Raw genomic sequence first — 447,738 nt, 5'->3', positions numbered from 1 at the left:
AGCGCTGGATTTCGTCCTTCTGGTACTGCCGCATCTCGGCCGGCGACGACAGGATCAGCCTGGTCGACTGACGCGTGTAGTAGTCGCGCACATCGGGGGCACTGCCGGCCTGCGCGAACAGGTCCAGCAGCCGTTTCACCACTGCCGGCGGGGTCTTTACCGAGACCGCCGCGGCCACCCAGTTGTAGGCCAGGAAGTCCGGCAGGCCGGCCTCGACGATGGAGGGCACGTCCGGCAGCAGCGGCGAGCGCTGCGGCGCGGTATAGGCCAGCGCGCGGACCTTGCCGCCGCGGACCAGTTCGATGGCGCCGGTGGCGTCCACCACGGCAAAGTCGACATTGGCGGCCATCACGCCGTTGATGGCGTCGCCCGCGCCTTTGTACGGCACGGCGGTGGTTTTGGTCCGGGCCAGTTCGTTGAGCCATTCCGAATAGAGTGTGTAGGAGATCGAGCCCGAACCGTAGTTGAGCGCACCTGGGCGCTTGCGGGCATCTTCCAGCAGTTCCGTCAGCGTGCGGTAGGGCGAATTTGCCGGCACGATGATCACGCATGGCCCGCGCGACAGCAGCGTGATCGGCGCGAAGTCCGTCAACGGGTCATACGGCAGCTTGCGGAAGGTGGCGGCATTGGTCGACAGCGTGGAATTGCTGCCGATAAAGACGGTGTAGCCGTCGGGCGGCGCGTTCAGCGCGGTCTGCACGCCGATAAAGCCGTTGCCGCCGGGCTTGTTCTCCACCACCACGCCCTGGCCGGTCAGCTCGCCGATCTTCTTGGCGAACATGCGCGCGGTGGTGTCGGTGCCGCTGCCGGAAGGGAAGGGCACGATGAAGCGGATCGGGCGAGCCGGGAAGGCGTCGGCGGGTTCGGCGGCGAAGGCCGCCGGCGGCGCTGCCGTGCCGATGGCCGCCAGCGCGGCAGCAGCCAGTCCAAGAAAGCGGCGGCGTGAACGGAAGGAAAGTGGCATGGTGTCTCCTGAGCGTGGAAAGCCCGGCGTGTTTCCGCCGGTGCAAGGGGATAAACGCGGGCTCAGCGGCGCAGGCCGAGCAGGTCGCGGGCGATGACCCAGCGGTGCACCTCGCTGGGCCCTTCATAGATGCGCATCAGGCGGGTCTCGTTGGCCATCTGCTGCAGCGGCAGCTCCTTGGTCATGCCCATCGCGCCGAAGGTCTGCATGGCATGGTCGATCACGTCCCAGGCCATCTCGGTGGCGAACACCTTGATCATCGATACCTGCGTGCGCGCCTCGTCGCCCGCGTCGATGCGGCTGGCGGCTTCATAGGTCATCAGGCGGCAGGCGTGGATGCGCGTGGCGGCGTCGGCCACCCACCACTGGATCGCCTGGCGCTGCGCCAGCGGCGCGCCAAAGGTCTGGCGCTGCGGCGCGTACTCGCAGATCATGTCCAGCGCCCGCTGCGCCCGGCCGATGCACCACGCGGCCATCTGCACGCGGCGCGTGGACAGCCGCGCCTGCATCGGCGCAAAGCCCTGGCCTTCGGTGCCCAGCAGCTGCGCGGCGGGGATGCGGCAGTCCTCCAGCACCACCTCGTAAGTCGATGCCCCGCCGATCATCGGGATGCGGCGCTCCACGCGCAAGCCCGGCGTGCCGCGCTCGACGATAAAGGCCGAGATGCCGCCGCGCGCGCCCCTGGCCTTGTCGGTCACGGCCATGACGATGGTCCAGTCGGCGCGGGCGGCGCGGCTGATCCAGATCTTGCGGCCGTTCAGCACCCAGTGGTCGCCATCGCGCTCGGCGCGCGTGGTCATCATGGCGGGGTCGCCGCCGGCGCCGGGCTCGGAGATGGCGATGGCCGACACGGTCTCGCCGCGCGCGTAGGGGGCCAGGTAGCGTTCGCGCTGGCCCTCGCTGGCGGTCAGCATCAGCATGCGCAGGTTGGGCGAGTCGGGCGGCAACTCGTAGGGCGTGATGGTCTTGCCCAGTTCTTCATTGACGCCCACCATCGCCACCGCCGGCAGGTCGGAGCCGCCCATCTCTGTGGGCGCATCCAGGCCCCACAGGCCCAGTTCACGCGACATCCCGTCAAGCCGCGCGTGCTCTTCCGGCAGCAGCGTCATCTGCCCGCCAGCGGCTTCGCGCGCCAGCACCGCCGGTTCGAGCGGGATCAGCTGCTCGCGCACAAAGCGCGCGACCAGGTCCTTGAGCATCCGGTGTTCTTCGTCCAGTTCAAAGTTCATGACTGTGTCCTCCTGATTCGTTATCGCTGGCTGGCGCGCTTCGCGATGCCCAGTTCCTGCAAGACCTCGGCGGTGTGTTCGCCCAGCGCCGGTGCATGGCGGCGCAGCGACAGCGGCGTGGCCGAGAAGCGCGCAGCGGGCCGCACTTCGCGCAGCGGGCCTTCGGTGGGGTGCTGCGTTTCCTGGAACAGGCCGACGGCGCGCAGGTGCGGGTGGTCGACCAGCGCGTCCAGGCCGTAGATCGGCGTGGCGGGGATATCGAGCGACTCGAACAACTGCATCCACTCGCCGGTGGTGCGCGCCGGCGTCAGCTCGGCCAGGTGGCCATACAGCGCGCGGATATTGGCGTTGCGCTGCGCGCGGTCGGCCACCTCGTAGCGCTCGGCCAGGTCGTCGCGGCCCACCGCGCGGAAGAAGGCCTGCCAGTGGCGCTCGGTGTAGGGCAGGGCGCAGATCCAGCCGTCGCGGGTCGGCGCGGGGCGGCGCCCGCCTTGCAGCAGGCGGGCGTAGCCGGCGCCAGTGGGTGCGGGGTCGAAGGTCAGGCCGCCCAGGTGCTCGGCCATCACGAAAGCGGCCATGGTCTCCAGCATCGGCACCTCCACCGACTGGCCGACGCCGTGGCGCTCGCGGTACAGCAGGGCGGCCAGCACGGCATTGGCCAGCGCCAGCCCGGTGGTCTTGTCGGCAAGCAGGCTGGGCACGTACTCCGGGCGCTCGCCGGTGGTGGTGCCCAGCGCGACCAGCCCGCAGCCGGCCTGGATGATGTCGTCGAAGGCCGGCTTGTCGCGGTGCGGGCCGTCCTGGCCGAAGCCGGTGGCCACGCAGTAGACGATGCGCGGGTTGATGCGCGCCACCTCGGCATAGCCAAAGCCCAGCCGCTCGATCGCGGCCACGCGCATGTTGTGCACCAGCACGTCGGCGCCGGCGATCAGCCCGCGCAGCGCCTCGGCGCCCTCAGCGCTCTTCAGGTCGAGCACGACCGAGCGCTTGTTGCGGTTCAGCGCCAGGTAGATCGAGCTCATGCCGGGGTGCTGCGAGACGCCGTTGGCGCGCATCAGGTCGCCCTCGGGGCCTTCGACCTTGATCACGTCGGCGCCAAAGTCGGCCAGCACCTGCGTGGCCAGCGGGCCGAGCACGACCGCGGTGAGGTCCAGCACGCGGATGCCGTCCAGCGGGCCGGCCGGGGTGGCCCGGGTGTCTTGTTCGCTCATCAGGCTTACTCCCTCAACGGCGCTTGAACACCGGGGCACGGCGCGCGGCCATGGCGGCCACCCCCTCGCGGAAGTCTTCGCTGCGGAACTGTCCGTGCTGGATCGCCAGCTCACGCTGGTTGATCTCGGCGATGCGGTCGGCCAGCCCTTCGCGCAGGGTGGCGCGCGTGGATTCCACGGCCAGCGGGGCGGATGCGGCAATCTCCTGCGCCAGGGCCATGGCGCGGGCGTTGACCTCGGCCTTGGGCACCAGTTCGTCGGCCAGGCCGATCTCGACCGCATCGGCACCGGTGATGCGCCGGCCGGTGTAGAACAGCAGCGCGGCCTGTTGCTCGCCCACCAGCCGCGGCAGCGTCAGGCTCATGCCGAAACCGGGGTGGAAGCCCAGCCGATTGAAGTTGGCGCTGAAGCGCGCCTCGGCGCAGGTCACGCGGAAGTCCGCCACCAGCGCCAGCCCCATGCCGGCGCCGATGGCGGCGCCTTCCACCGCGGCCACGATGGGTTTGCGGTTGCGGTAGAGCTTCATCGCATGTGCGTAGAAGCCGGCCGGGTCGTTGGCCACCTCGCCCTGGTCGGCGCCGCTGAAGTCCGCGCCGGCGCAGAACGCGCCGACGCCGGAGGCCAGCACGATGGCGCGGCATTCGTCGTCATCGTCAAGCGCCTGCAGGGTGTCGGCCAGGCGCCGCATGATGTCGGCATCGACAAAGTTGTGCGGCGGGCGGGACAGGACAATGCGGGCGACGTGGCCCTCGCGGGTGACCTGGAGATCGGCTTGGGATGACATGCTGGGCGCTCCTCTGTGGTGTGCCGGCTGGTTCGGTTTCAGGGCCGGAATGCACACAGTATTCGCGCTGCGCCACCGCACCGCTATACTCAAATTTCACTAACTGAAATTATGGACGATGCCGGACCCTGTGCTGCCAGAGGCCTCCACCCGCCGCGTGACCCACCAGACCGGCCGCTTCACCCGCGACACCGCGGGCAGCCAGTCGCTGGAGCGCGGGCTGGTACTGCTGCGGGCCTTCCGGGTCGGCACCACCAGCCTGACCAATGCCGAGCTGGCGGCGCGCACCGGCCTGCCGCGCCCCACCGTCAGCCGGCTGACACGCTCGCTGGTGGATGCCGGGTTCCTGCGCTATGACGTCAACGAGCGCGCCTACCGGCTGGCGCCGGTGGTGCTGAGCCTGGCCGACGCCTTCCACCAGTCCAGCCGCGCGCCGGACATTGCCCTGCCGCTGATGCGCAAGGTGGCCGAGGCCGGCAAGGTCAACGTGGGGCTGGCCGTGGGGGACCAGCTGGAGATGGTGTACCTGGCATCGATCCGGCACAGCCGCGACAGCGTGTCGCGCACCCGGCGCGTGGTGCCGGGCTCGCGCGTGCCGATGGAGATGACGGCGATCGGGCTGTCATGGCTGGCGGCGCAGCCGGAAGGGGTGCGGGAGGATCTGCTGGCTGGCATCGCCGCGCGCCAGGGTGAAGCCTGGGCCGGCATGCGGGCGCAGGTGCTGCGCGGCATTGCGCAGGCGCAACGGCGCGGCTACTGCACCGCGGCCTACCAGCCCGGACATCTGCTGGCCGTGGGGGCCGCTTTCTCTGGCCCGGACCAGCAGCTGTACGGGCTCAATATCAGCTTCCCGTACAGCGAGAGCGAGCGCAGCCGCGACAACGCCCGCTATGCGGTCCAGCTGGCGCGGCTGGTGGCGGACATCCGGGAAGCCTGGCGGCGCGCCGCTGGGTAGCCTGCCCTGGCGACAAAGCCAGTCAATCCTGCACAGTGACGATGGTCACGCGACGATTCTCGGGTGCAGCGGGGTTTTGCAGATTCAGCGGCTCGGTAGATCCTTTGCCAAGCGGCGTCAGGCGGTCCGCGGCGACCCCCCCTTCGGCTGTGAGGTACTCCGCCACTTTCACCGCGCGGCTCTCGGATAGCTTCAAGTTGGTATTGGCCGAGCCGCGTGGGTCCGCATGCCCTTCAATACGGAACTTGTATGGTGAGAGCCTTTCCGAGCGCAGCGCGCGGGCGACCTTGCTGAGCGCGGCACGCGCACCTTCGGTCAGTTTCGAAGAATTGCTCTTGAATGTGATCAGCAACTGTGCGGATGGATCCTTGATCGGCCTGGCAGCTTCCGGCGCCGCATGGATATCGCGGTGCATGATGCCAAGCGTCTGATCCCTGTCGGTCTCCCCTGCCGGAGTCAGGGCATTGGTGATGGTCTCCTCGTTGATGTCCTGCTCGTTCATGATCCTGTCGTCGGCGCGAGCGGCAGGCCAGGCAGCCAGGATGCAGAGCGCCATGATCGGCATGCGCAGCCAGCGCTGCACACCGAAAGTGACATGCGTGATCTTTGCCATGTTGGATCTCCAGGTATTTGCGTGCTTCCACGCCAATGCGACGCGCCGCCGCGAACGTCGCCAATCATCAGGGGCAGCCGATGGCATGCGCCAGTCCCGGCCAATGACTCCTATTCCAGGCATTGAACAAGTGCCGAAATCTGGCGGAGTCTTGTGCCTGGCTTCATTTCCGGAACCTCAAGCGTGGAAGGCGCCGGCGCGCCTTGCCTGGCGTTGAGGAACCGTGCAAGGTCCTCTGCGCAAACAGCGACGCTGAGTTCCGGGTTGTTGGCATACCGGCCCACGATCATGCCAACCAGTACCCCGCTTGCGTCGACCACGGCGCCTCCGCTGTTGCCTTCATGCAAGGCGGCGCGCAGTACCAGAAGGCGATGGCCTTTGGGCTGTGCGGTGCCGCGCAAGTATCCACGGGTCATGACAGGCTCGAGCGGCGAGGACGGCGTGAGGCCAAAGCCGATCGTATAGACCGACATGCCCTGATGGACGGAGATGGCGAGGGGTCGCGCAGGCATCTTCACGGCGTGGTTCGTTGCGAGCAACGCCACATCCAGTTGCTCGTCGATTGCCACCAGGGTTGCATGCAGGCTCGTCATGTCGAGCGGCCAGACGTTGATCCGCTGGCATCCGCGAACAACGTGCGCGCTGGTCAGCATTTCACCAGACTGGGTGACAAAGAACGCCGTGCCACTGCGAAGCATCCCGTCGTGGCGCTTTCCCGTCCCGGCGGCGCGGCTTGCAAGCTCCGTGGTGCCCGCGGCGTCCATGTCGCCGACGAGATGCCCGTTATCGAACAGCTCGGCGCGCGCCGCTCCCGCGCACACGCTCCAGATACCGATCCACCCCATTGCCAGCAGCAGGGACAACAGTAAGGAACGTGCGTCTCGGTGCATGACCAGATGCGGAAAATGACTACTAGCTGGCAAGCACCCATTCACCGTTGGCGTTACGACATGCCTGTGAGGTCTGTTCGTACGTCTTGCCTTCTTTCACATAGGTCTCGCTGAACTTCCGGCATGTCTGGGCATTCGGTGACTTCGAATACCCACTGAGCGGCTTGATGGTGCCGGAATTTCCCGTCTTGGCGTTATGCCAGGTCCTTGGCTGGTTGTTCGGGGTGGTCTGCAAGGCATGCTTCAAAGCGGCCTCGCGCGCTTCGCGGTCGCGTTCATCCATCTCCCTGCCGATAATGCCGCCAAGCAGCGCACCGGCCAGGCCGCCCGCGACGATGGCGCCCGTGTTGCCATGGCTGAGAATGCCACCGAGCGCAGCGCCCGTACCAGCACCGATAAGCGCGCCGGAGGTGGTCTTGTTCATGCCGGTGGACTGGCCCTCCGCGCATCCCACAAGAATCGCGCTGGCGGCCGCGGCGCAGCCAATTGCGATGGTCCAATTGTTCATGGCATTCTCCCTCTGACTACCCGGTAGGATTCCCCTCAATGACTACAATGCCCAGACGCCGACGCGAGCGCGTCTTGCCTCCTGCTCGGCAGTGACGTATCGCGCGGGCGCACCGTCCCTTGAGCGCGCCCAGCCATTTCGAATGGCATGCTCGCCAATGTCTTCCCCATCCGCGAAGCACTGAAAGCCCTTGTCTTTTGCAAAACACTGCAGCTGGTTGCCCTTGCCCTTGAGGTAACGCTGCATAGCCTGGGCCGGCTTTCCGTCTTCACCGCGGATGGAGGACAGGTTGACGATCTTCCCTGAGACAATCAGTGCTCCCGAATCCAGGACCTGGGCGACCTTTCCCTCAAGGTCTGGCCTGGCTTGCTGCGCTGGCGGATTACTAGTGTTCGGTCCTCTCGGGGGCAACGACGGGCTCGCCGGGGTCGATGGCGTCGGGATCAGAGCGATCGGCGGAAGGTTGATCGGCTGCTCCTCCGCGGGTGGTTCGGGCACGGCAATCCGGTGCGGCACATCCTCGGCCGACGAGGCCGATGGGGGTGAGGGTTGCGGCTGCCGCATCAGTACCGTCATGAGTATGCCTGCGCCAACGATCAGTCCGGCGGCAGTCGCGCCCAAGGCGAAAACGCGAGACCGCGGGCGCGCCAGGACCGAGTCCGGGCTGATGGACGTGCTGTAGGTTGTCGGATGCGCAATGGGGCGCGAATGCGGTTCCGTTGCAGCTGGCGGAGGTACTGGCGCTGCCGTGGCATTGGCCGTGCGCTGCGCAGAATCCACATGGCTGGGCTGTCGGGCGCCTGTATTCACGTCTGGGTTCACGCCGGTGCTCACGTCCGGGTTCACGCCAGTGTTCACGCTTTGGTTCGTGCTTGTGTTTACGCCCACAATCCTGGTCGCCTCAGGATCAAGCGTGTTGTATGTCTGCAGCACGCCCTCGCGCACGATATCCGGCGCATCGGCAAACAGCGGCAAAGCCGCCAGTGCGCGGCCAAAGTCCTCCACCGTGTCGAAGCGCTCCTCAGGGGCCTTGGCAAGCGCGCGCATCAGTGCGCTTTCGACGCCGCGATCGAGGTCCGGACAAAATGGGGCCAGCGAGGGCGGTACGGCTTCTACCTGCGCGCGGATCAGCTCATAGTCGCTGGTCGCGTTGAAAGGCAATCGCCCGGATACCAGTTCGTACAGAACCGTGGCAAGGCTATACAGGTCGCTGCGGCCGTCGCCCTCGTGGCCGCGCAATTGCTCCGGCGAGGCGTAAGCCAGGGTGCCAACGACGTCGCCTTGTTGCGTGAGGCGTTGCGAACCCTGTATGCGCGCAATGCCGAAATCCATGATTTTCAGCGTGCCGCTTTCCGTGAGCATCAGGTTGGACGGCTTGATATCCCGGTGAATCACGCCCATCTTGTGCGCGTAGCGCAAGCCCATGATGGCTTGAACGATGACCGCGAGGCTGTCCCGCACGGGAAACTTGCCGATGCGCTGCAGGATGGTCTCCAGCGTGTCGCCGTGAACCAGCTCCATCACCATGCACATGGTGTCGCCATCCTTGAACAGCGCATACAGTGTGGTGATATTCGGATGGTTCAGCTTGGCAAGGCTGGTCGCCTCCGCCCGAAAGCGGTCCAGGAATCCCTTGTCGAGGCTGAGCTCAGGCCGCAGGGTTTTGATCGCCACATCACGCTCAAGCTCGGTATCGAAGGCGCCATAGACTTCGCCGATCCCGCCACGCCCCAGCAGGGTGCGAATTTCGTAGTGGCCGATCTGCCTGACTGACATGGCGAATCCATCAACCCGATACGTTCAGAATGCGCTGGTCTCGCGCGTCGAGCGAACTGACGCGCCAGGCGTGGGCGGTTGCTGCTGCACACTGCAGATGGCGACCGACGCGTTATCCAGCCCTCCCGCCAGGCGGGCCAGCTCAATCAGCTGTTGACAGGCCTCGAACAGGTCAAACCTCATGATCACCGATGCGATCGTCGCGTCGTCGATCTGGTCGCTGATGCCGTCAGTGCATAGCATCAGGAAATCGTCATGTTCCAGGGGAAACCCATCCAGTGAGATCGCTGGCTCGTGATCCGGCGCTCCGAGGGCCCGCAGCAGTACATTCTTGTCGGGGTGTTTGTGGGCCTCTTCTGCCGTGAGCAATCCCTGGCGGAACAGTTCACCCACCATGGAGTCGTCTTCCGTCAATTGCCGAAACTCGCGTTGGCGAAGCAGGTAGATCCGGCTGTCGCCGACGTGGACGATATAAGCCAGGTCATTGACGATGGCAAGCGCGCTGCAAGTGGTTCCCATGCCATCGCAACTCGGGTCGTCCGCGGCAAGTTTGCCGATGGCCTGATTGGCAACGGCGAATGCATTCTTCAGCGCATCCGTGGGCAGGCCCGGATTGCGGTAATACTCGTGCAGCACCGTGCTCAGCGCAATCCGGCTCGCCACTTCGCCTGCCGCATGCCCCCCCATGCCATCGGCCACGACGGCAAGCGTGCCGGCGCGTGCAAACGGATCGTCCTCGCGGGGAATCATGCAGCCGATCGCGTCCTCGTTCTGGCTGCGGACGCAACCGACGTCGCTAAGCATCGAACACCTGACCATCAGTCGGGATCGATCTGCTTGACGGGCCTGGCCGGCGCACATGGCAACGTTCCCCGTTGGACTCAGTTAAGCAGCAAGTCAAGCCCGTACTTGATCGGGACCGCGAATGTCACGCGTTCGTCGCCGCTCGAGCGAGAATAGGTAAACAGCCCGATTACCTTGCCGTCGCGGTCGAACACGGGGCCCCCGCTGTTGCCATGGCCTGTCGCGGTCACCGTAAGCTGATAGACATCACCCAGGTCATCGAACGTCTGGACATTCTTTTCAGACTTGACCGTGTCGCCGACCTTGGCAATGATGCCTTCGGTCACGGTGGGCTGAGGAATCAGTTCAAGGAGATTGGTAATATTGCCGCCTTCGCTGGATTGAACGATTGCGTGCTTCTCCTCGGATATGCCCGGATAGCCAAGCACTGTCACCCGCTCGCCCACGCGCGGACGCGAACCCACCGATGCAAGGTTGATCGTGGGTAATTTGCGGGTCGCATCAATCTTGATTTCCGCCACATCCGCTTCAGCCGACGCCTTGACCAGACGCGCCTCGATGCTGTCGCGCGTATCGGGGAAGCGTACCGACAAGCTTTCATTGCGCCCCTCGAGAAGGGCCATGGACATGGTCCCGAGTCCCATGCCGCCTGGTGCCGCGAAGTTCGGCCTGACCAGCTTCACCGGGTGGTCGAAGTCCCAGCCTTTGAGATGCCGGTAGGCCCTCGGGTTGATGCGCGCCACGCTGACTTCACCCTGGCCGCTCGTCGAGATGCGAATCAAGATGCCGCCATTCGAGTCGAAATCCATCCAGCCCGGCACCTTCCATCCTTGCGCGACATGCTTGTTCGTCAGAATGAAGCCCTGGTCCTTGACCACGAAACCGCTGCCACGGCCACCTACCTCGATCGGAATGCCGCGATGATCATCGTCGTCAGTGGTCAGCCAGCGCTGGACCGGATTGTTGTCGATCTGGAGAAAGCAGGGGAGGCGCAGGTTCTCGACGATGCAAATACGCTGATAGACAGGCCGCCCCGTATTCTTGTCCACGATGTGCCAGCGTGCCTCCACGACCACCGTTGCCGCGCCGAAGTCCGCGACGATTGCCTCGGGGCTCTTGCCAAACAGAATCCCGAAGTGCGCAAGTGCGCCGACGACAATGGCCGCGAGCGCGGCGACAGCGCCAGCGCCGATGATCAGCCTGCGCCCGGTGGAGCGCCGTTCCTGGGTCATCATGCGCAGCACGGTCTCCTTGCCGACGCGATCATCCGCGACCGGAGTCGGCTCCGCGCGGACGGCGTCGGCGTGCGGCTGCCCCACCCGGACTTCGTGCATTCCCCCCTCATGCGCTCTGGCCTGCGCGGTCGCCGAGACCGCGGAGGGCGCTGCAGCCGCGGGATGTCCCGCGCGCGTTTCCACTAACGCTTTCGCGTTCAGGCGTGTCGGTGCAGGAGCGAAAACCGGAACGGGCCGAGGTTCCAGATCGAAGGCCAGGCGCGGTCCGCCTTCGCCCAGTTCGATCGTGTCACCCGCTTGCAGTGGTGTTTCATCCTTGACCGGGCGGCCGTTAAGGAATGTGCCGTTGCTGCTGCCCAGGTCGACCAGCGTGTAGCGCGCCGCATCGTCTTGCCTGATCTGAATGGCGGCGTGCTGGCGGCTCACCAGGTCGTCGCGTTGCGGATCAAAGACGATGGTGGCGGTCGGATCGCGGCCCAGGATCAGCTTGTCGAACCGGTCCACCTCGAACTGCTCGATTTGATGGGCCTTCGAGCCAGATAGATGCGTGATGATAATGCGTGTCATCCCGGTCTCCCTTTTGGTTGCCGGGTAGCTTTTTTGAAGCTATCGATATCGCAGGACTTGCCGGGGCCGATGCTGCCGCTATTTATTTTTATTCTTGTTTTATGTGCGGGCATGGGATCGATCCTCTGCTCAGCCGCCAGGACGCTGATGCCGGTTTGCGCGCGTACCGGCATGACATGAAGTGACAATGCCTCGCCCCGTCCCATTGCCATGGAACGCGGGCCTGATACGGACAAACGCGAGGACCGCCAACGCATGCGCGCCCCTGAACGGTGCCGGCACTGCCGGCAGCCTCTCCCCGGGCACTCGAAATGCGCTTGTTGGCGCTAGAAGTGACGCTAAAGTGGTTCTTCTCGAAAGAGTATAGGTAATGCGGAATCGGTTCGCAAAAGTGCGAACTTCCCTGCATAGCCTCTGTTCACGCCGTCCATTGGAAGGCTCTCTTAGTACACCGCCGGCATCCCCTCCGGCCGGTTCTTGAAGCGCCGGTGGATCCAGTAATACTGCTCCGGCATGGTGGCGATCTGGGTTTCGAGGAAGGCGTTCATGCGGCGCGAATCCTCCTCGACGCTGCCGGAAGGGAAGCCTTCCAGCGGGTCGAATATGCGCAGCCGGTAGCCGCGGTAGTCGGGCAGCACCTCGGTGGTGAAGGGCACCACGCGCGCGCCGGTCATGCTGGCCAGGCGCGAGGCCGAGGTCAGCGTGCAGGCCTGCACGCCAAAGAACGGCACGAACACCGAGTCGGTGATGCCAAAATCCATGTCCGCCGCCAGCATGACCGGGCAGCCGGCGCGCAGGGCGCGCACCACCTGCTTGCCGCTGCCGTGGCGCGGGATCATCTCGGCACCGAAACGCCCGCGCTGCGTGCGCGAGATCTCTTCCAGCAGCCGGCTCGACATCCTGGTGTACAGCGAGGCCACTGGGTGGCGCATCGAGTAGAACATGCAGCCAGCCTCGATGCCGACGAAATGGAAGCCCATGAAGATGGTCGGATGCTCCGCGCACGAGGCCAGGTCAATGCGCGAATCCAGCTCGACCAGCTTGCCCAGGCGCTCGGCGTTGCCGAACCACTGCACGCCGCGCTCCAGGTAGCTGCGCAGGACATGGCCGAAGTGGTTCCGTGCCAGCTGCTCGCGCGCGTCCGCGTCCATATCGGGGAAGCACAGTGCCAGGTTGGTATGGACGATGCGCCGGCGGCGGCTGGGGATGCGGTACAGCAGCTTGCCGATGGCGTCGCCCAGCCGGGCGGTCAGGCCGTACGGCAATGCGGCGAAGAGCTTGAAGACTGCGATGGTCAGTGCAGTCTGGAGCCGGTGGGTCATGAAAATCCTGGAGAGCGGCAGCGGCGGTCGGGGCGGCGGCCCCGGGCAGGCGGCTGCGCGGCAATAATTCGGCGCCACGGGCTGGTGGCGAACGGGATGCGCGCAAAAAGGCGGGAAGAGCAAGGGCCGGCCCCCGGCACATGCCCGGCGCCTGGCGCGGCACGGTGTGCGCGTCGGGGGCTGACAAAGCCGGGCGGGACGCAAGGCCGGCATCCCCGGCGCGGCATAGGGAATGCCTGGGGGCGGCTTGGGTGCGCTATGCGTCGCTGCGCTGGCTTTCGCTGAGGGCGCACTGTAGCACGATGCCACGGGATCAAGGCCGACAGTTACACCCGCAGGAACTGGAAGTGGGCGCAGGGTAGGAAAATAGCGATTCATGGCGAATCGCTATTTTCACAGGCGGCCTCGCAACGACCGCGATAATGTGGGCGCTATTAATCGACCAGACTTCGACTGGAAACCACCAGAAAACGGCCGACTGAACCGGGTCAGGTTTTCTTTAGCTCGCCGAGATAATAGTTGACCTCCGCCAGCAACGCGCTGTGGAATTCAGCCGGCAGGACGTGATCATCGGTCAGCGACAGCAACTGGTCGATGCGCTGGCAGAAGCGACGCTGCGCGCGGGCGCGCTCGGCGGGCGGCAGGGCCACGACCAGCGAATACAGCAGCTCGCGTATCACCAGCAGCCGGGCGCCATACTGGATCATGGCGTCGCCCTGGGTCTTGAGGTTGTGGGCAATCTGTTCCGGCATGCCGGTGCCGCCGGCGCCGGCTGGCGCTGGCTGCGGCGCGCCGCGCTCCTGGCTGCTGGCTTCGGGCGCGGCGGTACCCAGCATCTTGCCGAGCATATGGATTCTGAACATGGGCGAGGCTCCGGGAGTGCCGGGGGCGGGGTGGTCGGATGTATCCATCATGGAAGCGTGTGGGTGGACGGACTGTGCGCCAGCAGACAATGCGGGGTCATGGGCCGGTCAGCCCGTCATCGCCTGGTGGCAGGGCCTTGCGGCCCTTGCCCGCGCGCGCCGGCGGCAGGCATAGCCCGCAGACGTAGCGATGGCGCGCATCGTTGGCACGCACGACATAGTCGCCGCGGCAGCATTGGCAGCACGCCAGTTGCAGCATGCCGCGCTCATAGAAGCGGACCAGCATCCAGGCACGGGTAAAGCTGAGTTGCGCGGCTTCGCCCGTGACGCACATGTGTTCGCGGTACATGCGGAAGCTGGACAGGGTCGCGCGGATGCCGTCCAGGCTGCCGGCGCGCGTCATGAAGCGGTAAGCGCCGAGCAGCATCGAGGCATGGGCGTTGGGGCGCCAGGTCACGAACCAGTCTGTCGAGAACGGCAGCATGCCCTTGGGGGGCGACACGCCGCACAGTTCCTTGTACAGCCGGACCAGCCGCACGCGTGGCAGCGACACCTCGGATTCCAGTACCTGCAGGCGCGCGCCCATGCCGATCATCTCGATCGCCAGGCGGGTCTGCTCCATGTCCTGCAGCACGCTCTTGCCGGCTGGCGGGAGCAGGGGTCGAGGTGCCGTCGTCGGCGTGCCGGCCATGTGGGGGCCGGCGATAGTCTGTGCGTCCATGGTCTCCTCCTGGGACATATCGGAGACGGGACGCGGGCAGGTACCAGTCAGCAACCGGCTAGTCCGACATGTCTCCGATGATCATGGCCCGCGTATCGCAGCGCGTGGCGCTGTTGATCGCGGGCCTGGGGCTCAGGTTTTTCGTAGTCGAGGAGGATTTTTTGATCGATCAGGGGCTTATAACTATGACCTGCATCAACGATCGGATTTCCACGCTTGATGGCCACGCATACTGGTGCCACTTATCGGCGGCGACGGATTGGGCCTGATGCTTCTCCTGCAAGTCACAGTCCGTGACATTGCCGTCAACATCGGCGTGGCCGCAGCCAAGCGGCGCGGCGTTGTGCTGATCGTCCAGGAAGAAGACGGCGCCCCGCATCGGCTCACCCCCTGGCCGCCTGATTCCAGGCTGTGACCAGTCTTGTGCCGTCAGAACACCCCAAGCCCCAACCCAGCCGCCAGCCCCTCGCCAAGCTCCGCGCAACGCGCCAGGTCCGGCGCTTCGATCTGCTTGGGCGCGAGGATTCGTTCGGGCGTCTGCGCATGCGTGCAGACGATCAGCCCGGGCGCCACGCAGTTGAGCCGCCACCCGGTGGCGATGCGGTCGATCTGGCGCAGTGCGTTCTGGCCGTCGCTGCCGGCGCAGATCATGGTGGCGTAGGGACGGCCGTTGATGCGGTCGAGCGCGGCGTAATAGCAGCGGTCGAAGAAGTCCTTCATCATCCCTGCCATGGCGGCCAGGTTCTCCGGCGTGGCGAAGAGATAGCCGTCTGCGGCAAGGACATCGTCGGGGCCGGCTTCGGCCGCGGTCTTGAGCACGACCGTGACGCCGGGCTGCCGGCGGGCCGCTTCGGCGGCAGCCTCGGCCATCTGCCGGGTGCCTCCGGTCATGGTGTGATAGACGATCAGCAGCGTTTTCATGCTTGCGTGTGAGCCACGTGCGGCCGTGTGCTGTACGTGGAAGACTGTATCACGCGGGTTCCGGTGCTTCGCGTACGGCACGAGGCATGCGCGCCGGCGACGGCAGTTATCGTAGAATCCGGGGCTGGCGCCCCTGCCATTCCTCCATGCCCGAAGCCAAAACCCCCATCACCGACCGCTCCGCAAGCGAGCAGGCCATCCACTTGCTGGATGCCGCCACCGATTATGTTCTTGCCAACGGCCTGGGCGATCTTTCCCTGCGCAGCGTTGCGGAGGCGCTGGGTACGAGCCACCGCATGCTGATCTACTACTTTGGGTCCGGGGATGGCTTCTGGCAGGCGCTGCTGCATCGCATCCGACACGCGGAGCAGTCGGCGCGCCAGCGCGTGGAACTGGCGGGCATGGATCCCGGTGCCGCGATGGAGGCGGCGTGGGAGCGCTATTCCGCGCCAGGTTACCTGCCGATCATGCAGCTGATGTTCGAGATCTACGGCAGGGCCATCCACGACCGCGAGCGCTTCAGCGGCTTTCTCGAAGATGTCGTCGGCAGCTGGACGACCACGCTGGCGGCACGCCTGCAGCGAGACCTGGGCCTGAGCGCGGCCGAGGCCAGGCTGCGCGCGCGGGTGGAGCTTGCCACCGTGCGCGGGCTGCTGCTGGACCTGGTTACCACCGGTGACCGCAAGGGCACGACAGCCGCGCTGAAGTATTTCGCCGCCATGATGGCGGCACCTCCCCAAACCGGCAAGTAACGGCATTTTTGCGCTGGCATCGGCGTAAACCCTCATTATACCCTTCGATGTACCACATGGTACATTCCGATCCACGCCTGCGGGAGCAGGGCGAATCGTGGCAAACCAACAGGGTGCAATATGGATCGGCGACAACTACTGGCCTGGGCGGCCGGAACCGCGGTGGCGATGGCGCTGCCAGGTATCGGCCAGGCGCAGGCCTTCCCTTCGAAACCCGTGCGGCTGGTCGTGCCGCAGGCCGGGGGTACCGGCAATGACGTTCTGGCGCGCGCGCTGGCGGAGCAGCTCAGCCGCGCCTGGCACCAGCCGGTGGTGGTAGAGAACAAGCCCGGGGCCAACGGCACGCTGGCGATCAGCTATGTGATCGGGCAGCCCGCCGACGGCTACACGCTGTTCTTTGCCGGCGTGTCCAACCTGAGCTTCAATCCCTTCTTGTATCCGAAGCTGCCGTACAACCCGGGCCGTGACCTGGCCGGCGTGGCGATGCTTGCCAACTCGCCCTTCGTCTTTGTCGCGGCGCCGTCGCTCAAGGTCGATACGTTCCAGGATTTCGTGCGGATGGCCAAGGCCCGGCCGGGCGAGATCAGCTTTGCGTCGGGTGGCATCGGCAACTCCACCCACCTGGCCATGGAGCTGGTCGCGCAGCGCACCGGCATCCGGCTGCAGCATGTGCCGTTCAATGGCACCGGCGGCTCGACCAGCCTGATGAACGGGCAGACGCCGGTGATGATGAACGTCCTCGCGGGCGTGCAGCCCTTCATTGCCGGCAAGAAGCTGGTTCCGCTGGCCGTCACCGGCGACAGGCGGCTGCCGGCGTTGCCGGCGGTGCCCACCTTCAAGGAGCTTGGCTACGACGTGCAGGTACCCGGGTGGTACGCGATCGTTGCCCGCTCGGGCACGCCCGCGGCGGTCGTCAGCAAGGTCAATGCCGACATCAACCAGATCCTGGACGACCCGCACTTCCAGGAGAAGCTCGGCTTCCAGTTCCTGGAAGCGATCAAGGGGCCGCCGTCCGAGGTCGAGCGCTACATGAAGCGCGACGCCGACACCTGGGGCCCCATCATCCGCAAACTCGCAATTTCTCTCTGAGGACCGCTGTCATGGCACATCTCACCAAAGCCGTACGCGACTATCGCCTGGCGGCCATGCACAGGCTGATGGACAAGCTGCGCGTCGACGCGCTGGTATTCGGCACGCCCGACTTCTTCCAATACGCCACCAACTTCCAGCTCGACGTCTGGCCGTGGGAGCGGCCGGTGTTCGTGGTGGTGCCGCGCAATGGCGACACCTTCGCGGTGATGAACGAACTGTCGACCAATCACATGCGCTTTGCTACCGAGAGGGGCACAGTCTGGCTGACGGACGTGACCTTCTACACCGAGCATCCGCGCGTGTCCAACCGGCTGCCGCTGCCGTCGCAATTGCCCGAGGTCGTCGCGGCATTGCTTGGCGCGAAAGGGCTTGGCATGTCGCGCATTGCGGTCGATGTCCAGCATCCGATCCTGGCTGGAGCGCAGCGCTACCTGCCCGAACTCACGCTGCGTCCGGCGATGGCCGAGATGCGCGGCCTGCGCTGGGTCAAGCATGCGGATGAACTACAGGTCATGCGCGAGCTTGGGGCACTGACGGACTGGGTGCAGGACCGGTATCGCGAGAACATCCGGCCCGGCCGGCTGGTGCAGGAACTCGACCACGCCATGGCGGCGTTGATGTCGGAAGAGGCGGCGCTGCGCTTCCCGGGCGAGGATTTCGACATCCTCAAGTGCTGGACGCTGAGCGGGCCGGCATCCGCATCGCCACACGGCGACGGGGCCGCCTGCGGCGCACGGATCTGCGCTGGCGACACCATTGTCAACCTTGTGCTGCCGCGCCTGAACGGGCTCTACGTCGAGAATGAGCGCACCTGGTTTTGCGGGCGGCCTGGCGACGAGCAGGCGCGGCTTTACCAGGTTGCCGCAAGGGCCACCGACGCCGCGGTCGCCGCGGCGGTGGTCGGCAAGCGCGTATGCGACATGGATGCGGCCGCGCAGGCCGTGATCGAGCAGGCCGGCTGCGGGGACTATGTATTTCACCGCACCGGCCATGCCGTCGGCCTGATGCTGCACGAATACCCGGAGGACATGGCCTTCAACACCCGCCCGTTGCTTGCCGGCGAGGTGTATTCGGCGGAGCCGGGCCTCTATGTCTACGGCCTCGGCGGCTTCCGGCTAGACGACACTGTGGTGGTGGGCGACCGGCCGGAAGTCATCGTCAAGACGCCGAAGACGCTGGAGTATGCCACCGTGGCCTAAGTAACAACGGCGCAGCTCAGTCGAGCGTCACCCCGGTATCCGCCGTCAGCTTCAGCACCACCGGCAAGTAAGCCTTGTAAGCAGCTTCCGCCTGTGCCGGCGTGTTGCCGAGCGGCTCCGCGCCCATGTCGACGATGCGCCGCTGCATATCGGCGCTGGCGACCAGGCTGGCGCTTTCGCGCCCCAGGCGGTCGACGATGTCCTGCGGCGTTTTCGCGGGCGCCATCAGCGTGATCGGGCCGGTCAGGCGGAACGGTTCGTCGGCGTAGCCGGCTTCGGTGAAGGTCGGCACGTCGGGCAGGCCCTGCGCGCGGCGCGTGCCGGTGACGGCGAGGGGGCGCAGCTTGCCCGTGGCGAAGTGTTGCCTGAGCGCCGTCACCGAGCCCACCGTCACGTTGACCTGGCCAGCCAGCAAATCAGTCACCATCGGCCCTTCGCCGCGATAGGGGACGTGCAGCATGTCTGCCTGGTATTGCCTGGTGAAGTAGGTCTGGATGGTATGCGGCTGCGTGCCCGGGCCCCAGGATCCCATGCGCATCTTGCCCGGCGATGCCTTGGCATAGGCCAGCAGTTCGGCAACCGTCCTGGCCGGCACGCCGCTGTTGACGGCCAGCACGGTGCGCGCGGTAGCGATGTCCGAGATCGGGCGCAGGTCGGTGCGCGGGTCGTATGGCAGCTTCTTGTACAGCGCGAGGTTGGACGTGACCGGGCCGGGAATGGTCATCAGCAGCGTATAGCCGTCCGGTGCCGACTTGGCAACGTAGTCGGTGCCGATGATGCCGCCGGCACCGCCCTTGTTCTCCACCACCACGGTCTTGCCGAGCTGGCGCGACAGGCCATCGCCGACGGCGCGCGCCAGCGTGTCGGTCAGGCCGCCCGGCGGATAGGCGACGATCAGGTGGATGGGCTTGGCCGGGTAGGCGCCCTGCGCGGCGGCCGGCAGGGGCGGAACGGCGAGGGCGGCTACGGCGAGCAGGGGCAGCGTGGCTTGCAGCAGCGTGCCGCGCAGCCGGTGCAGAACGGGGGCAGCGGTCATCATGATGGCGTTGTCTCCTTGGGATGGGGTGTCACGTGTTGCCGTACGTCGAAGGGGATGTCTCACTCCAGCTTGATGCCGCGCGCCTTGATCAGCCTGCCCCATTTTCCGATCTCCTGGTCGATGAAGGCGGAAAACGTGCTGCCCGGCTCGGGGTGCGGCTCAAGGCCCAGCCCCAGCAGCTTCTGCCGGATGTCGGCGTCGGCCAGCACGGCGGAGGCCTCGCGGTTCAAGCGCTCGGCGACGGCGGGGGGCGTGCCGGCCGGTGCGACCAGCCCGAACCAGCCGTAGCCGACCATGCCCGGGTAGCCCTGTTCGGCAAAGGTGGGCGCATCCGGATAGACCGGCGAGCGCTGTTCCGAGGCCACTGCCAGCACGCGCAGCTTGCCGGCCTTGATAAACGGCAGCGCCGAGGTGATGGCGGTCAGGGTGGCGTCCGCGCGGCCGGCCAGCAGTTCGGTGTAGGCGGTGGCGTCGCCGCGGTAATGGACATTCAGCAGCCTGAACTTGCCGACCTGCCCGAACAGTTCGGCAGTCAGGTGCGGGCCGGAGCCCGCGCCCGGCGAGGCCAGCGTCACGCCCTCCGGCTTGTCCCGCGCCATGCGCACGAAGTCGGCCACGGTGCGCGCCGGCGAGCTGGCGTTGACGATCAGGAAGACCGGGCCCAGCACGCGTGGCCCGACGGGCACGAAGTCCTTGTGGACGTCGTAGCGCTGCGCGATGCCTGCCGCGGTATTGATGGCGAAGGGCGCGGCGGCCCACAGCAGCGTGTAGCCGTCTGGCGCGGCATGGGCCACTTGCTCGGTGGCCAGGCGGGTGCCGGCGCCGGGTTTGTTTTCCACCACCACCTGCTGGCCGAGCTTGTGGCCCAGTGCCTCGGCAAGGATGCGGGCGGAGATGTCGTTGGAGCCGCCCGCGCCGTAGGGCGACACCAGCTTGACCGGCCGCGACGGGTACGTTTGCCCCTGCGCGGGGCTGGCCAGGCACAGCATCGCCAGGGCGGCCGTCAGCAAGGCCCGGGCGAAGACAGAGGGCTGATTCATGATGCTTCCTTCATGCGGCGGATGGGGGGATAGCGGAACGTGCGTTCCAGGTGAACGGTGCCGGGTACGTAGAGGCGCAATGCCACATAGAACGCCTCCGCGGGCGCAGGCAGCCAGTTGCCTGCCAGGGCGCTGTCGGTCGGGGCCTGGGCGCCAAGCACGATGCGCAGGCTGCCATCGGGCGCCGTGCGCAGGCCCGGCGAGCGGTCGCCCAGCGAATAGCGCTGCAGCGGGTTCTCGGCCAGCATGCAGTCCGATTTGCGGTACATGGTCAGCGACCAGAACGCGCCCACCTGGGGTAGTCCCTGCTGGGGAAACGCCAGTTCGTACTGATGCGTGCCGTCCAGCGGCAAGCCGTCGCCATCGCAATCGGCCATCAGGTACATGGCTTCCTCGACGCCAAGCGCGCCGATGTAGTTGCGCGCCACTTCGGCACGCAGTGCGTAGTGGGTGCCGAACGAGCTATGGATCTCCACCGGCAGGAACCAGCCGCCGCCCAGTTCGGACGCCCTGGGCGCGGCCAGTTCTGCATCGACCTGCGCCAGCGCGTTGGCCAGGGCGGTGCGCTGCGCCTCGGTCAGCGGCGCACCGCTGCCGATGCCGGCCTGCGCATAGGTGCGGACCAGTTCCGCTTCGGCGGCGGGTGGCGGGTTGTCGCGCAGCATGCGGGTGACGATGGCGGCGTAGCGGTCGGGGTCGGCCGGCCGCTCGCCGGCTTGCATGCCGGCATCGAAGATGGTGCCTGCACTGGTGCCGTCAGGCCGGCGCAGGTGGATGCCGTCCTGCAGCGCATGCGCGCCCGGCAGGTCGGCTTCGCCGTCGGCCAGGATACGGCCGATGATCCAGACCGCGTCGGTGGGGCAGGGCAGCAGCGTTGCGCCGGCCGGCGCCTCGCCCTGCCAGGCTGGTCCGTGCAACAGCCACTTTCCGCCTTGCGTGCCGGTGGTGCGGGTGCCGATATAGCCGAACGGGTTGGTATAGGCGTCGAGCAGGCCGAGCACGTAATAGCGGCCGAGGCAGTCGGGCACGTCCAGCAGCAGCGGGCCGCCGGACAGGTCGAGACACGCATTGGTGTAGAGCGTGTCGTTGTTCGGGGTCACGACCTGCCGGTGCTGCGGGCCGAGCAGCGTGCGCACGTGTGTGACGGTGTTGATCCAGCGCAGCGTGGAGTCGGGCCCGTCGCCGGCAAAGGCCCCGGCGCTGTCGCGCCGCGGGCAGGTGGCGGCACGCATGCGCGCCATTTCATACAGCGGCAGCGTGTAGCGCACCGCGTCGCATGCGAGCGTGCCGAGGGAGGTGTTCTGGTGTTCCATGGCGTGGCTCCTTCAGGCGATGCGCCGCAGCGGCGGGATCACGTAGTCGCCGGCCATGAAGCCGTCGGTGGGGTGGTAAAGGCGCAGGATCAGGTAGAAGGGGGCGTCCGGCGCCGGCAGCCAGTTCTGCTGCGCCTGTGCCGGGCGCTGGTGCGAGATGGTCAGCGTGAGGCCGCCGTCGGCATCGTATTGCAGGCCCGGGCTGCGGTCGCCCAGCGCATAGCGGCCGATCGCGTTGTCGGTGAAGAAGCGGTCGGCCCCGTAGAGCGATACCGACCAGAACGCCTGCGCCGGCGGCAGGTGGCCCGCCGGGAAGTGCAGGGCGTAGGCGTGGCGGCCATGCAGCAGTTCGCCATCGGTGTCGTAGTCGGCGGCGGCATAGATGGCCTCGTCGGCGCGCAGCGCGCCCAGGCCTTTCATCGCGGTGACGGCGCGCTGCATCCAGTCATCGCCATAGCGGCCCAGCACCAGGCTGTAGGTCCAGCTCTTGCGCGCATGGCTGCGGGTACTGGCCTCGATCAGCGCCATGCCTTCGCACCAGGCGCGGACCAGGCCCTGCCGCACCGCGGGCCGCAGCGCGTCCACGTCGACGGACTCGTCGGCGCGGATGCCGCACTTGCGCAGCAGCGACAGCAAGCCAGCGGCCGAAGGCTCCGCCGGATACTCGCGCAGCGCGTTGAAGATATTGGCGAAGAAGTCCAGTGCCGGCTCACCGCTGTCCTGCCAGTCGCGCACGCAGGCGGGCTGATGGCGTGCGCCGCCGGACAGGCGGAAGCCGTTCTCGAAGGCGCTGGCTGCCGGCAGGTCGTCGGCGCTGGTAACAAGCACGCGGCCCAGCATCCACACCAGCGACGTCGGGCAATGCACCACATGCGGCCCTTGCGCGTGCTGGCCGGGGCCGGTCAGCACGATGTCAGCGCCGGCGGCGGGCACGTTGCGCGGGCCCAGGTTCTCGAAGTTGTTGGTCCAGGCGTCCAGCAACTCCACCACGTAATAGCGGCTTGCATCCGGCAGCGCAGGCACGTGCAGCGTGACCGGGCCATCGGCCAGGTTGATCCAGGCGCAGAAGTAGAGCAGGTCATTGGCCGGCGTGACGATGTCGCGGTCCAGGTGGGTCCACGGCTGCGTGCTGGCCGACAGCGTGTTGACGGGCGCGCGCCCGTAGCCGGTGGCTTGCGCGACGGACGTTTGCAGCCGGCAGGTGCGCAGGCTTTCAAACAGCGGATAGGTGGCCACCACCAACGGCAGCGCTGCCGCGACCGTCAGGGCTTCCTGGGGCGTGTCGATGGGCGCGCCGGCAAGGAAGGGCGCAGTGGCTTGGTTCATCGCGTTGTCTCCGTCGGTTCTGCGTGCTTGTCGACTGCTCTTGTCCGTCGTGCACAAGGTCACCGCGGCATCCTCAGCTCGTCACACCCGCGCTGGCGCCGCGATTTCTGTCATGGCGGTGTCGGGACATGTTGTCATGACATGTTATGATGAGTCAACGTTGTTATGATAAGTAGATGCCCGCATGGGCCACCCCATGAACACCGCCAATCTCGTGACAACAAGCTCCCTGCCTCGCTTCAAGCAGATCGAAGTCGCGCTGCGCCAGCGCATCGTCAACAACGAATGGACGCCGGGCATCAAGCTGCCGTCGGAAGCCGAGCTGATGGCCGAGTTCGGCGTCAGCCGCATTACGGTGCGCCAGTCGCTGGCGTCGCTGCTTGCGGAGGGGCTGATCGAAACGGTCCACGGCAAGGGCAGCTTTGTCAGCCGTCCGGCGGGGCAGGCGGACCTGGGGCCCTTGACCGGCTTCTACGACCACATGCGCGCGCGCGGGCACGAAGCGCACGGCAAGCTGCTGTCGACCCGGCTGATTGCGGCGCCGGCCATCGCCACCGATGCGCTGCGACTGCCGCCGGGAACCAGGCTGTTGTGCGTGACCATGCTCAAGTCCGTGGCCGGCACGCCGGTGGCGGTCGGCATGACAATGGCGCCCGAACCCCTGATGCGCGCGATCCTGGAGCACGACCTGGAAAACCACGATGCGCTGATGATCGTCGAGGCCCGCCTGGGCTATCGCCTCAAGTACCTGCATACGGAAAGCGCGGCGATCCCCGCCACGGCGGAAGCCGCGCGCCGGCTGAAAGTGGAGCCGGGCGAGCCGCTGCTGCGCATTCGCTTCACGCCGCACGATATCGACGACAGGCCGCTGGCCTATTCCGAATTCATGTTCCGTGGCGACAAGTTCACCTACAAGGCCTGCGTGCGGCGCTAGTGTCTGTTTTGCGCACGTTTTATATGTGAGCAGGCCCTCGGGCCGTCGGCAGTGGCGGCAAGGGAACTTTTGCGCGCGCGCCGTGGCCTGAACTGCATCGGGGCCGGCGCCAGGGTGGCGCTGTCCCGCGCCGCCCCGTTGCAGGAGTCCACGATGCTTTCGCCGCTTTCCACACGTTCCTTGTCCGCCGCGCTGGTGCTGGTATTGTCAGCCGCAGGCGCGTCGACGGCGCTTGCAGCCGCAAAAGGCGAGGCGGCCAGGCCGCATGGCAAGGAAGCGGCTCCTGAGGCCGCCTGCAGGAAGGCCGTCAAGGCGGCGCTGCCAAATCCCGGCAGCTTCAAGTGGGTCAGCGCCACGACCCGCAACGTCGACAAGGACGCCTACAGCGTGGTGGCCGATGTCGAATACCTGGCGCTGGACGGCGCCGTGCGCGTCGCCATGGTCCAGTGTGACGTGCAGCGTGGATCGGGCAACCAGCTCGTTGTGCCCAGGCTGCGGCTGCCGCAATAGCTTCGTTTACCCGCCCATTTCGGCCAACCGGCTGGCCCTCGGAAATTAGATGTGGACACTGTCCATCTCGTTTGCTAGTGTATGTGTACGGCATCCACAAATACGCTTTTGAAGCGCCGGGGGAGACTGCAAATGAAGACCGAAGCACAGAAGGAGCACCGCTGGCTGCAACGGCTGGTGGGTGACTGGATTGCCGAAGGCGAGGCAGCAATGGGACCGGATCGGCCGGTGCAGAAGTGGGAAATCCCGGAGCGGGTGAGCAGCGTTGGCGACGTCTGGGTGCAATGCGTGACGCAGGGCGACATGCCCGGTTGCGGACCGTCCACCACGGTCATGACACTGGGCTACGATCCGGCGCGCAAGCACTTTGTCGGGACCTTCATCGGCTCGATGATGACCCACCTGTGGATCTATGAAGGCGAGCTCGACACCGGCGGCCAGCAACTGACGCTGCGTGCCGAGGGCCCTGACTGTTCGGGCAACGGGCGCATGGCCCATTACCGCGACGTGATCACCTTCAAGGGCGATGACCACCGCGAGCTGGCGTCCTATATGCAGGGCGGGAACGGCGAGTGGACCCAGATCATGAGCGCCAGCTATCGCCGCCAGCGGTAAGGCTCCGGGAGCAGGCGGCGCGCCGCGCTCAGTTGCGCGCTTCCGCCGTGCGGGCCGCTACGAAATGTGGCCACGCGGCAGCGCGGCGGGACGGGCGATGCCCCAGACGTCCAGCAGCGGCTCAAAATGCGGCTTGTTGTCACGCGGGGCGGGCGTGACGCGCCGCGGGGGTGGCAGGGGCCGGCCAGTCAGGACAAGCGGAGTATCGGCTTCAGGCGGCGCGTCGGGCTCGCCCTCGTAGGCCACGACGCCCATCTGGCGGGCGGATTTGAGCGCGCGGGTCAATTCCGCGGCGCTCAGGCGGCTGGCGGCGGCAAGCCGGTGCCGGGGCATGGGCCCCATGGCACGCAGGCTGGAAATCAACGCCATCACGCAATCCCGGGTGGTTCGATTCATTTCGCTGCGTCAGGAAAATGGTGCAGCGGCAGGCCCGCCGATCGGGCCCGCCGCGTACGGGTACCCATTCTTTCGCAGGGGTCATGACCTTGCCAACCGGATATGACACTTGTTCACATTTCCTAGCAGCGAAGAAAACTCGCCCGGATGGCCTTAGTGGCGCGTTTCGGGATCGCCAGCCGGAAATCTGCGATCCGTGTCGTCGCGCGGCGTCAGCATCGTGCCATGCCGGCGCCACTTGCGAGCATGCCTGGCCTGGACGTCTTCGGCAATCGCGTGCAATTCGGCAACCCTGGCGTCGAGCGGGTCGGGATAGATGTCCAGCGGACGGTATCTGAGGAGGAGGCGCATCGCGGGTCTCGGTGGATTCTGGATAGCGGCTTTCTGCCTCTTTCCAGTATTGGCGCTGGACCCGTGGTTTTCACAGCGGATGTGGGGCACTTGACCCGACTCAATGCGTTCGGCGCAATGAACCAGTGCGGCCCGCCTGCACAGCGCGCGCTGGGAGAAATGACGGGGCGGCCGGCTGGTGGATTCGTCCAGGCCGGCCAGTGCTGCTAGTGGCCGAGGCGGATATTGCCGCGGGTATCGCGGCAGTAGATCTTGCGTTCACGCACCAGGCCGTCGCGGCCGTGGATGCACAGCGGTACGCCGTCTTCGCGGGCGCGCATCCAGCCGGCTGCAATGGCGGCTTCCTGGGTCGGGAAGTGCAGCGCCGCGTCGTCGGCGCCGCTTTCGATGCCTTCGATGGTCAGCGCCCATGCGCCTTCGCTGGCGTATTCGGTGTCGCTGGTCGCTGCGGGAAGCACGTGGATGCTGCGTGACGTCATGGTGGTCTCCGGGATGGCTGGCAGTGACACTCTGCATTGTCGAGCGATACCGGTGCGCGGGGTATCGGTGGCCGTCCTACAAGCATATTCGGGGCCATGGCGGCGGCACCGCGATGGTGCGGGGCACGCGGTGGTGGCATGTCGCGCATTCTGCTGACATCGCGGTAGGACGAAAGCCGACTTTTCGCGCTGGCCCGGGTTGCTACGATCCAATTGCCGGTTGGGCAAGCGGCTGCCCGGTCAAGCGATTCCGAGCGATTCCATCCTGGCGGCACATGCCGCACCCACACGAATCAAGGAGATCATCATGAGAAGGCTATATGCACTGTTTGCGCTCGCAGGCGTGCTGCTGGTCACGGGTTGCAACACCATGGCGGGCGCGGGCAAGGATATCGAACGCGGCGGCGAGAAGGTACAGGGCGCTGCGGAAAGCACCAAGCAGAAGATGTGAGCCACGGCTGGTCCCACTCACTGCAGACGGTGACGGCGGCCCGTGCTCCAGGCACGGGCCGCTTTCATTCATGCGTGCGCTTCTCTGGTGCGGCTGAGGCGCCGGCCGGCGGCAGGACACTAGGCGCGCTTGCCCGTGATCACCAGCGCAATGCCGCCCAGTACCGCCGTCGCACTCAGTGCCAGCCGCAAGGACAACGCTTCACCGAGCAGCGCGATGCCGCCCACTGCCGTGATAACCGGCACGCTCAGCTGCACCGTTGCGGCGGTGGCGGCCCTGAGCTGCGGCACCGCGGTGTACCAGATGACATAGCCGAGCCCGGAGGTGATGGCGCCGGAGAGCGCCGCATAGGCGAGTCCCGCGCTGTCCAGTGAGCGCTGCGCGTGGATGGCCGCGCCGAGCGCCAGTGCCATGGGCACGGCGCGCACGAAATTGCCCGCGGTGGTCTCGACCGGATCCGCGGCACGCTTGCCACGCAGCGAATAGACGCCCCAGGCAATGCCCGCCGCGATCATCAGCAGCGATGAGGCCAGCGGCGGCGTGGCCAGGCTCGGGAGCATCAGCCACACCAGGCCGGCCAGTGCCAGCGCCAGGCCGCTCCACTGCTGCGCGCGCAGCGGCTCGCCGGCATAGAGGCCATAGCCAACCATGGTGGCCTGCACCGCCGCGAACAGCAGCAGCGCCCCGGTGCCCGCGCTCAGGCGCTCATACGCGAACGAGAACGTCGCCGCATAGCAGAACAGGGCCAGGGCGGAAACCCAGTTGCCGCCCAGCGAAATCCCACGCGCGCCGGCGCGGTTCACCTGCCGCCGCGCCATCACGATGAGCCACAGCACCGCCGCCGCGGCCGCCACCCGTGCCAGGGTGAATGTCCCTGCGTCGATGGTGGTGCCTTTCAGCGCCAGCCGGCACAGCAGGGAATTGCCGGCGAACGCCAGCATCGCCAACGCGGTCAGCAAGATGGTGTTGGCTTGCGGCATGCGGGCAGGCGTGGCCACCTCAACTGGCGGGAGGCTCGTCGCCGATGGCGAACGAGGACAGGTGCTCGATCGCCCGGACCAGGCCCGAATGATCCCAGCCCGCGCCGCCCAGCCCGCTGCAGACATTGAACAGTTGCTGGCACGACGCCGTATTGGGCAGGCCCACGCCAAGCTGGCGCGCGGTGGACAGCGCCAGGTCCAGGTCCTTCTGGTGCAGGGCGATGCGGAAGCCCGGGTCGAAGGTGCGCTTGATCATCCGTTCGCCGTGCACTTCCAGGATGCGCGAACTGGCAAAGCCGCCCATCAGCGCCTCGCGCACGCGCGCGGGATCGGCGCCGGCGCGGGCGGCCAGCACCAGCGCCTCGCTGACCGCCTCGATGGTCAGCGCCACGATCACCTGGTTGGCCACCTTGGCCACCTGGCCGTCGCCGGCCGCGCCCACGCGCGTGATGTTCTTGCCCATCAGCTGCAGGATCGGCAGCACGCGGTCGAACACTTCCTGCTTGCCGCCGGCCATGATCGACAGCGTGCCCGCCTTGGCGCCGACTTCGCCGCCTGACACCGGGGCATCGACATAGTCGGCGCCGATGGCCTCGATGCAGCGCGCGAACTCGCGCGTGGCGATCGGCGAGATCGAGCTCATGTCGATCACGGTGACGCCGCCCGCGGTATCGGCAAGGCCGTCAGCAACCCCTTTCTCGCCGAACAGCACGCGCTCGACGTCGGGCGTGTCCGGCAGCATCAGGATGATGGTTTCCGACTGTTTCGCCACGTCCTCGGCGCTGGCGCAGGCCTTCACGCCGGCGTCCTGCAGGTCTTGCGGCACGCCGCTGCGGGTATGGGCGAAGACGGTATGCCCGCCGTCGACCAGGTGCTGCACCATGGGCTTGCCCATCACGCCAAGTCCGATAAAGCCGATTTTGCTCATGTCAGTGTCCGGTAGTGGTCGGGCGCCAGCCCGGGCGTGCCTTGTGCACGGTGCCGGGCGCATACCCTGATGATAGTCAGTCGCACGCCAGCGCAGACAGTGGTCCCGGCGCGGGATGCGCACGGGCGCCCGCCCTGGCCACCCGCGCCGCCGCGTCGTCAAGTTGCGCCAGCGTGCCGGCATCGACCGGGACATGCCCGGCGCGGGCGGCGCGCCAGGCGCGCTCGGGTTCACCGGGCAGGCGGATGCCGTCCTGGCCGGGCTGCAGTCGCGACGCTTTCATCCAGTCGGCGAACGCCGCCACCTCATACCCGAACGACGTGCTGGTGCTCAGGCGCGCCGGATCGAACACGATCGCCAGCATGTTGTTCCAGACCGCATGCTCATGCCGCAGCGTTTCGGGGCGGATGGTGTGGCCGCCGGTGACCGCGGCGCCCAGCAGTTCGCACATCACGGCCAGCACGTGGCCCTTGTGCTCGCCGAAGGGCCGCAGCGCGCCCTGCGGTGTGCCGGCGGGCGGGTACATCACGCCGGCGTCGGTGGTGGGCTCGCCATGCGCATCCAGCAGGCAGCCGGGCGCGACCGACACGCCCTTGTTGTGGGCCACCCGCACCTTGCCCAGCGCAATCGCGCTGGTGGCAAAGTCCAGCACCAGCGGCGGCTCGCCCGCCACCGGCACGCCGATGGTGAACGGGTTGGTGCCGTAGCGCGCGTCGTAGCCGCCGTGTGGCGCCACGATCGGCTTGGACAGCACGTTGACGAAGTGGATCGAGATCATGCCGGCGGCGGTCGCCTGCTTCGCGGATGCGGCCGTTCCTGGCGAAGAAGTCGTTGATCGGCATCGCCTTCATCTTCTTCATCACGGCCGCGGTCTCGTCGGTGCCAGCGGCCTGCACGGCCTTCAGGTAGTGCGTCACCGATGAATACGCCCCCGCCTGGCTCATGTTGGGCATCTTCCTGAGCTTGTCGAAATAGCGGCGCGACCAGGCACGGGTGGCATCGTTCATGTCCCAGTAGAAAGCCTCGGTCAGCACCAGCCCGGCCGCGGTCTTCAGGCCGATGGCGTGGATGTCGTTGATATAGAGCAGCAGGCCCGCCAAGCGCTGCGTGTTGTTGCGGGTCAGGCCGAATTCAGAGGCGGCCTTGATCGCGTTGACGGTGTCGCCGCCGGCATTGGCCAGGCCCACCACCTGGGCCTTGCTGGCCTGCGCCTGCAGCAGGTAGGAGGCAAAGTCGCTGGTGCCCAGCGGATGGCGCGCGGCGCCCAGCACCTTGCCGCCGGCCTCGTTGATGACCGCGGTGGCCGATTCCTGCAGCGTGTGCCCGAAGGCGTAATCCGCCGTCAGGAAGAACCATGTCTTGCCGCCACGCTGCACCATGGCGCGCGCGGTGGTGTTGGCCAGCGCGTAGGTGTCATAGGCGTAGTGCACCGACACCGGCGAGCACAGGTCGTTGGTGATGCGCTCGGTGCCGGGGCCGGAGAACACCACGATGCGGTTCTTCTGCCTGGCCACCTCCAGCACCGCCAGCGCCGGCGCCGACGCGGCCACGTCCAGGATGGCGTCGACATTGCCGGTGTCGAACCACTCGCGCGCCTTGCTGGCGGCGATGTCGGCCTTGTTCTGGTGATCGACCACCACCAGCTCGATCTTCTTGCCCAGCACCTTGCCGCCGAAATCGTCGATCGCCATCTGCGCGGCAGTGGCGCTGCCGCGGCCGGTGACGTCGGCATACAGGCCGCTCATGTCAAGCAGCATGCCGATCTTGACGACGTCGTCGGAGATGGCGGCCCTGGGCTGGGCCTGGACGGTGCCACAGGCAAGCGCCGTGGCGAAGGCGAGGGCGCTGGCGGCAATGCGGCGGATCGGGTGGCGATGGTTCATGGTGTCTCCTGGTTTATTGTTGTTGGCTTATACCGTGGCGATGGGCGTGACCGGCGAGCCCACCGCGCCAGGCAGGCGCAGCGGCGGGGCGGTCAGCTGGAAGCGCGTGCGGCCATTGGCGCGCAGCCAGTCCGCCAGTTCGCGCAGGTACCACAGCTCGCCCAGCGGCAGGCCCAGCTTGAACAGGCAGTGGTGGTGCAGCGGCAGCAGCGGGTGGCTCTTGTCGCCGTCGGGCGCGGGGCGTGCCGGATAGCGTTCCACCGCGTAGTTGTCGGCGATCAGCGCGGCGATGCCGGCATCGGTGATCCAGTTCAGCAGCTTGTCGTCGCGGCCGTCGAGCGCGCAGCAACTGTGGTGCAGCACGGCTTCGTCGGGCTCGCGCTGCATCGACAGCACCACCTCGGCAAAGCCGGTGCGCAGCAGCAGCATGTCGCCGCGCTCGACTTCCACCTTGCCGGCCTCCAGCGCGTGCATCAGGTCGTCGTAGCCGACATTGCGGAAGTCCATGCCGAAGGTGTGCGCCAGATCCACCAGCACGCCCCGGCCCTGCATGCCCCTGACCGCGAAGTTCTCGATGCCGAGCGCGCGCGCCGCGCTGTGGTCGTGGCCGCAGGGGTGCGCGGCAAAGCTGTCATCCTCGGCATAGTCCACCGGTCCGACGATATGCTCGTTGGCGCGGTAGCCGTTGTAGTAGACGCGCTCGGGCCGGCCGTCGCCGTCGGCATCGAACAGCGCGCCCACGTGCGCCAGCGCATCCCATTGCGTGCTGTACTGCAGGCACAGCAGCACCTGGTCGTCGCTGATGACGTCGGTGGCGGCAGGATCGACCTTCGCCAGCGGGAAGTTCACATAGGGAATGTCGTCGCGGAAGGTGGGCCGCAGCACCGGCGGGTGCCGGCGCGGGTTGAGCTTGTTGCCGCCGGGGTAGTCCAGCGGCAGCGACAGGCAGAAGCTGATGCCGGCCTGCACCTCGCGCGCGCCCTTGACGACCTGCTCGGGGCCGATCAGGTTGATGCGGCCAAGCTGGTCATCAGGGCCGAAGTCACCCCAGTTGGAACCTTGCGGACGTTGCTTCCAGCGCATGAGTCATGCCTCCTGTGGTGTGATGGGTTGTACTCGTTATAGATGATGCGTCAACGATCGCGACTTTGCGAAGCCAGAAAGTTTGCCCGAGGGAATGGCGCGAGCGCTGCCGGGTGGGGCGGCGGTTCGGTCTCATGAAAGGTTGTTGTAAGTCGTCATACAACAGGCGCAACCCATAGACTCATGCAACTATGTGGAATTGGGAGCATATGCCGGTGTCCACGCTCTTGTGATGCCGCGGTGTAGTCGATGCTTCACGATGATCTAGGGGAAATCCCGGAGTCATTTGATGGCTTAACTCATTACAATGTCATCAGACAACGTAACACTGGCGGGCCGGCAGGCAGCGCCTGGCCTGGAGATGACATGGCAGTAACCGCGACAGCGGCCGGAGCAGCGGCCGCGGCTAAAACCGGCAAGACCCGATACGCCATCCTGCTCCTGATATTCATCGTCACGACGATCAATTACGCCGACCGTGCCACGCTGTCCATTACGGGCCCGGCCATGCGCGCCGAGTTCGGCTTCGACGCGATCCAGATGGGTATCGTATTCTCGGCCTTCAGCTGGGCCTATGTGCTGGCGCAGTTGCCGGGCGGCTGGCTGCTCGACCGCTTCGGCGCGCGCCGCGTCTATGCGGCCAGCATTTTCCTGTGGTCGCTGTTCACGCTGCTGCAGGGCAGCCTGGGGGCGTTCGCGTCGGCCGGCGCCGCGATGGCGGCACTGTTCGCACTGCGCTTTGCGGTCGGGCTGGCCGAGTCGCCGGCGTTTCCGGCCAATGCCAAGGTGGTGGCGAGCTGGTTTCCGACGGCCGAGCGCGGCACGGCGTCGGCCATCTTCAATTCGGCGCAGTACTTCGCCGCGGTGGCGTTCACGCCGCTGATGGCATGGGTCACGCACGCCATGGGCTGGCACCACGTGTACATCTGGATGGGCGTGCTCGGCATGTTGCTGGCGCTGGTGTGGCTCAGGCTCGTGCAGAGCCCGGCCCGGCACCGCGGCGTCAGCCGCGCCGAGCTGGACTATATCGAGCAGGGCGGCGGCCTGATCCACATGGGCGAGGGCGACGAGGCGCGCGCCGGCCGCGAGGGCGGCGGCATCCAGTGGACGCAGGTGCGCCAGCTCTTGCGCAGCCGCATGCTGGTGGGCGTCTACCTGGGCCAGTACTGCATCAACGTGCTCACGTATTTCTTCCTGACCTGGTTTCCGGTCTACCTGGTACAGGAACGGCATATGTCGATCCTGAAGGCGGGCTTCGTGGTGTCGCTGCCGGCTGTCTGCGGCTTCCTGGGCGGCGTGCTGGGCGGGCGCTTCTCCGACACCCTGCTGCGCCGCGGCCATTCGCTGACGCTGGCCCGCAAGACGCCGATCGTGCTGGGCATGCTGCTGTCGGTCAGCATGATTGCCTGCAACTACGTCGACAACGAATGGGTGGTGGTTGGCCTGATGGCGCTGGCGTTCTTCGGCAAGGGCGTGGGGGCGCTGGGCTGGGCGGTGATCGCCGATACCGCGCCCAAGGAAGTGATCGGTCTGGCCGGCAGCATCTTCAACATGTTCGGCAATATCGCCGGGATCGTCACGCCGCTGGTGATCGGCTACATCCTGAGCGCGACCGGATCCTTCAATGGGGCGCTGGTATTTGTCGGCGTGAACGCACTGGTGACCGTATTCTGCTATCTGGTCATCGTCAAGGATATCCGCCGGGTGGAACTGCAGCCGGCGTGAGGGACAACGGAAATGAGTGAAATGCATCCCGCGCAAGCGGCTGGCGCGACGGCGCGCCCCCTGTACATCACGATGCACGCGAACGACAACGTCGCCATCGTGGCCAATGACGGCGGCCTGCCGGCAGGCACGGCGTTCCCGTGCGGCCTGGTGCTGGTCGAGGGCGTGCCGCAGGGCCACAAGGTGGCGCTGGCCGACCTGCGCGACGGCGACGCGGTGATCCGCTACAACGTGGTGATCGGCTATGCGCTGAAAGACCTGCCGCGCGGCAGCTGGGTCAACGAGCGCGTGATCCGCATGCCGGCCGCGCCGGAATTGCACGACCTGCCGGTCGGCACGCGCGTGGCCCCGCTGCCGCCGCTGGACGGCTATACCTTCGAGGGCTACCGCAATGCGGACGGCTCGGTCGGCACGCGCAATATCCTGGGCATCACCACCACGGTGCAGTGCGTGGAGGGCGTGGTGGAGTTTGCCGTGCGCCGGATCAAGGAAGAACTGCTGCCGAAGTACCCCAACGTCGACGACGTGGTGGGCCTGGAGCACACCTACGGCTGCGGCGTGGCGATCGACGCGCCCGATGCCGGCATCCCGATCCGCACCATCCGCAATATCGCGCTGAACCCCAACTTCGGCGGCGAGGTGATGATCGTCAGCCTGGGCTGCGAGAAGCTGCAGCCCGCGCGCCTGATCGGGGCCGGCACCATCCCGATCCAGAAGGAGGGCGAGCCCGATGTGGTCTGCCTGCAGGACGAGCAGCACGTGGGCTTTGCCTCGATGATCGATGCGATCATGGCCACGGCGGAAAGGCACCTGGCGCGCCTGAACGCGCGCCGGCGCGAGACCTGCCCGGCGTCGGACCTGGTGGTCGGCGTCCAGTGCGGCGGCAGCGATGCCTTCTCCGGCGTCACCGCGAATCCTGCGGTGGGCTTTGCCACCGACCTGCTGGTGCGTGCCGGCGCCACGGTGATGTTCTCCGAGGTGACCGAGGTGCGCGACGGCATCGACCAGCTCACCGCGCGCGCGGCCACGCCCGAGGTGGCCGAGGCGCTGGTGCGGCAGATGGCGTGGTACGACCGCTACCTGGAGCAAGGCAAGGTCGACCGCAGCGCCAACACCACGCCCGGCAACAAGAAGGGTGGCCTGTCCAACATCGTGGAAAAGGCGATGGGCTCGATTGTCAAGTCCGGCACCGGCCCGATCCACGGCGTCAGCGGCCCGGGCGAAAAGGTCACGCAGAAGGGGCTGATCTATGCCGCCACGCCCGCGGGCGATTTTGTCTGCGGCACGCTGCAGCTGGCCGCCGGCATGAACCTGCACGTCTTCACCACCGGGCGCGGCACGCCGTACGGGCTGGCCGAGGTGCCGGTGATCAAGGTGTCCACCCGCAATGACCTGGCGCGGCGCTGGCACGACCTGATGGATGTCAACGCCGGCCGCATCGCGACCGGCGAGGCCACCATCGAGGAAGTGGGCTGGGAGCTGTTCCACATGCTGCTGGCCGTGGCCAGCGGCAAGAAGTCATGGGCCGAGCACTGGAAGATCCGCAACGCGCTGGTGCTGTTCAACCCGGCGCCGGTGACCTGAGCGTCGGCGCTGACGCGCTACGTGCGCCCGCCGCGCAACGGCTTGAGCAGATGCGCCAGGCCGTTGTGATCCAGTTCATGCATCAGCGCCAGCAGCGCGCCGATCTGGCCCGGCGGGAAGCCCTCGCGCGCGAACCAGTTCAGGTAGTTGCCCGGCAGGTCGGCGATCAGCGTGCCTTTGTGCTTTCCAAAAGGCATGGTGACTGTGACCAGCCGTTTCAGGGCGTCGGCGTCGAAATCGGTCATGGGTGGTGGCAAGTCGGAAGGCTCAACGCTATCACAGTCTTGCGGGCGCGCCGGGATACCGGCGAACGCACGCGCTCAGGGTGCCCGGGCAGCCTCTACCTCCGCAGCCAGTTCACTGGCGCGCCCCTGATAGCGTGGCGAAAAATGAAACGGTGTCACCGCGCGGGCACCGACGCAGCGCGCGATCAGTCCGGCCTGGGCAGCGGTGAGGTGGTTCTTGCGCAGGCCATGTGCCCGGTCGGCATCCAGAAACACGCTCTCGATGAAAAGCTGGTCGACGCCCTGCATCAGTTGCGACAGCGCTTGCACGTTCTCGCTGGTATAGCGCAGGTCGGTCACGTAGCCGATGCGCCGGCCGGGCTCGACGTCCAGGATCAGCCGGCTTAGCTCGCCGACGGTTCGCGTCGCCGCATGGTCGCCGCTGCGGTCCCGCCACTGCACAAGAATCGGCGCATCGCCGGCGGCCCCGGTCAGGACGGCATGCTTGAGTTGGCGCAGCCAGGCGCCGGTTGTCAGGCCGGATTCCGCCAGGCGTTCCTTGTTGATGCCGAGCCGGGCTTTTTCCTCCAGAAGGTAGGCCAGGCATGGAATCCCATGGTCGACAAAGCAGGCACGCACCTGAAACGTCGGCTCGTCGTGCACGATATCGCCGGTTCTCGCTGCGGGCGCCTGGTCCTCCCTGGCAAAGCCGTGACGGCTGGAAAAGCCGGCGCGCCGCATCTGCCCGTCCAGTCCAAGTTCTACCGCTTCAATGACCAGCCCGGTCGCGTAGCGATGCACCACGTTCCACGTATAGGCAAGCAGCTTGTGCTCGACCTGCGCGAGGAATCCCGGCCCGCCGACCAGCACGATGCGCGGCTTGCGCCCGAGCAGCACCCGCAGCAGCTTGTCAAAGCCAGAGAAATGATCCATGTGCGCATGCGTGACAAACACATGCGACAAGCGCATCAGCTCGCGCGGCATCAGCCGGCCGATGTCGCCCAGGTCGAACAGCAGCGCGCGCCGTTCGTCCAGGAAGTCTACGAACAGTCCCGGGTCGCCAAAGGCGTCGTTGACGAGGCGGGCTTCCAGCAAGGGGCGCATGATCAGTCGACCAGGGCTCAGGTAGCGGCGCGCGTTTTGCCGGGGCAGACAGTCACCGTCCTGATAGACGGCGAAGCAGCTGCTGCACGATCCGTTCGTGCTCTTCCAGCGCCGCTTCCAGCGTCTGCGCGCCATAACTGACATTGTCCTGCCCGGCCAGCCCGGTCACGCGCGTGATGAACAAGGGGGTGTCCGTCGGTGCGGCCTCCGACACGCCCCGGAACCGGGTTGTTACCATGCCGCCGGACTGCTCCAGCAGGGTGCGACGGAATACCAGGTCGTTTTCCGCCATCCAGCGGGACCATTCGTCGTGGTCGGTAACCTGGACTGGCCGGTTCTTCTCATCAAGGATATAGAAGCGGCGCCATGCCTGTGGACCGTGACGAGGCTTCATCGAACGCCCCCCATGCGGTTGTGGCCGGGTTGCCACCCGGACTCGGCGGGCAGCCCGGGGCCGAAGTGCGTGATGCTGGCCATGCTGCGCAGGAACGACTGTCGCCAACCGAATGGCATCAGTCCTACAGCCAGTCTATTTAACGTCCGCCACAAACCGGAGTAGATTTAAACGGACAGGCGCACACAGGGCTGCGCTGGCTGCCCGAATCCGGGGTGCCAGCGTGCCCCGTCGCCAGGGAGGGGGTGCATCATGGACGAAGACACTGTTGTCACCGTCACGGTACAAGACAATGGCCCGTACCGTATCAAGGGTCCGGTCAGGATCGTGACCCCGGCAGGCGCCAGCTTCGCTTTCGAGGGCGATCAGGTCTGGTTGTGCCGCTGTGGCCATTCTGACAACAAGCCGTTCTGCGATGGCTCGCACAAGCGCCAGGGGTTCTGCAGCACGCCACAGCCGAAGTCTTGAGCCGTTCGTGATCGCACAACATCCGGCGCGGCTGCCGGTCCACGCCGGCTACGGCTGCACGCGCGCGGTGCTGGCGTAGACGCTGCCGGATAGCCGGCGGCGGGGATCAGGGCGCGGCAGGCGTTTCCGGCGTGGCAGGTGCGGCCACTGCGGCGGGCACGGCCGGTGCTGCAGGTGCAGCAGGCTTGGCTTTCGGCGGGCGCGAACCGCCGGCGCGGCGGGCCTTCAGTTGCTGGGCCCGCTTGGCATCCGCCTGGGTGACGACGCCGGCCTCATTGCCTTCCAGGTCCAGCCGCTTGGCGCCTTCCACCATGCACGACCAGTAGCGTGCGCCGCTGCACCAGGTGCGGATCGCTTCACGCAGTTCCGCCTCGTTCAGGGCAAGCTTGGCCGCATGCTGGGTCAGATCCTCGAAGGTGCCGACCTTCAGCGGCACCTTGGGCGCCGGGTTCTTCGGGAAGGCCTTGGGGAAGTGCTTCTGCAGCCGGGCGATGGAATGCACCACCGGATCGACCGGCTTCGCCTGCGCGGCGGCCGGCGCAGGGCGTCGGCCCTTGGCGCCGGCGGGGGCGTCGACACCCGCGCCGGAGCGGGCGGCGGTACGTTCGCCGTCACGGGTTCCGGTACGTTCGGTACGCTCGCCGTTGGGCGTGCCTTTGCGTGCGCCCTGGCGTGCGCCTTTGCCCGATTCGGTGGCCGCCTTCTTCGCGAGTTGGTCCCTTAGTGCTGCGAGTTGTTCAAAGCCCATGATGTCTGCCGTTGTATGAACCGGGATTGTAGCAAGGCTGGGCCGCCAGCATGTCCGGCGGGATCGCGGCGGGGCGGGCGCTTACGGCCTGGGCCGCGCCTGGGCCGCCGCAGCCCGCCACTCCCGGAACACCGCATCCAGGCAGGCGGCGGAATCGCAATGGTCGCGCTTCTGGCGAAACGCCGCAATGTCTGCCTCGGAGATGGCCCCCGCCTTGAGCAGCCGCTGCTGGTCGGCATGGATGCGTTGATAACCCATGGAAAACAGCGCGGATTCGCAGATCAGCCGCTGCGCCTGGCTGGCGCCGGCGGGCCTGGCCGACGGATCGCAGTCTATGTCAGTGGCGTGTGCGGCACTCAGGAAGGTCAGGGCGGCGGTTGCCAGGCAAAGGTGGGCGAGGGGGATGAGGCGGGTCATGACACGGCTTTGGGGTGCCAGATCAGGTCCGGCGTGGGCTCCCCGCGATGTTACAGCGCATTATCCTCTGAGGGCATGCTGTTGCTGGAACAATGACGGTCGTGTCGTGGAATCGTTGGGAGTATTGCAACAATACGGAAACTGTGGTCGCGCAGGGCCAGACGGCCTGGCCCTGCCGCTTATCTCACATCCGTCCCTTCCAGGGCACCAGCCACTTGGCCAGCTTGCGCATCAGCAGGTCGAAGACATAGGCGATCAGCCCGATCAGGATAATGCCCATGATCACCACGTCGGTACGCAGGAAGTTGGAGGCATTGAGCACCATCTGGCCAAGGCCTGCAGTGGCCGCGACCATCTCGGCGGCGACCAGCGTGGTCCAGCCGAAGCCGATGGCAATGCGCATGCCGGTCAGGATATCGGGCAGCGCCGCGGGGATCACCACATGGCGCACCACCTGCCACGGCGAGGCACCCATCGAGTACGCCGCGTTGATCTGCTCGATGGTGACCGAGCGCACGCCGGCCTGGGCCGACATCGCCAGCGGCGCGAAGCAGGCCAGGAAGATCAGCAGCACCTTCGAGGTCTCGTCGATGCCGAACCAGATCACGATCAGCGGCAGGTAGGCCAGCGGCGGCAGGGGCCGGTAGAACTCGATCGGCGGATCGAAGATGCCGCGTGCGACGCGCGACACCCCCATCATCACGCCGATCGGCACCGCCGTGGCCACGGCCAGCGCGAAGGCGCCGAACACGCGCACCATGCTGGCGGCGAAATGCTCGGTCAGCGGCTGGCCGCCTTGCAGGTTGCCCTGCCAGGCATCGATGAAGGCGGTGAAGATCGACTCTGGCGTCGGCAGGAACAGCGGCGGCAGCCAGCGCAGGTGGCTGGCAATCCACCATAGTGCGAGCAGCAGCACCACGGTGATGGTGGAGATGCGGGAACTCGAGCCCTCGCCGGGCAGGCGGTAGCCTGAAACGGTCTTCATGGGCCGGCTGGGCGCGGCCGCGGCCACTGCCGGGGCGCCTGGCGGGGGTTCGATGCGTTGGACGGAAGCGGGCATTGGGGTCTCCTCAGGCAGTGGCATGGATCAGGTCGACGATCTCTTCGCGATAGCGGATGAATTCCGGGTCGGACTTGACCGCGCGGGCGTCCCCGCATTCGATGAAGCGCCGCGCGAACGGCAGTTCATAGGTATGCGCGATGCGCCCGGGCGAGGGCGTCATGACGATCAGCCGCGTGGCCAGGAAGAGCGCCTCTTCCACGCTGTGCGTGATGAAGAAGACGATCTTCTGCTCGCGCGCCCAGAGCTTCAGGATCAGCGCCTGGATCGACTCGCGCGTGAGCGCGTCGAGCGCGCCCAGCGGTTCGTCCATCAGCATCACCGCCGGATCGCAGGCAAGTGCGCGGGCAATCCCGACGCGCTGCTGCATGCCGCCCGACAGCTGGTAGACCGGCTTGGCGGCGACGCTTTCCAGCCCGACGGCGGCCAGCTTCTCATGGGCGATGCGCAGCCGCTCGGCACGCGCCACGCCGCGCAGGCGCAGTCCCAGTGCAACGTTGTCTTCCACGCTGAGCCACGGCATCAGGGCATGCTTCTGGAACACCACGCCGCGCTCGGCGCCGGGCCCGTGCACAGGCTTGCCGCTCAGCCGGATCTCGCCTTCGGATGGCTCCATGAAGCCGGCGATGCATGACAGCAAGGTGGTCTTGCCGCAGCCGGAGGCACCCAGCGCGACGACGAAATCGCCGCGCTCCATGGTGAGGTTGACCTGCGACAGGGCCAGCGTCTTCGCGCCGCCGGCCGTGCCGTAGTTGACACTGACGTTATCGATTTCAAGTTTGTACATGACGGGCTTCCGAAACAGGACTTTCGGGGCCGCCGCGCACGGATGGCTTGTGCGCGGCGGCCAGCTTCAGCGAGAGCGGCGCGCGCTCAGGGCAACGCGCGCTTTGCCCATTCCGCGTTGACGCCCGGGCTGTAGTCCGGCAGGACGGTCTGGATGGTGCCCTGCTCTTTGAGGAACTGCGCCGCCGATTGCAGCGCGCGCGCCGCGCCGCCGCCCAGCCAGCGCTCGGAGACCTGCTCCTGCAGCGTGGGGAAGCTGTACAGCGCCATGCTCGCGGGTACCGTCTCGGCCTTGGCCCCGGAGATCTTGGCTACCGCCTTCACCATGGGCGAATCCGGGGTCCAGGACGCCTTGTTCTTGCGGTAGTTTTCATCGGCGGCGGCCAGCACGCGCACCAGCTTGACCATGAACTCGGGGTTTTCACGGGCAAACTTCTTGTTGGCGATCATGCCGTCGAAGGTCGCCTTGCCGGTATCGGCGGCGATCTGGCCCGAGGTCATCAGGACCGTGCCCGACTGCTTGAGCTTGGCCAGCACCGGGTCCCAGATAAAGGTGGCGTCGATGTCGCCGCGCTCCCAGGCGGCGGCGACTTCCGGCGGACGCATATTGACGATGCGCACGTCCTTCGGATTGATCCTGGCGCGCTCCAGTGCGACCAGCGTGTGGTAGTGCGTGGTCGACACGAACGGCACGCCGACGCGCTTGCCCTTCAGGTCGGCGATGCTGGTGATCTTGCTGCCGTTGCGCGCGACCATGGCTTCGGCCGCGTTGATGTCATCCAGGATCCAGAACAGTTCAACGTCCAGGCCCTGCGACAGGGCTGATGCGATCGGCGAAGTCCCGGCCTCGCCAATTGCGATCTGGCCCGAGGCCATGGCCCGGATCACATCCCCGCCACCGCCGAACTGGCGGAACGAGACCGTGTAGCCGGTCTGTTTTTCCAGCTCCTTCATGTCCTGCGCATAGCGCCAGGGCACCACCATGTCCTGGTAAGCAATGACTACATTCTTGCTTTCGGCGTGCGCGGCCGGCGCCAGCGCCGCCACCAGGGCCACACACGTTGCAATCTGCTTGATCCACCGCATGGTTGTGCTCCTCGGAAGAGAAATAGGTTTGGGGTCACGGCTTTATAGGTGAGTGCGATTCCGGGCCTATAGGACCAGTTGCCGGAATTCGCTGGGGCCAGAGCAGGCCGCGCGGGCGCAGGCCGCGCCGGGCCGCGAAGAGCGGTGGCGCGGGGATGCGTCAATCATGGAAATCCTGTAGCGGCCTCGGACGCGGCCCTGGCCGTGCCGAAGGCACTTGCCCGGGGTCGTCAAGACGCCCGGCGCGCGGCCTGGCGCCGCCGGCGGCGGTCAGGCGTTAAGGGAGAACCCGGAGGCGAAGGTCTGCCGCACATCGAGCCGTTGCCTGAGCAGCCCTGCCTTCTGGCAGAAATCGGCCGTGCGCTGCTGTCCGGCAATCAGCTTGGTGTCGATGCTGCGCCACTGCGTGTGGCGCCGCTCGAACTGCAGCCGTGCCGCCTGCGGCGAGATTCCGATGATGCGGGCGAGCGTCGCCGGGGAACTGTCGTCGGGAAGCGGTCATGGTGTTCCGGAGGATGCAGGAACCCATGAACGTACGCCGGCGCCGCGCGAACACAAGCGAATATATCCGGCATTCGATATGCGCGGCGCCGCTGCTGCCACCGGTGCCGGCGCGCCGAAGGGAAGCGCAGGCTCTCTTGCGTCACCCAGGCCCCAATGCTTCAGGGATAATCGCGAGGACGCCGAACTACAGGGGAAGTGCCATGTCGCCGGTCCTGGCATTCAAGCTGGTGCTGCTTTCGCTGGTCGCCATCATTGGCCTGGAGCTGCTGGCTAACCGGTTGCGGCTGCCCCCTGCGGCTGCCTTCCTTGTCGGCGGCATCGCCATGGCGTTCGTGCCGGGCCTGCCCGCCGTCGAGCTTGACCCGGACCTGGTCCTGGTCGTCTTCCTGCCCCCGCTGCTGATGGACGGCGCGTACTTTTCCGTCTGGGACGAGTTTCGCCGCAACCTGCGCGGCATCCTGATGCTGGCGATCGGGGCGGTGCTGTTCACGACCCTGGCCGTGGGCGTGCTGGTCCACCTGGTGGTGCCAGGGCTGCCCTGGGCCGCATGCTTTGCGCTGGGCGCCATTGTTTCGCCGCCGGATGCGGTGGCGGCCAAGGCCGTGCTGGAACGCCTGTCCCTGCCGCGCCGGATGACGGCATTGCTGGAAGGCGAAAGCCTGCTCAACGACGCGTCCGGGCTGGTGCTCTACCGCTTCGCGGTGGCGGCCGCGCTGACCGGCGCCTTCAGCATGCACCACGCCGCGATGGAATTCGGCGTGCTGGCCGTGGGCGGCGTCGCGGTCGGTGGCGCAGTCGGTGTCGCGCTGGTGCTCCTGCTCAGGCTGCTCAAGGACGAGTACCTGGCGATCACGGCATCGGTGCTGTCGGCGTGGATCAGCTATATCGCCGGCGAATGGCTGGAGGTGTCGGGCGTGATCGCCACGGTCACCACCGGCATGCTGCTGGGCTGGCACCAGCACCAGGTCTTCTCGGCGTCGGCGCGCACGCGCGGCACGGCGTTCTGGCAGTTCATGGTGTTCCTGCTTGAAGCGCTGGTCTTCATCCTGATCGGTTTGTCGCTGCGCGGCGTGATCGAGCGGCTCGGTGGCACGGCCGATGCCGCGGCCCAGCTTGCGCTGCCGGTTGCCGCGGTGATCGCGGCGGTGGTGGTCTCGCGCTTTGTCTGGGTGTTCGCCAGCGAAGGGCTCAAGGCCGCATGGAACCGCTTGCTGCGCAGGGGCTCGCAGGGACCGGACTGGCGCTCGGCAACGATCGTGAGCTGGGCGGGGATGCGCGGCGTGGTCACGCTGGCGATTGCGCTGGCGCTGCCGGAGGCCATGCCGGGACGCGACCTGATCCTGGTGGCGGCGTTCGCGGTGATCCTGGTGACGGTGCTGGGGCAGGGCGCCACCATCGGCCCGCTGATCCGGCTGTTTGACCTGCGCAAGATGCAGGAGGGCGACGTCGAGAAGCTGACCGAGGCCCAGGCCTGGGCCCGGCTGGAGAACGTCCAGGTGGAAGCGATCCGTCCGCTGGTGTTCGACGCCAACGGCGACCTGCTGCATCCTCGCCTGTGGGAGCAGTACAACTACCGGGCACAGATCACCAACCGCTACAAGGACACCGAATTTCCCGACGACGAGCGTTCTTCCCACTTTGCGGTGGTACTGGCCGGGCTTGCCGCGGCCCGCGCTGAACTGCTGAAGATGCATCGCGCCGGGCAGCTTACCGACGAGCTGCTGCGCCATATGGAGCGCGACCTCGATCTGCAGGAGGTTTCGGCCCTGCACGTCAGGGACGGTGTCGCCGCAGAGTAGGTGAAACCTGGCAACCGACCGATGGATTCTTCGCAACGGCCTGGCTTGCCGGTAGCGCGCATCACCGCGGCTTCACCAAGGCCGCGGCGGAGATGGGCATATTCCGCCCATTGATCCGCCCATTGATCCGCGCGTTGATCCGCCTGCTGACGGAGCAGCCTGAGGCGGCAGCTGGCGAAGCCGGCCGCCCCGTGCGCGATTGGTCATGGTAACGCGGGACATCAGGCGAGGGCGCCATCCTGGTAGGGATTCACGCTGCGTGCCGGATCGGCCGAGGGACCAGTGCGGTCCATGCCGGCCACGATGCGTTCACCGTCGCCGGCCGGATTGATGCCACGCGCGCCTTCGCTGTACGGATCGCGTGCGTCCTGCGCGGCACGGGCGCCGTCGATGAACGGGCTGCGCTGGTCCTGTACTGAACGTGCCCCGTCGCTGAAGGGGTCGCGTGCACCGGGCTGCGACATGCCGGCTGCCTGGGCGCCTGCGGCGGCAGCTGCGAGTGCGATGGCGAAAACGATGCGCTTGGCGAAATGGGTGGTCATGGTCGATCTCCTGGGTATGCGTGGGATTGCGCGGCCGGGATCGTCTTGCTGCGCTTGCTGCGAAACGCCGCCGGGCCACGCGATGCATTTAAGGAGACCGGTGTATCGCGCCTGTAGCGTCTTTTTCCCATTTCTGTCAGGACACGTATCGTCCCGAGCGCTCGATACAAAACGGTACAAACAGAGCCTGGCAGGTGCCGCCACCGTCACGGCATGGATCATCCGAGCCCGGGGGACTCCGCCGGGTCTCGTTGCGAGCGGATCTCTTCGGGGCTGAGGATGATATAGCCCAGCGATTTCAGCAACTGCACCGCCTCCAGCTCTGCGTCGAGGTACACCGGGTGATCCGGGCGGCGTACGCGCGGCGCCGCCGGCAGCCATGCCGCGCCGGCGTGCGGCGCGGGCGCTGCGTGTCCATCCGGCCATCGTGCGGTCAGGATGCGGCAGTGCTCCAGGTTGGCCGTCCACGTAACGTCGACGGCGGCATTGAATCTGCCGGTGCAAAGCCGCAACCGCTTCAGGGCCTTCAGCCAGTTGACGAAGGCATCCCGCTCCGCCGGCTGGTAGCCTCTCAGCAGGGTTTCGAGACAGATCTGCGCAGTGCGCCCGTCGAGTGCCTGATCGTCTTCGAGCAAGGCAATCTCAAGCGCCACGTGCTTGCGGCCGTCGTGTTCATAGATTGCGCATTCGCCGTCCACCACGCCTTCGCGCAGCAACTCGCACAGCAATACCCAGGCCCTTGGGTTCTTGTCGAGCCGCCCGTCGAGGGTCGGGTCTATCCGGGCGAGAAGCTCCGGCATGGAGCGCGCCTCGCCAGACTGGACGGCCGCTGCAAAGGCCATCGCGTTGGCGGATGGCTTGTCACCATGTGCCAGCAGCTGCAGGGACGCTTCCTTCAGCTCGCGGATTTCCGCGGCGGTATCCACCGCATGCATCCAGGCATAGTCCTCCAGGTTTGCGCACAGCTTGCGCGCAGCCCTGGCCAGCTGGCCGGCCAGCGTCTGGACGAAACTGGTGCAAAGCGCGCAGCCGCACTCAATGCGGCCTGCATGCAGAAAGCCGGCGTACAACCGTTCCCGGTGTCCGCAGTGCCCGCATTCGAGGGAAAAGCCCCCCTGGCGCGCCGGCCGCTGCGTCGCGAGCAGCCCGTCGACCTGATAGTGCGCCAGTCCACCGCAGCAGGGACAGATCCATTGCAGCTTGTGCGCGCCGTCGCGGGGCCCGACTGCCCGCTCGAACTGGCGCTCGATGGCGCTGCGTGGAATGCCTTGCGCCCGCCCGACCACATCCGCGCAGTAGCGCCAGTAGCAGTACGAGTGGGCGGCAGCCGCTACCTCAGGCGCCAGGCGCTGCAGCTCGGGCAGCAGGCCTGTGTTGCGGCGGATCTCGTCCACCATCGCATCGACCAGCGCCGGCCCGCCCGGCATCACCGCCTCGAGGGCGGCGCGGCTCTGTTCCAGGAAATCGGGCACGTAGGCCCGGCGGATGAAGTCCTCGTTCTCGAGCCAGAACAGATGGCCGGGCAGGGCTTCCAGCACCTCGATCCCGTCCCGGACTTCGGTCATGCCGGCGCAGGCGAGAAACGTGAACGGCTTACCAAACAGGAATTCGTCTGTCATGTTGTCGTCAACGGTGTATCCCGCCCGCGAGCTTCCAACAAGCCCGCGTGCGATGGTGCCACCCCGTGACTCAGCCAAGGCAAACGCACGGGTGGCGCCATCCGGGTGGCGTCACCCGTTTCGGGGACTTTCCCCTTCTTGTTGTCAGATCGGTATAGGATCTGAGCAGATTTTTTTTATCTGCCGCACTGGACAGCATAGGCGACACTGCGGCTTCCTTACAGAGGAATCGAGCGCGCCCTTCACATTAAGGAAATCTGCGCAACAAGGCGCCCCGGTGATTGCACCGTTACCTCGGGCCACGGCCACGCATCGCAGGAACCCGCGCGGCCTGGGGCCGCCGGTTACAGCGGGGCGGGCTGGGGCGGCGCGGCAGGCGCGGCCGCGGCGGGTTTCTGGTTGCCGCTGCCGCTGTATGAGAAATACCTGGCCTTGGCACCCTTGGCCCAGTACGCCACCGTGAAGTGCTTGCTGTCGCGCCCGTAGAGCAGCTCCAGGCTGCCGTTGGCCGCCCCCCATTCGGCGTAGCCGTTCTCCGCCGCGGCTTCAGTCTTGCGCAGCGAGGCATAGCGCTCGTCCAGCTTCTTGCGCACCTCATCCAGTGCCGGGCGCTCGAACGTCATGGTGATCAGCGCCACGTTGTCCTGGGCATCGCAGTTCAGGACCACGCGCGTCAGGCCGGAAAGGTGGAAGCGCTCCAGGTGCTTGAGCTCCACGGTATCGCCGCCTGCCCACTCGGACTTGCCGGTCTTTGCATGATTCTGCGGCGGTGCCAGGCGCGAGCACTTGGTCTTGCCCAGTTCGAGTCCCAGCGGCGCCGCGGTGTTGCCGACGGCTTCAGGCTGGGCAGGGGTTGCCGCGTGGGTGGAAACGGATGCCAGCAGCGCTGCGCAGAGCAGGGTGAACTGCTTCATGTTGAGGCGGGAAAGGGATTTCACGGTCTTGATAGAGGTTGCCAGCCGGAATTCTAAGTCTTTCTTGTCGACTACCGTTCACGTTGACGCAGGTTTGTGGGCCTTGTCTCCCCAACCAGACTGCCATATAGTTCTATGTATAGAACTATAGAGATAAGACAGGAGCAAGGATGGAGACAAGGACTGGGGCGTTGGCTGGCGTCAAGGTGGTGGACATCACCGCGGTGTTCATGGGTCCGTCGGCCACGCAGATGCTTGGTGACCTGGGTGCGGACGTGATCAAGGTGGAGCCACCCGCCGGCGATAGCACCCGAGGCATCGGACCTTGCGGCAATGAGAAGATGGGGCCGCTCTTCCTGGGACTGAACCGCAACAAGCGCAGCATCGTGCTGGACCTGAAGTCGCCGCAGGGGCGGGAAGCGCTGTTGCGCCTGGTCGAGGATGCGGACGTGCTCGCGTACAACGTGCGGCCGCAGGCGATGCAGCGCCTCGGTCTGGACTACGAGACGCTGGCGCAGATCAATCCGCGGCTGGTCTATGTCGGCATGTTCGGCTTTTCGCAGCGCGGGCGCTATGCCCCGCAGGCGGCGTTCGATGACCTGATCCAGGCTGCCACCGGCTTGCCGCAGGCAGTCGCCTTGGGAACTGGCGACGTTCCGCGCTATCTTCCGTTGACGATCGCGGACCGTTCCGTGGGGCTCTATGCCTTCGGCGTGATCTGCGCCGCGCTCTATGCGCGCGAGCGTACCGGCCGCGGCCAGCGCGTCGATGTGCCAATGTTCGAAACAATGGTGCCTTACGTGATGGGCGACCATCTCTATGGCGAGACCTTCGTGCCAGCCAAGGGCGGATTCGGCTATCCGCGCCTGCTGTCTCCCGAGCGTCGGCCTTACCGGACACAAGACGGGCATGTCTGCTGCCTGATCTATCACGACCACCACTGGCGTGCCTTCCTGAAGGTAATCGGCAAGCCTGATCTGTATGACAGCGATCCCCGCTTCGCTGACATCACCACCCGGACTGCGCACATCACCGAGCTCTACCGCATGGTCAGCGACGAACTGGCCAAGCGGCCCACCGAGGAATGGCAGGTGCTGCTGAAGGAGGCCGACATCCCGGTATTCCCCATGCATACCTTTGATTCGCTGCTCGATGATCCGCACCTGAACGACATCGGCTTCTTCAATGAATCCGATCATCCGGCGGTGGGCCGCATCCGCGAAATGGCGGTGCCCAGCGAATGGCATGGCACGCCGCCGTCGCAGCGCCGCCACGCACCGGCATTGGGCGAGCATAGCCGCGAAGTGCTGCGCGAAGCCGGCTACAACGAGGCCGATATCGACAGTCTGATGGCGTCCGGGGCATCGTGCGAACCGCGCTCGGCATCGGCGCAAGCGGGGACTGACCATGCATGAAGAACTCCTGGGCGAAGTCCGCGGCGCTGTCCTCTGGCTGACCATCAACCGGCCCGAACGCCGCAACGCCATCAATCTGGCGGTACTGGACGGCCTGCACGCGGGAATCGAACGTGCCAATGCTGACGATGGCATTCGCGCCGTGGTCATCACTGGCGCGGGTGACCAGGCCTTCTGCGCGGGCGCCGACCTGCAGACTGGAACATCGTTTGCCTTCGACTATTCGGAGCCGGGCCAGCGGCTTGCGGACCTGCTGCGCCGTGCGCGGCGTTCCAATGTACCGCTGATCGCGCGCGTCAATGGCGCCTGCATGGCCGGCGGCATGGGCCTGATGGCCATGTGCGACATGGCGGTGGCCAGCGATCGGGCCGTGTTCGGCCTGCCCGAGGTCAAGGTAGGGGTCTTCCCGGCGCAGGTGCTGAGCGTGCTCCAGCACCTGGTGCCGCGGCGCGTGCTCAACGAACTCTGCCTGTGCGGCGAGCCGCTGTCCGCGCAGGAAGCGCTGGCGGCTGGACTGGTCAACCATGTCAGTGCGGATCTCGACGGCAAGCTCGACTGGCTGCTGGGCCGGCTGCTGGACAAGTCACCCGCCGCGATCCGGCGTGGCCTCTACACGCTCAAGCACATCGACGCCATGTCCTTCGAGCAGTCGATGGCATTCACGGAAAGCCAGATCGGCCTGTTCGCCATGACCGAGGACGCGCGCGAGGGGCAGCTCGCCTTCCGCGAGAAGCGCAAGCCGAACTGGACTGGCAAGTAAGCAAGGAGACAGGGCAATGCATGACAAGACAGTCCGCATAGGCGGTGCGTCAGGCTTCTGGGGCGACAGCAGCGTGGGCGCGCCGCAACTGGTGCGCCATGGCGAAATCGACTACCTGGTATTCGACTACCTGGCGGAGCTGACCATGTCGGTACTGGCCGCGGCGCGGCTGCGCAAGCCGGAACTTGGCTATGCCACCGACTTCGTGACGGTGACGATGAAGAGTCTGTTGCGGGAGATCGTCGAGCGCAATATCCGTGTGGTCAGCAACGCCGGCGGCATCAATCCGCAAGGCTGCGCGCAGGCGCTGGCGGCGATTGCCGCCGAGCAGGGCATCGACGTGCGCATCGCCGTGGTGGAGGGCGACGATGTCATGCCGATGGTGGCATCGCTGCGCCAGGCAGGCATCGTGGACATGCAGAAGGGACTGCCGCTGCCGGACAAGCTGGTCAGTGCCAATGCCTATCTTGGCGCGCTGCCGGTCTGCCAGGCGCTGGACCAGGGCGCGCAGATCGTCATTACGGGCCGCTGCGTGGACAGCGCCGTGACCCTGGGCGTGCTGATGCATGAGTTCGGCTGGCGCACGGACGACTATGACCGACTGGCGCAGGGCAGCCTGGCCGGCCATATCATCGAGTGCGGCTGCCAGGCGACTGGCGGGCTGCATACCGACTGGGAGCAGGTGCCCGACTGGCCGAACATCGGCTATCCGGTGGTCGAGTGCCGGGCCGACGGCAGCTTCCTGGTGGGCAAGCCGCCTGCCACGGGCGGGCTGGTCAGCACGGCCACGGTGGGCGAGCAAGTGCTGTATGAGATCGGCGACCCCGCAGCTTACCTGTTGCCGGACGTGACCTGCGATTTCACGCAGGTGGCGCTGCGCCAGGCCGGGCCGGACCTGGTCGAGGTGCGCGGCGCGCGGGGGCGAGCCCCGGGCAACTGCTACAAGGTCAGTGCCACCTATATGGACGGTTTCCGGTGCAACGCCCAGCTGACCATCGTCGGTATCGATGCCGTGGCCAAGGCAGAGCGCACGGCCGAGGCGATCCTGGCCCGCACGCGCAGGCTTTTTGCGGAAAGCGGCTGGGGCGACTACACCCGGACCCGGGTGGAAGTGCTGGGTGCTGAATCCTGCTTCGGGCCGCATGCCGCCGCGCGCCATACCCGCGAGGCAATCATGCGGCTGGCGGTCATGCATCCCGAGAAGGCGGCGCTGGAACTGTTTGCGCGCGAAATCGCCGCAGCCGGCACGAGCTGGTCGCCGGGGACCACGGGATCAGGCGGCGGCAGGGCCAGTCCATCGCCGTCGATCCGGCAATATGCCTTCCTGCTCGACAAGGCGGTGCTGGCGCCCACGGTGGTGATGGACGGCGCGCGGACTGCCGTTGCCCTCCCGGCGGCGCACACGGCGACGGATGAAACCAGGCCGCAGGAGCCGGCCTCCGGCACCGTCCCGGCTGGCGGCGACAGCATTGAAGTCCCGCTGATCCGGCTGGCCTACGGGCGCAGCGGCGACAAGGGCGATATCTCCAATATCGGCCTGATCGCGCGTCGGCCGGAATACGTTCCTGTGTTGCGCGCGGAAATCACGACCGACCGGGTGGCTGACTGGCTGAGTCACCTGGTGAAGGGGCCCGTGACACGCTATGACCTGCCGGGCTTTGACGCGATGAACTTCGTTTGCGAATCAGCCCTTGACGGCGGCGGCATGGCGTCGCTGCGCAATGACCCGCTTGGCAAGGGGATGGCGCAGATCCTGCTGGCGATGCCTGTGCGCGTGCCGCGGAGCCTGCTGTCATGACCCGCGCCACGGCGAATATCGCCGCCAATGACGGCATTGCGCTCCCCGACGACAACGCCGGCGGCGTCACCCGCTACCGGCAACTGGCCAGCGTGCTGCGCCACAAGATTGTCGCCGGCGAATATCCGGTCGGGCATCAGCTGCCCACGGTCGAGCACCTGGCGCAGGCGTATGGCCTTGCCAAGGTCACGGTGCGGCAGGCCTTTGCCTTGCTGACCGAGGAAGGACTGATCAGCAGCCAGCGCGGGCGGGGCACGCACGTCATCATGACGCCATCCGGACCGGGTGAAGGCATGCGCTCGGCCATCAATGATGTCTCGGTCGGCGCCAGCGACCTTGAAATCCGCATCCTGGAAAAGCGCAAGGGTGCAAGCCTGCCGCCCGGGCTTGCCACCTGCGGCGTGCTCATGGAGCGCTACGTGATGCTGCGCAAGCTGCATGTGCATGACGGGATGCCGTTCTGCCTGATCGAGTTGTATGTGGCCGAGCCTGTGTTCGCCAGGTTCCCGCGCGGTGGCGAAAAGTATCACAAGATTGCCCATCTGCTGCGGGAGCAACTGGGGGACCGGCTTGGCATGATGCGCCAGACCATGACCGTGGAGCCGGCCGACGCCATGCTGGCGCGCGATCTGGACTATGCCTTTGCGGCGCCGGTAGCCCGCATCGTCCGCACGACGCTGGATGTCGATGGCAACGTGCTCACGGCGGGCCGCTTCTGGTATCGCGGCGACCGCTTCATCCTCGACGTGGAAATGCCTGCTCAGCTGACCGAGCGCTACCCCGAACTGGCCATACCGAAAGCTGCCGCCCGGGAAGAGGGATGAGACCACCCATGACATTGCAATGCGTACGACTCGCCGCGAATGTGCCCGCCTATTCCCCGCCTATTCCCCGGCGAACCATACCGATGGGGTGACCCCCGACCCCTGTCGGCACACGAACAATCAACAGATGCCCAAGGCACGAGGAGACAACCATGATTCATGCATGCATGCGCAAGAGGGCCATCGGACTGCTGTTGCCGCTGGCTGCTGCCACGGCAGCTATCGGCACGGCGCAGGCCGCGGACGCCGGCCAATACCCTGAAAAGGCGGTCCGCGTCATCGTGCCGTTTCCCGCGGGCAGCGGCACCGACAGCAGCGCGCGCTTTGTCGGCGAGCAGATCACCGCGCAGACGGGCAAGCCCGTGGTGGTGGACAACCGCCCTGGCGCCAATGGCTTCATTGCCGCCAAGGCTGTCGCCAGCGCAAGCGGCGACGGCTACACCATGCTGGTGACGACCAACACCACGCATGCCGCCAATGCGTCCTTGTTCAAGAAGCTGCCCTATGACCCGATCAAGGATTTCGCGCCGGCATCGCTGATCGTCAAGAGCGGGCTGGTGCTGGTGGTGCCGGCCGACAGTCCTGTACACACGCTGGCGGACCTGACGGCGCTGGCCAAGGCCAGGCAGGGGGCGCTCACGTTTGCCAGCGGCAGTTCATCCACCCGTATCGCCAGTGAACTCTACAAGATGCTGGCCGGCGTGCGGGCGCTCGATGTGCCATACAAGGGGGTGCCGCTGGCGCTCACCGACCTGATGGGACACCAGGTCGACTTCATGATCAGCGATATCTCGCCAGCCATGTCGCTGATCCAGGGTGGCAAACTGCGTGCCATCGCGGTGACCACCGCGCAGCGCAATCCGGTACTGAAGGATGTTCCGACGATGGCGGAGAGCGGCCTGCCAGGCTATGAGATGGTGGCGTGGGCGGCAGCCTTCTTCCCGGCCGGGACGCCAAAGCCCGTGGTGGACCGCATGAGCGAATTGATGCGCAAGGGGCTGACCGGTCCGGCGGCCACCGACTACTTTGCCCGCAGCGGGGGGCAGCCTGCGCCGTCCACGCCCGAGGAACTGGCGGCCTTTGTACGCAGCGAAACCCTGAAATGGGCCAAGGTGATCAAGGCTGCGGGAATCGAGCCTGAGTGAGGGCGACGGCGAGGTCCTGTTGCCCGGGGAAGCGGAGGTGCGCAAGCCGCGCGGTAGGGGGAGCTTGCGGTATCGAACACTGAAGCAGCCGCCCGCGCTTTCAACACGGGCGGGCCGCCGTAGCGTTCAGCTACCCCGATACGTCCCGAAGCTCCACGGCGAACACAGCAACGGCACATGGTAGTGCTGCGCCGCGTCCGCGACGGTGAAGCGCACGGGCACGATGTCCGCGAACACATCGGGGGTGCGGAAGTAGTCCGCCACCCAGAAGCGCAATTCAAACTCGCCGGTGCGCGCCTGCGCCGGCGCCAGCATCGGCGCGTCGGTGCGGCCGTCGCTGTTGGTGCGGGCGCGCGCGATCAGCCGGGGCGGCTGGGTGGCGACGTCGAACAGTTCCACCTGCATGCCGGCCACGGGGCGGCCCAGGGATACGTCGAGCACATGGGTGCTGATGCCTGCCATGATGGGTGTCTCCGGATAGGGCCGCGGTCTCAGCTGCCGCGGTAGTAGTTGTAGCTCCACGGCCCGAACAGCACGGGCAGGTGGATGCGCTGGCTGGCGTCGGTGACGCGCAGCCGCAGCGGGATCTTCGACAGGAACGGCGGCTGCGGCAGGTTGGTCTTGCGCGCGGCGAAGTACTCGTCCGCATGCAGGATCAGTTCGTAGGTGCCGGTGCGGTAGCTGTCGCCGATCAGCAGCGGCGGCTCGCTGCGGCCGTTGGCGGCCAGCGTGATGGTCTGCAGCGGCGTGCGCTGGTCATTGTCGATGCGGAACATGTCCACGCGCATGCCGGCCGCGGGCGTGCCGTGGTAGGTGTCCAGCGCGTGCATCGTCAGGCGCGGGCTCAGGCCGCCTTGCTGCACTGGCGCGGCGGTCTGGTTGGGGGCCACGGCGTCAGGCGTGGCGCCCCAGCTGGCGCCGGCCAGCAGCGCACCGCCGCCCAGCGTCATCGATTGCAGCGCGAAGCGCCGGCGGGCGGGATCGAAAGACTGGTCGTCCATGTCAGGCTCCTTGCTTGGCTTGCTTGCCGGCCAGCTGGCGGATACCGACCAGCACCAGCACCGCGGCCAGCACTTCGATCACCGCCACCAGGTACAGGCCGGAGGTGAGCTTGCCGGTGGTGTTCTTGATCAGGCCCATCACATAAGGGGCGCCAAAGCCGGCCAGGTTGGCGACCGAGTTGATCAGGGCCACGCCCACCGCGGCGGCGCTGCCGGCCAGGTAGCGGTTCGGCAACTGCCAGAACACGGGGATGGCGCTCATGGTGCCGACCAGGGCGGCGGTCATGGCCAGCAGCGCGATCACCGGCGACAGCACCTGCGCGCCCAGCAGCACGGCCAGCAGGGCCATGGCACCGCCGCCGACCAGCGCCGCGCCGCTGAAGTGCCAGCGCACTTCGTCGCGGCGGTCGGAATGCGCGCCGTTGAGGATCATGCCGGCGGCGCCGCACAGGTAGGCCACGGCAGCGATCCAGCCCACCGCCATCGGGGTGGTGAAGCCCACATCCTTGATGATGGTCGGAATCCAGAAGGTCAGCGTCGAGTTGGCGCACAGCAGGCAGAAGAAGATCGCAATCAGCAGCCACACCTTGGGGTTGGTGAAGAGCGTGCGCCAGTCGTGGCCGCGCTCGCCCAGGGCGGCGTTGTCGCGCTTGAGGGCCTCCTGCACCACGCGCTTCTCGGCATCGGAAAGCCAGCGTGCCTGCTCGGGCTTGTCGGTCATGTAGAACCAGGCAAAGACGCCGGCCAGCACCGACGGGATGCCTTCCACGATGAACAGCCACTGCCAGCCATGCATGCCGTTGACGCCGGCCATGCGGGTCATGATCCAGCCGGCCAGCGGGCCGCCCAGCACGCCGGCGATGGCCGACGCGGACATGAAGGTGCCGAAGGCACGCGCGCGCCGCTGCGACGGGTACCAGTAGGTCAGGTACAGGATCACACCCGGGTAGAAGCCGGCTTCGAACGCCCCCAGCAGGAAGCGCAGGACGTAGAACTGCGTGGGCGTGGTGACATAGGTCTGCAGCATGCAGATCACGCCCCAGCAGATGGTGATGCGCATGATCGTCTTCTTGGCGCCGATCTTCTGCAGCAGCATGTTCGACGGCACTTCGAAGAAGAAGTAGCCGAGGAAGAAGATGCCGGCACCCAGCCCGTACACGGCCTCGCTGAAGCCCAGCGAATCCAGCATCTGCAGCTTGGCGAAGCCGATGTTCACACGGTCCAGCCAGGCCAGCACCCACAGCACCCCGAGGAAGGGCAGCAGGCGCCAGGTAACCTTGCGGTAGACGCTGTCCTCGGCGTCGTCGGCGGTGCCGGCAAATACCGGGACGCCTTGCTTTGTGATCGACATGATGTCTCCTGTCTTGTGGTGTTCTGCCAGGTCTTGCCTGGCGGCGGTGCATGCCGACCGCCGGGTTGGGAGCAAGTATATGAATGGCTCGCCAATGCGAAACGAGGGGGCTGGTATAGGGCCCATAGCAGCACCGATATGGGCCGCAATCCTTTGTCTGGCGCGGGTTTGCGGGCGGAGAGGGCGGGCTTCGGCGGACCTATGGATTACCCTAGCCAGGCCGTTTTCCGGCGGGGCTGCACGCGGACCGGGTGCGCTTGTCCGGGTTCCACCGGTTGCCGTGCGGTGCGCGACACGCTACAAAGTCGCCATTGCCTGGCACGCCACTGCCGCACGGAGCGGCGGCAGCCACACCGGCCAGGCCTTCCAGATTCCTGCCACGGACCCAATATGATTCGCGCCGACGACCCGTTCGATACCTACCTGCTGCGCGTGCTGTGCATCCTGATCGCCGAGCAGAGCGTGTCGCGCACGGCAATCCGCCTGAACCAGTCGCAGCCGGCCATCAGCGCCGCGCTCAAGCGCCTGCGCGCGATCTTCAACGACCCGCTGCTCACGCGCGAGAAGAACGTGATGGTGCCGACCGAGCGCGCGCTGCAACTGGCGCGCAATGCCCAGGCGGCGCTGAGCGCGCTGGACAACCTGCTGGTCTCGGACGACCGCTTCGATCCCGCCACCAGCGAGCAGAGCTTCGTGGTGGCGATGCCGGACTACCTGGCGCCGCCGTTCTTTGCGCACGTGGTGCGCGCGATGCGGCGCGCGGCGCCGCACGCGCGGCTGTCGGCGCTGCCGCTGGGGGCCACTTTCGATTATGAGCAGGCCCTGTCGGCGGGTTCGGTCGATATCGTGATCGGCAACTGGCCCAACCCGCCCGAGCACCTGCACCTGTCGGTGCTGCTGGAAGACGAGGTGGTGTGCGTGGTGGCGCAGGACAGCTTGCATGCGCAGCCCGGCAAGTTCACCGCCCAGGCCTATCTGGGCGCGTCGCATATTGTGCCGACGCCGTATTCGCGCGACCAGCGCGGTCTGGTCGATGCCGGCCTGAGCACCATGCGCGTGCACCGGGACAACCGCGTCAGCTGTCCCTACTTCAACCTGGCGCCCAGCCTGATTCCCGGCACCGACCTGATCCTGACCACGGCGCGCCACTTCGCCAACTACCATGCGCAGCATGTGCCGCTTGCCGTGCTGGAGCCGCCAATCGAATTCCCGTTCATGCGCTTCTACCAGCTGTGGCATCCGTCGCGCCACCGCTCGGCCGCGCATGTCTGGCTGCGTGGCATGCTGACTGCCGCTTCGCAGGAGCTGCGCGATTTGCGCGATATGCGTCGCTAGATCCCAGGGAAAGGCTTAAGCCCCCTGCTGACCCAGTGCAGCAGTGGTGAGAGCCACCTGCATTGCAATCAGTCGCCTCAGGTCCTTGCCGTCCATCGCGACAAGCTTGAACCCTCGCATGGCAGACATCAGCGTGCGAGCGACATCGGTGGCCGTGGCCTTTAGCCCGGATGCTTCGACCGCGTTGTTGAGCAGGTCGGCCAGGTATGTCTGCAGATTGCCGTACGCCTGCTCCAGAGCCGGCATGTGGCTGTCCAATGCAAGCAAGTCCTGCGCATCGGGGTTGGCCTTGACCTGTTCGTAGGGCCTGGCGATGCACAACTCCAGAACGTGCATGAGCTTGCGCTCCAGGGGCCAGTCCTCCTTCAGCGTCGACTGGATGGTCTTGAGCAGGTTGTCGCTCATCCATTCCACGACCGCCTGGAAAACCTCCTCCTTTCTGCAGTAGACGAGGTACAACGCCGGGCGCGACATCCCGGCAGCCTTCGCGAGGTCCCCCATCGTCGTGCGGGCAAAGCCATAGCGGAAGAACACGTCGTAAGCGGCCTGGATGACCTGGAGTTGTTTGTCAGTGTGCATGGCGCCATTCTGACGTTGGAATGGAAAATGTCAAATCGTCATTGACATCTTGTCGAAAAATGTCATACTGACATCCGACGTCAGAATGTCAGGGTTGCCATCCGGAGGGTGACTCAGGCGTCCCAACCGCGACTGGTGGGGCGCTCCGGCAAGCGGCGCCGCCCGGAACCAAATAGCGCGAGCAAGGGCCTGCGGCCCCTTCAACGTTCAGTGAGACATCCATGATCATTCCTTCCCGACCCGCCAAAGGGCTGCGGCTCGAGCGCATGGAGGCGTCGTTGCAGTATCGCGATGGCGCCTTTGTGAACACCTATGCGTCTACGGCTATCGAGACGGCCCCGGCTCCGTCCATGGTCGCAACCCTGGCAGAGCTCCTGTTGCAGGGAAAGGGCCGCCGGCCGGATCGGCCGCTTCCCATGTGGGACCCTCGTCCTGTCTGGGCGCGGGCAGCTGATACTGGACTCCGCGCTACGTGGCTGGGCCACTCCACGGTGTTGCTGGAGATGGACGGCCGTCGTGTGCTCACCGACCCTGTGTGGGCGCAGAGGGCGTCGCCATTCACCTTCTTAGGGCCCAAGCGGTTTCAGCCGGTACCGGTCGACATCGCCGCATTGCCTCCTGTGGATGTCGTGCTCATCTCGCACGACCACTACGACCACCTGGACCGCGCGAGCGTACTGGCACTCGCGGCGCAGGGCGCGAAGTTCGTGACGTCGCTTGGCGTCGGGCTCCATCTGGAGGCCTGGGGCGTGCCGCACGAGCGCATCACCGAGCTCGACTGGTGGGAGGCGACTGAGGTGGTTGACGGTCTGACCATCACGGCGGCCCCCGCACACCACTTCTCCGGACGTGGGCTAGGAGACGGAAACGCGACGCTCTGGTCTTCATTTGCGTTGCGCAGCAACCGCTGCAGCGTCTTTTTCAGCGGAGATTCGGGTCTCTCGGACGCGTTCGCGGACATCGGGCAACGCCTGGGTCAGTTCGACCTGGTGATGATGGAGGTCGGAGCCTTTCATCCGTCGTGGGGCAGGGTGCATCTTGGCCCGGAGAACGCGCTCAGGGCCTGGGCTGCCATTGGTAGCGGCCGTCTGCTCCCCATCCACTGGGGCACGTTCGACCTGGCCACACATGCCTGGGACGAACCGGCGGAAGTGCTGCTGATGAATGTCCCGCATGGCCGTCTGGTGATGCCTTGCCTGGGGCAGCCCGTGGAGCCGGCGCGCGCGGAGGATGTGACACCCTGGTGGCGCAGCCTGGCATGGGGCCGGCAGGACTGGATGAGCAACGCGCCGCCAGTTCTGTCGCATCTGGAGTGAGGGCGCCGAGGCCAAAGCGTTGGCAACGCCATTCGAAGACAGTATTGAGCACCTCCCTGGTGGCATCGGCGTGGTATCGGTTTCTGTTATGCGATCTATAGGGCGCGGGCTCTCGCCGCTGCGGCGGGCCGTTCCTATACTCGGCCCCGTATCCAACGATTCCCCATGCGCGGGATCCCTACGGGAGCAGCATCCATGTCTCAACCACTCGACCTGGCGTCGGTCAACGCCCTCGACGAAGCGGCGTTTGCCGATGCCTTCGGCAGCGTGTTCGAACACTTTCCGCAGGCCGCCGAGGGCGCCTGGGCGCAGCGGCCGTTCGCGTCGGCAGCGGCGCTGCACGGCGCCATGATGGACGTGGTGCGCAAGCTCGACGAGCCGCGCCAGCACGATTTCCTGAACCTGCACCCGCAGCTGTCGGCACGCAATATCCGCGCGGGCACGATGACGGCCGATTCCAACGCCGAGCAGAAGAGCGCCGGCCTGGATGCGATGTCGGCGCAGCAGGAAGCCGCGCTGGACCAGCTCAACGCGGACTACCAGGCGCGCCATGGCTTCCCGTTCATCATCTGCGTGCGGCACTACACCCGCGAAGGTATCTTCGCCGCGTTCGAGCGCCGCATCGGCCGCAGCACGCCGCAGGAACTGGACGAAGCGCTGGCACAGATCGCGGCGATCACGCGGGGACGGCTGACGGCACGCCTGGCCGGTTGAGTCCGGCGCTTATCCAAGAGCTTCAAATGCCAGCGCCAGCACGCCCACCAGGATGAGGCTGGCCGCCCAGACCGCTTCCAGGTTGAACCAGCTCCGCGACACGAACCTCAGCCCCAGGTAGCGGTAAGCCAGCCATGCCATGCCGCCGCCCACGGCGAACATCGCCAGCGTGTGGATGAAGGCGACGACCAGCGCCATGCCCAGGTTGGCGCCGGCGAGCGTGGCGGCCGCGTAGTGTCCTGGCTCCGTCCCGACACGGCAGAGCCCGAGATAGACCGGCACCAGCATCAGCCCCGCGCCATGCGCGATCGCCACCGCGAACGACCATAACGCGAGCCGCGACGGCGCGATGCGCACCAGTGCGCGCGGGTGGCCCCGCCTGAGCAGCAGCACGATGCCGCAACCGATCAGCAGCACGCTGGCGCCGATGCGGATCTGCGCCTGCCAGGCGACCAGGGCAGCCAGCATGCCGAAGGGCAGCGTCACGGCCAGTACCGCCAGCGCATGCCCGACAGCCAGATACCCCAGCGCCGCAACGAGGGCCCGGCCGCTGTGCGCCAGCAACCCGTTCGAAACCGCCAGCGGCCACCCCATGGCCGGGTTGATGCCGTGATAGAGGCCGCTGGCCAGCACCGCTGACCAGAGGCCGAACTGTTCCCAGGCGTGACCGGTCAAGCCTTGACCGACGGATAGCAAAACGAATCGGTCGAGCAGTCGCCGCCTTCCAGCCGGATCTGGTGGGCGCGGTAGCCTTGCGGAAACTCGACCCAGTAGTCGTCGGCCAGCGTCAGCCCGCCGTCCGGTCCGGCATGCGCCATGACCTGCGTGCCGGGGATGCCGTCGGGATAGAACTGGTTGTCCCAGCTGGAGTAGAGCGAATTGGTCCAGTAGACGCGCTTACCGTCGCGGCTGATCTCGACCATCTGCGGGCCGCCGGTGAAGGGCTTGCCGTTGGGATGCGGCGTGCGGCGGACGATGCCGCCGATATGGACCGAGCCGGCGAGCCTGAGGTTGCGCGGATCGCTCACGTCGTACTGCCGCATCTCGCCGGTGCCCCAGCAGGACACGTAGAGAAACTTGTCGTCGAGGGACAGATCGATATCGGTCACCAGCGGCGGCACGGCGCCGAAGCCTTGCAGCAGCGGCGGCAGCAGGCTTGCGTCAGCGGGTTCGGGCGGGATGGTTGCCGTCTTCTCGGCGTGGAACTTGCCGCCTTCGCGCCACCAGGTCCAGATCGAACCTTCCAGGTTGGTGGTATCGACCACCACGCCGACGAAGCCGTATTCGCGGATCGGGTCGTGCGCAGGCCTGACTTCCAGCGCCATCTGGTGGTTGGCACCCAGGTCGATGGTCTGCACGTTGCGCCGCGCGCGCAGATCCCAGAAATGCAGCTTGTGGCCGTAGCGGTTGCCCAGCAGGTCCTCGGGTACCAGCCCGTTCTCGAATTGCGGCGGCAGGGCCCATTCGCTGGACACCATGTAGTCGCGCGGCAGGTTCCACCAGAAGTCGTAATGCTTCTCCTGCTCGCCGCGGTCGATCTCCCAACGGCCCAGCACGTCGAAGGTCTCGCAGTCCATGATGAAGATGCCGGGGGTGCCGTCGGTGCCGTCAGGGCCGCTGCCGCCGAGCGTGCTGACATAGATGCCTTCCGGACCGCAATGCACAGTATGGGGCCGCGAGTAGCCGGTCTTGCGGAAGATCTCGTCCGGCTCGATGATCTTGTGGATGCGTGCCTGGGTCGGATGCGGCTTGGTGTCGACGATATACAGGCGCGATGACCGCATGCCCGGGATGATCAGGTAGCGCCGTTCGAGAAAGGCATGGCCGGTCAGCGGCGACAACGACGACGAGCACGCATTCCAGCCGAAGTGATGCAGCTCGTCGCCCTTGTTGGTCATCGGCACGGTATGCACGACCTGGCTGTAGGTCGGCGAGCCGGGCTTGGCGTCGATCACCGCGAGCGCGTCCGGCTGCGAGGCGTCGGGGCTGAGCAGCACCGTATAAGCAAAGGATTCCGCTGGCGCGCTGATCGCAAGTTCCGGCGAGGCGTGAAACGTCGGATCTGGCCGCATATTCATGGGGAGCCCTCCTGTTTCTGCTGGACGTCGCGACATCGCCGGTGCATCACTTGGCGCTGTGATGTCCGAGTGCACCGCAAGCCTACTTAGCCTAGGTCGTTCTCAAACCTGAGTCAAAGCCGCAAGCACTCCGGCAGGGCGGGGATTCATGCGCGCAAAAGGTCCGGTTTGCGAAATACAGATTTACGAAAAGCAGTAAATCGCGCAGAAATGATGCCTTCGGTTCGCACCCGCGCGACGCCGGCATGCGAGCAATGACGAGTGAAATGGAAGCCAAGCAATGGAAGCGGTGAAACCTGAAGGCGAGGGTGAGGAATACTGCCTGGACAATCCGGCACTGGAGAGCATCGGTGTCAGGATCACCCAGTGGCGCGACGACTATGTAGAACTTGAACTGCCGCTCGCGCCCAATATGCTCAACCGCAGCCGGGTGGTGCATGGCGGCACGATCTGCACCTTGCTCGACGCCGCCACCGGCTACGCGGGCCTTTACTCGGCACCGGGCGAGGCCCCGCGCCATGCGGTCACGCTGTCGCTGACCTCGAACTTCCTGAGCAACGGCACGGGGAAGCTGCTGACGGCAAAAGGCATGGTCGACCGCCGCGGGCGTTCGATCTTCTTTTCGCGCGCAGAGGTGTGGCTGGACGGGGAACTGCTGGTGGCAACGGGTGTTGCCACGATGAAGTACCTGAAGTAGGCGGTCCGTCTCAGGCGCCGTCCTGGCGCCAGCGCGTCGGCGACTTGCCGAACTGTGCCGCGAACCAGCGCGAGAATGCGCTGGATTCCGAAAACCCCAGCAGCGTGGCGACCTGGGTGAGCGGCCGCTGCGGATCCTGCAGGTAGCGTTGTGCAAGCTCGCGGCGCACTTCATTGACCAGCGCCGAGAAGGTTTCGCCATCCTGTTCCAGCTGGCGCTGCAGCGTGCGCGGACTGATGCCCAGGCTCTGCGCGACCTGTTCCACCGCGCCGCGGCCACGCGGCAACAGCTGGTGCAGGCTGCGCCGGACGTCGGCCGCAATCGAAGGCTTGCCGGCGCCCGGCTGCAGGTCCAGGAATCCCCTGGCGTAGCCGGCCAGGCTGGCATCGGCCATGGGATTGATGCGATCCAGGTCGCCGCTGGCGAGCACCAGCCCGTCGAACTCCGAACCGAACTCGATATGTTGCCCGAACAGGCGCCGGTGGATCTGCAGGTCGGCCGGCGCCGCATGGGCGAAGTGCACGCTGTGCGGCTTCCAGGACGCGCCCAGGATGGCGCGGATCAGGCTGTACAAGGCGGCAACGGTCAGTTCCATGGCCTGCCTGCCGGGCTGGTGCCGGCCTGTCTGCAACGTCACATGCAGCACCGCGATATCGGGATACTCGGTCACCAGGATCGAGACGGAGTCGCTGAGCCAGTGGCGGTAGCGCTCGATCTCCGCCAGCGCGTGGCGCAGCGTGGGCTGGTGCTGCAGCAGCAGGCTGACCGGGCCGAAGTCGGCCAGGCGCCATGATTCCCCCACCATCAGGCCAAGCGAATGGCAGGCCGTCACCCGCGCCGATGCCTCCAGCACGTCGGCCAGGCGCGCTTCCGGGATGCGCAGTTCCGGGGTGTAGAGGCAGGCCTGGTCCAGGCCTGCCTGGGCAACCATGCGCACCGGATCCAGGCCCGCGCCCCGGGCAATCGCCAGGTATTTGGTCAGGGAAGCGCTGCGAACAAGTACGGTCATAAGGCTGCCGCGAGAGTGGGGGGGCGTTGGTCGGGGGCGTCATCAAATGTCAAATCCTGGCGCGATGGGTCAAGGGCGCTGCGCCATGGCGGTCTGACAATCGTTCCCGTCGCGCCAATGATAGCGGCGCGGGCAGGACACGACAATCAGGAGACAGCCTTGGCGAAAGTCATTCGCATGCACGAAACCGGAGGGCCCGAAGTCCTCCGCTATGAGGACGCCGAGGTAGGCGACCCGGGTCCGGGCGAGGTACGGATCCGCCACCTCGCCGTGGGGCTGAACTATGCCGACACCTACTTCCGCAACGGCACCTACCCGGTGCCGCTGCCCAACGGCATGGGCGTGGAGGCAGCCGGCGTGGTGCAGGCGGTCGGGCCCGGCGTGACCCATGTCGCGGAGGGCGATCGCGTCACATATACCGGCTTTATCAACACGCTGGGCGCGTACAGCACGGAGCGCCTGGTGCCCGCCGCACCGTTGATCCGCCTGCCGGAAGCGATCAGCTTCGAGACCGCCGCGGCGATGACCATGCGCGGCCTGACCTCAGCCTACCTGATGCGCCGCATCTACCCGTTCCAGGGCGGCGAAGCCATCCTGCTGCACGCGGCTGCCGGCGGTGTGGGGCTGATCGTCTCGCAATGGGCCAGGCTGCTTGGCCTGACCGTGATCGGCACCGTCTCGACCGAGGCCAAGGCAGAGCTGGCGCGTGCCCATGGCTGCGACCACGTCATCAACTACAGCCATGAGGACGTGGCAAAACGGGTGCGCGAGCTGACCGATGGCGCGGGCGTGTCCGTGGTCTTCGACAGCGTGGGCAAGAGCACCTTCATGGCGTCGCTGGATTCGCTGAAGCGGCGCGGGCTGATGGTCTGCGTGGGCACCGCCTCCGGCACCATCCCGCCGTTTGATCCGCAGCTGCTGGCACGGAAGGGCTCGGTCTACCTGACCCGTCCGGCCCTGGCCGACTACATTGCGGACCCCGTCGAAAAGGCCGAACTGGCCGCCGAGGTGTTCGGCCACGTTGCCGCGGGCCGACTCCGCATCGAAATCAACCAGCGCTATGCGCTGCAGGATGCCGTCCAGGCCCACCGGGACCTGGAGTCACGCAAGACCACCGGGTCTTCGATCTTTGTGCTGTAAAGGAGCGTCAATATGCGAGTCCAATCTCTTACCTGCACCATCGGCGCCGAAGTCCGGGGTGTCAGCCTGGCCGATGCCGCGCGCGACGAAGCGCTGTTTGCCGAGATCAAGTCCCTGCTGCTCACGCACAAGGTGCTGTTCCTGCGCGACCAGGAGATCTCGCGCGCCGACCACGTGGCGTTCGCGCGCCGCTTCGGCGAACTGGAAGACCATCCCGTGGCCGGCAGCGATCCCGACCATCCCGGCCTGGTCCAGATCTATCGCAGCGACAAGCGCGAGAACTACGAGAACAGCTACCACACCGACGGCAGCTGGCGTGAATGCCCGCCCATGGGCTGCGTGCTGCGTTGCATCGAGTCGCCGCCGGTCGGTGGCGACACCATCTGGGTGAACATGGCGGCTGCCTACGAGCACCTGCCCGAGGAAATCAAGCAGCGTATCGCCGGCCTGCGCGCCAAGCACGGCATCGAGCATTCATTCGGCGCGGCGATGAGCCCGGAAAACCGCGCGAAGCTGGCCGCCCAGTACCCCGCGGTCGAGCACCCGGTGGTGCGCACGCATCCGGAAACCGGCGAGAAGGTGCTCTACGTCTGCGGCTTCTCCACGCACTTTGTCAACTTCCACACCCCCGAGAACGTGCGCTACGGGCAGGACAAGACCCCGGGCGCCAGCCACCTGCTCAACTACCTGATCAGCCAGGCGGCGATTCCCGAGTACCAGGTGCGCTTCCGCTGGGAGCCCAACAGCGTCGCCATCTGGGACAACCGCTGCACCCAGCACTATGCAGTGCAGGACTACTGGCCGGCCCCGCGCAAGATGGAGCGCGCGGCCATCATCGGCGACAAGCCGTTCTGAGGCGCGCCAGCCGCCCCCCAGGCCGGGCCTTGCCACGTGCCTTAACAAATGGAGACATGCCGTGAACTACCTCGATGGGTCCTTGTTCCCTGAAAACCAGCAGCCGTTGATCATTACCGCAGCACCGTACGCACCGGGCTGGCTGCCCTCCGATTTCCCGGAGGACATCCCCGTGACGATGGAAGACCAGATCCAGAAGGCCGTGGACTGCTACAACGCCGGCGCGACCGTGCTGCACCTGCATGTGCGCGAACTCGACGGCAAGGGCTCGAAGCGCCTGTCCAAGTTCAACGAGCTGATCGCCGGGGTGCGCAAGGCCGTGCCGGAGATGATCATCCAGGTGGGTGGATCGATCAGCTTTGCGCCGGAAAACGAGGGGGACGCCGCCAAGTGGCTGTCCGACGACACGCGCCACATGCTTGCCGAACTCGACCCCGTTCCGGACCAGGTGACCGTCACGGTGAACACCTCGCAGATGAACGTGACGGAGCATGCGGAACTCGCGGATTTCAAGGGCACCTCGCGTGAAAACCCCGCGATCTTCAACGCGTACAAGGAAATGACGGTTCCCGCCCAGCCTGGCTGGGTCGAAGAACACATTCGCCGCCTTTCCGCCGCCGGCATCCAGAGCGCATTCCAGTGCTACAACATCAACAGCTTCGAATCCGTGGAGCGGCTGATCCGGCGCGGCATCTACAAGGGCCCGCTGGTCATGAACTGGGTGGCAATCAGCGGCGGCATGGATGCGCCCAGCGTCTTCAACCTTTCCAACATTGTTCGTGCCGTCCCCGATGGCGCGGTGCTGACCGTCGAAAGCTCGGTGCGCAACGTGCTGCCTGTCAACATGATGGGGATCGCCCTGGGCCTGCATGTGCGCTGCGGGACCGAGGACTGCCTCTGGAACCAGTCGCGCACGGCCAAGATGAGCACCGTGAAGCAGATTGAGCAGCTGGTGCGCATCGCGGGCGAATTCGGCCGCAAGGTGGCAACGGCCCAGGAAGCGCGCGACATCCAGAAGATCGGCGTGTTCTACGACACGGTCGAGGAGACGCTGGAGGCCAACGGGTTCGCGCCGAACCGCAATGGCGGCAATCAAGGCTTCCTGCGCAAGGCGGCCTGAGCCGGACCGGCTGGCACTGACGATCAGCCAGCAGAAGGGCAAGGGCGGCAAGCCAACGGCTCACGACGAAGCCGGCTGCTGCCCTGATCAACCCTCGCACACTCGGAGACAACAATGAATCAAGCAGAACCGTCGGCGCGCCGCAGGGCGTCGCTGTCATGCATGTTCGGCCTTGCACTGTCGGTTGCGCTGCCGGCAGCGTTGCCATTGACCGCCCATGCCCAGGCGTGGCCGACCAAGGTGGTCAGGATCGTGGTCGGCGGCCCGGCCGGCGGCACCGCCGATATCCTCGGGCGCCTGCTGGCCGAGGGGCTGACGCAGTCGCTGGGCAAGCCGGTGATCGTCGAGCAGAAGCCGGGCGGCGCCGGTGCGATCGCGGTCAGCACGCTGCTTTCCGCACCCCACGACGGGCATACGCTGCTGTTGATCCAGGGTGGCATCGTCTCTGAAACGCCGCTGGCGCAGAAGGTCTCGTTCGATCCCTTCAAGGACCTGAAACCCATCGCCCAGGTGGCCCGCACCGGGCTTGTGCTGGTGGGCAACCCGAAGCTGCCGGCCAAGAACCTTACCGAGCTGCTTGCCTACATCAAGAGCAAGCCAGGGCAGATCGACTATGCCTCGTATGCCACCGGCATGCGCGGGCAGACCATCGGCGTCCAGTTCAACCGCCTCGCGGGCGTGAACATGACCCATGTCGGCTACAAGGGATCGCCGCCCGCGCTGCAGGACGTGATGGGCGGCCACGTGCCGCTGATGTTCGACAGCCTGGCCACGTCGCTGCCGTTGATCAAGACCGGCAAGCTCAAGGCCTATGCCGTGGCTTACCCGAAGCGCATTGCCGCACTGCCGGATGTGCCGACCTTTGCCGAAGTCGGCTACCCGGCGATGACGGAGCCTGGCTGGATGGGCGTGTGGCTGCCGCCTGACGTGCCGGCGGCGGTGCAGGAGAAGATCCGCAATGCCACCCTGGCCATCGTGCAGCAGCCCGGCTACCGTGAGCACATGACCACCATGGGCATGGACACCGGGCAACCGCTCAGCAGCGAGGCGCTGTCCAGGGATGCGCGCGCCGCCTACGAGCGCCAGGCGGAACTGCTGCGGTCGATTCACTTCGTGCCGGAGTAGCCGGAACGGGGAGGGCAGTATACTGCGGGGCTTTCACCGCTTTTACCAAGCCTGCCGAATCATGAGCGCACTCCCTCCCTGCCCGCAATGTCACTCCGAGTTCACCTATGAAGATGGGGGGCTCTATATCTGCCCGGAATGCGCGCATGAATGGTCGGCGCAGGCCTCTGCACCGGCCGAGGCAGAGGCCAGGGTCTATCGCGATGCAGCCGGCAATGTGCTGCAGGACGGCGACACCGTCACCGTCATCAAGGACCTGAAGCTGAAGGGCTCGGCCGGCGTGGTCAAGATGGGTACCAAGGTGAAGAATATTCGCCTGGTCGACAGTGATCACGATATCGATTGCAAGATCGATGGCTTTGGCGCGATGAGCCTGAAGTCGGAGTTTGTCAGGAAGGTGTGACAAGGCCCTTTGTTTTCGCCTGCGCGGGCGGGCGGCTGCGAACATCGGCATCTCGCCAGGCCGCGTAGCCCCTTTGCCCTCCGGGCTGGCCCGATCCCGGTGGCTGAGCGACGAAGAAAGGCGCATGCTGGCGACTGGACTGCATGCGCTGGCGGGCGGACATCAATCCGTCGGCCAGATGGCGCGCCATTCAATGCACGGAGAGAACCTTGGCAACACGGATCCTGCTCGCCGGCTTCCAGCACGAAACCAATACCTTTGCGCCGTCAAAGGCCACCTATGCCAGCTTCGAGCGCGGCGAGGGCTTCCCGGCGATGGTGCGCGGGGCCGACGTGCTGTCGCTGCGCGACGTCAACATTCCCGCCGGCGGCTTCATCGCCGCCGCCGAGCGGCGCGGCTGGGCGCTGGTGCCGGTGATCTGGGCCGGCGCCAGCCCGTCCGCGCACGTGACCGAGGATGCGTTCGAGCGGATTGCCGGTGAGATCGTGGCGGCCACGCGCGCCGGCGGCTTCGACGGGGTCTACCTGGACCTGCATGGCGCGATGGTGGCCGAGCATACCGACGATGGCGAGGGCACCTTGCTTGCACGCATCCGCGCCGCGGTGGGACCAGCGGTGCCGGTGGTCGCGTCGCTGGACCTGCACGCCAACGTCACGCAGTCCATGCTCGATGCCGCCGATGCGATGGTGGCCTATCGCACCTATCCGCACGTGGACATGGCCGAGACCGGCGAGCGGGCCGCGGCATTGCTGCAGCGCTTGCTGGAGGGCAGGGGGCCGCTGCATCACGCGGTGCGCCGGCTGCCCTTCCTGATCCCGATCAACGGCATGTGCACGATGCTGGAGCCGGCCTGCGCCATGTATTCGCTGCTGGCGCAGCGCGAAGGCGGCGCGGTGGTGTCGCTCTCGTTCGCGCCGGGCTTTCCGGCGGCCGACTTCCCGGAATGCGGGCCGGTGATCTGGGGCTACGGGGAAGAGGCCGGCGCGGTCGACGCGGTGGTGCAGGCCTTGTATGACAGGATGCTGGCGGACGAGCCGGCCTGGGAGGTCCCGTTCCTATCGCCCGACGAAGCCGTGCTTGAGGCCATGCGGCTGGCCGAGGGCGCGACGCGCCCGGTGGTCATTGCCGACACCCAGGACAATCCAGGCGCCGGCGGCGATTCGAACACCACCGGCATGCTGCGCGCATTGCTGCGCCACGGCGCGCGGCACGCGGCCATCGGGCTGATCTGGGACCCCGCCGTGGCAGCCGAAGCGCACCGTGCCGGGGTGGGTGCCACCATCGACGTCGCCCTCGGGGGCGTATCCGGGGTGCCCGGCGACGAGCCGCTGCAGGGGCGCTTTGAGGTGCTGAAGCTGTCCGATGGCGTGTGCCGCTACGGCGGGCCGATGATGAACGGCATGCTGGCCGATGTGGGGCCCGTCGCGCTGTTGCGTATCGACGATGTCCTGGTGGTCGTCAGTGCCGGCAAGGCCCAGATGCTGGATCGCAACCTGTTCCGCGTGGGCGGGGTGGAGCCCGAGGCGATGAAGATCCTCGTCAACAAGAGCTCGGTGCACTTCCGCGCCGATTTCCAGGGCATCGCGCACGCCGTGCTGGTGGCCAAGGCGCCCGGCCCGATGACAGCCGATCCGGCGGACCTGCCCTGGACCCGGCTGGCACCCGGCATCCGTCTCAAGCCGATGGGCAAGCCATTCCGGGGCTAGCACCGGCCGGCGGCGGTGCGACCGGGCCGGTCCGGGGTGCCAGCCGTCAGTTGAAGACGTCCTGCCGGTACCTGCCCGCGCTGACCAGCTCCGCCAGCCAGTCCGACACCGCCTCCGGGGTCATGCCCCCTTGCTCCGCGCCGATCTGCAGCAGCACTTGCCTGACCGCGGGTGCCATGTGGCGGCCGTCGCCGCAGACGTAGACGATCGCGCCTTCGTTCAGCCGGGCCCAGACCTCGGCCCGGCGCTGCCACAGCAGGTCCTGCACGTAGCGCGGCTCGCCATCGACGACGGAACAGGCCAGGTGCACCTGCGCCACGCCCTGTGCGCGCCAGCGCTCCACGTCGTCGCGGTACAGCCAGTCGTGCGAGGGGTGGCGGCAACCGTAGTACAGCTGCACCGGGACCACCGCCTGCCCGGCCGCCTGTTGTGCTGCCCGTTCCTCAAGGAAACCGCGGAACGGTGCAATGCCCGTGCCGGGGCCGATCAGGATCATGGGCGTGGCCGGGTCGGCCGCGGGTGCGAAGGCGGGATTGGGGGTGCGGATAGTGCCCGCCACCATGGCGCCGGGCGCCAGGCCTTGCAGCCAGGTGGAAGCCACGCCGCGGAAGAGCCCACGGCCCGACAGCGCCGGGGACCAGACCGTGCCGACGGTGATGGTCGCCACGTCGGGCGAGACCAGCGGCGACGAGGCAATGGAATAGAACCTGGGCCGCATCGGCACGGTGCAGGCCAGCAGGCCGGCCAGGTCAAGTTCGATGGCGGGGAAGCGGTCGAGCACGTCGGCCAGCCCAAGCCGGCGCGATGCCACCTGTGCCGCGTACCCGGCAGCGTCCTCGTCCGAGGCCAGTTGCTGCAGCGCCTGCCGCGTCACCGGGCAGCGTGCATGCTGCGACAGCAGGCGCAAGGTCTGCCGCGACACCACGTCCTGCAGCTCAACGAAATGCGTCAGCAGCTGGCGCACCGACAGCGCTTCGCCCAGCGGCAAGCCGCGCGCGGCCCCGCCAGGTGCGGACAGCGTGACGATGGCGTCCGGGTCGATGTCGATCCGCTCGCACAGGGCGGTGACGGTTTCGGGCTGGTTCTGCGGATAGACGGCCAGGTGGTCGCCCGTAGCGTAGCGCACGCCGTCGGGCAGCTTGAGCCGGATATCGCGCGTGGACGTCCGTGGCGCCTCGCGCGCGAAGTCCCACAGGCCGGCTGGATCGTTCACCAGCTCGGTGTTTGCCAGCACCGTGAAGCCCTGGGTGTTGGCCGGCAGCGTGGACGCGCGGATCTCGGCGACGTCTTTCACCTGCACGCGGACGGACGGCGTGCCGCGGGCCGGGCCGCCCGCGCCGTCACCGGCCTGCAACGCCTGCCAGAGCAGGGCCAGCCAGCGTTCCGCGGCCTGGTCGAAGTCGCCGTTGCCATCGGCCTCGCCGCGCGGCAGCAGCGGCGTGGCGCCGGCCTGGGTGAAGAAGTCATAGACCCGGCGCGGGAAGGCCTGGTAGGTCGGCCACTGCGAGTTGCCGCAGCCCAGCACGGCCACGTGCAAGCCTTGCGCGCGATAGCCACTTGCAGTGCCGCTGTCGAGCAGCGCCTCGAAGCGCCGCGCCGAGTCCGGCGCGCGCCCGTTGTAGGTGGCGGCGATGACGACGGCCAGGCCGGTCGCCGGCAGCGTATCGGCCACCTCGTCGAGATCGCGCAGGGACGCATCAAAGCCCGCTGCCACCGCGCCGGCATGCACCTGCTCGGCCAGTTCGCGCGCGGTGCCCAGGCTGGATCCGCACAGCACGGCAAGCGGCCTGCCGCCGCCCTGCACCGCCGGGCCCGCTTGCGCTGCTTGTGTGGAAGCGGCAACCGGCGCAGCGGCGATCCGCTCATGTGGCCGCCGCCGGCGGGCGCGCACCGTGAGGCCGTCCGGCTTGATCGTCAGCGTCTCCTTGATGCGGAACTGGTAGTCGTGCGCGTCGGTGAACTGGAAATTGCGCAGCATCAGCGCCAGGGCCAGCTTGGCCTCGGTCAGCGCAAACTGGCGGCCGATGCAGGCGCGCTCCCCGTTGCCGAAGGGCATGTAGGCATGGCGCGGCAGCTGTGCCTCCCGCTCCGGCAGGAAGCGGTCGATGTCGAAACGTTCCGGGTCGGTCCACACCTTGGGGTCCCGGTGCAGCGCCGTCAGCACCACCGACAGGCGCCGGTCCTTGCGGATCAGGTAGCGCCCGCCCAGCAGCGTTTCTTCAAACGGCGCCACGGCAAAGGCTGGCGCCGTGGGCCACAGGCGCAGCGTTTCCTTCAGCACACGGTCCAGTACCGGCAGCCGCGCCAGGTCAGCGTAGACCGGTGCCGCGTCACCGGGCAACACGGCATCCACCTCTGCGTAGGCCTGCGCCATCACCCCCGGGTTGCGCAGCAGCTCATACAGCGCGAAGGTAAGCAGCCCGCTGGTGGTTTCGTGGCCCGCAATCAGGAAGGTGATCACCTGGTTGCGGATGTTCTCGTCGTCAAGCCGCTGGTCGGTGTCCGGGTCCCGCGCTTCCAGCATCAGGCCGAGCAGGTCGTTCTTCGTGCCGTGGCCCGGGCCGGCGGCGCCATCCGCGCGCCGCCGGCGGATCACGTCATCGACCAGGTCGCGCATGAAGCGGGTGTCCTGGTCGAACTTGCGGTGTGCCGCGTGCATGAACCGGTCCTGCAGGGCAAAGCGCGTCAGCTTGCCCATTGCCTCTTCCAGCGCCCCGACCATGGCTTCGATAAAGGGATGCAGGTCCGCGCTGGCGAACGATTCAAAGTCGTAGCCGAAGCCGGACAGCGCGATGGTATCGAGCGTCAGCCGGGTCATGTCGTCCGCCACGGCAATATCCGCATCCGGGCCCTGCCGGTCCCATTTGTCGACCAGCCGGTTGGCCACGCGCAGCATGACGTCGAAGTAGCCCTTCATCGCGCGCTGGCTGAACGCCGGCATCAGGATGCGGTGCGCCTTGCCCCAGTTGGCCTCGTCGGAGTGCGCGGTGAACAGGCCGTCGCCGGCCATGCCGCGCAGGTACGACAGCGGCGGTCCGATGTACTTGCGGAAACGCGTTGCGTCGCATACCTCACTGGCAAGTGCCACCGACGTTACGAACGGCACGCGCCGCCCGGCGAAATTCAGCTCGAAGATGCCGTCATGGTGGCGGCTGCGCGCCAGCAGGTGCTGGCCAAGCGCGCCGGGTTTGATCTGCAGCAGGTTGCCCACCAGCGGCAAGCCCGGGTCGACCGGGATCGGTTCACGCGCAGTGCCGGCAGGGGAGAACGATGGCATGTCAGCAGCCGGCTCGGAACTTGACAACTCATTTGGCGGGGGCATGGCGGGGCTGTGTCTCCTGAACGGTTCCCGCACGCGATTTGCCACGTGCGTCCATTTCATTTAACGTAGACATCTGTCTACCGGCGCAAGCGTAGACAACTGTAGACATGGTGTCAACGCAGCGTGTCGGCCAAAAACCGAGTCCCACTACTAAAACCGCAGTCATGGAAGCCATTGCCGACGGCAAACGCCGCCTGATCGACGCCGCGCTGCGGCTGGCCGCGGCCAAGCGCAGCTTCGCCGCGCTCAGCTTGCGCGAGATCGCGCGCGAGGCCGGCCTCAACCCCAACACGTTCTACCGCCATTTCAGCGACATGGAAGACCTGGCCATTACCGCCATGGCCGAGGTCGGCGCCGAGTTGCGGCCGATGCTGCGTGCCATCCGCTGGGCGGCCGCCCGAGACAATCCGGGGGAGGTGGCCAGCCGGGCCTGCGAGGCCCTGTTCCGGTATGCCCAGCATCACCCGGATGCCTTCCTGGTCGGCGCGTGCGGCATCACGGGCCCGCAGCCCGCGCTGCGCGTGGCCATCCGCGCGGTGCTGGACGACATCGCTGCCGAAATGGCGGAAGATATCGAGCGGCTGGGGCTGTGTCCCAAGCTGTCACGCCCGGCGGTCGACGACGTCTGCGCGTGCATCGTCTCCTATCTCTTCCAGCAGTGCATCGACTATATCGAGGCCGATGCCGCGGGCAGGCGCAAGCTCATGGCAAGGTCGGTGCAGTTCTGCTGCTGGCTGTTGCAGGGGGCGGCGGGGCCGAATGCGCAGGGGGCAGCCGGTGCGGGCAGGGAGCGCAAGGCATCGGTGGCTGTGTAGCGTCTTGTGCCGAGGCTCCCGGATTGACGAACCGCAGCCGAGGCTGCGGTTCGTCGCTGCGGCGGCGCACCAACCCGCTCAGGCCTCGTCGTGCGCCGGCAGCGGCAGGCGCTCCAGCCAGTCTTCCGGACAGAGCTTCTCCGTGGCCTGATCCAGCTCCGCTTTCAGCATTGCCAGCAGGCAATAGGCGCCATGGCATGCCTCCGAGCGCTCGCTTTGTACTTCCAGCAACAACAGGAGGCAGCCCATGCCGGCGCTGATGCGCTCAAGCGAATCAATGCAGGCTACGGGAATGGCGGTCAACACAGTCTCTTGTTTCGATGTGGCGCGGTCTTGCATTGCGAACTCCTTTGAAAGGTTGGAAGACCCGCCTGATGCAAGGGAGGGGTGGCGGGCCTGACAGCAGGGGTAGCAATACCGGTCCGCCAAAGGAGTAACCCGGCCAGCCTAGCGGCTGCCCCGCCCGGCCCGCCATTGAGTGAGTGGCGTGCACGCGCGAACTTGGCCGCATGAACGACCATCCTTGACGGAAAGAACGGGTTGCTACGCCCGATCACCGTTGTTTCGGTGATGGGTCTAGTGTTCCCGTCGCCGTCGCGCCTGGCGATCAGAGGATTCGCAATTTGACTTCGGGTCTGGTGTCAGTCGATCTCGAACTGTCGCTGGCCGGCTGTGGACCATAGAAGGCGACCGGGTCGCCTTCCGTCTATCCTGTCACGCCATCGCCCCAGGCCTCGACCCATCCCGCATTCTCATGGCCCAGGGTAAACGGACCTCAGTCCGCCTTGATATCAAACTCTGCATCGAGGTGACGCAAGCGGACCTCGCAAGATCCGTTGGTGGTTCCCGCTATCGCCTGGGTCTCGAACTGAACCGGCTGGAGGCAACAGGAGTCATTGTTCTCTCGCGAGGCCGAATCGAGATCGCGCGCGAGCAAATCGAGCGTCGTCCAATGAGAGGTTCGTAGTGCCTCCGCTGACAGGATTGCGCATTGTGAGTTCGCGGACGTTCGCACGTTCGTCGCGGGCCCCGGCCCATTACTCCCCTTGGTGGCAGGGAAGTCGATCTTCTAGCATAGATACGCTGGCCAGGCGACCGACAAGGCAGAGAGCGCCTGATATGACGGTGACGAGTCAAGTGACGGTTACGAAGCTTCAGGAGGTAATGGATATGTCTGCCACAAGAATTGAGATGTGCGACCAGGATGGCGACGGGGTATTGACCATTCGAGATGACGGTGCCGAATTTTCAGGCGTCGCACTTGAGCTTTCGAATCTTTTCGGAGAAGACGTGGTCGCGGATCTTGACAAGCAGCAGTTGCTCAACTGGTGCGAGATGGTCGCGGCCCACCTTCGCAACCAGGGCGTGATGCCAAGCGGGTGCGCTCCGGAGGGCTACGTCAACAAAACCAGTCAAAGCCGGACGAAAGAGCAGCCTGGCGTCGAGGAGCTTTTGCAGTCGGCGGCATCTTGACGCTGGCGAACCCGAGACGCTCTGCTGGCAACCGAGCGTCTTTTCATTGGCGCATTGCTTGACCATCCCCACCAGCCAGCGATTCCCGTCTATCTCCAGGCCTGGCGAGATTTCAGGACGAACAGCGCCGGAAGATCACCGCCCAGGCTTTCTGTCCCGCGCAGGCCCCAGCGGGAGCCCGAGAGCCCACCGCTATCAGTGCGATGCATGATGGCCTGTCGGCTGATGCATGACCTGGATTTCCGGCCCAGTACGGGATTCGCAGGAACTTGCTACATTGCTGACTGCTGGCGAAAACAGCCCCGCGCTGCCGCCCCGCTCACCGCAAACCGACAGACCATGGAGACATCGAATGCACACGGCACTTCAACTTCGTTCGCAAATCAAGAGCAGCGGTGAACTCGAGCTGTCGCTGGACAGCATCGACACGCCGCACCCTGGCCCGGATGAAGTGCTCATCCGCATTGAAGCCTCTCCCCTCAATCCGTCCGATCTCGGCCTGCTGTTCGGCGCGGCCGACATGAGCACGGCCAGGGCCAGCGGCACGGCCGAGCGCCCCGTCGTCACCGCGCGCGTTCCGGAAGGCGCGATGCGCAGCATGGCGGGCCGCCTGGATGCGTCCATGCCGGTTGGCAATGAGGGCGCGGGCGTGGTCGTCGAGGCAGGCTCGTCCCCTGCGGCGCAAGCCTTGATGGGCAAGACCGTGGCTGCCATCGGCGGTGCGATGTACTCGCAGTACCGCTGCATTCCCGCGGACCAGTGCCTGGTCCTGCCCGAAGGCGCCACGCCTGCTGACGGCGCGTCGTCATTCGTCAACCCGCTCACCGCGCTGGGCATGGTCGAGACCATGCGGCGCGAAGGACATAGCGCCCTGGTGCACACCGCCGCGGCCTCCAATCTGGGCCAGATGCTCAATCAAATCTGTCTCAAGGATGGCATCAAGCTGGTGAACATCGTGCGCAAGCAAGAGCAGGCGGACCTGCTCAAGGCGCAAGGCGCGGTCCACGTCTGCAACACCGCGTCGCCCACGTTCATGCAGGATCTCACCGAGGCACTCGTCGCCACTGGCGCAACGATCGCGTTCGACGCCACGGGCGGCGGCAAGCTTGGCGGCCAGATCCTCACCTGCATGGAAGCGGCGTTGAACAGGACGGCCCGCGAATACAGCCGCTATGGCTCGACTACCCACAAGCAGGTCTACCTCTACGGCGGCCTGGATACAAGCCCGACCGAGTTCAACCGCAACTTCGGCATGGCGTGGGGCATGGGCGGCTGGCTGCTGTTTCCGTTCCTGCAGAAGATCGGGCGCGAGCGGGCCAACGCGCTGAAGCAACGCGTGGTGGCGGAGCTGAAGACCACCTTTGCCAGCCACTACTCGAAAGAGATCTCGCTGGCCGAAGTGCTGGACCTGGACGTGATCGCCGTCTACAACAAGCGCGCGACGGGGGAGAAGTACCTGATCAACCCGAACAAGGGCCTGGCCGGATAAATCGCCCCGGGGGCGTGCCGGAGTTGCGTATCAGGCTGTGCGCGCCGCCCTGGTCGTCAGCACGATCTTGCCGATATGGGTGCCCGAATCCATCAGCGCATGCGCACCGCGCGCATCGTCCAGATCGAAGGTCCGATCCATCACGGGCTTCACCGCACCGCGCCGCATGTGCGGAAACACTGATCGCTCGAGATCCTCGATCAACGCCGCCTTTTCCTCGTGGGTGCGCGAGCGCAGCGTCGAGCCAATGTGCGTGAGGCGCTTCGCCAGCATTGGGACCAGGTCGAGTGACGGCGCCGGTCCCTTGATCACGCCGATCTGGACGATGCGGCCGTTCATCGCAGCCGCGGCGTAGTTTCGCGCGACGTAATCGCCGGCAATGATGTCGACCACCACATCGACGCCGCGCCCGCCCGTCGCGCGCATGACCGCTTCGACGAAATCCTCGTTGCGGTAATCCACTGCGACATCGGCGCCAAGCGCAATGCTCGCGTCGCGCTGCGCGTCGGAGCCGACCGTCGTGATGATCTTCGAGGCGCCGAACGCCTTTGCGAGCATCGTCGCCGTGGTGCCAATTCCGGATGCGCCGCCGTGGATCAGCACGCTTTCGCCTGCCGCGAAATTGCCGCGCTGGAACAGGTTCAGCCATACCGTCAGAAAGGTCTCAGGCATCGCGGCCGCTTCGACCATCGAGAGACCTTCCGGGATCGAAAGTGTGTTGCTCTCATGCGCGACCGCGTACTCCGCATAGCCGCCACCGGGGACCAGCGCGCAGACAGGGTCGCCGACCGCGAACCGGGTCACGTCACGCCCGACGGACACGATCTCGCCCGCGATTTCGAGCCCGGGAATGTCAGAGGCGCCCGGCGGCGGATCGTACAACCCCTTGCGCTGCATGACATCGGGACCATTCACGCCGGCTGCGTGAATGCGGATCAGGACTTCGCCGGCAGCCGGCGCGGGAACAGGCCGCTGCACGGGCGCAAGGACATCGGGGCCGCCCGGCCGCGTGATGCCGATTGCGGTCATCGCCACGGGAATGGTATGCGTTGTATGTGTCACGACTTCATCCTTTCAGAATGCCGGATGCACTGCGAATTCGAGGCATTTGCCAAGGCGCCGCATCGGTTGATCAAAGTGTAGGGGTGCGGTTGGTACTTGACACGCAGCGATTCTCCGACCCTATGATGCAAATTTGCATCACGCGGGAGACGACATGAACTGGGACGACGCACGCGTCTTCGTTGCGCTCTATCGGGAAAGGACCTTGCGGGCCGCCGCACGCGCGCTCGACATCGACCAGGCGACGGTAGGCCGCAGGCTTGCCGTGCTCGAGCACGCGCTCGGCGCGACGCTGTTCTTGCGCACGTCGAATGGCTATGAGCTCACGCCGGCCGGCAGGATCGCGATCCGCGCCGCCGAGGCGATGGAACAGTCAGCCCACGATCTGGTGCGCCACACGCAAGGCATGGACAAGCGCCTTGCCGGCGAGGTGAAGCTCTCGACAACTGACGCGCTTGCGCAGGAATACGTGGTGCCGGCGATCGAGCGCCTGCATGCAAAGCATCCAGACGTATCGGTGGTGCTCGACACGACGACCCATGTACTGAATCTCGCGAAGCGTGAAGCAGACATTGCGATCCGGACCGTCAAGCCGCGAAATCCGGATTTGCTCGCGCGCCGCCTTGCGCGTTGGGAGGTGGGGCTGTTCGCGTCGCCAGACTATATGCGGCGCCATGGCGAACCGGTGCCGGGGGAGCGGTTCGCAGGGCACGATCTCGTCGTCTACCAGCCGTATTTCGCCAAGGCGCGCACGCCGTCGTTCGTCGGCGAACCGCTGACGGACGGTCGCATCGTCGCACGGCTAAACACGAATCTGACGCTGCGCGCGGCGCTCAAGGCCGGGCTCGGCATCAGCGAGATACCCGTGCCGATGGGCGAGCGCGACGGGCTCGTGCGGATCTGGCCAGATCGCCCAAACGACGCGCCATATGAGATATGGCTCGTCACGCATCAGGATCTGCGGCACACCGCGCGCATCCGCGTGACGATCGACGAGATCGTCTTTGCGTTCGGCAGATAGTACCTGATGCGCCGCTCTTGGCGATGGCGGCGCAAGCGAATGACACTTCATGGCCGGCACGCGGCACCGGCCAGCCGATCACCGGGCGTCTCTTCCCGGCCCCATTGCTTCCAAAGCCGACATCTCGCTCCGCCATCGTCAGCGGTTAGCGGGGCCCAGCCTCCGAGTTGAGGTAGGTCTTCAGCAATGCCGCTCCGCGCTCGCCCACGCGCGCTTGCCAGATCGCCACCGCGCTCAGGCCCGCGTCGCGCAGTGCCTGCTGCACGGCAGGAGCCGGGTCGTCCTGGATCGTTACGCCGTTGGCGCGCATGCGTGCGCTGTTCTCAGCCAGCCGTGTGTGCAAGCGCACCCACTGCTTGTCTTCGGTCGCCCGGGCCGCAGCGGCCACGGTATCCCGCTGGGCCGGCGTCAGGGCCTGCCAGGTGGCGGCGTTGACGGTGGTGAACGACAACGGCATGGCATAGCCAATGGCCGTAAAGTTGGGCAGGTAGTCCCATAGCCTGCGGCCGGCGCCGCCATCGCCCGATGACAGCGCGGCGTTCACGGAGCCTTCCTTCAGGCGCGGCATGGCGTCGGCAAACGACAGGATCTGCGCCTTCGCCCCCGCCGCGCGCATGACCTCGGCGGAGGTCTCGTCGTAGGCGCGCACCGACAGCACGCGCAGATCGTCGAGCGTGCCCACGGGATTGCGCGACCACAGGCCTGTGGGCGGCCAGGGCGTGACGTAGAGCAGATGCTGGCCCTGCTTCTCGAAGGCGCGCGTGTAGTCCGCGCGGGCCAGGTCTGCGAGCCGGTGCGCCTGATCGACGGAAGTTGCCACGAACGGCAGCGACGACAGCAGGAAAATCGGATCGACCTCGCCCAGTGCGCCGCCGAATGCGTCGCCGGCTTGCAGCTTGCCATCGCGGATCGCGGCCGGCATCTGCCCGGACTTGAAGCCCGCGCTGGCATCAAAGGTCGGCCGCGGCGCCACCGCGCCCCGCGTGCGGGCGGTAACCTCCTGCGCAAACGTGGTCAGTCCCTCGCCCGGCATCGACGTCGCCGGGTATTCGGTGGCCATCTGCCAGACCACCGGCGCGGGCTGCGCATGGACGACGGGCGCGAGCAGGGCAGCGGTGGCGACGGCAAGGCCGGCGGTCATCGCAACAGATAGTTTGGCCAGGGCGAGATGATGGCGGAGAAGGCGCATGGCAGGGCGGAAGGAAGGATAGGAGGTTTCGATGGGCCGGGCTTCACCATCGCTGGCGGTGCCGGCCGGTGCGCATTATAGGCATCCCCATGCCGGGATGATGGGGCGCTGTACGCCGCGGCGTTCCCGATCTGTGCGGTCGGCTTTATCGCCCGGCCGATCGGTCCAGCGATCGTCGGGCATTACGGCGATGTCCGCTCCCGACCCCTCTCTGCCATTAGAGGGCTTGTCAAGCCAACGGCGGGTGTTGGGGCACAGCAGCCATCCCATCCCTTGTGGCGTCGGACGCGTCGTCGACCAAGACTTGCTCAAACACATGCGGATAGAGACGGCCGGGTAAGCCGAGTAGTCAGAAGTGGGGGCCCACTCTGATGGCCTGAAGACGTGAGCCCGGCTCTTGGCGAGATCAGCGCTGCAGCAATTCGTGCCGAGGAGCCTGTGGGCAGCACGAACCGGCCTCGTGCGTCATTGGCACTGCCTCCGTATAAAGCTCGAGATTTCCTCCGGCCGCGCGAACACCACTGTGGCGCGGTCGCCCTGCATCCCGCTGCCTATCAGTACTGGCTTGCCGGCAAGCGGGCCCTCCGCGCTGCCATCCGTTTTGAATCGCAAGTTGAACTCCCAGAAGGTATGGATCTTCTGGTCCGCAGTGGTGAGCCGGTACGCGTCGCCACAGTAGCGGATGGCGATTACCAACGATGCCGCATCTGCCTTCTTCAAATTCTGCAGGCCCCGATCGGAGGCTGTGACGCGACCAGTTGAGACCGCCTCAAGGTAAGCGACCAGATCGGCTCGGGTGCGCGCGTCCGCGACGCCGGGAAATCCCATCGCATTACCCGGCACCAGCGCCGCAGGGCTCTTGAGCCACGCATCCAGGTTCTGCTTGTTCCAAACCAGGCCCGAGCGCTTGAGGGCATCGGAGTAACGCGTGAAACCTTCGGCAGTGCCGGCTTTTTGCCCCCAAACCTCAGCTAGGCTCGGCCCTGTCATGTGGCGCCCGGGCGCAAACGAATGGCAGGCCATGCAGGTGCGGGCGGCTTGCGCCCCGCGCATAACGTCACCTTCTGCGTGAACTCGCGCAATGAAAGCAAGTATGACCAATGCAGCCGCAATCGCATCTCGAGCAGGTTTTCGAATCATGGATATCTCCGGTTTGCGCACCAGATCACCCATTTCGAGGGGAAGCGATGCAGCAATTGCTCTGGGTGTCAGTCCTTCGGCTTACGTCCTGTCCGCAAGCCACGAACTGAATCTGGCATTGCAGTGGATGCCACACTCGTCTTCGGATACTGATCAAACGTCTGCTTGACGAGTTGCCTCAGCCAGACAATGACCGGGTCATGGTGGAACCGGGGGTGCCAGTACTGGCTTAGCGCATAGGCCGGCAACGCAACGGGGGGTTTTACCACGCGGACGATGCCGTAGCGGCTGAAGACGTTTGCCAACTCCTCAGGCACGGTCGCGATCAGCTCCGGCTGCTGGTCCATCAACAGCGGGATGGTCAGAAAGTGGGGCGTGTGCAAATAGATATTCCGCTTGAGCCCATGTTGTTCGAATGCGGCATCGTAGGACGGGCTCAATCGGCCGGCCAGGCTGACGGCGACGTGTGGCATCGACTCGAATTGTTCGGGCGTCAACGTATCGCCCACCTGCTTGTTCTTCTTGCTAACGATGGTGACGAAATCATGCATGAAGAGCTGTTGCTGGAAGAGCGATTCCGGTGCTGTCTGCACAGACCCTAGGAGGAGATCGGCTTCGCCTGATGCCAGCAGCGATTCGATTTGCGGAATGGGAACCTGCAAAGTACGCAATCTGCAATGCGGAGCCACCAGGCGCAGTTGCTTCATTAAAGGCGGCAGGAAGACGAGCTCGCCCATATCGGTCATGCAAAGCGTGAAGGTACGCTGCAATGATGCCGGCTCGAAGCTGGCTTGAGGCAAGACGCGCGTGCGCACCGCTGTCATCACCTCCAGGATGGTTCCTGCCAGCGATTCCGCCTTAATCGTCGGGGCCATTCCCGCAGCGGTCTTGACGAACAACGGATCGTCGAAGTAGTCGCGCAATCGGTTCAGCGCATGGCTCATCGCACTCTGCGTCAGGCCGAGCTGTGCAGCGGCCCGCGTGACGCTACGTTCACGCAGCATGGCATCAAATACCGTCAAAAGGTTGTAGTCGAAGTCCTCGATATGCATGGCATACATTCCTCGAATGTCTTGCATGAGATTGACGCATGGTGCGCCGCTGCCTAACCTCCTGTCAATGCGCCGCGAAGAAGGCGCGAACCATAGGAGACAAGCAATGTTTGTCAGGAACACATGGTATGTAGGCGCCTGGGACCACGAAGTCGGCGAAAGCAACCTGTTTAGCCGCACGATCACTGGCATCCCGGTGCTGATGTACCGTACGGAGGACGGCGCCCTTCACGCATTGGAGGACCGCTGTTGCCATCGGGGTGCACCGCTTTCCATCGGGCGACGCGAGGGCGACTGTGTGCGATGCATGTACCACGGCCTGAAGTTCGATTCGACCGGGAGGTGCGTCGAGGCGCCGGCGCAGCAGCGCATTCCGCCACAAGCGAAAGTGCGGACCTTCCCGGTAGTGGAGCGGTGCCGGTGGATCTGGATCTGGATGGGCGATCCCGAGGCGGCGAACCCGGATCTCATCCCGGACACGCACTGGCTGGATGATCCGGCATGGCGGAGTCTCGACGGCTACATCCACTATGACGTCAACTACCTGCTGATCGCCGACAACCTGCTCGATTTTTCGCACTTGCCGTTCGTGCATCCCACGACGCTGGGAGGCGGCGAGGACTATGCGGCCGCGCAACCGAAGGTTGAGCGGCTCGAAGACGGCGTCCGCATCACGCGCTGGACGATCAACACAGAACCACCACCGTTTGCAAAGCAGGTCAAGGACTGGCCCGGCATGGTGGATCGCTGGAATATCTACAAGTTCACGATCCCCGCCATTCTGCTGATGGACTCTGGCATGGCGCCTACCGGCACCGGGGCGCCGGAAGGTACCCGCAACGACGCGGCAGAATTCCGCGGCTGCCAGGCCTTGACGCCGGAAACCGAGACCTCCACGCACTACTTTTTCGCGCACCCCCACAATTTCGCGCTCGATAAGCCGGAGGTCACGCGTTCGATCCACCAAAGCGTGGTGACAGCCTTTGATGAGGACCGCGACATCGTTACTGCCCAGCAACGATCACTGGGGCTGGCGCCGGACTTCAAAATGATCCCGTTCTCTATCGACGCGGCATTGTCGCAGTTCCGGTGGGTCGTCGAGCGCAGGATCGCCGAAGAGGCTGAGCAAGCGCGTGAGCGGCAGGGCAAGGTGGCATGATGGAACTCATCGTGGCGGGACTTCGTCTTGAAGCGGATGGCGTACTCGGTGTCGAGCTCCAGGATCGCGCACGTGGAGAATTGCCGCCGTTTGAACCCGGAGCGCACATCGACGTCAGTTTCCCTAACGGCCTGACCCGGCAGTACTCGATTGCCAGCGCCGCGACAGACCGGACTCGCTATTGGCTCGGCATCGGTCTGGCAGCCGATTCCCGCGGCGGCTCTCGTTATGCCCATGAGCAGTTGCGGCTTGCCGATTGCCTGCAAGTGAGCGAGCCGCGGTCGCTTTTCGGGTTGGACGAAGCGGCCTCGGGGCATCTGTTTGTCGCCGGCGGCATCGGGATCACTCCCATCCTGAGCATGATTCGCCGATGTATCGAACGCGGCTATGCCTGGCGAGTGCTGTATTGCGTCCGGTCGCGGCGCCACGCGGCCTATCTGGAGCAGCTTGAGCCATTTGCAGACCGGGTTCTCCTGCATGCAGATGACGAGCATGACAGCCGCGCCGATATCGAAGCCGTGGTGCGGGCCATGCCAGCGGGATGGCATGTCTATACGTGTGGGCCGGGTGCCATGATGGACGCGGTGTGCGATTGCGCGCAGGCTGTCGGAATCGACGCTCGGGCGGTCCATGTGGAACGCTTTCGCGGCGAAGCAGAGAGACCGATTGATGATGGCAATGAGTTCCGGGTACGCCTGCTACGACATGGAGGCAGCTTCAATGTCTCGCAAGGTGTCAGCATTCTCGAGGTCCTTGAGTCGAATGGCGTATGTCTGCCATCATCGTGTAGGGAGGGATTGTGCCGAAGCTGCGAAGTCCCATTAATCTCCGGCGACGCGGACCACCGCGACTACGTGCTGAGCGACGAAGAGAGGATCGCAAGTAAGTCTATCCTGATATGCGTCTCCCGAGCCAAGCGCGGTGAACTGGTTCTGGACATTTAGAGGAGAAAAGCCGCAGCTCGGAAGCTGCAGTCTTTTTTGCGCCCTACAAGTTCTTACGCTGTTCACCCATTTCGGCCATCGGCCCGGCCAACTCGGATGGCTGTAATGGCTGATGTCGCGACGACGACCTTGGGTCCCTCGAATGTCTCTTATAAAAGTGGAAGGGACGTTCGAGCGTCCATTTCAAGGCGGGGGCGAACGGCTGTAGATGGCCGTTCTCTGCCGCCGGTCAATCCCGGCGTTGCCTAGATGTCGGCGTCGTTCTCTAAAACCCCGCGGCGTTCGACGAGAAGAGCACAAGATCGGCGCCCAAGGTCAGATGGACGCCGATCGGCGAATGTTGCTGGCGAACGTCGCCGCGGAAGTCGAGAGTCTACCGACGCGGGGGGCGGACGCGCGGGGAAGAACAGCCATGTGCAAAACCGCCTAGAAGCGGAAGCTTGCGCCGGCGAACACCTCGCGCCCGCGTGCCGGGTATCCCACGGCGTATTCGTACTTGCGATCGAACAGGTTGGTGGCCCGGAGATACACGTCGACGCCATAGGCCGGGAAGGACTTCTGGATCTTCACGTTGGCCAGCCAATAGCTGCCAAGCCCCATCTGGTTGGTCGCATCGCTCCGGGCGGTCACCATGCCGCCAAACTGAGCGTAGACATCCCCGGACAGGCGCCAGGTGGGTATAAACTGCCAGGCCGCACTGAGGTTCACGACATGCGACGGGCGATAGTCCTGACGGGCGCCGGTGCTGCGCGAATACACGTGCATGTACGTATAGCCGGGACGAATGGTGACGGTCTCGGTGGGTGAGAACGTACCGCTGAACTGGGCGCCGTTGCTGACCACATCGTTATTGAAGTAGCGCTGCGATGTCCGGTCGTTCTGGATGAAGTTGTCGATGCGATCGCTGAATGCGCCGACCCGTACCCGGTTTCCCTGCGAGATGGCCCACACGACGCCGCCCTCCACATTGGACGAGCGTTCGGGTGCCAGCGTGGTGTTGCCTTGCGTGGGGTCGAAGAGCTGGTCGAGCGTGGCAAACCGGACCTTGCGCGAATAGGACAGGTACGGCTGCACCTGCCGGGTCAGATCGTAGCTGGCGCCCAGCATCCACTGGTTGCCGGTGTCCCGGGCAACCGACGTGTCGAAAATCTCGTGGCTCGCGCCCGCCGTCAGATGCAGTCGGTCCACGGGATCGACCTGGTATTCGAGCCCCGTGGAGTAGGTGCGTGCGATGTTGTTCTGGTCGATGTTGCCAAACGCATAACGCTGTGTCGCACCGCTGCCCGTTCCGGCGCCGCTGCCGTTGCCGCGTCCACCGCCACTCCCTCCGCCGCTGCCGCTGCCCGCCGTGACGGGCACGTTGCGGATGTACCCGCTGACGTCGTCCTGCTCCTGGCGATAGTTGAACGAGCCGGTCAGACTGCCCAGCGTGCCAAAGTCATAGCGCGCCTGGGCGCGGCCACCGCTGACTGTCATGTTGTCGACCTGGTGATAGGTCTGGACGGTAGGGTCCGACATCGTCGAGTAGTTCGCGTTGTCGTAACGGTCCTGAACGGTGTACAGATGGTTGATGTAGCCGCTGAAGCGAAGGCTGAGCGGGCCGGCCGGCGCGTAAGCCGCATCGACCTGAAGCGACTGACCGGAGATGTCATTGAGCCGGCGGAACTGCTGCGCCGTCGTGTACGGATTCGAGGCCGTGGACGCAATCGTGTTTGGCGGCAGGCCGCCGTGACCTTCGACTGCCGTTCCCGTAATGCCGACGCGCCAGTTGCCTGCACGGACGCCAAAGTTCGCCAGAAGATTGGTGCGCAGCGAATCGCTGTTGGCCCGTCTCGGGCCGTCCGGCACCGGATAGCCATCACTACTGGTATGGCTTGCGCTCACGAAGTAGTCGATCGTGTCATTGCCACCGGAGACATCGCCCATGAACCGGCGCGCATTGCCGCTGCCGAACTCCATGCCGGCACCGCCGTGCAGCCCGTCGGTGCCCCGCCTTGTGATCACATCGATGACGCCTGCGTTGGCGCCGGGCCCGTAGAGCACCGAGGTCGCACCTTCGGTCACGCGGATCTGCGAGATCGATTCCGTGGAGATCAGCGAAGGGTCAAACTGGCCATCGGCCGCGGCGTTCAGGGGTACGCCGTTCAGGAACAGCAGCGTTTCGCGTGGAGGCAGGCCACGCATCATGATCCGGGGAACGCCCTGCGGCCCGGGGTTGACGGTAATGCCCGGTGTGGCGCGTAGCGCTTCGTCCAGTGTGCGAGCGCCGAGTTCGTCAATCTGTTCGGCGCTGACCGATTCGACGTGCTCGCCGGCGCGCTGCGCCGCCGTGGCATTCACGATCACGGCGCCGAGGGTGTACGGCGCGGTGGTCGTGTCGTCAGAAGCGGTGGCTTGGACGAGGGAGGAAGCGGCGAGTGCGTACGCGCCAGCGAACAGGTTGGCAGGATTGGGTTTCACGGAAAAGGGAGGGGGAGGAGTGCTTCGGCGTCCCGCTTTCAGGTGCGGGACGAACGTTCAGGGAGCCGGCCAGTCAGGCAGGCGACTATTGCGGGGGCATGGCAGGGGGCGATGTCCGCACCGGGCGGGCACGGGCATGCCCGCCAACCCGCGCGCCATCGCCAATGACGGTCAGCGCGGCCTGCTGCGCAGGGCCGCGAAAACGGCGAATGCGATCAGGCTGCCGCAGGCGCCGAACAGGAAGTGCGTGGTGATGGGATACCAGAACGCGCCGTCCGTGACACCCGGCACCCGGCCAGCGGCCAGCGCGGGCAGCAGCCGCGTGGCATTGGCGAGGCCACCGGCAATTGCCGCCAGCCACACGCCCGGTTGCGAGCGGGTCAGGAAACACAGGTCCAGCACGATCGCGGGGATCAGGTAGCTGAACACACCCGACAGCGGCGCGCCCCCCATGCCGGCGTTGAGTGCCAGCGCGATGACCGCCGCCCCGGTGCAGGCGAACGGGGCTAGGCTCCAGCGGCGCGCGGCAACGAGCAGGGCCATGGCAATCAGCCCGCGCCAGCCGGGCACGTGCAAGGGGGCCCGTATCCATCTGTCGGCCAGCACCAGCACAACGCCGATACCGATGCAGATGGCTACCGTCCCCCAGCGTGTGCGGGGACGGTCAGAACTGACTGAGGATTTGCTTGGGTACGAGCTTCCAGTCGATGCCATGGTCAGGATTTCCCTTTTCGATAAGCAGAACAGCTTGTCCGTCTTGCAGTACGGGGCGCGGCCAGCGGCCGACATCGATCCGATCGCTGTCGGCAATCGGCGCATCGCCCTGGTATTCCCGAATGATGTCGATGCCGGTGTGCTGGCGCAGGTATCCGGCCGTCACCACGCCCGAGGTTTCGCGCACGCCGGGCCGCCAGGCCACGCGGCCGTCCTGGCCAGTGCGGCGCAGGCCGACTGCGGACAGCGCGCCGATCATGCCGCCGTGGTCACCGGTCAGGCCCTCCAGGTGGATGGCGTGGTCACGCGCGGTGGCGGCGGCCTGGTCGAGCGTCAGGATCTCGCGCTTTGCCAGCGCCCCGAAGGACTGGATCGCTTGATTGACCGATGTCCATGGCGCGATGCAAAGGCCCGTATCCGAACCGGGTGCGCTCTCGGCCAGCAGGTATTCACGGCAGATCGACATCACGCGGTCAATGCCGCCGGGCGCCACGGCGATGCGCAGGCACAGTGAGCTGTTGTGCGAGGTGTACGGGATGCGCCGGTCGAACAGCAACTGGTGGCGGGAAATGTCGAGCAGGCGCGCGGCCCTCCCGGATACCAGTCGTCCTCCCAGTTGCCGGGCGTGGAAGCCGGTTCCGGGACTGTGCAGATTGTCGGTGTCGTCGATGCCGACCAGGTATAAGTGCTCGCTTTCGCTGTGTTCCATGGATGCTTGCACGAACCGGACGATGGGCGGCCTCGAGGCCTACGCCGCAGGACGGCAGGCGAAGCAGCGTGCAGCAATGATCCGGTCCCTGCGCGTTATTCGTTATATACGCAAGAATATAGCGGTGCCCTCGACTTTTGTAAATGCGCCGGTCTCGGCCTTCGGGCTACCTGGGCTGAGGCTTGCCGGCGCCAGAGGCAACTACCGACCCGTCTCTGCCGTTTGGCCCGACACTGCTCCAAAGTCGGCTATCGCAAGTACTACCGCCATCAAGTCAGCCGAAGGAGGCAACACGCTGAGTCAGCGGCGTGCCACCAGCGCGAAAGCGCGTGATTCCCCGATCGCCGCGCTGGCTGGCCGAGAAGGCCAGTAGAATGACGAACTGCCCTGTCTGACATCGAGGTGACTAATGGACATTGCTCCTCCCGTGACGCTGGAAGAATGGAATGCGGCCGGTGCTGACTATTTGCCTGGTCTTCTTGGCATGTGCTTTGCCAAAGTGGAGCCAGATGAAGTCGTAGCAACGCTTGAAGTGCGTCGTGCCCTGGGAGCCTGGAATGGCTACTTGCATGCGGGAACGGTAGTCTCGCTCGCGGATACATGCTGCGGCTACGGAACCGTGCGAAGCTTGCCATCAGGGGCCAGCGGGTTCACCACCGTGGAACTCAAGAGCAATATGCTTGGAACGGCCCGCGATGGCATTGTGATTTGCACCGCGCGACCCATCCACAAAGGACGCACCACTCAGGTCTGGGATGCCGAGGTCCGTCGCGGGGGCGACAACGCCCTGATCGCCAGTTTTCGCAACACGCAATTGATCCTTTGGCCTAGAGAGTAATTGTTGCGGCTCGATCGTTTTGGCCGCTGGGCATGTCTGCATGCTGTCGATGAGCCCCTCGCGAGCTATCTCGGCGGATAAAAAAACGCCAACCCGTTATGGGTTGGCGTTTTGCTTGGGGCTTTACTGGTATCAGAACTGGTTCATGGTGTTGTCTTTACCCGCCGCTTTCAGGGCCGCTTCGCCGCTGAAATACTCCTTGTGGTCGTCGCCGATGTCCGAGCCGGACATGTTCTGGTGCTTGACGCAGGCGATGCCCTGGCGGATTTCCTTGCGCTGCACGCCAGCCACATAACCCAGCATGCCCTGGTCTCCGAAGTATTCCTTGGCCAGGTTGTCGGTCGACAGTGCGGCGGTGTGGTAGGTCGGCAGCGTGATCAGGTGGTGGAAGATACCTGCTTCGCGCGACGCGTCGGCCTGGAAGGTCCGGATCTTTTCGTCGGCGAGCTTCGCCAGTTCGGTCTGATCGTATTCAACGCTCATCAGTTGGCTGCGATCGTATGCCGACACATCCTTGCCTGCGGCCTTCATCGCGTCATACGCCTGCTGACGGAAGTTCAGGGTCCAGTTGAACGACGGGCTGTTGTTGTACACCAGCTTTGCGTTCGGAATGACCTTGCGAATCTCGCTGACCATGCCGCCGATCTGGGCGATATGCGGTTTTTCGGTTTCGATCCACAGCAGGTCAGCGCCATTTTGCAGTGCGGTGACGCAGTCCAGTACGCAGCGCGCTTCGCCCGTGCCGGCGCGGAACTGGAACAGGTTGCTGGGCAGGCGCTTGGGACGCAGCAGCTTGCCGTCGCGCTTGATGATGACGTCACCGTTGCCCAGTTCGTCGGCCGACAGTTCCTCGCAATCGAGGAAGGAGTTGTACTGGTCGCCCAGGTCGCCCGGCGTGTTGGTCACGGCGATCTGCTTGGTCAGGCCAGCACCCAGCGAGTCGGTACGGGCCACGATGATGCCGTCGTCCACACCCAGTTCCAGGAAGGCGTAGCGGATAGCGCGGATCTTGGCCAGGAAGTCCTCGTGCGGCACGGTGACCTTGCCATCCTGGTGGCCGCACTGCTTCTCGTCGGACACCTGGTTTTCGATCTGAATGCAGCATGCGCCCGCTTCGATGAACTGCTTGGCCAGCAGGTACGTTGCTTCGGCGTTGCCGAAACCCGCGTCGATGTCCGCGATGATGGGAACGACGTGGGTGACGTGGTTGTCGATTTTTGCCTGGATGGCAGCCTTGGCAGGCCCTTGGGCAGCGTCCAGCTCGCGGAACAGGCCGCCCAGTTCACGGGCGTCGGCCTGGCGCAGGAAGGTGTACAGCTCGCGGATCAGCGCGCTGACGGAAGTTTTTTCGTGCATCGACTGGTCCGGCAGCGGGCCGAACTCGGAGCGCAGCGCGGCCACCATCCAGCCGGACAGGTAAAGGTAGCGGCGCTCGGTGCTGTTGAAGTGCTTCTTGATGGAGATCATCTTCTGCTGGCCGATGAAGCCGTGCCAGCAACCCAGCGACTGGGTGTACTTGGACGGGTCGGCATCGTAGGCGGCCATGTCGGCGCGCATGATCCTGGCGGTGTACTTGGCGATGTCCAGGCCCGTTTTGAACTTGTTCTGGGCACGCATGCGGGCGGCATACTCGGGGTTGATGGCATTCCACGCGCTGCCGTGGTTCTCTTTCAAACCAGCAACTGCCTTGATGTCGTCTTGATACTGGGCCATGGGAATCTCCTAAGAAGAAGGCGCGATTGAAGAAATGGTTGCGTGTGCCGCTACGGATGTCGAAGCAAGCAGCGTGGACTCATTGTATGGCCCTTTTGACGCGCCGCGACCAACTCTTATATAAGACATAAGAGTTAGTTTATCCTTATTTTTCAAGGAGATAGGATGCAAATTTTGCAATGTGGAACGACTTTTTAAGGGGCGAAAACATAGTGCCGAGGAAGTTCAGCGTGAATTCCGCAATGTGAAAAGCGCTTTCAGTTGTCGGAGGTACAGGCAAGTTGCAGTGCAGGCGTCTGGGCTGTCAGCCTCCCTTTGGTCCATGGAACGTGACGCGTTTGGTCGAGAGGGGGTGGTTTCCATGATGGTCTCCTTTCAGGTGAAGGGAAACCAGTCTGCGCCTCTGCAGATGGTCGCTGATCGACCCGTCTCTGCCGTTCGGCCCGACACTGCTCCAAGGTCGGCGATCGCAAGTACTACGGCCATCAAGTCTGCCGACGGGGAGATAACACACTGAGTCAGCGGCGTGCCACGAGCGCTAAAGCGCGTGATTCCCCGACCGCCGCGTTGGCTGGCCGGGAAGGCCACTAGAATGGCGGGCTGCCCTGTCTAACATCGAGGTGACTAATGTGACGCACCACTCAGGTCTGGGATGCCGAGGTCCGTCGCGGGGGCGACAATGCCCTGATCGCTAGTTTTCGCAACACGCAATTGATCCTTTGGCCTAGAGAGTAATTGTTGCGGCTCGACCGTTCAGCATGCAGCGGGAATGACGGGGAGAAGCAGGAATGACGCGTACTCCTCGCCCGTGTGAATGGTGGTCTGACCGGCGAATCGGTCAGGCCTGCGGTCGTCGGGGTGATCATGCAGCAGCACCGACGAGCCGCGCATCGACTTGCCATAGATCTGCGGATAGGGTCCGGGCAGGTCGTGCTCGAAGTCCGAGCTGCCCACGGTCAGCACCAGCCGGTAGCCCTTCGGAAAGACGAAGCACATGGGCCAGATCTCGACCTGCAGCTCGTAGATCTCGTTCGGTTCGAGAAGTTGGATCTCCTGGTGCGTGTGCACGGGCTGATACGGCCTGGAGGCTTGAGGATCCAGCTTTCGGTGCGACGCTCTGAGCCAGCCTTGCGCGAGGGGTGCATTGGGTTCGACCGCCCCCAGGATCAGGTGCTCCTTGCCGTCCGGAGCGAAAGCCCGCAGTGTCAGGAACAGATCCGCATCGCGGGCCGTCGTGGAGATCCAGAGCGTGGCAGACAGCGGGCCGGTCACCTCGGTTTCGCGCTCGAGGGGTGCAGTGCTGAAGCTTACCTTGCCTGCCATGCCGTCAAACGAGAAGTGGGAAGCTGTCCCGCTCGGCTCCGATCGCAGGCTCTGTGCGCCGGCGTCCAGATACATGGGCGTCCATGCGGTGCGCGCCAACGGCCATTCATGCTCGTCGCGCTCCACAAAACGATCCACGTGGCGCACCTGCATCTTGATCGGCGGCTGCCGATCCCAGCCGTTGTCCTCGTCCTTGAGGAAGCGGTCGAAAAACCGCTTCTGGAGCGCCACGCCGTAGTCCGTATAGAATTCCGTCCAATGCTCGAGCCCGTGCAACTCGAGCCACTTATGCTTCGAGCCGGCTCCCAGGTAGCCCTGTACATTGCCGCGCAGGTGCAGGCCATGGCCACCCCAGTTGCCGCAGGAAAGCACGGGCACCTCGATCGCCCCCAGATCTGCACGGCGGCCGTCGAAGTAGCTATCAGTGATAAGCTCGGCGCTCAACTGCGTCGCGTTGATGTCGACGCGATTGGCGAGCAGTTCTCCGTCGCTGAGCTCTGCCGGTCCGGAGATCGGCAACCCGTTGTGAGGGTTCACACCCCCGCGCCGCCCCAGGCCGTGCTGCACGTTTTCCACCTGCTTCGGATACCAGGCCACCATGAACGTGTTGAGGATGCCGCCGTGCCGGCAGGCGTCGCGATAGTAGTCGGAGAACCCCTCGAACGGGCAGATCGCGGCCAGATGCGGAGGACGTTTCGCTGCCACCAGCCATTGCGTGGCGCCGTAATAGGAAACACCGGCCAGGCCGATCTTCCCGTTGCTCCACGGTTGTTTCGCTGCCCATTCAATGCAATCGTGGAAGTCCTGCGCCTCGCGCGGGGAGAAGCAATCGATGACGCCCGGCGATCGGCCAGCGCCGCGGGAGTCCACGCGAATGCAGATGTAACCCAACGGCACCCACCTCTCCGGATCCGCGGTTTCCCAGTTCGCGTACTTGCCGCTGCTGCCGTTCAGAATTTCCGGGTGCTTAGTCGTGAGCGATTGCCATTGTGCGGGGAATCCCACCTGGAACGGCAGTCCCTTGGCGTATGGTCCGTACGACATCAACACGGGGTAGCGTCCTTCCTCTGTCGGACGAAAGACGTCGGCCCGAACCACCAATCCATCGTCCATGGGGATTTCAACATCCCACTCGATTTGCATGGCTGTCTCCTGATCGGTTTATCTTGTAAGCGGCTAAAACTTGTGGCGCATGCCCAGCGCAAAGCTGGTGCCGCTGCCTTTTCCGGTAACCTTGTCGAACATCGTCACAGCGTATACGTCCGTGCGTTTCGACAGGGCATAGTCATAACCACCGGCAAGTCCGTGACGCCGATAGTCCGCCATGACATCGCTACGTACGCGTGACGACACCGCGGAGGCCAGGATCTTTCCACTGCCGACGGGAATGTGTACACCCACCTGCAGCGTCTCGGTCCTCGTCGCTGCACCGCTGGTGCTTGTATGGGCATACTCGGTCAGCAGCTTGATGGCCTTGAAGTCATAGGACAATCCCCCGACCATCGCTGTCTGCGCCCAGCTTCCCGCAGGAAGTCCGGGACCGAGCCGAGTTCTCTGGATGGCAAAACTCGCCGATAATGGCCCGCGATCATAGAGCAGCATGCCGACAGCATTGTTCTGCGAATTCGTGCCCGGCTGCTCGCCAAGGCTATACAAGCCCCGGAACGAAATCCCCGCGAATTCCGGTGAGTAGTAGCCGATCGCGTTATTCCACGCGGTATCGCCGGCAATGTATCGGCCCTGCTGGGGCGTCCACAGGACGTTCTGGAGAGGCGAAAACTTCGTCGACCCGGAAAACGCATCGAAGAGCGCGGTCGCCAGGAACGTCGGATTTGCTAGCCGCCCGAGACGCACTTCGCCAAAGCCGCTCTCCAGACCGACGTAGGCATTTCGGGAAAAGAGGCCATCCGTGGGAGCGCGCCCATTGGCACCCGTGTCCATTTGGAAGAATCCCTCGAGGCGGTAGTTCGCCTTAAGACCGGCTCCCAGATCTTCGCTTCCTGTCATGCCCCAGAATGACGTCTGCAGACCTCCACTCTCCACGCCCGTTGCAGAACGCTGTCCACTGAGATGGGTAACGCCGACATATGCGTCCGCGAGTCCATATAGCTGTGCGTTGGTCGCGTAGGACGCGCAAGGCAGCGCAAAGAGTGCCAGCGCATACAATTTTGCTATCGACTGCGCCCTCCGTGAGCCGCCCGGCTCGCCACCTGCCTTGTCATAGACGGCACAGCTTGCTTGTCGTTCCTTGTACAAGATTGATCTCCTCCGTTTTATTGACTTCGATCACCTCAAATGAACAGCGTGGTCTTGGCGCATGAGCAGCCTCACTGACGGGGGCGGTCGTCCTTTTCTACGGCATTGCGAGTGCCCGTATTCGCCGGAGGCAGCTGAGCGCGAGGCCCCACTCACCACGGCATCGCAGCCCATAATCGGCGGGGAGCGGCGCGCGCGGCGGGGCACTAGTGGGTTGGAGACCGTCAGGCGGACGCAGGGGCCGGCAGCACGGTCCCATAGTTGACGCCGAAACCGATCCGCGCATAGTCATCGCGCTCGCACCAGCCACGGAACACGACGGTATCGCCATCCTCAAGGAAGCCGCGTTGTTCGCCGTCGCCGATATCTACCGGTTGCGTCCCGGATACTGTGAGTTCGATCAGCGCACCCGCCTCGCCGGGGGCGGGGCCCGAGATCGTGCCGCTGCCCAGCAGGTCGCCGCACTGTAGGTTGCAACCGCCCATGGTGTGGTGGGCAATCATCTGGCTCAGCGTCCAGTACTGATGTTGGAAGCTGGTATGGGTCAGCGTGCGCGGTTGCCGGCCCTGTGTTAGCTGGCGCGCGCTGAGTATCGAGACCTCCAGTTGGATGTCGAAGGCGCCGGCCGCGGCATTGTCCGCCGAGCGAAGGTAGTCGAGCGGTTGCGGGCGCCCTGGGGCGCGCGTCCAGCCCGTGCGGTAAGGCAGCAGAGCTTCCAGCGTGACGATCCAGGGCGACAATGTGGTGGCGAAGTTCTTGGCCAGAAAAGGCCCGAGCGGTTGCATCTCCCAGGTCTGAATGTCGCGCGCGGACCAATCGTTGAGCAGGCACAGGCCGAAGATGTGCTGCTGCGCCTTTGCCAGAGGGATGGACGTACCACGTGCATTGCCGATGCCAATCACCGCGCCCACTTCCAGTTCGTAGTCCAGACGCTGGCAAGATCCATACACAGGTGCGCTGCCCGGATCGGCGCGGTACTGCCCCATCGGCCGGTAGACCTGCTGGCCACTGACGCCGATGGAAGACACCCGGCCGTGATACGCGATCGGCAGCCAGTCAAAGTTGGGGTTCACCTCCAGCCCGAACTGGCGACAGCAGTTCACGGCGTGGTCGAGCGAAGTATAGAAATCCGTGTAGTCGCCGATGCGTACCGGTACCGCAAACTCGGCCGCCGCCTGCGGCACCAGCGTTTCGCTTACTCGCTTCTCATGCGCACTGCCAGCCTCCAGCAGCGCAAAGATTCCGTGGCGCAATGCCCGCCAGGCGCTCGGACCCAGTTCCAGCAGCGCATTCAGCGTCGGCGCTACGGCAGCCTGCAGGGCCTCGGCGGCCAGGTCTTGCAGGCAGGCCCTGCCATGCAACGCGGCCAGGTCGACGATCTGGTCGCCGATCGCTACGCCGCCACGCCAGGCCTCGGCGCTGCCTTGCCGACGGAATATGCAGAGCGGGAGGTTCTGCAACGGGAAGTCGGAGCCGGGCGCATTGGCCTGTGTCAGCCAACTGCGGCGAGCGACATCATGCGTGTGGTTCAGTTCCATGGCGTTGTCACGCGACGTTGAGCGCGTCGTCGAAGATGGCCACAGCGCGCGTCCAGCCAGCGGAGGCGCCTCGGATCTTGTGCGGGAAGCAGGAGATGTAGAAGCCATCCGGCGGCAGGGCCTCGAGGTTGTGCAGCTTCTCCAGGTGGCAATAGCCAATGTTGCGGCCCGCCTTGTGGCCTTCCCAGATCAAGGAGGCGTCGTGCGTCTGCGCATACCTCTTTGCCGTATGCACGAACGGCGCATCCCAGCTCCATGCGTCGGTGCCGGTCAGGCGTACGCCACGCTCAAGCAAGTACATGGTGGCGTCGAGTCCCATGCCGCAGCCGGAGGCGACGTAGTCAGGCTGGCCGTAGCGCTTGCCCGCTCGCGTGTTGACCACCACGATCTCCAGCGGCTTGAGCGCGTGCCCGATACGGGCGAGTTCCGCCTCGACGTCGTCGGCGGTGACCACATAGCCGTCGTCCAGACCGGTGAAGTCGAGCTTCACGCCCGGCTGGAAGCACCACTCCAGTGGTACCTCGTCAATGGTGACGGCGCGCTCGCGCTGCCCCAAGGTCTCATTCATGGAGCTGTGGAAGTGATAGGGAGCATCCAGGTGGGTGCCATTGTGCGTACTGAGCTGGACGCGCTCGATCGCCCAGCCCTCACTATCTGGCAGGTCGGATGGCTTCAATCCCGGGAAGAATGCCGTGACCTGCTCGGCGGTGGAACGATGCGACAGGTACTCGATCTGGGGGCCATAGCCGGGAGGGTCGGAAACGACATCGTTTTCAAGGTAGATCGAGAGATCGACGAAGCGGCGTGTCATGGTGACAAGTCCTTTGCGGAGATACGTGAAATGGGGGGCGAGCTCAACGGGCATCGAGGGACGGTTCGGCGCCCGGCACCTTGCGCGCGTGGGCGCCGGTGTCCTGCTCGGCAATTTCACGTGGCAGCAGGGCAACCACGATCGCGGATAGCAGGAACAAGCCGCCGCACAGCGCGATACCAGGGGCAAAGCCGAACGCAGTCGCTGCCCAACCCAGCGCCAGCGGAGCGAAGGCGGAGACGCCACGGCCGACGTTGAAGCAGAATCCGGCGCCGGTTGCCCGGATGTGCGTCGGGAACAGTTCGGCGAAATAGGAGCCCACGAGGCCGGCGAAGGCCATGAAGAACGCGAATACCGGGCCGAGGACGAGCAGGGTCGCATGGTCTGTGGCGAAAGCATAGGCCGGTAGCGTCAGTCCGGAGCCGACCAGCGACGCGATCACGGCACGCTGTTTCCCGATGCGGTCTGCGAGCAGGCCGAAGACGTTATACCCAAGGAACATGCCGACATTCAGCACAGCCACGAAGCTTGCCATAGTGGTGACATCGAGCCCCCGTTCCTTGACCAGGAAGGTCGGTAGCCAGGTCGACGCGCCCCAGTACGCGGACAGCGCCAAGGCCGAGGTCGCGGTGCCGAGCAGGGTAATGCGCAGCAGCCGGGGCCCGAACAACGCAGCAAGGCTGGCACGGCCGGCGCTTGTTCTGGCGGACTGCCCGCTGGACCGTTGCGCGCGCCAGACCTCCGATTCCGGCACGCGCAGCCAGACGTAGCCGATGGCGATGACCACGGCCGCGCCGCAGAGAAAGAACAACACGCGCCAGCCATGCGCCGGCAGCAGGTATGCCGCTGCCAGGGCGGCCACGGTTGCGCCCGCCGAGAAGGAACTGAGCACGAAGGCAGTGGCCCGTCCGCGCTGGTGCGCCGGCCAGGTCTCGTTGACATGTGCCGCGGCCGTGCTCCAGACGCCGCCCAGGCCGAGGCCTGAGAGGAAGCGCAGGAAGAGGATCTGGCGCCAGTCGGTGGCGCCGGAAACAGCCATCGTGAGCGCGCCGAAAGTCACCAGCGACAGTAGCAGCGCCGTGCGGCGGCCCATGGTATCCGCCAGCCTCCCCATCACCACGCTGCTCAGCCCGATGCCGAGCAGCGTGGCCGTGACCAGCAAGCCGGCCTGCGCCTGTGTGATGTGAAGGGACGTGGTAATGGCCGGCATGGCGATGGCAAGGATGATGATGTCCACGGCGTCGAACATATAACTCAGGAAGCAGCCGATAAGCACGCGCCACTTCAGCGAGGCAGGATTGGGGGGCATGATGGGTCTCCTGATTTGGCGCCCCCTGGCCGAAGCAGGTGACGCACCCGTTTTACACTGACTGTACGTTCGTTCAGTATGGTGCAGGACGGACTGTACGCTCGTACAGTCAAACGTTACACTGGGGTAAACGCGGATGCGAATGTGGCAAAGTGAGGTTCGCTACAATGACGCGACTATATGGAGGCAGCATGGAAGGCAGGGAAGCGCGGAAGTCGGCGGTCGGGGCGCGGGGCAGGGCGCGGGAAGAAGCGCAGGGGCTGCCGATCCCGGAAGCGAGCAAGCGCGAACGCGTGCTCGATGCAGCGGAGCGGCTCTTTGCCGAGGGCGGCTTTGACGGCGTGTCGATGCGTGATATCGCGGCGGCCGCGGACGTTGGCTTGCCGCTGATCGTTTATCACTTCGAGACCAAACGAAATCTGTACCGCGCGCTCTTTGAACGGCGCAAGACGCTGTTCGAGGCCCGGCTGGCGGCGCTACACGAACCCCTCATCGCCGGCGAGGATCCGGTGGAGCACATCGTGCGTGCGTTCGTGCAGCCAGTCATGCGGATCCAGGACACGGAGGCCGGCATTGCCTACGCCAAGCTCGTCGCACGCGAGGCATCGGATCCAAGAGAAGCTGAGCGAGGCATTGTTGCGGACTACTTCGACCCCTTTGCCATGGAATTCGTCAAGGCGATCCGAAAGGCCCTGCCAGGCAACGGAGCCAGCTATGCGCACTGGGCCTATCTGTTTGCGGTGGGGGCGCTGGTAATGAGCGTGTTCGACAGCCGCATCGAGCGCGTCTCCGGCGGCAAGGTCAAGGCCGGCGACACGCGACGCAAGTCCGAGTACCTGGTGACCTTCATCGCAGCGGGCATTCGCGCCGGGGCCGACCGGACGTCATCGAGGGGTTCCTGAGAGTCATCCTTATGACGCAATTCGCCTAGAGTACAGGTGTGGGTCCCTTCGGATCTCGAACTAACGTAGCCTTCTGTCGCCGTTATTGGATCGGGCGCTGCAAATGGCTCCTGTCCTGACGTTCAAGCTGATCATCCTGTACCTCGTTGCGATCCTCTGCCTAGAATTGCTGGCACGGAGATTACATCTTCCCTCGGCTGCTGCGCTCCTGGTCGGCGGCATCTCCATGGCGTTCGCGCCTGGCCTGCCTCGTGTGGAACTCGACCCGGCCGTCCACCGTTGTAGCGGTGAGAGGGTGGAATTGATTCCCTGAGCGGCCGCACTGTGAGTTCCAGGCAGTACTTGACCATCCTTCGGTGAATGCCGCCAGATTGTCGTCGGGCTGCGTCGGACTCATGGGTTAACATCATCACCTCGCGTTCCAAGGCGTGGGCGTTGTCCGTTAGCGCGGCCAGTCAGGGACGTCGGCCTTCAGCGAGTGGTGGTGTCCGTGTACCCTTGGCGCCGTAGGATGACATGCGTGGCCTTTTCTGACGCTACGGATTGAACGCATTCATATCCCAGAGCCCGCAAGTCAACCCCTTCGAACAGCGATTCTCCCCGGCCGAGCAGGACCGGCGCGATAGCAATGTGCAGTTCATCAACGAGGCCCGCGCGAAGATACTGCTGGATTGTGCCCGGGCCACCGCCGATCCGCACGTCCATTCCGGTAGCGGCCTCGCGCGCACGGTCGAGCGCTTCTCGAATCCCTCCTGTTATGAACTGGAACGTCGTGTCGCCTTCCATCTTGATGGGGGGACGAGCATGATGGGTCAGGATGAAGACTGGAACGTGATACGGCGGATTATCTCCCCACCAGCCTTTCCAGTTTGTGTCCGGCCAGTCCCCGCGAATGGGTCCGAACATGTTCCTCCCAAGAATCCAGGCTCCAACATTCTGAAAGCCACGGGCGGCGAAATCATCGTCAACCCCGGTCGTACCGCCGTCCTTGCCGAACAAGGCCCGCTGGAACGTACGTGTCGGGACTAGCCACTGGTGCAGTTCCGCCCCGCCAACGCCGAGCGGATTGTCGATGTCTTGATTCGGACCTGCCCCGTATCCGTCGAGCGAGATGGTGAAGCCCTCAACGCGAACTCGTGTCATCGTTTGCCTCCGTTTGGACGCCTGACAGGTAATCAACGGACGCCGGCGTCCGGACATGCTTATTGGGCAGTATGACTCCGCTGGGGGCAAGAGGGCTGGCCCACCGGTCAGGATCAGTGCAACAATGAAGCCGTCGGCGCACCTTGCGACGCATCCTCGGCCATGGAGGCAGACATGCTGGAAGTCGAGAAATCAAGGTTTACGGCAGCGGTGGGCAGGATTCCTGGGTCCATGCAGGCCCTGTTACGTGCATCGGCGGCCCTCGTGAGCGTCTTGCTCGCAGTGGCTTCGGCACAGGCGCAGTCTCCGTTGTTCGAGACCTTTGCCGTTCCCGCAGGCAGTGCGCCGCACGACGTCGCGCCGGCGCCCGACGGCACGGTGTGGTACACCGCGCAGGCACAGGGCGCGGCCGGGCGACTGGACCCGCGCAGCGGCAAGGCCGACAGGGTGCAGCTTGGCGCAGGGTCGGCGCCGCACGGCGTGATCGTCGGTCCCGATGGGGCGGCGTGGATCACTGACGGCGGCCAGAATGCGATCGTGCGTGTCGACCCGAAGACACTTGCCGTGACGCGTTTCCCGCTACCGAAGGACCGGCCGAACGCCAATCTGAATACAGCGGTGTTCGACAAGCAAGGGCACCTCTGGTTCACCGGGCAAAGCGGCATCTACGGCGAGCTCGACCCGGCGAGCGGCAGCATGCGCGTATTCGATGCGCCGCGCGGGCCCGGCCCCTACGGCATCTGCGTGAGCCCTGACGGCAGCCTGTACTTCGCGTCACTGGCCGGCAGCTATCTGGGCCGCATCGATCCCGCCAGCGGCGCGGCGCAGGTCATCGAGCCGCCGACGCCAGATCAGGGTGCACGACGCGTATGGGCCGATTCGAAAGGGCGCATCTGGGTCAGCGAGTGGCGCGCCGGGAAAGTCGGTGTGTTCGACCCGGCAACGCATCAATGGCGCGAATGGCGGCTGCCCGGCCGCGACCCGCATGCCTATGCGATCTTTGTCGACGACCGGGACATCGTCTGGCTTAGCGAATGGAGCGCCAATGCGCTGGTGCGCTTCGACCCGCGCGCCGAGCGATTCGACGTGTTCACGCTACCGCGCCCTCACGCGAACGTACGCCAGATGATGGGCCGCCCGGGAGAAGTCTGGCTGTCCGAATCCGGCACCGACCATCTGCTGCGCTACCGGTCTGGCGCGGCCAATGCCGGCCGCAACTGAGCGCACTGCCACTTGGAAGCCCGAATCCTTGGGGGACTGATGCAATGCTTCGGCTTCAGGCGACCGAACCTGGCGGCGCATGGCGTGCCAGGAACCGATCCAGCTGGCCGGCGAATGCCTTGCTATCCTGCTGGGTGTACGGTGCCGGACCGCCGGTATCGACACCCGAGCCGCGGAGCTGGTCCATCACCTCGCGCATGGTCAGGCGCTCCTGGATATTCTCGCGGGTAAACCAGCTTCCTCGTGGGTCGAGCACACAGGCGCCCTTGTCGAGGGCAGCGGCGGCAAGCGGTATGTCCGCCGTAATCACGAGGTCACCATTGCTGGCCAGCTCGACGATGCGCGCATCGGCGGCATCGAAACCCGCCGGCACTTGCAGTGCCTTGATAAAGCGGGAAGGCGGCGTGCGCAAATACTGGTTCGCCACCAGTGTGACGCACACTTCGACACGCTGCGCGGCCCGATACAACATTTCCTTGACGACAACCGGGCAGGCGTCTGCGTCAACCAGTACTTGCATTGCGGTACTTCCAATTGAGGGAGAGAGCGCTCATCTTACTGCCTGCCCGCGTCTCGATGGGAACAAACGTCGGCAGGGGGATCGATTACCGATGCTTGCGCCGGCACCGGTTCGCCAGCCCTGTGCGCTTGTCGCCTACTGCGGCTTGAAGTAGTTTGCGAGGGTCCGCTCGTCGGTACGGGGCACATAGACAATGCCCTTCCTCGCGGCCCAGGTAGTCACCTGCTGGTGGATCGGGATGATACCGCCATCGTTGATCGCGATCGCGGTGGCCTCCTGCAGCAGCCTGGAGCGCTCGTTGTCATCCACGGTTGCCAGCGCCTTCTCCATCACGACATCCATCTTGGGATTACAGTATTCGCCCCAGTTGAATGTCCCAAAGCCCCTCTTGTTGTCTTCGCAGGCCAGCAACGCGCGCAGCGGCGAGCTGACCTCGCCGGTCTGCGCGCCCCAGCCGAGCAGACCGAACGACCATTCGTGCCTGATGCCCCTGGACGAGTACATGGCCATCGGCATGCCTTCCACCCTGGTCACGAGGCCAATGCGCGTGAGGTTCTGCGCAATGGTCTCGGCAATCTTCTCGTCGTTGACATAGCGGTTGTTCGGAGTATGGAGCGTCACGCCGAAGCCGTTGGGGTATCCGGCTTCGGCCAGCAGTTTCCTGGCGCCCTCGGGGTCGTACTTGACCGTCTTCAGGTTCGGGTTGTAGCCGAACAGCGTGGGCGGCACCAGGTTGTTGGTCGGCTCGGACAGGCCTTCCATCAGGTGGTCCTTGATGCCCTGGCGGTTGATCGCCATGCTGATGGCAATGCGCACCCGCGCATCCTTCAGCGGGTTCTTGTCCATCGGCTGGCCGTCGCGGGTCGTCACATAGGGCGACTTGTCACGCTTGGCATCGAAGTACAGGTAGATCACGCGGTGCGAGATCTTGGAAAAGAACGACAACCTGGGATCGTTGCGCACCTTGGGCAGGTCGGGCGTGGGCAGGTTCTCGATGGCCTGCACTTCGCCCGACAGCAGCGCCGCCAGGCGCGTGGCCGGATTGGGGATGAAGCGCAGCGTTACCGCTTCCCATGCCGGCCTGGGGCCCCAATAGTCGTTGTTGCGCACCAGCTCGACCCGGTCATCGCGCGCATAGCTGACGAACTTGAACGGCCCCGTGCCGATCATCCCCTTGCCGCGGGCAAAATCGTCAGAGGCCAGCCCCTGCGTGGCCTTCTTCTGTACGATCGAGATCGCCGTGAGGTCGCTCAACATCAGCGGGTATGGCTGGTCGGTGGTCAGCTGGATGGTGTACCTGTCGATCACCTTTTTGTTGACGATCGCCTTGGTATAGACGTCGAACTTGCCGGGGCTGTTCTGGATGGTGGCCGGGCGCTCCAGCGACCAGACAATGTCCTCGGTGGTCAGCTCTGAGCCGTCATGGAATTTCACGCCCTTGCGGATCTTGAATTCCCAGGTCAGGTCGTCGACCAGCTTCCAGGATTCAGCAAGACTCGGGATGATGCGGCTGTCCGCGTCCCTCGACACCACCGTATCGAAAATATGCGCGGCCACGTTGTTGTTCGCGTAGACGTTGTAGAAGTGCGGGTCCATGGAGGTCGGCGCCGAACTCATGGCCAGTTTAAGGTCCGCGGCCTGCGCCAGGCCGACCAGCGCAAGGCTTATGAGCGCCGCCGCCGCAGTAGCACCAAATGCCTTCCTGAGTGTGCGAACGGACATCGTGCTGTCCTCCCTGTAAGACATCGGACGTGACCGTTCGGCGAAGAGGTCGCCGACTGCTTTAGCTTGTCAGATTCTGTAATAGGCATGCAAAAATACAAATCTGTATCGTGTCCTAGTACACACAGCCGCAATTTGGACGCCGCTCTGTGAACGACCGACGTTCGGCCAAAGCCTTCAACCGGACCCAAACGGCGGCAGGCGCCGTCGCGCCGATCTTGCAGCCGTCCTTGCGTCAATTGCCGGGAAGAATCGCCAGAATGCTCAGGGGGCGTACCCTTGCGGTGCCGGCGGCGGGGAGTAGGGCTTGTAGTTGGCTGGTGGCGTCGCGGGCGGCGCCCCGAGCATCGGGCCGTAGGCCGGAACCCGGTGTCCTCTGGCGTACATACACTGAATGTAGGCAGCGTCGTATTGGTACTGCGCACTGTATCCAGAGTCGCCTGAAGCGCTGGCACCGCCCGCCGAACTGCTCGCCGCCGCCGTGTCAGAGGCTTGCTGCGAGCTCACACCGCCGACCCTGCCCAGCGCGAACTGGCGGCAGTTGTGGTCATCACCGAGAAACTGGTCGAACGACTTGTTACTGCCCGGGAGCACCATCACGCTGGGGCCCGACGGCATGGCAGTACAGGCGCCCACAACGAGCGCGGCCGATATCAGGAGGGGAATGCAACGCGGCTTCATCAGTACCTCCGCACTACGGCGATGGCTGGGCCGGCTCCGTTTGCCAGCCACCCGGACAGTTCTTGATGTACGGGTAATAGCCGCTGGGCTGGTCGCAGCGGTACCACCACGCGTTCGCCGAGGCATCCACCGACCCATCGCCTAGCTCGATGTATTGCGCCGCGGGCGCGTAGTAAGCGGCGTAGGAATCGGGGTATGGCCAGCCGTAGTATGGATATCCCCACCAGCCCGGCCAGCCGCCGCCTACAAAGAATGCCACGTGCGCGCGCCCATGGTGAAAACCATCATGGTGAAAGCCGTCATGGTGAAAGCCATCGTGACCGTGAAAGCCGCCGCCGTGAAAGCCGCCGCCGTGCATGCCACCGCCGCCACCATGACCGCCGCCGCGACCGCCGGCCAGCGCCGGACCTCCGGCGGCCATCGCCGCTCCTGCTACCAATGCCAGGGCGATCTTGCAAAGCCTGCGCCCGTTCATGATGTGTCTCCCGTCTTGATACCAAATTCACGCATCCGGCGCCGGCCATGGAGGCCCGGGAATTGCGGGGCGTGACGGCTCACCGGCAAGGCCCCCGGGCGCGCCTGGCCTGAGCGGACTCTGTGCTGCCATCTTAGTAAACGGCTGACAGGTCGGGTTTATTCCATCGGCCAGTCCCGGACTTCCTGTCATGCCTTCATGAGGTTGCGGCAGACGATGAAGTATCTCGAAGGATCCTTTCGCGCTAACCCGCAGCGAAATATTCGGTCCAGGATGTGAGATTGGAAGACCGGGACGGGGGCAAGGGGGATACGCGGCGCACGTTTCAATTGTGAACAGGCCCTAGTTCTTCCCGGCGTCTCCTACATTCGGAAAAATGCGCTCGGCTTCGGCGAAGCGGCTGCGCAGGTAGGCGATCGTTGAGGGCGGCCGGCAACACGACTCGGCGAGCAAGGTGGCCCCCAGCGTCCAGATTGATAGTGCGTGCACAGTGAAATCCACATCGCCTAACCGCGAATCGGCCCCCCAGCGCGGATGCAGGTAGTACACGCCGCGCGTCATCCGGGTTTTCCAGGCCAGATCCGTCATGCCCGCTTCATAGGCGGAGGCCACGACGGCTTCAAGGGATGCAACGTAAGCTGGCTTCGGGACGGCAGGGGTGTCGATGACAAGATCCAGGCCGGCCTGCAATCCCGTGCTTTGCGACGGTACGCTGGCGGCCATGATGTCTCTTGCGAACCGGTCGTGAATGTAGCGGTACGTAGCGTAGAGCAGGTCATTCTTCGATCGGAAGTGGTAGCCCACCAGCGAGGTCGCCACGCCGGCTGTGCAGCCAACCACACACGCGCGGCGTCAGGGAGCGGGAGGGCTGACTGCAAAAGAATCTGCCGGGCCTGGATTGTCTGCGTTTTTCGCTTGCCTGCTATCTTGTCCTTTTTCACACGCTTTTGGGATATCCCGGTGTCGAAACGATTCCGCTGGCCGGTATCTTTAAATTCGACGGATATGTGACCAGTACCTTCTTCATGTTATCCGGATTCATTCTGGCGCATGTTTATGTCGGGGCGAGTGCCGACAGGGAATTAAGAGTTCCGGCGTTTGTATTCATCCTGAACCGATTTTTCAATATTTATCCCATACACATTATTACGCTGCTTCTGACAGTCGGGTTGGTGTCTTTGGGTTCCCATATATACGCCGTTGATCTAAGTTGGGTGGATTCGACGCCGCCGCCTCGGCACACGATGAGCCCGGTAGAGCTGGCTACAAATTTAATAATGCAAGCCACGTTGCTGCAGGCGTGGAATCCGTTTTACGCGACCTTCAACCTCGCGGCATGGTCGTTGTCAACGCTGTTCTTCTTTTACCTGTCTTTCCCGGTGCTGCAGGAAGCGTCGCAACGAACGGTAGGCTGGAGCAAGCGCCTGGGCAACGCGTCTTTGTCAATATTCGCCATCCAATGGCCGCTTTTCATCCTGTTTATAAAAATTCAAAAGACACTCGAAATAAAATACCCGCTCCTGGCCTGCGTCCACAGGGTGCACGAATGTGTACAGGCAGTAAACCTGGCTCGGCCACGGCTTTATTACTATCCGGCCTATCTGCTCGTGACCCTTCTCGTATCCGTCGTCTTCCAGGAGAGGGTGATCGCCCCATTGAGACATAGCCTGTGTCGAATGTTTGGTCGTCAACATGCCGGACCCTGATGCAGCCCGATCTCGTGCCGACCGATGACGCCGCCCGCACCCGACTGAAACTAGCGCGCATCCTTTGGCCGGTCTCCCTTGGGCCAGTCATTCGCCCGTGCCGCGTAATCTGGCCGCGGCTGCTGCGTGAAATAAGCGGCGACATCGACCGCTTCCTGGGCGGATAGCTTGCCGCCCTGGCCGAGCGGCATGTTGTGCTTCACAAACGCCGCCGCCGTGTACATGCGCGCCATCCCGGCTCCCACGTTGAACGAGTCCTTGCCCCAGACCGGAGGGAAGACATAGCCGCCTTGTGGGTTACTGGTGCCCTGGCCTTCGGCGCCGTGGCAGGACGCGCATTGCGCGTTGTAGATGGCCTTGCCATGGACCGGGTCTGGCTTCAGGGACGTATCAATCTTCTCGAAACCTCGCCCGGTCACGTTGGTGCCGGTCGGGACACCCGTGGACAGCCACTTCATGTACGCCATGATGGCGTTCATTTCGGCCGAGTCGAACGGCAGCGGCTTGCCGTTCATCGAGCGCTGGAAGCAGTCGTTGACACGCTCCTGCAGCGAGATGATCTTGCCGCTGCGCGAGCGGTATTCCGGAAATGCGCCGGCGAGGCCTACCCACGGCGATGCATAAGCGGTTGTCCCGGCGTTCAGGTGACAGCTCGTGCAGTTCAATCCATTGCCAACATTGTTCGGAAGTTGCTTGTGGGTATCCGTCAGCAACGCCTTGCCACGCTTGATGGCATCTCCCATCGGTCCCTTGGGAATCGTGGCCTCGTCAGGCACGGACATGGGCACGCCTGGCGACTGGGCCACCGCTGGCACACTTGCCGCCGCCAGCAGGGCCACCGCCAGCGCATGCACGCTAAATTTGCTCACTGCTGTCTCCTCGGAAAGGCTGCATCAAGGTATGGTTCTTCGGTTGTCCGCATTCACGCGGCCAGTGCGACTCTTTGCCTGAGGCTTGTTCCCGGCCGCTTGCCCGGTGCTCAGGCGCGCTGCACGCTGGTCCTTGTCCGCTCGATCAGTTCGAAGACGAGCATGCCGGTGACCATGGCGGCTACGAAGCCAATAGCCTTCGGATAGCCCGCACCCAGGGCCACCAATGCGGGGCCCGGGCAAAAGCCTGCCAGACCCCAGCCGATGCCGAACGTGGCGCTGCCCAGCACCAGCCGCAGCGTTACGTTCGCGCTTGCCGGCAATTGCATCGGCAAGCCCAGGAACGAGCGCTTGCGGCGCCTGGCAATGAGGAAGGCAAGCGAGCCCAAGGCAATCGCGCCGCCCATCACGAAAGCCAGGGACGGGTCCCAGGTTCCGGCAAGGTCAAGAAAGCCCAGCACCTTGGCCGGGTTGGCCATGCCGGAGACCATCAGGCCAATGCCGAACAGCAGGCCTGCGAGGAGTGCGGTAATGGCGGTCATCTCAACCTCCAATCAGGTGCCGTTGCACGAAAACCGTCAGGAATCCCGCCACCATGAAGGTCAGGGTGGCGACCAGCGAGCGGATCGAGCCGCGCGAGATGCCGCATACGCCGTGGCCGCTGGTGCAGCCGCTGGCGTAGCGGGTGCCAAGGCCCACCAGGAAGCCGGCGGCCAGGATTTCACCCCAGCTCGCCTGGATATCCGCAACCGCGGGCATGCCCAGCAGGCTCGCAATCAGCGGGGCGCCGGCCAGACCGGCGACGAAGGCCAGGCGCCAGGCCATGTCGTGGCGCGGCAGGGTCAGCAGGCCGCCGAAGATGCCACTGATGCCGGCGATGCGGCCGTTGAACAGCACCAGGACGGCTGCCGCCGCGCCGATGATGAGTCCGCCGGCCAGTGACAGGCCGGGCGTGAAGTTGGCGAGGTCAATCTGCATGTCGGGTCCTTGGGGGGGCGCAGAACTGTTCATAGAGGACCGTCATGACGGCCAGCGCCTGGGGGCTCGCTACCGAATAGAAGATGTTCTTGCCGTCACGGCGCGTCGTCACCAGGCTGTGCTCGCGTAGCACGCCGAGTTGTTGAGACAGCGTTGGCTGGCGGATGCCGAGCTGTTCCTCCAGTTCGCCGACAGACAGCTCGCCCTGGGACAGGCGGCACATCAGCAGCAGGCGGTCCGGATTGGCCAGCACCTTGAGCAGCGCACAAGCGTTTGTCGCAGCGGCTTGCATCGTGGCGAGGTCGATAGTTGCGTGGGCCTGGTCCATGGGTCATCTACACTTTGCTTGTTAGTAGTATATAAAAAAATATAATGTTTGTGAATAGAATGTATGAGCTCCAGGGAGGCAAGCATGCACCCGACCATTCAACCGTTCGTCGACCCTGCAACCTGGACCGTGACCTATGTGGTCTATCAGGAAGGGCGCCCGGAGTGCGCCATCATCGACTCGGTGCTGGAATACGACCCAAGGGCGTGACCGAAGCGCAGTTTGTTGCCATGCGGCAGGCACGCCACCAACGCTGGCGATGCCGACGCTGACTCTGGCTTCGGTGCAGGCCAACAACATCCGGGCCGGCGAGTTGCCGCCACCCGAGGCCTGGCGACGCGTCCCTGTTTGCAGACGAAGGTCGCCTCGATATCCACAAGCCGATACCCGGAAATATCTTGATCCGGCGCAAGCTGGGCTTGTTGCGCCGGATCACGTTCTCGCGCCTTCAGAGCAGTTGGCAGGCCTCGTCGAATTCCAGGCGGGGGCTGCGCGGAAACAGCTTGGCCGGGTCGCCATAGCCCAGATTGCACAGGAAGTTCGATTTCACATGGCTGTCCGGGAAATACTCGAGCTGGAAGGCATTCTCCTTCGGGTCCGCGGGAAAGAATTCGTGATCGACCTTGGCATTGTCGAAGCCGGACATCGGCCCGCAGTCCAGCCCCAGCGAGCGGGCGGCAATCATGAAATACGCGCCCTGCAGGGACGTGTTCCGCCTCGCGGTGGTGAGCGCAAGTTCCGGCGTGTCGGCGAACCATGAGCGCGCGTCCGCATGCGGGAACAGCTTGGGCAGAAGTTCATAGAACTTGACGTCATAGGCGATGATGGCAGTGACCGGCGCGGCCATGGTCTTCTCCACATTGCCCGGCGCCAGCGCGGGCAACAGGCGCTGTTTGGCCTCAGGGGTCCGCAGGAACAGGATGCGCGCCGGCGAGCAGTTGGCGCTGGTCGGCCCCCATTTCATCAAGTCATAGAGCTCCCGCAGGGTCTCGTCGCTCACGGGCTGGTTCAGCCATGCGTTGTGTGTGCGTGCCTCGCGAAAGATCAGATCCATGCCGTCTTCGCTCAAGCGCTTGCTCATGGTTATCTCCTTGAAATGGGATGGGGCACGCGGCTGCCTGGCCGGGTCGCCGCGTCTGTCTAGCATAGGCCACGCCGGTCGCTGCCGCGCCGCCGGCTTTCGCGCAGATCCGGAGGGCTTGTCCGCGCCATCGGCGTGTGCCAGCACGGGCAGGGGCTGATGTGCCAGATGGGACACTTATGCGCGCGGGGCGAAGTGGCGATTGCCGGTCCTGATACGCGGGACGATACTGGAGAACAGTTGGCGTCCCTGTGCCACGATAAAAAAGGGGGAGCAATGGGCGAGAAGACAAAGGCACCAGGCACCGGTCCTGCGCAAGCTGAAGCGCCGCTCGCCGGGCTACCGGGCCAGGTCGTGCTGGTACTGCAAGGTGGCGGCGCGCTTGGTGCCTACCAGGTGGGCGTCTATCAGGCCTTGCATGAGGCGGGCCTTGAGCCGGAATGGGTGATCGGCACTTCGATCGGGGCGATCAACGGGGCCATTATCGCTGGCAATCCGCCAGAGGCGAGGCTCTCCCGGCTCAAGCAGTTCTGGGACGGCGTTGCCCGTCGTGGCGCCGCTGGAGGGAGCAGCAGCTTTCGCCAACTAGAGGACTGGCTGCGGATGGTGGGAATCACGACCCAGGGCATTCCCTCGTTCTTCACCCCAAGCCCCGATGCCTGGTGGCTGGGCGTACGCGCCACGGTCGGCCTGGCCAGGGCGGCGTTCTATTCCACTTCGCCGCTGCGCGCGACCCTGGCCAGACTGGTCGACTTCGACTACCTGAACGCCAGGCAGACAAGGCTGACGGTCGGCACGGTCAGTGTCCGCAGCGGCCGCATGCGCTACTTCACCAACCGCGACGCGCCGATGAACGTCGACCACGTGATGGCATCGGCAGCGTTCCCGCCGGGCTTCCCCTCCGTGCAGGTCGAGGGCGAGCCATACTGGGACGGCGGCATCTATTCGAACACCCCGCTCGAAGCGGTTCTTGATGACCGCCCGCGCCGCAGTTCGCTGATCTTCGCCGTGCAGCTCTGGCCCGCCAGCGGCCCGGAACCCGATTCCATCTGGCAGGTATTGAGCCGGCTGCGGGACATCCAGTATTCCAGCCGGGCGGAGTCCCATCTGGAGCGGCAGCGGCAGATCCACCGCCTGCGGCATGTGATCCGCGAACTGGGCAAGCACATTCCGGAAAGCGAACGCGGGCAGGCCGACGTGCAGGAGCTACTGGGCTGGGGGTGTGGGACGACCATGCACGTGGTCGAGCTCGATGCGCCGCAACTCGACGGCAACGACATTCACCGCGATATCGACTTCTCCACCTGCGGGATCGAGCGCCGCTGGATGGCAGGGTACCAGGACACGCGACGCGCACTGGAACATGCCCCATGGCGCGAGCCGCTGGATCCGATAGAGGGGATAGCCGTGCATCGGAGCAGCGCGGGGATGCCGGATGCGTGCGGTTGATGCCTATGTATTGGGGGGCGGTCTGGATCCCTGCGCATGCCGGGTCAAGGTCCTTGGCGGCGGTGTCGACCGGCGCGGCGATGCGGGTCCGCGCTGTCAGGCAACCCTGCCAATGACAGGAATCACGCCGAAGGCAACGGTAGCCAGCATCATGACCCCGGCCGCCGACAGCGCCCAGAGCAGCGTATAGCGCTGGTGATCGCCAAACTCGACCTCGGCCAGGCCAACCAGCAGATACGTCGATGCGACCAGGGGGCTCAGCAGGTGAACCTGTTGCCCGATCAGCGACGCGCGTCCGATCTCCGCCGCCCCGATGCCGTAGACCGCGGCGGCCTTGGCCAGGATCGGCAGGATGCCGAAGTAGAACGCGTCGTTCGAGACAAAGAACGTGAACGGAATGCTGAGTACCCCGGTCACCATGGCCATGTAAGGGCCCATCCAGTCCGGCACGGCGCTGATGACGCTGTTTGCGATCGCGTCGACCATCCTGGTGCCCGACAGGATGCCGACGAAGATGCCGGCGGCGAAGATCAGCGAGACCACCGGCACGACGTTGGCTGCATGCGCGCTGATCCGCTCCTTCTGTTCGTGCAGGCTCGGGTAGTTGACCATCAGCGCGATCGCGGATGCGACGATGAACAGGGCGGGCAGCGGGAAGGTGCCGAGAATCAGCAGCACCATCAGCCCGATGGTCAGCAGGAAGTTGAACCACAGCAGCTTCGGCCTGGCAATCTGCGGATCGCCGGCGGTAACTTCCGGCGCGGCATGGCCGTCGTGACCGGACCCGGCTGCCATCATGGCGATGGTGCCCAGCCGGTTGCGTTCGCGGCGGCCAAGCAGGAAGGCCACGAACAGGCCCCACATGCCGGTGACGATCATCGGCAGGATCATCGGCACGAACAGCGAGCCCACGTCCACGCCCAGCGCGCTCGCGGCACGCGCGGTCGGGCCGCCCCAGGGCAGGATATTCATCAGCCCGCCCGCCATCATGATCACGCAGGCCAGCACCAGCCGGCTGATGCCCAGCCGCTTGTAGAGCGGAAGCATCGCGGCGCAGGTGATCATGTAGGTGGTCGAGCCGTCGCCGTCGAGCGAGACCAGCACGGCCAGCACGAAGGTGCCCATGATGATCTTGACCGGATCGCCGCCCACCACCTTCAGGATGGCGCGCACCACCGGATCGAACAGGCCGGCATCGATCATCACGCCGAAATACAGGATGGCGAACATCAGCATCACGCCGGTCGGCGCCAGCTTCTTGACGCCGTCGAGCATCATCGGGCCGAGTTCCGGGCCGAAACCGCCGATCGCGCCGAACGCAATCGGGACGAGGATCAGCGCCACCATGGCGGAGAGCCGCTTGGTCATGATCAGTGCCATGAACACGATCACCATCGAGTAGGCGAGCAGGGTCAGCATCTTCTTCTGTATCTCTTTGCCGCCCTGGCACGTGGGGCGCTTGGGGGCGGGTGTGTGTGCGTCCGTCTGGCGCACGAGGTTAACACCGCGGCCGGTCCCGCCGGCACGCCAGGGCGTGCCGGAAAGGGAATGACCGAGGAGGGGGGCAGTCTTGTGCGCGGGCCCGCAGGCGGGCCGCGCTGGTGTGGGTCAGCTGGCGGAAGCGATGCGTTTTGCTACCGCGTCGGCAAACTGCAGCGTGGAGGCCGTGCCGTGGAGGTCGCCGGTCTTCACCTGGTCCTGGCTGAGCGTCAGCTCGATGGCCGAACGCAGCCGCGTGGCCAGATCCTGGCGGCCCACGTGGTCGAGCATCAGGCCGGCGGCAAGCATCAGCGAGATCGGGTTGGCAATGCCCTTGCCGGCGATGTCGGGCGCCGAGCCGTGCACCGCCTCGAAGATCGCTGCCTGGTCGCCGATGTTGGCGCCCGGCGCCATGCCAAGCCCGCCAACCAGGCCGGCGATCTGGTCCGACAGGATGTCGCCGAACAGGTTGGTACAGAGCAGCATGTCGAACCGCCACGGGTTCAGCACCAGCTGCATGGCGCAGGCATCGACAATGATGTCGTCCATGTCCACGCGGCCGGCATAGTCCCTGGCAACTTCACGCGCGGCTTCCAGGAAGATGCCGGTGAGCGCCTTCAGGATATTGGCCTTGTGCACCACCGTAATCTTCTTGCGGCCGTTCCTGACCGCGTACTCGAAGGCAAAGCGGGCAATGCGCCGGCAGGCGTCGCGGGTGTTGGTGCCGGTGGATACCGCCACCGCATGCGGGTCGTCGCCGACCGGGATGTAGTAGTCGTGCGCCACATAGAAGCCGCCGACGTTCTCGCGCACCAGCACCAGGTCGATATCCTCGAAGCGGCCCGGCACCAGGGTGCGGGCCGGGCGCACATTGGCATAGAGGTTGAACGCCTCGCGCAGGCGCACATTGACCGAGCGGAAGCCGCCACCCACCGGCGTGGTCAGCGGCCCCTTCAGGGCCAGGCCGGTGCGGCGGATGCTGTCCAGCGTGTCTTCCGGCATGGGATCGCCGCTGTACTCGACGCCGGCCATTCCCGCGCGCCGGAGATCCCAGGCAAACGGGGCGCCAAGCGCATCCAGCACCCTGACGGTGGCGTCCACCACTTCGGGGCCGATGCCGTCGCCGGGAATCAGCGTGGCCGGGATCTGTTCGCGTGCACCGTTTTCCATTTGCTTTCCTGTCGTGAAGTGAGCGTTTCGCTGGCCGGCCACTGCGCTTCCGGCATTTGTCGCCGATCCGGCTGGCAAGGGGGCAGATTCTAGGGGGGAAGGCTGTCAGCAAACTGTCAAACTGCCTGCTGAAGCATTGGGGTTTACACGGGGGGGCGGTGAAGTCTTGCCGCTCGCGGCGATTCCCGGGCCGGATGTTTCCGCCAATCATATTGGCGGCATGTGGGGCCATCCGATGCTCCGGCTCCCGCCACTTCTTTGGTACGCTGATGGTGTACGTGCCGCTGTCAAAACTGCATGCGTCGTAAGCTTGAGTGACCTTTGCACTCCACCGGCTGGCAGCGGCCAAAGGAGTGATCATGCAAGAGCTGACTTTTCGCGCCCTGCTGTACCGCTACTTTTTCTTCAGCTGGCTGTTCCGGGACACCAGCCGGGGCAACCGTGCCGAACGGGCCCTGGCCTGGCACTTCAACAAGGCGCGCGCGCACTGGCTGCTGACGTACATGCGGCGCTGGCTCTGGTGCGGGGTCTTCTTCTATGGGTTGGGCAGCGTGGTGGAGATGGTGCTGTCCGCACCTGCGCTGTCCGCGCTCTTCTACGTACCCGGCGCGCTCTGCGTGCCGGTCAATGTTGTCATCGGGGTGCTCTGGGTCGGCCTGAAGACGCTGCCCGGGCCGCTGTGAGCGGTTAACGCCGCATGCGCCACCGGCCACCTGACGTGGGTGGTATCAGCCGGCCGATAGGCGATCTACCCTAGTGTCCTGAATCGCAAGTTCGTTGCATAAGTCTGCCGATAAGCTGCACGATCCGTCGTCGCGAATGCTCGCAAGGCTCCAGCCTTGCTGCGCTTCGCTCCTAGGCTCGCGCACCTTCTCGACAGACTTATTTCTGCAACGAACTTCCGACTCAGGACACTAGCCACACATGCCTTCCCGGCCAGTGACAGGCAGCACAGACAACCGGCGCGACAGCCGGGGCTAAGGAGACATCACCCATGACCACTTCCGTGTCAGCGCGCCAGCCCGTGGCGGGTTACCGTGCCACCGTTTTCGCCGAGCGCGAGACCCTGGTCGAGCATCGCCCGGACGGAACCCTGGTGCTGCGCAGCGCAGCACCGCAACCTGAACCGGCACAGCGCGGCCTGCCGGATTTCGTGGCGTACTGGGCAGATCGCCGACCGGCCGTCGCCGCCTTCTGCGAGCGCGATGGCAATGGGGACTGGCGCTCGATCACCTGGGCGGAACTGTGGTGCCAGGTGCAAACCGTAGGGGCCCGCCTGCTGGAACTCGGGCTGGGGCCTGAGCGGCCGCTGATGCTGCTGTCCGGCAATTCGATCGAGCAGGCCGTGCTGCTGCTGGCCGCAGAATACGTGGGCGTGCCGACCGCGCCGGTGTCGCCGGCATATTCGCTGGTCAGCAAGGACTTCATTCGCCTCCGGGGTGTGGCGGAACTGACGCCTCCTGCGGCGCTGTTCGTACAGGACGGCAAAGCGTTCGCGCCAGCGCTGGCGGCATTGTCCCTGCCGGGGACGCCAGTCATTGCCGCAGGCAACGCCGGCGTGTGCCAGCTGGCCTGGGCTGCGCTGGCACACGCTGAACTCAACGCGGGCCGCCGCGCTGCGGCCAGGGCGGCGAACCTTGCGGTGCGCGACGCCGACCTCGGGCGCGTGCTGTTCACTTCCGGGTCAACCGGGGTCCCCAAGGGCGTGGCTCTCTCCCATGGCAGCCTCCATGCAGTGGCGGCCTATTTCTACGATACCTACCAGGGCTTGCTGGAGCGCCACCCAGTGTTCCTTGACTGGCTGCCCTGGCACCACGGGCTTGGCGGCATCCTCAACCTGAGCCGCGCCGTCACGCTTGGCGCCACGCACTACATCGACGACGGCCGGCCGCTGCCGGGCCAGTTTGCGCGCACGGTGCGGAACCTGCGTGAGGTGTCGCCCACGATTTTCTCCAGCGTGCCCGCCGCCTGGGCCATGCTGGCCGCCGAGATCGAACGCGATCCAGAACTGGCGCGCAGCCTGTTTGCCAATGTCGTGAACTTTGCCTACGGCGGCGCCAGCCTGCCGCGCGACGTATGGGACCGCATCCACCGCGCCGCCGAAGCCACCGTCGGCGAGCGCATCACGTTCTGCTCGGGCCTGGCCTGCACCGAAACCAGCGGCATGGGCATCTATTGCGGCTGGCCCACGGAAGGTACCGGCAATGTCGGCGTGCCGATGCCCGGCGCCGAGGTCAAGCTGGTACCCCTGGAAGGAGGCGATGGCCGCTACGAAATCCGCATGCGCGGGCCGTTCCTGTTCAGCGGCTACATCAATCGCCCCGACCTGACCGCCGCCGCGTTCGACGACGAGGGCTACTTCTGCCTGGGCGATGCCGTGCGCCTCGCCGATTCCGAGGATCCGGCCAGGGGCGTTCGCTTTGCCGGGCGGGTGGTGGAGGACTTCAAGCTGGTCAACGGCACCTGGGTGCGGGTCGGCGCGGTCCGGCTGGGGCTGGTTGAACAATGCGCGCCGCTGATCAACGATGCCGTGATCTGCGGCCATGACCAGCACTACGTGGCCGCGCTGGCCTGGCCGAACATTGCCGCCTGCCGCGCGCTGCACCCCGATCTGGCCGAGCTGGATGCGCAGGCACTGGTGCGCCATCCCCGTGTCGTCGACGCCATCCGCGAACGCCTGCGCGCCACCGGCGGTGCAAGCCTCAGCGTCAAGCGCGTGCTGCTGATGGCCGAGCCGCCATCGATCGACGCCAACGAGATTGCCGACAAGGGCTACGTCAACCAGGCCGCGACCCGTGCGCGTCGCGCCGGTCTGGTCGACGAACTATTCCGGGCCGAGCCTGCGGCGCATGTGGCCTGTGCGGCCTAGGGCCTGCGTGCGAGCCGTCGCATCAGCCAACCAGCTTTACCAACGCCGGTACCGTCAGCACCGCCGTGTAGTAGCCCATGAACTGCACGCCGGTGTTGAACCCGATTGTCCTGGACAGCAGGCCGCCCAACAGCCCCATCGTCAGGATGACCAGCAGGCCAAGAAGCTGGCCCTCCCAGACGCTGATCACCAGGATTAGGCCGACGAAGGTGGCGATAATGGCTTCGTGCGAAATCTTGCGCGACACGAACCATGCCGCGCGGCGCGCATAGTTCATGGCGAACGGGTAGGACACCAGCGCGGCAAGCAGCACGGCAAGCAGCCCATAGCCCAGGAATTCCCAGTGGTTCAGCAGGTTGTGCAGGTTATGCGTCTGGCCCGAGGCGGCGTCCACGCTGAATACCGGCGGCGCATGGAACAGCGGCGCGGCAGGGCCGGCCGCGACGGGGCTCAGCGGCAAGCCGAAGGCGATCAGGGGAATCAGCGCCTCGGCAATATAGGTCGCTTCGGTCACGCCGTTGCGCGCACTGAGCACGGTGGTCAGGCGATGATAGGCATGCCTGACGCGCGCGCCGACGATTTCACCGAGCACCACGGTCATGGCCACGGGACTGAACACGAAGGTGGCACTGGACACGGCGGCGGTCGCTACCGTCCACCTGGTCTGGTCGCGGTCGAGTACCCGGAACGGGTTCGGGAAGTAGCCCGACCAGCCTTTCACATCGGGTGCGAGCGTGAACGTGCGCACCTTGTCGCGGCGCATGCGCGCGCGGTCCGCAGGGGAGATGACCGAGAACAGATCGGCAATCAGCGGGCCGATGGCAATGCCCAGGAAGTAGCTGATGCTGAGCTTCACGCCGAACTTCACCGTGAACGTCTGCAGCGCGACGATGACGACGACGAACGGCACCAGCGTGGCGATCGAGGCCCAGCGCCCGGCGGAGCTGTAGGCGATGATCACGGCGGCCGCGACAAAGATCCACGGTGCGGCCTTGGTGATCGCGGCGCCGAACGGGGCGAGCAGCACCGCAAACAGCACGGCGAGCGGCACCGCGACAAAGGCCGCGATGATGGCGCCCGAGATCATCTTGCGCAGGGCGATATGGGGCACGCCAAGGTTGCGCAGGTGGTTGGCATCCTGCAGCAAGGGCGTCGCCATGGTGTCGCCGGGAATGCCCAGCAGAGCGGTCGGAATCGCGTGGGTCATGTGCTTGGCGACGGCGCCGGCCAGGAAGAAGGTGAAGACCCCCTCGGGCGGCACGCCGAGCAACACGACGAGCAGGGTGAGCGGGGCGAGCGTGGTGGTTTCGTCGGTGCCCGAGATCAGGCCGATTGCGGCGAAAATGACGGCGCCCGCCAGGCCCATGCCCGCGGCAACGAGGACGTGGTTCAGGATTGCGGATTCAAGCATGATGTGTCTCCGATGTCGTTGGGCAGACGTTCACATCGCCGTGGATTGCGGCTGGGCCGGTGAAGTCGGGGAGGGGGCGTTGCCGGTCGGCACGATCATCGGACAATGGCGTTCGCGCGAGGCGAAGAGTTCGAACAGCTGCAGCTCCTGCATCTCGCGTATGGCGGCGGCGGGAAGGTCGGCGACCGACCCGAGGCCGCCGGATTCCGCGGCGAGCTTGTCGAGGACTTCCTCGCGCCAGCCCGGGTCCCCGGCGGCGTCTTCGGTGACTTCCCGCTTTGGCCGGAACAGGACTGCGCAGATGACACCGGCAAGCAGGCAGCCGGCAAGGCCGGCCAGCATGGCGTAGGCGCGCGCCAGCTCCGGCGTCGCGACCAGCCCGGTCAGGATGCGGCTCGCCGCCAGGAAGCCCACGATGCTGACGCTGGCGCCAATCAGGATGGACCAGGCAAGGTGGCCGGTATCCGCGGTGTCGCCCCAGACTTCGACCAGGCGCGACGCGGGTCGCGCTTCATTGGATTTCATTGGCTTGTCTCCGGAAAGTGGCCGGCATTGGCGCGCGCTGGCGCGTCAGCGGCTCTTTGTTGTGTGCTGAATGCAGTGCCTATTTGCCCCTGAGTTCAGCCAGCAGCGCTACGGCACGATCGGTGCGCACGTCCTTCTCCTCGGCCATGTGCCTGGCCACGCGATCGACCTCTTCGCCGACGGCGCCCGCCACCAGCGCGATGTTGCGCGCATGCAGCGCCATATGGCCGCGCTGGATCCCTTCGGTCGCCAGGGCGCGCAGTGCGCCAAGGTTCTGTGCCAGCCCCACGGCCGCCGCGATCTCGCCGAGTTGCTGGGCGGAATTCACGTCAAGCATCTTCAGCGCCAGGCGGGCGAGCGGGTGGGTCCTGGTGGCACCGCCCACCAGTCCCACCGGCATCGGCATTTCGATGGTGCCGACCAGGGCGCCGCTGGTGTCCTTTTCCCAGTGCGTCAGCGATGAGTAGCGCCCGCTGCGGCAGGCGTAGGCATGGGCGCCCGCCTCGACGGCACGCCAGTCGTTGCCCGTGGCCACGATGACCGGGTCGATGCCGTTCATGATCCCCTTGTTGTGGGTGGCCGCCCGGTAGGGATCGATGGCGGCGAAGGTGTACGCATCGATGATGCCCTCGATGATCTCGGCGCCGCTGCGTTCGCGCGTTGCCAGCACCGCCTCGGTCAGGCGTACCCGTGCCCGTGCCAGGCGCAGGTCGGCGAGATTGGACAGGATACGCAGGCGCACTGTGCCGCCGGTGATCTGCTCCACCAGCGGCGAAACCGCTTCTGCCATGGTGTTTACCGTGTTGGCCCCCATCGCGTCGCGCACGTCGACGATCAGATGCAGCACGATCATCGGACCCCTTGGCGTGTCGGCAAAGACGTGGACCTCGATGTCCTTGCAGCCGCCGCCCAGGCCGATCAGCACCTGGTCGCGGCTGTTCGCCACGCCGAGGATCTCTTCCCGACGCCGCAGCAGGGCCTGCCGGGCGCCGTAGGGATCGGACATGCCCAATACCTGCACCTGTGCCCGCATGAGCGGCCCGGTGCTGGAGGTCTCGAAGCCCCCGCACTCGCGCGCAAGCTTTGCCATGTATGAGGCTGCCGCCACCACCGACGGCTCTTCCACCACCATCGGCACCAGCACGTCGCGGCCATTGACCTGGAAGTAGCCGGCAATGCCGAACGGCAGCTCGAAGGTGCCCACTACGTTCTCGATCATGCCGTCGGCCCGGGCTGCGCCAAGCGCGCCGGGTTCGGCGAGCAGGCGGATGTCTTCGGGGGTCAGCGAGGTTGCGCCCGCGACATATTCGAGGCGCTGGGCCGGTGTCATGGCACGGAAATTGGGCAGCCTGGAATCGGTAGCCATTGGATGTTTCCTTCCTTGGAGGTATGGAATGGTGACACTTTAGGCTGACTGTACCCTTGGAAAAAGGTACAGTTTGGCAGGACAGTTTGGGTGAAACCTGCCGGCGCGAAGCGCCGCCCGACCATAACCCCTGCGATGAACACCAAATCCCCCACGCTTGCCGCCACGCTGGCGAACACCCTGGAACGACAGATCGTCGAAGGTGCTTACCGCGCCGGCGACAAGCTGCCGTCGCTGCGCGAACTGGCCTTGCTGCACGGCTACAGCAAGAACACGATCGTGGCCGCGTTCGAGTTGCTGGTCAGCCGCGGCCTGGTAGAGCCCCGGCGCGGCGCCGGCTATTTCGTGCTCGAGCGGCCTGTGAAGGCCCAGGCCGACGAGGACGCCGGCTCGCTGCGGCGGGCGATGGACATCGTCTGGCTGATGCGCGAGCAACTGAAAAGCAGGCCCGATGTGCTAACCGTGGGGGATGGGTTCCCGCCGGTTGAATGGCTGTCGGAAGCGCGGCTGGACAAATATCACCACAAGGTGGTGCGCACTGGTCTGGGTGCATTGTTCCGTTATGGCAATCGATTCGGATACGGGCCTTTGCGTGACCATCTTGTGCGCAAGCTGGGCGACGTCGGTATTGGCGCCGATCCCCGGCAGATCGTCCTGACCCATGGCGCCAACGATGCGCTCGACCTGGTCATCCGCTATTTTGTCCCGGCCGGGGCCACGGTTCTTGTCGATGATCCTGGCTACTACCCGTTGTTCGGCAAGCTCAAGCTGGCCGGCGCCACCATCGTTGGCGTGCCGCGCCTGGCCGACGGGCCGGATGTGGAGGTCCTGGAGCAGCTACTTGTCCAGCACCGGCCGCGCTTGTTCTTCACGCAGTCCGTGGCCCACAATCCGACCGGCTCGGATCTCTCGGCGGCCAAGGCGTACCGGGTGTTGCAGCTCGCGGAGCGGTTCAACCTGTTGCTGGTCGAGAACGACGCGCTCGCGGACTTCAAGCCGACGACACTGCCCCGGCTGTCGGCGCTGGACCAGCTTGAGCGCACCATCTATATCGGCAGCTTCTCGAAGTCCTTCTCCGCCGCCCTGCGCGTAGGCTTCATAGCGTGCGGCGCCGACCTGGCAAGCGATATCGCCGACCTGAAGGCACTGATCCATGTCAGCAGTTCAGAGTATTGCGAGCGGACCGTCGATGTGATTCTCAGCGAAGGCCACTATCAGCGCTACGTAACCAGGCTGCGGTCGCGCCTGGCCGAAGCCACGACGAAGGCGCTGGCGCTCTTCGAGAGGCTGGAGATCGGCGTACTCGCCAGGACGGAACAGAGCCTGTACCTGTGGGGCGCGTTGCCGGGTGCCGATGACTCGCTGGTCCTGGCCGAGCAGCTTCTGCAGCGGAAGGTGGTCATCGCGCCGGGCCGCGTTTTCCGCGTGAATTCCGAAGCCAGGTCGCCGTGGTCGCGGTTCAATGTCGGCGCCGTGCTGGACCCGAGGTTCGAAGCGGCGGTGCGTGGCCTGCGTTGAGGCTAATGGGTGAGGCAATCAAGGGGTGGATGGCATAGTAGCCTGCCTGGCTCGAAGCCAGTCCGCCGCGCCAACGGAATCCCTTTCCTCTGCTATGGTTAACATGCCATTTCGGCAAGAGCACCGGCGTCATGCCGGCGCCGCCGAACGACGGTATGCGGCAAGATGGGAGCCAAGGAGAACCACATGAATCCCGGCAAGCTGATCGTGGCGGCCGCGCTCGCGGCCGCGGCCTGTGCGGTGATGGCACAACCCGAAACCCGCGTGGATGTCGTGTCGGGCATGGGCGCGTCCAAGACCACCGGCACGGTCAAGGCCACCGCTACGGTGGTGGCCATCGATGCCGCCACGCGCACCGTTTCGCTCAAGACCAAGCATGGCAGGGTCACCGACATACAGGTCGGCGAGGACGTGCGCAATTTCGAACATCTCCGCGTGGGCGACAGGGTCGCCGTCGAGTACACGCAGGCCTTGTCGGTGAGCCTGACCAGGCAGAGCGGCATGCGCTCCAGCAGCGAACGCGAGATCGCGGAGCGGGCCGCACCTGGCGGCAAGCCGGGCGGCATGGTCGGGCGCGAGGTGACGGTGACTGCCGATGTGGTGGCGATCAATGCCAAGACCGGCATGGTGACGCTCAAGGGGCCCAGGGGCAGGATGGTTGACGTGCATGTCGAGGATCCGAAGCAACTGAAGGCGGTTCGCGCCGGTGAGCAGGTGCAGGCCGTTTACACCGAAGCCCTTGCCATTTCCGTCACGCCCAGGCATGCCCGCTGAGCGGCCGTAGCCGGCACGCCATCACCACCGCGCAGCCCTTGGCGCTGGCATTTGCCCTTTCCGGCGGCGTTTTCCCTACATCACCCGCCCGAACCACCACAGCGACAGCAGCCCCGCACAGGCCGCCAGCAGCGCGCCCAGCGCGGCGAAGAGCGCGGTGATCTCGACCTGGCTGCGCTTGTCGAACGCCAGCCTGGCGTTGAGCGCCCGGTACACCTTCTTCAGCTCGGCGGCATCCTCGAGACGGAAGTATTCGGCCCCGGTTGCCTCGGCGACTTGCTTCAGGACTTTTTCGTCCAGCCTGACGCGGGCGGACCAGCCGTCGGCCGACAGCACCACGCCGTCGGTCGTGCCGACGCCCACGGTGTAGATGCGCACGCCGTGCGCGGCGGCAAGTTCTGCCGCCTCGATCGCGGCGGGGCCGGCGTTGCTTTCACCGTCGGAGAACAAGACGATGGCACCGGAAGAATAGGAGCCGGGTGCCACGGCGTCGGCATCGTCGGGAGAAGCCAGCCCGCCAGGCGCGTTGCCGGACGGCCGTGATTGCCTGGACGGCGCGATGTCGTCATTCATGAGGCGCTCGGCGTCGGCGCTCGCCTGCGGCAGCAGCGTCGTGAGCGCGATGAGCAGGCCGTTGCCCAGGGCGGTGCCGCCTTGCGGCTGCAGATGGTCGATGGCCGTGGCCACGGCCTCCTTGGCGCGGCTGGGGGCCTGCGCCACGGCGGCGGTGCCGGCCACCGCGACCACCCCGACACTGACCCCGGCTGGCTGGGCGTCCAGCAGGACTTTGGCTGCCTGCTGGGCGGCGCGCAGCCGGCTGGGTTTGACGTCCTGCGCCCGCATGCTGCCGGACAGGTCCAGGACCAGGATCACGGTCTCGATGCGCGAGGGCAGCATCATCACGGCCTGGGGACGGGCGATGGCGACGGTCAATGCGCTCAGCGCCAGCAGGGTCAGCGCGGGTGCCACGTGGCGGCGCCAGGGCGCGCCGCCACGGATAGCAAGGCCGGCGGTCTTCAGGGCGGGGTAGTGCACAGGCGCGCGCCGGCGGCGCCGGTCCAGCCAGACATAAGCGGCAACCAGTACCAGGACGAAGGCGAACAGCCACAGCATGCCGGGCCACAGGAAGCTGAAGACGGGCAGCCGGCTCACCGCATCGGTCATGCCGCCCCCTTTGCGACGCCCGCCACGTTTGCCTCCCTGGGTGCTCCCTGCCGGCGGCGGCGCTCGCGGGCAAAGTGCAGCAGCGCCAGGTCCAGGCGGGCGTAGGTCGACAGCGTCAGGCACTCCACGCCGGCCCGCGCGAAGGCCAGGCGCAGCTCGGCCTCGCGCGCTTGGGCGGCGGCGGCAAAGCGCTTCCGGAAGGCCGGGTCGTGCGTGTCGACAAACATCTGCTCGCCGGATTCGGCATCCTGCAGCACGACCAGTCCCAGGTCGGGCAAGGCCGTCTCCAGGGGATCGACCAGCCGTACCGCGACGACTTCATGACGCCGGGCCAGCATGCCGAGCGATGCCTGCCAGCCCGGGGCGCTGATGAAGTCCGAGACCACGAACATCACCGAGCGCCGCTTCGCGACAGCCCGCGCGCGTTCCAGCAGGTCGCGCAAGCGTGTGTCGCCGGGGGATGCGGCGGGCGTGGCCTGCATGCGGTGGAGCAGGTGCAGCAGCTGGCGACGCCCCGAGCGCGCCGGCACCACCGACGCCGCCACGTCTGTTGCCCCGCCGTAGAGCACGGCGCCGACGCGGTTGCCGTAGCGCGTCAGCAGCAGGGCCATGACGGTGGTGAAGTCGCTCAGCAGGTCGCGCTTGCGCACGCTGCCGGAGCCGAAGTCGATCGATCCGCTCAGGTCCAGCAGGAACCAGACCGAGATGTCGCGGTCTTCCTGGTACTCACGCACGTGGGGCGTCTGCAGCCGCGCGGTCACGTTCCAGTCGATATGCCGCACGTCGTCGCCAGGGTGGTATTCGCGCAGGTCGGCAAGGTCCAGCCCGAAGCCGCGGAACAGCGTGCGGTAGTCGCCCTGCAGCAGGCCGTCGAGGCGGCGGACCACGGTCCATTCCAGCCGGCGCAGCAAGGCATCGGCCTGGCTTGCGCCGACGCTCGCAGGCGCACCGGCGGGTGCGGCGCCGTCCGGGCCGCGCCCGCGCCTAGTCCGCAGCCGCCCGAACATGGGATTCCAGCGGCCGCTCGGGGGCCGGCAGGGCCTGCGTGATGCGGGTGATGAGCTGGTCGGCGGTCACGCCATCGGACATGGCCTCGTAAGAGAGCGACAGGCGGTGGCGCAATACATCGGGGACGAGGTCGGTCACGTCTTCGGGCAGGGCATAGTCCCGGCTGCGCAGGAAGGCCAGGGCGCGTGCGCCCTCGATCAGGCCGATGGTGGCGCGCGGGCTGGCGCCGAAGGCTATGTAGCGATCCAGGTCGGCCAGGTCGTGGGCTCCCGGTTTGCGGGTGGCCGCCACCACGCGCACCGCATACTGCACCAGGCTCGGATCCACGTAGACCTTGCGACATTCCTCCTGCAGGCTTGTCAGGTGCTCGGGCGTGGCGATCGGGCTCACGCTGATGCGCGGGCCGGTGACGCGGTTGACGATGACGACTTCTTCCTCCTCGCTGGGATATCCCACCAGTACCTTCATCATGAAGCGGTCGACCTGCGCCTCGGGCAAGGGGTAGGTGCCTTCGGTTTCGATCGGGTTCTGCGTGGCCATGACGAGGAAGGGCGCGGGCACCCGATGGGTTTCGCCGGCGATGGTGACCTGCTTCTCCTGCATGACTTCCAGCAGGGCGCTCTGCACCTTGGCCGGCGCACGGTTGATCTCGTCGGCCAGCAGCAGGTTGGCGAAGACTGGCCCGCGCACGGTGGAGAACTCGCCCGTGCCCTGGTTGTACATGCGGGTGCCGATCAGGTCGGCCGGCAGCAGGTCCGGCGTGAACTGGATGCGCTTGAAGGAGCCGCTCATGGTCCTGGCCAGCGTGTTGACGGTCAGGGTCTTGGCCAGCCCTGGCACGCCTTCCACCAGCAGGTGGCCTCCGGCAAGGATGGCCACCAGCACCCGTTCGAGAAAGTGGTCCTGCCCCACCACCACGCGCTTCACCTCATACAGCAGGCGTTCCATCAGGTCGGCGCTGTCGACAGCGCCCCGGGCTTGGTCGTTCATAGGCCCCCGCGTCTAGAAAGGAGAAGATCCGATGGCGATGCCGGCGTTTTCGATCGTGGTGGCAAAGCCAATGCCGATGAAGGTGCCGGCGTTGCCGGGGTTGAGGATGGCGGTGACGATTCCCACCACCTCGCCGTCCAGGTTCACCAGCGGCCCGCCCGAGTTGCCAGGATTGACGGCGGCGTCGAACTGGATGAGCTTGTCCAGGCGGAGCTTGTTGTCTGGCGAAACGAACTCGCGGTCGAGTCCGGACACCACGCCGGCGGACACCGACGGGCCGATCCCGAACGGGAAGCCGACCGCGATGACTTCGGTACCCGGCGCGAGATCCCGGCTGGAACCGAGCGTCGCCGCGGGCAGGTCGTCGGGAATGGACCTGGCCTGGAGGACGGCGAGGTCCTTCTCGGGGATCGCCTGCAGCACCGAGGCCTCGGACGTCTGCCCGTCGTGGAAGGTAAGTTCCACGCGCCGGGCGCCGGCGATGACATGGTAGCTGGTGAGGATGACGCCGCGCTCGGTCACGACTACGCCCGATCCGATATGCAGGGGTTCTGACTTGCCTTCAGGGCGCTCGCCTGAGGCGAGCTCGTCGCGCGGTGCGGACGGGGACGGCGCGGACGATTCAGGTGGCGTGGCAGGGACATCCCGCGTGGCCTTGGGGGAGGGTGCCGCCTCCGGCACTTTCCCGGCTGACGGAAAACTGCGGATCTCCACCACCGATTCGCGTACCGCTTCTGCCGCCCTGGCCGTGCGCGATGGCAGGCTCTTGCTCTCCAGCGTGTGCAGCACCGCCGAGTCGATGTCGCGTTGCGTGAGCATGCGCTGCCTGGGCTGCAGCAGCCAGGCGGAACCCACCGCTACCGTGACAATCACCGCGACGGCTGCCGAGACCCATCCGTAGATCGTCGCCCGTTTCATCGCAGCCCCCGAGGTCCCGTCCCGCCCTGGAAAATACAGTACCATCCCCTTACCCACGCGCCAAGGAGCAGGGGATGCAGTTTCTCTGGCCGCAAATGCTCTGGCTGCTGCTTGTGCTCCCGGTGCTGGCAGCCGCTTACCTGTACCTGATCGCGCGGCGCAAGAAGGGTGCGGTGCTTTATGCAAGCCTTGCATTGCCCCGCGCCGCCCTGGGCCCGCGCCAACGGCTGCGGCGCCACATCCCGCCCATGCTGTTCCTGCTTGCGCTGGCAGCGGCCCTGCTGGCGTGCGCCCGCCCCAGCGCAACCATCACCCTGCCGGCCGACACCGTCACCCTGGTGCTGGCCATGGACGTGTCCCGCAGCATGGAGGCCACCGACGTGGCCCCGACCCGCATCAGCGCCGCCCAGCAGGCCGCCCGCGACCTGATCGTGGGGCTGCCGGCCAGCGTGCGCCTGGGCATCGTGTCCTTCGCCGGCACGGCGGCCGTGGTGCTGCCGCCCACCGACAACCGGCAGGACATGCTCGACGCGATCGAACGCTTCCAGCTCCAGCGCGGCACGGCGACCGGCAGCGGACTGTTCCAGGCACTGGCCGTGCTGTTTCCCGACGCCGGGATCGATCTGGAGGTGATCCTGTTCGGCAGCGCGTCGGACCGATCCGGGCGCGGCACATCGCTTGACGAGGCAGCCGCGGCCGACGCCGCCCGCAAGAAGCGCGAACAGGAGCAACCGGCGGCGCAACCCGGCTCGTATCGGCACGGCGCGGTCATCCTGCTCAGCGATGGCCGCCGCACCACCGGCCCGGACCCCGTTGATGCCGCGCGCATGGCCGCCCAGCGTGGCGTGCGCGTCTACACCGTAGGTTTCGGTTCGCCCCAGGGATCCGCTGCGCTGGAGTCGAGCCTGTCATTCTTCATGCAGCTCGATGAGCCCGCCTTGCGCGCGGTCGCGACGATCACGGGCGGCGAGTATTTCCAGGCCGGCTCGGCTGCCGACCTGACCCAGGTGTATCGGCGGCTCAGCGCCCGCTTTGCGCTCGAGCGCAAGGAGACCGAGGTGGGGGCGTTGTTTGCCGGGGCCTCGGTGCTGCTGCTGGCGGTGGCGTGTGGGCTGTTGATGTTGTGGTTTCGGCGGTGAATAGGGGGGCGATGCGCAGTGGACGTCATGCGGCTGCGACGACTAACTGGATCTCCGCTTCCACCCGCCCCGGCGCCCGCACAGGGCACTTGGCTGGCAGGCGCCGGGCAGAAGAGATCAGGCATTGAGCGAGCTGTTGCGCGATTTTCGACGGCGGAGCCAATTGCGCAACTGCCCGGCCACGAACGCGCTGGTGATCAGCAGCAGGTAGAGGGCCACAAGATTGTGATGCCACGCGTCGAGAGCGGGCTGATCCGCAACCAGTTTCGGATCGGGTGCCGGGAGGACGGCACTCCTCGCCATGACCGCCCGGGTCATCCGAACAAGGCCGGCCGCCGACAGCAGTGGCAGGAAAACGAGCAGGGCGAGCATGGCAGGCATCGCGCGGCGCACAATCGCATAGTGGCGCAAGCGGATCCACAGGCCCAGGCAACCGTGTACCCAGCCCGGAGCGAGCAACGCGACTTGCATACCTTGCGTGCCGCTCGTGATGAGCGATATCACGATCCGCTCATAGTTCGGCTCAAAGCCATAGAGGGAAGCGGCGAGTCGGGTTGCTACCGCATGGCGGATCAGCAGCAAAGGAAGGCTGAGTCCCGCCCAAAGGCGGATCCATTCAGTGGCCGGCAGCGCCCAGTGCTGGCGCCCGTAGACCGTGCGCAGGGCCAGTGCAAAATGCAGGGAGGCCGAACCGTATAGCAGGATCGTTCCCGGCACGCTATGCCAGAGCCGCAGAGCCAACGTGAGACCGCGCCCGGCAAGATCCAGCGACCATATCCCCAGCGCATGATTGGCCAGGTGGAGAAAGAGGTAGGTCAGCAGCACCACGCCAGATCCGAGCTGCAAGCGACGCAGAATGGGTTGCACTTTCCGTCACCTTGATATTCAACGTGGAGAGAACTTCCTGGGCGCCATTCTGGACTGCTTCGGAATGGCGTGCTGCATCGGCAATTCGCGGCAACGCCGATAACGAACCGCATACGCCCTGGCATTCCTCGCGGGGGCCGATTCTTCCCTTGCAAGACTATCGGTGGCGCTCAGTTATTCCCGAATCCGGCAGACCGCCGGAAATGCCAGGGCGACGCTCGTAGCACGCCGGGCGCCACCAGGACGGAGACGCGGTGTTTGCGGCTGCGCCTGGGATCCTCGGATACAACGATGACGGGTGCTCAGGCACTTCTTGCGCAAGTGCCTTGCCCGGTCAGATGGGAGTGGGCCGGCAAAACGCCGGCACATCAAGTGCCAGTTGTCACAACATCGGCTTTAGTGCTTCGGTTCGGTGATGAAACCGATCTTGCCGAGCCCGCCGTGCTGCGCGGCGGCCATCACCTGGGCCACGCGCTCGTAGCGCACGGCGCGATCTGCGCGCAGGTGCAACTCAGGCTGCGGTTGCTGTTGCGCTGCCTGTGCGATGCGCTGGTCCAGCGTTGCCAGGTCGACCTCCTGCTGGTTCCAGTACACCTTGCCCAGTGCATCGATCGATACGTTGATGTTCTGCGGCTTGCTTTCGTTTGGCTGGCTGGTCGCACGCGGGAGGTCGACCTTTACCGCCTGGTTGATCACGGGAATCGTGATGATGAAGATGATCAGCAGCACCAGCATGACGTCGACCAGCGGCGTCATGTTGATCTGGCTCATCACCTCGTCATCGTCTGCGTCGGTGTTGCCAAATGCCATGATGTTCTCCTTCCTGCGTCAGCTGGCGACGCTCAGTTCCTGGCGGCCAGAAGTATCGATGCGTCGTCTGCGCGGGTGGCCCCGGTGGTCGGGCGCACGCGTGCACCGGACACGAAATAGGTGTGCAGGTCATGTGCAAAGCGGTTGAGCTTGCCGATGACGCCCTTGTTGCCGCGGCTCAGCGCGTTGTAGCCGAGCACGGCCGGGATTGCCACGGCCAGGCCGAAGGCGGTCATGATCAGCGCTTCTCCCACCGGGCCGGCTACCTTGTCGATCGTCGGGACGCCCGAGGCGCCAATGCCGATCAGGGCGTGATAGATGCCCCATACCGTACCGAACAGGCCAACGAACGGTGCCGTCGAACCGACCGACGCCAGCACGGCCAGGCCCGATTGCATGCGCCCGACCGCCTCGTCGATCGCGTTCTTGAGCGAGCGGGTCAGCCAGTCGGACATGTCGAGGGCATCGTGCAACTGCGGCTGGCTTGCGCGATGGTGTTGCGCGGCTTCGCGGCCGGTGGTGGCCAGCGCGCGAAACGGGTTGGCATCGTTGGCGCCGAGCGTGTCGAGCGCATGATCGAAGTCGTCCGCGTGCCAGAAGCGTTTTTCCGCGCCATGTGCCATCTTCCTGAGGCGAATCAGGTCCCAGGCCTTGTTGAGAATCACGATCCAGGACAGCAGCGACATGATCAGCAGGATGATGGCGGTCGCGCGCATGACAAGATCGCCTTGCGTCCAGAGGTGGGAGAGTCCAAGGTCCTGCATGGTGGCTCCTGAAAGGGTAAGTGTTAGGAAGCTTCGGAAGAATTCCGCATGATCAGTCCAGTTCGAAGCTGATCGGCTGCTGGGCGGTTGCCGCCACGGCGCGGCCGTTCTCCAGATAGGGTTTGCAACGCATGGCCTGCACGGCGTTGACCGCCGCCGTATCAAGGCGCGTCGAACCGCTCGAGGTCACCACGGCAGTCCTGACCACGCGACCGGTCTCATCGGTTGTCAGGCGCACCACGGTTTTGCCGGTTTCGCCCATGCGGCGCGACTGCGAGGGATAGGTGACCTGCGGTGGCGAACAGGCGATCTCGCCGATGCCGACGGCGCGTGGCGCCGTGCTTGCCGGCGCGGGCGGAGCCGTCGGCTCCGGTGCGGGCGCCGGAGGCGTCGACAGTGCCGGCGGTGCGGGCGGCGCCTCGACCGCGTTCGGCGTCGGGGGCAGCGAGGCCACTGGCGTCGGGGTCGGTTGCGGCTTGGGCGGGGTCGGCCGCGGCGTCACCACCTCGGCCCGCTTCGGCAGCGTCTGCGGTTGCGGCCTGGGAGGTTCCGGCGCCGGGGGTTGCTGCGGCGGCTCCATCGGAATGATTCGCGCGATGATCTCGGGGGCAACGACCGCCTCGGTCATCTTGCGAGCCAGCCCGCTCTGGATGACGTATAGCAGCCCTGCATGGAGCAGCAGGACTACGGCGGTGATCTTGAGGAATCGTTGATCAAACATGGGAAGCGTGCCAGGCAAGTGGCGCCGGAGTTGGTGTGGCTCCGACGCTGGAAGGCGTTGAGTTAGTGAGGTCGCCCGACCATGAAGCCCACGGCACAGCCGTTGGCGACGACGTTGCTGTGCCAGGGGGCATTCAAAATGGCTTGGAAACAGCCAGGTAAAAGCTACGACGCGGGGAAAACTGCGGCGCGCCCACTGGATTGGGTTCCGCCGATTGGGCATGTACGGCAACGGCGAACGCCGACGCGGCGCCGGCCGCGACGGCTCGTAGCGGGAAACGGGGCATGATGGATCTCTGCGGGTCAGGAATGACGCGGCGGCAGGCCTCAGGCCCGACACCGGCGCACTAGCGGAACATTCCGATCGGCAGAGGTGGCCCGCGGCTGCGGGCGGCAGGGGTGACCGTCAGCGCGACGCGGTAGCTGACGGCCAGGGGAAAATGCCAGCGACGTGAACACGCGGCTGGAAGCAGGCAGGCAACGGTGGGGACAGCCACCGCGAGTGCTGCTAACGCCAGGCATTTCGGACAGACGTCGTGCGCGGGTCCGCAGTGCTCGAGATCGGCGGGCACCGCGCATGAGGCGTCCTGCTGGCTGGCCTGCAAATGTCCAAGCGCATGGACGGCCGCCGCCGACTGCCCGAACAGCAGGAACAGGACGAGCAGGACGGAAAGCCAGCGTTGTCGCATGGAATGAGAAGAAGACAGGTACCCCGGCGCCATGCGCACGGGCACTCTTTGCAACTTTGTTGCAAGTCTGCCATCGACCAACCCGGCTTGCAATCACTGGTTGCGCGCCACCGTTGCGCGCGCGTGGCGGCAACGCTCTGTTTTGGGATGGCCGGGGTGCGACATTGTGCTCTGCAGCGCATAACTGTGAATCCCGCCCATCCCTCCACTGGTGCTCCCTCAACATGGAAGCCCACCGCCTTGGGCGCGTCGCACGACAAGGCTTGGCACCAACCAGTGATTGGCGAAATCTCGCCAGTGACGATATATGCTGAACAACAAGCGCACTGTCACCGGGAAGCGGGATTCCTGTCATTGCCGCTGACTCCCTGTACCGGATGACGGACGCCTGAACAACGGTCAACGCTTTCAAGGGTTCTCGCCGAGGGCTGCCTCATGAATGACTACACCAGGGATTCGCTGCAATTCACGCTGAATCTGATTCCGGCGCACATCTGGTACGCGGATCCGTCCATTTCCCTCACATTCCTGAATGAACGAAGCGCGGATTACCTGGGCCTCGCGAAGGATCATCCACTTCGGTTCGGCGTCGAGACGGGCGCGGGGTGGGACTCCTATCTCGCGTTTCTCCACCCGGACGATCGCGAGGCAGCGCGCAAGGTCTGGTCAGAGTGCATCAGATCGGGAGCCGCGGGTGAAGTGACCTTTCGGATACGTAGCGCTGAAGGCGGATATCGTTGGTTCCTCAGCCGCGCTGAACCTCGCCGGGCGAACGATGGAACGCTACGTGGCTGGATTGGCATCGACCTCGATATTGAGGAACGGCAGCGTGCCGAGTTCTACCTGGCGCAAGGTCAGCGCCTGGCGCATATCGGCAGCTGGGCATTCAACGCAGGCGGCTTTGAGTACTGGTCCGCCGGGTTGTTTCAGATCCACGGACTTGAGCCGCGCGGCAAGGCACCGAGTACTGCGGAATATATGGCGCTGGTGCACCCCGATGATCGAGACTTCGTGGCGCACGAAATGCAGAAGATGCTGGCAGAGCATCGCGGCTTCGACTTCACGAAGCGCATTGTGCGGCCCGACGGCGCCGTTCGTCATATCCGCTGCGTCGGTACGCCGGTGCCCGACGGCGGGACTTTCCGAGGGTTCGTCGGAACCGGGATGGATGTCACGGAGCAAGAGCAACTTACACAGGCGCTGCGCAAGAGCGAGGAGGAACTCCGGCAGATTGTCGATCTCGCGCCGCAACACGTAGGTGTGCTGGGCCCGAACGGCGAGCGCCTCTACGCCAACCGCACGGCGCTCGCCTATCTCGGCACCGGCCTGGACGACTGGTTGCACGCAACCATTGGCTCTCACGTTCATCCTGACGATCGCGAACGGCTAATCGCGTTTGCAGGCCGCTTGTCGGTCGGTTCCGTCCCTGAGCTGGAGTTGCGCCTGCGCAAGAACGACGGCAGCTATCGCTGGTTCCTGGCGCGTTATAACCCGGTCTGCGACGAGCGCGGACGGCTGCTCCGCTGGTACGTTGCCTGTACGGATATCGAGGAGCGCAAGCGGGCCGAGGAGAGGCTGCAGCAGGAAAACGTCGCGCTGCGCGAGGAGATCGACAAAACCTCCGTCTTCGAAGAGATTGTCGGTACATCGCCCGCGCTGACGGCTGTCCTTGCGCGAGTTTCCAAGGTGGCAGCCAGCGATTCGACGGTACTGATCACTGGCGAAACCGGGACCGGCAAGGAGCTCGTCGCCCGTGCGGTACACCGGCGCTCGCGCCGCTCGTCGAAGGCATTCGTCGCTGTCAACTGCGCCGCGATTCCTCGCGAGCTGATTGCCTCGGAACTGTTCGGGCATGAGAAAGGGGCCTTCACAGGTGCCACCCACCGGCGACTCGGTCGCTTCGAACTCGCCGACGGCGGAACGATCTTCCTGGACGAGGTCGGCGAACTGATGCCCGACACGCAGCTCGCGTTGCTGAGGGTGCTGCAGGAACGCGAGTTTGAGCGAGTTGGGGGAACGGAGGCGATCCGCGTCGATGTTCGCCTTATCGCGGCCACCAATCGTGACTTGGGCGAAGCCGTGGCCGATGGAAGCTTCCGCCGGGACCTCTTCTATCGTCTGAACGTTTTCCCCGTTGAGATGCCGCCGTTGCGGGAACGGATACCGGATATTCCCCTGCTGGCGGAGTATTTCATCGAGCACTACGCGCGCAAGGCGGCTAAAACATTCAAGCGCATTAGCAAGCGGACACTGAATCGCCTGCAATCCTACCCCTGGCCGGGAAACGTGCGCGAACTGCAGAACGTTATCGAGCGGTCTGTGATTGTGTGTGACGCTGAAGAATTCACGATCGACGATTGCTGGCTACCGACACGACCACCGGCCGACAGCCGGCTCGCCCTGTCCGGCGCGCTCGCCGCGCATGAGAAGGCGATCATCGAGGACGCGCTGCGTGCCTGTGACGGCCGGGTCTACGGAGCGTCCGGGGCGGCGACACGGCTCGGCATTCCGCGCTCGACGCTGGAATCGAAAATCCGCGCGCTGCGTATCGACAAGAGCCGCTTCCGGCAACCGCCGGCCAGCAGTTAAGCCGTGATCTGTTGTACAGGAGTTCGCCATTGGCGAAAAATCGCCAATGGGCAGCCATAAAACGCCTTGTCAATTCAATAGATTGCCGTTGGCCCGGTAATTGCCTCAGAGATCGATCCCGCAGGGCGATGCAGGGAAAGGGCGTTTACTCAAGGCCATCAAGCGCGGAGGCGGACCGTGATCAAGCTGACAGTCAACGGGAAAATGCGGCAGGTGGACGTCGTCCCGGACATGCCCCTGCTCTGGGTGTTGCGGGACGAGTTGGGCATCACGGGGCCGAAGTACGGCTGCGGCATCGCTCAATGCGGCGCCTGCACGGTGCATATCGACGGCCAGGCGGTGCGATCCTGCCAGATGCGCATCGGCGATCTCGGGAAGCGGACGGTGACCACCATCGAAGGGCTGGGCGCGAAGTCCCTGCATGTCGTGCAACGGGCCTGGATCGAGCATCAGGTGCCGCAGTGCGGTTACTGCCAGTGCGGACAGATCATGCAGGCAGCGGCGCTGCTGTCGGCCAATCCGAGGCCGTCGGACGACGATATCAACGCCGCCATGTCCGGCAACCTGTGCCGTTGCGGTACCTATGAGCGTATCCGCACCGCGATTCACGCGGCCGCCACGAAACTGTCGGAGACGTGAGATGGACGAGATCCTCAGCAAGCCCGGTCGCCGCTACTTCCTGATTGGCTCGGCCGCCGTCGCGGGCGGTGTCGTGTTCGGGCCCTATGTCTTCGCCAGGGGGGCAGCCAGTGCGCCGAAGGCCGCAGCGAAGCCGGTCCCGGTCAGTCCGTGGGTCCGGATCAGCCCGGACAAGATCACCCTGATCACGCCGCACGCCGACGTCGGACAAGGCGCGGTCGCGAGCCAGGCCATTTTCATCGCGGAGGAGATGGATCTCGACCCTGGTCAGTTCGAAACCGATTTCGGCCCGACCGACAAGGCCTACTACAACACCGCGCTGGCGGATGAACTGATTCCGTTCCTCAGCATTGACCACAGCCCCGAAGCCGAGGCTGCGCGCGCGGGCGCGAAGAAGATGCTCAGGGACGGCGGCATGCAGCTGACTGGCGGCTCGAGCACCATTCCCGACAGCTACACCAAGCTACGCGAGGCTGGCGCGATTGCGCGCGAGACCTTGAAGGCCGCTGCGGCCAGGCGCACCGGCATTTCCGCCGACAAGCTGCGCACCGCGTCCGCGGCAGTGATCCTGCCCAACGGCAGGAAGATTCGCTATGTCGATCTCGCTGCCGAGGCAGCCAAGGTGCCGCCGGTGCAGAACGTCGGGCTGCGCGATCCATCGCAGTGGCGCCTGATCGGCAAGCCCACGCAGCGGCTGGATATCGCATCGAAAACCACCGGCCAGCTCAGGTTCGGCATCGACCAGTCCGTGCCGGGCATGGTTTTCGCGACGGTCAAGATGAATCCGAACAAGGGCGCGCCGTTGCAGTCATTCGACGCCAGCAAGGCCGAGCACATGCCGGGGGTGAAGAAGATCCTGCCGATCACCAACGGATTTGCCGTGGTCGCGACCAATACCTGGTATGCGATGCAGGCAGCGGATGCGGTGGAGTGCAAGTGGGCTGCGGCCACCGGCTATCCGCCCGAGCAGGCCCAGCACTGGGCCGCCGTCGAAGCCGCATTCGCGCCCGACAACGTCGACAAGGTCTGGCGCAACGAGGGCGACGTGAAAGGGGCGTTGCAGGGCGCCAGGGTGATCGAGGCCGAGTATCGCGCACCCTATGTCGCGCATCAGCCGCTCGAACCGCTGAACGCGATTGCCGTTGTCCGAGACGATGGCATCGAGCTGTGGACCAGTCACCAGATGCCGGCCGTCGTGCAGGGCATCGCCGCTTCCATCACCGGACACAAGCCGGAGCAGGTCGTGCTGCACAACCAATGGGCTGGCGGCAGCTTCGGTCATCGCCTGGAATTCGAGAACATCCGCGCAGCCGTGCAGATCGCCAGCAACATGCGCGGCACGCCGGTCAAGCTGGTGTTTTCGCGCGAGGAGGATTTCCTGCAAGACTTCCCGCGCCATATCGGCATGGCGCGCAACCGCGGCGTAGTCAAGGACGGCAAGATCGTCGCGGTGGATTTTCATGTCGCCACCAGTTCGGCCGTAGGGTCGCAGTTCAGCCGCATGGGAATGAAGGCGGCAGGGGCGGATGGTCAAATTCCGCTTGGGACAGGCAACCTCCAGTACAACATCCCGAACTTCAGGATGACGGGCTACCAGGTCAAGGGCACCTCGCCGTGCTCGTCGTGGCGTTCGGTTGGCGCTTCCACCGGCGGCTTCTTCGGCGATGCGTTTATTGATGAGTTGCTTCACGCGGCAGGGGTCGATCCACTCAAGGGTCGGATCGACCTGTGCAAGGACGAACTGCACCGCAAGGTCCTGGAAGCCGTCGGCGAGATGTCCGGCTGGAATGGCCCGCGGCCGGCCAACGGTCGTGGGCGAGGCGTGGCTTTCACCGAATCCTTTGGCGTCCCCGTAGCCGAGGTGATTGAGGTTTCCGCGACGGAGAAGGGTGCCATCCGCCTCGAGAAGGTCTGGGTGGCTGCCGCTGTCGGCAAAGTCATTGACCCGGTCAACTTCGAGAACCTGGTCCAGGGTGGTGTCGTCTGGGCACTGGGGCACGCGATGAATTGCGAGCTGACCTACGCGAACGGCATGGTGCAGCAGCGCAACTTCAATCAGCATGAGGGCATGCGCATGTTCCAGTGCCCCAGGATAGCAGTGCGTGGAATCGAAGCCGGCGCGATACGGGGGATCGGCGAGCCGCCGGTGCCCCCGGCGGCGCCGGCGTTGGCCAATGCGATCTTCGCAGTCACTGGCAAGCGCCTGCGCGAAATGCCGTTCAACAAGTTCGTCGAGTTCGGTTGAGGGGGCAAACGTGAAACGCATTCTGTTGAGATGCCTTGCTGCCGCCGTGGCCATTGCCGCCCCGTTCGCGATTTCAGCCACCGACCAGCAGAAGACCGCCAGCGACATGCCGCCTCCGGGCAGCATCAGCAAGGACGATGGCCTGCAGGCATGGCAGCGGATCCAGGCCGTTATTACCCATCCGCGCTGCGCCAATTGCCACGTTGGCGCAGACAATGTTCCGAGGTGGAATGTTGTCGGCGAGAGCAAGGCCCGGCTGCACGGTATGGACATCAATGCCGGTTTCGGTCGCGCGGGTACCCCGGGACAATCGTGCACAACGTGCCATGTGACTTCGACCGCGCCGAACGATGTACCGCATGCGCCACCACATGTCGGCATTGCCTGGCAATTGGCCCCGGTGCAATTCCAGTGGTTCGGCAAGAGCGGCCCGGAGATCTGTCAGCAGTTGCGCGACCCCAGGCGCAATGGTGGCCGGGACGCAGCAGGGTTGGTAGCGCATCTGCGTCACGATGCCCTGATGCATGGCTTTATCCCCTGGGGCTGGAATCCGGGTGGGGGGCGCAGCGCACCACCTGGCACATTCGAGTCGCATGTGAAGGATGTGGCGATGTGGGGTGCCGCGGGCCAGCCTTGTCCTGAATGATATCCGCTTGCAAAACACACTTGGCGCGTAAAGTACAAATTTGGGCGGTACAGGTCAAGTTCCCACGAGTGACCTGCGATTGAATAGGAACTGGAGATCGCGCACCGATCGCGCTGCGCACACCCAGCCCTTAACTCAATCGGAGACCCATTCCATGAACGCAGAAGCTACGCAAGCCCTCAACGATGTCTCAGCGATCGACACGGTCCATATCGGCGGAAACGCCACGCCGTGGATTCCCTTCGCCCCGATCAACGACAAGATTCAGCTCAAATACTTCAAGATCAACCCCGTCACGGGCGAAGTGGTATTGCTCATGAAAGCTGCCAAAGGCGAAGGCGCGCATATTCATCGCCATACCGGCACGGTGATGGTCTACACACTCAGCGGTCGATGGAAATACGACCAGCATGGTTGGGTCGCGCAAGCCGGCGATTTCGTTTTTGAGCCGTCGGAGTCGTCGCACTCGTTCACGAATCTCTCCGACGACGACAACGGCACGGCGCTGGTGGTGTCGACCGGTGAACTCCACTTCCTCGACGAAGACGGCAAGGTCACGTTCGTCGAGACATGGCGGACGGCTTTGAGCCGCTACCAGGACTACTGCAAAGCCAATGACTTGCCCGAGATCGACCTGATCGGCTGCCAGGGCGGCCGTTAAGCGACAACAACTGACGTGAGCCAGGCATCTGGCTCACGGAGGTCACGCAAAAGGTCCGACCCGTCCGACATTCAAAGCGCACCGCGCCCGTCATTCATGCCTTCTCATTCCCTGATGGACAATCATCCGATCGCACGCGTCATGGTGGCCGGCACTGGTGTGCTGGGCGCGCAGATCGCCTTTCAGTGCGCGTTTTCCGGTATCGACGTCGTGGCCTACGACGTCGATACCACCTGCCTGGATCGCGCGAACGCCCGATTTGACGCGCTGGGGCGCGTCTACGCTGCCGACCTGGGCGCAACTCGCGAACAGGTCGAAGCCACGCTGGCACGCATCGAGGGCGCTACCGACCTCGCTTCGGCTGTTGCCGGCACGGATCTCGTCATCGAAGCCATCCCCGAGGATCTGGCAATCAAGCAGGCCTTCTACCGCTCACTGTCAGCTTTGGCGCCGGCCGGCACCATTTTTGCGAGCAACTCGTCGACGCTGGTGCCAAGCCAGTTTGCCATGTTCACTGACCGGCCCGAGCGCGTGCTGAGCCTGCATTTCGCGCACGAAGTGTGGAAGCACAACATCGCCGAGATCATGGGCCATCCGGGCACCGACCCCGCCGTATTCGCACGCATGGTGCAGTTCGCACAGCGTATTGGCATGGTGCCTTTGCCGCTGCGCAAGGAGCAGCCCGGCTACCTGCTGAATACCATGCTCGTCCCGATGCTGATTGCCGCGCTGGGTCTGCTGGTCAACGAGGTCGCCGACGTGCAGACGATCGACAAGGCCTGGATGATTGCGAAGGCGGATCGGATTGGCCCCTTCGGTATTCTCGACGGAATCGGCATGACGACCGTCTATCACGTCACGCGCGCTCTGGCGGAACGTACGGGCGATCCGACGCATCGGCGCATTGCGGAATACGTGAAAGCGCATTGCATCGATACCGGGTATATCGGCGAGTCAGTGGGACGCGGCTTCTATCAGTATCCTGATCCGAAGTTCCTGAATCCCGCGTTCCTCGCCCCGTGATACCGAAGGCAGGCTATTGCTACCTGGCAGGACGTCCGGGGCCGTCCTCGTGACGCATGGCTCGAAGCTGCCGGGGCGTGACGCCCCGCAGTCGCTTGAACGCCCGGCTGAACGCGCTTTGCTGCGAATAGCCGAGCAGTTCAGAGATCTCGGCGAGACGCAGATCTGACTGCTGCACATACTTCAGGGCGAGATCCTCACGAACTTGTTCCCGCAGTGCATCGAACGTCGTGCGGGCCTCGGCGAGGCGACGTTGCAATGACCGCGGGGACGTTGCGAGCGCTCGCGCGATGGCGTTGAGCGAACTGTCAGTGAACGGCAAAAGCGCGCGAATCATCGTTTGCGTGCGTACCGTCCATAGCGCCTCCACCTGAGCCCTTTCTCGCCGCAAGTGTGCCTCGAGAACGCGATGCGCATTACGGCGACGTTGCGTGACCGGACGCGTCACCGTTGCGCGATCGAGGACAATCGCATTTCTGTCCTGATCGAAGCTGAGGGAGGGCCCGAACGTGCGCCTGTGCATTGCGCAGTCCGCAGGCGCCGAATGACGGAATTGCACAACGGCCGGCTGCCAGGCGGTACCACAGATGGTACGCAAGTACTGCATACCGTTGGCGAGGCCCAGTTCAACTGCCTGAACTTCTCCGGGACCGGAAGCGTTCTCGATGTCGTAGGTCAAGACCATCCCCTGTTCGTCCCGCACTGCCCGTACGGCAGACATCGACGTATGCAGCACGTAGAACTCGGCAAGCGTATCCATTGCCTCCCCGAGAGTACGCGCGCCATGCATCATCACAAGGATCGGCCCAAGGACCGCCAGGCCCTGATATTCGGCGAGTCTTAATCCAAAGTTCCGGCATTGCGCAACTTCAGCAGCCAGCGCAAGGAATCGAAGCACTTGCGTACCCCGGATCGGCACGTCGGCGGAACGGAGCGCAAGCTCTGGCAGTTCGGCTCCGGTCGCAATCAACTCGGGTTGAACGCCGAGTGCCTCGAGCAGAGGAGCTGCCCCGGTCAACACAACACTGGGTAGATAGCCTTGCATTCTATTGACTTCGCTGCGGGAGGTGGTGCACATGCGGGCCCCGATGCGCGTCGCGCGAGGGGGTTTACCGATGGTATCGCGTTGGCGAATGAAAGAGTACACACGTTCCTACGCGGTGTCTCATCATCTCGTCCTGGTCCCGCAACGAAGTGGAATGGGCGACAGCGACGCGCGCTATCGCTTACCAGCGCTCCATATAGGGGCGCAGGTCAAGCTCGAACGTCCAGGCATCGCGCGGCTGCTGGTGAAGATGCCAGTAGTTTTCGGCGATGTGATCCGGATTCAGGATGCCGTCCTGCTCCTTGAGCGCGTAGCGTTCCGGGAACGTATCACGGATGAAGGCCGTATCGATGGCGCCATCCACGACCACATGTGCAACGTGGATGTTGTGCGGCCCCAATTCACGCGCCATGCTCTGGGCGAGTGCGCGCAGGGCATGCTTGGCGCCGGCGAACGCGGCAAAGTTGGCGGCGCCGCGCAGGGCGGCGGTGGCTCCCGTGAAGAGAATCGTGCCGCGGCCGCGGCCTACCATGCGCCGGGCGGCGGCCTGGGCGTTGAGGAAGCCGCTGAAGCACGCCATCTCCCATATCTTGAAATACTTGCGGGGTGTCTCCTCGAGGATGCTGCACGGAACATTCGCGCCGATATTGAAGACCAGCACCTCGATCGGGCCGTGCTCGGATTCGATCTGTTCAAACAGTGCCGTCACGGCTTCTTCCTTGCGGGCATCGCTGCTGTAGCCGAAGGCCTGGCCGCCATCCGCGCGGATGCTGTCGACGAGCGGTTGCAGCTTGTCGGCCGTACGGCGCGTGACGCAGGCGATATAGCCTTCCTTCGCGAAGCGCCGCGCGATGGCGGCGCCGGTGGAGTCACCCGCGCCGATGACCAGGGCAACCCTGGGCTGCGATCCAGTGGATGTCATACGTCTCCTCTTTAATTAACGATCGTTTGGTAAACGTACGTTAGGCCAACGGGCGTCATGATGTCAAGCGGAAAGACGAGGGCGCGAACCCTTGCGACGGCCGCTTAGCCCTTGGTCTCGGCTGCGCTGGGTATCGTCTTGCTCAGGAAGCGCCGGCTTGCCGCGAGGATTTCCTTGCGCGCCTTTTCGCTTTCCACGGCGCGGGCCAGCACCAGCGCGCCCACGCATTGGGCGATCAGGGCCCATGCCGCGTCCGAGTCGCCGGAGCGCGCGCGCCAGCTTTGGTGCGTATGCTTCAGGCCTCGCTCGACCATCTCGCGCACCTCGGGGCCCGAGCGCGCAATTTCAGCGCCCAGCGTCGGCAGGATGCAGCCCACCTCGGGATTCATCGCGTGGAAGGAACTCAGGTAGTCCCGAATGCACTTCGCCACATGGTTGTCGGGCGACGCCTCGTCGCCGGCCAGCATGTCGCTGCTGTTCTGCATCTCCTGGCCGACGATCGCCGCAAACAGCTCCTGCTTGGATTGGAAGTGGCTGTAGAACGCACCGCCGGTCAGGCCGATGGATGACATCAGGGCGTCCACCCCGGTCGACGAGAACCCGCCTTTCTTCGCGATCGCGCTGCTGGCGTCCAGCAGCTTCTTGCGGGTCTCTTCCTTGTGAGTCTTGGTGTAGCGCATGGTGGTAAGCACGGCGTTGACATGCTTCTAACCATAGCATATGGTTCGTTAACTAAACGAACGTTTATCAAAAGGAGGAGTCTTGTGATGGCGAAGACCGTGGAGTTCTTTTTCGACGTGGGCAGTCCGGCGTCCTATCTGGCGTGGACCCAGCTTCCCGGGCTGTGCGAGCAGGCTGGCGCACGGCTCGTGTTCAAGCCCATGCTGCTCGGCGGTGTGTTCCAGGCGACGGGAAATGCCTCTCCCGGGGCCGTACCTGCCAAGGGGCGCTACGTTTCGCTCGACCTGGAGCGCTTCGCCCGTCGGTACAACGTGCCGTTACGGCATAACCCGCATTTCCCGATCATGACGCTTCCGTTCATGCGCGGCGCAATCGCGGCGCAGATGCGGCAGCCCGCGCTGTTCGACACCTACCTGGCCACCGTCTTCAAGGCGATCTGGGTGGATGGGCTGAACCTGAATGACCCGGCGCTCGCCGCGCGCACGCTGGCGCAGGCTGGATTTGCTCCCGACCTGTTGCAGGCATGGCTGAACGATTCCGAGGTCAAGGCGGCGCTGAAAGCCAATACCGACGAGGCCGTGCGACGCGGGGTGTTTGGCGCTCCCACCATGTTTGTCGGCGACGAGATGTACTTCGGGCAAGACCGGCTGGACTTCCTTCGCGAGGCCCTTGGCTAGGACGAGTCCGCAGGCAACCCCACCAGAACATTACAAGGAGACAACGTGAACGCCATGCCTGAAGACCGTCCCTGGTACCGCTCCTATCCCGCATACGTTCCCCGCGCCATCGACCCGGACGCGCAGTCCGACCTTGTGGCAGGCCTGGCCGACAGCTTCCGTGCCTTTGCGACCCGGACCGTCGCATCGTGCCAGGGAGAAACACTCAGCTTCGCCGGCCTCGACCGCCAGTCGCGCGCCTTTGCGGCATGGCTGCAGCACCGCGGCTTGCGCCGGGGCGAGCGCGTGGCGGTGATGCTCCCGAACTGCCTGCCATACCTGGTTGCGATGGCAGGCATCCTGCGCGCGGGACTGGTGGTCGTGCCGGTCAATCCGTTGTACACGCCACGGGAGGTCGAGTACCAGTTGCAGGACTCCGGCGCGGCGTGCCTGGTGCTCGGGGAGTCGCTGCTGCCGGCACTGGAGGACCTCCTGGCCCGGACAGCGGTGCGCCAGATTGTGCAGAGCGCCGCGCCGCACTGCGCCACACCTGCCGCGGGCGCAGACCGCGCCGCGCCGGCGGCTCCGGCAGCCCGGTCGTCATTCGTCGCGGCGCTGGACGAAGGGGAGGGGCTGCCCCTCGGCCCTGTGTCGATCGCGCCGGCGGACATGGCCTTCCTGCAGTACACGGGGGGGACGACCGGCGTGGCGAAAGGGGCGATGCTGACGCACCGCAGCGTCAGTGCCAGCCTCGCGCAGCTGCGTGCCTGGATCGACCCGGTCCTGGCCGGCGCCGACGTGTCACTGGTCACGCCGCTGCCGCTCTATCACGTCTACCCGATGGCCATCGCCTTGCTGTGCATCGCCTGTGGCGTGGAAAACCGGCTGATCCCGAATCCGCGTGATATGGATACGGTCATCGCCGAACTCCGGCGTCGCCCCTTCGAAGTGCTGATTGGCGTAAATACCCTGTTCAACGCCATGGTGGCCCATCCCGAACTGCCGACGGTGGACTTCGCCCGCACACGGCTCGTCACCGGCGCCGGCGCGTCGGTTCAGCATGCCGTGGCCAGCCGCTGGGCGGCAGCCGGGGCCCCGCCCATCACAGAGGGCTACGGCCTGACCGAGACCTCCCCCAGCGCGACCTTCAATCCGCCAGGACGCAATGGCAGCATTGGCATGCCCGTGCCGTCGACCGACGTGCTGATCGCCGACGACGGCGGGAACCCGTTGCCGACCGGCACGCCTGGCGAATTGCTGATCAAGGGACCTCAGCTGTTCGCCGGCTACTGGGGCAAGGAGGCGGAGACGCGCAACGCGTTCACCGCAGACGGCTGGTTCCGCACCGGGGACATCGTGACCATGGACGAGCATGGCCTGATGACCATCGTCGACCGCAAGAAGGACATGATCCTCGTCTCCGGATTCAACGTCTATCCCAACGAGATCGAAGCCGTGGTGGCGCAGCTGGAGGATGTCCACGAATGCGCCTGCATCGGCGTCCCCGACGAGCGTTCGGGGGAGGCGCCGCATCTGTTCGTGGTCCCGCGCGGCACGTTGAACGACAATCCGGAGGTGCTGACGGAGCGGATCCACGCGCATTGCCTGGCCCAGCTCGCCCGTTACAAGCTGCCGCGCCATATCACGCTAGTGCCTGTCCTGCCGAAATCCGCGGTCGGCAAGGTATTGCGTCGCGAGCTGCCCGGCAGGCGGTGAGCAACCGGCGGTCTCGCGGAAGAGCGCGCGATTCCGTCAAGTATCTGGCGATAACGTCTGCGCACCGACTGCGGGCGGCTGCGCGAGCAGCACGAGCGTCGATGCGGAAGGCGGGGCTTCCAGCATGGCCTGCAGCGTGTCAAGGACGTTGGATACGCTGTGCGCCGGCTCCCAGAACCGACCGGCAACCTGCGAGTCCTTCGCGGCCTCCCACGCGGCCCACGCTGCGCTCCCGTATATGCCAACCAGCGAGAGGCGCTGTTGCAGGATCGCTGGCGGGATATGGGGCAGCAGTCCTGCAAGGTGCTCCAGGCAGCGCCGGTAGCCGTGGTTCCACGCATCGCCTACCGCCTCGCGCAGCAGTTCGCGATCGGTCAACTGCACGCTCGCGATCATCCGGATGTAGGTGTATTGCCCGGTCTGCTCGCCAAGTTCCAGCAGCGGGTACGTCAGCGCTTCGATCAAGCCTCGTATCGACAGCGACTGTGTCGCCTCCATCTGGTCGAGCATCGCCTGGCGCCGGGCATCGATGAGCTTCGCCCCATCGAGCACCAGTTCCTTGAGCAGGTCGCGCCGGGACCCGAAGTGATAGTGCAGCGCGGCGTTGTTCCGCTGGCCCGCTGCCGACACGATTTCCTGCACTGTCACGCCTTCCATGCCGCGCAGGGCAAACAGCCGCTGGGCAGCCTGCTTGAGCCGGGCGCGCGTCTCCATACCGTCAGCACGCAGGGTTTTCACTGATGTCATCTCTAGTTAAGCGAAGTACATTAATTAAGCAATTTAACTTACTTTAGCAAGGAGCTGGCAACATGCGAGTGATTATTGCAGGAGCGGGCATTGGAGGCCTCTGTGCGGCGCTGGCGCTGCGGCAGCACGGCATCGACGCGGTCATTCTTGAACAGGCGGAAAAACTGACGGAGGTGGGCGCGGGCATCCAGATAGCCAGCAATGGCGCACTTCTGCTGCGAGAAATGGGCGTCGAGCCGGACCTGGCCGCAGTAGCCATGCAGCCCGACGCGTTCGACTACCGCGACCTGGCCACGGGCCGCCGGCTGTATTACGCGCCACTTGGCCCCGAGGCCGCCAGGCGCTACGGCGCGCCGATGTACAACGTCCATCGCGCCGACTTGATCGACGTCCTCGCGCGCAGGTTGCCTGCCGGTACGGTCCGCCTCGGCGCCAAGATCGTGTCGATCGGCCAGACTGCCGACCGGGCGTGGGTGGATCTTGTCGGCGGGGAGCGGGTGGAGGGCGACGTGGTGGTGGGCGCCGATGGCATTCACTCCGCGGTGCGTTCCGCGCTCCGAGGGCCGGAAACGACCCAGTTCGCCAACATCCTGATGTGGCGTGCGCTGATTCCCGCCCACAAGCTCACCGGACTGCCGCTGCCCGTGCGAGGCAACAACTGGTTCGGCCCGGGGCGCACGATGATCACGTACTGGGTGCGCCCGGACCTGTACAGCATCCTCGCGTCCGTGCCGGCGTCGGAAGTCCATCGCGAAAGCTGGAGCGCCAGCGGCGACGTGGAGGCCCTGCGACGCTCATTCCATGACGCCGAGCCGACCGTTACCGCCTTGCTCGATCAGGTGGAGACCAGCTTCATCACAGGGATGTATTACCGCGATCCGATCGAACAGTGGAGCACGGGACGCATCACGCTGCTCGGCGATGCCGCCCATGCCATGGTGCCGTTCCTCGCGCAAGGCGCATGCCAGTCCATCGAGGACGCGTGGACCCTGGCCGTCATGCTGGCCACGGAGGGAAACGCGAGCATCGCCGAACGATTGCTCGAGTATGAACGCCGCCGGCAGCCACGCACCACGCGCGTCCAGGCCGGTGCCCGCGCCATTGTGAAGATGGTGCACGAATCCGATCCCGAGCGTGTGCGCGTGCGCAATGGCCGCTGGAAGGGGATGGCGCGTATCGACCCGCTTGCCGAGACCTCCTGGGGCTTCGTCTGGGCACACGACGAACGGCTGGCAGCCCGGCAGGCGCCGGACGAAGTGGTCGGCATCGCCAACAGCCGCGAGGGCAAGCGCATGCGGCGGCCCGAGAGCCAGCGCGCCTACGACATATGGAAAAACACCTTCACGCCGGAAGACGTCGCACGTGGCCACGACGGCATGCGCGAGGCCTACGACCGCATGCTGCTCGCCCACTTCCCGGTGCCGGAAGACGCCGCCGTCGAAGCCGTCGAACTCCACGGCGTGCAGGCGCTCCGGCTGGAGGCCGTCGCGGCGTCAACAGACAAGCCCGTCGTGCTGCATTTCCACGGCGGCGCCTATGTGCTGGGTTCGGCGCGCAGCTCGCTGGAATATGCGTATCGCCTTGCGGCGGCAGTCGGCGGGAGCTGCTACACGGTCGACTACCGGCTTGCTCCCGAGCATCCCTATCCCGCTGCTATCGACGATGCGCTGGACGCCTACCGTGGACTTCTCGCGACGGGTGTTCCGTCCGGCCAGATCATCCTCAGCGGCGAGTCGTCGGGCGGCGGCGTGGCCCTGGCGCTGGCGATCGCAATCCGCAATGCCGGACTGCCCGCACCTGCCGGGGTGTTCGCGGTCTGTCCCTTTGCCGACCTGACACTGAGCGACCCCACCGTCCGGGCGCGCTCGGGAGACGACCCGGCAGCCCACCGCGACACCCTGAGCCTGCTCGGTGCGTCCTACTTCCAGGGTCACGAGCCGACCGACCCGCTTGTATCCCCCTTGCATGGGGACCTTCGCGGCCTTCCACCGCTGTTCCTGGCCGTCGCGGAGGGGGAGGTGCTCCAGAGCGATACCATGCGGTTGGCCGACAAGGCACGGGGCAGCGGGGTGGACACGACCTTGCGCGTGATCGACGATTCGGTCCACGTCTTCACCTTGTTCCCGTTCCTGCCCGAGGCACAGCGGACATTGACGGAATTTGCCCACTGGAGCCGGGAGCACATCGCCTGTTCGGCACAGGCTCTGGCGGCAGCGTAAACCGTAAAAGCCCGCCTGCTCGGCGCCGCGCGTCCCGCATTCGATGTGGCGGGACGCGCGGCGCAGAGGCCTCAGGCTTGCCTTGACGCAGTCTCGCCGGCGAAGGGTTGCGGCCGCGCGTCAGGGTGGGCGCTCAGATCAGCGCTTCGATCAGCATGGGCCCACGGCGCTGCATGGCAGAGGCGAACGCGGCGTCGAAGTCCTGGCTCGATGCCACGCGGACGGCTTCGACGCCCATGCCCTGGGCGAGCGCCACCCAGTCGAGCGACGGGTCTTGCAGATCGAACATGGAAGCGGCACGTGCGCCATCCGGCGCCGCCCCGACGCGCTTGAGCTCGTTGTTGAGGATCTTGTAGCCCCGGTTCGCGTAGATGACGTTGACGACGTCGACGTGCTCGCGTGCCTGCGTCCACAGCGACTGGACCGTGTACATGGCGCTGCCGTCTCCGAGGAGATTGACGACCTTGCGGTCCGGGCAAGCGATCCCCGCGCCGATCGACAGGGGCATCATGCTGCCGATGGCGCCGCCCGCCAGCGTCAGGAAGTCATGCGGCGCGGCCGCCTCGGTCAGGCCGTAGAAGGCCATGGCCATGCCCGATTCCTCCGCGACGATGGCGTGCTCGGGCAGATGCCGGGCAACACTGTGCATGATCGACTCGGGGGTCAGCGGGCCATTGCCGGAAAACCCGACGGCATGGCGCACGCTGGTTCGGGCGATGAGCTGCTGCGCGCCGAGCGCGTCGGCCAGCGCTTCGAGGGCGCCCGTGCCGTCCTCGTGCGGATGGGACAGGAGCGCCAGCCGGCAGCCTTCCGGCGTCAGCCAGCTCGGCTTGTCCGGGTAGGCGAAGAAGCTGACAGGCGGCTGCGCCCCGACCAGCACGATCAGTTCGGTGCCGGCAAGAAAGTCGACGACCTGTTCGGCAAAGTAAGGCAGGCGTTCGACCGGTACGCGCCCGGCACCGCGTTGCAGGCGGGGGGCGAAGGTGTCGCACAGCAGCCTTGCGCCGGTCTTTGCCGCGATCCGGCCCGCTGCGCGCAACCCTGTTTCGCGCAGGGCATCGCCGCGCAGCAGGAAGGCGGTCTTCACGCCGCTGCGGGCGAGGGTGGCAATGTGCCGGATGGTGTCGTCGCTGACGCGCGCAGGCACTGGCAGGGGTAAGGGCGCGGCCACGCTATCGGCCTGGCCCCATGCTGTGTCGGCGGGGAGGATCAGCGATGCGATCTGGCCCGGAGCCTCCATCGAAGCCTGCACCGCGCGCGCCGCGTCGGCGCCGACCGTCAACGCGCTGGCAGACGAGTGGATCCAGTGCGACACCGGCCGGGCGAATCCCTTGATATCGGATGTCAGCGGTGCTTCGTAGCGCGAATGAGACGTTGCATGGTCGCCAATGATGTTGACGACCGGGCTTGACGCCCGCCGCGCGTTATGGAGATTGGCCAGGCCGTTGGCCAGGCCGGGGCCAAGATGCAGCAGGGTACTGGCGGGCTTGCCTGCCATTCTCCCGTAGCCGTCGGCCGCGCCGGTCACGACACCTTCGAACAGGCCGAGAACCGGCCGCATTCCTTCCACCGCATCCAGCGCCGCGACGAAATGCATCTCCGACGTGCCGGGATTGCCAAAGCACACTTCCACGCCGCTTGCGACCAGCGAACGCAACAGGCTTTCTGCACCATTCATGCTTGCTACCTCGAAATCGAACCCATCCGTCAGGCCTTCCGCCCCGCGGTTCGATCCGGGGCGATGAGGTCGTGCAACCGAGCACGTGCTGATGGTAGGAGTTTCGGCTCCATGCAAAAATACAGTCCGTTCAGAAACTCTGTTACGTAATGCGTAAGAATCTCGACTACGGGCTGCTGCATTCGATGACGGCGTTTCTGCGGGTCGTCGACGCGGGAAGCTTTACGGCGGCGGCTTCACAGATGGCGTTGACGACGGCACAGGTATCGCGGCTGGTCTCCGAACTGGAGAAGCGCCTGCAAACCAAGCTCTTGCAGCGGACCACGCGTCGCCTGGTGGTCACAAGCGTCGGGGAGCGCTATGCAAACCAGTGCCGGAGCATCCTCGACCTGGTGGCAGAAGCGGAAAGCGGGGTGAGCGGTGCCAACATCGAGCCGACCGGGCGGCTCAGGGTGCGCTGCATGACGGCGTTCGGAGATCGCTACATCGTGCCGCTGGTGTCCAAGTATTGCGCGATGTATCCAAAGGTGAGCCTGGAGTACAGCACGTCACAGCACGCGCCCGACCTGCTTGCGGAGGGCGTGGATGTGAGCGTGTATCTTGCACAGAGCCTTCCGGACTCGAGTGCCGTGGCGCTGCGGCTTGGCGAAACCCACGCGCTGCTGTGTGCCGCTCCCGCCTATCTGAAGAAGCATGGTTCACCCAAAACAGTCGACCAGTTGGCGGACCACGCGTGCCTGCGCATCGCCAATCCGTCAACCACGCCACAATGGACGCTGACCGACGGCAGGAAGACCTTCACGTTCGACCCGACGGGGCCATTGGTCGGAGACAACCCCGAAGTCATCCTCCACGGCGCGTGCAGTGGATTGGGCATCGCGATGCTGCCCCGCTTCTCGGTGGTCGACCGGCTGCGCAGCGGCGAGCTCGTGACGGTACTGCCAGGATGGCGTTCGTCAGAAGTCGCCGTCTATATCCTGATGCCATCCAGAAAATTCATCGAAGCGAAGACGCGAGCGTGGATCGAGCTGTTGAAGGCGGAATTGCCCCCTGCGCTCGAGCGCGACGCGGGCGATCCCGGGCGCACACAGAAGCCTGAGCGGCGACGCCCTGCGCCGTGAGTTTTTTTGCTCCCGAAGGAAAGCGCTGCAGAGGCCTATCGCCAAGTTACGCCGCCAGGTATTAGATGCGCTGGCGGGGCTTCGTGTCGTGACTCAGGAGCGGATGAAGTTGAAGAAACGCAGCTGTGGCGTTGCGGGCACGTGCCGCGACTTCGCGTGAGTTCGGCCGCTCGGCGACGCCGAGCAGCAGGCTGACCATCAAACTCCCCCACAGCAGCCCGCCGAACTGTTCGGCAAGTTCAGCAGGACGACCATTGAGAAGTCCGGACGCCTGCGCCTGGGCCATGATTTGGCGCAAGGCGGCACGACTCGCCTCGCGCCCGATGGCGTCGAGCGCTTGCGCCACTTCCGGTGCGTGGACCGCCTCGGCGATCGCCAGGCGAAATACCGCAATGACCGCCGGATCGGTTATCTCGCGGACAAGCTGCGTCGCGAGAGAAGTCAGTACATGCGCGAGGGTCTCGCGATCGTGCGGCACGGGCAAGTCAGTGGCTACCTGCAGTCGCGTGGCGCGCGCGCTGATGCATGCGATCAGCATTTCCTTCTTGTTGCCCACCAGCGCGTACAGCTCTCGTTTCGAAACGCGCGCCAGCGTGGCGATCTCAAGCGTGCTGGTCGCCGCGAAGCCACGCTTCATGAACGCTGCGAAGGCTGCATCAAGGATGCGCGAGCGCACCTCGGTTTCGTCGCGGCCGTCCTGATGCTCCCTTGACAGCGATACCGTGGCCATCATCGTCTCCCTTGACATTCGGTACCGCATAGTACCATACTGAGGCAACCCTCTGGTACTCACTGGTACCACATTTTTGGGAGGCTATCATGCTCAAGCCAAGGATCCTCGTGACCGGCGCGACCGGGAAGACAGGCAGCGTCGTTGTTGCCGAACTGCTGAGGGCCGGCTATCCCGTGCGCGCCATGGTGCACCGGGAAGACGGCCGCAGCGCGCGGCTGAGAGCGCAGGGGGCCGAGATAGCGGTCGCCGACATGAGTGATGTCGAGCGCGTCGCCGAAGCGCTGAAGGACTGTCAGCGCGCCTACTATTGCCCCCCTTTTGATCCTTACATGATTCAGGGCGCGGTCGCGTTTGCCGTCGCGGCCAGGGAATCCCGGCTCGAGCACATTGTCAGCCTGACCCAGTGGCTGTCGAGTCCTTCGCATCCCGCCCTCATGACCCGCCAGCACTGGCTTGTCGATCGGCTGTTCTCGATGACGCCCGGCGTCGCGCATACGATCGTGAGGCCGGGCTTCTTCGCTGACGCCTACCTCGCATTGACTGGATTTGCTGCGCACCTCGGCGTATTTCCCTGGCTCTATGGCGATAGCCGTAACGCGCCTCCATCCAATGAGGATATCGCGCGGGTCGGCGTCGCGGCGCTGATGGATCCTGCGCGGCACGCCGGGAAGAGCTACCGTCCGACTGGGCCGGAGCTCCTTGGCGCAAGGGACATGGCCAAGGCGATCGGCCGGGCCGTCGGGCAATCGGTCAGGGTCGTGCCGATGCAGACCTGGCTGTTCATGAAGGCCGCCCGGATGGGAGGCTTGCCGATCGATCTGATCAGCGGCATTCGCTACTACATTGACGATCACAAGCGCGGGGCTTTTGAGGTGGGCGCACCGACCACCGACGTGCTCGATGTGACCGGACAGCCCGCCGAGGACTTCGAGACGATCGCGCGTCGCTACGCGGCTCTGCCTCGCAACCATCGGACGCTGAACAATCGGCTTCGTCAGTTCGCGGAGTTCGTGATCACCCCGCTCAGCCCCGGTTTCGATCTCGACCGCTACGACCGTGAACTGCGTCGTCCGTTCCCGTCAGCACCGCAGTTTGCGCCGGAGTCCAGGGTCTGGCTGCGCGAGCATGCGATGCCTCACGCGGAGCGCGGCGCTGCGATCGCAGCGCTACGCACGCTGCGCGCCTAGATTCTCACCGCCGATCGCGGAAATTCGAACCAAAGGAGAAACTCATGCTGCCCCAACTCTGGTTCTTCGTTAGCATCGCATTCAGCTTCAGCGCGTGGGGAATTGTCGCGAAGCGATACATCTGGCCAAGACTCCGCCTCCTGCAACGGGCCGAAGCGCTGCGGCCGCTTCTCATTCTGCACAGCTTCCGCTTTATCGGGTTGGCATTCCTCGTCCCAGGCGTCGTGTCCCCCGAGCTGCCGTCCGCCTTCGCGTATTCCGCCGCCTACGGGGACCTCGTCGCGGCGACTCTCGCGTTGCTCGCGCTGGCATCGCTGCCAGGCGGGGCTGGCCTTGTCATGGCATGGATCTTCAACTGGTGGGGCCTGGCGGATCTCTTGAATGCGTTCTACCAGGCCAATGCTGCCGGGCTCGTGGCAGGACAGTTGGGCGCCGCCTACTTCATTCCGACCCTGGTCGTACCGCTACTGCTGATCACGCACGGACTCGTTTTCCGGATTCTTCTGCAACATCAAGGTCAGTCCGCAATGTGGGAAAGCCGGCATCCGGGCGAAAAGCTATCAAGCGGGGGGCACTCATGATCGATCGAACAAGCTCGACGCGGCCCCGCTCGACCGGTGCGGCGATCCGTTTGACGGCTCAGGTCAGCGACATGCCCACGGTGGACTCAGCCCTGTTCCGGTGCGCAACGAATGAAGCGGTTCAGGCGTCGAATCTCGATTGCCCGTGACTCCGAACACACGTTCCGCACGAAAACGCGGTCATTGGGTGCGTGCATTACGTAAGCCGGCGGCGGGTTGCCCCAACCACACCTGGGCGGCGTCAACTTTCATGTGTCGCGGTAGGCGCTGCGTTCGGCCCTCCCGCCAAAAGGATGGTGCCCGAGTATTGGCTTGCCCGCCTATAAATATTTAGTAATCCGGGTTCATAAGGATCATTGCGGAGTGTCCTGCCGTCGCCAGTCTGCAGTCCGTCCCCGAAAGCCTGCGTGGAATGGTAGATGGGGCAGCAACCCGGCATAAGACATCGATAGCAAGGCCGTCACCGTGGGAGGTGATATCAATGTACCAACTAACGAATTTGCGGAAAAATCTGTGGGCAACAATTCTTGGTGCGTCATTGGTCGCTCCGCCCATTGGCGCGACACCAGGCCTCAACTCCGATAATGACGCCTGCTCAAGCGCGGCAGCGGAAGCCAGACTGAAGCAGCGAGAAACCGCTCTGTTAGGCCCGGGCCACGCCGAGGCCCATGCCAAGGCACGTGCCCATCAGTGCAGAGTGGCAAAGGGCCTGGAAACGGTGGCCAAGCCGGATGCCCAGGCGCTTGCCGCCGCCAGAGCCCGGCCGGGCGATTCGACTGGCCAGTGGAGCGCACCTTTCGCAATCCCTGTGGTAGGAATTACCTCGGTGTTGCTGAATAACGGCAAGGTTTTGTTTTGGTCGTATGAGCCGACGCAGTACCTGAACCCGAACGCAAGTAATACGGGTGTCGCCTACATTTGGGATCCTGTTACCGGAACAGGACACTCCATTACGCCGCCGGAGAACATCTGGTGCGGCGGACAGACGATATTAAGCGACGGCAGGGTGTACGTTGCCGGTGGTAATTTACGGTATCCAGACCCGAACGCGGCACCGGGGCAGGACGGTTTCCAAGGGTCACTTAGCAACTATACTTTCAATCCTGTTACGGAGACCTGGACCGCGCAGCCAAATATGGCAACAGGCCGATGGTATCCGACTGTCACTCAGCTCGCAGACAACAGCGTCGTGGTCACCAGCGGTTTCGACCAGACCGGATCCGGGGATATTACGACGATTGTAGAGTTGTTTACGCCTGCGGCGAGCATGGATGGAGTCGGCTCCATTAACACTATTTCTTTTCACGATCCGGCGGGCCTCTATCCCTACCAGCACCTGCTATGGTCCGGTCAAATGTTGCAGGCTGGCCCCGGCTCGACCAATACCGCGCTGCTGATGCCGGGTACCTGGTCTTGGAGCGACATCCCAAACATGCTTAGCTCACATTATGGGTTGGGCAACACTATCCTTTATACCGATGCTTCTGTGACGCCCATAGGGCAAGTAGTCATGATTGCGGGTGGCGCCGAGGGCAGCACGATAATCGCCACTAACGAATGGTTTGATGTCGCCAATCCCGACGCAGGCTGGAACCAGTATCCACAATGGCTGCAGGTTCGGCATAACGCGAATACGGTTATTTTGCCGGATGGCACGCTGTTCACGGTAGGCGGGAATAGCCTGCCTTCGACCTATGATGCCCCGCTCTTCGAAAGCGAGCTCTACAACAAGCCTGCCAATGATCCAACCGGCAGCTGGGTACAGATGAGTCCAAACACAATACAGGCTGCATACCACTCGAGCGCCATTCTTTTGCCTGACGCTACGGTCTTGCTGTCCCAGGATGACAATGATCCCTCGGCGGCCAGCACGCACCAGGCACAAATTTTTTCTCCGCCATACTTGTTCTACGGCACTCGTCCAAATATCACCAACGTGCCGAGTACATTAAGCCTGGGACAAACATTCTCCGTCACGACGAGCGCATCAAATATTGCCAGCGTCGCGTTGGTAGCTCCCGGTGCTGTAACGCATGGTAATGACATGCATCAGCGCTTCATCAAATTGCAATATACAAAAGATGGCTCCCAGAGTCTGCAGGTTACCCTACCCGAATCCAGTTCATTGGTGCCACCGGGTTACTATATGCTTTTTATTGTCGACTCCCTTGGGGTGCCGTCTGTCGCGACATTTGTTCATATTTCTTGATACCGGTGGACGCGGCAATCTCGCGGTCCGGATTGAGCGTGACCATGTCGATTGGCGACCCCTCTCGCGTGTGGCGTGACCAGCGATGCGGGTTGCGCTCACGGGCCTGGGCGTACAGCTCATGGCGCGCGGCGAGAATCATGTCATCTTGTCCGGGGTCGCGCTGTGCCGTTCTCCATCCTCGGCACTGGGCAGCGATGATGAACGGCGATGCGGGTTAGTCCGCATGCACGACTGCCAAAAGGCGACAGTCCGTACCCGACCCCGCCCAGATAATCGGCGCGACGCCTATCACTCTGGGAGACTTGGCATGGACCTGGTGCGTACTGACATCAACGAAGACGATGAACGAAGGCTGTTCCGGAAGGTGAGTTGGCGAATACTGCCGGTGCTGTGCGTGTGCTATGTCTTCAGCTTTCTGGATCGCACCAACGTGGGCTACGCCCAGCTCCAGATGCGCGACGAGCTCGGGTTCAGCGATGCGATATTCGGGCTGGGGGTCAGCGCCTTCTTCATCGGCTATGCGCTGTTCGAGGTGCCCAGCAACATGCTGCTGCCGCGCATCGGGGTCCGAAAGACTTTGCTGCGTATCCTGATCCTGTGGGGACTCGCCTCTGCGGCCATGATCTTCGTGGCAACGCCCACGCAGTTCTACATCATGCGCTTTCTCGTCGGGGTGTTCGAGGCTGGGTTTGTCCCTGGCGTCCTGTACTACCTGACCTTGTGGTATCCGAAGCGGCGCATCGCCCAGGCGACCGCGATCTTCTACATGTCTTATACCCTGGCTCCGATCCTGGCCGACCCCGCAGCCGGGGCAATCATGACCTGGCTCGACGGCGCCTTGCAGCTCCACGGCTGGCAATGGCTCTACCTGCTGGAGGGCCTGCCGTGCGTGCCGTTGGGCATCATGGCGTACCTGCTGCTGTCTGAAGGCCCGAAGGAGGCACGCTGGCTGACCGATCGTGAGCGAACTGACCTCGAACAGCTGCTGGGCCAGGATCGCGCCGGCCATGGCCACGCCCGCATGCGCGACGCAATCCTTGATGCGCGCGTGTGGCTGCTGGGGCTGATCGTGTTCCTGGTCGTGTTCGGCGTCTTCGCGCTGTCGTTCTGGAAGCCGACGCTGCTCAAGGGCATGGGATTGACCGTCATGCAGGTCGGCCTCGCCGCAACCATCCCTGCGCTGTTCGGGGTCACCGCAGCCATCCTGGTCGGCCGCCATTCGGACAAGACCGGCGAGCGCCGCTGGCACTTTGCCATTGCCGCCATGGTGGGGGCGGTTGGCATGCTCTGCGCGTCGTGGTTCCCGCAAGATCCGGTCATGACCATCGCGTGCCTGACGCTCGCGTCGATCGGCATGTCCAGTGCCTATGCGGTCTTCTGGGCGATGCCCGCGACTATCCTGTCCGGCTCCAGCGCTGCCGCGGGCATTGCGGTCATCACGACGATCGGTTCGAGTTCCGGCGCGGTCGCGCCGCTGCTCGTCGGGGCATTGAAGACGCTCACCGGCGGCTTTACCGCAAGCCTTTACGTGCTGAGCGGCGCGCTGGCTTGCGCCGCCGTCATTTTTGCGTACTACTTCAGGGATGGTGCCGGCGCACGCCGCGTGACAAGCTCGGCAAGCCATACTTCGGCGGCCTGACAAAAAGAAGCGAGGGCCATCAGGCCCTCGCCGCTTTCCGGAATTGCCGCGACGCGTCAGAGCAGGCCGAGGGCGCGCAGCTTGGCGTCCGTGGCGGAGTAGGGGCGCTCGCAAATGATCTTGTCCGAATTCGGCGCGAACTCGAAGGTCGCGGCCATGCGGACGCGGAACTTGCGGCCGGTGGGCGGGAAGACTTTGCCATTGGCCTTCAGATCGCCCAGATGCGTGCCGGAAAGCCAGAACTCGACCAGCACGGTGTCGTCCGCGGCGGCGATGGCGATGATCTCGTTGGCCAGGTCGGGGAACGAAGCGCGCGACGCGTCGAAGTAGCCGCGCACCTCTTCCTCGCCATCGAAGACCGTGCCGGTGGCGTGCATTTCATAGCGGGGATGCGCGAAGGTGTCGATCACGGCATCCCATTCGTGCGTGCATTCAAGGGCCATGTGATCACGCACGGTCTGGATGCGTGCGGCGTTCAGGGATTCGGACATCTTGTTCTCCATCAGGTTTTGCGGGAAGGGGTCGGCGACTGGCATCGGCTCGCGCTGCGCCAGTCGTCAATTGAGAATGGAATGCGGTGTCAGCGCAGCAGCCGCCAGCCGCCGTCCACGGTGAATTCGCCGCCCGTGATGTAGCCGGCCTGGTCCGACGCGAGGAAGGCGATCAGGTTGGCAACGTCCTCGGGCTTGCCTTCCTCGGCTAGCGGAATGCGCCGGCCAGCCGTCCGGGGATCGACGCCGCCCGCGGCCTGGCGCTGCTTGTACTGGTCGAAGATCGTTTCGAGCATTGGCGTGGCGATCTTGCCGGGATGGACGGAATTGCAGCGGATCTGGTGGCCGTTCTCGGACCCGGCCAGCGCTACGGTCTTGGTCAGTTGCGTCACGGCACCCTTGCTGGCGCCATAGGCGACGCTCTGGAGGGTCGGGTAATACGCACCGACGGATGCGAGATTGACAATGGCGCCCCTGCCGGTCCTGCGCATGGCCTCGACGCCTTCGCGGCAGCCCAGGAAGGTCCCGTCCAGGTTGACCGCCAGCACGCGCCGGAAGTCGGCGAGGGTGGTGTTGGCGAGCGTGCCATTGACCACGTCGCCGACAATGCCGGCTGCGTTGACGAGCACGTCGAGCCGCCCGTGGCGCTCAAGGATGGCCGCGATCGTGGCTTTCCAGCCCGGCTCGCTGGTGACGTCCAGTGCCATGAACTCGGCGCCGATCCGGTCTGCCACCGCGGCGCCGTTGCCGCTCGCAAGATCGGCAATGACGACTTGCGCGCCGCGCTCCGCCAGCAGGCGCGCGGTTGCCGCCCCGATGCCGCTCGCGCCGCCTGTCACCAGCGCCACTTGGTCCTTGAACTGAGTCATTTCGATAGTCTCCTGTGAGTTGTCCTGCAAGCGCAGCTTCCCGCATATCGCACGTTTCCGCGCAAATGAAGAAACGTTTCCACTTACACTATGGATTGTTGTTGCCGCAAAAAATACGGACAATCATGGTAAACACTATCCACCATAACTGAGTCGTGCGGCTATATTGTGAAAACGTTTCTGCATGAGCAGGACCGCAACCTTCAGACGACAAGGAGACAGCGATGAGTTATTTGTTCGGCGGCGTCCGGCAGCTTGGCTATGTGGTGAGTGACATTGAGAGGGCCATGGCTCACTGGACGGAAAAGCTGGGTGTCGGACCGTGGTTCTACAAGGAAGACGTGGGCACTACGGAATACCGCTACTACGGCAAGCCCGCCACGCCGCCGAAGCTGTCGATCGCGCTGGCCAACTCCGGAGACCTCCAGATTGAACTGATCCAGCAGCGCGACGACGCCCCGTCGCTCTACCTGGACTCGCTCAAGCGCAGTGGTGAAGGTGCGCAACATATCGCCTACTGGACGGAAGACCGCTTCGACGAAATCGTGGCCCACCTGCTGGAGGCGGGGTATGTGGAGGGGCATGGTGGCCGGATGGGGCCGCGTGGACGCTTTGCCTATTTTGTGAATCCGGAACTGCCCAGCGGCATGTTCGAGATCTCCGAACTGACCGGGGGCAAGGGCGAGTACTTTGCCGAGGTGAGGCGCGCAGGGCTGGCCTGGGACGGCAAGGGACAAGCGATCCACAACATCGGCGCGCCGCGGTAGCGCGCCACCGGGCCGGCAGGCCTGTCCCTTCCCGGCCGGGTGCCTGTCCGGCCGCTGGCGCTGAGGAGCCCGCGTCATCGGGTGAGCTAGAATGCCTGACGTCCAGGAGTGACGCGTCACGCGTCGCTGGCGCGCCGCGCAACCGCGGCGGCCAGCGGTAAAGAAGAGCCGGGGAGGGAGTCGATGTTGCAGTCTTTTGTTATGCCCGTTGCGGCGCAACGTATCGTGAAACGCAGCCGATGAAGCCACGCATCACGATCCGGGAGGTTGCCAAGGAGGCCGGCGTTTCGATTGGCACGGCGTCCCGTGCGCTCAATCGTGCCGGGCGCGTCAGCGAAGCAGCGATTGCCGCGGTGTCCAAGGCGGCCAGGCGGCTCGGGTACGAGCCAGATGCGATCGCACAGAGCATGCGTACGCGCTCGTCCGGCGCCATCGGCCTGATCGTGTCGGATCTTGCCAACCCGCTCTACGCCAGGATCATCACTGCCGTCGAGGCGGCGCTGCAGGCAGCCGGTTACGCATTGCTGATCGCCAGCACGCATAACGACGGCAAGCGCGAAAAGAACCTGATCGACCTGTTCCGCCGCCGGCGCGTGGACGGCCTGATCCTGGGTCCCTGCGAGGCCGAAAATCCCAAGCTGCTGGAGCAACTCTCCCAGGAGATGCCGGTCATCGCGCTCGACCGGGATTTCGGCCCGACCGGCACCGGCGTCTATGTGGATCACTACACCGGCGCCCTGCAGGCGACGCGCTACTTGCTGAACCTGGGCCACACACGCATTGCGCTGCTGACGCCGGGCAGCGTTTTGCGTCCGGGTAGGGAACGTATCGCCGGCTTCAAGGAAGCGTACAAGGAGCAGGATCTCAAGCCCGTGCCGAAGCTGATCCGCTGCGAGAAATCCGCGATGGATTTTGCGTTCACCGAAGCGCTGTCGCTGCTGTCCGGCCCGGAAGCGCCCACGGCCTTCATGTGCCTCGGCACGCGCATCCTGGCCGGGGTGTTGCAGGCGCTGCGGCATACCGGCAGGACCGCTCCCGGGGATGTGAGCGTGATCAGCATCGGCGACACGGACCTGTCGCAGCTATTCAGTCCCTCCATCACATCGTTGACCTGGGACCTTGAGATTGTCGGCACCGTCGTGGCGCAACTCATGCTCAAGCAACTGGAGCGCGACGCGGACATCGAACCCGAGACCATCGTGATTACCACGCAACTCGTGCTCCGCGAGTCATGTGGTCCCGCCACCGCGCGCAAGAAGGCCACCGCATAGCCACAGCGCGATCTGCTTTCAGGGTCAGCAATGCCGCCTTCATTCGAGGCGGCATTTTTTTGCCCGCTAAGTCCTTGCGTAATCTGCGAAAACGTTTCTACAATGGATGCGTGTTAGGTCGTCACGGCGGTGACACCGTGCCGACGTACCCAGACCTATTCGACAGGAGACATGCGCAATGAAAGCTGCGATTCGCGGTGAGACGGGACTTGTTTTTGCAGAGCTGGAGATCCCTCGACCCAAGCCCACTGAAATTCTGGTGAAAGTCCGGGCCAGTTCCCTGAATCGCGCCGATTTGTCGCTGGTCGACGGGAAGGCGCATGGGGCGGCTGGCGGTACCGGCACGCCGCTGGGCCTGGAATGGTCGGGCGATGTGGTGGAGGTTGGCGCGGACGTCACCGCATACAAGGTTGGCGACAAGGTGATGTGCTCTGGCCTCGGCGGCTTTGCCGAGTATGCGGTTGCGGACTGGCGGCGCGCCTTCCCGTTCCCTGACCCGGAGATGGACTACGAAACCGGTGCCTGCCTGTCCGTCGCACTGCGTACCACGCATACGGCGATGCGCCATCTGGCCGGGCTCGAAGCCGGGCAGACCGTGATGGTGCTGGGCGCCTCTTCCGGCGTGGGCCTGATGGCATTGCAGGTGGGGAAGCACTTCGGCGCCAGCCTGGTCATCGGCACCTCGACCAGGCCCGACCGCCGCTCGCGCCTGTCGGAGTTTGGTGCCGACGTCGCGCTCGACAGCAACGATCCCGACTGGGTGAAGGCCGTACTGGAACACACCGACGGCCTGGGCGTGGATCTGCTGGTCGATTTCCTGGCCGGTCCGTTTATCAACGACAGCATGCGCGCCGTGAAGATCGGTGGGCGCATCGTCAATATCGGCCGGATGGCAGGGGAGAGCGGAGAGTTCGACTTCGATCTCCATTCGTTGCGCCGCATCCAGTACCTCGGCATGACCTTCCGGACCCGCACCGTCGAGGATTTTGGCGTCATCGCCGAACGCGTGCAACGGGACTTCTGGCCGGCTCTGCGGCAGGGACAACTGCGCCTGCCGATCGATGCCAGGTTGCCGCTGGATCGTGCCGCCGAGGCTTGCGAGATGATGCGCAGGAACACGCATTTCGGCAAGATCGTCCTGACGCAGGACGCATAAGGCGCATGCGACGCCTGCCCTGGTGACATTCGCCAGGCCGCCCCAAAAACCTCACAAAGACTCACGGGTTTACCACCATTTGATTCGCGGTCTCGTCGTCCCACAATTGGTGGAAACGTTTCCTCATGTTCCAGTAAATACCTTGCCAGATGGCAAGTGAACAGGAAGCGCTGAACGCGTGAAACACAGAAGTTGGAGACAAAGATGAAGAAGTCCGCCGCCCTCGGTTTCCTTGCCGCAGTCGCCTTGTCCTTTGGCGCGCAGGCGCAGGGTGAAGCCAGTTATCCGAACAAGCCGATCCGCCTGATTGTCCCGACCGCGCCGGGCGGCGGCGGCGACGTGTTCGCCCGAATCCTCGCGGACCAGCTCGGCCGGCGCCTGAAGCAGCCCCTGGTCGTCGAGAACAATGCCGGCGCTGCCGGCACCATCGCGATCGGGCAACTCGCGCGGGCCACGCCGGATGGCTACACCATCGGCCTGGGCACGATGACGACCACCACGCTGGCCCCGGCCGTCTACCAGGCGCTGCCCTATGACCCCGTCAAGGACCTGACGACCATCGCCCGCGTGGGAACGTCACCAATCATCCTGGTCGCCACCAGGGACTTCCCCGCCAACAACCTGAAGGAACTCGTCGCTGTGGCGAAGAAGAGCGCGTCGCCGCTGCAGTTCGGCACCTGGGGGCAGGGCTCCACCGGCCACTTCTGCGCGGAGGTGCTGGCGCAGAAGACCGGCATCAAGCTGGACCACATCCCGTTCAAGGGCTCATCGCCCGTGGTGACGGCAATGCTGGGCGGAGTGGTGAAGCTGGGCTGGCTGGATATCGGCAGCGGCACGTCGGCCGTCAAGACCGGCAAGATCAAGGCGCTGGCCATGTGCACGCGCCGCACGGCGAATTTCCCCAATGTTCCCACCTACAAGGAGCAGGGGGTCGATTTCGACCAATGGACGGGTTGGGCCATGTTTGCACCGGCGGGCTTGCCAAAGCCGATTACGGAAAAGCTTGCCGCGGCCGTGCAGGACACACTCAAGGATCCGGCGGTGACGAGCAAGATGGCCGACCTCGGCATCACGCCTGACTACGTTGCCGGCACCGAACAGGCCGCGATCAATGCGCGCGACATCGAAGTGTGGAAGCGCGTCGCGCGCGAAGCCAATATCAAGCTGGACTAGAACATTCCCCATACCAACCCTTGGAGGTAGCAATGCCATTGCCGCAGGTTGTCACGCACCAGGACCGGCTGTTGTCGGTCAACATCAACGAATTGCACGAGTTCCCCGGCTCCGAGCCGGGCTCGACCATCATCCCGCTGTTCCTCGACCGCGAAAACGGCGTCTGGGTGCTCTATGGCAAGTTCGAACCGGGCACCACGCTCCCGCCGCACTTTCACACTGGTACCGTGCACTTCTTCACGACCAGGGGGCAGTGGAACTACGTCGAGTATCCCGAGGATCCGCAAACCGCGGGCAGCTACCTGTATGAACCCGGCGGCTCGGTGCATACCTTCTCCGTGCCGGCGGATGCCAGGGAGCCGGCTGAAGGCTTCATGGTCGTCTACGGCGCCAACGTGATCTTCCCGGAAGGCGAATTCCAGAGTGTCCGCGATGCCGGCGCGATCGAAGAGGGCATTCTCGCGGCCGCGCGCAAGGCCGGGATTCCCGTGCCGCGCTACATCCGTCCCAAAGGGGGCGCGGAGTTCTCCGCGGGCTGAGGCGTTCCCGGCGCTGGCAGGTCAGAACAAGTACTCAGGAGACAACTGTCATGAAGCATTCCCTCTGCGGCGACCACGCCGCGGCGCTGAAGGACACGCTGCAGGATCCGCCAGTCATGGCGAAGATGAACGACGGGGGTTTCACCCCCGGCTACCTCGGTGGCGCGGAACGTGCTGCCGTCAACTTGCGGGAGATCGAGATCTGGAAGCGTGTGGCCGGGGAAGCCAGCATCACGCTGGATTGACCGCCCATGCCAGGCCTCGCGGATGCCGGCAGCTACGCCGGCCCGGAACTGCTGTCCCCCGAACTGGAGGCCGCGTTGCGCGCCCATGTCATGCGCCGGCAGCTGGTGAAGAACGAGGTGCTGTTCACCTATGGCTCGTCGCCGGAGGCGCTATTCTGCGTGGAGCGCGGACGCGTGCGCTTCAGCGTCACGGCGGCCAACGGCCGCGAGGCCGTGCTGAGCGTGCTGGAACGCGGGCAATGGTTCGGCGAAGTCTCGCTGTTCATGGAGGCGCAGCGCGTCTATGACGCGCGCGCGGTGGTCGATTGCGAGGTGCTCATGGTGCCGGCGCAGGCGTTCCACGCCATCGTCGACCATCACCCGGCGTTCCTGATGGAATTCACGCGACTGATCTGCCGGCGCTATCGCTGGGCGCTGGAGTGGATCGACGAGACCATCCTGCAACCGCTGCCGGTACGGCTGGCGCGCAGGCTGCTGGCGGCGCAGCACGCGCACGCGTTGTCGGCGCCGGCCGGCGGGGATGGGGCGCTGCAGTTGTCCCAGGAGGACCTTGGGCACATGCTGGGCGTCTCGCGCCAGAGCATCAACCGGCAGCTCAAGGAGTGGGAAGGCCAGCGGATCCTGCGGCTGCACTACGGGCACGTCACGCTGCTGGACCAGGACGCCTTGCGGCGCCTGGCCTGACGCTCCCGCTACCTGGCGCTGGCAAACTCCGCGCCGCCTTTCGGGCGGATGTACTTCGGCATCGGCATGGCGCCCAGCTTCACGGCGGCCAGCAGGGCTTCCTCGATGGCACCGGCGTCCATGATGCTGTGGTACTCGCCATTGACGAAGTTGATGTTGGCGCCATAGACCACCATCAGGCCTTCGGCCGGTTCGCTGGCATCGGCCGGCACCATGAAGGTGTGCATGGACCCGCCAGGTTCATACAGGTAGCTGCCCGCCGTTTGCGGATCATCCGGGTACTCGGCGTAGTGCCATATGCCGCGCGTGGTATAGAAATGTACCGTGCCCGTATGGAAATGCGTTGGCAAGACCGTGCCTGGTTCGAATTTTCCGTAGAGCACCCAGACCCCGTTCTCGCGGTCCAGGAACAGCGGGGTGATGGTGGTTCCCGGCACTTCCGTCGGCAGGCGCGGGACTTCGTTGGTGTTGATGGTCAGCAGGCGTTCCTGATGCGTCGTGGCTTGCGGCAAGGGCATATCGTGTCTCCGTAGCAATCGTGATCGGTAATGGCGACTTACGCCGCGGCGGCCTGGTCTGCCGTCGTGTCCCGCAACAGGCCGGCAAGGGCCTGCGCCTTCTGCGCGGCAGGCAAGCCGGCCAGCAGCTGCTGCATCATGGACAGGCTGTCGTAGTAGATCCGTTCGCAGGTCAGCGTCTGCCCGTCGAACAGGAAGAGGGCGATCATGCGGCAGCGGAACGGCCTTCCCGTCGGTGGCAGGCCGTTCAGGTTGCCGCGATGCGTGCCAAGCAGCCAGAACTCGACGATCACGGCATCGTCGGTGTGCCGGAGCTGGATGATCTCGCTGCGCTGGTCCGGGAAGGCCACGCGACTTTGCGTGTAGTACTTCCGGACGTCATCGTTGCCATCGAACACTGCGCCGCTCGCGATGAGCTCGTAGTGCGGATGCGGAAACGTTGACAGGACTGCATCGAAGTCCTGCCGGATCTCGTCGGCAAAGTGATCGCGAACCACGCGTTCGCGAAGCGTGCGCAGGTCTGCGCCAGGGGTTGTTGTCGTCATCGAAGTCTCCGTCGCGCTTTTGTGAGGGACGCTGCCGCAACCATTGCGGATGGCGGCGCGCCGGTAGCGATTATCGGGACGGGAGGCGAAGAAGACTGTCGCGGATTGGCGTTTCGACAGGTCTTTGGATCCCGCCAACGCAATTGCGCTCCGGCCATGGTCGGAGCGCCTTTTTTGTTGCCTGCTGCGGCGGCATCAGTGAATTGGGTTCCCCTTCGCCAGCCGCATCGGGTTCACCAGCCGGTCAAATTCCTCCCCACTCAGCAATCCCAGCGCAATCGCCGCTTCCCGCGGCGAGATTCCCTGCGCGACGGCAAGCGTCGTGATCTGCGCGGCACGGTCGTAGCCCAGCACCGGGTTGAGCGCGGTCACCGCAAGCAGTGGATTGTCCAGGTTGCGCGCCAGCTGATCATGGTTGGGGACCAGCCCCCGCACCAGCCGTTGCGCGAACACGCGCGCACTGTCGGCCAGCACGCGCATCGACTGCAGCACGTTATAGATCAGCACCGGCTTGGCCACGTTCAGTTCAAAGCAGCCGGAGGCGCCCGCCATCGTCACCGTGACGTGATTGCCGGCGACCTGCATGGCGGCCTGCACCATCACCTCGGCGATGGTCGGATTGCGCTTGCCGGGCATGATCGACGAGGTCAGGCCGTCTTCCGGGATCAGCAGCTCGCCCAGCCCGCAGCGCGGGCCGGAGCCGAGCCAGCGCAGGTCGTTGGCGATCTTGGTGAAGGAGACGGCGATCACGTTGAGCACGCCGGACAGCTCGACCAGTGCATCGTGCGCGGCCATGCCCTCGACCTTGCACGGGTTGGGGCGGAAGGCGAGGCCCGTCAGCTCGCTGGCTTCCGTGCAAAACGCCTGGGCGAAACCCGCCGGCGCGTTCAGGCCGGTGCCGGCCGCGGTGCCGCCCTGCGGCAGCGACAGCAGGCGCGGCAGGGCGTCGCGCACGCGCTCGATGGCGTGATCGACCTGCGCGGTGAAGCCGTCGAAGGCCTGGCCCATGGTCATCGGCACGGCATCCATCAGGTGCGTGCGCGCGATCTTGAGCACATCCGCGAAGGCGTGGGCGCGCTCGCGCAGGGTGTCGCGCAGCAGCGCCAGCGCGGGCAGCAGCCGGTCTTCCAGCTCCAGCGCGGCGGTCATGTGCATGACCGTCGGGAAACTGTCGTTGGAGGACTGCGACGCGTTGACGTGGTCGTTCGGGTGCACCGGCGCGCGCGTGCCCAGGGCCTGGCCGAAGCGCTCGTTGGCCCGATTGGCGATGACCTCGTTGGCGTTCATATTGGTCTGCGTGCCCGAGCCGGTCTGCCAGATGGTCAGCGGGAAATGGCTGTCGAACTGGCCGCTGCGCAACTCGGCCGCGGCGGCGATGATGGCCTCGCCGATGGCGGCATCCAGCACGCCGCAGCGCAGGTTGGCCCTGGCCGCCGCCATCTTGTGCGCGCCGAAGGCGTGGACCAGGCAGGCGGGGAAGCGCTCTTCCCCGACCTCGAAGATCCCCAGCGCCCGCTGCGTCTGGGCGCCCCAGTAGCGGTCGGCGGGGATGTCGACCGGCCCGAAGGCATCGTGCTCTACGCGCAATCCGGTCATGGTGCTCAGTCCAGCGAGATGTTGGCCTTGGCCGCCACGGCCTTCCAGCGGGTGATCTCGGCCTGGGTGTGGCTGCCCAGCGCCGCGGCGGTGTATTGCTCGGGCGGCAGCATCTGGATTGCCTGTGCGCTCATCTTGCCGGTAAAGGCCTTGTCGCTCATCACCTTCAGGTAGGCCTGCTGCATCTTGTCGACCACGGCCTGAGGCGTGCCCCTGGGCGCGTAGATGCCATACCACGTGCTCGCTTCAAAGCCGGGCAGCCCCGACTCCGCCAGCGTGGGCACATCCTTGAGCTGCGCCACCCGGGTGGCCGAAGTCACGGCCAGCGGGCGCACCTTGGACTCGGTGATCTGCGGCAGCGCGGTGTTGGTCTGGTCGAACATGCCATCCACCTGCCCGCCGATCACGTCGATCAGCGCGGGGCCGGCGCCCTTGTATGGCACCAGCGACACCTGCATGCCCGCCGACGCGGCGAACAGCGCCGCGACCAGGTGCGAGGTGGAGCCCATGCCGGCGTTGCTCAGATTGAGCTTGCCCGGGTTCTTCTTGCCGTACTCGACCAGCGCGCGCACGTCCTTGGCGGGATGGCCCTTGCGCACCATCAGCACCATCGGCGTATCCGGGAAGCGGAACACGGGGGCGAAGTCCCTGACCGGATCGTAGGACAGCTTCTTGTACAGCGCGGGAGCCGCGCCCATATAGCCCATATGCCCCACCAGCATGGTGTAGCCGTCAGCCGGCGCGCGCGCCGCCTTGGCCGCGCCGACGGTGCCGCCGGCACCCGGCGAATTGTCGATGATGATCGACTGGCCGACCTCGCGCGAAACGCGCTCGGCAATGGTGCGCGCCAGCGCGTCGGTCGGGCCGCCCGCGGCGAACGGGACGATCCAGGTGATCGGCTTGGTCGGCCAGGCCTGTGCCAGCACCGGGGTGGCGGCCGCCGCCGTGGCGAGGGCAAGTGCCGCGCATGCGGCCAGCTTGCTGATGGGGTTCATCGGTTGTCTCCTTGGTTTGTTTGGCTTTGGTGTCAGATGGCTTGCGCCTTGTTCAGCGGCATGCCGGGCGAATCGGGGCGGGCCTGGGGCAGGGCGCCGTCGCTGAAGGCGGCGTCTTCAGCCGCGACTTCCGGATAGCGTTCGGGATAGAGATGCCGTTCGGCAGTGCCGGCGTCGAAGGTGCCCGACCACTTGGCCACCACCACCGTCGCCACGCTGTTGCCGATCGTGTTGCAGGTGGAGATCGCCATCGACAGGAAGCGGTAGACGCCGAAGATCACCGCCAGGCCTTCCACCGGCAGCATGCCCGTCGACGTCACGGTGGCGGCAAACACCACGAACGAACCGCCCGACACCGTGGCCGCGCCCTTGGAGGTCAGCAGCATCAGCAGCAGGATGCCGATCTGGTGGTCCAGCGTCAGCGGCACGCCATAGGCATGGGAGATGAACATCACGCCCATGGCCATGAAGATCGAGGTGCCGTCCAGATTGAAGGCGTAGCCCGTCGGCAGCACCAGGCCCACCGTCTGCTTGGCGCAGCCCAGCCGCTGCAGCTTGACCAGCAGGCGCGGCAGCGCGCTTTCCGAAGAGGCGGTGCCGAGCACGATCAGGATCTCTTCCTTGATATAGCGCAGGAAGCGCCATAGGCTGAAGCCGGCCAGCTTCGCGATCACGCCGAGCACGACCGCGATGAACACCACCACCACCGCGTAGAAGCTCAGCACCAGTTGCGCCAGCGCGACCAGCACCGCCGTGCCATTGCTGCCCACCGAGTACGCCACCGCGCCGAAGGTGCCGATCGGGGCCAGCTTCATCACCAGGTTGATGAAGGCGAAGAGCACCTCGGAGATGCTGTCCAGCCCGGCGTTGATCTTCTCGCGGCGCGCTTCGGGGATGGCCAGGATGCCGATGCCGACCATCACCGCCAGCACCACCACCTGCAGCAGCTCGCCCTTGGCGAACGCGCCGACAAAGTTGTCGGGCACGATATGCATCATGAACTCAAGGAAGCCCTGCGGCGCGGCCGCCTTGGCCGCGGGCGCGGCGCTGCCTGGCGCCACGCTGGCCATGCCCTTGCCGATCTCCAGCAGGTTGCCGGCCAGCATGCCGACCACCAGCGCGACCGTCGAGATCACCTCGAAGTAGACGATCGAGCGCCAGCCGACCCGGCCCGCGCTCCTGACGTCGCCGGCCGAGGCAATGCCATGCACGATGGTGAGAAACACCAGCGGCGCCACGCCGGCCTTGATCAGCGAGAGGAACATGTCGCCCAGCAGCTTGAGCTTGGACGCGAACTGCGGGAACAGAAAGCCGGCGGCGATGCCGAGTACCAGCGAGACCAGCACCTGCATGCCGAGCCTGCGGTACCACGGCAGCGGCCTGGGCGGCACCGGTGCGGCCGGCGCCTGAATAGTTGGGTGTTGCATGTCGTCTTCCTCCACCAGTAATGCGAGCGGATGCCTGCGGTCTCAGGCTGCGGTTTGCGTGGACAGGGCGATGGCGCGGTCGACCATCTGCGGCGCGAGGCCGAGGTAGTTGGCCGGATCGGTCATGCGGTCGATGGCGGCGCGGTCGAAGTGCCGGGTGACTTCGGGCAGCGCCGCGAGCGCGTCGGCCAGCGTGCCGCCGTGCTTGTTGACGGTGCGGCAGGCGTCGTAGACCACGTCGTGCGCCTGCTGGCGGCCGATGTACGGGGCCATGCCCATCATCACGGCCTCGGCCACGATCAGGCCATTGGAGATGCCCAGGTTGTGCTTCATGCGGGCTTCATCGACGATCAGGCCGCCGAGCGCGAACTTGGCCTGGTGCAGCGCGCCGGCGCTCAGGATGAAGCTCTCGGGGATGGCGATCCATTCCGCGTGCCAGGGGCCGGTGGCGCGCTCGAAGTCCTGCACCATCGCGTCGACCATCAGGCCGGCGTGCTGGCGCACCGCCTTGGAGGCCGCCAGCATCAGCTCGCTCGAGATCGGGTTGCGCTTCTGCGGCATGGTGCTGCTGGCGCCACGGCCCTTGACGAAGGGTTCGTAGACTTCGGCGAACTCGGTCGACGCCATGATCATGATGTCGAGCGCGATCTTGCCGAGCGAGCCGGTGATGAGTGCCAGCAGGTTCACAGCCTCGGCAAAGCCGTCGCGTGCCACGTGCCAGGTGGTGGCGGGAACGCCCAGGCCCAGTTCTTCAGCCAGGGCTTGCTGCACGGCGAAGCCCTTGTTCTCTCCTTGTCCGCCCAGCGACGCCAGCGTGCCGGCGGCGCCGGCGAATTCGACCACGGCCACGCGCGGGCGCAGCTCGGCCAGGCGTTGCTGGTGGCGGTCGAACATGGCCAGCCAGATTGCCACCTTGTAGCCGAAGGTCACCGGCAGCGCCTGCTGCAGGTGGGTGCGGCCCGCCATCGGGGTGTCGCGGTGCTTCACCGCCAGGCCGGCCAGGATGCCGCGCAGTTCGCGGATATCGGCGTCGATGCTGTCGAGCGCGTCACGCACCTGCAGCGCGACCGCGGTGTCCATGATGTCCTGCGTGGTCGCGCCCCAGTGTACGTAGCGCCCGGCTTCACCGCACATCGCCACCAGCTGGTGCACCAGCGGCAGGATCGGATAGCCGACAATGTCGGTTTCCTCGCGCATATGGTCAAAGTCGATGCGCTCCAGGCGCGACTCGCGGGCGATCACCTCGGCCGCTTCCGCCGGGATCACGCCGACCCTGGCCTCGGCCCGGGCGAGCCCGACCTCGACATCGATATAGCGCTGGATCAGCGCCACATCGGAGAAAATCTGGCGCATCTTGGCGGTGCCGAAAGCATCGCGGAACAGGATGGAATCAACGACGGTGCTGGCGGTGGGGGCAGAGAACAGGGTCATGGTGCTACCTTGAGGGGAAAGGGGCAGTCCGGTAATATGTTCGAACATATCCAGCATTAAATATGTTCGAACATATTTAGAAAATGAGGGTTAACCCGCGTCCAATGGTTGTGACGCGGCAGGCGGTCATGAACAAATCCAATCCAGCAGAGATCAGCAGGCAACTTATCGAAGGGATCACCACCGGCCGCTATGCGGTCGGGTCGCTGCTGCCCACCGAATTCGAGCTGTGCGAGCAGTACCAGGCCAGCCGCTACACCATCCGCGCGGTGCTGCAGGAGCTGCAGCAGCTGGGACTGGTGTCGCGGCGCAAGAACGTGGGCACGCGGGTGGAATCGGCCAGGCCGCGGCCGGTGTTCCGGCCGTCGCTGGCGTCGGTGGATGACCTGGTGCAGTTCGGTGCGGAGCACCTGCGCGTGGTGCAGTCGGTGGAGGAGGTCGCGGTGCCGGCCGATGTGGCGGCGGAAATCGGCTGCGCGCCCGGTGCGCGCTGGCTGCGCATCTCCAGCCTGCGCATGGATGGCGGCAAGGACGGCACGCCGATGGCGTGGACCGATGTCTACGTGGATCCTGCCTATGCGGAGATCGGCGACATGGTGCGGGAGTCGCCCGACACGCTGGTCAGCACGCTGATCGAGTCACGCTATGACCGGCAGATCGCCGAGATCTACCAGGATGTGCGCGCGGTTGCCGTCAGCGACCGGCGCGTCGCCGACGCGCTCAGGCTGGATCCCGGTGCTGCCGCGCTGAAGATCGTGCGGCGCTATATGGACGCGGCGGGCGAGACCTTTGAAGTCTCGGTCACGGTGCATCCGGCGGAGAGCTTTTCAGTATCGATGCGCTTGCAGCGCTCGGCGGGCTAGCCTGGGCCGTACCTGGTTGACGTGAATGTGGTTGTCGATCAACTCCGTCCAGCCGAGCGAGGCAAGAACACGGTGGCAGATGGCGAGTTGTTAATGCGCTTGCTATTCCTCGTCCGGGCAGCCTAGCGGGATCATGAATCCTCGTTTCCTGTGAAATCGCCATGCGACAGCTCGATAGGTGTGCCGTGAGGCGTGCGATGCGCGGCGTGGTGCCAGGCTTCGCGGTAGCGCGCCTGCGTCTCTGTGCTCGCGACGCCTTTACTTGCCATCAGGTGCTCGAGCGTGGCAAGCCAGTGCAGGTAGTAGGTCTCGCCCGTATCTGGATCGCCGGCAAGCTGTGCGCGCCTGATCTCTTCTGCCAGCGTTGCTGCCCATTCGCGCCAGGTGTAGAGGCCCTGCTGGTGCAAGACCAGGGCCAGAGCAAAAGCCTGTGCCTCCCACGGCTCGCGGAACACCGGGCCTTCCTGGTCATGGGGAACGCCCGGTACGGCCTCGGCAGCATCACGCGCTGCGGCTGGATCGACCTTCATTTCACGCTGATTCGAGGTAGGGCTCGAATGCCTCGATCGAAACGGTGAGCGTGGCGTCGGTGTCCGCTCCCCAGAGTTCGCGGCCTTCGAAGACGACTGTGTAGAGCCACTGTGGGTCTTCTCCCGTGCCTGTCACGACGGAGTCCGGAAAGACATGGCAACCCCGGATCGCCTCGATCGTTCCTTCACGGCCGCGTGCGTATCGTGGCAAGCGCGTGTGCGTGGGCGGGTTGATGTTCTTCGTGCGCACTCGCTCGCCCGGTTTGAACCTGGCCGGCTTCTTGGGCGGGCGAGCGAAAGAGCCTCGAGTGAATGCGTGTTCGATGTCGTTTGCCGTCATGACCCGTTCGACGGGCTTGCCCGGATGCAGGGCATGCCCTGCGGCGATTTCATCGGCGCCGATCAGCCCTCGTTCGACGGCGTTGCGCTCGATTCCCAATGCCCATCTTTCGTAGTAGGACACCGAGAGGTACACCTCGGCAGGCAGCCGCTCCTGCGCGTCGCGAGACATGTCGATGTTCCAGGCGCGTGTGAAACGCATGGCCCGCTGCATAGCCAGCACGCGCTCCTCCCACTGCGCATGGAACGGGGGTTCGTCAGCCTCGGGCTGGACCGCACCGAAGCCGTGCATGCCCCCCATGTCATGAATTCCGTTCATGGCGATACCTCCTCGGGACGCCGGGGCAAGCCGGTGCCGATCATGCAGTCACGGGTAACGAGCCGCGCCAGGCGCTCCTCGGGCCAGCCTTCGGTGCCGGCGGGGCGGGGTGGTACCACAAGGAAGCGGGTCTCCGCGGTCGAGTCCCAGACTCGGATCCGCGCGTCTTCTGGCAGGACGACACCGAAGTCGGCCAGCACGCCGCGCGGATCTGACAAGGCACGCGAGCGATAAGCGGCCGACTTGTACCAGACCGGTGGCAGCCCAAGCACGTCCCATGGGTAGCACGAGCACAGCGTGCAGACGACCATGTTGTGATGCCCGGGCGTGTTCTCCACCGCGATCAGATGATCGCCCACATGACTGACGACACCGAGCGCTGCGATCGCTTTGGTCGCGTCGGTCAGCAGCGCCGCCTTGAACTCGGGATCAACCCACGCCCGGGCGATTACTCTAGCCCCGATGTGAGGGCCGATCTTGGTCTGGTATCGCTCGACGATAAGGTCGAGGACGGCACGGTCGACGTACCCCTTCTCGGTCAGAATTGTCTCGAGCGCGCGCACCCGCAGTTGGATTGGCGACAGCTCGGAGTGGTTGTGCTCGTCGGGGCTCATAGATGTACTCGGACCAGAGCGACAAGTGCAGTGTAGGCTAACCGGTTCGGGATCGCGAGCCTTGAACTTCCTTCTGGCCCGAAGCCCGCTTCATTCTTCGGGGTCGAGCGCGCCCGATGAACAACTTCTGAGAGCGGGCACTCGTGTACGACCGCTCCTGGCCGGCAAGTGACTTTCCCTGGTCGCTCCTCGGTCGGGGCATCTCGCCTCAGAAATAGGTCGCCCTGTTATTGCCCCCTCTCCCGAATGGGGGGCCGTGGCATGTCGACAAGGCTTACTCGTAATACTGCGGTGCCATCTTCAGAGTGTCGCGCTGTGCTTTGTCATGATTGATCCAGAGCTGCGCTTTTTCGCGCACGAGTATATCGGCGATGCGCTGCATCGAGGCCAGCGTCTTGTCCTTGTCGAAATTGATTGAAGGAACTCGGCGATTGTCCCAGTTGCTCTTGAAGTGGACGGCATCGCCCGACAGTACGACCGCGCCGGTCTTTGGCAGCTTGACTAGCAACGACTGATGGCCGGGTGTGTGGCCGGGCGTCGAGAATATCGTGACGCTACCGTCGCCGAACACGTCCTTGTCGCCTTCAATCTTGGTGACCGGATGCCCGGGCCTGAAGCGCGGTGCGTTGTTGGCGCCGGGCCATTCGTACTCAGCTTTCTGCACCAGCAGCATCACCTGCGGGAACATCTCGACATTGCCGATGTGGTCCGGGTGGCTGTGAGAAATCGCAACATATCTAATGTCCGAGGGCTTGACACCGAGTTGCTCCAACTGGCTCGCGAGCGTTTTCGGCCGACGCCAATGTATAGCCCTTGGATCAGCCGGGACCTCCCCGTCGGGCAGGGCGGCGATGGCGTCTTCCAGGCCCGTGTCCCACAGAATCCAGCCCTGGGCGTGCTTGATCAGGTAGCAATTCTCCGCGAACGGCATGGATTTGCCGATATTGACGCCGGGCGACCACCGCGAGATGTCACCGGCGACGCCCTCGCCGCAATTGAGGATGTAGAGCCGCTCGGCACCGCTTGTCTGCTGTGCGGGCATGCCACTGCATCCAGCGACGAGGATGACAAGCGAAGCGAGCGCGCATTTGGCGGCGATGAACGGGCATTTCAGCATGGCAGACATCCTCCTGATGTGCGGCGAGTTCGGGCAAAGCCGATTGCAAAGCTTTGAGTCGGAACGTTGTTTGCGCTGCGCCAAGTGGATTCATTATCGCCAATTCTGTGGGCGACCGCTGCTGCGCCGGTCTCGGTCGGATGCACGCCGCGTTGCGATCTGCTCGGCCACCTGCTGGCGCAGCAGCGCGGCGTGGGCGATGGGCGCGCCACCGTCGGCGGCGCGGTTGGCGAACATCAGCCCGGCGTCGGCCTGCATCACCGAGTCCGACGCCGGGTAGTCGGTGGAAGCAAGGCCGCCCCTGTGTCTTGACCGATGGGGCGGCCTGTCGGTAGCTGCGATTACTTTTCCTGCATCTTCGCGGCCTTGACGATCTCGCCCAGCCGCTTGCGCTCGGCATCCACAAACTTCACGAAGTCCGCACGCGTGCCGCCGATGGGCTCGATGCCCACGGCCTTCAGCCGGGCGGCGGTGGCCGGGTCCTTCATCGCCTTGTCCACCGCCGCGGCGACCTTGTCCAGGATGGCGTCGGGCGTGCCCTTGGGCGCGTGGACGCCGGCCCAATGGGCAATCTGCAGGTCCGGGAAGCCTTGCTCCACGGCGGTGGAGAGTTGCGGATAGGCCGAGATGCGCTGCGTCCAGGTGGTGGCCAGCGCCTTGAACTTGCCATCGTGCAGGATATGCGGAAGGGCGATGATGCTGGCTTCCGATGTTCCCTCCACCTGGCCGCCCAGTACTGCCGTGGTGCTTTCCGACCCGCTCTTGTAGGGCACCGGCTGCAGCTTCGCGCCGTACTTCACATTCAGGATTTCCGCCACGAAGTGGGGGGTGCTGCCGGTGCCCGCGGTGGCGAAATTGAAGCCGTTGCCCTTCTTGGAAGCCTCGACGAACTCGCGCAGATCCTTGTAGGGCGCGTTCTTCGGCACCACGATGACCGAGGGCGCAAGACCGATCATGGCGACGGGCACCAGCGCGTCATCCTTGAACGGGATGGACTTCTTGATCATGCTGTTGGAGATGACCCCGGCGGCGCTGATCAGGAAGGTATAGCCATCCGGCGCGCTCTTGGCGACCAGGTCGGCGCCCACGGTGCCGCCCGCGCCGGGCCGGTTGTCGATCAGCACGGTCTGGCCCAGCACCTTCGAAGCCCCCTCGGCTGCCGCCCGCGCCATCAGGTCATTGGCGCCGCCGGCGGCAAACGGCACGACAAAGCGGATCGTTTTCGTTGGCCACTGTTCTTGCGCGCAGGCAGGGGTTGCCGCGATGAGGGCTGCGGTTGCCAACAGGCCCAGGGTGAATCGGCTTTTTATGATCAAGGCATGTCTCCGTTGTTGGGATTGGGATACAAGCGCCGGCCAGCAGGCGGCCTGCGGACCAGGCGCCAACTCGCGCGCCGCAACGCACCGGCGCCGTCAGCGGCAGATCGGCGATTCCCGCGCTATCTGCCATGCCGCGATTATCCCATTCGACCAGTATTGTCGTGAGTTTGCCCTTGTCATACCCGGCCATGCCGCCCGGGATCCGTGATCGCCAACTACCCAATCCGGTGATCGCGCCGGGAAGGCGGACATGGCGGCACGCATGCCGCGCATGCCGCCTGACCGGCGATGCAGTCCTCAGGTCTCAGGCACGCCCGATCATGCGCAGCACGGACGCGGCCAGGGCGCCATCGGCGTCGCCCAGCAGGTCGACCGCGTCGAAATGATGGCCGCGCTCCTGCACCACCACCTGCACGTCGAAGCCGCATTCGCCCAGCAGTGCCTGGTATTCGCGTTGAAGCCGGTGGTACTCCGGCGATTCATCTCCGCCTACGGTCAGGATCATGGGCAACTTCACGCGTGGGACATGATGGATGGGACTGTAGGCGGCAACATCCGCCTCTGTCAGCCCGACCACCTTGTTGAGGTAGCACAGGCGGATGGGCTCCAGGTCATACAGGCCGCTGATGGTGCAGCCGCCCTTGAGGACGTCAGCGGGGACGGCGAACGACTCCCAGTCCGTTCCCGCCAGCGTGGCGGTGAGATGGCCACCGGCTGAGTGGCCCGAGACAAAGATCCTGTTCGCATCGAATCCCAGTCCCTCCGCATTGCGATAGAGCCATGCCACCGCGTCGCGATTGTCGCGAACGATCCCGGCCATCCCGACTTCCGGAGCGAGGCGATAGTTCACCACGGCGACGTTGATGTCCTGCTTCAGGTACGGCGCGGCAACGTAGCTGAAGTCGGACTTGTCCAGCGATTGCCAGTAGCCACCGTGAATGAAGACCAGCAAGGGACGGTTCGGGGTGGCCGCGGGGAAGAAGTCCAGTGCCTGCTTGGCGTGCGGGCCATATGCAAGGTTCTCCTTTACCGCATGGGCGCGGCGGAACGCGGCGCTGGTGTTCTCCCATCCCTTGAAGATGTCCTGGAAGCCGGGAATTCCCGCCCTGACGTTGTACTGATTGTCCAGTTCTTGCTGATTGAAGTTTCGATACACTGACATTACATTTGGCTCCAGACTGTGGGATCGATGCCTCGATTCCATTTGATCGTTGCGACGCATATGGCGTCCGGCCAAAGATACGTATCGGCGTATGGCTGCGCGCGCCCCTGGATGACAACGACTATCGCAAAGACGCCATGTTTGGAAAGAGCGAAAACCGGGATGACTACCAGGCGATAGACCGGCCAGTTGGCGGGATGGCGCGCAAGCTGAAGGACGGCTTCTATATCGCCGCGCACTCTCACCCGCGTGGCCAGCTGATCTATGCCTATGTGGGCGCCATCCTGGTCACCACGGATTTTGGGTCCTGGGTGGTGCCTCCGCAGCGCGCGGTCTGGGTGCCGTGCAACGTCGAACACGCCATGCAGGCCTGCGGCGACGTGGAGATGCGCACGATCTATGTGCGCGCTGATGCGATCCCCGCGGAGTTGCGCGGTTGCTGTGTCGTCGCGGTCCCGCCGCTGCTGCGGGAGCTGGTCTCGGCGGCCGTGCGCATGCCGTTGGCCTATGACGAGAGCAGCCGTGACGGACTGGTGGTGCAGCTGCTGCTGCAGGAGCTGCGCCCGCTTTCGGTGGTGCCGCTGCATCTGCCGATGCCCAGGGATTCCCGGCTGAGCAAGATCTGCGCAAAGATCCTGGAGGATCCCGCCGACGAGACGTCCGTGGAGGCATGGAGTCGCTCGGTCGGCGCCAGCGAACGGACCATCATCCGCCTGTTTCCGGAGGAAACGGGCATGACGTACAGCCGCTGGAAGCAGCAGGCGCGGCTGATGGCCGCGGTACGTCTGCTTGCCGAGGGCTGCCACGTCACGGATATCGCGCTGCAGCTTGGCTATGAGAGTCCAAGTGCCTTCAGTGCGATGTTCAGGCGTGCGCTGGGCATGACGCCTACCGAGTACTTCAGGGACATGGCCGGCGAGTAGGCGACACCCTCAGGTTGGCGTCTGCGCGACATCAACTGGCGTGACCAAGCGAATCGAAGGCCTGGCCGTGCGGCACAGTCTGAGTGTCGGCGGAGGCCAGCACCGTGCTCACTCCGTCGGCACCTTATCAAGTCGAGGAGTCAGTATGTCAGTGATGGATCGTATCCGGGATGCCGGCATTGTCTTGCCCGCCGCGGAAATACCCAAGGCGCTCTATGTCCCTTACACGCTGCACCATGGTTTCCTGACGGTGTCGGGGCAGTTGCCGCTTCAGGACGGCAAGCCGGTATTCGTCGGCAAGGTGCCCGGTGCAGTCAGCGTCGAAGCCGCGCAGCAGGCCGCACGGCTGTGCCTGGCCAACCTGCTGGGCTGGGTGGCCGCCGCCACCGATGGAGATTTCGAGCGGATCCGGGGCATCGTGCGGGTGGGCGGCTATGTGGCGGCGGAACCAGGGTTCCATGATGCACCGCTGGTGATCAATGCCGCGTCGGAACTGCTCAACCGGATCTTTGCGGAGCGGGGGCGCCATGCCCGGCTGGCGCTGGGCGTGGCGAGCCTGCCCTTCGATGCCCCGGTGGAAATCGAGGCGACATTTGCGCTGGACGCGTAGTCGATGGGCACCGCGACAAAGACAGGGTATGCCGACGCGGCGATTCGGCAATCATCATCAGACGAGACCATGACGACCACGGCACCCGCCTACCTAAGCAACGAAATGCGCCGGACCGACCTGGCCTGGACCGACTGGCCGGCGATCGAGACCTTCCTGAAGGATGAGCTGATCTGCCGGGTGGCGGTGCATGACACACCGTATCCCTACATCACGGCGCAGAGCTTTACGTTTACCGGCGACGCCTTCCTGATCCACAGTTCCAGATTCGGGAAGCTCACCGCGGCGATTCGGGCGAATCCCCTGGTCACGATCGAGGTCGACCGGCCCGTGGCCTTGCTGAAGGCGCCGAAGGGGCAGAACACGAGCCTCGAATACTACAGCGTCATCGCGCGATGCGAAGTCAGGCTGCGCGACAGTACCGGCGAGGTGCGCGCCCACCAGTACCAGGCGCTGGACAAGTTCCGGCCCGAGAAGGACTACTCGCCGATCGAGGACGGTGCGGCCAGCCAGATCGTTGCCTATCGCTGCGAGGTTCGTGAGATGACTGCGAAGAAACGCATCCTCGCTGACGGACAGTACTCGCCGCCGGGGCAGCCGAAGGCCCCATACCTGCGCTATCCGTTCCAGGCCGGCGCCACGCTGTCCGGCTTGCCGCCCGAGGCGTTCGACCCCCACAGGTTTGCTTCCCGGTGAAGCTGGCCATCGCGTGACATGAAGAGGTGCTCCGGCACCTCTTTTTTTTCGTCCACGCGACACGCAAGGATGGGCTTGGCACCTGCGAGACAGAGCTTGGCGTTCCCGCGCGCGTCCCGACTGCGCCGCCACGCGACAGTAGCAGGCAATAGCGCATCGATGCGCTATTGCCTGCCGCCAGCGCCCGAGAACGCTGGCACTAGAACTACTGGAGACAAGATGAAGCTTACCCCTCTCGAGCTGATGCGCGTGCGCACCGGCGACCGGCTGGAACGACTACCCGTATGCGGGTATCACCGCCTTCTGTTTGCCATCATTGCCCTGGCCTTCTTTTTCGACAACCTCGATCTGGCCATGATGACGTATCTGCTGGGATCGATTCGGACGGAGTTCGGCTTGACCGCTGCGCAGGCCGGCATGCTCGGCAGCGCCAGCTTTGTCGGCATGGCCATCGGCGCGATCAGCTCCGGGGTGCTGGCGGACAAGTTCGGCCGCAAGCCAGTCTTCCAGGTCAGCATGATCATCTGGGGCGTGGGCAGCTATCTCTGCTCCACCGCGAACAGTCCCATGGAGCTCGGCGCGTATCGGCTGCTGCTAGGGCTCGGCATGGGCATGGAGCTGCCATTGGCGCAGACATTGATGTCCGAATTCATTCCGGCGCGCCAGCGCGGCAGGTATCTGGCGATGATGGACGGCAACTGGCCGATCGCCTTTATTTGCGCGGGCCTGATGTCGTACCACGTGCTGAACACCTATACCTGGCGAACGATGTTCCTGCTCGGCGCGGTGCCGGCGCTCTTCCTGATCGTGATCCGCCGCTTTGTGCCGGAGTCCCCGCGCTGGCTGGAATCGCAGGGACGCCACGCCGAGGCAGCCGATATCGTCGACCGTATCGAGAAATCGGTGATGCGGCGGATGAAGCTCGATGCGCTGCCTGAAGTCACGCCGGCGGCAGCGGCGGCGGAGCCGGCCGCATCGGGCCTGCGCGTGCTCTGGTCAGGCGAATACCGTAGCCGGACCCTGACCGTATGGGGTCTGTGGTTCTTCGCCCTGCTGGGGTTCTATGGCCTGAACACATGGATTGGCGCGTTGCTGCAGCAGTCCGGCCTAGGGGTAACCAAATCCGTGCTGTACACGGTGTATATCTCCACCGGCGGCATTCCCGGCTTCCTCTGGGCCGCGTGGGCAGTGGAGCGCTGGGGGCGCAAGCCTGCATGCGTGGTGACGCTTGTGGGCGGGGCCTGCATGGTGTTCATCTACGGCAGGGTGGCCGGGTCCAGTCCCGACGCCATGGCATTGTTCCTTGCCGGCGGCATGATGCAGTTCTTCATGTTCGGCATGTGGGCGGTGCTTTATACCTATACGCCGGAACTGTATCCCACGCGTGCGCGCGCCTCTGGCTGCGGGATGGCGTCGACGGTCGGGCGGATCGGATCGTTGCTGGGTCCGGCGCTGGTGGGCCTGGTCTTGCCCGTTGCCGGCCAGGCCGGCGTGTTCTTCCTTGGCGCGCTGTGTTTCCTGGCGGCGGCGGGCATCGTGTTCCGCTTCGGTATCGAGACCCGGGGCAGGGCGCTGGAGACCATTGCCGACTAGTGCCGCCCTTGGCGATGCAACCGCGCGCGCCTGGCGCCCGTCATGCAGCGCCCAGCCGTTGCGCATTTGCCATCGCACGGCCGTGGATCGGCGCGAGGATCTCCTGCATCAGGTTTGTCGCCAGGCCGGCCAGCTGCAGCGGGTTGCCGGGAAACCAGGCTGCCAGGTGCAGCAGCTCGGCCTGGCGCTCGAACCATTGCGCCGCTGAACGGCTGGACGCCAGCGTAGCCGCAGCCGCGGATGTCGCCCAGAGATGATCGCCGGTGTCCTTTACGAGGGTCATGGTCAGGTTCAACCATCCTGATCCCATCGCAAGGAGCGATTCCGATGCAGCCTCGCCCTTTTCCAGGCTCATCAGGCTGAATTCGTGCCGGTCCTGCTCGTCAGGCACCGGTCCGGCGATCGCCATGCGCGTGGTGCGAATGCTGACGACATGTATCGACGCCTGGAGCAGTTCACATATTTCACTGAAGAGGCGCGACGAGTTGGCGGAAACGTCGATGACAGGCTGCGAGAGAGCGGAGGCGGGCAAAGGGCTTTTCCTTGGGCGTCCGCTTGATACGGACACCTGGCAAATATCGGGTCAAATGGGAGGCGTGTAGCGCCGGGATCTCTTCTCGAGTCAGGCAGCCGCAAGCAGGCTGCACTCGGCGCAGGGGCTGACAGGCGCCATGTATCGCCGAAGCAGCGTATGACCAAGGATAGGTGTATATATGTTGCGCCGCAACATTTCTTTTGGGTAACTCAGCCTCTGATGTGACGAAGTAGGCATGGCTCGCAAGGGATCTGGTCGTTCGAGGCCTCGATCGGCCGCCATCCCTTGCCCTCGCTCAGGCTGTGCTGTGGACCGTCCTATAGCGCCGCTGCAACGCCTGGAAGGAAGCCAGGTGCCCGCATATCGCGCTGGCGGCCACCGTAGGCGGGCTGGCAAGCCAGACCTGCCCCGGGCCCGAGCGCCCGGGGAAATTCCGGTTGATCGAGCTGACCGTCACCTGCTCCGCCAGCTCTGAGGATCCCGGGCCGCAGTTGGCGCATGCGCCGCAGGAGGGCTGGAGGATCCGCGCGCCGACCGCCTTGAACGTGTCCAGGTAGCCCTGGCGGATGCAATAGTCCCTGACGTCGGTAGTGCCGAACTGAAGGTAGAGGGTGACGTGGGTGGGAATGCGCAAGCCACGCTCCACTGCCCAGTGCAGGACCTCGTGGTACAAGTCGAAGTCCTCCCGCTTGCCGGCGGTGCAGGAGCCACCGTAAGCAATATCCACGCGCACGGGCTGCGCCAGCGCCGCCAGCGGCAGGCCGTTGCCCGGATCGCCGGGGCGGGCCACCATCGGGCTGAGCGAGCCGCAGTCGATCTCGATGGTGGTCGCAAAGACCGCGTCGTCGTCGCTTCGCATCCATGGCTCGACCGTGAAGTCGATGCCGCGCCGTTCCCTGAGGAAGCGGACAGTCTCGGCGTCGGGCGCGACAATGCCGGTGAAGCCGCCCAGCTCGGCGCACATATTGGTCAGGGTCGCGCGCTCGTCGACGGACATCGCGCGGACAACCGGCCCGGTGAATTCGAACACCTTGCCGACCCCCGCGCCTGCCTTGATCCCGGCCTGTGCCAGCAGGTGCAGCACCACGTCCTTGGCGGTGACGCCTGGCGGCAATTCCCCTTGAAGCACAACCCGAATGCACTCGGGCATCGTCATGCGCACGGCGCCGGTCACGAACGCATTGGCCATGTCTGTTGTGCCGACGCCGAACGCCACGCACCCCAGCGCGCCGCTATGCGGGGTGTGGGAGTCGGTGCCCACAACGACTTGTCCCGGCAGCGCATAGCGTTCCGCCATCATCGCGTGCGAGATGCCTGCAACATGGCTGCCGTCATCGCTGCGGGACTCGTCCTCGGTCAGCGTGCGATGGCAACGGAGCTGATAGGTGCGGGCGAAATCCCGCTGCGCCGCGCACATCCTGGCGACGTTGTCGACCAGCGCGCCATGCACGTGCGCCGGGCTTTCCGTGACATAGGACGTGTGGTCTTCAAAGACGACGATGCGGTCCGCATCCTTGAGCTGAAGCGGTCTGTCGAAGGTGGCGTGCAGCATGTGGGCGCACATGCCGGTGTAGTACTCGTGAATGAAGCGCCAGTCGGCGCGCACGAAAATGCCGTCGCCCGGAGCCGGGCTGGCCGGCGTCACCGGCGTCGCGAGCAGATGCCGGTGGACGATTTTCTCGAACAACGTCAGCGGCCCAGGGGGCAGGGCAGGGGTCGTGGGCGCCACCTGGCTCAGATACTTGCGCCCGAACTTCAGCAGCCCGCCATGGCGCAGGATCGATGCGGCCAGCGCGTCGCGCCCGGCGACGAGGGTGTCCAGGTCGATGGGTTCGCCTTGCTCCAGCCGGGCAATCAGGCTGAAGTCGGTCGAGGTGAACAGGCCGATGTTGTCGGCGTTCTGGCGGTAGATGCGCTCGAAGCCGCGGGCGATGACCAGCTTGATGCCCGCCAGTTTCTCCGCTGCGGGACTATGCTCGCGCGAGGATCCCTTGCCGTAGCGGTTGCCTGCGACCGTCACCGAAAACCCGGCGTTGCGGATCGCACTGGCCTTGATCGGGCAGGTGCCCTCCGCCTTGTAGCCCGTATAGGGGTAGCGGCCGAGCGCGTCATCGTAGTGCGTCAGGATCGGCACTGGCGTGATTTCGTCCGTGGATACATCGTCGCGCAGGGGGCCGGCATGCTCCAGGGTCACTGACTGCCCCTGGAGCTGTCGCTCCATGACTGCCGCTGAGTCGGCTAGGAACAGGATGCGGCCTGTGGCATCGATGGCGCTCATGCAAGTCTCCGGTGGCATGCGCGGGACTTTACTGCCCATCGCGCGCGGGCATGAAGCGCTGATGCGGCATTGCGGCTATCTGCTCGCGGCATATTAGGGTAAACCCATGGGCATGCGAGTGCGCCCGGCAAGGTTAGTATCAGGCGACATTCCGGCCCGCTCGCATGGGCCCACCGACACATGCATCGCATCGATCCCGTCAATATTCAACTGTTCCTGGCTGCGGCGCGCGAAGGCTCCATCAAGCGCGCGGCCGAGACCGAGCATATCGCCCAGTCGGCGCTGAGCCGGCGCATTGCCGAACTGGAGCGCAGCCTGGGGGTGGTCCTGTTTGTCCGGTCGCCCGCGGGCGTGGTGCTGACCGATGCCGGAGCCCGTGCGCTGGAACTGGGGCGCAAGCTGAACGAGGATATCGCCAGCTTCGCGCGCGAGGTGCAGGACCTGGGCGACCGGGTTGCCGGCGTGGTTCGCCTTTCGGCCAGTCCGTCGGCCATCATCGGCTTTCTGCCGGAGCGCTTGCATGCGTTCAAGGCGGCGCACCCGCTGGTCGAGATCGCGCTCTACGAGCGCTCCACCGCGGAAACCATCCGTGCCTGCCTCGATGACCGGGCCGACATCGGTATCGGGGTCGCGGCCAGGACGCCTGGCGGCCTGGAGTCCTGGCCCTTTGCCAGCGATCCGCTCAATGTGGTGATCCCGTCGTCGCACCGGTTGGCAAGGCGCAAACGGATTCGCTACGCGGAAGTCCTGGAGCATCCGCTGGTCGTGGTCCAGCCCGGCGGCGCGCTGGATCAGGACTTGCGCGAGCAGGCGGCAAACCTGCGCCTGCCGTTCAACCAGGGCGTGGCGGTGTCCAGCTTCGAGGCCGCTTGCCGCATGGTGGAGGCGGGCATGGGCATCGCCGTCCTGCCCGCCAGTGCCAGCGCGGCCTATGCCGGCACGCGCCGCTTCGTTCGCGTGCCGCTGGACGAGCCCTGGCGCGAGCGCCAGCTGCTGATCTATGCCCCCTACAAGCAACCGCGGTTGCGGGCGATTGCCGCAATGATCCGCGCGCTGCAGCCGGACGGGGGTGTGGCAGATATGCCAGGCTGAGATACCCGGTCCAGCGGATTAGCACTCGGCCACCGCAGCGTCGCAACACTACACTCCGTCGCAAAGCCACCGTCCACGGTGCGATTCGATCAACGGAGACAAGATATGCGGACCTCGCTGTTTCGACAGGCGTGCACGGCGCTTGCCACCCTGGCCATCCTGGCATTGCCTGGTGGTTCTGTTCATGCACAGGATGCAAGGCCGGTCAGGCTGATCGTCCCGACCCAGCCGGGTTCGCAAGCCGACGCGGTGGCACGCGCGCTGAGCCAGCCGCTGGGCAAGCATCTCGGCCAATCGGTCGTTGTCGAGAATATCGCCGGCGCCGGCGGCGTGCCGGGCACCCAGCAGATCGTAAGGGCGCCGAAAGACGGTTCGACGCTTGGCCTGATCTCGTCGAATCACGTCATCAACCCGTTCATCTACAAGAAGCTGCCCTATGACGCATTGAAGGACATCACCCCGATCACGGTCATCGGCACGCTGCCGCTGGTGCTGGTCGTGAATCCTGCTGTCGGCGCGCAGACGACAAAGGAATTGATCGCCTTGCTGAAGTCGAAGCCGGGTGAACTGAACTACGGCTCGTCGGGGAACGGCACGGTCCTGCATCTGGCCGGCCAGCTCTTTGCCAGCGAAGCGCAGGTCGACATCCGGCACGTGCCATACAAGGGCGCCGGCAACTACACCACCGACCTGATCGGCGGCCAGGTGCAGATGGGATTCCTCACCGTGCAGACGGTGCTGCCGCTGATCACGGCGGGCAAGCTCAGGGCGATTGCCGTGTCCACTGCCCAGCGGGTCCCGGCGCTGCCCGATGTGCCGACCCTGGCGGAGTCGGGGCTGCCCAAATACAGCTTTGACGCATGGCTGGCGATCGTCGGCCCCGCGGGGATGCCGAAGCAGGGCGTGCAAGACCTCCAGTCGAAGATCCAGGCCGCGCTGCGGGAACGCGACGTACAGGAGCACCTGGCAGCGCAGGGCGTGGTCGTGACCGGCACGGGTGCCGAAGCGGCTGCGCCGTTCTTTCGCAGCGAACTGGACAAGCACGCGCGCATCGTGAAGCAGGCAGGTGCGACGCTGAACTGAGTCGCTGTGGGGGGGACATCGAACGTTCCGCCTCAGCTCCCGCAGGCGTGAATCAGGAATTCCCGCAGCGCATCGGCCGGCTTGTCCAGCTTGCGCCCGGGCTGCCACAGCATGCCGACCTCCATGTCCGGCACCGCATTGGCAATCGGCCTGGCCTCGATCTGCCTGCCTTCCAGGGACCATGGCCGATACACCATGTCGGACAGCACGGTGACGCCGAAGCCATGCGCCACCAGCCCGCGCAGCGCCTCCATCGAGCCGGTCCGGAACACGATATTGGGCGCGAGCCGGTGGCTGCGCCAGTAGCGCAGGGTGGAGTCCTCGGCCTCGTCCACGGTGATGAGCAGATACGGGTAGGCCGCGATATCGCGCAGCGAAGGCCGCTCCACGGCCAGCAGCGGATGGCTGGCCGAGGTCCATAGCTGGCGCCGGGAACGTATCAGCGTATGGCGCTGGAAGCGCTGGGGCCGCTCCAGGTTGGACAGCAGCGCGATACCCAGTTCGATTTCCCCCGCCAGCACGGCCCGTTCGATGTCCGGCCGGTCCATGTCGAGCAGATCCAGTTCGATGTCGGGATAGTTGGTGCGAAAACGCGCCAGCAAGCCCGGCAGGAAGTAGCCCAGCACCGTGTAGGAGGCTGCCAGGCGCACGCTGCCCTGCAATCCGTGCACCTGGAAGCGCGGCTCGCGCAGCGCATCCTCGACCGAGTCCAGGATCTGGCGGGCGTGCTGGAAGAAGAGGTGGCCTTCTGCCGTCAGCGTCACACCATGGGGTCGGCGATCGAACAGGCGCACGGCCAGGCGCTGCTCCAGCGCCAGCACGGCGTTGGTGATGGCGGATTGCGAGACATGCTCGGCGGTCGCGGCCATCGAGAATTGCCCGGTCTCGGCGGCCGCGACGAAATAGCGGAACTGCCTCAGCGTGACTTCCTTGGCCAGTCTTTCCGAGCCTTCGCGCGCCTTGAACATGGTTGTCTCCGAGGTATCCGTTTTATAGATATCAGGTGTTGGAATTCATGATTTTACGATGACGACGCGGATTTCTACACTCCCTCGGACAACAGAAAAAGCACGGAGACTGACATCGTGAATGCCCCGCTGAACCCCGCCCTGCTCGAAACCCTGGCCAGCGCCAGCCTGGACGACAAGTACACCCTGGAGAAGGGCCGCGTCTACCTGAGCGGCGTGCAGGCGCTGGTGCGCCTGCCGATGCTGCAGAAGGCGCGCGACCGCGCCGCCGGCCTGAACACCGCCGGGTTTATCTCGGGCTACCGCGGCTCGCCCCTGGGCGGCGTGGACCAGGCGCTGTGGAAGGCCAAGCAACACCTGGCGGCCAGCGATGTGGTGTTCCAGCCCGGCGTCAACGAGGACCTGGCCGCGACCGCGGTCTGGGGCAGCCAGCAGGTCAACCTGTTTCCCGGCGCCACGCGCGATGGCGTGTTCTCGATGTGGTATGGCAAGGGGCCGGGCGTGGACCGGTCCATCGACGTGCTGAAACACGCCAATTCGGCCGGTTCGTCACGCCATGGCGGCGTGCTGCTGCTGGCCGGCGACGACCATGCCGCCAAGTCCTCCACCGTGGCGCACCAGTCGGAGCACGTGCTGCAGGCTGCCGGCATCCCGGTGCTTTACCCCGCCAATGTGCAGGAGTACCTCGACTACGGCTTGCACGGCTGGGCGATGAGCCGCTATTCCGGCCTGTGGGTGGCGATGAAGTGCGTCACCGACGTGGTGGAGTCCACTGCCTCGGTCGAGATCGACCCCGATCGCGTGCAGATCAGGCTGCCGGAGGACTTTGTGGTGCCGCAGGGCGGCCTCAATATCCGCTGGCCCGACTCCCCGCTGGAGCAGGAAGCGCGGCTGCTTGACCACAAGTGGTATGCGGCGCTGGCCTATGTGCGGGCCAACCGGCTCAACCGCGTCGTGCTCGATTCGCCGAACGCGCGCTTCGGCATCATGACCGCCGGCAAGGCCTACCTGGACGTGCGCCAGGCGCTGACCGACCTCGGCCTGGACGATGACACCTGCGCCCGCATCGGCATCCGCGTCTACAAGGTGGGTTGCGTGTGGCCGCTGGAGGCGCATGGCGCCCGCGAGTTCGCCGCCGGGCTGGAAGAGATCCTGGTGGTGGAAGAGAAGCGCCAGATCCTCGAATACGCGCTCAAGGAAGAGCTGTACAACTGGCGCGAGGATGTGCGGCCAAAGGTGTTCGGCAAGTTCGACCAGCGCGGCAACGATGGCGGCGAGTGGTCGGTGCCGCGTGGCAACTGGCTGCTGCCCGCGCACTATGAACTATCGCCGGCGCTGATCGCCAAGGCCATCGCCCGCCGGCTGGACCGCCTCGACCTGCCGCAAGAGGTCCGCGCCCGCATTGCCGCGCGCGTGGCGCTGATCGAGGCCAAGGAGCGCGAGGCCGCGCAGCCGCGCATTGCGGTGGAGCGCAAGCCCTGGTTCTGCTCGGGTTGCCCGCACAATACGTCGACGCGCGTGCCGGAAGGCTCGCGTGCGCTGGCCGGCATCGGGTGCCACTACATGACCTTGTGGATGGACCGCAATACCGACACCTTCAGCCAGATGGGGGGCGAAGGGGTGGCATGGACCGGCCAGATGCACTTCACCGGTGACAAGCACGTGTTTGCCAACCTGGGCGACGGCACGTATTTCCACTCGGGGCTGCTGGCCATCCGCGCATCGATCGCGGCCAGGGCCAATATCACCTACAAGATCCTGTTCAACGACGCCGTGGCAATGACCGGCGGGCAGCCCTTCGACGGCGTGCTGACGGTGCCGCAGATTGCGCACCAGGTGCTGGCCGAGGGCGCGAAGAAGCTGGTCGTCGTCACCGACGAGCCCGAGAAGTATGGCGATGGCGCGATGCTGCCATCCGGCGTGACCGTGTTCCATCGCGACCAGCTCGATGCCGTGCAGGTGGAGCTGCGCGATACCGAGGGCGTCACCATCCTGATCTACGACCAGACCTGCGCGACCGAGAAGCGCCGCCGCCGCAAGCGCGGCACCTATCCTGATCCGGCCAGGCGCGCCTTCATCAACGATGCGGTCTGCGAGGGCTGCGGCGATTGCTCGGCCAAGTCCAACTGCCTGTCGGTGGAGCCGCTGGAGACCGAACTCGGGACCAAGCGCAGGATCAACCAGTCGTCGTGCAACAAGGATTTCTCCTGCGTCAACGGCTTCTGCCCGAGCTTTGTCACCGCCGAAGGCGCGCAGGTGCGCAAGCCCGCCGCGGCGGGTGGCAAGGGCACCGGCGCCGACTTCGAATCCCTGCCGTTGCCGCGCTTGCCGGCCCTGGAGCGGCCATACGGCGTGCTGGTCACCGGCGTGGGCGGCACGGGCGTGGTCACCATTGGCGGCCTGCTCGGCATGGCATCGCACCTCGAACGCAAGGGCGTGACCGTGCTCGACATGGCTGGCCTGGCGCAAAAGGGCGGGGCGGTGATCAGCCATGTGCAGATCGCGCCGGGCCCGGACGACCTGCATGCAACCCGCATCGCCACCGGCGAGGCACGCCTGGTGATCGGGGGCGACGCCATTGTCTCGGCCTCGGCCGAAGTGCTGTCGAAGGTCCGGCACGGACTGACCGCCGCCGTGGTCAACAGCGCCAACACGCCCACCGCGGAATTCATCAAGAACCCGAAGTGGAAATTCCCCGGTGCCAGCGCGGAGCAGGACCTGCGCGCCAGCGTGGGCGATGCCTGCGCGTTCTTCGACGCCAGTGCCTGGGCGGTGACCCTGCTGGCCGATGCCATCTACTCCAACCCGCTGTTGCTCGGCTTTGCCTGGCAGAAGGGCTGGATCCCGCTGCAGCGCGAAAGCCTGCTGCGCGCGATCGAACTCAATGGGGTGTCGATCGAGAAGAACCGGCTGGCGTTCGAATGGGGACGGTATATCGCGCACCATGGCGAGGCTGCGGTCAAGGCGACCCTGCCGACCGTTGCGGCCGCGCCGAGCGCCCAGGTGGTGGCGATGCCGCAGACGCTCGACACCCTGATCCGCAAGCGCGAGGCGATGCTGGCCGACTACCAGAACGCCGCGTACGCCGCCCGTTATCGCGAGGCCGTCGAGCGCATCCGCGCAGCGGAGCAGCAACTGGGCATCGAGCGCAAGCTGCCGCTGACCGAGGCCGTGGCCCGCAACCTGGCCAAGCTGATGGCCTACAAGGACGAGTACGAGGTGGCCCGCCTCTACACCGATCCCGCCTTCCTGGACAAGCTGCGCGCCCAGTTCGAGGGCGAGCCGGGCCGCGACTACCAGCTCAACTTCTGGCTGGCACCGCCGTTGCTGGCCAGGACCGATGACAAGGGCCTGCTGGTCAAGCGCCGCTTCGGCCCGCGCACCATGACGGCATTCCGCCTGCTGGCGCGCCTGAAGGGTTTGCGTGGCACGGCGTTCGATGTGTTCGGCAAGACTGCCGAGCGCCGCGCCGAGCGCGCGCTGGTCAACGACTATCTGGCCATGATCGGCGAGTTCGCCGGTTCACTGAGCGCGGACAACGTCGACACCGCGCTGGCGCTGGCCACGCTGCCCGACGATATCCGGGGCTACGGGCACGTGAAGGAGACCAGCATGCAGGCGGCAGCGATCCGGCGCGAGGCATTGCTGGCGCAGTACCGCGGTGCTGCACGGCGGGCTGCGGCCTGAGAGGCACCGGCGCGCCCGCCTGCTGGCGGCGCGCGCCGTCCCGGATGCCGGCTGGCCGGGCTTGCGGCGTTCGTCGTTCCAGCGCCACCAGTGCTTCAACTGGCACAGGGCGCAAGGCGGTCAGATGTCGAAGTAGAGGTAAAACTCCCACGGGTGTGGCCGCAACTTCAAGGTATCGATCTCGCGGGTGCGCTTGTCATCGATCCAGGTCCGGATCAGGTCTTCCGTGAAGACATCGCCTTTTCGCAGGAACGCCGAGTCGGATTCCAGCGCGCAAAGCGATTCCTCGAGGGAGCCCGGAACCTGCCGGATGCCGGCGGCTTCCTCCGGTGGCAGTTCATAGATGTTCTTGTCGAGCGGGGCGCCGGGGTCCGTCTGGTTTTCAATGCCGTCAAGGCCGGCGAGCAGCATTGCCGAGAAGGCAAGGTAGGCATTGGCGGACGGGTCAGGGCAGCGGAATTCAACGCGCCTGGCGCCCGGGGAGTCCGAAACCATTGGAATCCTGGCCGCGGCGGAGCGGTTGCGCTGCGACATGGCCAGATTGACAGGCGCCTCGTATCCGGGCACCAGCCGCTTGTAGGAGTTGGTGCTCGGTGCGCAGAAGGCCATCAGCGCGGGGGCGTGGCTGAGCAAGCCGCCAATGTACCAACGGCACAGCTGGGACGTCTGCGCCCAGCCGTTCGCGTCATAGAAGAGGTTCTCGGCGTCGCGCCAGAGGCTCTGGTGGCAATGCATGCCGCTCGCGTTGTCGGCAAACAGGGGCTTGGGCATGAAGGTGGCGACCTTGCCGTGGCGGCGCGCAACGTTCTTGCAGATGTACTTGTACATCATCACGTTGTCCGCCATGCGCGTCAGTGGCGCAAAGCGCATGTCGATTTCATTCTGGCCCGCCGTGGCGACCTCGTGGTGATGCACCTCGACCTGGATGCCGGCCTGCATCAGCGCGAGTACGATTTCGGAGCGGATGTCCTGCAGCGTATCGCTTGGCGGCACGGGAAAGTACCCGCCCTTGTAGCGCTGCTTGTAGCCAAGATTGCCGCCGCCATAGGCGCCTTCGTCGCGGCCCGAGTTCCATTCGCCTTCGGCGGATTCGACATGGTAGTAGCAGGAGTGCTGGTCCTGCCCGAAGCGAATGGAATCGAAAATGAAGAACTCCAGTTCGGGACCCAGGTAGCAGACCGTAGCCAGGCCGGTTTGCCGGAGGTACTGTTCCGCCTTTCGGGCGATGTAGCGCGGATCGCGCGAGTAGGGCTGGTGCAGGACAGGGTCCAGCACGTCGCAGATCAGCGCCAGCGTCGGTGCTGCGCAAAACGGATCGATGAATGCTGTGGCCGGGTCAGGCCTGACCAGCATATCGGACTCGTGTATTTCCTGGAACCCGCGAATGGAAGACCCGTCGAAGCCGATCCCGGCCGAGAACAGGTCGTCGTTGATTTCCGGCAGCGTGATCGAGAAGTGCTGCCACACGCCGGGCAGGTCGGTGAACCTGAGGTCGACGACCTGGATCGCGTGCGTCCGGATCAGGTCGATGACTTCACCGGGGTTTTGCGGCCGCGCAACGTGATAGCTGCCGGGTTCTGTTGAGACCATGCTCATGGCCGCCTCCCTCGTCTGCCCGCGGCATAGTCCAACATTAGCCTGTCAATTTCCGAATAGGAAGTGCCTCCCCAGCCCAGTGGAGCGTTGCCATACATTCAGATGCGATGTCCGCCTTCCTCAGTGGTGCATGCCGCCACCATGAAAGCCGCCATGTGAACCGCCCCCACCCTGGAATCCTCGGTGGAAGCCGCCCGGGAAGCCGCCATGGAAGCCACCGTGAACGATCACTCCCGACCTGCGGAAGAACACCCGGTGCATAGGGTGGAAGCGATGGAAGCGGTCGACGAAGATCACGCTGGCACCGAAGCCCACGCCGACCGGCGCCCAGTACCAGGGATCATAGTAATAGGCCGGGGGTGCATAGGTGACCACTCCGCTGGCGCTGTCGACCAGCTGCCAGGTCCCGTCCGGCTGCAGGCATGCCACGCCGGAGATGTCCTGCAGCTCGCCGCCGATCTCGGCCTGTCCAACCACTTGCTGGCAAGGCGTCGACTCCAATTCCTCGGCCGGCGCCGCAGCGCCAAAGCTGAGGCCTGCGAACACTGTCGCCACGGCCGCAAAAGCCTTGCCCATGATGGTTACTCCGTCCTCAACGTCCCGACGTATGCGCCCTCGCGGATCTCATGGCACGTCGGTTTGCCTGCCGGCCCGCGCCGTGCATTCGCTGACATGGCGGTCCTGCATGTTGTAAACGGCTCAGGGGCACGTTTTATTCCATGTGGCTACGCGGCGGCAGGCTTCACTCCCATGCCTGCGGATTGCCGCCCAGGCTGCTGCAGACGTCAATCGCGATGTCGCGCAGGCGCGGCTCGCTGCGCTGGCCCGAGAGTGCGTAACCGGCACCCGCGCTGGCCCAGTAGAACGTGCGCCGGTCATCCTGGCGCAGCAAACGGAAGGCGGTGCGCTGCGGCGCCGCCGCGGTGATGTACAGCGTGAGACGCTCGCCCGCCTGGTTCTGATACATCATCTGGGCCGCCGGACCGGCCGCGCCCGGCAACAGCCGCCCGCCCATCAGCGTGTAGCCGTACTCGTCCAGCACCGGGATGGTCAGCGTCCGCCCCAGGCGGCGCGACAGCCATGCCACCAGGTGCGCCTGGTCGGTTGCCGCCACTTCCACCGGATGGCGCTGGTCCGGCGCAAAGACCGCGTAGGCGAGGTCGGCATGGCGGGCGAAGTCCCAGGGATCGGCCTCGCGCGCGGGCAGCCAGGCGTTGCTGGTGCCGAGCAGCAACCCCGCACCGACGCAGGCCAGCCCAGCCGCCGCGCGCCACCACCACGCGCGGCGCGGCTGCACCAGTACATAGCGGACATCGGTCGGCAGCGGGAACAGCGACCTGAGTGCCGCGCACTGGCGCTGGTAATCCGCGACGCGTGCGCTGGCCTGGACGTCATGCGCCAGCGCGGCCACAAGCTCGGCCTGCTCGTGCGGCGCAAGCTCGCCATCGACCAGCGCCGAGAGCCGCTCGATCTCCGGCCCTGTTGGCAGGGCGGCGGAACCCCGATCGTCAGTCATGGCGTCTTCCTCACGACTTTGAATACGTTGGCCCGGCTGCCGGCATCGCCGCCGAGCAGCTCGCGCAGGTGCTCGCGCGCCCGCGACAGCCGCGACATCACCGTGCCCACCGGCACCTGCAGGATGGCGGCGGTTTCGCGGTAGCTCAGTTGCTCCAGCGCCACCAGCAGAAGCACCTCGCGCTGCTCCAGCGGCAGGCGGTAGAGCGCGCGCTGCACATCGAGCAGCAGCAGCCCGTCGACCTCCACGGCCGGCGCTTCCAGCCGCTGCCACAGCGGGTCATCGGCATCCAGTGCCAGCTCGCGGCGCTTGCGCAACTGGTCGACATAGAGGTGGCGCAAGATGGTCATCAACCAGGCGCGCGTATTGCTGTTGGCGCGCAGCAACGAGGTGCGCCCAAGCGCGCGCTCGACCGTGTCCTGCACCAGGTCGTCCGCCCATGCGGCATCGCCCGTCAGCGCGCGCGCATAACGGCGCAACTGCGGCAGGCAGGCGGCGAGGTCGTCGCGCAGGCTCACCGGGATGCGTTCTCCTCGAGGTCGACCCCGCCAGGACGCATCAGTAGCCGCTGCGATATCCGCCGCCCGTTCCCTGGCTACTGCGACCCCGGGATTGAGCCGAACTGCCGGAGGGATCCATGCCACTGTCGGTGGAGCACGCGGCCACTGCCATCACGGCAAGCAACAGGCCTGAAATCAGACGGAGCACTTTCATTTCGGTCTCCAGGGGGCAAGCCGTGCAAGCAGCACAATTGCGCCTCGAAAGCGACGCCAGGCACCCGCGCCTTGCTGCTGGCGCGATCCTGTCAATGCAGTAAACGCTTCGCGACCGCGATTTATTCCGCTGTCGCCTGCAGTGGCCCCTGGTTTGTGCCCCGGTAGCCGGCCGGATGAAAGCGGCTGGTCATGGCGATCAGTATGACCGCGTTGATGGCCAGCGCGATCCATGCCGGCGAGAAGCTGCCGCTGATATCCCGGATCCATCCTGTCGCAAACGGCGAGACCGCGGCGATCATGAAACCGACGCCCTGCACGAACGCGCTCAGCTGGCCGGCTTGTTCCGGATGGTCGAGGTGATCGAGGGTCAGGATCAGGCTCAGCGCGAAGCTGCCGCCCAGGCCCAGTCCCACCGAGCCCACCCATGCCACGGCGCCATGCGCCGGGCTGACGATGCAGCCAAAGAGGCCAACGAGCATCAGCGACATCCCCAGCAGCAGCCAGGGGCGCCGGTCGGGGTTGCGCCGGGCCAGCCACGGCAGTGCCAGCGCGGCCAGGACCTGGCACGCCGTCATGCAGGCCAGCAGTATGCCGCTTTCCTGCGTGCCGCGGCCTTGCTGCATGTAGAACGCCGGCAGCCATGCCACCATGCTGGCATAGATGCTGTTGATCAGTCCGAAGTACAGGGCCAGCAGCCACGCCCGGCGCCGGGCCACGGGCGCGCCGCGTGAGGCACTGGGAATATTGCGTGGCGCGGGGGCAGGCCGTCGCGCACCCCACCAGAGCACCAGGCCAATGGCGGCCAGGCCCGCCCACACACCCAGCCCGGCATGCCAGTCATGCAGGCGGTGGGCGACCACCGGGCTGAAAGCGGCGCCCAGTCCGCCGCCCGCCATGATGGCGGCCGAGTAGATGCCCATCGCGGTCGGCGTGCGCGCCGCATAGTGTTGCTTGATCACGCCCGGCATCAGCGCCTGGACGACTGCGATGCCGCACCCTGCCAGGCCCGCGCTGGCGATCAGCCACGTGGCATCCGTCACGAAGAAGCGCAGCGTGCAGGCCAGGCCGATGGCCACCAGTCCCGCTGCGATGCCGGCGCGCTCGCCCAGCCGGCGCCCGAGCGTGGGGCCGGCCAGCAGCGCGAAGCCTCCCATCGTCAGCACCGGCAGGACCGTCAGCATGGAAGCCAGCTGGTAAGTCATGCCGGTGGCTGCACGGATTGCCGACAGCAGCGGACTGACAGACGTCAGCGTCGGGCGCAGCGTGAGTCCAACCAGCAGGATGGCTGCCAGCAGCCCGGACGGCACGCGGTCAGGCGCGGCGGATGTGTTCATGCCAGGGCGCCATTGCGCGCCACGACACGGCCTGCCGACACCACCAGTTGCCTGGCCGGCCGTGCCACAACTGCCTCGGCCATGGTTTCCGCCGCGACCAGCACCAGGTCGGCCCGGTCGCCCGGTGCCAGGCCGTAGTGTTGGAAGCCGCATGCCTGCGCCGCCGCGTGGGTCACGCAGTCGAGCGCAACGGCGAGTTCGTCGTCGCGGCGGAAGTTGTTGCGCAGCCCGATCAGCATGGCCCGCTCCAGCATGTCGGGGGAGCCGTAGGGCGTCCAGGTATCGCGGATGCCGTCGTTGCCGCCCACGATCCTGACGCCCGCCGCGCGGCACGCGGCGACCGGCGGCACCGGGCGCGACGGCGGCGCGGTGGTGACGATGACCACGCCCAGGTCGGCGATGCGCTGCAGCAGCGCATCGCGCTCGCGTTCGGCAATGTCGCCAAGGCAGAAGGCATGGCTGACGGTCACCATGCCGCGCATGCCCAGCGCGGCCGTGCGTTGCAGGATCAGGTCGAGGGACCAGGCCCCCATGCTGCCGGGCTCGTGCAGATGGATGTCGAGCGGCCGGCCATGGCGCTGCGCGAGGCCGAACAGCAGGTCCAGCGCGCGCACCGGGTCGCCTTCGATGGCGCAAGGGTCGAGTCCCCCCAGGATGTCGGCGCCGCTGCGCAGCGCTTCGTCCAGCAGGGCTTCGGTGCCGGGGCGTCCGAGCACGCCGGACTGCGGGAAGGCGACGATCTGCATGTCCATCTGCGCGGACAGCGCGTCGCGCGTGGCGACCACGCCGTGCAGGTGGCGCAGGCCGGCATCGGTGTCGATATCGACATGGGTGCGCAGCCGCGTGGTGCCCGCGGCAAGGAAGGCGCGCGCCAGCACCAGCGATTGCGCGCGGGCATCGTGGCCGGTGGCGGCGCGCCAGTGGCGCTCGTTGTCGATGCGGTCGGTCAGGTTGGGCCCGACCTCGTTGCGATACCAGGGCATGCCCCACAGGGTCTTGTCGAGGTGGGTATGCGCTTCCACCAGGCCGGGCAGCGCCAGGGCGCCCGCGCCGTCCTCGACCCGGCAACCGGGCGGCGCTTCGAGCCCGGGGCCGATGCTGGCGAACTTGCCGCCCGCCATCAGGATATCGACCGTATTTCCGGCGGGGAGCCGGACCTTGCGCACCAACAATTGAGTCATTGCAATTCCCGTCATGTCAGGATGAAACGGCCTGCGCCGCCGGCATCATGGCCCGGTTTCGCGTGAGCGCACCGACGGTCACGAACACAGCCAGGTTGACCGCCAGCGCCACCAGCCCGGCGTTGAGCGAATGGACGGCGGGCCAGCCCGGCAGCCATGCCGCAAGGCCTTTGCCCGACAGCGTCAGATGGCCCAGCACCGAGCCCCCGGCAAGGATCCCTGCGAATGCCGCGTACTTGTTGCCGAACTGGCGCGGCAGCAGGCTGAAGAAGAACGACGGAAAGAGCTGCGTCAGCAGGCTGGAGGCAAACAGCGCCAGCGCCACGAAGGTCGCGCCGCCGCGCAGCACGAAGTACACCGCCGCCAGGGCGAACAGGGGCAGCACGCATTTGGCGATCAGCGTGATCTGCCGTTCCGTCGCACGGGGAGCAAAGCCCTGCTGGTAGACGTTCTTGGCGATCAGCGTGGACGCGCTCAGCAGGATGGTGGAACCCGGCACCAGCGCGGTCAGGATGCCGGCGCCGCCGATGACGCCGATAAACCACGGGTCGAAGGTCTGCTTGGCCAGCCTGAGCAGCGCCAGGTCGGAATCCGCGCCTTCCAGGCCGGGTACCTTCAGGATGGCGGCGAAGCCCACCAGGAACATGAAGGCGATCACAAGCTGGTAGATGGGCATCACCACCGCGTTCCGGCGTACCGCTTTCGCGCTCGAAGCCGAATACACCGAGATGAACACATGCGGGTACAGGAAATAGCCGAGCATGGTCAGCAGGATCGTCGAGTTGTACCAGGACAGGTTCAGGCCCTCTGCCGGCATCTGCAGGAAGCCGGGGTGCGCCGCCTCGATCGCCTGGAACATCTCGCCGTAGCCGCCGTAGTAGTGCAGGGGCAGGTAGATGCCCAGGAATACCGCCAGCGAGACGATCAGGATGTCCTTGAAGATCGCAATGCTGGCCGACCCATGGATGCCCGAGACCAGGATGTAGCAGACCATCGCCAGTGCGCCGCCCCAGACCGCCACCGGTTCGGAGATGGAGCCGTACGAGGCTTCGGACACGATGATTCCCAGTCCGCGCAACTGGATGATCAGCAGCGAGGCCATGCCCAGCACGGCCACCAGCGACACCAGCACGCCCAGCGCGCGGCTGTCGTACTTGCTGGCGAAGTAGTCGGAAAACGAGACCAGCTTGTGCGCCGTGGCATAGCGCCACACGCGCGGCAGGATCCAGTAACCCAGCAGGTAGGCCATGCACCCGTAGGCGAGGATGTAGAACACCGGCGGTCCCTTGCTGTAGGCCCATCCGCTTGCGCCAAGGAAGATCGTCGTGGAGAAGGATTCGCCGGCCATCAGCAGGAATACCAGGATGGTGCCGAAGCCGCGGCCCCCGACCGACCATTGCTCCAGGTTCATGGTCCGGCCGCCTTTCGCGCGGATGCCGACGAACAGGGCAAAGGCCAGGAAGAAGGCGATCACAAGAAGGGCGCTGCTCATGACTGCTCCTCGCAAGCGCTGCCGTCATGGCGGAACATCAGCGCCATGATCGCCGAGGTCAGTACGGCCCACAGACCGTTCCAGAACAACAGGAAAGGGATGCCCAGCACAAGGGAGTGAACGTGCCGGGCAATCAGGCCGCCACTGTAGATGGCGATCAGCGGCAATGCCGCCAGCCAATGGATGGGTTTCACGGTGTCTCCTCCGCGGTGTCGTTTTGGTTGACCAAGTGTAGGATATTTGGTCAACCATGATGGTTGGTGATTTCCCGGGGGAATGGGTGACCATGTCGCGCATCGCATACAATGATCAGCGCGCCGTTTTATTCTCTTCAGCGATGGCACATGCTGCTCACGTCGCTCGCCACATAGGGATCCTTCCATGCCTACATCGCTCATCCGTCACACCAGGCCCGTTGCCGCGGAGGACAGGGCCAGTGCCGATGCTCAGGCCGAGGCGGGGGTAGAGGACCGCGTCCATGCGGCGATCACGGCTGCGCTGCTGGCCGGCAAGCTGCGCCCCGGCATGCCGCTGCGCGAGCGCAGCCTGGCAGAGGCGTTCGATTGCACGCGCGGCGCGGTGCGCAAAGTGCTGGCGCGGCTGGGCGCGGAGGGCAAGCTCGACCTGGAGCCCAACCGCGGCGCCTTCGTGCCGCAGCCGTCGGTCGAGGCCATACGCGAGGTCTACAGCGCCCGGCGCGCGGTCGAAGTCGGCATCGTGGCCACGCTGTGCGGGCGTTTATCCGCCGAACAGCTTGCCCGGCTGACACAGCATGTTGAGGCCGAGGAAGCGGCATTCCACGCGCACCGCCGCGAGGAGTCCGTCCGTCTGGCGGGCGGCTTCCATGCGCTGCTGACCGAGATGGTTGGCAGTGCCGACCTGCTGGCATTCGTGCAGCGGCTGATCGCCAAGACCGAGCTTTACAAGGCGCTGTACGATCCGGAGGAATTCATCGAATGCGCGCCGACGGAGCACCGTGAACTGGTCGAGGCGCTCAAGACGCCATCCGTGCAGGCCACCATCGACATGATTACCACGCATCTGAACCACATCGAGAAGCGCGTGGTGGAGCAGGCAATCCGGGCAGAGGAAGTGCCGGATGTGAAGGCGATCTTCGCCGCGGGGCTGAAGCGGTCCTGAACCGATCCTGCGCGTTTTGATCTCCAGCCGCGCCGCGTTTTCCTGCTGGTAGCCCGTGCGTTGCGATGCACGGCCCTTGGAAGGGCCGCTGATTCAACCAGCGTTGCGCATGGACTGCGCAAGTTCGCCATACCCCCGCGCCTCCAGGGTGTCGGCGGCGCCGATGCGATCCCGCGGCTCCCTGTTCTGGCTGAGCTTGACCTTGCACACCAGCGACGTGATGGCGATCTCGATGCCGACGATATTGCGCAGCATGCTGTCGATGAACTCTGGCGGGGCGTCCCCGATCTTCCAGGGCTTCGGTTCGGCCGCCTCGTACCGCCGTGTCAGGCGTGCAACGAGTCGGCGAACGAAGCGCTCGTCGTCATGCACGGTGATCGCGCCGTGCGCGTGTACTACCTCGTAGTTCCAGGTCGGCACCTGGCGGTGCGTCTCATGCTTGCTCGGGTACCAGCTGGGCGAGATATAGGCCTCGGCGCCGCGAAAGACGACCATGACCGGTGTGCCCGTGGGGCAACGCTGCCAGAGCGGGTTGGCGCGCGCCACGTGGGCAGTGAGCACGCCGTGGGGTCCCACGTCGGCGTCGAACTCGAACGGGATGTGGTCGGCATCCAGTCCGGCGCTGCCTTGCGTGACCAGCATCCCCAGTGGGTGCTCGCGGATGATGCGGCCCAGTTCCTCGGGCCGGTTTTCAGCAAAGTGGGCAGGAATGTACATCGTGGGGAGTCGGAAGCGATGGCATGTTCGATACTCTCGCCCACAACTGGCACAATCGGAAGGTCCAGTTTTCAGGATTCTCTATGGGCCAGTTACGCCAGCCAGCCGGCAACCGTCCCGGCGCCACGGGGGCGGGGCGCCGCATCTATGACCTGCTGCGCGCCCAGATCGCCGACGGCACGCTGCCGCCGGGCGCGCGGGCGCCGTCCACGCGAGCCCTGGCATCCGAGTTGGGGGTGTCGCGTACCACCGTCACCGCGGCCTACGAGCAACTCGCGGCCGAGGGCTTCCTCGTCACGGCCGTGGGGCGGGTGGCCCGAATCGCCAGCCCGTTGGTGGCGCCGGCACCAGCCGGGGTCACCGCAGGCCGGCGCGCCAGGTCTGCCCCAGCCCTGTCCGAGTTCGGGCGCCGCGTGGCAGGGCTCGACATGCCTGCACCGCCGCAGGCTGAACCGGTGCGCTTCGACTTCCTGTATGGGGCGGTAGCTTCCCGGGACTTTCCAACCCTGGCCTGGCGGCGTGCCTACCAGGCCGAACTGCTGCATCAGCAAGACAGCCTGTCCTACGCCCCGCCCGAAGGCGAGGCATCGCTGCGACGCGCCCTCCAGGGCTATCTGCGACGTGCCCGGGGACTGGCCTGCGAGGCTGAGCAAATCCTGGTGGTGCATGGCTCGCAGCAGGCCATCGACCTGTGTGCGCGGCTGCTGCTGGATGCCGGCGATGCCTTTGCCTTCGAAGACCCTGGCTACCTGATGGCAAGGCGCTGCTTCGAAGCCACCGGCGCCAGATGCCTGGCAACGCCGGTGGACGGGCATGGCCTGGATACCGGCAGGCTGCCCCAGGACGATCGTGTCCGCCTGGTGTACGTGACGCCGTCGCACCAGTTCCCGCTGGGGGGCGTGCTGCCGATCGGCCGGCGCCTGGACCTGCTGCAATGGGCCCGGCGCCACGACGCCTGGATCATCGAGGACGACTACGACGGCGAGTTCCGCTACGGCCAGCGCCCGATCGACACGCTGCGCTCGATCGACACCGACGGCCGCGTGATCTACGTCGGCACCTTCTCCAAGGCGCTGTCCCCGCAACTGCGGCTCGGCTACCTGGTGCTGCCGCCTGAGCTGGTGCCAGTGTTCCGGCAGACCAAGCGGCTGGCCGACCGCCATGCGCCCGTGCTGGAGCAGCGCGCACTGGCGGCGCTGATCGAAAGCGGTGCCTACGAGCGCCATGTGCGCCGCACGCGCCGGGAAAACGAGCGGCGCCGGACGGCGTTGCTTGACGGCATTGCGCGCTACCTGCCAGGGGACGCCGAGGTCAGCGGTACGGCGGCGGGGCTGCATGTGGTGCTGTGGTTGCCGTCGCTGCGGCCCCGGGACGAGCCAGCGCTGGTGGCTGCAGCGCGCAGGAAGGGTGTGGGGGTCTATCCGGTATCGCCGTTGTTTGCGGGGGCTCAGGCGCATGGTCAGTCCCGACCGGCCGGGTTGGTGCTGGGATATGCGAGTTTGACGGTGGAGCAGATCCAGCGGGGGATGCGGATCCTGGGGGCTGCCGCTGAGGGCAGCCCCTGAGTGCGACACGCCCGCGCCAGGGGCAAGCCACAACGTGCTCGACGGTGCCAGCGCGAGCCGGGCGGCTACGCAAGCACCGTCTCCCATGCGCTCAGCCTACAGTGAACACCGAGATCCCGGCGTTAGGAAACGTCGCGTCTTTTCCCGGCTGGTATGGCACATAAACCTGACCCGACTTGCCGTCGACCGCAACCGAATGCGCGCCGGCGCCCACCGGCAGTTGCGTGATGATCGTCCGGCTGGCCGCGTCCACAACCGCCATTTGCGGAGTGAACCCCGAAGCCGCCGCGGTACCACTGGCCGTCCAGTGGCGTGCGGGCAGGAAATAGCGGTTCGACACGTTGTCGTAGGCAATCTGATCGACGCCGCCGAACGGAAGCTTCGAGAGCACCTTGCCGTTGGTGCGGTCGAGAATCAGGGTAATGAGTGGACTGCCCGGGCTCGGGTCGCATCCAACCATCACATCCTGGTTCGGTCCGAGCGCGAGGCCGCTGGGCGCACACGATCCCAGCGGAAACGCTTTCGTCACGGCCGGTTGCCCGGCGACAATCGAACTCGCCGGGATCACGTCAAGTTCGCCGTCCGGATTTGCCGTCGTTCCGTCGTTGTTGATGAGGAAGCTTTTCGTGCCTGGGTCGTAGGCGCATGACTCGAGGCCCGACGAGCCGGTGAATGTCAGGCGCCCGACGATGGTTTGCGTATCCGTGTTGATGAACGTCGTGTACGGCGGAGTCTCGGCTGGACTTGTAATGCCGACCAGGTGATCGTCGGAATCGAAACAGCCTCCGTCGACGCGCGTACCTGAGGTGTTGAGCGGGATCGTCTTGACAAGCAGTTGGGAGGAGGTGTCGATGATCTTGACCGAATTGACGTCTCCCACGTACAACGTGGTCGTGCCAGGCAAGCCTACCAGTCCGTTCGGCCCCGAGGTGTCCAGGCTTGCTCCGATGCCCAAAAAGCCCCCAGGGATTTGCTCGATCAGTTGATTCGTACTGGTGTCGACCACATCGATCGCCTTGTTGTTTCGGTCTGCCAGGAAATATTTACCATTATCGGCGTAGCTGACATCGAAGGTGAACGGAGGGGTTATTGCATTCGGCACCGCAATATTTGTCACCAGGTGCGGTTGAGCGAGATTGGTCTGAGCAGGGTTGTTCGCAGTGGGGTTGTCGTTCGACCCTCCGCACGCAGCAACCAAGCACGCGGCAATCGAGCATAGGGCGGCCAGCGCACCGCGGTGCGCGTTCTGACTTTTCATAACTGTCTCCTGGAACTACGCCGACTGCGGACAGGTTGGGAGGTTTCGATTTGCTTGCGCACGATATCCATCCGAACTGCCCGTCTCTATACGGCGACAATGGCAAACATCAAGTTCTATTCAGAATCTGTAATCATAAAAATCCCTAAAACATTGATTCATTAATGCTTCGATGTGCTGAATCGCGCCTGCTAGGCCAACGTGCCGGCAATCATCGGGCTGCCAACCATCTCATGCGGCCCATCGGCCTCTCGGGCCGAAGGCCGGCGAATATCGGCGGCTCTGATATACCATATGCCATACACAGTATTTCACAAGCAGTTTACGAGCATGCATGCACGAAAAGTACGATTTCCCCGTGAAGCGCCGCTCGATCCTCTATTTCATGTGGCCGAGGCGCCATGGCTGGAAGCGCACCTTCTCGCCGACGACGCAGAGGCGGAAGTGGCCTGGTTCGATGGGGATGGTGCGTATCGGTAGATCGCCAGGCCACGCCGGTTAGCGCCCTGGAGCGACTCAAGGCCCCCCTCAACGCCGCTGCGCCAGCCAGATCCCCGTCGCGATCGCTGCCAGCCCGACAGCGTGATACCAACGTGGCCAGTCTCCCAGCAGCACCGTGGACAGCAGCGCCGCGAACACCGGCGTCAGGGTGATGAAGAACACGGGCAATTGCGCGCCCGCGCGGGCGATGGCGCGGTCCCAGGCAAAGTAGGCGAGCAGCGACGGGATGGTCGCCACATAGAGCAGGATGGCCGCGACCTTGCCGCTCCATTGCAGCGGCTGGTCCAGCGTCATCAGCTCCCATGCCGTCACCGGCGCGCTCGCCAGCACGCCGGTGACGATCTGCGCGAACAGCAGCACGGGCAGGGGCAGGGCGGGGCGCTGCTTGCGCAGCAGCCAGGTGTAGGCGCTCCAGGAAATGGTGGCCGCGAGCATGAACAGGTCGCCGGGCACCAGGTCCAGCTGGGCGAGCCGGCTGAGTTCGCCGCGCACCAGGACGAAGGTCACGCCCACCATGCACAGCAGCGCGCCGGCGACGTGCCATGGCTTTACCCGCTCGCCGAAGCAAATGGCACCGATCACGATCAGAAACAGCGGCGTGGATGCGCCGATCAGGGTCACGTTGATCGGTGTCGAAGTGGTCAGCGCCAGGTACTGCAGGGCGTTATAGCTGGCAATCGACAGGATGCCCATGGCGGTGATCACGCCGGCGTGCCGGCGCAGTGCCGCGCGGTGCGCGATCACGCCGCGCCAGGCAAAGGGGGCCAGCAGCATGCCGGCCAGCACCCAGCGCACCCAGTTCAGGGTGACGGGCGGCACCGTGCCGGCGGCGAGGCGGCCCACGATGGCATTGCCGGCCCAGCTCAGCGGCGGGAAGGTAAGCAGGAACAGGGTCGTCCAGTCGATGCGTCCAGTGCTGTTGCTGCTTGCGGGCATGGGGTGGGGTGCGCTTGAGGAATGCGCATTATCGGCCATTGCGGCGATGGGCAATGAACTTGCGGCCCCCCTCTATCGGGGCAGGCCGGTCACCTGCCCGACCTGCCTGCCCTCGCAAGCGGCAGCGTCTCAAGGCGCCCGGTTACCGCGTCGCGAATTGCCCGCGGCGCATCCAGCTCATCCAGCATGCGCGGCCAGTTGGCATGCGCCAGGGCTACGGCTTCCTTGACGGCGGCGGTGGCGATCCGGCGCGGCACGCCGGCCTTCTCCGCGATCGACTCATACGTTGCCAGGGTCTCTTCGCGCTGCAACTTGTCGATGGCGACGTTCTGGCCGTACGTCGCGAAACCGGGCAGCGCGGCCACGCAGACGATGTCGTACGCCGGCGATAGTTCCGGCAAGACCCCGTTGTGGTAGATCACCGAGAAGTTCTTCAGGTGCGCGTCGCTGTTGCCGATCAGCGTGTTGACCGCCTGGCGCAGGAAGAACTGCCGGACATGCTCGACTCCGCTCGGGCTCAGCCGGTACAGGGTGGCAACGAGTTGCACGTAGCCTTCGATGCTGGCGTACTTCCTTGCCGGCATCCGGCCCAGCATCTGGCAGCCGTCTTCCGCATGCACACGCCCGGCCGGGGTGCGGTCGAAGCGGTCGACCGCAAGGTAGTGCAGGTTCGCTCCCAGGGATTCGGCGAGCCCCTCCACCTCGATGGTCGAAACCGGCAAGACCCGCGTCGCCGCAACATGCACGCCCGCAGCGGCCGCGAGCTGCATGGAAATCGATTCGTTGAATACCTGCGCGTCATCGTTCCTGGCAGGGAGCTTGGCGATGATGTCGGACAGCCTGCCTCGGGTTGGCAGGGTGTAGCGCTTGCCGTCCTGCACCGTCGACAGGGCCAGCTTGTTCTGCACGCCGGACACCGACGCGGCCCCTTGCGTGGCGCCCTCGACCACGGCGATCTCCAGGTTGTCGGCGCCGCCGGTCACGCCATAGGCCCGGGCATACGCGGGCAGGGCGCTGACGTCCGCCGGCCTGACGACAACGGCCCCCGGCAGGTCGTTGCCGGCCGATGCCAGGATGCCGAAGTCGTCCTTGTCTTCGGGATTGCTGCGCGTGACCTCCAGCCGCTTGCGCAGTTCGCCTTCGGGCAGCAGGCCGGCAAAGTAGGGCGGCAACTCATGGCCAGTGCTGTAGATCGCGGGATGGAAGGGGTTGTCCAGCACCTCGGCCGTGGCCTTGCGGCCGGCTTCAGTCGGGACGGTGATCGACAGGCTCAGCGTGGGCCGGTCCGTGTCGCCCCGGAATGCCTCGGCCGGCACGAACCGGACATTGCCGCCTGCCTCGCACAGGTAGCCGCACAGCCGGTCGCATAACCGGACCTCAAGGAAGCGGGGATGGAGTTCGTAGCTCATCAATCCTTGTCCAGGAAGATGTCGAGTGCGCCGCGGGCGCTGCGGTCGGGCCCGCTGCCTTTGCCTTCCAGGACTTGCCTGACTTCCTGTGCACGCTCGTTCGGTACCAGGACCCATTGCGCGTCCAGGGCTGCCGCCAGGGCTTCAAGGGTCGAGGCGCGGCTGTCCTTCTTTCCGAGCAGGATCGCCGACAGGTTCTGGGTGACCATGCCCAATACCCGTCCGATGTCGGTCAGGGTCTTGCCTCTGGCTTCACGCAACTGACGGCATTGGGAAACTAATGACATAGCATTATTTCATCGGTGTTTGCATGCTTTAGCATGATACATCGCCGCAGCGCTGGCGAGGCATTCTTCATTCAATAGTAGCTTTTTAGATAAAAAGTAATGCTATTAAATGATTTGTTCAGGCAAGCACTGCGCTGGGACGAAGCGGATGGGAATCCCGGAGCGGTTTGGCTGACCGCCGGTCCCGCTCTCCGGTGTCCCTCGAGCCACCCCTCTCCACAACCTCTTGCGCTGGCACCAGATACTGTATAAATATACAGTTATCGTAAACATCCTAGATCCTCGCTGTTCCCGGCGAGCGACGCCAATTTCACATGACTGCGCAATCGCACGCAGCCCCGCCCATGGCGGCGGAGGGTCTTCTTTTCCCTGCGCCGGCACCTGCCTCGCCTGCCCCGGCCTCGCGCCAGCAGGCGCTGTCGGCGCTCGAGCAGCGCTATCCCGGGCTGTGGCGGGCCGGCCAGCTGGGCCATGCCGGCAGCGCGGCGGTATGCCCGACCGGGTATGACGCGCTGTCGGCGGAGTTGCCCGGCGGCGGCTGGCCAGCGGGCGGGCTGACGGAGTTGCTGACGGCGCAGGGCGGTGCGGGCGAGTTGCGCCTGCTGCTGCCGGCGCTGCGGGCGCTGGCCGGGGCGGGGCGCCGCATTGCGCTGGTGGCGCCGCCTTACCTGCCCAATGCCATGGGGCTGGCCGCGGCCGGGCTGCCGGCGCGCCAGCTCTACTGGATGCGGCCCGCGGCCGGATCGGCCAAGGCCGCGCAGCAGGCCGACATGCTGTGGGCGGCCGAGCAGGTGCTGCGCAGCCAGGCCTTCGGCGGCGTGCTGGTGTGGCTGCCCGCGGCCCGCCCTGAGGCGCTGCGCCGCCTGCAGGTGCTGGCGCAGGCCGGCGACGCGGTGGTGTGGGCGCTGCGCCCGGCCACGGCGCTGCGCGAGTCGTCGCCGGCGGTGCTGCGGCTGCTGCTGGCGCCGCTGCCCGGCAATGTGCTGTCGATCGCCTTCCACAAGCGGCGCGGGCCGGTGCGGGACACGCCGCTGCTGCTGCGCCTGGACGGGATGGCGGCGGCCACGCGCGCGGCCGCCTGGCCTGTTCCGGCAGGCGCACCTGCTTTTTCTGAATCGTCTTCTCAGTCTTCTTCCGATGCCGTACTGGATCGCGGTGCACTTGCCGCGCCTGCCCCTGGACGCCCTGCAGCCCAACTGGCCTGAGCTGGCGCCCGCCGTGAGCCCGCCTGCCGCCACCGCCACGCTGCACCATGCGCTGCCGGTGGCGGTGATGGAGCGCGAGCAGGTGGTGCTGGCCAACGGCCCGGCGATGCAGCTCGGCGTGCGCTACGGCATGCGCCGCGGCGGCGTGCAGGCGCTGTCGGCCGACATCGTGCAACTGGAGCGCGACCTGGCCGCGGAAGCTTCGTTGATGGAGGCGGTGGCGCTGGCGCTGCTGCATTTCACGCCGGGCGTGACTGTCGACGAGGAACCGGAGTCGGCCACGGTGATGCTGGATGTCACTGCCAGCCTGCGCCTGTTTGGCGGCCACCGCGCGCTGTGCCGCGCGGTGCGTGCCTGCGTGCGCCAGCTTGGCACCTTTGCCCAGGTGGGTTCCGGCCCGACCGCGCACGGCGCCGCATGGCTGGCGCGCCAGCCGCTGCGGCGCACGCGGCGCGGCGTGGTGCGGCCGGGGCGGCGTGCGGTGGGCATGGCGCGCCTGCACCGGCTGCTGGACCGCCTGCCGGTGGAGGCGCTGCATACGCTGGCCGATCCGGCCTGGCTGGACGGCATCGGCTGCCGTACCCTGGGCGAGGTGCGGCGCCTGCCGCGCGCGGGCCTGACGCGCCGGCTGGGCCCGGCGCTGCTGGCCCGGCTGGACCAGGCCTATGGCGAGGCGCCGGCGCGCTTTGTCTGGTTTGTGGCGCCGCCCGCGTTTGCGCAGCGCATGGACCTGCCGGGCCGCATCGAATCCGCCGAGGGCGTGCTGGCCGGCGCGCAGCGCCTGCTGCTGGCGCTGGCGGGCTGGCTGGCGGTGCAGCAGGCCGGCGTCACGCGCTGCGTGCTGGTGCTGGAGCATGAGCGCTACCGGCGCGGCGTGGATACCGACGGCACCGAGGTGCCGGTGGGCCTGGCCCAGCCCAGCCGCGATCCCGCGCACCTGTCGCGGCTGCTGCGCGAGAAGCTCGACAAGCTCAACTTCCACGCCCCGGTCACCGGCCTGGCGCTGCGCGTGGAGGCGATGGCCGCGTGCGTGCCGCAAAGCGATGCGCTGTTCCCCGAGCCCGGCGGCACGCCGGAGGACCTGGGCCGCCTGCTCGATACGCTGATGGCGCGGCTGGGCCGCGACAACGTGCTGCAGCCGCGGCCGCTGCCCGACCACCGGCCCGAGCGCGCCAACCGCTGGTGCCCGGTCGACGAGCCCGGCGGCAACAAGGCCGCCAGCCTGCCGGGCCCGCAGCCGGAGCGCCCGTTGTGGCTGCTGCCGCAACCGCTGCCGCTGCCGGTGCAGCGCCACCGGCCCTGCCACGGCGGCCCGCTGGCGCTGCTGAGCCGGCCCGAGCGCATCGAGGCCGGCTGGTGGGACGGCGCGCTGGCCACGCGCGACTACTTTATCGCCGAGCGCGCCGACGGCCTGCGCTGCTGGATCTTCCGCGAACGTCCGGGCCATGGCGCGCAGGACGATGGCGGCGAGTACCGCTGGTTCCTGCATGGGTTGTTCGCATGAGCGCGCCGTCCCTGCCTGCTTCCTTGCCTGCTGCGTTGCCGGGTTTGCTGCCGGCGTTGCCGGATTACGTGGAGCTGCACTGCATCTCCAACTTCACCTTCCTGACCGGCGCCTCGCACCCGGGCGAGCTGATCGAGCGCGCCTTCCGCCTGGGCTACAGCGGGCTGGCGCTGACCGATGAATGCTCGGTGGCCGGCACCGCGCGCGCGCACGATGCCATCGAAACGCTGCGCAAGCGCCTGCACGATGCGGTGGCGCGTAGCGCGGCACGCGGAGAGGAGGGCGTGGATGAGCCGCTGCTGGACCATGACGAAGAGTCTGACGCCGGCGATGACGATCCCCACGCGCACGCCAGCCGCCACCAGCGGCTGCAGGCGCTGGCCCGCGCCGCCGACGCCTTCTCGCTGCTGATCGGCAGCCGCTTCAGCCTGACGCCGGCCGATGGGTCGGAGCGCGCGCCGCTGCGGCTGGTGCTGATCGCGCAGCACCGCGAGGGTTTCGGCAACCTGAGCGAGCTGATCACGCTGGGCCGCCGGCGCGCGCAGAAGGGCACGTACCGGCTGCATCCCGAAGATTTGTCCGCGCCCGCCGCTGACGAAGCGCACCTGCGCGGCATGCCTGGCTGCGTGGCGCTGCTGCTGCCCGACTATTGCGCCGATCCTGAACTGTTGCGCGAGCAGGCCGAGTGGTGCCGCGAAGTCTTCGGCGAGCGCGCCTGGATCGCGCTGGAACAGCTGCAGGGCCATGCCGATGCGCTGCACCGCGCGCGCCTGGAAGCGGTATCGGCACAGACCGGCGTGCCGCTGGCGGCGGCCGGCGCGGTCACCATGCACGTGCGCTCGCGCAAGCCGCTGTCCGATGTGCTGGCCGCGATCCGGCTGGGCCAGCCGCTGGCCGAATGCGGCATGGCACTGGCGCCCAATGCCGAGCAGCACCTGCGCATGCGCCAGGTGCTGTCGCGCCTGTACCCGCGCGAGGCGCTGGCGCAGACGCTGAAGATTGCCGGGTTGTGCGATTTCTCGCTGGGGATGCTGCGCTATGAATACCCCGAGGAACTGGTGCCGGCGGGCGAGACGCCGATCTCTTACCTGCGCAAGGAAGTTGAGCGCGGCAAGCGCGAGCGCTTCCCCAACGGTCTGAAGCCGGCGTGGGAGAAACAGCTGGAAGAAGAGCTGCAGCTGATCGAGGAAAAGCATTACGAGCCCTTCTTCCTTACGGTGCACGACATCGTGCGCTTTGCGCGCGGGGAGGGCATCCTGTGCCAGGGTCGCGGCTCGGCCGCCAATTCGCTGGTGTGCTTCTGCCTGTATGTGACCGAGGTCAGCCCCGAGCAGGCCAACCTGCTGTTCGGCCGCTTCCTGTCGCGCGAGCGCGATGAGCCGCCCGATATCGACGTGGACTTCGAGCACCAGCGGCGCGAAGAGGTGATCCAGTACATCTATGAGAAGTACGGCCGCCACCGCGCCGCGCTGGCGGCGTCGCTGATCACCTACCGCTCGCGCAGCGCGCTGCGCGACGTGGGCCGCGCGCTGGGCATCGACGCCAGCGTGGTGGAGCAGGTGGTCAAGGGCCAGGCGTGGTGGGACGGCGGCCACAGCTTTGTCGAGAAGATCGCCCGTTACGGGCTCGATCCAGATTCGCCGGCGGTGCAGCAGTGGGCCAGCCTGACCGCGCAGCTGCGCGGCTTTCCGCGCCACCTGTCGCAGCATGTGGGCGGTTTCGTGATCGCGCGGCACAAGCTGTCGCGGCTGGTCCCGATCGAGAACGCGGCCATGGCCGACCGCAGCGTGATCCAGTGGGACAAGGACGACCTGGAGTCGCTGGGCCTGCTCAAGGTCGACGTGCTGGCCCTGGGCATGCTGTCGGCGATCCGGCGCGCGCTGCAGATGATCCCCAACCCGGATCCGCAGCGCGCGGGGCTGCCGGCGCGCATGGAAGACATCCCCAAGGAAGACCCGGACACCTACGACATGATCTGCAAGGCCGAGACCATCGGCGTGTTCCAGATCGAATCGCGCGCGCAGCAATCGATGCTGCCGCGGCTGCAGCCGCGCAAGTACTACGACCTGGTGGTGGAGGTGGCCATCGTGCGGCCCGGGCCGATCCAGGGCGGCATGGTGCATCCCTACCTGAAGCGGCGCGAGGCCTTCCGCCGCACGCAGAAGCCACCGGTCTACTTCAACAAGGTGATCGAGAAAGTGCTGGGCCGCACGCTGGGCGTGCCCATCTTCCAGGAGCAGGTGATGCAGCTGGCCATCGACGCGGCGGATTTTTCACCGGGGCAGGCCGACCAGCTGCGCCGATCGATGGCGGCGTGGCGGCGGCGCGGCGATCTGCGCCAGCACCAGGACGCGCTGGTGCGCGCGCTGACCGGCAACGGCTACCCGGAATCCTTCGCGCTGGCGATCTGCAAGCAGATCGAGGGGTTTGGCGAGTATGGCTTCCCCGAGAGCCACGCGGCCAGCTTTGCCAAGCTGGTCTATATCAGCGCCTGGCTCAAGTGCCACCATCCGGCCGCCTTCCTGTGCGCGCTGCTGAACAGCCAGCCGATGGGGTTCTATTCGCCGTCGCAGCTGGTGCAGGATGCCCGCCGCAATGATGTGCAGGTACTGCCGGTGGATGTCACCGTCAGCCGCTGGGACAGCACGCTGGAGCCGCCGGAGCCAGTCGATGTCGCCGACACGCAGGCCCGCACGGAACCGCGCCGGCCGCCACATCCGCGCGTGCGGCTGGGCCTGGGCCGCGTCAAGGGCATGCGTGAACCCGCCGCACTGCGCATCGAAGCCGCGCGCGCCCAGCGTCCGTTCGACAGCGTCGAGGACCTGGCGCTGCGCGCCGGCCTGGACCGGCACGACATCGACGTGCTGGCCGCCGCCGACGCGCTGACGGCACTGGCCGGCAACCGCCGCCAGGCCCGCTGGCAGGCCCGCGCCGCCGCCGCGCATGCCGCGCACCGCGACCTGCTGTACGAAGCGCCCCCCGCCGAAGCCGCGCTGGCGCTGCCCGCGCCCAGGCTCGGCGAAGACGTGGCGGCGGACTACGCCAGCCTGGGCCTGTCGCTCAAGTCGCATCCGCTGGCGTTGCTGCGGCACAAGCTGGCGGCGATGCGCTTTGCCACCGCCAGCCAACTGGCCCGCAGCGCCAACGGCCGCCGCGTGCGCGCCTGCGGCATCGTCACCGTGCGCCAGCGCCCGGCCACGGCCAGCGGCACCATCTTTGCCACCATCGAGGACGAGACCGGCTCCATCAACCTGATCCTGTGGCCCGACCTGATCGAGCGCCAGCGCAAGGAGGTGCTGGGCGCCACGCTGCTGGGCGTGGTCGGCACCTGGCAGCGCCAGGGCGATGTGCGCCACCTGGTGGCCAAGGAACTGGTGAATTTAAGCCCGCTGCTGGGGCGGTTGATGGTGGGGAGCCGGGATTTTCATTGAGTGCACGGTTATCAATGGGGAAGATGCAAACGGCGCGAGTTGGCTCGCGCCGTTTGCTTTCAGCGCTGCTCATCCGTCGGGCGGGTAAGCAGGCTCTCCCTCGTCAGACCAGCGCCTGCAGACGATTGGCGCTTTCGTCCAGTTGTTGCTTGAGCGGCAAGAGCAGGGCGTGGAGGCCGATGCCTTGGGGGATGGTGTCGCTCTGCAGATCCAGCAAAGTCAGGAAGGACTGAAGGCCGGCACTGACACGCAGGATGTCATCAGTGGCTTCGAGAGTGTGGTCCTCCAGGGTGACGGCCGTTCAAGGTCGGGGCGGCGAGACCCGATCGAGTAGCGACCGGCGAAGGTCGCTTGCCGGGCCAGGAAGAGAAATTCGACGGCCACGAACAGATGAGGCAACCATCGTTGGCACATGGATGCGGCCCCAATTGCTACCCGAGCATCAGGTTCAGGTTCTGAATCGCGGCGCCGGATGCTCCCTTTCCAAGATTATCGAACACCGCGGACAGGAGGACGTGCCCGTGCTCCATGCTGGGAAATACGCTCAGGCGCATGTCGTTGGTACCGTTCAGCACTTGCGGATCCAGGTGCTTTAACACGCGCGATTCTTGCAGTGGCAAGACTTGTACGTGGTCCGCGTTGGCATAGTGGCGCGCGAGGCAGGCGTGTAACGTGGCGCCATTCACGCCGGGTGCCAGCAGCGGCAACGCCAGCGGCACCGTCAGCACGATGCCCTGGCGGAACGCTCCGTATGCGGGGACAAAAATGGGAGGCTGCGCGAGCCCGGCGTGCTGCTGGATCTCCGGCGTGTGCTTGTGCGCGAGTTCCAGGCCATAGACCTGGTATGAAGGCGCGTTAGCGGCTCCCGGTCCCTCATATTCCTCCACGCCGGCGCGTCCGCGTCCGGAGTAGCCGGATACCGCATGAATGCTGATGGGGTAATTGCCCGGTATGAGCCCAGCCTGCACCAACGGACGCAGCAGGCCAATCGCACCGGTCGGATAGCAGCCGGGGTTGGTGACCCGACGCGCGTTTGCAATTCTCTCAGCTTGCCCCGGCGCCATCTCCGGAAATCCGTAAGTCCAGTCCGGCTGTATACGGTGGGCGGAGCTTGCGTCGATGACTCGAACCGCAGGATTGACAATGGTGGCCACTGCCTCGCGCGCGGCGGCATCCGGCAAACAGAGGATGGCGATGTCGCAGGCGTTGATGGCTTCTGCGCGACGCCGCAAATCCTTGCGCTCCGCAGCGGCAAGCGTAATCAGTCTGATGTCGGTCCGGTTACGCAGCCGTTCGTGGATCAGCAACCCGGTGGTGCCTTGGTCGCCGTCGATGAAAACAACGGGAGAGCTCATACGTGAAATACTCCGCTGACTTTGGGTTGTAAGAAGTAGAACGAAGAACGAGCCCCTATGTTCCGTGGACCGCTACAATAGAGAAAGTTGAATTTCATAACGTGAACATTCAGTTTTCCTGAATCTGGACACAGACATGCGAGAGATCAGCCTGGACCGCTTGCGCACTCTGGTCGCCATTGCAGACCGCGGCTCGTTTGCCGAAGCGGCGCGTGCATTGCACCTGGCGCCGCCAACGGTCAGCCTCCATATCGCTGAACTTGAAGACCGCATTGGGGCTCCACTCCTGTCGCGCAAGCGCGGCCATGTCAGGCCGTCGGCGATAGGAGAGGTGCTGGTGGAGCGCGCGCGTCGACTGCTGGCCGATGCGGAGCAGGCGTTAGACGATATTCAACGCCAGGTGCAGGGGCTCGAAGGGCGCGTGCGGCTCGGTGCGTCGACTGGCGCGATCGCGCACCTGTTGCCGCAAGCGCTTGAGGTGCTGCGCCAGCACCATCCCGCTATCGACATTCAAGTTGCAGTGCTGACTTCACAGGAAACGTTGTCCCGACTGGCGGATGGGACGCTGGACGTTGGGCTGGTAGCACTGCCTCAGCCCCCGGTGGCTGGACTCGTGATCAAGCCCTGGAGGCGCGACCCCGTGATGGCCTTTGTGCCGGCGCATTGGCGGTGCCCGGCCCGCGTCACGCCTGAATGGCTCGCTGCCCAACCTCTCATTCTCAATGACGCGACCACGCGTCTTTCACGTCTGACTGCGGAGTGGTTCGCGACCGCGGGGTATCATCCTGCGCCTCGCATTCAGCTCAACTACAACGACGCGATCAAGAGCCTGGTAGCGGCAGGTTACGGCGCCGCGCTGTTGCCCCATGAGGCGACTGCGCCATTACCCGACAAGCGCATTGTCATGCGTCCGCTGCGCCCGGCGTTGTGGCGCCGGCTTGGCATTGCGCATCGTGCGGGGTACGTTGAGCGTTCCACGCAACACGTACTTGATATGTTGCGGGATCTGCGATTGGCGTAGGCGTTGCCATTTCCGGCTTCGGTTCGTTCTGGCCGGGACATCGGGTCCGCCAAGCTAACGGACTTTCGATGGCCAGTGACGCGCGTTGCAATTCGACGCGCATTCAGTGCGCCGCAAGATACGCCCTGGCTACCGCAGTCTCGGGACGTGCGCTGTCTGCATGCTTCGCGAGCACAAGGAGTCGCCGGTAATAGTCGGTCGCCATCTCGCGCTGCCCGGCAGCGTCCGCGGCACGCGCCGCGCCATACAGCCCGCGATAGCGATTCGGGTATTCCCGCAGCGCCGACTCGTACTCGTGCAAGGCTTCGACCGGCTTGCCTTCCTCTAACAGCATGTCGGCAAGCAACTCCCGCATCGGGCAAAGCCGGTTCTCCATCGCCACGTTCTTGATGCTGGCGTCCTCGCCGTCTGCGGCGGCTCGCATCAATTGCTCCGCCTGCGCGTGGTTGCCCTCGGCCAGCGCGATCCATGCCGAAACAGCGGTAATCTCTTCTTCGGTTCGTGCCACCCAGTACGACTCATTCTCGCTCTCAAGGTTTTGGCGCAGACTTTTCATTGCGTCGATCTCCTGCCTTGCGCTGGTCGGATCGCCGCCGCGCGCCATCCCGATGCCGCGCGCAAAGCGCGTGATCGAATCCGCGTACGCCCAGTTGTTCGAGGTGACGGGCAATGCGGCGGCGCCTTTCCAGTCTGCGCGCTCAAGTGCAAAGCGCGCCGGCATCGCTGCAACCGAGTTCTTGTTGCCCTTCAGGGTTGGCGGCTTCTGCAAGGCTTCAACCGCTCCCTGATCGATCAAGGCACGTGCCTTGACGTCCTGCGACAACTGTAGATGCGCATAGACCACGAAATCCAACGCGTGGTAGTAATCCGGCTGGACCTCAAGCGCGCTCAGGTTGGACGTGATCGATTGCTCCCATCGCCCGAGCATCGTGTAGATGTGCGACGGCATGTGCCGCGCGTGCGGCGCCGCGGGAGCAATGGTGGCGTACTTGCTGGCCGCGGCGAGACCCCTTTCCGCAAGAGGCGGATAGTCGTAGGCATGAATCAGGTAATGCGCGACGCCGGGATGCTGCGGGTTCTTCGCGAACAGCCTCTCCAGAATCTCGGCGGACTTGCGCTGGTTGGCATAGGTCCGGTCAGTCGGTGGGGCAGCAGCCTGCAGGGAGAGCGCGTAATAGATCCAGACTTCGTCGTCCTCCGGATAGCGCTGCGTCATCCGTTGCATGGCGTCCGCGTAGGCCGAAAGCCTGGCGCCGAGGGGTACCTTGTCGTAGTCACGGTAATACGCGCCGATCGCGTCGATCCAGTCACGCTCGCGTTGGGTCTTTGCCCCGACCGCACGCGCCTTGGCAAGGGCTTCCGACGCCTCCTGGGCATCGCGCTGCGGTGGCGGGCCTGCAAGGGAGTTGCCCAACAGATTTACGGCGATCCCCCAGTACGCGATCGCACAGCCCGGATCCTGCTCGATAACCGCAGCGAAGACCTTGCCCGCCTCGGTGAACCAGAACGAGTGCAGCAGCGCAACGCCACGCTCGAACAGTGGCTGGACTTTCGGGTCGCACGAGGTTGGGAAGCTGACTTTGCCGAGCTGGTCTGCGCTTGCCTGGTGCTCATGTTCGTCGGCGAGCACTGAAGCCGATCCCAAGATCAGCGCCGTGGCCACGACGCCGGCAATGTTCCGCGTGCGCATGAGGATCCTTACGATCGTCACGACAATAATGAATACTGTAGACGATTGATCAGAGCTGTCCCAGCGCTCGCACATCAGTGCCTTCTGAGTCTCGGTGTAGCAGATCCTGCGCCTCTGTTTCACTTGCAACACTTCCGCGGCTCACGCAGCGTCTGGTGTGTTGCATCGCAGGCTGAATCCACAGTCGTTCTGAGCCACCTCCGAGGGCCATGTCAACCCACCGAAAGGTTGACAGGCCCCCCCCGGAAGCGCGATCAGCTCATTGGATAATCGGATTGGCGTTGACATAGCACGCCGAATTATTGACCCCCAAGGCGCGCTGGATCAGGTATTGACCGCTGTAGTTGCCCTGGACAACGAGAGTGGTTGGCACCGGCAAAGTCACGTTGTAGTAGGAGCCGTTGGACAGCAGGGTCTGACCGGAGCCAAAGGTCCAGGCGCACATGTCACCGTTCTCACTGCCCTGGGCGTTGTACCAGGCGTTGAGCTCCGGGTCGGTGACGGTTTCGTCCAGCTCATGGGCGATCACAGATACCATGGCATCCACGCCCGGGTTGTTATTGGGCGAACTGGTGGTCTGGTAAGTACAGGAGCCGATCGACCTCGAAGGGTTGCCGATGAAGCCATACTTGATTGCCGCACTCCCGGAAGGGGTCGACATTGTCGTGTAGGTGTGCCAGCCGCAGTACTTGGTCAGGAATCCGGAGGATTCCCGGATATCAGACGAGGACAACACCAGATAGATTGCGTTTGCGTCGGGTGTGCCTCCGGAACACGAGGACTTCGCGGCAGCCTTCACCAGCGACTGTACGGTGGAATCCGATAAAGTCCTCCCGCCGTAGATTGAAGAGGCTGGCTGCGCGCACTCGAAGATCGTCGTAGACGCCACGCGGGTCACCCCACCCGCCGCCGACTGCGTGTACTGCCCGAATCCGCCGATGCCATTGGCGCCAGTGGTGAGGCCAGAGTAATCTGCATACAAGCCATAGCTGTTCTGCATGCCTGCGTCGTAGCCCAAGCCGTAGATCGCGTTCCGGATAATCTGCTGTCCTGTCGGGGTATCAGTCTTGTTGCTCTGATTCCAGTTGCCATACCAGATCAGAACCACCTTGCTGATGGAAGCCATTACCGGCCCGCCGTAGTACTGGATCGGATAGGCGTTGGCGTTCGTACCACCGGCAGGCGGCTGGTAGCCCATGGACCCCGACGGGTGAGCCTTGCCAAACGGATTAATGGTCGCCCCCATCGGTGGAGCCGTCCGGTGCACGATCTTTTGTGGAATCACGCCGTCCGCATCTGGCGCTGGCTCTTTGCCATCGCGGACGTTTTCGGTAGGCGTGGCGGCTGCGACGAGCGACAAGACACCGGATAACAGCCCCAGCAGGGCTTTGCGCCCGAATCGTGAATTGTAAATCATGTCCCCCTCCTGACTTGCAATTTCAATCTGGTCTATTGCCCTGTTTATTGCAGCCCGTTCCGTATCTTGTGCCTCATGGCACCAGCCAAAAGGTTTTAATGCCAAGACCCCAAGAATACAAAAAGGATTTGTGATTCATCATCCACGTGGCTTCCGCGATGACTAGCAGATAGCGACAAAGGAAGCCCCTTCAATATAGGAAACCGATGACAACAACATATCCTTCTTGTGGTGGAGAGCCCCCATTTTTCGGAAGCCCGGCCTACCGGCTCGGGGGCGGAGGCGACTTCCCTTATGCAAGGGTCGTGCTTCAACATACGCCGCCCGGCCGCGCGCCGTTTGACGGAATCAATGCGCCTCGGATGCACTGAATCGCCGCCTGTAGTATCCGGGACTTGTTCCAAGCCGGGTGCGGAAGTGATTGCGCAATGTGGCTGCAGCGCCGAAGCCCACTTGCATCGCAATGTCATCCATGGATAGGCCGGTCTCTTCGAGCAACACCCTGGCTCGGCTGATTCGCTCGATAAGCAGCCACTCGCCAGGCGGCATGGCCATCATGTTGACGAAATGGCGCTGGAAGGTGCGGGCGCTCATTGCGGCTTGCTTTGCCATCCTGGCAATCGGCCAGTCTTCTCCCAATGTTGCGCGCACCGAATCGAGCAGGGGGGCCAACGAAGCGCTGCTGCGCTTCGAGACCGGCTCGGCAACGTACTGGGCCTGACCGCCTTCACGGTGTGGGGGCATGACCAGCCGGCGAGCGACCTGATTCGCAGCGCGGGGGCCGAAGTCCCTGCGAATCAGGTGCAGGCACAGATCGATTCCCGCGGCACTTCCGGCCGACGTCAGAACGTCGCCAGCATCGACGTACAGGACGTCCGCCTCCACCCGCACTTGCGGATACCGCTCCGATAGCGCTGCCGCATGGCGCCAGTGCGTGGTCGCCCGCTTGCCGTCGAGCAGTCCGGCGGCGGCCAATACAAAGGCGCCGGTGCAGATCGACATGACTCTCGCTCCACGCTTGTTCGCCTTGCGCAAGGCGCCGCAAAGCTCCTGCGGCACAGCGGCTTCGATACCGCGCCATCCGGGGATGATGATCGTCTTCGCCTTCGACAAAAGCTCAAGGCCACCGTCCGCTTGTACCTGGATGCCACCCGCCCCGCGCAACGTCCCGGGATCGGCCGAACATGTCACAAAGCGATACCACGCGTCGCCCATCTCCGGTCGGGGCAGACCGAAGACTTCAACGGCGCAGCCGTATTCAAAAAGGCTCAGGCCGTCGTAGACGACGACTGCTACCAGCCCGCCATTGGCACCGGATTGCGATTTGTTCTTTGGCACGAAAGAGATCCGTTGAACAGCGATTGAGGCCACCTGGCGAACGCGCCGCGAGGCTCCGCGGGCGCCAGGTCCCGTACACCATCATGCGATTCATTTTGGCACGATCCGGTCGTTAATTGTCGTTCGTGCCACTAGTGAGTTTACCTACCGCCCCCTATTCTGAGGTCGGTGCTTCGCTGTCCGACGAGGACACGACGTACACCGCCAACTTCACAACCCATAGTGAGAGAAAACGTGAAAGACAAGCTACTGATGCTCCGCCCTGGCTTTTCTCAAGGCTCGGAAGGCCCCTTCTATTGCGGCGACGCCGTTGCTGTCGAAGGCCTGCTTAGCTTCTTCCCGCAGTTGCGCAGCCAGATCGACGTCGAATACATCGATGCGCCGCGGCCGCGCCAGGCCATCGTCGCGTTGATCGGCGAAGCAAACCAATCCGCCCCTGTCCTGGTACTCGGAGCCGGACGGGAACCGGTCGACAGCAGCGTGGAGGTCCGCGTGCACGGCCAGACACAGTTCATCGATTCACCCGACCATATCCGTCGATACCTGTCGTCGCAATATGGCGTAGCGCGCCCGGCTTCCTGATCGCGACCTGGCTCGATCTCCCAACTCTGCAAGCGTAGAGAAATATTCCATGAACGGGCTTCGCCACGCGTCTTCTTGAAATCCTTTTTCGCCAACGGATCACTACGATTTCCCTCACGATCTGTGCTGGCGGGATTTCGATGAGACGCGGGCCCAGAGGTCGACGATGGATACGTCACCGGCCAGGAAGACGCACACCACCAAACCTGTCGGGCGATGGCGCTGCCCTTCAACAATACCTATAAGCATATTGGAGACAAGGCATGAAACTTCCGCAATTGCTATTGAAAGTCGCGATACTCGCGACCGTACTCAGTTTCACCGCAACTGCCGTACATGCTGAAGACCTGCTGGACACCGTCAAAGCCAGCGGCGTCCTGAAAGTCGGGATGGAGGGCACGTACCCGCCGTTTGGCTATCGGAATGCCGAGGGCCAGCTCGATGGCTTTGACGTCGCGGTGGCCAAGGCGGTGGCAGACAAGATGGGCGTCAAGGCTCAGTTCATCACCACCGAGTGGAGCGGCATCATCGCGGGCCTGCAGGCGGGCAAGTTCGACGTCATCGTCAACCAGGTGAGCATGACGCCGGCACGCAAACAGGCGCTGGATTTCACGCAGCCCTACGTCTACTCCGCGGTCCAGGTACTTCAACGCAGCAATGACAAGCGCGAGTTCGGGTCGTTGGAGGAACTGAAGGGCAATTCCGTCGGCGTCACGCTGGGCAGCAACTATGCCGACCTGGCGAAAGCGGTGCCCGGCATCCAGGTGCAGACCTACCCGGGCACCTCGGAGAACCTGCGTGATCTCGCGGCTGGCCGTATCGATGCCGCGCTCAATGATCGCCTGATGCTGCCGTACCTGATCAAGAACGCCAACCTGCCACTACGTACCGGCGCGCTGCTGGCTGGCACGAAGTTGGAGATGGGCATTCCGTACCGGAAGGGCAATCCCAAGTTCGCCAAGGCCATTGACGACGCCCTGACCGCGGTACAGCAGGATGGCACCTTGCGCAAACTGTCGATCCAATGGCTCGGCACCGATGCCAGCCAACCCCTTGCCCAGTAATCGCCGCCACGCCTGCCCGCACGCCCGTCCTGTCAGGCATGGGCGTGCCCGACCACAGCAATGGATCGCATCATGAGCCCTTTTGATCTGATTATTCATGCCTTCCCGGTGCTCCTGCACGGCGCCGCGATTACCGTGAAATTTGCCCTGGCCTCCATGATCTTCGGCCTGCTGGTCGGGATCGTCGTCGCCATCATGGGAATCAGTGCCAATCCTGTCCTGTGCGGCATTGCCCGCGCGTATGTCAGCGTCATGCGCGGTACGCCGCTGCTGGTGCAGATGTTCGTCGTCTACTATGGTCTGCCGGACCTGGGCATCGCACTGGATCCCACCAGCGCCGGTATCCTTACCCTCACGGCCAATGCCGGCGCTTACCTCTCGGAAAGCATGCGTGGCGCGATCCTGGGGATCAGTCGCGGGCAATGGAGCGCCGCGCACAGCCTCGGGCTGAGCCACCTCCAGACGCTGCGTTACATCGTCTGCCCGCAGGCTTTGCGGCTGGCCGTGCCGAGCCTCGGCAATACCCTCATCAGCCTGATCAAGGACACCTCGCTCGTTTCCGTCATCACCGTGACCGAGTTGCTGAGATCGTCCCAGGAGATCATTGCCTCGACTTTCCAACCGCTTCCGTTGTACCTGTCGGTAGCGGCCATCTACTGGCTGCTCAGTACGGGATTGTCCTGGGTACAGCGGCGCGTCGAGGCCAGGTTGACACTGCGCGTGACGCGCTGATCCGGCGATTTGGCAAAGCCATGCAATAACAATCAGCAAGCAGGAGACAAGACAATGATTGCCCTCGATGGCGTATCTAAGTGGTACGGTCAGTTCAAGGTGCTGGATGGATGCAGCACGCGTGTAGAGAAAGGCGAGGTCGTGGTCATCTGCGGCCCGTCGGGGTCAGGCAAGTCAACGCTGATCAAGACGGTGAACGGGCTGGAATCGTTCCAGCAGGGGCAGATCAGTGTCGAGGGCGTGAGCGTCGGGGACCCGAAGATCAACCTTGCGCAACTGCGTACAAGGGTCGGTATGGTGTTCCAGCATTTCGAGCTGTTCCCGCACCTGAGCATCCTGGATAACCTGTCGCTGGCGCAGATCAAGGTGTTGAAGCGCGGCCAGGACGAGGCCCGGGAAAAGGGCTTGAGGCTGCTTGAACGCGTCGGGCTGAAAGCCCACGCCGGCAAATTCCCTGCGCAGCTATCCGGCGGGCAGCAACAGCGCGTTGCCATTGCTCGAGCCTTGTCGATGGATCCTGTCGCCATGCTGTTCGACGAACCAACATCGGCGCTCGACCCGGAAATGATCAACGAGGTACTCGACGTCATGACAGGATTGGCTCGCGAAGGCATGACGATGATCTGCGTCACCCATGAAATGGGGTTCGCGAAGAAGGTTGCCAACCGGGTGATCTTCATGGATAGCGGCGCCATCGTCGAAGACACTGGCAAGGAAGCCTTTTTCGGCGACCCGAAGTCTGCCCGTGCCAAGGAATTCCTGGCGAAGATCCTGCACTGATTCAGGCGGCCTCGCATGAAGACATGAGTTGGGGGGGATAACTCCCCTGACGGCATCTGCCTCACGTGGCATATCTCCCCGAAGTCGAAAATCCCATGAAAATCTCGGATCGTATTGCTTCCTTTTCCCGCCTCGCTCTGGTTGGGGCGGTCACCCCGCTGCAGAAGCTCGAGCGCTTGTCCGGTGCGCTCGGTCGCGATGTCTACATCAAGCGCGACGACACCACGCCACTCGCCTTTGGCGGAAACAAGCTACGCAAGCTTGAATTTCTGGCGGCCGACGCGCGGCGCCAGGGTGCCGATACGCTGGTGACAGCCGGCGCGATTCAGTCAAATCATGTCCGGCAGACCGCCGCCGTGGCAGCCCGTCTCGGACTGCGCTGCCATGCGCTGCTGGAAAACCCGACAGACACCACGGATCCTGATTATTTGCGCAGCGGCAACCGTCTGTTGCTTGATCTGTTCGACGCGCACGTTGAGCCGGTAGCCACGCTCGACAACACCGACGCACAGTTGCAATCGTTGGCCGAACGTCTGCGTGGCGACGGGCTCAAGCCGTACATCATTCCGATCGGCGGGTCCAATCCGCTTGGCGCATTGGGATACGTACATGCCGGCCTGGAACTGGCGCAGCAAGCCGAGGCGTTGGGTATTTCATTTTCGGCTGTGGTGCTGGCGTCGGGCAGTGCCGGAACCCACGGAGGCCTGGCGTTGGCACTCGCCCATGCCATGCCGGAAACCCAAGTCGTCGGTGTTACGGTCTCGCGAACCGTCGAGGCGCAGGCGCCCAAGGTGGCAGGGCTGATCGATGGAACGGCGGAGCTGCTCAACGTCGAAGTCCCCGCTGACCTGCGGCTTGAACTGTGGGACGAGTACTTCCTGCCCCGCTACGGCGAACCCAACCAGGCCGCGCTCGAGGCCATCAGGTTGCTCGCCCGCGCGGAAGGGGTGCTGCTCGACCCCGTGTACACGGGGAAAGCGATGGCTGGTCTGCTCGACGGCGTGACGCGCAAGCGCTTTCCCGGTAGCGGTCCGCTGCTGTTTCTGCACACAGGTGGCGCACCGGCGCTGTTTGCCTATCGCGACGTGCTCCAGGCGCCTCCCCGTTAGCCATCTGCCTGCACATCAGACATCCCGGCGGCACTCACAACCCTGGATGCCGCAACGTACAACCTTGGAGAGACCCAATGAAGGAAAGCACCCATCTCGTTTGTGCCGGCCGTCACCCTGAGCGCTTCGGCGGCGTCGTGAACACCCCGATCTTCAGGGCCTCGACCATACTCGCGGGTTCGATGGCCGAATGGGAAGAGATGAAGCGCGCCCGCGCTGCGGAAGAACCGGGAGCCACTACCTATGGCCGCTATGGCACGCCCACCACGCACGCGCTCGAAGAGGCCATTGCGGGCCTTGAAGGCGGATATCGGTCACTTGTCTTTCCTTCCGGCCTTGCCGCGGCCAGTACTGCGCTGATCGCGCTACTGTCTGCTGGTGACCACATCCTGGTGAGCGACAGCGCCTATTCCCCGACACGTGCCTTTCTGGAGCGGGTCATGGCACGCTTCGGCGTCGAAGTCGAGACCTATGATCCCGTTGACGGCAAGCCGATCGAAGCCCGGTTCCGGCCGAATACGCGCGTCGTCTATGTGGAATCGCCAGGTTCCGAGACCTTTGATATCCAGGACATTCCCGCCATCTGCGCGGCGGCGCATAAACACGGCGCATATGTCGTCATGGATAACACCTGGGGAACGCCGCTTTACTTCAAGCCGTTCGCGCACGGGGTGGACGTGTCGATCCAGGCCGCCACGAAGTACATCGTGGGCCATTCAGACGCAATGCTCGGCGTTATCACCTGCAATCGAGACACCTGGCCTCGGATCAAGCTGGCCACTCATGACATGGGGCAGACCGCGGGCCCGGACGATATCTATCTGGCACTGCGCGGCCTGCGTACCCTGGCCGTCAGATTGCAGCGTCACTGGCAATCAGGGCTGCGTGTCGCCGAATGGCTTGAGCGGCAGCCGCAGGTCGAGGCCGTTCTGCATCCCGCATTGCCGTCTCACCCGGGACACGCACTGTGGAAGCGCGACTTTACCGGAGCATGCGGCCTGTTTTCGGTGGTGCTGCGTACGAACTCAAAGGCGTCGCTCGCGGCCTTTACTGACGCTCTCGAGCATTTCGGCCTGGGTGTTTCCTGGGGTGGATATGAAAGCCTCGTGATCCCGTTCACACCGGGAACGGGATGCACCGGTCCACGCTGGCCCTACCAGGGACAGGCAGTGCGCCTGCATGTGGGTCTCGAGGATCCGCTGGATCTGATCGACGATCTGCGGCGGGGCCTGCTGGCAATCTCGACGGACGACTCGCGAACAACAGATGCGGAAGCCGGCTCCGACCAGACCTGCCCGGTCTGAGGATCAGCACTGCGGTCCGGCCATGGTCTGATCTCGGCCACAAACGGCCATTGCGCATTCAATCAGCTATTCCGTGGGCGACCGCACATTCTTGTGCGCTCGGCTGCGGAGAGTATGCTTGTACTATCGAGCCAGCCGTCTGCGCCAAGCCTGCCAGGTAGCCAGGCATCTCAGCTTTGTTGCCCCGGCGCTGCCGCTGATGACACATTTCCTGTTTGGAGCATTCGCGATGACCACAGACGCATCCACGCTTGAGCCAATCACAATTGGTGGCCTGACAGTGCGCTATCTCATAGACGGATCCGCCACGAAGGGCATGGGCGTCTTCGAGTTGACGATTGCCCCGGGAGCAAACGTTCCGCCGCCACATAGTCACACCCACAATGAAGAATGCATATACGCCCTGGAGGGGCTCGTCCGCTATGCCGTTGACGGTGTTGTCAGGGATCTGGCGCCGGGTCAGTGGATGCATACACCCAAGGGCTCCGTCCATGCGTTCAGCAACCCTCATCAAGCCACTGCCAAGGCGCTAATCGTCCTTACCCCTGACCTGGGCGCGCAATACTTCCTGGATGTACAGGGAGTTGTGAATGCCGGCGGACCGCCAGACCGCCAGAAGTTGTTGGCAGTGATGTCCAGCTACGGGCTCGTTCCCAGCGCCCCGATGCCGGCGGTCGCCCGACAATCGGTTGATGAGGATGTGCCGGCATCGCAGGGACGCCCCTTGACCTGAGCGTTACATGGCAGCCTTCCGCTTCGCCGAAAGGCAGCTTATCGGCAGACTTATGCAACGAACTTGCGATTCAGGACACTAGGCAAGCAACCGCAAGGCATCAGCGAGCGAGAGCACCCTTGTGCGCGAATCGAATGCGGTAGAGAAAAGATGATCGTGCACGATCTGATCCGGGTCGTAGCAGCAATCCTTGACCGTGAACAGACGGAAGTCCGCATCGCTCGCGTATGCGACTGACGACAGCACCACACCGGTCGACGCGATGCCCACCATGAGCAGGGTATCGATACCCTGCGCGGAAAGCCGCACCTGCAGGTCGGTACCAAAGAACACGCTGGCACGATGCGCGATGACGAGGGGTTCAGTGGCCTGCTGGCCGAGCTCCGGCGAGATCCGGTCGTCGACGAAAAGACCAAGTTGCTTGATTCCCTGCCCGTTCCTGTTCAGCGGGCTGACTTCCGGATAGCCTGGACGAAAGTGGATCTTGGCGAAATAGACGCTGACGCCCCTGGCCCGCGCAGCGTCACACAGCTTGCGTGTATTGGAGAGCAGAGTGGGGGCGACCGATGGAAATAACGCCAGGATATCGGTCTGATAATGCATGACCACCAGAGCGGTTTGCGCTGGAACAATTGCCGCACCAGCGGTGCTTACCATGCCCTGTTGATGGTCTGCTGAATCGACGGTCCCACGTTCAAGGGATGGCGGCATAGGGCTACGCGATAGAGAGTGATGATCGACTCTACCACGACCAATCGGTTAGCCGTTCCGGGCTGAGAAGCCGCCATTTGATGGCAATTGCTGCGTCGATGGGTTGATGCCCTCAGTCAGACTGGTCCCCAATCGGCTGCGGGGAAGGGCAAAGTTGCCCGGCAGCCAGGGTCTGGGCCGCCGGGCAACAACCTCAATCCAGCGTAATCTTCCCCGCCTTGACAATCTCCGCATAGCGTTTCGTATCGCGCTCGATCAGCTTGCGGAACTCCTCAGGCGTACCGCCCACCGGCACAAAACCCAGGTCGGTCAGCTTCTTCGCAACCTCGGGGCTGCGCGTGGCCGCGGCGATTTCCGTGGCCATGCGCGCGACGATCGGCTGCGGCGTGCCGGCCGGCGCCATCAGGCCTGTCCACGAACTCATCACGAAGCCCGGGAAACCTGCTTCCTCCATGGTCGGGATATTAGGCTCGCCCGGCCAGCGCTTGGCGGAGGCCACGGCCAGCACGTTGATCTTGCCTGATTTCACATGCGGCATCGGCACCAGCAGCGGATCGAAGGCGACCGAGACCTCGCCGGATATCAGCGCGGGCAGGATCGGTGCGCTGCCGTTGTAGGGCACGTGGGTCAGCTTGAGCCTGGATTCCATCGCCAGGCGCTCGCCCGTCAGGTGCGCGGAGCTGCCAACGCCGCTGGAGCCGAAAGTCAGCGTATCGGGATGCTTCTTGCCGTAGTCGACCAGTTCGGCGACGGTCTTGACCGGCAGCTTCTTGCTGGAGAACAGGAACAGCGGCAGTTCGGCCATTTCCGCCACCGGCATGAGGTCCGTAGGCTTGTAGCTGAGCTTGGAATACAGCGACATGTTGGCGCTGTAGGCGGCCAGCACCGAGACGAAGGTGTAGCCATCCGGCGCCGAGCGCGCGGCCACGCCGACGCCCAGCGTGCTGTTGGCGCCGGGCTTGTTCTCGATGATGATGGGCTGGCCCAGGCGCTGCGAGACCTGCTCGAACACGACGCGCGAGACTGTGTCGGTGGAACCGCCCGGTGTGTAGGGCACGATCACCTTGATTGGCTTGGCCGGCCACGCGTCGGCGGCGAGGGCAGTGGGGGCGGTGTGGGCGGCGGCCAGGCCGGCAACGGCCATGGCGGCCAGACGCGCGCTGCGCGCGACGCGATGCTTGATGCTGGACTTCAACTACATCTCCTTGCTTGGCTTCTTCGGCGATCCCCCTGGCGGGGACGCCGCGGCCGGATACTCCGGCCGGCCAATTATGGGGGGCGCAGTTTCGAAGAACCGTGGCGGCCGCGCCCAAATCGCGGATGCGGGCCATCCACTGTGCGATAGCCGCACGGTGCGGGCGGCTATCGGCGTCAGAATTCGTAATTGACCGACAGGTCGAGGACCCCGTTGGTCGCCTTGCGCGTGATCGGGCTGTTCGTGGCATTGCCGGCCAGCTGCGAGACCGCGACGTCGCTGGTGGCAAACCAGTGCTTGGTGAAATACCACACCGTGCTGACGCCGAAGCCATAGGACTTGATGCCGCCGCGCGTATGGTAGGCGGGCCGCCCGGCCCGGGCCTGCGAGTCGCTGACGCCGTACCAGGCGTTCATGTAGCGCGAGTCCGCCAGCGTCACGGTGGGGCCGGCGAACCAGAAGAACTTGTCGGTGCTCCCGGGTAGCGGCATATAGGCGCCGATGTCGCCAATCCAGCCGTCGGTGCCGCCCAGGCTGCGGCGCGCGTCGATGCGCAGCACCAGCGGGAATTCCTTGGAGACCACGTATTCCGCGAACAGCTTGCCTTCCAGCGCCGGGTTGATATTGCCCATGCCGTTCAGGATCGGGGAGTTTTCTTCTGCGCGCCGCCCGAGGTTATAGGCCAGCGCGATCCCGGCGCGCCAGTTCTTGCCCCGCAGCAGGTTCACGCCCAGCCCTTCGCCGATCGAGGCAAAGGCCAGGTCACGGTAGCGGATATCAACGCTGGGGCCCGCGATGAAGGTGTAGTCGGACGAGCCGTCGTAGCGCGGCCGCACCATGCCCGCGGCACCCAGCCGCACCTGCCAGACCGGAATCTCTTCTTCGAACAGCTTTTCCAGCGGGATACCCGCGGAGAACTGCCATTCGGCCAGCGGCGCCGGGGTCTGGGCGCTGGCCAGGCCGGGGGCCAGGATGGCGCCGGCGGCCAGCAGCATGGCCATGCACGACGGCGCACGCTTGGGGTAAAGCTCGGGCACGGTTGTCTCCACGCCCGCGTGGCGGGCAGTCAGGTGGGGGGCGCTGGGGCCCGTGGGCGACATTTTTTCATTGGATGGCGGGGCGCGCAACCCGGGCGGGCAAAAGAAAAGCGGCGCCTGACGGCGCCGCTTTGCGACTATCTGCCCGCAACGGCGGCCAGATGCATCAACGACCGGCTCAGCCCTTCAGCACACTCCCGATGGCCTTGGCCACGATCCCCACATTGCGCTCGTTCAGCCCGGCCACGCACATGCGGCCCGAACGCAGCAGGTACACGCCGTGCTCCTCGCGCAGGCGGTCGGCCTGGTCGGCGCTCAGGCCGGTGTAGGTGAACATGCCGCGCTGGGTCAGGTAGCGCGACAGGGCCTCGCCGCTGACATGGTCGCGCAGGTCGTGGTGGATCGCTTCGCGCATGCGCGCGATGCGGCCGCACATCTGGGCCAGTTCCTCTTCCCACAGCTGGCGCAACTCGGGCGTGGTCAGCACCTTGGACACCACGCGCGCGCCGTGCGTGGGCGGGTTGCTGTAGTTGGCGCGCACGGCGCCGGTCAGCTGGCCCAGCACGTTGGCGGCTTCGCCGGCGGTGTTGCAGAACACGCTCAGGCCGCCGCAGCGCTCGCCGTACAGCGAGAAGTTCTTCGAGAACGAGTTGGCCACCAGGCAGGGCACGTCCTGTGCCACCAGCTCGCGGATGGCGAAGGCGTCGTCTTCCAGGCCGGCGCCGAAGCCCTGGTAGGCCATGTCGACGAACGGCAGCAGGTCATTGGCCTTGAGCAGCGCGATCAGCTGGCGCCACTGGTCCTGGTTCAGGTCCACGCCGGTCGGGTTGTGGCAGCAGGCGTGCAGCAGCACGATGCTGCGCGCGGGGATGGCGCGCAGCGCGTCCATCATCGCGTCGAACTTCAGGCCGCCGGTGGCGTCGTCGTAGTACGGGTAGGTATTGACGGTGAAGCCGGCACGCTCGAACACCACGCGGTGGTTTTCCCAGCTGGGGTCGCTGATCCACACCTGCGACTGCGGGTAGTAGCGCTTGAGGAAGTCGGCGCCCACGCGCAGCGCGCCGGAGCCGCCCAGCGTCTGCAGCGTGGCGATGCGGCCGGCGGCGCGCGCCGGCGAGTCTTCGCCGAACACCAGTGCCTGCACCGCGTTGCGGTAGGCCGCCAGGCCCGACATCGGCAGGTAGGGGCGCGGGCCCATGTCGGCCAGCAGCGCGGCCTCGGCCTTCGCCACGGCCTGCATCACCGGCAGGCGGCCTTCATCGTCAAAGTAGATGCCGATGCTCAGGTTGACCTTGTCGGTCCGCGGGTCGCGCTGGAAGTCCTCGTTGAGCGAGAGGATCGGATCGCCGGGAAATGCCTCGATGTGTGCAAACATGGGATGCGATGGAATTGGGTCGGGGGGCAGCTGCCGCGGCGCGGGGGCGTCGCGCAGCCTGAATTCTAACCGGCGGCGCCCGCAGCCTGCAGGCGCCGCCTTTGCCGCGTCAGCGCAGCTGCTGGGCGGCCACGCCGCCTTGCAGGGCGGTGCCGGCCTTCTTCTGGCGCACCAGGTAGCTCACGCCGAGCACTACCAGCCATACCGGGATCAGGTACACCGAGATGCGCAGGCCGGGCGTCAGGTACATCACCACCAGGATGCCGGCGAGGAATACCAGGCACAGGTAGTTGGTGAGGGGATAGCCCCAGCTCTGGAACTTCGTGGCCTCGCCGGCGCGGCGCTTGTCGGCGCGGAACTTCAGGTGGATCAGGCTGATCATCGCCCAGTTGATGATCAGCGCCGACACCACCAGGCCCATCAGCAGCTCAAAGGCCTTGCCGGGCATGAAGTAGTTGATCACCACGCAAGCCGCGGTGGCTACGGCCGAGAGCGCCAGCGCCGTCAGCGGGATGCCGCGCTGGTTGACCTTGAGCAGTGCCTTGGGGGCATTGCCCTGCTGGGCCAGGCCGTACAGCATGCGGCTGTTGCAGTACACGCCGCTGTTGTAGACCGACAGCGCCGCGGTCAGCACCACCACGTTCAGCACGTTGGCCACCCAGTTGCTGTTCAGCGCGTGGAAGATCAGCACGAACGGGCTGCCGCCGGTGACCACGTTCTCCCACGGGTACAGCGACAGCAGCACTGCCAGCGCGCCCACGTAGAAGATCAGGATGCGGTAGATCACCTGGTTGGTGGCCTTGGGGATGGTCTTCTCGGGCGAGTCAGCCTCGGCCGCGGTAATGCCCACCAGCTCCAGGCCGCCGAACGAGAACATGATCACCGCCATGGCCATCACCAGGCCGCCCATCCCGTTCGGGAAGAAGCCGCCGTGCTGCCACAGGTTGGCCACGCTGGCTTGCGGGCCGGCGTTGCCGGACATCAGCAGGTAGCCGCCGAAACCGATCATGCCGATGATGGCCGCGACCTTGATGATCGAGAACCAGAACTCCATCTCGCCGAAGGACTTCACGCTCGACAGGTTGATCGCGTTGATGAACACGAAGAAGGTCAGCGCAGAGATCCAGGTCGGGATCTCAGGCCACCAGTACTGCACGTAGATGCCGACGGCCGAGAGCTCGGCCATGCTCACCAGGATGTACAGCACCCAGTAGTTCCATCCCGACAGGAAGCCGGCGAAGTGGCCGCAGTATTTGTCGGCAAAGTAGCTGAACGAGCCCGCCACGGGCTCATCCACCACCATCTCGCCGAGCTGGCGCATGATGAAGAAGGCCACGATGCCGGCGATCGCGTAGCCCAGCAGGACCGAGGGGCCTGCCATCTTGATGGTCTGGGCGATGCCCAGGAAAAGCCCGGTGCCGATGGCGCCACCGAGGGCGATCAGCTGGATGTGCCGGTTCTTCAGCCCGCGCTTGAGCGTGCCGTCATTGTTGCTGGAATGCATGCAGTTGTTTCCTCTACCCATTCTCATGGAATGCGGGCCCGCGTCTCTGGCTTTTGTCGGAGTCGGACGCTTGGGCCTGGGGGACGTCACCTGCCGCGCGGCAGGGGTGCTGCCGCGGGCGGTGTGCTTTTCCGGAGCCGGCTGCGCCTGTCAAAGGCAGCCGGTCAGGGAGGGCCGATGCCGGTCAGGCGTCGACCTTGAGCGTGCCGCGTTCGATCTGGTCGCGTTCCAGCGACTCGAACAGTGCCTTGAAGTTGCCTTCGCCGAAGCCTTCGTCGCCGCGGCGCTGGATGAACTCGAAGAACACCGGCCCGAGCGCGGTCTTGGAGAAGATCTGCAGCAGCAGGCGGGGCTTGCCGCCTTCCGTGGTGCCGTCCAGCAGGATGCCGCGCGACTTCAGTTGCTCGACGGGCTGGCCGTGGCCGGGCAGGCGCGTGTCCAGCGCCTCGTAGTAGTAGTCGTTCGGCGCGGTCATCAGCGGCACGCCTGCCAGTTGCAGGCGGTCGATGACCTCGATCAGGTTGTCGGTCAGGAAGGCGATGTGCTGGATGCCTTCGCCGTTGAAGGCCATCAGGAACTCTTCGATCTGGCCGGCGCCCTTGGACGATTCCTCGTTCAGCGGAATGCGGATCTTGCCATCCGGCGCGGTCATGGCCTTGGAGGTCAGGCCGGTGTACTCGCCCTGGATGTCGAAGTAGCGGATTTCGCGGAAGTTGAACAGTTTTTCGTAGAAATTGGCCCAATAAGCCATGCGGCCACGGTAGACGTTGTGGGTCAGGTGGTCGATCAGCTTGAGGCCGTGGCCGACCGGATGGCGGTCGACGCCCTCGATGAACTCGAAGTCGATGTCATAGATCGACTTGCCTTCCTCGAAGCGGTCGATCAGGTACAGCGGCGCGCCGCCGATGCCCTTGATCGCGGGCAGGCGCAGTTCCATCGGGCCGGTCGGGATCTCCACCGGCTGGGCGCCCAGTTCCAGTGCGCGGGCGTAGGCCTTGTGCGAATCCTTGACGCGGAAAGCCATGCCGCAGGCGCTCGGGCCATGCTCGGCGGCAAAGTAGGCGGCGTGGCTGTGCGGCTCGCGGTTGACGATGAAATTCACGTCGCCCTGGCGGTACAGCACCACGTCCTTGGAGCGGTGCTTTGCCACCAGCGTGAAACCCATCTGCTCGAACAGCGGCTCAAGCACATTGGGGGTGGGCGAGGCGAATTCCACGAATTCGAAGCCCATCAGCTGCATCGGGTTGTCAAACAGGTCGGCCATGGCTTTCTCAGTAAGAACTAGAAGGGGGACGGGAAATAATATTGTGGCGGCAGCACTTGCTCATGAGGTCGGGCCGGTGCCACCCGGCTCGGCACAAACCTGCCGCGGGACAGGCCTGTAGTGCGCTTGCTTGGGATGCAGTGTATATTCCGGACGACAAAATTGGATTTCGTAAAACAGGCAGGGAAACCCTAGATTATGAAATCGGATTGCTTGAATCGCTGAGATGAGGAAATCAAAGTGCAATCGATCGAACTGGACCGTACCGATCGCCGCTTGCTGGGGGTGTTGCAGGAGCAGGGGCGGGCTTCCAACCTGGAACTGGCCGAGGCCATCGCGCTGTCGCCGGCGCAGACTTTGCGCCGCCACCGCCGCCTGGAAGAGGCCGGACTGGTCAAGCGCTATGAAGCGCGGCTGGACGCGGCGGCGCTGGGCTTTGGCGTGGTCGCCTTTATCCACGTGACGATGGAGCGCGGCCATATCCGCGACCTGTCCAACTTCAAGCGCCTGGTGGCGGAACTGGCGCAGATCCAGGAGTGCTTCTCGGTGACCGGCGATATCGACTACGTGCTCAAGGTGGTCGCCAAGGACCTGAAATCCTTGTCCGACTTCCTGCTCGATACGCTGATGCGGATTCCGGGTGTCAGCGGCGTGAAGTCCAGCGTGTGCCTGGACGAGATCAAGTGCACCAGCGCGGTGCCGATGGAAGCCTGAAGCTGGCGGGTCAGTCCGGCTGCGAGTCGCGCCGGTCGCACTGGACATTCATGGCGCGGCACACGGCGCACCATGATGGCCGCGCGCCGGGCGTGACGCCGCAGCGGGTGCCCTGATCTGGCATGTTGCCAGGGGAGGTGGATGGGCCGGACTCCGGCGTGCTGCCCGCCGCCGGCACGGCCGCCGTGCGCGGCCGGACCCCGCCGGCGCAGGCCTGCGACACCGCGGCATCCAGCGCCTGCAGGCCAACCGGCTTGACGATCACGGCGTTCATGCCCGCGGCCAGGGCCTCGGTGTGGTCGCCGGCGACGGCGCTGGCCGTGCAGCCGATGATCGGTACGCCGCCGTGCGCGTCTGCGCGCGCCCGCACGGCGCGCGTGAAATCGAGGCCATCCATGACCGGCATGGCGCAGTCGCAGACGATCACGTCGAAACTGCCCCGGTCCAGCCTGGCCAGTGCCTCGCGCCCGTCGCGGGCGGTGCTTACGCGGTGGCCCAGGTGTTCCAGCTGGCGCTGCAGCAGCAGCCGGTTGGGCGCATGGTCGTCGATCACCAGGATGCGGGCCTGGCGCCGCGCGCAGCCGGCCATGGGCAAGGGCGGCGCCGGTTCCGCCGACTCTGCCGCGACGGCAACCGTCAGCGGCAGCGACACCACCACGCGCGTGCCCTGGCCTGGCTGGCTGGTGAGCGTGATCCGGCCCCCCATCGCGCTGGCCAGGCGCCGGCAGATCGCCAGGCCCAGCCCGGTGCCACCTGCCCGCGGGTGCGAGCGTCCGTGCACCTGCTCAAACGGTTCGAACAAGCGCGCCTGGGCGTTGGCAGGAATGCCGATGCCGGTGTCGGAGACGGTCAGCATGACCTGCTGTACGCCGTCGTGTGGTGCCTGGGCATCGAGCCGGACATGGATCGTGCCGCTGTCCGTAAAGCGCACCGCATTGGAGACCAGGTTGGCCAGGATCTGCCGGAATCGCAGCGCGTCGACCTGATGCAGCGGTGCGAGCGCGGCGCCGATGCCGCTGGTCAGGGGCAGGCCTTTCTGCGCCGCCACCGGGCCGAAGATCAGCAGGGTGTCCTTGACCAGTCCTGACAGCGATGCGGGCGCCGGGTGGATGCTGAACTTGCCCGCCTCGAGCTTGGACAGGTCCAGGATGTCGTCGATCAGTGCCAGCAGGCCCAGCGCCGACTTGTGCGCGGTAACCAGTTGCAGGCGCTGTTCCTCCGACAGCTGGCAGCGTGCCAGCGTCAGTTCCAGCATGCCGGTGATGGCGTTCATCGGGGTGCGGATTTCATGGCTGACCGACGCCAGGAAGGTGGACTTGGCGCGGTTGGCGGCTTCGGCTTCTGCCTTGGCGTGGGCCAGCTCGGCCAGCATGTCGTGGCGCTCGGTCAGGTCGACGCAGCCGCCGGCCAGGCCCTTGACGGTGCCGTCGGCGCCGCGCAGCGGGGTCAGCCAGTTCAGCACGTGGTGGGTGCGCCCGCCCAGGCGCAGGCACCGGTCCTTGTGCAGCGGCTCGCCGTCTTCAATCACCTTGCGGTAGTCGCGCGCCACTTCCGCCATGTCGACGGCAATGGGGTGGGCCTGCAGGGTGGCGTCCAGCGGCTGCCCGCGCAGTGTGTCGCGCGTGGCGCCCAGCAGTTCCTCATAGCTGCGGTTGCAGGTGATGAGGCGCAGCGAGGCGTCGCGCAGGTAGACCGGCTGGGGAATGCCATCAAGCAATGCCGACTGGATCGCGACGCTGTCCTTCAGCGCATTTTCAGCGGCCCGGCGCCGGCGCACCTCGCGGTACAGGGCCAGGATCCAGACCAGCAGGCATGGCGTGACGCAGCAGAGCACGGCGGTGGACCAGCCCAGCAGTTGAATATGCGGATGCGGTCTTGCGGGCGTGGCCAGGGCAAGCCCGGGCGTCCAGTCGGGGATCTCCGGCACCGGCTGCGGCGCCGGGGCGGATTGCATTGCCGCGGAGGCTTGCTGCGGTGCAGCCAGCGCAGCGCCGGCGCATATCGACAGCGCAACGGACAGCGCCACGGCACATGCCAGGCGCCAGGCGTGCGCCAGGCGGCGTCGCGCCGGCTCGGGCGGGCCTGAGCTGGCAGCAGGGCGATGCGGGTAGGTGGCAGCCAAAGGCGAAGCGGCTGGGAATGGTCGATGCAAAGACAAGCGGGTCGGCAAGTAAGGGGGGAAGATCCGGGGCTGCCATCGCGTTGCTTGACGCGGCGAGAGCAGGCTTGTCTTCACTCTAGGAGTTTGTCGGATTTTCGGGATCTCCAGTCGTCCGGCGGGACGGGTTGGGCGTTGATAAATTCACAGTTCGCTGAGTGAGCCCATAGATGAGTCGTTTCGTGCCCGTTGATCGTCAGACCGACTATCTGTTGCCACCGTCAGTGGAGGACTGGTTGCCGGAAGGTCATCTGGCGCGGTTCGTAGTGGAAGTCATCGAGCAGATGGACCTGTCGGAGCTGAGTGGGGCGTACGCGGGTCGCGGCATGGCGGCGCATCACCCCGAGGTGCTGCTTGGCTTGCTGGTGTACGGGTATGCGACCGGAGTGTCTTCGAGCCGCAAGATTGAGAGAGCGACCTATGACTCGGTGGCGTTCCGCTACATTGCGGCGAACACGCATCCGGACCATGACACGCTGGCCACCTTTCGCAAGCGGTTTGCGAGCCAGTTAGAGAAGCTGTTCGTGCAGGTGCTGCTGATCGCGAAGGAGATGAAGCTGGTCAAGCTGGGCCGGATTGCGCTGGATGGCACCAAGGTGAAGGCGAATGCGAGCAGGCACCGCGCGCTGTCGCACGGGTATATCGGCCGGATCGAAGCGCAGTTGCATGAAGAAGTGCAGCAGTTGATGGCGATGGCCGAGACCGCCGATCGAGAGAGTCTGCCAGATGGGATGGATGTACCGGCGGAGATCGCACGGCGCGAAGCGCGACTGAAGGCGTTGGCCGAAGCGAAGGCGAAGATCGAGGCACGGGCGCAGGAACGGTTCGAGCAAGAGCAGCAGGAGTATGAAGCCAAGGTGGCGCGTCGCGAGGCGCAGCGCAAAGACGGCAAGAAGCCGCGGGGCAAGGACCCGGAGCCGCCGCAAGGCGGTGCCAAGGAACGCGACCAGATCAACCTGACGGACGAAGAGTCGCGCATCATGCCGGTGTCCAGCGGCGGCTTCGAGCAAGGCTACAACGCGCAGGCAGCGGTGGATGTCGAGACGATGTTGATCGTGGGCACCTCAGTGACCCAGCAAAGCAACGACAAGCGCCAGGTCGCACCGATGATCGACGTGCTGGGGGCGCTGCCCGAGCCATTGGGCCAGCCTGAGATTTTGCTGGCGGATGCGGGCTACTTCAGTGCGGCCAACGTCGTCACCTGCGAGGCGGCGGACATCACCCCGCTGATTGCGATCCAGCGCGACGCCCATCATCTGCCGCTGATGGAACGCTTCGCCGACGATCCGGCGCCGCCTGAGAGCACCGATCCAATCGTCAGGATGACACACCGACACAAAACGAAGGCGGGGCGAGCACTGTACGGGCTGCGCAAGAGCACGGTCGAGCCGGTGTTCGGCATCATCAAGCGAGTGATGGGATTCCGGCAGTTCTCGCTGCGCGGACTGTCCAACGTCGCGGCGGAATGGTCGCTGGTGGCGCTCGCGTGGAACATCAAGCGGATGAACGTATTACGGGGTGCATAGGGCCGATCAGCGGGCTTCTTGTGCGGTCAAAAAGCACCCGATTGCCTTCCTCATCCACTCTCAAATACCTTCATCGCGTATCACGACTGCGATGAGCCCGCCAACCGAAGCGAACCCCGTCACGACCTGATGTTTTGAATCACGCTTCACCTCAACTCCGACGAACTCCTAGGGGCGCGGCCTCAGGTTCTCATTAAGACGAATCTGAAATTGAGGGGGAAATTTCGGAATCACTTCCGCCCGACGCCTGTCACGTCACATATCGGACACAATCTTGGCCGCGCTTCACGCGCGGCCTGCCCCTGCGGCACCGCCGGACAGCAGCGGAACGGGCGCCCCATGGCTGCAACCGGATCGTGCTCGTATCGCCGAAAAGCCTTGATCCCGAACTCGACGGGATGACGTTCCGGGGTGTGACGGCAGCGTTATGATCTGGCATGCCCGCCGTGGATCACATGCCCGCCGGTCTGCCATGGGCAGGCCGGGTTTTCAGAAGAAACGAACCGTCCCTCGGAAATTTCTGGTGCCGTCCGGCGCAAAGGCTGAGCACAATGATGTGCCCAGTCGCCCGGACGCCGAGGCGTTTTGCTATGGAGTTCAAGCTGTGGCCACAATCCTGATCGTCGATGACCACCCGCCCGTGCGGGTCGTGCTCAAGACGCACTTTTCCCAGGTGCTGGGCGTGACCCACGTCCTCGAAGCCGACAATGGCCAGGCCGCCATAGAGATCGTGCGGCAATACACCCCCGACGTCGTCATCCTGGATCTGGATATCCCCAAGATCAACGGGCTGGACGTGATTCCCCGCCTCAAGGCCAGTCATCCGGCGGTGCGCATCCTGGTCATTTCCGGCCAGGACCAGAACACATTCGCCCCGCGCGCGCGCCAGGCCGGCGCCCACGGCTTTGTCAGCAAGACGCAGGAACTGGCCGAGATCGTCCGGTGCGCGGAATCCGTGCTGGCCGGCTATACGGTGATGCCGGAGATCGATCTCGGCAAATCCGTGAATGCCGACGAAGCCGAGCGCCTGGCTACGCTTTCCGACAAGGAACTGGTGGTCATGCAGATGCTTGCCAAGGGCATGTCCAACAAGGAAATCGGCCAGATGCTGTTTATTTCCAATAAGACGGTCAGCACGCATAAAACCCGGGTCATGGAAAAGCTGGGCGCAAAATCGATCGTCGATGTCATCGATTTTGCGCGGCGCCACCATATTGCGGTCGGGTAGTGGAGATGCTGCCCATGTGTTGCCCATGAGTTGCCCATGAACGGCGCGCTGTTGCTTGCCTCAGCCGGTGACACGCGCTGGGTAGCCAGTGTCGCCCGGATCCTGCGCGACCTCGGCTTTGCGGTGCAGGCCGGTATGCCCGAGTCGGGCGCCACCGCGGACATCGGCCTGGTGATTGCCGATGCCGATACCGGAATCCCCGACACCCTGCTGGGCGCATGGCGAGCCGCCGGCGCGGTCTGCGCCCTGGTGCTGGCGCCCGAGGCGGCGCACGCGCACGCTTGCGGCGAGGCCGGCGTGGCTTGCCTGCGCGAGCCAGTGACCGAAGCGGCGATCCTCGGCCTGCTGGCCAGCCAGCACTACCGGGCACTCACCGCGCGCGAGGCCGCCGGCGTCGCGCAGGCCATCGCCGCGCACACGTTCGGCAATCCGGCGTTTGCCGCGGAACTGGTGCAGGCCCTGGTGAGTTCGACGCGGATCGACCTGGCGCAGTTGCAAGCGGCGGCGGGCGATCTGGATACGGTGCGAGGCGTTGCCCATCGGCTCAAGGCTTCCGCGCACTATGTCGGCTGCGATGCGCTGCGGCTGATGGCGCAGCGGCTGGAACACGCTGCCCGCGACGGCGACGCCGCCACCGCTGCTGCGCTGGTGGCGATCGTGGAGCCGACCATGGTACGTCTGCTCAGCCTGCTTGCCACGCTGCCGGCGGCGGAATAATCGAAAAAATCGCGCGGGGAAATACCAGGCCGGGATTACACCGAATTGGCGCAATGCCGTCGGTTGATTATTCTGGCATTTATGTCGCACCGATTTTCAAGATCCGGGAATAAACGGTGCCGATTAATTTGGTACGGGACTGATTCAATGCGGGGTTAATGTGGCGCGGATACTGGAGGCGCCGCATGTGGCCGGATTTTCAATTCCGCAGGCTGCCGGTATTTTCCGGGAAGGGAGGCGGGGGGCATGGCCCAGGTCATGGCGTCAATGCCGGATTCGGCGTTCTATTTCCACCTGGCCGCGGTGGCATTGCTGCTGCTGGGGCTGGCCGCATTTCGCGCGGTCTGGTACGTGATGGCAACCCCCGACGGACGCAGGGCCCGTGCCCGGCGCATGGCGCTGGTTACCGCCGGGCGCCTGCTGGCCCTCGGCGGTATCTGGACCGCCATCGCCTACGGCCACGGGGTCTCGGAGCGGGCCGGCGCGCATAACTGCCGCCGCCTGCCCGCGGTGGATGCGGCCGCCCGTTACTCGGCCGAATACTGCTACCTGGGCCGTGAGCGGGTGCTGTTGCGCATCTACGGCCAGGAGCGCGACCGCTTGCTGGCGCATCGCACCTTCACCAGCACCGGGCCGGTGCAGTTCAGCTGGGACGGCCAGGCGGTGGTGTTCGATCCCGCCGCACCGGGCAGGAAAGGGCGCCTGGCATTGCCGCCGACGCTGGGCGACCGCTTGCTGGCGCGGCTGCCCTGAGCGTCTTCAGTGGGGCGCAGCCGCCGGGATATCGGCACTGCAGCTGGGCGTCTCGTGGTCATGGGAATGCGGTGTCAGCGCGCCCGGTATGCGCTGGCTGTCCAGGCCCTTGCCTTGCAGCCACTGCGCGGTCGTGGCCGCGGCGCGGTCGATCAGTTCGCCGCATTTGGAGTAGTCGTAGGGCGAGATATCGAGCGGGCACAGCGGCGGCACCACGCTGATCTGTGCGCGGTCGGCAAAGTGCTGCAGGTCGTTCACGAGCTGGCGCGCGACCAGCAGCGAGAGCGCGTTGAACGCATGCTCCAGCGCGCCGCGCGGCGGGCGGCGCTCGGCGCAGGTGAAGCCCGCCGGCAACACGATCACGCGCGTGGCGCCCAGCGCGATCGCGGTGGACACCGGCGTGTTGTTGGCCACGCCGCCGTCGATCAGCGTGCGGCCTTCGAACTGCACCGGGGGGAAGACACCGGGGATGGCCGCGCTGGCCAGCACCGCGTCGACGATGCTGCCGCTGGACAGCAGGACTTCGTCGCCGCTTTGCATGTCGGTGGCCACCACATGCAGCGGCAACTCCGCCGCCTCCAGCCGCCGCGGCCCGAAGTGCTGGGCCAGCAGCCCGCGCAGCCCGGCCGCCTCCACCAGGTGGCCGCGGTTGCCGCCGAACATGCTCCAGACGCTGCGCCAGCTCCACGGCAGGATGTCCGAGCGCCGGATACCGCGCCACAGCGTGTCGAGCCGGCCGGCGCCGGCTACGCCCGGATTGCATGCAAAGTAGGCGCCGTTGATGGCGCCGGCGGAAGCGCCGATCACGATATCGGGCGTCACGCCCCACGCCACCAGTTCGCGCAGCATGCCGACCTGGATTGCCCCCAGGCTGCCGCCGCCGGCAAATACGAAGGCTGTCTTGTCCATGGCTGTTGATGCGGCGCCACATGGGCGGCGCCGGTTTTCCTTTCCTTATCCGGTGTCCTGAGCAAAGCATAGGCGACATCCAGGCCGCCGGGCAGGGCGGCGTGGCGGCGGCAAGGCGGCTGGCGTGCGCGGATGCGCATCGCGGTTATCACGCCGGCGTGATAAAACCCGCCGGCGCTTGCCCGGCCTGCCTTGCTTGTCCCGTGCAAAAGCATATGCGAAACCATTCGTTCTGTGATGCGTGACGCGTTCTTAGCATGACGCCTTTCCCGAGCCATTCCACTGAAGCGAGACAGGCGTATGACAACAAGCAGAGCAGCGTCCCTTCGAATCTCCGGCCGCGCCCCCAGGCGCCACCTGCTGGCCGCCGTGTGCCTGGGCGTGCTGACGCTGGCCGCCGGTTGCGGCAGCGACGACAACCCGCCCGCGGCCAATGCCGGCACGCCGTCGACGACGCCGCAGGCGGCACGGCGCCCCAACATCCTGTTCATCATGGCCGACGACCTCGGCTATTCGGACCTGGGCGCCTTCGGCAGCGAGATCCGCACGCCCAACCTGGACACGCTGGTGCGCGGCGGCCGGCTGCTGGCCAACCACCACACCGCGGCGGTGTGCGCGGTCACGCGTTCGATGATCATCTCCGGCACCGACCACCACCTGGTCGGGCAGGGCACCATGGCCAACACCGACGCCAACTACGTCGACGAGAACGGCAAGCCCATTCCAGGCTACGAGGGCTACCTGAACGACCGCGCGCTATCGATCGCGCAGCTGCTCAGGGACGGCGGCTACCACACCTACATGGCCGGCAAGTGGCACCTGGGCAGCGGCCTGCCCAACGCCGCCAACCAGGGCGCGGCGGTCGGCACCACGGCACCGGGCCAGACGCCGGTCTCGTGGGGCTTCGAGAAGAGCTACGCGCTGCTGGGCGGAGGCGGCGACCACTTCGGGCGCAATGGCGCCACCGCTTATGTGGAAGACGACCACTACGTCACGCCCAATACCACCAACTTCTATTCGACGGACTTCTATACCAGCACGATCCTGCGCTACATCGATTCCGGCACGGGCAAGAATGCCGACGGCAAGCCGTTCTTCGCCTACCTGACCTACCAGGCCCCGCACTCGCCGCTGCAGGCACCGGCGGCCTACCTCGACCGCTACAAGGGCGTGTACGACGCTGGCTACGAGCCCATCCGCGCCGCACGGCTGGCGCGCCAGAAGGCGCTGGGCCTGATCCCCGCCGACTTCACGCCCAACCCCGGCCGCGACGAGACGCTGGCGGTCACGCCGGCCACGCCCAACTGGGGCACGGCGCAGGCCAGCTATGTGTCGGCCACGCGCAGCGCGGCGCAGGGTGGCGTGGATACGCGCGTGATGAACGCCAACAAGAAGTGGGACAGCCTGAGCGCGGACGAGAAGAAGGCGCAGGCCCGCTACATGGAAATCTACGCGGCCATGGTCGAGAACCTGGACGACAATATCGGCCGCGTGGTGCAGCACCTGAAGGACATCGGCGAATACGACAACACGCTGATCGTGTTCCAGTCCGACAACGGGCCGGAGGCCAGCTACTACGAGTTCGGCGGCAACTACGACCAGTCGTACAACCTGCGCAATGCCGATCCTGCCGTGTTCCCTACGCTTGGCACGCCTGACTACAAGGGCCGCGCCAACCTTGACTACGGCCAGCGCTGGGCCGAAGTCAGCGCCACGCCGTTCAAGCTGTGGAAGTCGTTCCCGTCCGAGGGCGGCCACTCGGTGCCGACCATCGTCAAGCTGCCGGGCGCGGCACCGGGGGCGTCGCAGCCAAAGGTGGCTGCCTTCACGCATGTGGTCGACCTGGCGCCGACCTTCCTGGAACTGGCCGGCATCAGCGCGCCGTCGACGCCTGCCGCGCCGCTGTACGACAGCAAGGGCGTGAACCGCAATGCCGGCAAGGTGGTGTACGACGGCCGCAATGTCTATCCGATCACCGGGGTATCGCTGTTGCCGGCGCTGCAGGGCAAGGCCGAGGCCACTGGCCGCACCACCTTTGCCGAAGAGCTGTACGGCCGCACCTATGTCTACCGCGACAACTGGAAGGCGGTGTGGATCGAGCCGCCGTTCGGGCCGGCGCATGGCGAATGGACGCTGTACGACATCCGCGCGGACCGCGGCGAGACCAACGACCTGGCGGCGCAGCGGCCCGATGTGCTGGCGGACCTGAAGGCCAGGTGGAACGACTATGCGGCCAGGGTGGGTGCGGTGCTGCCCAAGGTGCCGGGAATGATCTACTGACCGGGGCAGGCATGAACCGACAGGCAAAACCCTGGCGCGTGCCGGCGCTGGCCGCGGTTGCGGTGCTGGCCTTTGCCGGCGGGCTGGCGGCGACGCTGGCGGTACCGGCCGGCGGCACGGCGCACGGCGCGCAACTCGGCACGCCGCGGCAGTGCGCGGCGTATGCCGGGCTGCCGCAAGGCTGGGGCCGGTCGCGCACTGCCGGCATGGTGCGCGTTGCCGGTGGCGAGTTCATTCCGGGCACGACGCATGGCTATCCCGACGAGCGCCCGGCTGGCAAGGTCCGCGTGCGACCGTTCTGGATCGACCAGACCGAGGTCACGGTGGCGCAGTTTGCCGCCTTCGTCCAGGCCACCGGCTATGTCACCGATGCCGAGCGCCAGGGCGCCGCCGTGGTCTTCCACCAGCCCACTGACGCCGAGTTGCGCGCGCGTCCCTATGCATGGTGGTCGATGGTGCGCGGCGCCGACTGGCGTCATCCGCAAGGCCGCACTGCCGCGCGGGACGCGGGCGGCGACGGCTGGCAGGCACGGGCCAGCCAGCCTGTCACGCTGGTGACCCAGGCCGATGCGCTGGCCTACGCGCGCTGGCTGGGGCGCGAGCTGCCGAGCGAGGATGAATGGGAGTTCGCGGCCAAGGCCGGCCGCAGCGATGCCGCGCTGGAAACCGCGCCGCAATCGGCCGAGGGCACGCCCACGGCCAATTACTGGCAGGGCGTGTTCCCGGTGCTCAACACCTCGCGCGACGGCTTCGCCGGGCTGGCGCCGGTGGGGTGCTATGCGCCCAACGGCCTGGCGCTGTATGACATGATCGCCAACGCCTGGGAATGGACTGCCGATCCCTACACCGGGCCGCGCCAGTCGCATGCCAATGGCGATACCGCGGCGGTTGCCGGCAGGCAGCGGGCAGCACGCAGCGCGGTCATCAAGGGCGGCTCGTTCCTGTGCGCGCCGGATTTCTGCGTGCGCTACCGGGCGTCGGCGCGCGAACCTGCCGAGAGCGACCTGCCCACGTCGCATATCGGCTTCAGGACGGTGTTGCGCGATGGTTGATCGACGACGGCTTTTGCTGGCCGGCCTGGCGCTGATGGCGCTGTCAGAGACAGCCGATGCGCAGGGGGAGCGCATCGTGCGGATCGGCGTGGCGCGCGACGCCGACGCCGAACTGCTGGCCGCCGCGCAAGCGGCCGGGCTGCGCAACGGCGTGCGCATCGAGCCGGTGCGCTCTGCCGATGGCGCGCAGGCCGGCGCCGCGCTGGCGGCCGGGCGCATCGACGCCAGCATCGCGCAGCATGCGCCGGCGCTGGCGCGCGTGCAGGGTAGCCGCGCGCTGGTTGCGGTCGCCCACACTGTGACCTACCCCATGGGCCTTTACTCGCGCAACGCGGGGCCGCTGGCGGCGTTGCCGGCGGGTGCCACCGTGGCGTTGCCTGCCGATGCCGAAGGGCGGGGCCGCGCCTTGTTGCTGCTGCATCACTATGGGCTGATCCGGCTGGATACGGCGGCGGGGCTGCAGCCGCGGCTCACCGACATCCGTGCCAACCCGCGCCGGCTGAAGTTTCAGCCCCTGGCGCAGGCGCGGCTGGCACCGGCGCTTGCCAGCACCGCGTTGGTGGCGTTGCCGTTCGATGTGGCGGCAGCGGCGGGACTGGCGCCCGCGCGCGATGCCATCGGCATGGAGGACGCGCGCGTGCCATTCGCCAATGTGCTGGCGGTGCGTGCGCAGGACCGCGAGGCACCGTGGGTGGCCGCCACCGTGCGCAGTCTGCACGCCGATCCGGTAAAGGGCTTCATCCTGACGCGCTTCAACGACTCGGTGCGGCGGCCATGGTGATGGCACCTGGCACCGGCGCGGCGGCGGTGTCGTTCCACTGCAGTGCTTGCGGCAAGTGCTGCAACTTGTGCAAGGCGCGCTTTCGATCGGCAATTACGCAATTAACCGCCATGAATTTGCCCCGACCACCTGCCTGGCCAGCAGTGGCATGGTCGGGATTGCGCTGGGGGGCTAGTCGAGAAACTCGTCCACGGAAATGCCGAGTTGCCCGGCCATGTGCTCCACCAGGCCTTGCAGCTTCGCCACCTTCTCGGTCAGGGCCTGTTGTTCGGCGCGCAGCTGTTCGATTTCGCCCGGCGAGGCGATGGCGCCATCGATGGCGCGTACGGCGTCGTCAGCGGCCGCGGCGGCGCTGACTTCGCCGCTGAGCAGGTGCATCCAGCGGTTTTCGCGCGCCCCGGGGGCGCGCTGCAGCCGCACGACGAAAGGCGGCGCATGGCTGGCCAGTTCGTCGAGGAAGGCCTCGACCGACGAAATATCGGCAAAACCGTGCAGGCGCGCGGTATTCAGGCGCAGTTCCGCGGCGGTCTGCGGGCCGCGCAGCAGCAGCATCGCCAGCAGGGCAACGGACTGGCTGGGCACGGCCAGCACGCGCTGCATATTGTGCTCGAAGCGCGGCACGCGGCTGCTGCTGCCTTCAAAGACCAGGCTCAGGCCCTTGAGGCCGTCGATGGCCTCCAGGATCTCGGCCTCGCTGACGTTCATCACCGGGGCGCGGGCGGTCTTCTGGTTGCAGCCCGAGGCCAGCGCGTTGAGCGACAGCGGGTAGGTATCAGGCACGGTGTGCTGTTTCTCGACCAGCACGCCGAGCACGCGGCCTTCCACGGGCGTCAGGGGGCGCAGGGCCGGGCGGGCGGGACGGTCGCCAGTCTGGCTGGCGTCGGATTCAGGGTTGGAATGCATCAAGACTGGTTATTCTGCTGAAGGTGACGGCGGATGCCGGCATGCCGAGGCGCTCATTCAATCCCAAGCCGGCGCAATCCGCAACTGCGCTGTGCAGTCCTCGCATTCTGCGCGCCGCCGTCTACTATCGATAGGCCGCGCGGCGGCAACCGGAAAAATGCGCCAGGGGCGCGCGGGTCCAGAGGGGAGCGAGCATGGCGATTTCGCAGGAAATGGCATCGGAAGCGGACAGCGGCCCGGAGGCTGGCGCAGGCCTGGAGGCGCCATACTCGACGCTTGAGTCACGTTCGCACCAGATGTTCCCGCAGCTCAGCGCCGACGACGTGGAGCGTGTACGCCGCTTTGGCACGCCACAGAACTGGCGCGCGGGCGAGAAGCTCTTTGCCGTCGGGGACACCGGCCGGGGCATGTATCTGGTCATCAGCGGGAGTGTGCGCCTGGTGCGGCGCGACGGCCTCGGGCGCGAGCACCGGATTACCGAGCAAGGGCCGGGGCACTTCCTGGCCGAGGTCGGTACGCTCAGCGGCCGCCCGGCGTTGGTCGACGGTGTCGCCGTGACCGATACGCAGGGCTATGCGATCACACCGGAGCGGCTGCGCGCCCTGCTGGTGGCCGAGGCCGAACTGGGCGAGCGCATCATGCGCGCGCTGATCCTGCGCCGCGTGGGGCTGATCGAGTCCGGCAGCGGGCCGGTGCTGGTCGGCCACGGCACCGAGCCCCAACTGGTGGCCCTGCAGGCCTTCCTGCGGCGCAACGGCTACCCGCATACGGTCATCGATATCGATACGGAACGCGACTGCTCATTGCTGCTCGACTACGCCAACGCGCCCGCCAGCGACTTCCCCCTGGTGATCTGCGCCGATGGCCGCGTGCTGCGCGCGCCGGACGAAGGGCAACTGGCTTCGTGCCTGGGGCTGTTGCCGGAGTTCGATCCGCACCACGTCTATGACGTGGTGGTGGTCGGGGCCGGACCGGCGGGGCTGGCCACGGCCGTCTATGCCGCGTCCGAAGGCTTGTCGGTGGCGGTGTTCGATTGCCGCTCGCCGGGTGGGCAGGCCGGTGCAAGCGCCCGGATCGAGAACTACCTTGGCTTCCCGACCGGCATTTCAGGGCAGGCCCTGGCCGGGCGCGCATTCGTGCAGGCGCTGAAGTTCGGCGCGCATATGGCCATCCCGCTGGAGGTCAAGGCGTTGCATTGCGGTGCGGACCCGATCCGGCTGGAGCTGACCGATGGCCGCATGATCCCGACCCACACCGTGGTGATCGCCACCGGCGCGCAGTACCGGCGCCCGGACATCGCCGCGCTGGAGCACTTTGAAGGGCGCGGCGTCTACTACTGGGCCTCGCCGGTGGAGGCCAAGCTGTGCAAGAACGAGCCGGCGATGCTGGTGGGCGGCGGCAATTCGGCCGGGCAGGCGGCGGTCTTCCTGGCCTCGCACGCGGCGCACGTGCATATGCTGGTGCGCGGGCCGGGGCTGGCGGCCACCATGTCGCGCTACCTGATCGACCGCATCGGTTCGCTGCCCAATATCACGCTGCACACCCATGCGCAGATCAGCGCGCTGGCGGGCGAAGGGTGGCTCAGTTCGGTGTGCTACGAGTGCCGGGAAGAGAGTCCGGCCCCCGTTACGCTGGACGTGCGGCACCTGTTCCTGTTTATCGGCGCCGATCCCAATGCGGCGTGGCTGCGCACCTGCAAGGTGGAGGTCGACGACAAGGGCTTCGTGCGCACCGGCGGGGGCTTGCTGGGCTGTGCTTCCGCGGTGCCGTATCCGCTGCAGACCAGCGTGCCGGGCGTGTTTGCCATTGGCGACGTGCGGGCGGGCTCGACCAAGCGCGTCGCCGCAGCGGTGGGTGAGGGCGCTGCGGTGGTGGCGCAGATCCACGACTACCTGGCGCGGGTTCAGGCCGCCGTGGCGCACTGAGCGCCGGGCCGCTCAGGCCTGTGCCTCGCGCTCCAGCAATTCGCGCTTGCGCGCCACGCCCCAGCGGTAACCGGACAGGTTGCCGTCGCTGCGTACCACGCGATGGCAGGGGATGGCCACCGCCAGGTGGTTGGCCGCGCAGGCCTGCGCCACCGCGCGCACGGCGCGAGGGGCGCCGATGCGGGCCGCGATCTCGGCATAGCTGGCGGTGCTGCCCGCAGGAATCTCCCGCAGCGCCTGCCACACGCGCTGCTGGAACGCGGTGCCGCGCACGTCCAGCGGCAGCGCCAGGCCGATCGAAGGCGCTTCGATAAAGCCCACCACCTGCGCCACCAGTTGCTCGAACTGTGCATCGCCGCCGATCAGGTTGGCGCGCGGGAACTGGTCCTGCAGGTTCTGCAGCAGCGTTTGCGGATCGTCGCCCAGCAGGATCGCGCAGACGCCGCGCTCGCTTTGCGCCACCAGGATCGCGCCCAGCGAGCACTGGCCGATGGCAAAGCGGATATCGGTGTCGGCCCCGCCCGCGCGGTAGCGCGACGGGGTCATGCCCAGCACCGCGTCCGAGGTCTCGTAGAAGCGGCTGTTGGAGCCGAAGCCGGCGTCGTAGATCGCCTCGGTCACCGACTCGCTTGTGCCCAGTTGCCGGCGCAGCTTCCTGGCGCGGTGCGCGGCGGCGTAGGCGCGCGGCGTCACGCCGGTGGCGGCCTTGAACAGGCGATGGAAGTGATAGGGGCTGACGCCCGCCGCGCTGGCCAGTTCCGGCAGCGTGGGCAGGGTGTCGGCAGTCTCGATGCGGCGGCAGGCATCGGCCACGATGGCCGCGTGCTGGGCCGCCAGCGCCGGCGCCGCGGCACGGCGGCTGGGCCGGTAGCCGGCGGCCTCGGCCGCTGCGGCGTTGTCGAAAAACTCGACATTGGCCGGATGCGGCAGGCGCGACGGGCTGCTCGGCAGGCAGTACACGCCGGTGGTCCTGACCGCATAGACAAAGGCACCGTCGGCGCCCGGATCGCGCGCCAGCACGCGGGCCCAGCGCGGGTCGCGCTCGATGGCGCTGGCTTCCGGCTGCGGTGTGTTTCGCGTCATGGATCGGGTCATGGGATGCCTCACGTGGCGTCGTGGAAGATGATGCCCAGCGTGTATCGCTGGCCCGCGTGCAGCCGGCTGACGCCATGCCTCAGGTTCACGCGGTAGCTGCCGCGGCTGCCGGGCACCGGGCGCTGGCTGACCGCGAATACCACCGCGTCGCCCTGGTGCAGCGTCACCACCTCGGCCCGCGACTGCATGCGCGGCCGCTGCTCGGTCATCACGAACTCCCCGCCGGTAAAGTCGCGGCCCGGCTCGGACAGCAGGATGGCAACCTGCAGCGGGAACACGTGCGCGCCGTACAGGTCCTGGTGCAGGCAGTTGTAGTCGCCGGGGCCGTAGCGCAGCAGCAGGGGCGTCGGGCGCAACTGGCCGGCGTCGTGGCAGCGGGCAAGATAGTCGGCATGCGCGGCGGGGTAGCGCACGTCGATGCCCATGGCGGCGTTCCAGCGATTGGCCACCGGCACCAGGTGCGGGTACAGCGCCGTGCGCAATGCAGCCACGGCGCCGGGCAGGGGATAGCGGAAGTACTTGTACTCGCCCAGGCCGAAGCCGTGCCGGCGCATGTCGATGCGCGAGCGGTACAGGGCGTCCTCGGCATAGCCGGCAGCGATCGCGTCGCATTCGGCCGCGGACAACAAGCCCCGGATCGCGGCGCAGCCGTAGTTGTCGAGATCGCGTGCCACGGCGGCCCAGTCGGTGCCATCGACGCGGGTGGCGATATCGGTTCCGGACCTGTCTTGCCGCGCCGTGCCGCGCGCCGGCGGTATCGGCCTGCGCGGCCCTGCCACGGCCATTTCCGGACGTTGTATCTGGCTGATGCTCACTGCGAATCTCCTGTCTCTCGCTTGCATGGTGCCAACTTTAGGCCGTGCGCGTGCGCCTCACACTCCGGGTCTTGCTTTTGAATTCTGCCCGCCATCCTGCCTTGACAAGACAGATCTGTCTACAAATAATGAGACAGGTCTGTATCATCATGAGCAGGCTGTTCTTGCCCGACCCCGCCCGTTTCCAGCAAAGGAGCACCCGCATGTCCGCACAAGCCGAAATCCGTCCGCCGCTGCCCCCGTTCACCCACGAAACCGCCGCCGCCAAGGTCCGTGCCGCCGAGGACGGCTGGAACAGCCGCGATCCCGAGCGCGTGGCGCTGGCCTATACCGTCGACAGCGCCTGGCGCAACCGCGCGGAGTTCGTCAATGGCCGCGCCGATATCGTCGCCTTCCTGCAGCGCAAGTGGCAGAAGGAGCTGGATTACCGCCTGATCAAGGAGCTGTGGGCACACGATGGCAACCGCATCGCCGTGCGCTTTGCCTATGAATGGCATGACGATTCCGGCAACTGGTACCGGTCTTACGGGAACGAGAACTGGGAGTTCGACGAGGCGGGGCTGATGCGCAGGCGCTTTGCCTGCATCAACGATGCGCCGATCAAGGCGGCGGACCGCAAGTTCCACTGGCCACTGGGCCGGCGGCCGGATGCGCATCCGGGGTTGAGTGAGCTGGGGTTGTGAGGCTGTCCGGGTATCGGCTCAGACGCTGACGCCCGAATCGCTTGAGGCCGGCTCCCTCTCCCGCAAGGGAGAGGGTTGGGGAGAGGGCCGGAGCATCAACGAATCGATGCGTGTCGGTATGCCAGCGCCTGCCCTCTCCCCCGGCCCCTCTCCCGCAAGCGGGAGAGGGGAGCAAACAAGCGGTCGAGGGACCACGCTGAACTCCCTTACTGCATCTTGTCCAGGTTCCCGATCCGCACCAGCATCTCGGTGAACATCTGCATATCCAGGTTCAGGTCGGCCACTTCCTTGTACTCGCGCGCATTGTGCGCGGTGTACTTCTTGCCCGGCATGGCCGGGCCGAAGTTGATGGCATTGGGCATCAGCTTGGCGGTGGTGCTGCCGGCCGTGGAAACCGGCTTGGCTTCCAGCCCGGTGGTATCGCCAAAGATGTTCAGCAGCGTGGACAGCCACGCGCCCTTGGGATCGCGCGCCATCCAGTTGCCCTGTTCGTACTTGATCTCGACCGGGCCATGGGTGGCGGCCCAGCCGAAAATGCGCTTGGTGATCTTGCCGCCCAGCTCGTCGGGCGTGCGGCCGCGCGGCATGCGCACGTTGGTGACCACGTCGACATATTCGCCGCGCTCGCGCACCAGCGTGGGCGACATGGTCAGCGGGCCCATGAACGGGTCGCGGTAGGCCACGTCCATCCTGGTGCCCAGGTAGTCCAGCCCGTACAGGTCGTTCAGGTAGCGGACTGCATGCAGGTAGTGGTTCTCCACAAACTTCACGCCGCTGGCCTGCAGGAACAGCGCCAGCCGCGGCAGCGGGTTGACCCCTTCCTCGGGGCGGGATCCATGTGCCGAGGCGCCGGTGACCTTGACTTCGACGTCGTTGCCGTCGCGCTTCACGTCGATCGAGAACTTCCCGCGCGGCGTGTAGTGGCGCAGGAATTCCGTGCGCGCCTGTTCCAGCGCGGCAGCCACCGCCGCGGGGTCGCCGCCTGCGATGCGCGCGGTCGCGGTCTCGGGGATGGCGCTGGCTGAAGCCGCGCCGCGCATTGCGACGATGGCCGGCCCCTTGTAGTCGGCCTTGCCCTGCGCGCTCTTGTCGTCCGCCGCCTTGATGCCGAACGAGACTGTCAGCGTGCCGGAGCCTTTTTCGGCGACCACGGCCGGATACTTGCTGTCGAGCACTACGTTGTACTCGGGCAGCGTGGTGTGCTGGCGGTAGTACTTCATGCCGTCGCCGCCGGTTTCCTCGGTGGTTTCGATCATCAGCCGGATGGTGCGCTCCAGCGGCACGCCGCTTTCCTTGACGGTCTTCATCGCATACATGACCGCTGCGATAGAGCCCTTGTCGTCGATGGTGCCGCGTCCGTACAGGATGTCGCCGACGCGCGTCATGCGGAACGGATCGAGCCTGGTGCCGTCGTCCAGCACCCATTCCTCGGCCACGGCCGGCACCACGTCGGCATGGGTCAGGATGCCGAACGTGTCCTTGTTGCCGCCGGCCAGTGTCACTTCGAAGACCCGGTTGTCGACATTGCGGTAGGCCAGCCCGAAATCGCGCGCCATGGCCTCGATCATCTTGCCGAATTCGATGATGGCGGGGTTCTCGTGCTGCGGGATCTTTTCGTCGCGCACGGTGCGCAGCGCCACCATCTTGCCGATGGCGTCGATCACCGCGGTCTCGTTGTGCACGCGGTTGTAGACACCCAGCAGCCGGGCGATGTTGACCAGGTTGTCGCCGGACAGCGGCGCCCTGGACTGCCACGCGGCCACCGCCGGCGCAACTGCGGGCTCGGCCTTGGCCGCGGCGGCCATAAAGGCCTGCAGGTCGGCCTGGGCAGCGGTCCTGGTGCCGCTGGTCAGCGCTTCCAGCGCCGGCTTCTTCAGGGTTTGCGCTTGCGTCGGCTGGGCCAGCGCCAGGGATAGGGCGAGCATCGGTGCCCACCGATACAGGGACGGCAGGCGGCAGTGTCGGGTCATTGCGGACAAAACGGAGTCAGGGAGGATGCCGCATGATAGGGCACTCCCCGCGGTTTTCCCGAAAAAAATGCTGTTGCGTCCGCGCGGACGCCGCCCGGTCACCGTGATAGGCGGTGCCTATCTCCCATCAATAGCTTCAGACAATCATCGTGGTTAAAACGATGAATTGTACAAATCACATCCCGGTCGACAGAATGGGGCCTTCGCTGCAACCCGCAGCCGAAACCAACCCGATCCAGACCAAGGAGTGAACTGATGCTGCAATCCCGTGAAGGCCAACGCGTTCCCAATGTCGCTTTCCGCGTGCGTGAAGACAACGAGTGGAAGACCATCACCACCGGCGAGCTGTTCAACGGCAAGACCGTGGTCGTGTTCTCGCTGCCGGGCGCTTTCACGCCGACCTGCTCCTCGACCCACCTGCCGCGCTACAACGAGCTGGCGCCGGTGTTTGCCAAGCACGGCGTCGACGACATCCTGTGCGTGTCGGTCAACGACACCTTTGTGATGAACGAGTGGGCCAAGGACCAGGAGTCCGAGAACATCACCATGATCCCCGACGGCAACGGTGAATTCACCGAAGGCATGGGCATGCTGGTGGACAAGACCGACCTGGGCTTTGGCAAGCGCAGCTGGCGCTATGCGATGCTGGTCAAGGACGGCGTGGTGCAGAAGATGTTCATCGAGCCGGACGAGCCGGGCGACCCGTTCAAGGTGTCCGACGCCGACACCATGCTGGCCCACATCGCCCCGAATGCGCGCAAGCCGGACCAGGTGGTGGTGTTCTCAAAGGTCGGCTGCTCGTTCTGCGCCAAGGCCAAGCAGCTGCTGGACGACAACGGCTTCGACTACATCGACGTGCCGCTGGACAACAAGGTGCGCGGCAAGGTGCTGGGCGCCGTGTCGGGCGAGATGACTGCACCGCAGGTCTTTATCAACGGCAAGCTCATCGGCGGCACCGAGGCCCTGCAGCAGTACCTGGGCAACTAAGCCAGATCCCTCTTCCCCATCCGGGGACCGGCAGCCGCCGGACCCGATGGCGCCCCCTTGCCCGCGAACCGGCGCGCGGCGGCGCCATCCAGCCCGCTGACTGACACCAGTTTGACGCTTCAGAAGACAAAGGAACCGACCGCCATGACCACTATCCAGACCGACGTCGCCGTGATCGGCGCAGGCACCGCGGGCCTTGCCGCCTACCGCGCCGCGATTGCCGCGGGCAAGCGCGCCGTGATCATCGAAGGCGGCCCCTATGGCACCACCTGTGCCCGCGTGGGCTGCATGCCCTCCAAGCTGCTGATCGCCGCCGCGGAGGCCGCGCATGAACTGCGCCACACCGCGCCGTTCGGCGTGCACGTGGATGGCCAGATCCGCATCGACGGCCGCGAGGTGATGGCCCGCGTGCGCAGTGAGCGAGACCGCTTTGTCGGCTTCGTGGTGAGCGGCGTGGAGAACATCCCCGAAGCCGACCGCATCCGCGGCTATGCCCGCTTTATCGACAACACCACGCTGGAAGTGGACGGGCACACCACCGTGCGCGCCAGCCGCGTGGTCATTGCCACCGGTTCCACGCCGATGCTGCCGCCTCCGTTCCAGGTGTTCGGCGACCGCTTGATCGTCAATGACGATGTGTTCTCGTGGCAGGACCTGCCCGCCAGTGTGGTGGTGTTCGGCCCCGGCGTGATCGGGCTGGAGCTGGGCCAGGCCCTGTCGCGCCTGGGTGTGCGGGTGCGCGTGTTCGGCGTCAGCGGCTCGCTCGGGCCGCTGACCGACCCGGTGATCCGTGCCTATGCGGCCAGGACCTTCAACGATGAGTTCTATCTTGACCCGGATGCCAGCGTGACCGACATGGGCCGCGACGGCGACCAGGTGGTGGTGACCTACCTCGACCGCGAGGGCCGCAGCGTGACCGAGCGCTTCGACTACGCGCTGGCTGCCACTGGCCGCACGCCCAATGTGCGCGGCCTGGGCCTGGAGAACACCGGGCTGGCGCTGGATGCGCGCGGCGTGCCGCTGTTCGATGCACAGACGCTCCAGTGCGGCAATGCGCCGGTCTTTATCGCCGGCGACGCCAACAACATCCTGCCGCTGCTGCATGAGGCCGCCGACGAAGGCAAGGCCGCCGGCGAGAACGCCGCCAGCTATCCGCAGGTGAAGCCGCTGGCGCGCCGCGCGCCGATCGCGGTGGTGTTCACGGACCCGCAGATCGCGATGGTCGGCCAGCGCTTCGCCGACCTTGCCGAAGGCACCTTCGTGACCGGCGAGGTCAGCTTCGAGGGCCAGGGCCGCAGCCGGGTGATGCTGAAGCACCGCGGGCTGATGCACGTCTATGCCGACAAGGCCACGGGCCGCTTCCTGGGCGCCGAGTGGACCGGCCCGCGCGCCGAGAACATCGCCCACCTGCTGGCGTGGTCGTACCAGCAGGGCCTGACCATCGCGCAGATGCTGACGATGCCGTTCTACCACCCGGTAGTGGAAGAGGGCCTGCGCACCGCGCTGCGCGACGCGGCGGCCAAGCTGGAAGCCTGAGCGGGTATGGTTTGCTAGACAGATCTGTCTGTCATAGTATCGACCTGTAGGGGCCGGGCGGCGCGAGGGCGCTCCCCGGCCGCGCCCGTTACCGACTCTCCCGCTACATGGCCACGCCTTCCGCCCGCGACCGCATCCTCGACACCGCTGCCCGCCTGTTCTACCAGGAGGGCTACCGCGCCACCGGCATCGACAGGATCATTGCCGAATCCGGCGTGGCCAAGATGTCGCTCTACCGTCATTTCGCTTCCAAGAACGAGTTGATCTCGGCGTTCCTGACGCGTCGTCACGACGAATGGATGGCGTGGTTCCGGCAAGACGTGGAAGCCCGGCTGGCGGTACGCCCGCACCTGGACGTGATCGCCGATACGCTGGCGGACTGGTTCGGCCGCGACTTCCGCGGCTGCGCCTTTATCAACGTGGTGGCCGAGGCGGGCGGGGACGCGCGCGCGGCGGAGCAGGCGGCAGCTCACAAGGCCGAGCTGGAAGCGTTCATTGCCGGCATCGCCACGCGCCTGGGCCTGGACCAGCCGCAAGCGGTGGCCGGGGAAGCGATGCTGTGCATCGAAGGCATGATCGTGCGCTACCAGACGCGGCCGGATACGGCGGTGATCGAGGCGGGGCGGCGTTTGCTGGGCCGGCTGCAGGGCTAGCCGCTTAGCCGCGGTGACGGTCCAGAAATGCCTGTGTGCCTTCCCGGGCGCCCGCTGATGCCGCCGCCACGCGGAACTGCATCGCCTCGATGGCCAGCCCTTCGTCGATGGGCACATTGATGCCGCGCGTGACGGCGCGCAGCGACGCTGTCACGGCAACTGCCGAATGTTGCGCGATGCGGTCCGCCAGCGCCAGGCAAGCCGGCAGCAACCCGGTGGCAGGCACGGCCCGATTGACCAGGCCGATGCGCTCGGCCGTGGCTGCGTCGATGGCATCGCCAGTCAGGATCATGGCGTTGGCGCGCTTGCGGCCGACATGGCGTGGCAGCCGCTGGGTGCCGCCGAAGGTGGGCGCAAAGCCCAGCCGGATCTCGGGCTTGGCAAAGGTGGCATGGTCCGCCGCGAGCGCCAGGCTGCAGGCCTCCACGATTTCACAGCCGCCGCCAAACGCCAGGCCGTTGACCGCGGCGATCACGGGCTTCGGGAAGTTCTCCAGCTGGCGCGTCAGCGCCTGGCCGCGTCCAAGGAACTCGCGCAGGGCGCGCTCAGGCGAAGCGGCGATATCCGGCGCAAAGCCGGCAATGTCCGCCCCCGCGCTGAATGCGCTACCCTTGCCGGTCAGGATCACGCAACGGACGGTATCATCCGCCTCGCATGCCTGCAGGTGCGCGGCCAGGGCGTCGATCAGCGCGTAGCTGAGCGCGTTGAGCTTTTCAGGGCGGTTCAGTACCAGCAGGGTATGCTGGCCCATGCGTTCGGTTTCGATCAGTGCGGTCATGCGTTGGCTTCCAGTGGTTGCGTTGAACACGGTGGCAGGGTGGCGACGGCTTGCGCCGTGCCGGACAAGACGATCCAGGCCGGCTTGCCGCACAGCGCGGAGACAAAGCAGGTGAGCGGCTCCGCGGCGCTCAGGCGAGCGCGCGGTCCCAGTACGAAGTCGCCACAGGTGCGGTCCCGATCGTGGCCCGGTTTTAAGGGTGCCTGGGTAACCCACGCCAGCCCTTGCACGCAACGCAGCTGGTCGCCGGCTGCAAGCCGGATGGCGATGGGCGCGCGGCCCTCGATGCGCCAGCGGCGAAATGGCTTCATGGCGGTCTCCTCGAAGCGCCTGACGCAATCGCCAGGCCATGACATCATTGTTGCCGCACGCCGGCCGTGGTGGCCGGAAGTGTTTTCAACCCGGGTATTCCTCGCCGTCATGCCACTTCTGAGTCCTGCTTCTGCCAACGCCCTGCGCGCGGTCTCGCTCGAGGCCCTTCGCGGTTTTGAATGCAGCGCGCGCACGCTGAGCTTCACGGCGGCCGCGCAGGAACTCTGCCTGACGCAGTCCGCCGTCAGCAAGCAGGTAAAGAGCCTGGAAGATGTGCTGGGCGTCGCGCTGTTCCTGCGCGGCGGCAAGGGGCTGAGCATGACCGCGGAGGGCCGCCAGCTCTACGATGCCACGCGTGCGGCGTTGGGCCAGTTGGGCGACGCCGTGGATCGCGTGCTGGTCGCCGGCCGGATCTCGATCGCGGTGACAACCACGCCATCGTTTGCCTCGCTCTGGCTGGTGCCCAAGCTGGCGCGCTTCCAGGCGCTGGCGCCCGACATCGACGTGCGGGTGGATGCGTCTGAAGCCTACGCCAACCTGGAGCGCGAGGGCTTCGACCTGGCCATCCGGCTTGCCGCGCCTGTTGCTAATGAAGTACCGCTGTTGCAGGAGCGCCTGATGCTGGTTGCGGCACCGGCGCTGGCCGCGCGCATCGCCACCACCGCAGATCTCGCGTCAGCGCCGCTGCTGGTGTTCCACGACCCGGCCGGACGCTTTCCCTGGATGTCATGGAGCGAATGGCTGACGCGCCTGCAACTGGCGCATTCGCCGCGACAGCCGTGCCTGTACTTCTCGCAGTATGAGCACGTGCTGAATGCTGCGGCGCAGGGTGCGGGTGTGGCGATCGGGCGCACGCCGCTGGTATTGCCGCTGCTAGCCAGCGGCAAGCTGGCGGTGGTACTGCCCGCGCACGTGGAGTACGGCATGACGTACCGCATTGTCGAGGCGCCGTCAGCGCGGCCCGGCGTGCGCCGCTTCCGGGAATGGCTGGAAGCGGAACTGGCAGCAGAGGTTCTGGGTTAGCAGCCGGTTCGTCAACGTGGCCGTCACTCTGCAGCGGCCCGTCCAGACGCGCGAAGCCAGCTTAGTCCGCATCAGGAATCGCCGCTCCCTGCACTTTGGGCGCCGGCTCGGCCTGCATGGCCACCGCCGGCAAGAGCTTCAGGAAGGTGCGAGCGACTTCCGGGTCGCGGCAGGCGAGCCAGTCGTCCCATTGTTCGCGCGGCACGATGACCACCGACCGCTTTTCGTCGCCCGGCTTGTGGAAGCGCTGCATCACCGCGTGCTGGCCGGAGTTGACGGTCAGCATGGTGAAGGACAGTGCCTGGTCCGGCCAGGCGCGCCACAGGCCGGCGATGCCGAAGGCAGGCTCGCCGGGCACCCAGACGCGCCAGCGCACCGGCTTGCCGGGCGGGCCGCCGGGCACTGACGCTTCGGGATAGGCAAACTCATAGAACGCGGTAGCGGGTACCAGGCATAGCTGGCCCTGGCGCCAGTAGCGCGCAAAGGCCGGGCGCTCGCCCACGGTTTCGCTGCGGGCATTGGTGGTGTCGTAGCGCCGTGCGCCGGATGGAATGCGCAGGCGCGGCACCATGCCGAACGAGGCCAGGTCGGCGCTGCGTGTGCCGTCGTCCCTGGCGCGCACGATCGGCGCGGCGTAGTCGGGATAGGTCTCGGCCTTGTACACGCCCGGCGGCGGTTCCACGCCGAAGATTTCGCGCAGGATGCGGCGCTGGACCGGAGCGTAGTTGGTGCACATGCGCTGCCTCCTGACAGTGATGCCGGTATCGTCGGCGGCGCGCGTCGCCGCGTCAAGGGTGGCTCACGGGGGCCTCGGCGCAACGGCAGGGATGGCAAAAACCGTCAGCCGCCGTGGCGGAATCGGTTATTGCCTGCGCGCCGGGGCCGGGCGCACACTCTCGCGGCAGCCGTTGCGCGGCACCGCGCACTGGCCACCTACTACAAGGCACAAGCCGGAATACTGGAGACACCATGCGCGACTACGCCCAAGCCTTCGACGGATTTTCCTATGACGATGCCGTGGCACGGCAACTGCACGGCAGCCCGGAGGCGATGAACGCCTGCGTCGAATGCTGCGACCGGCACGCGCAGCCCGGCCGCATCGCGCTGTACTGGGAAGGGCGCGACGGCAATGCGCGCAGCTGGACCTTTGCCGAACTGCAGACGCTGTCCGCGCAGTTCGCCGGCTTCCTGAAGGCGCAGGGCGTGCAGCCCGGTGACCGCGTCGCGGGTCTGCTGCCGCGCAACGCGGAACTGCTGGTGACGATCCTGGGCACCTGGCGCGCCGGCGCCGTGTACCAGCCGCTGTTCACCGCCTTCGGCCCCAAGGCCATCGAGCACCGGCTCAATGCGTCTGGCGCCAGGGTAGTGGTCACCGATACCGTCAACCGTCCCAAGCTGGACGAGGTGGCCGGCTGTCCTGCCATCGTCACAGTGGCCGGCAGCCAGTACGACACGGCAAACCACGGCGTGGGGCAGGGCGACTTCAGCTTCCGGGCCGAGCTGGCGCGCCAGCCGGCCTCGTTCGAGCCGGTGATGCGCCGCGGCGAGGACCCCTTCCTCATGATGTTCACCTCCGGCACCACCGGCCCGGCCAAGCCGTTGATGGTGCCGCTCAAGGCCATCGCCGCGTTTGCCGGCTATATGCGCGATGCGGTCGATCTGCGTGATGAGGACGCATTCTGGAACCTGGCCGATCCGGGCTGGGCCTACGGCCTGTACTACGCTGTCACCGGCCCGCTGTCGCTGGGCCATGCCACCACCTTCTACGACGGGCCGTTCAGCGTCGACAGCACCTGCCGCGTGATCCGCAAGTACGGTATCACCAACCTGGCCGGGTCGCCCACGGCATACCGGCTGCTGATCGCCGCGGGCGAGGCCGTGTCCGGCCCGCTGCGCGGGCAGTTGCGCGCGGTCAGCAGCGCGGGCGAGCCGCTCAACCCGGAAGTGATCCGCTGGTTCGCCAGCGAACTGGGCGTCACCATCCACGACCACTATGGCCAGACCGAACTGGGCATGGTGCTGTGCAATCACCACGCGCTGGCGCATCCGGTGCGCATGGGCGCGGCCGGCTTTGCCAGCCCGGGGCACCGCGTGGTGGTGGTCGACGACGAACAGCGTGAACTGCCGCCCGGCCAGCCGGGCACGCTGGCGCTGGACCTGAAGCGCTCGCCGATGTGCTGGTTCGGCGGCTATCACGGCACGCCCACCAGTGCGTTTGCCGGCGGCTACTACCTGACCGGCGATTCCGCCGAACTGAACGACGACGGCAGCATCAGCTTTATCGGCAGGGCCGACGATGTCATCACCACGTCCGGCTACCGCGTGGGCCCGTTCGACGTGGAAAGCGCGCTGATCGAGCATGCGGCCGTGGTCGAGGCCGCGGTGATCGGCAAGCCCGACCCCGAGCGCACCGAGCTGATCAAGGCCTTCGTGGTGCTGGACCCGCAGCACCAGGGCTCGCCCGAGCTGGCTGAGACGCTGCGCCTGCACGTGCGCAATCGCCTGGCTGCCCATGCCTACCCGCGCGAGATCGAATTCGTCGCCGAACTGCCCAAGACCCCCAGCGGCAAGGTCCAGCGTTTCATCCTGCGCAACCAGGAAGTGGCCCGCGCGCGCGAGGCGGCCGCCACCTGAGCCGGGTTCCTGGGCTGAACCGGCGGCGGACCGCTTCCTATAATGAGGAAGCGGTTGCCAGGGGCCCCCGGGGGTGAAGGAGGCTGCGGCGCCGCCCCAGGCGCGCCTGCAGGCGGGCGCGCGTCCTCCATCTCCAGACCAATCCGGCGAGGCGAACAAAATGCAGACTAGCGAAGCGGTGCTGACGCAGGCGCGCGCGGCCTTGGCGCATGTGCCTTATCAAGGTCATGTCCTCCATCCCACCATCCAGTTGCGGCTGTCCGACGGCGCGTTGATCCTGGAAGGCGAAGTGGCCGATATTGTCGACAAGACCCGGGCCGCCGCGACATTGCGGCGCGTGGACGGCGTGACCAGCGTGATTGATCATCTGCGTGTGACCGACGGCGGCATGCCGGTAGGTGACGGCGAACTGCGCGACGCGGTGTGCGAGCGCCTGCTCAATGCCGTCGATTTCCGCAACTGCAGGATCTGCGCGCGCGTCAAGGGCAAGCCCGAGGCCATGCGCGAGGCCGTGGGCGAACGCAGCGGCTGGATCGAAGTCGAAGCGCACGACGGCGTGGTGACGCTGTGGGGGCAGGTGATCAGCCTGTCGCACATGCGCCTGGCCGGGGTGCTGGCGTGGTGGTCGCGCGGCTGCCGCTGCGTGGTCAACGAACTGGTGGTGGCGCCGGCCGAGACCGACCGCGACGATGAAATCACCGAGGCGCTGATGCTGGTGCTGGAGACCGATCCCTTTGTCGATGCCGGCCAGGTCAGCGTGCATACCGAGAACCGCGTGGTCAGGCTGGAGGGCTGCGTCAGCAACGAAAATACGCGCCGCCAGGCTGAGCGCGACGCGTGGTATGTGCAGGGCGTGGAGGACGTGATCAACCACATCTCGCTGCGCACCTGAGCACCAGCGCGGCTAGCCGCGCGCGCCGCGCTGTGCCGCGGCGTCTTCCATGCGCCAGTAGCGCCGCCGCGCCCGCAGCGCAAAGCGGGCGCGGTAGTCTGACATCGACATCCCCGCGGTGCGCTGGAACAGCCGGCGGAACGCGGCCGCGTCGCTGTAGCCGCAGGCCTCGGCAATCGCCTGCGTGCCATGCAGCGTGACTTCCAGCAGCATGCGGGCGCGCTCCACGCGCAGCGTGTGCAGGTAGTCCAGCGGCGTGATGCCGGTGACCTGGCCGAAATGCCGCAACAGCGTGCGTTCGCTGACCGCCGCCGCCTGCGCCACGGCGGCCAGCTTGTAGGGCTCGGACACATGCTCCTGCAGCCATTGGATGGCGCGGTACACGGGGCTGTCCGAGGTGCGGCTGAGCCAGCGTTGCGACACCAGCGCGGGCACGCTGCGCTGGCGCTCGGGCTGGAACAGCATCAGCCGCGACGCCGCCTGCGCCAGGTCCGGGTCATGCAGGTGGCCCAGCGCCCGCAGCATGAATTCCACCTGCAGCGCCGGCGCCACGCATGAGAACACCTGCCGGTGCACGCTCATGGCCTCGTCGCTACCCAGGTCGCAATGCGGGTACTGGCGCATCATCCAGCTCTGGAACATCCACGGCGCGCCGACCCTGGCGCCATCCAGCAGCCCCAGCTGCAACGGAAATACCATTCCCGACGAACACGCCGCGATCCAGCCGCCGGCCTGCGCATGGCGCTCCACCAGGCGCAGCGCCGTGGCGTTGCGCTGCACGATCTCGCCGAGCTGCAGCGCATTGCTGGCCAGCAGGGCCGGGATGACCAGCAGCGTACGGCAGTCCGCATTGCGCGCGCGCCGGGTGGAAGACGGCAGCCCGGGCAGGACCGTTGCCAGCGTGCGGCCGTTGGCGCCGCACAGCTGCCAGCTCAGCGTGGGCGTGGCGTCGGGACGCTGCAGTCTGGCCACGCCTGCCACCGTGCGCAATACGTCGAGCGCGGTGAACAGGCTGCCCGGCATGGTTTCAGGCAGCCATAGCAGGCGGACATGCAGGGGGATGTTCTGTGACGGCGGTTCGATGATGGGGGGCGGGGTCGGGTGCATTGGCGATGGGCGGGGCGGGATGCCGTGGCGGGATCGGCATCCCGATTGGCGATATTGATCCTCCCCTTCGGTTCTGGCAAGGACTAGGATCGTGCAGTTGTGCCGTGGCGCCGCCAGTGCGCCACGGCATGGCCCTGACAAGACCAAACCGAGGAGATGACATGCCGTTTTTCGTTCGCCACGTTGCCGTTGCCGCCGCCCTGACGCTTGCCGGGGCCGGCACCCTGGCCAGCGCCGCGCAGCCAGATGCCGCGCTGCTGTCCGCCGCGCAGGCGGCCCAGCCCGCAGTCGTGCAGTCGCTCAAGGAGATGGTGTCGATCGAATCCGGCAGCGCCAATGCGAAGGGGCTGGCGCAGATGGCCAGCTACACCGAGAAGCGCCTGCAGGCGCTGGGCGCAAAGGTCGAACGCCTGCCGGTGACCAAGGGCCCGGGCACCATGGTCAAGGCGACCTTCACCGGCACCGGCAAGCGCCGCGTCATGCTGATTGCCCACATGGACACCGTGTACCCGGACAAGACGCTGGCCACGCAACCGATCCGCGAGGAAGGCAACCGTCTCTACGGCCCGGGCATTGCCGACGACAAGGGCGGCATCGCCGTCATCCTGCATGCGCTGGAGATCCTGAAGAACCAGGGCTGGCGCGACTACGCGCAGATCACGGTGCTGTTCAACCCGGACGAGGAAGTCGGCTCGGTTGGCTCCGGCGAGGCCATTGCCGCGCTGGCCGCGCAGCACGACGTGGTGCTGTCGTGCGAACCCACCGCGGCCAAGGATGTGGCCAAGGCCGAGTCGCTGCTGCTGGGCGCCTCCGGCACCGCCACCGCCACCATGCAGGTCAAGGGCCGCGCCGCCCACGCCGGTGCCGCGCCGGAACTCGGGCGCAATGCGCTGCTTGAAATTGCCTACCAGTTGCAGCAGACCCGGGACGTGGCCAGCCAGGTGCCGGGCTCGCAGCTGAACTGGACCCAGGCACAGGCCGGCGCGGTGCGCAACCAGATCCCGGAAAGCGCTGTTGCCTACGGCGACGTGCGTACCACGGCGGCCGGCGCCGCCGAGAAGCTGAAGGTAGCGTTGCAGGACAAGGTCAAGTCCGGGCAGCTGGTGCCGGAGACGCAGACCACGGTGACGATGGAAGAGGGCCGCCCGGCGTTCGTGGCCGATGCCCACGGCCGCGCGCTGGCCAAGCGCGCGCAGGAAATCTATGCCGAGCTGGACGGCCGCACGCTGGCACTGGCCGAAGGCACTGGCGGCGCCACCGACGCCGGCTACGCCGCGCGCTCAGGCAAGCCCGCGGTGGTGGAAAGCTTCGGGCTGGCCGGCTTCGGCTATCACGCGCGCGACGAGTACGTCGAGCTCGACTCGATCGTGCCGCGCCTGTACCTGATGACGCGCATCCTGCAGGATATCGGCCGCAACTGAAGCGGCTGGGCAAGGCGGCGCCAGGCTTGCGTTGCCAGCAGCCCTGGCCCTCCCCGGCAAGCCTGCTACAGTGTCATGGCCGCCCGCATGCGGGCGGCCATGACACTGGGGAGACCGAGATGAACCGCAAAGGCTTGCTCGACGCGGCCATGGCGCTGGAAGACCTGGCGGCGGGCAACACGCCCGCGGCCGCGCAGGTGGCGGCGGGGGCCGCCGCGCTGGAGAAGATCCACGCCGATTTTCCGGGTTGGCGCGATGTGGGCGATGCGCTGTTCGGCCTGAAGGCGCTCGCCGGCGGCAGCGGCATGGTGCTGGATGTCAAGGGACGCCAGCGCGCTGCCCGGCTGGCCGACGTGGTGCGCAGCCTGATCGACCAGATCTGAGGGGCCCCACCGCCGGTCGCTGGACGCACCGTTAGTGCGCAACTACCTCACGAAGCCGCCACCACCCCGCAAGCAATGCGCCCGCCCGAATTCCCGGTGGGCTGCGTCTTGTAGTCGTCCGGGTCCTTGTGTACCACGACCGCACGCCCGATCACGCCGTTGGCGCCCGTGCCAACGGTCAGGTCCGGCAGCAGCATGCTGACGCGCACGTTGCCGTTGGCGTCGGCGGTGACATTGTTCATGTCGCCGGCATGGTGGTCGGGCACGGTCACCTGGCCGTGGGGCTTGCCAGTCGGGTTGAAATGGCCGCCCGCGCTCATCGCGTCAGGCGCGGAGCAGTCGCCCTTTTCATGGACATGGAAGCCGTGCACCGAGTTCGGCGGCAAGCCCGTGATCGCGGCGGTCATCATCACGCCCCCGGGCTGCTGCTGGAAGGTCACGGTCCCCGCGGCGTCGGTGCCGCTCTTGGGCTGGAGCTTTGCCGTCGCCCTGGCGCCTGCGCTGGTGCTGGTGCTGGTGCTGGTGCTGGGCGCGGCGGTTGCGCTGGCTGCGGACGAGGAGGTCATGCCGGAGCCGGCGCAGCCGGCCAGTGCAACAGTCGCGGCAATGCACGCCGCCAGGGGGGTAAGCACTTGTTTCATCGGAATCCTCTTCTTGTCGTGATTTCGGAAGAAACAGTATAGAACGGCGGGCGTTGAACCGATTTCCGGTTTTGTCCTATCTGCCGCAGAGGACAGGCGCTGCCGGCCGATCGCGCTAGGTCAGGCCGCCACGGCCAGCCGCTGCTGTGCCGCACCAAAATGCGGATGGCGCGAGAACAGTTCCGCGGCCCAGTTGACGAACACCCGCACCTTGGCCGACAGGTGCCGGTTCTGCGGATACATCGCGGAGATCGGCATCTCATCGGTCTGCCAGTCGGACAGGATTTCCACCAGCCTGCCGCTGGCCACATAAGGCTCGGCCATCGCGCGCGAGATCCGGGCCACGCCGTGGCCCTCCAGCGTGCAGCCCAGGTAGATGTCGGCGTCGTTGGTGGAAATGGCGGAGGGCAGCAACACTTCGCTGCGCTCGGTGCCGCGCGCCATCGGCCAGGGCATTTCGCGGCCGGTGCGGTTGGACAGGTAATTGACGGCCTTGTGCTGCGCCAGCTCGGCCAGGTCGCGCGGGGTGCCGACGCGGTTCAGGTAGATCGGCGAGGCGTAGAACGCCAGCTTCACGTTGCCGATGCGGCGGGCCACCATGGCCTCGTCCAGCGGCACGCCCACGCGCAGCACCACGTCCACGCCTTCCCGCAGCAGGTCGATCGGCTTGCCGTTGATGGTCAGTTCCAGCTTCAGGTCCGGATAGGCCTGGAGGAATTCATGCAGGTGAGGCACCAGCACCAACTGCGCCAGCACGGCGGTGGTGTCGACCGACAGCGTGCCGCGCGGCGAATTGTTCTGCCGCGTCAGCGACTGCTCGGCCTCGTCGACATCGGCCAGGATGCGCACGCAGCGCTCATAGTACGCCGCGCCGTCGTTGGTCACGCTGATGCGCCGTGTGGTCCGGTGCAGCAGCTTGACGCCCAGGTGGGTTTCCAGGTTCTGGATCAGGCGGGTCAGCGTTGCCTTGGGCAGGTCCATCGATTCCGCGGCGCGCGCAAAGCTGCCGACGTCCACGACCCGGGTGAATGCCTGCATTGATACGAGACGGTCCATGATGAAGTTCCGACGATAGATCCGAACGGCGTGCCGCCCGCGCTCGTGGCGCATGCGGCGTTGCTGCTTGTTATTGTTGGAGTCTGCCGGCTGGCTGGTACCGGGACGGCGCGCTGGCCGGGCGCGGGGGTTCCGGCATGGGTTTGTCCGGGCATCCGGCGCGGCGGGGATCGCCCCGCTTCGGACCGGGCGCGCATCGGCCTGGCATGCCGCTGCGCGTGCCGAGATGCGGAGTGAATCACAAAACGCAAGACCTTGTCATGCGTGGGGATTCTTGCTTGCGGAGGCATGACAGGGATTATTTGCGATTATTCCAATCCCGAAACAGTGCGTTGGCGATCTCTCGCTTTATCCCATCCTCGTCAATCACCATAATCCGTTCCATCGCAACACTCAAGCGCATTGTTTCCGCCATGCGCCGATGCCATGTCCCAGAAGCCAGGCCAACGCCCGAAAGCAGTCAGCGCCGCCAAAGCCCCCACGGTGGCCGGGCAGCGCCAGGCGCGCGTGGCTGAGCACACGGTGACCAGCGACGGACGCGAGATCCTGGTGCGGGTGTGCTACCCGGCGGGCTATCCGGCGCCGGGCGCAGAGGGCTCGGCCCTGCTGCCCTGGCTGGTGTACCTGCACGCCGGCGGCTTCGTCGAGGGCGGCCTGGAACATGCCTGCGAACTGGTGCAGGGCCTGGCCAACACGGTGCCGGCGGTGGTGGTGACGCCGGCCTATTCGCTGGCGCCGGACCATCCGTTCCCGGCCGCGCCCGAGGACGCGCACAGCACGGTGCAGTGGGTGCTGCGCAATGCCCGGCGCCTGAAGCTGGACAAGACCCGCTTTGCGCTGGTTGGCGAGGAAGCCGGGGGCAACCTGGCGATCGCGCTGGCGCAGATGCTGCGCGACCGCGGCACCGCGCAGCCGCGCGGGCAGTGGCTGATCCGCCCGGTGACGGACCCGTGCCTGCAGCATGCCTCCTGCGCGGGGTTTGGCGGCGGGCGGGTGCCGATGGAAACCCTGAAGCGCCTGGCCGACAACTATCGCGACTACCTGCCGACGCCGGCGGATACGGTGCATCCGTATGCCGCCCCGGCGCTGGCCTCGCGCCTGGCCGGGCTGCCGCCCACGCTGGTCCAGGTGGCTGAATACGACGCGCTGCGAGCCGAAGGCGAAGCCTTCGCCGGGCGCCTGAGCAAGGCCGGCGTGCCGGCCCAGGCCATGATCATGCCCGGCGCCTGTGGCGACGGCGTGGAAGAGGCCCATGACAGCTGTCAGGCATGGGTCGACGAAGGTGCGCGGTTCCTGCGGCGATGTCTGGCCGCGGCCGACGATACCTCATCCCTGACTGAACGCCGTGCTGGCACCCCCACCAGCCGGCCTGGAGCCAAGCCCGCCGGCTGAGCCGCTCCAGACTACCGCCAGCCGGCTCTGTTTCGGCCAGAGCCAGGACCGCCGCAATACACGGGTGGCCCTAAGTCCGATCATCAGTTTGGCCATGATTCCGGCCCGCCCACGCGGACCGGCAGGCGGCGTTCGGCCATTTGCTTTTCCGGTTGAAGAAAACCCGATCCAGGAGTTTGAGAAATGCAGCAGCAGAAACGACGTACCCTGATTGCCCTCGCCATCGTCATGGTGCTGGGCGCCGGCTTGGCCGGTTCGATCCTGCGCCCTTGGCACAGCGGCGAAGCCCACGCCAACACGCCGCCGCCCGCACCGGCGATCGAGGTTGCCGCGGTGGTGGGCCAGACCATCACCGAGTGGGATGAATTCTCCGGCAGGCTCGAAGCCGTCGACCGGGTCGAGATACGCCCGCGCGTCGGCGGCACCATCGACGCCGTGCACTTCCGCGAAGGCGCGCTGGTGAAGAAGGGCGACCCGCTCTTCACCATCGACCCGCGTCCCTATGCCGCGGAAGTAGCCCGCGCCGAAGCGGACCTGGCCGCGGCGCAGGTGCGTGCCGCCCACGCCCAGAGCGAGCAGGCTCGCGCCCAGCGGCTGCTGGACGACAACGCGATCTCGCGGCGCGAGTTCGACGAGCGCATCCATACCGCCCGCGAAACCAGTGCCAACGTGCGCGGCGCCCAGGCGCAGCTGGAAACCGCGCGCCTGAACCTGGCCTACACCCGCATCACCGCGCCGGTGACCGGGCGCGTGTCGCGCGCCGAGATCACCGTCGGCAACCTGGTGGCGCCGGGCGCGACCTCGCCGGCGCTGACCACGGTGGTGTCGGTGTCGCCGGTCTATGCCAGCTTCGAGATCGACGAGCAGAGCTACCTGCGCTATACCGCGCCGGGCGCCGGAGGCGGCCAGGCCAACCTGCCGGTCTACCTGGGCCTGGCCAACGAGGAAGGCAATCCGCATGAAGGCAAGATCCAGTCGGTCGACAACCGCCTGGACCCGCGCAGCGGAACCATCCGCGTGCGGGCGGTGTTCCAGAACGAAGACGGGCGCCTGTTGCCGGGCCTGTACGCCAAGGTCAAGCTGGGCGGCGGCGCGCCGCACGCGGCGGTGCTGGTCAATGACCGCGCCGTCGGCACCGACCAGGGCAAGAAGTTCGTGCTGGTGCTCGACAACGCCAACAAGCTGGTCTACCGCGAAGTGGAACTGGGGCCCAATCATGACGGCCTGCGTGTCATCCGCAAGGGCCTGAAGCCGGGCGAGAACATTGTCGTCAACGGCCTGCAGCGTGTGCGCCCGGGCGACACGGTCCAGCCCAAGCCGGTGGCCATGGCCTTCCGCAGCGAGCTGGAGCCGCGCGCCATCGCGCCCGACCGCAAGCAGGCCGCCAGCGAGAAGACCACGGCCGAAGGCGGCGACGGCAAGCCCGTAAGCTGATCCCCGGACAGCACAACCAGCCAGACAACTTCAGCGCTCCCCTTGATGTGAATGGCGCCCGCTACGGCGGGCCGCCAGGGGACACGCTACGCCAACGCAGGCGGAGACCAAGATGAATCTCTCTAAATTCTTTATCGACCGGCCCATCTTCGCGGGGGTGCTGTCGGTGCTGATCTTCCTGATCGGCGCCATATCGATGTTCAAGCTGCCGATCTCGGAGTACCCGGAAGTGGTGCCGCCATCGGTGGTGGTGCGCGCGCAGTTTCCGGGCGCCAACCCCAAGGTGATTGCCGAGACGGTAGCCTCGCCGCTGGAAGAGCAGATCAACGGCGTCGAGAACATGCTGTACATGTCTTCGCAGGCCAACAGCGACGGCCTGCTCACGCTGACCGTGACCTTCAAGCTGGGCACCGACCCGGACAAGGCCCAGCAGCTGGTGCAGAACCGCGTCGCGCAAGCCGAGCCGCGCCTGCCGGAAGACGTGCGCCGCCTGGGCATCACCACGGTCAAGAGCTCGCCGGACCTGACCATGGTGGTCCACCTGGTCTCGCCCAACGACCGCTATGACATGACCTACCTGCGCAACTACGCGGTGATCAACGTCAAGGACCGCCTGGCGCGCCTGCAGGGCGTGGGCCAGGTGCAGCTGTTCGGCTCGGGCGACTACGCCATGCGCGTGTGGCTCAACCCCGACAAGATGGCCGAACGCCAGCTTGCCACCAGCGACGTGATCAAGGCCATCCGCGAGCAGAACGTGCAGGTGGCGGCCGGCGTGATCGGCCAGTCGCCGGCGCTGCCGGGTGCTGATCTGCAGCTGTCGGTCAATGCGCAGGGCCGCCTGAGCACCGTGGAAGAATTCGGCGATATCGTCGTGCGCACTTCCGCCGACGGTGTCGTCACCTACCTGAAGGACGTTGCCCGCATCGAGCTGGGCGCGTCGGAATACGCGCTGCGCTCGCTGCTGGACAACAAGCCGGCGGTGGCCATCCCCATCTTCCAGGCGCCGGGCTCCAACGCCATCCAGATCTCGGATGACGTGCGCAAGACCATGGAAGAGCTCAAGCAGAACTTCCCGGACGGCATCGACTACAGCATCGTCTATGACCCCACGCAGTTCGTGCGCCACTCGATCGAGGCGGTGACGCATACGCTGTTCGAGGCCATCGCGCTGGTGGTGCTGGTGGTGATCCTGTTCCTGCAGACCTGGCGCGCGTCGATCATCCCGCTGCTGGCGGTGCCGGTGTCGATCGTCGGTACCTTCGGGCTGATGCATGTGTTCGGCTTCTCGATCAACGCGCTGTCGCTGTTCGGGCTGGTGCTGGCGATCGGTATCGTGGTCGATGACGCGATCGTGGTGGTGGAAAACGTCGAGCGCAATATCGAGGAGGGGCTGTCACCGAAGGAGGCGACCTACAAGGCCATGCGCGAAGTCAGCGGCCCGATCATCGCCATCGCGCTGACCCTGATCGCCGTGTTTGTGCCGCTGGCCTTCATGACCGGCCTGACCGGGCAGTTCTACAAGCAGTTTGCGCTGACGATCTCGATCTCGACCATCATCTCGGCGTTCAACTCGCTGACGCTGTCGCCGGCGCTGTCGGCCCTGCTGCTGCGCGGCCATGATGCGCCCAAGGACTGGCTGTCGCGCTGGATGGACCGCGTGCTCGGCGGTTTCTTCAAGCGCTTCAACCGCTTCTTCGGCCGCAGCGCCGAGACCTATGGCCGCGGCGTGAAGGGTGTGATCCGCCGCAAGGGCTCGGTATTCGGGGTCTACGCGGTGATGCTGGTGCTGACCTGGGGCGTGTTCCAGATGGTGCCCAAGGGCTTCGTGCCGGCGCAGGACAAGCAGTACCTGGTGGGCTTTGCCAAGCTGCCCGACGGCGCCACGCTTGACCGTACCGAGGACGTGATCCGCAAGATGAGCGATATTGCGCTCAAGCATCCGGGCGTGGAATCCGCGGTGGCCTTCCCGGGCCTGTCGATCAACGGCTTCACCAACAGCCCGAGCGCCGGCATCGTGTTCGCCACGCTCAAGCCGTTCGAGGAGCGCAAGACCAAGGAACTGTCCGGTGCGGCGATTGCGGCCGACCTGAACCAGAAGTACGCGGCCATCCAGGATGCCTTTATCGCGGTGTTCCCGCCGCCGCCCGTGCAGGGCCTGGGTACTATCGGCGGCTTCAAGCTGATGATCGAGGACCGTGCCGCGCTGGGCTATGACGCGCTGTTCGAGGCCACCAACGCGTTTGCCAACAAGGCGCGCGCCACGCCCGAGCTGACCGGCATCTTCAGCAACTACCAGGTCAACGTGCCGCAGCTCGACGTCAAGCTGGACCGCGTCAAGGCCAAACAGCTGGGCGTGCCGGTGACAGAAGTGTTCGACACGCTGCAGACCTACCTGGGCTCGGCCTATGTCAACGACTTCAACAAGTTCGGCCGGACCTACCAGGTCAAGGTGCAGGCAGACGCGCAGTTCCGCGCCCATGCCGAGGACATCCTGCAGCTGAAGACGCGCAACGCCGCCGGCGACATGGTGCCGCTGTCGTCGCTGGTGCAGGTCAAGCAAGGCTTTGGTCCCGACAGCGTGGTGCGCTACAACGGCTTTACCGCCGCCGACATGAACGGCGGGCCCGCGCCCGGCTTCTCGTCGGGCCAGGCCCAGGCCGCAGCCGAGCGCATTGCCGCCGAAACCCTGCCCAAGGGCATGAAGTTCGAATGGACCGAGCTGACCTACCAGGACATCCTGGCCGGCAATGCGGGTGTGTGGATCTTCCCGCTGTGCGTGCTGCTGGTGTTCCTGGTGCTGGCGGCCCAGTATGAAAGCCTGACGCTGCCGCTGGCCGTGATCCTGATCGTGCCGATGAGCCTGCTGGCGGCGATGACCGGGGTGTGGCTGACGCGTGGCGACAACAACATCTTCACCCAGATCGGTTTCATCGTGCTGGTCGGGTTGTCAGCGAAGAACGCGATCCTGATCGTCGAGTTTGCGCGCGAGCTGGAGCATCACGGCCGCACCGTGGTGCAGGCCGCGATCGAAGCCAGCCGCCTGCGCCTGCGCCCGATCCTGATGACCTCGTTCGCGTTCATCATGGGCGTGGTGCCGCTGGTGATCTCCACCGGCGCCGGCGCCGAGATGCGCCATGCCATGGGCGTGGCGGTGTTCGCGGGCATGCTCGGCGTGACCTTCTTCGGGCTGTTCCTGACGCCCGTGTTCTATGTGGCGCTGCGCCTGCTGGCCACGCGTGGCCAGCGCCGCGCGGCTACGCAGGAGCAAAGCGCGCAACTGACGGCATCGGCTGAATAATGGTGATGAACATGAATGCCCCTGCATTTTCGACAACATATTGGTTGCCTAAACTGGCGACACTGGCTGCAGCACTAGTCCTGGCGGGCTGCTCGCTGGCCCCGACCTACAAGGTGCCGGAAACCGCCACCGTGCCGGCCTTCAAGGAAGCCGAGGCGGCCCAGGCCGAAGGCGCGCAATGGAAGACCGCGACGCCGGCCGAAGGCCAGCCTCGCGGCGACTGGTGGAAGATCTTCGGCGATGCCGATCTGGACCGCCTGATTGACGCCGCGGGATCCTCCAACCAGGACCTGGCAGTCGCGGCGGCCCGCCTGAAGCAGGCGCGTGCCTTCACGGGCGCGACTGAGGCGGACCTCTATCCGCAGCTGAGCGTGGGGCTGGACCCAACGCGCAGCCAGCCGTCGGCGGCCTCGCAGGGCCTGCCCGACGGCACGCGGGTTGCGCCGCAGACCGTGCTGAAGGCGCGCGCCTTCGCCAGCTATGAGCTGGACCTGTTCGGCCGCGTCGCATCCAGCGTCAATGCCGCGCGGGCTGACGGCGAGGCGGCGGAAGACCTGTACCGCTCAGTGCAGCTGGCGCTGCAGGCCGACGTGGCGCAGGCGTACTTCGCGCTGCGCACGCTGGACAGCGAGCGCGACCTGCTCAACGCCACCATCAAGCTGCGCGAGGATGCGCTGGCGCTGCTGAAGAAGCGCTATGACGCCGGTGAAACCACCGACCTCGATCCGGCCCGTGCCGAAGCCGAACTCGGCACCGCGCGCGCCGACCTGGCCGGCATCGAGCGCCGCCGCGCCAGCCAGGAGCATGCGCTGGCGGTGCTGACCGGCGTGCCGCCGGCGGCGTTCTCGCTGGCGGCGCGCCCGCTGGACGCCGCGCCGATCGCGGTCCCGGCGGGGCTGCCGTCCGAGCTGCTGGAGCGCCGCCCCGACATCGCCGCGGCGGAACGCCAGATGGCCGCGGCCAACGCCCGCATTGGCGTGGCCAAGGCGGCGTTCTACCCGCGCATCACGCTGAGCGGGCTGTTCGGCTTTGAGTCGGCGGATCTGTCGAACCTGTTCAAGTGGTCGTCGCGCACCTGGGCGCTGGGACCGCTGATCGGCTCCACCATCGCACAGACGGTGTTCGACGGCGGCCGCAACCGCGCCAACCTTGCCGGCGCCCGCGCCGCGCATGAGGAAACCGTGGCCAACTACCGCCAGACCGTGCTGGTGGCCTTCCGCGAGGTGGAAGACAGCCTGGCGGACGTGCGCTGGCTCAGCCAGCAGGCCAGCGCGCTGGACAGCGCACTCGGCGGCGCCCGGCGCGCCGCGCGGATCTCGCGCAGCCGCTATGACGCCGGCGCGGTCGATTACCTGACGGTGATCGATGCCGACCGCACCGTGCTGCAGTCGCAGCGCGACGCCAACCAGGTGGCCGGCCTGCGCGCGGCCGCAACGGTGTCGCTGGTGCGCCGGCTGGGCGGTGGCTGGGGCCCGTTGCCGGAAGCGGTGGCGGCCGTGCCGGTGCCGCCAGCCGATGGCGCGCCGGCTGCACAGGCGCGTTAAGCGGCGCGAATGAAGCGCGGGCGGGACTGAAGCGGGCGGGACTGGCGCGATGCTTCCCAGTCACTACACTGGAAGCATCGCGCCACGCGTACGGGATGCACGGGGGCGCCCCGCATGCGTCCCGTCCCGCCGCCATGCTTGTTCGACACAGGAAGCCGTTCTGGGGACTGCTCTTCGCCGCCATCACGGTGGGGATGCTGCTGGCGCCGCTGCCATGGTCCGACCGCACCGCCATCCATGACGAGGTGGTGATTGCGCGCCCGCCGGCCCAGGTCTTCGACTACGTGTCCACGCCGCTGCACTGGCCCAAATGGCATCCGGCCTCGCTCGGGGTGGCGGGAGCGACTGATCATCCGCTGGGACAGGGCGAACGCGTGACCGAGACCTTCATGGTCGCGCCGCGCGGTGGGGCGGTGGTCTGGACCGTCATCGAAAGCCAGCGTCCGCGCACGTGGTCGATCGAAGGCGTGGCCGAAGGGCGCCGGGTCGGCACCATCACTTACCGGCTGACGCCCGCCATGACGCCGTCGCTGCCCCCCGCCGCCGAACGTACGCGCATTGAGCGGGAGTTCCGCTACCGGTCGCCTACGCTGCTCTTTGCGCTGATCAACCGCCTGATGCTGCGCGCGCAAGTCCAGGCCGAATCCACCGAAGCCGTGCGCCGGCTCAAGGCGCTGCTGGAGGCGCCTGCCGCCGCCATTGCCTTGCGTGGCGGGGCGATCCGGCCTAAGTTGGAGCCATCCCACAGTGCGTCCAGCGAGGCCCGTATGCCGTTCCAGCTGCAATCGACCGCATTCGCCCCGGGTGGCGAGATCCCCGCGGAGCACACCTGCGAAGGCGCCGATATCTCCCCGCCGCTTGCCTGGACCGGACTGCCGCCCGGCACCGCCAGCCTCGCGCTGATCGTCGACGATCCCGACGCGCCGGACCCCGCCGCGCCCAGAATGACCTGGGTCCACTGGCTGCTCTACAACCTGCCGGCCCATGCGGAGGCCCTGCCGGCGGACATCGCCAAGGCCGGGCTGCCCGCCGGCACGCGTGGCGGGCTGAACGACTGGCACCGCACCGGCTATGGCGGCCCATGCCCGCCGATCGGCAGGCATCGCTACTTCTTCAAGCTGTATGCGCTGGACGTGGCGCTGCCGGACCTCGGCAAGCCCGACAAGGCGGCGCTGGAGCGGGCGATGAAGGGACACGTGCTGGCCAACGCGGAACTGGTCGGCACTTACCAGAAGCTGCAGCGGTAGGCGGGGCTGCCGGAGGTCACGACATGTCGCACCGTATGCCGCGCATCGATGCCGGCGGGCTGTCATGGCGGCTGGCGGCGGCCGCGGCCCTGTTGCTGCTGGCCTGGGCCGGCCCGCTGCGCGCCCAGCCCCATGAGTCCGGGCCGATCACCGTCGGTGGTTCGGCGCAGGTGCAGGGGCCGCTGACCGTGCATGGCAAGCTGGTTGTCGCCGGCAACGTCTTTGCCAGCGGCCCGCTCACCGCGGCGTACTTCACCGGACCAGCCAAAGCGCGGGGGTTGCCATATGGCAGTGGCTATCTCAAGGTCTTCAATGGCCCGGTGACGGTGCATGGCGACATGGTGGTCCAGGGCGACCTGACCGTGGCCGGACCGCTGACCGTCGACGGTCCCATCGCCGCCAGCGGCGGCATCGATGCCGACGGCCCGATGCGCGAGCGCGAGTACGGCCGCTGAAGCCAGGCCTGAGGCTCAGCTGAGGCCCTTTTCCCGCCTGTGCGGCACAATACCGGCTTTGCAATTCTTGCATCGACCGGAGACACCGCATGGCAAAGCAGGGCGCACTGGGCCTGAAAGGGATCGCACTGTTCGAGGCCGCCAAGGGGCTGCTGGTGATCGTTGCCGGCCTGGGCCTGGCAGCGCTGCTGCACCGCGACGCGCAGGCGCTGGCGGAGGCCATCATCCAGCGCCTGCACGTCAATCCGGCCAGCCACTATCCCACCATCTTCCTGTCGCTGCTCCAGCATCCGGGCAACGGGCGCCTGTGGGCCGTCGGCGGTTCGGCGGCGGTCTATGCGCTGATGCGCTTTGCCGAAGCGTACGGGCTGTGGCGCGGCCTGGCATGGGGCAACTGGATCGGCGTGTGGTCCGGCGGGATCTATATCCCGCTGGAACTGTACGAGGCCTTTGTCCACCCCAGCTGGCTCCATGGCGGGCTGGCGGCGGCCAATCTGCTGGTGGTGCTTTACCTCGCGCGCGGGCTGGTGGCGAAGTCGACCACCAACGGATCATGATCTGAAGAACGATAGGGGCCGGGCGCATAGTAGGCCGCCGCGGCCGGCGCGCCCGGTGCCGGGGCGTAGGAGAAGGCCCCGGGCTCGTCGGCATTGATATGCCACGCATGGACGGCCACCACATGCCGGGCCGCGGCGGCATCGGCAAGAACGTGGTCGAGATACCCGGCCTGGCCGTTGTAGACGTAGCTGTAGGCCTGCCGTCCGGCAAACTGCGCGAGCATGTCGGCATAGCCGCGGCGCGCCAGCAAGCGCAAGGGGTCTTCCATCGCGTAGCTGTTCAGGTCGCCGATCACCAGTACGCCTGCGCCGGATACGCCCGTCGGCGTGGCGCCCAGCCATCCGGCCAGGACCTCGGCCGCCTGCACGCGCGCGGGATTCCAGCAACCCTGGCCATCGCCCTGATCGGCCTGTGCGCCGGCGGCCTCTGTACAGTTCTTGGACTTGAAATGGTTCACCACGACCGTGACCGGGGTACCGCCGGCCGTTGCGCGGAAGGTGCCGGCCAGCGGCTGGCGGCTGCGCTCGCCCAGCCATGTGGTGGCCGCGCGGCCGGCGGGTACGGCGGTGCTGGCGTTGTACAGCAGCCCGACCGCGATGGCATCCTTGCCAAGGGCCGGCGTGCCGGGATCCAGCACGCGCCAGTCTGGCCCCAGCCCTGCGGCCAGCTGGCGGATCGCGCTGGACTGGCCGTAGCCGTTGTTTTGCACCTCCATCACGCCGATCACGTCGGCGTCCAGCCCACGCAGCGCTGCGACCAGCTTGGCTTGCTGGCGCGCCAGCGCTTCAGCGTTCCGCGCGCCGCGGTTGCCGGGAGCCCCGAAGCCGCCGCCCTGGCCGTCGCCATTGAAGTAGTTCTGCAGGTTGAAGGCGGCCACGCGCAGCGCGGTGGCCGGATGGCGCGGCGGCGCACCGCGGCGCGGGTTGGCGGCCTGGAACACCGGCGCACTCGCACCGGGCACCGGCTGCAGGCGCCACTGCCCGTGGCGCTTTTCCAGCACCCCTTGCAGGCCGGTGACCGTATCGCCGGCACGTACCGGATTGTCCGCAGCCAGCTGCGGGGACGGGTAGGGCACTACGGCCGGATACTGGCGCGTGGAGCCATCATCGAGCAGCAGCTGGTTGCGCGCATTGGCGGCGGCCGCTTGCAGCGCGGCTGTGCCGGGCATGGCCATTTGCGTGGGCGCGACCGGGCGGCCTTCGCTCAGCGTCAGCGTGCCATAGCGGCCCAGTTCGTGCGTATCGGCGACCGTCAGCGTCTGCGGCAGGCGCAGCAACATGCCTTCACGCGCGGCCAGGTCGGATTCGCCGGCGACCGGCAAGGTCAACGTCTGCGGCGTCACCGTCAAGCCGCCCGCGCAGACCGCGGGCACGCCTGACAGGACCAGCTGCGTTTGCCCGAACTTCTCTTCGACCCTTCCGGACACGCGCACCATGTCGCCGGCGCGTGCCGTGGTGCGCGGCGCATAGACGAACAGGCCTTCGGAGACGCCGGGCCGGTGCAGGCGCTGCGTGTCCGCGGTCTGCAGGAAGAAGCCGCGCAGCCCGCCGTCGCCGCTGAAATCCGCGGTGACGATCGCCTCTATCTCCACCACGCGGCCCGCGAGTGGCGACGCCCCGGCGTTGCCCTGGATCTCGGCGATCGGGGTCGCGGGCGTGCCGCATGGCTGCGATGACGCACGCGCGCCCGGCAGGGCGCCTGCCAGGCAGGTCAGGGCAAGGGTTGCCAATATGGTACGGGCAGGGTGGTGCTTAGGCAGGGGCAATCGCATGGCGTGATCGGCGTGTCATGGCAGGGTGGACGATGCTAACCGCCGCGTGTAACGGAATGCTTGCAGCAGGCATGGGGCGCCGCGATCGTGCTAAGGTAGCAGACACCCGCCGGTGCGCCGGCATCTACTCCACTGGTAAAACCGCCATGATCAAGGAAATCGCACAAATCACCATCAAGCCCGGCATGGACAAGCAGTTCGAGCAGGGTGTGAGCCAGGCCACGCCGCTGTTCGTGCGCTCGCGCGGCTGCCACGGCGTGCAGCTGTTCCGCTCGATCGAGCAGCCGGAACACTACACGCTGGTGGTCGAATGGGAGACCGTGGAAGACCATATGGTCCATTTCCGCGAATCGGCCGAGTTCCAGCAATGGCGCTCGCTGGTTGGCGAGACCTTTGCCGCGCCGCCGAACGTGCATCACGTGGCCAAGGTTCTGTAAGCACGCGCCATGAGCACCCGGCCGGAACGTCCCCGCCATTTCTCGATGCTGCGCGAGCTGCAGCTGGCCGACGTCTTCACGCTGGGCAACGCGGCCTGCGGCATGGGGTCGGTGTTCTTCGCCATGTTCTTCGTGGGCGACCGGCAGCTGGCGCATTTCTTCACGGCGGCGGCGCTGGCGCCGCTGGCCTTTATCTTCGATGTGCTCGACGGCCGCATCGCGCGCTGGCGCCATGCGCATTCCGCGCTGGGCCGCGAGCTGGATTCGCTCGCCGACGTGATCTCGTTTGGCGTCGGGCCGGCCACGCTGGCCTTTGCCGCCGGCATGCGCGGCGGCTGGGACCTGGCCGTGCTGATCTACTTTGTCTGCTGCGGCGTGAGCCGGCTGGCGCGCTTCAACGTCACCGCCGAATCGCTGGCGGCGGACAGCGACAGTGGCAAGGTGGCGTACTTCGAAGGCACGCCGATCCCGACCAGCGTGCTGCTGACCGCGGTGCTGGCATGGTGTGCCTGGCAGGGCCAGCTGGACGGCGAGCTGCCGGGCGGCGCATGGGTGCTGGGCCCCGCGGTGCTGCATCCGCTGACGCTGCTGTTCGCATTGTCGGGCACGCTGATGGTCAGCAAGACGCTGCGTATTCCGAAGTTCTGACCGGCCGGTGCCGCGCGCGCCGGCTCGGCGCGGCGACATCAGGCGGGCGTAGCGCCGGATCCCGGCGACAGCGGCTGCCAGGGCTGCATGGTCAGGCCGTCCTCGCGGAACTCCGCGAGTTGCGGCGCCGCCGCCACGAACGCCGGCCATGACTGGACGGGCCCTGGCTTGCCATCGTGGACGAACCCGGCAATGGCGTTCCGGAACGCGGCGCCAACGCGTTCGAACACCGGCTCCGGTACTTCCATGACCATCGGCGCGTCGGCCCACGCCGGCCGGTTGCCGAACAGGAATGGCAGCTCCATGCAATGCGGGCTCATCAGGCCGGGAACCTGGCTCTGTACTGCAAAGCGATATGGGAACACCGGTATGCCGCGGGCGCTGAAGGCACCGGCGATCTGCTCCGTGCCGGCCACGAAGACTTGGTAGCTGCTGCCGTCGATCAGTTGCGTGTAGGGAGTCGGGGGCGTGGGGATGGCACGTGCCGCGGCGAGCCGGTCATAAATGTGCCCGGCCTGTGCACCGAAGGTACGGTCGAACCAGTCCCGGACCCTGGCTTCGCTGGCGCCGGCCACCATCGGCTGCGCGTACAGGAACGCCGTGTTTTCCTCGGCCGTGAAGCCGAGCAGCGTCGCGTCGACATGCGCGGCTGCGGCCGCACGCGGCATATCGAACAGCCAGCCGGGCACCAGGCCCTCTTCCTCCACCGGGCGGAAGCCAACCGCAATCTCCCCGAAACCTGCGAGTGCGCGCATCTGTTCGGCCTGAGCCGCCAACACCGCGGCAACCGGCATCGATTCAAACGGGACGCCGTTGGCGTGCGCCTGGAACGCCGCGCTGGTGGCACGGGCCTCCTGGGGTGTCTGCGGCGGCACGGCCGGCAGGCTGAGGAGCAGGTTTCGGCGCAGCAGGCCGCGCGCGGCGGGGCTGATGCCTAGCAGCCACGCATACCACGCGCCGGCAGACTGGCCGCCGACCGTCACCGCAGCGGGATCGCCGCCAAACTCCCGAATATGACGCTGCACCCACGCCAGGGCGTGGAGCAGGTCGCGCACCGGCCGGTTGCCGCTGGCCGTGTCGTCGCCGTCCACGTAGTGCCCAAGCGCGCCAAGACGATAGTTGACGCTGACCACCACCATGCGGCCCTCGCGCGCCAGCCGTTCGCCGTCATACCAGGCTGCCGAGCCGCCGCCAGACATGAAGCCGCCGCCGTGGATGAACACGAACACCGGCATTGACTCCGCCTCCGCACTTGCCCAGACATTGAGGACGAAGGCATCCTCGGATTGCGCATTGGCGTCGATGCCGTCGCCCATCACCACGGCCAGCCGCGACCTGGCCTGCGGGAACACCGCAGCCAACCCTGTCGCATCCCGTTCACCCGCCCAGGGCGTGGGTGCCCTGAGCTCTGACAAGCGGCTCGACGGGTCGATGCGCTCGCCATAGGGAAGCCCCCGGAAAATGGCTACGCCATCGCGGACTTCGCCGCGGGCCAGGCCGCCGCTTAGCGATACGACAGCTGTCTTTTCGTTCCATGTCATCAATTCAAGCTCCTGAGGCACCACAGTGAACCGATAGTAGTGTCAGGAGGCGGGCTTAAGGCATGACAGTTCCGAGCATTGCCATGCCATGTACGCATGACCCGCCGACAGGGCGCGGCGCGTCCCGCGGCCGGTGATGGCGCGGATCGGGCAGGCCGGGGATCAGCCGCCGTGTGCCGCGTCGACAGCGTGCCGCAGCGCGACGATAAAGGCGCGGGCGGCGCGCGTGCTGCTGCGGTCGCGGCGCCAGATCGCCGCCATGGGGCCGGGATTCAGGGCGAAGCGCGCGGGTAGTACCACGACTTCTCCAAGCGATGCCAGGTGGCGTGCGGTGCTGCTCGCGAGGTGCCAGAGAAACCCGCCGGACAAGACCAGCTCGCGGCCAAGCTCGAGCGACAGGGCGCCCAGGATCTCGGGTGGTTCCAGCTCGGCTTCGCGAATTTCGGCATCGATCATTTCGCGCATGATGCTGCCAGGCGGCGCGGAAACCCATGGGTAGCGCACGCAATCGGCCATGGTCACGTCCGCCAGCCGTGTCAGCGGATGGTCCGGTGCACAGGCCAGCGCCACGCCATCCTCGCCCAGTTCCACGGTGCGATAGGTCTGACCGTTCAGTGAGCGCGGACTGCGGCTGACCAGCAGGTCGATGGCGCCGGTGTCGAGCCGCTCGATCAGGGATTCGTGCCTGCCGACTTCTACCGTGATCCGCACGCCGGGGCTGGATTTGCGAAAGGCCAGGATCGCTTCGGCCACCGGCCAGCGGGTGAACATCGAGAAACACCCGATCACCAGCGTCCCGGCACCGCCGCCGGCGACTGCGGCCAGGTCTGCCTCGGCCTTGTGCATGTCGCTGAGCAGGAGCGCTGCGTAGCGGCACATCACGGCTCCCAGCGCGGTACTGACCATGCCTTTGGCGGAGCGTTCGAACAGCTTGCCGCCGACGATGTCTTCCACCTCCGCCACGGCGCGCGACAGTCCGGATTGCGTCATGTGCAGCTGCTCGGCTGCCTTGGACAGGTTGCCAAGGTCCGCCACGGACAGGATGACCTCCAGGTGTCTCGGGCGCAATTTGCCTTTGAATGGCGTCATGGCGGAATCGGGTGGTGGCAAGGGGGGCGGGTGGCTGGACAACAGCCGCGGCGCGCCAGCATGGTAACCCAACCGCGCAGGCCGGCCCTGCCAGTTTCGCAGCCGACCCCGCCAGGTGACCGCGGCGCTATGCCGGCCGCGTGATGACCTGCCCGTTGCGCGCCCCGCAGTGTGCGCCGTGCTGCCAGGTGATGGCGCCGTTGACGATCACGGTATCGATGCCTTCGGCCGGCCGGGTGGGGGTCTCGTAATTGGCGGCATCGCGCACGTTGGCGGCATCGAAGACGACAATGTCGGCATGGTGGCCGACCGCGAGCGTGCCGCGCCGGTGCAGGCCGAAATTGCGCGCCGTCAGCCCGGTCATCTTCCAGACCGCCGTCTCCAGCGGGAACAGGCCGACCTCGCGGCAGTAGTGCCCCAGTACGCGCGGGAAGGTGCCCCACAGGCGCGGATGCGGGCTGGCGCCGACAGGGATGCCGTCGGAGCCGATCATGGTTTCGTCGAAGGCAAGGATGCGCTGGACGTCGTCCTCGTCCATCTGGAAGTAGATCGCGGTGCCCGGCTGCAGGCGCTGCGCGGCTTCGTCCTTGGGCACGCCCCATTCCCTGGCGATGTCGTCGAGATCGCGGCCCGCGCATTCGGGGTACGGCTCGCTGGCGGCGATCAGCACCCGGCCGTCGAGCATGCCGCGGTCGGTGCGGATCATGGTGGAGCCGGCCGTGTACGGGTAGCAGTCGAGCGACACGCACTGGTGCTTCATGGCCTCGCGGATATAGGGTAGTGTTACCTGGCTTTTGCCAAAGTTGGCCTGCCTCTGCACCTTGTGGTGCGACACCACCACCGGCACGCCGAGCTCGCGGCCGATGCGGAAGGTCTCGTCGAGCGAGGCCATGACGTGGTCGGACTCGTCGCGCATATGCGTGACGTAGAGCGCCTTGCGGTCACTGAGCGGCCGGCAGACTTCGATGATCTCCTCGGTCGTCGCCATGGCGGCGGGCGGGTAGAAGGTGCCGGTAGACAGCCCGATCGCACCGGCTTGCATGGCCTCCTCGACCAGCGCCTGCATGGCGGCGATCTCTCCGGCTTTGGCCGGCCGGTCCAGCGCCGCCATGGTGACCGCGCGCAGTGTCGAATGCCCGACCATGGCGGCCACGTTGACCGAGCTCGGCGTGGCGCGCAGCGCGTCGAGGTAGGCCGCGAAGGTGGTGAAGCGGCCGTGCGCCGGTGTGTCGATCAGGTTCAGCGGCATCGGCAGGTCCATGTCGGCTCGCAGCGGTGCGGCGCTGATGCCGCAGTTGCCGGCGATCACGGTGGTGACGCCCTGCGAGATCTTGAACGGCATGGCCGGTTGCGACAGCACCGCCTGGTCATCATGCGTGTGCGCGTCGATAAAGCCAGGGGCGACGATCAGGCCCGTTGCCTCCAGCACCAGGTCGGCCGTGTGCCCGGTGAGGTCGCCGATCGCGGCGATGCAGCCGTCGCGCACGCCGATATCAGCGCTGAAACGGGGTGCCTTGCTGCCGTCGATCACGGTGCCGCCGGCGATCAGCAGGTCATAGTGCGTGGCGTGTGCGGAGGTGGGGTCGGACATGGGATCTCTTTCGCGGGCAGGAGCGTATCGGTCAGCGGAAATGGCAGGCCACCTGGTGGATGCCGGTGGCGGAGGGCCGTTCGGCAAGCATGGGGGCCTGTTCCTTGCAGCGGGCCTGCGCATGCGGGCAGCGTGTGTGGAAGCGGCAGCCCGATGGCGGATTGGCCGGGCTGGGCGGATCGCCCTGCAGCAGCAGGCGCCGGGCGGGCATGCGCGGGTCGGGCACCGGCACGGCGGACAGCAGGATCTCCGTATAGGGGTGGCGCGGCGCGGAGAACAAGGTGTCGCGGTCGGCCAGTTCGACGATCTGGCCGAGGTACATCACGGCGACCCGGTGGCTGATATGGCGCACCACGGCCAGGTCATGCGCGACGAACAGGTAGGCGATGCCGAACTCGGCCTGCAGGTCCATCAGCAGGTTGACCACCTGCGCCTGGACCGAGACGTCCAGCGCCGACACCGGCTCGTCGCAGACGATCAGCTTTGGCTTGAGGGCCAGGGCGCGCGCAATGCCCAGCCGCTGGCGCTGGCCGCCGGAGAACTCGTGCGGGAACTTGCGCACGGCTTCGGGCCGCAGGCCGACCTTGCTGAACAGCCATTGCACGCGCTCGTTGCGCTCGGCACGGGACTGCAGGCCGAAATTGCGCAGCGGCTCGCCGACGATCTCGCCCGCCGTCAGCCGCGGGCTGAGCGAGGCATAGGGGTCCTGGAAGATGATCTGCAGGTCGCGCCGGCGCTGGCGCATGGCGCTTGCCGGCAGGCCCAGCAGTTCCTCGCCGTCGAGCCGCACCGAGCCTGAAGTCGGCTCGATCAGGCGCAGCACCGACTTGGCGGTGGTGGTCTTGCCGCACCCCGATTCGCCGACCAGCGAGAGCGTCTCGCCGCGCCCCACGGTGAAGGACACGCCGTCCACAGCCTGGATCGGCGGTCGGCACGGGGCCAGCCAGCGCCGCGGTGCGAGGTAGTGTTTCGTGAGGCGGTCGACCTTGAGCAGGGGCGTTGGCGAGGCGGAGGTCGTGCTCATGCGATGGCTTCCTGGGCTTGTGGGTTGCATTCGATGCGGCCTTCCTCGACAGCGAAGCAGGACACCGCATGATCGCTGCCGTGGCGCGTGAGCTGCGGGAACTCGCGCGCGCAGCGCGCGTCGGCATGCGCGCAGCGTGCCACGAAGGCACAACCGCGGCGTGCTTCCTGGGGCGATGGCACCAGGCCGGGGATTTCGGCCAGGCGGCGGCTGCTGGTGTTCATCGACGGCATCGATGCCATCAACGCGCGGGTGTAGGGGTGCAGCGGTCGGTCGAACAGCTCGGTGACGCTGGCTTCCTCGACCTTGAGCCCGGCGTACATCACGATCACGCGGTCGCAGCATTCGGCCACCACGCCGAGGTCGTGCGTGATCATCACCACGCCCATGCCCAACTCCTGCTGCAGGCGGCGGATCAGGTCCAGGATCTGCGCCTGGATGGTCACGTCGAGCGCCGTGGTGGGTTCGTCGGCGATCAGCACCTCGGGATTGCAGGCCAGCGCCAGCGCGATCATCACGCGCTGGCGCATGCCGCCCGAAAGCTGGTGCGGGTACTCGTTGACGCGGCGTTCGGGCTCGGGGATCTGCACCAGCCGCAGCATTTCCACTGCGCGCCGGAGCGCGTCGGCGCGGCTCGCGCCCTGGTGCAGCTGCACCGTCTCGGCAATCTGCCGGCCAATCGTCAGCACCGGGTTCAGCGAGGTCATCGGCTCCTGGAAGATCATCGAGACGCGATTGCCGCGGATGCGGCGCATCTCGCGTTCGCTGAGCTGCAGCAGGTCCGTGCCGCGCAGCCGGACGGCGCCCCGGATGCGTGCCGGCGGCGTGGGCAGCAGCCGCATGATGGACAGCGCCGTCACGCTCTTGCCGCAGCCTGACTCGCCCACCACGCCCAGCGTCTGGCCGGCGCGCACGGTGTACGAGACGCCGTTGACCGAGCGGGCCGGCCCGGTGAGCGTGTCGAAATGGGTATGGAGGTCCTCGACTTCAAGCAGCGGCTCGCCCGGGGCCGGTGTAACGCGGGACATTGCGCGGGACATTGCGCGCGACATCATCGTGATGGTCATGGATGCGCTCCCGGATTCAGAGTTGCCGCGCCAGGCGCGGATCAAGCGCGTCGCGCAGGCCGTCGCCGAGCAGGTTGATGGCCAGTACCGTTGCGGCCAGCAGGATGCCCGGGAACAGGATGATGTGGAAGGCCACGGCCACGAAATTGCGCCCCTCGGCCATCATGTTGCCCCAGCTCGGCGTCTGGGCAGGCACGCCGACGCCGAGGAAAGACAGCGCGGCTTCCGTGAGCACGGCGGTGGCGGCCACGAAGGTGGCCTGCACGATCAGCGGTGCCACCATGTTGGGTACGACGTGGCGCATCAGGATCACCGGCAGGCGGGTGCCGACCGCATGCGCCGCCTCGACGTAGAGCTGCTCGCGCAGCGTCAGCGCCAGCGAGCGCACCAGCCGCACCACGCGCGGGACCTCGGGGATGGCGATGGCGACGATCACCGCGCTCAGGCTGGCCTGCGTAACGGCCATCAGCGCGATCGCCAGCAGGATGCCCGGGATTGCCATCAGGCCGTCCATCACGCGCATCACAAACGAGTCCGCCCGGCGCACGAAGCCCGCGACCAGGCCCAGCAGCACGCCGGACACGGTGGCGAGCAGCCCGACCGACAGGCCCACGATCATGGATACGCGGCCGCCCCAGACCGCGCGGCTGAATACGTCGCGACCCAGCGCGTCGGTGCCGAACCAGTGCTCGGCCGATGGCGGCTGCATGCGCGCCAGCGGGTCGATGTCCTGCGGGTCGACGGTGGCAATCCAGGGCGCGCCGGCTGAGAGCATGGCGATCACCGCCAGCAGCAGTGCGCCCAGGATCAGCGTGGGGTGCTTGCGCGCCCAGTGCCAGCGCGGCAGCACGAAAGGCGCTTCATCGGCCGCCGGGACGGCAGGTTCGGTCACGGGCAGGGAAGTGGTCATGTCAGCAGGTCTCGCGGCAAGGCATCAGTACTTGATGCGCGGATCGAACAGCCGGTAGCTGAGGTCGATCATCAGGTTGATCAGCACGTAGACCCCGGCGGAGACCAGCAGCACGCTCTGGATCACCGGGTAGTCGTGGCGCTGCACCGAGTCGACCACCAGGCGGCCGACACCCGGGATCGCAAACACGGTCTCGGTCACGACCACGCCGCCGATCAGCAGCGCGATGCCCATGCCGACCGTGGTGGCGATCGGGATCGCCGCGTTGCGCAGCGCGTGGCCCAGCACCGGCAGCACGCCCAGGCCCTTGGCGCGCGCCGTGCGGATGTAGTCCTCGTGCAGCACTTCCAGCACGGTAGCGCGCGTCATGCGCGTCACCAGCGCGATATAGACCAGCGCCAGGTTGACGCAGGGCAGCACCAGGCTGTGCAGCCATGCGCCAACGCCGTCGGCGAGGCGCGCGTAGCCCTGCACCGGGAACCAAGGCAGCTGGATGGCAAAGGTGTAGACCAGCAGGTACCCCACCAGGAACACCGGCAGCGAGAAGGCCAGCACCGCGAACAGCATCACCAGCCGGTCGACCCAGCTGCCGGCGCGGTACGCGGCCAGCGTTCCCAGTGGCACCGCCACCAGCAAGGTCAGCAGCATCGTCAGCGCGGCGACGGAGACGGTCGGCTCCAGCCGCTGCGCCAGCAACCGGGCTACCGGCACCTGGGTGAAAATGGAGGTGCCGAGGTCGCCGCTGGCGAGCCGGCCGAGCCATAGCAGGAACTGCCGCCACAGCGGCTGGTCCAGCCCCAGCACGCCGCGCAGCCTGGCGATGTCGTCAACGGTCGCGAGGTCGCCCGCGATCAGCGCCGCCGGATCGCCCGGCGACAGGTGGATCAGCAGGAAGACCACCACGGCCACCACCGCCATCACCGGCAGCGTCGCGGCCACGCGTCGGAGCAGGTAGCTCATCGTCGTATCTCTCCCGGTGGTTCGTGCTTCGTGGTCATGCCGGTCATTTGTCGAGCATCCAGACCGTGGGCATGCCGGCCCACATCCTGTCGACGCCCTTGAGGCTGGCACGCGCCGCGAAGGCCGCCGAGTACTGGCCGGCGTTCACATAGGGCACCGCCTCATAGGCGCGCTTCTGGAAGGCATCGAGCAGTTCCTTGCGTTTGGCCGGCACGGTTTCGCGGATCCAGGCCGTGCGCAGTGCGTCGAGTGGCTTGTCGCAGGGCCAGCCAGGCAGGCTGTTGCCGCAGGCGGCGCTAAGGTAGGCATTGGTGATCGGGGAATCGGCATCGAACTCGCCCGCCACGGTCACGTACATGCTCCAGCCACCGGCCTCGGGCGCGTCCCGCCTGGCGCGGCGCGCGCCGATGGAGGCCCAGTCCATGTTCTGCATGTCAACGTTCATGCCCATGCCGCGCATGGTCTGCGCCGCCATCAGGGCTTCGGCATTGAGCTGGGGAACGTCGGTCGGCACCAGCAGCACCACCTTTTCGCCCTTGTAGCCCGCCGCGCCCAGCAACTGTCTGGCACGGGCCGGATCGGCCTTGCGGTAGGGCTCGGCGCCGGCGGCGGTATCGTTGGGGCCGCCGCAGATGAAGAAGGTGGCGCAGTAGTTCATGCGCATGTCGAGCGGGTAGCCCATGGCGGCGGTGAAGCGTTCCTGGCTCACCGCCTGCAGGAAGGCCTGGCGCACTTTCGGGTTGTTGAATGGCGGATGCAGCTGGTTCATCACCAGCACGCCCTGGTAGGCGCCGCCCGAGCCGATCCTGACGCTGGTGTCGCCGCGCAGCGGGGTGATGTAGTCCGGTGGCACCTGTTCGATCAGGTCGACCTCGCCACGCTTGAGCGCCGCGATGGCGCTGTTGGCGTCCGGCAGGTAGAGCCATTCGACACGGTCCACGCGGGGCCGCTTGCTGCCGGCAAGGCCGCTCGCGGGCTCGCTGCGCGCCACGTAGTGCGGGTTGCGCACGAACACCGCCTTGTTGCCCGGCACCCATTCGTCGCGCTTGAAGATGAAGGGGCCGGAGCCCAGCACCTCGGGCAGCGGCGCGGTGGCGGGCATCCTGGCCAGGCGTTCCGGCAGGATCACCGGGGGAAAGCCAGAGGGCTTGGCCAGCGCATCGAGCACCATGCCAAAGGGCTCTTTGAGCGTCAGCGTGAACGTGCGCGCGTCGACTGCCTTCCACTCCGCGCCGGCTTCGCCCATGGCACGCCCCAGGCTGTCGCGCGCGCCCCAGCGCTGCAGCGAAGCGATCGCGTCCGCCGAGGTGACCGGGCTGCCGTCCGAGAACTTCAGGCCGGGACGCAACGTGAAGCTCCATTGCGCGCCATCCTTCGAGGCGCTGTACTTCTCGACCATCTGCGGTTGCGGCTTGCCCCTGGCGTCCTGCGCGAACAGGGTGTCGTAGACCATGTAGCCGAAGTTGCGCGTGATGTAGGCCGTGGTGAAGGTCGGGTCGAGGATCTTCAGGTCGGCATGCGCCACGACCTTGAGCGTCTTGGTCTGCGCCAGCACGGGAAGGCTGGCACCTGCCAGGAGCAGGGCGCCCGCCGCGAGCGCGGCACACAGGGATCGATTTGGTGCCATCTGCAGTCTCCGTTTTCGTTGTTGTCGTCGTTGTTGTTGCGATTGCTGCCAGGTGGCCGGCGCTCAGCCCGCGGTGCTGTCGAGCGGCCACTTGGGCCGGTGAATCTTGCGATAGGGCAAGGTCGTGAGGTCGAGCGCGACGGCACCCGGGGCACCGGCGTAGATCACATGCCTTGCCACTTTCGAGAAGGAGGCATAGAAGTGCTGCGAGGACTTGACCACGATGATCTTCCTGCGCGCCAGGTCACAGCCCAGCTGGGTGAACATGTCCGTGCCCATGGCCTGGTTGCGCAGCGTGATCAGCACGATGTCGATGCCATTGGCCTCCACCAGCGCGCAGTCGCCCATCTGCATCGGCGTGTCGGACAGTCCGGTCATCACCATGTCGGGCAGCAGAGCCTTGACCGTGCAGTCCAGGTCCAGCGGGTCGCCGGATAGCGGGCTGATCTTGCCGCCGATGCGCATCGGCAGGCGCGCCCCCACGCCGGCATCGAAGGCAATGCGCACTGCGATCGGGTCCCACATCGGGCCGACCGCCGCATTGCCGATGCCGCGCTCGATCATGCGGCGCAGGATAAAGGTGGAGTCGCTCGCTGCGCCGCCGCCGGGATTGTCGGCGCCGTCGGCAAGCACCACCGGGCCGCCGTCAAAGGCCAGCGCCTCGTCGAGCGAGGTGTCAATGTCCGGATAGCGCACCATGAGCCCGTCGCGCATGGCGATCAGTTCGTCGGCCAGTTGCCGCGCCAGCGCATCGGCCCTGGCCTGGTTGCCATCGGCGTAGACCAGCACCTTGGTGCCCATCTCCGGCACATCGCCCCATGAAAACCCATGCGCCACCGAGATCGACAGCACGCCGTCGCGCCCTTCCAGCGACTGGATGCGGTCGACGAAGCCGCGCGCCGGCTCGCGCGAGGTGTGGACGGTGACGATCATCTGACAATCGACCACCGCCGCCACCGGGCGAACCTTGCCTTCCACGCTGGCCGCGCACAGGTCGACCAACTCCAGGGCGCGCTCCAGCACGTCGGTGTGCGGATACTCCTTGAAGGCGACCAGCACGTCGGCACATGCCACCATCTCGGGCGTCAGGTGGCAGTGCGGATCCAGCTCCGCGCCGATCACCACCTCGGGCCCGACGATGGCGCGCACACGCTGCAGCAGGTCACCTTCGCAGTCGTCGTAGCCATCGGCCACCATTGCGCCGTGCAGGCCGAGCAGCACCATGTCCACCGGCAGCGCCGCGCGCAGGTCGGCCAACAGTTCCTCGCGCAGGGTTTCGTAGGCATGGCGGGTCGTGGTGCCGCTGGGCTGCGCGCCGGCCACCATGCCTTCGCATAGCTGCCAGCCGCGCTCCTTGCCGCGGATCCGCGCGGCCCACAGCGGGCCCGAGAAAAACGTCATCTGGTCGGGATGCTGGCCGGCCGGGAAGTAGCCGCGATCCCTGAAGGACGACAGGCCGGTGGGCATCGGCGCGAAGGTGTTGGTTTCGGTGGCGAGGGAGGCACTGAAGACACGCACGATAGTTTGCTCCTGGTCAGTCTGGGATTGGGCGGTTGGGGGAGGGCGCGATTCAGGCCGAAGCAGCCAGGCGGCGCAGCCGTGCCGGCCCAAGCATCTCGGCGCTCAGGCCGAACGACGCCGGATGCGCCGGCACCGGCAATCCGCGCGCCAGCGCGGCACAGGTCTCGCCCATGGCCGCCGAGGTCTGGATGCCGTAGCCGCCCTGGCCCGCCACCCAGAAGAAGCCCGGCACCGCGTCGTCGAACCCGCCGACCAGGTCGCCGTCGGCGACGAAGGAGCGCAGCCCGGCCCAGGTGCGCGCGGGGCGGCGGATCCTGAGCGAGGTCGCGGTCTCGATGCGGTCGATGGCGAGCGCGATATCCAATTCCTCGGGCTGGACGTCCTGTGGCTCGACCGGGTCGGCATTGGCCGGGGAGCCCAGCAGCATGCCGGCATCGGGCTTGATGTACCAGTCCTCGTCGGCGCCAAAGACCATGGGCCAGCCGCTGGTGTCCATGTCCACGGGCGGCGCGAAGACAAAGGCGGAGCGGCGGCGGGGTTCAATCCCCAGCGGCTGCACGCCGGCCAGCCGCGCGATGACGTCGGCCCAGGCGCCGGCGGCATTGAGCACCACCGGTGCCTCATAGACCGCCCCGCCTGCCTCCACGCGCCAGTGGTCCTGCACGCGCGCCATGGCCTTGACTTCGGCATTGCACACCAGCTTGCCGCCGGCCTGGCGCATGCCGCGCAGGTAGCCCTGGTGGATCGCGTCAACATCCATGTCGGCGGCTCCGGGCTCAAAAACGCCGCCGAGCAGTTGCTCCGCGCGCAGGACCGGTACGCGCTCGCACACCTGCGCGGCGCTCAGCAGGCGGGCGTCGGGATCCACCGCGCGCACCACCTCCCAGTGCGCGTCAAGCAGATGCTGTTCCCCGGGGCCGGCGACCATGAGTGCGCCGCGCGGCGTGAGCAGCGGGTGCGAGGCAAAACCCGGTGGCGGGTCCTGCAGGAAGGCGCGGCTTGCCATTGTCAGCGCGCGGACCTGCGTGGTGCCGTAGCTTTCCATGAACAGCGCCGCCGAGCGGCCGGTCGAATGGTAGCCAGGCTGGGCTTCGCGTTCGAGCAGGATGACCCGGCCATGGGGCGCGAGCCAGTACGCGACGGAAGCACCGGCAATGCCACCCCCGATGATGAGGTAGTCGGCTGGAATCGGTAAGGGAGCGAGAGTCGGGTACATGGATCAGGTGGAAAGAGAGCGCTTGCGGGGCGCTCCTGCATTCGGAATGCGAGTGAGTGTAGGCAAGAATTTGCGGATATGCAAATTGCGGATACGCAAATTTTGCGCTAAGGTGCGCAGCAGGGGATGAGCCTTGGCGCGGTCTGCTCTGTTAGCATTCCGTGCAACGGAAAAAAGGACGCAGGCTTGAAACCACACACCGCCCAGGGGCGCGGCCGCGGCATCGGGAACGATGGCGACGAGTCGCGCACGCTCGACCGCGAAACCTTTGGCAAGCGCCTGCGCGCGGCGCGCAAGGCCTTCGGCTGGACGCTGGCGCACCTTGCTGAACTGTCGGGCGTCTCGATCACCACCATCTCGCGCGCGGAGCGCGGGCAACTGGCGCTGGGCTACGAGAATTTTGCCGCGCTGGGCCAGGCGCTGCAGATGGATATGGGCTCGATGTTCGCGGGTGCCGGCGCGAAATCGTCACCGTTCCAGGGGCCGGTCGTGACCCGGGCCGGCGCGGGCGTGACCTACCGGGGATCGTCGCTGACCTATGAATTCCTCGGCACGGAGGCCGTCGGCAAGCAGATGAGCCCGGTGGTCGGCACCGTGCATGCGCGCCGCATCGAGGGCCCCGGGGACTTCGCGCGCCATCCCGGCGAGGAGTTTGTCTATGTGCTCAGCGGCGAGGTCGAAATACACTTCGACAACGGTGAGAAGGTTCACCTGGCGCGCGGCGACGCGCTGTATTTCGATGCGCGCCTGGGCCACGCCTACATCAGCGTAAGCCGGCAGCTCGCCCGGGTCGTGGGCGTGACCACCAGCGAAAGCAACTTCATGAAGTCTGCCCAGGCGGCGATGGCGGAGGCGGTGCCGAAACGGACCGTCGGGCGGTCCCAGGGGAAAGCCGCCGTCGCCAGGGGAAAGGGCAAGGGCTGAAGGGACACGAACCCGCGCTGTGAGGTTGCGGGGTGAAGCATTGGTTGCGCAGCCCCGTGTGGCCGTGGATCAGGCGCGCGCCGCCTCTGCCGCCGTCGCGGCATGCGCGCGGCTGACCATCAGCGCCAGCAGCGCCGCTACCATGCACGCCGCACCCGCCGCATACAGCGCCGGCGTATAGGTCAGCAGCAGCGTACGGCTCAGCCCCGCGCCGAACGCCGCCACGGCCGCGCCGATCTGGTGGGCCGCGAAGATCCACCCGAACACCATCGGCGCGCGCTCGCGCCCGAAAGCGGTGGCCGCCAGCTTGACCGTGGGCGGCACCGTGGCGATCCAGTCCAGGCCATAGAACATCGCAAAGATCGACAGCCCGTACAGCGTGAAGGTCGAATGCGGCAGCCAGAACAGCGACAGGCCGCGCATCGCGTAGTACCAGAACAGCAGCTTGCGGCTGTCGTAGCGGTCCGACAGCCAGCCCGACATGATGGTGCCGACAAAGTCAAAGGCACCCATCATCGCCAGCGCCGACGCGGCCGGCACCGGGCCCATGCCGAAGTCGCCGCAGAGCGCGATGAAATGCGTCTGGATCAGCCCGTTGGTGCTCAGGCCGCAGATAAAGAAGGTGCCCGCCAGGACCCAGAAGGCCTGGGTACGGGCAGCGTTGCGCAGCACCCGGAAAGGCCCGCTCAGCGTGAACGGCGTGACCGGTTGTGCGACGGGCGGCGTGGCCGGATGGGCCGGGACTTCGCCGAACGCCGCCAGGCCGACGTCGGCGGGCCGGTTGCGCATCAGCCCGAACACCAGCAGCGCCAGCGCCGCGCAGGCCGCCAGCACCGGCAGCACGGCCACGCGCCAGCCCATATGTTCGATCAGCCAGGCGGCCACCGGCAGGAAGGCCAGCTGCCCGGTGGCCGCGCTGGCCGTCAGGATGCCGATCACCAGGCCGCGCCGCGCGCTGAACCAGCGGTTGGAGACCACCGCTGCCAGCACCAGCGCGGTCAGCCCCGATCCGACGCCCAGCATCAGACCCCAGGCGACAAAGAGCTGCCACAGCTCGGTCGACACGGTGGCCAGCGCCATGCCACCGGCAATCAGCGCCAGCGCGGCGCAGACCACGTTGCGCACGCCGAAGCGGTCCATCAGCATCGCCGAGAACGGCGCCATCAATCCGAACAGCGCAAAGCGGAAGGCCAGGATCGACGAGATCTGGTCGGTGTTCCAGCCCATCTCCTTTGTCAACGGCTTGAGGAAGGCCCCGGGCAGGCCAAGCGCGGCCGAGGTGGTGAGCATCACCAGGAAGGTCAGGGTGGCGACCAGCCACGCGTAGTGGATGCCGCGCCGGTCGAGCCGGCTGGAAAGAGCTTGCGCGAACATGGGTGTCTCGTGATCAGGGTCTGGCGGGTTCAAAGGGCGAAGCGATGCCATCGCCGCTACGTCTGGCGGTGGCAGGAGGTGTTGGTCACGCTTGGGGGAAAGCTCAAAACTAGCCGGTGCTGCCCAGCAGGCGGGTCCGCGCGGCGTTCAGCATGTCGTCGGAGAGCGGATCGCCATCGGTGGCGCGCGCCAGTGTGAGGGCGCCGACCAGCAAGGCCATGCGCACCAGCGCTTCGTCGTGGCGTTCCTGTGGATCGTCGGCGTCCACGGTCTGCGCCATGCCATCGACCATGGTCCGCAAGCCTTCCACGTAGGCCTGGCGCACGGGCTTGCCGGCGGGTTCACGGGCCACGTCCACGGCCAGCGCCGAGGCGGCACAACCCACGCCCGGGTTGGCGCGATGCGCGGCGGTCAGGTAGGGCTCAACCAGGTTGGCCAGCATTGCCTTGCGGTCGCCGTCGGCGCGGGCCAGGCGGCGTTCCCAGCGGGCATTCGATTCTTCGAACGCGCGCTTGCAGGCCTGCGCGGCCAGCGCGTCCTTGGACGCAAAGTGGCCATAGAAGCCGCCATGGGTCAGGCCCGCGTCGGCCATCAGCTCGGCCACGCTGACGCCGTTCAGGCCGCGTTCGCGGAACAGGCGCGACGACGCCTGTTCGATCGCCTCGCGGTTCTTGTCGGTTTGTTCGCGTGATGCACGTGCCATCTGAAGCCCCTCCGAAAAATCTGGCTTGACCGGAGTTTAGATGATGGCCATACTTTATTCAATAGATGACAAGCATCATCTATTTTGAGTGTCCCTTTCGCCGCATTTGTGCCGATATGCTGCCCAGGTGCCGGCTCCCCATCCTCACAGGAGTGACCAGTCATGCAGAACCTATTCGACCTTGGCGGCCGCGTTGCCGTTATCACCGGCTCCACGCGCGGCATGGGCCTGGAAATGGCGCGCGCGCTTGGCGCGGCCGGCGCCGCCGTGGTGGTGTCCGGGCGCGATGCGGCCGTGGCGCGCGAAGCCGCCAGGCAGCTTGAGGCCGAGGGCATCCGCGCCACCGGCATCGCCTGCGATATCGCCGACGAGGACAGCGTGCGGGCCTTTGCCGAACAGGCGCTGGCTGCGTATGGGCGTGTCGACGCACTGGTGCTCAATGCCGCCGCAAGCGGCCAGCCAGGGTCGATGCTGAGCCAGGGACCCGAAGTGTTCGATGCCGCCATGGCGGGCAACGTGCGTGGCAACCTGGTGCTGGTGAACGCGCTGGCCCCGCAGATGATTGATCGCCGTGACGGCTCCATCATTTTCATGTCGAGCATTGCCGCCAAGCGCGGCTCTGCCTTCCTGGGGATGTACAGCGTGACCAAGGCCGCCACCGACCAGGCGGTACGCAGCCTGGCGCTGGAGCTGGGACCGTCCGGCATCAATGTCAACGCAATCAATCCCGGCCCGGTGCGCACCGAGTTCTCGCGCGAGGCGCTGTGGGGCGATCCGGAGCGCGAGGCGCGGCTGGCGGCGGGCATACCGATGCGCCGCATCGGCGAGGCCGGCGATGTTGCGGGGCTTGCCCTCCTGCTGGCGGCACCGGCGGGGCACTTTATCAACGGGCAGAGCATCAGCGTGGACGGCGGGTTGTCGGTGCAGTAACGCCGGGCAGGGGGTAGACAATGTGCAGACATATGAACGCGCCTTCAGCACGTTGAAGCGTTTTCCCGTATCGTCTTGTCTGACGATCGCCATGCCAGCGTGCAGCCCTTGCATCACCGATTCCGGCCATGGCGGCAACCGGTAAAGACAGTGTCCAGCACAGCACCCCTCCAGTCCGCCTCCGCCGCGGACGCCGCCATGACTGCGCGCGAGCGCCGGGGCATGGCAGCCATCCTCATCGCCGTCGCCCTTGCCACCCTGGATACCGCGATCGCCAATACGGCGCTGCCGTCGATCGCGGCCGACCTGCGCGCCACCCCGGCGGCCTCGGTGTGGGTGATCAATGCCTACCAGCTGGCCATGGTGTCGACGCTGCTGCCGTTTGCGGCCCTGGGCGGCGTGGTTGGCCACCGGCGCATCTACCTTGGCGGCGTGCTGGTATTCACCGCTGCCTCGGTGGTGTGCGCGCTGGCGTGGTCGCTGCCGACGCTGGCGGCGGCGCGGGTGCTGCAGGGCATCGGCGCGGCGGCCATCATGAGCGTCAACACGGCGCTGATCAGCGCGATCTTTCCCACGCACCGCCTCGGACGCGGGCTGGGGCTGAACGCGCTGGTGGTCGGCGTTTCGTTCGCGGTGGGGCCCACGGTGGCGTCGGTGATCCTCTCGTTCGGCACTTGGCCGTGGCTGTTCGCCGTGAACCTGCCGATCGGCCTGCTGGCGCTGGCGATCGGGCGCGGCGCATTGCCGCAGACGGCGCGCAGCACGCACGGTTTCGACCGCGTCGCCGCGGTGCTCAGCATGATTGCCTTCGCCGCGCTGATCCTTGCGCTGGGCGAAGGCGCGCAGCGCGCGCCGCTGCATCTGTCGCTGGCCGCGGCGGGCATCTTCGCCGTGACGTTCGGCATGCTGCTGTGGCGCGAACGCGGCCATCCGGCACCGATGCTGCCGGTGGACCTGTTCCGGCGGCCCATGTTCGCGCTGTCGACACTGACCGCGGTGTGCTCGTTCGCCGCGCAGGGCCTGGCCTTCGTGTCGCTGCCGTTCTACTTCCAGCACGTGCTGGGGCGAGGGCAGGTCGAGACCGGCTTCCTGCTGACCCCATGGTCCGTCGTGGTGGCGCTGATCGGGCCGCTGGCCGGGCGCTTGTCTGACCGCTATCCGCCTGCCGTGCTCGGCGGCGTGGGGCTGGCGGTGCTCAGCGCCGGCATGCTGTCGCTGGCCATGCTGCCGGCCGACCCCAGCGCGCTCGATATCGGCATCCGCATGTGCATCTGCGGCGCGGGTTTCGGCTTCTTCCAGTCGCCCAACCTCAAGGCGTTGATGACGAGCGCCCCGCGCGAGCGCAGCGGCGGCGCCAGCGGCGTGGTGGCCACGGCGCGGCTGCTGGGGCAGGCCACCGGTGCGGCGCTGGTGGCGCTGTGCTTTGGCATCGCCGGGAATCACGGGCCGGGGTTGGCCCTGGCGCTGGGCGCGGGGTTTGCCGGGGTCGCGGCGGTGGCGAGCTGGATGCGGCTGGCGGCGCCACGGGCGTAGGGAGGGGGCAGCTAGCGGGCTGACCGATGCGGCCACCCGCCCAAGCCTCCCGCTACGGATCAGTTCAGGCGCGTGATCCGGTTCGTCGTGCCCGGGCTGACCGGGGACTTTGCCTTGAAGTAGGCCTCGAAGACATCGATGTCGACCGGCCCGGCCTGCTGGTTCGTGCCCTGGTTCAGCACCGTGTAGTTGTCGCCCCCGGATGCCATGAAGTTGTTCACCGTGACGCGGTAGGACTTGGTCGGGTCGATCGCCACGCCGTTGAGCTTGATCGACGCAGGGTCCACGCGATTGCCCTGTCCCGCGGGGGCGCCCTCCGGCTTGCTGGCGTCCCAGGTATAGGTAAAGCCGCTGGAAACCTGCAGCACCCGGCCGCCTGCCGGCTGCGGCGCCTCCCATTGCTGTTCCAGCAGGCGCAGGATCTGCGCGCCCGTCAGGCTCATCGTCACCATGCTGTTGCCGAACGGCAGCACGGCATAGAGCTGGCCAAAGGTGGTCTGCCCATTGCTGGCGGCGTCGTACACCAGGTTCTGGCGCAGGCCGCCCGGATTGGTAAATGCCATGACCGCGGGCCCGAACGAGGCGTCCGAGGTGCCGGCCAGGTAGGCGTCGGCCACCAGGTCGCCCATTGCCGACTCGCCCGCGGCAGTCTGGGTGCGGTCGATGCTGGCGGTGATGGCGCCCACCACGGCATTCTTGATCGGGGCGGTCAGTTGCACGTAGCGGGCGACCAGCGCATCGACGGCGCTGTCCTTGGCCAGCGCCGTGTAGCCGGCAGGCAGCGGAATCGGATTGCCCTTGCTGTCCTTGATCACGAGGTCGTTCACCGCCACGCGGTTGTTCGCCACCTTGGACGAGACCTTGCGCGTCACCGGATCGATGGTGATATCGATTTCCGAGGCAAGGCGGCCGTAGAAGCCTGTCTGGGTCAGCAGTTTTCCGTCAGGCCGGGTGCACACATACTCCTGGTGGGTGTGGCCGCTGATCACGATATCCACCGCCGGATCGAGCTTGTCGGCAATCGACACGATCGGGCCGTTCAGTCCCGGGCAGGTCTTGTCATTGACCATGCTGGCCGTGGTCGATCCGCCCTCGTGGATCAACACCACGATGGCATTGACATTCTGCTGCTTGAGCTCGGGAATCAGCTTGTTGACCGTGTCCGCCTCGGCTTCGAACGTCAGGCCGGCCGTCCCCGCGGGCGTCACGACCGTGGGCGTATCCTTCAGCGTCATGCCGATAAAGGCCACCTTGGCCCAGCCAAAGGTCTTGATCTTGTAGGCCGGCAACAAGGGCTTGCCGGTAGCCTGGTCCATGACATTGGCCGCGAGGTACTGGAACTTCGCCCCGGCGTAGGCGCCGTTGGTCATGCAGGTATCCACGCCGACAATGCCCCGCCGCCCGTCCGCCGACTTGGGGAAGCAGCCGCCGTTCTGCAGCCGCAGCAATTCATCCCGGCCCTTGTCGAACTCATGATTGCCGACCGACGAAATCTCCAGGCCCATCTGGCCCAGCACATCGATGGTCGGCTCTTCATGAAAGGCCCCGGAAACAAGCGGAGAAGCCCCGACCATGTCGCCGGCCGCCACCACCACGTTGTTGGGATTCTTCGCGCGCAGCGCCTGGATCAGCGACGACAGATAGGCCGCGCCGCCAGCCGACACCCTGGTGCCGGCGGCATTGGCGGCATCCTGCACCACCACGCTGCCGCCAGGCGCTTCCAGGTTGCCGTGGAAATCGTTCAGCCCGATGATCTTGACCGAGATCGCGGCATCGGCAGCCGGAGCAGGGCTGCCACCGTCACTGCCGGTACCGCAGGCGGTAATGATCCCGGCGAGGGCGAGCGCGCTCAGGCTCGCGATGAGATACCGTTTGCGTGTCATGTCGGCCTTTCCTTTCAGAGGGGGACAGCAGGCCGCCACTCTATTGGCTCATCGTGACTACATCATGACGCGTGGATGTCACGCAAGGACGTTACGCTGAAGCGTGACAGAACCCCTTGAGCGACCTCACATGCGTCAATATCTGATCGCCTGCACACTGGCCTGTTGCGCGGGCATCGGCCAGGCTGCCACCACCGAACCGCCGCCAGCTGTTGCCCAGGCGGCCCGGCATGCCATGGCGGCGTGCCAGGAATACATGCATGAAGATGCCGACGAATACCAGTCGTGCATCGATGCCGTGGCGCGCGCGATTCCGAGGGGGCAGGGTGATACCGAGGCCCGGTTGCTGGGGCATTACTACTATGCGTGGGTCGGGGCCAATAATTCTGCCCGGCTGTCGTTGCCTGGGGCTGAGCGTGCGGCGCAGACGTATCTGGGCAAGTTTCGTGTCCTGCAGCGCAAGCTGAGGGTTGATGACAGGGCGCTGTGTAAAGCTGTGCCGGGGGATTGTGTGCAGCGGGTGGCGATTATTGAGCGGGCGGAAGGAGAGATGCGGGCGGGGGTGCGGCGGCGCTGAGGGAGCAGCCGGCATCCTGCGCCTTCGGTATCTGCAGCGCCTCGCGCGCCGGCGGGGCCGCCAGCGTACGAGGCGCTGCAGGGCATCAGAAGCTGATGCGCAGGCCGCCATTTACGCCGACGTCGTTCTTGCCGCGGCGCACCTCCCCGTTCAGGCCCAGATAGGCATAGGCCTGCTTGCCGAGCCGCAGCGTGCCCGTGAAACTGGCCTGTCCGAACAGCCGGCCCACCTGTGGCGACACGATGTTCATGCCGATGCCGGCCAGGTTGGCCTGCACCGTGGTCTGCGCCAGGTTGCCGTTGTCGCGCCCGATACCGGCGCTGAACTGGTAGCTCAGCGTATCGGACAGCGGGTTGCGGTTGGCCGAGCGGGCCGACAGGCCAAGCGTGACGCGGTTGCCGGTGGCGGCGTACTGGTTAAGACTCAGCGCAGCCGGCGTACCCGAGCCCTCGTCCACCGCGCCGCGCGCACTCTTCTGCCACAGGAAGCGGGCGAACGGTTCCAGCGTCGTCATGCCCAGTTCCACCGGCTTGCGCACGCCGACGCCCACCTGGGTGCTGTGTCCGCCCGCGTCGGTCTTCAACGCACTGGCGGACAGGCCGGTCGGGTCGGCACGCTGAGTTTTCCAGTCGTTGCTGCCGAAGCCCGCCATGCCGTCCACCATCACCGGTCCCACGGTGGTCTGGCCATAGGCAAAGCCCATGTACTCCTCGATCGAGCCCGAACCGGCCGTGGCGCCGACATTGGTGTTGCTGTAGGAGAAGCCCATGCCCACGCGCGTCGACTCGCCACGCAGCACGTCCGCGCCAAGCACGACCTGCGTGCGGTTGGTGGTGAACTGCGAGGCACTGCCGTCACCATTCCAGCGGCCATGGTCCGCGCCGATGTCGACCCACAGGGCCTGCCTGCGCGGCGGCTCGCCCCCGGCGCTCGGCATGGCGAGGGCATTGGCATCCCCCAACTGACGGATCACCGAGCTGTTCAGGCGCTGTCCGGCCTGCGGCGCCGCGGCGGCCATGGCGCCATGCACTTCGCCCGCCAGCGATTGGACGAAGCCGGGCAGCGTTGCCGCGCTCTGGCTTGCGGCCACGTAGAGCAACTTGTCCTGCGTGGCGGTCGCCACGCCGGCCTGGTCGCTCGCCAGGATGCGGTCGAGCACGCCCGCGGCGGTGCGCGTGTTCTGGTTGCCGCCGGCAAGCCACTGCGCGTACGACGTGGGCAGCACCTTCAGGTCGATGCTGTTGCTGCCAAAGACGTTGTAGAACACGGCGAAGCGCGTGCCGTCGGCCATGCCGTCGGGCTGGGCCAGGGCAGTGAAGCGCCCGGAGATGCCGCCGTCGGCAGTCACGATGCGGAAGGTGTTGCCCAGCGCCGGCGTGTACGCCAGGCTGCCGTACCCCGCCTCGCTCGGGCTGAAGAGGTTGCGCAGCTGCGGCGACAGCGTGGTATTGGCGGCAATTGTGAACTGCCCGCCGTTGACCACACGCAGGTAGGAGTAGTAGCCGGGCGCGCCGATCGGCGTGGAGGCGCCCGCCTGCAGGGTGCCCGCAATGTCCTCGCGATAGGTGCTGCCGGACAGCATGTTCACGTTGGACGTGACGGTGAGGTAGCCCGGCGAGTTGCCAGGAGACAGCGTGCCCTGCACGTTGACCGTGCCGTTGATGGTGCCGGCGCCACCGAGCACGGCGCCCGAGGTTACCGACACGTCGCCGTTGATCGTGCCGTTGGCCAGCAGCGTGCCCTGCTGCACGCAGGTGCCGTTGGACAAGCTGGCGTTGCCCGTCATGTTCAGCGTGCCTTGGCCACTCTTGATGAAGCACCCGCTGCCCGTCGAGGCGGTGCCGATGGTACCCGACATCGTCGTGGTCGTGCCTGCGGCCGTGTTCACCGCGGTGCCGCCGCCCAGCGCGATGGTCTGGCCGGTCAGGATGTCGACCGTGGTGTTGATGGCGCCGCCATTGACGACCACATTGCCCCAGCCCAGGCCCCAGGCATTGGTGACCTCGACCAGGCCGCTATTGATGGTCATGCCGCCGGTCCAGCCGGTGTTCGGCTTGTGTGCCGGCCCGCCGGCGTTGTCGCCGGCCAGGATCAGCGTACCGGTGCCGGCCTTGGTCAGCATGCCGCTGCCGGAGATGCCGCCGTTCAGCGTCAACGTGGTGCTGCCATCGGTGTTGAAGGTGCCGCCACCGCTGCCGAGCACGACATTGCGGCTGCTGGCGAAACTGGCCATGTTCTGCAGCGTGCCTCCGTTCAGGCTCAGCGTGCCGGTGCCCAGGTTGGCATCGGCGGACACCTTGACCGTCGCGCCACCGCTGACGACCGTGCCGCCCGAATAGGTGTTGGTGCCCGACAGCGTCTCGGTGCCGCCCGTCACGCTGAGGCCGCCGGTGCCGGTGATGGTGCCGGTGTAGTTGCCGCTGGCGTTGGCAAGCCTCAGCGTGTTGCTGTTCAGGTCGACCACGCCCGCGCCCGACAGCGTCGCCACTGTCTGGTTCGCACCAAGCGCCAGGGTGCCGTTATTGCTGAGCGCGCTGGTGCTGCCGAGGCCGCCGTTCACATCATTCAGGCGGGCCCCGCTGGCGATGTTGACAGCACCGCTTTGCAGCGAGCCGGTCAGGTTCAGCGTGCCGCCGTTGACGTTGGTCGCGCCGGTATAGAGGCTTGTGCCCGAGAGGGTTTCGGTGCCGCCGGCCAGGGTGAGGCCACCGGCGCCTGCGATGGCGCCGGCGTAAGTGCCGCCGGCGTTGGCCAGGGTCAGCGTGTTGCTGTTCAGGCCGACGATGCCAGTGCCGGCGCCCGACAGGGTGGCCAGCGTCTGATTGGCACCCAGCGTAAGCGTACCGTTGTTGTTGACGGAACTGGCCCTGTCCAGGCCGCCGTTCACGTCGTTCAGCCCCGCGCCGCTGGCGATGCTGACTGTGCCGCTTTGCAGCGACCCGGTCAGGTTCAGCGCGCCGCCGTTGACGTTGGTCGCACCGGTATAGGTGCTGGCACCCGACAGGGTTGCGGTGCCGCCGGCAAGCGTCACGCCGCCCGAGCCGGCGATGGTGCCGCTGAAGGTGTCGCCGGCATTGGTCAGCGTCAGGGTCTTGCTACCCAGCGCGACATTACCGGTACCGGCCAGCGACTGGATCGACGCACCGTTGTTGGTGCCCGAGATATCAAAGGTGCCGTTGTCGGTGACCTTGCCGGAGGCAGCGATGCTGCCGTTGCCGGAGAGGGCCAACGTGGCGCCGCTGCCAACGGTGGTGGCCCCGGTGTAGGTGTTGCTGCCTGACAGGGTCTCGGTGCCGCCATTGACGTTGACGCCGCCGGTGCCGGCGATGGCGCCGGCAAAGGTGTCGCCGGCATTGGTCAGGGTCAGGGTCTTGCTACCGAGCGCGACATTGCCAGTACCGGCCAGCGACTGGATCGAGGCACCGTTATTGGTGCCCGAGATATCGAAGGTGCCGTTATCGGTGACCTTGCCGGAGGCGGCGATGCTGCCGTTGCCGGACAGGGCCAGGGTGGCGCCGTTGCCGATGGTGGTGGCACCGGTGTAGGTATTGGCGCCCGACAGGGTCTCGGTGCCGCCGTTAAGCGTCAGGCCGCCGGTGCCGGCGATGGCGCCGGCAAAGGTGTCGCCGGCGTTGGTCAGCGTCAGGGTCTTGCTACCGAGCGCGACATTGCCAGTACCGGCCAGCGACTGGATCGAGGCACCGTTATTGGTGCCCGAGATATCGAAGGTGCCGTTATCGGTGACCTTGCCGGAGGCGGCGATGCTGCCGTTGCCGGACAGGGCCAGGGTGGCGCCGTTGCCGATGGTGGTGGCACCGGTGTAGGTGTTGGTGCCCGACAGGGTCTCGGTGCCGCCGTTGACGTTGACGCCGCCGGTGCCGGCGATGGTGCCGGCGAAGGTGTCGCCGGCATTGGTCAGGGTCAGGGTCTTGCTGCCCAGCGCGACATTGCCAGTACCGGCCAGCGACTGGATCGAGGCACCGTTATTGGTGCCCGAGATATCGAAGGTGCCGTTATCGGTGACCTTGCCGGAGGCGGCGATGCTGCCGTTGCCGGACAGGGCCAGGGTGGCGCCGTTGCCGATGGTGGTGGCACCGGTGTAGGTGTTGGTGCCCGACAGGGTCTCGGTGCCGCCGTTGACGTTGACGCCGCCGGTGCCGGCGATGGTGCCGGCGAAGGTGTCGCCGGCATTGGTCAGGGTCAGGGTCTTGCTGCCCAGCGCGACATTGCCGGTACCAGCCAGCGACTGGATCGACGCGCCATTGTTGGTGCCCGAGATATCGAAGGTGCCGTTGTCGGTGACCTTGCTGGAGGCGGCGATGCTGCCGTTGCCGGACAGGGCCAGGGTGGCGCCATTGCCGACGGATGTCGCACCGGTGTAGGTGTTGCTGCCCGACAGGGTCTCGGTGCCGCCGTTGACGTTGACACCGCCGGTGCCGGCGATGGTGCCGGCGAAGGTGTCGCCGGCGTTGGTCAGCGTCAAGTCCTTGCCACCCAGGGCCACGGCGCCGTTGCCGGCCAGCGACTGGATCGACGCACCGTTGTTGGTGCCCGAGATATCGAAGGTGCCGTTGTCGGTGACCTTGCCGGAGGCAGCGATGCTGCCGTTGCCGGACAGGGCCAACGTGGCGCCGCTGCCAACGGTGGTGGCCCCGGTGTAGGTGTTGCTGCCCGACAGGGTCTCGGTGCCGCCAGTGACGTTGACGCCGCCGGTGCCGGCGATGGCGCCGGCAAAGGTGTCGCCCGCGTTGGTCAGCGTCAGGGTCTTGCTACCGAGCGCGACATTGCCAGTACCGGCCAGCGACTGGATCGAGGCGCCATTGTTGGTGCCCGAGATATCGAAGGTGCCGTTATCGGTGACCTTGCCGGAGGCGGCGATGCTGCCGTTGCCGGACAGGGCCAGGGTGGCGCCGTTGCCGATGGTGGTGGCACCGGTGTAGGTGTTGGCGCCCGACAGGGTCTCGGTGCCGCCGTTAAGCGCCAGGCCGCCGGTGCCGGCGATGGCGCCGGCAAAGGTGTCGCCGGCGTTGGTCAGCGTCAGGGTCTTGCTACCCAGCGCGACATTACCGGTACCGGCCAGCGACTGGATCGCGGCACCGTTATTGGTGCCCGAGAGGTCGAAGGTGCCGTTGTCGGTGACCTTGCTGGAGCTGGCGATGCTGCCATTGCCGGACAGGGCCAGGGTGGCACCGTTGCCGACCGTGGTGGCGCCGGTGTAGGTGTTGCTGCCCGACAGGGTCTCGGTGCCGCCGTTGACCTTGACGCCGCCGGTGCCGGCGATGGTGCCGGCGAAGGTGTCGCCGGCATTGGTCAGCGTCAGGGTCTTGCTACCCAGCGCGACATTACCGGTACCGGCCAGCGACTGGATCGCGGCACCGTTATTGGTGCCCGAGAGGTCGAAGGTGCCGTTGTCGGTGACCTTGCTGGAGCTGGCGATGCTGCCATTGCCGGACAGGGCCAGGGTGGCACCGTTGCCGACCGTGGTGGCGCCGGTGTAGGTGTTGCTGCCCGACAGGGTCTCGGTGCCGCCGTTGACCTTGACGCCGCCGGTGCCGGCGATGGTGCCGGCAAAGGTGTCGCCGGCGTTGGTCAGGGTCAGGTCCTTGCCACCGAGCGCGACATTGCCAGTACCGGCCAGCGACTGGATCGCGGCGCCGCTGGTGGTGCCCGAGAGGTCGAAGGTGCCGTTGTCGGTGACCTTGCTGGAGGAGGCGATGCTGCCGTTGCCGGACAGGGCCAGGGTGGCGCCATTGCCGACGGATGTCGCACCGGTGTAGGTGTTGCTGTCCGACAGGGTTTCGGTGCCGCCATTGACGTTGACACCGCCGGTGCCGGCGATGGTGCCGGCGAAGGTGTCGCCCGCGTTGGTCAGGGTCAGGTCCTTGCCACCGAGCGCGACATTGCCAGTACCGGCCAGCGACTGGATTGAAGCGCCATTGTTGGTGCCCGAGATATCGAAGGTGCCGTTGTCGGTGACCTTGCCGGAGCTGGCGATGCTGCCGTTGCCGGACAGGGCCAGGGTGGCGCCATTGCCGATGGATGTCGCACCGGTGTAGGTGTTGCTGCCCGACAAGGTCTCGGTGCCGCCAGTGACGTTGACACCGCCGGTGCCGGCGATGGTGCCGGCGAAGGTGTCGCCCGCGTTGGTCAGCGTCAGGTCCTTGCCACCGAGCGCGACATTGCCAGTGCCGGCCAGCGACTGGATCGAGGCCCCATTGTTGGTGCCCGAGATATCGAAGGTGCCGTTGTCGGTGACCTTGCTGGAGGCGGCGATACTGCCGTTGCCGGACAAGGCCAGGGTGGCGCCATTGCCGATGGATGTCGCACCGGTGTAGGTGTTGCTGCCCGACAGGGTTTCGGTGCCGCCAGTGACGTTGACACCGCCGGTGCCGGCGATGGTGCCGGCAAAGGTGTCGCCGGCGTTGGTCAGGGTCAGGTCCTTGCCACCGAGCGCGACATTGCCGTTGCCGGCCAGCGACTGGATTGAAGCGCCATTGTTGGTGCCCGAGATATCGAAGGTGCCGTTGTCGGTGACCTTGCTGGAGGCGGCGATGCTGCCGTTGCCGGACAGCGCCAGCGTGGCACCGTTGCCGATGGCGGTCGCGCCCGTGTAGGTGTTTGTTCCGCTATCGGTTACCGTGCCGGTACCCGCGATGTTTAGCGGGCCTGTGCCGCTGGCCGAGCCGGACAGCGCGATGGCATGCCCATTGCTGTCCAGTGTGCCGCCGGCGCTCTGCAAGGTGATGTCCTTGACGGTTGCGGTATCCGCGCCATAGCGCAAGGTGCCGCCGGCGAAGGTAAGCGTGGGCTGCGCATACGCCGAGCTGCCGGTGCTGAACACGGAGGCCGAAATATCACCGTTCGTGGTGTCGAAAATGGACGGTGCCGGGGTGCCATTCACCGGCGTGCCGCTGAAGCTGCCGGCCACGCCGCTCACGTAGAGTACCGGATCGACACCTGTGTCCATCCAGTTGTAGGCGGCGAAACCCAGTGTATAGACGCCCGAGACCGGGATGGTGAAGCTGGTGGTAACCCAGCTTGTCGACCCGTAGCTGCCCAGGATCATCGTATTGGACGAGGGGCCGGAACTGTCGGTGGGACTTGAGCCATTGCGGGCCAGCACGTCGATCGATTGGGTGCCATTGCCCGAAACCGAGAACAGGACTCCGTCGTTGAACGGTTGATAGTCCTGCGCGGCGTACGCCCACGCGAAGGAATAGCTGCCCGCAGCCAGATTGACCGACTCGTTCAGGATGCCGAAGTTGGTCGCGTTACCGCCAAGATAGGACTGCAGGGTGGTGGCATTGAGCCCGAGGATGCCCGCGGCCTGTGCGGCGAATACCGAGCTGTTCGAGGGTGCGATGCGGGCCATTGTCTGGCCAGGCGCCGGCGTGAGCGAAAACGCGCTGCCGTTGATGTTGAAAGCATCCGTGCCGGTGAGCAACTGAACGCCGCCCGAGGTTCCCCATCCGTTCAGGCCGTTCGAGAAATCGAGAACGGACGTGTCTGCCCAGCTATTCCCGGCGAAAACGAGCGAAGCGAGCGCAATCGGCTTGATGCTCAGGCGGCCGAGTTGCCGTGTCAGGGTCCAGCCCGCAGGGTGTCCCACCCTCGGCATGCCGCCCGCGCGCCGTACCGCCACGACGACCCCGTCGCCCGCGCCTTTTCCCTGGGAGCGGGCGCACTCCGATACCGCAACCCGCATCTTGAGCGCCTTGTTCCAGACAAGGCGGTAGATCTTATTCATATTATTTTCCCCCGTTCTAAATCATCTTCTTCGGCAAAAAGATGCCTCGCGATTTTCCCGTCAGTGATTAATCGCGCAAAATCGAAAGACATGGATGGGCGACCGCTTCCGCATCTTGCTTGCTGCCGGCTCGACCGAATGGCATGGCAAGGCGGGGGATGGCTGCGTTTCCTGTCGTTCGGACCGTTTTCTTGATATTTATGCCGATGCCGACTTGCTCCACCGATGCGCGGCAGCAATGCCAAGGCCTGGAAAATCTTCCAGCCTCGCGGTGGGGATGGCCGGCGTGGACCGCCGTGTCAGCCGCAGCGCCGACTCGATTTCCCCGTCACGATGTGTGGTATTCATTGCCGTACTGTAATGAATAAACGTGTGATTTTTATCACATCGCGGCTCGTATTAGGGGGGGATTTGGTCCCCACTCTAGGAGGGACGCTAGCTCCAGAAAGGCCGAACCTCCGTTGCCACTACTCCTGATGGGCAGCAGTGCGGCACCGGCAGACCTGGCCCGTGTGTAGAAGCTGCCGCTCCCTTGTTCGCCTTGCCCCAGCGAGGCGCTATGTCTTGCTCATTACGAGCCCGATTTGAATGAATTGAAAGCATTTTTGGCAAATAGCTGCCCTGGCCACACCCCATGAAATAGGAGGTGCCGGGGAAATCGCCTTGTTGTTCTGAAAGCCGTGATGAAATCCCCCAGTATTAGGGGATTATGCAAGTGCGAAGGAGCACTACAATGTTGCATCGCAGGACACACCACTACCCTAAGCGGAACAGGAAGCGGGACGCACGACAATGGCAACTTATCTTCTCGGATTTCTGCTCTTTGAGGCTCTGTGGTTCCTGCCTTTCAAAAAGGTCTTCAGGGCTGCCCACTTCAACTGGCCTTATGCCTACCTGGCGCTCCTTCCCCTCGTTGGTCCGCTACTCTGCATCTGGGTGCTTGCCACTCGTCCGTGGCCACTCAAGACAAAGCTGGTCCGCTCCGGCTCAAGTGTGTGAGCGGGTGCGGCAACGAAGGGTGGCAGTTTCGGCCAGCGGTAACGCAGAAGTCAGCCCCTGCCCCCAGCGAGAGTCGGCGTCGTTGAATCTGGCGCACAGTGCCTGATGGATAAGTATCCGGCATGCGCCGGCGAGCGCCTGCACCAAATCCGGCATCGGCCTAGAATCTCACATTCAGGCCCGGACAGGCCTCCCTGACTCGCCAGGAGCCCTCACATGCCCCATCTCTTCGACCCCCTCGCCATCGGCAACCTCACGCTCGCCAACCGCATCATCATCGCCCCGATGTGCCAGTATTCCGCGCAGGGCGGCAATGCGGGCGACTGGCACATGATCCACCTCGGTTCGCTGGCATTGTCCGGTGCCGGCATGCTGATCGTGGAGGCCACCGCGGTCTCGCCGGAAGGGCGCATCACGCCGCAAGACCTGGGCCTGTATTCGGACGAAAACGAGGCGGCGCTTGGCCGCGTGGTCAAGGCGATGCGCGCGCATTCGCCGATCGCCATTGCGATCCAGCTGGGGCACGCCGGCCGCAAGGCGTCGAGCCAGGCGCCGTGGGATGGCGGGCAGCAGATCGCGCCGGATGCGCCCGGCGGGTGGCACGCCGTGGCGCCCTCCGCGGTCCCGCACGGCGCGGAAGAGGTCGCGCCGGTCGCGCTGGACCGGGCCGGCATGGACAAGGTGCGCGATGACTTTGTCGCGGCGGCAAGGCGCGCGGCGCGGCTGGGGCTGGATGCGATCGAGATCCATGCCGCGCATGGCTACCTGCTGCATCAGTTCCTGTCGCCGCTGGCCAACCATCGCGATGACGAATACGGCGGCAGCCTGGACAACCGCATGCGTTTCCCGATCGAGGTGTTCGACGCCGTGCGTGAGGCGTTCCCGGCGGAGCGTCCGGTGTGGATGCGTATTTCGGCGACTGACTGGGTGCCGGGCGGGTGGGATATCGAAGGGACGGTGGCGTTGTCGATGGCGCTGAAGGCGCGCGGTTGCGCGGCGATCCATGTGACTACCGGCGGCGTGTCGCCGCAGCAGGCAATCAAGCTGGGGCCGGGCTACCAGGTGCCCTACGCGCAGCGCGTGAAGGCCGAGGTTGGCCTGCCGACCATTGCGGTGGGCCTGATTACCGAACCGGAGCAGGCCGAGGCCATTATCGCCAATCAAGAGGCCGATGCGGTGTCGCTGGCGCGTGCCATGCTGTATGACCCGCGCTGGCCCTGGCATGCGGCCGCGCGGCTGGGCGCCAGCGTGCAGGCGCCAAAGCAATACTGGCGGTCGCAGCCGCGCGAGCTGAAGGACCTGTTCGCCGACGCGGCTTTCGGGCAGCGCTAGACGCAGGAGGTACCCGCCCATGAAACCCCGGATTACGCTGATCACGCTGGGTGTGGACGACCTGCAGCGTGCGGTGCGCTTCTATCGCGATGGCCTGGGCCTGACCACCCGCGGCATCGTTGGCGAGCAGTTCGAGCACGGCGCTGTCGCCTTTTTCGACTTGCAGTCCGGTCTGAAACTGGCACTCTGGCCGCGCGCCAGTCTTGCGCATGACACGGGACTGCCGGTGACGCCGCGCGCACAGACCGATTTCTCGCTGGCGCATAACGTCGGCGACAAGGCAGAGGTGGATGCGGTGATGGCCCAGGCGCTGGCCGCGGGCGCCAGCGTGATTAAGCCGGCGCAGGACACGTTCTGGGGCGGGTACGCCGGCTATTTCCAGGATCCCGACGGGCATCTGTGGGAAATCGCCTGGAATCCTGAGATGCAGCCCGCGAACTGATTGCCGCCGGTGTGCGCCGTTGCGCGCCCGCGAATCCCTTGTATCAAGACATTGCTTTGCGGCACTGCACCATGACTGGTGCAGTGCCGCAAAGGGATTTCCATGATTGCCACGCTCCGCCGAAGTGGTGACTATGATTTCAACAGACAGCCATAGCACGCTGGCGACGGAGCGCCCCCCACGCAGTTCCGCAAGACCCCCGCATCACGCCCCGTCGGCAGCCCACCGAAGTAAAGCTATAAGAACAATGGCAAGGGAGACGTCCATGGAAGTCTATGACAGCCTGCTGTATGTGACTGCGATGGTGCTGGTGTGTTTGTACGTGTATCTGGGCTCGCTGTCCCGCAGCGCGGCGATCCGGCTGGGTTCCCCGGCGATCGTGGCGGGACTGGTGCTTGCCTATTCGCTGTCGCCGCTGCATTCAGGCGGCTGATGCCCCTGGCCCCGGACTGAACCGGGGCGCCGCTTACTTTGCCACGGCCGCCTGACGGCCGGGATTGTCTTCGCCCTGCGCGGCCGATTCGTGCAGCAGGGTATCGATGGCTGCCTGCAGCTCCTGCGGCACCACTGGCTTGTGCAGCAGCGCGGTGCCGGCGGCGTGCGCGGTGCGCAGGCGGTCTGCCGCCGTATCCCCCGTAATGATGATTGCCGGCACATGGCGGCCCAGCCGCTGGCGGATCGCGTCCAGCGCTTCCTGTCCGGTGCGGTGTCCGCGCAGGCGGTAGTCCGCCAGGATCAGCGCCGGTGTGAAGCTGGCCAGCGCCGCCAGCGCTTCGTCCTCGGATTCGGCTGTGCGGCATTCGCAGTGCCATGCCGCCAGCAGTTCGGACATGGCGGTGCGGATGGCCACGTTGTCGTCGATCACCAGCACATGCAGACCATCCAGCCCGCGCGCTACCGGTGGGCACGGGGCCTCCTCGGGAGGGGCCCATGCCTGCGGCATGTCGAAGCCGAAGACCGAGCCCCGCCCGGGGCGCGAGCGCAGCGTCACGCATGTGTGCATGGTGCGCGCCAGGCCGTCGACGATGGCCAGGCCCAGGCCGAGCCCCTTGCGCTGGTCACGCTCCGGATTGCCCAGCTGGTGGAACTCCCGAAAGATATCGCGGTGCTGCGCGGCAGGGATGCCGATGCCGGTGTCCCAGACCTCGATCACGGCGTGCAGCCGGCGCTTGCGGCAGGCCACCAGCACGCCGCCTTGCTGCGTATAGCGGATGGCGTTGGCGATCAGGTTGCGCAGCACCAGCTCGACCAGGGTGGGGTCGCCATAGAGCATAGCGGTGGTATCGCGCGTGCGGTACACCAGCCCGCGCGCATCGGCCTGGGGCGCGAACTCGTTTTCCAGCTTGTGCAGCAGCGGCTGCAGGCGAAACGGCCGCGCGCGGGGCGTGATCACGCCCGCTTCCAGCTTGGAGAAGTCCAGCAGCGAGTTCAGCATCTCGCGCGCCGCGCCGGACGAGTCTTCGATATGCGCCACCAGCTGGCGCTGGCGTTCATCCAGCCCGGTGCGCCCGAGCGACACCAGGAACAGCCCCATCGCATGCAGCGGCTGGCGCAGGTCATGGCTGGCCGATGCCAGGAACACCGATTTGGCCCGGCTGGCATCTTCGGCTGCGTGCTGAGCGGCCTCGGCGCGCGTGGTCTGCTCGCGCAGCTGCGAGATCAGTTCCACGTTCTCGAAGCGCAGCGCAATCGACTGCCGCGCCACGCGCGAGTAGTTGCGCGCGAAGACCAGCAGCACGCACAGGTACAGCGGCGTGCCAAGGAACATCGGCAGGTATTCGAGATCGCCGGTGGCGAGGAACACCATCCACACCGGCACGATCGCCGGGACGAAGAAGCCGATCGCCACCGGCAGGCATGCCGAGAACACCGCGAGCGCGGCCGCGCTCATGCCGGCGATCAGCGACAGGATGCAGATCACCAGCGCCGGCATGCGCACGTCCAGGTAGAGCCATGCGACCAGGCCCCACAGCGTGCCGATCAGCATCAGCATGGCGGTCATGCCGCGCGCATAGCGCGCCGCGCCGGCCTCGGTCAGCCGCCCCGGCAGCCGCAGCCGCCCGAAGTAGGCCATGGCGCAAGCCACGGCCATGGCGCAGGCCCAGGGCAGGGCGCCGGGCCGGTTGCCGGTCAGGGTCAGGCCCGCCGCAAGGATGAAGGCCGCCAGCGTGCAGCCCAGCATGGCGCTGGTGAAGCTCTGGTCGATCAGGGTCATCTGCGCGGCCAGCAGCGGCGGCGCATCGTAGCGGGGCAGCCAGCGCAGAGGCTTGCGTACCGGTGCGGGCGGATCTGCCGTCATCGCGCCGCCTGCACCAGGCCGCGGCGCTGGGCTTCCAGGATGGCTTCCAGGCGGCTGACCACGCCAAGATGGCCAAGGATGGCGGCGACATGGACGCGCACGGTGTTTTCGGACAGGCCCATATGGTAGGCAATGACCTTGTTCGAGCGGCCCAGCGTGAGCTGGTGCAGCACCTCCAGCTGGCGCGGCGTGAGCGTGCTGGCCGCGTAGGGCGCGGGGGGCGGCGCCCCGGCATCGGTTTCCCCGGAAAAATGGGTGCCGCCGGCCAGGCAACAGGCGATGGCTGCCTCGATCTCTCGCGCATCGGCGGACTTGGGCAGGAAGCCCGCAATCTCGCGCCGCACCTCGGCCGGGATGGCTTCCAGCCCCGACGTGCCCGACACGATCAGGATGCGCGCGGCCGGGAAATGCCGGCGCAGCACCTTGACGCCCTCGATGCCGTTCAGGCCGGGCATCTGGATATCGAGCAACACGATATCGACCACCGCGCCGCCATGGTCCTGCACGGCCTGCATGACCGAACCGGCCTCGATGATATGCGCCACGCTGGGGCTGTCGGCCAGCACCAGGCGCAGGCCGGTGCGGAACAAGGTATGGTCGTCGATCAGCAGCAGTCGGGCGCGGGGCATTGGCAACGGGAGCGGGCAGCGGGCGAAAGCCATTGGACAAGAATCCCGGGCGCTTGTCCATGCACCTGGTGGGGGGCGACTAGTCCGGAAAGATTATTGGCCGCGCGGTGCTGTGGTGCGAAGATGCGAGAGGTGGGCAGTTCCGCGACGTGCCCGCACCACTTTTCGTTACCCACTACCACCCGGCGGTGGGTTTTTTTTGCTTTATTGAGGGGATCCGGGGAAGGCAGCCCGGCACCTGAGAAAACGCAACGGCTCCAGGGCGTTCGACAGGCGCCTGAGCTCTTACCTGCCTCCCACGGCACCCACAAACACCCTCTCCGGATGCGGATGGCTGAGAAAGTCGTGGTGTGAGATATGCCAGCCGTAGGCCCCCGCCAGCATGAAGACGATGCGGTCGCCGACTCGCACGCGCGGCACCGTCACCTCCTGTGCGAAGACGTCCTTCGGCGTGCAAAGCTCGCCGCAGATCGTGAGCTTCGCATCCGTGAGTTCCGGGCGCGCAAACGGGTATGGCCACGTATCGTTCGGCACGACGAGGAACGGATGATTGTGTTGCCACGACACCGGCAGCCGGAAATGATGCGTACCGCCGCGCACGATGGCGAAGTGCTTGCCGTGATTGTGCTTGAGGTCGATGACTTCGGCCACGTAGCATCCGCAATCGGCACTGATGAACCGGCCGCATTCCAGCACGATGCGGCAGTCGGGCCGCCGTTCCTGCAGCAGTTGCGCCAGCCCCGCGCAGAAGCGCGGCCAGTCGAAGGTGCGGTGGGGATCGGCGTAGTCGATGCCGATGCCGCCGCCGATGTTCAGCCATTCCAGCGTCATGCCGTGCTCGTCCCGGCATTGCTGCGCCAGCGCGATGTGGCGTGAGACCAGCGCCAAATGATGGTCGGCATCGAGGCTGTTGGAGCCCGCATGCAGGTGCAGCCCGACCACGCGCACGCCCGGCAGGTCGCGGGCCAGCGCGATCAAGGCGGGTTGCTCCGCCTGGTCGATGCCGAACTGCGTCGGGCGCCCGCCCATCTGCAGCGTGGCGCCAGGGAGGCCGTAGGCCGGATTGACGCGCAGCAGCACGTCGGCGCGGCGGTCCATGCGTTGGGCGATGCGGTCCAGCCGGCGCAGCTGCAGCGCGCTTTCTACGTGGATCAGCCGGACGCCAAGACGCAGCGCGCCCTCCAGCTCGTCATCGGTCTTGCCGGGGCCGCCGAAGACGACCGGCACGTCGGCATCGACGGCGCGCACGCGTTCGATTTCGCCCAGCGACGCGACTTCAAAACCAGTCATTGTGCCCAGCAGCGCGCGCAGCACCGGCTCATCGCTGTTGGCCTTGATCGCGTAGTAAAGATCGCAGTCCGTGGGCAAGGTGGAGACCAGGGCTGCTGCGCGCGAGCGCAAGTGGTTCAGGTCATAGAGATACGCGCATGCAGGTCCCTTGCGTGGATCGAGTTTATCCAGGTAACGGGTAATGATTTGCGGGTTCATGTTGTGGCGGGGCGGCCTAATGTCGAGGACTGGGAATGGGAGTGCAGGTGCGCGGCCATGGCCCGGCGCGCGATGCCGCGGTCGTCGCCGTGCACCAGCATGCGGGTGCCTTGCCGGCGCCACTGCGCGGCGTCCTCCGGGGTGCGCGGCAGCGCGCAGAAATGCTTGCCGTGCCGGCTCGCGGCAGCGGCAATGCGCGCCACGGCATCCTGCACCAGCGGATGACGCGTCTGCCATGGCACGCCCAGCGATTGCGAGAGGTCCGCGGCACCTTCGAGCAGCACATCGATCCCGGCTACCGCGGCGATGCCGTCGAGCGCGTCGAGCGCCGCGCCATCTTCGATCATTGCCGCGACCAGCGTATCGGTGCCGGCCGCGGCGGTGGCCGCGGCAAGGTCGTCGCGGCCGAATGCGCTATGCCAGGTAGCGTTCAGCCCGCGCTCGCCGGGCAGCTGCGGGTGCTGGGCGTAGTGGCAGAGCCGGGCTGCCTGCCTTGCCTGCGTCACGCTGCTGATGCGTGGGAAGACGATACCTTCGGCACCGGCGTCCAGCGCCGGCGCCACCTGGTGCGGCGCCGCCACGCGCACCAGCGCCGCGATGCTGCCGGCGCGGGCCGCCAGCAACATCGCGTTGAGCTGTGCGCCGTCGATCAGCGTGTGTTCCAGGTCGATCACCACGAAGTCATAGCCGGCGGCGGCGATCAGTTCGACGGTCAGTGCCGCGGGCGTCGAGCAGAAGAGGCCGTGGACCGGGCGGGCGCCCGGATCCGACAAACGCGCTTTCAGCGACCTCATGCGGCCTCCGCCAGCGGATTCGGTGCCTGCCGCGTGCGCAGCCGGATTTCTGGCATGAAGCGGCGGCTGGCCAGCAATTCGATCGACAGGGTGGGCGCGAAGCAGTCGAAGCGCCGGAAGCGCTCGGCCAGGCGCGGGTGCGCGCGCTGGTAGCTGCGGATCACGCCTGCCACGATGGCCCAGAATTCTGCTTCGTCGAGTTGATAATGCGCGGCGAGCAGCGGGGCGAGCTCAGCCAGGTTGACGAAGAACAGTGCGTCGCAGGTGAAGTCTCGCAGTTCCTCCGCATCGTCGGTTTCGATAAACGAGTTCGGATTGACGCGCGCATGCTCCGCCGGCGGCGGCGTGAGTTGCGGGGCCGTGCCGGACAGCCACCGCCGCGAGAAGCGCACGCCGTCGTGGAAGTCCTTGAGCGCCACGCGCTGTGGCAGGCCGTCGACGTGCAGCAGCAGCATGTTCTGCGCGTGTGACTCTAGCGCGGTGCCGTGCTCCCACAGCAGGTGCAAGACCGGCAGCCAGGCGCGCTCCACCAGCCGCTGCAGCCACGGTCGCACCCCATGCCGCCGAATCCACAAGTCAATCAGCGGCAGGCCATCGACATCGATATGCGTGAGCGCGGTCATCGGGATGGCGGCCTCGCCGGATGCCAGATGGCCGTTGATGCTTTCGCGCCAGATGCAGGAAAGTGCGCCGTACTGGCCCTGCACCGGCGCGGCCGGTACGTGGCTGACGCCGGCCACTTCGCGCAGCAGCACGGGTGCCACCATCGGTGCGGGCCATTCGGTGCGTGCGGCCAGGCCCACCAGCCAGTCGCTCAGCACGGCAGCATTGCACACGGTGTGCGGCGCCAGCACGCGCGAGGTGGAGGTGTTGACCAGATTCATGGCCAGCTTCAGCGACAGCGCGTCGGGCTGGTCGACATTGGCGAGGGTGCGGATCGACTGCTGGGGCAGGTAGCGGCCGGGCATCTCGCCGACCACGATCAGCTCGCCGCGCGCGAACGCGCCGTGGTAGCCCGGCGCAATCACCTCGTCCCATTGCCACGGATGGACGGGCAGCGGCAGGTAGTCGGCGGGATCGGCGCCATGCTTGCGCACCGCTGCCTCGAACGCGGCGCGCGCGGGCGGCGGCAGCAGGTTTTCGGGCGAGGCCTCGACCTTGCCGAGGTTCCAGCGGCAATGCGAGCGGTGCGCGGCAAGCAGCACCGGGTGCAGCGGCGCGGCGCATTCCGGCGCGTAGCGTCGGTTGTCCGCAAGCGTGAAGCCCATGCGCGATTTATATCCCGGGTGGTAGGGATGGGCCCCCGTCAGCCGTGCTTCGATGGCATCGTAGCTGGCCTCTCGCAGCGGCTGTCCCGCATGCCCGTTGGCATGATGGGACTGCGCGTCCTTCACCTGCGTGGACAGCAGCTCCAGGCCGAACTGCTGCAGCCGCACCGGATCGGCGTCGAGCTGGCCGGCGAGTTCGGAAAGCAGCATCGCGACATTGTCGGCTTCGGTCTGCGCGCCGGCTTCGCTGCGCAGCACCGGCCCATCGATGCGGATGCGACCGAAGCTGGCCGTGCGGCGGGCCGCGCAGCGATAGCTCACGGGCGTGCCGTCGGCCGCCATGGCGGGCAGTTCGACGCCATCGTCGGTGAGCAGCACGTCACGCAGGCAGTCCTCAAATAACAGGGCTTCCAGCAACTGGCGCACCACGCGGCGGGCGGCTTGCCGGTAGTGCGGGCTCTGGATCAGGCATTGGTAGTCGGTCGTGTTCATCGGGGGCTCAGGCTTGCGGTGCGGATACGAGGAAGTTCGGGACGCCTGCCCATGCGGGCGTTTCACCGTGACGGCCGAAGCAGCTCAGCATGTTCGCCTTGGCGGGAAGGGTCTCCAGGGCCTGCAGCGACGCCAGCAGCTGGCGCAGCGAAGGTCCGCCGGCATCGAGCGCGGCGGCGGTGTCGCGCCAGAGCGTCGCTTCGTCGCAGGCGCCGGTGCGGGCCAGGCAAGCGATGAAGTGGCCGATGTGGTTGACCAGCACGTAGTAGGCAAAGCGATGCAGCGCCGCTTCCTCGGTGTAGAGCGCCGGGCTGTCGGCATCGAACTGCGCCGTCCACGCAAAGCGGGTGCGGCTGATGCTGGCGCCTTCCATGTCGCGGACATAACCGTGCACCGGCCAGCCGTCCGCGAATGCGACCATGCTGTTCTGCAGGTGCGCTTCCAGGCTGATGCCGTGAGCGGCGAACAGGCGCGCCAGCGGCAGCAGCGTGACGTCCAGATAGCGCGCCCACCACCGGCAGATATCGGCGGCGCTGGGGTGATGGCCCAGCGCCTCGTGCAGCAGGCCGTCGAGGATGCTGGTGCCTTGCGCGGGCTCTTCGAGCACGGTGGCGAGGACTTGGGCGGCGTCGCCATGCGGGCCTGTCATGCCCTGTCGGTAGATCACCGCGGTGCTGGCACGCAGGGCGTCGTCGGGCAGCGCGAGCACGGCGTAGCCGGTCTCGGCCAGCACCGTAAAGTGCGCCGACGAACGGGCCGCCTCGGGCAGCATTGCGATGGCGCGGCTGGCATCGAGCGCGCGTCGCACATGCTCGGGCGGATTGTTGCGGACAAAGTTGGTGATGCGGATGTCGAGCGCCAGCTTGAGGAAGCGTTGCTGCTGCGGCAGCCACACCGTGCGCACCGACGATGTCGGCCACGCCAGCTCGCCGAGGGGACCCAGGGAAATCATCGTGCGGCTCGCCAGCAGTGGCTGGATCCCGGGGTGCGAGAGCAACTGCCCGGCCTGCCAGGGATGGCAGGGCAGCAGGCGGTAATCGCCTTCCTTGAGCAAGTCTGCCGCGGTCTCCATGACAGCGGGGTCGATCGGCAGCGGCTGGCCATCGATGGCGCCGCTCTCCAGCTGGTTGCTGGCGACGGCGAAGTAGTGCAACTGGAAGGCGGCACCCAGTTCCGGGGCATAGCGTCGTAACGCTTCAGCGCTGAACCCTTCCGATGCCTTCGAGGTGGCGTGGAAGATATGGCCAAAGCGCAGCCCCTGCTCGGCAGCGATAAAGCGCGAAGGCGCTTGCCGTGCGGGCGCTTCGCGGTGATATTGGCGCACCTTCCGGACGCCGTTCTTCATCAGCGCGGCAAAGCGCGCTGGCCAGTCGGTGGCGGCGCTTTGCGGGTAGGTATGCGCGAGCGCCCCGGTGATGGCATCGGCCAGCTTCTCGGCGCGGCGTAGCGGTGCAAAGACACTGCCCTCGGACAGCACCGCATCCGCGAGCCGGTGGTAGCCGATGGGGGAGACGTAGGCCAGCGCCGCGGCCAGCCAGCGGTGGCCGCCATGGCGGTCTGCCAGCGCCAGCACCGCCGGTTCCAGCCCTTCGGCACGCCAGCGGCCCAGGGTACTTTGCAGTGCGGCCGGCACGGCGGCGGGAAGGTGCGTGGCACGGCGCGGATCGACAATGCCGGTTTCGCGGCAGTAGGTATTGAAGAACTGCTCGATCAGGCGGCGCTCGATGGCGTCGGGTGCGGCGATATGCTGGTCCGGGCAATGGGGGCGCAGGCGCCCTTGCGGTACCACGGATGTCGCGGGCAGGAGACTGGATAGCATGCGGTTACCTCGCTTCAGGAACGGTGGCAAACAACGATGAGCGATCAGGAACGACCAGTGCGGCGGCCAGCGCGAACATGGCGGCAATCAGCCATAAGGTGCCGGCCGGATCAGTGCGCGGCAGCCATGCCATCACCGCCAGCGGCCCGACCAGTTGCCCGGCGGTCATGGCGCTCCTGGCGATGCCGGTGGCGCTGCCGTGAAGATTCGCGGGCAGTCGGGCGCAGCAATAGGACAGCATGGATTGCGCCAGCGCCGCGAACAGCGCGCCCTGCACGATGCGGAGGGCGCCGATCTGCCAGAGCGCGTCCGCGAGCGGCAGCAACGCCAGCGCGAGCGCGCAGCCGCCGGCGGCCAGCATGAACGCGCGGACCGCTGCGCCGCGGTCGTTGAGCGCGCCCCACAGCGGGCTGGCGAGCAACGCGGCGAGCCAGCCCAGCGCGTGCAGAAAGCCGGTCTTGCTGCCGAGCATGGCATCGTGGGGGTAGCGCTGCTGCAGGTAGAGCGCAAACACGTTCACCAGCGCGAACGCGCCGGCCTGCGTCAGGCAGCCGGCCAGCAGCCACCGGCGCAGCGACGCGTCCGCCAGCATGGCGGCGAATCCCCGCGAGGTGTCCGCGCTTGCCGGCGCCTGCGGCACGGGTTCGCGCAGCCGCCACGCGAGCAGCAGCGTCAGCACCGCGTTGGCCGCGGCCACGGCCAGCAGCATCGGCCGCACCGTCCACCAGTCCTGCAGCACGCCGCCAAGCACGGGACCGAGCAAGGCGCCAGTGGCGACGGCCGATTCCTGCATGCCGAAGGCGCGCCCGCGCATGCGAGGCGTGCTGACGCGGCCGATGCAGATGGTCAGCAGGACGCCGACCGCGCTCGCGCCCTGCAGCAGCCGGCCGGCCATGAAGCCGGACACATGCGTGGACAGCCCCATCAGCAGCAGGCTGGCGGTGAAGGCTGACAGCGACAGCAGCAAGGGCCGGCGATAGCCCCAGCGTTCGCACCAGCTGCCGGCGAACGGCGCCACCAGCAGCGCGCCAACCCCGGGCGCGGCCAGCGCCAGGCTGCTCCAGTGCGCGGCATCGGGGCCGGCGAGGTCGCGCAGGTAGAGCGGCATGATCGGCACCAGCGTCGTCAGGCCCGTCGTCACTACCGCCTGGCCGGCCAGCAGCAGGGCGATGCCGCGCGACGGGCCGGTTTGCGCCGCCGGCGTCATGACGGGACTCCGCTGTCGTGCAGCGGGTTGCGCAGGCTGCCGAGCGCGCTGGGCATGCCGGTGCCGGCGGTCTCGCGCGCCAGCAGCGGCGCCAGCAATTGCTTGAACGGCCATTCCGGCGCATCCAGCAACGCGGCCCGCGCGATCTCCGCGGTCCGGTTGCCGGTGCCGGCTGGCAGCAGCGCGGCGATCTCCTCGCCCAGGATGCGCCAGCCCAGGCGCTCGTCGCTGTCGAAGGCCACGGCAATCGCTGCGGCGATGGCGTACAGGTTCACTTCGATCGCCAGGGTCTGGAAGTAAGCAAGCAGCTGCGCCGGGGCGTCGAGCACCAGCGTATTCGGCGTTGACGTGTCCACTGCATACGCGGGCACGTCCACGCCGGCCTGCGCGAGCAGCGACGGGCAGATGCGCAGCGTATCGTGATCGCGCAGCAGCAGCGCCCGCGGGCCGTCATCGTCCACCACCAGCACGACATTCTGTCCGTGCAGCTCGGGCATGACGCCGCCGGCAAAGCAGCGCAGGCCGGTTTCCAGCAACAGGGCCGCGATGCGCCGGAACGTTGCCCAGGCCTGGCTGGCATCCGTGCAGGACGACCGGCGCAGCGCGGGCAGGTCGTTGCCGGCAGTCAGCGCCGCGCACGCTGCCATGGGCAGCAGCCACGTGTGCGGGGCCAGGTCGGCGGGGTAGCGCCTGAGCACGCAGGCGAGGTCGCCCGGCTCGGCGATCAGCGAGTCGTGCTGGCGCAGTGCCCACCAGTCGCGCTCGTCGCAAAGCAGCAGGTGCTGGCCAAGCCACGGATCGCGGTCCCGCAGCCGCGCCAGGCATTGCTGTGCGAGCGCGCCGTTGTGCAGATAGCGTACGGGCAGGGTGCGGCTGGCGCCCAGCGCCTGCATTTCCAGCGAGAGCTTGAGATGCAGGCCGGGACGTTCGCGCATGACCAGCGAGCGCAGCGACGCGGTGGGGTAGGCCGCACCGATGCCGCCGCCGAGGTCGATGCACGGCGCTGGCCCGCTGTCGGTGGCGACGTGGGCCTGCTGCTGCCATTGCCACGGATGCACCGGCATCCACAGGTAGCCGCGCTGCGCGCCGGCGGCTTCCGCACGTGCCGCCAGGCGCTCGAGCTCGTCGGGCTGCAGCAGCGAACGGGCCAGCGGTTGCGTTGACGCTTCCATCGCCGAACCCGTCCGGAGCCGGTGCAACGGCACGGCAATCCAGTGCAGCCATACAGGCTGCCCGGATTCCGCGTCGAAGCCGGCGTGCGGCCCGGCCGCGTCGCCCCAGGCCTTGGCGCGGGCGAGCGGATGGAAGGGGCGGTCGCGCAGGCAGCAAACCGCCTCCCACGACAGCAGCGAGCGCGGCGCCGCCGCGAGCCGGCCCAGGATGGCCGGCTCATGCGCAAGCGTATGCGTGGCTTGCGCTTCTGCCAGCGCGAACAGCGTCTGCAGGCGCCGGCTGCGGCCTGGCCACCAGTCCGCGGACTGCAAGGCTTCCAGCGCCGCGGCGGCGCCGACTGCCATGGCGCTGCCGTCGCGTTGCAGGACGACCGGCGGCCCGTCATCGCCGGCGCCAAGCTGCAGCGGCCTGGGGCCGTCAAGGCGGCGGCCAAGCCAGAGCAGCGTTCCGGCGGCGCCCAGGTCGACGGCGAGCGCGGCCAGGGATGCGTCGTCGGCGGCGACCAGGCGGCAGTGCTTGCGTATGCCGTACAGGTCCTCCTGCCACAACGCGTCGAGCAGGTCCTGCGCCAGCATCCGCTCGCGCACCGGGTCGTTAGGCAGCACCGTCATAGCAGGGGCAGGCGGGCGCCGATGCCGCGCTGCAGCGCGAGCTGATAGAAGTGTCGCGCGCACACCATATCGTCCAGTGCCATCCCCATCGGGTTGAGCAGGATGATCTCGTCGTCGCGCTCGCGCCCCGGCTTCGCGCCGGTCACGATCTCGCCAAGCTCCGCATGCAGCTGCTCGCGGCTGAAGCGGCCTTCCAGCACCAGCTGGTTGATGATTTTCTTTTCACGGTTCGACTGGTCCCAGTCGTCCACCACGACCTTGTCGACCTTTTCATAGACGTCCTTGTGCACGTCCATGATGGAGACGTTGGCGACGAAGGCGCCTGGCTTGAGCCAGGCGTGCTCGAGGTACGGCGCATCCGCAACCGTGCAGGTCACGGTCACGTCGGCTGCGCGCACCGCGGCCTCGGCGCTGGCCGACAGCTCCCAGCCTGCCGCCGGGAAACGCGCGCCCAGCTGGCTGCGCATCGCCTGCATGGCCTCGCGCGACAGGTCGAACAGGTGGATGCAGCGGATGCCGGGGAATTGCTCCAGCAGCGTCTGCAGCTGCATGCGGGCAATAGGGCCGCAGCCGATGCAGGCCACGTCGGTAAAGCCCGCGCGCGCCAGGTGGCGCGTGGCGACCGCGGTGATGGCTGCGGTGCGCATGCCGCTGATCAGGCCGCCTTCCATGATGGCGACCGGATAGTTGGTCTGGGCGTCGTTGAGCACGATCACGGCGCTGGCGCGCTCCAGGCCGTGGCGCTGCGGGTTGTGCTGCCGGCTGCCGATCCACTTGATGCCGGCGACCGGGTTGTCGCCGCCGACGTAGCAGGGCATGGCGATGATGCGATCGGCGATATGGTCGGCGCCGGGCCAGCGCAGATAGGGCTTGAGCGGCTGCACGCATGCGCCGCGCGCATGCAGCGCCAGGCCTTCGGCGATGGCCTGCACGAAGGCGTCGGAGTGGTCGGCGCCAAGCATGAGCAAGTCGGCACGGCTGAGGTAGCGCAACTCGGCTGCGGGGGGCTGGATGGAAGCGTTCATGCGGTGACTCCGTGTGCGGGGATGGACGATCGCGCGGCGGCGGCAGCCGTCCGCGCGCGATGGATGGCGGCGACGCGCTCAAGCCACGCGTCGTCGTAGACGGTGTCGAGATAGCGTTCGCCGCGGTCAGGAAACAGCGTGAGGATGCGAGGCGGGCGTGCACTGCGCGGCAGGTCCTGCAACAGGCGGCCGATCGCGGCAACCACCGCGCCGGAGGACCCGCCGGCGAAGATGCCTTCCTGCGCCAGCAGGCGCCTGCAGCCCAGGGCCGCGGCGTGGTCGTCCACATGGATGACCTGGTCGATTTCTTCTCGGCATAGCAACTCCGGCACACGGCTCGCGCCGATGCCGGGCAGCTCGCGGCTGGCCGGCGGATGCCCGAACAGCACCGAGCCGGCGGCGTCCACGCCCACCACCTTCAGCGCCGGCCACGCCTCGCGCAGCCGGCGTGCGATGCCATGCACCGTACCCGAGGTGCTGACGCCGAGCACCAGCATGTCGGCCGGCCGGTCCAGCTGGCGCAGGATTTCCTCGCCTTCGCCGTGGTAATGGCTTTCCCAGTTGCGCGGATTGCCGTACTGATTGATCCAGACCGCATCCGGCAGGTCGCGCAGCATCTGCCGCACACGCGCGATGCGCGTTTCCAGGTAGCCGCCCTGGCTGTCCTTTTCGGTGACCAGCTCGATCCCGGCGCCATAGCAACGCAGGATCGTCAGGTTGGTCTGCGAGATCTTCGGGTCGACCACGGCGGTGAAGCGCAGTCCTTTCAGGCGGCATACCATGGCCAGCGCGATCGCCAGGTTGCCCGACGAGCTTTCGACGATGTGGGCGTTGGCGCCGATGGTGCCTTCGGCGAGGCCCTGTTCGATGATGTACCGGGCAGGACGGTCCTTGACGCTGCCGGCGGGATTGAACAGCTCCAGCTTGGCAAAGACCTCGGCCCCGCTGTCCCCGAACAGGCGGCGCAGATGGACCACGGGCGTCCCGCCGATACTCTCGATGATGCTGCTGCAAACCATGGCTTACCCCTCAATCGATGTTGGCCTGCATCGTGCCCGGGCCAGTTTGTATCGTTTAGTAAATGAGAATTATTTACATCTGAGTTTAAAAAAAATGCCGGGCGGCGAGGGTCCCGACAAGGCCGTCGCCGTCCGGCGGCTGCTTTACCAGCGGTGCTGGTACATCGCGGTCAGCGTGATGCCTGCAGCCGGCAGGCGGCTGGTGTTATTGCTGTTGCGCATCAGCTGGCTGTACAACGGGAAGTAGTAGCGGTTGAACAGGTTCTCGATCCCCACCGTGATCGTGTCCTTCTTGCTGACCTGGTAGCGGCTGATCAGGTCGACGGTGGTGTAGCTGCTGACCTCGCGTCGCCCGAAGCCGTTCTGGTCATTGAGCCGGTAGTCGCGGCCGCCGTAGTACGTCAGCTGCAGGCGATTGCTCCACGTGCTGATGGGCCGGTACTGGACGTAGGCGGTCAGCTTCAGCGGCGGAATGCGGTAGCCCGTCATGTTCTGGAAGCCGCTGCTGCCTTGCGGCTGCTCGCGGCCGTTGATCCAGGTAAACGTGCCGCCCGCGCCCCAGGTCTCGCTGTCGCTCAGGTAGTCGGCGGAAGCTTCCACGCCCGCGATGTGCTCCTTGGTGCGGGTCAGGATCAGGCCGTTGTTGAAGCTCTGCACGTCGCCCAGCTGCGAAGTGCTGTAGAACAGCGCCAGGCTCCCCATCGTATTGCCGAACGCGCCGCGCCAGCCGATCTCATAGTTGTTGGTCTTGACCGGCTCAAGATTCGATGAATTGATATCGAAGCCCGGGCGTGCATTGCGGATCTGCAGGCCGATATCGGGCAACTGGAAGCCCTGGCCGAACGAGGCATAGAACTCCTGGTTTTTCACCGGCGCGTACGCACCGCCGATATTGAAGAGCCAGGCGCCGTAGTTGACCGTGCCGCCCTGGACCGCCACCGGGTTGCTGACGCGCGATTGCGACAGCGGCACGAAGTCGTCGAACGTGGCACTGGCGCGCTCATAGCGCACGCCGCCCTCCATCGACCACTGCTCATTGAACTTGTGCTGCAGCTGCCCGAAAGCGCCGCCGCTGCGGGTGGTCAGCGGCGGCATGTAGGTCAGCGAACCGGTCTTGTTGAAGACCAGCCCGCCGCTCTGGTCATAGGCGCGCGGATCGAACACGTCGAGCGGCATGTCGCTGCGCTCCTGGTTGTAGTCCGCGCCCCAGAGCAGCCTGGTCTTCTTGTCGGCACCCAGCGGGGTGCTGATGGTCAGGCGTGAGCCGAACACGTCGCTGTTCTGGCTGACCTGGTCGACGTTGCCGCCGCGCGTGGGCACCGCGCGCGCATCGAACGGCGGGAAGCGGGTGAAGTAGTCGCGGTAGTAGATCTGTGTGGACACCGTGCTGCCCAACAGGTCCAGGTTCTGGTAGCCCAGGTTGACCACGGTATTGCGCAACTCGTTCTGGTTTTCCAGCTGCAGCCCCTTGATCGCCCGCGCGGCGGCGGTGCCCGGCGGCAGCCTGGCAACCGACGGGTCGGAGGCGTAGTCGGTGTTCTGCCTGGCCTGGTACTGGCTCACGCTCAGTTCAATGCGCTGCTGGCTGTCGATGCGCAAGCCCAGCTTGCCGCTGACGTTGTAGACGTTGGAATCGAACAGGTCCCCCTGGCTGGGCTCCGGCGCGATCCGGTTGCCGTGCGCGTCATAGGGGCTGCCGATATGCTGCGCGCCCAGGTGGAACGCGTAGTCGACCGGCCCCTGGCTGCCGGAGAAATGCTGCTGGATATTGGCGCTGAGCCCTTCCTTGCTCAGCCGCGTCAGCGGCGTGCCGAGCGTCACGGTGGTATCCGCGCTGGGTGCGCCGCCCGCGGGCCGCGTCGTGATCGAGATGATGCCGCCGTTGGCGCCGGCGCCATAGATCGCGCTGCTGCCGCGCATGATTTCGATCTTCTCGATGTTGCTGGGATCGATGGTGGCGAGGTTGCGCGCCGAATCCCGGTTGGTGTTGAGCGGAATGCCATCGACCAGGATCAGCGTGCCGCGGCCGCGCAGCGTCTGGCCGAAGTCCGTGACCGTGCGGCTGGAGTCCGCCATGCCCGGGATCAGCTTGCTCAGCATGGTTGCGAGATTGTTGGAGCCAACCTTCAGTTCCTCGATCTCCTCACGCTCCAGCACCGTGACCTGCCGGGTCGGGCTGACGAGGTCGCTCTTGATCCGGTCGACCCTGACCTCCACCGCGTTCAGCTCGCCGCCGTCGGCCTGGGTCGGCGTGCTGTGCGGCTTCGCGCCCGCACTTGAGGTGCTGGTGGAAGCGACAGCGGACCCTGTGGGTACCTCCTGGGCGTCGGCCAGCGGAGGCGAGCCCGCGCCGATGGCGGCCACAAGAAGTGCGAGCGGACGTACCCGGCGGCGGCCGGCCACCGCCGGGGTCTGTGAGCGTGTTGCGGTATGCATGGCTATGGTCAGGTCAGCGGAATGGTGTGCGTAATGTGCGGTAACAAAGCTGGTTGATTGTAATAGGAATGATTTGCATTTACAACAAAAGTTGATCAGCAGTCTCAGCGCGTCTGCAGTCAGCCGAAGCGGGAAAGAAAAAAGCCGGCACCGCAATGGCGGCGCCGGCTTGAGTTGTCGTCCGGACGTAGCTGTCCGGATTGATGCCTTGGAGCGGAACTACGGACGGTTGACCGGTGTCAGGCAGCCGCCTGCACGAGACCCGGCCAGGCGGCCGGGGGCGAGGGGGTGCGGCTGCCAGCCCCGCAATCCTCCATCAGCCGCGCGGCATCGATGCCGAACCAGTTCTGCCAGCCGCTGACCAGCGCACTGGCCGAGCGCAGGCCGGCATGCGCGGCCAGCAGGTCCAGCGCGGGCGCCGGGCCGGCGGCGCTGGCCAGCGCGTGCAGCGCATGGGCGGCACGCTGCTCGCGCAGCAGCGGATGCAGTGCCTCGCCCTCGGCAAAGAGCCGGGCGCGCACGACGCGGGCCGGCACCTGCCATTGCGCGGCCAGGTGTTCGGCGTTCCAGTCGGTGTCGGGGCGGGAAAAGACCAGGCCGGCAAGCTGGCGCGACCAGGGCCGGTCGGCGGGTTTGCCGGCCAGCCGGGGGCATTCGCTGTCCGGGACGGCCGTCAGGACGATGGCGCAGGGTTGCTGCCAGGTACCTGGCAGGTCGCAGTCGAAGTGGGCGAAGGCGTGCACCACGAACGGGTCGCCGGGCCGTACCTCGCGCCGCGCATTGGCGTCGCGCAGGCTCGCCGTGCCGTGCAGGGCTTGTACATGCACGGCAAAGGGGAAGCGCAGGCGGGCAATGCGGACGTGGTGACGGCTGACAAGCGGCATGCGGAGGACAACCCGGAAGCTAGGCGGCGGTGCGGCGGGTAACTGTCGCAGGATTCGGCGGGCCGCGCAAGGCCGCGGCCATGTTCAGTTTGACGTGAACAGCGCTCCGGTGATGGCGGCGTTACAGCTCGGACATCCCAAAGTGGCGCAGCCGCTCCAGGTCGGTCACGCGGATGCTCTGGTAGGACAGGTGCACCATGCCGGCATCGGCCAGCCGGCGCAGCGCCTGGTTGACCCGCTGGCGCGACAGCCCGGTGAGCAGGCCGATTTCTTCCTGCGACAGTTCCAGCACCGGGCTGGTGCGCGGGTACAGGTCCGGGTGGAACAGCTGCGCGATGGCCTGCGCCACGCGCGCATCGGCGCCCAACAGGCGGTCGTTCTGCACGGTGGCGATGAACTGGCCCATGCGCTCGTTGAGCTGGCGCACCACAAAGCTGGCGAACGGCAGGCTCTGCGCCAGCAGGGTGTTGAAGACCGGCTCGGGCACCAGCAGCACCTGTGAATCACGGATTGCGATCACGTCATAGCGGCGGTCTTCGCGCTTGATCACGCTGCCTTCGCCGCACCAGCCGCCGGCGGGCACGCCCGAGAAGGTGCAGCCGCGCCCGTCGGGGGTATACACCGCCAGCTTGATCAGGCCGCTGTCCACGCCGATCCAGTGGCGCGAGGGCTCGCCGCGCCGGGCGATGAAGGCGCCGGCGGCAAAGGACTGCAGCAGGGTTTCGCGCGCGGCAAGGGCCTGGTGGTCGGGCGCGAGCGCGCTGAACCAGGCATGGCCGGCAAGGACTGCGGCAGGGACGGAAACGGGGTCTGCGAGGTCGCTCATGGCATGGACGCGCGGGTCGGGCCGGGTCCCTGTAAGAATCGTGTAAGCCTTGTCTGGCGCGGGTTTGCGGCAGGTTTGTCGTCTGGATGACAGTGCGCCAGCGTGTGCGATGATAGCCTTGCAACAGAAAAAGTGACAGCGCCGGATGGCGCGGACCATGGTCACCTCGCCCCGGCCATCGCTGCATCCTTGCAGCGTAACGACAGCATCACGCGGCCTGTTGCGCGGCCCCGCCGCCAACGGCGCCAGATACGCGGAGACACAAGCAATGCCCACCGATTTCGACAGCGGCCTGGCCCGCAACGCGGCCAACTTCGTGCCGCTTACCCCCATTGACTTCCTGGTCCGCGCCGCCGAGGTCTACGGCGAGCGCCTGGCCATCGTGCACGGCCCGCTGCGCCAGAACTGGCGCGACACCTATGCGCGCGCACGGCGCCTGGCCAGTGCGCTCGCGCGTGCCGGCATCGGCAGGGGCGATACCGTGGCCGCGCTGCTGCCCAATACGCCGGCCATGGTGGAGGCGCATTTCGGTGTGCCGATGGCGGGTGCCGTGCTCAATGCGCTGAATATTCGCCTCGATGCCGCCAACCTGGTCTTCATGCTGCGCCATGGCGAGGCGCGCGTGCTGCTGGCCGATACCGAGTTTGCCGACCTGGCGCGCCAGATGGCACTGGAGATCCCCGGCCTGAAGGTCATCGCCGTGCATGACGTGCTGGGCCCGCAGGAGGCGCCGTTCGGCGACACCGACTATGAAGCATTCCTGGCCGGCGGCGACCCGGAATACGCATGGCAGATGCCGGCCGACGAGTGGGAAGCGGTTGCGCTGAACTACACCTCCGGCACCACCGGCGACCCCAAGGGCGTGGTCTATCACCACCGCGGCGCGGCCATCAATGCCGTGTCGAACATCCTCGAATGGGACCTGCCCAAGCATCCGGTCTATCTGTGGACGCTGCCGATGTTCCACTGCAACGGCTGGTGCTTCCCGTGGACCGTCGCGGCGCGCGCGGGCGTCAATGTGTGCCTGCGCAAGTTCGAGCCCAAGCTGGTGTTCGACCTGATGCGCGCAGAGGGCGTGACCCACTACTGCGCCGCGCCGATCGTGCATACCGCACTGGTCAATGCCCCCGCCGCGTGGCGCGAGGGCGTGCGCGGCCCGGTGCGCGGCATGGTGGCCGGCGCACCGCCGCCGGCAGCGGTGCTGGCGCAGATGGAGGCGATGGGGTTCGAGCTGACCCATGTCTACGGCCTGACCGAGGTCTACGGTCCGGCCGCGGTCTGCGCCGAGCAGGACGACTGGAGCACGCTGTCCGAGCAGGACCGCGCGGTCAAGAAGGCGCGCCAGGGCGTGCGCTATCACCTGCAGTCGCAGGTGGCGGTGCTCGATCCCGATTCCATGCAGCCTGTGCCGGCCGATGGCGAGACCATCGGCGAGATCATGTTCCGCGGCAATATCTGCATGAAGGGCTACCTCAAGAACGAGAAGGCCACGCGCGAGGCCTTCGCCGGCGGCTGGTTCCATACCGGCGACCTGGGCGTATGCATGCCCGACGGCTATATCAAGATCAAGGACCGCAGCAAGGACATCATCATTTCCGGCGGCGAGAACATTTCCAGCGTGGAGGTGGAAGACGCGCTCTACCGGCATCCCGCGGTGCTGGCCGCGGCCGTGGTGGCCCAGCCCGATGCCAAATGGGGCGAGACGCCGTGCGCCTTTGTCGAGCTGAAGGACGGCGCCAGCGTTACCGCGGAAGAACTGATCGCGCATTGCCGCACGCTGCTGGCGGGCTTCAAGGTGCCCAAGGCGGTCTACTTCGGACCCTTGCCCAAGACCTCCACTGGCAAGATCCAGAAGTTCGAGCTGCGCCGCAAGGTGAAGTCCGATACGGCGATCGACGTTTGACGGGCTGAGGCGGCGCTATTGCAGCGCCGCGTCCTCGGCATCGTGCAGGCCCGCGATGCGCGCGTCGATGGCCTCGCGCCCCCAGGCAATGCCGGTGCGCGTGGCGTCGGCCGCGCAGCCGAAGTGCATCTGCGCGGCCGGGCAGGGCAGCGCCAGCCTGGTGCCGTGATGCCAGACTTCCGCGCGCAGCGTCCACCAGCCGTCATGCTGCCCGCCATAGCGCAGCGACGCGACGTGGATGCGGTGGCCGCGGTACGTCACGTTCTGGTCATGCCATCCGCTTGGCATAAGCGTGAAGCGCGCCGGGACAACTCAGCGCGCCCGCATCTCGGTGTGGGAACTGGCTTTGCGCGGACGATGCCAGTCCTGTTCGATGTCGGGGAATACCTCACATTCGCCCCGTACGATGTTTTCAATGGTGGCGCATACGCACTCGGTGCCGCGCGGCCCCACGCAGACCAGGCTGCGCGGATGGTCGGTGTGTTGCGGAATGGCATAGACGCGCATGCCCTCGCGGAAGAGGGGATGCTTGGTGAGGCGCTCGTTCATCAGTTCAACGAAGCGCTGGGGCGTGACAACCGGCTTATCCATTGCATGCTCCTGCGGCCTTGCCCGCCGTGCCCGGTTTTTTTTGGATGGCAAGGCGACCAGGTCAGTTAAGGCCAGGAATATGACAGGCAGGTGGCAGGAAGCGCACCGGGCAGCATCGCTTGCCCGGGACGTGGCCGGAACGGAAAATCGCGGGCAATGCATACCCCGCGTTGCCACTGCCACGCTTCCAGACTAGGACACGCGTGGCGCCTCGCGCAAGGGTTGCGCGAGGCCGCGGACGGATCAGGTGGCGCGGAGTTCGCCTGCGGCGCGCGGGCCGTTCAGCATGCCGTTGCCGGTGGCCCAGCAGGCGGCTTCGGCCTCTGCATAGGAGCGGTAGCTGGCAGGTGCCGCTACCGTGCAATCCTCGTCAGCGGCGCCACAGCGTTCTTCCATGACGATGCGCCAGGTGAACTGGCCAGGTGCATCTTCGAGGATGTGGAGCACCAGAGTGCGGTGATCGTCAGTCAGCGTGAGGGGCAAAGTCGACATGGGTATCTCCCGGGAGTCGCCCTTTCGCGGGTGGGGAGCCTTGATGCTAGCAACTGGACGCCGCAAATGCCATGACTGTCTTGGGGCCGCGGCATGGCAAGATACGGCCTTTGCGGCTTTTGCCGTGCCCGGATTTCGTCGCCCGAACATGCCCATCTCGCCCGAGCTCAACCAACGGATCGCCGCCCTGACGGCACATTACGATGCCACCGTGCTGCCGCTGTGGACCGCCAGCGGCTGGAATACCGACCTGCTGCTCCCGTATGAGGCGCTGGATGGCGCCAGCGCCGCGCCGCTGCCGCCGGCCCGCTATCGCGCCATGGCCTGTGCGCGCCAGCTCTATGTGTTCTCGCTGGCTGGCAGGCAGGCGCATGCCGATACGCTGTTCGGCTCGCTGCAGGCCTACTTCGGCAACGGCGAGGGCGCGTGGATCTACAGCGTCGACCCGGCCGGCTCGCCGCTCGATGCCACGCGTGACCTCTACACCCACGCCTTCGTGATCTTTGCCTGCGCCACGTACTACGCGCGCTGCGGCAACCCGGATGCGCTGGACGTGCTCGATGAAACGGTCGATATCGTCGAGGACCGCTTTGCCGACGGACAGGGCCTGTACCACGCCGCGCTGACCGAGCATTTCCGGCCCAAGGGCGCCGGCGTGCTGCAGAACCCCATCATGCACCTGACCGAGGCTTACCTGGCGGCGCTGGATGCGACCGGCGATGAGTGGTACGCGGAACGCCTGCGCGAGATCGCGATGGCCGTGCACGAACGCTTTGTCGATCCGCGCACCGGCTGCGTTGCCGAGCTGCCGCAAGGCAGCGCCGATAATCGCATCGAGCCTGGCCACCAGTTCGAGTGGTTCTCGCTGGTGGCCGGCAAGCCCGATCTGTTCGGCGACCTGCCGCTGGCCGATGCCTTGCGCCGCGCCTTTGCGTTCGCGCAGCAGCACGGCGTGGCTGCCGGCACGCTGGGTGTCAGCGCTGCGCTGGATGCGAGCGGCGCACTGCTGGACGGCACGGAGCGGATCTGGGCACAGACCGAGTTTGCCCGCGCACTGGCCGTGCATGGCGAGGCGCAGTCGCTGGCTACGCTTGCCGACTGGGCCGGCCAGTTCCACAGCCGTTTCCTCCATGCGCAGGGCTGGCATGAGTGCCTGGCGCCGTCTGGCGATGTGGTCCGTGCGGAGATGCCGTCGACCTCGCCCTATCACCTGGCAACGTCCTACCAGGCGCTGGCTGCCCTGGCAGGCATGGCGTGGCCGCTGCAGGCCGGCTGAAACATCGCCGCCGCAGCCGTTGTCAATTCTTTGCAGTTGCGGCCGAAGCGCGCGTCTACACTCAAGCCCGCGCTCCGGCCCGTATTGCTTTCCTTCTCAACAACCTGGTCGTCGTTCTGAAGTAGCGGGCCGGAGCGCGCCCGGACCGGCTCAGGGCCGGGCGCCGACGGCCGTGGACGGCCGCTCCGATGGCTGGGGCTGGGACGTGGCATTCGCGCGGATCACGCCAGCACCCGCGGGTTTCACGCGCAGGGTCATTTGCTCGACCCGTTTGGCGGCCTGCGTTTGGGCGTGGTCATTCAGGATCAGGCACAGCAGTGTCAGCAGGGCTGCTGCGATCATGCTCAGCGCAATCCAGGCCAGGCAGTGCTTGCGTTCCATGGTAGGCGGGAAGGGGGGCGTTATCAGTGCGCGAAGTTTACGCGCCCGTGCGTCACGCGATTGTCAACCATTGCAAACGCACCCGCCGTGCGTCACCCCCTGCGGACGCCCTTATTCAGTCACGCCGTTCTCGCGCAATAGCCGCTCGCATTCCTCCAGCATGTCGTACGCAAACGCCGACTGGTAGTTGGGATCAAGCGCTTCCATCATTTCATGCGCGGCGTACAGGCCGGCCTCGCGTGACAGGGTCTCGGCCAGCTGGCGCGCAAACTGGTCGCTCAGCTCGGACAGCAGGCGCCGCTCGGACAGCGGCAACTGAAGCCTGGAGCGCGACAGCCACTCGCCCGCCAGCGTGGCGCCCTGGGCGTCGGTCATCCATTGCCGATGCTCGTAGAAGGCTGACAGCCGTTCGGCGGCCAGCGCGAACAGCAGCGCCTTGCGGGTATTGAAATCGATCCTGTGCGATGGGGCGAGGGTCATGCTTACGGCTTGGTGCGATGCGCGGCGCAGCGGCCGGCGATCAACTTGTCAGGGGGCGGTTCAGGACTGCGCGCTGCCGGCCTGCGCCAGACGCGCTGCCAGCCATGCCCCGATGTCGGCGATCTCTTCCAGGCAGACCGAATGCCCCATCGGGTAGGTGTGCCACGTGAGCGGATTTTGCCGCGCCCGCACGAAATCGCGTGCGGCCACACCCAATTGCAGCGGCACCACGTCGTCCTGCGTGCCATGGGCGGCAAACACGGGCGTGGTGGCGTTGGCGGCGTTGGCTTCGGCAGCCAGCGTCGCCGGCGCGGGGATATAGGTGGACAGCGCGACGATGCCGGCCAGCGGCTCGGCGTGGGTCAGTCCGGCGGTGTAGGCGATGGCGCCGCCTTGCGAGAACCCGGCCAGCACGATGCGATCGGTCGGGATGCCGCGTGCGTTCTCGCGCGCGATCAGTGCGCGGATGGCTTCGCAAGACGCGCGGATGCCGGCTTCATCGGCGCGGCGGCCTGCTTCATCCAGGGAGTAAATGTCATACCAGGCCGGCATGACATAGCCGCCGTTGCAGGTCACGGGGATGGCAGGCGCGTGCGGGAAGATAAAGCGCACGCCGGGCGAGGGCGGCAGCCGCAGTTCAGGCACGACCGGGGCGAAATCGCCGCCGTCGGCGCCCAGCCCATGCATCCAGATAACGGTGCAGCCCGGGTTGGGCGCAGTTTCAATTTCGATCGCGGGCAGCAGTTCGCTCATGGGGCCGGTTCCTGTGGACAGTGCGCCTGCGCCCTATGGGCGTCAGGCAGCGCGAGTATCGCACAGGTCAGGGCCAGCCTTGCCGCATGCCCGCTGCGTGCCCCGGCGCGGGCCGGGGCACGGGCCGGTCCGCGTCAGGCCGCGGACGGAACGATCGGGACCGTGGTAAGGCCGGGCGTGCGTGCCGGCGGTTCCTGCATCGGCGGCGTGGTGGCGCGGCGCTTGTCGACCACGACTTCCACGCCCCGGGTCGAGACATCCTCCAGGAACGCCACCATGTCGCGGTAGTAGGCAACCTGCATCTGCGCCTCGAGCAAGCGCCGTTCGGCCTGGAACAGCGTCAGCCTCATGTCTTGCAGTTCCCTTTCGGCGATTTTTTCCGGGGTCGGCGGACTGAACAAGTTTGCAAGCCAACGCATGGCAGTACCTCCAGTGCTGTCAACAGCGAAATTGCGATGCTTTTGCCATGAGGACCAATATAGACAAGAAATCAGCAAAAAGTCTCGCCGACACCTCGCCGTGGCGCCTCACCCACAAGGATGATTGCCGCTTGTGACAGTCTGCGGTAGATTAATCGGCCAGGGCCCGGCCGTGCTGTTATTGCGCTGCGACGATGCCGCGGTCTTGCCGCGGTCTTATTCCCTGTGTTCGCCGCCTGCGGTGGCCAGCGTGTCGGCACCTTCCCCGGCCCTGCGCCAGTTCCCTTCCCGTTTTGCATCCTGCCTGGTGTCGTTTCCCGCCAACACCGCTTGCGCGGCACTGCCGTCCTGCGCGCGCACGAAGCGCGTGATCGGCAGCCAGAACGCTTCAATATGCTCGGGGAGGATGGCCGCGTCATGCGGCATGGCATCCAGCATGACCAATGCGTGCAGATGTCTGGCAGAGTTGGCCACGCGTTCGGCGTGGGGCGGGACGATGACCGCATCGTCACGGCTGTGCACCACCAGCAGCGGCCGTTCCAGCTTGCTCGCGCGCGCGGCGTTATTCCACGGATCCGGCAGCAGCCACGCGATCCATGCGGGCACGCGCCCGGTCTGCTCGGCGGCCAGGCGCGCCGAACTGAAACCTGCGGCAATCACGTAGCCATCGGGCTGCGGATCGAAACGCCGCGCTACGTCCAGCAGGATGCCAGAGCCCAGCGAATGCCCAAGCACCACGCGCCGCCTGGCTTGCGGCGTGGCGGCGATGAATTGCCGGTATGCGGCCAGCGTGTCTTCGCGCAGACGGCGCACGCTGGGCCGGCCGGTGCTGTGCCCGTAGCCGCTGTAATCGAACACGTAGGAGGCAATGCCCGCGCTGGCCAGCATGTCCTGTACCGGTGCCCAGTCAGGCAGGCATTCGTTGTCACCATGACACACCATCAGTGCCGGCGCTTCAGCGTCGGCGGCCGGCCCGAACGCGGCGTGCAGGATGCGGTCGCCGCTGGCGAACGTGGCATGGCGCACGGTAGGGGTTGAATTGTCCGGTGGCGCGGCGCCGCTTGTTTCATCCGTCGGGGTGACAAAGGCTTTGCGCTCTACCGCACGAAACAGCAGATGCCGCGCAACACCGGCGGCAAGCCCGAGCCCTACGGCGGCGGCGAGCCAGCGGTAACGGGGCGGATGATCGGGGCGGGGGCCGGAAGGCATGGGCGCGGTGGCGGTCGGGTTGTCCTCTTCAGGCTAGCAGGCCATGGCATTCAAGTGAAGAAATGTTCATTTGCCGCCATGCCTCGCAGTGATGCCTGGTGCACCTGTGTAGGGAGCAGGACGTGGCTATCGGGGCGATAGAAAATTTTTGCCTTGACTATCTACCTAGTAGTAGATAGCATTGAGTCCATGGCACCGCTGCACCGCCGCAGACCAGCAACAAGGGGCGGAAACGTGGCGATTCCATCGCATGACCTGAGCGGTCATTTTTTCAGGCCCGGCAATCTATCTACTAGTAGATGTGAGCCTGTGAAGCGACCGGCTGGAAGCCACTGATACCGACTGACGAAATATCGTCCCCAAGGAGCCCATCATGAATGCCAAGTTCGCCAAGACCCTGATTACCGCCGCCACCCTTGCCGCAGCACTGGCTGGTGGCGTGGCGCAAGCCGCTGGCGTGCAGGACAGCACCGCCGCCGGCGACAAGTACGGTTACACCTTCCGCACCGGCAAGTTCGACACCTTCAGCGAAGGCGCCCGCGCCGGCAAGTTCGATCCGTTCACGGAAGGCGCACGCGTCGGCAAGTTCGATCCGTACACCGACGGCGCACGTGTCGGCAAGACCGATCCCTACACGGAGGGCTACCGCACTGTGGCGGGCCTGGATCGTAGCGGCGTCTCGGCCGAGCCGGCCCGCAGCTTCGACCCGTACACGGACGGCGCCCTGGCCTGATTGCTACCGGCCATAGGCCGGCGGCCAACAACCTTACGGCGGCGGTCCAGGGGACTGCCGTCCGATGGAGTCCATCATGAGTTTGCGTGACAGCATCCTGTTGCTTGGCGGATGGCTGGTGCTTTGCGTGACGAGTGGCTCGATGATCACCTTCGCCGCGCAGGTCCTGCCGGGCTGATTTGTATAAAGCGCATGCCCCGTGGCTAGGGAATTACCCCAGCGAGGGGGCATTTCATCTTGAGCGTCTATCTTCCCGTAGATAAACTGCTTTCATGAAAACGCAATCCGTACGCGAGCAACTGCTCGAGCACACCCTGGTCCTGATCCGCCGCCGAGGCTTCAACGGCTTCAGCTATCGCGACCTGGCGGAACTGGTGGGGGTCAAGACCTCCAGCATCCACTACTACTTCCCGACCAAGGAGGACCTGGTCCAGGAGGCGGTGAAGGAATACAGCGCCCGCCTGGCCGAGCGCATCCGGTCCATCGACACCAAGCTGCCAGTCACGGAGCAGGCCGCCATCTACCTGGCGCCGTTCCGCGCCAGTTGCGGCTCGGACCAGATTTGCCTGTGCGGCATGCTGTCGACCGAGACCCTGTGCCTGCCTGAGCCCGTGCACAAGATGCTGCAGGGCTTCTACCTGCTGAACGAGCAATGGCTGGCCGGCTTGCTGGAGCGCGCCCAGCCCCATCGCAGCGCACCGTTCCCGGTGCCGCCGGCGCGGCTGGCGCAGGTGGTGTTTGGCTCGTTGCAGAGCGGGCTGATCGCGGCGCGCCTGTTCGGGACGTCTGACCGGGTCGAGGCCGCGGCCGACACGCTGATGGCCGCCGTCGCCGGCTGAGTTACCGCGCGCGATATCAGTGGCGCGTTTGAAGCCGTCATGTGGCGCAAGCCGCATGGCGGCTTTTCTCATGGCGGGCTGCCGAGGCATCGCGCATTGGTTGGGAACGGTGGAAAACCGTTTTAAAACAAAAACATAACTCCAGAAAGGGGAAATGCTATCGGGCCGATAGAAATGTTTTTCCTTGACTCTCTACCTAGTAGTAGATAGTATAAGACCCATGGAAGCGCTGCACCGCCAGCAACAAGCAAGACAAGGCGAAAACGTGGCGATCCCATTGCATGACCGGAAGCGGTCATTTTTTCGAGACTGGTTATCTATCTACTAGTAGATGCGGGATCGAAAGAGCGACTGCAACAGCCACTGATACCGAATTGAAGCGATCCCGATACATCGCACCCTGGAGCCCATCATGACCAAGATCACCAAGACCCTGATTACCGCTGCCACCCTTGCCGCTGCGCTTGCAGGCGGCGTGGCGCAAGCCGCCGGCGTGCAGAACAGCACCTTCACTGGCGACAAGTATGGCTACACCTTCCGCACCGGCAAGTTCGACACCTTCACGGACGGCGCCCGCACCGGCAAGTTCGATCCGTTCACCGAAGGCGCGCGCGCTGGCAAGGCCGATCCGTACACGGACGGTGCCCGCACGGTAGCCGGCCTGGATCGCCGCGGCGTGTCGGCCGAACCCGCACGCAGCTTCGACCCGTACACCGACGGCGCGCGCGTTGGCAAGTCTGATCCGTACACGGACGGTGCCCGCACGGTAGCCGGCCTGGATCGCAGCGGCGTCTCGGCCGAACCTGCACGCAGCTTCGACCCGTACACCGACGGCGCACGCGTTGGCAAGTTTGACCCGTACACGGATGGCGCCCGCACGGTAGCAGGCCTGGATCGCCGCGGCGTGTCGGCCGAACCGTCGCGCAGCTTCGACCCGTACACCGATGGTGCACGCGCAGGCAAGGCTGACCCCTATACCGACGGCGCCATCGCCTGATAGCCGGCCGGCTTCCCGCCGGCCCCTGAAAACCGCCGGGGCGCAAGCGAGCGCCCCGGCCCCCGGAGTTGATCATGCGTTGGCGTGACACTGCATTGATCCTTGGTGGATGGGTAGGGCTTTGCCTTGTGAGCGGGTCCCTCATCACCGTGATCGCACAAACGCTGCCGGCCTGAACGGCGCGGTGGCAAAACGAGGAGTTGTTGCCATGAACACCCGATCCGTACGCGAGCAACTGGTCGAACATGCGCTGGTGCTGATCCGCCGCAGTGGGTTCAACGGCTTCAGCTACCGTGACCTGGCCGAACTGGTCGGGGTCAAGACCTCGAGCATCCATTATTACTTCCCGTCCAAGGACGACCTGGTGCTGGAAGCGGTGCGCGAATACAGCGCCCGCAGGCAGGCGCGCCTGCGGGCGATCGACGCCAGCCTGCCGCCTGCCGAGCAGGCGCGGCAGTACCTTGCGCCTTTGCGCGCGGGTGTCGGCACCGATCAGGCCTGCCTGGTGGGCATGCTTTCGGCGGACGTGCTGCTGCTGCCAGACACCGTGCGCGCCGCGATGCAGGACTTTATCCGCCTCAATGAGCAATGGCTGGCCCACTTGTTCGAACGCGCCGCCGCGCAGCGCAAGGCGCCATACCCGGTGCCCCCGCAGCAGATGGCTCAGGTGGCGTATGGCGGGTTGCAGCACGGCTTGATCAGTGCAAGGCTGTTCGGCACGCCTGACCGGCTCGACGCCGCGGCGGCTTTGCTGACCAGCGCGATGCCGGTAGAGGAAGCGCTAGCCGAGGCCTGACACTGCGCGCGCGACGGCATCGCATAGCCATTGCGGATCATCGTGGGGCAGGTCATGCCCGGCCCAGTGGTGCGTCAGCAGTGGCGCGCCCCAGGCTTGCGCAATGTGCGCCGAACATGCCGGGTTGACCAGGCGGTCGGCTGCCGACGCGAGCAGCAGCACCGGGCAGTGCGGCGCGCCGGCGGGTGCCCGGTAGCGGGCCGCGGCCAGCAGCTGCGCCAGCGCTGACTGCCGGGTGACTGGTGCGTCCGCGGCAATCGCCTGCCAGCGTGCGATATCGCTTGCCAGCGTATCGGTGCGCGCACAGGTGATGGCGTGGATGGTGCGCTCGCAGTACGCGCGATCGTGCCAGCGCTGCGCCACGCGCAGCAGCTTGCCCCAGTTGCGCGGACGCAGCCGCTGCGCCGGCGAGCAGAAGGGCCGCATGCTGGTATTGACCAGCACCAGCCTGTCGATCTCTTCCGGATACGCGCTGGCCCACTCGGTCGCGGCCATCGCGCCAAGCGACATGGCCAGCACGCGGTATGGTCCCGGCACACCGGCGGCCGACAACTGGCGCCGCACCGCCGTGACCATCTCCCGCACGCTCCACGGCGCCGGCTGCGCGGACAGCGCGCCGTTGCCCGGCAGGTCCGGCAGCAGCGGGCGTCCCAGCCCGGTCGCCTCCCATTGCGCCGGCAACGTTCCCCAGTGGCGCGATTCCCGTGTCAGTCCCCGCAAGAATACCCACCGGCTCATGGCGTCGGCTCCGTCCAGTGCGCGCGCGCCTGCTGCAGCAACTGGTCGCGTTGCGTGCCGCGCGGCAGCCACCGGTCCGGCGCAAAGGCGACGCGGCCCAGGAAGTCGAACAGGCTGACGTGCCGGCGCAGCACGCGCGCGGTGCGGTGCGCCTTGATCGGGTTGAAGATGCCCTCGCGCGAGAACAGCTGGCGCGGGTTTTTCTTGATCCACAGCCAGGAGCCCAGCTCCAGCGTCATCGGCAGGAACAGGTTGCCCTGCGGCGCCAGGTCATAGGCGTGGTCCCACAGGTCGCCGTGCACCAGGTACTGGTGGCTTTGCGGCTCGAAGGTATAGCCGTGGTGCGGGTGGGCCTGCTCGAACAGGGTCTTGAGCAGGTACATCTCCGGCAGGTGCGCCATCGGCCGGTGCGTGCCCGCGTACGGGAACCAGATGCTGTCGCGCCAGCCGTAGCCGGAATGGCAGTCCACCGCGAAGCTGAGCGGGCGCGGCAGCAGCTCTTCCTGCACCACGCGCAGCAGCGCGCGGCTTTCGACTTCCATCGGCGCGCCCGCCGGGCCGCGGTACCAGGGCAGCCAGGCGCCGATGCGCTGGCCGCCGGCCAGGAAGGGCACGTGCGCATCGGCATCCTGCGGGCCGTTGCGCATCAGGTCCACGCCGTTGGGGTTGGCACGCGTGCCGGCCCACATGCCGCCGGGGTTGACGATCGGCATGAACACCAGCCGCACCGCCTGCAGTTCGCGGTGCAGCAGCTCATCCCAGGCCAGGCGGCACAGCACCGAGCGCAGGTAGTCCAGCACCAGTTGCGTGCCGATGCGTTCCAGCCCATGGATGCCGCCGAAGATGCCGATCGCCGGGGCATCGGGATCGCGGCTGCCGAGCGCGGCGACATGCACGGCAAAGCGACGGCCCTGCATGGTGGTCTCGCACATCACCCGCGTATCCAGCACGTGGCTGCCCGCATCCAGCAAGGTCAGCAGCTGGTCATACTCGGGGAAGCCGGCGCGCGGGTGCATGGGATCAGGCGGCCGGCACGCCTGCCGTGTCGAACAGCTGCAGGACCGGCCAGCCGCGTGCCTCGGCGGTGTCGCGCAGGGCAGGGTCCGGATTGACCGCCACCGGGTGGCCGACGCTTTCGAGCAGCGGCAGGTCGTTGCGTGAGTCGCTGTAGAACGTGGCCTGCGCCAGCGCCGTGTGCGCAATGCCCAGCGTATCGAGCCACGCCATCACGCGCAGCACCTTGCCCGGCCCAAAGGCCGGCACGCCGGCCAGCGCGCCCGTGAACTCGCCGTGCGCGTCGTGTTCAGCCTCCACCGCCAGCAGGTGGGGCACGCCCAGCTGCCGTGCGATCGGCTCAGTGACAAAGCGGCAGGTTGCGGTGACGATGCAGCACAGGTCGCCGGCGCTGACGTGGCGGGCCAGCAGGTCCAGCGCGGCCGGCTGGATGGCGGGCACGATGACCTCGCGCATGAAGTCCGCGCGCCATTGCGTCAGGCGCTGGCGCGGGTGGCGCGCCAGCAGGCCCAGGGCAAAGCGCGCGTGGGCGGCAAAGTCCAGGCGCCCCGCCTGGTAGGCGGCCAGCCAGCGCGTGTTGTGCGCATCGATCTCGGCCGCATCGGCGCCGCCCACGGCGACGAGGTAGCGTGCCCATTCATACTCGCTGTCCAGCGGCAGCAGGGTGTGGTCCAGGTCAAACAGGGCAAGTCGGGGTGCGGCGGGCATGCGGGATGGCTCCGTTGGCGAAACCGGCAAGCTTGGCGCGGCGTGGTGACCGCGCGGTGATGAAGGACCCAAGTTTTCCGATACCGGCATCGGCGCTTTATGCAAGCGGGCTTCAGGCGGCGTGAGCCGCGGCAGCCGGCGCTTCGGGCGCCACGCACTCCAGGAAGGCGCCGACCAGCCGGGTCTCGCGACGGCTCTGCAGGCAGTATAGGTATTCGTGCAGCACTGGCGCGCCCTGTGCGAACGGCACCACGCGCAGCAACGGGTCGCGCGGCACCTCACCCAGCGGCACCACGCTCGCGCCCAGGCCCTGGCGGATGGCCTCGTAGATGGCTTCGCGGCTGCCGATCACGGTGTGCGGCGGCAGTTCCAGCCCGCACGCGGCCAGCGCCGTCTCGGTGGCCTTGCGCGTCATCGAGCCGTGCTCGCGCACCAGCAGGTGGCAGCCGCTCAGTTGCGGCAGCGCAACCTGCGGCAGCCGCGCCAGCGCGTGGTCCGGATGGACCACCAGCACCATCGCGTCCGACGCCAGCCGGACGCAGGCGAGCCGGTCGTCGTCCACCGGGTGCGACGACACCGCGGCGTCGATGCGGTATTCGAACAGCGCCTCCAGCATCTGCTGCGAGTTGCCGATGTCCAGGCTGACGTCGATGGCCGGGTAGCGCTGCCGGAACGCCGCCATCGCGCGCAGGATGTAGTAGGGGCCGGTGGCGCCGATGCGCAGGTTGCCGAAGCGCAGGTTGCCGGCGTTGCGCAGCAGGTAGTCGGCATTGCCTTCCTGCTGCATCAGCTGCTCGACCACCGGCATCAGCGCCACACCCACGTCGCTCAGGTCGACGCGGCTGGCGCGGCGGTGGAACAGTTCGACGCCATAGGTCTCTTCCAGCTGGCGGATGCGGCCGGTGACGGTAGGCTGGCTGATGCGCAACTGCCGGGCCGCCATGGTGATGCTGCCCTGGCGCGCCACTTCGAAAAAGGTCATCAGCAGGTCGCCGAGCATGGTTATCCGCGGGGAAATTGAGGGAACGGGCCGGACAGGTCCGGTCGACCGCGCAGTCTAGCGGGCCAATATGACAAAACGGCTACGCCCGCCCGCGGCCATCGGCCGGGGCGGGCGCGGTGATGCCCGTCAGGCGGTTGCAGCGTCAGCCGGCGAGGCCCATCGCCGGATCGGACACGCTGTCCTTGCCGGTCTCGATGCGCCCGGCAAAGCGCCGCGTGAAGCCGCCTTGCGCGGTGGTGACGGTGAAGTCGTACCAGTTGCCCTGGCGGGCCGCGGGCCAGTGCTGCTGCAGCTGCATGCCGGCCGGCACCTCATAGGTCCACGGACCGTCGGTGCGGTAGGCATTGGCCGTCACGGTGAAGGTGCAGGGGGCGCTGCCGGTGTTGATCATGTCCACGTACACCGCGGCGTTGGCGATGTCATAGCAGACGCGGATCTCCGGCGCGCAGGCACCCGCCGCCGTCACGGCCGCCACGTTGCCGCGGAAGGCGCGGTGGAAGCCGTTGGGGCCAAGCACCCACAGGTCGTACTTGCCGCCGTCGGTGGCAAAGACATCCCAGCTGCCATTCAGCTCCTTGCCCGGCTCGACCATATAGCGGCGCGGCACGCGGTCCAGGTGCAGGCGGTCGTAGACGTGGAAGACCGCCGCCGCCGTGCCGGTGTTGCTGAACAGCAGCCAAAGCGCGCGCTGGTCGCGGGCGTCTTCGCGGGCGCTTACGTGCAGCTCATAGGGCAGGGCGCGCGACGGGCGCGTGCCGGTGTCCTGCTGCGGCATCTGCTGGCTGCCGGCCGCGGGCAGCGGCACTTGCGGCAGCACGCCTTGCGCGGCGCGGATGGCGTCGGCGCTGGCCTTGTCGCGATTGGGCAGCGTGGGCAGCGGGTTGGTGTTCGGGCTGACAAAATTGAAGGCCGAGGTCAGGTCGCCCGCCACCGCGCGGCGGAAGCCGCTGATATTGGGCTCGGCCACGCCGAAACGGGCTTCCAGGAAGCGCAGCACCGAGGTGTGGTCGGACACCTGCGAGTTGACCCAGCCGCCGCGGCTCCAGGGCGACACCACGTACATCGGCACGCGCGGGCCGGGGCCGTAGGGATGCCTGTCGACGTGGTATTCCGGCCGGACCTGGTCGAGCGGGAGCGTGGTGGCCCCGGCCAGCGTGTCGCCGTCGAAGGCGGGCGCGCACGGCGGCGGCACGTGGTCGAAGAAGCCGTCGTTTTCGTCGAAGTTGATCAGCAGCACGGTCTTGCTCCAGACCGCGGGGTTTGCCGTCAGGGCGTTGAGCACCTCTTGCGTATACCAGGCACCCTGCACCGGGCTGGAAGGCCCGGGGTGTTCCGAATACGTCGCCGGGGCCACGATCCACGACACCTGCGGCAGCTTGCCCGCGGCGATATCGTCGCGCAGCGACTGCAGGAAGCCGCCATCGGGCATGGTGTTGGCCACGCCCTTGAGCAGCGGGCTGATGGTGTCGTCGGCGCTGGTGTAGGCCGGGTAGGGGCTGCCGTTGGCCTGGTTGCCGCGCGCGGCGTTGGCGTCGCGGTATTGCTTGAAACCCGCGAGCGGGTTGTCGGTGAAGTTGTCCGGCATGTTCTGGTAGACCTTCCAGCTCACGCCGGCTGCTTCCAGGCGCTCCGGGTAGGTCGTCCAGGTATAGGGCTTGTTCGAGCCCGTGAAGGAATCGCCGCTGTTGTCGATCACCGGGCCGCCGTTGTTCCCGCTGGGGTCATTGGTGCCGGTCCAGTGGAACAGCCGGTTGGTGTTGGTGCCGCCGTGGAAGCCGCAATGGTAGGCGTCGCACAGCGTAAAGGCATTGGCCAGGGCCGTCTGGAAGTCCAGCTCGGCCTCGGTGTAGTAGCCCATCGACTGGGTCTGCTTGTAGGTCGGCCACTTGTTCATGCGGCCCAGGTCCCAGGCGTTCTGGGCGTCCGGGTATGAGTGCGGCGTGCCGCTGACGCGCTGCGCGTTGCCGGCGCTGCTGTCCAGGTGGTAGGGCAGCACGGTGCGGGTGGTGCTGCCGTTGGTATAGGTCTGCTGCCAGACGTTCAGGCCGCCCGCCAGCGGGATCGGGAAACGGTCGCCAAAACCGCGCACGCCGCGCAGCGTGCCGAAGTAATTGTCGAACGAGCGGTTTTCCTGCATCAGGATGACCACGTGCTCGACGTCGCGGATGGTGCCGGTGGCGTTGTTGGCCGGGATTGCCAGTGCACGGCGGATGGACGGCGGGAAGGCCGCCAGCGCGGCGGTGGCGGCGGCGCTGCCGCCGGCGAGCTTGAGGAAGTTGCGTCTGCTTTGCGGGTTCATGGATTCTGTGCCGGGTGGTTTCGGGAAGGAAGGCAGGGCGGGCCCGGCTTCAGGGGGCGCAGCGCAGCTGCGGCTTGGTGGCAGGCGTTTCGCCAGGCCGGTCGCTGCCATTCCCCTGGCCGGGGTTGCCGCCGGTGCCAGGGGCGCCCGGGGTGGTCGGCGCCGCGGTGGGCGAGGCGCTCGGGCTTTCGCCGGAGTCGCCGCCGCAGGCGGCGAGCGCCGCGCTCAGCAGCAGGGCGGCCAGCCAGTGCGGCCGTGCCAGGGTGGAAAGTCGGATGGTCATGGTGTCAATCTCCTGCAGGGGATCGGGCGGGGGAGGGTCATGGCCGGTGAGGAACCCGTTTCACCACGAAACGGGTTCCTGGCCGGATTTACGGGTTCAGGGTGGACAGCGGCTGGCGTGCGCCGGTGATGGTGTTCAGCTCATCCAGCGACAGCACGCGTGTCCACATCGCCAGGTCGTTGAAGCCCATCACGCCCTTGAGCGAGCCTGGGTTGTTGCCCACGTAGTTATGGGTGGCATCGTCGTTGACGCCCCAGCCGGTGCCGAGGCCGGCCAGCTTGGTGACGTCGGTGTTGGCAATGGCCTTGTTCTCGGTCTTCTGCACGCCCAGCACCGGATCGATGACATAGGCGCTGAAGCGCTTGGCCGCCGCGTCGACCGACAGTGCCAGGTAGGCCCACTGGTTGGCCGACACCTTCATGCCGTTGATGTCGTCGCGCTTGCCGCCGCCGCTGCCCAGGTTGAAGCGGATCTCGCAGCTGCCGAACAGGGCGATGGCAATGCCGGGGTTGCCGCCCGAGATGTAGTTCTTGTTGGAGAGGATGGGCTCGCCGGTGCCGTTGCCCTGGGTGCAGTCGGTGCGGAACCAGAAACCGATGGTGAACTGCGGGCTTTGCGCGATATCGGCGGCGTTGTACGCAAGCTTGTAGCTGTCGACACGCGAGTCCAGCTGCAGCGACTGACCGCTGAAGTTGTCGGCAGCCAGCGTGCCGCCGTCAAGGCTTGCCACCCACGGGCCGAGCGTGGCGGCGTTCTTCGCGTCGGTGAACGGCTTGCTGTCGAGGCTGAAGTACGTGGCCAGCCCGTTGAGCAACGTGGGCGCCAGCGTGACCGGCTTGACGTAGTGGATCTGCGCCAGGTACGACACCGGCACGTCGTTGCGCACCAGCGTGTAGTTGAACTGGTACAGGCCCGTGGCCATGTCGAAGGCCTTGTCGGTGAACTGGCGCACGTCTGGTCCCAGCGCGGCGATCTGCACGCCGTCGCGCAGCACGCGCGTGACGCCCGAGGCAGCGGTCGGGTTTTGCCAGGTCAGCGTGATCGAATCGTTGTACTGGCCGATGGTGGCGCCGATGGCGCGCACGCCCGCGGTCGCGGTGGTCAGTGCCGAACCGTCCAGCCGCGTGGTGGCGGGGTCGAGGGCTACGCCGGCATGGGCCAGCACCGTGGGCACGATATCGGCTTCGGTCGGCAGCGCGGACAGGTCCGCCGGCGTATCCGGTGCCGCGGCGCCGGACTTTGCCAGCGCGCTGTTGAGGGTCTTGTTGGTGGCGAGGAACGCGGTGCGGTTCTCCACGGTGGGCACCGTGGTGGTGGCGCCGGTGGCATCCAGGCCGTGGCTGGTGGTGACCATCACCAGCCAGTCTTCGCCCGCCTGCGCCTGGCGGCGCGTGGCCACGGCGGCCAGCAGTTCGCCCAGCGCCTTGTCCATCGCGCTGAGTGCGGTGGCATAGGCGCCGTTGCCGAAGCCGCTGTCTTGCGCCGCCTGGGCCGGTGCGCTGTATTGCGCGAACACCACGCCATAGCCGGAGCGCACCTGCTGCAGGGCATTCTGCGTGACGCAGCTATCCACGCCGGCGCAGTCGATCAGCGTATCGAGCACGCCCGCGTCCTTCTCGCTCTTGAGCAGTACCGGCAGCGTCGGCGAACTGGTGGACGCACCTTGCTGCAGCCCGGGCTTGCCGGCCGCGCGCAGGTAGCGGAACAGGGTGGGCGCCTGCAGCGTGGCGCTGCCGGTATCGTCGTAGATACCATGGCGGTTGGCCCACGCGCCGGTCAGCACCGAGGCCCAGCTGGGCGCGTCCAGCGGCGGCTGGGCGGTGATCGTGCCAGGCATGCCGCCGGTGGCGGCCGGCACCAGGTTCAGGCTGGCCAGGTTGGGCAGCTCGCGCCGCAGGATCGCACCTTGCAACTGCGCATAGGTGGCGCCGTCCACGCCGACCAGCAGCACGCGCGGGCCGCTGGGACGGTCCGGCCCGGGAGACGGCTTGCTCGTGTTGGTATCGCTAGGAGCGACCGTCGTCGCGGTGTCACCGCCGCCGCCGCAGCCGGCCAGCGTCGCGGCCAGCGTGGCGATCACGGTGCCGGCCAGCACACGGCCGCGCGCCATCCCCGCCAGCCTGCCCGGTGCAAGGTTCCCTGCCATCTTTCATTCCCCTGTTCATCTGCGTTGTTGTGTGCCGGCGGCAAGTGCCGCGTGGCGAATTGCGTTTGCCGCAATGCGTTCGCAGAGTAAGAACCGGGGTTGTCACCGCAGTGACAGCGGGGCAAAGAATGCTGATGGGGCTATTCGGATTCTTGAGGTGACTGAGATGTGTGCGTCTTATGCCTGCGGCGTGTCGTCGGCCTCGCCCGCCTGCATCAGCAGCACCGCGTCGCGCTTGTCCAGCAGATGCTGGCGCAGGATCGCGGCAAGCCGTTTGCCATCGCGCGCTTCGAGTGCGGTCAGCATCTCTTCATGGTCGTGGATGGCGCTGTCCCATTTCGGCTTGCGGAAGTTGGAGCGGAAGCGCAGCGCCTGCAGCCGCCGGTTCACCGACAGGTAAGTCTGGCGCAGCGCCGCGTTGCGGGCCGCCAGGTTGATGCGGTCGTGGATCTGGTGGTTCAGGCGGTAGTAGCCAGGCAGGTCTTCGTTGACGCGGCAGGCCAGCATGGCATAGTGCAGCGCCTTGATTTCGGCCAGTTCGACGGCCGTGATGCGCTCGCAGGCCAGTTCGCCGGAAAACGCCTCCAGGTTGCTCAACAGTTCGAACGTGTCGCGGATCTCGGTCGCGGACAGGCGCGAGACGCTCGCCCCGCGATTGGGCGAGATATCGATCAGGCCTTCTGCCGCCAGCACCTTCAGGGCTTCGCGCAGCGGGGTGCGGGAGATGCCCAGGGTCTCGGACAGTTCGCGTTCGTTGAGCTTGCGCCCAGGCTCCAGCGCACCCTCGACGATCAGCGTGCGCAGGTGGGTGACCACGGTGTCGTGCAAGCGTTGCCGTTCGACCTTGGGCAGTACCCGGGCCGGCAAATCCGTGTCGAAACTGGCGTTAGTTTGCATTCAAAAGTCCTATGACATGATTGAATGCAATTTTAGCAGACGCTTAACAGAAACTCAAAAACGCAAGTAAACCCTTATGCAGCGTGGCAATGCGGGGTAAACGCTAGGAAAATTACCCGAAATTTCCCCTGCTTTTCCGTCGCGTCTTTGGTAGAGTATTTTGCATGCAAAACTCAACAAGAGGAGTCCAATGCTGAATCTCAACTTCCACCCCGCCGGCCGCCACTTCCTGCAGATCCCCGGGCCGAGCCCCGTTCCCGACCGCATCCTGCGCGCCATCAGCTACCCGACCATCGACCACCGCGGCCCCGAGTTTGGCGCGCTGGGCCTGAAGGTGCTGGCCGGCATCAAGAAGATCTTCAAGACCGAACACCCGGTAGTGATCTATCCGGCTTCCGGCACGGGTGCCTGGGAAGCGGCGTTGTCGAACACGCTGAGCCCCGGCGATACGGTGCTGATGTTTGAAACAGGTCACTTCGCCACGCTGTGGAAGAAGATGGCCGAGAACCTGGGCATCCGGCCCGAGTTCCTTGGCCTGCCGGGCGTGGAGGGCTGGCGCCACGGCGTGCGTGCCGACATGATCGAGGCCCGCCTGCGCGCCGATACCGCGCATGCGATCAAGGCCGTGTGCGTGGTGCACAACGAGACCTCGACCGGCGTCACCTCGGACATCGCCGCCGTGCGCCGCGCCATCGACGCGGCCGGACACCCGGCGCTGCTGCTGGTCGACACCATCTCAGGGCTGGCGTCCGCCGACTACCGCCATGACGAGTGGGGCGTGGACGTGACCGTGTCGGGCTCGCAGAAGGGTCTGATGCTGCCGCCGGGGATCAGCTTCAATGCGCTGTCGCCCAAGGCCATCGAAGCTTCCCGCTCGGCCCGGCTGCCGCGCAGCTTCTGGGGCTGGAACGAGATCATCGAGATGAACCGGACCGGCTACTGGCCCTATACCCCCAGCACGAACCTGCTCTATGGCCTGTCCGAAGCCCTCGACATGATCCTGGAGGAGGGGCTGGATAACGTGTTTGCCCGCCACCAGCGCCTGGCCGAAGCCTGCCGCCGCGCGGTCAATGCCTGGGGCCTGGAGATCCAGTGCGCGGACCCGGCCGTCTACAGTCCGGTGCTGACCGGCGTGATGATGCCCGACGGGGTCGACGCGGACGTGGTGCGCCGGCACATCTATGACCGCTTCAACATGTCGCTCGGCGCCGGCCTGGGCAAGGTCAAGGGCCGCATGTTCCGCATCGGCCATCTGGGCGACTGCAACGACCTCACGCTGATGGCCACGCTGGCCGGCTGTGAAATGGGCCTGAAGATCTCGGGCGTGCCGGTCGCTGCAAGCGGCACCGTTGCCGCCATGGACTATCTGGCCGCACACGCCACGCCGCTGCAGCTCAAGGCCGCCGCCTGACGCAGCCACTTCCATCCGCGACGGGGGCAGGCGCGTGCGCCATGCCCCCGCCGGACTGATCGCAATGGATCAGCGCAGCACTGCCGTACCCGATAAAAAAACAGAGGAGACGCTGTGGATACGACCCTGCAGGCAGGAGCAAAGATCAGGACGTTCGAGGATGCGACCTATCGCAAAGTGAGCTGGCGGCTGGTGCCATTTCTGATGGTCTGCTTCCTGATCGCTTATCTCGATCGTGTCAACGTAGGTTTTGCCAAGCTCCAGATGTCGCAGCAACTGGGCTTCAGCGAGACCGTCTACGGCCTGGGCGCCGGGATTTTCTTTATCGGCTACTTCCTGTTCGAGGTGCCGAGCAACCTGGCATTGCACAAGTTCGGCGCCAAGATCTGGATCGGCCGGATCATGATCACATGGGGATTACTCTCTGCGTGCTTCGCGTTCGTGCAGACGCCAACCCAGTTCTATACGCTGCGCTTCCTGCTGGGCCTGGCAGAAGCCGGCTTCACGCCAGGCATCGTCTACTACCTGTCGTGCTGGTACCCGTCGCACCGGCGCGCCAAGATCATGGCTATCTACTGCATGGGCTCGCCGCTGTCCGGCATCATCGGCAATCCGCTGTCGGGCTACCTGATGGGCAGCATGGCCGGCGTGGGTGGGCTGGGCGGCTGGCAATGGATGTTCTTCATCGAGGCGGTGCCGGCGGTGTTGCTGGGATGCTTCTGCTTCTACTACCTGGACAACTCGATTGCCAAGGCCAAATGGCTGACCAGCGAGGAGAAGCAGGTGCTTGAGCTGGCCAAGACGGAGGACGTCAAGGTGGCGGACCCGCAGGCACGCGTCGGCAAGGTCTTTACCGATCCGCGCGTCTGGCTGATCAGCCTGATCTGCTTCTGCTATGTCACGGGCCAGTACGGCATCACGCTCTGGCTGCCCACCTTCATCAAGTCGACCGGTGTCAGCGACCCGTTCCATATCGGCTTGCTGAGCGCGATTCCGTATATGGCGGCGATTGTCGCGATGTACTTCTTCGGCCGCAGTGCCGACAAGCATCGCGAGCGGCGCTGGCACCTGATCATCCCGTGCATGATGGGGGCGATCGGTTTCCTGGCCTTGCCCTGGGTCATGCACAGCACCGTGCTGTCGCTGGTGTTCCTGTCGATCGCCGCGGCCGGCATCCTGACCTGCACGCCGTTGTTCTGGTCGCTGCCGACGGCTTTCCTGAGCGGCGCGGCGGCGGCCACGGCCATCGCCATGAGCAACTCGATCGGCAACCTCGCGGGCTTTACCAGCGGCTATATGATCGGCTACCTGCGGGACGTGACCCAGAGCGGCAACAGCGCCTACTTCATGATCGCCGGGATGCTGATGCTGGGTGCGTTCTGCATCTGGACCATCCCTGCCCGCCTGGTCAACCGATAGCGAGACAAAGCGGGGTGCGGCGCCGTGCCGCTGCCCCGCCTGCCCGCCACCTCGCAAGCATTTCGCGCCTTTGCCGGCGCATGGAAGACTCTCTTGATGAAAAATTCATACGAACTGGCGCCGGACAACCCGGGCCATCACGCGCGGTTCAGTGTGGTGGAAGCCACCGTGGCCAGCGCGCATGCCGCGATGCGCGACGGCACGCTGACGGCGCGCCAACTGGCCAGCGCATGCCTGGACCGCATCGCGGCCTATGACCAGAACGGTCCCGCCCTGCGCAGCGTCCTTCGGATCAACCCAAAGGCGCTCGACGAAGCCGCGCACATCGACGCCGTGGCTGCGCGCAATCCATCGCAGGCGCTGGCGCCGTTGCAAGGCATCCCCGTGCTGGTCAAGGACAACATCGAGTGCGGCGGCATGGAAACCACTGCCGGCGCAGCCTGCCTGCGCGGCAACCTGTCCACCAACGATGCCTTCGTCATCCGCCGCCTGCGCGAGGCGGGCGCCATCATCCTGGCCAAGACCAACCTGCATGAGCTGGCCTCCGGCGGCGAGACGATCAGCACCTTGTCTGGCCAGACCCTCAATCCCTATGACCTGACGCGTACGCCCGGCGGTTCCAGCGGCGGCACCGGCGCCGGCATCGCAGCCAGCTTCGGCCTGCTTGGCATTGGCACCGACGGTGTCAATTCGATCCGCTCGCCGGCATCGGCCAACAACCTGGTCGGCCTGCGCCCGACCATGGGGCTGATCAGTCGGGCGGGGCTGGTCCCTTGCGGATTGACGCAGGACACCATCGGCCCGATCACCCGCACCGTCGCTGATACCGCGCTGCTGCTCGACGTCATCGCCGGCTATGACCCGGCCGACCCGGTCACCAGCGAGGGCGCGCCCCACATCCCGCAGAGCTATGCCGCCAGCCTTGACCGCGACGGGCTCAAGGGCGCGCGTATCGGCGTGCTGCGACACTTCTTCGGCGACCAGGATGTGCACCGTCCCGTCAACGCCGTGATGCAGGAAGCGCTGGCCATCATCGCTGCACAAGGCGCCGAACTGGTCGCCATTGAAGATGCCATCAGCCCGGACGAGCTGCTGGCCTCCACGCTTGTGCACCACTACGAGATGGAACGCGATCTGGATGCCTACCTGGCAGGGCTGCCACCGGGCGTGCCGGTGCGATCGATGAAGGACATCATCGCTGCCGGCTCTGTCCATCCAAGCGTGGCGGGAACCCTTACCACCGCAGTGGCGCTGAGCGGGCAGGAAGAGGAATACCGCGAACGCCTGCAGCGCCAGCAGGCCTTGCGCCAGCGGCTGCGGGACCTGATGGCGCGGCACCGGCTTGATGCCCTGGCATTCCCGCACCAGCGGCGCCTGGTGGTGCCGGTCGGCGAGACCCAGGCAGAGCGCAACGGCGTGCTGGCATCGGCCACCGGCTTCCCGGCCATCGTCATTCCGGCCGGATTCTCGGCGCCGGACGGCAATGCCCCCCAGGGTGTGCCGGTAGGGCTGGAGTTCTTTGGCCTGCCGTTCACCGAACCCGTGCTGATACGGCTGGCGTATGCGGCCGAGCAGGCCTTGCGCGCGCGCCGGCCGCCACACTCGACGCCCGCGCTGGAATAGGCGCGCTCAGGAACGAAGTTTTATCGCTGCTCTACAAGTGCCAGCCGATCACGGCGGCGACAAGGTTGCGGACACACCGCGACAACCTCGAACCGAGGAGGAGACAAAGATGGGCGCAGAAACTGTAGTTCAATCACCGAATTCGCCACAGCAGCATGAGCTCGACCGGGCCATGGATGGCATCGGGGTGACGGCTTCGCACAAGAAGATCATCTTCATGATCATGCTTGGCGTGATGTTCGATGTGTTCGAGCAGAACGCCGTCGGCCTGATCGGCCCCATGTTGCGCGAGCAGTGGGGCATTTCGGTGGCGCAGATCGGCTTTCTCAATACGCTGACCTTCAGTGCCGCCGCGCTGGGACGCATCGGCTCCGGCTATATCGCGGACCGCTATGGCCGGCGCACGATGCTGAGCGCCAACCTGCTGCTGTTCACGCTGGGCGCCATCATCTGCGCGCTGGCACCGAACTACGGGGTACTGGCGGCGGGCCGCTTTATCGTCGGCATCGGCCTGGGCGGCGAGATCTCGATTGCCGTGACCATGCTGGCCGAACTGTGCTCGACCCGCTTCCGCGGTACTGCTGTGGGCCTGGTCAGCGTGGGCAGCGGCGGATTCGGGAACATGCTGGCGCCGGCCTTCGGCCTGGCGGTCTTCGCCATGTTTCCGGGCCCGGACAGCTGGCGCTGGCTCTTTGCCTGCCTGGTGCTGCCGGCGTTCTTCGTTGTGTTCTACCGGCGCTTCATTCCGGAGACGCCGCGCTTCCTGTTGTCCAAGGGGCGCGTGGACGATGCCAACCGGGTGTTGTCGGTGCTTGCATCGGGCCGGCTGGGCAAGCTCGACGGCGAGCCGACGCCCTATATCAAGGCCGCAATGCAGGAAGAGGCCCCGCGCACCAGGGTGCGGCTGAGCGATATCTTCAAGGGCCGGCTGGGACGGCGCACGATCGCGCTGGGCATCGCCGTGTCGATGACCTACGGCGCGCAGATCTCGGTGCTGACGCTGATGCCGACCATCCTGATGTCGCAGGGCTACACCATCTCCAAGAGCTTCCTCTTCACCATGGTGATGCAGAGCGGCAGCCTGTTCGGCGCGCTCGCGGCCTCGTACTGCGGCTATCACATTCCGCGCAAGCGGGTGCTGACCGTGGGCGCCGGGCTGGCCTGCGCGGCCGGGCTGTGCTTTGGCTTCCTGACGTTTAACGTAGCGCTGGTGCTGCTGTTCGGCGCGGCCTTTACGTTCTGCGTGGTGTTGCTGAACACCTCGATCTGGATCTTCGCGCCGGAGCAGTATCCTACCCACGTGCGTGCGTTCGGCACTTCGCTGATCCTGGCGCTCGGCACGCTGGCGGGGGCGCTGACGCCGCTGGTCAGCGGGCGCGTGTTTGAAACCTACGGCGTTGGCGGCATGTTCAGCATGCTGGCGGCAATGTATGCCGTGTTTGCGCTGAGCGTGCAGTTCGCGCCGGAAACCTTCGGGCGCGCCATGGGCGAGACCGCTGCCGACGACGAAGCCGTGCCGACGGTCAGCGGCAGTACCGCCAGCGCAAGCGGCTCCTGAGACCGGTCCGCTCCCGGCGGCGTGCGGTGCGCGCTCGCCGGGAGCGGTTCACCGGGTGATATGCATCCCTCATTCAAGGAAATACCCAAGGCATGACAGCAAGCAATATTGACCGGGTCGCGCAGGCCCTGCTCAGCGCGCGGCGTGAGCACCGTTGCGCCGATGTGGAGCCGTTCGCCACCGCAATTGAGAACGCAGGCCAGGCCTACGCCGTCCAGTCCATGGTGGCGCATTCGCTGGGCTGGCAAGAGGGCGGCGCCGGCTACTGGAAATCCGGCGGGGCGTCACGCGAGGCCACGCTGACCCATGCGCAGCTTCCGTCAGCCGGCGTCTGGACCAGCCCCGCGCAAGCCGGCGACTGGCCCTTCACATGGCGCGGCATCGAGGCCGAGATCGCGCTGCGGCTAGGGCGGGGCGTGGACGCCGCGCAAGCGGCCAGCCTCGATTACGCCGGCGCGGCTGCGCTGGTCGATGCGATGGCCGTGTCCATTGAAGTCGTCGATTCGCGCTGGCAGCAGTACGTGGCCGCGCCCGCGCTGCTGAAGCTGGCCGACCTGCAGGCCCACGGCGCGCTGGTGCTGGGCGCGTGGCGCGACTATGCCGCGCGCGATTGGGAAACACAGCGTTGCCGGGTGCAGATCGGCGCGGCAACGATCGAGCGTCGCGGCAGCCATGCGCTGGGCGATCCGGCCTATGGTCTGGTGGCCTGGCTGCGTCACGCCACGCGCGAAGGCCGACGCGTGGAGGCCGGCACGGTCGTCACCACCGGCACCTGGGTCGGCATCCTGGATGCATCCGCGGGCGACCTCGTGACCGCGGAGTTCGACGGCATCGGCCAGGCCTCGGTCCAGCTCTGAAGACGACTGACCGGAGCGCGGGGCGTCAGCTGCGGAAGCCGACGCCCTGCATGATGAGCCGCAGCACCCACGCGGCCACGCCCAGTGCCGCCACGCTGGCGGCCCAGATCAGCACCAGCCAGCCGACGCGGCGCAGCCAGCTGTCTTTGCTGGCGCTCCGACCCGAGCGCTCTGTATCCATCAGTGATAGCCCTCGCCGTGGCGGACCTTGCCGCGGAACACGTAGTAGGCCCACACCGTGTACATCAGGATGAAGGGGATGATGAACAGCGCCCCCACCAGCGCAAAGCCCTGGCTTTGCGGCGGCGCCGCGGCGTCCCAGATCGAGATCCCCGGCGGGATGATATTGGGCCAGACGCTGATCGCCAGCCCGCTGTAGCCCAGGAACACCAGCCCCAACGCGTACATGAACGGCGAGATATTGGGCTCGCGCCGCAGCGCGCGCATCAGCATGACCATGCACAGCGCCACCAGGATCGGCACCGGCGAGAACCAGAACAGGTTGGGCAGGCGGAACCAGCGCTCGGCAATTTCCGGGTGCGTCAGCGGCGTCCACAAGCTGATCACGGCAATCACCGCCAGCAGCACCCACGCCAGCGTGCCGGTGAGCCGGATCATGCGCTGCTGCAGGTCGCCTTCGGTCTTCATGATCAGCCAGGTGCTGCCCAGCACCGTGTAGGCCACCATCAGCCCGACGCCGCAGAACAGCGGGAAGGGCGCAAGCCAGTCCAGCGGCCCGCCCGCAAAGCGGTGGCCGTCCAGCTTGATGCCGTCGATATAGGCGCCCAGCGCCACGCCCTGGAAGAACGCGGCCGTGGCCGAGCCCAGGATGAAGGAGGCGTCCCACACCGGACGCTCGCGGTCGTTGGCCTTGAAGCGGAACTCGAACGCCACGCCGCGGAAGATCAGGCCCAGCAGCATCAGCATCAGCGGCAGGTAGAGCGCGCTCAGCACCACCGAATAGGCCAGCGGGAACGCCGCCAGCAGCCCGGCCCCACCCAGTACCAGCCAGGTCTCGTTGCCGTCCCAGACCGGCGCCACCGTGTTCATCATCACATCGCGGTCATGCCGGTCCGGCACGAACGGATAGAGCATGCCGATGCCCAGGTCGAAACCGTCCATGACCACGTACATCATCACGCCGAAGAAGATGATGACGATCCAGAGAAGCGAAAGGTCGATGCCCATGGTGTCAGCTCCGGGTGCGTGCAGTGGTGGCGGGGGCGAGCACTTCATCGTCGTCCACCGCTGACAATGGCCGCGCCGGCGTATGCTCGCGGCCGGGGCCGCCTTCCGGCTTGGGCGCTTCCATGGCCGGGCCCTTGCGCACCAGCCGCATCATGTAGGCAATGCCCACGCCGAACACGAAGAAATACGCCGCCACGAAGATCGCCAGCGTCACCGCCAGCTCGGGCACGCCGTGCGGCGACACCGCGTCGGCCGTGCGCTGCAGCCCGTAGACCACCCACGGCTGGCGCCCGATTTCAGTCGTGAACCAGCCGGCCAGGATGGCGAGCAGGCCGGTGGGACCCATCCATAGCGCCATGCGCAGGAAGGCGCGGGACTGGTACAGGCGTTCGCCCCGGCGCAGCAGCAGGCTCCACACGCCCAGCAGGATCATCAGCAGCCCCAGCCCGACCATGACGCGGAACGACCAGAACAGGATGGTGGAATTGGGCCGGTCCTGCGGCGCGAACTCTTTCAGGCCCTTGATCTGCCCGTCCCAGGTATGGGTCAGGATCAGGCTGCCCAGGCGCGGTACTTCCACCGCGAAGCGCGTTTCTTCGCGCTTCATGTCGGGCCAGCCGAACAGCAGCAGCGGCAGTCCTTCATTGCCATGGTTTTCCCAGTGGCCTTCCAGCGCCGCGATCTTGGCGGGCTGGTGCTGGAGCGTGTTCAGGCCGTGCATGTCGCCGATCACGGCCTGGATCGGCGCGACGATCAGCAGCATCCACATCGCCATCGACAGCATCTTGCGGATGGCAGGGTTGTCGCGCCCGCGCAGCAGGTGCCAGGCGGCCGACGCGCCGACGAACAGCGCCGTGGCCAGGAAGGCCGCCACGCTCATATGCACCAGGCGGTAGGGGAACGACGGGTTGAAGATGACTTCGAACCAGTTGGTCGGCACCACGCGGCCGTTGATGATCTCGAACCCGGCCGGCGTCTGCATCCAGCTGTTCGAGGCCAGGATCCACGTGGCCGAGATCAGCGTGCCAAGCGCCACCATCACCGTGGCAAAGAAATGCAGCCCCGGACCGACGCGGTTCCAGCCGAACAGCATCACGCCCAGGAAGCCCGCTTCCAGGAAGAAGGCGGTCAGCACCTCATAGGTCAGCAGCGGCCCGGTGATGCTGCCCGCGAACTCCGAGAAAAAGCTCCAGTTGGTGCCGAACTGGTAGGCCATCACCAGCCCGGACACCACCCCCATGCCGAAATTGACGGCAAAGATCTTGGACCAGAAGTGATAGAGGTCGCGGTAATGCGGGCGCTGCGTGCGCAGCCAGCAGCCTTCCAGCACCGCCAGGTAGGCGGCCAGGCCGATGGTGATCGCCGGAAAAATGATGTGGAAGGAAATCGTGAAGGCAAACTGGGTGCGGGCGAGGTCTAGCGCGGTCAAACCAAACATGTTGTTCTCCGTGGCGCTGGCCTGGCGCACGCCTTGGACGAGCGCGGCACTGCCGTCTGGCAGGCCGGGCCGGTCGACAGGGCGCGCCGGGGCGCGGGCCGTAGGCGCGTGCGGTAAAGCGTAGTGTACGCCGCGCGCGCGGCAAAGGGCAGCGCTGCCGGCGGTGGCGTGTGGGTGACATATCGCCGCACCCGGTGCCTCCGGCGCCGCTTCACGCGGCGCGCTACCCTTGTCGATGGCAATCATGCTAACCGAGCCACGGGGAGCGGAACAGCATCACATCGTTGAGAAAATACCGTATCAGTTTTGCGCGCCGCAGAAGATCGTGCAGACACTTCTGGCCGTACCCGGCGTGGCGCTGCTGGCGCATGCCCCTTGGACGGCCCTGATTAGACGGCCCTGATCTGCGCCGCAGCCGCGCGCAGGCATTCCACCAGCTGGTCACTGCCGAGCGACGGCGCCCGCTCACGCAGCGTGATGATGCCGACCGGGGGCAGGTCGACCGGCACGGCCATCTTCAGCACCTGCAACTGGCCTTCCTCCTGCAGCGACCGGGCCACCGACTCCGCCATGAAGCCGGCCGCCCCGCGCTGGCCGACAAAAGTGAGCTGGCCAAGATAGGACGAGGTCTCGATCACATCCTGCGGCGGATGCAGGCCGTGGCGATAGAACGCCTGTTCGATCTTCACGCGCAGCGATGCCCACGGCGGCGGCAGCACGCACGGCATTGCGGCCAGGTCGGCCCAGTTCGGGCGGGCCTTGCGCGCCAGCGAGTGGCCGCGCCGGACCACGACCACCATCGGTTCATCGTAGAGCGCCTCGGTCAGCAGGTCCGGCGCGGCGTAGCCCGGCTCCAGCCGGCCCACGATCAGGTCCAGCTCGCGCAGGCGCAGCTTGGGCAGCAGGTGGGTCAGGTCGCCTTCCTCCACCAGCACGGTGGCGCGCGCGTGGCGCTGCTTGAGCGCGCCTACGGCCTGTGCCAGCAGCACTGGCAGCGCCGCGCCCATCGAGCCCACGCGGATGCGGCCGGAGGCGCCGCTCTGCACCGCGGCGATCTCGTCGCGGGTCTGCTCGTACTGGGCCAGCACCGAGCGCGCAAAGCGCACCAGCGATTCGCCGGCGGGGGTGGGCTCGGTGCCGCGGGTGGAACGCGTGAACAGCGCCAGCCCCAGCATCTTTTCGACTTCGGTCAGCACCTTGGATACCGCCGGCTGGCTCACGGAAAGGAATTCCGCGGTGCGCCCCAGGTGACGGAATTCATCCAGCGCCACCAGCAGTTGCAGGTGGCGCAGCTTGATATTGGAGCGCAGCGCGCGGTCGATCTGTACCATGCCCGGCAGTCTACCTAACCGGAAGGTTATGAAGCAATGCCGTTTTTCGATTGGATTGTTATGTTCAGGGGCCACAGAATGCGGGCATGACGTGGCTGGCTGCGCCGGTCCCGCCGATAATCAAAACATCGGAGACACCCGCAAATGACTCAAGGTTTCCCCATCGATCTCAAGCGCCGCCGCCTGCTCATCGGTGCCGCGGCGGGTGCTGCCGCGGGCACCGCCGGCGTGCTGTTGCCTGCCGCGCGGGCGCTGGCCGCCGAGTATCCCGAGCGTCCCATTACCTTCATCTGCCCCTGGCCGGTCGGCGGCACCGCCGACCAGTCGATGCGCGCGCTGTGCCAGCTGGCCGGCGGCATCCTCAAGCAGTCGATCGTGGTGGAAAACCGCGCCGGCGCCTCCGGCATGATCGGCACCAAGGCCCTGGCGCGTGCCAATCCGGACGGCTACACCATTGGCCAGATCCCCATTTCGGTGACGCGCTTTTCGCAGCTCGGCATGCTGCAGCTGGACCCGCGCACCGAGCTGACTTACCTGGCGCGCACCTCGGGCCAGACCTTCGGCATCGCCGTGCCGGCCAACTCGCGTTTCAAGACACTGAAGGACGTGGTGGCCGCCGCCAAGGCCAGTCCCGGCAAGATCACCTATGCGCACGCCGGCATCGGCGGCGCGACCCACGTCGGCATGGAGCAGTTCGCGCTGGCCGCCGGCATCCAGTTCAATGCCATCGCCTACAAGGGCGGTGCGGCCGCGCTGCAGGATGTGCTGGCCGGGCAGGTGGACCTGCTGGCCGATTCCAGCTCATGGGCGCCGCACGTGGAAGCCGGCAAGGCACGCCTGCTGGCCACCTGGGGCGAACAGCGCGCGACGCGCTTCAAGGACACGCCGACGCTCAAGGAACTGGGCTACAACGTCGTGGTGGAAGCGCCCAACGGCATCGGCGCCCCCAAGGGCCTGCCGCCCGCCGTGGAGAAGAAGCTGCGCGACGCCTTCCGCATCGCGGTGGCCAGCAACGAATTCAAGCAAGTGGCGGCGCGCCTGGATGCGCCCGTGATGTACCTGGACGGTCCTGAGTACAAGAAGTACGTGGCCAGCGTCTATGACCAGGAAACCCAGCTGATCCGGCGCCTCAAGCTGAAAGAACTGCTGCAGCAAAGCTGATAGCCGTCGAGGGCAAAGTCCAAGTGAATCCCAATCCCGTCATCCGCCTGCACGCCAACGACAACGTGCTGGTCGCCCGCAGCGACCTCAGCCTTGGCCAGCAGCTGGCCGACCCCGCCGTGCGCGTGCGCGCGCAGGTGCCGGCCGGCCACAAGATCGCGGCCTGCGCCATCGCGGCCGGCACGCCGGTGCGCAAGTTCGACACCGTCATCGGCGTGGCCGCGCGCGATATCGCCCAGGGCGACCACGTGCATTCGCATAACCTGACCCTGGTCGATTTCTACCGCGACCCGGCGTTCTGCCAGGACGTGCGTCCGGTGGACTACGTGCCCGAGGCCCAACGCGCCACCTTCAACGGCTTTGTGCGCCCGGACGGGCGCGTCGGCACGCGCAATTTCATCGGCATTCTGTCGTCGGTCAATTGCTCGTCCACGGTAATCCGCCAGATTGCCGCGCATTTCACGCCGCAGCGGCTGGCTGCGTATCCGAATGTCGATGGCGTGGTCGCCTTCGCGCAGACCAGCGGCTGCGGCATGTCGTCGCCCAGCGAGCATTTCGACGTGCTGCGCCGCACGCTGGCCGGCTATGCGCGCCATCCCAACCTGGCCGGCGTGCTGATTGTCGGCCTGGGCTGCGAGCGCAACCAGGTGGCGTCGCTGGTGGAATCGCAGGGGCTGGAACCCGGTCCCGCGGTGCATACGCTGGTGATGCAGGACAGCGGCGGCACGCGCGCCACCATTGCCGCCGGCATCCGCGCGATCGAATCGATGCTGCCCGCGGCCAATGCCGCGGTGCGCCAGCCGGTATCCGCCAGCCACCTGAAGATCGGGCTGGAGTGCGGGGGCTCGGATGGCTTTTCCGGCATCAGCGCCAACCCGGCGTTGGGCGCGGCGATGGATATCCTGGTGCGCCATGGCGGCACCGCCATCCTGTCCGAGACCCCGGAAATCCACGGCGTTGAATTCATGCTGACGCGGCGCGCGGTGACGCCCGAGGTCGGCCAGAAACTGCTGGACCGCCTGGCCTGGTGGGAGCGCTACACCGCCGGCCATAACGCGCAGTTCAACGGCGTGGTCGGCCACGGCAACCAGCAGGGCGGCCTGGCCAATATCTTCGAGAAATCGCTGGGCTCGGCCATGAAGGGCGGCACCACGCCGCTGCAGGCGGTGTACGAGTATGCCGAGCCGATCGACCAGGCCGGCTTTGTGTTCATGGACTCGCCCGGCTATGACCCGGTCGCAGTCACCGGCCAGATTGCCAGCGGTGCCAACCTGATCTGCTTCACCACCGGGCGGGGCTCGATGTTTGGCTCCAAGCCCGCGCCGACGATCAAGCTGGCCTCCAACTCGGCGATGTACCACCGGCTGGAAGAAGACATGGACATCAACTGCGGCCTGGTGCTCGACGGCGAACTGACCGTGCCGCAGATGGGCCAGCGGATCTTCGAACATATCCTGCGCGCGGCGTCCGGCGAGCCGACCAGGAGCGAAGTGCTGGGCCTGGGCGACAACGAGTTCGTGCCGTGGCACCTCGGCATCGTCAGTTAAGCCGCTTCCTGCAAATCCTTCTCCCACTACACGGATGCTGACTCTCTCCGAGCAAGCGCTGCTGCGCAGCCAGAACCTGATTGACGACCAGTGGGGCGATGCCGGCCTTGGCGCCCGCCTGCCGGTCACCGACCCGGCCACTGGCGAAACCTTTGCCAACGTGCCGGACAGCGACGCCGGCGATGCCCGCCTTGCCGTCGATGCCGCCGCGGCCGCGTTTCCGGCCTGGAGCCGCCGGCCCGCGCGCGAACGCGCCCAGTTGCTCAAGCGCTGGCATGCGCTGATCCTCGCGCACCAGGAAGACCTGGCGCGCATCATCTCGACCGAGCAGGGCAAGCCCCTGAAGGAAGCGCGCGGCGAGGTGCAGTACGGCGCGTCGTACGTCGAGTGGTTTGCCGAAGAGGCCACCCGCATCTGCGGCGACATCGTTGCCGAAGCCGTGCCGGGCCGCAAACTGCTGGTGCTGAAGGAACCGGTGGGCGTGGTCGCGGCGATCACGCCGTGGAACTTCCCGCTGGCGATGATTGCCCGCAAGATCGCCCCCGCGCTCGCTGCCGGCTGCACGGTGGTGGCCAAGCCCGCCGAGGACACGCCGCTGACCGCGCTGGCGCTGGTGTGGCTGGCGCAGCAGGCCGGCATGCCCGCCGGCGTCATCAACATCGTCACCGCCTCGCGCGAGCACACGCCGGGCGTGGTCGACGCCTGGCTGGCCGACAGCCGCGTGCGCAAGATCACGTTCACGGGTTCCACGCCGGTGGGCAAGCACCTGGCGCGCGAATCGGCTGCCACGCTGAAGAAGCTGTCGCTGGAGCTGGGCGGCAACGCGCCCTTTATCGTCTTCGAGGACGCCGACCTGGATGCCGCGGTCGATGGCCTGATGGCGTCCAAGTTCCGCAACGGCGGCCAGACCTGCGTCTGCCCGAACCGGGTCTACGTGCATGACACCGTGCACGACGCCTTTGTCGAGCGCCTGGCACAGCGCGTGGGCGCGCTCCACGTCGGCCCGGCCACCGAGGACGCCGCGCAGATCGGCCCCATGATCAATGCCCGCGCCGTCGACAAGATCGCGCGCCATGTGGAGGACGCCGTCGCCAGGGGCGCGCGCGTGGTCACCGGCGGCAAGCGCGTGCGCACCGCCGATGGCCCGAACTATTACGCGCCGACGGTGCTGGTCGACGTGACCCCGGCGATGGAACTGTCGTGCGAAGAGACCTTCGGTCCGGTCGCGCCAGTCTTCCGCTTCCGCGATGAAGCCGAGGTGATCCGCGACGCCAACGACACCCCGTTCGGCCTGGCCGCCTATTTCTACTCCAACGACATCCGCCGCATCTGGCGCGTGGCGCAGGCGCTGGAAACCGGCATGGTCGGCATCAACGAGGGCGCGATCGCGGCCGAGGCGGCGCCGTTTGGCGGCGTCAAGGAATCCGGCTACGGGCGCGAGGGCTCGCGCCACGGGCTGGACGACTACATGCATACCAAGTACCTTTGCCAGGGCCAGCTCGGCTGAAGCGCCGGGCCCATCGATCTTCGAACCGGATACCCCCATGCCCGCAAACAACCCCTTCAAGACCGCACTGGCCGCGCGCCAGGCGCAGATCGGCCTGTGGCTGTCGATGGCGACGCCGTACCTGGCCGAAGTGTCGGCCACCACAGGCTTTGACTGGCTGCTGATCGACGGCGAGCACGCCCCCAACGACCTGCGCTCGACGCTGCACGCGCTGCAGGCCGTGGCGCCATACCCGGTCCAGCCCGTGGTGCGCGCCGTCGCCGGCGAAGTGCCGCTGATCAAGCAATTGCTCGACATCGGCGCCCGCAGCCTGCTGGTGCCGATGGTGGATACCGCCGAACAGGCCCGCACGCTGGTCAGCGCCACGCGCTATCCGCCGCAAGGCATCCGCGGCGTGGGCAGCGCGATTGCGCGCGCCTCGCGGTGGAGCGCCCGCACCGACTACCTCGACGTGGCCGACGACGAGATCTGCCTGCTGGTGCAGGCCGAAACCGTCACCGCATTGCAGAACCTGGAAGCCATCTGCGCGGTGGACGGCATCGACGGCGTCTTTATCGGCCCGGCCGACCTGGCCGCTTCGATGGGCCACCGCGGCCGCCCCGGCCACCCGGAGGTGCAGGCCGCCATCGAGGGCGCGATGCGCACCATCGTCGCCAGCGGCAAGGCCGCCGGCACGCTGACGTCGGACCCGGCGCTGGCACGCCGCTACCTGGACCTGGGCTGCACCTTCGTGGCCACCGGCGTGGACGTCATGATCTACGCCAATGCCGCGCGCAAGCTTGCCGCATCGTTCCGTGACCAGCCGGCTGACGCCTCCGCCGACAAGCCCTCCGCCGCGTACTGATCCGTATCTCCTTCGCCTTGAATACATGCCAGCCGACTTCCCGATCCCCGACACCACCTTGCGCGCGATGCAGGCCATCGTCGGCGCCAACGCCTGCCGCAGCGGCGACGCCGACACGCAGGCCTATGTGACCGACTACCGCGGCATCTACCGCGGCCAGGCCCAGGTGGTGGTGCTGCCGTCATCGACGGAAGAGGTCAGCCAGGTGCTGCAGTGGTGCCATGCACAGCGCGTACCGGTGGTGCCGCAGGGCGGCAATACCTCGCTGATGGGCGGCGCCGTGCCGGACGACAGCGGCACCGCCGTGGTCGTCAACCTGAGCCGCATGAACCGCGTGCTGGGCATCGACACCATCAACGACACCATGACCGTGCAGGCCGGCGTGACGCTGAGCGCGGCGCGCAGCGCGGCCGAGGCCGAGCAGCGCCTGTTCCCGCTGCGCATCGGTTCGGAAGGCTCATGCCAGATCGGCGGCAACCTGTCGACCAATGCCGGCGGCACCGCGGTGCTGCGCTACGGCAATATGCGCGACCTGGTGCTCGGCATCGAAGTGGTGCTGCCCGATGGCCGCATCTACTCGTCGTTGCGCGGCCTGCGCAAGGACAATACCGGCTACGACCTCAAGCAGCTGTTCGTCGGCGCGGAAGGGACGCTGGGCATCATCACCGGCGCCGTGCTCAAGCTGATGCCGCAGCCGCGCAGCAGCGCAGTGGCCTTCGTCGCGGTGCAGGACCCTGCGGCCGCAGTCGCGCTGCTGGGCGAAGCCAAGCGCCTGTCCGGCCAGGCAGTGACCGCGTTCGAGCTGATCTCGCGGCCTGCGCTGGAGCTGGTGCTGGAATATCTTGGCAACGTCGCTTCCCCGCTGCAGGACAAGCATGACTGGATGGTGCTGATCGAGCTGACCTCCGGTACCGATGCCGAAAGCCTGAACGCCACGCTGATGGAGATCCTCGAATCCGGCTTCAGCCAGGGCCTGGTGCTCGACGCCGCCGTGGCCGCCAGCCTGTCCGATGCGCAGACCTTCTGGCGCATCCGCGAAGAGATCTCCGACGCCCAGACCCGCACCGGCGGCAGCATCAAGTGCGATGTGTCGGTGCCGCTGTCGCGCATCGCTGCCTTTGTCGAAGAGGCCTCGGCCAAAGTGCTGGAACTGGTGCCCGACGCGCGCATGGTGATCTACGGCCATATGGGCGACGGCAATGTGCACTTCAACCCACTGCGGCCCAGGGACGAGCCCGCCAAGGCATTCCTGGCGCAATGGTATGAACGGGTCTCGGTGCTGGTCGACGGCATGGCCCACGCGGAAAACGGCTCGATCTCGGCCGAGCACGGCATCGGCGTGGCCAAGCGCGACGACCTGACGCGCTACAAGTCCCAGGTGGAACTGGAACTGATGTGGCAGGTGAAGCAGGCGCTGGATCCGTTGAACCTGCTCAATCCGGGCAAGGTGCTGCCGGCGCCGGCCCGATAGCGCACCAGCGTTCCAGGCCACGGAACGAGGGCAGGGCGCGCGTGGCAAGAATCGCCCATCTGGGCTAAGGTGTCAGCTATCCAGAACGCGCGGAGCCGGGGTATTTCCGCCCCAGGCCACCGCGCACAGCACGGCCGGACCACCGGCCCAGACACCGATGAGCGCCCAATCCCCCGACATCGCCCTCGCAGCTGCTCCCATCTCCCTCGAAAAGCCCCAGCTTGACTACCCCTGTGGCGACGCGCCCGAACCCGGCCGGGCCCATGAGGTTGCGCCCGGCGTGCTATGGCTGCGCATGCCGATGCCGCTGGGCCTGAACCACATCAACCTGTGGGCCATCCGCGACAGCAGCGGCTGGGCCGCGGTCGATGCCGGCCTGCAGACCCCGGAAACCGCCCAGGCATGGCGCGCGCTGTTCGCCGACAGCGGCCCGCTTGCCGGCGGCCTGACGCGCCTGTTCGTGACCCATATGCACCCCGACCACATCGGCATGGCCGGGTGGCTGACCGGCAAGTTCGACTGCCAGCTATGGATGACGCGGCTGGAGTACCTGATGTGCCGCGTGCTGGCTGCGGACACCGGGCGCGCGGCCCCGGATGACGCGATCGAGTTCTACCGCAAGGCCGGCTGGGACGACGAAGCGATCGAGGTCTACCGCACCCGCTTCGGCGGCTTCGGCAAGTATGTGCACGCCTTGCCCGAGAGTTTCCGCCGGCTGTCCGATGGCGACACCGTGCGCATCGGCGCGCACGACTGGCAGGTCATCGTCGGCACCGGCCATTCGCCCGAACATGCCTGCCTGTACTGCCCGGCGCTGAAACTGCTGGTGTCCGGCGATCAGGTGCTGCCGCGCATTTCCTCCAACGTATCGGTGTTCCCGACCGAGCCGGATGCCGATCCGATGCAGGACTGGCTGGCCTCGCTCGACAAGGTGCGCGCCGCCGTGCCGGACGATGTTCTGGTGCTGCCGGCGCATAACGAACCCTTCCGCGGGTTGCATGCGCGCATTGACTATCTGCGGGCGAGCCAGATGCAGGCGCTGGACCGGCTGCGTGGGGCGCTGGTGACGCCGAGGCGGGCGGTGGATGTGTTTGGGGAATTGTTTTCTCGCCCCATCACCGGAAGCGGCGGGCTGCTGGGGATGGCGACGGGGGAAAGCATCGCCCATCTGAACTATCTGCTGATGCGCGGGGAGGCTGTGAGGGAGCGCGGCACTGACGGGTGCTATTGGTATCGGCTGAAGTAAGCGCAAATCTGTCGAGGCTCGGACACCTGGCCAGGGAAGGCTAGTTCAGGTTTCCCTGGGCTGCTCCTTGAGCAGCGCGACCGCACAGAAACTCAGCAGGCATGTCAACACCATGTACCAGGCTGCGGACATAGGATCTCCAGTCAGCTTGATAATGCCCGTCACGATGAACTGCGCGGTGCCGCCAAACAGCGCCACGTTCAGCGCGTGCGATATCGCCGTGCCGCTGGCGCGCACCCGTGCGGGAAACGCTTCCAGTACAAGAATGATGCCAACGGCGGTACTAAGTGCCACCAATGCGCTGATCAGTGCGGCGCCAAACAGGATTGGCAGCACGCTGTCTGCACGCACAATCATCAGGAAGGTCGGATAGATCAGCAGCGCAGTGCACCCCGAAGTGAAAAGCGCCAACGGCTTGCGGTGGCGGGGCAGCCGATCGATGAGAAGGCCCGATAGCGGCGGGATGATTGTCAGCATCAGCGCGGACAACGTCGACGACTGAAACGCTATGGTGGCGGGCATGTTCATCACGCGCGTCAGATAGCTCGGCATGTAATAGACGACGATATAGACCGGCACCGTCGACCCCATCCTGATCAGCGCCGCGAGCAGGACCGTGCTGCCATGCTCGCGACACAACTCAGCGAGCGGCGTGGCGATATTTCTGTGTTTGGTATCGAGGACCGGCGCCTCGCGAAGGTGGCGGCGAACGTAGATGCCGACCGGCACGATCAGAAGACCGACCAGGAAAGGCACGCGCCAGCCCCAGGAAGCCAGGTCGGCCGGCGACATCACGCTGGTGAGCAGTGCCCCCAGGGATGCACCCAGCAAGGCAGCCGCGCCCTGGCTCACAGACTGCCAGCTGACCAGGCGGCCCCGTTGCGATACGGGTCCTGCCTCCATCACGTATGCCGCCGCAACGCCGAGTTCCCCCCCGACGGCAAAGCCTTGCAGCGCCCGACCGATGATGACAATGAGCGGCGCAGCTTCCCCTATCACTGCAAACGGCGGGCAGATCGCAATGAGTGCCGTCCCCGCGCTCATCAACGTGATGGTGGCGGTCATTGCCGCGCGGCGTCCGACCCGGTCTGCATAGGTACCGATCATCGCTGCACCAAGCGGCCGGATGAGAAAGCCAACACCGAACGTGCCGACCGCCAACAGTAACGACGTCATCGGATCTTCCGCCGGGAAGAACTGGTCGCCGATCATCGCCGCAAAGAAGGCGAATACGGTGAAATCAAACGTCTCCAGTCCGCTGACGAGAGATGTTGCGACAATAAGCCTTCTGAGCTCACGGCGATCAAAGCCGTCGATGGAATGTTCTTGAGTCATGCGTTGACTGGGCACATCTGGCGGTTCCCGGTTTGTGCCCAATGAGCCATGGCGCTCTGGCCTGAAACAAAAGACGGTTCGCCGACTGGCAGCAATGAAATGCGACTGCCTGCAAATACTGCAGAGCTATCGTCGGCCTTCTTTGTCAGGGCAAGAGGTGCGGAAAATGCGGGACCGAGCGTCCAGTCCGCGCATCCATCCACCGTCAATAGCCCGCTTAACAATCTTGTCGGCGGTTAGCTGTGCCTTGTCATTCCCCAGTACCTGGTCGCTGCAAAACCTTTCCCCTCCTTGGGGTAGGGCCCCCTAAAGCGGGGTAAGACCCGCTCCTGAGCCCGTCAATAATCAGCCCCGTTGAGCAGGATTCGCTTCTTCCCGTTAGGGTGTAGGCCGTCCCCGTGTCTACACCCTTCCTTTTTTGGCTTCGGGAATTTGCGAGAACACGCGCGTCGGCCATGGCGCCGTCCAGGGCTTGGAAAAACTGTATCGATTTGAGCGCACCGGCGAGGAACACAGACTGCAGGCACGACTGGTTGGCCCAAGCCGTGAAGCGCGCATTGTCGACGGAATTTCCCAAGATCGACGAGCTACTGATTCTTGCTCAATACCCCTTCACGCACATCCCTCCCTTTGTCGGGTCCACTCTTAAGTAGGGATCGAAAACACGCTAAACACGCCCGCGTTGCCTTGAAGATCTACCCATTGGAGCCATACACTTCGCCGGTCCGCGCAGTGACGCAGCGCAAAAGAGTGCGCACCTGCGAGGAACAACACTAAGCCGCCACCGCCAGGTTAAGAATCCGCAGACATAGCAAGCAAGCGGAAGTGCCGAGCGTGTGCATTGTTTGGAAAAACGGGAAGCACCGCCGTAAAGCCGGATCAGGGACGGGGGGCAACGGGGATCTTCTGGTCGCAAGGAAATAGTCGAGTCGTGTCAAAGTTTTCAAGCATGCTGACGTTGGGCAGGGCGGTGATTTGCCTGCTGGTCGTACCGTTGCTGGCATCCTGCGCCCTCGCGCCAGGGATGCGCTTCGATCCCCAGCGTCCGCTCGATCCCGAGGATCCGGAATCGGTGCCAAAGATCACCCGGATTACGCCTGCGCTGGTGCGCAGCCTGAAGGCATCCGCGAAGCCCGTCAACGCCGGGGTGGAGGAATTGTTCGCAGAACCGGCGCCCTATACCGTTGGCGTTGGTGACATCCTTTCCATCGTTGTGTGGGATCACCCGGAGCTTGTGTTCCCCACGCAGACGTACTCGATCGGCGCGGCTTACGACATACCGAACTACAGCGGCGCAGCCAACGTACCGGGCTACGTCGTAAGCCCTGCGGGCACCATCCAGTTTCCATATGCCGGCGTGGTCACGGTTCTCGGCCGTACGCCGGACCAAATCCGCGGACAGCTCAGTACCCAACTCAAGAATGTCGTCACGCTGCCCCAGCTCACCGTGCGCGTGCTCGCCTTTCGCAGCAAGCGCGTCTACCTGGACGGCGAAGTCAAGACACCTGGCGCCCAGAATATCGATGACGTGCCCATGACCCTGGTTGAGGCGCTCAACCGGGCTGGCGGTATCAATGTCCTGACGGGGGACAACAGCCGCATCCGCATCTCCCGTGCGGGCAAGAACTACTTTGTCAACCTGCCAGCGCTGTTGCAGCAGGGCACCGACCCCGCCCGCATTTTGCTGCGCAATGGTGACATCGTGCGCGTGGAGCAACGTGAGGACAGTAAGGTATTCGTGACCGGGGAAGTCGTGCGTCCTGTCAGCGTTCTGCCGCGCAATGGCCGCCTGACGCTCAACGAGGCCCTCGGGGAAGCTGGCGGCGTCAACCCCAATTCCGCTAACGCCAAGGAACTGTATGTCATCCGCAAGAGTGGCGACGGCGAGGCCGAGGTCTTCCACCTTGACGGCAAATCCCCCGTCGCACTGGCGCTGGCTGAGTCCTTCGAACTCAAGCCCAGGGATGTCGTATATGTCGACGCCGCGGGTGTGGTGCGCTGGAGCCGCGTAATCAACCAGCTAGTCCCGAGTGGGAACTTCTTCACTTCCACGATGAATGCGGTCAAATGATCAGGACTGTGCTCGTGGTGTGCATCGGTAATATTTGCAGGAGCCCAATGGCGGAAGGGCTGCTGCAGCAGGCATTGCCGGACATGAGCATCGCCTCGGCCGGCTTGGCTGCCCTGATCGGCAAGCCTGCGGACGTGACTTCCACTGAACTCATGTCAGAGGCTGGGCTGGATATCTCGCAGCACCGCGCGCAGCAACTAACAAGCATCCTGGCCAGTCAGGCCGACTTGATCCTGGTGATGGAAAACGAGCAAAAGCACGAAATCCAGCGTAGGCACCCTGCCGCCTCAGGCAAGGTATTCCGCCTCGGCGAACTTGGCAAGTTTGATATCCCCGACCCATACCTCCAGTCGCGCGAGGCTTTTGAACGCGCCTTCGAACAGATCCAGCGCGGCGTCCAAGCCTGGGTGCCCCGAGTTCGGGCACTGGGCTGAACCAATCCGGCATCCACAAAATTTGCAGTTTGGCCTATGAACCAGAATCCTCCCTACATACCTGTTGGCGCGCCGGCGGATGACGAGATCGATCTTGTCAAATATCTGGATGTGCTCCTGAGCAATCGATGGCTGATCGCTGCCATTACTGCCGCGGTGTTGGCGCTTGGTGTCGCGTATGCGCTTTTGGCGCGACCGGTTTATGAGGCTGACATCCTGGTGCAGGTTGAGGACAATCCGAACAGCGCAAGTAGTTTGTTGGGAAATGTATCCACGCTGTTCGACGTCAAAACCGAGGCCACAGCGGAAATTGAAATCCTGCGTTCCCGCATGGTGGTCGGTAAAGCAGTTGACAACCTGCACCTGTATGTTGATGCCAAGCCCCGCTACTTCCCTATCTTTGGCGAATGGCTAGCCAGCCGGGCCAAACGTCTTTCTGAGCCAGGGCTCTTTGGTATGGGCGGCTTCACTTGGGGAACTGAATCGATCCAGGTCAGCACATTCGATGTGCCGGTTGAACTCGAAGGCGAGAAGTTTAGGCTAACCGCGCTGGGCGACGGCCGGTTCCGCTTAGAGCAGGGTGATCTCGACCAGCCTATCGAAGGCCGCGTCGGAGAGGCGCTGGAATCCAGGCAGCAAGTTGGCCCTATTCGTCTGCTGGTGACAGAGCTCAAGGGGAAGCCTGGCGCTGCGTTTAAGTTGATTCGGAAATCTGAGCTGAGCACCTTGGAAGACATGCAGGACAACTTAAAGATTGCTGAAAAGGGCAAGCAGAGCGGCATCATCGGCGCCTCCCTCCAAGGCAAGGACCCAGTGCTCACCGCCGCCATCCTGAATGAGATCGGCGATGAGTACGTTGCACAGAATATAAAGCGCAAGGCGGCTGAAGCTGAGAAGTCGTTGGTATTCCTCGGCGACCTCCTTCCTCAACTCAAGAACGAGCTCGATCGCGCGGAAGTCAAGTACAACAGCATGCGCAATAAGCGCGGCACATTTAATCTGAGCGAGGAGGGCAAGGCATATCTCCAGGAGAGCGTTACGGCTGAAACCGACCTGCTCGAACTCAAACAAAAACGCGCAGAATTGCTTACCAGATTCCAGCCCGATCATCCCTCGCTGCGGGCGCTGGACCAACAGATCGCCGCACTTAACGGCAAGGTTGGCAACCTTGGAAAACAGATGAAGTCCCTGCCCGACCTGGAGCAGGACACTTTGCGTTTAATGCGCGATGTACAAGTCAATAATGACCTGTACGTGGGCTTGCTCAATAATATGCAGCAGTTGAAGCTGGTGAAGGCAGGTAAGGTTGGTAATGTACGTCTTGTGGACAATGCGCGGGTGCCAGAAGAGCCAGTTAAGCCAAAAAAATGGCTTGTCGCTGCCCTTGCTGCATCCTTGGGCATGATGCTGGGTGTGGTAGTAGCTTTCGTCCGTAACGCCTTGTACGGTGGCATTACTGATGCGCAGGATATCGAGCAACATACAGGTCTGAATGTCTATGCCACGGTGCCGCTTTCAGACATGCAGATGACGCTAGCCAAAGAGATTCACTCGCGTAAGTCCGGCCAATACCTACTTGCCGAGCGGCATGCGAATGAGCCCACCGTTGAGAGCTTGCGCAGCCTCCGTACAGCGTTCCAGTTTGCCATGTTGGATGCAGATAACAACCGTGTGCTACTGACCGGACCCACGCCTGGCGTGGGAAAATCTTTCATCTCGGCGAATCTGGCAGCCGTGACGGCCGCCGGTGGCAAGCGTGTATTGCTGGTTGACGCGGATATGCGGAAAGGATACTTGAACCAATATTTTGGTAAGGCTCGCAATCCTGGGCTGTCCGATGTACTTGCTGGAAAGGTAGAACTGAACGAGGTCATTCACAGCAATGTGGCTGAAGGGCTCGACTTTATCGGCACTGGTACAATTCCGCCAAATCCCGCCGAGTTACTGATGAATGAGCGCATGATTCAGCTATTGGATCGATTTAGCGATCGCTATGACCTCGTGATAATCGATACACCGCCAGTGCTCGCAGTAGCCGACACTTCAATTCTGGCCGCGCGTTGCGGCACTGTATTCCTCGTCACTAGATTTAATACAAGCACGATCGGTGAAATATCAGAAGCAACGAAGCAACTTGGTCATGCAAATGCCAATGTAAAAGGGGTTATCTTTAATGGACTCGATGCGAATGCGTTTCGCTATGGCTACGGGTCGAAATATGGGCGTTACCGCTATGCATATTATGGGTACTCTGCAGATAATCAGTCGATGACTCGGAAGGGGTAAGACGCGGCTCTGCGGACGCGCAGAATGTGATTTGTATAATCATATCTTTGGGTTAAATTTTGTAGCTATCGTTCCGCAACATTTGCCACGGCGCCTAATTTTCACCTCGGCAAGATCATTTTTTCCCATGATGTGTAGCTTCATTTATTACGTAATGGCGACATTTGATGAGATTAAAGATGAAGCATGGTGTCGGTAAAGGTGATTTTTTCATTCGCCAGCGGGGCTTTGCTGCAAATGGCAGAATATTCGGGGCGCTTTTGTGTTTGGGCTTCCTGGGCCTATTCCTAATCGGCTGCATTTTAGTAAGCGGTTGCGTCTCGATGGGGGGCAAGGAGAAAAGTGGCTCGACCGCTGGAGAGCTTCAGTATTTTCCATTTTCCGTAGACGAGGATAATCTATCAGGAGCGGTAGATTTCTCCTTCCTGAATCAGCCCTTGACCGCAGCAGATCGGATTTTCACCTGTGGAAATCATTTCTGTCGCGTAGGTGCTGATTTGAAGCCAAATACAAAGGATGACCAGCGCGTTCGACTATTTGGTGTAAGCTTCACTCAGTTGGCTAATTTTCCGGCGGCCGAGGACGCAATTAGGATTGCAAGGCGACTGAGAAGATTGGGCATTAACATAGTGCGCCTTCACTACCTTGATCGGTCCCTTGCGCGCGATCTCAATGATGTGAAGGGTGTACTTACTGATAAGCCCTATCCAACGCTGAATCCGGTAGCCATCGATCGCCTGCGAGGATTTATAAAGGCATTGTCAGCGCAAGGGATCTACGTGGATCTAAATTTGCACGTAGTGTATCAATTTAGACCGAAAATTGACGGCCTGCCCGACTCCCCAATACCAGAACATAGTAAGCCTCTTTATCATTTCTTTCCAGCAATGGTTGATCTCGAGGTTGAATATGCTAAGAAGCTTATCGCAGCTTTGGATCTAAAAAGTGATCCGGCGTTGGCATTGGTTGAGATCAGTAATGAATCATCATTAGTTTATAGTTGGCTTCTCTCGACGAGATATCCGAAAAAATGGCGTCTTGACTCCGTTGTGACGGGATCCTATGCCGACAGTCTGCGAGAGCTTTGGAGTGCCTATTCCTCCGAAAACGAAATGCCGATGCGTGCCTCGGATTCGGCTGAGAGTAAGAAATTCTTGAGCTTTCTATCCGATTTAGACAAAAAATATTTTGAAAAAATGAAGGAGGTCGTTGCTTCTTCAACTAATGATTTAGTGCCAGTTTCTGGAACACAGATGTTGTATGGCAGCCTTGTCGGGCTGGATACACAACAAAATTTGGATTTTCTTGATAATCATTTTTATTACGATTTTTATATAGAGGGAAAGGATCCGCGACTCGTCTCGGATTGGAGGATTAGAAATAAGAGCTTAATTGAGCCGCAGGGGATGGAGGGACTTTCTAACCTTGCATTCTTTCGGTCCGTGGATAAGCCATACTCAATCAGTGAGTTTAACCAACCCTGGCCGAACGAGCACAGTGCTGAAATGCTTCCCATGATGGCTGCCATAGCATCGTTTCAAGATTGGGATGCCTTAATGTATTATCAATATCGTGATGATAGAGGTTGGGATGTCCCTGGCTTGCATTGGTTTAATCTCAGTGGAGATCCTTCAAAGCTTGCTGGTTTTGGACAGGCAGCTTGGCTATTTCGCACGGGGCAACTAAAAGTAGCACGTGAAGAAGTGACCTTTAATATAAGCCCATCGACCCGTGCCGAGCCGGTGCTGAAGGGCTTAAACCCGTGGCAGCTGTCGCAGTTCTTCCTTACCAAATTCGACGCCTCTCCATTATTGCCTTTGATGCATCGCGTTGGGGTTCGGCGTGCTAATAAGGATAATATTAGTACGGCTTTGAAACCTCCCGCGGGTAATGCGATTACGTCGGACACAAGTGAATTGAGATATCTTCAGAAAGAGCGCTTGTTCACGATTGTTTCAGACAGAGTCGTCGGGGCGTTCGGCTTTTTGGGACCAAACGGAAAAATCAACTTGGGTGAGATCGGTATAAAAAATCCGGACTTGAATGAGCTCGCGGTTACTCTGCTTGCAACATGCCTTGATGGTTCCACGCTAAATTCCTGTAGTAGATTATTAATCTCCAATTCCGGAGGCACATTAGGTGCGGAGAAATTTGAAGAGCGGGCACGGCCAAGGAGTTTAGACATATATCCTGGTACGTTAAATGAGCTTACCTTTTTGCCAAAAGGGAAGAAGAAGGATGGCCATGTTTCCGAAGACATTCGTGGCGAAGCGCCTGTCTTTATGCAGCGACGGAACCTTGAATTCTCCATAAGAATGAACGGGCGGAAGGCAAAAGTTTATCTCCTCGATGGGGCTGGTCACCGCGTTCGCGCATTGGAGAACGTATTGCAGGTCGGTGGGGGAGAGGTCACTTTCCAACTCGGAGGTACAGACCATCTGTCGCCGTGGTATGAGATCGTGATTCAGTGAGAATTTGCGGATACTATGAAGATTACATTTGTCCTTCCCGGTTATGCCGGACGCCCGTCAGGTGGTTATAGAGTTGTTTATGAATATGCAAATGGTTTAGCCAACCGAGGACATGAAGTCGTAGTTGCTCATCCGCGATCGTTGTTCTTTTCAGGCCCCCCCATTTCTTATCTTCGACGATTTATTCGTGAATTAAAGCTTATTCTTAGACTGATTAAAAAGGGAATGAGAACAGAGAATATATCCATTCCCTGGCAGTCCATTGACCCTAAGGTGAAGCTGATTTCAGTACCAATGCTTTGGTCCTGCTTCATTCCGACTGCAGACGCTGTTGTGGCGACGCACTGGCGAACCGCAGAGTATGTCTCCGCTTATCCCGTTAGTCGCGGCAGGGGATTTTATTTGGTCCAGAGTTATGAGACATGGGATGGCTCGGAGGCTCGCGTCAACGCGACATGGATGTCGGATTTACACAAGATCGTCATAGCGAAGTGGTTGTCTAAACTGGGCGAAGGTTTGGGGGCACACCCGATCAATCACGTTCCGAATGCCATTGACCACGAGAATTTCTATCTCACAAAGCCGATTGGCAATAGAATGCCGAGAGTGGCTATGCTCTATTCACCTGTGAAGTGGAAAGGAGCGATAGAAGGTATAGCTGCTCTTGAGAGCGTGAGGCAGCATATTCCGAATATGGAGGCCATCTTATTTGGCGTTTCTTCCAGGCCTAAGGATTTGCCAAGCTGGATTCAATACAGAGAGAATCCGAGACAGGCCGAGTTGCGGGAAGACATCTATAATGGCAGCGCTATTTATCTATGTCCCAGCTGGACCGAAGGTTGGGGCTTGCCTATTACCGAAGCAATGGCGTGCGGTTGTGCAATTATTTCGGCAGACAACGGGGGGGTCCACGATTTTGTAGAGAACGGTGTTAGTGGATTTATAGTGCCCGCTCGCGATAGTGACGCACTCGCGGTTCAAATACGTCGACTCCTGTCAGATGAGGATTTACGACAACGAATGGCTGCTGCGGGCGCTGTTATTGTAAAAAAGTTCACTTACGAGAGCTCATTAAAAAAACTAGAAAATTTATTAGCTGATAAATTTAACAATAAATAGTTGAGATAGCTCGTGAAGCTCGAAGGGAAATTATCGTCCGAATCCAAGGCGAAGGATGGCAGGTTATTGGCACAGCAGATGCTTCGCTACGGATTAGGTATTGGTGGACCTGCAATTATTTCGTCAATCTCGACAGCAGTGTTTACGAGGCTATTTGACGTCACAGCGTATGGATTGTTCACTGTCGCCCTCGCTACAATCTCAGTGGCGGCTTCATTTGCCGGACAGTGGCTGCAACAACCGTTAGGCAGATTCATGGCTGAAGCGTCCAAGCGGGAGGCCGCGGGCTTGCTACGGGCAGCCTGGTTTGGGCTTGGCATGCTAACCATTCTGATACTCATTGTAGCAACGGTCATTCCGCAAGTATATCCGTTAGCTGGAACTCCTTATGGGAAATTCTGGCTGCCGGGTGTTCTTTTTTTTCTTCTCCAACTATACCTATCTTGCGCCACTGTGGTGCTGCAGGCTCGAATGGAGGCTGGTCTTTACTCCAGGCAACAAGTTACGTTGGCACTCGCACGATTCATTATAAGTTTGTTATTAGTATGGCTGATTGCTCATGATAGTGCGATGTTGCTTTGGGGGAGTGTACTAGCAATTCTCCTTGTCTTACCAACTGCACTTCAGCGATCCGGATTGCACCAGGAACTAATACGGCCATCTCAGCCAACTGAAAGTGCCTGGCTGATTCTTCGGAAAATGTCTAGGTATGGGATTCCAATGACGGGGTGGTTTGTTGCAACAAACGCCCTATCGAGTTGTGACCGCATACTGATCGGAATGTACCGGGGAAGTGGCGAGGCCGGAATTTACGGTGCTAATTACAACTTAATGACTGGGACTGTCGGACTGGTAACAGCCCCCGTGCTTGCCGCCACTTGGCCTTTCCTTATGCGGGCTTGGAGTACGGGCAATAGCAAAGAGGCGGGCACTTGGTTGGGGAAAATCGCAAGTGGGGTTCTCGCTGGTGGAGTCTTACTCAGCAGCGTTACCGCGCTCCTGGCAACAGATGTCGCCGCGTTAGTACTTGGGCCGGCATTTCGTGAGGGTGCTATGGTAATGCCTCCCGTCGTCGCAGGTATGGTAGCACTATCGGTTGCAAACTACGCCAATAAACCATTTGAGTTTCATCAGAAAATAGGGCGAATGGTATTTCTCGGGCTCGTAATCGCGATTCTAAATGTTGTGCTTAATGTTTCTTTGGTACCTCGCTATGGCTATATGGCGTCGGCATGGATCACGTTATTCTGTTATGTACTCTATGCTCTCTGCTCCACGATTATGGGGAGAAGGCTATTGCCGTGGAGATGGGATTGGAAACTAATTGTTTTGACCGTTCTCGGCGGACTCTTAGGGTACTATCTCGGACGGATCTCTCTCAATGTGATTGGGGAAAGGCCGTCTATTCTGCGTATCTTAATGGGATTCGTGGTATTCGGAGCAACAGCTTTCGTTGTCCTCGCTTCTGCATATTATAAAGAATTGAAGATTGTATTGATGTCTCAAATAAATGGACGCTAGAAAACGTCTACTTATATCGAATGCAGCGTACTACGAGGATCTGGTTTTAGACGGATTATAAGTTGCTGCAAGATGGATTGGACAGCATTCTATGAGTGGAATAATGACGCGTATTTCGAATGGGTATGTGCAGCAAGTTGGCTATAGGTCAGCGGAAGCTGCTCTTGGGCGGGTTCTGTTCGGTGTATGGGTTGCGCTATTTGTTGTTCAATTCTTGGAGTTGAGTTTCGATCATCTACGCTACGCCATATGGAGTTTAACAATCATTCTGCTCCTATTTGTCATCCGTCGTATCCTGAAGCGAGCAAGAGTACAATTTCCATCCAAGACATTGATGCTCCCAATAGTTTTGGTGATATTGTGGCGAATGCTGGCGGTTTCGCGCTCTACCGGAGAGTTGCGAGAAATAAGTATTTCGTTTGGTGATTTTCTTTGTGTAATCCTGGTCTGTGTGATTGTTGTGCCGAACCTTTTTAGCATGAATGGATGGCTAAAATTTATAAGCCGATTCTACGTGATTGTATTTTTAATTTCGGCATTTTTGCAACCATATGTTCATGTTAACAAGACGGCGGCAGGTTGGGATAAAGGCCTAAAATGGGCCTTTACGCACCCGAACACTGCGGCAATGTTTGGTCTCACGATCTTCCTAACATCGATGGTCATTGTTTTTGCTGTGAAGGAACGCATACGCGAGAAATTTGTTGCTTTTATTTTCATTTCAATATCTTCAGTGGCAATCATTCTAACGAATGCTAGAACAGCAGAAGGTGCTGCTCTTGCGGCAATCGCCATTTGCTTGTTTGGTATTGTTTTCGGTCGTCTTTGGAAAAGCCATAAATTCGAGTGGCGGGCTCTGCGCCATATACTGGTCGTCGGGATTGCTATTATAGTTGTTGTGGCTACCTCTATTTTTGGGTACCAGATAAGCATGTCTGAGTTAGATGAATTTACTTCGGGTCGACTGCTGTTCGGGATGTATCTTATTAGTACAGTGCCGAATATTTTGTTGGGCGTTGGTTATCTAACGCCAGGTACAAACTTGCTTTATGATATCGAGGACTATGGTGCGGGTATTGATGGTTTGTATGTGAATATCTTATACACGGAAGGCGTGGTTGGTTTGCTGCTATTCGCGATGGCATTTCTGGTCCTGGTTAAGTTTGTCACCAAGTACCAGGGGAGGACGTTCCCGTATCTAATAATATTTCCAGTCGCAGCTTTCCTGAATGGGCTTACTGAAACAACGTTTTGGCTGTTGCCGAGTCCAATCACCATTGCGACACTGGGAGTTGGAGCAATTGCTGCAACGACTAGAAAAGATAGTTCAGTTATTAATGTGAAGAAAAATCGGTAAAAGGACTGTGTTTGTGATCAAGAGCGCCTAGGACATGCTTGTGCGCTCATAAATTTAGATAATGATTTGCGATCTACAAGCTTCTATCCTCTACCAAGCTGGTGAATCTGATGAAGACCGAACATTTGAATTCTAGTCATGCGCCTCTAGTATCTGTCGCGCTCGCGACGTATAACGGTGAGAAATTCCTACCTGAGTTCTTACGTTCTCTAGACAGGCAAACACTAAATAATTTTGAAGTTGTGGCATCCGACGACAATTCGTCGGACAGTACCGTACAAGTACTGCAAGACTTCGAATTAAAGTTGGCGATTAAGAGGTTAAGTCATTCAGAGCGACTGGGTGTTACAGGAAATTTTTCGCGAGCGATAGCAGCGTGCACGGGATTATATATCGCGCTTGCGGATCAGGATGATTATTGGTCTGAAAACAAGTTAGATGTATTGGTCGAAAGAATGCGAATTCTTGAGGGTGCATGGGGTGAGGCAACGCCGATTCTAGTTTTTTCGGATATCAATGTTGTTGGTGCAGATCTTTCACCTCTTGGGGGTTCATTCTTTAGCTTCGGAAAAAAATCTAACCAATGCGGTCGACTCGCAGACTTTCTATTGAGCAACCACATTCCGGGATGCGCGATGCTGGTCAATCAGGCATTGATAAAGAAATCTCTGCCGATTCCTTCCGCTGCTTGCATGCACGATTGGTGGCTCGCGATGGTCGCGTCAGCTTTCGGCATTGTTGACTACGTGGATGAGCAACTCATTAAATATCGTCAGCATGGTGGGAATGCCGTTGGATCGGATCCAAGCAGGCATTCGATCCTTCGGAGAGTCAGGAATAATCTATTTGTAGGTAGTCCTGAGTTTGCGGCAGTGCTAGCTAGCCGAAGAGCCTACGCGCAAAAGATTCGTGCTAATGCGCGTATTTTTGGTGATATCTATTGGCACGAGTTGAAGGATGATTCGAAACACTCTCTAGAGCTATTTTTTTTGGCTGGACAGACCCCGTGGGGCAGGCTGCGATTTATGTTAGGTGCGCGCCTGGGTGAGCCGTTTGTCAGAGCATGGAACACGCTATCCTTGGTTTAAGCTCAGTGGAAACTGCAGCGAACGCGCGTCGGCTGCCGTGGCGAGGAAAGCTATATCGATAAATGTGGGGGCGCTAGCAAGCATGCGCTGGATCGATCATGGTAATGCTGCCATTACTGCAAGAGAGTCGAAGCAAGGCTTGGGAGTCACTAAAGATGACGCAATTTAATTTTCTCGTGTTCCCTTATCGGGATTATTATTTTCTAAAAAAATTTGGCCCAATAGTGAGAGATTTGCACGTTCTTGACGCACTATCCAATTCTCCTCGGGTGAAGTCGATTGCTGTTATAAATCGACCAGTGAGTATATATGAGCGTATGCTTGGAAAGATTTTTATTGGTTCGCATCCGAAACTGAATGTGCACTGGCACGATAGGACGAGCATCGATATTATGGGGCCGTTGCGGAAGAGGAAATGGCTGACCCATTGCTATTCTGAGTATCAATTTGATGATTTATATGATCCGAGTTGCTGTAACGTGATTTTGGACTTCACTCCATTATCTATTATTAACTATAAAGAGGTGGGATTTGATTTTATTTGGTATGATTTGATTGATAATTTTACGAAGCACAATAGGTATGATGATGTGGAGCGTGGCTTCGTGAGAAGTAAGTATTCATCAATTGACGGGGCGGTAGATCTTGTAACCGGTGTTTCGAAAGGTGCGCTTGTCGGATTTGATGATGCTGTTGTGGTGTCAAACGGAGTGGGAATCAGTCGGGCGAGTTTTCTGTCGTCAGCTCCGCTTGTCGCGCCAAAGTATGATTTCGGTTTTGTTGGATTTATTACTGACAAATTTGATTGCGGAATCATTGAGCGGATTGTGGAGTTGGGGCATTCGTGTGTGGTCTATGGAGACAGCTATGATAAGAGCATATCGCGAAGGCTTTCCAAAATAGATGGATTGACTTTGCGAGGGAAATTTTCCGCATCTGAGACGCCGGCTATAATGGGGACATTCAAGGTCGGGCTGATACCTTACTTACGTTCTAAGCTTCATGATGAGTCTCCGCTGAAATTATATCAATACCTTGCATATGGGCATCCGGTGCTCTCGTCTGCCCAGTTCGAGGTGCAATGCGACTACGTTGCGTTATATGAAAATGATCATGAATTTCAGCAAGTGTGTCGATCGCTGATTGAAATGTATGATTTGGAAGATTCTAGGGAAAAGATCCCCGGCGTGATAGCGGACACCGATTTTTGGGATTATAAGGTGGATCGTATCTTGGATCGGATTTGTGATCGAATTAGTTCAAAATCCGTTTGTAATAATAAGTTGGTCATTTGATATTCACGTCTGAGGATGTGCAAGGTATTGTGCTAACCGACCGGGACGCTTCCGGTCGTGTTAAAGCTCCACTGATAGGAATTGGCGAGGAGTTGCTGGATAATAATTGGGCGCTGGCAAAGAGGCGTAGTAGCTAGACCACAATGGGTTTGACCACAAGTGGGCGGTGCATGTGTCCGAGTGCCCGTCAACATCTGGCAGATATATGCCGTTTATTGGAATTGGGTCAGTGTAACGCCCCAGTATTTTTCCGCCCAGTTGTTACGCCTAGCAGAAAGACACAAGGGGAGGCGATAAACCACGCCGGACCGCGGAACGCAAACTGCGCCGGTGATGAAGTCATCCAGGGGGGATAACGGTGGCGCCAGATTCGAGTGTCACAAACAAGAGCTACAGGGCGGCACCTTTCGCGCGGCAGCAAGGCCAACGATGGAGGTAGCTCTTGAGCAGACCCTGATCGGCCACTTTGGTAACGTGGCCGTCTTTCTTCGGTAGTTCTTCTGCAAGTCGGAGAACGGCCTCGTTCTTCACCAACTGCAACTACGCCGCGCGGGCGCTAGGAATTCTCGCACCCTAATCGCCGGAGCAGAACGGTAGTGTCACGTGGTTTTGGTGGGACGGGAAAATAGGACCTGAATCTTATTTCTCAATTTTCCTCTAGCGCGAAAAACAAGCCTCTTGAGGCTCCATTTAATCATCTGTGGATTAAATGTCGGGCGAGCCAGAATTTGCTGTCCAAAATCCAGTACTGGTTTTCCAGATATTTTTGCTATCTCGATCGCCTGCGTGCTATCACTTTCGATGAAAAGAACTGCATCATCAAGCGATTTATAAACTTCAGCCTTAAATTTTCCATGTATGCCCGCTTTCCTACGTTCCTCCGCGGAATTCATATTTAGCATAAAAAGGCGTTTGTAACGCAGATGATGAGTCGATAGCCACCTCTCGGTTTCAGCTCGATATTTCTCTAGTCGGCTGGTCACCAAATATCCGACCTCGTAGGAAGGCAGGCACAGCGCTTCGGCGTTTTCTAGAAAGCGCCTATAACGCGCCCCATCATCATTTTCGTCGCTTGTGGGATCTAAACATAACACCCCATCAATATCGAAGCAGAATTGCGCTGCTTCAGATCGATGCATCAGATTCCATTGAAAGTAACGGGGAAGTGGTATTGTCTTTAGGTAGTAGTCGACAAGATGCTTTGTTTTTTCTGTCGCATAAACTACTGCATAACGAACTTTTCCAGTTAGCCCTGAGGCTTCAACGCGTCTCTTGATAATCTCAAGGGAGGTTCCGGATGCTATACTATCATCAACTATTAGAACGGATTTCGCATCTTCAGGGGATTTGATATTGTCATCATTTATTTTTCGAGTGATGCCATTTGCAAGTCCCTTATTTTCTAAAAATGAATTTAGGTCGCACACCGGCAGATTTCGCTGAAGGCCGATCATGTATGCTGGGATCATTCCGCTTCGTGGAATGCCGACAATTAGATCTACGTCACGCGGAATCTTATTGAGGCAGTTGCAGATATCCAGAGAAAGATCGCTAAATGACTTGTAATTCATATTTAATCGCCTCGGCCAATGGGTAACGCAAAAAATGTTCCGTGCGGACTTGCGAATGGTGAGAGTGCAACCATACCAAGAAGGAGGGCTTCTTGGTATGGATCAATTGTAGCGGTCATCGTTGGCTCCAATAAGATCGAGCATCTATGCTTCTAGCTGTCGAACTCGCGAGTCCTCGTCGGGTTTGGCCAGAGGAAGGGCATCGTTTGCGGGGAGCCAACGAAGCAGGAGATCTTCATAATCTGACAGTACTCGATCCCAGGTGAAATGCCCTCGGAAGCGCTGAAGGCTCTGTGTACGCATGTCTTCGAGTGGAGCGCCAGGGACGAGCAGTTCGTCTAGCAACTCGGCACACGTTTTCTCTGAGGAAAAATATCGAGCGCCTTTGCCCGCTACCCATCGATTGAAGCAGTTGTCGTGTGCCAGAATGGCCGACCGTGCACCCATTGCCTCGACGAGTGATGGGTTTGTGCCACCCACAGTGTGGCCATGAACATATAGGATGCTAAAGGCGCGGAGTGATTCAACAGTTGGTTTGTCGTAGATTGCTCCGGGAAATAGTACTTCTGTACTGGCGGAGTCCAATACTTCGGTATGAAATGAATTTTCCCGACTGTAATTGCCAAGGACTACTAACTTCACTCCCCGTTGCTTTTGCGAGAAGGCCCGGACGATCTCAAGTATTGAGTTCTCTCTTTCTGGGCGCGCTATTACCGTGAGAAATCCGCGGGGTTTAAGCCCTAAGGAATTGAGCAATTTTGGATTCGGCTCGCTTATCTCGTCAGCCCCATAGGGGAGTGTTGTAATCTTGTTCTTGCGGACGCGTGTCGCCAAGTGATCTGCTATAGAGGGATGATCGGCAATCAGGTGATTACCTATCCAGCATCCAATCCGTTCATTTGCCCAAAGCCAAAGCTTCTCATGCAATTGCCATTTATTGCGTTTCCATTCAATGCCATCCATATTGATGACATTTGGAATTCCCTTAAGGCGATATGGCAGGCAGAATGACGCCGTGTTATAACCCAAAGTGAGGATAAGAGATGGCCGCTCGCGTGAGGCAAGTCGAACGGATTGCCAGTCGAATTGAACTGTCCCGAGCGCGCCGGATTTATGGGTGGGGATGGTTATGCGATGGATGCCTTGCCACATGTCACGTTGCACTGAGCTAAGGTTGGTGTCATCCTGACAATAGACGGTAATTTCCCACCCACGTTGGCGTAAGTAAAGCGCAAGCCTTTCGGCAAAGGTTTCGAAACCTCCGTGCCGCGCGGGGATGCCCCGGATGCCGAGAATGCTCAGGCGTTTCGGATTTGCGGTGGTTGATGAAGAGTTTGTCATAAGTCATCCAAGCGGACGTAACCGATCCGTTTAGAAAGGTTGATCTTCAGGCCTATTGCGTTGCCTGTTCTGGGTTCGGAGGACGACGGCGATCAGGGAAAGAGGTCCCCAGCGGTTCCCAGGGAGGGGGCGGCCGCATCCTTGGCCGCCAGAATGGGGGCGCCAGTGAGTGGCCAAGCAATGCCAATCTGCGGATCCTTCCAACTGATGCTCCGCTCATGCTTGGGGTACCAGTAGTCCGTCGTTTTGTAGAGAAATTCTGCACTCTCGGACGTGACTAAAAAGCCATGAGCGAAGCCCTCAGGCACCCACAGTTGCCGCTTGTTCTCAGCGGATAGGGCCACCCCAACCCACTTACCGAAAGTCGCCGAACTACGGCGCAAATCGACCGCGACGTCAAATACCTCGCCCGCAACCACCCGCACCAACTTGCCCTGTGGGTGCTGGATCTGGTAATGCAGCCCCCGCAGCACATTCCGTGCCGAACGGGAATGGTTGTCCTGTACAAATGTTCGCTTAAGACCTGTTGCCGTTTCAAATTGCTCGGCGTTAAAGCTCTCAAAAAAGAAGCCGCGGTCGTCCCCGAACACTTTGGGCTCGATGATGAGAACATCGGGGATGTTCGTAGGCATGACATTGAGGCTCATTTGATCGCTTCCAAGAGAATTTGATGCAGATATTTGCCATAACCGTTCTTGGTCAATGGTTCGGCTAACTCGGCAACTCGTTCCGCGCTGATCCATTTATTCCGGTAAGAAATTTCTTCGGGACACGCGACTATCAACCCCTGTCTTTTCTGCAATGTGGCAATAAAGCTGGCGGCCTCCAGCAGCGAGTCATGCGTGCCTGTGTCCAGCCAAGCGTAGCCGCGCCCCATGATCCCGACATTAAGTTGAGCTATATCCAGATAGCGTTTGTTGACATCGGTGATCTCAAGCTCTCCCCGCGCCGATGGCTTGATGTCTGCTGCGATGTCGCACACCTGGTTGTCGTAGAAGTACAGGCCGGTGACTGCGTAGTTGGAGCGCGGGTTTATGGGTTTTTCCTCGAGCGAGAGCGCGCGGAAGTCTTTGTCGAATTCCACCACGCCGTAGCGCTCGGGGTCGTGCACGTGATAGGCGAATACGGTGGCGCCTTCCCTCTGCGCGGACGCGTATTCAAGCTGGCGCACTAGGTCATGGCCATGGAAGATGTTATCGCCCAGGATTAACGTGGACGGGGCGTTGCCAATGAAGTCGCGTCCGATAAGAAAGGCCTGCGCTAGGCCGTCTGGGGACGGTTGCACGGCATATTGGAGATTGACGCCCCATTTGCTGCCGTCGCCGAGCATGTGGGCGAAGCGCGGGGTATCTTCAGGCGTGGATATGATCAGGATGTCGCGAATCCCTGCCAGCATCAGCGTGGACAGCGGATAGTAGATCATCGGCTTGTCGTAAACAGGCAACAGCTGTTTGGACACCGCGCTGGTGATAGGATAAAGCCGCGTGCCGGAACCACCGGCGAGGATAATGCCTTTGCGCATGTTGCAAATGCTCATGAGAGGATCTGGTCGAGCAGGAAACGCAGGCCTTGCCGCCAGTCGGGAAGATGGATTCCGAAGGTTTCGTGCAGCTTGCTGGTATCCAGCCGGGAGTTGGACGGGCGCGATGCGGGCAAGGGGTAGGCGGTGGTCGGGATGGCTTCGATGCGCCCCGGGTCCACCTTAAGTGCGACGCCGCGTGCGGCGGCGGTACTTAGCACCTCGGTGGCGTAGCCGTGCCAGGTGGTCTCTCCCGCCGCAGACAGGTGATAGATGCCGGTGGCAAAGTCCTCCGGCCGGCCATGCAGCCAATGCCGCGCCACGACTAGCGCGGTGACGTCGGCAATCAGCGTGGCGGTGGTGGGCGCGCCAAACTGGTCGGCTATCACACGCAAGTTGTCACGCTCGCGGGCGAGTTTGAGCATTGTCTTGGCGAAGTTGCCTCCGTGAGCGCCGGCTACCCAACATGTGCGCAGCACCAGGGCGTGCGCACCGGATGCGGCGATGGCCTGCTCACCGGCGAGCTTGCTCTTGCCATAGATGGACTGCGGGTTGGTCGCGTCGGTCTCCACATAGGCGCCGTTCTTGCGGCCGTCGAACACATAGTCCGTGGAGTAGTGCACCAGCAAGGCACCCAGCGCCTTGGCCTCCTCAGCCAACACGCTTGGCGCGACGCCGTTGATGGCATAGGCCGCCTCGATCTCAGTCTCAGCCTTGTCCACGGCGGTGTAGGCCGCCGAGTTGACAATCACGTCCGGGCGCAGTTTGCGCACGATGCGCCGCAGTTCGTCCGCCTGCGACAAGTCGCAGACGCCGCGGTCCATCGCCACTACGCGGCCAAGCGGCGCCAAGCTGCGGCGCAATTCGAAGCCAACCTGGCCGTTGCTTCCGGTTAGCAGTAGCGTCGGAATGCTGGGTCTTTTATGCGGCATATTGTTTTGCTACCCAGCTGCGGTACTCCCCAGACATCACATCCCGCACCCAGGATTGGTTGTCGAGATACCACTGCACCGTTTTGCGCAGACCCGTTTCGAAGGTCTCGGCAGGCTTCCAGCCCAGTTCACGTTCGAGCTTGCTCGCATCGATGGCGTAGCGCCGGTCGTGGCCTGGGCGGTCCTTGACGAAGATAATCTGATCGCGATACGAGCCGATGTCCTTCGGGCGCATTTCGTCGAGCAGGTCACAGAGCGTGTGGACGACGTCGAGGTTGGTCATCTCGTTCCAGCCCCCCACGTTGTACGTCTCGCCTAAGCGACCGCGTGCCAAAACCTCGCGGATGGCCGCGCAGTGGTCGCCTACATATAGCCAGTCGCGCACGTTCAGCCCATCGCCGTAAACGGGCAGCGGCTTGCCGTCCAGCGCATTGGCGGTCATTAGCGGAATCAGTTTTTCCGGGAAGTGATAAGGGCCATAGTTGTTCGAGCAGTTTGTGGTCAGCACCGGCAGCCCATAGGTATGGTGGTAGGCTCGCACCAGATGGTCAGATGCCGCCTTGGACGCTGAATACGGGCTGTTCGGTGCATACGCGGTGGATTCGGAGAACTGCTGGTCATTAGGCCCGAGCGAACCGAACACCTCGTCGGTAGACACATGGAGGAAGCGGAAGGCCTCTCTGGCGGTTTCATCCAACCCGCCCCAGTAGGGGCGTATTGCCTCAAGCAGGGTAAAGGTGCCGACGATATTTGTCTGAATGAACTCGGCGGGGCCGCTGATTGAGCGATCGACGTGGCTTTCAGCGGCGAAGTGCACCACCGCGCGCGGCTTGTAGGTGGTTAGCAGGCGATTTAGTGCGGCACGGTCGCAAATATCAGTCTGCGAGAAAACGTGGCGTCTATCGTCATCGAGCGATGCCAGGGTCTTGAGATTGCCGGCATACGTGAGCTTGTCGATGTTGATTACCCGGTCGGCACCGGCGTTGGCCAGCCAGTTCAGAACGAAGTTGCCGCCGATGAAGCCTGCACCGCCTGTAACGAAGATACAACTGCTCATGGATGAAAATGGAGGAGGAGTTAGGCGGAGACAGCCACTGACGTGCTCATTGGCAAGAGCGGGGTGCTGCTCCTGCCAACCGCGAAGTACGTAAGGCCGCTTTGCTTTAGCTCCGTGGGCTCATAGAGATTGCGGCCATCAAAGATCACCGGATAACGCAGCGCTGTACGAAGTGCCACAAAGTCTGGCGAGCGGAACGATTTCCATTCGGTCACTACTACGAGCGCGTCCGCACCTCGCAAGGCGGCAGTCTGATCCGGCGCAAAGCAGACACGCGCTGCTGCGGAACTGTCGCTTGCCAGGTCCGCGTGGATCACACGCTTGGCTTCTTCCATCGCCACCGGGTCATACGCCTGCACACTGGCACCACGCGCCAACAATTCCTTGATGATCACGCGGCTCGGAGCTGCCCGCATGTCATCGGTGTTCGGCTTGAACGCCAGCCCCCAAAGCGCAAAGGTAAAGCCGGTGAGATCCTCGCCATAATGCGCAACGATCTTCTTGACCAGGACGCGTTTCTGGTCGTAGTTGACCGCTTCCACCGCATCGAGGATGCGCGGCGTCTGGCCATACTCGGCAGCGGTGTGCTTGAGGGCTTGGACGTCTTTGGGGAAGCAGGATCCGCCGTAGCCGGTGCCGGCATAGAGAAAGCTATAGCCAATACGCGGGTCAGAGCCGATCCCTTGCCGCACCAGTTCGATATCGGCCCCGACCACGTCTGCCAGGTTGGCCAGCTCGTTCATGAACGAGATACGGGTAGCCAGCATGGCGTTGGCGGCGTATTTAGTGAATTCGGCTGACGCGATATCCATATTGAGGATACGGTCATGGTTACGCGTGAAAGGCGCGTACAGGGAGCGCATGGTTTCCCACGCTTTTTGTCCGGAGACACCGGGCTCGGTGCCGATGACAATGCGGTCGGGGCGCATGAAGTCTTCGATCGCGGCGCCTTCCTTGAGGAACTCGGGGTTGGAGACCACGGCGAAGTCCAGCGCCGGCAAGCCGCGTTCCTGTAGTTGCGCGGCGATGCAGTCCCTGACCTTGGCCCCGGTGCCGACCGGGACAGTCGATTTGTCCACGACGATCTTTGGCGTGGTCATGTATCGCCCGATATTGCGGGCGGCGGCAAGGACGTAACGCAGATCGGCGGAGCCGTCTTCGTCGGGCGGGGTACCCACGGCGATGAACTGGATATCTCCAAAGCTGACGCTGGTTTCGATGTCGCTGGTGAAGCGTAGGCGGCCGGCGGCGTGGTTGCGAGCGATGAGTTCCTTCAGACCGGGTTCGTAGATGGGGACTTCGCCGGCGTTAAGCATCTCGATCTTGGTGGCGTCAAGATCGAGGCAAAGGACATCGTTGCCTAGCTCGGCCAGGCACGTGCCAGTGACCAGGCCTACGTAGCCACTACCGATGATGGTGATCTTCATGGGCTCAATTCGAGGGAGAAATAAATTAATGCAAATCGGCTGCGTCTTTACACACCCGAACGTTCATGACTGCGTTGACGAGTGAGAGCAGGGCGATGCCGAAATGGCTGCCGCAAGGTCCGCGAGCAAGCTTGCCAGGTTGGCTGAGCAGGTTCGAAAGACGGCGCGGATGATTTCGTCCAGGCCACCCAGGTCGCCGAATTTCTGGTCGAGCGCCTGCGCCTTGCCGGGGGCGTTGCCCGCCACGAGCATGCTCGGAAGGAACACGATGGCGACAGTGGCAGCGGGAAACAGGCCGCCCCCGGACGTGACAAGCGCTGTAGCATCCTGAGCCAGGCGCGACAAATCAATACGCATTCTGCCCAGTCCACCCCTTAAACGCCGTCCAAAAAATAATCCTCAAATCCATCCAGAACGACCAGTTCCGGATATAGAAGATGTCGTGCTCCACCCTCTTGGCCATCTTGTCCAGGGTGTCGGTTTCCCCCCGGTAGCCGTTGATCTGCGCCCAGCCGGTGATGCCAGGCTTGACCCGGTGGCGCAGCATGTAGAAGTCCAGCTGCTCCTTGTACATATTGTTATGAGCCATGGCATGAGGCCGGGGGCCTACCACGCTCATCTCGCCCTTGAGCACATTGATGAACTGCGGCAGTTCGTCGAGGCTGGTGCGGCGCAGGATGGCGCCGATCGGCGTGATGCGGCTGTCGCCTTTGGTGGCCTGTGTGACGGTGCCGTGCTCGGCGTGGACCTTCATGCTGCGGAATTTGTAGACATGGATGACACGGCCATCCAGGCCAAGGCGCTCCTGTGTGAAGAGGACAGGGCCCGGGGAACTGCGCTTGATCAGGATGCCGATGATCAGGAATAGCGGCGACAGGGTGACCAGGACCAGCGCGGCAAAGGTGCGGTCGAAGATGGCCTTGACCGTGCCGCGTACGCCGAGCGAAGGCGGCCTGTTCATTTCCACGGCGGGCATGCCGAGGAAATTGCCGACCGTGTGGTTAAGCAGGTCGAAGTCGAGCAGGCTCGGCATCCACTTGATGTCGATGAAGTCATTGCGCAGGGAGAAGTTGATGTCCTGCATCAGTTGGAACTCACTCATCGGCAGGGTGAGCCAGATTTCATCGATATCGTGCTTCCGTGCAAAGTCGGCGATCTCGGCGCTGTCGGTGACGCGGTGGCAGCCCGGCGGCGTGGGCTCGCCTTCGAGGGCATAGATGCCGCTGATCTTGAACCCGGTGGTGTGGCTGGTGTTTGCGCGGCGGTGCATCTCCTGGCCGGTACGGCCATAGCCGACGATCAGCACACGCTTGAAGTTGGCGCCGGTGCCTCGCACCGCGTTGAGCACGGCACGGCTGGCCACGCGCAGGGCCAGCAGGCCGGCCAGTGAGAAGGCGTACCAGTACATCATCCACAAGCGGGACAGGGTGTCGGTCTGGTGCAGCAGGTAGCTCAGCAGCAGGCTGATCAGCCAGACCAGTGTCCAGGCGGACACCAGGCGCGTGGCAAGAGAGAGAAAACTGCGGCCGCGCCAGGATGCATAGAGGTCAAACGCGGGCAGTATGATAAAAGCGACCGCGCAGCCAAAGTACTGGACGAACAGGTGTATTGGCGCATGTGCGGTGGCAAAGCGCAGTTCGCTGGCCAGCAGCGCGGCAAGCCAGATGGCGCCGGCGTCCAGCAGGCGCACCATCAGCGCTAGCTGATCGTGATGCCTGGCAAACATATCTCGATAGACACCCACTGGCTTCCCCCCGAAAGCATCCGCGGCACTGGCACCCATTTGGGTGCCAATGCTTTTCTCCCCCGGCCGATATAAAAGGGCCGCGCTCTCTGGCGAGCCCGGCTCGACAGGAGCACGCGTCTTGTCTGCGCATGCTTCCTGGCATGGACAAAGCAAAGTCGAGCAGGACTGCTTCCGCGGCAGTCGGTTCCAGGGGATAGCTGCGCTCAGGTGGTGACCGCCACCCGCGGCGTCCTCTGAGGACGCTCCCTGGATCTGCAACGCTCTCTTACTGCCGGCACGCTGGAGGCGCCGGTGTGCTTCGTTTTATCAGGGCCGGATGATGCGGCGCGGCGCGATATGTCGGTACCCTGCAGAAGAAGGGAACGCGCGGCGATGATTGTGTGGCAGCTTTGCAGCATGCGCCGCGGTTCTGAGACGCACGGTTAAGTGCGAAGGGGAAGGGCAGCTACAGTTTGCCCGTGCATTCAGCACTAAAGCAATGCCGGTCTCATGCCGATATCCAGGCCCCTCACCCCAGCAAGAAGTAGCAGGAAATGAAAGGAAACGTCTTTACCCGCGATCAGCTCGATACCTATTTCTCTTCCTTCGTCGGCATGGAGGGCGGGAATCCGACGGCGGCCGTCTGGATTTGCGATCCCGTGCCCACCACAGCAGGGTCGCCGCTAGAGGCGCCACTGGTTCCAGAGCGAGTGCCGCGCGCCTGGGACGCGAACTTCCGTGCCGACCATGCACAGGATATGGCAAGGTGGCAAACGCACCAGCGCATCGCGCGCATCATGTCGGCAGCGTGGGAAATGGTGCTGTTCGGCCGGCACGATACCGGCGACTGGCGCCGTTATCTGTCTGAATATCTGTACCGTGCGCGCGGATGGGAATTCAAGCTGAGCCTGTTCCCGCTGCCGATTCGCGCGGACAGCGGACCGCCGTGGAAGCGGTTGTATGGCATGCACCCCGAGCTCAATCCCAAGACCAGTTACCTGGCACTGTGCCGCGATGGCGGGCGGTTCCGCTTCATCGAGGCTATGCGCCGGCACCAGCGCCCAAAGGTGGTGATCTGCCTGGGCGAGCGTTACGAGGCAGACTATCTGCACGCCTTCGGCATGCGTGGCCTGCGGTACACCGAGCATGTTCTGCAGCCGGCCGATCAGGCGCGGATACTCCGCGTCTACCAGGATCAGGGTACGCATCTGGTTGTCAGCCCCGCGGTGGCGGGAGCTGCCGGGCTGGCGTCGGACGTCCTGCTGACCGAGATGGGGCGTTTCATCAGCCAGTGGCTGACGATTGCCGACTTCCAGATGCGGCCGGAAGAGCCCGATCGGCGTCGATGGGAAGCACCCAAGGCCACGGTGTGACGGCAGTTTGCCGGCGCGGCCTGCGTGCCCTCACGAGCTACTGCGCAGCAGCCATTGCCGGAAATCCTCGCCTTGGGTTGCGTTCGCGGCTTGCCAGAAGGCGCGGTTGTCGGCGTCGGTAGCGTAGGCGCGCAGGTCACGGGGCGACATGCCGAGCGCGCGGCGGAACGCGCGCGTAAAGTCGGACGGGCTGTTGAAGCCCAGCCCGTAGGCAATATCGTTCACGGGTAGTTGGGGATAGTGCACCAGGTCCCGCGCGGCAGCGCACAGCCGGCTCCTGCGGATATAGGCTTGCACCCCGCCTTCCGGTTCGAACAAGCGGTAAAGGGTAGCGCGCGAGATTCCCAGTTTTGCGAGCAGCGTGGCAGGTGACAGTTCAGCCTGGCCGGGATTGGCGTCGATCAGGCGGCGGGCGCGCGCCAGCATGGCGCTGCGGGCAGCGGCGCGGGTACTGCCGTCCAGGCCGGCTCCCCGCCGGAAGGCCGCGGCAAGCAGTTCCACGCCGGTGCGCATCGCGTCAGCGGCAGCGTCCGGTGCCATCGTGGGGAGATCGATATTGAGTGCCATGGCGTGGGCGACCGCCAGGCGGCTCAATGGCGTGTTCGTCTCCACGATGCGTCCGTGCGCGGCTTCAGCCCCCATGAAGATTCCATCCATCATCGCGCGCGGCACAAAGAACGACAGCGCGCGCGACGCCGGGCGGCGCATCTCGATAGGCTGTCCGAGGTCGGTCAGCAGGATTCCGCCCTGAGCCGGCTGTGGATTGCCCTGGTTTCCGGAAACGACTCCGGCATTGCCTTCGACGAAAACCTGTATCACGTGGTGCCGTACGGAATCCGTCGAGATCCGGGCGAGACGGCGTTGCAGCGTGACCGCATCACAGCGGCAGTCGGTAAAAGACATAGCCCCCACAAGGTAGCGGTCAATGCCAGCCTGGAAGGGTGCGCGGATGCTTTCGCGCGTGACTTCCAGGTCCATGATGTGCCCGACGCGCTCTCGCCATGCAAGGATCTGGCCCTTGGCGGACTGCAATGCACCGGTACCTACCGCAAAGTGGCTATGCGGCAGGCGTTCGGGTTCGCTTCGGATGCGGCGGACGCCGTGCGATCTGGCTGTGGCGTTTGGCACGATCGGCAGGGGAGGGCGCTCAGGCCGGTACAGGGTGTCAAAACGCCAAGTTTACGCTAATCCCGGGCTGCGACCCTGAACGAACGGCCTTCATGCCTGCGCACTTGCAGTTTCCGTGTTGGGCGGAATGCGGGATTCGCTTGCCATCCCGTCATGGATCGCGCTATCTCGCGCGCGGCTTAGCCGCGCCATGGCGTCGAATGTTACCCCTCTCATGTAGGGAAACGCGATGACAACGAATACTTCCTAAGTGGGGAAAAGAAAGCGCGATTCGCACGCAAAATCCTTCAAGGTCACTTCGTGTCTGGCCCGAACGTGTACAAGCCTCGGCGTTTGGGTAACTCTTACTCCAACAATGCGGCAGAGGCATGGAAAAAGAACAAAAAACGGTCTTTACACGTGAGCAGTTGGACAGGTTCTTCGCGTCTTACGTGGGTATGGACGGAGGAAATCCGGGTGCGGCAGTGTGGTTTTGTGACAGCGCGCCGCATCCGAGGGAAGAGTCCCTGGTCGCGCCGCTGCTCCCGCACATGGGGCCGAGCGCTTGGGATGCCGCTTACCGCGACAAGCACCGCGACCACATGGAGCGCTGGCAGTCGCACAAGAAGATTGCCCGGATCATGGCTGCGGCGCGTGCGCATGTCCTCGGCACGGCAGCAGACGAGCCGGACTGGAAGCATTACTTCGAACATCAGCTGTATGCGCCGGATGGCGCCGAGTTCAAGCTCAGCCTGTTTCCCCTGCCGGCGCATCTGATTGGACAGACGCCGTGGTCAAAGGCGTTTCGCGGCCAGCCGGAACTGGTGCCAAAACAGCGCTACCTGGCGCTTTGCCGCGACGGTGGGCGCTTCGCCTTCATCAATGGCATCCGCCGGTACTGGAGGCCCAAGGTGGTGATCTGCCTTGGCGGGCGGCACTTCGACGACTTCGTGCAGGCCTTTGCGCTTGAGGACGTGAGCGCCACCGACTACATCCTGCAGCCCGCTGACCAGGAAAAGACCCTGCACGTGCTGGAGCACGACGGCACCACGTGGATTGTCTGTCCGGCGCTGGCCGGTGCATCAGGCCTGACGTCGGACGTGCTGCTCGATGCGATGGGGCAGTTCCTTGCTGGCTGGCTGGTGCCAGGGGATTTTCCTGAGCAGGCATTGATGCAGTTGGCGCGAAGGCGGGCGGGATAGCAGCCAGCCAGGGCGGGCCGGCGTGCATCGGTGCTGCCGCTGGCAGGTCCCGAGGATTGTCCGCAAGCGCAGGCTTTCCCCCGCCAAGTAGGGATGACGCCGATGCGAGGATTGTTTATCAAGTGGGCTGGCACGAAATGCAAGTTGCTGCCGCAGGATCCGCGTGCGTAACCCGGCCGGCGTGTCCGCGAAGCGCGGCATGACTCGACGGAGCGGGTGCGCGGCGGTGGACGGTCGCAGGATCGCCAGAGCCATAAACCATAAATCGACGTATCGAAGTATCGAAGTATCGAAGTATCGATCTCAGGAGAGAGAAGCGTGCAAACCAATTCCCGGAATATCTTTACCCTCGGCATGATGGCTGCCGCCGCGGCAGCGCTGGTTGCTTGCGGAGGGGGCGGCTCGGATTCTCCCTCGACGCCTTCCCAGCCTGCCGCCACCGTGAGCGGCAAGGCCGTTGACTTCTACCTGTCGGGCGCGACGGTCACCTTCCTTGATTGCGCAAACAAGACCGTGACGACGAATGCGACCGGTGACTTCACCTTCCCGGCCGGTTGCACCAAGAGCGCCCTCAGTGTGTCCGGTGGCACCGATATCGGTACCAACCAGCCGTTCACCGGCGTGCTGCAGGCACCGGCGGTGGAATACAAGGCAGGCGTGACACCGGTGGTCTCGCCCCTGACCACGCTGGTGGCGCAACTCGGCGCGGACCAGGCCGCGGCACTGGCGACCAAGCTCGGCCTGGCGGGCAAGGACCTGACCACGCTGGATCCGATGCAGGATGCAGCCGTGCTCAAGGCGGCGGTGGTGGTGCAGCAGTTGGTGGACCAGGTCGCCAAGACGCTGACGGGCCTGGCCACGGGCGGCACGCTGAGCGCCGGGGATGCGGCCGCCGCGGCGGCCAAGGCAGTTGCCACGGCGGTGGGCAATGCGTCCGGCACGGCAGACCTCACCAGCACCACGCTGGTGACGAACGTTGTGTCGTCAGCTGTGCAGAACGCCAAGGCCGGCCTGCCGGCAAGCCTGCAGTCGAACATTGCCGCGGTGGCGGCCAACGTGGCTGCGCTGGCCGCTCCGTCGGTGGCGAACCAGGTGTCGGGCGTGAGCACGGCGCTGAATGGCCTGACGCTGGGTAGCAGCCCGGCTGATACGTTGTCGCAGTTGAAGTCGAATGGTTCGCTCAATGCGGTGGTCGACAGCGCCAAGTCGACAACGACCACGTCGCTGGTATCGGCAGTGACGCCGGCCGCGCTGACCGATGCGTCGAACACCACCAAGCTGGGCAACCTCGGCGGCGCCGTGGCAACCGGCAACGCCACCGCGATCCAGCAGGCGGCCTCCGACCTGGGCAGCGCAGTGGACAACACCGCCGTCAACAAGGTGGCGGATGCGGTCAAGCCGACCAACTACATCCAGCTGGCGAACCTCACGATCAACGGCTCGCCGTACCCGATCGCCGATACTGTGTCGGTCACGGGCGGCACGCTGAGCTCGATCAAGGTGGCGGTCACGGAGAACGGTGACGCCTTCGCGGGCGGCGCGTCGCAAGTGCGCGCCGGCCTGAGCTACAACTACGGTGGCAACCAGGTCGACGTCATCATCGAGAACATCACGCTGACCTTCAGCGGTACGCAACTGATCAATGCGGTGGTGCCGGCCAATACGACCTACTCGTTCCGCATCAGCGGCAACCTGTCGGCCGCTGCGAGCCTGACCAACGCCACGGCGGACGGCCTGTACGACAGCGCCAATGGCGGTTCGCTGAACCTGCCGTTCACGGTGTTCCTCGCCAAGCTCAAGAACGCCGGCGCGCTGAGCCAGACCCAGATCGACTCGCTCACGCCGAAGGCGGTCAGCACCTTCCCGGTGACGTTCGCGGTGACGGGCCTGAGCGGCAAGGCGGTGAAACTGGGTACGCTGGTCAACGGTGGCGTGCAGAACGCGAAGCGGCAGTCGGTGCAGACCGCCGTGGCAACGGTGAGCGGCGACGGCATCAAGACTACGGTCACGCTGAACTAGTGTCCGGCGCGTAGTCATATCCTCTGCCTGGTTGGGGAGGGCCTTGCCCGGTCACCTGATGTCCGTCCCGAGGGGCGCTGCAGCGGGTGACCGGCTTCTTTTTGTCTGCGCGAGGCGGGCCCCCGGGGGCCGCCGCGCGCCATGCCTGAGGCCGGCCTTGGTCTCGGAGTCTCTATGCCGTTGTATCGCAAGCGCCGGCTCGCCCAGGCCGGCGCCCTGATGCTGGGATTATCGTGCGCAGGCGCAGCCAGCGCCGCCCCGGACGACGTATTCATGCAGGCCGAGCCCGCTACGGGCGAATTCACCTCGGTGCGTGTCGAGGCCAGCTACGACATGGTCAATCGCACTGTGGACGTCTTCAACCTGCGCCAGAGCCAGGGCAGCGTGCCGGACAATGCCGGCGACTATCGCGGCGGCAAGCTTATGCTGGGCTACAAGTTCTCGCCCCATTGGTCGGGCTCGGCCACCTACTGGCGCCGCGGCATCGACTACGGCCCGGACACCAACCGGATCGACAGCTGGATGCTGGCCATGCACTACGACCCGCTGGCCGAGCCGGGCGCGCGCGATCGGATCATGATGCGCTTTGCGGTGTGGGGCGACCACGCCGGCCAGCTGGACCGCTCGGCGCCGCTGAAGGTGCGCGACACGACGTTCAACAGCATCTCGGTAAAAAACGCCAACGATATCCAGGGCCAGGCAGACGTGATCTTCTCGGGTGAGCTGACTGAGCGCAACCAGCTCACAGGCTTCTTCGGGCTCGGGTTCAGCAGTGTGACCATTGGCGGTATCAATACGAGCCTGCAGCGGGGCAACTGCAATTTCAATGTCGCTATCGGCTCGGACAATATTGCCAACGGCGCGCTCGCCGCACCGTGCCGGGCAGGGGGCGTCAACCTGCAGTCGGCTTCGTTCTCGGTCGACGCCAGCCAGTTCGGGCTCAATGTCAACGACGACTTCAACTACACGGCTGGCTACCTGAACCTGGGCGGCTCATGGCGCTGGAAGTACCAGAGCTTCGCCGCGCGGCTGGGCTACCAGTTCCAGTACCTGCTGCGCAGCAATGTCGACAGCCGCGCACGAACCTATGGCTACTCGCCGATACGCTCCAACCATACGCTGGGCCTGGAACTGTCGTATGCGGTAGTGAAGAACGTGGAAGTGTTCCTGCGCGGCCAGGCGTCGCTGCACAATTTTGTCGGCAGCATCCCGTTCCTCTACAACGCCGCGACCGCTGGCAAGCTGGACCGATACTACGGCTACGGTTCGATCGGCATTCGCTTCTCGGGATTCTGACTTCGGCATTCTGGAGAGCCTCCGGGGGGGCCGCCCTCCTGGGGGCAGCCGGGATACGCCCTTCGGGTTCGAGCGTCTTGATTTCTTAGCCAGGGATGCCTACTTCCCACGACTGCCCTTGTTGCATTTTGGATACATCCAAGGCGCATTCACGGTGGGAATTGTCAGCGGGTACGTGATGAAAGAGATTTTCGTCCGGTGACGCGAGATACACAGAGCTCCGGATGCAGGTGTTTCATGGTGCGCCTGAAGAAGCAAAAGTGAAATCCCCGGCATGTTCCTATGGCTGCGCCAAGTGCCGTTCGTGCTACAGCAGCGCCCCTGGCAATTCTGCAATCCCCTATTTTGGTGAGCCGCCTTTTTCCAGCACCTGGCCTCTGCCATGTAAATTAATCACTTAAATATCGGTTCGGTAGTCAGGGGAATCTGCGGCACGCACTCGGGCAGGTATACGGCGATGCCTCAGCAAGACCGCGCTCGCATGGTTTCATCGCAGAGTTGCGCGGTTGGCCCGCAAAGATTGGGGTGAAGGACAATGTTTTCAGAGCAGTTTGGGGAAATTCTTGCAGCACTGGCCGATTTAACGACGCCCCAGTTTGAAACATTGCAGACCGTGATGGATGGGATGCGCGCCCAGGGTGTCAGCTACCCATCGGTCGAGACCAGTCAGCCTCCGGTCAATCATCACCACGCCAGCAGCACCATCATCCGCACCGCTTTTCTTGAGTGCGATCTGTTGCCGGAAGACATTGTCGAGCATCAGCCGAACGTCGTTTCGGCGAGGCAAGAGGACAGGGCAACGCAGCGCATTGCGATCACGCCGGAAGAATTCGGTCTGACCCAACGCCAGGGCGCAGTGCTGGTCCAGTTGCTGGAGGGATTGCCCAATAAGCTCATCGCTCGAAACCTGGGTTTATCCATCAACACGGTCAAGGAACATGTGTCGGCCATCCTTCTGCGGCTTGATTTGCGCACTCGCTCGCAGGTGATACCGTGGATGGAACGGCTCAGCGAGCAAGATCGGCCGTTCAGGCCAGCGCAGGGTATCCCGGTCACGCCGGAAGAACTCGGCCTGACCCAACGCCAGGGCGCAGTGCTCGCCCAGTTGCTGGAAGGATTGCCCAACAAGCTCATTGCCCGAAACCTGGGCTTGTCCATCAACACCGTCAAGGAACATGTGTCGGCCATCCTTCTGCGGCTTGATTTGCGCACTCGCTCGCAGGTGATATCGCGAATGAAGCAATTCCGTGTGCAGGCTGCTGCTGGCGAATGATCGCTTGACTTTTGGCTCGTAAGATATGTTTTACGACATGTCGGAGCTAGCCATGCGCCATCATTCCCACCCTTTTGGCTTTTCAGGCCACGGCCGTCACCTCTTGATGCGCCTTCTGCCGCACGTCGAGCGCCATTTCACCCACCACGCCATGGGCCGTCACGGCGGGGGATTCTGGGGCGGCGGCCATGACGATGGCCTGGGCTCGGGCGGTCCCGACGGCCCCGGCAGCTTCGACGGCGAAGGCTGGCGCCGTGGCCGCAAGTTCAGCGCCGATGACCTGCAGTTGCTGCTGCTTGCCATGCTCGAGGAGAAGCCGAGCCACGGCTATGAACTGATCAAGGCGATCGAGACGCGCACCAACGGTTTCTACAAGCCCAGCCCCGGCGTGGTCTCAATAACTCGGCTCTGATGCTAGACAGGCAGCCTTGTCGGCAACCACGCCGTTAGCCCGGTGATGGTCACGCTGCGCCAGGTAGGTGCGGAAGTTGGCGCCGACTTCCGGGTGCTTCAATGCAAACTCAACCGTGGCCTTCAGATAGCCCAGCTTGCTGCCGCAGTCGTAGCGCGTGCCCTGATAACGGTAGGCCAGCACCTGCTCCTGGCCGAGCAGCGACTGGATGGCGTCGGTGAGCTGGAACTCGCCTCCGGCACCCGGCTTGAGCTCGCGCAGGTGGTCGAAGATGCGCGGTGTCAGGATATAGCGGCCGACCACGCCGAGATTGGAGGGTGCATCTTTCGGCGCGGGCTTCTCAACGATGCCGGACATCTTGATGACGCCCTCGTCCCATTCGCGTCCGTCGACTACGCCATAGGAGCGGCTCTGCTCCGGCGCGATTTCTTCCACGCCCAGCACCGAGCAGTTGTAGTGGTTGTAGAGGTCGACCATCTGCTTCATCACCGCCGGCTTGCCGTCGATCAGGTCATCGGCCAGCATGATGGCAAAAGGCGCGTCGCCCACCAGCTTGGCGGCGCACAGCACCGCGTGGCCCAGGCCTAGTGCTTCGGGCTGGCGCACGTAGCAGCACTCCACGTTGGCGGGCTTGATCGAGCGCACCACATCCAGCAACGCCTGCTTGTTCTTGGCTTCGAGTTCCACTTCCAGTTCGAATGCCTTGTCGAAATGGTCCTCGATGGCGCGCTTGGAGCGGCCGGTGACAAAGATCATCTCGGTAATGCCGGCGGCCATGGCTTCTTCCACGGCGTACTGGATCAGCGGCTTGTCCACTACCGGAAGCATTTCCTTCGGGCTCGCCTTGGTGGCGGGGAGAAAGCGGGTGCCCATCCCCGCGACTGGGAAGACGGCCTTGGTAACGCGATTGTCCATGTCAGGTGTTTCTTCTAAATGTTTGATAATCCTGCCGGATCCTGCGGAGGGCCGTCTGTTGGCCGCCATCCGACGGAAGCCACGTGCCCGCAATAGTCCAGGCCGGGAGCGGCGGCAGCGGCTGCAATCGCGTGATCGCTCGCCGGACTGAAACGACGAGCCAGTGCTCTTCGAACAAATCGGGTAAGGAGGCGGGGCGCGATAGACCGTCATGGCAGCGTGCCTTACGCACGATGCCAGTATTTTGTTGCTGCCCTGTTGTTGCGGGTACCCTGCATGGTGGGGGACGTCTCCGTCAGAACGGTGTGTGAACTGCATAGCGGCGGCCGGCCGAGCACAGCAGGGCGGCATTCTGTCAAGGGCCAGCCGACGGCCTGCGTTTGCCGAAAGCGCATCTGTGCCGCACCGGTCATCAGTGGCAAGGCGCTCCTTGAGGCGCCATAGCCGAGCTGTCACATCTCAGGCCGCGAGCATCGCGGCGCGAGACAAACGCTGTCGTCCCACCTCGATTAGCCAGGGACGTGCCCTCAAATAGCGCGGGACGTAACAGCTTGTCCATCAACACCGTCAAGGAACATGTGTCGGCCATCCTTCTGCGGCTTGATTCGCGCACTCGCTCGCAGGTGATATCGCGAATGAAGCAATTCCGTGTGCAGACTGCCGCGGGCGGATGATCGCTTGACTTTGGCTCGTACGATATATATCGTAAGATATGTTTTACGACATATCGGAGCTAGCCATGCGCCATCATTCCCACCCTTTTGGCTTCTCAGGCCACGGCCGTCATCTTTTGATGCGCCTGGTGCCGCACATCGATCGCCATTTCGCCCACCACGCCATGGGCCGCCACGGTGGCGGATTCTGGGGCGGTAGCCATGACGATGGCCTGGGCTCGGGCGGTCCCGACGGTCCCGGCAGCTTCGACGGCGAAGGCTGGCGCCGTGGCCGCAAGTTCAGCGCCGATGACCTGCAGTTGCTGCTGCTTGCCATGCTCGAGGAGAAGCCGAGCCACGGTTACGAACTGATCAAGGCGATCGAGACGCGCACCAACGGTTTCTACAAGCCCAGCCCCGGCGTAGTCTATCCGGCCCTGACGTATCTGGAAGAAGTCGGCTACGCCACGGTCGATACGGAAGGCAACAAGAAGCGCTACCAGTTGTCCGGGACCGGCAAGGCCCATCTGGCGGCCAACCGGGAGCGGGTCGAGGTGATGATCGCCAAGCTGCGCCACGTGGCGCGCAAGGTGGAGTGGATGCGGCGCGCCATGAGCGGCGAGCCGCAGCCCGAGCCGGAGCAGGGCGGCTGGCTGCCCGAGCTGATGCAGGCCCGTGCGGCGATCAAGCGTGCGCTTGCGCTGCGCAGCGATGCCGGCGCCGACGAGCAGCGCCGCATCGCGGAGATCCTGCTACGCGCCGCGGCAGAGATCGAAGCGGTCCGCAAGGCTTGATACGTGGCACTGACGCTGGCCGCGGCCATCGGCAACCTGACCCGGCAGGCGCCGGGTTTGAATCTAAGGAATTCCAAGATGAGTGAAAACAACCAGGCATCCGCGCGCGACCTGACTGTGCAGCGCGTGCGCCATGCGCTCAAGATGCGCCTGCTGCAGGTGGTGCGTACCACGCAGGTGTCGCCGCAACTGCTGCGCGTCACGCTGGGCGGCGCGGACTTGCAGGACTTTGTCTCGGCGTCGTTCGACGACCACGTCAAGGTCTTCTTCCCGGTGGATGGCGCCGGCAAGCCGGTACTGCCGCAGGTCGGTCCGGATGGCATCACCTTCCCCGAAGGCCAGCCGCGCCCGGCCGCGCGCGACTACACGCCGCGCCGCTACGATGCGGCGAAGCAGGAGTTGGATATCGAGTTCGTGCTGCACGGCGACGGCCCCGCGTCGACGTGGGCGGCGCAGGCGCAGTCGGGCCAGTACCTGGGCGTGGGCGGGCCGCGCGGCTCGTTCGTGGTGCCCCCGGCGTTCGACTGGCACCTGCTGATCGGCGATGACACCGCGCTGCCGGCAATCGGCCGGCGCCTGGAAGAGCTTGGCGCCGGGTCACATGCCATCGTTGTGGTGGAAGTGGGCGATGCCGCCGCGCAGATCCCGCTGCCGACGTCTGCGCAATGCGATCTCCATTGGCTGCATCGTGGCGATGCGCCGGAAGGCAGCCTGCTGGAAGCCGCGCTGCGCAAGCTCACGCTGCCGCGCGGCGAGGGCTATGTGTGGGCCGCCGGTGAGGCCGCGGCGATGAAGGCGGTGCGCCAGTACCTGGTCACGGAACGCGGTATCGACAAGAAACGCATCCGGGCATCGGCCTACTGGAAGCGCGGTGCGTCGGCGGTGCACGAGACGCTGGACGACTGAAGCAGGCTGTGCGGTGTACGCGGGCGGGGGCATGCCATAAGATGGCGGCATCGCTACCGCCTGGAGAGACGCCGTGCTGCCTGCCATCAAGCCGTTGCGCATCGCCGCTGCCGCCGCCGCATCCGTTGCCATGCTGGCCGGGTGCGCGCCGGATTCCGTGCGCAATATCGAGGCCAGGGGCTTCAATGCCTATCTCGATTCGCTGAAGACCGCATGCCCCAATATGGTCGTCGGCTCCGGCAATATCAGCGACTGGCTGCGCACCAACGGCGGCAACGGTGACGACAACTACGTCTACTGGCTGGACCAGACTTCGCGGCTCTATTACCGGCGTATCTCGGCGGCGCAGTATCGCGACTCGGTCAGCGCGGCGCTTGGCGGCAAGTCCGATGCGCGCGCGCTCGACTGCATCGTGCGGCATCTGCCGGCGGACCGGCCCACGCATCCTCCGGGCGGCAAGCTGCTTTGATCGGCTGCACGTGCCCGTTGTGCAATCGTCGCATCCCCGCTAACATAAGTCCCCGGTGGCCGAGACAACGGCTGCCGACGTCGCTCGGACGGTTCCGGGCGCTTACGTAAAGGACCCCTCATGACTGCCGCTTCTGGCAAGCGCCGCTTCGCGCGCATCGATCGCCTTCCCCCGTACGTTTTCAATATCACCGCCGAGCTGAAGATGGCTGCCCGCCGCCGTGGCGAGGACATCATCGACATGAGCATGGGCAATCCCGATGGCGCCACGCCGGCGCATATCGTGGCCAAGCTCACGGAAGCGGCACAGCGGCCCGATACGCACGGCTACTCGGCCTCCAAGGGCATTCCGCGGCTGCGCCGCGCGATTGCGCACTGGTACCGCGAGCGCTATGACGTCGAGATCGATCCGGACACCGAGGCCATCGTCACCATCGGTTCCAAGGAAGGGCTGGCGCACCTGATGCTGGCCACGCTGGACCGCGGCGACACGGTGCTGGTGCCCGATCCCAGCTACCCCATCCATATCTACGGTGCGGTCATTGCCGGCGCGGATATCCGCTCGGTGCCGCTGGTGCCGGGCATCGACTTCTTTGCCGAGCTGGAGCGCGCCATCCGCGGCAGCTATCCCAAGCCCAAGATGATCGTGCTGGGCTTTCCGTCCAACCCGACCGCGCAATGCGTGGAGCTGGATTTCTTCGAGCGCGTGATTGCGCTGGCGCGCAAGCACGATATCTTCGTGGTACACGACCTGGCCTATGCCGATATCGTCTTCGACGGCTGGAAGGCGCCGTCGATCATGCAGGTGCCGGGCGCCAAGGACATTGCGGTGGAGTTCTTCACGCTGTCCAAGAGCTACAACATGGCGGGCTGGCGCGTGGGCTTCATGGTGGGCAACCCGGACCTGGTGGCGGCGCTGACGCGCATCAAGAGCTATCACGACTACGGCACCTTCACGCCGCTGCAGATCGCGGCCATTGCCGCGCTGGAAGGCGACCAGCAATGCGTGAGCGAGATCGCCGCGCAGTACCAGTCGCGCCGCGATGTGCTGGCGCGCGGCTTGATCGAGGCCGGGTGGCCGGTCGAGATCCCGAAGGCGTCGATGTATATCTGGGCGCGGATTCCCGAGCCGTACCGTGCGCTGGGCTCGCTGGAGTTCTCCAAGCAGCTGCTGGCCAAGGCCAAGGTATCGGTCTCGCCGGGCATCGGGTTTGGCGACTATGGCGATGAGTACGTGCGCTTTGCCCTGATCGAAAACGAATCGCGCATCCGGCAGGCGGTGCGCGGCATCAAGGCGATGTTCCGCGCGGACGGGCTGGTCAAGCCGGCGTCGGCGGCACCGGCGTGAACGCGCGCTGCGCTCAGTAGCGGCGCAGCGCCTTAAGGTCGAGCACGTGCGCAACGCCGTGCTCGACCACCAGCAAGCCCTTATCCTCCAACACCCTGAGGCACAGGACGGCGCATGCGCTCAGCCGTGCGGCGCCAGAGGCAGCGGCTGTTCTCCCGGCGCCCACCACGGCCGGAACAGCGCCTGCACAGCGGCGTCATCCACGGCGTCATAGCTGGTGATGCGCCAGTGCGGCGTGTTGTCCTTGTCGACGATCAGCGCGCGCACGCCTTCGATGAAATCCCCTTGCGAGAACGTATTGACCACCACCGCCAGCTCCATGCGGAAGCAATCGGCCAGGTCCATGCGTCGGCCGCGCAGCAGCAGTTCACGGGTGGCGCAGGCGGACAGCGGTGAGCGGGTGCGCAGGACTTCGATGGTGCGGGTGGCCCACGCGGTATAGGCCGGGTCGTCCTGGCAGGCCAGTCCGGCCAGGATTTCGGGCAGCGCAGCGTGCGCCGGGAAATGCTGCAGCAGTGCCGGCAGCACCTGCAGCAGGGGCGCGTCGGCGGCGCTGGTCACGTGCTCGCGCACCAACGCGTTGCGCAGGTCAGCAAGCGTGTCGTGGCCCCAGGCGATGCCGGCGAGCGTCTGCTCAAGTCCGGCCAGCGTGGCGCTGTCCACTGCCGCATCGGCCAGTCCGCACAGCAGCGCATCGGCCGCGCCGATGGTGACGCCGGTCAGCCCCAGGTACAGGGCCAGCTGCACCGGCAGCTTCGACAGGAAATGGCTGGCGCCCACGTCCGGCACCAGGCCGATGCCGGTTTCCGGCATGGCCACGCGCGAGCGTTCGGTGACGATGCGCAGGTGCGCGGCCTGCGCCAGCCCCATGCCGCCGCCCATGACGATGCCGTCCATCAGCGCCACCAGCGGTTTCGGAAAGCGGTGCAGGCGGTAGTCCAGCGTGTATTCGTCGATGAAGAACTGCCGGTGCAGCGGGGTGCCGTCGCGGTAGCTGTCGGTCAGCGCGCGGATATCGCCGCCGGCGCAGAAGGCCTTGGGGCCGGCGCCGCGCAGCACCACCGCGCGGATGGTATCGTCCTGCGCCCAGGCTTCCATCTGCGCACCCAGCGCGACGATCATCGGGTACGACAGCGCGTTGAGCTGGCGCGGCCGGTTCAGCGTGGCAATGCCGACGCCGTTGACCACCTGGAACAGCACCTCCGGCTCGGCGGCATCCAGGTTGGCCGCCTTGGTCTCTTCAGTCAGGCGCATGGCGGGTTCCTAGGCGTTGCGCCATTGCGGCGCGCGTTTCTCGAGGAAGGCGTTGACGCCTTCGCGCTGGTCGGCATCGTCGAACAGGTCGACAAAGCGCTCGCGTTCCAGCGCCAGCGCGGCCTGGCGCGGCACGCCCTGGCGTGCCAGATGGACCAGCCGCTTGCTGTGCGCGGCGGCCCGGGGGCTGACGTTGCACGCGCGCTCGGCCATCGCCAGCGCGGTGGCGAAAGCCTGGCCGCGCGGCACGACTTCCTCGACCAGGCCGATGCGCAGCGCGGTGGCGGCATCCACGCGCTCGTTGGTCAGGATCATGCGCTTGGCCCATCCTTCGCCTACCAGCCACGGCAGCGTCTGCGTGCCGCAGCCGCACGGCAGCAGGCCCACGGCGGCTTCGGGCAGGGCCATCTGCGCCTGTTCCTCGGCGATGCGGATATCGCAGGCCAGCGCGCATTCCAGCCCGCCGCCCATGGCATAGCCGTTGATCGCGGCAATCACCACCGGCCGCGCGTTCTGCAGGGCTTCAAAGGCGGTGCCGAACTGCTGTGCCATCACGCGGGCATGGGCACGGTCGCCCTCGGCAAAGCCGTTCAGGTCGGCGCCGGCGCTGAAGAACTTCTCGCCGGCACCGGTGACCACCACGGCGCGCACCTCGGGGTTGGCGTCGATTTTTGCCACCAGCTCGCGCAACTGCTGCAGGCCTTCGGCGGTGAAGGCGTTGGCCGGCGGACGGCTCAGCGTCAGCGTGGCGACGTGGCCTTGCAGGGCAAACTCGATCATTGCTTGCCCTCCTTGTCGGCGGCGGACAGGTACTGGCGGATCACGCCGGAGAAGTCGAGCTGGCCGTCGCCGGCATGGCTCACGGCCTGGTAGACCTGCTGCGCCAGCGCGCCCAGGAACAGCGGCTGCTTCACGCTGCGCGCGGCGTCATTGGCCAGGCCCAGGTCCTTTAGCATCAGGTCGGCGCCAAAGCCGCCGCTGTAGCCGCGCCCGGCCGGCGCGGTCTCGATCACGCCGGGCCAGGGGTTGCAGGTGTCCGAGGCCCAGCAGCGGCCGGTGGAGGTATTGACGATGCCAGCCAGCACGTTGGCATCGATGCCGAGCTTGACGCCCAGCGCCATCGCCTCGGACACGCCGATCATCGAGATGCCCAGGATCAGGTTATTGCAGATCTTGGCGACCTGGCCGGTGCCGGTGCCGCCGCAATGGACCAGGTTGCGGCCCATGCCGGCCAGCACCGGGCGCACCTGGGCAAACAGCGCTTCGGTGGCGCCGACCATGAAGGTCAGCGTGCCGGCCTGCGCGCCAACGGTGCCGCCGGAGACTGGGGCATCGGCCAGCGCATTGCCGTGCGCCTCGGCGGCAGCGGCCAGTTCGCGCACGGTGGCGGGGTCGATCGTGCTGGAGTCCACCAGCGGCACGCCCGCGCGCACGCCGGCCAGCACGCCGTCCGGGCCCAGGTAGGCGCTGCGTACATGGGCGGCTGCCGGCAGCATGGTGATGACGAAGTCCGCTTCGGCCACCGCCTTGCGGGCGGAGTCGGCCGACGCTGCGCCTTCGGCGCACAGCGAAGCCACTGCCGCGGCGTTGAGATCGAATACGGTCAGCGTGTGGCCGGCCTTGAGCAGGTTGCGCGCCATGGGCGCGCCCATGTTGCCCAGGCCGATGAAGGCGATATGCATGGGGTCTCCTTCTGTGTCGTTCTTGAATGCCGCGTGCTTATTTCAAACTGATGGTGGTATTCACCCCATCATTGACCGTGGCGTCATCAAACCACCGCGCCGTCACCGTCTTGGTCTGCGTGTAGAACTGCACCACCTGCTTGCCGTACGGCCCCAGGTCGCCCAGCTTGGAGCCGCGCGAGCCGGTGAAGCTGAAGTAGGGCACCGGCACCGGGATGGGGATGTTGATGCCGACCTGGCCCACGTCGATCTCGCTCTGGAACTTGCGTGCGGCCGCGCCGCTCTGCGTGAACACGCCGGTGCCGTTGCCGAACGGGTTGCGGTTGACCAGGGCGATGGCGTCGTCCAGCGTATCGACGCCGATTACCACCAGCACCGGTCCGAAGATCTCTTCGGTGTAGATCGACATATCGGTCCGCACATCGGTAAAGATGGTCGGGCCAATGAAGTTGCCCTGCGGGTAGCCTGGCACCTGCGCGCCGCGGCCATCGAGCACCAGCGTTGCACCTTCGCGCTCGCCGGCGGCGATCAGGCCGAGGATCCGTTCCTTTGCCGCCACCGATACCACGGGGCCGACATCGGTGCCCGCCTCGGCGCCGGCGCCGACTTTCAGGGTCCTGGCGCGTTCGACCAGGTCGGGCACCCAGTCGCGTGCCGCCCCCACCAGCACGACCACCGAGGTGGCCATGCAACGCTGGCCGGCCGCGCCGAAGCTTGCGCCCGCCAGGGCGTTCAGTGTCTGTTCCTTGTGCGCATCCGGCAGCACCACCGCATGGTTCTTGGCGCCCATCATCGACTGCACGCGCTTGCCGTGCGCGCCGGCCAGGTTGTAGACGTGGGTGCCGACGGCGGTCGAGCCCACGAACGACACGGCCTTGATGTCCGGGTGCGTGCACAGCGCGTCGACCACGTCCTTGGCGCCGTGCACCACGTTCAGCACGCCCGGCGGCACGCCGGCTTCCAGTGCCAGCTTGACCAGTTCCATGGTGGACAGCGGGTCCTGCTCCGAAGGCTTGAGCACGAAGGTATTGCCGCACACGATCGCCATCGGGAACATCCACAGCGGGATCATCGCCGGGAAGTTGAACGGCGTGATGCCGGCGCAGACGCCGATCGGCTGCTGCAGCGTGTAGGTGTCGACGGTGGCGGCCACGTTCTCGGCAAAGCCGCCTTGCTGCAGGGTGCCGATCGAGCAAGCGTGCTCAACCACCTCCAGCCCGCGGAAGATATCGCCCTCGGCATCGGCCAGGGTCTTGCCTTGTTCGGCGGTCAGGATGGCGGCGATTCGCTTGCTGTGCTCGCGGATCAGCGCCTGGAAGCGCAGCATGACGCGCAGCCGTGCGCCGATGGGCGTGTGGCGCCACGTGGCAAAGGCGCGGTGCGCGGCACCGACCGCGGCGGCGACTTCGCTGGCGGTGGCCAGCGGCACGCGGGCCAGCACTTCCTGCGTGGCGGGATTGACAACGTTGCGGAATTCGGTGGCGGACGAATCCACCCATTCGCCGTTGATCAGCAGCGGCACGGTCGGCACAGCAAGGTCGGTCTTGGGCACGGCAGTCATGGTTGTCTCCGGAGGGTCTGGTTCTGTTGGCAAGGGAAGGTGGGACTAAAGGCTGCGCGCGATCAGCATGCGCTGGATCTCGCTGGTGCCTTCGTAGATCTGGGTGATGCGGGCGTCGCGGTAGTGGCGCTCGACCGGGTAGTCTTCCAGGTAGCCGTAGCCGCCGTGGATCTGCAGCGCCTTGGAGCACACGCGCTCGGCCAGTTCGGATGCATACAGCTTGGCCTGCGAGGCTTCGGACAGGCACGGCACGCCTTCGCTGCGCATGCGGGCGGCGCGATGCACCAGCAGGCGCGCGGCATTCAGTTCGGTGGCCATGTCGGCCAGCATGTTGGCAATGGGCGGATGCTCGCGCAGCGCGCGGCCAAACTGTATGCGTTCCGATGCGTAGCGGCACGCGGCTTCGAAGGCCGAGCGCGCGATCCCGATTGCCTGCGCGGCAATGCCGATGCGCCCGCCTTCCAGGTTGGACAGCGCGATGCGCAGCCCTTCGCCGGGCTCGCCGAGCAGCGCGTCGTGCGGTACGGTGCAGTCTTCCAGGGTAATCGCGCAGGTGTCCGAGGCGCGGATGCCAAGCTTCTTTTCCGGGGCGTGGACGATAAAGCCCGGCGTGCTGGTGGGGACCAGGAAGGCGGAGATACCCTTCTTGCCGCGTTCGGGCTCGGTCGAGGCAAATACCACCGCGACGCTGGCGCGCTGGCCGTTGGTGACAAACTGCTTGCTGCCGTTGAGTACCCAGCTGTTGTCGGTGAAGCGGGCGCGCGTGCGCAGGTTGTGCGCCTCGGAGCCAGCCTGCGGCTCGGTCAGGCAGAACGCGCCGATCATCTCGCCGCTGGCCAGCTGTGCCAGGTATTGTTCTTTCTGCGCATCGGTGCCGTAGTGCAGGATCGGTCCGCAGCCGACCGAGTTATGCACGCTCATCATGGTGGCGCAGGCGGCGCAGCCGGCGGCGATCTCTTCGATCGCCAGCGCATAGGCGACGTAGTCGGTATAGGTGCCGCCCCATTCCTCGGGCACGATCATGCCCAACAGGCCCAGCGCGCCCATTTCGGCGACCACCTCGTCGGGCAGGCGGCCGTCGCGGTCCCATTGCGCGGCGCCGACGGCCAGCCGTTCGGTGGCAAAGGCGCGCGCGCTGTCGCGGATCAGGGTTTGCTCTTCGGTGTAGTCGCTGTGCATGGCAGATTGGGGTGGGGCGTTTGGAGCCGCGCGGCAAGTCAGGCAGAATGCGCGCTCGGCGTTTGACCTGTGGGCAGTGTAGGAACGCCGGGGGCGGGCTCCTATGCCAAAATCCGCCAATCTTCGTGAACTCGTTTGCCACCCGCCAGCGCCATGGAAAAAGGCAGTGTCGCCATCTGTTTCGTCCACCACGCCATTGGGGGGCTGCGCGCGCGCGGGATCGACCCCGATCCGGTGCTGCGCAGCGCCGGCATTGCACCGGCGCTGCTGGCGGTGCCGCAGGCGCGCGTCTCGTCGGCCAGCTACAGCGAGCTGTGGCTGGCGGTGGCGGCGGCGCTGGACGATGAATTCTTCGGCCAGGACTCGCGCAGCATGAAGTGCGGCAGCTTTGCCATGCTGTGCCATGCGGTGGCCGGCAGCCGCACGCTTGCGCAGGGACTGGAGCGGATCACGCGGTACTTCCGGCTGCTGCTGGACGATATCGGCGTGCGGCTCGAACGCCACGGCGACGAGGCTGCGCTGGTGCTGAGCGCGCCCTGCGCGCACCTGGGGCGGCAGCCGGGCGTGTTTGCCAAGGAAACCATGCTGATCATGCTGCATGGCCTGATGAGCTGGCTGCTGCGGCGGCGCGTGCCGGTGCGGCTGGCGGCTTTCGACTATGACGAACCGCCGTACAGCGCTGAGTACCGCGTCATGTATTCGCGCCAGCTGGCGTTCGCGCAGCCGGCGACGGCGCTGGTGTTCGATGCCGCGCTGCTGGAGCAGCCGGTGCGCCAGGACGAGCGCAGCCTGAAGGCTTTCCTGCGCGATGCGCCGCACAACGTGGTGGTCAAGTACTCCGACCGCGCCAGCGTGGGCGCGCGCGTGCGCCGGGTGCTGCGCAACCAGCGTCCGGATCAATGGCCCACCTTTGAAGATCTGGCCGTCAGCCTGAACCTGTCGGCATCATCGCTGCGGCGCCGGCTGATGGAAGAGGGCGTCAGCTACCAGGACCTGAAGGACGCGCTGCGGCGCGACCTGGCGATCGAGGCGCTGAGCCATTCCGGGCGCGCGGTCGCGGATATCGCGGCCGAGCTCGGCTTTGCCGAGCCGGGCGCGTTCCACCGGGCGTTCCGGCGCTGGACCGGATCGCGCCCGGGGGCTTACCGCCGCTTGGCCGAGGGTTGAGGCCGCGCGACTACAGCTGCGCGGCGTGGTGGCGGATGTGGTCGGCGATAAAGCTGGTGATGAAGTAATAGCCGTGGTCGTAGCCGCTGTGGCGGCGCAGCGTCAGCGGCTGGCCGACGGCCTGGCAGGCCGCGGCGAATGCCTCCGGATGCAGCTGGTTTGGCAGGAACTGGTCGTCCAGGCCCTGGTCGACCAGGATGCCGGCCGGGAACGGCGCCTGCTGCTGGCGTGCCATCAGCTCGCTGGCGTCGTGCGCGGCCCAGGCGGCGCGGTCGCTGCCCAGGTAGCCGGTGAAGGCTTTTTCTCCCCACGGGCAGCGCGAGGGCGCGGCGATCGGCGCAAACGCCGACACCGAGCGGAAGCGCCGCGGATGGCGCTGCGCCAGCACCAGTGCCCCGTGCCCGCCCATCGAATGCCCGAAGATGCCGACACGGCTGGCATCGCCAGGCAGCGCGGTGGTGACCAGCCCGAACAGTTCGTCCGCGACGTAGCTTTCCATGCGCCAGTGCTGGTTCCATGGCGCCTCGGTGGCATCGACATAGAACCCGGCGCCCACGCCAAAGTCCCAGGCATCGGCCTCGCCCGGCAGGCCCGCGTTGCGCGGACTGGTGTCCGGCGCCACCAGCATCAGGCCGTGTTCGGCGGCAAAGCGCTGCGCGCCGGCCTTGATCATGAAGGTCTCCTCGGTGCAGGTCAGGCCGGCCAGGTAAAACAGCACCGGCACCTTGCCGCCCGCCTGCGCCTGCGGCGGCAGGTAGACCGAGAATCGCATCGGCAGCCCGATCGCCGCCGAGTCATGGCGATAGAAGCGCTGCACGCCGCCGTGGCAGCCGTGTTGCGAGATCAGTTCCATGTCGGCGCCGTCCTCAGTACAGCACCACGGAGCGGATCGACTCCCCGCGCTTCATCAGGTCGAAGCCTTCGTTGATGCGCTCCAGCGGCAGCGTATGCGTGATCAGGTCGTCGATATTGAGCTTGCCTTCCATGTACCAGTCGACGATCTTCGGCACGTCAGTGCGGCCGCGCGCGCCGCCGAAGGCCGAGCCCTTCCACTCGCGCCCCGTCACCAGCTGGAACGGGCGGGTCGAGATCTCCGCCCCGGCCTCGGCCACGCCGATGATGATCGACTTGCCCCAGCCCTTGTGGCAGCACTCCAGCGCCTGGCGCATGACCTGCGTGTTGCCGATGCATTCGAACGAATAGTCGGCGCCGCCATCGGTCAGCTGGATGATATGGTCGACCACGTTGTCCACGTCCTTCGGGTTGACGAAATGCGTCATGCCGAACTTGCGCGCCATTGCCTCGCGCCCCGGGTTCAGGTCCACGCCGATGATCTTGTCGGCGCCGACCATTTTCGCTGCCTGGATCACGTTCAGGCCGATGCCGCCCAGGCCGAACACGACCACGTTGGCGCCGGCTTCGACCTTGGCGGTGAACAGCACCGCGCCCACGCCGGTGGTGACGCCGCAGCCGATGTAGCAGACCTTGTCGAACGGCGCATCCGGGCGGATTTTGGCCAGCGCGATCTCTGGCACCACGATGTGGTTGGCGAAGGTGGAAGTGCCCATGTAATGGAAGATCGGCTTGCCGTCGATCGAGAAGCGCGAGGTGCCGTCCGGCATCAGGCCCTTGCCCTGGGTGGCGCGGATCGCCTGGCACAGGTTGGTCTTGCGCGACAGGCAGAACTTGCACTGGCGGCATTCCGGCGTGTACAGGGGGATCACGTGGTCGCCCGGCTTGAGCGACGTCACGCCCGGGCCGACATCGGTGACGATGCCCGCGCCCTCATGGCCCAGGATCGCCGGGAAGATGCCTTCCGGGTCGGCGCCGGACAAGGTGTAGTAGTCGGTATGGCAGATGCCGGTGGCTTTCACTTCCACCAGCACTTCGCCGGCGCGCGGGCCGTCCAGGTCCACGTCTTCAATGGTCAGCGGGGCACCGGCTTTCCAGGCGATGGCGGCTTTGGTTTTCATGGGGGAGTCCTCCGGGATCAGGAATGTGGGGGGATTGCGGGCTGCGCGACGAAGGCCGGCGCAGCGCATGAGAGCAAGCCAGGTCCGAGGGCATGACTATACGATCTTCCTGCGGCAGGAGGCCAGGTTTGGCCGATCAGCGCTCATCGTCTGAGGGTCGAAGGTTCAGCCGCATGGCTGGCGGTACGGCCGAGTCCGGCATCCGGCGGGCCAAGCTGCCCCTCATGCCGCCGCCCCAGCCACCAGCCCAGCCCCGCCCATGCCAGCGCCAGCGCGGCACCCGCCAGCGCCACCGTGGCCGGGTGCCCCGACAGCGCATCGATTCCCGTCTTGACCCAGGCGCTGACTGCATCGCCCGCGCGGTAGACCGCGGTGTCGATCACATTCTTGGCCTTGTATTTGGTCTCGGGATCGACCACGGTGAACAGCATCTCGCGGCCCGGGCGCAGCAGGGCGTATTCGCCGACGCGGCGCAGGATCATCGCGCCGGCAAGCACGCCGAAGGTTGGCAACATCGCCAGCACGAGAAAGCCGCAGGTCACGGCCAGCGGTACTGCCGTGAGCAGCACGCCGACACCATAGCGGCGCGCCATGCGGCCGGTGAAGAAGAGCTGGACCAGGATGGTCAGCGCCTGTACGGCGGCGTCCAGCGCGCTGAAGACCTGGGTCTGGCGGGTGCGCTCGGGAAAGGCCTCGGCCACCAGCCGAGCCTGCTCGAAATACAGGAAGGTGCTGGCCGTGGCCAGCAGGATCACAAACAAGCCGATGCCGAGCAGGTAGCGCGTGCGCAGCAGCAGCGACAGCCCGGCCAGCAGCCCGCCGCCGATCGGTTTGGCAGGATCCTGCACCGCGCCGGTGGCGGCTTCGCCTGGCTGCACCACGCCTGCGCCGGCGCGGCGGCGCCAGCCGAACAGCCAGCCCACGCCAGGCAGCGTTGCGGCCAGCAGCGCTGCCGACAGCAGCATCAGGCCGGTCAGGCCGAGCCGCGGCACCAGCCAGCCGCCCAGCAGCGGCCCGGCCAGTCCGCCCGCGCTGGCGCCGGCGGCCAGCAGCGCGAACAGCCGGCGTGCCTGCTCGGGCCGGAACACATCGGCCATCAGGCTCCATGCCACCGACACCACGAACAGGTTGAATACCGACAACCAAACGTAGAACACGCGCGCCAGCCAGACGTTGTCAGGCAGGGCGCGCGTGGCCAGCGCAAAGCCCAGCAGGTTGGCGATAAAGAAGGCGTATACCCAGGGCACGAAGCGGCGCCGCGGCAGCCAGGCGCAGACCGCACCGTATAGCGGGATCGCGGCCAGCATCACAACAAAGGTGGCGGTGAACAGCCACTGCAGGTTCTTCACGCCGCCGGCAATGCCCATGGTCTCGCGCACCGGCCGCAGCATGAAATAGCTGGCGAACAGGCAGAAGAAGAACAGGAAGCCGGCGACCACGGCGCTGGCCTCGCCGGGGCGGATACCGAAGCCGCGCCGCAGCCGGGCCAGGCCGCTGGCAGGCGCATCGCGCGCCGGATCGTCCATGATCGATAGCGCTCAGCGCAGCAGCGCGGCGATACGCTCGCGCTGGCCGGGGTCGGGCATGCGGCCCAGCCCGGCCCCAAGGTTGTCGGCCATGTTGCGCGCTTTGGAGGTGGCCGGGATCGCCGCCGTCACGGCCGGATGGCTGACGATGAACTTCAGGAACAGCTGGCTCCACGAGCCGCAGTCGATATCGCCGGCCCACTCCGGCAGCGGGTGGTCCTTGACCACACGGAACAGGCGCCCGTCCTGGAACGGCCGGTTGACCAGCACCGCTACGCCACGCGCTTCGCACAGTGGCAGCAGTGTGCGTTCGGCATTGCGCTCGGCCACGGAGTAGTTGACCTGGACAAAGTCCACGCGCTCGCTGCGCACGATCTGCTCCAGCGCCTCATGCGCGTCCTCGCGGTAATGGGTGATGCCCAGGTAGCGGATGCGGCCCTGTTCCTTCAGATCGCGCAGCCAGCGCAGGTTGGCCTGCCAGTCGATCAGGTTATGCACCTGCAGCAGGTCGACCTTGTCCACGTGCAGGTCGGCGAGCGAGCGCGCCCATTGCGCCTGCGCCGGTGCGCCGGACCGGGCCGAGATCTTGGTGGCCAGGAACACCCGGTTGCGGGCATTGACCGCGCTCAGCAGATCGCCCGTTACGGCTTCGGCGCTGCCGTAGCTGGGCGCGGTATCGATGACCGAACCCTCGGTCTGCAGCAGCAGCCCCAGCACCTCGGCCAGCGGCTTGCGTTCATCGGCGCCGGTGCCGACATTGAAGGTGTCGGCTGTGCCCATGCCGATCACGGGCAGGGCCTCGGTGGTGCCAGGGATGTTGCGGCGCATGGGGACGGCGACGGTGGCGGCATGGGCCGGCAGCACGGGGCCGAGGCCGGTAGCGGCAAGCCCGGCGGCCAGGCTGAGGAATGAGCGACGGTCGATTGACATGGGGTGGTTCCCGGCAAGTCACTGACTGGTTGAACTTAGGCGGTGGGCAGAGCCTTGTAAACCGTTGCGTTGATCAGTTGCGCGGCAAATCTCGCCCATGCCGAGCATCGTTTTCACCAGATGACGCAGCGCGCGATGGTGCCGGACCGGGGGAGGGTGGTACATGCGTCGGACAGCGCTGCGCCGCTGGCGGACAAGGTGCGGCTGGATGCGCTGGTGAGCGTGGGCGGAGGGCGACGTGCCCGCGTGGCCTAGTGAAGCCTGGGTCGATGTGCCACACCAAAACGTGCTGACAAGTCGTTGAGGCGCTGGTCCAGTGTCCATAGCCGTGCGCCTGGCGTAATCAGCGTGGAAGCCAGCAATGAAACATCCACCAGGCCGCAGCCCAGTCCATGCAGTTTCTCTTGCTCGATGAACGCCATCACCTCTGTCAGGCTCGCCTGCCTTGCAGGCTGCAGCAGGCCGATGTCGCCGAGTGTCCGGACACGCGGTGCCGGGGGCGTCCCGCAAGCGAGTTCAACCAGGACCATGGGGTGGGTCAGCGCCTGATCCGACACGAGCAAGCGCACCAGTGCGTCATTGCGGCTCTTGAAATGGTCTACCCACACAGAGGTGTCGACAAGCACGCTCATTTCGCTTCAGGTTCCATGCGGCGGCGTGGCATATCTTCCATGGCGGGGGCGGCGCCACCCAGTGCCGCGAGGCGCTTGGCTGCTTGTACCCGAACGAAAGTCTTGATTGCCTCGCGAAAAAGGTCAGATTTGTCCATGCCGGGGTCTGCCATCTCTAGTGCTTGTTCATACAGGGCGTCGTCGATCGTGACGGTCGTGCGCATACCATGCTCCTTGCCTCAGATTTGATGTCATCTTGCATCAAAAATAGCATCCAGGCAAGGTTGTTCGCAGGTGTGACGGATCGTCCACCGCCACACCTGCGAGCCTCTACTGCATCTGCTCTCGTTCAGCCATCAGCCCGTCAAGCTGCCTCTTCACCATGCCCAGCAGGCAGAGCGCATTGAAGCAGCCCTCCGAACTTTCGCTTTCGTGATCCAGCAGTACGAGCACGCCATCGATACCGGCGCGAACTTGCTGCAGGCATTCGTCAGTCATTTCATCGATCGTTGTCATTGATTCCCCACTAGTCAATGCGCGCCACTCATTGCCATATGAGGGCGGCGGGCCAGACGAGGGTGGAAAGACCGGTCTAAGGAGGGGAACCGGCCAGCCTTGCGGCTGCCTCGCCCGGCCCGCCAGGGAACCAACCAGGTTCATGCGAGCACACAGGCGTTGCCCACTGTAAGCGCAACGCCTGTCCACCTTAAACATCCGGGCTTTCCACACCCGATCATCGGTGATCCGATGACGTCACCAGTATTTGCTGTCGGTGCCGGGGAATCGATGAGAGACGTCGCATTTCGGAGGGCGGGCGAAGTTTGAATCCGTGCCGCCGAGTCAGGAATCGCCGACTCTTGAAAATGCCTGCGCGCCCCCAGGGCGGGGGCGCGGGAGCGAACGCTCAGACCAGCGTGGCCAGGCCCAGCGTCAGCAGCAGTGCCACCACCGAGATGATGGTTTCGCAGACCGACCAGGTCTTGAAGGTCTGGGTCACGGTCATGTTGAAGTACTCCTTGACCAGCCAGAAGCCGCCGTCGTTCACGTGCGACAGGATCAGCGAGCCGGCGCCGGTGGTCAGCACCAGCAGTTCCGGACGCGTGCCCGGCACGCTGGCGGCGATCGGCGCGACGATACCGGCAGCGGTGGTCATGGCCACGGTGGCGGAGCCGGTGGCGATACGGATCATCACCGCGACCAGCCAGCCCAGCAGCAGCACCGAGACATGCGCGTTGGTGGCCACGTCCACGATGGCGTTGGAGACGCCCGAGTCGCGCAGGATGCGCCCGAAGCCGCCACCCGCGCCAACCACCAGCGTGATGATGGCCGTGGGTGCCACGCACTCGTTGGTGAACTTGAGGATCGTTTCGCGGTTGAAGCCGCGCGCCTTGCCGAAGGTGTAGAAGCTCACCAGCGCGGCGATCAGCAGCGCCATCACCGAGTTGCCGATCAGCTTGAGGAAGTCGTTGGCAAAAGTCTTGGGCGTGGTGATCAGGTCGGCCCAGCTGCCGATCAGCATCAGGATCACGGGCAGCAGGATGGTGAACACCGTGATGCCAAAGCCCGGCAGCTGGTGCGAGGCCTTGACGCCTTCGTCTTCTTCCGTGAACTGCGCGGCCAGCGGGTTGACGTCAGGCAGCTTCACGTAGCGGTCCATCAGCTTGGCGAACAGCGGGCCGGCAATGGCCGCGGTCGGGATGCCCACGATCAGCGCGTACATGATGGTCTTGCCGATATCGGCGCCATAGGCGGTCACCGCCAGCAGCGCCGCCGGGTGCGGCGGGATCAGGCCGTGCACCACCGACAGGCCGGCCACCATCGGGATGCCGACCAGCACCATCGACGTGCCGGTGCGCTTGGCCACGTTGAAGGCGATCGGCACCAGCAGCACGAAGCCCACTTCGAAGAACACCGGCAGGCCGACGATAAAGGCGATGGTGACCATCGCCCAGTGCACGTTCTTCTCGCCGAAGAAGTCGATCAGCGTGCGCGCGATGCGCTCGGCGCCGCCGGATTCGGCCATCATCTTGCCGAGCATGGTGCCCAGGCCGATCACCAGCGCGATATGGCCGAGGGTGCCGCCGACGCCGGCTTCGAACGACTTGATGATGTCGCCCATCGGCATGCCCACGGCAAAGCCGAGCAGGACCGAGACGACCACCAGGGTAATGAAGGGGTTGAGCTTGAAGCGCGCGATCAGCACGACCAGTGCGATCACTGCGATCAGCGCATACACCAAGAGCGTGGTTCCGGTGACGGCACCCATATTGTCTCCTTGCGTGGAATAAAGGCCGCTTGTGGCGGCAGGGGTTAGTTTTTAGTTTTTCCCCTCTCCCGCGGTTGGGAGAGGGGATGACGCAATCCGCAGGCGATCGGCTCAGGCCGCCGGCTTCTTGTAGGCGATGCAGTCCACTTCGACCTTGCAGTCCACCACCATGCTCGACTGCACGCAGGCGCGCGCGGGCGGGTTGGCGCCGAAGTATTCCTTGAAGATCTTGTTGAACGAGGCAAAGTCGCGCGTGTCGTCCAGCCACACGCCGCAGCGCACCACGTGCTCGGGGCCGTAGCCGGCCTCGGCCAGGATGGCCAGCACGTTCCTGATGGCCTGGTGGGTCTGGGGCACGATGCCGCCGTCGATGACTTCGCCGTTGACCATCGGCACCTGGCCGGAGACATAGAGCCAGCCATCGGCCGCGACCGCGCGGGCAAAGGGCATGTGCTGGCCGCCGGTGCCGGTGCCGCCTTCGACGCCGAATCGTTTGATGTCCATGGGTACTCCTGGGATGGGTTGGATAGGGGAAAGAAGTGAGGGCAGCGCCCCGGTCAGGCGGCGCCGGACCCGGGCCGCGCGCCGCGCGGCAGGAACCGGCCGGCGCGCACGCCGGTGGTCTGGCGCTGCTGCCATGACAGCTCGCCATTGACCCAGACCGCGGCAATGCCCTCGGCCGGTTGCATGGGATCGGTAAAGCTGGCCGCGTCGCGGATGGTGACGGCGTCGAACAGCACCAGGTCGGCCCAGTAGCCTTCGCGCACGAAGCCGCGCTCCTGCAGGCCAAAGCGCTCGGCGGACATGCCGGTCATCTTGTTGACGGCCACCGTCAGCGGGAACAGTTCGCGGTCGCGGGCGTAGTGGCCCAGCACGCGCGGGAAGGCACCCCAGAGGCGCGGATGCGGCAGCGGGTCGTTGGGCAGCCCGTCCGAACCGACCACCGTGGCCGGATGGCTCAGGATGCGGTCGACGTCGGCGTCTTCCATGCAGTGGTAGACCGCGCCGGCGGGCATCAGCCGGCGCGCGGCCTCGTGCAGGTCAACCTGCCATTCGGCGGCGATATCGGCCAGCAGGCGGCCGCCCATCTCGGGCGCGCCTTCGGACCAGGTCACCATGATGTCGAAGTCGCTGGTGACCTGTTTCAGGTCCAGCGTGGACGAGCTGGCGGTGTAGGGGTAGCAGTCGCAGCCCACCGGCTGCCAGCGCTGGGCGCCGTCGAGCGCGTCCAGCACCTCGGTGCTGCGGCCCCAGTTGTCCACGCCCGCGCATTTCAGGTGCGAGATCACCACCGGCACGCGCGCATGGCGGCCGATGCGGAAGGCCTCGTCCATGGCGTCGAGGATCTCGGCAAACTCGCTGCGCAGGTGGGTGGCGTAGAGCGCGCCGGCCTTGGCCAGGGGCTCGGCCAGCGCCAGCACTTCTTCGGTCGGCGCGTTGAAGGCATTGGCGTAGGCGAGGCCCGTGGACAGGCCCAGCGCGCCATGCTGCAGCGCTTCTTCCAGTTGCGCGCGCATCGCCGCGATCTCTTCCGGGGTGGCGGCCCGGTCGAAGCGGTCCATATGATTGCTGCGCAGCGCGGTATGGCCGACCAGCGCGGCGACATTGACCGCGGGCTGCGCGGCTGCCACGGCATCGACGTAGCTCTTGAAATCCGGATAGCGGAAGGCGTCGGCGTGGCCGAGCAGGTTCATCGGGTCGGGCGGCTCGCCCGCCAGCGTTACCGGCGCGGCGCTGATGCCGCAGTTGCCGACCACCACCGTGGTCACGCCCTGCGACAGCTTGGGCGTCATCTCGGGCTGGCGCACCACGTTGGTGTCGTCGTGCGTGTGCACGTCGATAAAGCCGGGTGCGAGCACCAGGCCGTCGCCTTCGACCACATGCGCGGCGGCATCGGGGTCGATCGAACCGGGTTCGTCGATGCGGGCGATGCGGCCGTCGCGCAGGGCCACGTCGGCCAGGCGCGCGGCGGCGCCGGAGCCGTCGATCAGCGTGACGCAGCGGATCAGGGTATCGAACAGGTGTGGCATGGTCAGTCTCCCAGCGGCTGGCGGCTGTCGGGGCCCTTGCCGGGGCCGCTTTCGCCGCGGTGGCTGTCCAGCACGTACTTGAGCCGGCGCAGGCGCTCCTTGCTCTGGTCCGGCTGCAACAGCGCGCATTGCGTGGCCAGCACGTCCAGCACCATCAGCATGGCGTAGCGCGATGCCGACGGCTTGAAAATGAAATCCGTCTCCAGCGTGCGCACCGGCAGCAGCACGTCGGCGCGCGCGGCCAGCGGCGAGCCCAGCGCGGTCACGGCCACCAGGCGGGCGCCGTACTCGCGCGCGATATCGCAGCTGGCCAGCATCTCCGGCACGCGGCCGCTGGCCGAGAAGGCCAGCACCACGTCGTCGCGGCCCAGCGTGGCCGCCACCATCTTCTGCAGCAGGGCGTCCTGGTAGCTCGCCACCGGCTGGCCCAGGCGCGCCAGGCGATGGCGTGCCTCGTCGGCCATGAACGATGAGCCGCCGCCCATGCCAAAAGCGTAGACCATGCGTGCGCCAAGCAACAGGCGCGCGGCCTGTTCGATGCGCTGGGCGTCCATCAGGCCGCGATTGACTTCCAGTGCGGTCAGGATGTCGGCGTGGATGCTGTCGGCCAGCGTGGCCGGGGCGGCTTCACCGGCGGGGACGGCGCCGGGCTGCAGGAAGCGCGCGCCCACCGCGGTGGCCTGGGCCAGGCGCAGCTTCAGGTCGCGCACGTCGCGGCAGCCAATGGCCTTGGCAAAGCGCGTCACGCTGGCTTCGCTGACGCCGGCCTTGCGCGCCAGTTCATTGATGCTGGCGGCGGCGGCGCCGGCCAGGTCCTCCAGCACCACCTGCGCCACCTTCTGCTCGGCCAGGCGCAGCGCGGGGCCGCGCTCGGCGATGCGGGTCAGGATGTCGAAGGGCGCGGTCATGGGCGGGCAGGTCGGATCGGCAGAGGGATCGGAAAGGCGGATCGGATCGAAATGTGACGGAAGCTGCAGTGTCCGCGGGCAAGGGCTATAACAGTGACTGGCGCCCTGTGGCGGCAGGCCGTCGCATGGCCCTGGCTAGCCCTTCCTGGCCTCTGCATGTTACTTTATAACAAGGATGAAATATCTTATTTTCAGGGCTATCATTACGTCAATCAGATTTTTTCAGGGTGATGACAAGGATGCGTGAAATAAAGTATCAGGCCGGCGTGATCGATCCGCTCAACAAGGCGCTGGGCCGCATGGAAGGCCCCATCGCCCCGGATGCGGCCGGACAGACCGGCTGGAACCTGTTGCAGGAAGAGCTGAGCCTGCCGGCCGCGGTGCTCTATGAAGACCGGCTTGCGCACAACCTGGAATGGATGCGCCGTTTCATGAACGAGTACGGCGTGCAGCTTGCGCCGCATGGCAAGACCACCATGGCGCCCAAGCTGTTTGCGCGCCAGCTCGGCGCCGGCGCGTGGGGCATCACGCTGGCCACCGCGCACCAGACCGCTGCTGCGCATGCGCACGGCGTCAAGCGCGTGCTGATGGCCAACCAGCTGGTGGGCCGCCGCAATATGGAAATCATCGCGGACCTGCTGCGCGACCCGGATTTCGAATTCTTCGCGCTGGTGGACTCGGCCGCGCTGGTCGACCAGCTCGGCAAGTTCTTCCAGGAACGCGGCCAGACGCTGCAGGTGCTGCTGGAGCTGGGCGTCGAAGGGGGGCGCACCGGCGTGCGCGACGACGCGCAGCAGCAGGCCGTGCTGGAGGCGCTGGCGCGCTGGCCGCAGGCGCTGTCGCTGGCCGGCGTGGAAATCTACGAGGGCGTGCTCAAGGAAGAAGCCGATATCCGCAAGTTCCTGCAGCGCACCGTGGCGGTGACGCGGCAACTGGCGCAGGAAGGCCGTTTCGGCCGCAGCCCGGTGGTGATGTCGGGCGCGGGCTCGGCCTGGTATGACGTGGTGGCCGAGGAATTCGCGCGCACCGAGATCGGCGCGCCGATCGACATCGTGCTGCGCCCGGGTTGCTACCTGACGCACGACGTGGGCATCTACCGCGCCGCGCAGCAGCGCATCCTGGCCAGCAACCCGGTCGCGCAGAAGATGCGCGAGGGCCTGCTGCCGGCACTGCAGCTGTGGGCTTATGTGCAGTCGATCCCCGAGCCGGACCGCGTCATCATCGGCATGGGCAAGCGCGATGCGGCCTTCGACGCCGGCATGCCGATCCCCGCGCGCCTGTATCGCCCCGGCACCGAAGCGCCGGTGGACGTCCCCGCGCACTGGGAGGTCACCGGCATGATGGACCAGCACGCCTACCTGCAGGTCAGGCCGGGCGACGACGTGCGGGTCGGCGACATGATCGCCTTCGATATCTCGCACCCGTGCCTGACCTTCGACAAGTGGCGCCATATCCCGGTGCTGGACCGCGACATGCGCGTGATCGACATCGTCCAAACCTTCTTCTGACGCAGGCCGCCCCATGAGCATCGATATCCTGGCCTATGGCGAGCCGCTGGTGGAGTTCAACCAGCAGCCCGACGATCCGTCGCGCTACCTGCAGGGCTTTGGCGGCGACACTTCCAATTTCTGCATCGCCGCTGCGCGGCAGGGCGCCAGCACCGGCTATATCAGCGCGGTCGGGGCCGACACCTTCGGCGAACGCCTGCGCGCGCTGTGGACGCAGGAGCGGGTCGACACCCGCCATGTGCACATCGACGCGGGTGCGCCCACCGGCGTCTACTTTGTCTCGCACGACAACCACGGCCACCGCTTCGACTACCTGCGCGAAGGCTCCGCCGCCAGCCGCTACCAGCATGAACTGCTGCCGCTGGGCGCGATCGCGGCGGCGCGCTACCTGTACCTGTCCGGCATCAGCCTGGCCATCAGCACCAGCGCCTGCGATGCCGGCCTGGATGCGATGGAGCATGCGCGCAAGGCCGGCACCAAGGTCACGCTGGACACCAACCTGCGGCTGCGCCTGTGGTCGCTGGCGCGCGCGCGCGGCATCATGCGCGAGGCCTTCAGGATGACCGACGTGTGCCTGCCGAGCTGGGACGACATCACCGTGCTGACCGGCCTGGACGATCGCGACGCCATCGCCGACTACCTGCTCGAGTGCGGCATCGGCCTGGTCGCGCTGAAGCTGGGCGAGGAGGGCTCCTACGTGGCCACGCCCGAAGCTCGCGCGCTGGTGCCGCCGTACCCGGTCAAGCCGGTGGATGCCACCGGCGCCGGCGACTGCTTCGGCGGCAGCTTTGTCGCGCGCCTGGCCGCGGGCGCCGATCCGTTCGAGGCGGCGCGCTATGCCAACGTGGCCGCGGCACTGTCGACCACCGGCTATGGCGCGGTGGCGCCGATCCCCGATGCGCAGACCGTGCTGGCCCGGCTGGCGCAGTCGGTGTCGGTCATCGCGTGACCCGGTCGCGCTGAATCCCTGTTTTCCTGCAACCCATCCACTCCGAGACAGCCATGCAAAACCAGATTTCCCCGCTGCTTCAACGCCTTGCCGACGTGCCGGTGATCCCGGTGCTGGAATTCCACTCGGTCGACGAGGCCCTGCACGTCAGCGAGGCGCTGGTCACCGGCGGCTTGCCGCTGCTTGAGATCACGCTGCGCACCCCGGTGGCGCTGGAAGCGATCAAGGCCGTGGCGGCAGCCTTGCCTCAGGCCTGCGTCGGCGCCGGCACGGTGCTGAACGTCGAGCAACTGCACGCCGTGCGCGATGCGGGCGCGCAGTTTGCCGTATCGCCCGGCCTGACCCCGGCGCTGGCCGAGGGCGCGCAGGGCGCGGGCATCTCGCTGCTGCCGGGCGTGGCCACCGCCAGCGAGGCCATGGCCGCGCTCGAAGCCGGCTTCACCTTCCTCAAGTTTTTCCCGGCGCAGGCCGCGGGCGGGGTGCCGATGCTGAAGTCGCTGGGCGGGCCGCTGCCGCAACTGCGCTTCTGTCCGACCGGCGGCATCGACGCCGCACTGGCCCCGACCTACCTGGCGCTGCCCAACGTGGTCTGCGTGGGCGGTTCGTGGGTGGTGCCCAAGGACGCCGTCGCCAGCGGCGACTGGGGCCGCATCCGCACGCTGGCCGAACAGGCGAAGGCGCTGCGCAACAAGGGCTGAGCACCTGCAGCGCAATGAAAAACGGCACGCCGCATGGCGTGCCGTCAGATTGCTGACAAAGCCTCCCCATCGCGGGAGGCTTTGTTCATAATGGCGTGATGCTCAAGACGCCTGCCCCTTACCAGCACGAGCTGGAGATGGTGATGCTGGAATCGTTGGTGCCAGCTAATCACCTGCTGCGCAAGATCGATGCTGCGGTCGATTTCGAGTTCATCTGGACTAAGGTGGCGCACCTGTACTGCGCCGACAGCGGACGCCCGGCGCTCGATCCGGTGGTGATGTTCAAGCTGCTGTTCATTGGCTACCTGTTCGGCGCGCGCAGCAAGCGCCAGCTGATGCGCGAGGTGCAGGTCAACGTCGCCTACCGCTGGTTTGCCGGCTTCCGCCTGACCGACAACGTGCCGGACGCCTCGACCTTCTCGCATAACCGCCGCCGGCGCTACACCGACGCCGACGATAAGCCCACGGGCTTCTTCTACCTGGACCACCGCACGGTCGACGCCAAGCACGCCATCATTACCGACACGCATGTCACGCCGGCCTCGGTGCACGACAGCCAGCCGCCATTGCCGACGCATACCGGGGCGCCGCGAGCGACCGCGCAGCCGCATACCGGAGCGCCACCGACAGCGTGACGGCTGCCTACCAGGACAGCAAAACGGGAAACCAGCGCGTGATTGTCATCGGCGCGCTTGTGGTGGTCGGCATTGTGGCGCTCGCGCCGATCATGAAAAAGGCGGCCTGACATGCAGACCATCAAGCAGCTATTTCGGGCGGGCGTCGCTACGCCCGTAGGCGTGCGGGGCACCGCGCTCCTGATCCAGTCCGCCGACCAGGGCAGCAATCTGGACGTGGCCTTCATGCAGCGCGGCGCCACCGAGTACTCCGTATCGGCGGTGGGGGCCGGCTTCAAGGCACGACCGCTGCGTGGCTTTGACGGCCTCGTCATTACGGCGACCGTGGACAGCAATGTGAAGTTCATCGTGACCGAAGGCGATATCGATCTGCAAATCACCACGCAGACCGTGACCGTGTCCAATGGCAACGGATCGCCCGTACCGGTCAAGCTGGTGGCATCGAGCGACACGGACCACATTCCGGTCGATGTGGGCGGCGCCACCATCAACGTGACGGCCACGAACATCTGGACGAATCTCGGGTTGACCGTCGCTAACCCCGTCCAGGTGGCGGTGCCGGTCGGGGAGCCGGTGGCGGTGATAGCGGCCGATGCGACGCGCCGCGCGCTGCGCATCTACAATTCAACGCAATACCCGGTGGCCATCGTGGAAACGAACGCGGGCACCTACGCCAATGCTGTGCTGGTGCTCAATCCGGGCGACTTCTGGAACGAAACCGACGCGCCGGGCGCGGCGTGGTGGGCCATCGGTGATGGCACCCACGTGCCGGCGGTCAGCACCAAACGGTGAAGGCATGAGCGAACTGAGGCGAAACTTTCTGGCGCGGCTGGCTGCAGTAGCGGGCGCGTCGCTCGTCGGCTACCTGCCGGCAGGCGCCGGCGCGGCGACGCGCACGGTGCAGGACAAGCTGCGTGACACCGCGAGTCCGTTTGATTTCATGACGGGCGCCCAACAGGCGGATGCCTTGTCTGGCGCCCCGGTGCTCGACCATACGGCCGCGCTACAGGCCGCCATTAACGCTACCGTGAATCTCACGCCGGTGGCGGGGGCTACGTATCTCATCAACACCACACTGTCGGTGCCGGGTGGGCGCAATCTCGACTTCACTGGATCGTCACTGAAGGCCGGCAACGCCAAGACTGGATTGCTCGATTCGCTGGGCATCCATTTCGATTTCACGGGCGACGCCAGCTCGCGACTCGTGGGCCTGTCGATCAAGCCATCGGCCACGGCATTTACCCTGGGTGGGTCGGGCTTCGTCTGCGCGGTGCGCCTCAATGGCTCGTCCTACAACGTGGTGCGTGGGTGCAGTATCGATCTGACCGGCAACAACATCCCGGACGGCATCAACGTCACCGGGGCGGCCGACTATAACCAGATTGTCGATAACAACCTGACCGCTTGCGGGATCCGCTACAGCGACGGGGGCGCGCGGTTCACCGTCGCGCGCGGAAACAGCATCATCAATGCGGTACAGAACGGCATGAGCGGATCAGGCACTTCGAACACCCGCGAAGGCTATGGCTGCGTGCTGGATAGCAACCGCATCGCAGCGCCGGCACGCATGGGTATCGAGGACTACATGCAGGTGGCGTCCGGGAACATTTTGCGCGGCACCCGCATCGTCAATAACACGATCATCGGAGGTGCGGCCGCGACCTACTTCGGCATTTCGGCCGTGGCCTACGGCGCCGTGATTTCCGGCAACGAAATCCTGAACTGGCCGAACGGCTACGCGATCGAGGTGGCGCAAAGCTACGGCACGATCATCACGCGCAATAACATCGCCTGGACCAACGGCAACGCGGCGGGCGTGACCGGCATTCAGGCCAACATCACCACCGACGCGTACAAGGTAGCGCCCAACATCATCACCGAGAACATGTTTTCGGGTGCGGGCGATGCCATTCGACTGCAAAACACCGGTCAGACAGTCATCAAGGGAAATACCTTCTACGGCTGCAAGCAGATCATTGTTGGACTGGTAGAGGGCACGCAGTATGTGGCGAGCGGCAACTTTATCCACGTCACCACGCAGACCGCCGCCACGCGTACGCAAATACAGGCGTGGAGCAACTGCGTCATTGCGAACAACTCAATTTTGTATGAATCTGGCTTTGATGGCGGCACGGCAGGCAGTGACAAGACCATCATCGTGACGGGTTCCAATACGGTGGTGCAGGGGAACCTCATCAACGGCAACGGCTACAAGACGAATGCCGTTTCGCCGCTCGGATTCAGCTCAAACGGCGCTACTGGGTCGGGCGTGCGGTTTCTCAATAACATCCTAATCGGCGGCGTGACAGCCAGCTACCAGTTTTTCACCGATCTGGTGGCGGAAAATAATGTCTGCGCATCGATCTCCTCGGTATCCAACGGGAAAAATCGTTCTATGACGGCCAAGGCACGCAACCGAAGCCAGCCGTAACGGGATCGGGCAGCGGTAATGCAGCTCTGCAAAGCGCGCTGCAACAGCTCGCCACGTTGGGCCGACCGACAGCAGCACGGCGTAACGATGCGCAGCGCACTCCTGCTCACGGCTGGCGCCGCTGCCTTGATGGCGGCGGCCTACAGCGCCAACGCATCGGCCACGCTGGCGGATCCCAGTGCGGACGCAGGCGGCGATACCGTGGGCAGCGAATACGACCTGTCCACCTTGTTCAACTTCGATACCTCGGACATGACGAACCAAAATCTGCGCGCCTTCCTGGACATGATCGCCATGAGCGAGGGCACCAAGGGCCGGGGCGACGATGGCTACAACATCGTGGTGGGTGGCGGCACCTTCTGCGACTACAGCGCGCATCCGCGCATCGTGGTGCAGACGCGCTATGGATACAGCTACGCCGCTGGCCGCTATCTGATCATGGCCGAAATGCCGGGCCAGATCAGAACGAACACCTGGGATTGGGTGAGCCGCTACCTGGGCCTGACGGACTTTTCGCCGGCCTCTCAGGATGCTGCCGCGGCTGAGCTGATCCGCCGCAACGGCGCGCTGTCGGACGTGTATGCCGGCAACATCGCCAGCGCCATCACCAAGTGCCGCAAGACCTGGGCAAGCCTGCCGGGGGCAGGGTACGGCCAGCGCGAAAGCGCGCTGTCTACGCTGCTGGCGACCTACCAGAACGCAGGAGGAAACCTCGCATGAAAAACGATGACATTCTGACCGGCATGGCGCTGGTGGGGCTGGCCTTCGCGGCCTATCAGTTCATGAAGCCGAGCGCCGCGCGCGCGGCGGCAGCACCGACCACCGGCACGCTGCGTCCGATCGCCAACAGCGGCGGCAAGCTGCCGGCCTGGGCGAGCCTCGCCGCCAACCTGGGCGACCTGGGCAACACGCTGTACGGCGGCAGCGCGGCAGCGCGCGGCACGGTGCAGGGCATCTTTGCACCGGGCGCCGCATGGCGTGCCGTTTTCATATCGACGCGGACCGGGCCGCGTCGGACCGGGCCGGCGGCTTACTTGTGACGGTCCGCCGAGTTTTCGAGCTTCTGGCCACCGCGCTGAATGTCCTGGCCGAGCCCCGCCATCGTGTTGCAGCCAGCCAACAGGGTGGCAAACAAAACGCACCAGATCCAACCTTTCTTCACGCCGGGCTCCTTTTGAGATGTTTGAGAATCGAGAGATTCGTCGATTTAGGGATTGACGCAGATTTTACCGCCGCTGTGAGCGGTGTTGATATCTGGTATGTGCCAATTTGTAAATCGTGCAACCGCGGCAACGGCCGGCACCCGGCACATGGCCGACGCGCTCAGGCGGGTGGCGCCAGCAACTCCCGGGCGCGCAGCTGGATCGCCGCATGGGTCTGCAGCAGCCATGCGGCAGGGAACGGCTGCGCCAGCAGGTAGCCCTGGACGCTCTGGCAACCCCAGGCGCGCACCGCGTCCAGCTGCTGGCGGGTCTCGATGCCCTTGGCGCAGACCGAGGCACCGGCGCGCCGGGCCAGCCGGCAGGCTTCGCGCAGGCTTTCGGCGCGGTCGCCGGCCTCGGGCACATGGCCCAGCCTGCGCACGTCCAGGGTGACGCTGTCCGGTTGCAGCGCTGCCAGTGCCTGGCGGCAGGCGGGGCTGTCGTCGAAATCGCCCAGCGCCAGTTGCAGGCCGCACCGGCGCAGTGCGGTAAAGCGGGCGATGATATCGGCGTCGGCCGGCACCGTGCTGGCCGGCAGTTCGATACATAGCCGCTGCGGCGCAATGCCGCCCGCATCGAGTGCCTGGGCCAGGGCTTCCACCATCTGCGGGCGGTGCAGTTGCGCGCTCGAGGCCAGCAGCGTGAACTGAAATGGGGCGATCGGCTCGGCGGCGCGCACCAGCGGCAGCACGCTTTCCAGCAGCCAGTTGCCGATCCGGCCGACCAGTCCCAGCGACTCCACCGCGGGCAGGAAATCCTGCGGCGCGACACGGCCGAGAACCGGGTGCTGCCAGCGCAGCCGCACGGTGTAGCCGCTGACCGCGGCACCGGCAAAGTCGGCGCGCGGCTGCAGCTGCAGGCTCAGCTCGCCGCGTTCCAGCGCGTCGGGCAGCGCCGCCAGCAGCGGGGCGGCGGCCGGGGAGGCTGGCTTGTCGGCGCGGGCGAGGCCATCGCCGCCCTGGCGGTTGACCCGCAGCATGGCGTCGAAGGCCTGCTGCAGGCTGCGCTCGGCTGGGATGTCCGGATGGTCCGTGGCCACGCCGATGCTGCAGGAAATAAACAGTTCAAAGCCATCCAGCGCAAACGGCCGGGACAGGTCGTCGGCCAGGCGGCTGGCTACCGACTCCGGGTCGGGCGCGCCGTCGGGCAGCGCAGTGATGATCACCAGGTCCGCCGCCGCCATCCAGTGCATCACGGCGCCCGGCGGCAGCAGGCAGGCGATGCGGGCCTGGACGATGGCCTGCAGCCTGGCCGCGCGCCGGGCGCCGAGGGTCTCGCAGGCGCTGGCAAAGCGGTCCAGGCGGATGGAAAGGATGGCTGCCGGCTGACCGGCGCGGGCGCGGCGTGCCGTCAGCGCGGAAACCAGGGCGGACGGCTGCATCGCGCTACTCGCGCCCCTGGCAGGGGGCGCGGCGATATCGTCTGCATCAGGATGCATGAATGGTCTTGCGCGCAGCCGGACAATGGCCCTTGCCCTTGCTTCGCCCGCGTCTCCGTGTACTAGTTATGGTCCTTCGGCAGTCCGCAGGCGCGGTACCGTGGCATTCGTCAGCATGGCAGCGCCATGCGTGCCGCGGCCGCATGCGGGCCACGAAGCCCGATCATAAGCCAAGGGGAGCGCACAGATATCGCAAATCGCGCCAAAGTGACTGATTCACAACCAAAATTTGATCTAGATCAATGCAGCATCAGTTGGGTTTGATCCGCGATTGACGCCGCCGCCGGAATCCGGCAGCGGCAGGCAACCGGACCCGAAGGCGCCAGCAGGGCTGGCTTCGGCCATCAGCCAGTGGTTTCTTCCTCGGGACCGTCCTGCGGCGGCAGGCGCTGGGCCAGCACCTTGTCGATGCGCTTGCCGTCCATGTCCACGATCTCGAAGCGCCAGTCGCCCCATTGCACGCTGTCGGCAATCTGGGGCAGGCGGCCCAGCAGCAGGAGCAGCATGCCGGACAGGGTGTGGTAGCGCTCCTTTTCTTCCTCGGGCACCTGGCGCAAGCCGATGCGGTCCTTCAGTTCCGGGATCGGGATCAGGCCGTCGAGGAGCCACGAGCCATCGTCGCGCTGCACCGCCCATTCCTCGCCGGCAGCGTCGGCCTTGAATTCGCCGGTGATGGCCTCGACCAGGTCTTGCAGCGTCACCAGGCCCAGCACTTCGCCGTATTCGTCGATGACAAAGGCCATCTGGCCGCCGGAGCCGCGGAAGTTCTCCAGCAGTTCCATGCCCGTCACGCTCTCCGGCACGAACACCGCTGGCTGTGCCGCGCCCTTCAGGTCGGCTTCCTCGCCCCGCAGCCGGCGTGCCAGCAGCTGGCGCGCGCTGACCACACCAATGATGTCGTGCATGCCGCCGCGCACCACCGGAAAGCGCGAGTGGTCGGATTCCTCGATACGGTGCAGGTTTTCATCCAGCGTCTCTTCCACGTCCAGGTAGACCACGTCCCCGCGCGGCACCATCAGCGACGCCAGCTGCCGGTCGTCCAGCCGGAACACGTTGCGCACCATGGTGTGCTCATGCTGCTCGATCACACCGGCTTCGGAGCCTTCGACCAGCAGCGCATGGATTTCTTCCTCGGTCACGCCGGGGCCACGGTCGACCTTGGTGCCCAGCAGCCGCAGCACCAGCCGCGTGGAGCCGGACAGCAGCTTGACGAAGGGGGTCGAGGCCACCGCGAGCCAGCCGATCGGGCGTGCCACCAGGCGCGCAATGGCCTCGGGCGCCATCTGGCCCAGGCGCTTGGGCACCAGCTCACCCAGCACGATGGAAAAGTAGGTCAGGCCCGCCACCACGATGGCGGTTGCCACATAGCCGGCTGTCGTAGCCGGGATCCCGAAGCCCTGGAGCCAGATGCCCATTGGCTGCGCCAGCGTGGATTCGCCGACCACGCCGTTGAGCACGCCGATCGACGTGATGCCGATCTGCACGGTGGACAGGAAGCGGGTGGGATCCTCGCCCAGCTTGATCGCCGCAATGGCGCCGCGGTCGCCGTTCTCGATCTGGCGTTGCAGGCGTGCCTTGCGGGCTGTGACCAGTGCGATCTCGGACATCGCAAACAGGCCGTTCAGCAGAATCAGCGCCAGTAATATGGCAATTTCCATCAGGGTGCGCGCCCTTTGCGCGCCGGGTGTTCGAAAAGACCAAGCATACCATTCGCGCATGACGACCCGGTGCCGGGCAGGCTGGCGATGGTGGCGGCTGTCCCGGCCGCGCAGCGATAACCAGTGGAGATAGCTCGATGCCAAATATTCAATAGATAGTTATCGTTGGCTGCGTCAAACTTCTGTCCGTGGCAAAGGTTGGATTCTGCGATTCCGTGCGGCAGGGGCCTATGCAATGCTCACGGACTCGCTCTGCGATGCGATCAAGCGCGGCTTTGGATCACACTTGCACAGGCACCAGTCATAGCTCAACGCCTGTTCGCGGCCATCAGGCCCCCGATTGGGCAGCCGCTCGCCCACGCAGACTATCTTGCCCGTGGTCTTGCATTTCGGGCACCAGACGGGGTCGCCCTCATACGCCAACGCCCGACCGTTAAGCATCTCGGTCCGGGAGGTCGCAATGACAATACCGCTTGTCGTAGTAGTGTCGCCATTGAGAATGTCATGACGCCGGTTCATTGTCCATTCCTTGAAATCATGTCGCGCTGCTGTCGGGTTGCCTGCCGTCATCCAATTGAGAAGGTTTGGGCACAAAATGCCATTGGCCGAACTCCGGGTCGAACATGGCGATTTGATTGCAGTCGGCAATATCACCTTGCGTAAAGGCGATAGTTTCAGCGCCACGCCCAAGCGCCGTGGTCAGGCGGGTAACGTCCCACATCAAAATTTCTCTGTTGGTTTCCTGCCAGGCAAACAGGCCCGCAGCTTCGCGCAACTTGGCAAATTCCGCCAGCGTTAGCGCATCCACTTCGAACCCTTGCGCCTCGCGCGCCCAGTGATGCATTTCGCGGGAATATCTGCCGACTGCACCGCGTGGCGTCTGTAGCAGGCATCCGTCACATGCCGGCCAGCCAAGATGGATGTTGGCGATGAAGCCGGCGCCATCCGCGTCTCGAAACAAGTTCCCATCGAGAAGCGATGCTGGCGCGACTTGGCATGGCTGCCCGAGTGCGCCCCTCATTCCTGCTTCGAGCATGGCATCGAATGGCGACAGGAAGCACGTGATGGCACGGCCATGCTCGGTGGTGGATGAGACAGCGCAGGCGTCTCCGTCATCGTCTTCGAAAATGAGCGCGTAGGCGGCAATGTTTTGAAAGAATGCCATTGCCTTATAGCATTCCCTGTTTCTGGAGACTTGCATGCCTCTCTTGATCGGTAATACGGCACTTTCGTAAGTAAATTTTCATTATTGTGGAATTTTGCAAAGTGTAAAGTGAAAAATCAATCTTGCCTCCATTCTTGGTTGTGATGATCGGATTGCATAATCTCCAGCCAAAAAATTATAATATCATGTTAAATATGTTATCTATAATTCCATAAAATCAATTGGTGGCGAACTGCATATGCATTTTTATACTTATAGGTTACTCGCCTTCCCTCGCGCACTCCATCGAATCCAATGCCGAATCGCCTGCCAAGAGAGATGTCTTCGCGTAAATGAGAATCGCCATTGATGACATCCAACTTCTCATCATATACAAATACTTGATAGATGCTTCCGCCCGTATTCAGTGCGGGAGCATCAACTCCCCATGCGACAATCACAAAAAGCTTCCTCGGCTTTCGTCCATTTGTGAAGATGCTTGCAATTCTTGGCTTGCTGCCACCATCCGGCTCATATTTGGCAACAAATATACTTCGCTTGTTATCCCGGTCTAATAAGCGAGCCTCAACGCCTTCTCCATCGGCAATTTGCTTGGTTTCAAATTCAACATCTAATTTTCCACCCATAAAAACAATTGGATAGACTTGCTTTTGTGCGACACAAATACGAGGTATTGCTAAGATAAATGCCAGCAGCAGATTGAAGATGGTCGCTCTAGAAATTTGATTCATGCCCCAGTCCTCATTGGAGGGTGTCCGAGAAAAGGCCGGCATTCCAAATGGCGTGAAAATTCTCTCGCCGCTCTCCGTAGCTATTTGTATGTAAATTTATGACCGCCGTAATTTCGTCGACAATTCCATCGGAACTCCCCTTGTCAGCGATTTCCGGAAGACGATTTGATATCCAGAAGTAGACTGCGGAGCGCACTGCGTAGCACATCTCAGCTACCAAGTCTGGAGCCTCCATGAAATTTTTATTATCCGCCGGCCATAATGATGGATAGAAACTCTGAAATCCCTGATAGTTTGATTTTCCAGTTAGCTGCTTAAGGCCTCTTCCTCTATACTTCCAGCCATCACCACTTTCCACTGAACCATTCCCGATTTTATGAGCATATGCACGATTTGCAATTGCCTCTGGTTGCGCCGAGTGGGACGTGGTCCGGCCGTAAAGCTCAGCCTCCTGAGGGTGACGGGAAAAATAGCTGAATTTTTGCAACAAAACAGATGCGCGATAATTTAAGTTTTCTGATGTATTTAGAGATGAGCCAGCCTCCTGCCTTATCTGAGCGAAGAAATGTGAAAGACGAAGCCGAGAATTGAGCTTATAATCAACTAATCTTGAATTCAGTTCATTCGAAATTGTCTTGAGATTTTCATCCGAAGCGTCAGGAAATATTTCTCTAAGCATATCGACGGTAATCTTGCTGCCAGTGCGCGTGAAATTCGCAACCAGCGCAACCGGATGAATATGCAGCACGGTCGCGCTGGCCGGAAAACCCGCCACCTTGCCCTTCACGTCATCCCACCATTGCAGCTTCTTGATCCGCTCCAGTTCGCACAGCCAGTTGTCCCTGGCATTGCGCATCAAGGGCGTGATGGAATTCCACCGGCTCATGTCGCCACCCCATTCGCTCTCGTAGCGCAGAATGACGTGCGATAGTGCCTGGGCGAGCGACGGCAGGCGCATGGCTGACTGGATGGCCCGCGCCGTGACCCTGCCGCCGCCCTTGCCTTTGCCATCCCCGGCGTCCAGTTTCGCTACCGTCTGCTCCAGCTTGAGCAACAGCGCGCTGTTGTTCACCGCCGCCAGGGACGGCTCGAACTCCTTCTGTTCCTTCCAGTTGGCAGCCCCGGTGATGACCAGATTGCGCCGGAAGGCATCGGCAATCTGGATGCCCGTGGCGTCCACGGTTTCGAAGCCGGGCCAGGCCCACGGGCTTTCCCATTTCGTGCCAGGGTGGTTCTTCTCGCATACCCAGCCCCATGCATTCTTGCCATCGGCGCTGCTGAACGGTACGTGCCACCAGTTGACCTTCTGGTCGTCGGTGGCCTTGTCTTTGGCCTCCAGGGCGTCCAGATGTCCGCGCGGGAGGATGAGCGGAAAGCCGTTGGCCGGTTCGGCGACGCCTTGCAGGTCCAGCGGGAACCGGCTCCAGGCCGGCGTGTCATCCCCGGCGTTTGCCAGCTTCGCGCGCTCGATCCAGACCGGCGGACCGTCAGACTGGTAGGCGACATCCATTCTTCCCAGATGCATCGGCTGCACCTTGACCCACGGCCCGCCGGTCGGGCTGTCTGCGGTGGGTTCTACCTTCTTTACCGCATGGTAAAGCCGCAGCTTGCGGTCGGCCGCCGGAATGGCCTGCACCGGCTTTGCCCCGGCATTGATAACCAGCAAGCTGCGCTGGTCCGCCGGCAATTGCGCAGCCCTGGCGCGGCTCTTGGCAAGGAACGCGCTGAAGCCATCGTCGGCAAAGACTTCCAGGTGCAGTATCTGGCGCCGGGCGATGGGCGGCAGCGGTGTCGCGCGCTCGTAGTCGTGGTATTCGCCAAGCTGCCCCAGCGGCGTGCCAGCTTTCACCGGTATCGGCGTGCCCGGTATGACGACCTGATCCAGCTGCCTGGGCTCCTTGGCGGGCTGGTGGCCACGCAGGTCGATCCAGCCCCAGTCGTCCTTGGGGGTGGTCGGCGCGTTGGGTGTGCCGTCCGGCGCTTCCCATGGCACGTTCAGGTCTTCCGAGCCAAATGTTCCCCCGGCGGTAGGGCTGATCATCGCGCCCATGATGATGGAACGAATATGTCCCCACTCGCCGCGTTTCTCACCGACGGTAATCTCGCAGCTTGCCGGAAGGAAAGCGACCTGCTTTCCCGCCGTGAACTGGCCCCGCTTCCTGCCCGCCTTCGGCTCAGTCCAGACGAAGGCGCCGGCCGCGGCGGGTGCGTCGCCGCCGGGCGCCGGATGCTGATGGTCCTTGCCGAGAATCCGGAAGGCGTCAACGTCCCACCAGAACGGGCGGCGCAGCTTCTCGTCGGCCAGGTAAGTACCCCAATCAGCCATATGCAGGTACAGGCTGTAGACGTCTTGCTTTTCGTCGGCGGGCTGCGGCCCCGTGCTGTTTGGCGCCGGTGGCAAGGCCAGGTGATGGCGCACCAGTACGAAGCCCGTCGAGTACGCCGCCCATTTGCCATCTGCGAATTGCAAGTGCGGATAGCGATCATTGATCCGGTAAGCGACGATCTCGCCGTCCGCGATGCAGCGCACGCCGCCAGTCTGGTCGAGGCTGGGCGCGGTGCCGCCGCCGAAATGCGTGCCACCATGCGGGAAGCCATTCACCCCGAGCGGGAAGAGGCCGTCATCCATGAGCGACAAGGCGTGATAGAACTTTTGCGAATCAGTGATTTCCTTCTTCTGGGCGTCGGCAAAGGGATACGTCCAGGTCAGTGCGGCGGGCGCTGACGGGGCCGGGCGGGGCGCCGGTGACGGGGTGGGAGCGGGATGCGGTTGAGTGGCCATGTCTTGCGGTGTGTCTTCAAGGTAGATTCAGGGAATCGCGCGGCGTGATCTCCGCCACTAGCCGGAGTGGCGGGAGCCGTGCGCCCCCGTATCGGGCAGATCGGTGCTATAAGGCAAGGACGGTTTCCGCACCTCCGCGCCCGGCTCTTGCCGCTGCCAGGACATGGCTTTCTCCCTCATGTCGCCCGGCGTCACCTGTTCGATACGGCAGGCGTTGATCCGGATATAGGAGCCACCCGCGCCAATCCAGATTTCCTTGTCCGCCGTCAGACTCAGCTTGCCGTCCGTGCTGGAAATGGTGAGGTCCTTCAGGGCTGACATGACAAGCTCATCGCTTTGCGCTTGAATCTGGACCTTGCCGCGTGCCGCAAACAGCTTGATGCCCAGGCTATGCGCGAACAGGGACAGGGCATCTCCCGCGGCCATCGCGATATTCTTCAGCGCGCTGACGGCAAAGCCGGTGCCCGTTGCCACGTTCACGCCATTCCCCGCGCCCACCGAGACGCGATCCGGCGTCGAGACCGCAATGCCCTTTGGTGCGGACAGCAGCATGACGGCCTCTTTCAACTCGTTTACGCTCGCCTTGAGCCAGGCGTTTTCGGCCCTCAGGTCGGCAATCTCCGCCTTGGCGAGCTTGGCCGCATCAGCCAGCGTCTGCGCCTGCTCCAGCGCGAGCGTTAGCTGACGCATCGCGGCGGCGGTGTCGTTCTGCTTGCCATTCGCCCGCTGCTGGATATCTGCCGACAGCAGCAGGCCGCCCCCTGCGCGTACCGCGCCTTGCGCATCGGTGCGCAATTCAAAGCCTTCACCTCTTTTCTGTCGCTTGCCGTTGACGATGTGGCCGAGGGTCAGCTGGCTCTTGCCCGAATGCTCGGTGGAGAACTTGATGTGTTCCTCGCCCGCCCAATCCTCGATCTCGAATTTGCTGTCGCCCTGTGTGCGGATGACGTTGCGCGAGAGCCAGCGGTCCTGATTCGTGATCAGGTCGGCGTGCTGGCTGTTGTGCTGCACGTGGGCGATGTACGGCTTGTTGGGGTTGCCGTCGCGGAAGGCCACGTCCACGTAGGTGCCATCGATCAGCGGGAAGTGGAAGCCCGTCTGGTTTGCCCCCGCGAACGGCTTGGCGAACGCGAGCGGCACGCTCTCGCCACTGTTGGGCCATTCATCAAAGTCGAAGTCGAAGCGGACGACATATCTGCCTTCTTGTGTGAGGTAGGCGTATTTGTACTGGCCGGGAGATGTGACGCGGGCGCTCAGCGTGCCCGAAATGCGCGGCCAGTTCGCTTCGTCCATCGGCAGGCGGAAACGCCGGTCACATGGAATGGCCTGGTAAGTATTGCGGTAGGCGGCATCGCGCCCGCCGCTGTGGATGACCTCGGTGATCACCTGGCCGTTGGGCGCATCGGGCAGCGCCCGGTCCATGCGCAGGATGCGTGCCGGGCACAATGCCAGCACGTTACTCTGGCCCGCGAAGATCAACTGCCCGGCAAGCTCCGCCTCATGGCGCAATTGCGCCTCCCACCTGGCCCCTTCGAAGTCCAAGTGGTGAGTGCCGAAGACATAAGACTGGCCGTAGGTCGTCTTCTCCTTGCGCGCGACGTTGGCCTCGCCGGTGGGGCGCTCCCAGGCCTTGTCGGGGTTGAAGTCCGCAACCCGGAATGATTCCGGTATGGTCTTCGCGTGCATGCTTAGCGAGAACACCGCTTCCTTGCCGGATTCCAGCCCGGCCGTCTCGCGATAGGGTACATGCAGTTCCGGCTGGTAAATGTAGTGGTCGATGTCGTCGCCAAACACAACCATCTCGCCAAACTTGCCGGGGGTGAAATAGAAGTAGAGTCCCTCCTGTTCGCATAGCAGTCGGATGTATGCCAGATCAGGCAGTTCGTACTGCATGCGGAACCTGTGCTGCGGATATTTGCGGCGAATCTTGAAGGCGAACTGGTGGCCCTTCAGGCCGTGGCGGCGCAGGATTGCCTCGATGATCTGCGGGGCGGTCTGCTGCTGATAGATGCGGCTGGCGCGCGTGAGCTTCAATCGCGCGACGAGCGGCTCGACTACGACCTCGTAGCCGCTGAAGTCCCGGGTCTGCCGGGTCTTGGAGAAGCGCGTGATGCAGCCCGCGAACTTGCGCGGCTCGCTGCCATCGCCGCCGTCAATCAGGAAGGTTGCGTCCTTGTTGAGGTAGTCGGCGCGATCCAGTTCCAGCGGGTGGGTAAGCTGGATGGTCACGGCATAAGTCTCGCCTATCCGCTCCACGGCCTCGAACGACACCACCGACAGCGCGGTGGCGCTTGCAATGCCGGATACTTCAAGGAAGTAAGCCTGCCGCCGGGTCAGTCCCTTGATCAGCGCATCTTCATTCGTCCTCAGTTCGTCAGGCATATCCGCCATTGCGTGCTCCCCGTTGTCAGCGTTGTCGAACTTGCTGCAGGTAACACGCATCCTGCGACGCATGGTCCCGCGCGTCGCAAGTTAGCCGCATTCCGTAAGGCTGGAAACACTGAAGGACGGCGCTGATACACCTTTTCAACCTGCATCAACGTCTACGCGTAAATCGGAGACGTCCTATATCGGTTGTATCTCTTCCGTGTTAGTCATCGGCGTTGGCGAGTGCGTCCAGAACCAGTCAGGTCGAAATACCAACCTTGTGAGTTGCTGGCGCAGCATCGCGGCGGGTCACGGCGACCACAGACGGGGCCTGGCGGGGCGCCTGCGCTGCCTGAATTGCCATCATTACCCGCCAGGTAATCGTCATCCCTCGTCATCCATGCTGTAATACCACGCATGGAAACGCTGACCCCCGCCTCAGAAGCCACCCTCGACTTCCCCGGCCTGCTGCGCTACTGGCGCGGCAAGCGCGGCTACAGCCAGCTGGCGCTGTCGCTGGCCGCAGGGGTGTCGCAGCGGCACATTTCCTTCCTTGAATCCGGGCGCGCCCGCCCGAGCCGCGAAATGGTGCTGGCGCTGGCCGAGCGCCTGGGCGTGCCACTGCGCCAGCGCAACCGCTTGCTATTGGCCAGCGGCTTTGCCCCGGCCTACAGCGAGCACGCGCTGGCCTCGCCGCCGCTGCAGATGGTGCAGCAGGCGATCGCACTGATCCTGGCCAAGCAGGAGCCATACCCGGCCGTGGTGCTGGACCGCTTCTGGAACCTGGTGGATGCCAATGCGGCCTACCGCGGCATGCTCGACACGCTGCTGGGCGGTCGTCCGCCGGCGTCGCTGGCCGAGGACACGCGCCGCATCAACCTGATGCTGACGGTGTTCGACCCCGACGGCCTGTGGCCGGTTATCGAAAACGCGCGCCAGGTCGGCCGTTACCTGTTGCGGCGCGTCTGGCAGGAACTGCAGGTGCAGGCGCACGACCAGACCGCGCGCGAGATATTCGGGCGCATTGCCGACTGGCATCCGGACATGGTGGGGCCGGGCGGCGTGCTGCTGCCCGAGGACGACGGCGCCGATGGGCCGCCGCCGCCGTTGCTGCCGGTGGTGCTGCATGCCGGCGCGTTCCGGGCGTCGCTGTTCTCGACGCTGACCACGCTCGGCATTCCGCAGGACATCACGCTGCAGGAACTGCGCATCGAATGCTTCTTTCCGGCCGACGACGCCACGCGCACCCTGTTCGAAACGCACAGCGGGCTGCGGCATCTGTCCGTCAGAAGCGGTAGCGCAGGTAGATGACGTGGAAGCCGGTGCCAGGATTGGGCTCCTTGATGCCGGCATTGGACAGGTGCTGGTAACGGTAGCCCGCGGTAAAGCTCCGGTCCTTTCCAACTGTCACGCCGAGCCCGGCGTAGTCCGAAAACTGGAACGCGGTGGAAAACTTGTGGTCATCCGAGGTACGTGTGCTGGTCAGCAGCCGCGGACCGACCGACAACTCCAGGAAGGGCACCCAGGTATGCCGCCACCATGCGACCCGCACCACCGGCGAGGCGCCGAACTCCCACAGGTTGTTCGGGTTGTTGTCGCTGGTGCTGCGCCAATGCGCAACGTTGACCTCCCATTGCAGGTCCACCTGCCAGCCCTGCGGGTTGCCCCACGCAAAGCCTGAATCCCACTGCATGGCGACCTCCGCCTTCTGCACGTGGTGGGAATCGTCGAAGCCGTAGCCAAGCTGCACCGCGGGTGCCGCGAGGGCTGGCACAGACAGGCAACAGGGCAGGGCAAGCAGTCCGGCGATCGCTGCGCGATGCGCCCAGCGGCGCCGGTGGGTGGGTGAAGTCGGGGGCAAAGAAAAACTACTCGCACGGCTGTCTTGTCTGGCTTTTTGTTCTGGTCGGCGCATGGGGAGCACGTTGAAAAGATGCTGCGTTGTTGTCAGGCAAGGCTTGGGGCGGCCGCCGCTGGTGGCACCACATGCAGTGCCTCCTCCCCCATATTTGTAGTACAGGGCACGACACATTGCAGCAACCGCGTGTGTGGCCGACGCCGCGCAGCAACGGCGACAAAGTACCAGTAACAATCGTGCTAACATTCGCGGTCCGGTGCCGGCCGCATGGCCGCATCGGTGTCGTTACGTCTTCAGGGCGGGGTGAAAGTCCCCACCGGCGGTATGCCGCGGCGCGCAGTGCGTGTCCGGCGAGCCCGCGAGCGCTCGCATTCCCGTGCGAGGTCAGCAGACCTGGTGAGAGGCCAGGGCCGACGGTCATAGTCCGGATGAAAGAAGATGGGCGGAGCTTGCCCGCGCGGCCTGGCGTCTTGCCTGGCCTTGCGGTTCGCCGTTGCCTTGCGCCTTGCGCAGGGCATGGTTGCTCGCGCGTGCGCTTCTGGCGCGGCGTGCAGGCGCTGCGGCTCCGTTGATCCTTCCCCTGGAACGCCCATTGTTGCTGAACCAGGAGCGTTTCATGTCTAGCCTTTCCACCGAAGCTGTTACACCCGAGGTGTCCGCGGATCTAGCCGTTGATACCGATGCCCGTTCCCTGGCCGTGCGCATCGCGCAGGCGCTGGACGCCATGCGCGAAGGCCGTCCGGTCGTGCTGCTCGACGATGACGACCGCGAGAACGAGGCCGACCTGATCCTGGCCGCCGAGCGCCTGACCCAGGCCAATATGGCCATGATGATCCGTGAATGCAGCGGCATCGTCTGCCTGTGCCTGCCCACGGGCAAGGTGCGCAGCCTCGGCTTGCGGCCGATGGTCGAGCACAACCGCAGCCAGTACGGCACGGCCTTCACCGTGTCGATCGAGGCTCGCGAGGGCGTCAGCACCGGCGTCAGTGCCGCCGACCGCATCACCACCATCCGCGCGGCCATTGCCGAAGATGCGGGCGCCGACGCGGTGGTCAGCCCCGGCCATGTGTTTCCGCTGGTGGCGCGCGACGGCGGCGTGCTGGAGCGCCGCGGCCATACCGAGGGCTCGGTCGACCTGGCCCGCATGGCCGGGCTGTCGCCGGCCGCGGTGCTGTGCGAGCTGATGAACCCGGACGGCACCATGGCGCGCCGCCCGGAGGCGCTGGCCTTTGCCGAGATGTACCGGTTGCCGGTGCTGACCATCGAAGACCTGGTCGCCTGGCGGCGCCTGCACGGCTGAAAAGGCCTTCCCAGCATGCATTGCGGCGCTCAAACCTGCCGGAATGCATGCATCCTGTGCGACAATGCGGATCGATTTTTCCCGTCTATACGAGGGCGATTCCATGACGTTCCGCTTTTTTAGGCACGCAGCCGCGCTGGCTGGTTGCATGTTCGGACTGGCCGTGCCGCTGGCGCATGCCGATGACGGCGCCGCGCTGGCCCCGTCCGCCGCTCCTATCGCTTCCGCTTCCGCCTCCCGCCCGGCCGCACCCGATCCCGGCGCTCCTGATCCGCAGCGCTGGCTTCCCCTGATCGGCGCCAATGGCTTGACCTCCTATTTCGACCAGGCCGCGGTGCGCCGCCAGGGCACCGAAGTCGGCGTGGTGGTGATGCGCAATTCGCCGTCCGGCCTGATCCGCACCGCCAGCGGCGACCCGATCCGCTCGTCACTCAAGCGCATGGTGCTGAACTGCGCCACGTCGATGTTCGCCGTGGTCGAGCAGACGCTCTATAGCAAGCGCTTTGCGCGCGGCGACTCGCTCTATACCATCCGCGCCCCGCAGTACGGCACCTTCCAGGTCGCCGGCCCCGGCACGATCGCCGGGGAGCTGCTGCGCAAGCTGTGCCGGTGAACTGAACGCCGCAGGGCGCTCCATCGTGCCATCTCAGGGTTTGTCCCGGTCAACGGCGAACGAACCCTCCTCGTTGATGCTGATGACGGGACGCGAGCCAATGGCGTCCGTTGTGGCAGGCATTGCTGCTACCCCTACCAGCAGGGCAAACGAGGAGATGGAAATGAAGAAATGGATCGTCATGCTGTCGATGGCAATGTTCGGCGCGGGCGCGATGGCGCAGGCACCGGCAACGCCGGCCGCGCCCGCCACGCCGGCCGCGCCGGCAGCAGCGTCGACTGACAAGGCCGCGCCGGCCAAGGCAGACAGCGGCAAGGCCAAGGCCAAGAAGACCAGCGCCAAGAAAAAGAAGAACCACACCAAAGCCCCGATGACAAACAAAGGCGCCTGAGCGCGCTACCAATGGCGGCGGGCGCACGGCTCCCCGGCAAGCGGGGACGCAGGCTGCGCTCGTGACGGCCATGCCGCCAAGCAAGTAAAGGCTGGCCGCGCCGGCAGGGCGCGGGACCGCCGTGCATAGGGCAGCCTTGCGGCACGCATTGCGTGCTGTCCGGGGGGAAAGGGCAAGGGCTGCCCGGCGGATCGAAACAGGAGGCTTCGGCCTCCTTCTTTTTTGTCTGCCGCCGGCGTCGCCACGGCACCGGCTTTGCTGGTTTCCACCTCAGTCACGCATCGCGCGCCGCCGAACACGGCGTGAGCGCGAGCGGCGCGGCGCCGCTTATTCAGCTACGTGGCGCGACTTCCATTGCCCGTTGGACTGCTTGCAGAACCAGCCGCTCCAGTGCTCTTCGGCACTGCCGCGCTTGAGGTCCGACTTCAGGCGCCGGCAGGACTGGCCCTTGTCGGTCTTGCTTTCGACCGGCGTGATGGTGCCGTCGACCTGCAGGCGGCGCCCGGCGGCCGGGAAGGTCCATTCGACGGCCTGTCCATCGGCCGTATCGTTCAGCGCCTTGCGTACTGATTTGGCCAGCGACGCGCCTTCCTTGTCGTTAAGCGTGCCGATGATGGTGCCGGTCAGGTAATTGTCGAAGTACGCCTGCGCCGGTGCGGCGGCTGCCAGCAGCAGGGCGGCACCGAGTGCGCCGGCGATGGCGGTACGCAGGGCGGGGCGGGCGATTGCGTCGGATTGCCGAGGGAGCATGACCATTCCTTATGGCGTCGTGGTGGCGTTTGGGTGGCATTGTAAGCGCAATGCGGGTGCGCGGCGCGCGCGGGGCGGTTGACACCTGCCTGGCCCTGACCTAGCGTTGATTGCTGCCCCGCGCGCTGCGTTGGCCAGCAGCGGCGCACGCTGTGCCCTATACACGGCAGGCGCCTTACCTGCGAGAGGAGATCCCCATGAAGCTGCGCTACCTCACCATCGGCCTGGCCGCCGCCTGCGCCTTCGGCACGTTGCACGCACAGACCGCGGGCAAGACCGATAAATTCAACCCGTACACCGACGGTGCCAAGCAGGACAAGTTCAATCCCTACACCGACGGCGCCAAGCAGGACAAATTCAGCCCGTACTCGGATGGCGCAAAAAGCGATAACACGAACTCGCTGAACCCGGGCGCGCGTCCCGACCAGCTGGAGCCGATCCAGGGTGGCGCGCAGAAGTCTTTTGACTCCTACAGCCAGGGCGGCATGAAGAGCGGCAATTTCGATCCGTATTCCGAAGGCGCCAAGAGTGGGAAGTTCGATCCGTACAGCGACGGCGCTAAAAAGTAACAGTGTGTTAACCAGGTCGGGTGCCACCCGGCCCGGATCTCAGCCAGGCGAGCGCGGCCGGCAGGTGCCGTTCCCGCCGGCGCCCGGGGCGGTGTGACCCCGGCGCCCGGAAACCCTTGCCCGGAGCGGCTTTCGAGCAACCTGGCCAACATTTTGTTTCAAACCTTGCGTGATCGAAACGTGACTTCTACGTTTCAAATTGCTATGGTTTATTGCGCATCGCAACAAACCGGACACAGTGCCCCGCGGGACGTCTGCCCCGGCTGTTCTTCCCCGTTTCCGGGTCTCGCCACTCAGCGCTGGGCCCACCTCTTGCTGTGTCCTCCTTCGTTCTGACCGCCGATGCCGGTCACGCCGACTCAACCGCTCACCCTGGCATACATGTCACAGATCGCCACGCCACGATTGTCCGAACCGTTTACCTTGCCCGCCGCCGGGCCGGGTGCCCGTCGCCGCGCGGCGCGGGCCGGTGTGCGGATCGCGGCCTGGCTCGGGGGCGGGGTGCTGGCGCTGTGCGCGATGGCGGCCCATGCGTTCGACTTCGACACGGTCGCGGCGCGCGCGCGCCAGTTGGCAGTCGCGCCCTACAAGGCGCCGCCGCAGAATCTGCCGCGCGAACTGCGCGAGCTTTCCTACGAGCGCTACCGCGAGATCGAATACAAGCCCGAGCGCTTTGCCTGGCGCGGCACGCGCTCGCCGTTCGAGCTTTCGTTTTTCCACGAAGGCATGGTGTTCGACCAGCCCGTGCGCATCCATGAAGTGGTGGGCAACAGCGTGCATGAATTTCGCTTTGACCCTTCCGCGTTCAACTACGGCCCGCACAAGGTCGATGCCGCCAAGCTCAAGGGGCTGGGCTATGCGGGTTTCCGCATCCTGTATCCGCTGAACCAGGGCAAGCGCAAGGATGAACTGGCGTCGTTCCTCGGCGCGAGCTACTTCCGTGCGCTCGGCAAGGACCAGTGGTACGGGCTGTCGGCTCGCGGCCTGGCGGTCGATACCGCGCTCAACTCGGGCGAGGAATTCCCGCGCTTTGTCGAATACTGGATCGAACGTCCGGGCCCCAATTCCAAGGACATCACGATCTACGCGCTGATGGATTCGCGCCGCATGAGCGGTGCGTACCGCTTCACCATCAAGCCCGGCGCCGAGACCGCGATGGAGGTCAAGGTGCGCCTCTACCTGCGCGAGAACGTGACCAAGCTGGGCCTGGCGCCGCTGACCAGCATGTTCCTGTACGGCGAGAACCAGCCGTCGGCCACGCAGGATTTCCGGCCCGAGGTGCATGACTCGGACGGCCTGTCGATCCAGCTGGGCACCGGCGAATGGGTCTGGCGTCCGCTGGTCAATCCCAAGCGCCTGCTGGTGACCTCGTTCGCGGCGTCCAATCCGCAGGGATTCGGGCTGATGCAGCGTGACCGCAGCTTCAACAATTACCAGGAGATCGGCGCCTGGTATGAGCGCCGGCCCAGTGGCTGGGTGCAGCCGCGCGGCAACTGGGGCTCGGGCCGGGTAGAGCTGGTGCAGATCCCGACGCCGGACGAGACCAATGACAACATCGTCGCGTACTGGGTGCCAGACAACCCGCCCAAGCCGAAGCAACCCTTCGACTATGAGTACCGGCTGCTGTGGCAGAAGGACGGCGAACAACAGCCGCCGCTGTCGTGGGTGACCCAGACCCGCCTGGGCCAGGGCCAGACCCGCGACAAGGAGGACACGAGCTTTTCGCTGGTGGTGGACTTCGAAGGCCCGGCCTTCCGCAAGCTGCCGGCGGACGTGCGCATCGACCCGGTGGTTTCGGCCGATGCCAACGGTGAACTGCTGAAAACGTCGGTGCAACGCAATGATGCGACCGGCGGCTGGCGCATGACCATGGTGATGCGCCGCAAGGACGAAACCAAGCCGGTAGAGTTGCGCGGCTATCTTCGCAACGGCAATACAACCCTGTCCGAGACGTGGAGCTACATCTTACCCCCAGGCTAAAGCAGCGACCGGCCCAGGCGGCGGCATGCGAGCGCTATGTCGACCGCCTGCCCGTATCGCCTGAAGTGCGCAGCGAACTGCTGGCGGACGGCCCCGGCATGGCCGCCGCACCGGTCGTGCCGGTGACTTCCGTTGCCCCGGTGATCCCCGTCACCGTAGACGGGCGCGACGCGCAGGAAGCGATCTCGCGCCTGCAGGCGCGCCTGGCCGCCAGGGACACGCCACCGGCGCAGGGCAGCAGCGCGTATGCGTCAGTGGGCCGGCGCTTCACCCTTGCGTATGGCAATCCGCAGGTTGACGGCGCGCCGCTGCTGCAGCGGCGCGAAGACGGCACCGTGAAAGTCGATACCGGCCCCGAACCCGAGCGCAGCTCGATGGTGCCGCGCCAGTGGCCGCCGCATATCGTCACGGGCTGGCTGCGCAATACCTGGCGCCGCATGCTGGGCCGCCCGCCCGTGCCCGAGACCTGGGACACGCTGCATGACGGCCCCGACGCCGAAGGCAAATGGCACCCGGCAGGCTCGCACCGCCGCTGGTTCCTGCTGGGCCTGGTCGTGATGCAGACCGTGCTGGCCACGTACTTCATGACCAATGTGCTGCCGTACCACGGCACGGACCCGCTGGAAATTGCCATCCTGGTGCTGTTCGCCATCCTGTTCTCGTGGGTATCGGCCGGCTTCTGGACCGCGATGATGGGCTTCCTGGTGCTGGCCAAGGGCGGCGACCGGCACCTGATCTCGCGCTCCGCCGCTCCGGATGGGCCGATCGTGCCCGAGGCGCGCACCGCGATCATCATGCCGATCTGCAATGAGGACGTGACGCGCGTGTTCGCGGGCCTGCGCGCCACCTATGAATCGCTGGCGCGCACCCCGCATCTGTCCAGTTTCGACTTCATCGTGCTGTCGGACAGCGGCAACCCTGACCTGCGCACCGCCGAGCATGATGCGTGGATGGAACTGTGCCGCGCCGTCGGCGGCTTCGGTCGCATCTTCTACCGCTGGCGCCGCCACCGCGTGAAGCGCAAGACCGGCAACGTGGCCGACTTCTGCCGCCGCTGGGGCAGCAAGTACCGCTACATGGTGGTGCTCGATGCCGACAGCGTGATGAGCGGGGACTGCCTGGCCACGCTGGTGCGGCTGATGGAAGCCAACCCCGGCGCCGGCATCATCCAGTCCGCGCCGCTGGCGGTGGGCCGCGAGACCCTCTATGCCCGCGTGCAGCAGTTCGCCACGCGCGTGTATGGCCCGCTGTTCACGGCCGGCCTGCACTACTGGCAGCTCGGTGAGTCGCACTACTGGGGCCACAACGCCATCATTCGCGTCAAGCCGTTCATCGAACACTGCGCGCTGGCGCCGTTGCCCGGCCGCGGCCCGCTGTCGGGCGAAATCCTGTCGCACGACTTTGTCGAAGCCGCGCTGATGCGTCGTGCCGGCTGGGGCGTGTGGATCGCCTACGACCTGGAAGGCTCGTACGAGGAACTGCCGCCCAACCTGCTGGACGAGGTCAAGCGCGATCGCCGCTGGTGCCAGGGCAACCTGATGAATTTCCGGCTGTGGCTCAAGCAGGGCTTTCACGTGGTGCACCGCGCGGTGTTCCTGACCGGCATCATGGCTTACCTGTCGGCACCGCTGTGGCTGCTGTTCCTGCTGCTGTCCACCGCGATGCTGGCCAAGCACGCGCTGGTGCCGCCGGAATACTTCACGCAGCAATACCAGCTGTTCCCGACCTGGCCGGAATGGCATCCGGAAAAGGCGCTGGCGCTGTTCTCGGCCACCGCCACGCTGCTGTTCCTGCCCAAGCTGGCGAGCGTGGTGCTACTGATGAAGCAGGCGCGGCGCTACGGCGGCGCGGTCCAGCTCTTTGCCAGCATGCTGATCGAAGTGCTGCTGTCCGCGCTGCTGGCGCCCACGCGCATGCTGTTCCATACCAAGTTCGTGATCGCCGCGTACAGCGGCTGGGGCATCTCCTGGAAGTCGCCCCCGCGCGAAGACGCCGAGACCACCTGGGGCGAAGCCTTCCGCCGCCACGGGTGGCATACGGCGCTTGGGCTGGCATGGGGCGGACTGGTCTACTGGCTGAACCCGGCCTATGTGCTGTGGCTGCTGCCGATCGTCGGTTCGCTGGCGCTGTCGATCCCGCTGTCGGTGATGCTGTCGCGCGTGTCGCTGGGCCGTGCCTCGCGCAACGCGGGTTTGTTCATGATCCCCGAGGAAACGCTGGTGCCGCGCGAGATCGTCGAGACCCAGCAACATGTCGAAAACGCAGCCGAGACACCGGACTTCGTCGATGCCGTGGTGGACCCGGTCACCAATGCGCTGATGTGCGCGACCGCCACGCCGCGCATGGTCCAGCCGGAGCCGACGCGCACGCGCCACGAGTCGCTGGTCCAGCATGCGCTCACGCACGGCCCGCGCGCGCTCACGCCCGCGCAGAAGCATGTCTTGCTGGGCAATCCGTTCGCGCTGGCGCGTCTGCATGAGCTGGTGTGGGGCTCGCCGCTGGCCGACGCGGGCTGGAAGGACACGCGCATCCTGGTGCGGCGTGCCGCCAACGTGCTGCCGCTGCGCCCGCGCGCTGCCTGACCGAAGCTGTCCGGAACAACAACGGCCCGCAGATGCGGGCCGTTGTTCATTGCGCGGGCGGCGTGGCGGGCTGCTTCAGATGCAACCGATTCTTGTTTGTGTTGGCGTCTTAACGCAGCGCGGCCGTGCAGATGGGGGCGTTGATATAGACGTCGCCGATGCGGCGCTCGCCGCGGTCCTTGCGCGTCATGTAGCGGAACATCAGGCTGACGCCAAGCTTGGTCAGGATCTCGACGTCGCGGTTCGCGCAGATATTGCGCTGCAATGGCGCGGCGTAGTTGACCTCGAAGCTGGCCAGGTCCAGCATCGGCCCGCGGTAGTTGGTGAGTTCCAGCTGGAACAGCACGTGTTTGCCCGGAATCGACTGGCACCGGCGCAGGCGCGTCTCGCCGTCGATCTCGATCGGCAGGGCGTCGTTGAGCTGGCGGCAGGCGCGCGCCAGCACGTT

General features: G+C 65.4%; 405 protein-coding genes, 6 pseudogenes and 1 riboswitch (2 of these 412 running past the window's edge). Of the genes and pseudogenes, 177 read left to right on the top strand and 234 right to left on the bottom strand.

The window, feature by feature from the left end:
• The 4 genes from ACZ5MJ_RS21420 to ACZ5MJ_RS21405 form a co-directional block, all read right to left on the bottom strand.
• Positions 1-964 carry the 5' portion of a Bug family tripartite tricarboxylate transporter substrate binding protein gene (locus ACZ5MJ_RS21420; protein WP_464225653.1) on the bottom strand. It extends 41 nt beyond the left edge of the window, so 964 of the gene's 1,005 nt are visible here — the first part of the coding sequence; the start codon lies at positions 962-964; the stop codon falls past the left edge of the window.
• 62 nt (positions 965-1,026) lie between these two features.
• Positions 1,027-2,193 (bottom strand): acyl-CoA dehydrogenase family protein, encoded by a 1,167-nt coding sequence (locus ACZ5MJ_RS21415; protein WP_464225652.1) that lies wholly within the window; start codon positions 2,191-2,193, stop codon positions 1,027-1,029.
• A 20-nt stretch (positions 2,194-2,213) separates the two neighbouring features.
• Positions 2,214-3,404, bottom strand: coding sequence for a CaiB/BaiF CoA transferase family protein (locus ACZ5MJ_RS21410; protein ID WP_464225651.1), 1,191 nt, complete (start codon positions 3,402-3,404; stop codon positions 2,214-2,216).
• A gap of 13 nt (positions 3,405-3,417) precedes the next feature.
• Positions 3,418-4,188 (bottom strand): enoyl-CoA hydratase/isomerase family protein, encoded by a 771-nt coding sequence (locus tag ACZ5MJ_RS21405; protein ID WP_464225650.1) that lies wholly within the window; start codon positions 4,186-4,188, stop codon positions 3,418-3,420.
• A 118-nt stretch (positions 4,189-4,306) separates the two neighbouring features.
• On the opposite strand from ACZ5MJ_RS21405, the gene ACZ5MJ_RS21400 reads away from it, so the two are divergent.
• Entirely contained in the window at positions 4,307-5,143 is an 837-nt protein-coding gene (locus ACZ5MJ_RS21400) for an IclR family transcriptional regulator (RefSeq protein WP_464225649.1), read from the top strand.
• A gap of 22 nt (positions 5,144-5,165) precedes the next feature.
• On the opposite strand, the gene ACZ5MJ_RS21395 is transcribed toward ACZ5MJ_RS21400, so the two are convergent.
• From ACZ5MJ_RS21395 to flhC, 10 genes are all read right to left on the bottom strand, one after another.
• Positions 5,166-5,756, bottom strand: coding sequence for an OmpA family protein (locus ACZ5MJ_RS21395; protein WP_464225648.1), 591 nt, complete (start codon positions 5,754-5,756; stop codon positions 5,166-5,168).
• 110 nt (positions 5,757-5,866) lie between these two features.
• Positions 5,867-6,619: a S1 family peptidase gene (locus ACZ5MJ_RS21390; protein ID WP_464225647.1), complete on the bottom strand. Its 753-nt coding sequence runs from the start codon at positions 6,617-6,619 to the stop codon at positions 5,867-5,869.
• A 49-nt stretch (positions 6,620-6,668) separates the two neighbouring features.
• The gene (locus ACZ5MJ_RS21385; protein WP_464225646.1) at positions 6,669-7,154 is read right to left on the bottom strand and encodes an RT0821/Lpp0805 family surface protein; all 486 of its coding nucleotides are present in this window, start codon (positions 7,152-7,154) and stop codon (positions 6,669-6,671) included.
• 42 nt (positions 7,155-7,196) lie between these two features.
• Positions 7,197-8,930: a protein kinase domain-containing protein gene (locus ACZ5MJ_RS21380; protein WP_464225645.1), complete on the bottom strand. Its 1,734-nt coding sequence runs from the start codon at positions 8,928-8,930 to the stop codon at positions 7,197-7,199.
• Positions 8,931-8,954: 24 nt separating this feature from the next.
• Positions 8,955-9,734, bottom strand: coding sequence for a protein phosphatase 2C domain-containing protein (locus ACZ5MJ_RS21375; protein WP_464225644.1), 780 nt, complete (start codon positions 9,732-9,734; stop codon positions 8,955-8,957).
• Positions 9,735-9,811: 77 nt separating this feature from the next.
• Positions 9,812-11,536 carry a trypsin-like peptidase domain-containing protein gene (locus ACZ5MJ_RS21370; protein ID WP_464225643.1) on the bottom strand — a complete coding sequence of 575 codons (1,725 nt, stop codon included), beginning with the start codon at positions 11,534-11,536 and terminating at the stop codon, positions 9,812-9,814.
• Positions 11,533-11,748, bottom strand: coding sequence for a hypothetical protein (locus tag ACZ5MJ_RS21365; RefSeq protein ID WP_464225642.1), 216 nt, complete (start codon positions 11,746-11,748; stop codon positions 11,533-11,535). The genes ACZ5MJ_RS21370 and ACZ5MJ_RS21365 overlap by 4 nt, the downstream gene beginning before the upstream one ends.
• A 231-nt stretch (positions 11,749-11,979) precedes the next feature.
• Complete coding sequence (locus ACZ5MJ_RS21360) at positions 11,980-12,858, bottom strand: lipid A biosynthesis lauroyl acyltransferase (RefSeq protein WP_464225640.1); 879 nt, start codon at positions 12,856-12,858, stop codon at positions 11,980-11,982.
• Between the two features lie 488 nt (positions 12,859-13,346).
• Positions 13,347-13,721 (bottom strand): hypothetical protein, encoded by a 375-nt coding sequence (locus tag ACZ5MJ_RS21355; protein WP_464225639.1) that lies wholly within the window; start codon positions 13,719-13,721, stop codon positions 13,347-13,349.
• Between the two features lie 97 nt (positions 13,722-13,818).
• The gene (flhC, locus tag ACZ5MJ_RS21350; RefSeq protein WP_464225638.1) at positions 13,819-14,442 is read right to left on the bottom strand and encodes a flagellar transcriptional regulator FlhC; all 624 of its coding nucleotides are present in this window, start codon (positions 14,440-14,442) and stop codon (positions 13,819-13,821) included.
• Between the two features lie 68 nt (positions 14,443-14,510).
• On the opposite strand from flhC, the gene ACZ5MJ_RS21345 reads away from it, so the two are divergent.
• Positions 14,511-14,711: a hypothetical protein gene (locus tag ACZ5MJ_RS21345; RefSeq protein WP_464225637.1), complete on the top strand. Its 201-nt coding sequence runs from the start codon at positions 14,511-14,513 to the stop codon at positions 14,709-14,711.
• On the top strand, positions 14,711-14,857 hold the full coding sequence (locus tag ACZ5MJ_RS21340; RefSeq protein WP_464225636.1) for a hypothetical protein: 147 nt from the start codon (positions 14,711-14,713) through the stop codon (positions 14,855-14,857). The genes ACZ5MJ_RS21345 and ACZ5MJ_RS21340 overlap by 1 nt, the downstream gene beginning before the upstream one ends.
• A gap of 14 nt (positions 14,858-14,871) precedes the next feature.
• On the opposite strand, the gene ACZ5MJ_RS21335 is transcribed toward ACZ5MJ_RS21340, so the two are convergent.
• Complete coding sequence (locus tag ACZ5MJ_RS21335) at positions 14,872-15,363, bottom strand: flavodoxin family protein (RefSeq protein ID WP_464225634.1); 492 nt, start codon at positions 15,361-15,363, stop codon at positions 14,872-14,874.
• A gap of 146 nt (positions 15,364-15,509) precedes the next feature.
• On the opposite strand from ACZ5MJ_RS21335, the gene ACZ5MJ_RS21330 reads away from it, so the two are divergent.
• The 3 genes from ACZ5MJ_RS21330 (at position 15,510) to ACZ5MJ_RS21320 (ending at position 18,406) form a co-directional block, all read left to right on the top strand.
• Positions 15,510-16,115 (top strand): TetR/AcrR family transcriptional regulator, encoded by a 606-nt coding sequence (locus ACZ5MJ_RS21330; RefSeq protein ID WP_464225633.1) that lies wholly within the window; start codon positions 15,510-15,512, stop codon positions 16,113-16,115.
• Between the two features lie 120 nt (positions 16,116-16,235).
• Complete coding sequence (locus ACZ5MJ_RS21325; RefSeq protein WP_464225632.1) at positions 16,236-17,204, top strand: Bug family tripartite tricarboxylate transporter substrate binding protein; 969 nt, start codon at positions 16,236-16,238, stop codon at positions 17,202-17,204.
• 11 nt (positions 17,205-17,215) lie between these two features.
• Positions 17,216-18,406, top strand: coding sequence for a M24 family metallopeptidase (locus tag ACZ5MJ_RS21320; RefSeq protein ID WP_464225631.1), 1,191 nt, complete (start codon positions 17,216-17,218; stop codon positions 18,404-18,406).
• Between the two features lie 16 nt (positions 18,407-18,422).
• Here the strand turns inward: ACZ5MJ_RS21320 and ACZ5MJ_RS21315 are convergent, their stop codons facing one another.
• From ACZ5MJ_RS21315 to ACZ5MJ_RS21300, 4 genes are read right to left on the bottom strand one after another with little or no spacing between them, the layout of a single operon-like run.
• Positions 18,423-19,445 carry a Bug family tripartite tricarboxylate transporter substrate binding protein gene (locus tag ACZ5MJ_RS21315; RefSeq protein ID WP_464225630.1) on the bottom strand — a complete coding sequence of 341 codons (1,023 nt, stop codon included), beginning with the start codon at positions 19,443-19,445 and terminating at the stop codon, positions 18,423-18,425.
• 59 nt (positions 19,446-19,504) lie between these two features.
• The gene (locus ACZ5MJ_RS21310) at positions 19,505-20,485 is read right to left on the bottom strand and encodes a Bug family tripartite tricarboxylate transporter substrate binding protein (protein ID WP_464225629.1); all 981 of its coding nucleotides are present in this window, start codon (positions 20,483-20,485) and stop codon (positions 19,505-19,507) included.
• Complete coding sequence (locus ACZ5MJ_RS21305) at positions 20,482-21,798, bottom strand: DUF1254 domain-containing protein (protein WP_464225628.1); 1,317 nt, start codon at positions 21,796-21,798, stop codon at positions 20,482-20,484. Before ACZ5MJ_RS21305 ends, ACZ5MJ_RS21310 begins: the two co-directional genes overlap by 4 nt.
• A gap of 12 nt (positions 21,799-21,810) precedes the next feature.
• Complete coding sequence (locus tag ACZ5MJ_RS21300; RefSeq protein WP_464225627.1) at positions 21,811-23,124, bottom strand: DUF1254 domain-containing protein; 1,314 nt, start codon at positions 23,122-23,124, stop codon at positions 21,811-21,813.
• A 196-nt stretch (positions 23,125-23,320) separates the two neighbouring features.
• On the opposite strand from ACZ5MJ_RS21300, the gene ACZ5MJ_RS21295 reads away from it, so the two are divergent.
• The 3 genes from ACZ5MJ_RS21295 (at position 23,321) to ACZ5MJ_RS21285 (ending at position 25,183) form a co-directional block, all read left to right on the top strand.
• On the top strand, positions 23,321-24,058 hold the full coding sequence (locus ACZ5MJ_RS21295; protein WP_464225626.1) for a GntR family transcriptional regulator: 738 nt from the start codon (positions 23,321-23,323) through the stop codon (positions 24,056-24,058).
• Between the two features lie 153 nt (positions 24,059-24,211).
• Positions 24,212-24,568 (top strand): DUF2880 domain-containing protein, encoded by a 357-nt coding sequence (locus ACZ5MJ_RS21290; protein WP_464225624.1) that lies wholly within the window; start codon positions 24,212-24,214, stop codon positions 24,566-24,568.
• Between the two features lie 132 nt (positions 24,569-24,700).
• A complete protein-coding gene (locus ACZ5MJ_RS21285) occupies positions 24,701-25,183 on the top strand; it encodes a DUF1579 domain-containing protein (protein ID WP_464225622.1) in 483 nt (160 codons plus the stop codon).
• A gap of 57 nt (positions 25,184-25,240) precedes the next feature.
• On the opposite strand, the gene ACZ5MJ_RS21280 is transcribed toward ACZ5MJ_RS21285, so the two are convergent.
• The 3 genes from ACZ5MJ_RS21280 to ACZ5MJ_RS21270 all read right to left on the bottom strand — a co-directional run bounded on the left by ACZ5MJ_RS21280 (position 25,241) and on the right by ACZ5MJ_RS21270 (position 26,409).
• Positions 25,241-25,579, bottom strand: coding sequence for a hypothetical protein (locus ACZ5MJ_RS21280; protein WP_464225621.1), 339 nt, complete (start codon positions 25,577-25,579; stop codon positions 25,241-25,243).
• A gap of 153 nt (positions 25,580-25,732) precedes the next feature.
• Positions 25,733-25,930, bottom strand: coding sequence for a hypothetical protein (locus ACZ5MJ_RS21275; RefSeq protein ID WP_464225620.1), 198 nt, complete (start codon positions 25,928-25,930; stop codon positions 25,733-25,735).
• Between the two features lie 206 nt (positions 25,931-26,136).
• On the bottom strand, positions 26,137-26,409 hold the full coding sequence (locus ACZ5MJ_RS21270) for a DUF2188 domain-containing protein (RefSeq protein ID WP_464225619.1): 273 nt from the start codon (positions 26,407-26,409) through the stop codon (positions 26,137-26,139).
• Between the two features lie 307 nt (positions 26,410-26,716).
• Here ACZ5MJ_RS21270 and ACZ5MJ_RS21265 point away from each other — a divergent pair, with 307 nt between their 5' ends.
• A complete protein-coding gene (locus ACZ5MJ_RS21265; RefSeq protein ID WP_464225618.1) occupies positions 26,717-26,860 on the top strand; it encodes an entericidin A/B family lipoprotein in 144 nt (47 codons plus the stop codon).
• Positions 26,861-26,979: 119 nt separating this feature from the next.
• On the opposite strand, the gene ACZ5MJ_RS21260 is transcribed toward ACZ5MJ_RS21265, so the two are convergent.
• The 5 genes and pseudogenes from ACZ5MJ_RS21260 to ACZ5MJ_RS21240 form a co-directional block, all read right to left on the bottom strand.
• Positions 26,980-27,840, bottom strand: coding sequence for a DMT family transporter (locus tag ACZ5MJ_RS21260; protein ID WP_464225617.1), 861 nt, complete (start codon positions 27,838-27,840; stop codon positions 26,980-26,982).
• A 19-nt stretch (positions 27,841-27,859) separates the two neighbouring features.
• Complete coding sequence (locus ACZ5MJ_RS21255; RefSeq protein WP_464225616.1) at positions 27,860-28,768, bottom strand: 2-hydroxy-3-oxopropionate reductase; 909 nt, start codon at positions 28,766-28,768, stop codon at positions 27,860-27,862.
• Between the two features lie 76 nt (positions 28,769-28,844).
• Positions 28,845-29,570: pseudogene (locus ACZ5MJ_RS21250) on the bottom strand (Ldh family oxidoreductase); the annotation flags it as partial.
• A pseudogene (locus tag ACZ5MJ_RS21245) lies at positions 29,539-30,651 on the bottom strand (ABC transporter substrate-binding protein); the annotation flags it as partial. The pseudogenes ACZ5MJ_RS21250 and ACZ5MJ_RS21245, both read right to left, overlap by 32 nt.
• Positions 30,652-30,678: 27 nt before the next feature.
• Positions 30,679-31,734, bottom strand: coding sequence for a cyclase family protein (locus ACZ5MJ_RS21240; RefSeq protein ID WP_464225615.1), 1,056 nt, complete (start codon positions 31,732-31,734; stop codon positions 30,679-30,681).
• 366 nt (positions 31,735-32,100) lie between these two features.
• Between ACZ5MJ_RS21240 and ACZ5MJ_RS21235 the strand changes: the two genes are divergently transcribed.
• Together ACZ5MJ_RS21235 and garD are read left to right on the top strand one after the other, a co-directional pair.
• The gene (locus ACZ5MJ_RS21235; protein ID WP_464225614.1) at positions 32,101-33,459 is read left to right on the top strand and encodes an MFS transporter; all 1,359 of its coding nucleotides are present in this window, start codon (positions 32,101-32,103) and stop codon (positions 33,457-33,459) included.
• A 12-nt stretch (positions 33,460-33,471) separates the two neighbouring features.
• Positions 33,472-35,043 carry a galactarate dehydratase gene (garD, locus tag ACZ5MJ_RS21230; RefSeq protein WP_464225613.1) on the top strand — a complete coding sequence of 524 codons (1,572 nt, stop codon included), beginning with the start codon at positions 33,472-33,474 and terminating at the stop codon, positions 35,041-35,043.
• 17 nt (positions 35,044-35,060) lie between these two features.
• On the opposite strand, the gene ACZ5MJ_RS21225 is transcribed toward garD, so the two are convergent.
• From ACZ5MJ_RS21225 to ACZ5MJ_RS21215, 3 genes are all read right to left on the bottom strand, one after another.
• The gene (locus ACZ5MJ_RS21225) at positions 35,061-35,288 is read right to left on the bottom strand and encodes a DUF3820 family protein (protein WP_464225612.1); all 228 of its coding nucleotides are present in this window, start codon (positions 35,286-35,288) and stop codon (positions 35,061-35,063) included.
• Between the two features lie 75 nt (positions 35,289-35,363).
• Positions 35,364-36,371 (bottom strand): ribonuclease Z, encoded by a 1,008-nt coding sequence (locus ACZ5MJ_RS21220; RefSeq protein WP_464225611.1) that lies wholly within the window; start codon positions 36,369-36,371, stop codon positions 35,364-35,366.
• Positions 36,372-36,423: 52 nt separating this feature from the next.
• On the bottom strand, positions 36,424-36,765 hold the full coding sequence (locus tag ACZ5MJ_RS21215) for a hypothetical protein (RefSeq protein ID WP_464225610.1): 342 nt from the start codon (positions 36,763-36,765) through the stop codon (positions 36,424-36,426).
• 252 nt (positions 36,766-37,017) lie between these two features.
• On the opposite strand from ACZ5MJ_RS21215, the gene ACZ5MJ_RS21210 reads away from it, so the two are divergent.
• Complete coding sequence (locus ACZ5MJ_RS21210; protein WP_432262287.1) at positions 37,018-37,233, top strand: CDGSH iron-sulfur domain-containing protein; 216 nt, start codon at positions 37,018-37,020, stop codon at positions 37,231-37,233.
• Between the two features lie 106 nt (positions 37,234-37,339).
• Here the strand turns inward: ACZ5MJ_RS21210 and ACZ5MJ_RS21205 are convergent, their stop codons facing one another.
• The 6 genes and pseudogenes from ACZ5MJ_RS21205 to ACZ5MJ_RS21180 all read right to left on the bottom strand — a co-directional run.
• Positions 37,340-37,981 (bottom strand): ProQ/FinO family protein, encoded by a 642-nt coding sequence (locus ACZ5MJ_RS21205; RefSeq protein ID WP_464225609.1) that lies wholly within the window; start codon positions 37,979-37,981, stop codon positions 37,340-37,342.
• An 81-nt stretch (positions 37,982-38,062) separates the two neighbouring features.
• A complete protein-coding gene (locus ACZ5MJ_RS21200) occupies positions 38,063-38,398 on the bottom strand; it encodes a hypothetical protein (protein WP_464225608.1) in 336 nt (111 codons plus the stop codon).
• A gap of 184 nt (positions 38,399-38,582) precedes the next feature.
• The gene (locus tag ACZ5MJ_RS21195) at positions 38,583-39,458 is read right to left on the bottom strand and encodes an ABC transporter permease subunit (protein ID WP_464225607.1); all 876 of its coding nucleotides are present in this window, start codon (positions 39,456-39,458) and stop codon (positions 38,583-38,585) included.
• Positions 39,459-39,468: 10 nt separating this feature from the next.
• Entirely contained in the window at positions 39,469-40,245 is a 777-nt protein-coding gene (locus ACZ5MJ_RS21190; protein ID WP_464225605.1) for a taurine ABC transporter ATP-binding protein, read from the bottom strand.
• Positions 40,246-40,331: 86 nt separating this feature from the next.
• Complete coding sequence (gene tauA / locus ACZ5MJ_RS21185; RefSeq protein WP_464225604.1) at positions 40,332-41,330, bottom strand: taurine ABC transporter substrate-binding protein; 999 nt, start codon at positions 41,328-41,330, stop codon at positions 40,332-40,334.
• Between the two features lie 270 nt (positions 41,331-41,600).
• Positions 41,601-41,816 (bottom strand): annotated as a pseudogene (locus ACZ5MJ_RS21180) (ABC transporter substrate-binding protein); the annotation flags it as partial.
• A gap of 218 nt (positions 41,817-42,034) precedes the next feature.
• Between ACZ5MJ_RS21180 and ACZ5MJ_RS21175 the strand changes: the two are divergent.
• Positions 42,035-43,633, top strand: coding sequence for a Na+/H+ antiporter (locus ACZ5MJ_RS21175; RefSeq protein WP_464225603.1), 1,599 nt, complete (start codon positions 42,035-42,037; stop codon positions 43,631-43,633).
• 221 nt (positions 43,634-43,854) lie between these two features.
• Here ACZ5MJ_RS21175 and ACZ5MJ_RS21170 read toward each other — a convergent pair whose 3' ends face one another.
• The 3 genes from ACZ5MJ_RS21170 to ACZ5MJ_RS21160 all read right to left on the bottom strand — a co-directional run bounded on the left by ACZ5MJ_RS21170 (position 43,855) and on the right by ACZ5MJ_RS21160 (position 46,708).
• Positions 43,855-44,175: a hydroxyquinol 1,2-dioxygenase gene (locus ACZ5MJ_RS21170; protein WP_464225602.1), complete on the bottom strand. Its 321-nt coding sequence runs from the start codon at positions 44,173-44,175 to the stop codon at positions 43,855-43,857.
• A 218-nt stretch (positions 44,176-44,393) separates the two neighbouring features.
• Positions 44,394-45,794 (bottom strand): hypothetical protein, encoded by a 1,401-nt coding sequence (locus ACZ5MJ_RS21165; RefSeq protein ID WP_464225601.1) that lies wholly within the window; start codon positions 45,792-45,794, stop codon positions 44,394-44,396.
• A gap of 344 nt (positions 45,795-46,138) precedes the next feature.
• Entirely contained in the window at positions 46,139-46,708 is a 570-nt protein-coding gene (locus ACZ5MJ_RS21160; protein ID WP_464226565.1) for a hypothetical protein, read from the bottom strand.
• A gap of 170 nt (positions 46,709-46,878) precedes the next feature.
• Here ACZ5MJ_RS21160 and ACZ5MJ_RS21155 point away from each other — a divergent pair, with 170 nt between their 5' ends.
• From ACZ5MJ_RS21155 to ACZ5MJ_RS21135, 5 genes are all read left to right on the top strand, one after another.
• Positions 46,879-48,123: a CaiB/BaiF CoA transferase family protein gene (locus ACZ5MJ_RS21155; RefSeq protein WP_464225600.1), complete on the top strand. Its 1,245-nt coding sequence runs from the start codon at positions 46,879-46,881 to the stop codon at positions 48,121-48,123.
• A complete protein-coding gene (locus ACZ5MJ_RS21150; RefSeq protein WP_464225599.1) occupies positions 48,116-48,883 on the top strand; it encodes an enoyl-CoA hydratase/isomerase family protein in 768 nt (255 codons plus the stop codon). The genes ACZ5MJ_RS21155 and ACZ5MJ_RS21150 overlap by 8 nt, the downstream gene beginning before the upstream one ends.
• A 16-nt stretch (positions 48,884-48,899) precedes the next feature.
• Entirely contained in the window at positions 48,900-50,681 is a 1,782-nt protein-coding gene (locus ACZ5MJ_RS21145; protein WP_464225598.1) for an acyclic terpene utilization AtuA family protein, read from the top strand.
• Positions 50,678-51,505, top strand: a complete 828-nt coding sequence (locus ACZ5MJ_RS21140; protein ID WP_464225597.1) for a GntR family transcriptional regulator — start codon at positions 50,678-50,680, stop codon at positions 51,503-51,505. The genes ACZ5MJ_RS21145 and ACZ5MJ_RS21140 overlap by 4 nt, the downstream gene beginning before the upstream one ends.
• A gap of 152 nt (positions 51,506-51,657) precedes the next feature.
• On the top strand, positions 51,658-52,650 hold the full coding sequence (locus ACZ5MJ_RS21135; RefSeq protein ID WP_464225595.1) for a Bug family tripartite tricarboxylate transporter substrate binding protein: 993 nt from the start codon (positions 51,658-51,660) through the stop codon (positions 52,648-52,650).
• A gap of 126 nt (positions 52,651-52,776) precedes the next feature.
• Here ACZ5MJ_RS21135 and uraH (ACZ5MJ_RS21130) read toward each other — a convergent pair whose 3' ends face one another.
• From uraH (ACZ5MJ_RS21130) to ACZ5MJ_RS21120, 3 genes are read right to left on the bottom strand one after another with little or no spacing between them, the layout of a single operon-like run.
• Positions 52,777-53,112, bottom strand: coding sequence for a hydroxyisourate hydrolase (gene uraH / locus ACZ5MJ_RS21130; RefSeq protein ID WP_464225594.1), 336 nt, complete (start codon positions 53,110-53,112; stop codon positions 52,777-52,779).
• A 29-nt stretch (positions 53,113-53,141) separates the two neighbouring features.
• Complete coding sequence (uraH, locus tag ACZ5MJ_RS21125) at positions 53,142-53,651, bottom strand: hydroxyisourate hydrolase (protein WP_464225593.1); 510 nt, start codon at positions 53,649-53,651, stop codon at positions 53,142-53,144.
• A gap of 1 nt (position 53,652) precedes the next feature.
• Positions 53,653-55,002 (bottom strand): MFS transporter, encoded by a 1,350-nt coding sequence (locus ACZ5MJ_RS21120; RefSeq protein WP_464225592.1) that lies wholly within the window; start codon positions 55,000-55,002, stop codon positions 53,653-53,655.
• Positions 55,003-55,392: 390 nt separating this feature from the next.
• Between ACZ5MJ_RS21120 and ACZ5MJ_RS21115 the strand changes: the two genes are divergently transcribed.
• On the top strand, positions 55,393-56,337 hold the full coding sequence (locus ACZ5MJ_RS21115; RefSeq protein WP_464225591.1) for a LysR family transcriptional regulator: 945 nt from the start codon (positions 55,393-55,395) through the stop codon (positions 56,335-56,337).
• Positions 56,338-56,352: 15 nt separating this feature from the next.
• Here ACZ5MJ_RS21115 and ACZ5MJ_RS21110 read toward each other — a convergent pair whose 3' ends face one another.
• Positions 56,353-56,916: a TetR/AcrR family transcriptional regulator gene (locus tag ACZ5MJ_RS21110; protein WP_464225589.1), complete on the bottom strand. Its 564-nt coding sequence runs from the start codon at positions 56,914-56,916 to the stop codon at positions 56,353-56,355.
• 221 nt (positions 56,917-57,137) lie between these two features.
• Here ACZ5MJ_RS21110 and ACZ5MJ_RS21105 point away from each other — a divergent pair, with 221 nt between their 5' ends.
• Complete coding sequence (locus ACZ5MJ_RS21105) at positions 57,138-58,232, top strand: MBL fold metallo-hydrolase (protein WP_464225588.1); 1,095 nt, start codon at positions 57,138-57,140, stop codon at positions 58,230-58,232.
• A gap of 195 nt (positions 58,233-58,427) precedes the next feature.
• Positions 58,428-58,946 carry a 2-oxo-4-hydroxy-4-carboxy-5-ureidoimidazoline decarboxylase gene (uraD, locus tag ACZ5MJ_RS21100; RefSeq protein ID WP_464225586.1) on the top strand — a complete coding sequence of 173 codons (519 nt, stop codon included), beginning with the start codon at positions 58,428-58,430 and terminating at the stop codon, positions 58,944-58,946.
• 9 nt (positions 58,947-58,955) lie between these two features.
• Here the strand turns inward: uraD and ACZ5MJ_RS21095 are convergent, their stop codons facing one another.
• Both ACZ5MJ_RS21095 and ACZ5MJ_RS21090 read right to left on the bottom strand, forming a co-directional pair.
• Positions 58,956-59,621, bottom strand: a complete 666-nt coding sequence (locus ACZ5MJ_RS21095) for a hypothetical protein (protein ID WP_464225585.1) — start codon at positions 59,619-59,621, stop codon at positions 58,956-58,958.
• A complete protein-coding gene (locus ACZ5MJ_RS21090) occupies positions 59,618-61,024 on the bottom strand; it encodes a selenium-binding protein SBP56-related protein (protein ID WP_464225583.1) in 1,407 nt (468 codons plus the stop codon). The genes ACZ5MJ_RS21095 and ACZ5MJ_RS21090 overlap by 4 nt, the downstream gene beginning before the upstream one ends.
• A gap of 280 nt (positions 61,025-61,304) precedes the next feature.
• On the opposite strand from ACZ5MJ_RS21090, the gene ACZ5MJ_RS21085 reads away from it, so the two are divergent.
• The gene (locus ACZ5MJ_RS21085; RefSeq protein WP_464225582.1) at positions 61,305-61,721 is read left to right on the top strand and encodes a PaaI family thioesterase; all 417 of its coding nucleotides are present in this window, start codon (positions 61,305-61,307) and stop codon (positions 61,719-61,721) included.
• Positions 61,722-61,731: 10 nt separating this feature from the next.
• On the opposite strand, the gene ACZ5MJ_RS21080 is transcribed toward ACZ5MJ_RS21085, so the two are convergent.
• Positions 61,732-62,730 (bottom strand): AraC family transcriptional regulator, encoded by a 999-nt coding sequence (locus ACZ5MJ_RS21080; RefSeq protein ID WP_464225581.1) that lies wholly within the window; start codon positions 62,728-62,730, stop codon positions 61,732-61,734.
• Positions 62,731-62,889: 159 nt separating this feature from the next.
• Here ACZ5MJ_RS21080 and ACZ5MJ_RS21075 point away from each other — a divergent pair, with 159 nt between their 5' ends.
• From ACZ5MJ_RS21075 to ACZ5MJ_RS21050, 6 genes are all read left to right on the top strand, one after another.
• Positions 62,890-63,870, top strand: coding sequence for a quinone oxidoreductase family protein (locus tag ACZ5MJ_RS21075; protein WP_464225580.1), 981 nt, complete (start codon positions 62,890-62,892; stop codon positions 63,868-63,870).
• Between the two features lie 12 nt (positions 63,871-63,882).
• Positions 63,883-64,725, top strand: coding sequence for a TauD/TfdA dioxygenase family protein (locus ACZ5MJ_RS21070; RefSeq protein WP_464225579.1), 843 nt, complete (start codon positions 63,883-63,885; stop codon positions 64,723-64,725).
• Positions 64,726-64,786: 61 nt separating this feature from the next.
• Positions 64,787-65,845 (top strand): beta-keto acid cleavage family enzyme, encoded by a 1,059-nt coding sequence (locus ACZ5MJ_RS21065; RefSeq protein WP_464225577.1) that lies wholly within the window; start codon positions 64,787-64,789, stop codon positions 65,843-65,845.
• Between the two features lie 114 nt (positions 65,846-65,959).
• A complete protein-coding gene (locus ACZ5MJ_RS21060) occupies positions 65,960-66,970 on the top strand; it encodes a Bug family tripartite tricarboxylate transporter substrate binding protein (RefSeq protein ID WP_464225576.1) in 1,011 nt (336 codons plus the stop codon).
• Between the two features lie 61 nt (positions 66,971-67,031).
• Positions 67,032-67,373, top strand: a complete 342-nt coding sequence (locus tag ACZ5MJ_RS21055) for a zinc ribbon domain-containing protein YjdM (RefSeq protein WP_464225575.1) — start codon at positions 67,032-67,034, stop codon at positions 67,371-67,373.
• Between the two features lie 209 nt (positions 67,374-67,582).
• Positions 67,583-69,079, top strand: coding sequence for a M81 family metallopeptidase (locus ACZ5MJ_RS21050; RefSeq protein WP_464225574.1), 1,497 nt, complete (start codon positions 67,583-67,585; stop codon positions 69,077-69,079).
• Positions 69,080-69,125: 46 nt separating this feature from the next.
• Here the strand turns inward: ACZ5MJ_RS21050 and ACZ5MJ_RS21045 are convergent, their stop codons facing one another.
• Complete coding sequence (locus ACZ5MJ_RS21045; protein WP_464225573.1) at positions 69,126-72,401, bottom strand: bifunctional cytochrome P450/NADPH--P450 reductase; 3,276 nt, start codon at positions 72,399-72,401, stop codon at positions 69,126-69,128.
• A gap of 164 nt (positions 72,402-72,565) precedes the next feature.
• On the opposite strand from ACZ5MJ_RS21045, the gene ACZ5MJ_RS21040 reads away from it, so the two are divergent.
• Positions 72,566-73,216, top strand: coding sequence for a TetR family transcriptional regulator (locus tag ACZ5MJ_RS21040; RefSeq protein ID WP_464225571.1), 651 nt, complete (start codon positions 72,566-72,568; stop codon positions 73,214-73,216).
• A 78-nt stretch (positions 73,217-73,294) separates the two neighbouring features.
• Here ACZ5MJ_RS21040 and ACZ5MJ_RS21035 read toward each other — a convergent pair whose 3' ends face one another.
• Positions 73,295-73,555, bottom strand: coding sequence for a hypothetical protein (locus ACZ5MJ_RS21035; protein WP_464225570.1), 261 nt, complete (start codon positions 73,553-73,555; stop codon positions 73,295-73,297).
• A gap of 831 nt (positions 73,556-74,386) precedes the next feature.
• Here ACZ5MJ_RS21035 and ACZ5MJ_RS21030 point away from each other — a divergent pair.
• The gene (locus tag ACZ5MJ_RS21030; RefSeq protein ID WP_464225569.1) at positions 74,387-74,689 is read left to right on the top strand and encodes a hypothetical protein; all 303 of its coding nucleotides are present in this window, start codon (positions 74,387-74,389) and stop codon (positions 74,687-74,689) included.
• A 352-nt stretch (positions 74,690-75,041) separates the two neighbouring features.
• On the top strand, positions 75,042-76,178 hold the full coding sequence (locus ACZ5MJ_RS21025) for a zinc-binding dehydrogenase (protein WP_464225567.1): 1,137 nt from the start codon (positions 75,042-75,044) through the stop codon (positions 76,176-76,178).
• Between the two features lie 30 nt (positions 76,179-76,208).
• Here the strand turns inward: ACZ5MJ_RS21025 and ACZ5MJ_RS21020 are convergent, their stop codons facing one another.
• Positions 76,209-77,207 (bottom strand): NAD(P)H-quinone oxidoreductase, encoded by a 999-nt coding sequence (locus ACZ5MJ_RS21020; protein WP_464226564.1) that lies wholly within the window; start codon positions 77,205-77,207, stop codon positions 76,209-76,211.
• 187 nt (positions 77,208-77,394) lie between these two features.
• Between ACZ5MJ_RS21020 and ACZ5MJ_RS21015 the strand changes: the two genes are divergently transcribed.
• On the top strand, positions 77,395-78,261 hold the full coding sequence (locus ACZ5MJ_RS21015) for a LysR family transcriptional regulator (protein ID WP_464225566.1): 867 nt from the start codon (positions 77,395-77,397) through the stop codon (positions 78,259-78,261).
• Between the two features lie 145 nt (positions 78,262-78,406).
• Here the strand turns inward: ACZ5MJ_RS21015 and ACZ5MJ_RS21010 are convergent, their stop codons facing one another.
• From ACZ5MJ_RS21010 to ACZ5MJ_RS21000, 3 genes are all read right to left on the bottom strand, one after another.
• Entirely contained in the window at positions 78,407-79,402 is a 996-nt protein-coding gene (locus ACZ5MJ_RS21010) for a TRAP transporter substrate-binding protein (protein WP_464225565.1), read from the bottom strand.
• Between the two features lie 513 nt (positions 79,403-79,915).
• The gene (locus tag ACZ5MJ_RS21005; protein WP_464225564.1) at positions 79,916-80,590 is read right to left on the bottom strand and encodes a c-type cytochrome; all 675 of its coding nucleotides are present in this window, start codon (positions 80,588-80,590) and stop codon (positions 79,916-79,918) included.
• A 68-nt stretch (positions 80,591-80,658) separates the two neighbouring features.
• On the bottom strand, positions 80,659-81,642 hold the full coding sequence (locus ACZ5MJ_RS21000) for a LysR family transcriptional regulator (protein WP_464225563.1): 984 nt from the start codon (positions 81,640-81,642) through the stop codon (positions 80,659-80,661).
• 106 nt (positions 81,643-81,748) lie between these two features.
• Between ACZ5MJ_RS21000 and ACZ5MJ_RS20995 the strand changes: the two genes are divergently transcribed.
• Positions 81,749-82,801, top strand: coding sequence for an aromatic ring-hydroxylating dioxygenase subunit alpha (locus ACZ5MJ_RS20995; protein WP_464225562.1), 1,053 nt, complete (start codon positions 81,749-81,751; stop codon positions 82,799-82,801).
• Positions 82,798-83,745: a PDR/VanB family oxidoreductase gene (locus ACZ5MJ_RS20990; RefSeq protein WP_464225560.1), complete on the top strand. Its 948-nt coding sequence runs from the start codon at positions 82,798-82,800 to the stop codon at positions 83,743-83,745. The genes ACZ5MJ_RS20995 and ACZ5MJ_RS20990 overlap by 4 nt, the downstream gene beginning before the upstream one ends.
• Positions 83,746-84,171: 426 nt before the next feature.
• Here the strand turns inward: ACZ5MJ_RS20990 and ACZ5MJ_RS20985 are convergent, their stop codons facing one another.
• The 3 genes from ACZ5MJ_RS20985 to ACZ5MJ_RS20975 all read right to left on the bottom strand — a co-directional run bounded on the left by ACZ5MJ_RS20985 (position 84,172) and on the right by ACZ5MJ_RS20975 (position 87,628).
• Entirely contained in the window at positions 84,172-86,205 is a 2,034-nt protein-coding gene (locus ACZ5MJ_RS20985) for a TonB-dependent receptor plug domain-containing protein (RefSeq protein WP_464225559.1), read from the bottom strand.
• A gap of 171 nt (positions 86,206-86,376) precedes the next feature.
• Positions 86,377-86,748, bottom strand: coding sequence for a hypothetical protein (locus ACZ5MJ_RS20980; protein WP_464225558.1), 372 nt, complete (start codon positions 86,746-86,748; stop codon positions 86,377-86,379).
• A 121-nt stretch (positions 86,749-86,869) separates the two neighbouring features.
• The gene (locus ACZ5MJ_RS20975; RefSeq protein WP_464225556.1) at positions 86,870-87,628 is read right to left on the bottom strand and encodes a hypothetical protein; all 759 of its coding nucleotides are present in this window, start codon (positions 87,626-87,628) and stop codon (positions 86,870-86,872) included.
• A 409-nt stretch (positions 87,629-88,037) separates the two neighbouring features.
• Between ACZ5MJ_RS20975 and ACZ5MJ_RS20970 the strand changes: the two genes are divergently transcribed.
• Entirely contained in the window at positions 88,038-88,466 is a 429-nt protein-coding gene (locus tag ACZ5MJ_RS20970; RefSeq protein ID WP_464225555.1) for a PaaI family thioesterase, read from the top strand.
• Positions 88,467-88,598: 132 nt separating this feature from the next.
• On the opposite strand, the gene ACZ5MJ_RS20965 is transcribed toward ACZ5MJ_RS20970, so the two are convergent.
• Positions 88,599-90,179, bottom strand: a complete 1,581-nt coding sequence (locus ACZ5MJ_RS20965) for an isocitrate lyase (protein ID WP_464225554.1) — start codon at positions 90,177-90,179, stop codon at positions 88,599-88,601.
• Positions 90,180-90,812: 633 nt separating this feature from the next.
• Between ACZ5MJ_RS20965 and ACZ5MJ_RS20960 the strand changes: the two are divergent.
• Positions 90,813-90,914 (top strand): annotated as a pseudogene (locus ACZ5MJ_RS20960) (competence protein ComA); the annotation flags it as partial.
• A gap of 18 nt (positions 90,915-90,932) precedes the next feature.
• On the opposite strand, the gene ACZ5MJ_RS20955 reads toward ACZ5MJ_RS20960, so the two are convergent.
• From ACZ5MJ_RS20955 to ACZ5MJ_RS20935, 5 genes are all read right to left on the bottom strand, one after another.
• Positions 90,933-92,645, bottom strand: a complete 1,713-nt coding sequence (locus ACZ5MJ_RS20955; RefSeq protein WP_464225553.1) for a CocE/NonD family hydrolase — start codon at positions 92,643-92,645, stop codon at positions 90,933-90,935.
• A gap of 33 nt (positions 92,646-92,678) precedes the next feature.
• Positions 92,679-93,758 (bottom strand): porin, encoded by a 1,080-nt coding sequence (locus ACZ5MJ_RS20950; RefSeq protein ID WP_464225552.1) that lies wholly within the window; start codon positions 93,756-93,758, stop codon positions 92,679-92,681.
• Between the two features lie 224 nt (positions 93,759-93,982).
• Complete coding sequence (gene fahA / locus ACZ5MJ_RS20945; protein ID WP_464225551.1) at positions 93,983-95,296, bottom strand: fumarylacetoacetase; 1,314 nt, start codon at positions 95,294-95,296, stop codon at positions 93,983-93,985.
• A 7-nt stretch (positions 95,297-95,303) separates the two neighbouring features.
• Positions 95,304-96,107: a cyclase family protein gene (locus ACZ5MJ_RS20940; RefSeq protein WP_464225550.1), complete on the bottom strand. Its 804-nt coding sequence runs from the start codon at positions 96,105-96,107 to the stop codon at positions 95,304-95,306.
• 43 nt (positions 96,108-96,150) lie between these two features.
• Positions 96,151-97,416 (bottom strand): MFS transporter, encoded by a 1,266-nt coding sequence (locus tag ACZ5MJ_RS20935; RefSeq protein ID WP_464225548.1) that lies wholly within the window; start codon positions 97,414-97,416, stop codon positions 96,151-96,153.
• A 191-nt stretch (positions 97,417-97,607) separates the two neighbouring features.
• Here ACZ5MJ_RS20935 and ACZ5MJ_RS20930 point away from each other — a divergent pair, with 191 nt between their 5' ends.
• Positions 97,608-98,318: a TetR/AcrR family transcriptional regulator gene (locus ACZ5MJ_RS20930; protein ID WP_464225547.1), complete on the top strand. Its 711-nt coding sequence runs from the start codon at positions 97,608-97,610 to the stop codon at positions 98,316-98,318.
• Positions 98,319-98,789: 471 nt separating this feature from the next.
• Here ACZ5MJ_RS20930 and ACZ5MJ_RS20925 read toward each other — a convergent pair whose 3' ends face one another.
• The gene (locus ACZ5MJ_RS20925; protein ID WP_464225545.1) at positions 98,790-99,461 is read right to left on the bottom strand and encodes a dihydrofolate reductase family protein; all 672 of its coding nucleotides are present in this window, start codon (positions 99,459-99,461) and stop codon (positions 98,790-98,792) included.
• Between the two features lie 174 nt (positions 99,462-99,635).
• Here ACZ5MJ_RS20925 and ACZ5MJ_RS20920 point away from each other — a divergent pair, with 174 nt between their 5' ends.
• Positions 99,636-100,682 carry a Vgb family protein gene (locus ACZ5MJ_RS20920; protein WP_464225544.1) on the top strand — a complete coding sequence of 349 codons (1,047 nt, stop codon included), beginning with the start codon at positions 99,636-99,638 and terminating at the stop codon, positions 100,680-100,682.
• A 55-nt stretch (positions 100,683-100,737) separates the two neighbouring features.
• Here the strand turns inward: ACZ5MJ_RS20920 and ACZ5MJ_RS20915 are convergent, their stop codons facing one another.
• The 5 genes from ACZ5MJ_RS20915 to ACZ5MJ_RS20895 form a co-directional block, all read right to left on the bottom strand.
• A complete protein-coding gene (locus ACZ5MJ_RS20915) occupies positions 100,738-101,202 on the bottom strand; it encodes a YaiI/YqxD family protein (RefSeq protein WP_464225543.1) in 465 nt (154 codons plus the stop codon).
• Positions 101,203-101,337: 135 nt separating this feature from the next.
• Complete coding sequence (locus ACZ5MJ_RS20910; protein WP_464225540.1) at positions 101,338-102,924, bottom strand: ABC transporter substrate-binding protein; 1,587 nt, start codon at positions 102,922-102,924, stop codon at positions 101,338-101,340.
• A 264-nt stretch (positions 102,925-103,188) separates the two neighbouring features.
• Positions 103,189-103,605, bottom strand: coding sequence for a glycine zipper family protein (locus ACZ5MJ_RS20905; RefSeq protein ID WP_464225539.1), 417 nt, complete (start codon positions 103,603-103,605; stop codon positions 103,189-103,191).
• 13 nt (positions 103,606-103,618) lie between these two features.
• A complete protein-coding gene (locus ACZ5MJ_RS20900; protein ID WP_464225538.1) occupies positions 103,619-104,080 on the bottom strand; it encodes a hypothetical protein in 462 nt (153 codons plus the stop codon).
• A 342-nt stretch (positions 104,081-104,422) separates the two neighbouring features.
• Positions 104,423-104,899 carry a hypothetical protein gene (locus ACZ5MJ_RS20895; protein ID WP_464225537.1) on the bottom strand — a complete coding sequence of 159 codons (477 nt, stop codon included), beginning with the start codon at positions 104,897-104,899 and terminating at the stop codon, positions 104,423-104,425.
• Between the two features lie 128 nt (positions 104,900-105,027).
• Between ACZ5MJ_RS20895 and ACZ5MJ_RS20890 the strand changes: the two genes are divergently transcribed.
• The gene (locus ACZ5MJ_RS20890) at positions 105,028-105,786 is read left to right on the top strand and encodes an acyltransferase family protein (protein WP_464225536.1); all 759 of its coding nucleotides are present in this window, start codon (positions 105,028-105,030) and stop codon (positions 105,784-105,786) included.
• A 50-nt stretch (positions 105,787-105,836) separates the two neighbouring features.
• Here ACZ5MJ_RS20890 and ACZ5MJ_RS20885 read toward each other — a convergent pair whose 3' ends face one another.
• The 4 genes from ACZ5MJ_RS20885 to ACZ5MJ_RS20870 all read right to left on the bottom strand — a co-directional run bounded on the left by ACZ5MJ_RS20885 (position 105,837) and on the right by ACZ5MJ_RS20870 (position 107,961).
• Positions 105,837-106,640, bottom strand: coding sequence for a c-type cytochrome (locus tag ACZ5MJ_RS20885; protein ID WP_464225535.1), 804 nt, complete (start codon positions 106,638-106,640; stop codon positions 105,837-105,839).
• A gap of 125 nt (positions 106,641-106,765) precedes the next feature.
• Entirely contained in the window at positions 106,766-107,197 is a 432-nt protein-coding gene (locus ACZ5MJ_RS20880; RefSeq protein ID WP_464225534.1) for a DUF6691 family protein, read from the bottom strand.
• Position 107,198: 1 nt separating this feature from the next.
• A complete protein-coding gene (locus tag ACZ5MJ_RS20875; protein WP_464225533.1) occupies positions 107,199-107,633 on the bottom strand; it encodes a YeeE/YedE family protein in 435 nt (144 codons plus the stop codon).
• Positions 107,623-107,961, bottom strand: coding sequence for a metalloregulator ArsR/SmtB family transcription factor (locus tag ACZ5MJ_RS20870; protein ID WP_464225532.1), 339 nt, complete (start codon positions 107,959-107,961; stop codon positions 107,623-107,625). Before ACZ5MJ_RS20870 ends, ACZ5MJ_RS20875 begins: the two co-directional genes overlap by 11 nt.
• An 84-nt stretch (positions 107,962-108,045) precedes the next feature.
• On the opposite strand from ACZ5MJ_RS20870, the gene ACZ5MJ_RS20865 reads away from it, so the two are divergent.
• A complete protein-coding gene (locus ACZ5MJ_RS20865; protein ID WP_464225531.1) occupies positions 108,046-108,171 on the top strand; it encodes a hypothetical protein in 126 nt (41 codons plus the stop codon).
• A 238-nt stretch (positions 108,172-108,409) separates the two neighbouring features.
• Here ACZ5MJ_RS20865 and ACZ5MJ_RS20860 read toward each other — a convergent pair whose 3' ends face one another.
• On the bottom strand, positions 108,410-109,042 hold the full coding sequence (locus ACZ5MJ_RS20860) for a malonic semialdehyde reductase (protein ID WP_464225529.1): 633 nt from the start codon (positions 109,040-109,042) through the stop codon (positions 108,410-108,412).
• A 276-nt stretch (positions 109,043-109,318) separates the two neighbouring features.
• On the opposite strand from ACZ5MJ_RS20860, the gene ACZ5MJ_RS20855 reads away from it, so the two are divergent.
• Positions 109,319-110,491, top strand: a complete 1,173-nt coding sequence (locus ACZ5MJ_RS20855; RefSeq protein ID WP_464225528.1) for a patatin-like phospholipase family protein — start codon at positions 109,319-109,321, stop codon at positions 110,489-110,491.
• A 96-nt stretch (positions 110,492-110,587) separates the two neighbouring features.
• Here ACZ5MJ_RS20855 and ACZ5MJ_RS20850 read toward each other — a convergent pair whose 3' ends face one another.
• Both ACZ5MJ_RS20850 and ACZ5MJ_RS20845 read right to left on the bottom strand, forming a co-directional pair.
• Positions 110,588-111,910 carry a CitMHS family transporter gene (locus tag ACZ5MJ_RS20850; RefSeq protein ID WP_464225527.1) on the bottom strand — a complete coding sequence of 441 codons (1,323 nt, stop codon included), beginning with the start codon at positions 111,908-111,910 and terminating at the stop codon, positions 110,588-110,590.
• A gap of 189 nt (positions 111,911-112,099) precedes the next feature.
• Positions 112,100-113,140, bottom strand: coding sequence for an isocitrate/isopropylmalate dehydrogenase family protein (locus ACZ5MJ_RS20845; protein WP_464225526.1), 1,041 nt, complete (start codon positions 113,138-113,140; stop codon positions 112,100-112,102).
• A 359-nt stretch (positions 113,141-113,499) separates the two neighbouring features.
• On the opposite strand from ACZ5MJ_RS20845, the gene ACZ5MJ_RS20840 reads away from it, so the two are divergent.
• Together ACZ5MJ_RS20840 and ACZ5MJ_RS20835 are read left to right on the top strand one after the other, a co-directional pair.
• A complete protein-coding gene (locus ACZ5MJ_RS20840; protein ID WP_464225525.1) occupies positions 113,500-113,823 on the top strand; it encodes a hypothetical protein in 324 nt (107 codons plus the stop codon).
• A gap of 311 nt (positions 113,824-114,134) precedes the next feature.
• Positions 114,135-116,009: a feruloyl-CoA synthase gene (locus tag ACZ5MJ_RS20835; protein ID WP_464225524.1), complete on the top strand. Its 1,875-nt coding sequence runs from the start codon at positions 114,135-114,137 to the stop codon at positions 116,007-116,009.
• Positions 116,010-116,031: 22 nt separating this feature from the next.
• Here ACZ5MJ_RS20835 and ACZ5MJ_RS20830 read toward each other — a convergent pair whose 3' ends face one another.
• From ACZ5MJ_RS20830 to ACZ5MJ_RS20820, 3 genes are all read right to left on the bottom strand, one after another.
• Positions 116,032-117,420 carry a tripartite tricarboxylate transporter permease gene (locus tag ACZ5MJ_RS20830; RefSeq protein ID WP_464225523.1) on the bottom strand — a complete coding sequence of 463 codons (1,389 nt, stop codon included), beginning with the start codon at positions 117,418-117,420 and terminating at the stop codon, positions 116,032-116,034.
• 30 nt (positions 117,421-117,450) lie between these two features.
• Entirely contained in the window at positions 117,451-117,945 is a 495-nt protein-coding gene (locus ACZ5MJ_RS20825; protein WP_464225522.1) for a hypothetical protein, read from the bottom strand.
• A 79-nt stretch (positions 117,946-118,024) separates the two neighbouring features.
• Positions 118,025-119,311 carry a hydroxymethylglutaryl-CoA reductase, degradative gene (locus tag ACZ5MJ_RS20820; RefSeq protein WP_464225521.1) on the bottom strand — a complete coding sequence of 429 codons (1,287 nt, stop codon included), beginning with the start codon at positions 119,309-119,311 and terminating at the stop codon, positions 118,025-118,027.
• 135 nt (positions 119,312-119,446) lie between these two features.
• Here ACZ5MJ_RS20820 and ACZ5MJ_RS20815 point away from each other — a divergent pair, with 135 nt between their 5' ends.
• A complete protein-coding gene (locus ACZ5MJ_RS20815; protein WP_464225520.1) occupies positions 119,447-120,829 on the top strand; it encodes an aminotransferase-like domain-containing protein in 1,383 nt (460 codons plus the stop codon).
• A gap of 186 nt (positions 120,830-121,015) precedes the next feature.
• Positions 121,016-121,603: a hypothetical protein gene (locus ACZ5MJ_RS20810; RefSeq protein WP_464225519.1), complete on the top strand. Its 588-nt coding sequence runs from the start codon at positions 121,016-121,018 to the stop codon at positions 121,601-121,603.
• Positions 121,604-121,678: 75 nt separating this feature from the next.
• On the opposite strand, the gene ACZ5MJ_RS20805 is transcribed toward ACZ5MJ_RS20810, so the two are convergent.
• The 4 genes from ACZ5MJ_RS20805 to ACZ5MJ_RS20790 are packed head-to-tail and all read right to left on the bottom strand — an operon-like array spanning position 121,679 to position 125,683.
• The gene (locus ACZ5MJ_RS20805; protein WP_464225518.1) at positions 121,679-122,767 is read right to left on the bottom strand and encodes a VWA domain-containing protein; all 1,089 of its coding nucleotides are present in this window, start codon (positions 122,765-122,767) and stop codon (positions 121,679-121,681) included.
• Complete coding sequence (locus ACZ5MJ_RS20800) at positions 122,764-123,774, bottom strand: DUF58 domain-containing protein (RefSeq protein ID WP_464225517.1); 1,011 nt, start codon at positions 123,772-123,774, stop codon at positions 122,764-122,766. The genes ACZ5MJ_RS20805 and ACZ5MJ_RS20800 overlap by 4 nt, the downstream gene beginning before the upstream one ends.
• Positions 123,752-124,765 carry an AAA family ATPase gene (locus ACZ5MJ_RS20795; RefSeq protein WP_464225516.1) on the bottom strand — a complete coding sequence of 338 codons (1,014 nt, stop codon included), beginning with the start codon at positions 124,763-124,765 and terminating at the stop codon, positions 123,752-123,754. The genes ACZ5MJ_RS20800 and ACZ5MJ_RS20795 overlap by 23 nt, the downstream gene beginning before the upstream one ends.
• 12 nt (positions 124,766-124,777) lie before the next feature.
• Positions 124,778-125,683, bottom strand: coding sequence for a S1C family serine protease (locus tag ACZ5MJ_RS20790; protein ID WP_464225515.1), 906 nt, complete (start codon positions 125,681-125,683; stop codon positions 124,778-124,780).
• 74 nt (positions 125,684-125,757) lie between these two features.
• Between ACZ5MJ_RS20790 and ACZ5MJ_RS20785 the strand changes: the two genes are divergently transcribed.
• Complete coding sequence (locus ACZ5MJ_RS20785; RefSeq protein ID WP_464225514.1) at positions 125,758-126,822, top strand: VWA domain-containing protein; 1,065 nt, start codon at positions 125,758-125,760, stop codon at positions 126,820-126,822.
• A gap of 117 nt (positions 126,823-126,939) precedes the next feature.
• Here ACZ5MJ_RS20785 and ACZ5MJ_RS20780 read toward each other — a convergent pair whose 3' ends face one another.
• The 5 genes from ACZ5MJ_RS20780 to ACZ5MJ_RS20760 all read right to left on the bottom strand — a co-directional run bounded on the left by ACZ5MJ_RS20780 (position 126,940) and on the right by ACZ5MJ_RS20760 (position 130,705).
• A complete protein-coding gene (locus ACZ5MJ_RS20780; protein ID WP_464225513.1) occupies positions 126,940-127,689 on the bottom strand; it encodes a hypothetical protein in 750 nt (249 codons plus the stop codon).
• A 396-nt stretch (positions 127,690-128,085) separates the two neighbouring features.
• On the bottom strand, positions 128,086-128,499 hold the full coding sequence (locus ACZ5MJ_RS20775) for an ExbD/TolR family protein (RefSeq protein ID WP_464225512.1): 414 nt from the start codon (positions 128,497-128,499) through the stop codon (positions 128,086-128,088).
• A gap of 32 nt (positions 128,500-128,531) precedes the next feature.
• The gene (locus ACZ5MJ_RS20770; protein WP_464225511.1) at positions 128,532-129,263 is read right to left on the bottom strand and encodes a MotA/TolQ/ExbB proton channel family protein; all 732 of its coding nucleotides are present in this window, start codon (positions 129,261-129,263) and stop codon (positions 128,532-128,534) included.
• Positions 129,264-129,315: 52 nt separating this feature from the next.
• Entirely contained in the window at positions 129,316-129,984 is a 669-nt protein-coding gene (locus tag ACZ5MJ_RS20765; protein WP_464225510.1) for an energy transducer TonB, read from the bottom strand.
• 346 nt (positions 129,985-130,330) lie between these two features.
• Positions 130,331-130,705, bottom strand: coding sequence for a hypothetical protein (locus ACZ5MJ_RS20760; RefSeq protein ID WP_464226563.1), 375 nt, complete (start codon positions 130,703-130,705; stop codon positions 130,331-130,333).
• A gap of 402 nt (positions 130,706-131,107) precedes the next feature.
• Between ACZ5MJ_RS20760 and ACZ5MJ_RS20755 the strand changes: the two genes are divergently transcribed.
• From ACZ5MJ_RS20755 to ACZ5MJ_RS20730, 6 genes are all read left to right on the top strand, one after another.
• Positions 131,108-133,261 carry a sigma 54-interacting transcriptional regulator gene (locus tag ACZ5MJ_RS20755; RefSeq protein ID WP_464225509.1) on the top strand — a complete coding sequence of 718 codons (2,154 nt, stop codon included), beginning with the start codon at positions 131,108-131,110 and terminating at the stop codon, positions 133,259-133,261.
• Positions 133,262-133,465: 204 nt separating this feature from the next.
• The gene (locus ACZ5MJ_RS20750) at positions 133,466-133,900 is read left to right on the top strand and encodes a (2Fe-2S)-binding protein (RefSeq protein WP_464226562.1); all 435 of its coding nucleotides are present in this window, start codon (positions 133,466-133,468) and stop codon (positions 133,898-133,900) included.
• A 1-nt stretch (position 133,901) separates the two neighbouring features.
• Positions 133,902-136,145: a xanthine dehydrogenase family protein molybdopterin-binding subunit gene (locus tag ACZ5MJ_RS20745; protein WP_464225508.1), complete on the top strand. Its 2,244-nt coding sequence runs from the start codon at positions 133,902-133,904 to the stop codon at positions 136,143-136,145.
• A gap of 10 nt (positions 136,146-136,155) precedes the next feature.
• Positions 136,156-136,791 carry a hypothetical protein gene (locus tag ACZ5MJ_RS20740; RefSeq protein ID WP_464225507.1) on the top strand — a complete coding sequence of 212 codons (636 nt, stop codon included), beginning with the start codon at positions 136,156-136,158 and terminating at the stop codon, positions 136,789-136,791.
• 154 nt (positions 136,792-136,945) lie between these two features.
• The gene (locus ACZ5MJ_RS20735) at positions 136,946-137,452 is read left to right on the top strand and encodes a 2,4'-dihydroxyacetophenone dioxygenase family protein (protein WP_464225506.1); all 507 of its coding nucleotides are present in this window, start codon (positions 136,946-136,948) and stop codon (positions 137,450-137,452) included.
• 114 nt (positions 137,453-137,566) lie between these two features.
• A complete protein-coding gene (locus tag ACZ5MJ_RS20730) occupies positions 137,567-138,475 on the top strand; it encodes a 3-hydroxyacyl-CoA dehydrogenase (protein ID WP_464225505.1) in 909 nt (302 codons plus the stop codon).
• A 19-nt stretch (positions 138,476-138,494) separates the two neighbouring features.
• On the opposite strand, the gene ACZ5MJ_RS20725 is transcribed toward ACZ5MJ_RS20730, so the two are convergent.
• From ACZ5MJ_RS20725 to ACZ5MJ_RS20715, 3 genes are all read right to left on the bottom strand, one after another.
• A complete protein-coding gene (locus tag ACZ5MJ_RS20725; RefSeq protein WP_464225504.1) occupies positions 138,495-139,520 on the bottom strand; it encodes an AraC family transcriptional regulator in 1,026 nt (341 codons plus the stop codon).
• Between the two features lie 181 nt (positions 139,521-139,701).
• A complete protein-coding gene (locus ACZ5MJ_RS20720) occupies positions 139,702-140,442 on the bottom strand; it encodes an SDR family oxidoreductase (RefSeq protein ID WP_464225503.1) in 741 nt (246 codons plus the stop codon).
• A 104-nt stretch (positions 140,443-140,546) separates the two neighbouring features.
• The gene (locus ACZ5MJ_RS20715) at positions 140,547-141,134 is read right to left on the bottom strand and encodes a TetR/AcrR family transcriptional regulator (RefSeq protein ID WP_464225502.1); all 588 of its coding nucleotides are present in this window, start codon (positions 141,132-141,134) and stop codon (positions 140,547-140,549) included.
• A gap of 75 nt (positions 141,135-141,209) precedes the next feature.
• On the opposite strand from ACZ5MJ_RS20715, the gene ACZ5MJ_RS20710 reads away from it, so the two are divergent.
• Both ACZ5MJ_RS20710 and ACZ5MJ_RS20705 read left to right on the top strand, forming a co-directional pair.
• Positions 141,210-141,800 carry a DsbA family protein gene (locus ACZ5MJ_RS20710; RefSeq protein WP_464225501.1) on the top strand — a complete coding sequence of 197 codons (591 nt, stop codon included), beginning with the start codon at positions 141,210-141,212 and terminating at the stop codon, positions 141,798-141,800.
• A gap of 54 nt (positions 141,801-141,854) precedes the next feature.
• A complete protein-coding gene (locus tag ACZ5MJ_RS20705; RefSeq protein ID WP_464226561.1) occupies positions 141,855-143,495 on the top strand; it encodes an AMP-binding protein in 1,641 nt (546 codons plus the stop codon).
• A 36-nt stretch (positions 143,496-143,531) separates the two neighbouring features.
• Here ACZ5MJ_RS20705 and ACZ5MJ_RS20700 read toward each other — a convergent pair whose 3' ends face one another.
• Complete coding sequence (locus ACZ5MJ_RS20700) at positions 143,532-144,242, bottom strand: TetR/AcrR family transcriptional regulator (protein ID WP_464225499.1); 711 nt, start codon at positions 144,240-144,242, stop codon at positions 143,532-143,534.
• Between the two features lie 62 nt (positions 144,243-144,304).
• On the opposite strand from ACZ5MJ_RS20700, the gene ACZ5MJ_RS20695 reads away from it, so the two are divergent.
• Positions 144,305-146,461, top strand: a complete 2,157-nt coding sequence (locus ACZ5MJ_RS20695; protein ID WP_464225498.1) for an alpha/beta hydrolase fold domain-containing protein — start codon at positions 144,305-144,307, stop codon at positions 146,459-146,461.
• Positions 146,462-146,594: 133 nt separating this feature from the next.
• Here ACZ5MJ_RS20695 and ACZ5MJ_RS20690 read toward each other — a convergent pair whose 3' ends face one another.
• The gene (locus tag ACZ5MJ_RS20690; RefSeq protein ID WP_464225497.1) at positions 146,595-148,139 is read right to left on the bottom strand and encodes an acetolactate synthase large subunit; all 1,545 of its coding nucleotides are present in this window, start codon (positions 148,137-148,139) and stop codon (positions 146,595-146,597) included.
• 149 nt (positions 148,140-148,288) lie between these two features.
• Here ACZ5MJ_RS20690 and ACZ5MJ_RS20685 point away from each other — a divergent pair, with 149 nt between their 5' ends.
• Entirely contained in the window at positions 148,289-149,260 is a 972-nt protein-coding gene (locus ACZ5MJ_RS20685; protein ID WP_464225496.1) for a LysR family transcriptional regulator, read from the top strand.
• 61 nt (positions 149,261-149,321) lie between these two features.
• On the opposite strand, the gene ACZ5MJ_RS20680 is transcribed toward ACZ5MJ_RS20685, so the two are convergent.
• Positions 149,322-149,993 (bottom strand): TetR/AcrR family transcriptional regulator, encoded by a 672-nt coding sequence (locus tag ACZ5MJ_RS20680; RefSeq protein WP_464225495.1) that lies wholly within the window; start codon positions 149,991-149,993, stop codon positions 149,322-149,324.
• Positions 149,994-150,079: 86 nt separating this feature from the next.
• Between ACZ5MJ_RS20680 and ACZ5MJ_RS20675 the strand changes: the two genes are divergently transcribed.
• From ACZ5MJ_RS20675 to ACZ5MJ_RS20660, 4 genes are all read left to right on the top strand, one after another.
• The gene (locus tag ACZ5MJ_RS20675; RefSeq protein WP_464225494.1) at positions 150,080-151,180 is read left to right on the top strand and encodes an NmrA family NAD(P)-binding protein; all 1,101 of its coding nucleotides are present in this window, start codon (positions 150,080-150,082) and stop codon (positions 151,178-151,180) included.
• A 44-nt stretch (positions 151,181-151,224) separates the two neighbouring features.
• The gene (locus tag ACZ5MJ_RS20670; RefSeq protein ID WP_464225492.1) at positions 151,225-151,761 is read left to right on the top strand and encodes a hypothetical protein; all 537 of its coding nucleotides are present in this window, start codon (positions 151,225-151,227) and stop codon (positions 151,759-151,761) included.
• Positions 151,762-152,242: 481 nt separating this feature from the next.
• Positions 152,243-153,970 carry a galactose oxidase-like domain-containing protein gene (locus ACZ5MJ_RS20665; RefSeq protein ID WP_464225491.1) on the top strand — a complete coding sequence of 576 codons (1,728 nt, stop codon included), beginning with the start codon at positions 152,243-152,245 and terminating at the stop codon, positions 153,968-153,970.
• 310 nt (positions 153,971-154,280) lie between these two features.
• Complete coding sequence (locus ACZ5MJ_RS20660) at positions 154,281-155,612, top strand: MFS transporter (RefSeq protein WP_464225490.1); 1,332 nt, start codon at positions 154,281-154,283, stop codon at positions 155,610-155,612.
• 56 nt (positions 155,613-155,668) lie between these two features.
• Here ACZ5MJ_RS20660 and ACZ5MJ_RS20655 read toward each other — a convergent pair whose 3' ends face one another.
• Complete coding sequence (locus ACZ5MJ_RS20655) at positions 155,669-156,103, bottom strand: ester cyclase (protein ID WP_464225489.1); 435 nt, start codon at positions 156,101-156,103, stop codon at positions 155,669-155,671.
• Between the two features lie 89 nt (positions 156,104-156,192).
• On the bottom strand, positions 156,193-156,972 hold the full coding sequence (locus tag ACZ5MJ_RS20650) for an SDR family NAD(P)-dependent oxidoreductase (protein ID WP_464225488.1): 780 nt from the start codon (positions 156,970-156,972) through the stop codon (positions 156,193-156,195).
• Between the two features lie 224 nt (positions 156,973-157,196).
• On the opposite strand from ACZ5MJ_RS20650, the gene ACZ5MJ_RS20645 reads away from it, so the two are divergent.
• From ACZ5MJ_RS20645 to ACZ5MJ_RS20615, 7 genes are all read left to right on the top strand, one after another.
• The gene (locus ACZ5MJ_RS20645; protein ID WP_464225487.1) at positions 157,197-157,739 is read left to right on the top strand and encodes a VOC family protein; all 543 of its coding nucleotides are present in this window, start codon (positions 157,197-157,199) and stop codon (positions 157,737-157,739) included.
• Between the two features lie 239 nt (positions 157,740-157,978).
• Complete coding sequence (locus tag ACZ5MJ_RS20640; RefSeq protein ID WP_464225486.1) at positions 157,979-159,010, top strand: LacI family DNA-binding transcriptional regulator; 1,032 nt, start codon at positions 157,979-157,981, stop codon at positions 159,008-159,010.
• A 178-nt stretch (positions 159,011-159,188) separates the two neighbouring features.
• Positions 159,189-160,166, top strand: coding sequence for a zinc-binding dehydrogenase (locus ACZ5MJ_RS20635; RefSeq protein ID WP_464225485.1), 978 nt, complete (start codon positions 159,189-159,191; stop codon positions 160,164-160,166).
• A 204-nt stretch (positions 160,167-160,370) separates the two neighbouring features.
• Positions 160,371-161,339 carry a Bug family tripartite tricarboxylate transporter substrate binding protein gene (locus ACZ5MJ_RS20630; RefSeq protein ID WP_464225484.1) on the top strand — a complete coding sequence of 323 codons (969 nt, stop codon included), beginning with the start codon at positions 160,371-160,373 and terminating at the stop codon, positions 161,337-161,339.
• A gap of 32 nt (positions 161,340-161,371) precedes the next feature.
• Positions 161,372-161,878: a 2,4'-dihydroxyacetophenone dioxygenase family protein gene (locus tag ACZ5MJ_RS20625; protein ID WP_464225483.1), complete on the top strand. Its 507-nt coding sequence runs from the start codon at positions 161,372-161,374 to the stop codon at positions 161,876-161,878.
• A 50-nt stretch (positions 161,879-161,928) separates the two neighbouring features.
• Positions 161,929-162,123: a hypothetical protein gene (locus tag ACZ5MJ_RS20620; RefSeq protein WP_464225482.1), complete on the top strand. Its 195-nt coding sequence runs from the start codon at positions 161,929-161,931 to the stop codon at positions 162,121-162,123.
• Positions 162,124-162,129: 6 nt separating this feature from the next.
• Positions 162,130-162,807 (top strand): Crp/Fnr family transcriptional regulator, encoded by a 678-nt coding sequence (locus ACZ5MJ_RS20615; RefSeq protein WP_464225481.1) that lies wholly within the window; start codon positions 162,130-162,132, stop codon positions 162,805-162,807.
• An 8-nt stretch (positions 162,808-162,815) separates the two neighbouring features.
• Here the strand turns inward: ACZ5MJ_RS20615 and ACZ5MJ_RS20610 are convergent, their stop codons facing one another.
• The 6 genes from ACZ5MJ_RS20610 to ACZ5MJ_RS20585 all read right to left on the bottom strand — a co-directional run bounded on the left by ACZ5MJ_RS20610 (position 162,816) and on the right by ACZ5MJ_RS20585 (position 169,319).
• A complete protein-coding gene (locus tag ACZ5MJ_RS20610) occupies positions 162,816-163,325 on the bottom strand; it encodes a 2,4'-dihydroxyacetophenone dioxygenase family protein (protein ID WP_464225480.1) in 510 nt (169 codons plus the stop codon).
• A 38-nt stretch (positions 163,326-163,363) separates the two neighbouring features.
• Positions 163,364-163,870 (bottom strand): ester cyclase, encoded by a 507-nt coding sequence (locus ACZ5MJ_RS20605; RefSeq protein WP_464225479.1) that lies wholly within the window; start codon positions 163,868-163,870, stop codon positions 163,364-163,366.
• A gap of 195 nt (positions 163,871-164,065) precedes the next feature.
• Positions 164,066-165,466, bottom strand: a complete 1,401-nt coding sequence (locus ACZ5MJ_RS20600; RefSeq protein ID WP_464225478.1) for a class II fumarate hydratase — start codon at positions 165,464-165,466, stop codon at positions 164,066-164,068.
• A 5-nt stretch (positions 165,467-165,471) separates the two neighbouring features.
• Positions 165,472-166,461, bottom strand: coding sequence for a tripartite tricarboxylate transporter substrate binding protein BugD (locus ACZ5MJ_RS20595; protein ID WP_464225477.1), 990 nt, complete (start codon positions 166,459-166,461; stop codon positions 165,472-165,474).
• 32 nt (positions 166,462-166,493) lie between these two features.
• Positions 166,494-167,888 (bottom strand): cation:dicarboxylate symporter family transporter, encoded by a 1,395-nt coding sequence (locus tag ACZ5MJ_RS20590; RefSeq protein ID WP_464225476.1) that lies wholly within the window; start codon positions 167,886-167,888, stop codon positions 166,494-166,496.
• A 42-nt stretch (positions 167,889-167,930) separates the two neighbouring features.
• Positions 167,931-169,319: a class-II fumarase/aspartase family protein gene (locus tag ACZ5MJ_RS20585; protein WP_464225475.1), complete on the bottom strand. Its 1,389-nt coding sequence runs from the start codon at positions 169,317-169,319 to the stop codon at positions 167,931-167,933.
• Between the two features lie 128 nt (positions 169,320-169,447).
• On the opposite strand from ACZ5MJ_RS20585, the gene ACZ5MJ_RS20580 reads away from it, so the two are divergent.
• Positions 169,448-170,182, top strand: coding sequence for a GntR family transcriptional regulator (locus ACZ5MJ_RS20580; RefSeq protein WP_464225474.1), 735 nt, complete (start codon positions 169,448-169,450; stop codon positions 170,180-170,182).
• A 131-nt stretch (positions 170,183-170,313) separates the two neighbouring features.
• Here ACZ5MJ_RS20580 and ACZ5MJ_RS20575 read toward each other — a convergent pair whose 3' ends face one another.
• The 7 genes from ACZ5MJ_RS20575 to ACZ5MJ_RS20545 all read right to left on the bottom strand — a co-directional run bounded on the left by ACZ5MJ_RS20575 (position 170,314) and on the right by ACZ5MJ_RS20545 (position 175,582).
• Complete coding sequence (locus tag ACZ5MJ_RS20575) at positions 170,314-170,712, bottom strand: nitrile hydratase accessory protein (RefSeq protein ID WP_464225473.1); 399 nt, start codon at positions 170,710-170,712, stop codon at positions 170,314-170,316.
• 1 nt (position 170,713) lies between these two features.
• Complete coding sequence (gene nthB, locus ACZ5MJ_RS20570) at positions 170,714-171,370, bottom strand: nitrile hydratase subunit beta (RefSeq protein ID WP_464225472.1); 657 nt, start codon at positions 171,368-171,370, stop codon at positions 170,714-170,716.
• Complete coding sequence (nthA, locus tag ACZ5MJ_RS20565; protein ID WP_464225471.1) at positions 171,367-171,984, bottom strand: nitrile hydratase subunit alpha; 618 nt, start codon at positions 171,982-171,984, stop codon at positions 171,367-171,369. Before nthA ends, nthB begins: the two co-directional genes overlap by 4 nt.
• A 274-nt stretch (positions 171,985-172,258) precedes the next feature.
• Entirely contained in the window at positions 172,259-173,110 is an 852-nt protein-coding gene (locus ACZ5MJ_RS20560) for an N-acyl homoserine lactonase family protein (RefSeq protein WP_464225470.1), read from the bottom strand.
• A gap of 84 nt (positions 173,111-173,194) precedes the next feature.
• A complete protein-coding gene (locus ACZ5MJ_RS20555) occupies positions 173,195-173,359 on the bottom strand; it encodes a hypothetical protein (protein ID WP_464226686.1) in 165 nt (54 codons plus the stop codon).
• A gap of 83 nt (positions 173,360-173,442) precedes the next feature.
• Positions 173,443-174,393, bottom strand: a complete 951-nt coding sequence (locus tag ACZ5MJ_RS20550) for a tripartite tricarboxylate transporter substrate binding protein (protein WP_464226560.1) — start codon at positions 174,391-174,393, stop codon at positions 173,443-173,445.
• Between the two features lie 331 nt (positions 174,394-174,724).
• On the bottom strand, positions 174,725-175,582 hold the full coding sequence (locus ACZ5MJ_RS20545; protein ID WP_464225469.1) for an alpha/beta hydrolase: 858 nt from the start codon (positions 175,580-175,582) through the stop codon (positions 174,725-174,727).
• 137 nt (positions 175,583-175,719) lie between these two features.
• Here ACZ5MJ_RS20545 and ACZ5MJ_RS20540 point away from each other — a divergent pair, with 137 nt between their 5' ends.
• From ACZ5MJ_RS20540 to ACZ5MJ_RS20525, 4 genes are all read left to right on the top strand, one after another.
• The gene (locus tag ACZ5MJ_RS20540; RefSeq protein ID WP_464225468.1) at positions 175,720-176,505 is read left to right on the top strand and encodes an AraC family transcriptional regulator; all 786 of its coding nucleotides are present in this window, start codon (positions 175,720-175,722) and stop codon (positions 176,503-176,505) included.
• A 145-nt stretch (positions 176,506-176,650) separates the two neighbouring features.
• Entirely contained in the window at positions 176,651-177,115 is a 465-nt protein-coding gene (locus ACZ5MJ_RS20535; RefSeq protein WP_464225467.1) for a RidA family protein, read from the top strand.
• Positions 177,116-177,184: 69 nt separating this feature from the next.
• Positions 177,185-177,811, top strand: coding sequence for a pyridoxamine 5'-phosphate oxidase family protein (locus tag ACZ5MJ_RS20530; RefSeq protein ID WP_464225466.1), 627 nt, complete (start codon positions 177,185-177,187; stop codon positions 177,809-177,811).
• A gap of 219 nt (positions 177,812-178,030) precedes the next feature.
• Positions 178,031-179,404 (top strand): MFS transporter, encoded by a 1,374-nt coding sequence (locus ACZ5MJ_RS20525; RefSeq protein ID WP_464225465.1) that lies wholly within the window; start codon positions 178,031-178,033, stop codon positions 179,402-179,404.
• Positions 179,405-179,444: 40 nt separating this feature from the next.
• Here the strand turns inward: ACZ5MJ_RS20525 and ACZ5MJ_RS20520 are convergent, their stop codons facing one another.
• Both ACZ5MJ_RS20520 and ACZ5MJ_RS20515 read right to left on the bottom strand, forming a co-directional pair.
• Positions 179,445-179,936: a polyhydroxyalkanoate granule-associated phasin gene (locus ACZ5MJ_RS20520; protein ID WP_464225464.1), complete on the bottom strand. Its 492-nt coding sequence runs from the start codon at positions 179,934-179,936 to the stop codon at positions 179,445-179,447.
• 298 nt (positions 179,937-180,234) lie between these two features.
• A complete protein-coding gene (locus tag ACZ5MJ_RS20515; protein WP_464225463.1) occupies positions 180,235-182,217 on the bottom strand; it encodes an aconitase family protein in 1,983 nt (660 codons plus the stop codon).
• A 180-nt stretch (positions 182,218-182,397) separates the two neighbouring features.
• On the opposite strand from ACZ5MJ_RS20515, the gene ACZ5MJ_RS20510 reads away from it, so the two are divergent.
• Positions 182,398-183,309 carry a LysR family transcriptional regulator gene (locus ACZ5MJ_RS20510; protein WP_464225462.1) on the top strand — a complete coding sequence of 304 codons (912 nt, stop codon included), beginning with the start codon at positions 182,398-182,400 and terminating at the stop codon, positions 183,307-183,309.
• Positions 183,310-183,414: 105 nt separating this feature from the next.
• On the top strand, positions 183,415-184,392 hold the full coding sequence (locus tag ACZ5MJ_RS20505) for a tripartite tricarboxylate transporter substrate binding protein (protein WP_464225461.1): 978 nt from the start codon (positions 183,415-183,417) through the stop codon (positions 184,390-184,392).
• Between the two features lie 32 nt (positions 184,393-184,424).
• Here the strand turns inward: ACZ5MJ_RS20505 and ACZ5MJ_RS20500 are convergent, their stop codons facing one another.
• On the bottom strand, positions 184,425-185,360 hold the full coding sequence (locus tag ACZ5MJ_RS20500; protein WP_464225459.1) for a LysR family transcriptional regulator: 936 nt from the start codon (positions 185,358-185,360) through the stop codon (positions 184,425-184,427).
• 117 nt (positions 185,361-185,477) lie between these two features.
• Between ACZ5MJ_RS20500 and ACZ5MJ_RS20495 the strand changes: the two genes are divergently transcribed.
• Positions 185,478-189,047 carry an indolepyruvate ferredoxin oxidoreductase family protein gene (locus ACZ5MJ_RS20495; protein WP_464225458.1) on the top strand — a complete coding sequence of 1,190 codons (3,570 nt, stop codon included), beginning with the start codon at positions 185,478-185,480 and terminating at the stop codon, positions 189,045-189,047.
• Positions 189,048-189,167: 120 nt separating this feature from the next.
• Here ACZ5MJ_RS20495 and glnA read toward each other — a convergent pair whose 3' ends face one another.
• The 9 genes from glnA to ACZ5MJ_RS20450 form a co-directional block, all read right to left on the bottom strand.
• Positions 189,168-190,643 (bottom strand): type I glutamate--ammonia ligase, encoded by a 1,476-nt coding sequence (glnA, locus tag ACZ5MJ_RS20490; protein WP_464225457.1) that lies wholly within the window; start codon positions 190,641-190,643, stop codon positions 189,168-189,170.
• Between the two features lie 120 nt (positions 190,644-190,763).
• Positions 190,764-191,219, bottom strand: a complete 456-nt coding sequence (locus tag ACZ5MJ_RS20485; protein WP_464225456.1) for a hypothetical protein — start codon at positions 191,217-191,219, stop codon at positions 190,764-190,766.
• Positions 191,220-191,385: 166 nt separating this feature from the next.
• Positions 191,386-192,159 (bottom strand): anti-sigma factor family protein, encoded by a 774-nt coding sequence (locus ACZ5MJ_RS20480; RefSeq protein WP_464225455.1) that lies wholly within the window; start codon positions 192,157-192,159, stop codon positions 191,386-191,388.
• The gene (locus ACZ5MJ_RS20475) at positions 192,156-192,677 is read right to left on the bottom strand and encodes a sigma-70 family RNA polymerase sigma factor (protein WP_464225454.1); all 522 of its coding nucleotides are present in this window, start codon (positions 192,675-192,677) and stop codon (positions 192,156-192,158) included. The genes ACZ5MJ_RS20480 and ACZ5MJ_RS20475 overlap by 4 nt, the downstream gene beginning before the upstream one ends.
• A 40-nt stretch (positions 192,678-192,717) precedes the next feature.
• Complete coding sequence (locus ACZ5MJ_RS20470; RefSeq protein WP_464225453.1) at positions 192,718-192,873, bottom strand: hypothetical protein; 156 nt, start codon at positions 192,871-192,873, stop codon at positions 192,718-192,720.
• Positions 192,874-192,994: 121 nt separating this feature from the next.
• A complete protein-coding gene (locus ACZ5MJ_RS20465) occupies positions 192,995-194,209 on the bottom strand; it encodes a cyanate transporter (RefSeq protein ID WP_464225452.1) in 1,215 nt (404 codons plus the stop codon).
• Positions 194,206-195,390 (bottom strand): amidohydrolase family protein, encoded by a 1,185-nt coding sequence (locus ACZ5MJ_RS20460; RefSeq protein WP_464225451.1) that lies wholly within the window; start codon positions 195,388-195,390, stop codon positions 194,206-194,208. The genes ACZ5MJ_RS20465 and ACZ5MJ_RS20460 overlap by 4 nt, the downstream gene beginning before the upstream one ends.
• Before the next feature lie 16 nt (positions 195,391-195,406).
• Entirely contained in the window at positions 195,407-196,882 is a 1,476-nt protein-coding gene (locus ACZ5MJ_RS20455; protein ID WP_464225450.1) for a sodium:solute symporter family protein, read from the bottom strand.
• Positions 196,879-197,076 carry a DUF3311 domain-containing protein gene (locus tag ACZ5MJ_RS20450; RefSeq protein WP_464225449.1) on the bottom strand — a complete coding sequence of 66 codons (198 nt, stop codon included), beginning with the start codon at positions 197,074-197,076 and terminating at the stop codon, positions 196,879-196,881. Before ACZ5MJ_RS20450 ends, ACZ5MJ_RS20455 begins: the two co-directional genes overlap by 4 nt.
• A gap of 187 nt (positions 197,077-197,263) precedes the next feature.
• Here ACZ5MJ_RS20450 and ACZ5MJ_RS20445 point away from each other — a divergent pair, with 187 nt between their 5' ends.
• Positions 197,264-198,022, top strand: a complete 759-nt coding sequence (locus tag ACZ5MJ_RS20445; RefSeq protein WP_464225448.1) for a GntR family transcriptional regulator — start codon at positions 197,264-197,266, stop codon at positions 198,020-198,022.
• Positions 198,023-198,115: 93 nt separating this feature from the next.
• On the opposite strand, the gene ACZ5MJ_RS20440 is transcribed toward ACZ5MJ_RS20445, so the two are convergent.
• Positions 198,116-198,739: an FMN-binding negative transcriptional regulator gene (locus tag ACZ5MJ_RS20440; RefSeq protein ID WP_464225447.1), complete on the bottom strand. Its 624-nt coding sequence runs from the start codon at positions 198,737-198,739 to the stop codon at positions 198,116-198,118.
• An 83-nt stretch (positions 198,740-198,822) separates the two neighbouring features.
• Here ACZ5MJ_RS20440 and pdxR point away from each other — a divergent pair, with 83 nt between their 5' ends.
• Entirely contained in the window at positions 198,823-200,304 is a 1,482-nt protein-coding gene (pdxR, locus tag ACZ5MJ_RS20435) for a MocR-like pyridoxine biosynthesis transcription factor PdxR (RefSeq protein WP_464225446.1), read from the top strand.
• Positions 200,305-200,395: 91 nt separating this feature from the next.
• Here pdxR and ACZ5MJ_RS20430 read toward each other — a convergent pair whose 3' ends face one another.
• The gene (locus tag ACZ5MJ_RS20430; protein ID WP_464225445.1) at positions 200,396-201,562 is read right to left on the bottom strand and encodes a YncE family protein; all 1,167 of its coding nucleotides are present in this window, start codon (positions 201,560-201,562) and stop codon (positions 200,396-200,398) included.
• Positions 201,563-201,892: 330 nt separating this feature from the next.
• On the opposite strand from ACZ5MJ_RS20430, the gene ACZ5MJ_RS20425 reads away from it, so the two are divergent.
• Positions 201,893-202,042, top strand: a complete 150-nt coding sequence (locus tag ACZ5MJ_RS20425) for a hypothetical protein (protein ID WP_464225444.1) — start codon at positions 201,893-201,895, stop codon at positions 202,040-202,042.
• A gap of 48 nt (positions 202,043-202,090) precedes the next feature.
• Here the strand turns inward: ACZ5MJ_RS20425 and ACZ5MJ_RS20420 are convergent, their stop codons facing one another.
• The 3 genes from ACZ5MJ_RS20420 to ACZ5MJ_RS20410 form a co-directional block, all read right to left on the bottom strand.
• Positions 202,091-202,999: a DMT family transporter gene (locus tag ACZ5MJ_RS20420; protein WP_464225443.1), complete on the bottom strand. Its 909-nt coding sequence runs from the start codon at positions 202,997-202,999 to the stop codon at positions 202,091-202,093.
• An 89-nt stretch (positions 203,000-203,088) separates the two neighbouring features.
• The gene (locus tag ACZ5MJ_RS20415) at positions 203,089-204,408 is read right to left on the bottom strand and encodes a type II toxin-antitoxin system HipA family toxin (protein ID WP_464225442.1); all 1,320 of its coding nucleotides are present in this window, start codon (positions 204,406-204,408) and stop codon (positions 203,089-203,091) included.
• Positions 204,408-204,695 (bottom strand): helix-turn-helix domain-containing protein, encoded by a 288-nt coding sequence (locus ACZ5MJ_RS20410; protein WP_464225441.1) that lies wholly within the window; start codon positions 204,693-204,695, stop codon positions 204,408-204,410. The genes ACZ5MJ_RS20415 and ACZ5MJ_RS20410 overlap by 1 nt, the downstream gene beginning before the upstream one ends.
• A gap of 314 nt (positions 204,696-205,009) precedes the next feature.
• Here ACZ5MJ_RS20410 and imuA point away from each other — a divergent pair, with 314 nt between their 5' ends.
• The 3 genes from imuA to ACZ5MJ_RS20395 are packed head-to-tail and all read left to right on the top strand — an operon-like array spanning position 205,010 to position 210,835.
• Positions 205,010-205,900, top strand: coding sequence for a translesion DNA synthesis-associated protein ImuA (gene imuA, locus ACZ5MJ_RS20405; RefSeq protein WP_464225440.1), 891 nt, complete (start codon positions 205,010-205,012; stop codon positions 205,898-205,900).
• Positions 205,833-207,404, top strand: a complete 1,572-nt coding sequence (locus ACZ5MJ_RS20400; RefSeq protein WP_464225439.1) for a Y-family DNA polymerase — start codon at positions 205,833-205,835, stop codon at positions 207,402-207,404. Before imuA ends, ACZ5MJ_RS20400 begins: the two co-directional genes overlap by 68 nt.
• Positions 207,401-210,835, top strand: a complete 3,435-nt coding sequence (locus tag ACZ5MJ_RS20395) for an error-prone DNA polymerase (protein WP_464225438.1) — start codon at positions 207,401-207,403, stop codon at positions 210,833-210,835. The genes ACZ5MJ_RS20400 and ACZ5MJ_RS20395 overlap by 4 nt, the downstream gene beginning before the upstream one ends.
• A gap of 103 nt (positions 210,836-210,938) precedes the next feature.
• On the opposite strand, the gene ACZ5MJ_RS20390 is transcribed toward ACZ5MJ_RS20395, so the two are convergent.
• Together ACZ5MJ_RS20390 and argC are read right to left on the bottom strand one after the other, a co-directional pair.
• Positions 210,939-211,088, bottom strand: a complete 150-nt coding sequence (locus ACZ5MJ_RS20390; RefSeq protein ID WP_464226559.1) for a DUF1484 family protein — start codon at positions 211,086-211,088, stop codon at positions 210,939-210,941.
• 178 nt (positions 211,089-211,266) lie between these two features.
• The gene (argC, locus tag ACZ5MJ_RS20385) at positions 211,267-212,190 is read right to left on the bottom strand and encodes an N-acetyl-gamma-glutamyl-phosphate reductase (RefSeq protein WP_464225437.1); all 924 of its coding nucleotides are present in this window, start codon (positions 212,188-212,190) and stop codon (positions 211,267-211,269) included.
• 136 nt (positions 212,191-212,326) lie between these two features.
• Here argC and ACZ5MJ_RS20380 point away from each other — a divergent pair, with 136 nt between their 5' ends.
• A complete protein-coding gene (locus ACZ5MJ_RS20380) occupies positions 212,327-213,211 on the top strand; it encodes a LysR family transcriptional regulator (protein ID WP_464225436.1) in 885 nt (294 codons plus the stop codon).
• A 103-nt stretch (positions 213,212-213,314) separates the two neighbouring features.
• Here ACZ5MJ_RS20380 and ACZ5MJ_RS20375 read toward each other — a convergent pair whose 3' ends face one another.
• The 3 genes from ACZ5MJ_RS20375 to ftrA all read right to left on the bottom strand — a co-directional run bounded on the left by ACZ5MJ_RS20375 (position 213,315) and on the right by ftrA (position 217,656).
• On the bottom strand, positions 213,315-214,901 hold the full coding sequence (locus ACZ5MJ_RS20375; RefSeq protein WP_464225435.1) for a hypothetical protein: 1,587 nt from the start codon (positions 214,899-214,901) through the stop codon (positions 213,315-213,317).
• 259 nt (positions 214,902-215,160) lie between these two features.
• Positions 215,161-216,318, bottom strand: a complete 1,158-nt coding sequence (locus ACZ5MJ_RS20370) for a hypothetical protein (protein WP_464225434.1) — start codon at positions 216,316-216,318, stop codon at positions 215,161-215,163.
• Positions 216,319-216,666: 348 nt separating this feature from the next.
• The gene (ftrA, locus tag ACZ5MJ_RS20365; RefSeq protein ID WP_464225433.1) at positions 216,667-217,656 is read right to left on the bottom strand and encodes a transcriptional regulator FtrA; all 990 of its coding nucleotides are present in this window, start codon (positions 217,654-217,656) and stop codon (positions 216,667-216,669) included.
• A 234-nt stretch (positions 217,657-217,890) separates the two neighbouring features.
• Between ftrA and ACZ5MJ_RS20360 the strand changes: the two genes are divergently transcribed.
• The 7 genes from ACZ5MJ_RS20360 (at position 217,891) to ACZ5MJ_RS20330 (ending at position 223,960) form a co-directional block, all read left to right on the top strand.
• Positions 217,891-218,238: a DUF3088 domain-containing protein gene (locus tag ACZ5MJ_RS20360; RefSeq protein WP_464225432.1), complete on the top strand. Its 348-nt coding sequence runs from the start codon at positions 217,891-217,893 to the stop codon at positions 218,236-218,238.
• A gap of 263 nt (positions 218,239-218,501) precedes the next feature.
• On the top strand, positions 218,502-219,302 hold the full coding sequence (locus ACZ5MJ_RS20355; protein WP_464225431.1) for a transporter substrate-binding domain-containing protein: 801 nt from the start codon (positions 218,502-218,504) through the stop codon (positions 219,300-219,302).
• Between the two features lie 72 nt (positions 219,303-219,374).
• Positions 219,375-220,034, top strand: coding sequence for an amino acid ABC transporter permease (locus ACZ5MJ_RS20350; protein ID WP_464225430.1), 660 nt, complete (start codon positions 219,375-219,377; stop codon positions 220,032-220,034).
• A 54-nt stretch (positions 220,035-220,088) separates the two neighbouring features.
• Positions 220,089-220,814, top strand: a complete 726-nt coding sequence (locus ACZ5MJ_RS20345) for an amino acid ABC transporter ATP-binding protein (RefSeq protein WP_464225429.1) — start codon at positions 220,089-220,091, stop codon at positions 220,812-220,814.
• 95 nt (positions 220,815-220,909) lie between these two features.
• Positions 220,910-221,923 (top strand): D-cysteine desulfhydrase, encoded by a 1,014-nt coding sequence (locus ACZ5MJ_RS20340; RefSeq protein ID WP_464225428.1) that lies wholly within the window; start codon positions 220,910-220,912, stop codon positions 221,921-221,923.
• A gap of 77 nt (positions 221,924-222,000) precedes the next feature.
• Positions 222,001-223,227, top strand: a complete 1,227-nt coding sequence (metC, locus tag ACZ5MJ_RS20335) for a cystathionine beta-lyase (protein WP_464225426.1) — start codon at positions 222,001-222,003, stop codon at positions 223,225-223,227.
• 118 nt (positions 223,228-223,345) lie between these two features.
• Positions 223,346-223,960, top strand: a complete 615-nt coding sequence (locus ACZ5MJ_RS20330) for a cupin domain-containing protein (RefSeq protein ID WP_464225425.1) — start codon at positions 223,346-223,348, stop codon at positions 223,958-223,960.
• A 78-nt stretch (positions 223,961-224,038) separates the two neighbouring features.
• Here the strand turns inward: ACZ5MJ_RS20330 and ACZ5MJ_RS20325 are convergent, their stop codons facing one another.
• The 6 genes from ACZ5MJ_RS20325 to hppD all read right to left on the bottom strand — a co-directional run bounded on the left by ACZ5MJ_RS20325 (position 224,039) and on the right by hppD (position 231,046).
• A complete protein-coding gene (locus ACZ5MJ_RS20325) occupies positions 224,039-224,617 on the bottom strand; it encodes a cysteine hydrolase family protein (RefSeq protein ID WP_464225424.1) in 579 nt (192 codons plus the stop codon).
• A gap of 247 nt (positions 224,618-224,864) precedes the next feature.
• Entirely contained in the window at positions 224,865-225,866 is a 1,002-nt protein-coding gene (locus tag ACZ5MJ_RS20320; protein ID WP_464225423.1) for a Bug family tripartite tricarboxylate transporter substrate binding protein, read from the bottom strand.
• Between the two features lie 176 nt (positions 225,867-226,042).
• On the bottom strand, positions 226,043-226,861 hold the full coding sequence (locus ACZ5MJ_RS20315) for a MipA/OmpV family protein (protein ID WP_464226558.1): 819 nt from the start codon (positions 226,859-226,861) through the stop codon (positions 226,043-226,045).
• A 220-nt stretch (positions 226,862-227,081) separates the two neighbouring features.
• A complete protein-coding gene (locus ACZ5MJ_RS20310; RefSeq protein WP_464225422.1) occupies positions 227,082-228,278 on the bottom strand; it encodes an amino acid aminotransferase in 1,197 nt (398 codons plus the stop codon).
• 109 nt (positions 228,279-228,387) lie between these two features.
• Positions 228,388-229,782, bottom strand: a complete 1,395-nt coding sequence (locus tag ACZ5MJ_RS20305; protein ID WP_464225421.1) for an amino acid permease — start codon at positions 229,780-229,782, stop codon at positions 228,388-228,390.
• 184 nt (positions 229,783-229,966) lie between these two features.
• The gene (gene hppD / locus ACZ5MJ_RS20300) at positions 229,967-231,046 is read right to left on the bottom strand and encodes a 4-hydroxyphenylpyruvate dioxygenase (RefSeq protein ID WP_464225420.1); all 1,080 of its coding nucleotides are present in this window, start codon (positions 231,044-231,046) and stop codon (positions 229,967-229,969) included.
• A gap of 240 nt (positions 231,047-231,286) precedes the next feature.
• Between hppD and ACZ5MJ_RS20295 the strand changes: the two genes are divergently transcribed.
• A complete protein-coding gene (locus ACZ5MJ_RS20295) occupies positions 231,287-231,760 on the top strand; it encodes an Lrp/AsnC family transcriptional regulator (protein WP_464225419.1) in 474 nt (157 codons plus the stop codon).
• 10 nt (positions 231,761-231,770) lie between these two features.
• On the opposite strand, the gene ACZ5MJ_RS20290 is transcribed toward ACZ5MJ_RS20295, so the two are convergent.
• The gene (locus tag ACZ5MJ_RS20290; RefSeq protein ID WP_464225418.1) at positions 231,771-233,786 is read right to left on the bottom strand and encodes an ATP-binding protein; all 2,016 of its coding nucleotides are present in this window, start codon (positions 233,784-233,786) and stop codon (positions 231,771-231,773) included.
• A 302-nt stretch (positions 233,787-234,088) separates the two neighbouring features.
• On the opposite strand from ACZ5MJ_RS20290, the gene ACZ5MJ_RS20285 reads away from it, so the two are divergent.
• The 4 genes from ACZ5MJ_RS20285 (at position 234,089) to ACZ5MJ_RS20270 (ending at position 238,142) form a co-directional block, all read left to right on the top strand.
• A complete protein-coding gene (locus tag ACZ5MJ_RS20285) occupies positions 234,089-235,444 on the top strand; it encodes an IS1182 family transposase (protein ID WP_464219218.1) in 1,356 nt (451 codons plus the stop codon).
• Between the two features lie 604 nt (positions 235,445-236,048).
• Positions 236,049-236,672: a response regulator gene (locus ACZ5MJ_RS20280; protein ID WP_464226557.1), complete on the top strand. Its 624-nt coding sequence runs from the start codon at positions 236,049-236,051 to the stop codon at positions 236,670-236,672.
• Between the two features lie 36 nt (positions 236,673-236,708).
• Positions 236,709-237,389 carry an Hpt domain-containing protein gene (locus tag ACZ5MJ_RS20275; protein ID WP_464225417.1) on the top strand — a complete coding sequence of 227 codons (681 nt, stop codon included), beginning with the start codon at positions 236,709-236,711 and terminating at the stop codon, positions 237,387-237,389.
• A 246-nt stretch (positions 237,390-237,635) separates the two neighbouring features.
• Positions 237,636-238,142, top strand: a complete 507-nt coding sequence (locus ACZ5MJ_RS20270; protein WP_464225416.1) for a hypothetical protein — start codon at positions 237,636-237,638, stop codon at positions 238,140-238,142.
• Positions 238,143-238,148: 6 nt separating this feature from the next.
• Here the strand turns inward: ACZ5MJ_RS20270 and ACZ5MJ_RS20265 are convergent, their stop codons facing one another.
• Positions 238,149-239,051, bottom strand: a complete 903-nt coding sequence (locus tag ACZ5MJ_RS20265) for a patatin-like phospholipase family protein (RefSeq protein ID WP_464225414.1) — start codon at positions 239,049-239,051, stop codon at positions 238,149-238,151.
• 300 nt (positions 239,052-239,351) lie between these two features.
• Between ACZ5MJ_RS20265 and ACZ5MJ_RS20260 the strand changes: the two genes are divergently transcribed.
• Genes ACZ5MJ_RS20260 through ACZ5MJ_RS20250 form a run of 3 tightly spaced genes read left to right on the top strand, consistent with a single transcriptional unit; the run spans position 239,352 to position 243,164 of the window.
• Positions 239,352-241,331, top strand: coding sequence for an arylsulfatase (locus ACZ5MJ_RS20260; RefSeq protein ID WP_464225413.1), 1,980 nt, complete (start codon positions 239,352-239,354; stop codon positions 241,329-241,331).
• Between the two features lie 11 nt (positions 241,332-241,342).
• Positions 241,343-242,383 (top strand): formylglycine-generating enzyme family protein, encoded by a 1,041-nt coding sequence (locus tag ACZ5MJ_RS20255; RefSeq protein ID WP_464225412.1) that lies wholly within the window; start codon positions 241,343-241,345, stop codon positions 242,381-242,383.
• Positions 242,376-243,164, top strand: coding sequence for a MetQ/NlpA family ABC transporter substrate-binding protein (locus ACZ5MJ_RS20250; protein ID WP_464225410.1), 789 nt, complete (start codon positions 242,376-242,378; stop codon positions 243,162-243,164). The genes ACZ5MJ_RS20255 and ACZ5MJ_RS20250 overlap by 8 nt, the downstream gene beginning before the upstream one ends.
• 171 nt (positions 243,165-243,335) lie before the next feature.
• Here the strand turns inward: ACZ5MJ_RS20250 and ACZ5MJ_RS20245 are convergent, their stop codons facing one another.
• Complete coding sequence (locus ACZ5MJ_RS20245; RefSeq protein ID WP_464225409.1) at positions 243,336-244,067, bottom strand: YceH family protein; 732 nt, start codon at positions 244,065-244,067, stop codon at positions 243,336-243,338.
• Between the two features lie 194 nt (positions 244,068-244,261).
• On the opposite strand from ACZ5MJ_RS20245, the gene ACZ5MJ_RS20240 reads away from it, so the two are divergent.
• Positions 244,262-245,992: an FAD-dependent oxidoreductase gene (locus ACZ5MJ_RS20240; protein WP_464225408.1), complete on the top strand. Its 1,731-nt coding sequence runs from the start codon at positions 244,262-244,264 to the stop codon at positions 245,990-245,992.
• A gap of 12 nt (positions 245,993-246,004) precedes the next feature.
• Here ACZ5MJ_RS20240 and ada read toward each other — a convergent pair whose 3' ends face one another.
• Positions 246,005-247,075, bottom strand: coding sequence for a bifunctional DNA-binding transcriptional regulator/O6-methylguanine-DNA methyltransferase Ada (ada, locus tag ACZ5MJ_RS20235; RefSeq protein WP_464225407.1), 1,071 nt, complete (start codon positions 247,073-247,075; stop codon positions 246,005-246,007).
• A 20-nt stretch (positions 247,076-247,095) separates the two neighbouring features.
• Complete coding sequence (locus ACZ5MJ_RS20230) at positions 247,096-247,902, bottom strand: 2OG-Fe(II) oxygenase (RefSeq protein WP_464225406.1); 807 nt, start codon at positions 247,900-247,902, stop codon at positions 247,096-247,098.
• A gap of 203 nt (positions 247,903-248,105) precedes the next feature.
• On the opposite strand from ACZ5MJ_RS20230, the gene ACZ5MJ_RS20225 reads away from it, so the two are divergent.
• Positions 248,106-248,585 carry a nuclear transport factor 2 family protein gene (locus ACZ5MJ_RS20225; RefSeq protein WP_464225405.1) on the top strand — a complete coding sequence of 160 codons (480 nt, stop codon included), beginning with the start codon at positions 248,106-248,108 and terminating at the stop codon, positions 248,583-248,585.
• Positions 248,586-248,791: 206 nt separating this feature from the next.
• Here the strand turns inward: ACZ5MJ_RS20225 and ACZ5MJ_RS20220 are convergent, their stop codons facing one another.
• Entirely contained in the window at positions 248,792-250,510 is a 1,719-nt protein-coding gene (locus ACZ5MJ_RS20220) for a dipeptidase (protein ID WP_464225404.1), read from the bottom strand.
• Between the two features lie 300 nt (positions 250,511-250,810).
• Between ACZ5MJ_RS20220 and ACZ5MJ_RS20215 the strand changes: the two genes are divergently transcribed.
• The 3 genes from ACZ5MJ_RS20215 (at position 250,811) to ACZ5MJ_RS20205 (ending at position 253,731) form a co-directional block, all read left to right on the top strand.
• Positions 250,811-251,542, top strand: a complete 732-nt coding sequence (locus ACZ5MJ_RS20215; protein ID WP_464225403.1) for a glutathione peroxidase — start codon at positions 250,811-250,813, stop codon at positions 251,540-251,542.
• A gap of 144 nt (positions 251,543-251,686) precedes the next feature.
• A complete protein-coding gene (locus tag ACZ5MJ_RS20210; protein WP_464225402.1) occupies positions 251,687-253,078 on the top strand; it encodes a dihydrolipoyl dehydrogenase in 1,392 nt (463 codons plus the stop codon).
• Between the two features lie 107 nt (positions 253,079-253,185).
• Entirely contained in the window at positions 253,186-253,731 is a 546-nt protein-coding gene (locus ACZ5MJ_RS20205; protein ID WP_464225401.1) for a TetR/AcrR family transcriptional regulator, read from the top strand.
• A gap of 4 nt (positions 253,732-253,735) precedes the next feature.
• Here ACZ5MJ_RS20205 and ACZ5MJ_RS20200 read toward each other — a convergent pair whose 3' ends face one another.
• Together ACZ5MJ_RS20200 and ACZ5MJ_RS20195 are read right to left on the bottom strand one after the other, a co-directional pair.
• Positions 253,736-254,509: an enoyl-CoA hydratase-related protein gene (locus tag ACZ5MJ_RS20200; protein WP_464225400.1), complete on the bottom strand. Its 774-nt coding sequence runs from the start codon at positions 254,507-254,509 to the stop codon at positions 253,736-253,738.
• On the bottom strand, positions 254,506-254,820 hold the full coding sequence (locus ACZ5MJ_RS20195) for a DUF2917 domain-containing protein (RefSeq protein WP_464225399.1): 315 nt from the start codon (positions 254,818-254,820) through the stop codon (positions 254,506-254,508). The genes ACZ5MJ_RS20200 and ACZ5MJ_RS20195 overlap by 4 nt, the downstream gene beginning before the upstream one ends.
• Here ACZ5MJ_RS20195 and ACZ5MJ_RS20190 point away from each other — a divergent pair.
• Positions 254,819-255,844, top strand: coding sequence for a LysR substrate-binding domain-containing protein (locus ACZ5MJ_RS20190; RefSeq protein WP_464225398.1), 1,026 nt, complete (start codon positions 254,819-254,821; stop codon positions 255,842-255,844). The two genes, ACZ5MJ_RS20195 and ACZ5MJ_RS20190, sit on opposite strands and share 2 nt — an antisense overlap.
• Before the next feature lie 61 nt (positions 255,845-255,905).
• Here the strand turns inward: ACZ5MJ_RS20190 and ACZ5MJ_RS20185 are convergent, their stop codons facing one another.
• On the bottom strand, positions 255,906-256,580 hold the full coding sequence (locus tag ACZ5MJ_RS20185; RefSeq protein ID WP_464225396.1) for an SOS response-associated peptidase: 675 nt from the start codon (positions 256,578-256,580) through the stop codon (positions 255,906-255,908).
• 233 nt (positions 256,581-256,813) lie between these two features.
• On the opposite strand from ACZ5MJ_RS20185, the gene ACZ5MJ_RS20180 reads away from it, so the two are divergent.
• A complete protein-coding gene (locus ACZ5MJ_RS20180) occupies positions 256,814-258,478 on the top strand; it encodes an AMP-binding protein (protein WP_464225395.1) in 1,665 nt (554 codons plus the stop codon).
• Positions 258,479-258,638: 160 nt separating this feature from the next.
• On the top strand, positions 258,639-259,370 hold the full coding sequence (locus ACZ5MJ_RS20175; protein ID WP_464225394.1) for a BON domain-containing protein: 732 nt from the start codon (positions 258,639-258,641) through the stop codon (positions 259,368-259,370).
• 12 nt (positions 259,371-259,382) lie between these two features.
• On the opposite strand, the gene ACZ5MJ_RS20170 is transcribed toward ACZ5MJ_RS20175, so the two are convergent.
• Complete coding sequence (locus tag ACZ5MJ_RS20170) at positions 259,383-260,477, bottom strand: GlxA family transcriptional regulator (RefSeq protein WP_464225392.1); 1,095 nt, start codon at positions 260,475-260,477, stop codon at positions 259,383-259,385.
• Between the two features lie 161 nt (positions 260,478-260,638).
• Here ACZ5MJ_RS20170 and ACZ5MJ_RS20165 point away from each other — a divergent pair, with 161 nt between their 5' ends.
• Together ACZ5MJ_RS20165 and ACZ5MJ_RS20160 are read left to right on the top strand one after the other, a co-directional pair.
• Positions 260,639-261,898 (top strand): M20/M25/M40 family metallo-hydrolase, encoded by a 1,260-nt coding sequence (locus tag ACZ5MJ_RS20165; RefSeq protein WP_464225391.1) that lies wholly within the window; start codon positions 260,639-260,641, stop codon positions 261,896-261,898.
• A gap of 119 nt (positions 261,899-262,017) precedes the next feature.
• On the top strand, positions 262,018-262,281 hold the full coding sequence (locus ACZ5MJ_RS20160) for a hypothetical protein (RefSeq protein ID WP_464225389.1): 264 nt from the start codon (positions 262,018-262,020) through the stop codon (positions 262,279-262,281).
• Between the two features lie 47 nt (positions 262,282-262,328).
• On the opposite strand, the gene ACZ5MJ_RS20155 is transcribed toward ACZ5MJ_RS20160, so the two are convergent.
• Together ACZ5MJ_RS20155 and ACZ5MJ_RS20150 are read right to left on the bottom strand one after the other, a co-directional pair.
• Positions 262,329-262,922, bottom strand: a complete 594-nt coding sequence (locus ACZ5MJ_RS20155; RefSeq protein WP_464225388.1) for a superoxide dismutase family protein — start codon at positions 262,920-262,922, stop codon at positions 262,329-262,331.
• Between the two features lie 120 nt (positions 262,923-263,042).
• Positions 263,043-263,978: a LysR substrate-binding domain-containing protein gene (locus ACZ5MJ_RS20150; protein WP_464225387.1), complete on the bottom strand. Its 936-nt coding sequence runs from the start codon at positions 263,976-263,978 to the stop codon at positions 263,043-263,045.
• 426 nt (positions 263,979-264,404) lie between these two features.
• Between ACZ5MJ_RS20150 and ACZ5MJ_RS20145 the strand changes: the two genes are divergently transcribed.
• The 7 genes from ACZ5MJ_RS20145 to ACZ5MJ_RS20115 all read left to right on the top strand — a co-directional run bounded on the left by ACZ5MJ_RS20145 (position 264,405) and on the right by ACZ5MJ_RS20115 (position 273,905).
• Positions 264,405-265,370 carry an alpha/beta hydrolase gene (locus ACZ5MJ_RS20145; RefSeq protein ID WP_464225386.1) on the top strand — a complete coding sequence of 322 codons (966 nt, stop codon included), beginning with the start codon at positions 264,405-264,407 and terminating at the stop codon, positions 265,368-265,370.
• A 183-nt stretch (positions 265,371-265,553) separates the two neighbouring features.
• Entirely contained in the window at positions 265,554-266,804 is a 1,251-nt protein-coding gene (locus ACZ5MJ_RS20140) for an efflux RND transporter periplasmic adaptor subunit (protein ID WP_464225385.1), read from the top strand.
• A gap of 112 nt (positions 266,805-266,916) precedes the next feature.
• Entirely contained in the window at positions 266,917-270,102 is a 3,186-nt protein-coding gene (locus ACZ5MJ_RS20135) for an efflux RND transporter permease subunit (RefSeq protein WP_464225384.1), read from the top strand.
• Between the two features lie 11 nt (positions 270,103-270,113).
• Positions 270,114-271,646: an efflux transporter outer membrane subunit gene (locus ACZ5MJ_RS20130; protein ID WP_464225383.1), complete on the top strand. Its 1,533-nt coding sequence runs from the start codon at positions 270,114-270,116 to the stop codon at positions 271,644-271,646.
• A gap of 134 nt (positions 271,647-271,780) precedes the next feature.
• Positions 271,781-272,893, top strand: a complete 1,113-nt coding sequence (locus ACZ5MJ_RS20125) for a YbhB/YbcL family Raf kinase inhibitor-like protein (protein WP_464225382.1) — start codon at positions 271,781-271,783, stop codon at positions 272,891-272,893.
• Positions 272,894-272,916: 23 nt separating this feature from the next.
• The gene (locus ACZ5MJ_RS20120) at positions 272,917-273,348 is read left to right on the top strand and encodes a hypothetical protein (RefSeq protein WP_464225381.1); all 432 of its coding nucleotides are present in this window, start codon (positions 272,917-272,919) and stop codon (positions 273,346-273,348) included.
• Positions 273,349-273,437: 89 nt separating this feature from the next.
• A complete protein-coding gene (locus tag ACZ5MJ_RS20115) occupies positions 273,438-273,905 on the top strand; it encodes a DUF2127 domain-containing protein (protein ID WP_464225380.1) in 468 nt (155 codons plus the stop codon).
• Here the strand turns inward: ACZ5MJ_RS20115 and ACZ5MJ_RS20110 are convergent.
• Complete coding sequence (locus tag ACZ5MJ_RS20110) at positions 273,857-275,677, bottom strand: ExeM/NucH family extracellular endonuclease (RefSeq protein ID WP_464225379.1); 1,821 nt, start codon at positions 275,675-275,677, stop codon at positions 273,857-273,859. The two genes, ACZ5MJ_RS20115 and ACZ5MJ_RS20110, sit on opposite strands and share 49 nt — an antisense overlap.
• 146 nt (positions 275,678-275,823) lie before the next feature.
• On the opposite strand from ACZ5MJ_RS20110, the gene ACZ5MJ_RS20105 reads away from it, so the two are divergent.
• Positions 275,824-276,114 carry an antibiotic biosynthesis monooxygenase family protein gene (locus ACZ5MJ_RS20105; RefSeq protein WP_464225378.1) on the top strand — a complete coding sequence of 97 codons (291 nt, stop codon included), beginning with the start codon at positions 275,824-275,826 and terminating at the stop codon, positions 276,112-276,114.
• A 9-nt stretch (positions 276,115-276,123) separates the two neighbouring features.
• On the top strand, positions 276,124-276,762 hold the full coding sequence (locus ACZ5MJ_RS20100) for a CDP-alcohol phosphatidyltransferase family protein (protein WP_464225377.1): 639 nt from the start codon (positions 276,124-276,126) through the stop codon (positions 276,760-276,762).
• A 38-nt stretch (positions 276,763-276,800) separates the two neighbouring features.
• On the opposite strand, the gene ACZ5MJ_RS20095 is transcribed toward ACZ5MJ_RS20100, so the two are convergent.
• The 10 genes from ACZ5MJ_RS20095 to ACZ5MJ_RS20050 form a co-directional block, all read right to left on the bottom strand.
• Complete coding sequence (locus ACZ5MJ_RS20095) at positions 276,801-278,303, bottom strand: carboxylesterase family protein (RefSeq protein ID WP_464225375.1); 1,503 nt, start codon at positions 278,301-278,303, stop codon at positions 276,801-276,803.
• A 162-nt stretch (positions 278,304-278,465) separates the two neighbouring features.
• Positions 278,466-279,392 (bottom strand): LysR family transcriptional regulator, encoded by a 927-nt coding sequence (locus ACZ5MJ_RS20090; protein ID WP_464225374.1) that lies wholly within the window; start codon positions 279,390-279,392, stop codon positions 278,466-278,468.
• A gap of 127 nt (positions 279,393-279,519) precedes the next feature.
• Positions 279,520-280,983 carry an N-acyl-D-amino-acid deacylase family protein gene (locus tag ACZ5MJ_RS20085; protein WP_464225373.1) on the bottom strand — a complete coding sequence of 488 codons (1,464 nt, stop codon included), beginning with the start codon at positions 280,981-280,983 and terminating at the stop codon, positions 279,520-279,522.
• Positions 280,984-281,014: 31 nt separating this feature from the next.
• The gene (locus tag ACZ5MJ_RS20080; RefSeq protein WP_464225372.1) at positions 281,015-282,007 is read right to left on the bottom strand and encodes an ABC transporter ATP-binding protein; all 993 of its coding nucleotides are present in this window, start codon (positions 282,005-282,007) and stop codon (positions 281,015-281,017) included.
• Complete coding sequence (locus ACZ5MJ_RS20075; RefSeq protein ID WP_464226556.1) at positions 282,004-283,059, bottom strand: ABC transporter ATP-binding protein; 1,056 nt, start codon at positions 283,057-283,059, stop codon at positions 282,004-282,006. The genes ACZ5MJ_RS20080 and ACZ5MJ_RS20075 overlap by 4 nt, the downstream gene beginning before the upstream one ends.
• Positions 283,060-283,090: 31 nt before the next feature.
• On the bottom strand, positions 283,091-283,984 hold the full coding sequence (locus tag ACZ5MJ_RS20070) for an ABC transporter permease (RefSeq protein ID WP_464225371.1): 894 nt from the start codon (positions 283,982-283,984) through the stop codon (positions 283,091-283,093).
• 24 nt (positions 283,985-284,008) lie between these two features.
• The gene (locus ACZ5MJ_RS20065; RefSeq protein WP_464225370.1) at positions 284,009-284,944 is read right to left on the bottom strand and encodes an ABC transporter permease; all 936 of its coding nucleotides are present in this window, start codon (positions 284,942-284,944) and stop codon (positions 284,009-284,011) included.
• A gap of 43 nt (positions 284,945-284,987) precedes the next feature.
• Entirely contained in the window at positions 284,988-286,571 is a 1,584-nt protein-coding gene (locus tag ACZ5MJ_RS20060) for an ABC transporter substrate-binding protein (RefSeq protein ID WP_464225369.1), read from the bottom strand.
• A gap of 63 nt (positions 286,572-286,634) precedes the next feature.
• Positions 286,635-288,089 carry a M81 family metallopeptidase gene (locus tag ACZ5MJ_RS20055; protein WP_464225368.1) on the bottom strand — a complete coding sequence of 485 codons (1,455 nt, stop codon included), beginning with the start codon at positions 288,087-288,089 and terminating at the stop codon, positions 286,635-286,637.
• Between the two features lie 52 nt (positions 288,090-288,141).
• Complete coding sequence (locus tag ACZ5MJ_RS20050; protein ID WP_464225367.1) at positions 288,142-289,308, bottom strand: NAD(P)/FAD-dependent oxidoreductase; 1,167 nt, start codon at positions 289,306-289,308, stop codon at positions 288,142-288,144.
• Between the two features lie 186 nt (positions 289,309-289,494).
• Between ACZ5MJ_RS20050 and ACZ5MJ_RS20045 the strand changes: the two genes are divergently transcribed.
• Complete coding sequence (locus tag ACZ5MJ_RS20045) at positions 289,495-290,232, top strand: helix-turn-helix domain-containing protein (protein ID WP_464225366.1); 738 nt, start codon at positions 289,495-289,497, stop codon at positions 290,230-290,232.
• A 69-nt stretch (positions 290,233-290,301) separates the two neighbouring features.
• Here ACZ5MJ_RS20045 and ACZ5MJ_RS20040 read toward each other — a convergent pair whose 3' ends face one another.
• Together ACZ5MJ_RS20040 and ACZ5MJ_RS20035 are read right to left on the bottom strand one after the other, a co-directional pair.
• Positions 290,302-291,606 (bottom strand): MFS transporter, encoded by a 1,305-nt coding sequence (locus ACZ5MJ_RS20040; RefSeq protein WP_464225365.1) that lies wholly within the window; start codon positions 291,604-291,606, stop codon positions 290,302-290,304.
• A 109-nt stretch (positions 291,607-291,715) separates the two neighbouring features.
• The gene (locus ACZ5MJ_RS20035) at positions 291,716-292,309 is read right to left on the bottom strand and encodes a TetR/AcrR family transcriptional regulator (protein ID WP_464225364.1); all 594 of its coding nucleotides are present in this window, start codon (positions 292,307-292,309) and stop codon (positions 291,716-291,718) included.
• Between the two features lie 162 nt (positions 292,310-292,471).
• Here ACZ5MJ_RS20035 and ACZ5MJ_RS20030 point away from each other — a divergent pair, with 162 nt between their 5' ends.
• Both ACZ5MJ_RS20030 and ACZ5MJ_RS20025 read left to right on the top strand, forming a co-directional pair.
• On the top strand, positions 292,472-293,239 hold the full coding sequence (locus ACZ5MJ_RS20030) for an SDR family NAD(P)-dependent oxidoreductase (RefSeq protein WP_464225363.1): 768 nt from the start codon (positions 292,472-292,474) through the stop codon (positions 293,237-293,239).
• A gap of 198 nt (positions 293,240-293,437) precedes the next feature.
• On the top strand, positions 293,438-294,772 hold the full coding sequence (locus tag ACZ5MJ_RS20025) for an MFS transporter (RefSeq protein ID WP_432262522.1): 1,335 nt from the start codon (positions 293,438-293,440) through the stop codon (positions 294,770-294,772).
• A 59-nt stretch (positions 294,773-294,831) separates the two neighbouring features.
• On the opposite strand, the gene ACZ5MJ_RS20020 is transcribed toward ACZ5MJ_RS20025, so the two are convergent.
• Positions 294,832-296,655, bottom strand: coding sequence for a bifunctional metallophosphatase/5'-nucleotidase (locus ACZ5MJ_RS20020; protein ID WP_464225362.1), 1,824 nt, complete (start codon positions 296,653-296,655; stop codon positions 294,832-294,834).
• A 130-nt stretch (positions 296,656-296,785) separates the two neighbouring features.
• On the opposite strand from ACZ5MJ_RS20020, the gene ACZ5MJ_RS20015 reads away from it, so the two are divergent.
• Positions 296,786-297,232, top strand: a complete 447-nt coding sequence (locus ACZ5MJ_RS20015; RefSeq protein WP_464225361.1) for a hypothetical protein — start codon at positions 296,786-296,788, stop codon at positions 297,230-297,232.
• Between the two features lie 85 nt (positions 297,233-297,317).
• Here ACZ5MJ_RS20015 and ACZ5MJ_RS20010 read toward each other — a convergent pair whose 3' ends face one another.
• Positions 297,318-304,979, bottom strand: coding sequence for an ESPR-type extended signal peptide-containing protein (locus tag ACZ5MJ_RS20010; RefSeq protein ID WP_464225360.1), 7,662 nt, complete (start codon positions 304,977-304,979; stop codon positions 297,318-297,320).
• 94 nt (positions 304,980-305,073) lie between these two features.
• On the opposite strand from ACZ5MJ_RS20010, the gene ACZ5MJ_RS20005 reads away from it, so the two are divergent.
• The 4 genes from ACZ5MJ_RS20005 (at position 305,074) to ACZ5MJ_RS19990 (ending at position 308,185) form a co-directional block, all read left to right on the top strand.
• Positions 305,074-305,340, top strand: coding sequence for a hypothetical protein (locus ACZ5MJ_RS20005; RefSeq protein WP_464225359.1), 267 nt, complete (start codon positions 305,074-305,076; stop codon positions 305,338-305,340).
• Positions 305,341-306,194: 854 nt separating this feature from the next.
• Positions 306,195-307,310: an NADH:flavin oxidoreductase/NADH oxidase gene (locus tag ACZ5MJ_RS20000; protein ID WP_464225358.1), complete on the top strand. Its 1,116-nt coding sequence runs from the start codon at positions 306,195-306,197 to the stop codon at positions 307,308-307,310.
• Positions 307,311-307,329: 19 nt separating this feature from the next.
• Positions 307,330-307,752, top strand: coding sequence for a VOC family protein (locus tag ACZ5MJ_RS19995; protein WP_464225357.1), 423 nt, complete (start codon positions 307,330-307,332; stop codon positions 307,750-307,752).
• 265 nt (positions 307,753-308,017) lie between these two features.
• Entirely contained in the window at positions 308,018-308,185 is a 168-nt protein-coding gene (locus ACZ5MJ_RS19990; protein ID WP_464225355.1) for a hypothetical protein, read from the top strand.
• Positions 308,186-308,218: 33 nt separating this feature from the next.
• Here ACZ5MJ_RS19990 and ACZ5MJ_RS19985 read toward each other — a convergent pair whose 3' ends face one another.
• From ACZ5MJ_RS19985 to ACZ5MJ_RS19925, 13 genes are all read right to left on the bottom strand, one after another.
• The gene (locus ACZ5MJ_RS19985) at positions 308,219-310,051 is read right to left on the bottom strand and encodes an ATP-binding response regulator (protein WP_464225354.1); all 1,833 of its coding nucleotides are present in this window, start codon (positions 310,049-310,051) and stop codon (positions 308,219-308,221) included.
• On the bottom strand, positions 310,048-310,680 hold the full coding sequence (locus tag ACZ5MJ_RS19980) for a response regulator transcription factor (protein ID WP_464225353.1): 633 nt from the start codon (positions 310,678-310,680) through the stop codon (positions 310,048-310,050). The genes ACZ5MJ_RS19985 and ACZ5MJ_RS19980 overlap by 4 nt, the downstream gene beginning before the upstream one ends.
• A 285-nt stretch (positions 310,681-310,965) precedes the next feature.
• Positions 310,966-312,168 (bottom strand): type III PLP-dependent enzyme, encoded by a 1,203-nt coding sequence (locus ACZ5MJ_RS19975; protein ID WP_464225352.1) that lies wholly within the window; start codon positions 312,166-312,168, stop codon positions 310,966-310,968.
• Positions 312,165-312,962 (bottom strand): HpcH/HpaI aldolase family protein, encoded by a 798-nt coding sequence (locus ACZ5MJ_RS19970; protein WP_464225351.1) that lies wholly within the window; start codon positions 312,960-312,962, stop codon positions 312,165-312,167. Before ACZ5MJ_RS19970 ends, ACZ5MJ_RS19975 begins: the two co-directional genes overlap by 4 nt.
• Positions 312,959-314,722, bottom strand: coding sequence for an IucA/IucC family protein (locus tag ACZ5MJ_RS19965; RefSeq protein WP_464225350.1), 1,764 nt, complete (start codon positions 314,720-314,722; stop codon positions 312,959-312,961). The genes ACZ5MJ_RS19970 and ACZ5MJ_RS19965 overlap by 4 nt, the downstream gene beginning before the upstream one ends.
• Positions 314,723-314,729: 7 nt before the next feature.
• Positions 314,730-316,541: an IucA/IucC family protein gene (locus tag ACZ5MJ_RS19960; RefSeq protein ID WP_464225349.1), complete on the bottom strand. Its 1,812-nt coding sequence runs from the start codon at positions 316,539-316,541 to the stop codon at positions 314,730-314,732.
• 4 nt (positions 316,542-316,545) lie between these two features.
• On the bottom strand, positions 316,546-317,748 hold the full coding sequence (locus ACZ5MJ_RS19955) for an MFS transporter (RefSeq protein WP_464225348.1): 1,203 nt from the start codon (positions 317,746-317,748) through the stop codon (positions 316,546-316,548).
• A complete protein-coding gene (locus ACZ5MJ_RS19950) occupies positions 317,745-319,232 on the bottom strand; it encodes an IucA/IucC family protein (protein WP_464226555.1) in 1,488 nt (495 codons plus the stop codon). Before ACZ5MJ_RS19950 ends, ACZ5MJ_RS19955 begins: the two co-directional genes overlap by 4 nt.
• A 296-nt stretch (positions 319,233-319,528) precedes the next feature.
• Positions 319,529-320,557: a 2,3-diaminopropionate biosynthesis protein SbnB gene (sbnB, locus tag ACZ5MJ_RS19945; protein ID WP_464225347.1), complete on the bottom strand. Its 1,029-nt coding sequence runs from the start codon at positions 320,555-320,557 to the stop codon at positions 319,529-319,531.
• A complete protein-coding gene (gene sbnA / locus ACZ5MJ_RS19940) occupies positions 320,554-321,576 on the bottom strand; it encodes a 2,3-diaminopropionate biosynthesis protein SbnA (RefSeq protein WP_464225346.1) in 1,023 nt (340 codons plus the stop codon). Before sbnA ends, sbnB begins: the two co-directional genes overlap by 4 nt.
• A 144-nt stretch (positions 321,577-321,720) precedes the next feature.
• Positions 321,721-324,012, bottom strand: a complete 2,292-nt coding sequence (locus tag ACZ5MJ_RS19935; RefSeq protein ID WP_464225345.1) for a TonB-dependent receptor — start codon at positions 324,010-324,012, stop codon at positions 321,721-321,723.
• Positions 324,013-324,251: 239 nt separating this feature from the next.
• Complete coding sequence (locus ACZ5MJ_RS19930) at positions 324,252-324,896, bottom strand: AraC family transcriptional regulator (RefSeq protein ID WP_464225343.1); 645 nt, start codon at positions 324,894-324,896, stop codon at positions 324,252-324,254.
• A gap of 121 nt (positions 324,897-325,017) precedes the next feature.
• A complete protein-coding gene (locus tag ACZ5MJ_RS19925) occupies positions 325,018-325,722 on the bottom strand; it encodes a Crp/Fnr family transcriptional regulator (protein ID WP_464225342.1) in 705 nt (234 codons plus the stop codon).
• Positions 325,723-325,990: 268 nt separating this feature from the next.
• On the opposite strand from ACZ5MJ_RS19925, the gene ACZ5MJ_RS19920 reads away from it, so the two are divergent.
• Positions 325,991-327,625: an acyl-CoA synthetase gene (locus tag ACZ5MJ_RS19920; RefSeq protein ID WP_464225341.1), complete on the top strand. Its 1,635-nt coding sequence runs from the start codon at positions 325,991-325,993 to the stop codon at positions 327,623-327,625.
• A 15-nt stretch (positions 327,626-327,640) separates the two neighbouring features.
• On the opposite strand, the gene ACZ5MJ_RS19915 is transcribed toward ACZ5MJ_RS19920, so the two are convergent.
• From ACZ5MJ_RS19915 to ACZ5MJ_RS19905, 3 genes are all read right to left on the bottom strand, one after another.
• Positions 327,641-327,913, bottom strand: a complete 273-nt coding sequence (locus ACZ5MJ_RS19915) for a hypothetical protein (protein ID WP_464225340.1) — start codon at positions 327,911-327,913, stop codon at positions 327,641-327,643.
• A 24-nt stretch (positions 327,914-327,937) separates the two neighbouring features.
• Positions 327,938-328,216 carry a hypothetical protein gene (locus tag ACZ5MJ_RS19910; protein WP_464225339.1) on the bottom strand — a complete coding sequence of 93 codons (279 nt, stop codon included), beginning with the start codon at positions 328,214-328,216 and terminating at the stop codon, positions 327,938-327,940.
• 243 nt (positions 328,217-328,459) lie between these two features.
• Complete coding sequence (locus tag ACZ5MJ_RS19905) at positions 328,460-328,708, bottom strand: hypothetical protein (RefSeq protein ID WP_464225337.1); 249 nt, start codon at positions 328,706-328,708, stop codon at positions 328,460-328,462.
• A gap of 148 nt (positions 328,709-328,856) precedes the next feature.
• On the opposite strand from ACZ5MJ_RS19905, the gene ACZ5MJ_RS19900 reads away from it, so the two are divergent.
• Positions 328,857-329,984: an AGE family epimerase/isomerase gene (locus tag ACZ5MJ_RS19900; RefSeq protein ID WP_464225336.1), complete on the top strand. Its 1,128-nt coding sequence runs from the start codon at positions 328,857-328,859 to the stop codon at positions 329,982-329,984.
• Positions 329,985-330,134: 150 nt separating this feature from the next.
• Here ACZ5MJ_RS19900 and ACZ5MJ_RS19895 read toward each other — a convergent pair whose 3' ends face one another.
• The 5 genes from ACZ5MJ_RS19895 to ACZ5MJ_RS19875 form a co-directional block, all read right to left on the bottom strand.
• Positions 330,135-330,365, bottom strand: coding sequence for a hypothetical protein (locus ACZ5MJ_RS19895; protein WP_464225335.1), 231 nt, complete (start codon positions 330,363-330,365; stop codon positions 330,135-330,137).
• A gap of 111 nt (positions 330,366-330,476) precedes the next feature.
• Positions 330,477-330,845 (bottom strand): hypothetical protein, encoded by a 369-nt coding sequence (locus ACZ5MJ_RS19890; RefSeq protein ID WP_464225334.1) that lies wholly within the window; start codon positions 330,843-330,845, stop codon positions 330,477-330,479.
• A gap of 60 nt (positions 330,846-330,905) precedes the next feature.
• Positions 330,906-331,598 carry an alpha/beta hydrolase gene (locus tag ACZ5MJ_RS19885; protein WP_464225333.1) on the bottom strand — a complete coding sequence of 231 codons (693 nt, stop codon included), beginning with the start codon at positions 331,596-331,598 and terminating at the stop codon, positions 330,906-330,908.
• A 134-nt stretch (positions 331,599-331,732) separates the two neighbouring features.
• Positions 331,733-332,017 carry a hypothetical protein gene (locus ACZ5MJ_RS19880; protein ID WP_464225332.1) on the bottom strand — a complete coding sequence of 95 codons (285 nt, stop codon included), beginning with the start codon at positions 332,015-332,017 and terminating at the stop codon, positions 331,733-331,735.
• Between the two features lie 216 nt (positions 332,018-332,233).
• Entirely contained in the window at positions 332,234-333,226 is a 993-nt protein-coding gene (locus tag ACZ5MJ_RS19875) for an alpha/beta hydrolase (protein ID WP_464225331.1), read from the bottom strand.
• A gap of 373 nt (positions 333,227-333,599) precedes the next feature.
• Between ACZ5MJ_RS19875 and ACZ5MJ_RS19870 the strand changes: the two genes are divergently transcribed.
• The 4 genes from ACZ5MJ_RS19870 to ACZ5MJ_RS19855 all read left to right on the top strand — a co-directional run bounded on the left by ACZ5MJ_RS19870 (position 333,600) and on the right by ACZ5MJ_RS19855 (position 336,591).
• Positions 333,600-333,959 (top strand): hypothetical protein, encoded by a 360-nt coding sequence (locus tag ACZ5MJ_RS19870; protein ID WP_464225329.1) that lies wholly within the window; start codon positions 333,600-333,602, stop codon positions 333,957-333,959.
• A 272-nt stretch (positions 333,960-334,231) separates the two neighbouring features.
• Positions 334,232-334,798 carry a TetR/AcrR family transcriptional regulator gene (locus ACZ5MJ_RS19865; RefSeq protein ID WP_464225328.1) on the top strand — a complete coding sequence of 189 codons (567 nt, stop codon included), beginning with the start codon at positions 334,232-334,234 and terminating at the stop codon, positions 334,796-334,798.
• A gap of 412 nt (positions 334,799-335,210) precedes the next feature.
• Positions 335,211-335,795, top strand: a complete 585-nt coding sequence (locus ACZ5MJ_RS19860) for a copper resistance protein CopQ (RefSeq protein ID WP_464225327.1) — start codon at positions 335,211-335,213, stop codon at positions 335,793-335,795.
• A gap of 208 nt (positions 335,796-336,003) precedes the next feature.
• A complete protein-coding gene (locus tag ACZ5MJ_RS19855; protein WP_464225326.1) occupies positions 336,004-336,591 on the top strand; it encodes a TetR/AcrR family transcriptional regulator in 588 nt (195 codons plus the stop codon).
• On the opposite strand, the gene ACZ5MJ_RS19850 is transcribed toward ACZ5MJ_RS19855, so the two are convergent.
• The 8 genes from ACZ5MJ_RS19850 to ACZ5MJ_RS19815 all read right to left on the bottom strand — a co-directional run bounded on the left by ACZ5MJ_RS19850 (position 336,577) and on the right by ACZ5MJ_RS19815 (position 345,679).
• Complete coding sequence (locus ACZ5MJ_RS19850) at positions 336,577-337,329, bottom strand: alpha/beta fold hydrolase (RefSeq protein WP_464225325.1); 753 nt, start codon at positions 337,327-337,329, stop codon at positions 336,577-336,579. The genes ACZ5MJ_RS19855 and ACZ5MJ_RS19850 overlap by 15 nt on opposite strands.
• Positions 337,326-338,345, bottom strand: a complete 1,020-nt coding sequence (locus tag ACZ5MJ_RS19845; RefSeq protein ID WP_464225324.1) for a M14 family zinc carboxypeptidase — start codon at positions 338,343-338,345, stop codon at positions 337,326-337,328. The genes ACZ5MJ_RS19850 and ACZ5MJ_RS19845 overlap by 4 nt, the downstream gene beginning before the upstream one ends.
• A 4-nt stretch (positions 338,346-338,349) precedes the next feature.
• A complete protein-coding gene (locus ACZ5MJ_RS19840; RefSeq protein WP_464225322.1) occupies positions 338,350-339,051 on the bottom strand; it encodes an HAD family hydrolase in 702 nt (233 codons plus the stop codon).
• Between the two features lie 112 nt (positions 339,052-339,163).
• Positions 339,164-340,051, bottom strand: a complete 888-nt coding sequence (locus tag ACZ5MJ_RS19835; RefSeq protein ID WP_464225321.1) for a LysR substrate-binding domain-containing protein — start codon at positions 340,049-340,051, stop codon at positions 339,164-339,166.
• A gap of 145 nt (positions 340,052-340,196) precedes the next feature.
• A complete protein-coding gene (locus ACZ5MJ_RS19830) occupies positions 340,197-342,353 on the bottom strand; it encodes a phosphocholine-specific phospholipase C (protein WP_464225320.1) in 2,157 nt (718 codons plus the stop codon).
• A gap of 49 nt (positions 342,354-342,402) precedes the next feature.
• Positions 342,403-342,636: a hypothetical protein gene (locus ACZ5MJ_RS19825; protein WP_464225319.1), complete on the bottom strand. Its 234-nt coding sequence runs from the start codon at positions 342,634-342,636 to the stop codon at positions 342,403-342,405.
• An 88-nt stretch (positions 342,637-342,724) separates the two neighbouring features.
• Positions 342,725-344,782: an alkaline phosphatase family protein gene (locus ACZ5MJ_RS19820; protein ID WP_464225318.1), complete on the bottom strand. Its 2,058-nt coding sequence runs from the start codon at positions 344,780-344,782 to the stop codon at positions 342,725-342,727.
• Between the two features lie 177 nt (positions 344,783-344,959).
• Positions 344,960-345,679, bottom strand: a complete 720-nt coding sequence (locus ACZ5MJ_RS19815; protein WP_464225317.1) for a GntR family transcriptional regulator — start codon at positions 345,677-345,679, stop codon at positions 344,960-344,962.
• A gap of 190 nt (positions 345,680-345,869) precedes the next feature.
• Here ACZ5MJ_RS19815 and ACZ5MJ_RS19810 point away from each other — a divergent pair, with 190 nt between their 5' ends.
• The 5 genes from ACZ5MJ_RS19810 to ACZ5MJ_RS19790 all read left to right on the top strand — a co-directional run bounded on the left by ACZ5MJ_RS19810 (position 345,870) and on the right by ACZ5MJ_RS19790 (position 352,547).
• Entirely contained in the window at positions 345,870-347,090 is a 1,221-nt protein-coding gene (locus ACZ5MJ_RS19810; protein WP_464225316.1) for a pyridoxal-phosphate-dependent aminotransferase family protein, read from the top strand.
• Positions 347,091-347,204: 114 nt separating this feature from the next.
• Positions 347,205-348,509, top strand: coding sequence for an MFS transporter (locus ACZ5MJ_RS19805; RefSeq protein WP_464225315.1), 1,305 nt, complete (start codon positions 347,205-347,207; stop codon positions 348,507-348,509).
• A 96-nt stretch (positions 348,510-348,605) separates the two neighbouring features.
• A complete protein-coding gene (locus ACZ5MJ_RS19800) occupies positions 348,606-350,132 on the top strand; it encodes an amidase family protein (protein ID WP_464225314.1) in 1,527 nt (508 codons plus the stop codon).
• Positions 350,133-350,241: 109 nt separating this feature from the next.
• Positions 350,242-351,690 carry an MFS transporter gene (locus ACZ5MJ_RS19795; protein ID WP_464225313.1) on the top strand — a complete coding sequence of 483 codons (1,449 nt, stop codon included), beginning with the start codon at positions 350,242-350,244 and terminating at the stop codon, positions 351,688-351,690.
• Between the two features lie 92 nt (positions 351,691-351,782).
• Complete coding sequence (locus ACZ5MJ_RS19790) at positions 351,783-352,547, top strand: fumarylacetoacetate hydrolase family protein (RefSeq protein WP_464225312.1); 765 nt, start codon at positions 351,783-351,785, stop codon at positions 352,545-352,547.
• A 25-nt stretch (positions 352,548-352,572) separates the two neighbouring features.
• Here ACZ5MJ_RS19790 and ACZ5MJ_RS19785 read toward each other — a convergent pair whose 3' ends face one another.
• The 4 genes from ACZ5MJ_RS19785 to ACZ5MJ_RS19770 form a co-directional block, all read right to left on the bottom strand.
• A complete protein-coding gene (locus ACZ5MJ_RS19785; RefSeq protein ID WP_464225311.1) occupies positions 352,573-352,728 on the bottom strand; it encodes a DUF2474 domain-containing protein in 156 nt (51 codons plus the stop codon).
• Positions 352,728-353,735: a cytochrome d ubiquinol oxidase subunit II gene (gene cydB, locus ACZ5MJ_RS19780; RefSeq protein ID WP_432262576.1), complete on the bottom strand. Its 1,008-nt coding sequence runs from the start codon at positions 353,733-353,735 to the stop codon at positions 352,728-352,730. Before cydB ends, ACZ5MJ_RS19785 begins: the two co-directional genes overlap by 1 nt.
• 4 nt (positions 353,736-353,739) lie before the next feature.
• The gene (locus tag ACZ5MJ_RS19775; protein WP_464225310.1) at positions 353,740-355,173 is read right to left on the bottom strand and encodes a cytochrome ubiquinol oxidase subunit I; all 1,434 of its coding nucleotides are present in this window, start codon (positions 355,171-355,173) and stop codon (positions 353,740-353,742) included.
• Between the two features lie 389 nt (positions 355,174-355,562).
• Complete coding sequence (locus tag ACZ5MJ_RS19770) at positions 355,563-356,504, bottom strand: LysR substrate-binding domain-containing protein (RefSeq protein WP_464225309.1); 942 nt, start codon at positions 356,502-356,504, stop codon at positions 355,563-355,565.
• A 144-nt stretch (positions 356,505-356,648) separates the two neighbouring features.
• Between ACZ5MJ_RS19770 and ACZ5MJ_RS19765 the strand changes: the two genes are divergently transcribed.
• From ACZ5MJ_RS19765 to ACZ5MJ_RS19740, 6 genes are all read left to right on the top strand, one after another.
• Positions 356,649-357,665 (top strand): tripartite tricarboxylate transporter substrate binding protein, encoded by a 1,017-nt coding sequence (locus ACZ5MJ_RS19765; protein ID WP_464225308.1) that lies wholly within the window; start codon positions 356,649-356,651, stop codon positions 357,663-357,665.
• 23 nt (positions 357,666-357,688) lie between these two features.
• Entirely contained in the window at positions 357,689-359,212 is a 1,524-nt protein-coding gene (locus ACZ5MJ_RS19760) for a UxaA family hydrolase (RefSeq protein WP_464225306.1), read from the top strand.
• 34 nt (positions 359,213-359,246) lie between these two features.
• Complete coding sequence (locus ACZ5MJ_RS19755; RefSeq protein ID WP_464225305.1) at positions 359,247-360,719, top strand: NAD-dependent succinate-semialdehyde dehydrogenase; 1,473 nt, start codon at positions 359,247-359,249, stop codon at positions 360,717-360,719.
• Between the two features lie 37 nt (positions 360,720-360,756).
• Positions 360,757-361,563, top strand: a complete 807-nt coding sequence (hpaI, locus tag ACZ5MJ_RS19750; RefSeq protein ID WP_464225304.1) for a 4-hydroxy-2-oxoheptanedioate aldolase — start codon at positions 360,757-360,759, stop codon at positions 361,561-361,563.
• A 25-nt stretch (positions 361,564-361,588) separates the two neighbouring features.
• Positions 361,589-363,034: an FAD-binding oxidoreductase gene (locus ACZ5MJ_RS19745; RefSeq protein WP_464225303.1), complete on the top strand. Its 1,446-nt coding sequence runs from the start codon at positions 361,589-361,591 to the stop codon at positions 363,032-363,034.
• Positions 363,035-363,191: 157 nt separating this feature from the next.
• Positions 363,192-364,280, top strand: coding sequence for an MBL fold metallo-hydrolase (locus ACZ5MJ_RS19740; protein WP_464225302.1), 1,089 nt, complete (start codon positions 363,192-363,194; stop codon positions 364,278-364,280).
• A 45-nt stretch (positions 364,281-364,325) separates the two neighbouring features.
• Here ACZ5MJ_RS19740 and ACZ5MJ_RS19735 read toward each other — a convergent pair whose 3' ends face one another.
• On the bottom strand, positions 364,326-365,615 hold the full coding sequence (locus ACZ5MJ_RS19735; protein ID WP_464225300.1) for an MFS transporter: 1,290 nt from the start codon (positions 365,613-365,615) through the stop codon (positions 364,326-364,328).
• Positions 365,616-366,546: 931 nt separating this feature from the next.
• On the opposite strand from ACZ5MJ_RS19735, the gene ACZ5MJ_RS19730 reads away from it, so the two are divergent.
• The 9 genes from ACZ5MJ_RS19730 to ACZ5MJ_RS19690 all read left to right on the top strand — a co-directional run bounded on the left by ACZ5MJ_RS19730 (position 366,547) and on the right by ACZ5MJ_RS19690 (position 379,257).
• Positions 366,547-367,686, top strand: coding sequence for a polysaccharide biosynthesis/export family protein (locus ACZ5MJ_RS19730; protein ID WP_464225299.1), 1,140 nt, complete (start codon positions 366,547-366,549; stop codon positions 367,684-367,686).
• Positions 367,683-368,120 (top strand): low molecular weight protein-tyrosine-phosphatase, encoded by a 438-nt coding sequence (locus tag ACZ5MJ_RS19725; RefSeq protein WP_464225298.1) that lies wholly within the window; start codon positions 367,683-367,685, stop codon positions 368,118-368,120. Before ACZ5MJ_RS19730 ends, ACZ5MJ_RS19725 begins: the two co-directional genes overlap by 4 nt.
• 36 nt (positions 368,121-368,156) lie before the next feature.
• Positions 368,157-370,406 carry a polysaccharide biosynthesis tyrosine autokinase gene (locus ACZ5MJ_RS19720; protein ID WP_464225297.1) on the top strand — a complete coding sequence of 750 codons (2,250 nt, stop codon included), beginning with the start codon at positions 368,157-368,159 and terminating at the stop codon, positions 370,404-370,406.
• Between the two features lie 179 nt (positions 370,407-370,585).
• Entirely contained in the window at positions 370,586-372,877 is a 2,292-nt protein-coding gene (locus tag ACZ5MJ_RS19715; RefSeq protein ID WP_464225296.1) for a hypothetical protein, read from the top strand.
• Between the two features lie 15 nt (positions 372,878-372,892).
• Positions 372,893-373,996, top strand: a complete 1,104-nt coding sequence (locus tag ACZ5MJ_RS19710; RefSeq protein ID WP_464225295.1) for a glycosyltransferase family 4 protein — start codon at positions 372,893-372,895, stop codon at positions 373,994-373,996.
• Between the two features lie 12 nt (positions 373,997-374,008).
• Positions 374,009-375,517 (top strand): oligosaccharide flippase family protein, encoded by a 1,509-nt coding sequence (locus ACZ5MJ_RS19705; protein WP_464225294.1) that lies wholly within the window; start codon positions 374,009-374,011, stop codon positions 375,515-375,517.
• Between the two features lie 103 nt (positions 375,518-375,620).
• Complete coding sequence (locus ACZ5MJ_RS19700; RefSeq protein ID WP_464225293.1) at positions 375,621-376,874, top strand: hypothetical protein; 1,254 nt, start codon at positions 375,621-375,623, stop codon at positions 376,872-376,874.
• A gap of 110 nt (positions 376,875-376,984) precedes the next feature.
• Positions 376,985-377,962 carry a glycosyltransferase family 2 protein gene (locus ACZ5MJ_RS19695; protein WP_464225292.1) on the top strand — a complete coding sequence of 326 codons (978 nt, stop codon included), beginning with the start codon at positions 376,985-376,987 and terminating at the stop codon, positions 377,960-377,962.
• A 98-nt stretch (positions 377,963-378,060) separates the two neighbouring features.
• Positions 378,061-379,257: a glycosyltransferase family protein gene (locus tag ACZ5MJ_RS19690; protein WP_464225291.1), complete on the top strand. Its 1,197-nt coding sequence runs from the start codon at positions 378,061-378,063 to the stop codon at positions 379,255-379,257.
• A 599-nt stretch (positions 379,258-379,856) separates the two neighbouring features.
• On the opposite strand, the gene ACZ5MJ_RS19685 is transcribed toward ACZ5MJ_RS19690, so the two are convergent.
• From ACZ5MJ_RS19685 to ACZ5MJ_RS19645, 9 genes are all read right to left on the bottom strand, one after another.
• On the bottom strand, positions 379,857-380,828 hold the full coding sequence (locus ACZ5MJ_RS19685) for a phosphoribosyltransferase family protein (protein ID WP_464225290.1): 972 nt from the start codon (positions 380,826-380,828) through the stop codon (positions 379,857-379,859).
• Positions 380,829-380,972: 144 nt separating this feature from the next.
• Complete coding sequence (locus tag ACZ5MJ_RS19680; RefSeq protein WP_464225289.1) at positions 380,973-382,169, bottom strand: DUF1972 domain-containing protein; 1,197 nt, start codon at positions 382,167-382,169, stop codon at positions 380,973-380,975.
• Positions 382,170-382,261: 92 nt separating this feature from the next.
• On the bottom strand, positions 382,262-382,816 hold the full coding sequence (gene rfbC / locus ACZ5MJ_RS19675) for a dTDP-4-dehydrorhamnose 3,5-epimerase (RefSeq protein ID WP_464225288.1): 555 nt from the start codon (positions 382,814-382,816) through the stop codon (positions 382,262-382,264).
• Entirely contained in the window at positions 382,813-383,691 is an 879-nt protein-coding gene (gene rfbA, locus ACZ5MJ_RS19670) for a glucose-1-phosphate thymidylyltransferase RfbA (protein WP_464225287.1), read from the bottom strand. The genes rfbC and rfbA overlap by 4 nt, the downstream gene beginning before the upstream one ends.
• A gap of 11 nt (positions 383,692-383,702) precedes the next feature.
• Positions 383,703-384,620, bottom strand: coding sequence for a dTDP-4-dehydrorhamnose reductase (gene rfbD, locus ACZ5MJ_RS19665; RefSeq protein WP_464225286.1), 918 nt, complete (start codon positions 384,618-384,620; stop codon positions 383,703-383,705).
• On the bottom strand, positions 384,610-385,677 hold the full coding sequence (gene rfbB, locus ACZ5MJ_RS19660; RefSeq protein WP_464225285.1) for a dTDP-glucose 4,6-dehydratase: 1,068 nt from the start codon (positions 385,675-385,677) through the stop codon (positions 384,610-384,612). Before rfbB ends, rfbD begins: the two co-directional genes overlap by 11 nt.
• A gap of 20 nt (positions 385,678-385,697) precedes the next feature.
• Positions 385,698-387,104, bottom strand: coding sequence for a UDP-glucose dehydrogenase family protein (locus tag ACZ5MJ_RS19655; protein WP_464225284.1), 1,407 nt, complete (start codon positions 387,102-387,104; stop codon positions 385,698-385,700).
• Positions 387,105-387,167: 63 nt separating this feature from the next.
• A complete protein-coding gene (locus tag ACZ5MJ_RS19650) occupies positions 387,168-387,461 on the bottom strand; it encodes a hypothetical protein (protein ID WP_464225283.1) in 294 nt (97 codons plus the stop codon).
• Complete coding sequence (locus tag ACZ5MJ_RS19645; protein ID WP_464225282.1) at positions 387,451-388,830, bottom strand: undecaprenyl-phosphate glucose phosphotransferase; 1,380 nt, start codon at positions 388,828-388,830, stop codon at positions 387,451-387,453. Before ACZ5MJ_RS19645 ends, ACZ5MJ_RS19650 begins: the two co-directional genes overlap by 11 nt.
• 554 nt (positions 388,831-389,384) lie before the next feature.
• On the opposite strand from ACZ5MJ_RS19645, the gene ACZ5MJ_RS19640 reads away from it, so the two are divergent.
• Positions 389,385-390,203, top strand: a complete 819-nt coding sequence (locus tag ACZ5MJ_RS19640; protein WP_464225281.1) for a transcriptional regulator — start codon at positions 389,385-389,387, stop codon at positions 390,201-390,203.
• A gap of 30 nt (positions 390,204-390,233) precedes the next feature.
• Here ACZ5MJ_RS19640 and ACZ5MJ_RS19635 read toward each other — a convergent pair whose 3' ends face one another.
• Positions 390,234-391,181: a helix-turn-helix domain-containing protein gene (locus ACZ5MJ_RS19635; protein WP_464225280.1), complete on the bottom strand. Its 948-nt coding sequence runs from the start codon at positions 391,179-391,181 to the stop codon at positions 390,234-390,236.
• A gap of 518 nt (positions 391,182-391,699) precedes the next feature.
• Here ACZ5MJ_RS19635 and ACZ5MJ_RS19630 point away from each other — a divergent pair.
• The 5 genes and pseudogenes from ACZ5MJ_RS19630 to ACZ5MJ_RS19610 form a co-directional block, all read left to right on the top strand.
• The gene (locus ACZ5MJ_RS19630) at positions 391,700-392,512 is read left to right on the top strand and encodes a transcriptional regulator (protein WP_464225279.1); all 813 of its coding nucleotides are present in this window, start codon (positions 391,700-391,702) and stop codon (positions 392,510-392,512) included.
• A gap of 318 nt (positions 392,513-392,830) precedes the next feature.
• Positions 392,831-394,531 carry a hypothetical protein gene (locus tag ACZ5MJ_RS19625; protein ID WP_464225278.1) on the top strand — a complete coding sequence of 567 codons (1,701 nt, stop codon included), beginning with the start codon at positions 392,831-392,833 and terminating at the stop codon, positions 394,529-394,531.
• 174 nt (positions 394,532-394,705) lie between these two features.
• Positions 394,706-395,827, top strand: coding sequence for a hypothetical protein (locus tag ACZ5MJ_RS19620; RefSeq protein WP_464225277.1), 1,122 nt, complete (start codon positions 394,706-394,708; stop codon positions 395,825-395,827).
• 535 nt (positions 395,828-396,362) lie between these two features.
• A complete protein-coding gene (locus ACZ5MJ_RS19615; protein ID WP_464225276.1) occupies positions 396,363-397,100 on the top strand; it encodes a LuxR C-terminal-related transcriptional regulator in 738 nt (245 codons plus the stop codon).
• Positions 397,101-397,152: 52 nt separating this feature from the next.
• Positions 397,153-397,494: pseudogene (locus ACZ5MJ_RS19610) on the top strand (PadR family transcriptional regulator); the annotation flags it as partial.
• Here ACZ5MJ_RS19610 and galU read toward each other — a convergent pair.
• A complete protein-coding gene (galU, locus tag ACZ5MJ_RS19605; RefSeq protein WP_464225275.1) occupies positions 397,495-398,427 on the bottom strand; it encodes a UTP--glucose-1-phosphate uridylyltransferase GalU in 933 nt (310 codons plus the stop codon).
• Positions 398,428-399,166: 739 nt separating this feature from the next.
• Between galU and ACZ5MJ_RS19600 the strand changes: the two genes are divergently transcribed.
• The 4 genes from ACZ5MJ_RS19600 to alaC all read left to right on the top strand — a co-directional run bounded on the left by ACZ5MJ_RS19600 (position 399,167) and on the right by alaC (position 402,596).
• Positions 399,167-399,874, top strand: a complete 708-nt coding sequence (locus ACZ5MJ_RS19600; protein WP_464225274.1) for a PadR family transcriptional regulator — start codon at positions 399,167-399,169, stop codon at positions 399,872-399,874.
• Positions 399,875-399,952: 78 nt separating this feature from the next.
• Complete coding sequence (locus tag ACZ5MJ_RS19595) at positions 399,953-400,780, top strand: siderophore-interacting protein (RefSeq protein WP_464225273.1); 828 nt, start codon at positions 399,953-399,955, stop codon at positions 400,778-400,780.
• 73 nt (positions 400,781-400,853) lie between these two features.
• Positions 400,854-401,249, top strand: coding sequence for a hypothetical protein (locus ACZ5MJ_RS19590; RefSeq protein WP_464225272.1), 396 nt, complete (start codon positions 400,854-400,856; stop codon positions 401,247-401,249).
• 120 nt (positions 401,250-401,369) lie between these two features.
• Positions 401,370-402,596 carry an alanine transaminase gene (gene alaC / locus ACZ5MJ_RS19585; RefSeq protein WP_464225271.1) on the top strand — a complete coding sequence of 409 codons (1,227 nt, stop codon included), beginning with the start codon at positions 401,370-401,372 and terminating at the stop codon, positions 402,594-402,596.
• A 120-nt stretch (positions 402,597-402,716) separates the two neighbouring features.
• Here the strand turns inward: alaC and ACZ5MJ_RS19580 are convergent, their stop codons facing one another.
• From ACZ5MJ_RS19580 to ACZ5MJ_RS19560, 5 genes are read right to left on the bottom strand one after another with little or no spacing between them, the layout of a single operon-like run.
• Positions 402,717-403,850 (bottom strand): enoyl-CoA hydratase/isomerase family protein, encoded by a 1,134-nt coding sequence (locus tag ACZ5MJ_RS19580; protein ID WP_464225270.1) that lies wholly within the window; start codon positions 403,848-403,850, stop codon positions 402,717-402,719.
• Between the two features lie 9 nt (positions 403,851-403,859).
• Positions 403,860-404,630, bottom strand: coding sequence for an enoyl-CoA hydratase (locus tag ACZ5MJ_RS19575; RefSeq protein WP_464225269.1), 771 nt, complete (start codon positions 404,628-404,630; stop codon positions 403,860-403,862).
• Complete coding sequence (mmsB, locus tag ACZ5MJ_RS19570) at positions 404,627-405,532, bottom strand: 3-hydroxyisobutyrate dehydrogenase (protein ID WP_464225268.1); 906 nt, start codon at positions 405,530-405,532, stop codon at positions 404,627-404,629. Before mmsB ends, ACZ5MJ_RS19575 begins: the two co-directional genes overlap by 4 nt.
• A 37-nt stretch (positions 405,533-405,569) precedes the next feature.
• Complete coding sequence (locus tag ACZ5MJ_RS19565; protein WP_464225266.1) at positions 405,570-407,093, bottom strand: CoA-acylating methylmalonate-semialdehyde dehydrogenase; 1,524 nt, start codon at positions 407,091-407,093, stop codon at positions 405,570-405,572.
• A 45-nt stretch (positions 407,094-407,138) separates the two neighbouring features.
• Positions 407,139-408,272, bottom strand: a complete 1,134-nt coding sequence (locus ACZ5MJ_RS19560; protein WP_464225265.1) for an acyl-CoA dehydrogenase family protein — start codon at positions 408,270-408,272, stop codon at positions 407,139-407,141.
• Positions 408,273-408,425: 153 nt separating this feature from the next.
• Between ACZ5MJ_RS19560 and ACZ5MJ_RS19555 the strand changes: the two genes are divergently transcribed.
• Positions 408,426-409,439: an AraC family transcriptional regulator gene (locus ACZ5MJ_RS19555; protein WP_464225264.1), complete on the top strand. Its 1,014-nt coding sequence runs from the start codon at positions 408,426-408,428 to the stop codon at positions 409,437-409,439.
• A gap of 10 nt (positions 409,440-409,449) precedes the next feature.
• On the opposite strand, the gene fghA is transcribed toward ACZ5MJ_RS19555, so the two are convergent.
• The 11 genes from fghA to ACZ5MJ_RS19500 all read right to left on the bottom strand — a co-directional run bounded on the left by fghA (position 409,450) and on the right by ACZ5MJ_RS19500 (position 419,683).
• Positions 409,450-410,292, bottom strand: coding sequence for an S-formylglutathione hydrolase (fghA, locus tag ACZ5MJ_RS19550; RefSeq protein WP_464225263.1), 843 nt, complete (start codon positions 410,290-410,292; stop codon positions 409,450-409,452).
• 13 nt (positions 410,293-410,305) lie between these two features.
• A complete protein-coding gene (locus tag ACZ5MJ_RS19545; protein WP_432260492.1) occupies positions 410,306-411,412 on the bottom strand; it encodes an S-(hydroxymethyl)glutathione dehydrogenase/class III alcohol dehydrogenase in 1,107 nt (368 codons plus the stop codon).
• Between the two features lie 143 nt (positions 411,413-411,555).
• A complete protein-coding gene (locus tag ACZ5MJ_RS19540; protein ID WP_464225262.1) occupies positions 411,556-412,938 on the bottom strand; it encodes an NTP/NDP exchange transporter in 1,383 nt (460 codons plus the stop codon).
• Positions 412,939-412,950: 12 nt separating this feature from the next.
• Positions 412,951-413,868, bottom strand: a complete 918-nt coding sequence (locus tag ACZ5MJ_RS19535) for an aldo/keto reductase (protein ID WP_464225261.1) — start codon at positions 413,866-413,868, stop codon at positions 412,951-412,953.
• A gap of 251 nt (positions 413,869-414,119) precedes the next feature.
• On the bottom strand, positions 414,120-414,500 hold the full coding sequence (locus tag ACZ5MJ_RS19530; RefSeq protein WP_464225260.1) for a type II toxin-antitoxin system VapC family toxin: 381 nt from the start codon (positions 414,498-414,500) through the stop codon (positions 414,120-414,122).
• Positions 414,497-414,703 (bottom strand): type II toxin-antitoxin system VapB family antitoxin, encoded by a 207-nt coding sequence (locus ACZ5MJ_RS19525; RefSeq protein WP_464225259.1) that lies wholly within the window; start codon positions 414,701-414,703, stop codon positions 414,497-414,499. Before ACZ5MJ_RS19525 ends, ACZ5MJ_RS19530 begins: the two co-directional genes overlap by 4 nt.
• Positions 414,704-414,809: 106 nt before the next feature.
• Positions 414,810-414,995, bottom strand: a complete 186-nt coding sequence (locus tag ACZ5MJ_RS19520; RefSeq protein WP_464225258.1) for a hypothetical protein — start codon at positions 414,993-414,995, stop codon at positions 414,810-414,812.
• Positions 414,996-415,383: 388 nt separating this feature from the next.
• Positions 415,384-416,745 (bottom strand): GntP family permease, encoded by a 1,362-nt coding sequence (locus ACZ5MJ_RS19515; protein ID WP_464225257.1) that lies wholly within the window; start codon positions 416,743-416,745, stop codon positions 415,384-415,386.
• A 111-nt stretch (positions 416,746-416,856) separates the two neighbouring features.
• Positions 416,857-417,249 carry a RidA family protein gene (locus ACZ5MJ_RS19510; RefSeq protein WP_432260508.1) on the bottom strand — a complete coding sequence of 131 codons (393 nt, stop codon included), beginning with the start codon at positions 417,247-417,249 and terminating at the stop codon, positions 416,857-416,859.
• A 53-nt stretch (positions 417,250-417,302) separates the two neighbouring features.
• On the bottom strand, positions 417,303-418,775 hold the full coding sequence (locus ACZ5MJ_RS19505; protein ID WP_464225256.1) for an N-acyl-D-amino-acid deacylase family protein: 1,473 nt from the start codon (positions 418,773-418,775) through the stop codon (positions 417,303-417,305).
• Positions 418,776-418,777: 2 nt separating this feature from the next.
• Positions 418,778-419,683: a MurR/RpiR family transcriptional regulator gene (locus tag ACZ5MJ_RS19500; protein ID WP_464225255.1), complete on the bottom strand. Its 906-nt coding sequence runs from the start codon at positions 419,681-419,683 to the stop codon at positions 418,778-418,780.
• Between the two features lie 239 nt (positions 419,684-419,922).
• On the opposite strand from ACZ5MJ_RS19500, the gene ACZ5MJ_RS19495 reads away from it, so the two are divergent.
• From ACZ5MJ_RS19495 to ACZ5MJ_RS19460, 8 genes and pseudogenes are all read left to right on the top strand, one after another.
• Entirely contained in the window at positions 419,923-421,191 is a 1,269-nt protein-coding gene (locus ACZ5MJ_RS19495) for an amino acid deaminase (protein ID WP_464225254.1), read from the top strand.
• Positions 421,192-421,204: 13 nt separating this feature from the next.
• Complete coding sequence (locus tag ACZ5MJ_RS19490; RefSeq protein WP_464225253.1) at positions 421,205-422,140, top strand: sugar kinase; 936 nt, start codon at positions 421,205-421,207, stop codon at positions 422,138-422,140.
• A 53-nt stretch (positions 422,141-422,193) separates the two neighbouring features.
• A complete protein-coding gene (locus tag ACZ5MJ_RS19485) occupies positions 422,194-422,838 on the top strand; it encodes a bifunctional 4-hydroxy-2-oxoglutarate aldolase/2-dehydro-3-deoxy-phosphogluconate aldolase (RefSeq protein WP_464225252.1) in 645 nt (214 codons plus the stop codon).
• Positions 422,839-422,936: 98 nt separating this feature from the next.
• A pseudogene (locus tag ACZ5MJ_RS19480) lies at positions 422,937-423,395 on the top strand (transposase); the annotation flags it as partial.
• Positions 423,396-423,584: 189 nt separating this feature from the next.
• Positions 423,585-424,265, top strand: coding sequence for a hypothetical protein (locus tag ACZ5MJ_RS19475; protein WP_464225251.1), 681 nt, complete (start codon positions 423,585-423,587; stop codon positions 424,263-424,265).
• 4 nt (positions 424,266-424,269) lie between these two features.
• Complete coding sequence (locus ACZ5MJ_RS19470; RefSeq protein ID WP_464225250.1) at positions 424,270-425,904, top strand: hypothetical protein; 1,635 nt, start codon at positions 424,270-424,272, stop codon at positions 425,902-425,904.
• A gap of 87 nt (positions 425,905-425,991) precedes the next feature.
• The gene (locus tag ACZ5MJ_RS19465; RefSeq protein ID WP_464225249.1) at positions 425,992-426,624 is read left to right on the top strand and encodes a glycoside hydrolase family 24 protein; all 633 of its coding nucleotides are present in this window, start codon (positions 425,992-425,994) and stop codon (positions 426,622-426,624) included.
• On the top strand, positions 426,621-426,944 hold the full coding sequence (locus ACZ5MJ_RS19460; RefSeq protein WP_464225248.1) for a hypothetical protein: 324 nt from the start codon (positions 426,621-426,623) through the stop codon (positions 426,942-426,944). Before ACZ5MJ_RS19465 ends, ACZ5MJ_RS19460 begins: the two co-directional genes overlap by 4 nt.
• Here ACZ5MJ_RS19460 and ACZ5MJ_RS19455 read toward each other — a convergent pair.
• The 8 genes from ACZ5MJ_RS19455 to ACZ5MJ_RS19420 all read right to left on the bottom strand — a co-directional run bounded on the left by ACZ5MJ_RS19455 (position 426,935) and on the right by ACZ5MJ_RS19420 (position 437,271).
• Positions 426,935-427,066 (bottom strand): entericidin A/B family lipoprotein, encoded by a 132-nt coding sequence (locus ACZ5MJ_RS19455; protein ID WP_464225247.1) that lies wholly within the window; start codon positions 427,064-427,066, stop codon positions 426,935-426,937. The two genes, ACZ5MJ_RS19460 and ACZ5MJ_RS19455, sit on opposite strands and share 10 nt — an antisense overlap.
• 161 nt (positions 427,067-427,227) lie before the next feature.
• Positions 427,228-428,544: an EAL domain-containing protein gene (locus ACZ5MJ_RS19450; protein ID WP_464225246.1), complete on the bottom strand. Its 1,317-nt coding sequence runs from the start codon at positions 428,542-428,544 to the stop codon at positions 427,228-427,230.
• Positions 428,545-428,888: 344 nt separating this feature from the next.
• Positions 428,889-430,202, bottom strand: a complete 1,314-nt coding sequence (locus ACZ5MJ_RS19445) for a hemolysin family protein (RefSeq protein WP_464225245.1) — start codon at positions 430,200-430,202, stop codon at positions 428,889-428,891.
• Between the two features lie 228 nt (positions 430,203-430,430).
• A complete protein-coding gene (locus ACZ5MJ_RS19440) occupies positions 430,431-430,643 on the bottom strand; it encodes a PAAR domain-containing protein (RefSeq protein WP_464226554.1) in 213 nt (70 codons plus the stop codon).
• Between the two features lie 94 nt (positions 430,644-430,737).
• Positions 430,738-431,367 carry a hypothetical protein gene (locus ACZ5MJ_RS19435; RefSeq protein ID WP_464225244.1) on the bottom strand — a complete coding sequence of 210 codons (630 nt, stop codon included), beginning with the start codon at positions 431,365-431,367 and terminating at the stop codon, positions 430,738-430,740.
• 197 nt (positions 431,368-431,564) lie between these two features.
• The gene (locus ACZ5MJ_RS19430; protein WP_464225243.1) at positions 431,565-432,098 is read right to left on the bottom strand and encodes a hypothetical protein; all 534 of its coding nucleotides are present in this window, start codon (positions 432,096-432,098) and stop codon (positions 431,565-431,567) included.
• Positions 432,099-432,108: 10 nt separating this feature from the next.
• A complete protein-coding gene (locus ACZ5MJ_RS19425; RefSeq protein WP_464225241.1) occupies positions 432,109-434,880 on the bottom strand; it encodes a glycoside hydrolase family 19 protein in 2,772 nt (923 codons plus the stop codon).
• A gap of 57 nt (positions 434,881-434,937) precedes the next feature.
• On the bottom strand, positions 434,938-437,271 hold the full coding sequence (locus ACZ5MJ_RS19420) for a type VI secretion system Vgr family protein (RefSeq protein ID WP_464225240.1): 2,334 nt from the start codon (positions 437,269-437,271) through the stop codon (positions 434,938-434,940).
• Positions 437,272-437,664: 393 nt separating this feature from the next.
• On the opposite strand from ACZ5MJ_RS19420, the gene ACZ5MJ_RS19415 reads away from it, so the two are divergent.
• Positions 437,665-438,558 carry a helix-turn-helix domain-containing protein gene (locus tag ACZ5MJ_RS19415; protein ID WP_464225239.1) on the top strand — a complete coding sequence of 298 codons (894 nt, stop codon included), beginning with the start codon at positions 437,665-437,667 and terminating at the stop codon, positions 438,556-438,558.
• On the opposite strand, the gene ACZ5MJ_RS19410 is transcribed toward ACZ5MJ_RS19415, so the two are convergent.
• Entirely contained in the window at positions 438,533-439,021 is a 489-nt protein-coding gene (locus ACZ5MJ_RS19410; protein ID WP_464225238.1) for an acyloxyacyl hydrolase, read from the bottom strand. The genes ACZ5MJ_RS19415 and ACZ5MJ_RS19410 overlap by 26 nt on opposite strands.
• A gap of 369 nt (positions 439,022-439,390) precedes the next feature.
• Positions 439,391-439,549: riboswitch (FMN riboswitch) on the top strand.
• A 172-nt stretch (positions 439,550-439,721) separates the two neighbouring features.
• On the opposite strand from ACZ5MJ_RS19410, the gene ribB reads away from it, so the two are divergent.
• The 3 genes from ribB (at position 439,722) to ACZ5MJ_RS19395 (ending at position 441,409) form a co-directional block, all read left to right on the top strand.
• A complete protein-coding gene (ribB, locus tag ACZ5MJ_RS19405; RefSeq protein WP_464225237.1) occupies positions 439,722-440,405 on the top strand; it encodes a 3,4-dihydroxy-2-butanone-4-phosphate synthase in 684 nt (227 codons plus the stop codon).
• A 103-nt stretch (positions 440,406-440,508) separates the two neighbouring features.
• On the top strand, positions 440,509-441,018 hold the full coding sequence (locus ACZ5MJ_RS19400; protein ID WP_464225236.1) for a surface-adhesin E family protein: 510 nt from the start codon (positions 440,509-440,511) through the stop codon (positions 441,016-441,018).
• Positions 441,019-441,181: 163 nt separating this feature from the next.
• The gene (locus tag ACZ5MJ_RS19395; protein ID WP_464225235.1) at positions 441,182-441,409 is read left to right on the top strand and encodes a hypothetical protein; all 228 of its coding nucleotides are present in this window, start codon (positions 441,182-441,184) and stop codon (positions 441,407-441,409) included.
• A 327-nt stretch (positions 441,410-441,736) separates the two neighbouring features.
• Here the strand turns inward: ACZ5MJ_RS19395 and ACZ5MJ_RS19390 are convergent, their stop codons facing one another.
• The gene (locus ACZ5MJ_RS19390; protein ID WP_464225234.1) at positions 441,737-442,159 is read right to left on the bottom strand and encodes an RT0821/Lpp0805 family surface protein; all 423 of its coding nucleotides are present in this window, start codon (positions 442,157-442,159) and stop codon (positions 441,737-441,739) included.
• Positions 442,160-442,356: 197 nt separating this feature from the next.
• On the opposite strand from ACZ5MJ_RS19390, the gene ACZ5MJ_RS19385 reads away from it, so the two are divergent.
• The 3 genes from ACZ5MJ_RS19385 to mdoH all read left to right on the top strand — a co-directional run bounded on the left by ACZ5MJ_RS19385 (position 442,357) and on the right by mdoH (position 447,290).
• Positions 442,357-442,728, top strand: a complete 372-nt coding sequence (locus ACZ5MJ_RS19385) for a hypothetical protein (protein ID WP_464225233.1) — start codon at positions 442,357-442,359, stop codon at positions 442,726-442,728.
• Between the two features lie 381 nt (positions 442,729-443,109).
• On the top strand, positions 443,110-444,708 hold the full coding sequence (locus ACZ5MJ_RS19380) for a glucan biosynthesis protein G (protein ID WP_464225232.1): 1,599 nt from the start codon (positions 443,110-443,112) through the stop codon (positions 444,706-444,708).
• Positions 444,681-447,290, top strand: a complete 2,610-nt coding sequence (gene mdoH, locus ACZ5MJ_RS19375) for a glucans biosynthesis glucosyltransferase MdoH (protein WP_464225230.1) — start codon at positions 444,681-444,683, stop codon at positions 447,288-447,290. The genes ACZ5MJ_RS19380 and mdoH overlap by 28 nt, the downstream gene beginning before the upstream one ends.
• Positions 447,291-447,399: 109 nt before the next feature.
• Here mdoH and ACZ5MJ_RS19370 read toward each other — a convergent pair whose 3' ends face one another.
• Positions 447,400-447,738, bottom strand: partial view of a hypothetical protein gene (locus ACZ5MJ_RS19370; protein WP_464225229.1) — the 3' portion only. Its footprint extends 249 nt past the window's final position; the window shows 339 of its 588 coding nt (coding positions 250-588); its start codon lies off the right edge, out of view; it ends in the stop codon at positions 447,400-447,402.

The organism is Cupriavidus sp. LA-1, from assembly GCF_055385985.1.
Note: the sequence above shows the minus strand (reverse complement) of the source record. Positions and strands in the feature narration are given on the sequence as shown.

What these genes read in the sequence shown, in the direction of transcription:
- ACZ5MJ_RS21175 (WP_464225603.1), top strand. Translation starts at nt 42,035, where the DNA reads ATGTCGCCGGTCCTGGCATTCAAGCTGGTGCTGCTTTCGCTGGTCGCC.
- ACZ5MJ_RS19460 (WP_464225248.1), top strand. Translation starts at nt 426,621, where the DNA reads ATGAAAAACGATGACATTCTGACCGGCATGGCGCTGGTGGGGCTGGCC.
- ACZ5MJ_RS19795 (WP_464225313.1), top strand. Translation starts at nt 350,242, where the DNA reads ATGGGCGCAGAAACTGTAGTTCAATCACCGAATTCGCCACAGCAGCAT.
- ACZ5MJ_RS19860 (WP_464225327.1), top strand. Translation starts at nt 335,211, where the DNA reads ATGACCAAGATCACCAAGACCCTGATTACCGCTGCCACCCTTGCCGCT.
- ACZ5MJ_RS19770 (WP_464225309.1), bottom strand. Translation starts at nt 356,504, where the DNA reads ATGGTACAGATCGACCGCGCGCTGCGCTCCAATATCAAGCTGCGCCAC.
- ACZ5MJ_RS20010 (WP_464225360.1), bottom strand. Translation starts at nt 304,979, where the DNA reads ATGAATAAGATCTACCGCCTTGTCTGGAACAAGGCGCTCAAGATGCGG.
- ACZ5MJ_RS21260 (WP_464225617.1), bottom strand. Translation starts at nt 27,840, where the DNA reads ATGCCGCAAGCCAACACCATCTTGCTGACCGCGTTGGCGATGCTGGCG.
- ACZ5MJ_RS19885 (WP_464225333.1), bottom strand. Translation starts at nt 331,598, where the DNA reads ATGAGCGAACTGCTGCCCGCGATCGAAATTGAAACTGCGCCCAACCCG.
- pdxR (WP_464225446.1), top strand. Translation starts at nt 198,823, where the DNA reads ATGGGCCAGTTACGCCAGCCAGCCGGCAACCGTCCCGGCGCCACGGGG.
- ACZ5MJ_RS21410 (WP_464225651.1), bottom strand. Translation starts at nt 3,404, where the DNA reads ATGAGCGAACAAGACACCCGGGCCACCCCGGCCGGCCCGCTGGACGGC.
- ACZ5MJ_RS20180 (WP_464225395.1), top strand. Translation starts at nt 256,814, where the DNA reads ATGCGCGACTACGCCCAAGCCTTCGACGGATTTTCCTATGACGATGCC.
- fghA (WP_464225263.1), bottom strand. Translation starts at nt 410,292, where the DNA reads ATGGAACTGATCTCGCAACACGGCTGCCACGGCGGCGTGCAGCGCTTC.
- ACZ5MJ_RS19560 (WP_464225265.1), bottom strand. Translation starts at nt 408,272, where the DNA reads ATGCACAGCGACTACACCGAAGAGCAAACCCTGATCCGCGACAGCGCG.
- ACZ5MJ_RS21290 (WP_464225624.1), top strand. Translation starts at nt 24,212, where the DNA reads ATGCTTTCGCCGCTTTCCACACGTTCCTTGTCCGCCGCGCTGGTGCTG.
- ACZ5MJ_RS19615 (WP_464225276.1), top strand. Translation starts at nt 396,363, where the DNA reads ATGTTTTCAGAGCAGTTTGGGGAAATTCTTGCAGCACTGGCCGATTTA.
- ACZ5MJ_RS21080 (WP_464225581.1), bottom strand. Translation starts at nt 62,730, where the DNA reads ATGACCGTACTTGTTCGCAGCGCTTCCCTGACCAAATACCTGGCGATT.
- ACZ5MJ_RS20935 (WP_464225548.1), bottom strand. Translation starts at nt 97,416, where the DNA reads ATGCCCCCCAATCCTGCCTCGCTGAAGTGGCGCGTGCTTATCGGCTGC.
- ACZ5MJ_RS19485 (WP_464225252.1), top strand. Translation starts at nt 422,194, where the DNA reads ATGCAAAACCAGATTTCCCCGCTGCTTCAACGCCTTGCCGACGTGCCG.
- ACZ5MJ_RS20630 (WP_464225484.1), top strand. Translation starts at nt 160,371, where the DNA reads ATGAAGAAGTCCGCCGCCCTCGGTTTCCTTGCCGCAGTCGCCTTGTCC.
- ACZ5MJ_RS19510 (WP_432260508.1), bottom strand. Translation starts at nt 417,249, where the DNA reads ATGGACATCAAACGATTCGGCGTCGAAGGCGGCACCGGCACCGGCGGC.
- ACZ5MJ_RS21115 (WP_464225591.1), top strand. Translation starts at nt 55,393, where the DNA reads ATGATTCGCGCCGACGACCCGTTCGATACCTACCTGCTGCGCGTGCTG.
- ACZ5MJ_RS20735 (WP_464225506.1), top strand. Translation starts at nt 136,946, where the DNA reads ATGAACGCAGAAGCTACGCAAGCCCTCAACGATGTCTCAGCGATCGAC.
- ACZ5MJ_RS19500 (WP_464225255.1), bottom strand. Translation starts at nt 419,683, where the DNA reads ATGACCGCGCCCTTCGACATCCTGACCCGCATCGCCGAGCGCGGCCCC.
- ACZ5MJ_RS21215 (WP_464225610.1), bottom strand. Translation starts at nt 36,765, where the DNA reads ATGAAGCCTCGTCACGGTCCACAGGCATGGCGCCGCTTCTATATCCTT.
- hppD (WP_464225420.1), bottom strand. Translation starts at nt 231,046, where the DNA reads ATGGCCGACCTGTTTGACAACCCGATGCAGCTGATGGGCTTCGAATTC.
- ACZ5MJ_RS20535 (WP_464225467.1), top strand. Translation starts at nt 176,651, where the DNA reads ATGTCAGTGATGGATCGTATCCGGGATGCCGGCATTGTCTTGCCCGCC.
- ACZ5MJ_RS19935 (WP_464225345.1), bottom strand. Translation starts at nt 324,012, where the DNA reads ATGCATACCGCAACACGCTCACAGACCCCGGCGGTGGCCGGCCGCCGC.
- ACZ5MJ_RS20605 (WP_464225479.1), bottom strand. Translation starts at nt 163,870, where the DNA reads ATGACGACAACAACCCCTGGCGCAGACCTGCGCACGCTTCGCGAACGC.
- ACZ5MJ_RS20725 (WP_464225504.1), bottom strand. Translation starts at nt 139,520, where the DNA reads ATGCAAGGCTATCTACCCAGTGTTGTGTTGACCGGGGCAGCTCCTCTG.
- ACZ5MJ_RS19995 (WP_464225357.1), top strand. Translation starts at nt 307,330, where the DNA reads ATGAAACCCCGGATTACGCTGATCACGCTGGGTGTGGACGACCTGCAG.
- ACZ5MJ_RS20215 (WP_464225403.1), top strand. Translation starts at nt 250,811, where the DNA reads ATGCTGCAATCCCGTGAAGGCCAACGCGTTCCCAATGTCGCTTTCCGC.
- ACZ5MJ_RS19575 (WP_464225269.1), bottom strand. Translation starts at nt 404,630, where the DNA reads ATGATCGAGTTTGCCCTGCAAGGCCACGTCGCCACGCTGACGCTGAGC.
- tauA (WP_464225604.1), bottom strand. Translation starts at nt 41,330, where the DNA reads ATGCGGTGGATCAAGCAGATTGCAACGTGTGTGGCCCTGGTGGCGGCG.
- ACZ5MJ_RS20750 (WP_464226562.1), top strand. Translation starts at nt 133,466, where the DNA reads ATGCGGCAGGTGGACGTCGTCCCGGACATGCCCCTGCTCTGGGTGTTG.
- ACZ5MJ_RS20850 (WP_464225527.1), bottom strand. Translation starts at nt 111,910, where the DNA reads ATGCTGACCCTGCTCGCCTACTCGATGGTGATCGTGTTCATGGCACTG.
- ACZ5MJ_RS19470 (WP_464225250.1), top strand. Translation starts at nt 424,270, where the DNA reads ATGAGCGAACTGAGGCGAAACTTTCTGGCGCGGCTGGCTGCAGTAGCG.
- ACZ5MJ_RS21330 (WP_464225633.1), top strand. Translation starts at nt 15,510, where the DNA reads ATGCCCGAAGCCAAAACCCCCATCACCGACCGCTCCGCAAGCGAGCAG.
- ACZ5MJ_RS21405 (WP_464225650.1), bottom strand. Translation starts at nt 4,188, where the DNA reads ATGTCATCCCAAGCCGATCTCCAGGTCACCCGCGAGGGCCACGTCGCC.
- ACZ5MJ_RS19840 (WP_464225322.1), bottom strand. Translation starts at nt 339,051, where the DNA reads ATGCCCGCCGCACCCCGACTTGCCCTGTTTGACCTGGACCACACCCTG.
- ACZ5MJ_RS21035 (WP_464225570.1), bottom strand. Translation starts at nt 73,555, where the DNA reads ATGCAAGACCGCGCCACATCGAAACAAGAGACTGTGTTGACCGCCATT.
- ACZ5MJ_RS21345 (WP_464225637.1), top strand. Translation starts at nt 14,511, where the DNA reads ATGTCTCCGATGATCATGGCCCGCGTATCGCAGCGCGTGGCGCTGTTG.
- ACZ5MJ_RS20005 (WP_464225359.1), top strand. Translation starts at nt 305,074, where the DNA reads ATGGGCGACCGCTTCCGCATCTTGCTTGCTGCCGGCTCGACCGAATGG.
- ACZ5MJ_RS20205 (WP_464225401.1), top strand. Translation starts at nt 253,186, where the DNA reads ATGGCCACGCCTTCCGCCCGCGACCGCATCCTCGACACCGCTGCCCGC.
- ACZ5MJ_RS20170 (WP_464225392.1), bottom strand. Translation starts at nt 260,477, where the DNA reads ATGCACCCGACCCCGCCCCCCATCATCGAACCGCCGTCACAGAACATC.
- nthB (WP_464225472.1), bottom strand. Translation starts at nt 171,370, where the DNA reads ATGAACGGAATTCATGACATGGGGGGCATGCACGGCTTCGGTGCGGTC.
- ACZ5MJ_RS21295 (WP_464225626.1), top strand. Translation starts at nt 23,321, where the DNA reads ATGAACACCGCCAATCTCGTGACAACAAGCTCCCTGCCTCGCTTCAAG.
- ACZ5MJ_RS21355 (WP_464225639.1), bottom strand. Translation starts at nt 13,721, where the DNA reads ATGTTCAGAATCCATATGCTCGGCAAGATGCTGGGTACCGCCGCGCCC.
- ACZ5MJ_RS20065 (WP_464225370.1), bottom strand. Translation starts at nt 284,944, where the DNA reads ATGAGCTACCTGCTCCGACGCGTGGCCGCGACGCTGCCGGTGATGGCG.
- ACZ5MJ_RS19955 (WP_464225348.1), bottom strand. Translation starts at nt 317,748, where the DNA reads ATGACGCCGGCGGCGCAAACCGGCCCGTCGCGCGGCATCGCCCTGCTG.
- ACZ5MJ_RS20020 (WP_464225362.1), bottom strand. Translation starts at nt 296,655, where the DNA reads ATGACACGCAAACGGTATCTCATCGCGAGCCTGAGCGCGCTCGCCCTC.
- ACZ5MJ_RS19450 (WP_464225246.1), bottom strand. Translation starts at nt 428,544, where the DNA reads ATGCATCCTGATGCAGACGATATCGCCGCGCCCCCTGCCAGGGGCGCG.
- ACZ5MJ_RS21030 (WP_464225569.1), top strand. Translation starts at nt 74,387, where the DNA reads ATGTCTGCCACAAGAATTGAGATGTGCGACCAGGATGGCGACGGGGTA.
- ACZ5MJ_RS21085 (WP_464225582.1), top strand. Translation starts at nt 61,305, where the DNA reads ATGGAAGCGGTGAAACCTGAAGGCGAGGGTGAGGAATACTGCCTGGAC.
- ACZ5MJ_RS19775 (WP_464225310.1), bottom strand. Translation starts at nt 355,173, where the DNA reads ATGTTTGGTTTGACCGCGCTAGACCTCGCCCGCACCCAGTTTGCCTTC.
- ACZ5MJ_RS21235 (WP_464225614.1), top strand. Translation starts at nt 32,101, where the DNA reads ATGGCAGTAACCGCGACAGCGGCCGGAGCAGCGGCCGCGGCTAAAACC.
- ACZ5MJ_RS19395 (WP_464225235.1), top strand. Translation starts at nt 441,182, where the DNA reads ATGAAGAAATGGATCGTCATGCTGTCGATGGCAATGTTCGGCGCGGGC.
- ACZ5MJ_RS19580 (WP_464225270.1), bottom strand. Translation starts at nt 403,850, where the DNA reads ATGCGCCTGACTGAAGAGACCAAGGCGGCCAACCTGGATGCCGCCGAG.
- ACZ5MJ_RS21190 (WP_464225605.1), bottom strand. Translation starts at nt 40,245, where the DNA reads ATGTACAAACTTGAAATCGATAACGTCAGTGTCAACTACGGCACGGCC.
- ACZ5MJ_RS20145 (WP_464225386.1), top strand. Translation starts at nt 264,405, where the DNA reads ATGTCCCAGAAGCCAGGCCAACGCCCGAAAGCAGTCAGCGCCGCCAAA.
- ACZ5MJ_RS21135 (WP_464225595.1), top strand. Translation starts at nt 51,658, where the DNA reads ATGATTCATGCATGCATGCGCAAGAGGGCCATCGGACTGCTGTTGCCG.
- ACZ5MJ_RS20600 (WP_464225478.1), bottom strand. Translation starts at nt 165,466, where the DNA reads ATGACCGGATTGCGCGTAGAGCACGATGCCTTCGGGCCGGTCGACATC.
- ACZ5MJ_RS20410 (WP_464225441.1), bottom strand. Translation starts at nt 204,695, where the DNA reads ATGTCATTAGTTTCCCAATGCCGTCAGTTGCGTGAAGCCAGAGGCAAG.
- ACZ5MJ_RS19390 (WP_464225234.1), bottom strand. Translation starts at nt 442,159, where the DNA reads ATGCTCCCTCGGCAATCCGACGCAATCGCCCGCCCCGCCCTGCGTACC.
- ACZ5MJ_RS21240 (WP_464225615.1), bottom strand. Translation starts at nt 31,734, where the DNA reads ATGCGCTGGAAGCAACGTCCGCAAGGTTCCAACTGGGGTGACTTCGGC.
- ACZ5MJ_RS21025 (WP_464225567.1), top strand. Translation starts at nt 75,042, where the DNA reads ATGCACACGGCACTTCAACTTCGTTCGCAAATCAAGAGCAGCGGTGAA.
- ACZ5MJ_RS20765 (WP_464225510.1), bottom strand. Translation starts at nt 129,984, where the DNA reads ATGTTTGATCAACGATTCCTCAAGATCACCGCCGTAGTCCTGCTGCTC.
- ACZ5MJ_RS20910 (WP_464225540.1), bottom strand. Translation starts at nt 102,924, where the DNA reads ATGTCCGTTCGCACACTCAGGAAGGCATTTGGTGCTACTGCGGCGGCG.
- ACZ5MJ_RS19545 (WP_432260492.1), bottom strand. Translation starts at nt 411,412, where the DNA reads ATGAAAACCAAAGCCGCCATCGCCTGGAAAGCCGGTGCCCCGCTGACC.
- ACZ5MJ_RS20195 (WP_464225399.1), bottom strand. Translation starts at nt 254,820, where the DNA reads ATGAAGCCATTTCGCCGCTGGCGCATCGAGGGCCGCGCGCCCATCGCC.
- ACZ5MJ_RS20820 (WP_464225521.1), bottom strand. Translation starts at nt 119,311, where the DNA reads ATGGCTACCGATTCCAGGCTGCCCAATTTCCGTGCCATGACACCGGCC.
- ACZ5MJ_RS20355 (WP_464225431.1), top strand. Translation starts at nt 218,502, where the DNA reads ATGAAACTTCCGCAATTGCTATTGAAAGTCGCGATACTCGCGACCGTA.
- ACZ5MJ_RS20120 (WP_464225381.1), top strand. Translation starts at nt 272,917, where the DNA reads ATGTCGCACCGTATGCCGCGCATCGATGCCGGCGGGCTGTCATGGCGG.
- ACZ5MJ_RS20080 (WP_464225372.1), bottom strand. Translation starts at nt 282,007, where the DNA reads ATGAGCACGACCTCCGCCTCGCCAACGCCCCTGCTCAAGGTCGACCGC.
- ACZ5MJ_RS20575 (WP_464225473.1), bottom strand. Translation starts at nt 170,712, where the DNA reads ATGAAGGTCGATCCAGCCGCAGCGCGTGATGCTGCCGAGGCCGTACCG.
- ACZ5MJ_RS19865 (WP_464225328.1), top strand. Translation starts at nt 334,232, where the DNA reads ATGAAAACGCAATCCGTACGCGAGCAACTGCTCGAGCACACCCTGGTC.
- ACZ5MJ_RS20050 (WP_464225367.1), bottom strand. Translation starts at nt 289,308, where the DNA reads ATGTACCCGACTCTCGCTCCCTTACCGATTCCAGCCGACTACCTCATC.
- ACZ5MJ_RS20075 (WP_464226556.1), bottom strand. Translation starts at nt 283,059, where the DNA reads ATGTCGCGCGCAATGTCCCGCGCAATGTCCCGCGTTACACCGGCCCCG.
- glnA (WP_464225457.1), bottom strand. Translation starts at nt 190,643, where the DNA reads ATGAGCATGGTCTCAACAGAACCCGGCAGCTATCACGTTGCGCGGCCG.
- ACZ5MJ_RS21205 (WP_464225609.1), bottom strand. Translation starts at nt 37,981, where the DNA reads ATGGGCTTTGAACAACTCGCAGCACTAAGGGACCAACTCGCGAAGAAG.
- ACZ5MJ_RS19640 (WP_464225281.1), top strand. Translation starts at nt 389,385, where the DNA reads ATGAAAGGAAACGTCTTTACCCGCGATCAGCTCGATACCTATTTCTCT.
- ACZ5MJ_RS19435 (WP_464225244.1), bottom strand. Translation starts at nt 431,367, where the DNA reads ATGGCATTCTTTCAAAACATTGCCGCCTACGCGCTCATTTTCGAAGAC.
- ACZ5MJ_RS20590 (WP_464225476.1), bottom strand. Translation starts at nt 167,888, where the DNA reads ATGCAACACCCAACTATTCAGGCGCCGGCCGCACCGGTGCCGCCCAGG.
- ACZ5MJ_RS19790 (WP_464225312.1), top strand. Translation starts at nt 351,783, where the DNA reads ATGACAGCAAGCAATATTGACCGGGTCGCGCAGGCCCTGCTCAGCGCG.
- ACZ5MJ_RS20555 (WP_464226686.1), bottom strand. Translation starts at nt 173,359, where the DNA reads ATGCAGGCCGACGCCGGGCTGATGTTCGCCAACCGCGCCGCCGACGGT.
- ACZ5MJ_RS19970 (WP_464225351.1), bottom strand. Translation starts at nt 312,962, where the DNA reads ATGAGGTCGCTGAAAGCGCGTTTGTCGGATCCGGGCGCCCGCCCGGTC.
- ACZ5MJ_RS21375 (WP_464225644.1), bottom strand. Translation starts at nt 9,734, where the DNA reads ATGCTTAGCGACGTCGGTTGCGTCCGCAGCCAGAACGAGGACGCGATC.
- ACZ5MJ_RS19715 (WP_464225296.1), top strand. Translation starts at nt 370,586, where the DNA reads ATGAAGCATGGTGTCGGTAAAGGTGATTTTTTCATTCGCCAGCGGGGC.
- ACZ5MJ_RS19555 (WP_464225264.1), top strand. Translation starts at nt 408,426, where the DNA reads ATGGAAAAAGGCAGTGTCGCCATCTGTTTCGTCCACCACGCCATTGGG.
- ACZ5MJ_RS19630 (WP_464225279.1), top strand. Translation starts at nt 391,700, where the DNA reads ATGGAAAAAGAACAAAAAACGGTCTTTACACGTGAGCAGTTGGACAGG.
- ACZ5MJ_RS20665 (WP_464225491.1), top strand. Translation starts at nt 152,243, where the DNA reads ATGTACCAACTAACGAATTTGCGGAAAAATCTGTGGGCAACAATTCTT.
- ACZ5MJ_RS20225 (WP_464225405.1), top strand. Translation starts at nt 248,106, where the DNA reads ATGTCCGCACAAGCCGAAATCCGTCCGCCGCTGCCCCCGTTCACCCAC.
- ACZ5MJ_RS20720 (WP_464225503.1), bottom strand. Translation starts at nt 140,442, where the DNA reads ATGACATCCACTGGATCGCAGCCCAGGGTTGCCCTGGTCATCGGCGCG.
- ACZ5MJ_RS19415 (WP_464225239.1), top strand. Translation starts at nt 437,665, where the DNA reads ATGGAAACGCTGACCCCCGCCTCAGAAGCCACCCTCGACTTCCCCGGC.
- ACZ5MJ_RS21060 (WP_464225576.1), top strand. Translation starts at nt 65,960, where the DNA reads ATGAATCAAGCAGAACCGTCGGCGCGCCGCAGGGCGTCGCTGTCATGC.
- ACZ5MJ_RS19695 (WP_464225292.1), top strand. Translation starts at nt 376,985, where the DNA reads ATGAAGACCGAACATTTGAATTCTAGTCATGCGCCTCTAGTATCTGTC.
- ACZ5MJ_RS20635 (WP_464225485.1), top strand. Translation starts at nt 159,189, where the DNA reads ATGAAAGCTGCGATTCGCGGTGAGACGGGACTTGTTTTTGCAGAGCTG.
- ACZ5MJ_RS21160 (WP_464226565.1), bottom strand. Translation starts at nt 46,708, where the DNA reads ATGAAGCAGTTCACCCTGCTCTGCGCAGCGCTGCTGGCATCCGTTTCC.
- rfbA (WP_464225287.1), bottom strand. Translation starts at nt 383,691, where the DNA reads ATGCGCAAAGGCATTATCCTCGCCGGTGGTTCCGGCACGCGGCTTTAT.
- ACZ5MJ_RS21040 (WP_464225571.1), top strand. Translation starts at nt 72,566, where the DNA reads ATGGAAGCCATTGCCGACGGCAAACGCCGCCTGATCGACGCCGCGCTG.
- ACZ5MJ_RS21395 (WP_464225648.1), bottom strand. Translation starts at nt 5,756, where the DNA reads ATGGCAAAGATCACGCATGTCACTTTCGGTGTGCAGCGCTGGCTGCGC.
- ACZ5MJ_RS20485 (WP_464225456.1), bottom strand. Translation starts at nt 191,219, where the DNA reads ATGGGCAAGGCTTTTGCGGCCGTGGCGACAGTGTTCGCAGGCCTCAGC.
- ACZ5MJ_RS20990 (WP_464225560.1), top strand. Translation starts at nt 82,798, where the DNA reads ATGATGGAACTCATCGTGGCGGGACTTCGTCTTGAAGCGGATGGCGTA.
- ACZ5MJ_RS19975 (WP_464225352.1), bottom strand. Translation starts at nt 312,168, where the DNA reads ATGAACCCGCAAATCATTACCCGTTACCTGGATAAACTCGATCCACGC.
- ACZ5MJ_RS21370 (WP_464225643.1), bottom strand. Translation starts at nt 11,536, where the DNA reads ATGACACGCATTATCATCACGCATCTATCTGGCTCGAAGGCCCATCAA.
- ACZ5MJ_RS20315 (WP_464226558.1), bottom strand. Translation starts at nt 226,861, where the DNA reads ATGCTGCTGGCCGCCGGCGCCATCCTGGCCCCCGGCCTGGCCAGCGCC.
- ACZ5MJ_RS20730 (WP_464225505.1), top strand. Translation starts at nt 137,567, where the DNA reads ATGGACAATCATCCGATCGCACGCGTCATGGTGGCCGGCACTGGTGTG.
- ACZ5MJ_RS20620 (WP_464225482.1), top strand. Translation starts at nt 161,929, where the DNA reads ATGAAGCATTCCCTCTGCGGCGACCACGCCGCGGCGCTGAAGGACACG.
- ACZ5MJ_RS19700 (WP_464225293.1), top strand. Translation starts at nt 375,621, where the DNA reads ATGACGCGTATTTCGAATGGGTATGTGCAGCAAGTTGGCTATAGGTCA.
- ACZ5MJ_RS20870 (WP_464225532.1), bottom strand. Translation starts at nt 107,961, where the DNA reads ATGGACCAGGCCCACGCAACTATCGACCTCGCCACGATGCAAGCCGCT.
- ACZ5MJ_RS20625 (WP_464225483.1), top strand. Translation starts at nt 161,372, where the DNA reads ATGCCATTGCCGCAGGTTGTCACGCACCAGGACCGGCTGTTGTCGGTC.
- ACZ5MJ_RS19810 (WP_464225316.1), top strand. Translation starts at nt 345,870, where the DNA reads ATGCTGAATCTCAACTTCCACCCCGCCGGCCGCCACTTCCTGCAGATC.
- ACZ5MJ_RS21015 (WP_464225566.1), top strand. Translation starts at nt 77,395, where the DNA reads ATGAACTGGGACGACGCACGCGTCTTCGTTGCGCTCTATCGGGAAAGG.
- ACZ5MJ_RS20350 (WP_464225430.1), top strand. Translation starts at nt 219,375, where the DNA reads ATGAGCCCTTTTGATCTGATTATTCATGCCTTCCCGGTGCTCCTGCAC.
- ACZ5MJ_RS19925 (WP_464225342.1), bottom strand. Translation starts at nt 325,722, where the DNA reads ATGAGCGACCTCGCAGACCCCGTTTCCGTCCCTGCCGCAGTCCTTGCC.
- ACZ5MJ_RS19380 (WP_464225232.1), top strand. Translation starts at nt 443,110, where the DNA reads ATGTCACAGATCGCCACGCCACGATTGTCCGAACCGTTTACCTTGCCC.
- ACZ5MJ_RS19745 (WP_464225303.1), top strand. Translation starts at nt 361,589, where the DNA reads ATGCCAGCCGACTTCCCGATCCCCGACACCACCTTGCGCGCGATGCAG.
- ACZ5MJ_RS20650 (WP_464225488.1), bottom strand. Translation starts at nt 156,972, where the DNA reads ATGACTCAGTTCAAGGACCAAGTGGCGCTGGTGACAGGCGGCGCGAGC.
- ACZ5MJ_RS20210 (WP_464225402.1), top strand. Translation starts at nt 251,687, where the DNA reads ATGACCACTATCCAGACCGACGTCGCCGTGATCGGCGCAGGCACCGCG.
- ACZ5MJ_RS20640 (WP_464225486.1), top strand. Translation starts at nt 157,979, where the DNA reads ATGAAGCCACGCATCACGATCCGGGAGGTTGCCAAGGAGGCCGGCGTT.
- fahA (WP_464225551.1), bottom strand. Translation starts at nt 95,296, where the DNA reads ATGGAACTGAACCACACGCATGATGTCGCTCGCCGCAGTTGGCTGACA.
- ACZ5MJ_RS20035 (WP_464225364.1), bottom strand. Translation starts at nt 292,309, where the DNA reads ATGGCACGTGCATCACGCGAACAAACCGACAAGAACCGCGAGGCGATC.
- ACZ5MJ_RS20560 (WP_464225470.1), bottom strand. Translation starts at nt 173,110, where the DNA reads ATGTCTGCCATGCTGAAATGCCCGTTCATCGCCGCCAAATGCGCGCTC.
- ACZ5MJ_RS20255 (WP_464225412.1), top strand. Translation starts at nt 241,343, where the DNA reads ATGAACCGACAGGCAAAACCCTGGCGCGTGCCGGCGCTGGCCGCGGTT.
- ACZ5MJ_RS20880 (WP_464225534.1), bottom strand. Translation starts at nt 107,197, where the DNA reads ATGACCGCCATTACCGCACTCCTCGCAGGCCTGCTGTTCGGCATTGGC.
- ACZ5MJ_RS20955 (WP_464225553.1), bottom strand. Translation starts at nt 92,645, where the DNA reads ATGCAAATCGAGTGGGATGTTGAAATCCCCATGGACGATGGATTGGTG.
- ACZ5MJ_RS19535 (WP_464225261.1), bottom strand. Translation starts at nt 413,868, where the DNA reads ATGTCAATCGACCGTCGCTCATTCCTCAGCCTGGCCGCCGGGCTTGCC.
- ACZ5MJ_RS20965 (WP_464225554.1), bottom strand. Translation starts at nt 90,179, where the DNA reads ATGGCCCAGTATCAAGACGACATCAAGGCAGTTGCTGGTTTGAAAGAG.
- ACZ5MJ_RS20685 (WP_464225496.1), top strand. Translation starts at nt 148,289, where the DNA reads ATGCGTAAGAATCTCGACTACGGGCTGCTGCATTCGATGACGGCGTTT.
- ACZ5MJ_RS20270 (WP_464225416.1), top strand. Translation starts at nt 237,636, where the DNA reads ATGGCCCAGGTCATGGCGTCAATGCCGGATTCGGCGTTCTATTTCCAC.
- ACZ5MJ_RS20595 (WP_464225477.1), bottom strand. Translation starts at nt 166,461, where the DNA reads ATGAACCCCATCAGCAAGCTGGCCGCATGCGCGGCACTTGCCCTCGCC.
- ACZ5MJ_RS21380 (WP_464225645.1), bottom strand. Translation starts at nt 8,930, where the DNA reads ATGTCAGTCAGGCAGATCGGCCACTACGAAATTCGCACCCTGCTGGGG.
- ACZ5MJ_RS21365 (WP_464225642.1), bottom strand. Translation starts at nt 11,748, where the DNA reads ATGGCAATGGGACGGGGCGAGGCATTGTCACTTCATGTCATGCCGGTA.
- rfbB (WP_464225285.1), bottom strand. Translation starts at nt 385,677, where the DNA reads ATGAGCAGTTGTATCTTCGTTACAGGCGGTGCAGGCTTCATCGGCGGC.
- ACZ5MJ_RS20340 (WP_464225428.1), top strand. Translation starts at nt 220,910, where the DNA reads ATGAAAATCTCGGATCGTATTGCTTCCTTTTCCCGCCTCGCTCTGGTT.
- ACZ5MJ_RS20125 (WP_464225382.1), top strand. Translation starts at nt 271,781, where the DNA reads ATGCTTGTTCGACACAGGAAGCCGTTCTGGGGACTGCTCTTCGCCGCC.
- ACZ5MJ_RS19900 (WP_464225336.1), top strand. Translation starts at nt 328,857, where the DNA reads ATGCCCATCTCGCCCGAGCTCAACCAACGGATCGCCGCCCTGACGGCA.
- ACZ5MJ_RS20150 (WP_464225387.1), bottom strand. Translation starts at nt 263,978, where the DNA reads ATGGACCGTCTCGTATCAATGCAGGCATTCACCCGGGTCGTGGACGTC.
- ACZ5MJ_RS20325 (WP_464225424.1), bottom strand. Translation starts at nt 224,617, where the DNA reads ATGGTAAGCACCGCTGGTGCGGCAATTGTTCCAGCGCAAACCGCTCTG.
- argC (WP_464225437.1), bottom strand. Translation starts at nt 212,190, where the DNA reads ATGAGCTCTCCCGTTGTTTTCATCGACGGCGACCAAGGCACCACCGGG.
- sbnA (WP_464225346.1), bottom strand. Translation starts at nt 321,576, where the DNA reads ATGGTTTGCAGCAGCATCATCGAGAGTATCGGCGGGACGCCCGTGGTC.
- ACZ5MJ_RS20515 (WP_464225463.1), bottom strand. Translation starts at nt 182,217, where the DNA reads ATGAGCGCCATCGATGCCACAGGCCGCATCCTGTTCCTAGCCGACTCA.
- ACZ5MJ_RS20430 (WP_464225445.1), bottom strand. Translation starts at nt 201,562, where the DNA reads ATGAAAAGTCAGAACGCGCACCGCGGTGCGCTGGCCGCCCTATGCTCG.
- ACZ5MJ_RS21005 (WP_464225564.1), bottom strand. Translation starts at nt 80,590, where the DNA reads ATGATTCGAAAACCTGCTCGAGATGCGATTGCGGCTGCATTGGTCATA.
- ACZ5MJ_RS20790 (WP_464225515.1), bottom strand. Translation starts at nt 125,683, where the DNA reads ATGAAACGGGCGACGATCTACGGATGGGTCTCGGCAGCCGTCGCGGTG.
- ACZ5MJ_RS20465 (WP_464225452.1), bottom strand. Translation starts at nt 194,209, where the DNA reads ATGAACACATCCGCCGCGCCTGACCGCGTGCCGTCCGGGCTGCTGGCA.
- ACZ5MJ_RS20540 (WP_464225468.1), top strand. Translation starts at nt 175,720, where the DNA reads ATGTTTGGAAAGAGCGAAAACCGGGATGACTACCAGGCGATAGACCGG.
- ACZ5MJ_RS21145 (WP_464225598.1), top strand. Translation starts at nt 48,900, where the DNA reads ATGCATGACAAGACAGTCCGCATAGGCGGTGCGTCAGGCTTCTGGGGC.
- ACZ5MJ_RS19890 (WP_464225334.1), bottom strand. Translation starts at nt 330,845, where the DNA reads ATGACCCTCGCCCCATCGCACAGGATCGATTTCAATACCCGCAAGGCG.
- uraH (WP_464225594.1), bottom strand. Translation starts at nt 53,112, where the DNA reads ATGGCAGGCATCAGCACCCATGTGCTCGACGTATCCCTGGGCCGCCCC.
- ACZ5MJ_RS21305 (WP_464225628.1), bottom strand. Translation starts at nt 21,798, where the DNA reads ATGGAACACCAGAACACCTCCCTCGGCACGCTCGCATGCGACGCGGTG.
- ACZ5MJ_RS20425 (WP_464225444.1), top strand. Translation starts at nt 201,893, where the DNA reads ATGCATGCACGAAAAGTACGATTTCCCCGTGAAGCGCCGCTCGATCCT.
- ACZ5MJ_RS19385 (WP_464225233.1), top strand. Translation starts at nt 442,357, where the DNA reads ATGAAGCTGCGCTACCTCACCATCGGCCTGGCCGCCGCCTGCGCCTTC.
- ACZ5MJ_RS20160 (WP_464225389.1), top strand. Translation starts at nt 262,018, where the DNA reads ATGAACCGCAAAGGCTTGCTCGACGCGGCCATGGCGCTGGAAGACCTG.
- ACZ5MJ_RS20710 (WP_464225501.1), top strand. Translation starts at nt 141,210, where the DNA reads ATGGCGAAGACCGTGGAGTTCTTTTTCGACGTGGGCAGTCCGGCGTCC.
- ACZ5MJ_RS21000 (WP_464225563.1), bottom strand. Translation starts at nt 81,642, where the DNA reads ATGCATATCGAGGACTTCGACTACAACCTTTTGACGGTATTTGATGCC.
- ACZ5MJ_RS19445 (WP_464225245.1), bottom strand. Translation starts at nt 430,202, where the DNA reads ATGGAAATTGCCATATTACTGGCGCTGATTCTGCTGAACGGCCTGTTT.
- ACZ5MJ_RS19850 (WP_464225325.1), bottom strand. Translation starts at nt 337,329, where the DNA reads ATGAGCCGGTGGGTATTCTTGCGGGGACTGACACGGGAATCGCGCCAC.
- ACZ5MJ_RS19440 (WP_464226554.1), bottom strand. Translation starts at nt 430,643, where the DNA reads ATGCTTAACGGTCGGGCGTTGGCGTATGAGGGCGACCCCGTCTGGTGC.
- ACZ5MJ_RS20925 (WP_464225545.1), bottom strand. Translation starts at nt 99,461, where the DNA reads ATGACACGAGTTCGCGTTGAGGGCTTCACCATCTCGCTCGACGGATAC.
- ACZ5MJ_RS20865 (WP_464225531.1), top strand. Translation starts at nt 108,046, where the DNA reads ATGCACCCGACCATTCAACCGTTCGTCGACCCTGCAACCTGGACCGTG.
- ACZ5MJ_RS20785 (WP_464225514.1), top strand. Translation starts at nt 125,758, where the DNA reads ATGCAGTTTCTCTGGCCGCAAATGCTCTGGCTGCTGCTTGTGCTCCCG.
- ACZ5MJ_RS19740 (WP_464225302.1), top strand. Translation starts at nt 363,192, where the DNA reads ATGAGCGCCCAATCCCCCGACATCGCCCTCGCAGCTGCTCCCATCTCC.
- ACZ5MJ_RS19430 (WP_464225243.1), bottom strand. Translation starts at nt 432,098, where the DNA reads ATGAATCAAATTTCTAGAGCGACCATCTTCAATCTGCTGCTGGCATTT.
- ACZ5MJ_RS20745 (WP_464225508.1), top strand. Translation starts at nt 133,902, where the DNA reads ATGGACGAGATCCTCAGCAAGCCCGGTCGCCGCTACTTCCTGATTGGC.
- sbnB (WP_464225347.1), bottom strand. Translation starts at nt 320,557, where the DNA reads ATGAACGCTTCCATCCAGCCCCCCGCAGCCGAGTTGCGCTACCTCAGC.
- ACZ5MJ_RS21265 (WP_464225618.1), top strand. Translation starts at nt 26,717, where the DNA reads ATGAGAAGGCTATATGCACTGTTTGCGCTCGCAGGCGTGCTGCTGGTC.
- ACZ5MJ_RS20470 (WP_464225453.1), bottom strand. Translation starts at nt 192,873, where the DNA reads ATGAAAGTGCTCCGTCTGATTTCAGGCCTGTTGCTTGCCGTGATGGCA.
- ACZ5MJ_RS20800 (WP_464225517.1), bottom strand. Translation starts at nt 123,774, where the DNA reads ATGTTCGGGCGGCTGCGGACTAGGCGCGGGCGCGGCCCGGACGGCGCC.
- ACZ5MJ_RS20200 (WP_464225400.1), bottom strand. Translation starts at nt 254,509, where the DNA reads ATGACCGCACTGATCGAAACCGAACGCATGGGCCAGCATACCCTGCTG.
- ribB (WP_464225237.1), top strand. Translation starts at nt 439,722, where the DNA reads ATGTCTAGCCTTTCCACCGAAGCTGTTACACCCGAGGTGTCCGCGGAT.
- ACZ5MJ_RS19915 (WP_464225340.1), bottom strand. Translation starts at nt 327,913, where the DNA reads ATGCCAAGCGGATGGCATGACCAGAACGTGACGTACCGCGGCCACCGC.
- ACZ5MJ_RS20585 (WP_464225475.1), bottom strand. Translation starts at nt 169,319, where the DNA reads ATGACCCTGTTCTCTGCCCCCACCGCCAGCACCGTCGTTGATTCCATC.
- ACZ5MJ_RS19650 (WP_464225283.1), bottom strand. Translation starts at nt 387,461, where the DNA reads ATGCGTATTGATTTGTCGCGCCTGGCTCAGGATGCTACAGCGCTTGTC.
- ACZ5MJ_RS20690 (WP_464225497.1), bottom strand. Translation starts at nt 148,139, where the DNA reads ATGAATGGTGCAGAAAGCCTGTTGCGTTCGCTGGTCGCAAGCGGCGTG.
- ACZ5MJ_RS19505 (WP_464225256.1), bottom strand. Translation starts at nt 418,775, where the DNA reads ATGCCACACCTGTTCGATACCCTGATCCGCTGCGTCACGCTGATCGAC.
- ACZ5MJ_RS20110 (WP_464225379.1), bottom strand. Translation starts at nt 275,677, where the DNA reads ATGCGATTGCCCCTGCCTAAGCACCACCCTGCCCGTACCATATTGGCA.
- ACZ5MJ_RS21195 (WP_464225607.1), bottom strand. Translation starts at nt 39,458, where the DNA reads ATGCCCGCTTCCGTCCAACGCATCGAACCCCCGCCAGGCGCCCCGGCA.
- ACZ5MJ_RS20190 (WP_464225398.1), top strand. Translation starts at nt 254,819, where the DNA reads ATGGCGGTCTCCTCGAAGCGCCTGACGCAATCGCCAGGCCATGACATC.
- uraH (WP_464225593.1), bottom strand. Translation starts at nt 53,651, where the DNA reads ATGGACGACCAGTCTTTCGATCCCGCCCGCCGGCGCTTCGCGCTGCAA.
- ACZ5MJ_RS20980 (WP_464225558.1), bottom strand. Translation starts at nt 86,748, where the DNA reads ATGGCCCTGCTCGTTGCCGCGCGCCGCTGGAGCCTAGCCCCGTTCGCC.
- ACZ5MJ_RS21070 (WP_464225579.1), top strand. Translation starts at nt 63,883, where the DNA reads ATGCGAGTCCAATCTCTTACCTGCACCATCGGCGCCGAAGTCCGGGGT.
- ACZ5MJ_RS20460 (WP_464225451.1), bottom strand. Translation starts at nt 195,390, where the DNA reads ATGACTCAATTGTTGGTGCGCAAGGTCCGGCTCCCCGCCGGAAATACG.
- metC (WP_464225426.1), top strand. Translation starts at nt 222,001, where the DNA reads ATGAAGGAAAGCACCCATCTCGTTTGTGCCGGCCGTCACCCTGAGCGC.
- ACZ5MJ_RS20275 (WP_464225417.1), top strand. Translation starts at nt 236,709, where the DNA reads ATGAACGGCGCGCTGTTGCTTGCCTCAGCCGGTGACACGCGCTGGGTA.
- imuA (WP_464225440.1), top strand. Translation starts at nt 205,010, where the DNA reads ATGACTGCGCAATCGCACGCAGCCCCGCCCATGGCGGCGGAGGGTCTT.
- ACZ5MJ_RS21285 (WP_464225622.1), top strand. Translation starts at nt 24,701, where the DNA reads ATGAAGACCGAAGCACAGAAGGAGCACCGCTGGCTGCAACGGCTGGTG.
- ACZ5MJ_RS20645 (WP_464225487.1), top strand. Translation starts at nt 157,197, where the DNA reads ATGAGTTATTTGTTCGGCGGCGTCCGGCAGCTTGGCTATGTGGTGAGT.
- ACZ5MJ_RS19920 (WP_464225341.1), top strand. Translation starts at nt 325,991, where the DNA reads ATGCCCACCGATTTCGACAGCGGCCTGGCCCGCAACGCGGCCAACTTC.
- ACZ5MJ_RS19540 (WP_464225262.1), bottom strand. Translation starts at nt 412,938, where the DNA reads ATGGACGATCCGGCGCGCGATGCGCCTGCCAGCGGCCTGGCCCGGCTG.
- ACZ5MJ_RS21400 (WP_464225649.1), top strand. Translation starts at nt 4,307, where the DNA reads ATGCCGGACCCTGTGCTGCCAGAGGCCTCCACCCGCCGCGTGACCCAC.
- ACZ5MJ_RS19400 (WP_464225236.1), top strand. Translation starts at nt 440,509, where the DNA reads ATGACGTTCCGCTTTTTTAGGCACGCAGCCGCGCTGGCTGGTTGCATG.
- ACZ5MJ_RS20530 (WP_464225466.1), top strand. Translation starts at nt 177,185, where the DNA reads ATGACGACCACGGCACCCGCCTACCTAAGCAACGAAATGCGCCGGACC.
- ACZ5MJ_RS20815 (WP_464225520.1), top strand. Translation starts at nt 119,447, where the DNA reads ATGAACACCAAATCCCCCACGCTTGCCGCCACGCTGGCGAACACCCTG.
- ACZ5MJ_RS21335 (WP_464225634.1), bottom strand. Translation starts at nt 15,363, where the DNA reads ATGAAAACGCTGCTGATCGTCTATCACACCATGACCGGAGGCACCCGG.
- ACZ5MJ_RS20855 (WP_464225528.1), top strand. Translation starts at nt 109,319, where the DNA reads ATGGGCGAGAAGACAAAGGCACCAGGCACCGGTCCTGCGCAAGCTGAA.
- ACZ5MJ_RS21105 (WP_464225588.1), top strand. Translation starts at nt 57,138, where the DNA reads ATGATCATTCCTTCCCGACCCGCCAAAGGGCTGCGGCTCGAGCGCATG.
- ACZ5MJ_RS20795 (WP_464225516.1), bottom strand. Translation starts at nt 124,765, where the DNA reads ATGAACGACCAAGCCCGGGGCGCTGTCGACAGCGCCGACCTGATGGAA.
- ACZ5MJ_RS20155 (WP_464225388.1), bottom strand. Translation starts at nt 262,922, where the DNA reads ATGAAACAAGTGCTTACCCCCCTGGCGGCGTGCATTGCCGCGACTGTT.
- ACZ5MJ_RS19930 (WP_464225343.1), bottom strand. Translation starts at nt 324,896, where the DNA reads ATGCCGCTTGTCAGCCGTCACCACGTCCGCATTGCCCGCCTGCGCTTC.
- ACZ5MJ_RS21210 (WP_432262287.1), top strand. Translation starts at nt 37,018, where the DNA reads ATGGACGAAGACACTGTTGTCACCGTCACGGTACAAGACAATGGCCCG.
- ACZ5MJ_RS19495 (WP_464225254.1), top strand. Translation starts at nt 419,923, where the DNA reads ATGCGTGAAATAAAGTATCAGGCCGGCGTGATCGATCCGCTCAACAAG.
- ACZ5MJ_RS19855 (WP_464225326.1), top strand. Translation starts at nt 336,004, where the DNA reads ATGAACACCCGATCCGTACGCGAGCAACTGGTCGAACATGCGCTGGTG.
- ACZ5MJ_RS20995 (WP_464225562.1), top strand. Translation starts at nt 81,749, where the DNA reads ATGTTTGTCAGGAACACATGGTATGTAGGCGCCTGGGACCACGAAGTC.
- ACZ5MJ_RS21140 (WP_464225597.1), top strand. Translation starts at nt 50,678, where the DNA reads ATGACCCGCGCCACGGCGAATATCGCCGCCAATGACGGCATTGCGCTC.
- ACZ5MJ_RS20175 (WP_464225394.1), top strand. Translation starts at nt 258,639, where the DNA reads ATGCAGACTAGCGAAGCGGTGCTGACGCAGGCGCGCGCGGCCTTGGCG.
- ACZ5MJ_RS19845 (WP_464225324.1), bottom strand. Translation starts at nt 338,345, where the DNA reads ATGCACCCGCGCGCCGGCTTCCCCGAGTATGACCAGCTGCTGACCTTG.
- ACZ5MJ_RS20165 (WP_464225391.1), top strand. Translation starts at nt 260,639, where the DNA reads ATGCCGTTTTTCGTTCGCCACGTTGCCGTTGCCGCCGCCCTGACGCTT.
- ACZ5MJ_RS20500 (WP_464225459.1), bottom strand. Translation starts at nt 185,360, where the DNA reads ATGTTCAAGGCGCGCGAAGGCTCGGAAAGACTGGCCAAGGAAGTCACG.
- ACZ5MJ_RS20610 (WP_464225480.1), bottom strand. Translation starts at nt 163,325, where the DNA reads ATGCCCTTGCCGCAAGCCACGACGCATCAGGAACGCCTGCTGACCATC.
- rfbD (WP_464225286.1), bottom strand. Translation starts at nt 384,620, where the DNA reads ATGCCGCATAAAAGACCCAGCATTCCGACGCTACTGCTAACCGGAAGC.
- ACZ5MJ_RS20305 (WP_464225421.1), bottom strand. Translation starts at nt 229,782, where the DNA reads ATGCATTCCAGCAACAATGACGGCACGCTCAAGCGCGGGCTGAAGAAC.
- ACZ5MJ_RS19965 (WP_464225350.1), bottom strand. Translation starts at nt 314,722, where the DNA reads ATGAACACGACCGACTACCAATGCCTGATCCAGAGCCCGCACTACCGG.
- ACZ5MJ_RS20705 (WP_464226561.1), top strand. Translation starts at nt 141,855, where the DNA reads ATGCCTGAAGACCGTCCCTGGTACCGCTCCTATCCCGCATACGTTCCC.
- ACZ5MJ_RS21170 (WP_464225602.1), bottom strand. Translation starts at nt 44,175, where the DNA reads ATGACCACCCATTTCGCCAAGCGCATCGTTTTCGCCATCGCACTCGCA.
- ACZ5MJ_RS20505 (WP_464225461.1), top strand. Translation starts at nt 183,415, where the DNA reads ATGCGGACCTCGCTGTTTCGACAGGCGTGCACGGCGCTTGCCACCCTG.
- ACZ5MJ_RS21220 (WP_464225611.1), bottom strand. Translation starts at nt 36,371, where the DNA reads ATGCGCCCCTTGCTGGAAGCCCGCCTCGTCAACGACGCCTTTGGCGAC.
- ACZ5MJ_RS20755 (WP_464225509.1), top strand. Translation starts at nt 131,108, where the DNA reads ATGAATGACTACACCAGGGATTCGCTGCAATTCACGCTGAATCTGATT.
- ACZ5MJ_RS20245 (WP_464225409.1), bottom strand. Translation starts at nt 244,067, where the DNA reads ATGCATTCCAACCCTGAATCCGACGCCAGCCAGACTGGCGACCGTCCC.
- ACZ5MJ_RS20095 (WP_464225375.1), bottom strand. Translation starts at nt 278,303, where the DNA reads ATGACATGGAACGAAAAGACAGCTGTCGTATCGCTAAGCGGCGGCCTG.
- ACZ5MJ_RS20440 (WP_464225447.1), bottom strand. Translation starts at nt 198,739, where the DNA reads ATGTACATTCCTGCCCACTTTGCTGAAAACCGGCCCGAGGAACTGGGC.
- alaC (WP_464225271.1), top strand. Translation starts at nt 401,370, where the DNA reads ATGACTGCCGCTTCTGGCAAGCGCCGCTTCGCGCGCATCGATCGCCTT.
- ACZ5MJ_RS20455 (WP_464225450.1), bottom strand. Translation starts at nt 196,882, where the DNA reads ATGAGCAGCGCCCTTCTTGTGATCGCCTTCTTCCTGGCCTTTGCCCTG.
- ACZ5MJ_RS21110 (WP_464225589.1), bottom strand. Translation starts at nt 56,916, where the DNA reads ATGCACACTGACAAACAACTCCAGGTCATCCAGGCCGCTTACGACGTG.
- ACZ5MJ_RS20370 (WP_464225434.1), bottom strand. Translation starts at nt 216,318, where the DNA reads ATGATTTACAATTCACGATTCGGGCGCAAAGCCCTGCTGGGGCTGTTA.
- ACZ5MJ_RS19870 (WP_464225329.1), top strand. Translation starts at nt 333,600, where the DNA reads ATGAATGCCAAGTTCGCCAAGACCCTGATTACCGCCGCCACCCTTGCC.
- ACZ5MJ_RS20420 (WP_464225443.1), bottom strand. Translation starts at nt 202,999, where the DNA reads ATGCCCGCAAGCAGCAACAGCACTGGACGCATCGACTGGACGACCCTG.
- ACZ5MJ_RS20185 (WP_464225396.1), bottom strand. Translation starts at nt 256,580, where the DNA reads ATGTGCACCAACTACGCTCCGGTCCAGCGCCGCATCCTGCGCGAAATC.
- ACZ5MJ_RS20840 (WP_464225525.1), top strand. Translation starts at nt 113,500, where the DNA reads ATGCAAGAGCTGACTTTTCGCGCCCTGCTGTACCGCTACTTTTTCTTC.
- ACZ5MJ_RS19990 (WP_464225355.1), top strand. Translation starts at nt 308,018, where the DNA reads ATGGAAGTCTATGACAGCCTGCTGTATGTGACTGCGATGGTGCTGGTG.
- ACZ5MJ_RS19425 (WP_464225241.1), bottom strand. Translation starts at nt 434,880, where the DNA reads ATGGCCACTCAACCGCATCCCGCTCCCACCCCGTCACCGGCGCCCCGC.
- ACZ5MJ_RS20085 (WP_464225373.1), bottom strand. Translation starts at nt 280,983, where the DNA reads ATGTCCGACCCCACCTCCGCACACGCCACGCACTATGACCTGCTGATC.
- ACZ5MJ_RS20510 (WP_464225462.1), top strand. Translation starts at nt 182,398, where the DNA reads ATGCATCGCATCGATCCCGTCAATATTCAACTGTTCCTGGCTGCGGCG.
- ACZ5MJ_RS20070 (WP_464225371.1), bottom strand. Translation starts at nt 283,984, where the DNA reads ATGACCACTTCCCTGCCCGTGACCGAACCTGCCGTCCCGGCGGCCGAT.
- ACZ5MJ_RS20445 (WP_464225448.1), top strand. Translation starts at nt 197,264, where the DNA reads ATGCCTACATCGCTCATCCGTCACACCAGGCCCGTTGCCGCGGAGGAC.
- ACZ5MJ_RS21325 (WP_464225632.1), top strand. Translation starts at nt 16,236, where the DNA reads ATGGATCGGCGACAACTACTGGCCTGGGCGGCCGGAACCGCGGTGGCG.
- ACZ5MJ_RS19985 (WP_464225354.1), bottom strand. Translation starts at nt 310,051, where the DNA reads ATGACGGCAGATCCGCCCGCACCGGTACGCAAGCCTCTGCGCTGGCTG.
- ACZ5MJ_RS20060 (WP_464225369.1), bottom strand. Translation starts at nt 286,571, where the DNA reads ATGGCACCAAATCGATCCCTGTGTGCCGCGCTCGCGGCGGGCGCCCTG.
- ACZ5MJ_RS19755 (WP_464225305.1), top strand. Translation starts at nt 359,247, where the DNA reads ATGCTGACTCTCTCCGAGCAAGCGCTGCTGCGCAGCCAGAACCTGATT.
- ACZ5MJ_RS19880 (WP_464225332.1), bottom strand. Translation starts at nt 332,017, where the DNA reads ATGCGTTGGCTTGCAAACTTGTTCAGTCCGCCGACCCCGGAAAAAATC.
- ACZ5MJ_RS21020 (WP_464226564.1), bottom strand. Translation starts at nt 77,207, where the DNA reads ATGACCGCAATCGGCATCACGCGGCCGGGCGGCCCCGATGTCCTTGCG.
- ACZ5MJ_RS19600 (WP_464225274.1), top strand. Translation starts at nt 399,167, where the DNA reads ATGCGCCATCATTCCCACCCTTTTGGCTTCTCAGGCCACGGCCGTCAT.
- ACZ5MJ_RS21385 (WP_464225646.1), bottom strand. Translation starts at nt 7,154, where the DNA reads ATGAACAATTGGACCATCGCAATTGGCTGCGCCGCGGCCGCCAGCGCG.
- ACZ5MJ_RS19655 (WP_464225284.1), bottom strand. Translation starts at nt 387,104, where the DNA reads ATGAAGATCACCATCATCGGTAGTGGCTACGTAGGCCTGGTCACTGGC.
- ACZ5MJ_RS21225 (WP_464225612.1), bottom strand. Translation starts at nt 35,288, where the DNA reads ATGACCGATTTCGACGCCGACGCCCTGAAACGGCTGGTCACAGTCACC.
- ACZ5MJ_RS20660 (WP_464225490.1), top strand. Translation starts at nt 154,281, where the DNA reads ATGGACCTGGTGCGTACTGACATCAACGAAGACGATGAACGAAGGCTG.
- ACZ5MJ_RS20670 (WP_464225492.1), top strand. Translation starts at nt 151,225, where the DNA reads ATGCTGCCCCAACTCTGGTTCTTCGTTAGCATCGCATTCAGCTTCAGC.
- ACZ5MJ_RS19765 (WP_464225308.1), top strand. Translation starts at nt 356,649, where the DNA reads ATGACTCAAGGTTTCCCCATCGATCTCAAGCGCCGCCGCCTGCTCATC.
- ACZ5MJ_RS19785 (WP_464225311.1), bottom strand. Translation starts at nt 352,728, where the DNA reads ATGGATACAGAGCGCTCGGGTCGGAGCGCCAGCAAAGACAGCTGGCTG.
- ACZ5MJ_RS19645 (WP_464225282.1), bottom strand. Translation starts at nt 388,830, where the DNA reads ATGTTTGCCAGGCATCACGATCAGCTAGCGCTGATGGTGCGCCTGCTG.
- ACZ5MJ_RS19685 (WP_464225290.1), bottom strand. Translation starts at nt 380,828, where the DNA reads ATGAATTACAAGTCATTTAGCGATCTTTCTCTGGATATCTGCAACTGC.
- ACZ5MJ_RS20310 (WP_464225422.1), bottom strand. Translation starts at nt 228,278, where the DNA reads ATGTTTGCACACATCGAGGCATTTCCCGGCGATCCGATCCTCTCGCTC.
- ACZ5MJ_RS20695 (WP_464225498.1), top strand. Translation starts at nt 144,305, where the DNA reads ATGCGAGTGATTATTGCAGGAGCGGGCATTGGAGGCCTCTGTGCGGCG.
- ACZ5MJ_RS19465 (WP_464225249.1), top strand. Translation starts at nt 425,992, where the DNA reads ATGCGCAGCGCACTCCTGCTCACGGCTGGCGCCGCTGCCTTGATGGCG.
- ACZ5MJ_RS19820 (WP_464225318.1), bottom strand. Translation starts at nt 344,782, where the DNA reads ATGGCAGGGAACCTTGCACCGGGCAGGCTGGCGGGGATGGCGCGCGGC.
- ACZ5MJ_RS20915 (WP_464225543.1), bottom strand. Translation starts at nt 101,202, where the DNA reads ATGCAAGTACTGGTTGACGCAGACGCCTGCCCGGTTGTCGTCAAGGAA.
- ACZ5MJ_RS21120 (WP_464225592.1), bottom strand. Translation starts at nt 55,002, where the DNA reads ATGTCGATCACAAAGCAAGGCGTCCCGGTATTTGCCGGCACCGCCGAC.
- ACZ5MJ_RS21150 (WP_464225599.1), top strand. Translation starts at nt 48,116, where the DNA reads ATGCATGAAGAACTCCTGGGCGAAGTCCGCGGCGCTGTCCTCTGGCTG.
- ACZ5MJ_RS20700 (WP_464225499.1), bottom strand. Translation starts at nt 144,242, where the DNA reads ATGACATCAGTGAAAACCCTGCGTGCTGACGGTATGGAGACGCGCGCC.
- ACZ5MJ_RS19490 (WP_464225253.1), top strand. Translation starts at nt 421,205, where the DNA reads ATGAGCATCGATATCCTGGCCTATGGCGAGCCGCTGGTGGAGTTCAAC.
- ACZ5MJ_RS20090 (WP_464225374.1), bottom strand. Translation starts at nt 279,392, where the DNA reads ATGACGCCATTCAAAGGCAAATTGCGCCCGAGACACCTGGAGGTCATC.
- ACZ5MJ_RS20345 (WP_464225429.1), top strand. Translation starts at nt 220,089, where the DNA reads ATGATTGCCCTCGATGGCGTATCTAAGTGGTACGGTCAGTTCAAGGTG.
- ACZ5MJ_RS19875 (WP_464225331.1), bottom strand. Translation starts at nt 333,226, where the DNA reads ATGCCTTCCGGCCCCCGCCCCGATCATCCGCCCCGTTACCGCTGGCTC.
- ACZ5MJ_RS19565 (WP_464225266.1), bottom strand. Translation starts at nt 407,093, where the DNA reads ATGACTGCCGTGCCCAAGACCGACCTTGCTGTGCCGACCGTGCCGCTG.
- ACZ5MJ_RS20260 (WP_464225413.1), top strand. Translation starts at nt 239,352, where the DNA reads ATGACAACAAGCAGAGCAGCGTCCCTTCGAATCTCCGGCCGCGCCCCC.
- ACZ5MJ_RS19520 (WP_464225258.1), bottom strand. Translation starts at nt 414,995, where the DNA reads ATGACAACGATCGATGAAATGACTGACGAATGCCTGCAGCAAGTTCGC.
- ACZ5MJ_RS20480 (WP_464225455.1), bottom strand. Translation starts at nt 192,159, where the DNA reads ATGACTGACGATCGGGGTTCCGCCGCCCTGCCAACAGGGCCGGAGATC.
- ACZ5MJ_RS20525 (WP_464225465.1), top strand. Translation starts at nt 178,031, where the DNA reads ATGAAGCTTACCCCTCTCGAGCTGATGCGCGTGCGCACCGGCGACCGG.
- ACZ5MJ_RS20030 (WP_464225363.1), top strand. Translation starts at nt 292,472, where the DNA reads ATGCAGAACCTATTCGACCTTGGCGGCCGCGTTGCCGTTATCACCGGC.
- ACZ5MJ_RS20580 (WP_464225474.1), top strand. Translation starts at nt 169,448, where the DNA reads ATGAACAAATCCAATCCAGCAGAGATCAGCAGGCAACTTATCGAAGGG.
- ACZ5MJ_RS20835 (WP_464225524.1), top strand. Translation starts at nt 114,135, where the DNA reads ATGACCACTTCCGTGTCAGCGCGCCAGCCCGTGGCGGGTTACCGTGCC.
- ACZ5MJ_RS21320 (WP_464225631.1), top strand. Translation starts at nt 17,216, where the DNA reads ATGGCACATCTCACCAAAGCCGTACGCGACTATCGCCTGGCGGCCATG.
- ACZ5MJ_RS19720 (WP_464225297.1), top strand. Translation starts at nt 368,157, where the DNA reads ATGAACCAGAATCCTCCCTACATACCTGTTGGCGCGCCGGCGGATGAC.
- ACZ5MJ_RS19595 (WP_464225273.1), top strand. Translation starts at nt 399,953, where the DNA reads ATGAGTGAAAACAACCAGGCATCCGCGCGCGACCTGACTGTGCAGCGC.
- ACZ5MJ_RS20805 (WP_464225518.1), bottom strand. Translation starts at nt 122,767, where the DNA reads ATGACCGATGCGGTGAGCCGGCTGCCCGTCTTCAGCTTCCTGTGGCCC.
- ACZ5MJ_RS19530 (WP_464225260.1), bottom strand. Translation starts at nt 414,500, where the DNA reads ATGAGCGTGCTTGTCGACACCTCTGTGTGGGTAGACCATTTCAAGAGC.
- ACZ5MJ_RS21155 (WP_464225600.1), top strand. Translation starts at nt 46,879, where the DNA reads ATGGAGACAAGGACTGGGGCGTTGGCTGGCGTCAAGGTGGTGGACATC.
- ACZ5MJ_RS21300 (WP_464225627.1), bottom strand. Translation starts at nt 23,124, where the DNA reads ATGAACCAAGCCACTGCGCCCTTCCTTGCCGGCGCGCCCATCGACACG.
- ACZ5MJ_RS20415 (WP_464225442.1), bottom strand. Translation starts at nt 204,408, where the DNA reads ATGAGCTACGAACTCCATCCCCGCTTCCTTGAGGTCCGGTTATGCGAC.
- ACZ5MJ_RS20545 (WP_464225469.1), bottom strand. Translation starts at nt 175,582, where the DNA reads ATGTCAGTGTATCGAAACTTCAATCAGCAAGAACTGGACAATCAGTAC.
- ACZ5MJ_RS20655 (WP_464225489.1), bottom strand. Translation starts at nt 156,103, where the DNA reads ATGTCCGAATCCCTGAACGCCGCACGCATCCAGACCGTGCGTGATCAC.
- ACZ5MJ_RS21310 (WP_464225629.1), bottom strand. Translation starts at nt 20,485, where the DNA reads ATGAATCAGCCCTCTGTCTTCGCCCGGGCCTTGCTGACGGCCGCCCTG.
- ACZ5MJ_RS19525 (WP_464225259.1), bottom strand. Translation starts at nt 414,703, where the DNA reads ATGCGCACGACCGTCACGATCGACGACGCCCTGTATGAACAAGCACTA.
- ACZ5MJ_RS20395 (WP_464225438.1), top strand. Translation starts at nt 207,401, where the DNA reads ATGAGCGCGCCGTCCCTGCCTGCTTCCTTGCCTGCTGCGTTGCCGGGT.
- ACZ5MJ_RS19475 (WP_464225251.1), top strand. Translation starts at nt 423,585, where the DNA reads ATGCAGACCATCAAGCAGCTATTTCGGGCGGGCGTCGCTACGCCCGTA.
- ACZ5MJ_RS19515 (WP_464225257.1), bottom strand. Translation starts at nt 416,745, where the DNA reads ATGGGTGCCGTCACCGGAACCACGCTCTTGGTGTATGCGCTGATCGCA.
- ACZ5MJ_RS20140 (WP_464225385.1), top strand. Translation starts at nt 265,554, where the DNA reads ATGCAGCAGCAGAAACGACGTACCCTGATTGCCCTCGCCATCGTCATG.
- garD (WP_464225613.1), top strand. Translation starts at nt 33,472, where the DNA reads ATGAGTGAAATGCATCCCGCGCAAGCGGCTGGCGCGACGGCGCGCCCC.
- ACZ5MJ_RS19710 (WP_464225295.1), top strand. Translation starts at nt 372,893, where the DNA reads ATGAAGATTACATTTGTCCTTCCCGGTTATGCCGGACGCCCGTCAGGT.
- ada (WP_464225407.1), bottom strand. Translation starts at nt 247,075, where the DNA reads ATGACGCGAAACACACCGCAGCCGGAAGCCAGCGCCATCGAGCGCGAC.
- ACZ5MJ_RS20875 (WP_464225533.1), bottom strand. Translation starts at nt 107,633, where the DNA reads ATGCAGATTGACCTCGCCAACTTCACGCCCGGCCTGTCACTGGCCGGC.
- galU (WP_464225275.1), bottom strand. Translation starts at nt 398,427, where the DNA reads ATGGACAATCGCGTTACCAAGGCCGTCTTCCCAGTCGCGGGGATGGGC.
- ACZ5MJ_RS20220 (WP_464225404.1), bottom strand. Translation starts at nt 250,510, where the DNA reads ATGCTCGCCCTATCCCTGGCGCTGGCCCAGCCGACGCAAGCGCAAACC.
- ACZ5MJ_RS19825 (WP_464225319.1), bottom strand. Translation starts at nt 342,636, where the DNA reads ATGACCATCCGACTTTCCACCCTGGCACGGCCGCACTGGCTGGCCGCC.
- ACZ5MJ_RS20105 (WP_464225378.1), top strand. Translation starts at nt 275,824, where the DNA reads ATGATCAAGGAAATCGCACAAATCACCATCAAGCCCGGCATGGACAAG.
- rfbC (WP_464225288.1), bottom strand. Translation starts at nt 382,816, where the DNA reads ATGAGCCTCAATGTCATGCCTACGAACATCCCCGATGTTCTCATCATC.
- hpaI (WP_464225304.1), top strand. Translation starts at nt 360,757, where the DNA reads ATGCCCGCAAACAACCCCTTCAAGACCGCACTGGCCGCGCGCCAGGCG.
- ACZ5MJ_RS19800 (WP_464225314.1), top strand. Translation starts at nt 348,606, where the DNA reads ATGAAAAATTCATACGAACTGGCGCCGGACAACCCGGGCCATCACGCG.
- ACZ5MJ_RS20825 (WP_464225522.1), bottom strand. Translation starts at nt 117,945, where the DNA reads ATGAAATCCAATGAAGCGCGACCCGCGTCGCGCCTGGTCGAAGTCTGG.
- ACZ5MJ_RS20675 (WP_464225494.1), top strand. Translation starts at nt 150,080, where the DNA reads ATGCTCAAGCCAAGGATCCTCGTGACCGGCGCGACCGGGAAGACAGGC.
- ACZ5MJ_RS20015 (WP_464225361.1), top strand. Translation starts at nt 296,786, where the DNA reads ATGCGTCAATATCTGATCGCCTGCACACTGGCCTGTTGCGCGGGCATC.
- ACZ5MJ_RS20380 (WP_464225436.1), top strand. Translation starts at nt 212,327, where the DNA reads ATGCGAGAGATCAGCCTGGACCGCTTGCGCACTCTGGTCGCCATTGCA.
- ACZ5MJ_RS19980 (WP_464225353.1), bottom strand. Translation starts at nt 310,680, where the DNA reads ATGCCCCGCGCCCGACTGCTGCTGATCGACGACCATACCTTGTTCCGC.
- ACZ5MJ_RS21255 (WP_464225616.1), bottom strand. Translation starts at nt 28,768, where the DNA reads ATGAGCAAAATCGGCTTTATCGGACTTGGCGTGATGGGCAAGCCCATG.
- ACZ5MJ_RS20615 (WP_464225481.1), top strand. Translation starts at nt 162,130, where the DNA reads ATGCCAGGCCTCGCGGATGCCGGCAGCTACGCCGGCCCGGAACTGCTG.
- ACZ5MJ_RS21340 (WP_464225636.1), top strand. Translation starts at nt 14,711, where the DNA reads ATGCTTCTCCTGCAAGTCACAGTCCGTGACATTGCCGTCAACATCGGC.
- mmsB (WP_464225268.1), bottom strand. Translation starts at nt 405,532, where the DNA reads ATGCATATCGCCTTCATCGGCCTGGGCAACATGGGCGCGCCCATGGCG.
- ACZ5MJ_RS19830 (WP_464225320.1), bottom strand. Translation starts at nt 342,353, where the DNA reads ATGAACCCGCAAAGCAGACGCAACTTCCTCAAGCTCGCCGGCGGCAGC.
- ACZ5MJ_RS20250 (WP_464225410.1), top strand. Translation starts at nt 242,376, where the DNA reads ATGGTTGATCGACGACGGCTTTTGCTGGCCGGCCTGGCGCTGATGGCG.
- ACZ5MJ_RS21045 (WP_464225573.1), bottom strand. Translation starts at nt 72,401, where the DNA reads ATGCCCCCGCCAAATGAGTTGTCAAGTTCCGAGCCGGCTGCTGACATG.
- ACZ5MJ_RS19835 (WP_464225321.1), bottom strand. Translation starts at nt 340,051, where the DNA reads ATGCTCGGCGACCTGCTGATGACCTTTTTCGAAGTGGCGCGCCAGGGC.
- ACZ5MJ_RS19620 (WP_464225277.1), top strand. Translation starts at nt 394,706, where the DNA reads ATGCCGTTGTATCGCAAGCGCCGGCTCGCCCAGGCCGGCGCCCTGATG.
- ACZ5MJ_RS20285 (WP_464219218.1), top strand. Translation starts at nt 234,089, where the DNA reads ATGAGTCGTTTCGTGCCCGTTGATCGTCAGACCGACTATCTGTTGCCA.
- ACZ5MJ_RS19960 (WP_464225349.1), bottom strand. Translation starts at nt 316,541, where the DNA reads ATGCTATCCAGTCTCCTGCCCGCGACATCCGTGGTACCGCAAGGGCGC.
- ACZ5MJ_RS20860 (WP_464225529.1), bottom strand. Translation starts at nt 109,042, where the DNA reads ATGAGCAAGCGCTTGAGCGAAGACGGCATGGATCTGATCTTTCGCGAG.
- ACZ5MJ_RS19680 (WP_464225289.1), bottom strand. Translation starts at nt 382,169, where the DNA reads ATGACAAACTCTTCATCAACCACCGCAAATCCGAAACGCCTGAGCATT.
- ACZ5MJ_RS21090 (WP_464225583.1), bottom strand. Translation starts at nt 61,024, where the DNA reads ATGAATATGCGGCCAGATCCGACGTTTCACGCCTCGCCGGAACTTGCG.
- ACZ5MJ_RS20040 (WP_464225365.1), bottom strand. Translation starts at nt 291,606, where the DNA reads ATGTTCGCGCAAGCTCTTTCCAGCCGGCTCGACCGGCGCGGCATCCAC.
- ACZ5MJ_RS20940 (WP_464225550.1), bottom strand. Translation starts at nt 96,107, where the DNA reads ATGACACGCCGCTTCGTCGATCTCTCGATCTACCTTGAAAACGATGTC.
- ACZ5MJ_RS20810 (WP_464225519.1), top strand. Translation starts at nt 121,016, where the DNA reads ATGAATCCCGGCAAGCTGATCGTGGCGGCCGCGCTCGCGGCCGCGGCC.
- ACZ5MJ_RS19725 (WP_464225298.1), top strand. Translation starts at nt 367,683, where the DNA reads ATGATCAGGACTGTGCTCGTGGTGTGCATCGGTAATATTTGCAGGAGC.
- ACZ5MJ_RS20930 (WP_464225547.1), top strand. Translation starts at nt 97,608, where the DNA reads ATGGAAGGCAGGGAAGCGCGGAAGTCGGCGGTCGGGGCGCGGGGCAGG.
- ACZ5MJ_RS19815 (WP_464225317.1), bottom strand. Translation starts at nt 345,679, where the DNA reads ATGCAAACTAACGCCAGTTTCGACACGGATTTGCCGGCCCGGGTACTG.
- ACZ5MJ_RS19905 (WP_464225337.1), bottom strand. Translation starts at nt 328,708, where the DNA reads ATGTCGACTTTGCCCCTCACGCTGACTGACGATCACCGCACTCTGGTG.
- ACZ5MJ_RS21055 (WP_464225575.1), top strand. Translation starts at nt 67,032, where the DNA reads ATGAGCGCACTCCCTCCCTGCCCGCAATGTCACTCCGAGTTCACCTAT.
- ACZ5MJ_RS20130 (WP_464225383.1), top strand. Translation starts at nt 270,114, where the DNA reads ATGAATGCCCCTGCATTTTCGACAACATATTGGTTGCCTAAACTGGCG.
- ACZ5MJ_RS20265 (WP_464225414.1), bottom strand. Translation starts at nt 239,051, where the DNA reads ATGGACAAGACAGCCTTCGTATTTGCCGGCGGCGGCAGCCTGGGGGCA.
- ACZ5MJ_RS20135 (WP_464225384.1), top strand. Translation starts at nt 266,917, where the DNA reads ATGAATCTCTCTAAATTCTTTATCGACCGGCCCATCTTCGCGGGGGTG.
- ACZ5MJ_RS20100 (WP_464225377.1), top strand. Translation starts at nt 276,124, where the DNA reads ATGAGCACCCGGCCGGAACGTCCCCGCCATTTCTCGATGCTGCGCGAG.
- ACZ5MJ_RS21415 (WP_464225652.1), bottom strand. Translation starts at nt 2,193, where the DNA reads ATGAACTTTGAACTGGACGAAGAACACCGGATGCTCAAGGACCTGGTC.
- ACZ5MJ_RS21315 (WP_464225630.1), bottom strand. Translation starts at nt 19,445, where the DNA reads ATGATGACCGCTGCCCCCGTTCTGCACCGGCTGCGCGGCACGCTGCTG.
- ACZ5MJ_RS19895 (WP_464225335.1), bottom strand. Translation starts at nt 330,365, where the DNA reads ATGGAACGCAAGCACTGCCTGGCCTGGATTGCGCTGAGCATGATCGCA.
- ACZ5MJ_RS20900 (WP_464225538.1), bottom strand. Translation starts at nt 104,080, where the DNA reads ATGAACGGGCGCAGGCTTTGCAAGATCGCCCTGGCATTGGTAGCAGGA.
- ACZ5MJ_RS20975 (WP_464225556.1), bottom strand. Translation starts at nt 87,628, where the DNA reads ATGGAACACAGCGAAAGCGAGCACTTATACCTGGTCGGCATCGACGAC.
- ACZ5MJ_RS20770 (WP_464225511.1), bottom strand. Translation starts at nt 129,263, where the DNA reads ATGCAGGACCTTGGACTCTCCCACCTCTGGACGCAAGGCGATCTTGTC.
- ACZ5MJ_RS20905 (WP_464225539.1), bottom strand. Translation starts at nt 103,605, where the DNA reads ATGAAGCCGCGTTGCATTCCCCTCCTGATATCGGCCGCGCTCGTTGTG.
- ACZ5MJ_RS21010 (WP_464225565.1), bottom strand. Translation starts at nt 79,402, where the DNA reads ATGACCGCCGGCCTTGCCGTCGCCACCGCTGCCCTGCTCGCGCCCGTC.
- uraD (WP_464225586.1), top strand. Translation starts at nt 58,428, where the DNA reads ATGTCTCAACCACTCGACCTGGCGTCGGTCAACGCCCTCGACGAAGCG.
- ACZ5MJ_RS20760 (WP_464226563.1), bottom strand. Translation starts at nt 130,705, where the DNA reads ATGGCGCCGGGGTACCTGTCTTCTTCTCATTCCATGCGACAACGCTGG.
- ACZ5MJ_RS21275 (WP_464225620.1), bottom strand. Translation starts at nt 25,930, where the DNA reads ATGCGCCTCCTCCTCAGATACCGTCCGCTGGACATCTATCCCGACCCG.
- ACZ5MJ_RS20375 (WP_464225435.1), bottom strand. Translation starts at nt 214,901, where the DNA reads ATGCGCACGCGGAACATTGCCGGCGTCGTGGCCACGGCGCTGATCTTG.
- ACZ5MJ_RS20775 (WP_464225512.1), bottom strand. Translation starts at nt 128,499, where the DNA reads ATGGCATTTGGCAACACCGACGCAGACGATGACGAGGTGATGAGCCAG.
- ACZ5MJ_RS19420 (WP_464225240.1), bottom strand. Translation starts at nt 437,271, where the DNA reads ATGGCGGATATGCCTGACGAACTGAGGACGAATGAAGATGCGCTGATC.
- cydB (WP_432262576.1), bottom strand. Translation starts at nt 353,735, where the DNA reads ATGGGCATCGACCTTTCGCTTCTCTGGATCGTCATCATCTTCTTCGGC.
- ACZ5MJ_RS20845 (WP_464225526.1), bottom strand. Translation starts at nt 113,140, where the DNA reads ATGGAAAACGGTGCACGCGAACAGATCCCGGCCACGCTGATTCCCGGC.
- ACZ5MJ_RS21200 (WP_464225608.1), bottom strand. Translation starts at nt 38,398, where the DNA reads ATGACCCGCCTCATCCCCCTCGCCCACCTTTGCCTGGCAACCGCCGCC.
- ACZ5MJ_RS19635 (WP_464225280.1), bottom strand. Translation starts at nt 391,181, where the DNA reads ATGGACCTGGAAGTCACGCGCGAAAGCATCCGCGCACCCTTCCAGGCT.
- ACZ5MJ_RS20115 (WP_464225380.1), top strand. Translation starts at nt 273,438, where the DNA reads ATGGCAAAGCAGGGCGCACTGGGCCTGAAAGGGATCGCACTGTTCGAG.
- ACZ5MJ_RS20025 (WP_432262522.1), top strand. Translation starts at nt 293,438, where the DNA reads ATGACTGCGCGCGAGCGCCGGGGCATGGCAGCCATCCTCATCGCCGTC.
- ACZ5MJ_RS20970 (WP_464225555.1), top strand. Translation starts at nt 88,038, where the DNA reads ATGGACATTGCTCCTCCCGTGACGCTGGAAGAATGGAATGCGGCCGGT.
- ACZ5MJ_RS20240 (WP_464225408.1), top strand. Translation starts at nt 244,262, where the DNA reads ATGGCGATTTCGCAGGAAATGGCATCGGAAGCGGACAGCGGCCCGGAG.
- ACZ5MJ_RS19690 (WP_464225291.1), top strand. Translation starts at nt 378,061, where the DNA reads ATGGTAATGCTGCCATTACTGCAAGAGAGTCGAAGCAAGGCTTGGGAG.
- ACZ5MJ_RS20400 (WP_464225439.1), top strand. Translation starts at nt 205,833, where the DNA reads ATGCCGTACTGGATCGCGGTGCACTTGCCGCGCCTGCCCCTGGACGCC.
- ACZ5MJ_RS20680 (WP_464225495.1), bottom strand. Translation starts at nt 149,993, where the DNA reads ATGATGGCCACGGTATCGCTGTCAAGGGAGCATCAGGACGGCCGCGAC.
- ACZ5MJ_RS21280 (WP_464225621.1), bottom strand. Translation starts at nt 25,579, where the DNA reads ATGAATCGAACCACCCGGGATTGCGTGATGGCGTTGATTTCCAGCCTG.
- flhC (WP_464225638.1), bottom strand. Translation starts at nt 14,442, where the DNA reads ATGGACGCACAGACTATCGCCGGCCCCCACATGGCCGGCACGCCGACG.
- ACZ5MJ_RS21165 (WP_464225601.1), bottom strand. Translation starts at nt 45,794, where the DNA reads ATGACAGACGAATTCCTGTTTGGTAAGCCGTTCACGTTTCTCGCCTGC.
- nthA (WP_464225471.1), bottom strand. Translation starts at nt 171,984, where the DNA reads ATGAGCCCCGACGAGCACAACCACTCCGAGCTGTCGCCAATCCAACTG.
- ACZ5MJ_RS21270 (WP_464225619.1), bottom strand. Translation starts at nt 26,409, where the DNA reads ATGACGTCACGCAGCATCCACGTGCTTCCCGCAGCGACCAGCGACACC.
- ACZ5MJ_RS21360 (WP_464225640.1), bottom strand. Translation starts at nt 12,858, where the DNA reads ATGACCCACCGGCTCCAGACTGCACTGACCATCGCAGTCTTCAAGCTC.
- ACZ5MJ_RS20000 (WP_464225358.1), top strand. Translation starts at nt 306,195, where the DNA reads ATGCCCCATCTCTTCGACCCCCTCGCCATCGGCAACCTCACGCTCGCC.
- ACZ5MJ_RS19910 (WP_464225339.1), bottom strand. Translation starts at nt 328,216, where the DNA reads ATGGATAAGCCGGTTGTCACGCCCCAGCGCTTCGTTGAACTGATGAAC.
- ACZ5MJ_RS20830 (WP_464225523.1), bottom strand. Translation starts at nt 117,420, where the DNA reads ATGCTTGAATCCGCAATCCTGAACCACGTCCTCGTTGCCGCGGGCATG.
- ACZ5MJ_RS20920 (WP_464225544.1), top strand. Translation starts at nt 99,636, where the DNA reads ATGCTGGAAGTCGAGAAATCAAGGTTTACGGCAGCGGTGGGCAGGATT.
- ACZ5MJ_RS19735 (WP_464225300.1), bottom strand. Translation starts at nt 365,615, where the DNA reads ATGACTCAAGAACATTCCATCGACGGCTTTGATCGCCGTGAGCTCAGA.